Source organism: Actinoplanes lobatus (genome assembly GCF_014205215.1).
Taxonomy (GTDB): Bacteria; Actinomycetota; Actinomycetes; order Mycobacteriales; family Micromonosporaceae; genus Actinoplanes; species Actinoplanes lobatus.
In genome coordinates, this window is sequence record NZ_JACHNC010000001.1 from 9,148,262 (window position 1) to 9,609,634 (window position 461,373).

The 461,373-nt window shown below is 71.7% G+C and carries 395 protein-coding genes, 2 pseudogenes and 2 riboswitches (2 of these 399 only partly in view); of the genes and pseudogenes, 184 read left to right on the forward strand and 213 right to left on the reverse strand.

Annotated features, from left to right (window positions below; genetic code table 11):
* The 7 genes from BJ964_RS41720 to BJ964_RS41750 form a co-directional block, all read left to right on the forward strand.
* On the forward strand, window positions 1-3,035 hold the 3' portion of the coding sequence (locus BJ964_RS41720; protein ID WP_188125819.1) for a M4 family metallopeptidase. Its footprint begins 10 nt before the window's first position; 3,035 of the gene's 3,045 nt are visible here — the last part of the coding sequence; the start codon falls outside the window, past its left edge; the stop codon is at window positions 3,033-3,035.
* A 254-nt stretch (window positions 3,036-3,289) separates the two neighbouring features.
* Window positions 3,290-4,210 carry an STM4015 family protein gene (locus BJ964_RS41725; RefSeq protein WP_188125820.1) on the forward strand — a complete coding sequence of 307 codons (921 nt, stop codon included), beginning with the start codon at window positions 3,290-3,292 and terminating at the stop codon, window positions 4,208-4,210.
* Entirely contained in the window at window positions 4,211-5,485 is a 1,275-nt protein-coding gene (locus tag BJ964_RS41730) for an STM4014 family protein (protein WP_188125821.1), read from the forward strand. It begins immediately after the preceding gene.
* Window positions 5,473-6,270, forward strand: coding sequence for an STM4013/SEN3800 family hydrolase (locus BJ964_RS41735; RefSeq protein ID WP_188125822.1), 798 nt, complete (start codon window positions 5,473-5,475; stop codon window positions 6,268-6,270). Before BJ964_RS41730 ends, BJ964_RS41735 begins: the two co-directional genes overlap by 13 nt.
* The gene (locus tag BJ964_RS41740; RefSeq protein WP_188125823.1) at window positions 6,267-7,571 is read left to right on the forward strand and encodes an STM4012 family radical SAM protein; all 1,305 of its coding nucleotides are present in this window, start codon (window positions 6,267-6,269) and stop codon (window positions 7,569-7,571) included. The genes BJ964_RS41735 and BJ964_RS41740 overlap by 4 nt, the downstream gene beginning before the upstream one ends.
* The gene (locus BJ964_RS41745) at window positions 7,568-8,455 is read left to right on the forward strand and encodes an STM4011 family radical SAM protein (RefSeq protein ID WP_188125824.1); all 888 of its coding nucleotides are present in this window, start codon (window positions 7,568-7,570) and stop codon (window positions 8,453-8,455) included. The genes BJ964_RS41740 and BJ964_RS41745 overlap by 4 nt, the downstream gene beginning before the upstream one ends.
* 261 nt (window positions 8,456-8,716) lie before the next feature.
* Window positions 8,717-9,259 carry a DUF4190 domain-containing protein gene (locus BJ964_RS41750; protein ID WP_188125825.1) on the forward strand — a complete coding sequence of 181 codons (543 nt, stop codon included), beginning with the start codon at window positions 8,717-8,719 and terminating at the stop codon, window positions 9,257-9,259.
* A gap of 277 nt (window positions 9,260-9,536) precedes the next feature.
* Here the strand turns inward: BJ964_RS41750 and BJ964_RS41755 are convergent, their stop codons facing one another.
* The 3 genes from BJ964_RS41755 to BJ964_RS41765 all read right to left on the reverse strand — a co-directional run bounded on the left by BJ964_RS41755 (window position 9,537) and on the right by BJ964_RS41765 (window position 11,829).
* On the reverse strand, window positions 9,537-10,886 hold the full coding sequence (locus BJ964_RS41755; RefSeq protein ID WP_188125826.1) for a DUF6745 domain-containing protein: 1,350 nt from the start codon (window positions 10,884-10,886) through the stop codon (window positions 9,537-9,539).
* Between the two features lie 11 nt (window positions 10,887-10,897).
* The gene (locus BJ964_RS41760) at window positions 10,898-11,215 is read right to left on the reverse strand and encodes a hypothetical protein (protein WP_183218805.1); all 318 of its coding nucleotides are present in this window, start codon (window positions 11,213-11,215) and stop codon (window positions 10,898-10,900) included.
* A 62-nt stretch (window positions 11,216-11,277) separates the two neighbouring features.
* Window positions 11,278-11,829 carry a LysM peptidoglycan-binding domain-containing protein gene (locus BJ964_RS41765; protein ID WP_188125827.1) on the reverse strand — a complete coding sequence of 184 codons (552 nt, stop codon included), beginning with the start codon at window positions 11,827-11,829 and terminating at the stop codon, window positions 11,278-11,280.
* Window positions 11,828-12,001: riboswitch (cyclic di-AMP (ydaO/yuaA leader) on the reverse strand. (Overlaps the previous gene by 2 nt.)
* Window positions 12,002-12,237: 236 nt before the next feature.
* Here BJ964_RS41765 and BJ964_RS41770 point away from each other — a divergent pair.
* Window positions 12,238-12,765 carry a GNAT family N-acetyltransferase gene (locus BJ964_RS41770; RefSeq protein WP_188125828.1) on the forward strand — a complete coding sequence of 176 codons (528 nt, stop codon included), beginning with the start codon at window positions 12,238-12,240 and terminating at the stop codon, window positions 12,763-12,765.
* Window positions 12,766-12,771: 6 nt separating this feature from the next.
* Here the strand turns inward: BJ964_RS41770 and BJ964_RS41775 are convergent, their stop codons facing one another.
* Together BJ964_RS41775 and BJ964_RS41780 are read right to left on the reverse strand one after the other, a co-directional pair.
* Window positions 12,772-14,133, reverse strand: a complete 1,362-nt coding sequence (locus tag BJ964_RS41775; protein ID WP_203832835.1) for a gluzincin family metallopeptidase — start codon at window positions 14,131-14,133, stop codon at window positions 12,772-12,774.
* Between the two features lie 109 nt (window positions 14,134-14,242).
* Window positions 14,243-14,845: a TetR/AcrR family transcriptional regulator gene (locus BJ964_RS41780; protein ID WP_188125829.1), complete on the reverse strand. Its 603-nt coding sequence runs from the start codon at window positions 14,843-14,845 to the stop codon at window positions 14,243-14,245.
* 119 nt (window positions 14,846-14,964) lie between these two features.
* Between BJ964_RS41780 and BJ964_RS41785 the strand changes: the two genes are divergently transcribed.
* From BJ964_RS41785 to BJ964_RS41795, 3 genes are read left to right on the forward strand one after another with little or no spacing between them, the layout of a single operon-like run.
* Complete coding sequence (locus BJ964_RS41785; RefSeq protein ID WP_188125830.1) at window positions 14,965-15,975, forward strand: ABC transporter ATP-binding protein; 1,011 nt, start codon at window positions 14,965-14,967, stop codon at window positions 15,973-15,975.
* A complete protein-coding gene (locus BJ964_RS41790) occupies window positions 15,972-16,769 on the forward strand; it encodes an ABC transporter permease (protein ID WP_188125831.1) in 798 nt (265 codons plus the stop codon). Before BJ964_RS41785 ends, BJ964_RS41790 begins: the two co-directional genes overlap by 4 nt.
* Window positions 16,756-17,559, forward strand: coding sequence for an ABC transporter permease (locus BJ964_RS41795; RefSeq protein WP_188125832.1), 804 nt, complete (start codon window positions 16,756-16,758; stop codon window positions 17,557-17,559). The genes BJ964_RS41790 and BJ964_RS41795 overlap by 14 nt, the downstream gene beginning before the upstream one ends.
* Window positions 17,560-17,585: 26 nt before the next feature.
* Here BJ964_RS41795 and BJ964_RS41800 read toward each other — a convergent pair whose 3' ends face one another.
* Window positions 17,586-18,968 (reverse strand): CoA transferase, encoded by a 1,383-nt coding sequence (locus BJ964_RS41800; RefSeq protein WP_223149704.1) that lies wholly within the window; start codon window positions 18,966-18,968, stop codon window positions 17,586-17,588.
* A 36-nt stretch (window positions 18,969-19,004) separates the two neighbouring features.
* Window positions 19,005-19,481: a hypothetical protein gene (locus BJ964_RS41805; RefSeq protein WP_229806720.1), complete on the reverse strand. Its 477-nt coding sequence runs from the start codon at window positions 19,479-19,481 to the stop codon at window positions 19,005-19,007.
* Window positions 19,482-19,719: 238 nt separating this feature from the next.
* Here BJ964_RS41805 and BJ964_RS41810 point away from each other — a divergent pair, with 238 nt between their 5' ends.
* Window positions 19,720-20,688, forward strand: a complete 969-nt coding sequence (locus BJ964_RS41810) for a 2-dehydropantoate 2-reductase (protein WP_188125834.1) — start codon at window positions 19,720-19,722, stop codon at window positions 20,686-20,688.
* Window position 20,689: 1 nt separating this feature from the next.
* Here BJ964_RS41810 and BJ964_RS41815 read toward each other — a convergent pair whose 3' ends face one another.
* Together BJ964_RS41815 and BJ964_RS41820 are read right to left on the reverse strand one after the other, a co-directional pair.
* A complete protein-coding gene (locus BJ964_RS41815) occupies window positions 20,690-21,889 on the reverse strand; it encodes a hypothetical protein (protein WP_188125835.1) in 1,200 nt (399 codons plus the stop codon).
* A 2-nt stretch (window positions 21,890-21,891) separates the two neighbouring features.
* The gene (locus BJ964_RS41820) at window positions 21,892-22,392 is read right to left on the reverse strand and encodes a SigE family RNA polymerase sigma factor (RefSeq protein WP_188125836.1); all 501 of its coding nucleotides are present in this window, start codon (window positions 22,390-22,392) and stop codon (window positions 21,892-21,894) included.
* Window positions 22,393-22,487: 95 nt separating this feature from the next.
* Here BJ964_RS41820 and manD point away from each other — a divergent pair, with 95 nt between their 5' ends.
* Window positions 22,488-23,696: a D-mannonate dehydratase ManD gene (manD, locus tag BJ964_RS41825; protein WP_188125837.1), complete on the forward strand. Its 1,209-nt coding sequence runs from the start codon at window positions 22,488-22,490 to the stop codon at window positions 23,694-23,696.
* Here manD and BJ964_RS41830 read toward each other — a convergent pair whose 3' ends face one another.
* The 4 genes from BJ964_RS41830 to BJ964_RS41845 form a co-directional block, all read right to left on the reverse strand.
* Entirely contained in the window at window positions 23,697-24,497 is an 801-nt protein-coding gene (locus BJ964_RS41830) for a poly(ethylene terephthalate) hydrolase family protein (RefSeq protein ID WP_188125838.1), read from the reverse strand.
* An 11-nt stretch (window positions 24,498-24,508) separates the two neighbouring features.
* A complete protein-coding gene (locus tag BJ964_RS41835; RefSeq protein WP_188125839.1) occupies window positions 24,509-25,663 on the reverse strand; it encodes an extracellular catalytic domain type 1 short-chain-length polyhydroxyalkanoate depolymerase in 1,155 nt (384 codons plus the stop codon).
* A 127-nt stretch (window positions 25,664-25,790) separates the two neighbouring features.
* Window positions 25,791-26,150 carry a hypothetical protein gene (locus BJ964_RS41840; protein WP_188125840.1) on the reverse strand — a complete coding sequence of 120 codons (360 nt, stop codon included), beginning with the start codon at window positions 26,148-26,150 and terminating at the stop codon, window positions 25,791-25,793.
* A gap of 127 nt (window positions 26,151-26,277) precedes the next feature.
* Complete coding sequence (locus tag BJ964_RS41845; protein ID WP_188125841.1) at window positions 26,278-26,511, reverse strand: hypothetical protein; 234 nt, start codon at window positions 26,509-26,511, stop codon at window positions 26,278-26,280.
* Between the two features lie 41 nt (window positions 26,512-26,552).
* Here BJ964_RS41845 and BJ964_RS48770 point away from each other — a divergent pair, with 41 nt between their 5' ends.
* Window positions 26,553-27,368 carry an SMI1/KNR4 family protein gene (locus BJ964_RS48770; RefSeq protein WP_229806721.1) on the forward strand — a complete coding sequence of 272 codons (816 nt, stop codon included), beginning with the start codon at window positions 26,553-26,555 and terminating at the stop codon, window positions 27,366-27,368.
* On the opposite strand, the gene BJ964_RS41855 is transcribed toward BJ964_RS48770, so the two are convergent.
* The 12 genes from BJ964_RS41855 to BJ964_RS41910 all read right to left on the reverse strand — a co-directional run bounded on the left by BJ964_RS41855 (window position 27,304) and on the right by BJ964_RS41910 (window position 38,736).
* Complete coding sequence (locus BJ964_RS41855) at window positions 27,304-28,101, reverse strand: hypothetical protein (RefSeq protein ID WP_188125842.1); 798 nt, start codon at window positions 28,099-28,101, stop codon at window positions 27,304-27,306. The two genes, BJ964_RS48770 and BJ964_RS41855, sit on opposite strands and share 65 nt — an antisense overlap.
* A gap of 43 nt (window positions 28,102-28,144) precedes the next feature.
* Entirely contained in the window at window positions 28,145-28,519 is a 375-nt protein-coding gene (locus BJ964_RS41860) for a PH domain-containing protein (RefSeq protein ID WP_183218816.1), read from the reverse strand.
* A 4-nt stretch (window positions 28,520-28,523) separates the two neighbouring features.
* Complete coding sequence (locus BJ964_RS41865) at window positions 28,524-29,291, reverse strand: hypothetical protein (RefSeq protein ID WP_188125843.1); 768 nt, start codon at window positions 29,289-29,291, stop codon at window positions 28,524-28,526.
* Window positions 29,288-30,169: an RNA polymerase sigma-70 factor gene (locus BJ964_RS41870; RefSeq protein ID WP_188125844.1), complete on the reverse strand. Its 882-nt coding sequence runs from the start codon at window positions 30,167-30,169 to the stop codon at window positions 29,288-29,290. Before BJ964_RS41870 ends, BJ964_RS41865 begins: the two co-directional genes overlap by 4 nt.
* An 8-nt stretch (window positions 30,170-30,177) precedes the next feature.
* Window positions 30,178-31,317 (reverse strand): NAD(P)/FAD-dependent oxidoreductase, encoded by a 1,140-nt coding sequence (locus BJ964_RS41875; RefSeq protein WP_188125845.1) that lies wholly within the window; start codon window positions 31,315-31,317, stop codon window positions 30,178-30,180.
* Between the two features lie 120 nt (window positions 31,318-31,437).
* A complete protein-coding gene (locus tag BJ964_RS41880) occupies window positions 31,438-32,103 on the reverse strand; it encodes a M23 family metallopeptidase (protein ID WP_188125846.1) in 666 nt (221 codons plus the stop codon).
* Between the two features lie 9 nt (window positions 32,104-32,112).
* A complete protein-coding gene (locus tag BJ964_RS41885; RefSeq protein WP_188125847.1) occupies window positions 32,113-34,860 on the reverse strand; it encodes a fumarate reductase/succinate dehydrogenase flavoprotein subunit in 2,748 nt (915 codons plus the stop codon).
* Window positions 34,857-35,585: an ABC transporter ATP-binding protein gene (locus tag BJ964_RS41890; protein WP_188125848.1), complete on the reverse strand. Its 729-nt coding sequence runs from the start codon at window positions 35,583-35,585 to the stop codon at window positions 34,857-34,859. Before BJ964_RS41890 ends, BJ964_RS41885 begins: the two co-directional genes overlap by 4 nt.
* Entirely contained in the window at window positions 35,582-36,406 is an 825-nt protein-coding gene (locus BJ964_RS48775; RefSeq protein WP_188125849.1) for an ABC transporter permease, read from the reverse strand. Before BJ964_RS48775 ends, BJ964_RS41890 begins: the two co-directional genes overlap by 4 nt.
* On the reverse strand, window positions 36,403-37,752 hold the full coding sequence (locus tag BJ964_RS41900; RefSeq protein WP_188125850.1) for an aliphatic sulfonate ABC transporter substrate-binding protein: 1,350 nt from the start codon (window positions 37,750-37,752) through the stop codon (window positions 36,403-36,405). Before BJ964_RS41900 ends, BJ964_RS48775 begins: the two co-directional genes overlap by 4 nt.
* The gene (locus tag BJ964_RS41905) at window positions 37,749-37,976 is read right to left on the reverse strand and encodes a 4Fe-4S dicluster domain-containing protein (RefSeq protein WP_188125851.1); all 228 of its coding nucleotides are present in this window, start codon (window positions 37,974-37,976) and stop codon (window positions 37,749-37,751) included. Before BJ964_RS41905 ends, BJ964_RS41900 begins: the two co-directional genes overlap by 4 nt.
* Window positions 37,977-37,992: 16 nt before the next feature.
* Complete coding sequence (locus BJ964_RS41910) at window positions 37,993-38,736, reverse strand: GntR family transcriptional regulator (RefSeq protein WP_188125852.1); 744 nt, start codon at window positions 38,734-38,736, stop codon at window positions 37,993-37,995.
* Between the two features lie 480 nt (window positions 38,737-39,216).
* Between BJ964_RS41910 and BJ964_RS41915 the strand changes: the two genes are divergently transcribed.
* Window positions 39,217-39,804 (forward strand): DUF4352 domain-containing protein, encoded by a 588-nt coding sequence (locus BJ964_RS41915; protein WP_188125853.1) that lies wholly within the window; start codon window positions 39,217-39,219, stop codon window positions 39,802-39,804.
* A gap of 480 nt (window positions 39,805-40,284) precedes the next feature.
* On the opposite strand, the gene BJ964_RS41920 is transcribed toward BJ964_RS41915, so the two are convergent.
* The 4 genes from BJ964_RS41920 to BJ964_RS49400 all read right to left on the reverse strand — a co-directional run bounded on the left by BJ964_RS41920 (window position 40,285) and on the right by BJ964_RS49400 (window position 44,936).
* On the reverse strand, window positions 40,285-41,016 hold the full coding sequence (locus BJ964_RS41920) for a DUF7873 family protein (protein WP_188125854.1): 732 nt from the start codon (window positions 41,014-41,016) through the stop codon (window positions 40,285-40,287).
* A gap of 1,337 nt (window positions 41,017-42,353) precedes the next feature.
* Window positions 42,354-43,115, reverse strand: coding sequence for an aminotransferase class IV (locus tag BJ964_RS41925; protein WP_188125855.1), 762 nt, complete (start codon window positions 43,113-43,115; stop codon window positions 42,354-42,356).
* On the reverse strand, window positions 43,112-43,990 hold the full coding sequence (locus BJ964_RS41930) for a GNAT family N-acetyltransferase (protein WP_229806722.1): 879 nt from the start codon (window positions 43,988-43,990) through the stop codon (window positions 43,112-43,114). The genes BJ964_RS41925 and BJ964_RS41930 overlap by 4 nt, the downstream gene beginning before the upstream one ends.
* Before the next feature lie 61 nt (window positions 43,991-44,051).
* On the reverse strand, window positions 44,052-44,936 hold the full coding sequence (locus BJ964_RS49400; protein ID WP_203832939.1) for an EamA family transporter: 885 nt from the start codon (window positions 44,934-44,936) through the stop codon (window positions 44,052-44,054).
* 46 nt (window positions 44,937-44,982) lie between these two features.
* Here BJ964_RS49400 and BJ964_RS41940 point away from each other — a divergent pair, with 46 nt between their 5' ends.
* Window positions 44,983-45,906 carry a LysR family transcriptional regulator gene (locus tag BJ964_RS41940; protein WP_188125857.1) on the forward strand — a complete coding sequence of 308 codons (924 nt, stop codon included), beginning with the start codon at window positions 44,983-44,985 and terminating at the stop codon, window positions 45,904-45,906.
* Here BJ964_RS41940 and BJ964_RS41945 read toward each other — a convergent pair.
* Entirely contained in the window at window positions 45,789-48,533 is a 2,745-nt protein-coding gene (locus BJ964_RS41945; RefSeq protein WP_229806723.1) for an AfsR/SARP family transcriptional regulator, read from the reverse strand. The genes BJ964_RS41940 and BJ964_RS41945 overlap by 118 nt on opposite strands.
* A gap of 97 nt (window positions 48,534-48,630) precedes the next feature.
* On the opposite strand from BJ964_RS41945, the gene BJ964_RS41950 reads away from it, so the two are divergent.
* The 9 genes from BJ964_RS41950 to BJ964_RS41990 all read left to right on the forward strand — a co-directional run bounded on the left by BJ964_RS41950 (window position 48,631) and on the right by BJ964_RS41990 (window position 55,345).
* Entirely contained in the window at window positions 48,631-49,071 is a 441-nt protein-coding gene (locus BJ964_RS41950; RefSeq protein WP_188125858.1) for a carboxymuconolactone decarboxylase family protein, read from the forward strand.
* Window positions 49,065-49,358: a hypothetical protein gene (locus BJ964_RS41955; protein WP_223149705.1), complete on the forward strand. Its 294-nt coding sequence runs from the start codon at window positions 49,065-49,067 to the stop codon at window positions 49,356-49,358. Before BJ964_RS41950 ends, BJ964_RS41955 begins: the two co-directional genes overlap by 7 nt.
* 253 nt (window positions 49,359-49,611) lie before the next feature.
* Window positions 49,612-50,250, forward strand: coding sequence for a hypothetical protein (locus tag BJ964_RS47615; RefSeq protein ID WP_203832938.1), 639 nt, complete (start codon window positions 49,612-49,614; stop codon window positions 50,248-50,250).
* 254 nt (window positions 50,251-50,504) lie between these two features.
* Window positions 50,505-51,119, forward strand: a complete 615-nt coding sequence (gene sigK / locus BJ964_RS41965) for an ECF RNA polymerase sigma factor SigK (protein WP_188125859.1) — start codon at window positions 50,505-50,507, stop codon at window positions 51,117-51,119.
* Entirely contained in the window at window positions 51,116-51,850 is a 735-nt protein-coding gene (locus BJ964_RS41970) for an anti-sigma factor (RefSeq protein ID WP_188125860.1), read from the forward strand. The genes sigK and BJ964_RS41970 overlap by 4 nt, the downstream gene beginning before the upstream one ends.
* A gap of 64 nt (window positions 51,851-51,914) precedes the next feature.
* The gene (locus BJ964_RS41975) at window positions 51,915-53,333 is read left to right on the forward strand and encodes a serine/threonine-protein kinase (protein ID WP_188125861.1); all 1,419 of its coding nucleotides are present in this window, start codon (window positions 51,915-51,917) and stop codon (window positions 53,331-53,333) included.
* Window positions 53,330-54,127 carry a hypothetical protein gene (locus BJ964_RS41980; RefSeq protein WP_188125862.1) on the forward strand — a complete coding sequence of 266 codons (798 nt, stop codon included), beginning with the start codon at window positions 53,330-53,332 and terminating at the stop codon, window positions 54,125-54,127. The genes BJ964_RS41975 and BJ964_RS41980 overlap by 4 nt, the downstream gene beginning before the upstream one ends.
* Entirely contained in the window at window positions 54,124-54,747 is a 624-nt protein-coding gene (locus BJ964_RS48785; protein WP_229806724.1) for a class F sortase, read from the forward strand. The genes BJ964_RS41980 and BJ964_RS48785 overlap by 4 nt, the downstream gene beginning before the upstream one ends.
* Window positions 54,737-55,345, forward strand: coding sequence for a suppressor of fused domain protein (locus BJ964_RS41990; RefSeq protein WP_203832937.1), 609 nt, complete (start codon window positions 54,737-54,739; stop codon window positions 55,343-55,345). The genes BJ964_RS48785 and BJ964_RS41990 overlap by 11 nt, the downstream gene beginning before the upstream one ends.
* Before the next feature lie 33 nt (window positions 55,346-55,378).
* Here the strand turns inward: BJ964_RS41990 and BJ964_RS41995 are convergent, their stop codons facing one another.
* The 5 genes from BJ964_RS41995 to BJ964_RS42015 all read right to left on the reverse strand — a co-directional run bounded on the left by BJ964_RS41995 (window position 55,379) and on the right by BJ964_RS42015 (window position 60,528).
* Entirely contained in the window at window positions 55,379-57,151 is a 1,773-nt protein-coding gene (locus BJ964_RS41995; RefSeq protein ID WP_203832936.1) for a carbohydrate-binding module family 20 domain-containing protein, read from the reverse strand.
* A 176-nt stretch (window positions 57,152-57,327) separates the two neighbouring features.
* Entirely contained in the window at window positions 57,328-58,233 is a 906-nt protein-coding gene (locus tag BJ964_RS42000; RefSeq protein WP_188125863.1) for an ABC transporter substrate-binding protein, read from the reverse strand.
* The gene (locus tag BJ964_RS42005; RefSeq protein WP_188125864.1) at window positions 58,233-58,892 is read right to left on the reverse strand and encodes an ABC transporter permease; all 660 of its coding nucleotides are present in this window, start codon (window positions 58,890-58,892) and stop codon (window positions 58,233-58,235) included. Before BJ964_RS42005 ends, BJ964_RS42000 begins: the two co-directional genes overlap by 1 nt.
* Window positions 58,889-59,527 (reverse strand): ABC transporter permease, encoded by a 639-nt coding sequence (locus BJ964_RS42010; protein ID WP_188125865.1) that lies wholly within the window; start codon window positions 59,525-59,527, stop codon window positions 58,889-58,891. Before BJ964_RS42010 ends, BJ964_RS42005 begins: the two co-directional genes overlap by 4 nt.
* Entirely contained in the window at window positions 59,524-60,528 is a 1,005-nt protein-coding gene (locus BJ964_RS42015; protein ID WP_188125866.1) for an ABC transporter ATP-binding protein, read from the reverse strand. Before BJ964_RS42015 ends, BJ964_RS42010 begins: the two co-directional genes overlap by 4 nt.
* A 166-nt stretch (window positions 60,529-60,694) precedes the next feature.
* Here BJ964_RS42015 and BJ964_RS42020 point away from each other — a divergent pair, with 166 nt between their 5' ends.
* A complete protein-coding gene (locus BJ964_RS42020) occupies window positions 60,695-61,297 on the forward strand; it encodes a M23 family metallopeptidase (RefSeq protein WP_307838063.1) in 603 nt (200 codons plus the stop codon).
* Window positions 61,298-61,312: 15 nt separating this feature from the next.
* Here BJ964_RS42020 and BJ964_RS42025 read toward each other — a convergent pair whose 3' ends face one another.
* Window positions 61,313-62,272 (reverse strand): ABC transporter substrate-binding protein, encoded by a 960-nt coding sequence (locus BJ964_RS42025; protein WP_188125867.1) that lies wholly within the window; start codon window positions 62,270-62,272, stop codon window positions 61,313-61,315.
* A gap of 49 nt (window positions 62,273-62,321) precedes the next feature.
* On the opposite strand from BJ964_RS42025, the gene BJ964_RS42030 reads away from it, so the two are divergent.
* Window positions 62,322-63,170 (forward strand): amidohydrolase family protein, encoded by an 849-nt coding sequence (locus BJ964_RS42030; protein WP_188125868.1) that lies wholly within the window; start codon window positions 62,322-62,324, stop codon window positions 63,168-63,170.
* On the opposite strand, the gene BJ964_RS42035 is transcribed toward BJ964_RS42030, so the two are convergent.
* Window positions 63,163-64,314: a hypothetical protein gene (locus BJ964_RS42035; protein WP_223149706.1), complete on the reverse strand. Its 1,152-nt coding sequence runs from the start codon at window positions 64,312-64,314 to the stop codon at window positions 63,163-63,165. The two genes, BJ964_RS42030 and BJ964_RS42035, sit on opposite strands and share 8 nt — an antisense overlap.
* Before the next feature lie 58 nt (window positions 64,315-64,372).
* On the opposite strand from BJ964_RS42035, the gene BJ964_RS42040 reads away from it, so the two are divergent.
* Window positions 64,373-66,139, forward strand: a complete 1,767-nt coding sequence (locus BJ964_RS42040) for a siderophore-interacting protein (protein ID WP_203832935.1) — start codon at window positions 64,373-64,375, stop codon at window positions 66,137-66,139.
* 109 nt (window positions 66,140-66,248) lie between these two features.
* Complete coding sequence (locus BJ964_RS42045; RefSeq protein ID WP_188125870.1) at window positions 66,249-67,391, forward strand: hypothetical protein; 1,143 nt, start codon at window positions 66,249-66,251, stop codon at window positions 67,389-67,391.
* Between the two features lie 1,293 nt (window positions 67,392-68,684).
* Here the strand turns inward: BJ964_RS42045 and BJ964_RS42050 are convergent.
* The gene (locus tag BJ964_RS42050) at window positions 68,685-69,557 is read right to left on the reverse strand and encodes an amidohydrolase family protein (RefSeq protein WP_188125871.1); all 873 of its coding nucleotides are present in this window, start codon (window positions 69,555-69,557) and stop codon (window positions 68,685-68,687) included.
* Between the two features lie 64 nt (window positions 69,558-69,621).
* Between BJ964_RS42050 and BJ964_RS42055 the strand changes: the two genes are divergently transcribed.
* The 3 genes from BJ964_RS42055 (at window position 69,622) to ppk2 (ending at window position 75,917) form a co-directional block, all read left to right on the forward strand.
* Window positions 69,622-72,240, forward strand: a complete 2,619-nt coding sequence (locus BJ964_RS42055; protein ID WP_188125872.1) for a DUF7825 domain-containing protein — start codon at window positions 69,622-69,624, stop codon at window positions 72,238-72,240.
* 9 nt (window positions 72,241-72,249) lie between these two features.
* A complete protein-coding gene (locus tag BJ964_RS42060; RefSeq protein ID WP_188125873.1) occupies window positions 72,250-74,934 on the forward strand; it encodes a DUF6493 family protein in 2,685 nt (894 codons plus the stop codon).
* Window positions 74,935-75,068: 134 nt separating this feature from the next.
* A complete protein-coding gene (ppk2, locus tag BJ964_RS42065; RefSeq protein ID WP_188125874.1) occupies window positions 75,069-75,917 on the forward strand; it encodes a polyphosphate kinase 2 in 849 nt (282 codons plus the stop codon).
* 41 nt (window positions 75,918-75,958) lie between these two features.
* Here ppk2 and BJ964_RS42070 read toward each other — a convergent pair whose 3' ends face one another.
* Both BJ964_RS42070 and BJ964_RS42075 read right to left on the reverse strand, forming a co-directional pair.
* A complete protein-coding gene (locus BJ964_RS42070; protein ID WP_188125875.1) occupies window positions 75,959-76,516 on the reverse strand; it encodes an RICIN domain-containing protein in 558 nt (185 codons plus the stop codon).
* A 153-nt stretch (window positions 76,517-76,669) separates the two neighbouring features.
* A complete protein-coding gene (locus BJ964_RS42075; protein WP_188125876.1) occupies window positions 76,670-79,594 on the reverse strand; it encodes a M36 family metallopeptidase in 2,925 nt (974 codons plus the stop codon).
* 150 nt (window positions 79,595-79,744) lie between these two features.
* Here BJ964_RS42075 and BJ964_RS42080 point away from each other — a divergent pair, with 150 nt between their 5' ends.
* Window positions 79,745-80,869 carry a S8 family serine peptidase gene (locus BJ964_RS42080; protein WP_188125877.1) on the forward strand — a complete coding sequence of 375 codons (1,125 nt, stop codon included), beginning with the start codon at window positions 79,745-79,747 and terminating at the stop codon, window positions 80,867-80,869.
* Here BJ964_RS42080 and BJ964_RS42085 read toward each other — a convergent pair.
* Complete coding sequence (locus BJ964_RS42085) at window positions 80,832-81,491, reverse strand: response regulator transcription factor (protein WP_188125878.1); 660 nt, start codon at window positions 81,489-81,491, stop codon at window positions 80,832-80,834. The two genes, BJ964_RS42080 and BJ964_RS42085, sit on opposite strands and share 38 nt — an antisense overlap.
* On the reverse strand, window positions 81,488-82,591 hold the full coding sequence (locus BJ964_RS42090) for a sensor histidine kinase (protein WP_188125879.1): 1,104 nt from the start codon (window positions 82,589-82,591) through the stop codon (window positions 81,488-81,490). Before BJ964_RS42090 ends, BJ964_RS42085 begins: the two co-directional genes overlap by 4 nt.
* A gap of 86 nt (window positions 82,592-82,677) precedes the next feature.
* Between BJ964_RS42090 and BJ964_RS42095 the strand changes: the two genes are divergently transcribed.
* On the forward strand, window positions 82,678-84,075 hold the full coding sequence (locus tag BJ964_RS42095; RefSeq protein ID WP_188125880.1) for a DUF1349 domain-containing protein: 1,398 nt from the start codon (window positions 82,678-82,680) through the stop codon (window positions 84,073-84,075).
* Here BJ964_RS42095 and BJ964_RS42100 read toward each other — a convergent pair.
* The 4 genes from BJ964_RS42100 to BJ964_RS42115 all read right to left on the reverse strand — a co-directional run bounded on the left by BJ964_RS42100 (window position 84,072) and on the right by BJ964_RS42115 (window position 88,629).
* Window positions 84,072-84,938, reverse strand: coding sequence for a polysaccharide deacetylase family protein (locus tag BJ964_RS42100; RefSeq protein WP_188125881.1), 867 nt, complete (start codon window positions 84,936-84,938; stop codon window positions 84,072-84,074). The two genes, BJ964_RS42095 and BJ964_RS42100, sit on opposite strands and share 4 nt — an antisense overlap.
* A gap of 31 nt (window positions 84,939-84,969) precedes the next feature.
* Window positions 84,970-86,583 (reverse strand): methyl-accepting chemotaxis protein, encoded by a 1,614-nt coding sequence (locus tag BJ964_RS42105; protein WP_188125882.1) that lies wholly within the window; start codon window positions 86,581-86,583, stop codon window positions 84,970-84,972.
* 80 nt (window positions 86,584-86,663) lie between these two features.
* Complete coding sequence (locus BJ964_RS42110; protein WP_188127468.1) at window positions 86,664-87,491, reverse strand: TylF/MycF/NovP-related O-methyltransferase; 828 nt, start codon at window positions 87,489-87,491, stop codon at window positions 86,664-86,666.
* A 118-nt stretch (window positions 87,492-87,609) separates the two neighbouring features.
* Window positions 87,610-88,629, reverse strand: a complete 1,020-nt coding sequence (locus tag BJ964_RS42115) for a glycoside hydrolase family 11 protein (protein ID WP_229806725.1) — start codon at window positions 88,627-88,629, stop codon at window positions 87,610-87,612.
* A 288-nt stretch (window positions 88,630-88,917) separates the two neighbouring features.
* On the opposite strand from BJ964_RS42115, the gene BJ964_RS42120 reads away from it, so the two are divergent.
* The 4 genes from BJ964_RS42120 to BJ964_RS42135 are packed head-to-tail and all read left to right on the forward strand — an operon-like array spanning window position 88,918 to window position 92,723.
* The gene (locus BJ964_RS42120) at window positions 88,918-89,922 is read left to right on the forward strand and encodes an ABC transporter substrate-binding protein (protein ID WP_188125883.1); all 1,005 of its coding nucleotides are present in this window, start codon (window positions 88,918-88,920) and stop codon (window positions 89,920-89,922) included.
* Window positions 89,903-90,913, forward strand: a complete 1,011-nt coding sequence (locus BJ964_RS42125; protein ID WP_188125884.1) for a FecCD family ABC transporter permease — start codon at window positions 89,903-89,905, stop codon at window positions 90,911-90,913. The genes BJ964_RS42120 and BJ964_RS42125 overlap by 20 nt, the downstream gene beginning before the upstream one ends.
* A 2-nt stretch (window positions 90,914-90,915) precedes the next feature.
* The gene (locus BJ964_RS42130) at window positions 90,916-91,953 is read left to right on the forward strand and encodes a FecCD family ABC transporter permease (protein ID WP_188125885.1); all 1,038 of its coding nucleotides are present in this window, start codon (window positions 90,916-90,918) and stop codon (window positions 91,951-91,953) included.
* Window positions 91,950-92,723 (forward strand): ABC transporter ATP-binding protein, encoded by a 774-nt coding sequence (locus BJ964_RS42135; RefSeq protein ID WP_188125886.1) that lies wholly within the window; start codon window positions 91,950-91,952, stop codon window positions 92,721-92,723. Before BJ964_RS42130 ends, BJ964_RS42135 begins: the two co-directional genes overlap by 4 nt.
* A gap of 16 nt (window positions 92,724-92,739) precedes the next feature.
* On the opposite strand, the gene BJ964_RS42140 is transcribed toward BJ964_RS42135, so the two are convergent.
* Entirely contained in the window at window positions 92,740-93,438 is a 699-nt protein-coding gene (locus BJ964_RS42140) for an SIMPL domain-containing protein (protein WP_188125887.1), read from the reverse strand.
* Window positions 93,439-93,494: 56 nt separating this feature from the next.
* Between BJ964_RS42140 and BJ964_RS42145 the strand changes: the two genes are divergently transcribed.
* Window positions 93,495-94,022 (forward strand): hypothetical protein, encoded by a 528-nt coding sequence (locus BJ964_RS42145; protein ID WP_188125888.1) that lies wholly within the window; start codon window positions 93,495-93,497, stop codon window positions 94,020-94,022.
* Window positions 94,023-94,073: 51 nt separating this feature from the next.
* Here BJ964_RS42145 and BJ964_RS42150 read toward each other — a convergent pair whose 3' ends face one another.
* The 5 genes from BJ964_RS42150 to BJ964_RS42170 all read right to left on the reverse strand — a co-directional run bounded on the left by BJ964_RS42150 (window position 94,074) and on the right by BJ964_RS42170 (window position 99,181).
* Window positions 94,074-95,078 (reverse strand): glycoside hydrolase family 26 protein, encoded by a 1,005-nt coding sequence (locus BJ964_RS42150; RefSeq protein ID WP_262479426.1) that lies wholly within the window; start codon window positions 95,076-95,078, stop codon window positions 94,074-94,076.
* A gap of 217 nt (window positions 95,079-95,295) precedes the next feature.
* Window positions 95,296-96,111 (reverse strand): ABC transporter permease, encoded by an 816-nt coding sequence (locus tag BJ964_RS42155; RefSeq protein WP_229806727.1) that lies wholly within the window; start codon window positions 96,109-96,111, stop codon window positions 95,296-95,298.
* Complete coding sequence (locus BJ964_RS42160; protein ID WP_188125889.1) at window positions 96,108-96,953, reverse strand: ABC transporter permease; 846 nt, start codon at window positions 96,951-96,953, stop codon at window positions 96,108-96,110. Before BJ964_RS42160 ends, BJ964_RS42155 begins: the two co-directional genes overlap by 4 nt.
* A 1-nt stretch (window position 96,954) precedes the next feature.
* Window positions 96,955-98,157 carry an ABC transporter substrate-binding protein gene (locus BJ964_RS42165; protein ID WP_188125890.1) on the reverse strand — a complete coding sequence of 401 codons (1,203 nt, stop codon included), beginning with the start codon at window positions 98,155-98,157 and terminating at the stop codon, window positions 96,955-96,957.
* Complete coding sequence (locus BJ964_RS42170) at window positions 98,150-99,181, reverse strand: ABC transporter ATP-binding protein (RefSeq protein WP_407650823.1); 1,032 nt, start codon at window positions 99,179-99,181, stop codon at window positions 98,150-98,152. The genes BJ964_RS42165 and BJ964_RS42170 overlap by 8 nt, the downstream gene beginning before the upstream one ends.
* An 85-nt stretch (window positions 99,182-99,266) precedes the next feature.
* Here BJ964_RS42170 and BJ964_RS42175 point away from each other — a divergent pair, with 85 nt between their 5' ends.
* From BJ964_RS42175 to BJ964_RS42185, 3 genes are read left to right on the forward strand one after another with little or no spacing between them, the layout of a single operon-like run.
* Window positions 99,267-99,998 carry a FadR/GntR family transcriptional regulator gene (locus BJ964_RS42175; protein ID WP_188125891.1) on the forward strand — a complete coding sequence of 244 codons (732 nt, stop codon included), beginning with the start codon at window positions 99,267-99,269 and terminating at the stop codon, window positions 99,996-99,998.
* 11 nt (window positions 99,999-100,009) lie between these two features.
* Window positions 100,010-100,729: a PDC sensor domain-containing protein gene (locus BJ964_RS42180; RefSeq protein ID WP_188125892.1), complete on the forward strand. Its 720-nt coding sequence runs from the start codon at window positions 100,010-100,012 to the stop codon at window positions 100,727-100,729.
* A gap of 30 nt (window positions 100,730-100,759) precedes the next feature.
* Window positions 100,760-103,870, forward strand: a complete 3,111-nt coding sequence (locus BJ964_RS42185; RefSeq protein ID WP_188125893.1) for a BTAD domain-containing putative transcriptional regulator — start codon at window positions 100,760-100,762, stop codon at window positions 103,868-103,870.
* On the opposite strand, the gene BJ964_RS42190 is transcribed toward BJ964_RS42185, so the two are convergent.
* Window positions 103,860-105,074 carry a GDSL-type esterase/lipase family protein gene (locus tag BJ964_RS42190; protein ID WP_203832852.1) on the reverse strand — a complete coding sequence of 405 codons (1,215 nt, stop codon included), beginning with the start codon at window positions 105,072-105,074 and terminating at the stop codon, window positions 103,860-103,862. The genes BJ964_RS42185 and BJ964_RS42190 overlap by 11 nt on opposite strands.
* 99 nt (window positions 105,075-105,173) lie before the next feature.
* Between BJ964_RS42190 and BJ964_RS42195 the strand changes: the two genes are divergently transcribed.
* Complete coding sequence (locus BJ964_RS42195) at window positions 105,174-105,779, forward strand: hypothetical protein (RefSeq protein WP_188125894.1); 606 nt, start codon at window positions 105,174-105,176, stop codon at window positions 105,777-105,779.
* Window positions 105,776-106,273, forward strand: coding sequence for an RNA polymerase sigma factor (locus BJ964_RS42200; RefSeq protein ID WP_229806728.1), 498 nt, complete (start codon window positions 105,776-105,778; stop codon window positions 106,271-106,273). The genes BJ964_RS42195 and BJ964_RS42200 overlap by 4 nt, the downstream gene beginning before the upstream one ends.
* Before the next feature lie 7 nt (window positions 106,274-106,280).
* On the opposite strand, the gene BJ964_RS42205 is transcribed toward BJ964_RS42200, so the two are convergent.
* Entirely contained in the window at window positions 106,281-107,084 is an 804-nt protein-coding gene (locus BJ964_RS42205; RefSeq protein WP_188125895.1) for an SDR family oxidoreductase, read from the reverse strand.
* 81 nt (window positions 107,085-107,165) lie between these two features.
* Between BJ964_RS42205 and BJ964_RS42210 the strand changes: the two genes are divergently transcribed.
* Window positions 107,166-108,293 (forward strand): coiled-coil domain-containing protein, encoded by a 1,128-nt coding sequence (locus BJ964_RS42210; RefSeq protein WP_188125896.1) that lies wholly within the window; start codon window positions 107,166-107,168, stop codon window positions 108,291-108,293.
* Between the two features lie 408 nt (window positions 108,294-108,701).
* Entirely contained in the window at window positions 108,702-109,040 is a 339-nt protein-coding gene (locus BJ964_RS42215; RefSeq protein ID WP_183218918.1) for an RNA polymerase-binding protein RbpA, read from the forward strand.
* Between the two features lie 65 nt (window positions 109,041-109,105).
* Here BJ964_RS42215 and BJ964_RS42220 read toward each other — a convergent pair whose 3' ends face one another.
* From BJ964_RS42220 to kdd, 9 genes are all read right to left on the reverse strand, one after another.
* Window positions 109,106-109,615: an FxsA family protein gene (locus BJ964_RS42220; protein WP_188125897.1), complete on the reverse strand. Its 510-nt coding sequence runs from the start codon at window positions 109,613-109,615 to the stop codon at window positions 109,106-109,108.
* A 67-nt stretch (window positions 109,616-109,682) separates the two neighbouring features.
* Window positions 109,683-110,471, reverse strand: coding sequence for a polyprenol monophosphomannose synthase (locus BJ964_RS42225; RefSeq protein WP_188125898.1), 789 nt, complete (start codon window positions 110,469-110,471; stop codon window positions 109,683-109,685).
* A complete protein-coding gene (lnt, locus tag BJ964_RS42230; RefSeq protein ID WP_188127475.1) occupies window positions 110,468-112,081 on the reverse strand; it encodes an apolipoprotein N-acyltransferase in 1,614 nt (537 codons plus the stop codon). Before lnt ends, BJ964_RS42225 begins: the two co-directional genes overlap by 4 nt.
* A 422-nt stretch (window positions 112,082-112,503) precedes the next feature.
* On the reverse strand, window positions 112,504-113,721 hold the full coding sequence (locus BJ964_RS42235) for a glutamate mutase L (protein WP_188125899.1): 1,218 nt from the start codon (window positions 113,719-113,721) through the stop codon (window positions 112,504-112,506).
* Entirely contained in the window at window positions 113,718-114,080 is a 363-nt protein-coding gene (kal, locus tag BJ964_RS42240) for a 3-aminobutyryl-CoA ammonia lyase (protein WP_183218922.1), read from the reverse strand. Before kal ends, BJ964_RS42235 begins: the two co-directional genes overlap by 4 nt.
* On the reverse strand, window positions 114,077-114,808 hold the full coding sequence (kamE, locus tag BJ964_RS42245; RefSeq protein ID WP_188125900.1) for a lysine 5,6-aminomutase subunit beta: 732 nt from the start codon (window positions 114,806-114,808) through the stop codon (window positions 114,077-114,079). The genes kal and kamE overlap by 4 nt, the downstream gene beginning before the upstream one ends.
* On the reverse strand, window positions 114,805-116,340 hold the full coding sequence (gene kamD, locus BJ964_RS42250) for a lysine 5,6-aminomutase subunit alpha (RefSeq protein ID WP_188125901.1): 1,536 nt from the start codon (window positions 116,338-116,340) through the stop codon (window positions 114,805-114,807). Before kamD ends, kamE begins: the two co-directional genes overlap by 4 nt.
* Before the next feature lie 14 nt (window positions 116,341-116,354).
* Complete coding sequence (locus tag BJ964_RS42255) at window positions 116,355-117,893, reverse strand: amidohydrolase (protein WP_188125902.1); 1,539 nt, start codon at window positions 117,891-117,893, stop codon at window positions 116,355-116,357.
* 5 nt (window positions 117,894-117,898) lie between these two features.
* Window positions 117,899-118,909, reverse strand: a complete 1,011-nt coding sequence (gene kdd, locus BJ964_RS42260) for an L-erythro-3,5-diaminohexanoate dehydrogenase (protein ID WP_188125903.1) — start codon at window positions 118,907-118,909, stop codon at window positions 117,899-117,901.
* A 115-nt stretch (window positions 118,910-119,024) separates the two neighbouring features.
* Here kdd and BJ964_RS42265 point away from each other — a divergent pair, with 115 nt between their 5' ends.
* A complete protein-coding gene (locus tag BJ964_RS42265) occupies window positions 119,025-120,398 on the forward strand; it encodes a KamA family radical SAM protein (protein WP_188125904.1) in 1,374 nt (457 codons plus the stop codon).
* Between the two features lie 43 nt (window positions 120,399-120,441).
* On the opposite strand, the gene BJ964_RS42270 is transcribed toward BJ964_RS42265, so the two are convergent.
* The 3 genes from BJ964_RS42270 to BJ964_RS42280 all read right to left on the reverse strand — a co-directional run bounded on the left by BJ964_RS42270 (window position 120,442) and on the right by BJ964_RS42280 (window position 125,458).
* Window positions 120,442-120,633: a CsbD family protein gene (locus BJ964_RS42270; RefSeq protein WP_188125905.1), complete on the reverse strand. Its 192-nt coding sequence runs from the start codon at window positions 120,631-120,633 to the stop codon at window positions 120,442-120,444.
* An 83-nt stretch (window positions 120,634-120,716) separates the two neighbouring features.
* On the reverse strand, window positions 120,717-124,541 hold the full coding sequence (locus tag BJ964_RS42275) for a CHAT domain-containing protein (RefSeq protein ID WP_188125906.1): 3,825 nt from the start codon (window positions 124,539-124,541) through the stop codon (window positions 120,717-120,719).
* 47 nt (window positions 124,542-124,588) lie between these two features.
* Window positions 124,589-125,458, reverse strand: a complete 870-nt coding sequence (locus BJ964_RS42280; protein WP_188125907.1) for a helix-turn-helix domain-containing protein — start codon at window positions 125,456-125,458, stop codon at window positions 124,589-124,591.
* Window positions 125,459-125,607: 149 nt separating this feature from the next.
* Here BJ964_RS42280 and BJ964_RS42285 point away from each other — a divergent pair, with 149 nt between their 5' ends.
* Complete coding sequence (locus BJ964_RS42285) at window positions 125,608-125,811, forward strand: DUF397 domain-containing protein (protein WP_188125908.1); 204 nt, start codon at window positions 125,608-125,610, stop codon at window positions 125,809-125,811.
* Between the two features lie 250 nt (window positions 125,812-126,061).
* Here BJ964_RS42285 and BJ964_RS42290 read toward each other — a convergent pair whose 3' ends face one another.
* Entirely contained in the window at window positions 126,062-126,640 is a 579-nt protein-coding gene (locus BJ964_RS42290; protein WP_307838058.1) for a maleylpyruvate isomerase N-terminal domain-containing protein, read from the reverse strand.
* A gap of 84 nt (window positions 126,641-126,724) precedes the next feature.
* On the opposite strand from BJ964_RS42290, the gene BJ964_RS42295 reads away from it, so the two are divergent.
* On the forward strand, window positions 126,725-129,556 hold the full coding sequence (locus tag BJ964_RS42295) for a PEP/pyruvate-binding domain-containing protein (RefSeq protein WP_229806730.1): 2,832 nt from the start codon (window positions 126,725-126,727) through the stop codon (window positions 129,554-129,556).
* Between the two features lie 13 nt (window positions 129,557-129,569).
* Window positions 129,570-130,181 carry a TetR/AcrR family transcriptional regulator gene (locus BJ964_RS42305; RefSeq protein WP_188125909.1) on the forward strand — a complete coding sequence of 204 codons (612 nt, stop codon included), beginning with the start codon at window positions 129,570-129,572 and terminating at the stop codon, window positions 130,179-130,181.
* 481 nt (window positions 130,182-130,662) lie between these two features.
* Here BJ964_RS42305 and BJ964_RS42310 read toward each other — a convergent pair whose 3' ends face one another.
* The gene (locus BJ964_RS42310) at window positions 130,663-131,013 is read right to left on the reverse strand and encodes a group I truncated hemoglobin (protein ID WP_188125910.1); all 351 of its coding nucleotides are present in this window, start codon (window positions 131,011-131,013) and stop codon (window positions 130,663-130,665) included.
* Window positions 131,014-131,101: 88 nt separating this feature from the next.
* On the opposite strand from BJ964_RS42310, the gene BJ964_RS42315 reads away from it, so the two are divergent.
* Entirely contained in the window at window positions 131,102-132,307 is a 1,206-nt protein-coding gene (locus tag BJ964_RS42315; protein WP_188125911.1) for a pyridoxal phosphate-dependent aminotransferase, read from the forward strand.
* A 7-nt stretch (window positions 132,308-132,314) separates the two neighbouring features.
* On the opposite strand, the gene BJ964_RS42320 is transcribed toward BJ964_RS42315, so the two are convergent.
* From BJ964_RS42320 to BJ964_RS42340, 5 genes are read right to left on the reverse strand one after another with little or no spacing between them, the layout of a single operon-like run.
* Window positions 132,315-132,770 (reverse strand): Lrp/AsnC family transcriptional regulator, encoded by a 456-nt coding sequence (locus tag BJ964_RS42320; protein ID WP_183218937.1) that lies wholly within the window; start codon window positions 132,768-132,770, stop codon window positions 132,315-132,317.
* Between the two features lie 31 nt (window positions 132,771-132,801).
* Window positions 132,802-133,662, reverse strand: coding sequence for a hypothetical protein (locus BJ964_RS42325; protein WP_188125912.1), 861 nt, complete (start codon window positions 133,660-133,662; stop codon window positions 132,802-132,804).
* A 23-nt stretch (window positions 133,663-133,685) separates the two neighbouring features.
* Window positions 133,686-134,828: an acyl-CoA dehydrogenase family protein gene (locus BJ964_RS42330; RefSeq protein WP_188125913.1), complete on the reverse strand. Its 1,143-nt coding sequence runs from the start codon at window positions 134,826-134,828 to the stop codon at window positions 133,686-133,688.
* A 20-nt stretch (window positions 134,829-134,848) separates the two neighbouring features.
* Window positions 134,849-135,517 carry a response regulator gene (locus BJ964_RS42335; RefSeq protein WP_188125914.1) on the reverse strand — a complete coding sequence of 223 codons (669 nt, stop codon included), beginning with the start codon at window positions 135,515-135,517 and terminating at the stop codon, window positions 134,849-134,851.
* 25 nt (window positions 135,518-135,542) lie between these two features.
* Window positions 135,543-136,346 (reverse strand): sensor histidine kinase, encoded by an 804-nt coding sequence (locus BJ964_RS42340; protein WP_188127477.1) that lies wholly within the window; start codon window positions 136,344-136,346, stop codon window positions 135,543-135,545.
* 151 nt (window positions 136,347-136,497) lie between these two features.
* Here BJ964_RS42340 and BJ964_RS42345 point away from each other — a divergent pair, with 151 nt between their 5' ends.
* On the forward strand, window positions 136,498-137,187 hold the full coding sequence (locus tag BJ964_RS42345; RefSeq protein WP_183218941.1) for an ABC transporter ATP-binding protein: 690 nt from the start codon (window positions 136,498-136,500) through the stop codon (window positions 137,185-137,187).
* Entirely contained in the window at window positions 137,184-139,514 is a 2,331-nt protein-coding gene (locus tag BJ964_RS42350) for an FtsX-like permease family protein (protein WP_229806731.1), read from the forward strand. Before BJ964_RS42345 ends, BJ964_RS42350 begins: the two co-directional genes overlap by 4 nt.
* Window positions 139,515-139,533: 19 nt before the next feature.
* Here BJ964_RS42350 and BJ964_RS42355 read toward each other — a convergent pair whose 3' ends face one another.
* Entirely contained in the window at window positions 139,534-140,244 is a 711-nt protein-coding gene (locus tag BJ964_RS42355) for a GGDEF domain-containing protein (RefSeq protein ID WP_188125915.1), read from the reverse strand.
* An 84-nt stretch (window positions 140,245-140,328) separates the two neighbouring features.
* Between BJ964_RS42355 and BJ964_RS42360 the strand changes: the two genes are divergently transcribed.
* Window positions 140,329-141,510 carry an acyl-CoA dehydrogenase family protein gene (locus BJ964_RS42360; protein ID WP_188125916.1) on the forward strand — a complete coding sequence of 394 codons (1,182 nt, stop codon included), beginning with the start codon at window positions 140,329-140,331 and terminating at the stop codon, window positions 141,508-141,510.
* Between the two features lie 32 nt (window positions 141,511-141,542).
* On the opposite strand, the gene BJ964_RS42365 is transcribed toward BJ964_RS42360, so the two are convergent.
* The 3 genes from BJ964_RS42365 to BJ964_RS42375 all read right to left on the reverse strand — a co-directional run bounded on the left by BJ964_RS42365 (window position 141,543) and on the right by BJ964_RS42375 (window position 146,329).
* Entirely contained in the window at window positions 141,543-142,205 is a 663-nt protein-coding gene (locus tag BJ964_RS42365; protein WP_188125917.1) for a GNAT family N-acetyltransferase, read from the reverse strand.
* An 81-nt stretch (window positions 142,206-142,286) separates the two neighbouring features.
* On the reverse strand, window positions 142,287-145,316 hold the full coding sequence (locus tag BJ964_RS42370) for a putative bifunctional diguanylate cyclase/phosphodiesterase (protein ID WP_229806732.1): 3,030 nt from the start codon (window positions 145,314-145,316) through the stop codon (window positions 142,287-142,289).
* A gap of 107 nt (window positions 145,317-145,423) precedes the next feature.
* Complete coding sequence (locus BJ964_RS42375) at window positions 145,424-146,329, reverse strand: 5'-3' exonuclease (RefSeq protein WP_188125918.1); 906 nt, start codon at window positions 146,327-146,329, stop codon at window positions 145,424-145,426.
* Window positions 146,330-146,527: 198 nt separating this feature from the next.
* Between BJ964_RS42375 and BJ964_RS42380 the strand changes: the two genes are divergently transcribed.
* Entirely contained in the window at window positions 146,528-147,166 is a 639-nt protein-coding gene (locus tag BJ964_RS42380; protein ID WP_188125919.1) for an HNH endonuclease family protein, read from the forward strand.
* Window positions 147,167-147,170: 4 nt separating this feature from the next.
* On the opposite strand, the gene BJ964_RS42385 is transcribed toward BJ964_RS42380, so the two are convergent.
* From BJ964_RS42385 to BJ964_RS42400, 4 genes are all read right to left on the reverse strand, one after another.
* On the reverse strand, window positions 147,171-147,809 hold the full coding sequence (locus BJ964_RS42385; protein ID WP_188125920.1) for a GNAT family N-acetyltransferase: 639 nt from the start codon (window positions 147,807-147,809) through the stop codon (window positions 147,171-147,173).
* A gap of 10 nt (window positions 147,810-147,819) precedes the next feature.
* Window positions 147,820-147,934, reverse strand: a riboswitch (SAM riboswitch).
* A gap of 10 nt (window positions 147,935-147,944) precedes the next feature.
* Window positions 147,945-149,420, reverse strand: a complete 1,476-nt coding sequence (dacB, locus tag BJ964_RS42390) for a D-alanyl-D-alanine carboxypeptidase/D-alanyl-D-alanine endopeptidase (protein WP_188125921.1) — start codon at window positions 149,418-149,420, stop codon at window positions 147,945-147,947.
* 80 nt (window positions 149,421-149,500) lie between these two features.
* Window positions 149,501-149,935, reverse strand: coding sequence for a DUF1810 domain-containing protein (locus BJ964_RS42395; protein ID WP_188125922.1), 435 nt, complete (start codon window positions 149,933-149,935; stop codon window positions 149,501-149,503).
* A gap of 44 nt (window positions 149,936-149,979) precedes the next feature.
* Complete coding sequence (locus tag BJ964_RS42400) at window positions 149,980-151,050, reverse strand: glycoside hydrolase family 32 protein (protein ID WP_188125923.1); 1,071 nt, start codon at window positions 151,048-151,050, stop codon at window positions 149,980-149,982.
* A gap of 77 nt (window positions 151,051-151,127) precedes the next feature.
* On the opposite strand from BJ964_RS42400, the gene BJ964_RS42405 reads away from it, so the two are divergent.
* Entirely contained in the window at window positions 151,128-151,490 is a 363-nt protein-coding gene (locus tag BJ964_RS42405; protein ID WP_188125924.1) for a MerR family transcriptional regulator, read from the forward strand.
* Here BJ964_RS42405 and glgX read toward each other — a convergent pair.
* Window positions 151,484-153,592: a glycogen debranching protein GlgX gene (glgX, locus tag BJ964_RS42410; RefSeq protein WP_188125925.1), complete on the reverse strand. Its 2,109-nt coding sequence runs from the start codon at window positions 153,590-153,592 to the stop codon at window positions 151,484-151,486. The two genes, BJ964_RS42405 and glgX, sit on opposite strands and share 7 nt — an antisense overlap.
* Window positions 153,593-153,679: 87 nt before the next feature.
* On the opposite strand from glgX, the gene BJ964_RS48790 reads away from it, so the two are divergent.
* Together BJ964_RS48790 and BJ964_RS48795 are read left to right on the forward strand one after the other, a co-directional pair.
* Window positions 153,680-154,174 (forward strand): MFS transporter, encoded by a 495-nt coding sequence (locus tag BJ964_RS48790; RefSeq protein ID WP_229806733.1) that lies wholly within the window; start codon window positions 153,680-153,682, stop codon window positions 154,172-154,174.
* A 6-nt stretch (window positions 154,175-154,180) separates the two neighbouring features.
* Entirely contained in the window at window positions 154,181-155,050 is an 870-nt protein-coding gene (locus BJ964_RS48795) for an MFS transporter (RefSeq protein WP_229806734.1), read from the forward strand.
* 1,308 nt (window positions 155,051-156,358) lie between these two features.
* Here BJ964_RS48795 and BJ964_RS42420 read toward each other — a convergent pair.
* Window positions 156,359-157,840: an EamA family transporter gene (locus tag BJ964_RS42420; protein ID WP_188125926.1), complete on the reverse strand. Its 1,482-nt coding sequence runs from the start codon at window positions 157,838-157,840 to the stop codon at window positions 156,359-156,361.
* Window positions 157,841-158,091: 251 nt separating this feature from the next.
* On the opposite strand from BJ964_RS42420, the gene BJ964_RS42425 reads away from it, so the two are divergent.
* On the forward strand, window positions 158,092-158,877 hold the full coding sequence (locus BJ964_RS42425) for a class I SAM-dependent methyltransferase (protein WP_229806735.1): 786 nt from the start codon (window positions 158,092-158,094) through the stop codon (window positions 158,875-158,877).
* Between the two features lie 24 nt (window positions 158,878-158,901).
* Here the strand turns inward: BJ964_RS42425 and BJ964_RS42430 are convergent, their stop codons facing one another.
* The 6 genes from BJ964_RS42430 to BJ964_RS49405 all read right to left on the reverse strand — a co-directional run bounded on the left by BJ964_RS42430 (window position 158,902) and on the right by BJ964_RS49405 (window position 167,891).
* Window positions 158,902-159,999: an alpha/beta fold hydrolase gene (locus tag BJ964_RS42430; RefSeq protein WP_188125927.1), complete on the reverse strand. Its 1,098-nt coding sequence runs from the start codon at window positions 159,997-159,999 to the stop codon at window positions 158,902-158,904.
* Window positions 160,000-160,188: 189 nt separating this feature from the next.
* The gene (locus tag BJ964_RS42435) at window positions 160,189-161,448 is read right to left on the reverse strand and encodes an erythromycin esterase family protein (RefSeq protein WP_188125928.1); all 1,260 of its coding nucleotides are present in this window, start codon (window positions 161,446-161,448) and stop codon (window positions 160,189-160,191) included.
* 28 nt (window positions 161,449-161,476) lie between these two features.
* Window positions 161,477-161,752, reverse strand: coding sequence for a sulfurtransferase TusA family protein (locus tag BJ964_RS42440; RefSeq protein WP_188125929.1), 276 nt, complete (start codon window positions 161,750-161,752; stop codon window positions 161,477-161,479).
* A 13-nt stretch (window positions 161,753-161,765) separates the two neighbouring features.
* A complete protein-coding gene (locus tag BJ964_RS42445; RefSeq protein WP_229806736.1) occupies window positions 161,766-163,268 on the reverse strand; it encodes a PP2C family protein-serine/threonine phosphatase in 1,503 nt (500 codons plus the stop codon).
* Between the two features lie 2,817 nt (window positions 163,269-166,085).
* Window positions 166,086-166,400, reverse strand: coding sequence for a type II toxin-antitoxin system PemK/MazF family toxin (locus BJ964_RS42450; protein ID WP_188125930.1), 315 nt, complete (start codon window positions 166,398-166,400; stop codon window positions 166,086-166,088).
* A 108-nt stretch (window positions 166,401-166,508) separates the two neighbouring features.
* Window positions 166,509-167,891: a GGDEF domain-containing protein gene (locus BJ964_RS49405; protein WP_188125931.1), complete on the reverse strand. Its 1,383-nt coding sequence runs from the start codon at window positions 167,889-167,891 to the stop codon at window positions 166,509-166,511.
* 148 nt (window positions 167,892-168,039) lie between these two features.
* Between BJ964_RS49405 and gndA the strand changes: the two genes are divergently transcribed.
* Together gndA and BJ964_RS42465 are read left to right on the forward strand one after the other, a co-directional pair.
* Window positions 168,040-169,479: an NADP-dependent phosphogluconate dehydrogenase gene (gene gndA, locus BJ964_RS42460; protein WP_188125932.1), complete on the forward strand. Its 1,440-nt coding sequence runs from the start codon at window positions 168,040-168,042 to the stop codon at window positions 169,477-169,479.
* A 58-nt stretch (window positions 169,480-169,537) separates the two neighbouring features.
* Window positions 169,538-170,329, forward strand: a complete 792-nt coding sequence (locus BJ964_RS42465; protein ID WP_188125933.1) for an SAM-dependent methyltransferase — start codon at window positions 169,538-169,540, stop codon at window positions 170,327-170,329.
* Here the strand turns inward: BJ964_RS42465 and BJ964_RS42470 are convergent.
* The 4 genes from BJ964_RS42470 to pgm form a co-directional block, all read right to left on the reverse strand.
* Complete coding sequence (locus BJ964_RS42470; RefSeq protein WP_188125934.1) at window positions 170,299-171,750, reverse strand: GGDEF domain-containing protein; 1,452 nt, start codon at window positions 171,748-171,750, stop codon at window positions 170,299-170,301. The genes BJ964_RS42465 and BJ964_RS42470 overlap by 31 nt on opposite strands.
* A gap of 79 nt (window positions 171,751-171,829) precedes the next feature.
* Entirely contained in the window at window positions 171,830-173,179 is a 1,350-nt protein-coding gene (locus tag BJ964_RS42475; protein WP_188125935.1) for an MFS transporter, read from the reverse strand.
* 87 nt (window positions 173,180-173,266) lie between these two features.
* A complete protein-coding gene (locus BJ964_RS42480) occupies window positions 173,267-175,570 on the reverse strand; it encodes a putative bifunctional diguanylate cyclase/phosphodiesterase (RefSeq protein ID WP_188125936.1) in 2,304 nt (767 codons plus the stop codon).
* A gap of 81 nt (window positions 175,571-175,651) precedes the next feature.
* Entirely contained in the window at window positions 175,652-177,292 is a 1,641-nt protein-coding gene (gene pgm, locus BJ964_RS42485; RefSeq protein ID WP_188125937.1) for a phosphoglucomutase (alpha-D-glucose-1,6-bisphosphate-dependent), read from the reverse strand.
* 94 nt (window positions 177,293-177,386) lie between these two features.
* Between pgm and BJ964_RS42490 the strand changes: the two genes are divergently transcribed.
* Window positions 177,387-179,120 (forward strand): copper resistance CopC/CopD family protein, encoded by a 1,734-nt coding sequence (locus BJ964_RS42490; RefSeq protein WP_188125938.1) that lies wholly within the window; start codon window positions 177,387-177,389, stop codon window positions 179,118-179,120.
* A 24-nt stretch (window positions 179,121-179,144) separates the two neighbouring features.
* A complete protein-coding gene (gene yaaA / locus BJ964_RS42495) occupies window positions 179,145-179,939 on the forward strand; it encodes a peroxide stress protein YaaA (RefSeq protein ID WP_188125939.1) in 795 nt (264 codons plus the stop codon).
* A gap of 1 nt (window position 179,940) precedes the next feature.
* Here yaaA and BJ964_RS42500 read toward each other — a convergent pair whose 3' ends face one another.
* Window positions 179,941-180,513, reverse strand: coding sequence for an FKBP-type peptidyl-prolyl cis-trans isomerase (locus BJ964_RS42500; RefSeq protein ID WP_188125940.1), 573 nt, complete (start codon window positions 180,511-180,513; stop codon window positions 179,941-179,943).
* A gap of 192 nt (window positions 180,514-180,705) precedes the next feature.
* On the opposite strand from BJ964_RS42500, the gene BJ964_RS42505 reads away from it, so the two are divergent.
* The 3 genes from BJ964_RS42505 (at window position 180,706) to BJ964_RS42515 (ending at window position 189,310) form a co-directional block, all read left to right on the forward strand.
* A complete protein-coding gene (locus tag BJ964_RS42505; RefSeq protein WP_188125941.1) occupies window positions 180,706-181,476 on the forward strand; it encodes a hypothetical protein in 771 nt (256 codons plus the stop codon).
* A gap of 82 nt (window positions 181,477-181,558) precedes the next feature.
* The gene (locus BJ964_RS48805) at window positions 181,559-187,615 is read left to right on the forward strand and encodes an MMPL family transporter (RefSeq protein WP_268248014.1); all 6,057 of its coding nucleotides are present in this window, start codon (window positions 181,559-181,561) and stop codon (window positions 187,613-187,615) included.
* A 285-nt stretch (window positions 187,616-187,900) separates the two neighbouring features.
* A complete protein-coding gene (locus BJ964_RS42515) occupies window positions 187,901-189,310 on the forward strand; it encodes an SDR family oxidoreductase (RefSeq protein WP_188125942.1) in 1,410 nt (469 codons plus the stop codon).
* A 48-nt stretch (window positions 189,311-189,358) separates the two neighbouring features.
* Here BJ964_RS42515 and BJ964_RS42520 read toward each other — a convergent pair whose 3' ends face one another.
* The 4 genes from BJ964_RS42520 to BJ964_RS42535 all read right to left on the reverse strand — a co-directional run bounded on the left by BJ964_RS42520 (window position 189,359) and on the right by BJ964_RS42535 (window position 195,528).
* A complete protein-coding gene (locus tag BJ964_RS42520) occupies window positions 189,359-190,156 on the reverse strand; it encodes a hypothetical protein (RefSeq protein ID WP_188125943.1) in 798 nt (265 codons plus the stop codon).
* Between the two features lie 245 nt (window positions 190,157-190,401).
* Window positions 190,402-191,673 carry a hypothetical protein gene (locus tag BJ964_RS48810; protein WP_229806737.1) on the reverse strand — a complete coding sequence of 424 codons (1,272 nt, stop codon included), beginning with the start codon at window positions 191,671-191,673 and terminating at the stop codon, window positions 190,402-190,404.
* Between the two features lie 176 nt (window positions 191,674-191,849).
* Entirely contained in the window at window positions 191,850-194,822 is a 2,973-nt protein-coding gene (locus tag BJ964_RS42530) for a DEAD/DEAH box helicase (protein ID WP_188125944.1), read from the reverse strand.
* A 259-nt stretch (window positions 194,823-195,081) separates the two neighbouring features.
* On the reverse strand, window positions 195,082-195,528 hold the full coding sequence (locus tag BJ964_RS42535) for a DUF5990 family protein (RefSeq protein ID WP_188125945.1): 447 nt from the start codon (window positions 195,526-195,528) through the stop codon (window positions 195,082-195,084).
* Window positions 195,529-195,744: 216 nt separating this feature from the next.
* Between BJ964_RS42535 and BJ964_RS42540 the strand changes: the two genes are divergently transcribed.
* Genes BJ964_RS42540 through BJ964_RS42555 form a run of 4 tightly spaced genes read left to right on the forward strand, consistent with a single transcriptional unit; the run spans window position 195,745 to window position 201,533 of the window.
* Window positions 195,745-196,719, forward strand: coding sequence for an alpha/beta hydrolase (locus BJ964_RS42540; protein WP_188125946.1), 975 nt, complete (start codon window positions 195,745-195,747; stop codon window positions 196,717-196,719).
* A 21-nt stretch (window positions 196,720-196,740) separates the two neighbouring features.
* Window positions 196,741-197,979 (forward strand): ATP-grasp domain-containing protein, encoded by a 1,239-nt coding sequence (locus BJ964_RS42545; protein WP_188125947.1) that lies wholly within the window; start codon window positions 196,741-196,743, stop codon window positions 197,977-197,979.
* Window positions 197,980-198,011: 32 nt separating this feature from the next.
* On the forward strand, window positions 198,012-200,222 hold the full coding sequence (locus BJ964_RS42550) for a glycoside hydrolase family 9 protein (protein WP_188125948.1): 2,211 nt from the start codon (window positions 198,012-198,014) through the stop codon (window positions 200,220-200,222).
* 60 nt (window positions 200,223-200,282) lie between these two features.
* Complete coding sequence (locus BJ964_RS42555; protein WP_188125949.1) at window positions 200,283-201,533, forward strand: cytochrome P450; 1,251 nt, start codon at window positions 200,283-200,285, stop codon at window positions 201,531-201,533.
* Here the strand turns inward: BJ964_RS42555 and BJ964_RS42560 are convergent, their stop codons facing one another.
* Complete coding sequence (locus BJ964_RS42560; protein WP_229806738.1) at window positions 201,534-201,863, reverse strand: STAS domain-containing protein; 330 nt, start codon at window positions 201,861-201,863, stop codon at window positions 201,534-201,536. It abuts the gene before it with no gap.
* Window positions 201,864-202,130: 267 nt separating this feature from the next.
* Between BJ964_RS42560 and BJ964_RS42565 the strand changes: the two genes are divergently transcribed.
* Window positions 202,131-203,540: an amino acid permease gene (locus BJ964_RS42565; protein WP_188125951.1), complete on the forward strand. Its 1,410-nt coding sequence runs from the start codon at window positions 202,131-202,133 to the stop codon at window positions 203,538-203,540.
* A gap of 348 nt (window positions 203,541-203,888) precedes the next feature.
* Here the strand turns inward: BJ964_RS42565 and BJ964_RS42570 are convergent, their stop codons facing one another.
* Entirely contained in the window at window positions 203,889-204,800 is a 912-nt protein-coding gene (locus BJ964_RS42570; protein WP_188125952.1) for a glycoside hydrolase family protein, read from the reverse strand.
* 68 nt (window positions 204,801-204,868) lie between these two features.
* Window positions 204,869-205,804 carry a sulfotransferase family protein gene (locus tag BJ964_RS42575; protein WP_188125953.1) on the reverse strand — a complete coding sequence of 312 codons (936 nt, stop codon included), beginning with the start codon at window positions 205,802-205,804 and terminating at the stop codon, window positions 204,869-204,871.
* Between the two features lie 872 nt (window positions 205,805-206,676).
* Here BJ964_RS42575 and BJ964_RS48815 point away from each other — a divergent pair.
* The 7 genes and pseudogenes from BJ964_RS48815 to BJ964_RS42605 form a co-directional block, all read left to right on the forward strand.
* Window positions 206,677-206,973: pseudogene (locus BJ964_RS48815) on the forward strand (glycosyltransferase family 2 protein); the annotation flags it as partial.
* 4 nt (window positions 206,974-206,977) lie between these two features.
* Complete coding sequence (locus BJ964_RS42580) at window positions 206,978-207,799, forward strand: glycosyltransferase family protein (protein WP_262479428.1); 822 nt, start codon at window positions 206,978-206,980, stop codon at window positions 207,797-207,799.
* 37 nt (window positions 207,800-207,836) lie between these two features.
* Window positions 207,837-208,790: a glycosyltransferase family 2 protein gene (locus tag BJ964_RS42585; RefSeq protein WP_188125954.1), complete on the forward strand. Its 954-nt coding sequence runs from the start codon at window positions 207,837-207,839 to the stop codon at window positions 208,788-208,790.
* A complete protein-coding gene (locus BJ964_RS42590; protein WP_188125955.1) occupies window positions 208,787-210,112 on the forward strand; it encodes a glycosyltransferase in 1,326 nt (441 codons plus the stop codon). Before BJ964_RS42585 ends, BJ964_RS42590 begins: the two co-directional genes overlap by 4 nt.
* Before the next feature lie 79 nt (window positions 210,113-210,191).
* On the forward strand, window positions 210,192-212,591 hold the full coding sequence (locus tag BJ964_RS42595; RefSeq protein ID WP_188125956.1) for a hypothetical protein: 2,400 nt from the start codon (window positions 210,192-210,194) through the stop codon (window positions 212,589-212,591).
* Entirely contained in the window at window positions 212,588-213,373 is a 786-nt protein-coding gene (locus tag BJ964_RS42600; RefSeq protein WP_188125957.1) for a DUF1616 domain-containing protein, read from the forward strand. Before BJ964_RS42595 ends, BJ964_RS42600 begins: the two co-directional genes overlap by 4 nt.
* Before the next feature lie 11 nt (window positions 213,374-213,384).
* Window positions 213,385-214,491 carry a glycoside hydrolase family 26 protein gene (locus tag BJ964_RS42605; protein ID WP_188125958.1) on the forward strand — a complete coding sequence of 369 codons (1,107 nt, stop codon included), beginning with the start codon at window positions 213,385-213,387 and terminating at the stop codon, window positions 214,489-214,491.
* Here the strand turns inward: BJ964_RS42605 and BJ964_RS42610 are convergent.
* Window positions 214,481-215,524 carry a glycoside hydrolase family 26 protein gene (locus tag BJ964_RS42610; protein WP_188125959.1) on the reverse strand — a complete coding sequence of 348 codons (1,044 nt, stop codon included), beginning with the start codon at window positions 215,522-215,524 and terminating at the stop codon, window positions 214,481-214,483. The genes BJ964_RS42605 and BJ964_RS42610 overlap by 11 nt on opposite strands.
* A 32-nt stretch (window positions 215,525-215,556) precedes the next feature.
* Window positions 215,557-216,369 carry a polysaccharide deacetylase family protein gene (locus BJ964_RS42615; RefSeq protein WP_188125960.1) on the reverse strand — a complete coding sequence of 271 codons (813 nt, stop codon included), beginning with the start codon at window positions 216,367-216,369 and terminating at the stop codon, window positions 215,557-215,559.
* Between the two features lie 261 nt (window positions 216,370-216,630).
* Here BJ964_RS42615 and BJ964_RS42620 point away from each other — a divergent pair, with 261 nt between their 5' ends.
* A complete protein-coding gene (locus tag BJ964_RS42620) occupies window positions 216,631-217,293 on the forward strand; it encodes a hypothetical protein (protein ID WP_188125961.1) in 663 nt (220 codons plus the stop codon).
* A gap of 88 nt (window positions 217,294-217,381) precedes the next feature.
* Here the strand turns inward: BJ964_RS42620 and BJ964_RS42625 are convergent, their stop codons facing one another.
* A complete protein-coding gene (locus tag BJ964_RS42625; protein ID WP_229806739.1) occupies window positions 217,382-218,317 on the reverse strand; it encodes a ScyD/ScyE family protein in 936 nt (311 codons plus the stop codon).
* A 144-nt stretch (window positions 218,318-218,461) separates the two neighbouring features.
* Here BJ964_RS42625 and BJ964_RS42630 point away from each other — a divergent pair, with 144 nt between their 5' ends.
* The 5 genes from BJ964_RS42630 to BJ964_RS42650 all read left to right on the forward strand — a co-directional run bounded on the left by BJ964_RS42630 (window position 218,462) and on the right by BJ964_RS42650 (window position 225,624).
* Window positions 218,462-219,088 carry a nucleoside/nucleotide kinase family protein gene (locus BJ964_RS42630; protein ID WP_188125962.1) on the forward strand — a complete coding sequence of 209 codons (627 nt, stop codon included), beginning with the start codon at window positions 218,462-218,464 and terminating at the stop codon, window positions 219,086-219,088.
* A gap of 44 nt (window positions 219,089-219,132) precedes the next feature.
* A complete protein-coding gene (locus tag BJ964_RS42635; RefSeq protein WP_188125963.1) occupies window positions 219,133-220,314 on the forward strand; it encodes a metallophosphoesterase in 1,182 nt (393 codons plus the stop codon).
* Window positions 220,311-221,132, forward strand: a complete 822-nt coding sequence (locus BJ964_RS42640; protein ID WP_203832542.1) for a class I SAM-dependent methyltransferase — start codon at window positions 220,311-220,313, stop codon at window positions 221,130-221,132. The genes BJ964_RS42635 and BJ964_RS42640 overlap by 4 nt, the downstream gene beginning before the upstream one ends.
* A gap of 151 nt (window positions 221,133-221,283) precedes the next feature.
* Entirely contained in the window at window positions 221,284-224,766 is a 3,483-nt protein-coding gene (locus BJ964_RS42645) for an ATP-binding cassette domain-containing protein (RefSeq protein ID WP_188125964.1), read from the forward strand.
* 66 nt (window positions 224,767-224,832) lie between these two features.
* A complete protein-coding gene (locus BJ964_RS42650) occupies window positions 224,833-225,624 on the forward strand; it encodes a nucleoside-diphosphate kinase (RefSeq protein ID WP_188125965.1) in 792 nt (263 codons plus the stop codon).
* Here BJ964_RS42650 and BJ964_RS42655 read toward each other — a convergent pair.
* Window positions 225,617-226,642, reverse strand: coding sequence for an alpha/beta hydrolase (locus BJ964_RS42655; protein ID WP_188125966.1), 1,026 nt, complete (start codon window positions 226,640-226,642; stop codon window positions 225,617-225,619). The two genes, BJ964_RS42650 and BJ964_RS42655, sit on opposite strands and share 8 nt — an antisense overlap.
* 26 nt (window positions 226,643-226,668) lie before the next feature.
* Between BJ964_RS42655 and BJ964_RS42660 the strand changes: the two genes are divergently transcribed.
* Complete coding sequence (locus BJ964_RS42660) at window positions 226,669-227,823, forward strand: acyltransferase family protein (RefSeq protein ID WP_188125967.1); 1,155 nt, start codon at window positions 226,669-226,671, stop codon at window positions 227,821-227,823.
* Window positions 227,824-228,470: 647 nt separating this feature from the next.
* On the opposite strand, the gene BJ964_RS42665 is transcribed toward BJ964_RS42660, so the two are convergent.
* The 4 genes from BJ964_RS42665 to pgi form a co-directional block, all read right to left on the reverse strand.
* Window positions 228,471-229,631: a dienelactone hydrolase family protein gene (locus tag BJ964_RS42665; protein WP_188125968.1), complete on the reverse strand. Its 1,161-nt coding sequence runs from the start codon at window positions 229,629-229,631 to the stop codon at window positions 228,471-228,473.
* A 109-nt stretch (window positions 229,632-229,740) separates the two neighbouring features.
* A complete protein-coding gene (locus BJ964_RS42670; protein ID WP_188125969.1) occupies window positions 229,741-231,063 on the reverse strand; it encodes a carbohydrate-binding protein in 1,323 nt (440 codons plus the stop codon).
* A gap of 61 nt (window positions 231,064-231,124) precedes the next feature.
* On the reverse strand, window positions 231,125-232,192 hold the full coding sequence (locus tag BJ964_RS42675; protein WP_229806740.1) for a winged helix DNA-binding domain-containing protein: 1,068 nt from the start codon (window positions 232,190-232,192) through the stop codon (window positions 231,125-231,127).
* Between the two features lie 33 nt (window positions 232,193-232,225).
* Entirely contained in the window at window positions 232,226-233,857 is a 1,632-nt protein-coding gene (gene pgi / locus BJ964_RS42680; RefSeq protein ID WP_188125970.1) for a glucose-6-phosphate isomerase, read from the reverse strand.
* A gap of 208 nt (window positions 233,858-234,065) precedes the next feature.
* Here pgi and BJ964_RS42685 point away from each other — a divergent pair, with 208 nt between their 5' ends.
* Window positions 234,066-235,400 carry an SWIM zinc finger family protein gene (locus BJ964_RS42685; protein WP_188125971.1) on the forward strand — a complete coding sequence of 445 codons (1,335 nt, stop codon included), beginning with the start codon at window positions 234,066-234,068 and terminating at the stop codon, window positions 235,398-235,400.
* Window positions 235,397-238,126, forward strand: coding sequence for a DUF6493 family protein (locus BJ964_RS42690; protein ID WP_188125972.1), 2,730 nt, complete (start codon window positions 235,397-235,399; stop codon window positions 238,124-238,126). The genes BJ964_RS42685 and BJ964_RS42690 overlap by 4 nt, the downstream gene beginning before the upstream one ends.
* A gap of 89 nt (window positions 238,127-238,215) precedes the next feature.
* Here BJ964_RS42690 and BJ964_RS42695 read toward each other — a convergent pair whose 3' ends face one another.
* Complete coding sequence (locus BJ964_RS42695) at window positions 238,216-239,382, reverse strand: dipeptidase (RefSeq protein WP_188125973.1); 1,167 nt, start codon at window positions 239,380-239,382, stop codon at window positions 238,216-238,218.
* Between the two features lie 285 nt (window positions 239,383-239,667).
* Between BJ964_RS42695 and BJ964_RS42700 the strand changes: the two genes are divergently transcribed.
* From BJ964_RS42700 to BJ964_RS42710, 3 genes are all read left to right on the forward strand, one after another.
* A complete protein-coding gene (locus BJ964_RS42700; RefSeq protein WP_188125974.1) occupies window positions 239,668-241,200 on the forward strand; it encodes a CBM96 family carbohydrate-binding protein in 1,533 nt (510 codons plus the stop codon).
* A gap of 89 nt (window positions 241,201-241,289) precedes the next feature.
* A complete protein-coding gene (locus tag BJ964_RS42705; RefSeq protein WP_229806741.1) occupies window positions 241,290-243,389 on the forward strand; it encodes an acyltransferase family protein in 2,100 nt (699 codons plus the stop codon).
* Window positions 243,390-243,499: 110 nt separating this feature from the next.
* On the forward strand, window positions 243,500-244,021 hold the full coding sequence (locus BJ964_RS42710) for an NUDIX domain-containing protein (RefSeq protein ID WP_188125975.1): 522 nt from the start codon (window positions 243,500-243,502) through the stop codon (window positions 244,019-244,021).
* A 50-nt stretch (window positions 244,022-244,071) separates the two neighbouring features.
* Here the strand turns inward: BJ964_RS42710 and BJ964_RS42715 are convergent, their stop codons facing one another.
* From BJ964_RS42715 to BJ964_RS42760, 10 genes are all read right to left on the reverse strand, one after another.
* On the reverse strand, window positions 244,072-244,542 hold the full coding sequence (locus BJ964_RS42715) for a helix-turn-helix domain-containing protein (RefSeq protein ID WP_188125976.1): 471 nt from the start codon (window positions 244,540-244,542) through the stop codon (window positions 244,072-244,074).
* A 319-nt stretch (window positions 244,543-244,861) separates the two neighbouring features.
* Complete coding sequence (locus BJ964_RS42720) at window positions 244,862-245,104, reverse strand: hypothetical protein (RefSeq protein ID WP_188125977.1); 243 nt, start codon at window positions 245,102-245,104, stop codon at window positions 244,862-244,864.
* A 168-nt stretch (window positions 245,105-245,272) separates the two neighbouring features.
* A complete protein-coding gene (locus BJ964_RS42725) occupies window positions 245,273-248,008 on the reverse strand; it encodes a helix-turn-helix transcriptional regulator (RefSeq protein WP_188125978.1) in 2,736 nt (911 codons plus the stop codon).
* Window positions 248,009-248,071: 63 nt separating this feature from the next.
* Window positions 248,072-248,605, reverse strand: coding sequence for a hypothetical protein (locus BJ964_RS42730; RefSeq protein WP_188127486.1), 534 nt, complete (start codon window positions 248,603-248,605; stop codon window positions 248,072-248,074).
* A gap of 19 nt (window positions 248,606-248,624) precedes the next feature.
* A complete protein-coding gene (locus BJ964_RS42735) occupies window positions 248,625-249,827 on the reverse strand; it encodes an ABC transporter permease (protein WP_188125979.1) in 1,203 nt (400 codons plus the stop codon).
* Entirely contained in the window at window positions 249,824-250,612 is a 789-nt protein-coding gene (locus BJ964_RS42740; protein ID WP_188125980.1) for an ABC transporter ATP-binding protein, read from the reverse strand. Before BJ964_RS42740 ends, BJ964_RS42735 begins: the two co-directional genes overlap by 4 nt.
* The gene (locus BJ964_RS42745; protein WP_188125981.1) at window positions 250,609-251,814 is read right to left on the reverse strand and encodes an efflux RND transporter periplasmic adaptor subunit; all 1,206 of its coding nucleotides are present in this window, start codon (window positions 251,812-251,814) and stop codon (window positions 250,609-250,611) included. The genes BJ964_RS42740 and BJ964_RS42745 overlap by 4 nt, the downstream gene beginning before the upstream one ends.
* A gap of 66 nt (window positions 251,815-251,880) precedes the next feature.
* Window positions 251,881-253,272, reverse strand: coding sequence for a sensor histidine kinase (locus tag BJ964_RS42750; RefSeq protein WP_229806742.1), 1,392 nt, complete (start codon window positions 253,270-253,272; stop codon window positions 251,881-251,883).
* 50 nt (window positions 253,273-253,322) lie between these two features.
* Window positions 253,323-254,045: a response regulator transcription factor gene (locus tag BJ964_RS42755; RefSeq protein WP_188125982.1), complete on the reverse strand. Its 723-nt coding sequence runs from the start codon at window positions 254,043-254,045 to the stop codon at window positions 253,323-253,325.
* Between the two features lie 79 nt (window positions 254,046-254,124).
* The gene (locus BJ964_RS42760; protein ID WP_188125983.1) at window positions 254,125-255,333 is read right to left on the reverse strand and encodes an efflux RND transporter periplasmic adaptor subunit; all 1,209 of its coding nucleotides are present in this window, start codon (window positions 255,331-255,333) and stop codon (window positions 254,125-254,127) included.
* Window positions 255,334-255,522: 189 nt separating this feature from the next.
* Between BJ964_RS42760 and BJ964_RS42765 the strand changes: the two genes are divergently transcribed.
* Window positions 255,523-256,134, forward strand: coding sequence for a hypothetical protein (locus BJ964_RS42765; RefSeq protein ID WP_229806743.1), 612 nt, complete (start codon window positions 255,523-255,525; stop codon window positions 256,132-256,134).
* 285 nt (window positions 256,135-256,419) lie between these two features.
* On the opposite strand, the gene BJ964_RS42770 is transcribed toward BJ964_RS42765, so the two are convergent.
* On the reverse strand, window positions 256,420-257,460 hold the full coding sequence (locus tag BJ964_RS42770) for a LacI family DNA-binding transcriptional regulator (protein WP_188125984.1): 1,041 nt from the start codon (window positions 257,458-257,460) through the stop codon (window positions 256,420-256,422).
* Window positions 257,461-257,533: 73 nt separating this feature from the next.
* On the opposite strand from BJ964_RS42770, the gene BJ964_RS42775 reads away from it, so the two are divergent.
* Entirely contained in the window at window positions 257,534-258,760 is a 1,227-nt protein-coding gene (locus BJ964_RS42775; protein WP_188125985.1) for an MFS transporter, read from the forward strand.
* A gap of 723 nt (window positions 258,761-259,483) precedes the next feature.
* Here the strand turns inward: BJ964_RS42775 and BJ964_RS42780 are convergent.
* Window positions 259,484-260,782 (reverse strand): hypothetical protein, encoded by a 1,299-nt coding sequence (locus BJ964_RS42780; protein WP_188125986.1) that lies wholly within the window; start codon window positions 260,780-260,782, stop codon window positions 259,484-259,486.
* A gap of 107 nt (window positions 260,783-260,889) precedes the next feature.
* Window positions 260,890-261,774: an alpha/beta hydrolase family protein gene (locus tag BJ964_RS42785; protein ID WP_407650824.1), complete on the reverse strand. Its 885-nt coding sequence runs from the start codon at window positions 261,772-261,774 to the stop codon at window positions 260,890-260,892.
* Window positions 261,775-261,945: 171 nt separating this feature from the next.
* Here BJ964_RS42785 and BJ964_RS42790 point away from each other — a divergent pair, with 171 nt between their 5' ends.
* A complete protein-coding gene (locus BJ964_RS42790; protein ID WP_188125988.1) occupies window positions 261,946-264,642 on the forward strand; it encodes an AAA family ATPase in 2,697 nt (898 codons plus the stop codon).
* Window positions 264,643-264,649: 7 nt separating this feature from the next.
* On the opposite strand, the gene BJ964_RS42795 is transcribed toward BJ964_RS42790, so the two are convergent.
* Both BJ964_RS42795 and BJ964_RS42800 read right to left on the reverse strand, forming a co-directional pair.
* Window positions 264,650-265,216: a histidine phosphatase family protein gene (locus BJ964_RS42795; protein WP_188125989.1), complete on the reverse strand. Its 567-nt coding sequence runs from the start codon at window positions 265,214-265,216 to the stop codon at window positions 264,650-264,652.
* Between the two features lie 23 nt (window positions 265,217-265,239).
* The gene (locus BJ964_RS42800; protein ID WP_188125990.1) at window positions 265,240-265,515 is read right to left on the reverse strand and encodes a hypothetical protein; all 276 of its coding nucleotides are present in this window, start codon (window positions 265,513-265,515) and stop codon (window positions 265,240-265,242) included.
* Window positions 265,516-265,738: 223 nt separating this feature from the next.
* On the opposite strand from BJ964_RS42800, the gene BJ964_RS42805 reads away from it, so the two are divergent.
* Together BJ964_RS42805 and BJ964_RS42810 are read left to right on the forward strand one after the other, a co-directional pair.
* The gene (locus BJ964_RS42805; protein ID WP_188125991.1) at window positions 265,739-266,605 is read left to right on the forward strand and encodes a universal stress protein; all 867 of its coding nucleotides are present in this window, start codon (window positions 265,739-265,741) and stop codon (window positions 266,603-266,605) included.
* 93 nt (window positions 266,606-266,698) lie between these two features.
* Window positions 266,699-267,151 (forward strand): universal stress protein, encoded by a 453-nt coding sequence (locus BJ964_RS42810; protein WP_188125992.1) that lies wholly within the window; start codon window positions 266,699-266,701, stop codon window positions 267,149-267,151.
* A 51-nt stretch (window positions 267,152-267,202) separates the two neighbouring features.
* On the opposite strand, the gene BJ964_RS48820 is transcribed toward BJ964_RS42810, so the two are convergent.
* Window positions 267,203-267,334, reverse strand: coding sequence for a hypothetical protein (locus tag BJ964_RS48820; RefSeq protein ID WP_262479430.1), 132 nt, complete (start codon window positions 267,332-267,334; stop codon window positions 267,203-267,205).
* 230 nt (window positions 267,335-267,564) lie between these two features.
* On the opposite strand from BJ964_RS48820, the gene BJ964_RS42815 reads away from it, so the two are divergent.
* The 6 genes from BJ964_RS42815 (at window position 267,565) to BJ964_RS42835 (ending at window position 271,203) form a co-directional block, all read left to right on the forward strand.
* Window positions 267,565-268,149, forward strand: a complete 585-nt coding sequence (locus BJ964_RS42815; RefSeq protein WP_188125993.1) for a DoxX family membrane protein — start codon at window positions 267,565-267,567, stop codon at window positions 268,147-268,149.
* A gap of 143 nt (window positions 268,150-268,292) precedes the next feature.
* The gene (locus BJ964_RS42820; RefSeq protein WP_188125994.1) at window positions 268,293-268,481 is read left to right on the forward strand and encodes a DUF1918 domain-containing protein; all 189 of its coding nucleotides are present in this window, start codon (window positions 268,293-268,295) and stop codon (window positions 268,479-268,481) included.
* A 173-nt stretch (window positions 268,482-268,654) separates the two neighbouring features.
* A complete protein-coding gene (locus tag BJ964_RS49650) occupies window positions 268,655-268,858 on the forward strand; it encodes an SAV_915 family protein (protein ID WP_407650865.1) in 204 nt (67 codons plus the stop codon).
* Complete coding sequence (locus tag BJ964_RS42825) at window positions 268,855-269,136, forward strand: hypothetical protein (RefSeq protein WP_188125995.1); 282 nt, start codon at window positions 268,855-268,857, stop codon at window positions 269,134-269,136. Before BJ964_RS49650 ends, BJ964_RS42825 begins: the two co-directional genes overlap by 4 nt.
* The gene (locus BJ964_RS42830; protein ID WP_188125996.1) at window positions 269,136-270,323 is read left to right on the forward strand and encodes a WXG100 family type VII secretion target; all 1,188 of its coding nucleotides are present in this window, start codon (window positions 269,136-269,138) and stop codon (window positions 270,321-270,323) included. Before BJ964_RS42825 ends, BJ964_RS42830 begins: the two co-directional genes overlap by 1 nt.
* Before the next feature lie 25 nt (window positions 270,324-270,348).
* Window positions 270,349-271,203, forward strand: coding sequence for a hypothetical protein (locus BJ964_RS42835; protein ID WP_188125997.1), 855 nt, complete (start codon window positions 270,349-270,351; stop codon window positions 271,201-271,203).
* Between the two features lie 51 nt (window positions 271,204-271,254).
* Here the strand turns inward: BJ964_RS42835 and BJ964_RS42840 are convergent, their stop codons facing one another.
* Complete coding sequence (locus tag BJ964_RS42840) at window positions 271,255-271,827, reverse strand: DUF1707 SHOCT-like domain-containing protein (protein ID WP_188125998.1); 573 nt, start codon at window positions 271,825-271,827, stop codon at window positions 271,255-271,257.
* A gap of 257 nt (window positions 271,828-272,084) precedes the next feature.
* Here BJ964_RS42840 and BJ964_RS42845 point away from each other — a divergent pair, with 257 nt between their 5' ends.
* The 5 genes from BJ964_RS42845 to BJ964_RS42865 all read left to right on the forward strand — a co-directional run bounded on the left by BJ964_RS42845 (window position 272,085) and on the right by BJ964_RS42865 (window position 277,088).
* Window positions 272,085-272,300: an SAV_915 family protein gene (locus BJ964_RS42845; RefSeq protein ID WP_229806744.1), complete on the forward strand. Its 216-nt coding sequence runs from the start codon at window positions 272,085-272,087 to the stop codon at window positions 272,298-272,300.
* Complete coding sequence (locus BJ964_RS42850) at window positions 272,297-272,578, forward strand: hypothetical protein (RefSeq protein WP_188126000.1); 282 nt, start codon at window positions 272,297-272,299, stop codon at window positions 272,576-272,578. Before BJ964_RS42845 ends, BJ964_RS42850 begins: the two co-directional genes overlap by 4 nt.
* Window positions 272,578-273,720 (forward strand): WXG100 family type VII secretion target, encoded by a 1,143-nt coding sequence (locus tag BJ964_RS42855; RefSeq protein WP_188126001.1) that lies wholly within the window; start codon window positions 272,578-272,580, stop codon window positions 273,718-273,720. The genes BJ964_RS42850 and BJ964_RS42855 overlap by 1 nt, the downstream gene beginning before the upstream one ends.
* 75 nt (window positions 273,721-273,795) lie before the next feature.
* The gene (locus BJ964_RS42860; protein ID WP_188126002.1) at window positions 273,796-274,539 is read left to right on the forward strand and encodes a hypothetical protein; all 744 of its coding nucleotides are present in this window, start codon (window positions 273,796-273,798) and stop codon (window positions 274,537-274,539) included.
* A 62-nt stretch (window positions 274,540-274,601) separates the two neighbouring features.
* Window positions 274,602-277,088: a DEAD/DEAH box helicase gene (locus tag BJ964_RS42865; protein ID WP_188126003.1), complete on the forward strand. Its 2,487-nt coding sequence runs from the start codon at window positions 274,602-274,604 to the stop codon at window positions 277,086-277,088.
* Here BJ964_RS42865 and BJ964_RS42870 read toward each other — a convergent pair.
* Window positions 277,060-278,841 carry a sensor histidine kinase gene (locus tag BJ964_RS42870; RefSeq protein ID WP_188126004.1) on the reverse strand — a complete coding sequence of 594 codons (1,782 nt, stop codon included), beginning with the start codon at window positions 278,839-278,841 and terminating at the stop codon, window positions 277,060-277,062. The genes BJ964_RS42865 and BJ964_RS42870 overlap by 29 nt on opposite strands.
* Window positions 278,838-279,542: a response regulator transcription factor gene (locus BJ964_RS42875; protein ID WP_188126005.1), complete on the reverse strand. Its 705-nt coding sequence runs from the start codon at window positions 279,540-279,542 to the stop codon at window positions 278,838-278,840. The genes BJ964_RS42870 and BJ964_RS42875 overlap by 4 nt, the downstream gene beginning before the upstream one ends.
* 155 nt (window positions 279,543-279,697) lie before the next feature.
* Here BJ964_RS42875 and asnB point away from each other — a divergent pair, with 155 nt between their 5' ends.
* Complete coding sequence (gene asnB / locus BJ964_RS42880; RefSeq protein WP_188126006.1) at window positions 279,698-281,623, forward strand: asparagine synthase (glutamine-hydrolyzing); 1,926 nt, start codon at window positions 279,698-279,700, stop codon at window positions 281,621-281,623.
* Window positions 281,624-281,660: 37 nt separating this feature from the next.
* Window positions 281,661-281,864 (forward strand): annotated as a pseudogene (locus BJ964_RS48825) (hypothetical protein); the annotation flags it as partial.
* A gap of 30 nt (window positions 281,865-281,894) precedes the next feature.
* Here the strand turns inward: BJ964_RS48825 and BJ964_RS42890 are convergent.
* Window positions 281,895-282,914 (reverse strand): sigma-70 family RNA polymerase sigma factor, encoded by a 1,020-nt coding sequence (locus BJ964_RS42890; protein WP_188126007.1) that lies wholly within the window; start codon window positions 282,912-282,914, stop codon window positions 281,895-281,897.
* 103 nt (window positions 282,915-283,017) lie between these two features.
* Between BJ964_RS42890 and BJ964_RS42895 the strand changes: the two genes are divergently transcribed.
* Complete coding sequence (locus tag BJ964_RS42895) at window positions 283,018-283,809, forward strand: alpha/beta fold hydrolase (protein WP_188126008.1); 792 nt, start codon at window positions 283,018-283,020, stop codon at window positions 283,807-283,809.
* A gap of 4 nt (window positions 283,810-283,813) precedes the next feature.
* On the opposite strand, the gene BJ964_RS42900 is transcribed toward BJ964_RS42895, so the two are convergent.
* From BJ964_RS42900 to BJ964_RS42950, 11 genes are all read right to left on the reverse strand, one after another.
* A complete protein-coding gene (locus tag BJ964_RS42900) occupies window positions 283,814-284,362 on the reverse strand; it encodes a MerR family transcriptional regulator (RefSeq protein ID WP_188126009.1) in 549 nt (182 codons plus the stop codon).
* A 165-nt stretch (window positions 284,363-284,527) separates the two neighbouring features.
* Window positions 284,528-284,992: a bifunctional nuclease family protein gene (locus BJ964_RS42905; RefSeq protein WP_183219032.1), complete on the reverse strand. Its 465-nt coding sequence runs from the start codon at window positions 284,990-284,992 to the stop codon at window positions 284,528-284,530.
* A gap of 99 nt (window positions 284,993-285,091) precedes the next feature.
* Window positions 285,092-285,760 carry a transcriptional regulator FtsR gene (ftsR, locus tag BJ964_RS42910; RefSeq protein WP_223149708.1) on the reverse strand — a complete coding sequence of 223 codons (669 nt, stop codon included), beginning with the start codon at window positions 285,758-285,760 and terminating at the stop codon, window positions 285,092-285,094.
* A gap of 68 nt (window positions 285,761-285,828) precedes the next feature.
* The gene (odhI, locus tag BJ964_RS42915; RefSeq protein ID WP_183219034.1) at window positions 285,829-286,278 is read right to left on the reverse strand and encodes an oxoglutarate dehydrogenase inhibitor Odhl; all 450 of its coding nucleotides are present in this window, start codon (window positions 286,276-286,278) and stop codon (window positions 285,829-285,831) included.
* Window positions 286,279-286,457: 179 nt separating this feature from the next.
* Window positions 286,458-286,838: a glycine cleavage system protein GcvH gene (gene gcvH / locus BJ964_RS42920; protein WP_188126011.1), complete on the reverse strand. Its 381-nt coding sequence runs from the start codon at window positions 286,836-286,838 to the stop codon at window positions 286,458-286,460.
* Window positions 286,839-286,853: 15 nt separating this feature from the next.
* Window positions 286,854-288,122, reverse strand: coding sequence for a DUF881 domain-containing protein (locus BJ964_RS42925; protein WP_229806745.1), 1,269 nt, complete (start codon window positions 288,120-288,122; stop codon window positions 286,854-286,856).
* 7 nt (window positions 288,123-288,129) lie between these two features.
* Window positions 288,130-288,462 carry a small basic family protein gene (locus BJ964_RS42930; RefSeq protein WP_183219036.1) on the reverse strand — a complete coding sequence of 111 codons (333 nt, stop codon included), beginning with the start codon at window positions 288,460-288,462 and terminating at the stop codon, window positions 288,130-288,132.
* Entirely contained in the window at window positions 288,459-289,412 is a 954-nt protein-coding gene (locus BJ964_RS42935) for a DUF881 domain-containing protein (RefSeq protein ID WP_307838024.1), read from the reverse strand. The genes BJ964_RS42930 and BJ964_RS42935 overlap by 4 nt, the downstream gene beginning before the upstream one ends.
* Window positions 289,413-289,434: 22 nt before the next feature.
* A complete protein-coding gene (locus BJ964_RS42940) occupies window positions 289,435-290,037 on the reverse strand; it encodes a CDP-alcohol phosphatidyltransferase family protein (RefSeq protein ID WP_188126013.1) in 603 nt (200 codons plus the stop codon).
* A 1,093-nt stretch (window positions 290,038-291,130) separates the two neighbouring features.
* A complete protein-coding gene (locus BJ964_RS42945; RefSeq protein WP_188126014.1) occupies window positions 291,131-293,089 on the reverse strand; it encodes a vWA domain-containing protein in 1,959 nt (652 codons plus the stop codon).
* A 5-nt stretch (window positions 293,090-293,094) separates the two neighbouring features.
* On the reverse strand, window positions 293,095-294,501 hold the full coding sequence (locus BJ964_RS42950; protein ID WP_229806802.1) for a sigma 54-interacting transcriptional regulator: 1,407 nt from the start codon (window positions 294,499-294,501) through the stop codon (window positions 293,095-293,097).
* A 112-nt stretch (window positions 294,502-294,613) separates the two neighbouring features.
* Here BJ964_RS42950 and BJ964_RS42955 point away from each other — a divergent pair, with 112 nt between their 5' ends.
* Window positions 294,614-295,429, forward strand: a complete 816-nt coding sequence (locus BJ964_RS42955) for a PhzF family phenazine biosynthesis protein (protein ID WP_188126016.1) — start codon at window positions 294,614-294,616, stop codon at window positions 295,427-295,429.
* Here the strand turns inward: BJ964_RS42955 and BJ964_RS42960 are convergent.
* A complete protein-coding gene (locus tag BJ964_RS42960) occupies window positions 295,422-297,185 on the reverse strand; it encodes a Xaa-Pro dipeptidyl-peptidase (protein WP_188126017.1) in 1,764 nt (587 codons plus the stop codon). The two genes, BJ964_RS42955 and BJ964_RS42960, sit on opposite strands and share 8 nt — an antisense overlap.
* 54 nt (window positions 297,186-297,239) lie before the next feature.
* Here BJ964_RS42960 and BJ964_RS42965 point away from each other — a divergent pair, with 54 nt between their 5' ends.
* A complete protein-coding gene (locus BJ964_RS42965) occupies window positions 297,240-298,862 on the forward strand; it encodes an ABC-F family ATP-binding cassette domain-containing protein (protein WP_188126018.1) in 1,623 nt (540 codons plus the stop codon).
* Window positions 298,863-300,320: 1,458 nt separating this feature from the next.
* Window positions 300,321-300,524: a hypothetical protein gene (locus BJ964_RS42970; RefSeq protein ID WP_188126019.1), complete on the forward strand. Its 204-nt coding sequence runs from the start codon at window positions 300,321-300,323 to the stop codon at window positions 300,522-300,524.
* A 441-nt stretch (window positions 300,525-300,965) separates the two neighbouring features.
* On the opposite strand, the gene BJ964_RS42975 is transcribed toward BJ964_RS42970, so the two are convergent.
* On the reverse strand, window positions 300,966-301,313 hold the full coding sequence (locus tag BJ964_RS42975; protein WP_188126020.1) for a hypothetical protein: 348 nt from the start codon (window positions 301,311-301,313) through the stop codon (window positions 300,966-300,968).
* A 97-nt stretch (window positions 301,314-301,410) separates the two neighbouring features.
* Here BJ964_RS42975 and BJ964_RS42980 point away from each other — a divergent pair, with 97 nt between their 5' ends.
* Window positions 301,411-302,070 (forward strand): hypothetical protein, encoded by a 660-nt coding sequence (locus BJ964_RS42980; RefSeq protein ID WP_188126021.1) that lies wholly within the window; start codon window positions 301,411-301,413, stop codon window positions 302,068-302,070.
* Between the two features lie 59 nt (window positions 302,071-302,129).
* Here BJ964_RS42980 and BJ964_RS42985 read toward each other — a convergent pair whose 3' ends face one another.
* Both BJ964_RS42985 and glgA read right to left on the reverse strand, forming a co-directional pair.
* The gene (locus BJ964_RS42985) at window positions 302,130-303,746 is read right to left on the reverse strand and encodes a glycoside hydrolase family 10 protein (RefSeq protein ID WP_229806803.1); all 1,617 of its coding nucleotides are present in this window, start codon (window positions 303,744-303,746) and stop codon (window positions 302,130-302,132) included.
* Window positions 303,743-304,951 (reverse strand): glycogen synthase, encoded by a 1,209-nt coding sequence (gene glgA, locus BJ964_RS42990; protein WP_229806804.1) that lies wholly within the window; start codon window positions 304,949-304,951, stop codon window positions 303,743-303,745. The genes BJ964_RS42985 and glgA overlap by 4 nt, the downstream gene beginning before the upstream one ends.
* 74 nt (window positions 304,952-305,025) lie before the next feature.
* On the opposite strand from glgA, the gene BJ964_RS42995 reads away from it, so the two are divergent.
* Window positions 305,026-307,233 (forward strand): putative bifunctional diguanylate cyclase/phosphodiesterase, encoded by a 2,208-nt coding sequence (locus tag BJ964_RS42995; RefSeq protein WP_188126022.1) that lies wholly within the window; start codon window positions 305,026-305,028, stop codon window positions 307,231-307,233.
* 87 nt (window positions 307,234-307,320) lie between these two features.
* The gene (glgC, locus tag BJ964_RS43000; RefSeq protein ID WP_188126023.1) at window positions 307,321-308,553 is read left to right on the forward strand and encodes a glucose-1-phosphate adenylyltransferase; all 1,233 of its coding nucleotides are present in this window, start codon (window positions 307,321-307,323) and stop codon (window positions 308,551-308,553) included.
* Here the strand turns inward: glgC and BJ964_RS43005 are convergent.
* The 6 genes from BJ964_RS43005 to BJ964_RS43030 form a co-directional block, all read right to left on the reverse strand.
* The gene (locus BJ964_RS43005; protein WP_188126024.1) at window positions 308,550-309,104 is read right to left on the reverse strand and encodes a hypothetical protein; all 555 of its coding nucleotides are present in this window, start codon (window positions 309,102-309,104) and stop codon (window positions 308,550-308,552) included. The two genes, glgC and BJ964_RS43005, sit on opposite strands and share 4 nt — an antisense overlap.
* A gap of 383 nt (window positions 309,105-309,487) precedes the next feature.
* Window positions 309,488-310,501, reverse strand: a complete 1,014-nt coding sequence (locus tag BJ964_RS43010) for an AraC family transcriptional regulator (protein WP_188126025.1) — start codon at window positions 310,499-310,501, stop codon at window positions 309,488-309,490.
* A gap of 10 nt (window positions 310,502-310,511) precedes the next feature.
* Window positions 310,512-310,883, reverse strand: a complete 372-nt coding sequence (locus BJ964_RS43015) for a phospholipase (protein WP_188126026.1) — start codon at window positions 310,881-310,883, stop codon at window positions 310,512-310,514.
* A complete protein-coding gene (locus BJ964_RS43020; protein ID WP_188126027.1) occupies window positions 310,880-312,271 on the reverse strand; it encodes a DUF4331 domain-containing protein in 1,392 nt (463 codons plus the stop codon). The genes BJ964_RS43015 and BJ964_RS43020 overlap by 4 nt, the downstream gene beginning before the upstream one ends.
* Window positions 312,272-312,304: 33 nt before the next feature.
* Window positions 312,305-312,586, reverse strand: a complete 282-nt coding sequence (locus tag BJ964_RS43025; protein WP_188126028.1) for a hypothetical protein — start codon at window positions 312,584-312,586, stop codon at window positions 312,305-312,307.
* 103 nt (window positions 312,587-312,689) lie between these two features.
* Entirely contained in the window at window positions 312,690-313,562 is an 873-nt protein-coding gene (locus tag BJ964_RS43030) for a lytic polysaccharide monooxygenase (RefSeq protein ID WP_188126029.1), read from the reverse strand.
* Between the two features lie 121 nt (window positions 313,563-313,683).
* Between BJ964_RS43030 and BJ964_RS43035 the strand changes: the two genes are divergently transcribed.
* The gene (locus tag BJ964_RS43035) at window positions 313,684-314,052 is read left to right on the forward strand and encodes an FKBP-type peptidyl-prolyl cis-trans isomerase (protein WP_188126030.1); all 369 of its coding nucleotides are present in this window, start codon (window positions 313,684-313,686) and stop codon (window positions 314,050-314,052) included.
* A 56-nt stretch (window positions 314,053-314,108) separates the two neighbouring features.
* Here BJ964_RS43035 and BJ964_RS48830 read toward each other — a convergent pair whose 3' ends face one another.
* The 3 genes from BJ964_RS48830 to BJ964_RS43045 are packed head-to-tail and all read right to left on the reverse strand — an operon-like array spanning window position 314,109 to window position 315,368.
* Window positions 314,109-314,237, reverse strand: a complete 129-nt coding sequence (locus tag BJ964_RS48830; protein ID WP_262479432.1) for a hypothetical protein — start codon at window positions 314,235-314,237, stop codon at window positions 314,109-314,111.
* Complete coding sequence (locus tag BJ964_RS43040) at window positions 314,234-315,115, reverse strand: hypothetical protein (protein ID WP_188126031.1); 882 nt, start codon at window positions 315,113-315,115, stop codon at window positions 314,234-314,236. Before BJ964_RS43040 ends, BJ964_RS48830 begins: the two co-directional genes overlap by 4 nt.
* A 43-nt stretch (window positions 315,116-315,158) precedes the next feature.
* Entirely contained in the window at window positions 315,159-315,368 is a 210-nt protein-coding gene (locus tag BJ964_RS43045) for an RNA-binding S4 domain-containing protein (RefSeq protein WP_183219058.1), read from the reverse strand.
* 99 nt (window positions 315,369-315,467) lie between these two features.
* Here BJ964_RS43045 and BJ964_RS43050 point away from each other — a divergent pair, with 99 nt between their 5' ends.
* A complete protein-coding gene (locus tag BJ964_RS43050) occupies window positions 315,468-316,259 on the forward strand; it encodes a DUF1775 domain-containing protein (protein ID WP_188126032.1) in 792 nt (263 codons plus the stop codon).
* Between the two features lie 172 nt (window positions 316,260-316,431).
* On the opposite strand, the gene BJ964_RS43055 is transcribed toward BJ964_RS43050, so the two are convergent.
* Entirely contained in the window at window positions 316,432-317,370 is a 939-nt protein-coding gene (locus BJ964_RS43055) for a DHH family phosphoesterase (RefSeq protein ID WP_188126033.1), read from the reverse strand.
* 192 nt (window positions 317,371-317,562) lie between these two features.
* On the opposite strand from BJ964_RS43055, the gene zwf reads away from it, so the two are divergent.
* Both zwf and BJ964_RS43065 read left to right on the forward strand, forming a co-directional pair.
* Window positions 317,563-319,056, forward strand: coding sequence for a glucose-6-phosphate dehydrogenase (zwf, locus tag BJ964_RS43060; RefSeq protein ID WP_188126034.1), 1,494 nt, complete (start codon window positions 317,563-317,565; stop codon window positions 319,054-319,056).
* A 158-nt stretch (window positions 319,057-319,214) separates the two neighbouring features.
* Window positions 319,215-319,568 carry an STAS domain-containing protein gene (locus BJ964_RS43065; RefSeq protein WP_229806805.1) on the forward strand — a complete coding sequence of 118 codons (354 nt, stop codon included), beginning with the start codon at window positions 319,215-319,217 and terminating at the stop codon, window positions 319,566-319,568.
* A gap of 7 nt (window positions 319,569-319,575) precedes the next feature.
* On the opposite strand, the gene BJ964_RS43070 is transcribed toward BJ964_RS43065, so the two are convergent.
* A complete protein-coding gene (locus BJ964_RS43070; RefSeq protein ID WP_188126035.1) occupies window positions 319,576-320,619 on the reverse strand; it encodes an ROK family protein in 1,044 nt (347 codons plus the stop codon).
* Between the two features lie 316 nt (window positions 320,620-320,935).
* Between BJ964_RS43070 and BJ964_RS43075 the strand changes: the two genes are divergently transcribed.
* Complete coding sequence (locus BJ964_RS43075; RefSeq protein WP_188126036.1) at window positions 320,936-321,352, forward strand: hypothetical protein; 417 nt, start codon at window positions 320,936-320,938, stop codon at window positions 321,350-321,352.
* A gap of 180 nt (window positions 321,353-321,532) precedes the next feature.
* Here BJ964_RS43075 and mmsB read toward each other — a convergent pair whose 3' ends face one another.
* The 5 genes from mmsB to BJ964_RS43100 form a co-directional block, all read right to left on the reverse strand.
* The gene (mmsB, locus tag BJ964_RS43080) at window positions 321,533-322,777 is read right to left on the reverse strand and encodes a multiple monosaccharide ABC transporter permease (protein WP_188126037.1); all 1,245 of its coding nucleotides are present in this window, start codon (window positions 322,775-322,777) and stop codon (window positions 321,533-321,535) included.
* Entirely contained in the window at window positions 322,774-324,309 is a 1,536-nt protein-coding gene (gene mmsA / locus BJ964_RS43085) for a multiple monosaccharide ABC transporter ATP-binding protein (RefSeq protein WP_188126038.1), read from the reverse strand. The genes mmsB and mmsA overlap by 4 nt, the downstream gene beginning before the upstream one ends.
* A gap of 71 nt (window positions 324,310-324,380) precedes the next feature.
* The gene (chvE, locus tag BJ964_RS43090; RefSeq protein ID WP_188126039.1) at window positions 324,381-325,508 is read right to left on the reverse strand and encodes a multiple monosaccharide ABC transporter substrate-binding protein; all 1,128 of its coding nucleotides are present in this window, start codon (window positions 325,506-325,508) and stop codon (window positions 324,381-324,383) included.
* Between the two features lie 26 nt (window positions 325,509-325,534).
* A complete protein-coding gene (gene araA, locus BJ964_RS43095) occupies window positions 325,535-327,019 on the reverse strand; it encodes an L-arabinose isomerase (protein WP_188126040.1) in 1,485 nt (494 codons plus the stop codon).
* Between the two features lie 359 nt (window positions 327,020-327,378).
* Window positions 327,379-328,362 (reverse strand): LacI family DNA-binding transcriptional regulator, encoded by a 984-nt coding sequence (locus BJ964_RS43100; protein ID WP_183219368.1) that lies wholly within the window; start codon window positions 328,360-328,362, stop codon window positions 327,379-327,381.
* A gap of 168 nt (window positions 328,363-328,530) precedes the next feature.
* On the opposite strand from BJ964_RS43100, the gene BJ964_RS43105 reads away from it, so the two are divergent.
* Genes BJ964_RS43105 through BJ964_RS43115 form a run of 3 tightly spaced genes read left to right on the forward strand, consistent with a single transcriptional unit; the run spans window position 328,531 to window position 331,351 of the window.
* On the forward strand, window positions 328,531-329,952 hold the full coding sequence (locus BJ964_RS43105) for a DUF2252 domain-containing protein (RefSeq protein ID WP_188126041.1): 1,422 nt from the start codon (window positions 328,531-328,533) through the stop codon (window positions 329,950-329,952).
* A 28-nt stretch (window positions 329,953-329,980) separates the two neighbouring features.
* Entirely contained in the window at window positions 329,981-330,388 is a 408-nt protein-coding gene (locus BJ964_RS43110; protein WP_188126042.1) for a pyridoxamine 5'-phosphate oxidase family protein, read from the forward strand.
* Window positions 330,389-330,391: 3 nt separating this feature from the next.
* Complete coding sequence (locus BJ964_RS43115) at window positions 330,392-331,351, forward strand: pirin family protein (RefSeq protein ID WP_188126043.1); 960 nt, start codon at window positions 330,392-330,394, stop codon at window positions 331,349-331,351.
* Window positions 331,352-331,410: 59 nt separating this feature from the next.
* Here BJ964_RS43115 and BJ964_RS43120 read toward each other — a convergent pair whose 3' ends face one another.
* Window positions 331,411-332,571: an RNA-guided endonuclease InsQ/TnpB family protein gene (locus tag BJ964_RS43120; RefSeq protein ID WP_188126044.1), complete on the reverse strand. Its 1,161-nt coding sequence runs from the start codon at window positions 332,569-332,571 to the stop codon at window positions 331,411-331,413.
* 488 nt (window positions 332,572-333,059) lie between these two features.
* On the opposite strand from BJ964_RS43120, the gene BJ964_RS43125 reads away from it, so the two are divergent.
* From BJ964_RS43125 to BJ964_RS43140, 4 genes are all read left to right on the forward strand, one after another.
* On the forward strand, window positions 333,060-333,563 hold the full coding sequence (locus BJ964_RS43125; protein WP_188126045.1) for a hypothetical protein: 504 nt from the start codon (window positions 333,060-333,062) through the stop codon (window positions 333,561-333,563).
* A gap of 49 nt (window positions 333,564-333,612) precedes the next feature.
* On the forward strand, window positions 333,613-334,143 hold the full coding sequence (locus BJ964_RS43130) for a DUF6292 family protein (RefSeq protein ID WP_188126046.1): 531 nt from the start codon (window positions 333,613-333,615) through the stop codon (window positions 334,141-334,143).
* Window positions 334,144-334,169: 26 nt separating this feature from the next.
* Window positions 334,170-334,607, forward strand: coding sequence for a hypothetical protein (locus BJ964_RS43135; RefSeq protein ID WP_229806806.1), 438 nt, complete (start codon window positions 334,170-334,172; stop codon window positions 334,605-334,607).
* A 1,250-nt stretch (window positions 334,608-335,857) separates the two neighbouring features.
* Entirely contained in the window at window positions 335,858-341,935 is a 6,078-nt protein-coding gene (locus BJ964_RS43140) for a hypothetical protein (protein ID WP_188126047.1), read from the forward strand.
* Here the strand turns inward: BJ964_RS43140 and BJ964_RS43145 are convergent, their stop codons facing one another.
* The 8 genes from BJ964_RS43145 to BJ964_RS43180 all read right to left on the reverse strand — a co-directional run bounded on the left by BJ964_RS43145 (window position 341,936) and on the right by BJ964_RS43180 (window position 351,317).
* The gene (locus tag BJ964_RS43145; protein ID WP_188126048.1) at window positions 341,936-342,958 is read right to left on the reverse strand and encodes a GGDEF domain-containing protein; all 1,023 of its coding nucleotides are present in this window, start codon (window positions 342,956-342,958) and stop codon (window positions 341,936-341,938) included.
* Window positions 342,959-343,023: 65 nt separating this feature from the next.
* The gene (locus tag BJ964_RS43150; protein WP_188126049.1) at window positions 343,024-344,208 is read right to left on the reverse strand and encodes an ABC transporter permease; all 1,185 of its coding nucleotides are present in this window, start codon (window positions 344,206-344,208) and stop codon (window positions 343,024-343,026) included.
* Window positions 344,195-344,875 (reverse strand): ABC transporter ATP-binding protein, encoded by a 681-nt coding sequence (locus tag BJ964_RS43155; RefSeq protein ID WP_188126050.1) that lies wholly within the window; start codon window positions 344,873-344,875, stop codon window positions 344,195-344,197. Before BJ964_RS43155 ends, BJ964_RS43150 begins: the two co-directional genes overlap by 14 nt.
* Window positions 344,872-346,176 carry an efflux RND transporter periplasmic adaptor subunit gene (locus BJ964_RS43160; RefSeq protein ID WP_188126051.1) on the reverse strand — a complete coding sequence of 435 codons (1,305 nt, stop codon included), beginning with the start codon at window positions 346,174-346,176 and terminating at the stop codon, window positions 344,872-344,874. Before BJ964_RS43160 ends, BJ964_RS43155 begins: the two co-directional genes overlap by 4 nt.
* A gap of 193 nt (window positions 346,177-346,369) precedes the next feature.
* A complete protein-coding gene (locus tag BJ964_RS43165) occupies window positions 346,370-348,976 on the reverse strand; it encodes an AAA family ATPase (RefSeq protein ID WP_188126052.1) in 2,607 nt (868 codons plus the stop codon).
* Complete coding sequence (locus BJ964_RS43170) at window positions 348,973-349,644, reverse strand: hypothetical protein (RefSeq protein ID WP_188126053.1); 672 nt, start codon at window positions 349,642-349,644, stop codon at window positions 348,973-348,975. Before BJ964_RS43170 ends, BJ964_RS43165 begins: the two co-directional genes overlap by 4 nt.
* 174 nt (window positions 349,645-349,818) lie before the next feature.
* Window positions 349,819-350,574, reverse strand: coding sequence for a L,D-transpeptidase family protein (locus BJ964_RS43175; protein WP_229806807.1), 756 nt, complete (start codon window positions 350,572-350,574; stop codon window positions 349,819-349,821).
* 155 nt (window positions 350,575-350,729) lie between these two features.
* Window positions 350,730-351,317 carry a CAP domain-containing protein gene (locus BJ964_RS43180; RefSeq protein WP_188126054.1) on the reverse strand — a complete coding sequence of 196 codons (588 nt, stop codon included), beginning with the start codon at window positions 351,315-351,317 and terminating at the stop codon, window positions 350,730-350,732.
* Window positions 351,318-351,618: 301 nt separating this feature from the next.
* On the opposite strand from BJ964_RS43180, the gene BJ964_RS43185 reads away from it, so the two are divergent.
* From BJ964_RS43185 to BJ964_RS43220, 8 genes are all read left to right on the forward strand, one after another.
* Window positions 351,619-351,972 carry a hypothetical protein gene (locus BJ964_RS43185; protein ID WP_188126055.1) on the forward strand — a complete coding sequence of 118 codons (354 nt, stop codon included), beginning with the start codon at window positions 351,619-351,621 and terminating at the stop codon, window positions 351,970-351,972.
* Window positions 351,973-352,111: 139 nt separating this feature from the next.
* Window positions 352,112-352,606 carry a chemotaxis protein CheW gene (locus BJ964_RS43190; RefSeq protein ID WP_229806808.1) on the forward strand — a complete coding sequence of 165 codons (495 nt, stop codon included), beginning with the start codon at window positions 352,112-352,114 and terminating at the stop codon, window positions 352,604-352,606.
* On the forward strand, window positions 352,603-353,973 hold the full coding sequence (locus BJ964_RS43195) for a CheR family methyltransferase (protein WP_188126056.1): 1,371 nt from the start codon (window positions 352,603-352,605) through the stop codon (window positions 353,971-353,973). The genes BJ964_RS43190 and BJ964_RS43195 overlap by 4 nt, the downstream gene beginning before the upstream one ends.
* Complete coding sequence (locus BJ964_RS43200) at window positions 353,970-354,503, forward strand: chemotaxis protein CheW (RefSeq protein ID WP_188126057.1); 534 nt, start codon at window positions 353,970-353,972, stop codon at window positions 354,501-354,503. The genes BJ964_RS43195 and BJ964_RS43200 overlap by 4 nt, the downstream gene beginning before the upstream one ends.
* A complete protein-coding gene (locus BJ964_RS43205) occupies window positions 354,500-355,969 on the forward strand; it encodes a methyl-accepting chemotaxis protein (protein ID WP_188126058.1) in 1,470 nt (489 codons plus the stop codon). The genes BJ964_RS43200 and BJ964_RS43205 overlap by 4 nt, the downstream gene beginning before the upstream one ends.
* Complete coding sequence (locus BJ964_RS43210) at window positions 355,969-358,029, forward strand: hybrid sensor histidine kinase/response regulator (protein ID WP_188126059.1); 2,061 nt, start codon at window positions 355,969-355,971, stop codon at window positions 358,027-358,029. Before BJ964_RS43205 ends, BJ964_RS43210 begins: the two co-directional genes overlap by 1 nt.
* Window positions 358,026-359,087, forward strand: a complete 1,062-nt coding sequence (cheB, locus tag BJ964_RS43215; RefSeq protein ID WP_188126060.1) for a chemotaxis-specific protein-glutamate methyltransferase CheB — start codon at window positions 358,026-358,028, stop codon at window positions 359,085-359,087. Before BJ964_RS43210 ends, cheB begins: the two co-directional genes overlap by 4 nt.
* Window positions 359,084-361,072, forward strand: coding sequence for a response regulator (locus tag BJ964_RS43220; protein WP_188126061.1), 1,989 nt, complete (start codon window positions 359,084-359,086; stop codon window positions 361,070-361,072). The genes cheB and BJ964_RS43220 overlap by 4 nt, the downstream gene beginning before the upstream one ends.
* Window positions 361,073-361,075: 3 nt before the next feature.
* On the opposite strand, the gene BJ964_RS43225 is transcribed toward BJ964_RS43220, so the two are convergent.
* From BJ964_RS43225 to BJ964_RS43235, 3 genes are all read right to left on the reverse strand, one after another.
* Complete coding sequence (locus tag BJ964_RS43225; RefSeq protein ID WP_188126062.1) at window positions 361,076-363,415, reverse strand: N-acetylmuramoyl-L-alanine amidase; 2,340 nt, start codon at window positions 363,413-363,415, stop codon at window positions 361,076-361,078.
* A gap of 150 nt (window positions 363,416-363,565) precedes the next feature.
* Window positions 363,566-366,064: an ABC transporter permease gene (locus BJ964_RS43230; protein WP_188126063.1), complete on the reverse strand. Its 2,499-nt coding sequence runs from the start codon at window positions 366,062-366,064 to the stop codon at window positions 363,566-363,568.
* A complete protein-coding gene (locus BJ964_RS43235; RefSeq protein WP_188126064.1) occupies window positions 366,061-366,828 on the reverse strand; it encodes an ABC transporter ATP-binding protein in 768 nt (255 codons plus the stop codon). The genes BJ964_RS43230 and BJ964_RS43235 overlap by 4 nt, the downstream gene beginning before the upstream one ends.
* A gap of 139 nt (window positions 366,829-366,967) precedes the next feature.
* On the opposite strand from BJ964_RS43235, the gene BJ964_RS43240 reads away from it, so the two are divergent.
* Window positions 366,968-368,134 carry a sensor histidine kinase gene (locus BJ964_RS43240; RefSeq protein ID WP_188126065.1) on the forward strand — a complete coding sequence of 389 codons (1,167 nt, stop codon included), beginning with the start codon at window positions 366,968-366,970 and terminating at the stop codon, window positions 368,132-368,134.
* A complete protein-coding gene (locus tag BJ964_RS43245) occupies window positions 368,131-368,769 on the forward strand; it encodes a response regulator (protein WP_188126066.1) in 639 nt (212 codons plus the stop codon). Before BJ964_RS43240 ends, BJ964_RS43245 begins: the two co-directional genes overlap by 4 nt.
* Before the next feature lie 4 nt (window positions 368,770-368,773).
* Here BJ964_RS43245 and BJ964_RS43250 read toward each other — a convergent pair whose 3' ends face one another.
* On the reverse strand, window positions 368,774-369,772 hold the full coding sequence (locus tag BJ964_RS43250; protein WP_188126067.1) for a sulfotransferase family protein: 999 nt from the start codon (window positions 369,770-369,772) through the stop codon (window positions 368,774-368,776).
* A 227-nt stretch (window positions 369,773-369,999) separates the two neighbouring features.
* Window positions 370,000-370,905 (reverse strand): DMT family transporter, encoded by a 906-nt coding sequence (locus tag BJ964_RS43255; RefSeq protein WP_188126068.1) that lies wholly within the window; start codon window positions 370,903-370,905, stop codon window positions 370,000-370,002.
* A gap of 70 nt (window positions 370,906-370,975) precedes the next feature.
* Here BJ964_RS43255 and BJ964_RS43260 point away from each other — a divergent pair, with 70 nt between their 5' ends.
* On the forward strand, window positions 370,976-371,890 hold the full coding sequence (locus BJ964_RS43260; protein ID WP_188126069.1) for a LysR family transcriptional regulator: 915 nt from the start codon (window positions 370,976-370,978) through the stop codon (window positions 371,888-371,890).
* Here BJ964_RS43260 and BJ964_RS43265 read toward each other — a convergent pair.
* The 3 genes from BJ964_RS43265 to BJ964_RS43275 all read right to left on the reverse strand — a co-directional run bounded on the left by BJ964_RS43265 (window position 371,880) and on the right by BJ964_RS43275 (window position 375,171).
* Window positions 371,880-372,398, reverse strand: a complete 519-nt coding sequence (locus tag BJ964_RS43265) for a GNAT family N-acetyltransferase (protein WP_188126070.1) — start codon at window positions 372,396-372,398, stop codon at window positions 371,880-371,882. The genes BJ964_RS43260 and BJ964_RS43265 overlap by 11 nt on opposite strands.
* 1,451 nt (window positions 372,399-373,849) lie before the next feature.
* Window positions 373,850-374,419, reverse strand: a complete 570-nt coding sequence (locus tag BJ964_RS43270; protein ID WP_229806809.1) for a DUF305 domain-containing protein — start codon at window positions 374,417-374,419, stop codon at window positions 373,850-373,852.
* Window positions 374,404-375,171: a lytic polysaccharide monooxygenase gene (locus BJ964_RS43275; protein WP_188126071.1), complete on the reverse strand. Its 768-nt coding sequence runs from the start codon at window positions 375,169-375,171 to the stop codon at window positions 374,404-374,406. Before BJ964_RS43275 ends, BJ964_RS43270 begins: the two co-directional genes overlap by 16 nt.
* 170 nt (window positions 375,172-375,341) lie before the next feature.
* Here BJ964_RS43275 and BJ964_RS43280 point away from each other — a divergent pair, with 170 nt between their 5' ends.
* The 3 genes from BJ964_RS43280 to BJ964_RS43290 are packed head-to-tail and all read left to right on the forward strand — an operon-like array spanning window position 375,342 to window position 376,543.
* Window positions 375,342-375,656 (forward strand): DUF1905 domain-containing protein, encoded by a 315-nt coding sequence (locus BJ964_RS43280; RefSeq protein WP_223150873.1) that lies wholly within the window; start codon window positions 375,342-375,344, stop codon window positions 375,654-375,656.
* 9 nt (window positions 375,657-375,665) lie between these two features.
* Window positions 375,666-376,052 (forward strand): RidA family protein, encoded by a 387-nt coding sequence (locus tag BJ964_RS43285; protein ID WP_188126072.1) that lies wholly within the window; start codon window positions 375,666-375,668, stop codon window positions 376,050-376,052.
* A gap of 5 nt (window positions 376,053-376,057) precedes the next feature.
* On the forward strand, window positions 376,058-376,543 hold the full coding sequence (locus tag BJ964_RS43290) for a DUF402 domain-containing protein (RefSeq protein ID WP_188127497.1): 486 nt from the start codon (window positions 376,058-376,060) through the stop codon (window positions 376,541-376,543).
* A 31-nt stretch (window positions 376,544-376,574) separates the two neighbouring features.
* On the opposite strand, the gene BJ964_RS43295 is transcribed toward BJ964_RS43290, so the two are convergent.
* Window positions 376,575-378,023 carry an XRE family transcriptional regulator gene (locus tag BJ964_RS43295; RefSeq protein WP_188126073.1) on the reverse strand — a complete coding sequence of 483 codons (1,449 nt, stop codon included), beginning with the start codon at window positions 378,021-378,023 and terminating at the stop codon, window positions 376,575-376,577.
* Window positions 378,024-378,151: 128 nt separating this feature from the next.
* Between BJ964_RS43295 and aceA the strand changes: the two genes are divergently transcribed.
* Window positions 378,152-379,435 (forward strand): isocitrate lyase, encoded by a 1,284-nt coding sequence (gene aceA, locus BJ964_RS43300; protein ID WP_188126074.1) that lies wholly within the window; start codon window positions 378,152-378,154, stop codon window positions 379,433-379,435.
* 29 nt (window positions 379,436-379,464) lie between these two features.
* The gene (gene aceB / locus BJ964_RS43305) at window positions 379,465-381,090 is read left to right on the forward strand and encodes a malate synthase A (protein ID WP_188126075.1); all 1,626 of its coding nucleotides are present in this window, start codon (window positions 379,465-379,467) and stop codon (window positions 381,088-381,090) included.
* Window positions 381,091-381,152: 62 nt separating this feature from the next.
* Here aceB and BJ964_RS43310 read toward each other — a convergent pair whose 3' ends face one another.
* Window positions 381,153-381,794: a VOC family protein gene (locus BJ964_RS43310; protein WP_188126076.1), complete on the reverse strand. Its 642-nt coding sequence runs from the start codon at window positions 381,792-381,794 to the stop codon at window positions 381,153-381,155.
* A gap of 33 nt (window positions 381,795-381,827) precedes the next feature.
* Here BJ964_RS43310 and BJ964_RS43315 point away from each other — a divergent pair, with 33 nt between their 5' ends.
* Window positions 381,828-383,858, forward strand: coding sequence for a hypothetical protein (locus BJ964_RS43315; RefSeq protein ID WP_188126077.1), 2,031 nt, complete (start codon window positions 381,828-381,830; stop codon window positions 383,856-383,858).
* Between the two features lie 101 nt (window positions 383,859-383,959).
* Window positions 383,960-385,348, forward strand: coding sequence for a sulfatase-like hydrolase/transferase (locus BJ964_RS43320; protein ID WP_229806810.1), 1,389 nt, complete (start codon window positions 383,960-383,962; stop codon window positions 385,346-385,348).
* Here the strand turns inward: BJ964_RS43320 and BJ964_RS43325 are convergent.
* The 7 genes from BJ964_RS43325 to BJ964_RS43355 all read right to left on the reverse strand — a co-directional run bounded on the left by BJ964_RS43325 (window position 385,339) and on the right by BJ964_RS43355 (window position 394,016).
* On the reverse strand, window positions 385,339-386,037 hold the full coding sequence (locus BJ964_RS43325; protein WP_229806811.1) for a phosphatase PAP2 family protein: 699 nt from the start codon (window positions 386,035-386,037) through the stop codon (window positions 385,339-385,341). The two genes, BJ964_RS43320 and BJ964_RS43325, sit on opposite strands and share 10 nt — an antisense overlap.
* Before the next feature lie 10 nt (window positions 386,038-386,047).
* Window positions 386,048-386,728: a phosphatase PAP2 family protein gene (locus BJ964_RS43330; protein ID WP_188126079.1), complete on the reverse strand. Its 681-nt coding sequence runs from the start codon at window positions 386,726-386,728 to the stop codon at window positions 386,048-386,050.
* Between the two features lie 55 nt (window positions 386,729-386,783).
* Window positions 386,784-387,179: a hypothetical protein gene (locus BJ964_RS43335; RefSeq protein ID WP_188126080.1), complete on the reverse strand. Its 396-nt coding sequence runs from the start codon at window positions 387,177-387,179 to the stop codon at window positions 386,784-386,786.
* Entirely contained in the window at window positions 387,176-388,735 is a 1,560-nt protein-coding gene (locus BJ964_RS43340; protein ID WP_188126081.1) for a dynamin family protein, read from the reverse strand. Before BJ964_RS43340 ends, BJ964_RS43335 begins: the two co-directional genes overlap by 4 nt.
* A gap of 76 nt (window positions 388,736-388,811) precedes the next feature.
* On the reverse strand, window positions 388,812-390,845 hold the full coding sequence (locus BJ964_RS43345) for an Hsp70 family protein (protein ID WP_188126082.1): 2,034 nt from the start codon (window positions 390,843-390,845) through the stop codon (window positions 388,812-388,814).
* Window positions 390,846-390,995: 150 nt separating this feature from the next.
* Window positions 390,996-392,447 carry a dynamin family protein gene (locus BJ964_RS43350; RefSeq protein WP_188126083.1) on the reverse strand — a complete coding sequence of 484 codons (1,452 nt, stop codon included), beginning with the start codon at window positions 392,445-392,447 and terminating at the stop codon, window positions 390,996-390,998.
* A 123-nt stretch (window positions 392,448-392,570) separates the two neighbouring features.
* Complete coding sequence (locus BJ964_RS43355) at window positions 392,571-394,016, reverse strand: ATP-binding protein (RefSeq protein ID WP_188126084.1); 1,446 nt, start codon at window positions 394,014-394,016, stop codon at window positions 392,571-392,573.
* 92 nt (window positions 394,017-394,108) lie between these two features.
* Between BJ964_RS43355 and BJ964_RS43360 the strand changes: the two genes are divergently transcribed.
* The 3 genes from BJ964_RS43360 (at window position 394,109) to BJ964_RS43370 (ending at window position 395,805) form a co-directional block, all read left to right on the forward strand.
* A complete protein-coding gene (locus BJ964_RS43360) occupies window positions 394,109-394,297 on the forward strand; it encodes an antitoxin (RefSeq protein WP_188126085.1) in 189 nt (62 codons plus the stop codon).
* A gap of 72 nt (window positions 394,298-394,369) precedes the next feature.
* Window positions 394,370-395,155 (forward strand): class I SAM-dependent methyltransferase, encoded by a 786-nt coding sequence (locus BJ964_RS43365; protein WP_188126086.1) that lies wholly within the window; start codon window positions 394,370-394,372, stop codon window positions 395,153-395,155.
* Window positions 395,156-395,247: 92 nt separating this feature from the next.
* Window positions 395,248-395,805, forward strand: coding sequence for a hypothetical protein (locus BJ964_RS43370; protein WP_188126087.1), 558 nt, complete (start codon window positions 395,248-395,250; stop codon window positions 395,803-395,805).
* A gap of 41 nt (window positions 395,806-395,846) precedes the next feature.
* Here BJ964_RS43370 and BJ964_RS43375 read toward each other — a convergent pair whose 3' ends face one another.
* Window positions 395,847-396,779 carry an alpha/beta hydrolase family protein gene (locus tag BJ964_RS43375; RefSeq protein ID WP_188126088.1) on the reverse strand — a complete coding sequence of 311 codons (933 nt, stop codon included), beginning with the start codon at window positions 396,777-396,779 and terminating at the stop codon, window positions 395,847-395,849.
* Between the two features lie 96 nt (window positions 396,780-396,875).
* Between BJ964_RS43375 and BJ964_RS43380 the strand changes: the two genes are divergently transcribed.
* On the forward strand, window positions 396,876-397,520 hold the full coding sequence (locus tag BJ964_RS43380) for a LysE family translocator (protein ID WP_188126089.1): 645 nt from the start codon (window positions 396,876-396,878) through the stop codon (window positions 397,518-397,520).
* Window positions 397,521-397,526: 6 nt separating this feature from the next.
* Here BJ964_RS43380 and BJ964_RS43385 read toward each other — a convergent pair whose 3' ends face one another.
* On the reverse strand, window positions 397,527-397,886 hold the full coding sequence (locus tag BJ964_RS43385; RefSeq protein ID WP_188126090.1) for a hypothetical protein: 360 nt from the start codon (window positions 397,884-397,886) through the stop codon (window positions 397,527-397,529).
* Between the two features lie 212 nt (window positions 397,887-398,098).
* On the opposite strand from BJ964_RS43385, the gene BJ964_RS43390 reads away from it, so the two are divergent.
* From BJ964_RS43390 to BJ964_RS43420, 7 genes are all read left to right on the forward strand, one after another.
* On the forward strand, window positions 398,099-399,220 hold the full coding sequence (locus BJ964_RS43390) for an ABC transporter substrate-binding protein (protein ID WP_203832925.1): 1,122 nt from the start codon (window positions 398,099-398,101) through the stop codon (window positions 399,218-399,220).
* A 25-nt stretch (window positions 399,221-399,245) separates the two neighbouring features.
* A complete protein-coding gene (locus tag BJ964_RS43395) occupies window positions 399,246-400,109 on the forward strand; it encodes an ABC transporter permease (protein WP_188126091.1) in 864 nt (287 codons plus the stop codon).
* A complete protein-coding gene (locus tag BJ964_RS43400) occupies window positions 400,097-400,864 on the forward strand; it encodes an ABC transporter permease (protein ID WP_229806812.1) in 768 nt (255 codons plus the stop codon). Before BJ964_RS43395 ends, BJ964_RS43400 begins: the two co-directional genes overlap by 13 nt.
* Window positions 400,861-401,874 (forward strand): ABC transporter ATP-binding protein, encoded by a 1,014-nt coding sequence (locus BJ964_RS43405; RefSeq protein WP_188126092.1) that lies wholly within the window; start codon window positions 400,861-400,863, stop codon window positions 401,872-401,874. Before BJ964_RS43400 ends, BJ964_RS43405 begins: the two co-directional genes overlap by 4 nt.
* 114 nt (window positions 401,875-401,988) lie before the next feature.
* Window positions 401,989-403,395, forward strand: coding sequence for a cellulase family glycosylhydrolase (locus BJ964_RS43410; RefSeq protein ID WP_188126093.1), 1,407 nt, complete (start codon window positions 401,989-401,991; stop codon window positions 403,393-403,395).
* A gap of 171 nt (window positions 403,396-403,566) precedes the next feature.
* On the forward strand, window positions 403,567-403,935 hold the full coding sequence (locus BJ964_RS43415; RefSeq protein ID WP_188126094.1) for an ArsR/SmtB family transcription factor: 369 nt from the start codon (window positions 403,567-403,569) through the stop codon (window positions 403,933-403,935).
* On the forward strand, window positions 403,932-404,570 hold the full coding sequence (locus BJ964_RS43420; protein WP_188126095.1) for an SRPBCC family protein: 639 nt from the start codon (window positions 403,932-403,934) through the stop codon (window positions 404,568-404,570). Before BJ964_RS43415 ends, BJ964_RS43420 begins: the two co-directional genes overlap by 4 nt.
* Before the next feature lie 1,451 nt (window positions 404,571-406,021).
* Here the strand turns inward: BJ964_RS43420 and BJ964_RS43425 are convergent.
* Window positions 406,022-406,999: a sulfotransferase family protein gene (locus tag BJ964_RS43425; RefSeq protein WP_188126096.1), complete on the reverse strand. Its 978-nt coding sequence runs from the start codon at window positions 406,997-406,999 to the stop codon at window positions 406,022-406,024.
* Between the two features lie 87 nt (window positions 407,000-407,086).
* Between BJ964_RS43425 and BJ964_RS43430 the strand changes: the two genes are divergently transcribed.
* Window positions 407,087-407,428 carry an MmcQ/YjbR family DNA-binding protein gene (locus BJ964_RS43430; RefSeq protein WP_188126097.1) on the forward strand — a complete coding sequence of 114 codons (342 nt, stop codon included), beginning with the start codon at window positions 407,087-407,089 and terminating at the stop codon, window positions 407,426-407,428.
* 41 nt (window positions 407,429-407,469) lie between these two features.
* On the forward strand, window positions 407,470-407,937 hold the full coding sequence (locus BJ964_RS43435; protein ID WP_188126098.1) for an OsmC family protein: 468 nt from the start codon (window positions 407,470-407,472) through the stop codon (window positions 407,935-407,937).
* A 45-nt stretch (window positions 407,938-407,982) separates the two neighbouring features.
* On the opposite strand, the gene BJ964_RS43440 is transcribed toward BJ964_RS43435, so the two are convergent.
* Window positions 407,983-409,014 (reverse strand): ABC transporter substrate-binding protein, encoded by a 1,032-nt coding sequence (locus BJ964_RS43440; RefSeq protein ID WP_188126099.1) that lies wholly within the window; start codon window positions 409,012-409,014, stop codon window positions 407,983-407,985.
* A gap of 217 nt (window positions 409,015-409,231) precedes the next feature.
* Between BJ964_RS43440 and BJ964_RS43445 the strand changes: the two genes are divergently transcribed.
* Genes BJ964_RS43445 through BJ964_RS43460 form a run of 4 tightly spaced genes read left to right on the forward strand, consistent with a single transcriptional unit; the run spans window position 409,232 to window position 413,700 of the window.
* Window positions 409,232-410,170, forward strand: a complete 939-nt coding sequence (locus BJ964_RS43445; RefSeq protein ID WP_203832666.1) for a FecCD family ABC transporter permease — start codon at window positions 409,232-409,234, stop codon at window positions 410,168-410,170.
* Entirely contained in the window at window positions 410,167-411,189 is a 1,023-nt protein-coding gene (locus tag BJ964_RS43450) for a FecCD family ABC transporter permease (RefSeq protein WP_188126101.1), read from the forward strand. Before BJ964_RS43445 ends, BJ964_RS43450 begins: the two co-directional genes overlap by 4 nt.
* 7 nt (window positions 411,190-411,196) lie before the next feature.
* Window positions 411,197-412,039 carry an ABC transporter ATP-binding protein gene (locus BJ964_RS43455; protein ID WP_407650825.1) on the forward strand — a complete coding sequence of 281 codons (843 nt, stop codon included), beginning with the start codon at window positions 411,197-411,199 and terminating at the stop codon, window positions 412,037-412,039.
* A 53-nt stretch (window positions 412,040-412,092) separates the two neighbouring features.
* Window positions 412,093-413,700 (forward strand): methyl-accepting chemotaxis protein, encoded by a 1,608-nt coding sequence (locus BJ964_RS43460; protein ID WP_188126103.1) that lies wholly within the window; start codon window positions 412,093-412,095, stop codon window positions 413,698-413,700.
* Window positions 413,701-413,810: 110 nt separating this feature from the next.
* Here the strand turns inward: BJ964_RS43460 and BJ964_RS43465 are convergent, their stop codons facing one another.
* From BJ964_RS43465 to BJ964_RS43485, 5 genes are all read right to left on the reverse strand, one after another.
* A complete protein-coding gene (locus BJ964_RS43465) occupies window positions 413,811-414,863 on the reverse strand; it encodes an Ldh family oxidoreductase (RefSeq protein WP_188126104.1) in 1,053 nt (350 codons plus the stop codon).
* Between the two features lie 71 nt (window positions 414,864-414,934).
* The gene (locus tag BJ964_RS43470; RefSeq protein WP_188126105.1) at window positions 414,935-416,599 is read right to left on the reverse strand and encodes a thiamine pyrophosphate-dependent enzyme; all 1,665 of its coding nucleotides are present in this window, start codon (window positions 416,597-416,599) and stop codon (window positions 414,935-414,937) included.
* Window positions 416,596-417,456 carry an amidohydrolase family protein gene (locus tag BJ964_RS43475; RefSeq protein ID WP_188126106.1) on the reverse strand — a complete coding sequence of 287 codons (861 nt, stop codon included), beginning with the start codon at window positions 417,454-417,456 and terminating at the stop codon, window positions 416,596-416,598. Before BJ964_RS43475 ends, BJ964_RS43470 begins: the two co-directional genes overlap by 4 nt.
* Before the next feature lie 124 nt (window positions 417,457-417,580).
* Window positions 417,581-418,777 (reverse strand): L-2-hydroxyglutarate oxidase, encoded by a 1,197-nt coding sequence (gene lhgO, locus BJ964_RS43480; RefSeq protein ID WP_188126107.1) that lies wholly within the window; start codon window positions 418,775-418,777, stop codon window positions 417,581-417,583.
* Window positions 418,778-418,804: 27 nt separating this feature from the next.
* A complete protein-coding gene (locus BJ964_RS43485; RefSeq protein WP_229806813.1) occupies window positions 418,805-420,247 on the reverse strand; it encodes an aldehyde dehydrogenase family protein in 1,443 nt (480 codons plus the stop codon).
* Window positions 420,248-420,404: 157 nt separating this feature from the next.
* Here BJ964_RS43485 and BJ964_RS43490 point away from each other — a divergent pair, with 157 nt between their 5' ends.
* Window positions 420,405-420,692, forward strand: coding sequence for a putative quinol monooxygenase (locus BJ964_RS43490; RefSeq protein ID WP_188126108.1), 288 nt, complete (start codon window positions 420,405-420,407; stop codon window positions 420,690-420,692).
* A 43-nt stretch (window positions 420,693-420,735) separates the two neighbouring features.
* On the opposite strand, the gene BJ964_RS43495 is transcribed toward BJ964_RS43490, so the two are convergent.
* The 12 genes from BJ964_RS43495 to BJ964_RS43550 all read right to left on the reverse strand — a co-directional run bounded on the left by BJ964_RS43495 (window position 420,736) and on the right by BJ964_RS43550 (window position 431,587).
* Window positions 420,736-421,707 (reverse strand): uroporphyrinogen decarboxylase/cobalamine-independent methonine synthase family protein, encoded by a 972-nt coding sequence (locus BJ964_RS43495; RefSeq protein WP_188126109.1) that lies wholly within the window; start codon window positions 421,705-421,707, stop codon window positions 420,736-420,738.
* Window positions 421,700-422,143 carry a GlcG/HbpS family heme-binding protein gene (locus tag BJ964_RS43500; protein WP_188126110.1) on the reverse strand — a complete coding sequence of 148 codons (444 nt, stop codon included), beginning with the start codon at window positions 422,141-422,143 and terminating at the stop codon, window positions 421,700-421,702. The genes BJ964_RS43495 and BJ964_RS43500 overlap by 8 nt, the downstream gene beginning before the upstream one ends.
* Window positions 422,140-422,907, reverse strand: coding sequence for an alpha/beta fold hydrolase (locus BJ964_RS43505; RefSeq protein WP_188126111.1), 768 nt, complete (start codon window positions 422,905-422,907; stop codon window positions 422,140-422,142). The genes BJ964_RS43500 and BJ964_RS43505 overlap by 4 nt, the downstream gene beginning before the upstream one ends.
* Window positions 422,907-423,278, reverse strand: a complete 372-nt coding sequence (locus BJ964_RS43510) for a VOC family protein (RefSeq protein ID WP_188126112.1) — start codon at window positions 423,276-423,278, stop codon at window positions 422,907-422,909. Before BJ964_RS43510 ends, BJ964_RS43505 begins: the two co-directional genes overlap by 1 nt.
* Window positions 423,271-424,065 (reverse strand): fumarylacetoacetate hydrolase family protein, encoded by a 795-nt coding sequence (locus BJ964_RS43515; protein WP_188126113.1) that lies wholly within the window; start codon window positions 424,063-424,065, stop codon window positions 423,271-423,273. Before BJ964_RS43515 ends, BJ964_RS43510 begins: the two co-directional genes overlap by 8 nt.
* Window positions 424,065-425,495, reverse strand: a complete 1,431-nt coding sequence (locus BJ964_RS43520) for an NAD-dependent succinate-semialdehyde dehydrogenase (RefSeq protein ID WP_188126114.1) — start codon at window positions 425,493-425,495, stop codon at window positions 424,065-424,067. Before BJ964_RS43520 ends, BJ964_RS43515 begins: the two co-directional genes overlap by 1 nt.
* Window positions 425,495-426,397 carry a VOC family protein gene (locus BJ964_RS49410; RefSeq protein WP_188126115.1) on the reverse strand — a complete coding sequence of 301 codons (903 nt, stop codon included), beginning with the start codon at window positions 426,395-426,397 and terminating at the stop codon, window positions 425,495-425,497. The genes BJ964_RS43520 and BJ964_RS49410 overlap by 1 nt, the downstream gene beginning before the upstream one ends.
* A 168-nt stretch (window positions 426,398-426,565) precedes the next feature.
* On the reverse strand, window positions 426,566-427,486 hold the full coding sequence (locus tag BJ964_RS43530; RefSeq protein ID WP_188126116.1) for a LysR family transcriptional regulator: 921 nt from the start codon (window positions 427,484-427,486) through the stop codon (window positions 426,566-426,568).
* A 75-nt stretch (window positions 427,487-427,561) separates the two neighbouring features.
* Window positions 427,562-428,509 (reverse strand): sugar ABC transporter substrate-binding protein, encoded by a 948-nt coding sequence (locus tag BJ964_RS43535; RefSeq protein ID WP_188126117.1) that lies wholly within the window; start codon window positions 428,507-428,509, stop codon window positions 427,562-427,564.
* Window positions 428,510-428,550: 41 nt separating this feature from the next.
* Entirely contained in the window at window positions 428,551-429,534 is a 984-nt protein-coding gene (locus BJ964_RS43540) for an ABC transporter permease (RefSeq protein WP_188126118.1), read from the reverse strand.
* A complete protein-coding gene (locus tag BJ964_RS43545; RefSeq protein WP_188126119.1) occupies window positions 429,531-431,018 on the reverse strand; it encodes a sugar ABC transporter ATP-binding protein in 1,488 nt (495 codons plus the stop codon). Before BJ964_RS43545 ends, BJ964_RS43540 begins: the two co-directional genes overlap by 4 nt.
* The gene (locus tag BJ964_RS43550) at window positions 431,015-431,587 is read right to left on the reverse strand and encodes a carboxymuconolactone decarboxylase family protein (RefSeq protein WP_188126120.1); all 573 of its coding nucleotides are present in this window, start codon (window positions 431,585-431,587) and stop codon (window positions 431,015-431,017) included. Before BJ964_RS43550 ends, BJ964_RS43545 begins: the two co-directional genes overlap by 4 nt.
* A 154-nt stretch (window positions 431,588-431,741) precedes the next feature.
* On the opposite strand from BJ964_RS43550, the gene BJ964_RS43555 reads away from it, so the two are divergent.
* A complete protein-coding gene (locus BJ964_RS43555) occupies window positions 431,742-432,152 on the forward strand; it encodes a cupin domain-containing protein (protein WP_188126121.1) in 411 nt (136 codons plus the stop codon).
* Between the two features lie 23 nt (window positions 432,153-432,175).
* Here BJ964_RS43555 and BJ964_RS43560 read toward each other — a convergent pair whose 3' ends face one another.
* On the reverse strand, window positions 432,176-433,165 hold the full coding sequence (locus BJ964_RS43560) for a PrpF domain-containing protein (protein WP_188126122.1): 990 nt from the start codon (window positions 433,163-433,165) through the stop codon (window positions 432,176-432,178).
* Between the two features lie 170 nt (window positions 433,166-433,335).
* On the opposite strand from BJ964_RS43560, the gene BJ964_RS43565 reads away from it, so the two are divergent.
* Window positions 433,336-434,016, forward strand: a complete 681-nt coding sequence (locus tag BJ964_RS43565) for a GntR family transcriptional regulator (RefSeq protein WP_188126123.1) — start codon at window positions 433,336-433,338, stop codon at window positions 434,014-434,016.
* Here the strand turns inward: BJ964_RS43565 and BJ964_RS43570 are convergent.
* Both BJ964_RS43570 and BJ964_RS43575 read right to left on the reverse strand, forming a co-directional pair.
* Window positions 434,001-435,392, reverse strand: a complete 1,392-nt coding sequence (locus tag BJ964_RS43570; protein WP_188126124.1) for a HAMP domain-containing sensor histidine kinase — start codon at window positions 435,390-435,392, stop codon at window positions 434,001-434,003. The two genes, BJ964_RS43565 and BJ964_RS43570, sit on opposite strands and share 16 nt — an antisense overlap.
* On the reverse strand, window positions 435,389-436,117 hold the full coding sequence (locus BJ964_RS43575; RefSeq protein WP_275407713.1) for a response regulator transcription factor: 729 nt from the start codon (window positions 436,115-436,117) through the stop codon (window positions 435,389-435,391). The genes BJ964_RS43570 and BJ964_RS43575 overlap by 4 nt, the downstream gene beginning before the upstream one ends.
* A 171-nt stretch (window positions 436,118-436,288) precedes the next feature.
* Between BJ964_RS43575 and BJ964_RS43580 the strand changes: the two genes are divergently transcribed.
* From BJ964_RS43580 to BJ964_RS43630, 11 genes are all read left to right on the forward strand, one after another.
* Window positions 436,289-436,888, forward strand: coding sequence for a DUF4956 domain-containing protein (locus tag BJ964_RS43580; protein ID WP_188126125.1), 600 nt, complete (start codon window positions 436,289-436,291; stop codon window positions 436,886-436,888).
* Entirely contained in the window at window positions 436,885-437,664 is a 780-nt protein-coding gene (locus tag BJ964_RS43585; protein ID WP_188126126.1) for a polyphosphate polymerase domain-containing protein, read from the forward strand. Before BJ964_RS43580 ends, BJ964_RS43585 begins: the two co-directional genes overlap by 4 nt.
* A complete protein-coding gene (locus tag BJ964_RS43590; RefSeq protein WP_188126127.1) occupies window positions 437,661-439,457 on the forward strand; it encodes a carbohydrate-binding domain-containing protein in 1,797 nt (598 codons plus the stop codon). Before BJ964_RS43585 ends, BJ964_RS43590 begins: the two co-directional genes overlap by 4 nt.
* 143 nt (window positions 439,458-439,600) lie before the next feature.
* Complete coding sequence (locus tag BJ964_RS43595) at window positions 439,601-440,503, forward strand: helix-turn-helix domain-containing protein (RefSeq protein WP_229806814.1); 903 nt, start codon at window positions 439,601-439,603, stop codon at window positions 440,501-440,503.
* 59 nt (window positions 440,504-440,562) lie between these two features.
* The gene (locus BJ964_RS43600; RefSeq protein ID WP_229806815.1) at window positions 440,563-441,510 is read left to right on the forward strand and encodes a phosphodiester glycosidase family protein; all 948 of its coding nucleotides are present in this window, start codon (window positions 440,563-440,565) and stop codon (window positions 441,508-441,510) included.
* A gap of 5 nt (window positions 441,511-441,515) precedes the next feature.
* A complete protein-coding gene (locus BJ964_RS43605; RefSeq protein ID WP_188126129.1) occupies window positions 441,516-442,592 on the forward strand; it encodes a bifunctional glycosyltransferase family 2/GtrA family protein in 1,077 nt (358 codons plus the stop codon).
* Between the two features lie 23 nt (window positions 442,593-442,615).
* On the forward strand, window positions 442,616-445,747 hold the full coding sequence (locus tag BJ964_RS43610; protein WP_188126130.1) for a BTAD domain-containing putative transcriptional regulator: 3,132 nt from the start codon (window positions 442,616-442,618) through the stop codon (window positions 445,745-445,747).
* A 61-nt stretch (window positions 445,748-445,808) separates the two neighbouring features.
* Window positions 445,809-446,768 carry an ATP-binding cassette domain-containing protein gene (locus tag BJ964_RS43615; RefSeq protein WP_188126131.1) on the forward strand — a complete coding sequence of 320 codons (960 nt, stop codon included), beginning with the start codon at window positions 445,809-445,811 and terminating at the stop codon, window positions 446,766-446,768.
* Window positions 446,765-447,568, forward strand: a complete 804-nt coding sequence (locus tag BJ964_RS43620) for an ABC transporter permease (RefSeq protein WP_229806816.1) — start codon at window positions 446,765-446,767, stop codon at window positions 447,566-447,568. The genes BJ964_RS43615 and BJ964_RS43620 overlap by 4 nt, the downstream gene beginning before the upstream one ends.
* A gap of 99 nt (window positions 447,569-447,667) precedes the next feature.
* Window positions 447,668-448,288 carry a peptidase associated/transthyretin-like domain-containing protein gene (locus tag BJ964_RS43625; protein ID WP_188126132.1) on the forward strand — a complete coding sequence of 207 codons (621 nt, stop codon included), beginning with the start codon at window positions 447,668-447,670 and terminating at the stop codon, window positions 448,286-448,288.
* A gap of 140 nt (window positions 448,289-448,428) precedes the next feature.
* A complete protein-coding gene (locus tag BJ964_RS43630) occupies window positions 448,429-448,863 on the forward strand; it encodes a hypothetical protein (protein WP_188126133.1) in 435 nt (144 codons plus the stop codon).
* On the opposite strand, the gene BJ964_RS43635 is transcribed toward BJ964_RS43630, so the two are convergent.
* Window positions 448,860-450,068: an EAL and HDOD domain-containing protein gene (locus BJ964_RS43635; protein ID WP_229806817.1), complete on the reverse strand. Its 1,209-nt coding sequence runs from the start codon at window positions 450,066-450,068 to the stop codon at window positions 448,860-448,862. The two genes, BJ964_RS43630 and BJ964_RS43635, sit on opposite strands and share 4 nt — an antisense overlap.
* A gap of 153 nt (window positions 450,069-450,221) precedes the next feature.
* Here BJ964_RS43635 and BJ964_RS43640 point away from each other — a divergent pair, with 153 nt between their 5' ends.
* The 8 genes from BJ964_RS43640 (at window position 450,222) to BJ964_RS49415 (ending at window position 460,724) form a co-directional block, all read left to right on the forward strand.
* Window positions 450,222-451,775: a long-chain-fatty-acid--CoA ligase gene (locus tag BJ964_RS43640; protein ID WP_188126135.1), complete on the forward strand. Its 1,554-nt coding sequence runs from the start codon at window positions 450,222-450,224 to the stop codon at window positions 451,773-451,775.
* 141 nt (window positions 451,776-451,916) lie between these two features.
* A complete protein-coding gene (locus BJ964_RS43645; RefSeq protein ID WP_229806825.1) occupies window positions 451,917-453,188 on the forward strand; it encodes a hypothetical protein in 1,272 nt (423 codons plus the stop codon).
* The gene (locus BJ964_RS43650) at window positions 453,188-454,114 is read left to right on the forward strand and encodes a glutamate ABC transporter substrate-binding protein (protein ID WP_188126136.1); all 927 of its coding nucleotides are present in this window, start codon (window positions 453,188-453,190) and stop codon (window positions 454,112-454,114) included. The genes BJ964_RS43645 and BJ964_RS43650 overlap by 1 nt, the downstream gene beginning before the upstream one ends.
* A 73-nt stretch (window positions 454,115-454,187) precedes the next feature.
* Window positions 454,188-455,414 (forward strand): hypothetical protein, encoded by a 1,227-nt coding sequence (locus BJ964_RS43655; RefSeq protein WP_188126137.1) that lies wholly within the window; start codon window positions 454,188-454,190, stop codon window positions 455,412-455,414.
* Window positions 455,411-457,705 (forward strand): serine/threonine-protein kinase, encoded by a 2,295-nt coding sequence (locus BJ964_RS43660; RefSeq protein ID WP_188126138.1) that lies wholly within the window; start codon window positions 455,411-455,413, stop codon window positions 457,703-457,705. Before BJ964_RS43655 ends, BJ964_RS43660 begins: the two co-directional genes overlap by 4 nt.
* A 10-nt stretch (window positions 457,706-457,715) precedes the next feature.
* Window positions 457,716-458,804: a PP2C family serine/threonine-protein phosphatase gene (locus BJ964_RS43665; protein ID WP_188126139.1), complete on the forward strand. Its 1,089-nt coding sequence runs from the start codon at window positions 457,716-457,718 to the stop codon at window positions 458,802-458,804.
* 10 nt (window positions 458,805-458,814) lie between these two features.
* Window positions 458,815-460,077 carry a vWA domain-containing protein gene (locus BJ964_RS43670; RefSeq protein WP_188126140.1) on the forward strand — a complete coding sequence of 421 codons (1,263 nt, stop codon included), beginning with the start codon at window positions 458,815-458,817 and terminating at the stop codon, window positions 460,075-460,077.
* Window positions 460,074-460,724 (forward strand): FHA domain-containing protein, encoded by a 651-nt coding sequence (locus BJ964_RS49415; protein ID WP_188126141.1) that lies wholly within the window; start codon window positions 460,074-460,076, stop codon window positions 460,722-460,724. The genes BJ964_RS43670 and BJ964_RS49415 overlap by 4 nt, the downstream gene beginning before the upstream one ends.
* Before the next feature lie 38 nt (window positions 460,725-460,762).
* Here the strand turns inward: BJ964_RS49415 and BJ964_RS43680 are convergent, their stop codons facing one another.
* On the reverse strand, window positions 460,763-461,373 hold the end of the coding sequence (locus BJ964_RS43680) for a DUF3500 domain-containing protein (RefSeq protein ID WP_188126142.1). The gene runs 625 nt beyond the window's last position; 611 of the gene's 1,236 nt are visible here — the last part of the coding sequence; its start codon lies off the right edge, out of view; it ends in the stop codon at window positions 460,763-460,765.

Below are 461,373 nucleotides of genomic sequence, written 5' to 3' on the forward strand. Positions count from 1 at the left end.
TAGCACGACGTGGTCGATGGGTCCTGGGCGTCGCGAGCGTTGTGGCTCTGCTCGGCGGAGCGGCTGTCGCGGCGCGGCAGACCTCGGCCGACACCACTCGGGATGCTGCACCGGCGACGGCTGTTGCCGCCGCGGACCGCCCGGTACCTGCCGTCACGCCGTCGCGGGCGGTGGCCGAGGCCCGTACGGCGATCCGCGGTCGCGGTCCGGTCATCCACGGTGCCGCCGGTGATGCGTACCGTGAGGTCGATGTCGTTGCCGATCCGGCCGGCCGGCGGCACGTGCGCTTCACCCGTACCCATCGGGGTCTTGATGTTCTCGGCGGTGACTTCGTCGTGCACACGGACGCCACCGGCGCATACACCGGCGTGACCGTCGCCCAGCGGACGGCCGTGGACGTGCCGGCGAAACCATCGATCACCCGCGGACGGGCCGTCGCCGTCGCCGAGCGGCGGTTCACCGGCACCCGGGTCAAGACGAGCGCGCGGCTGGTCGTGGACGCGTTCGAGAGCACGCCCGCGTTGGCGTGGGAGGTGACCGTCTCCGGGACGGCGCAAGGCGGGATCCCCAGTGACCTGGTCGTCGTGGTCGACGCCGGCACCGGGAAGGTGCGGCGCGCCTACGACGAGGTGCACGCCGCCGACACCGCGACCGGCAACGGCTTCCACGCCCGTACGGTGCCGATCAGCACCACCGCGACCAGCGACGGCTGGGTGATGATCGACCCGGACCGGGGCGGCAACGCGGTCCGCGACGCCGGCAACCTGTTCGAACCCGGTCTCACGACGTCGCCGCTGTTCACCGATGCCGACAACGTGTGGGGCGACGGCACCCTGACCGACCGGGCGTCGGTCGCGGTCGACGCCCACCACGGCCTGGCCAAGGCCTGGGACTACTTCGACCAGACGTTCGGCCGGTCCGGGATCGCCGACGACGGCAAGGGCACGACGGCGTACGTCCACTACAGCCGCATCTACAAAAATGCGTTCTGGCGCAGCTCCTGCCGGTGCATGTTCCTCGGCGACGGCCAGCCGGTCCCGTGGACCACCCTGGACGTCGTCGCCCACGAACTGGCGCACGGGCTGACCGACCGGACCGCTGACCTCGTCTACACCGGCGAGGCCGGCGCCCTCAACGAGTCCTCCAGCGACATCTTCGCCACCCTCGTCGAGTTCTTCGTCAACAGCCGCATCGACAGGCCGGACTACACCATCGGCGAGGACGTCACCAACAACGGATTCCCGGTGCGCTACATGGCCGAGCCCACCAAGGACGGCAGATCCGCCTCCTGCTGGACCCCGCAGGTCAAGGACCTCGACGTCCACCACGGCTCCGGGATCGGCAACAAGTTCTTCTACCTGCTCGCCGTCGGCAGCGGCACCACACCCCGCTGGGGCACCAGCACCCCCTGCAACGGTGCTCCCGCGGTGACCGGCATCGGCAACGACAAGGCCGCCCGGATCTGGTACCAGGCGCTCACCGCCTACATGGTGTCGAACACCAACTGGTCCGGCGCCCGCGAGGCCACCCTCAAAGCGGCCGTCGACCTGTACGGGGCCGGCAGCACCGAGGCCGACACGGTGCAGGCCGCCTGGCTCGCGGTCGGCGTCGACGGCACCGACCAGATCCCCACCCCACCGGTCGACCCGGTCATCAAACCCGTCGCCGACGTCATCACCATGGTCGGCCAGCCGGTCCACATCCAGGTCACCGCCACCGACCCGCAACACCATCAGGTCACCTTCAGCGCCAAGAGCCTGCCGGCCGGCATCACCATCTCCCCCGACGGCCTGATCAGCGGCACCCCGACGGTCAAGGGACAGCCCGGCGCGGTCATCGTCGCCACCGACCCGGACGGCAACACCGGCACCGCCACCAACCACTGGATCATCAAGGGCCCACCGACCGCACCGGCCGACCCGCCGCCCATGACCCTGCGCGCCGGCGACAGCACCACCTGGACGACCGAGTTCCTCGACGACCCCGACTACCTGCGCGACGTCGGCAAACCGGTGCAGGTCAGCCACACCGGCGTACCCGACGGGCTCACCGTCGCCTTCCGGCAGCAGACCTACGGCCACGTCGCGGTGACCGTGACCGGTACCCCGACCACCGCCGGATCCGGCACGATGGTCCTCACCGCCACCGACAGCGACGGCCAGAGCGCCACCCTCACCGTGCCGTGGACCGTCGGACCGGCACTTCCCGCCCTGCCCACCGGCGTCTCCGTCACCGGCGGCAACGGCACCGCACTCGTCGCCTGGACCGACCCGGGCTCCGAACCGGCCACCCCGCTCACCGGCTACCAGATCCGCGTCTCCCCCGGCACCACTCAGACCCTGCCGCCCACCGCACGGTCGATGACCATCACCGGCCTCGACACCCGCAAGACCTACACCATCGGGGTACGGGCCGTCAGCACCGTCGGCGACGGCCCCGAGAAGACCGTCACCCTCACCCCGACAACGCTGGCGCTGACCGCCTCCCCCACCGCCACCACCTACGCGGGCACGGTCACCCTCACCGGCCGCATCCTGCGCACTGGCGGTCCGATCGGCGGCGCCGTCGCCTACCTCGACCAACGACCCGCCGGCACCACCACCTGGACCCGCGCCGCCACCCTCAGAACCGACACGAACGGCAACTGGACCCGCGCCCTCAAACCGGCGACGACGACCAGCTACCGGGTCACCTACCCCGGCTCGTCCGGCATGTGGCCAGCCACCTCCACCACTGCCACCGTCACCATCCGCTACGCCGCCACCATCAAGGCCAGCACCCTCAAACCCAAACCCGGCAAGAAGATCAAGATCACCGGTACGGTCCGGCCCGCGCGCCCCGGCGTGAAGGTGACCCTGCAACGCTGGTCCGCCGACAAGTGGATCAACGTCACCAACTCCAAGACCACCACCACCGGCACCTACACGTTCACCCGTGCCTTCCCCAAGGGAACCTGGACGCTCCGGGTCGTCGTCGCCGGCGGCTCCTACAACACAACCGGCACCACCCGCTCCATCAAACTCGTCGCCAAGTAGCGCACACGGGCAGCCGCATCCATGGATGCGGCTGCCCGTCGACGTACCGAAAGCAACCCGCCACCGACTTGGTCCCTGCCAAACGGGCCAGGACACCCACGCGGTGCTCCGCGGCAGCCAAGAAGGGCTCGTCGGATTCGCCCAGGGACCCGACCTTGATGGCGGCAGCCGCGCTTCCTCAGTGGATGGCCTCGCCCCAACGGGTGGTGCGGCAGGCCCGAAAACTGTCGGTGGTCGCTGCTACGGTCTGCGCCGTGACCATTCACGAGTTCGTGACGACGTTCGCGGATCTTCCCGTCGTGCAGTCCGAGGACGGGCCCGATCCGGTCGACCCGGCCGCCGTTGCCTGGCGGGTCGAGATGGAGGACTTCGAGGCCTCCGAGGAGGAGTTCGCCGCGGCCTTCGAGCGGATGCTGGCGCGCAGCGGCCCAGCCGGCCCGACCGCGCTGATCATCGGCGAGTGGGGGTGCGCCTACGACACGGCCTTCCCCATCCGGATACTGCTCGACAACGCCGCCCGGCTCACCGGCCTGCGTGCGCTGTTCATCGGCGAGATGAGCTATGAGCAGTGCGAGATCTCCTGGATCCACCACAGTGACATCACCCCGCTGCTCACCACGTTCCCGGCCCTGGAGCGGCTGCAACTGCGCGGCGCCGACGGCCTCGAGCTGAGCCCGGTGCGTCACGAGAGCCTGCGTGCGCTGGTCTTCCAGTCCGGCGGCCTGCCCGCCTCCGTGATCCGGGCGATCGGCGCCAGCGACCTGCCGGGCCTCACCCACCTGGAGCTGTGGCTCGGGGTGGCCAACTACGGCGGCGACGCCCGCGCCGAGGACCTCGAGCCGATCCTGGCCGGCCGTTCGCTGCCCGCGCTCACCCACCTGGGCCTGCGCAACGCGGAGATCGCCGAGGAACTGGCCGCCGCGGTCGCCGCCGCGCCGGTGGTCTCCCGGTTGACCAGCCTCGACCTGTCCCTCGGCGTCCTCGGTGACGCGGGCGCCGCGAGCCTGCTGGCCGGGCAGCCGCTCACCCACCTGGAGTCGCTGGACCTGCACCACCACTTCATGTCGCCGGAGATGGCCCAGCGGGTGGTCGACGACCTGCCCGGCGTGACGGTCGACGTCTCCGACCCGCAGAAGGAGGAGCGCTGGGGCCGGTACACCGCGGTGGCGGAGTAGATGCCACTCGCCCTCGTCGGTAACCCGTCCAACCGCCGGGTCGCGCTGTTCACCGCCGCCGTGCGGCGGGCCGGGCTGCCCGCGCCGGCGATCCATCCGTGGCGGGACGTGCTGCTCTCCGGTCACGTTCCCGGCCCCGGCGCACTGGTCCGGATCGACTCTCCGGGCGAGGACGCCGAGGTGGACCGTCTACTTCGTGCCCTCGGCTCGGGCCGCCCGGCCACGACGGCCCGGCACGGCGAGATCCTGGGGATGGGCGCGGCCTTCACCGGGCTGGGGCTGGCCCTCGCCCGCGTCGCCGACGGTGGCGGGCTGCCGCTCAGCGATCCCGCGGACATCCTGAGCATGACGGACAAACGCCGCTGCCACGCGCTGTTGTCGGCCGCGGGGATACCGGTGCCGCCCGCGCTCTCCCTCGGCGATGTTCCGACCATCGGCGCGCCGTCCGGCTCGGGGTCGCTTCCTCTCCAGCCTGCCGCCGCGCCTTCCGCTCTGCGGCTTTCCGCACCAGCCCCTCCCGGTGCCGGGCCTTCCGCGTCCCCGCCGGTGCACGGTTACGACGCCCTGCGTGCGGCCATGCGGGAGGCCGGATGGGGGCGGGTCTTCGTGAAACCCGCCCACGGCTCCTCCGCCTCCGGGGTGATCGCCTTCGCCGCGGCCGGGCGGCGGGTCACGGCCGTCACCTCGGTCGAGCTGAGCGGTGGGTCCCTCTTCAACAACCTGGGGGTACGCCGTTACGACGACGAATCCTCCATCCGCACGATCGTCGACCTGCTGGCGCCGGACGGGCTGCACGTCGAGCAGTGGTTCCCCAAGGCGTCCCTCGGCGACCGGGTCCTCGACCTGCGGGTCGTGGTGATCGCCGGCCGGCCACGGCACGTGGTGGTGCGGACCAGCCGGTCCCCGATGACGAACCTGCATCTCGGCAACGCCCGCGGCGATGCCGGGGCGGTGCGGGCCGCCGCCGGTGAACGATCGTGGGCGGCCGCCATGGAGACGTGTGTGCGGGTGGCGGCGTGCTTTCCCCGTACCCTGCATGTCGGTGTTGATCTGATGTTCCGGGTGGGTTGGCGTGATCATGCGGTGGCCGAGGTGAACGCGTTCGGCGACCTGCTTCCCGGTGTGCTCGCGGACGGCCAGGACACCTATGACGCGCAGGTCGCCGCGATCCTCGACGGCTGGCCAGATGCCCATCCCGGACGGCTTTCCGCGGGGCGTCCTTCGGCGTCGAGCGGACTGGCGGGCGACTTGGCGGGCGCTTCGTGCGTGAGTTGATCGGCAGCCATGACGTTCTGTTCGTCACGTTGGACACGCTGCGGTTCGATGTGGCGCAGCGGTGCCTGGCCGACGGGCGGACCCCGCGATTGGCGAAGGTGCTGCCCGGCGGTGTGTGGGAGCGGCGGCACAGTCCGGCGAGCTTCACCTATGCGGCGCATCACGCCTTCTTCGCGGGTTTCCTGCCGACGCCGGTGACGCCCGGGCCGCACGAGCGGCTGTTCGCGGCCCGGTTCGGTGGCAGTGAGACCGCCGGGCCGCGGACGTTCGTGTTCGACGCCCCGGATCTGCCGGCCGGCCTGGCCGCCGCCGGGTATCACACGGTCTGTCTGGGTGGGGTGGGGTTCTTCAATCCGGCCGCACCGCTGGGCCGGGTGCTGCCGGGCCTGTTCGCCGAGTCGCACTGGGAGAGCGCGTTCGGGGTGACCGCACCGGACTGTCTCGGCGCGCAACTCGACCGATTGGAGTCGATCATCGCGGGGCTGCCCGCCGACCGGCCGCTGTTCACGTTTCTCAACGTCGCCGCGATGCACCAGCCCAACAAGCACTACATCCCCGGCGCCGACACCGACTCGGTGGAGACCCACGCGGCCGCCCTGGAGTATGTGGATGGTTGCCTCGAAAGGCTGTTCGAGCTGGTCAGCGGGCGTGAACGACCATGCCTGGTGATCATCTGCTCGGATCACGGCACGCTCTACGGCGAGGACGGCCACGTCGGTCACCGGGTCGCGCACGAGACGGTGTGGACGGTGCCGTACGCCGATTTCATCCTGGAGCCGACGTGAACCTCGACGATTCGCCGTATCAGGGATATCTGTACGCGTACCCGCACAAGACCGCGTACCGGAAACTCGACCCGCGGCCGCCGTTGAGCGACGTGTGGGCGGGTGAGCGGCAGGACTCCCTGTTCGGGTACGTGCATCTGCCGTTCTGTGAGATGCGCTGCGGGTTCTGCAACCTGTTCACCCGCGCCAACCCGCCGGACGAGCAGGTCACCGCCTATCTGGCGCAGCTTCGCCGGCAGGCGGCCGCGGTCCGGGACAGCCTCTCCCCCGGCGCCGTGTTCTCCCGGCTGGCGATCGGCGGCGGCACCCCCACCTATCTGACCGCCCCGGAACTGTCGGAACTGTTCGGCATCGTCGGCGACGCCTTCGGCACGACCGCGGTCCCGCTGTCGGTGGAGACGTCCCCGGCCACCGCCACCCCCGACCGGCTCGCCGTCCTCGCCGAGCACGGCACGACCCGGATCAGCATCGGCGTACAGAGCTTCCTCGACACCGAGGCCCGCGCCGCCGGCCGGCCACAGCGCCTCGCCGAGGTGATGACGGCGCTCACCGCGATCCGGGAGGCGCGGATCCCGGTGCTCAACATCGACCTGATCTACGGCATCGACGGGCAGACCACGGCCACCTGGCAGCACTCACTCGACGAGGCGCTGCGCTGGCGGCCCGAGGAGCTGTACCTGTACCCGCTCTACGTGCGCCCGCTGACCGGACTGGGCCGGCGCGCCCACGCCCGCGCCGACTGGGACCGCCAGCGCCAACAGTTGTACCGGCAGGCGGTCGGCGTGCTGACCGACGCCGGCTACGTGCGGCACTCCATGCGCCAGTTCCGCCTCGCCGGCGCGCCCGTCCCGGACGGCCCCGACTACTGCTGCCAGGACGACGGCACGATCGGGCTGGGCTGCGGGGCGCGTTCCTACACGACGGACCTGCACTACTCGTTCGACTACGCGGTCGCCGTCTCCGAGGTCCGCGCGGTCATCGACGACTACCTTTCAAGACCACAAACCGATTTCCGGTACGCCGAGATCGGCTTCCGTCTGGACGCCGTCGAACAACGGCGCCGCTGGCTGCTCAAGTCGCTGCTGCGGGCCGAGGGGGTGGACGCCGCCGCCTACCTGTCCCGGTTCGGCACGGCCCACACCGGCGACTTCCCACAGCTGGACGGCCTGGTGGACCGGGGCTGGCTGAACCCGGCCCGCACTCGGCTCACCGACGAAGGTTTGGCCTGGTCCGACGCCATCGGACCGTGGCTGGTGTCGGCCGGTGTCCGCGAAGCGATGGGAACCTACGTTCCACGATGACCGACCTCTATGTGCTCTACCGTGGGCCGCTCGCGAGTTGCAACTACGACTGCCCGTACTGCCCGTTCGCCAAGCGCGTCGACCCGCCGGAGGTGTTGCGCGCCGACCGGGCGGCCCTGGAACGGTTCACCGGCTGGGTGGAGGCGACCACCGACCGGCGTCTGTCGGTGCTGTTCACGCCGTGGGGCGAGGGGCTCACCCGGTCCTGGTACCGGGACGCGATCGTGCGTCTCTCCCACCTGCCGCACGTCGCCCGGGTCGCGATCCAGACGAACCTGGCCGCCCGCACCGGCTGGCTGGCCGCGGCGAACCCCCGGGTCGCCGCGCTGTGGACCACCTACCACCCGGGCGAGGCGACCCGGGAACGGTTCCTGGCCCGCTGCCGGGAACTCGACCTGCTCGGCATCCGCTACTCGGTCGGCGTCGTCGGGCTCCCCGACCACCACGGCGAGGCGGTCGCGCTGCGCTCGGCGCTGCCGGCCACGGTCTACCTGTGGGTGAACGCGGCCGACGGCCACGTCTACACCACCGAGGAGGAGCGGCGCTGGACCGCGCTGGATCCCCGCTTCGGCGACAGCGTCCGCCCGCACGCGTCACTCGGCCTGCCGTGCCACGCCGGCGAGACCGCCATCTCGGTGCTGGGCGACGGCACCGTCCGCCGATGCCACTTCATCCAGGAACCGATCGGCAACCTGTACGACGGCACGTGGCGCGCGGCCCTCCGACCGCGCGCGTGCACCAACGCCCTGTGCGACTGCCACATCGGCTACGTACACCTCAAGCCGCTGCGCCTGCGCGACGTCTACACCGAAGGCCTCCTCGAACGCATCCCCGCGGTGTGGCCCATTGATCGCCTCCACCGGAGGTGGGGCGGTTCCGCATAAGCGGTCTGGCCACCAACGGTAGCCAATGAGCGAAAACCGCCAAGATTTCGCATCCACCGCCAAAACGGCCCCTGACCAGCAACATCCTGCCAGGTGCGACCCGTCCCGGTGCACCGCCATCCCGTCCGCACAGGCCAACGGCTACCGATCCCGGCCATCCCTTCCGCGCCATAGTCATCGAACCGACCCGCCGCATCGCCGACGTCATCGCCTGGTCGATCTTCCGGCGCCGGCATCAAGCCACCGCGATAACCAGCCACAATGCCCGCCAAGCCCGCACAGAACCGTAGAACGGATCTCCTGCTGGAGTACTGGGAATCGTTGGCTCTCAGAACCACCGGCGCCCCGGCTCCGGTGACCGGCACGGGAGTGGTGCAGCTCAGTTGCTCGCTCATCACAAAGCCGCAAAGGATTCAAGATGACGACGAGGTAACCGAACTGGGTGGGCACAGAATCTCATCGACTCGGGAGCCCATTGTGACCTATCCTCCGCCGTACCAGCAGCCCGTGCCCGTTGCCTATGCTGCCGTACCTGTTCAGATGGTCCGACCGACCTCCAGCAGCTCGGTTGCTGCCATGGTCCTTGGCATTATCTCAATCCTTGGCGGGGCCTTGATCCTCGGGTTGCCGGCTATTGCGGCGGTCGTTCTTGGGCATATGGGCTTGAAGGACACCCAAAACGAGGCCAAGGCGGGCCGGGGAATGGCTATTACAGGCCTTGTTCTCGGCTACGTCTGCCTTGTTCCGGCTGCCTTCTTTTTCGTGATGATGATCGTGGGCGCCGCGGCGTCGACGACCTTGTGACGTAGGGCCCCGGCAAAGTCACGGTAATGTCCGGTTCAGCCGGTCAGGTGCAGAACCGCCGCTGGTGGCGGCAACGAGACGGGCATGACCGTTTCAGAAGATCATCAAGGTTCCTACGCCACGGTGATCTATCCGAAGTGAGTCATGCCCGCACTGCCATCATCGCCCGGCGGAGCCACGCAGCCGTATAGGCCACGCCGCAACAGATAGACCCTGATGCCCTCGGTGGGTAAGCCGTCAGGCGGCCGGGCCGCGGCGGAACACTGTGGCCGTGGGGTCAGGTCTGGATCAAGGGTTGGTACTCCTGCTCGGTCAGGCCGAACGTCCATGCCACGCCCTCGCGAGCCGAGCGGGTCTGGGGTGGGACCCGCAGCCAGTAGACGCGGCTCGTGCCGTCCGGCTCCGGAGTCGAGTTGATCACCTCGACCATCACCAGTGGCTCGTCGCCGGGCAGGTGGAGCAGCCACAGTGTGCCCGTCTCGTCGGAGTTGATTTGCGTGGCGCCGGCCTCGCTCAGGTAGCGCTCGTAGCCGAAGTGCTCCAGCATCACGCGGCGGATCTCCGCGTTCGTCTCCCGGCGGACCCGGTCGACGGTCAGGGACGGCAGTTCGGCCGCCAGGTCGGAGGGGATCGGCATGCCGCGCCAGGCCCACAGTCCGTATCCGTCGGTGAACTCCATGGCCGGGCCCTCGCCGCGGTGCAGCCGCCCGACGTTGTCGCGGGCCAGGGTGACGGGACGCTCGGAGAGCACCGCAACCCGTTCGAACGCCCACCACCAGCCACTGTGCCGGGCCACCCGGGCGAGGCCGGCAAGGTTCGTCATCAGGTCTGCCTCGGGGCACACCCGGGCCGCCGCCTCGAACGTGCTCAGCCACGCCCCGTCGTGCTGCCCGTAGACGGCGTCGAGCACCGCCGGCCCGGCGGCGGGTAGTTCGGCGGCCAGGTCCTCACTCAGCCGGGACCGCAACCGCCCCGCGACCATGTCCATCACCAGGGGCCAGGACCGGCGCCCGGCCGCGGCGCTCAGCTGGGCCCAGCCGTCGGCGCCGAGCGCGACGAGAGCGGCCTTCCGGGCGGCCGCCCACGGCGCTGTGCGCACCAGGCCGCGCATCGACCGGCCCGCGCGCGCCCCCGGCGTCCACCCTTGGCGGCGCAACTCGGCCTGAGCCTCGGCGAACCACTCCGGAATCTCCTGGCCCGGCCCGGCACCCACCGGCGGCCGCACCGCCTCCGAATCAGCACCCAGGCCCGGCCCAGCGCCCGCCAGCGAAGCCGCACCCAGGCCCAGCTCGGCTCCCGCTGGCGGCACCGCACTCGAGCCCGGCCCGGCACCCGCCTGCGGCGCCGCCGCGCCGGAAGGGGCGACGGCTGGGGGCGGTGATGTCGTGCCAGGAGCCTCCGGGATCGGGTCGACCGGCCCGGAGAGCAAGGCCGCGGCGGCTGCGGCCGCGCGGGGTGAGCCGAACCAGTAGATCCGCTCGGGTGGCTCGGCGCTGGCGAGACGGTATGCCTCCCGGACGCCCTCCTCCGCGGCGGCACGGTCGGCAGGGCCCGTCTCCATCGCCGCGGCCAGCCACTGGTCCTCGATCGCCGCGGCCATCGACTCCTGCGTGTGTGTCAGTCGCACAGCCCGCCCCCTCAGTCCGCGACCGGCCGGAAGGCGCCAGGAATGTACTCCCGCTGGCGCACCACCCGGTAGTGCCCGGCGGGCAGCGGGATCGGGCCGTGCTCCTCGTGGGTGACCCGGCCGTGCGCCGGGACCTCGAGGAACATCCGCTCCGGATCGTCGAGGTCGGCGAGTAGCACCAGGCCCGGGCCACCGACCACGTGCGCGTGGCCGGTGGCCTCACCGCGGGCCAGCACCATCCGCCCTCGCCGATCGCGTGGGACCGGTGCGCAGGCCGGGACATCGGCCTGCGGCACCGGAATGATCAGCACATCGCCCTGACGGAACATCCGGCCTCCCCGGCAGCATTTTCTCTGTCGCACGGGACGCTACCGAGGGGGTACGACACTTTTCAGAGGCGGATCCGCTGCCCCACGAAGATCAGGCCGGGGCTGGAGATGCGGTCCTTGTTGAGTGCGTAGAGCGTACGCCAACCGCCTTTGATCTTGAATTTGCGCGCGATCGAGGCGAGTGTGTCGCCGGAGCGGACCACATAGGTCTTGCCGCTCGGCTTCTTCGCGGCGGGCTTCTTCGCGCTGGACGTCTTCTTGTAGACGCCGGGCTTCTTTCCGCAGACCGGCCATGGGCTGAGCCCGCGCTTCTTGTGGAGCTTCTCGGCGATCGCGATCTGCTCGGCCTTGCTGGCCCTGTCGGCGGTCGGCGCGTACTTGGCGCCGCCGTTGGCCTTCCACGTGCTGCGGCTGAACTGCAGGCCGCCGTAGTACCCGTTCCCGGTGTTGATGTGCCACCGTCCGCCGGACTCGCACTTGGCGATGACATCCCAGTTGACCTGGCGGGCCGCGGCCTGAGCCGGGGCCGCCGGGCCGAGCAGGACGCCGGCTCCGGTCACCCCGGCGGTCACCAGACCGAGGGCAAGGCGCGTTCGTCTACCGATCCGAGACATGGATGATCCTCCACGCCTGCGAGGTGAGCTGTCGGGTTCGGGCAGAGTGGCCCGGCCGTTTCACGCACGGCTTCACCCCGAGGCGCGCCCGGCGCGCCGGAAAAAGTGGGTCCCCCGCTCCTGCCGTCGATTCGTGTCCGTGGGCGGCGGCAGGATTCGGCGGTCCGTCCACAGTGCCCGCCGTACGCGGGACGGCCCGACGGTATCCACGGTCGATGGATGAATACCAAGCCTCACGCCGGGGATAGTGACGTTCTTCTCAGTATTCGCCCGATTTGATCTTCATTTCGCCCAGAAATACCCGGCACAGGGGTTATTCCTGTTTAGAGCGGCTTTTCGTGCCTCATCAGGACCTGGTCCCCGGCCTGCGCATCGAGCCGGCGCCCGCTCCGGGCAGAATGTCCGGTCATGGAACCACCCGAGATGATCAACGCCGGTGACCTGGTCCTCAAGCGCTGGGAACCGGAGTGGGCCGCCGAACTCGCGGCCGCCGTCCAGGAGTCATTGCCCGAACTGCGCCCGTGGCTGCCGTTCGCGACCGACGACTACGGCGTCGACCAGGCCCGCGATTTCATCGGGCGCAACTTCGACGGCACCCAGTTCAACTACGCGATCTTCACGGCGGTCGGTGAGCTGATCGGCACGATCGGCCTGATGACGCGGATGGGGCCGGACGTCCTGGAGATCGGCTACTGGATGCGTACGCCGTATGCCGGCCGTGGCCACATGACGGCGGCCGTGCGGGTGATCACCCGGGTCGCCCTCACCCTGCCCGGTATCGAGCGGGTGGCGATCCGGCACGACCCGGCCAACGTGGCGTCGGCCGCGGTCGCCGCCAAGGCCGGTTTCGCCGAGACCGCCCGCGACGGCGACGACGTCATCCGCGAGTACCGCGGGGAGACGCGCTCCGGGGCGGGTGCCCCGCCCCGGAGGTAGGAATCGTCAGAGATGGGCGGCGGTGGTCGCGGAGCCGTTGGGGCGCGGGTCCGGGAGCAGACGGTCACGGGACGACGCCGCGGCGGAACCGCTGTCGTTGGCCTGGAAGCCGCACGACGCCAGCGTGTGCGGCCGCAGCAGCATCGAGGTCGGGACCGGGGCGATCTCCCGCCAGGCGAAGCACTCCCGGATGGTCTGCGCGTTCTCGCCGCCGCTGATCTCCCGGTCGGCGGCCAGGATGGCCCGCAGGATGCCGTGGTAGGTCATGAAGTCGGGCGAGATGGTGCTCCAGGTGGCCGCGAGCAGCCGGCCCAGGTAGTCGCGGGCCTGCAGCAGCGACTCCTTGAAGGCCTCCTCGTTACCGGTGTAGGCGGCCGTGAACTCGGCCTGGATCTCGTCGAGGTCCTGCGCGGTGCCGGGCAGGTTCGTCGACCGGATCCGCAGGTCGTCGCTGATCAGCTTCTTGGCGACCAGGTCGCGCTGGAAGATCTCGACCATGGTGTCGAAGATCGCCCCGGTGAGCGGCAGCGACCGGTCGTGCGGCTCCTCGCCCACGTCGGACATCCGCATGGCGTTGAACGCGACCCGGATCTCCCGGCTGTCGGACAGCTCCCCCACCCGGTCCAGGCCGTTGATGGTGAGCAGATTGCCCCGCGTCGACTCGAGCAGATGGTCGACGACCGAGTGGAAGTGCAGCGACGACACGATCGCCACCAGGTCACCGGCCGACTCGTGCATGCCGCCGTAGTCGATGCCGTCGTCCTGTTTGCTGGCCGGCGCCCCGACCTCGGCGAAGATGATGCTGTGCCCCAGTTCGTGGGCGAGCACGTCGAAGTTCTCACAGTACGGCCGGGTGTGGTCGATCGTCCCGTTCGGCGTCCGGCCGAAGCCGAATTCGAGGAACCCGTACCCGGACTGCGCATTGTTCCACTCGATCAACGGAATCAGTTCCAGTCGATCGAAATCGGACTCGAAATGCCAGTGAATGGTGCGCCCGAAGTAGTCCTGCCAGATGTCGAGGACCCGGCGAACGGTCGCGTACATGGTGGCCGCCGAGAATTCCCGGGTGGCCGGGTCGAGATGATCGAAATGACCGTCCTCGCTCGGCTGGATCGGGTCCCGCTTGGTGCCGCGGAACGGGGGCCGGAAGAAGTTGTTGTAGGGCAGTTTGCCGATCGCGTCGATCACGAACATCCGGTCGTCACCCGGTCCGGGCCGCATGGCGGCCGGCTCGACCGAGACGACCACCAGCTCGGGCTCCGCGAAGAGCGGCCCCGATCCGTCCGCCTTCATCAGGAATCGGGGTTGAGGAAAGATCCGGAATCGGGTGCCGACATCCGCGAGCCTGCGATCCAGTTCCAAAGACATGAGAGCCTCCGGCCGCCGTTGAATTTCCGAGGACCTACAGCGGATTCCTCAGTCGAGCGTAAGTCAACGTACCTGTCCAAGAACCATCCAAAAGACGAGAGAACACCCTTCAGGATCGCCCCAGCACCCTCAGCAGCGCTCCGGTGAGATGCTCCGCCGCCTCGTCCGCGCTCCATGCGAGCGTCCGGGTCAGATCCACGACCACCCGCTCATCGAAGATCGTCACCCACATCAGCACCGCGAACCGCACGTCCTGCCGCGGCACCGCACCCGACGCGATCGCCGCCTCGACGAGCCGCGCGAGCCGCTCATACAGCCCGCCGACGAACGGATCCTCCTCGCCACGCCGCGCCAGCACACCCCGCGGTGACCGAATGTGCACAGCCGCGGCACCCCACCGCGAGGCCTGCTCGACCCACTCCCGGCAGACCGCGCGCACATCCGCCAGCGGATCCGCGCCACCGGGCAACCGGTCGAACGCCTCCAGCAGATCCCCGACCAGCTCCGCGAAGAACGCGTCGATCGCACTGCCCGGATCGGCGAAATTCCGGTAGGCGGTCGCCGTCGACACCCCGGCCAGCCCGGCCGCCTCCGCCAGCGAGAACCCCGGCCCACGCTCGGCGAGCAACTCCCCCACCGCGGCCAGCAGCGCGGCACGCCGCAATCGCGCGTCACCACGGCGTGGCCGCTCCCGAGATCCCGCCGCCGACATGCCGAAATCCTAAAGACCCGGACCATTCGGGGTACGCCCACCGGTCCGATCCGCGTTCGTTGCGGGCGCGCACCGAGTTTGGAACAGTAAATCCCTGACACGGACTCGAACGGAGCGCGGTGAACGACGCGGCGATCGAGGTCGAATCCCTGGGCCGGAGATTCAAGGTGCGCGGTGGCGATGTCGTCGCGCTGAAGGACGTCAGTCTGCGGGTCGGAGCGGGCGAGATCGTCGGACTGCTGGGCAGCAACGGCGCCGGCAAGACCACACTGACCAAGATTCTCGCGACGCTGTTGCTGCCGACCAGTGGGACGGCGCGGATCCTCGGCCACGACGTCACCCGCGACCTGCGGGAGGTCCGCCGCATGACCGGCGTCGTCCTGGGTGGCGAGCGTGGGCTCTACGGCAAGCTGAGCGGCCGGGAGAACCTGCGGTTCTTCGCGATGCTCGCGGGTGTCGGCCGGCGCCGGCTCGCTGGGCGGCTGGATGCGGCGCTGAACCACGTGGGGCTGACCGACGCCGCGGACCGAGCCGTGGAGACGTACTCCAAGGGCATGCGCCAGCGGCTGCACCTCGCCATCGGGATGATCAATGAACCGCCGGTGCTGCTGCTGGACGAGCCGACCGCCGGCCTCGATCCGGTCGAGGCCGAGCGCCTGCGCCACGACGTCGCCGTCCTGCGGGACCGCGGCACCGCGGTGCTGCTGACCAGCCACCTGTTGCTGGACATCGAGCGCCTCGCCGACCGGGTGGTCGTGCTGGCCGGCGGCGAGGTGGTGGCCGACGTCGAGGTCGCCGAGTTCGCGCGTCTCGCCGGCTACACCGCGATCGTCACGGTACGCGGGACGGGCCGGCCCCCGGCTCTCGACGCCGGCCGCCTCCCGCCGGGCGCGGCGAACGGGCAGGGCGAGCAGGTCACGGTGGACGGCCTCAGCGAGACGGACGGGCGGTGGACGCTACGGCTGCGGGTACGTGACTGGAATGCGGAGTCGTTCGGCCGCCTCGGTGCCGCGCTGGGTAGCGCCGACATCCTCGGCGTGGACGTCGCGCCGCTGCGCCTGGAGGACGTGTACGCGCACGTCGCGGCGCAACTGGCGGCGAACGGCCGGACCGGCGAGGTGTTCCGGTGACCGGGGAGCCGGCCCGCGGCGACCGTCTCAGGGCCGCCGTCTGGATGTTCCTGACCGCCGCACGCACCGAGCAGCGCACCATGCGCGGCAACCCGTTGCTGCTGGTCAACGCCGGCTTCCTGCCGGTCGTGCTGCTCATCATCGCGGTCGGGACCCGGCGGCCGACGGCCGGCCGTGCCACCGACATCGTGGTCGCGGTGATGCTCACGGCGTTGTGGGGCTCCACCATCTGGACCAGCGGCGGCGTGCTGCGCCGCGAGCGCACCTACGGCACCCTCGCCCGCTGCGTGTGCGGGGTGGAGTCGCCCACGCTGGTGCTGTTCGGCAAGAGCCTCGGCGCGACGCTGTACGGCGTCGGCACGATCCTGGCCTCGACGGTGCTCACCGTACTGGCGCTGCGCCTGCCGGTCGCCATGGCCCACCCGTTCTGGATGGCGGTGGGCCTGGTGGTCGTCATCGTCTCCGCCACCACGCTCGGCGCGCTGTTGTCCTGCCTGTTCCTGCTCACCCGCAACGGGCTGATCTGGTCCGGTGCGCTGATGTACCCGGTGTTCGTGCTCGGCGGCCTGATGATCCCGCAGGACTTCCTGCCGGCCGGGCTGCGCTGGGTGCCGTCGATGCTGAGTCTGCGCTGGATCAACGAGTTCATCACCGGCGCGGCGGTCCGGGACCTGTCGATGACCCCGCTGGCCATCGCCCTGCTGCTGACGGTCGTCTACGGCGTCGTGGCCGGGCGCACCTACCGGTGGTCCATCGACCGCGCCCGCCGGGGAGGCTCCCTTGACTACGCGTGAGCGGCTGCCGGCGAGCACGGTGCTGTGGCGGACGGCCGAGACGATGCGGCTCGGCCGGCGTGAGTTCGCCTCGAACTACACGCCGGCGGCAACGCTTTTCGCCACCCTGCCCCGAGGTGTGCTGCAGATCGTGTTCTTCACGGTGCTCGGCGGCGTGGTGGCCGGCGACGGCCATCGGGCGTACGCGTTCGTCGGCGGCCTGGCCATCGCGCTGACCACGACGAACACGGTCGGCGTGATCAACGTGCCGTTCGGGGACAAATACTTCGGGACGTTCTGGCGGATCCGCACCGGGGCCATGCCCGTGGCCCTGCTCCAGTACGCCCGCGCGGCGCCGTACCTGATCGCGGGTTTCGTCCTTTTCATCATCGAGGCGGCGATCGCGGCGCTCCTGCTGGACATGTCCGGCCTCGCCGTCCGGCTGCTGCCCTGGCTGCCGCTCTTCGCGCTGATGGCGTGCGGGTACGCCCTTCTCGGCATCGCCGCGGCCACGGCGACGATCGCGAAGCGGGCCGACGTGCTGGCGCCCAACCTGCTCGCCTGTCTGACCATGCTCTGCTCCGGCGCCTTCCTGCCGCCGGGCCGGGTCGGCTGGGTCGACGCGGTCGGCTCGGTGCTGCCGGTGCGGCACGGGCTGGCGGCCGTCCACGCGGGACTGGCCGGCCGCCCGTGGCAGACCGAGGCCCTGCTGGAACTGGCGATCTGCCTCGCCTCGGCGGTGCTCGGCATCCTCGCCGTCATCATGCAGACCCGCCGGGCGACCCGGCACGGGCACGACGACTTCGCCTAGCCGTGGTCGCCCCGTGGGAAGGGCGGTCAGGACGGGAACGCGGCCGGTGAGTGGCCGTAGCGGGGTGGCAGGTGGGGCCAGCTCAGCCGGTGGCCGTCCAGGAGGCCCGGTGGGCTGATGCCGCTCCAGCCGTCGCCCAGCGGGACGCGATAGCCGTCGATGATCGGGTGCGCGTCGCCCGTACCGGGGAAGGGGGTTGTGCGGGGTTGATCCAGCAGCCAGGTCGCGGTGCGGGTGAGAGAGACGACGACGTGGCCGGCGGATCCGCCGCGGGCCCGGCGGGCCAGGGCGGTGAGGATGCCGGCGGCGAGCAGGTAGCCGGTGGCGTGGTCGAGCAGCTGGCACGGAAGCGCGCCGGGGCGGACGCCGTCGGGGCTGACCGCCCAGCCGATGCCGGTGGCGATCTGGACCAGGCTGTCGAAGCCGCGGCGATCGGCCCAGGGGCCGGTGGTTCCCCAGGCGGAGAGGGTGGCGACGACGGTGCCGGGACGGCGTTCGGCGATCTGGTCCGGGGCCAGGCCGAAACGGCGCAGCGCACCCGGGCGGTAGCCGGTGACCACCACGTCGGCCTCGCCGATCAGGCGATGCAGGGTACGCAGGCCCTCGGCGGTGGCGGCGTCGATCTCGGTGCTGGCCTTGCCGATGACGCCGTCGAGGGCGTGCAGCGGGAGTTCCGGGCGGTTCGGGTCGTCCACCCGCAGCACGTCGGCGCCGAGCGCGGCCAGCATCCGGGTGCCGGCCGGCCCGGCTATCACCCTGGTCAGATCCAGGATCCGTAGGCCCGAGGCGGGCAGTGGGCCCGTCGGCGCCGGCAGGGCGGGCGCGTGCGCGGTGGGCGTGAAGCTGATCAGTGGGGAGTCCGGCGGGCATGCGGCACGCCACTGCCGCGGGGTGCGGGCGGCGACCGCGAGGCCGCCTGCGGCGTAGACACGGCGCTCGACCTCGGCGGCCGGGAGCGCGGCGATCGCCGGGCCGGGATCGTCCGTGACGCCGAGCGCGGTCAGCAGCGCGGCACGGTGCCACGGGTAGTTGGCGTGGGTGCGCACCCAGCCGTCCGCGGCCGGCCACAGGCGGGACAGGGGCGCGAAGCCGTCGATGCCGTTGCCGGCCGGGTCGCGCAGGTGGATCTCGCTGCGCATGGCGGCCGCCACGTGGGCGGTGTCCAGGGAGATGTCGGGGCGGCGGCCGGTGCGGGCGTGCGCGAGTTCGGCGGCGGCGACGAGGCAGGCGGCCACCGAGGCGACCGCGCAGTCACCGACCGCGAGCGGTGACGCGAACACCGGCCCACCGGTCAGACGCGGCGACGGGAATGCGGGGCCGTTGCTCCGGCCGTCTCGCGCCGCCGGTGCGCCGAGAGGCTCGGGCGTGGGGAGGTCGAGGGCGGCCAGCACTCCGGGCAACAGCTTCACCCGGACATCACGCCGGGACACCGGCGGTATGCCGGGTCAGCAGTAGCCGGATGGGCACTCGCCGCTGGCGAGCAGCTCGTACTGCCGGCATTTGGGGCAGCGGGGCGGCTCCGGGCGGGGCGCCGGCTTCGCGGCGGCCTTCGGCTTCGCGGCGGCCCGGGTGCCGGTGGAGGCGGCGCGGGCGCGCGGGGCAGCGGCGGCGGCCTTCGGCTTTCCGGCGGCGCGCTGCTCGACGGCCTCGACCGCGGCGGCGAGCAGGGCGTCGTAGTTGGCGTCGATCAGATACGCCTCGACGGAGACCTGGGTGACCGGCTCGTCGTCGCGCACATAGGCGCCCTCGATGGAGAGCGCCACCTCGTTGGCCCGGTCCTGGTCGAGGGCCAGGTCGATGCCGCCGGGGTGGATGTGCACCGCGATGACGTTCGAGTCCTTCGGGCGGACCTGGAGCGAACGGCCCGATGGACGGACATCGACGCTCGTGCGGCCGCGAAGCTCCAGCAGCAACCGTGCCACCGACGGAGCCGCACCCATGTCAGTGGGCTCAATCCCGAACGTGTCCATCTGCCCTCCGCTCAACTTCGCCAGGCTACCGCGCGCGGGTTGCGGGGGTGGTTCCGGATGTTGGTTCGTGTGCCGTAGGACACGAGGGGTGTGACGGACGACCGTTTCCGGCCAGACGTAACGGGGCCGAAAAACTTCTCCCGCAAGATGGGAACTGAGAAAACATTCTCAGTTATTCGGGAGGCTGTTCATGTCCACGAGGACTCGCGTCGCGGTCATCGGTGCCGGTGCGGTCGGCACGGTGGTCGCGGCCGCGGCCGTCGACGCCGGGCACGACGTCGTCGTCTGCGCCCGGCGCCGCCCGGAGCGGCTGATCGTCGAGCGCGCCGACAGCGTTCGTGAGCTGGACGTCCCGGTGCTGGTCGACCCGAGCGAGGCGACCGAGGTGGACTGGGTGCTGCTGGCCACCAAGGCGCAGGACGCGACGGGCGCGGCGGCCTGGTTCGGGCCTCTGGTGGGGCCGAACACGACCGTGGTGGTTCTCCAGAACGGCGTCGACCACGCCGAGCGGATCGAACCGCTGGTGCCGCGCGGCACGCGGGTGCTGCCGGCGCTGGTCTACGTGGCGGCGGAGTCGCTCGGCCCGGGTCACGTGCTGCACCGGATGGGCGCCCGGATCACCGTGCCGGGCGCGCCCGGCACGGTCGCGAGCACGGCGCGGGCGACCTTCAGCGAGGGCCCGGCCGTGACGGCCACGGAGCTGTCGCGGACCGATCCGGCGGACCGGTTCACGGCGCTGCTGGACGGGTCGTGGCTGCACGTCGAGCGGGTCGCCGACTTCTCCACGGCGGCGTGGCGCAAGCTGCTGACCAACGTCGGGGCGAACCCGGTGACCTCACTGACCATGAAGCGGATGTCGGTCATCCAGCACGAGCCGGCGGTCCGGGAGCTGACCCGGGCGCTGCTCGACGAGGCGATCGCGGTGGGCCGGGCGGCCGGGGCCCGGCTCTCCGACGCCGACATCGAGCACACGATGGAGATCTACGACGGGTTCGCCGAGGACGACGGCACGTCGATGCTGTACGACCGGCTGGCCGGCCGGGCCACCGAGCACGAGCTGATCACCGGCGCGGTGGTGCGGCTCGGCGAGCAGCACGGGGTGCCGGTGCCGCTGAACCGGGCGATCCTGGCGCTGATGCACGGGGTGAACCACAAGTAGGTCAGGGCAGGCGGACCGACAGGACGGCCTGGATCGGGCCGACCGTGACCTGGGCGACCGCCCCGGTACGCGTGTCCCAGGTGACCAGGCCCTCCCGGTCGGTCCGCGCCAGCAGCACGTGGTCGTCGACCCATTCGAGCACCGTGCAGCAGGCCTTGCCACGCCCGGTGCCGAGATCAAGGATCCGCTCCACCACGCCGGTGCGCGCGTTCACCACGGTCAGCATCTCGGAGCCCTCGTATCCGGGCCGGCTGCCCCAGGCGGCGGCCGCCACCCGGCCGGCGCCGTCGGACAGGGCAGGGCCGTACCACAGGCTGATCCGGTAGCCGCTGGGCAGGCCGCTCTCGTCGATCGGCGACTCCCATGCGGGCTTCGGGTCCCCGAGCACCCAACCGCGGGTCATCCGCCGATCGTCGATCACCACCAGCTCCGCGAGGGCTCCGGAGCTGACCTGCCGGGCGCCGGCACTGTTCCAGGCGGAGATCCCGGCCGGTTCGGGGGTGACCGTGCCGGCCCGCCAGTCGACCCGGGCCAGGCCGGGGCCGCCCGCGCCGACCAGGACGGTCTCATCGCCCCACCACATGACCTGCTCGTTGTAGCCGGGCACCGGGATGCGGTGGGCCTTCGCGGTGGTCAGGTCGATGACGACCAGGGCCTGCGGCTGTGGGACGGCGATCCGGCGGCCGTCCGGGGAGAGCGCGGTGGAGCGCAGCGCGTACGCCTGATTGCCGTCCGCGTCGCGGGTAGGTTCCAGGGCGACCACGTCGATCCGGGTCCACTCGCCGGCGAGGTCGAGCACGTAAAGCGGGGGGTCGAGGGCCGCCTCCAGATCGATCTTCTGGACGACGACGGCCGCCCGGTCCACCGGGTGCTCGGACAGCTTGCGGGCGTCGACCGGGATGGTCAGCACCTCCGGGAAGGGCGTCAGGGTGCGCCGGGTGAGGTCGGCCGGCATGGCGTCGACGCCGGGGGCGACGGCGACGGCGGACGGCGCGACGGGTGGCGTCACGGGGGCAGGCCCGCCCCCGGTGCTGAGCGGCACGCTCACCGCGACCACGGTGGCGAAGGCGGCCACCCCGGCGATCAGCTGCCGGCGCCGGCGGACCCGGCGGGCGGTGGCCCAGGCGGTCGCGGCGAACGCCGGCGCCGGCACCTCGGCCGCGGCCTCCTCGAGAAGTTCCGTGAGCCGGTTCGTCCCCATCGTCAGCCCCTCCCGGCCATCTCGCCGAGCTCCGGCGCGAGCTCCCGCAGTTTCCGCAGGCCCGCGCTGGCCTGGCTCTTCACCGTTCCGACCGTGACGCCGAGGATCTCCGCGGTCCGCGCCTCGGTGAGGTCGTCGAAGTACCGCAGCACCAGCACGGCCCGCTGGCGTGGCGGCAGCCGGCGCAGCGCCGCCGCGAAGACCAGCCGGTTCGGTACGTCCTCACCGCCGTCGGAGCGATCCGGCGGGGCGTCGCTGAGGTCCTCGCGCCGGCGGCGGCGCCACCAGGAGACGGCGTCGCGGTAGATGACCGTGCGCAGGAACGCCTCCGGGTCGCCGTCGCGGACGCGGCTCCACCGCAGGGCGAGTTTGACGAGGGCGCCCTGCACCAGGTCCTGGGCGAGGTGGTGGTCGCCGCAGACGAGGTACGCCGAGCGCAGCAGCCGGTGCTGGCGTGCCTCGACGAAGGCGGCGAATTCGCTGTCCACACCTGTCCAACGCATGGGCACCCCTGGATGGTTGGGCGGTCGGCGAAACCCGCACTGACAGACTTCATCGAGCCGGACCCATCGACATTGTTCGTCAAGGAGGATTCCGAGTGAAGATCGCCGAGGCCCGGGTCATCGTGACCTGCCCCGACCGCAACTTCGTCACCTTGAAGATCGTCACCGACGAGGGGGTGTACGGGGTCGGGGACGCGACGCTGAACGGGCGGGAACTGGCCGTCGCCGCCTATCTCACCGAGCATGTCGTGCCGCAGTTGATCGGGCGGGACCCGGCGCGGATCGAGGACATCTGGCAGTACCTCTACAAGGGCGCCTACTGGCGGCGCGGTCCGGTGACGATGACGGCGATCGCGGCCGTCGACACCGCGCTCTGGGACATCAAGGGAAAGGTCGCGGGCCTGCCGGTCTATCAGCTGCTGGGCGGCCGTTCCCGTGAGGGCGTGACCGTTTACGGGCACGCCAACGCTTCAGATGTCGAGTCCGTTCTCACCGAGATCTCGGATTATGTGGCGCTCGGCTATCGGGCCGTGCGGGTGCAGACCGGCATCCCCGGGCTGGAGAGCACCTACGGCGTCAGCAAGGACCGGATGTTCTACGAGCCGGCCGACGCCGCGATCCCCACCGAGAACGTCTGGTCCACCGCCCACTATCTCGACCACGTGCCGCAGGTGTTCGCCCGGGTCCGCGACGAGTTCGGGCCGACCCTCCAGCTGCTGCACGACGTCCACCACCGGCTCACCCCGATCGAGGCGGCCCGGCTCGGCAAGAGCCTGGAGCCCTACCACCTCACCTGGATGGAGGACCCGGTCCCGGCCGAGCTCCAGGAGGGCTTCCGCCTGATCCGCCAGCACACCACCACCCCGATCGCGGTGGGCGAGGTGTTCAGCTCCATCTGGGACTGTCAGCAGCTGATCACCGAGCAGCTCATCGACTACATCCGTACGACGGTGGTGCACGCCGGCGGTATCACCCACCTGCGGCGCATCTTCGACCTGGCGAACCTCTACCACGTACGCAGCGGCTCACACGGCGCGACCGACCTCTCCCCCGTCTGCATGGCCGCCGCCCTGCACCTCGACCTGGCCATCCCCAACTTCGGCCTCCAGGAGTACATGCGCCACACCGAGACCACCGACGCCGTCTTCCCGCACGGCTACCGGTTCGAGGGCGGTTTCCTGCACCCGTCCGAGGAGCCCGGCCTCGGCGTCGACATCGACGAGGAACTGGCCGCCCGATACCCGTACCGGGCGGCCAGTCTGCCGGTCAACCGCCTCCAGGACGGCACCATGCACAGCTGGTGATCAGAACAGGTTCTTGCTGGTCACGGTCCACGGGGAGGAGAGTCCGGTGAGTACGGCGCGGGCCGTCTGGTCGCCCTTGAGCTGCCACTTCAGCCAGGCGGCGCCGACTCGGCCGTACTCTCCGCCGTTGGTCTGGGAGAACGTTCCGTAGTGGCCGACCGGCAGGTGGGCCAGCAACGCCGGCAGGCCGGAGGGCAGGCGGCCGTAGTCGTCGACCGCGTTCGGGTAGGCGATGTCGTCCGGCCCGCCGGTGATGTAGGCGACCGGGCCGTGCAACCGCGACAGGCGATAGTTCTCCAGGTCGCTGAGCAGGCCGCTATTCCAGAACACGGTGGTGTCGACCCGGGCGTCGGCACTCGCCTCCAGGGCTTCCAGGCCGCCGCACGACTGGCCCATCACCGCGATCCTGCCGGTGTCCAGGCGGCCGCGGTACTTGCTGCCGGTCCGGGAGTTCTCGGCGACGGCCCAGTCGATGGCCTCGATCAGCATGTCCGCGTCGGTGCTTCCGGTGCCGCCGGGACGGCCGTTCGCGATCACCAGGAAGCCGTGTGAGGCGAACTCCCTCAGGATGTTCTGGAACCAGGTGCCGTCGGCCCGGCAGGCGCCGTTGCCCCAGACCACGATCGGCATCAGGCCGGCGGGCAGGGTGTTCGGGCGGTAGATGGTGTGGGAGTAGAGGCGGATCGTGGTCTCGTAGTCGGCCGGGTAGGGGCCCGAGCCACCCGGCGCGGCCTGGGCCGCCACGGGGGTGACCAGCAGCGTGGTGACGGTGGCGACCACGGCCGCCAGCAGCTTGCGCATGGGGACTCCGTTCAGGGGCAGGCGGTCACTCGGACGTAGTGACCGGGGGCGGTCTGCTGGACGCTGCGGGACACGGCACTGGCGGCGAGCCCGAGATGGTCGCCGGAGCCCACCGCGTACGCCGAAAGGCTGACGGTCCGGGCGCGCCCCGCGGCGATGTGTGCCGCGTTGGTCGCGGTCCAGCAGGTGGTGGCGGGCGGCGGCGTGCCGGAGCCGAGGCCGAAGAAGAGCGTGGCGTGGTAGGGCCCGCAGATCTGCGCGTAGCCGACCCCGCTGACGCCGCAGTTCTGGACGCCGGTTCCCGGGTCGACCGGCTGCTCGTGGCCCATGTCGGCGATGAGCCACGTCTCGACCTGGCCGCTGCCGTAGACACTCTTCGTGATCCCGGACCCGGGTGTGGTCGTGGACGCCGGGGTGCGGCTGATGCCGAACACGTTCGTCCACTGGTCCCGCTGATAGTCCAGTGAGCGCGGGCTGATCAGCGGGTCCGCGCCGCCGTGCCAGATCTGCACCGGCGGGCGTGTGCCGCTGTAGCCCGGGTAGGAGCCGCGCACCCTGTCGCCCCACTGCTGCGGGGTCAGCGTGGAGGTCGATCCGGAGCAGGGGCCGAGCGATCCGGTACGGAAGTAGGCGCTCTCGGTGTCCGCGCAGCCGTAGGGCATGCCGAAGAACACCGCGCCCGCCTTGAACCGGTCGGGGTAGGCGGCCAGCATCACGTTGGTGGCCGCGCCGCCGCCGGAGTAGCCGGTGACGAACACCCGGCTCATGTCGGCGCCGTAGGTGGTAGCCATGTGGTCGACCATCTGCACCACCGAGCGGGCCTCGCCGTCGCCGCCGTGGGTGCGGTCGGCCTCGTTCCAGGCGCTGAAGCACTTGTGCGGGACGATGCCGCCGGAGCCGACGTTCTCCGGTTTCTGTTCGGGCAGGACCAGGTGGAAGCCGTACAGGTCGGCGTACTTGCGCCAGCCGGTGTTGACGTCCAGGTCCTGCGCCTGGCCGCCGCAGCCGTGGAAGAGCACCACGACCGGGGCGCCGGTTCCGGCGGACGTGGGTACGTAGGTGAACATCCGCTGGTTGCCGGGGTTGCTGCCGAACGACGTGACCTCACTGAACCCGGTCGCGGCCGCCGCCGGCCCGGCGCCGGTCAGTCCGGTGGCAACGGTCACGAGCAACACGAAAGCCGCGCCGATCCATCTTGACGGTCTCAACATGGATCAGACGATGACCGTCAATGTTGACGAGAGAATCGGCGAAATCACCTGCGTCGTCGACAGGATTCCTGTCGACGAACGGTCAGAAGCGGGCGAGCTCCTCCGGGACGCCGATCGCGGAACGCAGGTCAGGACGGTCGGCGTACTCGCCGATCACACCGGCCAGGAACCCGGGGTCGACGCCGATCGTCGTCAATGAGTTGAGTGGGCCGTAGCGAAGTCCCCGTTTGCGAACCAGCGCCGGGTCCGTCAGCACCAGGTTGACCTGCCGCTCACCGCGCAGGATGGACCCCCACCAGGTGTCCAGGATCGCGGGCGGGGCGCCGAGCGCCTCCCACGGCACGAAGATCGACCCGAACGCCTGCCGGTCCTCAATCCCGTCCGGGCGCAGGCGCACGCCGATCCCGCGCAGCGCGGCGATCCAGGCGACGCTCAGGAGCACGACCTGGAGCAGCAGAAGAGCGGCAGGAAGCCGGGCGTTCCACGCCCCACGGAGCCGGTGACCAGGACGCTGAAACCGCGGCCGGACAGGATCGCGAGGCCCACGGCGCCGACGACCAGAGCCGGGTTCACCGGAACTCGAACATCGGCACGCCGGGCCGCGCCACCAGCGCGGCCGACCGATCCGAACGGAGCCGGGAGTGCGCCGCCAGGGCGAGCAGGAGGCCCAGCGCGGTGACCGCCATGCCCAGGCCCGGTCCGGCCTGATCAAGAACCGCGGCGCCACCGACGGCCGCCAGCAGCACCACGGGCAGAACCGCGGCCCGCCACCGGACCAACCACTCAAGGAACTCGATCTGCACGCGGTGAGCGTAGAGGGGAGAACTGACCCAGAATGATCACCATGCCGGGGATTCGTTTGGGGTTCGATGTCGATGCTGTGGAGAACGTCGATGGTGGGTGGCGACTGGAGGGGACCCCGGACTTCCACCCGCGCCACTGGCCGCGGGCCGGGGACCGGCTCGACCGGTATACGCGGACCTTCCACGACGTCAAGGCCGTCGATCTGATCGTTGTCGAGGTCTCCGCCGAGTATGTCGTCGTGGCGGGCACGGGTGGGGAGTTGCTGCGTGGGGCGGGATCGCTGTCCGGGGCTCGGACAGCCGACCCGACGGGCGAGGCGCCGTCACTCGCGGAGATCTTCGGACTGGATCCGGCTCGAGACGCGTTCGAGTGGTCGGAGATCGAGTCGGCGCTCGGGGTCACGCTCCCGTCCGACTACAAGCGGTTCACCGGAACCCATGGCGCCCACACGGTCGACGACCATCTCCTTCTCCTGCGCGAGGACATTCTCGAAGAGAACGAGTGGGCCCGCGAGTGCGTCCGCCTCGACTTCGGCGGACCAGGCACCGACTACACCGAACCCTGGTCGCTCGGTGATGCTTCCCGCTGGACCGCGGATCGCGCGGACGTCCCGGAGTGGTTCGCGCCCGGTGACGATCTCGTGCTGTGGGGCCTCACCGGGAACAGCGACCTGCTGCTCTGGCACGTCCGGCCCGGTGCGGCCCCGGACGACTGGCCTGTGGTGCTCAAGGAGCGGGGCCCGCTGTGGGAGCGGTTCGAGGGAGGGTTCGACGCCACGCTGAGTGGGCTGCTCACCGGTGATCTGCAGTCGGGGTATCTGAGCCGGCGTTTTGGCGGGCCGCACTCATATCGCTGAGCCGGGCGATCTGCGGGATGGCCAGGAAGCGGGACAGTTCCTCCGGGGAGCCGATGGCCGGGCGCAGGTCGGGCCGGTTGGCGTACTCGTGGACGGCTCGGGCCAGGAACTCGGCGTCGACACCGATCGCCGTCAGGGTCGTGGCGTTTCGGGAGCGGAGGCCCCGCCTGCGGACCGCTTTCGGATCAGCCAGGAAGAGGGCGATCTGCTGTTCCCCGCGTGGGAGGGCCGACCGCGGGGTCTCGAGAGCGGACCACGGCACGAGGAGCGAGCCGAAAAACCGGCGTTCCTCGATGCCGTCCGGGCGCAGCCGCATCACGGCCCCGCGCAGCACCATGGCCCAAACCGCGCCCAGCATCGCGGCCCAGAGCAGGGCGAAGACGGCCGTGAGCCAGATTTCGCCCGGGTACACCGCGAGGTCGCGAACCATGCCGCTGAGATTGCGGCCGACCAGGAGAGTCCAGCCCACAGCGACGAGGACCACGCCCGGGCTCACCGGAACATCGAACGCGGGCACGCCGGGCCGGGCCACCAGGATCGCCGGGCGATGGGACCGGAGCACCGCGATCGCCGCCAGAAGGGGTACGAGACCCAGCCCGCCGAACGCCAGTATCCAGCCGAAACCGGGGCCGATCCGCGCCAGAGCCACGTCGCCGGCCACCGCCGCCAGCAGCGCGGCCAGCAGCACCGCCGCGCGCCATCGGACCAGGAGGGTCAGCAGGGTGATCTTCACGGCGGCAGGGTAGGCGGCCTCACCCCGTACCGATGAAATGGGGTTAGAGGACGAAGCCCGCGATCATCTGGCTGAGGGCACGGATGTCGGAGTCGGCCTTGAATTCGAGGCGGACCTTGCCGAGGCCGCTGAACCACATCTCCAGCTCGGAATCCCGGTCGAAGTTGCCGGCCGTCTCGATCGAGAACGCCTGGATCTTGCCGTAGGGCAGCGACGTGTAGTCGACCTTCTTGCCGGTCATGCCCTGCACGTTGGCGGCGATCAGCCGCTTGTTGGTGAAGACCACGAAGTCGCGGGTCGTCTTGAACGCCGCGATCAGCTGCTCTCCGGGGATGAGCAGCGGCGCCACCTGCGGGTAGACCGAGGCCGGGTCGCACGGGTTGAGCTTGAACACCGATGGGCTGGAGAAGTCAATCACGACCTCACGTTAGCGGGCCTACGCTCCACCCCGCCGGATCCTCGGCGACCCGCCGCCGGACCGCGGCCCGGATGGCCTCGGCGTCGGGCGGGCCGGTGAGCGCGTAGTACGCCGGGGTGAGCGTGTGGGCCAGCTCGAAGTCGCGGCCGGACGCGGCGAGTCGGCCGATCAGCTCGGCCAGCGAATTCAGGCCCAGGTAGGCGGCGGCTTCGGCCGCCGCGCCGAGCTGCTCGGGGGTGTGGACGTCGAGGACCCAGTCGAGGCCGTCGCCCATTACGCCGGCATGAAACCCGACGAGGTACGACAGATGCCGCAACCCCCGCGGCGCGGTCTCGGGCGCGCCGTCGAGGTGAAGGTCGCCGGCTCGGTCCCACATCGCCTCGACGACGTCCCGCAGCAGGTAGCCGCCGCGGTCGACCACCCAGTCCGGCACCGGCCGCCAGCAGAGGGCCGGCACATCGGCGGCCGTCAGCACGTCGAGGCCCCGCGACCGGGGCAGCACCGCGGCGGCCGGCACGGTCCCGGGGATGTTCGCCTGCCGGATCGCGGTCTCCCCCGCGGCATCCGACTCGGCCAGGTCGAACCAGCGGCCACCGTCACGAAGTTGGACGTGACACCGCTCCGCGTCGATGATCCACACCTGGAGCAGGTTGCCGCGGGAGAAGACCGGGGCATCGGCGGCGGACGCGTCCGCGTACGCCTCGGGAAGATCTTCAAAAGAGATCGTCCGCCGCCCGCCCGGGGCGTTGTAGGTGAAGAGCTCGACCGTCAACGCAGGGTCACCTCGGCGGCGTCGGTGAGGCGGGTCAGCTTCTCCGGGTTGCGCACGTAGTAGAGGCCGGTGATCCGCCCCTGGTCCACCCGCGCGGCCATCACCCCGTCGAACTCGCCGTCGACGTGGAAGGCCAGCGCCGGGCTGCCGTTGACCGTGGCGAACGCCGTGGTGTAGCTGAACTGCCCCTTCCGCAGGCCGCCGAGCATGAAGCGGGCCACCTTGTCGGCGCCGCTGATCGGGCGGGCCGCCGCCTGCTTGAGACCGCCGCCGTCGGCGATCAGGACGGTGTCCGGCGCCAGCACGTGGAGCAGCCCCTGGAGGTCACCGCCGGCGAGCGCCTTCTGGAACGAGTCGAGGGCGGCGCGGACCTCGTTCTCCGAGACGGTCTGCCGGGGACGCCGGGCGTCGACGTGCTGCCGGGCCCGGTGGGCGATCTGGCGGACCGCCGCCGGGGTCTTGCCGACCGCCTCCGCGATCTCGTCGTAGCCCACGTCGAACACCTCGCGCAGCACGAAGACGGCCCGTTCGGTCGGCGCCAGGGTCTCCAGCACCAGCATCATGGCCATCGACATGCTCTCGGCGAGTTCCACGTCGCCGGACGCGTCGGGGGTGGTGAGCAGCGGCTCGGGCAGCCAGGAGCCGACGTACGACTCGCGGCGCCGCTGCATCGTACGGAGCCGGTTGAGGGCCTGCCGGGTGGTGATCCGGACCAGGTAGGCGCGCCGGTCCCGGACCTGGTCGAGGTCGACGTCGGCCCAGCGCAGCCAGGTCTCCTGGAGCACGTCCTCGGCGTCCGCCGCGGAGCCGAGCATCTCGTACGCCACCGTGAAGAGCAGGTTGCGGTAGGTGACGAAGTCGTCGGTGGCGTCGCGCATATCGATCATCATGCGACACCGGCGGCGGTGGTGACGGCCTGGGCGCGGTTGCGGTCGTGGGTCCACAGATCGCGTACGCCCGGACGGCGCGCCTCGTCGGCCAGTTGCTTGACGGTGTGGACCACCACGAACTCCTTGAGTTTGCCGCCGGGCCGCCCGCCCAGGTACAGCGGGAGGGCGCGGTCGTCGCGCCGGGCGAACTGGAAGATCCCGGCCCGCCGGCCGAGGCTGATGCACTGGCCGGCGAACCCGACCCCGGCGTCCGCGGGTGTGGTGCCGGCGATGCGGCTGAGCACGGTCTCGGCCGCCTGCGGGCCGAGCTGGACCGCGGACTGGCAGCCCATCCGGTACGGCCGTCCGGACGGCGCCGCCGCGTCCCCGGCCGCCACGATGGTCGGGTCGTCGACGCTGGTCAGGGTCTCGTCGGTGATCAGCCGGCCGGCGTCGTCGGTGGTGAGGCCGCTGCGGGCGGCGAGGTCCGGGACGCTGAATCCGGCCGCCCACACGGTCAGCGGGCTGGGCAGTTCCCGGCCGTCGGCGAGGCGGACGCTGTCCGGGGTGACCGCGGTGACGGATGCGCCGGGCCCGTCGACCACCCGAACCCCGAGCCGGGCCAGCTGTCCGGCGACCGAGCGGCGTCCGTTGGTGTGCAGGTACGGGTTGAGGACGTCCCCGCACACGAGGGTCACCGTGTGCCCGGCCTCGGCGAGTTCGGCGGCGGTCTCGATACCGGTCGGCCCGGCGCCGACGACCGTCACGGCGGAGGCGGCCTCCACGAGCGGCCGCAGCCGGCGCGCGTCCTCCAGGGTGGCGATCGGGTGGGCGTGCTCGGGCGCCCGCGGGCTGCCGCTGCCGACCGCGTAGATCAGGTGGTCGTAGCCCATGGTCGCGCCGTCGGTGAGGGTGAGGGTGCGGGTGGGGGCGTCGATCCGGTTGACGGTGGCGGTGCGCAGCCGCACCCGGTCGGCGAGCACGTCGCGGTAGTCGACGACCGCCTCGTGGTTGCCGCGGACGAGCTGGTGCAGGCGGAGCCGTTCGACGAAGACCGGGCGCGGGTTGATCAGCGTGACGGTCACGCCGGCGTGGCGGGTGAGACGGTTGGCGGCCATGACACCGGCGTAGCCGCCGCCGATCACTACAACGTTCATCGGAAACTCCCTGAGGCTCGTTCGGGCGGTTCGGGCACGAGACACCGGCCGGCCGGGGAGTGTGACATCTGTGAGCCGCCTCACCCCGGCGTTGACCGGGGTGAGACGTCACGCCTGGGATCAGGCCTTGCAGTTGTTCTTCTTGTTCCAGGCGGCGACCGCCTTGACCGGGCTCTTCTGCCCGCCCTTGCGCCACGAGGTGAGGTACGACGCGGGCCAGACGACGCCGCGGCGGACCTTCCAGTCGCCGGTCTTCTTGCACGCCGGCGAGATGCCGTAGTGCACGTGGCAGACGCCGCTGGAGTTGCCGGTCTTGCCGACCTTGCCCAGCGACTGCCCGGCCTTGACCCGGACACCCTTCTTGATGCCGGCGGTCACCTTGCTCAGGTGCGAGCCGTAGTAGCGGACGCCGTCGTCACCGAGGATGGAGACGAACTTGCCACCGTTGTACGGCCCGTCCGGCACGCCCTTCTTGTACTTGTCGACCCGGCTCACCTCGAGGACGACACCACCGGTGGTGGCGACGAACGGCTTGCCACAGGCGGCGAAGATGTCCGTCGCCGGGTAGCCGGAGTGGGTCTTGTGGTAGGAGGCGTTCTTCGCCCGTACCGGGAAGACGTACTTGTAGGTGGCGGCGGCCGCGGCCAGTTCGACCTCGACGGGCGCCACGGCGGCCGCGGGCGCGGCCTCCACTGCGGGCTCCGCGGGAGTCGACGCGGGGGCGCCGCAGCCGGAGAGGCTGACGGCGGCCGCGGCAAATCCCGCCAACCATAGTTTCTTTCGCATCGCGACACCTTAGGCCGGGACGGTCGCGTCCCGCTGTCCCGGGGTTGAGGCCCGCTGTTGCGGGGCCAGCGCCCGGCGAGCCCAGGCGCGGACGTCGGCGTCCGGATCGTCGGCGGCGGCCCGCAGGGCGGCGGCCACGTCCGGTCGGCCGGGCCAGCCGCCGAGGGAGCGGACGGCGGCCTTGCGGACGTCGAGGTTGTCGTCGCGGGCGGCGCCGGCCAGGGCCGGGGCGGCGACGTCCGGCTCGGCGGCGGCCAGGCCCTTGGCGGCGCCCTCGCGCACCTGCCATGCCGGGTCGCCGAGCGCGGCGCCCTCGCGCACCTGCCATGCCGGGTCGCCGAGCGCGGCGACCGCGGTGGCGGCGAGCGGCGGCGGGCAGCCGATGCCGGCGGCCGCGGCCAGTGCGGCCGCCCGGACCAGCACGTCGTCGTCGCCGGTGAGCCGATGCAGGGTGGCGGCGGCGGCCGGGTCACCGACCGTGCCGAGGCCGTGCGCGGCCGCCACCCGCACCTCGCGGGCCGGGTCGAGGGCGGCCGCGGCGAGACCGCCGACGTCGTCGCGGCGGACCAGACCGCGGACGGCCTGGAGACGGACCGCCACGTCGACGTCCTCGGCGGCGGCCCGGAAGTCGGCGGGAGTGCCCAGATCGATGATCCGCAGGAGCTCGATCACGATCTCGCGGACCGCGGTGTCGGTGCTCGCGTAGCCGGCCCGCAGCCGCCCGGCCAGGTCCTCGGTGGCGGGCAGGACGTCGGCGAGTTCCCGCAGGCCGGTCACCGCGGCGGCGCGCACCGTGCGGTCGGGGTCGGCGAGGGCGCCGACCAGGGCGTCGGCCACTCCGGGCGGGGCGACCTCGGTGAGCGTCGCGACGGCGGTACGGCGTACGCCCGCGTCGGCGTCGTCGAGGTACTGGGCGAAAGCGGTCAGGGCGGGTTCCTGTTCGGCGAGCGCGAGGACGGCCACGATGCGTGCGGCCGCCGCGGTCGAGGTGCTCTCACCCGTACGATCGACGGTTTTGTGCAGTGCGGTGGCGCCGAATCGCCGGGGCTCGGAAACGGGGGTTTCGGCGGGGCCCGGCGGGGGCTGGAATCCGTCGACCGGGAACAGGTATTCGGCGACCGGCCGTTTGACGAATTCCATCTCACCGGCGGCGTCGCGGCGCAGATTGAGGTGGTAGAGCCATTCGTCGTCGTCACGGGACGGGTGGTCGGCGCGGTCGTGGTAGAGGCCCCAGCGGCTCTCGGTGCGCACGAGGGAGGCGCGGGCGGCCATCTCGGCGCAGTCGCGGATGAAACTGACCTCCACGCAGCGCATGAGCTCGTGCGGGGTGCGGCCGCCCATCTCGGCGATCTCGCCGGTCATCCGGTGGAACGTCTCGACGGCGATCTCGAGTTTGGCGGCCGATTTCGGCGGCGCCACATAGTCGTTGACGAAGCGGCGCAGCTTGTATTCGACCTGCTGCTGGGGCGGCCCGTCGGGGTGCTCCAGCGGGCGATAGATGAGTTCCCGGGCAGCCTCGATCTGATCTTCGGGGAGAACCGCCGCGTGAGCGCCGAGACCGGCCGCATGCGTCCCGGCCAAATCCCCGTAGACGAACGCCCCGATCATGTAGTTGTGCGGCACACACGCCAGATCCCCGGCCGCATAGAGGCCCGGAACCGTGGTCGCCCCGTTCTCGTCGACCCACACCCCCGACGCGGAATGCCCGCCGCACAACCCGATCTCGGAGATGTGCATCTCGATGTCATGGGTGCGGTAATCGTGGCCGCGCCCGGCGTGGAACGTCCCCCGCGACGGCCGTTCGGTGGAGTGCAGAATGCCCTCCACGGTGGCGATCGTCTCGTCCGGCAGATGGCTGAGCTTCAGATAGATCGGCCCGCGGTCGGAGTCGAGTTCCCGGGCCACCTCGGACATCATCTGCCCGGACCAGTAGTCGCAGTCGACGAACCGTTCGCCCCGGTTGTTGACCTGATAGCCGCCGAACGGATTGGCCACATAGGCGCAGGCCGGCCCGTTGTAATCCTTGATCAGCGGGTTGATCTGGAAGCATTCGATCCCGGACAGCTCCGCCCCGGCGTGGTAGGCCATGGCGTACCCGTCGCCGGCGTTGGTCGGGTTCTCGTAGGTGCCGTAGAGGTAGCCGCTGGCCGGCAGGCCGAGCCGACCGCACGCGCCGGTGGCCAGGACGACGGCGTTCGCGGTCACGGTGACGAACTCGCCGCTGCGGGTGTCGAACCCGGCCGCGCCGACCGCCCGGCCCTCATGGGTGAGGACCCGGACCGGCATGACCCGGTTCTCGATCTGGATCCGCTCCCGGTTGTGGCGGCTGCGCAGCACCCGGTAGAGGACCTTCTTGATGTCGCGGCCCTCCGGCATCGGCAGCACGTACCGGCCGGAGCGGTGCACCTGGCGGACCGCGTACTCGCCGTACTCGTCCTTCTCGAACTTGACGCCGTACCTCTCCAGCCGTTGCACCATGGCGTGGCCGCGGACCGCGGTCTGGTGGACGGTGCGCTGGTTGACGATGCCGTCGTTGGCGCGGGTGATCTCGCGGACGTAGTCCTCGGGGGTGGCCTTGCCCGGGATGACCGCGTTGTTGACGCCGTCCATGCCCATGGCCAGCGCCCCGGAGTGCCGGACGTGCGCCTTCTCCAGCAGCAGGACGTTCGCGCCGGCTTCCGCGGCGGACAGCGCGGCCATGGTGCCGGCCGTGCCGCCGCCGATGACCAGCACGTCGGTGGTGAGGTGGCGGGTCACGTGAGGCTCCTCAGGATCTCTTCGCGGGCCGCGCGGACCACGGGGGTGCCGCGGGTCGCCGGATCACGGGGTTCGGGGACGTCGATCAGGGTGCGCACGCCGTCCGGGCCGAGGACCGCGACCCGGTCGCCGAGGTAGAGCGCCTCGTCGACGTCGTGGGTGATGAAGACGACGGTGGCCGGGGTGGTCCGCAGCACCTCGACGAGCAGCCGCTGCATGGCGGCGCGGGTCTGCGCGTCCAGCGCCCCGAACGGCTCGTCCATCAGGATCGCCTTCGGCTCACCGGCCAGCGTGCGGGCCAGCTGCACCCGCTGGCGCATGCCGCCGGACAGCTTGCCGGGCCGCCGGTCGCCGTGATCGGCGAGCCCGACCTGGGCGAGCCAGTGGTCGGCCAGGCGGCGGCGTTCGCCGCGCGGCACCCGGCGGATGGCCAGCGGCAGCTCCACGTTGCGGCGGGCGCTGCGCCACGGGAGCAGGGCGTCGTCCTGGAAGACCAGCGCCCGGTCCGGGGACGGGCCGGTGATCGGGGCGCCGTCGGCGAGCAGGGCGCCGCCGCGGACCGGGAGCAGGCCGGCCAGGCTGCGCAGCAGGGTGGACTTGCCGCAGCCGGAGGCGCCGACCACGACCAGCACCTCGCCGGGGCGGATGTCGAGGTCGATGCCGTGCACCACGGTCTCGTCGCCGTGCCCGAGGCTCACGCCGTTGATGTGGAAGGCGAGGCTCACCGGTCCCCCACCACCTTGCGGCCGAGCAGTTCGACGGCGCCCGCGGTGGCGAAGCCGAGCACCCCGATGGTGATCATCCCGACCAGCACGGCCGGGTAGTCGACGATCGTGTAGGCGTGCCAGGTGCGGTACCCGACGCCGTAGTCACCGGAGATCATCTCGGCGGAGATGACGCAGATCCAGGCCACGCCCATGCCGACCGACAGGCCACCGAACACGCCCGGCAGGGCACCGGGCAGCACCACGCTGAGCAGCACCCGCCAGCGCCCGCCGCCCATCGTGCGGACGGCGTCCTCCCACACCGTCGGCAGCGCGCGGACCGCGTGCCGGGTGCTGACCAGGATCGGGAAGAACGCCGCGGTGAAGGTGATGAACACGATGCCCTGCTCGTTCTCCGGGAACAGCAGGATCGCCACCGGCACCAGGGCGATCGCCGGGATCGGCCGGACCACCTCGAACAGCGGTTGCAGCAGGTCGGACAGCAGCCGGGAACGGGCCACCGCGATACCGGCGGCGATCCCGGCGACCGCGGCCAGGGCGAACCCGGTGAGAATCCGGACCAGGCTCTGCGCGATGTCCAGGTAGTACAGCGGGTCCCGCAGCAGCAGGCCGAGCTGCCCGGCCACCTCGACCGGCGTGGGCAGCCGGTCGAAGCGGATCCACAGGGTGGCGTCGGTGACGGTCAGCCACTGCCACACCAGCAGGGCGGTCAGCAGCGAGGCGGCGCGGATCAGCCAGCGGTTCACCCGGCGGCCTCGCTGCCGCTTCGGCCCGGTCCCGGCGCGGGCTTCCCGGGACGGCGCGGCGAGGGTGGTGGTCATGCCTCGTTCACGGCCTTCTCGTACGCGAGGACGCGCGACCCCGGGTGGGCGGTGTTGTAGGCCAGGGCCGCGGCCCCGGTGACGAACGGCAGGAAGCGGTCGCCGTCGCGTACCCAGGTGCTGCGGTCGGCGAACCAGCGGGTGCCGGTGCCGGCGTCCGGCACGTACGCGGCCCGGATCTTCCTGCCGGCCGTCGTCGCGGCCTTCACCGCCTTCAGCAGGCAGGTGGGGTCGGCCGCGGCGTGCGTGCTCGTCTCCCCGTCGAGCCACAGCTCACCGGCGAGCGCCCGGTCCCCGACCGGCTTCCCGCAGATCGCGTCGGTGCCGCTGAGCACCGCCCCGGGAGTGCCGCCCGCCGCGACCAGGGTGTCGTCGACGAACGCGTCCAGGTCGATGTCCTGGAGCACCCCGATCGACTTGAGGAACGGCACGTCCTGGCCCAGGGCGGCACGCAGCTCGGACGTGATCGGCAGGTCGAAGGTGGCGATGCCGTTCGCGCCGTTGTAGAGGTAGACCACCTCGGCCGGCAGCCCGGTCGCCTTCGCGACGATCTCGGCGGCTTCCAGGGGGTGCTGCCAGAGGAACTCGGTGGCGTCCTGCTGGGCCGCCAGGAAGGCCTTCACGACGTCCGGGTTCTCGTCGGCCCAGGACTCGCGGACAACGGTCCCGTGCAGGGTGGGCACACCGAGCGCGCCGCCGTCGTAGAGGACGGTCGCCTCGCCACGGTGCACGAGCAGGCCGGGCCAGGCGACGAACTGCGACAGCGCGTCGACGTTGCCGGACTGGAGGGCGGAGGCGCCGACGGGTGGCTGCTGGTTCTCCACCTTGACGTCGGTGTCCTTCAGGCCTTCCCTACGCAGCGCCTGCACGAGCAGCCCGTGCGCGGCCGAGCCGACGCTGGTGGAGACGACCCTGCCCTTCAGGTCTTTCAAAGAATCGATCTCGGCGTCGTTGGCCACCACCACGGTGTTGAGGGCGCCGCGCTGGTTGTAGCCGGTGACCGCGATCATCTTCGTCCGGGTCTGCTCCGACTGCTGGCCGCGGGCGCCGTTGATGAGCAGCGGATAGTCACCCATCGAGCCGATGTCGATCTTCCCGGCCATCATCTGGGCGGTGATCGGGGCGCCGGTGTCGTAGTCCTGCCAGACGACCTGGTAGCCGTCGCCGAGCCGCTTCTCCAGGAAACCCTGGGCGCGCAGCAGCGTGCCGGCGGTGACCGTGTTGATGGTCTTGGACTGGTAACCGACGACCACCTGTTCGGCGCCTTCGGCCGCCGCCTGCCCGGCGACCGTGCAACCGGAGAGGCCGAGGACGACGGCCGCCGCGGCGGCGATGCGCACCCTCATCGGATCAGCACCGGCATGTTGACGGTCACCGCGCCGGTCGGGCAGCGGGCCGCGCACGGGCCGCAGTACCAGCACTCGTCCACATGCATGTACGCCTTGCTGGTCTCCGGGTCGATGGCCAGCGAGTCGAGTGGACACATGTCGACGCAGAGCGTGCACTCGTCAATACATAGACTTTTATCGATGACTACGGGCACATCGACCCGCTGATTGACCAGCGCCATGGGATTCTCCTGCGATTCAGAAACTGCTGATACGGCTCAGCCGGGTCACCAGGGTCAGCCGGTCCCCACGGAACCGGATCCACTCCAGATCCACCGGGCGGCCGTCGGCCAGATGGGTGACCCGTTCGATCATGAGCAGCGCGGCCCGGTCAGCGACACCGATCAGGTCGGCGCTGTGCGGGTCGGCGTTGACCGCCTCGATACTGATGTCGGCGGTGCCCAGACTCTGCCCGGTCAGCTCCTCGATGAGCACGAACACGTCCCGCCCGGCCAGATCCTCGGCGAGCAGCGGGACACCGATGTCCTGCGGCAGATAGGTGAGATCCAGCGAGACCGGGGCGCCGTCCAGGCTGCGCACCCGCTCCAGGTAGAGGACCTGCTCACCGTCCGGGATCCGGAGCCGCTGCGCGACCACGGTGGGCGGGCGGACCAGAGCGACCGTACGCACCTCGTTGGTGATCTCACCGTGCTCGTGCAGGGTCTCGGCGAGCCCGGCCAGGCGGTGCAGGCCGTGGGCGTACTTGGCGGTGACGACCAGGGTGCCGACGCCGGGCTGGCGCGCCACCAGGCCCTCCGCGGCCAGCAGCCCGAGCGCCTCCCGGACGGTGTTGCGGGACGCCTCGAAGTCGTGGCAGAGCTGCGCCTCGCCGGGCAGGTGCCGATACGCCCCGGCGAGCACCTGATGCCGCAGCACGTCGGCGATCTGCCGCGCCCGGTCGGCGCGCCGCCACCGCGCCTCGGCCACTGCCGGTTGCCCCATCTCGATCACCTCCCGCACTTCGTCGGGATAAACCTATAAAGCGCATAGGAAAACTGGAAGCGGTGGGTGGCTGCGCCACCTGCGCCGGGCTCGTCGCCCTCGCTGACCTGCGGTTTCGTCCGGCGAGGCGATGGTTGCGCCGGAAAACACGCCCGGATCCTGAGACGCTGCCGTTCCAGCGCCCGGGCTTGTCACTCGTGCCGGGCATTGCTCAGCCGTTCGTCGCTCGTTGTCGCCGGATCAGCCCATCGCGGTGGCGGACGATCGCCGGTTGGACGGGTGCGGCCGGGTGTCACGGGACTGGGGCCCAGCCGCCATTCCAGTCCCAGCAGCCCGGTCCGTGGAGCAGCCGCCATGAGCTACCCGCCCTCGTACCAGCCGCAGCCTGGCCCCGGCTATCCGATGCCGCCTCAGCCTCCGCAGGCCGGGTTTCCGCCGCCAAGCCCCGGCTCAGGAAAGTCTTCGGGCGGGCGCCGTGCAGTGCTGTGGCTCGCCGGCGCCGCCGCGGTGGTCACCGTCGGCCTGATAGCACTGACGGAGGACACCGGCACCACCAACATCACCCCCACAGCCACCCAAGCGGCACAGGATGATGGGGCCGCCCGGCCGCTGCAAGCACAGCCGGGCCAGGAAGAGAAGACCACCGCAACACCGGCGGAGACGTTCGGGATCCCCGTCGGGACAGCGATCGTCCACCAAGACGGCGGAGACGTCACCACCGCCGTGGTCCGGTCAGTGAAGACCCACCGGCAGGGCTGCAACAGCCTCGACGTTGATCCGAAGCAGGGCATGTACGTGGTGGTGGACGTGCTGGTCACCCAAACCAAGGGCAAGGGTTCGGTGAACCCGCTGGACTTCACGTTCGTCGCCGACGACGGCACTTCGGCGAACTCGCTGTCGAGCGTGTTCTCCGGTTGCGACGACCCGTCCCTGGACGCCACCGATCTACGGGCCGGCCAGAAACGCGCCGGGAAGATCGCCTTCGATGCGGGAATGAAGGCGGGCGCCGTCGAGTGGGCGCCCGGCGGATTCGGCGCCGACACCGTCGGATCGTGGACGACGAAATAGCCTGCGATGCATCCATCCGCATCCAGCCCCGGGCCGCCCGGCTCGATCTGGCGATGTTGATGCAGCCAGACGGTTTCGGCTGTTTGGTGAAGCCCGGGAGCATGGCCAGCTCCCGGGCTTCCGCGTACCACTGAGTTGCACACGCCAGCACGTTTAAGAGCGAGGATCACCCTGATGACATCCGGGTTTTGCCTTTAAACTACCGCCCCCCGAAAGCGGAGCGGGCCGGAATTGAACCGGCATCCGGTGTCTCTGTCCTGCTCGTTCGATCTGGCGATCAGTGGTGAATGCTGACATTGGAGCGAGAATCTGAGTCTCATCCCGGCTGCCTCTGCCAGTTGGGCTACCCCCGCGGGGAATGCAGGGGGCGGGACTCGAACCCGCACTGTCACCGGGTGGTTCAGCTTCAGCCTCAGCTGTCAGCTTCGCGCCCGGAATTCGGGCGCACCCCGCGCTCCCACGGGGGTCTGTGACGGGTCATCACCCGAACAGGAAGTCGAAGACCGCGGCGCCGACCCGCTGGTCGACGGCCTCGGTGTTGTTGGCCTCCTCGCGCGCGAACTTCACCGCGGTCTGCAACGACAGCACCCGGTCGAGGATCTCGTTGACCCGCTTGGCCGGCAGCGCCCCGGAGAACTTCACGGTGGTCCAGTAGCCGACGGTGACATCCTCGTAGTACACCTCGACCTGGGCCGGGTGCTTCTCGGTGGCCTCCGCCTTCACGTGGTTGCGCGGCACCTTCTTGGTGCGGTTGGTGCGCACCGGGTCGGTCCGCCAACTGTCGGTGGAGTCGTCGCGCACCCAGGACTCGGCGGCGTCGAGGACCGGCAGCTTCTTCACGAACGTGTGCAGGTCGACGAGCTGCTTCTCGAGGAACAGCAGGTAGGTCACCGGCACCTGGGCGGCGATCACACGGCCGTCGACGACCACGTCGGCGCGGGCCACACAGTTCGTCCAGTCCTTGGTGGCGGTGACGTCGAACAGCCGGGTCAGGGTGCGGGACACGTCACGGAGGATCTCCTCCGACTTGATCTGCACCCGCGTCGACTCGGCGGGCAGCTGCTCACCCTCCTCGTCCTTCGGCTGGTAGGTCCGGGAGATGCCGGCGAGCGGCGCCGTCTTCTGCACGGCGTGATGCGCCTCGCTCAGGTCGGCGAACGCCTTGCTCTTGACGCCCTTCTCGACGGCGATGATCTGGTTCAGCTTCGGCACCGATGTCCCCTTTCAGCGGCCCGAACGCTAGCACCGACCCGCCAACCCCCAAACCCATTTCCGGTACGGGCCACGTGCGCCGCCGGGGGAAGGCAGCGACCTGACTGCCCACTCCGGCCTGTGCCGCCCGCGCCGGGCGCAGATCGGTTGGACACCCCCGCATGTCCCGCCGGTCGCTCGGGGTGGGTGGTTGCGGTTTGCGCTTCCCAGGCACCCGGGGTCGTGTTCCCGGCCGTCGCGCCGCTCCTGCGGTGGTTCTTCCCAGGCAACCTGGACGCTGCTCCCAGCCGTCACGCCGCTCCCTCTGGGCGGGTGGTTGCGGTAGTGATCGCCAGGCAACCTGGACGCCGCTCCCAGCCGTCACGCCGCTCCCTCTGGGCGGGTGGTTGCGGTAGTGATCGCCAGGCAACCTGGACGCCGCTCCCAGCCGTCACGCCGCTCACGCCAGGCGGGTGGTGGCGCTTGATACCGGTCGCGCCACGGGAAACCCGCCGGAAGCCACTCACCGTGACCGTAATCTTGGGCGATGGTGGCTGTCGGGCCGATCTTGATTCCTGGTTGTTGTCCAGCGGTCAATCATCGTCCATGATCTATTTCCGCTGGGAGACCTTGGGTTATCGGATACATCCGGGAGTCTTCTCCTTGGCCGCCCACGGCCGAATCCGCAATCCCTCGTCCAGCGGACGCGTCACCCTTAGCGATCTTGGTCGATTTGTCACCGTCCTGGGTGGCCAATCGTTCAAGATCGCAGAGCGTCGGCACGTAAAGCGGGCGAAACGGTCATCTGTTCCCGGCGAAAGCCCCGATTCCACCTAGCGCGGCGGATGGCGGCCCCTGCCGATTCGCGCCCGACCAGGCGCTTGACGTCGAACCGTAAACACCCGAGGAGAAGACTCCCGGATGGCCACAATGCCGCAAGATCGCGCGTTCTGTGACGATCACCCAAGATCCACATTGACACCTGCGGACGACTCGCGCAGCCGACGGTGACCGGCCGAGCGGCGCAACGGCCGCAAGCAGGCAAGCCCGTGCCTGGCCGGCAAACCGTGACCACCCGCCCAGAGGGAGCGGCGCAACGGCCGCAAGCAGGCAAGCCCGTGCCTGGCCGGCAAACCGTGACCACCCGCCCAGAGGGAGCGGCGTGACGGCCGGGAGCGGGCAACCCGGGAGCCCGGGCGGCGTGACCGAAAGCAGAGGCGGCGGCATCTGAGGGAGTGGCAACCCGCCCGGGCACCGATCTGAGCCCGGCGGGCGCGGCACAGGCCGGAGTGGCAGGGGGCTCGCGCGGCGGGGCGGAACCGCCCTGAAAAAGACGGGACGGCGTCACGCGTACCGAATCAAAGGATCTTTTGCCAGGGGACCCGGCACCAAGCCTCCCGGAGCACCGACGTCAGGGCGGGGGTGTCCGGGAAGAGAATGTCGTCGATGGCGGCGATCGGCTGGGCCGGGTGGCGGGAGTTGGTGGCGGCCGCGCCGGTCATGGCGGGCAGGTCGGCGGCGGTGAGCGCGCGCACGGCCTGGGGGACGTCGAGTTCGCGGCGCAGCAGCAGCATCGTCACGCCGGCCAGCATGGGCGCGTCGGGCCAGATCACGTGCTTGCCGTCGGAGAACACGAGGTTCCAGACGGACCCCTCCCGGAGGAGGCCGTCGCGGCCGGTGAAGACGACGTCGTCGAAACCGGCCCGTTGCGCCTCGGCGGCGTGGTGGAACAGGCCGAGGGTGGCGCGGTGCTTGAGGTGGGGAAGTTCGCGTTCGTAGACGATGGTGCGGGCGCGCAGCGGCGGCGGTGGCGTGTCGGGGCCGGGTTCGAGGACCGAGACCATGACCTCGTCGGCGGCGAGCATGGTGACACGGACCGTGGCGTCCGGCTCGCCGCGCAGCGCCTGAACGATCAGCGCACGGATCGTGTCGTCGCCGGCCGGTTCGGCGCCGGGGAACAGCTCGGCCGAGCCCTCCCGCAGCCGCCGCAGGTGCAGGTCGAGGCCGGCCACCGCGCCGTCGCGGACCTGCATGGTGGTGAAATGCCCGAGGATTCGGGTGGCGGCACGGTGCAGCGCCTCGACGTCCGGCGCCGCACCGTTGATCTCCACATACGTCACCAGGTCATGTCTACCTGGTGTTCGAGGACGGCGTAACCGCCGCGGGCGAAGGCGGCCGCCATCGGCACGTTGCCGAGGTCGGTGGACGCCCGGATCCGGGGCACGTCCTGCCCGGCGAGCAGGCGGGTTCCCTCGGCCAGCAGGTCGTCGATGTGGCCGCGGCCGCGATGCTCCGGCACCACGCCGATGTACGCGAGGATCGGGTTGTACCCGTTGTGGGCCGGGATCACGAACCCGACCGGATCCCCGTCGGGGAGGGTCGCGACCCGCCACCACTCCGGTGGGCTCGGATAGCGCGACAACTCCTCGTGGTACTGCTGCGCGGCACATTCGCGGGGACTCATCCGGGCCAGTTCGGCCCGGCTGTGCGCGTCGAGCGTGCCGTCGAGCACCCGCTCCATGAGCCCGATCAGCTCGTCGGCGGCGTGCGGCTCCCGGAAGACGAGCCGGCCCGTGGTTGGCCGGACCGGGGTGCCCGGCTGCCATTGCAGGCGCAGCCGCTCGACGAACAGCCGGGCGCCGGAGCGTTCCAGGACGTGCAGCCAGTCGTGGCCGTGGTCGCGCCAGTCCGGTGGGACGAACCGAACGTACTCCGGGGCGTGGACGGTGGCCGCCTCGATCAGCCGGACGCCGTCGTCGAGGTGGCCGGGCGCCACGTCGAGGATGTCCATGAACATCGGCTTCTCGTCGCCGTGGCGGGACCACCAGGCGGCGCGGGCGGTGACCCGGCCGTCGCGGACGGCCACCCACAGCCACTCGGGGCGGCGATGGCCGGTGCTCAGATCGCCGGGGATCTCCTCGTTCAGGACGTAGTCGAAGGAGTTGAAGAGGTCCAGCTCACCGGGGCCGGTGAGCGGACGGATTTCCAAGGTCAAAAATTTCTCCATCCGATCCGGCGGCCAGTTGTAGCCGCCGCCCCGGCCGGTCCGCAACGCATTAACGGGCGCCGGAGCGTTCCGCACCGATCCCGGCGGCGACCACCAAACCGATGCCGGCGACCGCCGTCCAGCCCGGAACCTGGTGCAGCAGAATCAGGCCGGCCAGTACGGCGATGGCCGGTTCCAGGCTCATCAGGGTGCCGAACGCGGCGGTGGTGAGCCGGCGCAGCGCCAGGAACTCCAGCACGAACGGCACCACCGGCAGCAGCACGGCCAGGAACAGCCCGGCCACCAGGACGTCGACGGTGACCCGGCCGATCACCTGCGGGCCGGCGACCACGGTGGCGACCAGACCGGCGACCGGCATCGAGACGGCCAGGCCGCGCAGCCCGGCGCCCTCGTCGCCGACATGCTGGGTGAGCAGGATGTACGCGGCCCAGCACACCGCCGCGGCCAGCGCGAACGCCACCCCCACCGGGTCGGCGCCGCCATGCCACGGCTCGGTCAGCAGCAGCACCCCGGCCCCGGCGAGCAGCGGCCACATCGGACGCCGCCCGCGGACCACGGCCACCCCGAGCGGGCCCAGGAACTCCAGGGCGCTGGCGGTGCCCAGCGGCAGCCGGGCGACCGCCGCCATGAACAGCATCGTCATCGTCCCGGTGACCACGCCGAGGGCGACCGCCGACCACAGGGCCCGCCGGCTCAGGTCGGTCAGGCGCGGCCGGACCAGCAGGAACAGCAGCACGCCGGCCCAGGCCAGACGGATCCACGCCGCGCCGGCCACGCCGAGGTCGTCGATGAGGCCCACCGAGACGGCCAGGCCCAGTTGCACGCACGTCATGGCGGTGACGGCGAGGGCCGCCCCGGTGCGGGTGTCGGTGCGCGGGCGTACGGCGGTGAGCGTCATGCCGCCAGTAGATGCGATCCGAACGTTCGTGTCCACGTGACGATGCTGGACATACTGTTCGCTGCTACTTAACAATCGGGGCATGGACGTGCGCCGCCTGGAGACTCTGCTGATGCTGTCCCGGCTCGGGTCGATGCGTGCCGTCGCCGAGGAGACACACACCACCACGTCGACCGTGTCGCAGCAGATCGCGGCGCTGGCCCGGGAGGCCGGGACACCCCTGATCGAACCGGACGGGCGGCGGGTCCGGCTCACCCCGGCCGGGCGGCGGCTCGCCGAACACGCGGTCACCGTCCTGGCCGCGCTGGAGGCGGCCCGTCTCGACCTGGACCCGGCCGCGGAACCCGCCGGCACGCTGCGCGTCGCCGGTTTCGGCACGGCCATCCGCCGATCGCTGCTGCCCGTCGTGGCCCGGCTCGCCGACGATCACCCCCGGGTACGCGTACGCATCCACGAACACGAGACCGACGAGGCCCTCGCCATGATCGCCGCCGACGACCTGGACCTGGCCCTCACCTACGACTTCAACCTGGCCCCCGCCGCCCCGGACCGGACCGTGGTGTCCCGCCCACTGTGGTCGGCGGAATGGGCCCTCGGCGTCCCGGCCACCGACCCGCCCGTGGACGCCGACGCGCCGGCGGTCCTGGCCCGCTACCGCGACCACGACTGGATCGTCAACTCCCGGGGCGTCGCCGACGAGCAGGTGGTCCGCACGATCGCGTCGATGGCCGGCTTCGACCCGCTGATCACCCACCGTTCGGACAGCCTGGAACTGTTGCAGGACCTGGTGGTGGCGGGCCTCGGCGTGGGCCTGCTCCCGGTCGCCGGCCCGACCCGCCCCGGCGTGCGCCTGCTGCCACTGCGCGACCCGGCCCCGATCCTGCGCTGTTACGCGGTGGTCCGCACCGGCCGCACCGGCTGGCCCCCGCTGGCCCTGCTGCTCCGCCTGCTCGAATCGGGCATGAGCGATCGGGCCTCCTCCGCCTCGGGCACGCCCAGCTCCTGATAGAGACGCACCGCCTCGTCGACGTGCGGCGCCGCCTCGCCGGCTCGCCCGAGGCCGAGCAGCGCCCGGGCCAGGCCGTGATGGGCGCGAGCCCGCTCCGGACGGTCGCCGGACTCCACAGCCCGCGTGTGCTCGTCGATCGCCCGCTCCGGGTCGCCGCACGCCAGCGCCGCCTCCCCGAGACCGTTGAACGCCGCCGCCTCGTCGGTGCGGTTGCCCATGGCCCGGTAGACGCGGCCCGCCTCCCGATGTCGCTCCACCGCCTCGGCGGGGCGGCCCTGATGGCACAGCAGGGCGCCGATCTGGTTGAGCACCCGCGCCTCACCGAGCGGGTTGCCGTCGCGCCGGTGCAGGGCGAGGGCCAGATCCAGGTGGCGGCGGGCCTCCTCGTGGCGGCCCGGCCGGTCCAGGACCATGCCGAGGTCACCGAGGACGAACCCCTCCCGGGCCCGGTCCCCGGCGATCCGGGCCAGGTCGAGGGCCTGTTTCAGCTGCCGCTCGGCGGTCGCGGTGTCGCGGCGGCGCCAGGCCACGTCGCCGAGCGTGTGCAGGGCCATCGACCGGGGGAACGGGTCGTCCTCGGCGACGGCGAGCGCCTGCCCGGCGCAGTCGACGGCCTGCTCGTAGTCGCCGCGCCGCCAGTGGGTCCAGGCGAGGTCGGCGAGCGCGCGGCCGGACACGTCCGGGTCGCCGTTGGCGCGGCTGCGCTCCAGGGCGATGCCGTGCAGGGTGACGGCGTCGTCGTGGTGGGCCTGCCGGTCCAGGTACGGTCGCAGCGCGTGCGCCAGGTGCCCGACACAGATGCGGGGCACGTGGGCGGCGGTGGCGACGATGTTGCCGCGTTCGGCGTCCAGCCAGCGCAACGCCTCGGCGGGATCGCGGATCGGCTCGACCGGGGTCAGCTCGGGTGGCAGCCCGGGCCGGTCGCCGACGTTCGCCGGGAACATCTGGCGGACCGCCGACCGGGACCGGTGCAGGTAGTGCACGAGCAGCCGCATCACCGCCCCGTCCTCCTCCGGGAACGAGCGGGCGTGCTCGCGCAGCAGGTCGTGCATGGTGTAGCGGCCAGGCTCCCGCTGGATCAGCAGGTTCGCGTCGAGCAGGCTCTCCAGCAGGTCCTCCGCCTCGGGCACCGGCAGCCCGGCGAGGGCGGCCGCGGCGTGCGGCTCGACGTCACGCACCGGGGCCGGCCCGAGCAGCCGGAACATGCGCTGCTCGGCCGGGTCGAGCTGCTCGTACGACACCGTGAAGGCGGCCGCCACGCTGCGCTCCGGGGTGGCCAGGTCGGCCAGCCGCAGGCGGCCCGCCAGATAGGACACGCTCCACCGTGGGCGGTGCTGGAGCCGGGCGGCGGCCAGCCGGATGGCCAGCGGCAGATGCCCGCACAGGCCGAGCACCTCGGCGACCGCCGCGGGCTCGGCGGCGGCCCGCTCCCCCACGATGCCGCCGAACAGGGCGAGCGCGTCGCCGGGCGGCAGCACCTCCATGGACAGGGCGCGGGCGCCGTCGACGTCGACCAGCCGGCGCCGGCTGGTGATCAGCAGCAGGCTCTCCGAACTGCCGGGCAGCAGCGGCCGGACGTGACCGCCGTCGGTCGCGTTGTCGAGCACCACCAGGACCCGGCGCGACGCCAGCTCGGCCCGCCACAGGGCGGCACGGCCGGCCTCGGTGGGCGGGATCTCGGTGACACCCAGCTGGCGCAGCAGGACCTCCAGCGCCGCCGACGCGGTGTGCCCGCTCATGTCGGCGAACAGCTGCCCGCCCGGGAAGCGGCCGGCCAGCCGGTGGGCGGCCCGGATCGCCAGGGTGGTCTTGCCGACCCCGGCCATCCCGTCGATGGTGACGATGCCGCCGCGCGGATCGGTGACGATCCGGTCCAGCTCGTCGTCACGGCCGGTGAAGTCGGGCACGTCGTACGGCAGGAAGCTGGACCGGGCCACGGCCAGGGCGCTCTGCTCCACGGCCAGGAAGCCGGCCCCCGGGTCGAGGCCCTGCTCCTCGGCCAGCCCCTCCCGGTACGCCCGGGCCGCGGCCAGCGCGTCGGCCTGCCGCCCGGACCGGTGCAGCGCCGTGACCAGCTGCCCGGCCAGCCGCTCCCGCAGCGGGTGCGCCGCCACGTGGGCGGCCAGCTCGTCCAGCACGGCGGCATGCCGCCCGGCGGTCAGCTCGGCCGCCATCAGCTGCTCGATCGCGGCGAGCCGCCGGTCGGCGAGCAGCGCGCGGGCGGCGACCGCGTAGTGCGCGTGCACGTCGGCGAGCGCCTCGCCCCGCCACAGGGCGAGCGCCTCCCGCAGCCGGCCCTCGGCCACCAGATCGCTGAACTCCCGCACGTCCAGGCTGCCCGGCCCGGGATCGGCCAGATAGCCGCCCGAGCGGGTCAACAGCACCTCGGTGCCACCCATCGCCCGGCGCAGCGCGGTGATCGCCGCGTGGATCTGCGACCGTGCCGTCTCCGGCTGGTCGAGGCCCCACACCGCCTCGATGAGCCGCTCCATCGGGATCACCGTGCCGGCGTGCAGCAGCAGATAGGCCAGGACGGCACGGTGCCGTGGGGCGAGCCCGGGCAGCGGCTCGCCGCCGTCCATGACCAGCACAGGTCCCAGAAGTGCGAAGCGAAGGCCCCCCACGATGTGCCTCCCATCGTCGATGCATCGCGAATCTATCAACGGGGTCCGACAACCTCTGTCTCACCAGAACGAAGCAGAACGAACGAGGAGGAACCCCATGCAGCGCATGAAGAACCCGGCCGTGCTCGTCCCCGCCGCGATGCAGCCGATCCAGAACCTGATGGCGGCCACCCGCACCCAGGGTGTGCCGGAGGAACTGCTGGACCTGGTGCACCTGCGGGTCAGCCAGATCAACGGCTGCGGTTTCTGCGTCGACGCCGGCGTGAAGAGCCTGACCAAGGCCGGCGAGACCGGCGAACGGATCGGCGTGGTCGCGGCGTGGCGGGAGACCCCGTACTACTCGGAGCCGGAACGCGCCGCGCTGGCGCTGGCCGAGGCGGTCACCGACCGGCCGGCCGCCGTGCCGGACGACGTGTGGGACGCGGCCGCCGCCCACTTCAGCGAGCCGCAGCTGGCCGCGATCCTGCTGACGATCGCCACGACGAACCTGTTCAACCGGCTCAACGCCCCGATCCGCCAGCAGGCCGGATCATGGTGACGGCGGTCCGCTCGCACCGGTACTCGGTGGCCCCGGCCGACCTGGAGGAGTTCCTGGCCCGGCGGGCGTCGCTGATCGGCACGGTGCGCGAGACCCACCCCGGCCTCACCGCGACGGTGCTGGTCCGGCTCGACGACGGCACCTACACCGACACGTGGCACTGGTCCGGCGAGCGTGAGCTGAACGCCGCGCTGGCCGCCATCGCCACCTTCCCCGAAGCGCCGCTCACCATGGCCCTGACCAGCGACGCTACCGCCAACAACGGCCTGGTGGTGGATCAGCGCTGAAGCGCCCCACCGGGCTACGACGGACCTCACGCTGATCGCGGGCTCACGGCCCCGGGCGCCTCACCCTCTTCCTTTCCTTGTACGGGGATGGTGCGCTGCCCGGGGCAGACGGCGACCGTCTGCCGGGTCCGGCCCGCGAGGCCCGCGCCGGGCGCAGATCGGTGGTCACCCTCACCCCACGGCGCCCGAACCCGACCGCCGCTCCATCCCGGCCCGGGCGCCGCCCCGCTCCGGATGCGGCATGATCTCGGGCGTGAGTGTGCCGGGTGTGTGGTGGGAGCTGGCGGGCGCCGACCGCATGCTGCTGCGCCAGCAGGGGCAGCCGGTCCTGTTCGCCCGGGTCCATCCGCATCGCTACGGCGTCCGGCTGCACCGACCCGGCGGTTTCCGCTCCCCGGTGACGCCGGTCCAGGCCGACGAGGCCCGCCGCATCACCACGGCCGAGTCCTGGGCCCACCGGTTCAGCGCCGGCTGGCCCCGCCTCCCCGGCGTCCGCAACCTGCCGCCCTACAGCCTGGCCACAGACCTGGTGCTCGACTGGCCCGACGCCGAACTCGACTGGCTGGGCGACGGCTGGAACGGCGTGGTCCCGCTGCGCCCGCTGCCATCCACCGAGGACGGCCGGGTGAAGGCCTACCGCAAACTGGCCCGCGACGGCCTGCTTCCCCCGCTGCTGCTGTGGTGGGCGAGCAACCTGGACGGCTGGCTCCTGATCGACGGCCACAGCCGCCTGGCCGCCGCCCGGGCCGAGAGCCTGCCGCCGGTGACACTGGTCCTCTACCCCGACGAGTACGCCCGCACCGAGGCCCGCCCGCTACCCGGCGGCACCGCCGCATGGAACCGCCTGGCCGCCGAGTCCGCCCCCGCCTGGCGATCAGACGACTGGACCTGACCGTCATCGTCGCGCCCCCACGGCGATCTTGGACGTCCGCCCACCCGAAACGGCGGAAAGACGTCCAAGATCGCCGCGGGTGGGTGGGTGGGTGGGTGGGTGAGTGGGCAGTGGCGCGTTAGGGCGCGTCGCGGACCGGTGTGGCACGGAGATCGCGGCGGTGAGCGTACAAAATCTGGAAGATCTCACCCATCCGTGAGGGTGACCGCTGCGAATGGCCTTTGGAAGAGTGGGTCTGCGAGAAGCGGAGAGACATGGCGGAGCGCGACATCGGCGGACGGCCGGAGTATCTGACTCCGGTGCCCGGACCGGGGACGGCGCCCGGCGCCGAGGTGTTGCTGGCGGCGGTGGCGCGGGGCGACGAGAAGGCGTTCGGCAGGCTGTACGACCTGGTGGCGCCACGTGTCTACGGGCTGGTCCGGAGGGTGTTGCGGGATCCGGCGCAGGCCGAGGAGGTCGCGCAGGAGGTGCTCGTCGAGGTGTGGCGGACGGCGGCCCGGTTCGATCCGGAGCGCGGGTCGGCGACCTCGTGGGTGTTCACGATCGCGCACCGGCGGGCCGTCGACCGGGTGCGTGCCGAGCAGGCCGCGGCCGAGCGGGTGGTCAAGGTCGGGGTGGCGTCGATCGGCACGCCCTATGACGAGGTGGCCGACGAGGTCACCGGACGGCTGGAACGCCAGCAGGTGCGGCACTGTCTGGACGTGCTGACCGAGGTGCAGCGGGAGGCCGTCACCCTCGCGTTCTATCAGGGACATTCGTATCCGCAGGTGTCCGAGCTGCTGCGGGTGCCGTTGCCGACCGTCAAGAGCCGGATGCGCGACGGCCTGATCCGCCTTCGCGACTGCCTCTCGACGGGGGCCGCGGCATGAGCCCTGATGTGCACGCCCTGCTCGGGGCGTATGTGCTGGACGCGGTCGACGACATCGAGCGGGCCGCCTTCGACCGGCATCTGCGGGAGTGCGAGGTCTGCCGGATGGAGACCGGCGAGCTGCGGGAGGTCACCGCCCGGCTGGCCGACGGGGCCTGGTCGGCGCCGCCGCCCCGGCTGCGGGAGAACGTGCTGGCCGAGATCTCCGGCACCCGTCAGCTCGCGCCTCTGGCGCTTCCCGCGGCGCGGCGCCGGTCACCGGGCCGGTTGCGGCTGGTGGCCGCGGCCGCCGTCGTGGTCGCGGCGGTCGGGGCGGGCGCGGCCGTCTGGGCCATTCAAGATCAGCGGGTACGGGACGCGCGCCAGCTGGCCGCTCTCGCCGAGCAGCGGGAGGCCAGGGTCCGGTCGATCCTGTCCGCCCCGGACGTCCAGGTGCACGCCGAGCGGCTGAACAGCGGCGGCCGGGTCACGGTGGCCAGCTCGCGACTGCGGAACGCCGGGGTGATCATGCTGGCCGCCGACGGCGCCCCCGATCCGGGGAAGGTCTACCAGCTGTGGACGATCCGGGGCGGCACACCCGCGTCGGCGGGCGCTCTCGGTGTGGGCCAGTCCACGGCGGTGCAGGTGGTCGACGGCATGCCCGGGGCGTCCGATGTGGGCGTGACAGTGGAGCCGGCGCCCGGCTCGGCCACACCGACGACCCCGCTGGACGCGGTCGTGAAGCTGACCTGAATCCCGCCCATCCGGCGGCACCGGAGGTCCGAACCCCTTCCAGCCGAGGAATCGGGGTGGGGAGATGGACGGGGATCTGGACGGCCGGTACCGGCTGCTGGAGCTGATCGGCACGGGCGGCATGGGCCGGGTGTGGCGGGCCGAGGACACGCTGCTGCGGCGTACGGTCGCGGTCAAGGAGATGGTGACGCCGTCCAGCCCGCGGCTCGCCGCGCAGGCGGTGCGGGAGGCGCGGGCCGCGGCGCGACTCGACCATCCGGGTGTCGTCAAGGTGTACGACGTGGGCAGCTCCTGGATCGTCATGGAGTACGTGCCGTCCCGCTCGCTGCACCAGGTGGTCCGCGACGACGGCCCGCTGACACCCCGCGAGGCGGCCCGGATCGGGCTCGGCATGCTGGCCGCGCTGCGGGCCGCGCACGCCGCCGGGGTGCTGCACCGGGACGTGAAACCGGACAACGTGCTGCTCGCCGCGGACGGCCGGGTGGTGCTGACCGACTTCGGTCTGGCCTCGCTGGACAGTGGCGGCGACGACGGCCCCGATCCGCGGCTCGGGTCGCCCAGCTACATCGCGCCGGAGCGGCTGCTGGAGCAGGAGGCGGGCGTTCCCGGGGATCTGTGGTCGCTCGGGGCCACCCTGTACTCGGCGGTCGAGGGGCGGGCGCCGTTCGCCCGGGACGACGGTGGGACGGCGTTGCGGGCGCTGCTCAGCGATCCGCCGCACCGGCCGGTCCGGTCCGGTCCCCTGGCCGGGCTGCTGCTGGCCCTGCTGGCGAAGGATCCGGCGGACCGGCCCACCCCCGACGAGGTGGAGGCACGGCTGCGGGCCGTGCTGCGTACGAGATCCCGGCGCCGGGTCGCCCTCGCCCTTCTCCTGCTGCCGCTGGCCGCGGCCGCCGGGGTGGTGGTGGCCCCGCACCGGTCGGCGCCGGCGCCCGCGCCCGCGCCGTCCTCGTTCACCGCGCTCATGTCCTATGCACAGGACGCCTGCGGCGGCGCCGCCCCACAACCGGTCACGGCCGCCGGCGACCGGGTTCCGGCCGGGCTGCCGGACGGGTGGGTGTGGACGCGGGAGCCGTCCGGGTTCGCGCTGGCCGTGCCGCCCGGGTGGCGGCGGTCGACGGACGGCAACGAGGTGTGCTTCGGCGATCCCGGCGGGCGGCGGGCATTCCGGGTGAACGTGTCACCGGTCGTCACCCGGGAGCCGCTCGCCTACTGGCAGGGCCGGGAGAAGGCGTCGCTGGCCCGGGGCGACCTGCCCGGCTATCAGCGGATCAGCATGGGCGTCCTGCTGTTGAAAGGCGGCGGGGCGGACTGGGAGTACACGTGGCGGCCGGACTCGGGGACGGTCCGTCACGAGCGGCGGGTGCTGGTCGCGGTCGGCTCCCGGTCGTACCTGCTGCGGTGGACGGTCGCCGACCCCGACTGGGCGGCGACGACGGGTATGCAGAGGCGGATGGTCGAGTCTTTCGAGGGGATGTCATGAGACTGCTGTGGGTCGTACCGTTCGTGGCCGTCGCTCTCGCGGTGACCCCGTCACCGGCGCGGGCCGACGAGAGCGTGCACGTCGAACTCACCGAGCTCAACCGGTCCGGCGCGCGCGGGACGGCCGTGCTGACCGCGCTGCCCGGCGGGGACCTGCGGGTGCGGATCCGGTCCACCGGGCTGGTGCCGTCCGCGCCGCACGCCCAGCACCTGCACGGATCCACCGACGGCATGGACTTCCACTGTCCGCCGGAGTCCGCCGACACCGACGGCGACGGGTATGTGAGCACCGAGGAGGGCATGCCCTCGTACGGTGACATCTTCGTCTCCCTCACCACCCGCGGCGACGTGTCCCGGGCCAGCGGCCTGGCCGTCGACCGGATGCCCCGGGCGTCCGCCGCCGGCGTGGTCGTCTACGACCGTGTCATCCCGGCCGCCGACCTGCCGCCCGGCACCGTCGAGCACCTCAAGGACCTGCACGTGGTTCAGCACGGCATCGACGTCAACGGCAACGGGACGTACGACGTGGGCGCGCTCGGCGAGTCGACGATGGCCCGTGCGGCGGGCCTGAGCGGCATCCCGCAGGAGGCGACCAACCCGGCCACGTGCGGCATGGTGACCGGCGCGGCGGCCGGCTCGGTCCCGGTCGGCGGCGTCGAGACCGGCGACGGCAGCACCCGCCCCGGCCGCGCCGCACCCTGGTCGTTCCTCGGCGGCTTCGCCCTGGTCGCGGCGGTCGCGCTGCTGCTGTTCACCCGGCGGCGGTCTCTCGTACTCCCCCGCTCCCAGCGGTGAGCCGCTCATGGCGGGCGCTTCTCGCGGCGTCGGCCGCCGTGGTCGTGGCCGGGTGCTCGGGTGGCTCGCCGCCTCCGAACCCGGCGGGCACGGTGACGCCGTCCGGCCGCCCGCCCGCCTCTGCCGCGGCCGAGGCGCTGACCAGCGGGGAACTGTTGCCGTCCTCTCCGCCGGAGCGGGTGGCGATTCCGGCGCTGGACGTGTCGGTGCCGGTCGTGGGGCTCGGCCTGCGGGCGGACGGCACCATGGAGGTGCCCACCGACGCCACGACGGTCGGCTGGTTCACCGGGGCGCCGGCACCCGGATCACTCGGCCCCGCCGTCCTGGCCGGGCACGTCGACTACCGGGGCGTCTCCGGAACCTTCGCCGAACTGTCCGCGCTGCGGCCCGGCGACGAGGTCCGGATCACGCGCCGGGACGGGCGCACGGCGGTCTTCGCGGTGACCCGCGTCGCCACCTATCCCAAGAGCCGTTTCCCGTCCGGCGAGGTGTACGGCCCGATCGACCACGCCGGGCTGCGCCTGATCACCTGCGGCGGCGACTTCGACCGGCGCACCGGCCACTACGTCGACAACGTGGTGGCCTACGCCCGCCTGGCACACTGGCTGGGTGGATCATGATCTTTCGCCGGCGGCGCGGTCTGTCAGGGAGCACTACGCGGGGCTCTTCACGGGGAGCCCGATCGCGGTGCTGGGGCCCGCGCCGGGGCCGGTTCGTGAGCTGGTGCCGGGGCTGCGCATCCTGAGCTGGACGCCGTCGCAGGGTGGGCGGATCTACGCCACGGTGGGGCTGTGGGACGCCACCCAGCGGGACGGGCACGCGCTCGAGTTCCTGCTGCACGCGCCGGAAGCCGATGACGAACCGCATGTCGAACTGCTGACCATGGTCGCCTACTACCACGCCAGCGGTGGCGACTACCGGCTCGGCCACGGGCACACCGTGCGGATCGGGCGGGGCTGGCTGCCCGGGTCGGCGTGTGATCACCTGCTGGTCAGCCTGCCCTATCCGTGGGGGCCGGAGCTGGAGGCGTGCACTGTTCCGGGTGGGCACGCGCGGGTGCTGTGGCTGCTTCCGATCACCAGGGCCGAGAAGGAGCTGGCGCTGCGGGACGGACTGGAGGCGCTGGAGGACCGGTTCGAGGCGGCCGGGATCGTGCCCACCGATCCGCTGCGCGCCTGCACGTCCGTACCGGAGGAACCCGGTCACCCTGGGTGCTGAGCAGGGTGACCGGGTCGCTGTGGGTGAGTGGCGTCAGCGCCAGGTGTCGCTGAGGGTGACCTGACCGCTGGCCGGGACGGTCGCGGTGCGGTTGGCGCCGGACTCCCAGGTGACACTGCCGTCGGTGTTCTTGCGGATGTACTTGTACTCGAAGCTGGTGCCGGCCGGCAGCGAGACCGTGCCGGTCCAGATCGGGTAGGTGGCGGCCGACAGGGCCACCGCGCCGGCGGGCGCCCAGTTGCCGAGGGCGGCCTGGTTGCCGACGACGAAGATGTTCTGGCCGAGGGTGGTGGTCGCGGTGACGCCGAAGGTCGCGCCGGACGCGGCGGTGCTGGTCGGCGTGGGCGTGGCGGAGGTGGTCGGGGTGACCCCGCTGGCGCCGGCGTAGAGGGCGACCGCGTCACCAGCGGCGATCGTGGCGGTGAACTGGCCGGAGGAGCTGACCGTGTACGTGGTGCCGGTGCAACCGCCGCCGCTGGTCGGGTCGCCGTGCTGGACGTCGCAGTAGGTGCCGGCCGGCAGCGAGGTCTGGAAGGTGCGGGTCAGGCTGCTGCCCTCGTGGTTGATCGCCACGTAGCCCTTGTTACCGCGGCCGAAAGCGATCTGGTCGGCGCCGTTGGACCACCAGTTGGTGACCGCCGTGCCGCGGACCGCGTTGCGGAAGCCGACCATGTTGCCGATCTGGCGCCAGGCGTGCTGGCACTTCCAGCCGTCGCTGTAGCAGGCGGTCACGGCGCCGTTGTTCGGCGGGCCGGCGTCGTTGTTGCTGAACTCGTAGCCGGAGTTGACGTCGGGGGCGCCGTACGGCCAGGCCAGCGTGAAGACCTGAGCGAGCGTGTACGCCGACCCGTTCTTGTAGCTGAGGGTGTCGCCGCCGCGCTCGGTGTCGTGGTTGTCGACGAACACGGCCGCCTGGTCGCTGGGCAGGTAGCCCCACGCCGTACCGAAGTTGGACAGGTAGGCGAGGTTCTCGTTGAGGAACACCCGCTTGAGGTCGCGGGCGAACCGGAACTCCTGCACGTCGCCGTTGCCGGTGTACTCGGTCGGCTGGACGGCCTCGCCGGAGCCGTAGATGGCCTCCTGCTTCCAGTAGGCGCCGGTGTTGGTGAGTTTCGACTTGATGCCGGCCAGATCAGCCGCGGACATGTGCTTGGCCGCGTCGACCCGGAAGCCGTCGACGCCGAGCGAGGCCAGGTCGTTCATGTAGCCGGCGATCTTGCCGCGGACGTAGTCACTGCCGGTGTTCAGGTCGGAGAGGTTGACCAGTTCACAATCCTGGACGTTGCTGCGGTTGGTGTAGTCGCTGATCGCGGTGCGGCAGGAGTGGAAGTCGGCGTCCGAGTAGATCCCGGGGTAGTTGTACTTGGTGTACGAACTGCCGCCGGTGCCGGTGCCGGAGCCCGCGGTCATGTGGTTGATGACGGTGTCGGCGACGACCTTCACCCCGGCCGCGTGGCAGGTGTTCACCATGTTCGCGAAGGCGGTACGGTCGCCGAGCCGTCCGGCGATCCGGTAGGACACCGGCTGGTAGGACGTCCACCACTGGCTGCCCTGTATGTGTTCCATGGGCGGGGAGACCTGCACGTATCCGTAGCCGAGCGGGCCCAGGGTGTTGGTGCACTCGCGGGCGATCGAGGCGAAGGACCACTCGAACATGACCGCGGTGACGTCCTTCGTGCCGGGCGGGGCGGCGAAGGCGTCGCCGCCGGTGGCGATCTGGGCGACGCCGAAGCCGCCGGCCCCGAGGACGAGGGTGGCGGCGGCGAGGATGCGGGTCAGGCGTCGCCGCCTGCGGGGAGTGTCCACATCAAGCTCCTGGGGATGTGTCGGGGACGGGTCTGCAAGCTCCTACTGCAACAGGCTTGAAACTTTCTGCAAATCTTTGCGGCAAACATAGATACCGGCGAGTTCGCCCGTCAAGACATGTCCCGGAAACCAGAAAAACGCCGCCCGGTAACGGGCGGCGTTCTTCACGGAGTGTGTCAGGCGAGACCGTTCTCGGTCAGGAACGCCTTGGCCACCGTCTTGGTGTCCTTCTTGTCCACCTGCACCTGGGCCAGGTACGAGGTGAGGTTCTCGGTGGTCAGCTTCGCCGACACCGCGTTGAGCGCGCCGCTGACGGTCGCGTTGTTCGCCTCGGTGCGGATCAGCGGGAGGATGTTCTGCGCCAGGTAGAGGTTCTTCGGGTCCTCCAGCACGACGAACTTGTTGGTGACGATCGACGAGTCGGTGGAGAAGATGTTCGCCACGTCGATGTCGCCGTCCTTGAGCGCGGTGACGGTCAGCGGGCCGCCGGCGTCGAGCGGCTTGAACTCCTTGAACTTCAGGCCGTACACCGACTCGAGGCCCTTGAGGCCCTGGTGCCGCTCGGCGAACTCCGGGCCGGCGCCGACCACGAACTGGCCGGCGACGGCCTTGAGGTCCTCGATCGTCTTGAGGTTGTTCTTGGTGGCGGTCTCCGCGGTGACCGTCAGGGTGTCCTTGTCCTGGGCGGCCGACTGGTCCAGCACCTCGGTGCCGGCCGGCAGCACCTTCTTGAGGGCCGCCAGCACGTCGTCCGAGCTGCTGACACCCTCCGGGGCGCCGCCCGGGGTGAGGGCGGCGAGCAGGGCGCCGTTGTACTCCGGCAGCAGCGAGATCGAACCGTCCTGGAGCGCCTTGAGGTAGGCCTCGCGGGCGCCGATGTTGAACTTGCGGGTGACCGTGACGCCCTTGGCCTCCAGGGCCTGCGAGTAGATCTCGCCGAGCAGCTCGGACTCGGCGAAGTTGGCCGAGCCGACGGTGACCGCCGAGGAGCCGGCCTTGGTCTCCTCGGCGAGCGGATCACTGTTGGCGCCACAGGCGGTGAGGCTGAGCGTGAGGGCAAGAGCAGCGGCAATGCGCTTCATCAGTCGGTGCCTTTCAATCCGGGTGAGACGATCCAGCGCTGAACCAGCGACAGGAAGAGATCCACGAGTACGGCGAGGACGGCGACGACGATGGCGCCGGCCAGCACCCGGGAGTAGTCGTTGACGGCCAGGCCGTCGATCAGGAGCCGGCCCAGCCCGCTCAGGCCCACCGCGGCGGCCACCGTGGCGGTGGCGACGACCTGGAGCGCGGCGCTGCGGAAGCCGCCCATCAGCACCGGCAGCGCCATCGGCAGCTCGACGCGGGTGAGCACCTGCCAGGAACGCATGCCCATGCCGCGGGCCGCGTCGACGACCCGGTGGTCGAGGCTGCGCATCCCGGCGTACGTGGAGGTCAGGATCGGTGGGATGACCAGCACGGTGAGCGCGATCAGCACCGGCAGCAGGCCGAGCCCGAGCAGGGTGACCAGCAGCATCAGCAGGCCGAGGGTGGGCAGCGAACGGCCCGCGTTGCCGGCGTTGATGGCCAGGAACGAGCCGCGCCCAGTGTGGCCGATGTAGAGGCCGATCGGCAGCGCCACGACCGTGCCGATCAGCAGGGCGAGCACCGTGTAGCCGAGGTGGGCCAGGATCAGCGTCGGGATGCTGTACGGAGCGCCGAGTTCCCAGTGTGCGGGGTCGAGCAGGTAGGAGAGGTTCACACGGCACGCGTCCACGGGGTGACGGCCCGCTGCACGAGCACGATGATCAGGTCGGCGAGCCCGGCGAGCAGCACCGACAGGACGATGCCGACCAGGATCGGCTCGATGTAGAACAGCTGGAAGCCGCGGGTGAACAGCTGGCCGAGCCCGCCGATGCCGATCAGGGCGCCGACGCTGACGAGGCTGATGTTCGAGACCGTGGCGACCCGCAGCCCGGCCAGGATGACCGGCAGCGCCATCGGCAGCTCGACCCCGGTGAGGCGCCGCACCCGGCGGTAGCCCATCGCGGTGGCGGCCTGCACGACGACCGGGTCGACCGAGCGCAGGCCGTCCGCCACTGTCCGGGCGAGCAGCGCGACCGTGTAGATGGTGAGCGCCACGACGACGTTGACCGGGGACAGCACCTTGGTGCCGAGGACGACCGGCAGGAAGACGAACAGCGCCAGCGACGGGATCGAGTAGAGCACGCCGCAGGTGTTGATCAGCGGGTGGTAGAGGGCCGGGAAGCGCACGCCCAGGTAACCGATCGGCAGGGCGATGAGGAACCCGAACAGCACCGGCAGCAGGGCCAGGTAGACGTGCTCCTGGAGGGCCAGCCAGACGGTGTCGGCGTTGTTCCGCAAATACTCGATCATGAACGCCGGCCGGCCAGGTAGTCGGCCAGGTCGTGGTGGCTGACCAGGCCGTCGGCGGCGCCGTCCGGGCCGACCCGGACCGCGACGCCGACCGGTGAGCGGATCGCCAGGTCGGCGACGACGCGCAGCGAGTCGTCCTTGGTGAAGGTGCCGCCGGTGTCGCGCGGCCCGTCGTCGCCGGGCCAGCCGACCGGGCGGCCCGCGTCGTCCAGGATGAGGCCGTCGACCGGCCGGACCGGCAGCCCGGCCGCGCTGTCGAAGGAGAGGGCCCGCAGTCCGCGGTCGCGGCCGACGAACTCGGCCACGAAGTCGTCGGCCGGCGCCGCCAGCAGCTCCTGGGGCGTGCCGACCTGGGCGAGGCGGCCGCCCTGCCGGAACACGGCGACCCGGTCACCGAGCTTGATCGCCTCGTCGATGTCGTGGGTGACCAGGGCGATGGTCTTGCCGAGGTCCTCCTGGAGACGGAGAAACTCGCGGTGCAGCTGCTCGCGGACCACCGGGTCGACGGCGCTGAACGGCTCGTCCATCAGCATGATCGGCGGGTCGGCGGCGAGCGCGCGGGCCACCCCGACGCGCTGCTGCTGGCCGCCGGAGAGCTGCGCCGGGTAGCGCTTGGCGAAGTCGGCGCTGAGCCCGACCCGTTCGAGCAGCTCCAGGGCGGCGGCGCGGGCCTCCCGGCGGGTCCTGCCGAGCAGCACCGGGACGGTGGCGACGTTGTCCAGCACGGTGCGGTGCGGGAAGAGCCCGGCGTGCTGGATGACGTAGCCGATGCCGCGCCGCAGCGCCGCCTCGTCACGCTCCGCGACGTCCTCGCCGTCGATCAGGATCCGGCCGGAGGTGGGGGTGACCATGCGGTTGATCATCCGGAGGGACGTGGTCTTGCCGCACCCCGACGGGCCGACCAGCGCGGTCAGCTTGCCGGTGGGCAGCTCGAGGCTGAGGTGGTCCACGGCGGTGCTCCCGCCGGGGTAGACCTTCACGACGTCCTCGAATGTGATCATGGCACTCCTGGTTGATCTTCAAACGACCCTATTCATACTCCGTTTGTAGTGAATAGGGTGTCAACGTTCGGCTACGGTTCGACAGTCACTCGTGACCCTTCCAGACCTTCGCCGCGCTCGCTGTGCGGCGGAGATCACAGTGGAAGCGATCTGTAAGGATCAGTCGGTGACCGGCCGACCGAACCGTACCGCCCTCATGCTCGGCATCGGCCTGGCCGCGGTGATCGTGGTGACCGGCGTCATCCTGCTGCCGAGGCTTCGGCCGCCCGGGCCCCGGCCCGCGTTCCAGCTGCCGGTGACCTGCGAGGAGACGTGGGTGCTCGGCACCTACCCGGGGCACGACGACTTCGACATCGACTTCTTCCCCACCAGCGGGCAGGCGTGGGGGCGGCCGGTGCTGGCGTCCTTCGGCGGCACGGTCACCGAGGCGGGGATCAACGGCACCCTCGGTTCGCGTACGCCGGACAACCCGAAGGGACCGCACGGCACCGGCGCCGGCTACTGGGTGAAGATCGATCACGGCGGCCGCTGGCAGACGGTGTACCTGCACCTGCTCGAACCGCCCGCGGTCGAACCCGGCGACCGGGTCACGATCGGCCAGCGGATCGGGTCGGTCGGCAGCACCGGCAAGTCCGGGGCGCCACACCTGCACTACGAGCAGCTGCGGGCCGGGGCGAAGGTGGAGAGCCACTTCGACGGCGCCCCGTCCGGCATCACCACCGACAACCGGGAGTACTCGGTGGAGCGGACCAGCCGCAACTGCGGGTGACCCGGCCGGGACACGTCACGGGAGCAGGGCGGCCAGGTCCGGCTTCTTCGGCAGGGTGCCGTCGCTGACGGCCCGGTCGGCGAGGGTCTCCACCGAGGCGCGGTTCACCTCGGCGGGCCACTTCGGCAGGACCAGCTTCGCCCGGACCTCGGGCGCGATCTTCGTGTAGCTGCCGAGGACGTCGCGGACCTCGTCGGGGTGGGCGTCGGCGTACTCCAGCGACTGCTTCATCGCGGCGGTGAACCGGGACACCAGATCCGGGTCGTTGGCGATCAGCTGCTGCGAGGTGAAGTACATGGCGACGGTGAGATCGGGGGCGGCGTCCACGTAGCTGGAGGCGATCTTACGGGCGCCGGCCGCGACGGCCGACTGCTGGAACGGCTCGACCACGAAGATCGCGTCGACCCGGCCCTCCTGCAACGCCGGCACCTGGTCGGGGAAGGCCAGCTCGGTGAATTTCACCCGCGAGGCGTCGCCGCCGTCCTTGGCGACCGACGATCGTACGGTCGTGTCGACGATGTTCTTCAGGGTGTTGGCGGCGACCGTGCGGCCGGCGAGGTCCTTGGGCGAGGTGATCGGGCTGTCCGCCTTCACGAACAGCCCGGCGAAGTCCTGACCGTCCACCCCGGTCGAGTTGACCCCGTTGACCACCGCCTTGACCGGCAGTCCCCGGTCCGCGCCGAGCAGCAGCGAGATGGTGTTGCTGAACCCGAACTGGTATTCGCCGCTGAGCACCGCCGGCACGATCGCGGCGCCGCCCTGCGCGGTGGTCAGGCCGAGCTCGATGCCCTTCTCCTTGAAGAAGCCCTTGTCCCTGCCCAGGTAGATCGGGGCGACGTCGAGGATCGCGATCACCCCGACGTTGACCTTGTCCGGTCCGGCTTCGGCGGGGCCCTTCTCGTTCTCCGCGTCACCGCAGGCCGCGGTGAGCAGGACCGTGGCGGTGAACAGCGCGAGGAGACGGAGTCGTCGCATTCCCGCAACGTAGGGTATTCATTTGCTGACGTCAATTCTTTGGAGTCCGATGCTCATCGACGCGCATCACCACCTGTGGCAGCCCGAACGCGGCTACCGATGGCTGGACGAACCCGGACTCGACCGGCTGCGCCGCCCCTACCTGCCGGCCGACCTGACCGCCGAGACGACCGCGGCCGGGGTCGGCGCCACCGTGCTGGTCGAGGGTGGCCGCTGCCACCCCGACGAGGTGGCCGAATTCCTCGGTTACGCGGCCACCACACCGGTCATCGCCCGCGTGGTGGCCTGGATCGACATCGGCGCCCCGGACGTCGCGGCGACCCTGGCCGCCTACCGGCGGCTGCCCGGCGGGGAACTGCTCGCCGGAGTGCGCGCCCAGGTGCAGGGCGAGGCCGACCCGGACTATCTGGACCGGCCCCAGGTGCGGCACGGCCTGGCCGCAGTCGCGGCCGCGGGGCTGAGCTTCGACCTCATCATCCGCTCCGATCAGCTTCCGGCCGCGGCGAGAGCGGCGTACGCCGTACCCGAGCTGATCTTCGTCCTGGATCATCTCGGCAAGCCCCGGATCGATGAGGGCGACACCGGTCTGCGCGCCTGGCTGGGCCCGATCACCGAGCTGGCCGGCTGCCCGAACGTGACCGCCAAACTGTCCGGCCTGGTCACCGAGGCCGGCCCGGGATGGACGGCGGCGGCGCTGAGCCCGTTCGTGGCGGCGGCCGTCGACCTGTTCGGGCCGGAGCGCCTGATGTTCGGCTCGGACTGGCCGGTGTGCCTGCTGCGGGCCGGCTACCGCGACGTGCTGGACGCGCTGCGCGAGGCGCTGCCGCCGATGACCGAACCGCAGCGGGACGAGATCCTCGGCGGCACCGCGGCCCGCGTCTACCGGCTGGTCAGCTGAGCTTCGACCCGGACAGCGACGGCTGCCCCGACCCCAGGTAGAAGATGCCGGGCAGCCCGTCGCTCTCGAACCCGGAGCTGACGTTGCGCCGCAGCCGCGAGTTGCGGATCGACAGGGTGCCGGTGCGGTCGTTGCTCACGTAGAAGATCGCGCCGCCGCCCTCCCGGGCCTTGTTGTTCTCGATCACCGTGCCGTCGATCCTCAACCGGTACGCGTTGCCGTCGTTGTAGATGGCGCCGCCGCTGCCGCCGCCCGGGGTGCCGTCGCGGGCCGGGTTCGCGCCGGTGCCGATCGCCGAGTTGCCGGAGAAGTGGCTGTTCAGGATCGTCCACGAGACCTGGATGCTGCTCAGCGCGCCACCGTTGGAGCACACCCCGCCGGTGAAGGTGCTGCCCACCACGTACGCCGTCTGCCCGGACAGGCGCACCCGGATCGCCGCGCCACCGAGGTCCGGGCCGGTGCCGTGGCAGCGGTTGCCGGTGAACCGCGAGTTGATCACCTTGAGCTGGCCGCCGTTGGCGAAGATCGCTCCCCCGCCACCGGTCTCGTCGGCCGGATCGGTGCTGTTGCCGTTCTTGAGGACGATGTTCTGCACGGTCAGCTTCGGGGTGGCCTTGAGATGGCAGTGACCGCTCGCCGGGCTCTGCCCGAGGCTCGTGTCGCAGACGTTCATGTACAGGATGCGGCGCTTGCCGCCGCCGCTCAGGGTGACCCGGCCGCCGCCGTCGAGCACCACCCGGGCCTTGGCGTTACGCACCTTCGCGGTGTCGGTCATGGTGATCGTGACCGGCTGCGGACCGCAGTCGAAGGTGATCAGGCCACCGGCCGCGACCGCCTTCACCACGGCGGCCGAGGTGCAGCTCGCCGGGGTGCCGTTACCGATCGTCCGGTCCGGCCGGCTGGTGTCCACGGCCCGCGCCGTGGCCGGGACCGTGGCTTTTCCGCCCGGATTGCCGGGTTTCGGCAGCGTCTTCGGGCTGGCGCTCGGCTTCGGCGGCACCGGTGTCGGCACCGAAGCGGACGAAGCGGGCGGGGCGGCCGCGGAACTCGCCGCGACGGCCGGCGCCAATGGCAGGTCGGAACTCTGGCACGCGGCCAGCGAACCGGCGGCGCACACCGCAAGGATGATCCGTCCCCAACGCATCGGCAGATGCTACGGCTTCCCGCCCGCCACGTAATCTCCTACCGTGTCGAGCCGAAGTATGCGTACCAGAGTCACGTTCCCGATCGTCCTGCGCGAGCTGACCGTCCTGCGGGTGGCCGACGTGAACGCCGGAACCCGCCGGATCACCGTCGGCGGCCCGCAACTCGGCGCGTTCCACGCCAACGGGCTGGATCTTCCCGCGTGGACGTCGGAGGGCTTCGACGACCACGTCAAGTTCTTCTTCGCGGCACCCGGCGCCGACCGGCCGGTGCTGCCCCGGCAGGAGATCGCCAGCCTGGACTGGCCGGCCGGCGAACGGCCCATCGCCAAGGACTACACCCCGCACCGGATCACCGCGGACGAGGTCGACTTCGATTTCGTACGGCACGGCAGCGGCCCGGCCGCGACCTGGGCCGAACACGCGAAGCCCGGCGGCACGGTGTGGATGGCCGGCCCGAAGATGTCGCTGAGCCACCCGGCCGGCGCCGACGTCATCGTGGCCGCCGGCGACGAGACCGCCCTTCCCGCGCTGCGGCGCTGGCTGCACGAGATGCCGGCCGGCACCCGCGCGCACGTCTTCATCGAGATCGCCGACGACAGCCGTCGCCAGGAGCTGCCGACCGCCGCCGACGCCGAGATCACCTGGCTGTCCGGCGGCTCCCCCACCCTGGAGGAGGCGGTCCGGGCCCTGCCGTGGCCGGACGGCGTCGTCTTCGCGTGGGTGGCCGGTGAGGCGGGCGCCATCCGGCCGCTGCGCCGCTACCTGCGGGTGGAACGGGAGCTGCCGGCGTCGCAGGTGGAGATCACCGGCTACTGGAAGCGCTCCTCCTCCGAGGCGCCGCTCGACGAGACGAGCGAGGAGCAGCCGGAGGACGACGCCCACGATCGGCTGCACGAACTCGCCGAGATCGTGCCCGGCCTCGCCATCCGGGTCGCCGTCACCCTCGGGGTGATCGACGCCGTCGACGCCGGGGACGGCACGGCGGCCGCGATCGCCGCGCGTACCGGCGCCGACCCCGGCGCCGTCGAGTCGCTGCTGCGCTACCTGGCCGCGCTCGACGTGGTCGCGGTGGACGCGGACGGCCGGCACGTGCTCACCGCGCTGGGTGAGGAACTCGCCGAGGACGCCGACGACTACCACCTGGAGAACGCCGAGGCGATCCTCGACCTGGGCGTGCTCAAACTGGCCACCGCCGGGGCGCCGGAGTCGCTGCGCGCCGTCTTCGAGACCGACGAGCGGCTCGGCGGGCAGGCCCGCGGCGTGGTCGAGGACCTGGCACTGTGGATCGCGCCGCTGATCATGCCGGCGTACGACTGGGCCGGGGCGGGCGCGGTCGCCGCCACCGGGCACGGGGCCGGGGCCGCCGTCAACGCGATCGCCCGCGCCCACCCCGGCGTCAAGCTGAGCCTGTCCGCGCTGCCGTCGGCGCTCACCATGGTCCGCGACCGGATCCTCGACTCCGAGCACGCCGGCCACGTCGAACTCGTGCCCACGTCCGGGGCCGTCGTGGTCCGCGACGGCGCCACCCACCTGCTGGTGCACTTCCTGGACTGGCTGACCGACGCGGACGCGGCCCACCTGCTCGCCGAGTTCGCCCGCGCGCTGCCGCCCGGGACCGACGTCGTGGTGGTCGAGGACGTCCGCCCGGACGGCGACACCGACGTCGGGGAGATCGAGAACGACCTGCGGCTGCGGGCGGCGTTCGGCACCGGGCGGCGGACCGCCGAACAGGTCTCCGCACTCCTCGAAACGGCCGGTCTGCGGACCGTCACGGCCACCGACATCGGCTGGTCACACCGAATGTGGCATCTCACACCCGCATGAATTGAACCGGGCACGGTCGGTAGCCGTAACCTCCACAGAGAATCATCCAGGGTCTTTCCGTCGACCACGCCGTAGCCCCGCGTGATCGGCAGGGCAGACCCTGAGAGGCGTGGGGAGACACGTTGTGGAGCGGAGAGGCTCTGGTGACAAGGCTGTCGACGGTCGGGGCCGTCCGTCGACGTTGCGGATCGCCGGATACGTGGCCGGTCACGCGGAACCCGTCGCCGACGAGCCGGCCGAACCGGACCTGAGCCGCGTCCGCCTGCCGAACATCTCGGACTACTGGCCGGACGCGATACGCCGCATCGACCTCCGCGCCGGCCGGGCCGGGCATCCGCGACCGGCCGGCACACCGCGGCCGCCACGGTTCCCCGGCGGGCCGCCCGCCGACGGCGATCGTGGACGGCCGTGGGCCGGGCGCCGGCCGGTGATCCTGGTCGGGCTGCTGGCGCTGGTGTTCGCCGGCGGCACCGTGCTGCTGGCCCGGCAGCTGACCGACAACGGCCGGCAGCGGACCGTGCCGGCCGCGGCGGCGCCCACCGATCCGGCCAGCGTCGCCCCGCTGGAACCGGCCGCCCCGAGCACCGCCACCAGCGCCCCGAAGGCGCCGTCACCCACACCGACGAAGCCCGCCACCACGGCGCCGGTCGCGCCGAAGCCCTCCGCCGAACAGGTGCGGGAGGCACGGTTCGAGCTGGCCAGCGGGGTCACCGAACTGTCCGTGCGAACCGTGTCGCTGGACGACGGCCAGAACTTCCGGGTGACGACACCGGCGGACTCCGGACTCGACCTCGACACGTCGTTCCACGACGGGGTGTTGCGGGTGGAGGCCACATCGGACGGTTCCGAAGGGTCGGGGCGGGTGGACGTACGGCTCAGTGACCGGATCGTGTGGGACCTGCGGATGGGCGCGGGCGTGCACACGGCGTCGTTCGACATGGGCACCGGCACCGTCGGGCGGATCGACCTGCGGGGCGGGGCGCAGACCATCGACATCGAGGTGGGACGGCTGTCCGCGACGCTGCCGGTGCGGATGTCAGGCGGGGTGCACACCTGGCGGATCCGGACGGCGCAGAAGGTGCCGGTGCGGGTGGCGGTCGGTGCGGGCGCCGGAGACATCACCCTGTACGGGCACAGCTCGGGCGGGGTCAGCGCCGGGGACACGGTCCGCTCCGGGGACCTGGACGACCGGCCCGGCCTCGACGTCGACGCCGAGGCCGGGATCGGGTTCATGGAGGTCTTCGAGGATTGACCCACCGCACGCGGCACGGGTCTGCTCCGACGATTCCGGGTATGGAACCCCTGTGGTCGAGGTCCGCGTTTCACTTCCGGCTCCTTTCCGGTACGCGCGACCCCGTCCCGCCTCATCCGCCCCGTCCCGTCCGGTCGGCGCTCGCTCGCTGCCCGCTCCCGCCTTTGCCGCGCCCGCCGGGCGTAGATCGGTGGCCGGGCAGGCCGTCCTGGCCCCCTCTGTTGCCGCCGGTCACGGCCGGGGCGCCGGCTCCCGGCCGGCGACCGGGTGACGCTCGGCGGGCGGTCCCGGTCTTGCCGGCCAGGCACCCGGGTTGCCGCTCTCGGCCGTTACGCCAGTCACGGCAATCGTCATCCGCGGTCCCGCCGGTCCGGCGGCCGCACACGCAAGTCGCCGCGTGCGCGACCACCACCGCGGCCATCCGGGAGTCTCCTTCTTGGGCGTTCGCGGTTCTTCGTCAAGCGCCCGGTCGGGCGAATCGCCGAATGGGGGCGCCGTCCGCCGCACTAGGCGAAAGTGGGGCTTTCGCCGGAAGCAGGCGCCCGTTTCGCCCGCTTTGCCCGCCGCTGTTGTGCGATCTTGAACGATTTACCACCCGAGGCGGTGGTAAATCGTTCAAGATCGCTCCGGGTGACGCGTCCTGCTGGCGAGGGATTGCGGATTCGGCCGTAGGCAGCCAAGAAGAAGACTTCCGGAGGTATCCGATAACCCAAGGTCTTCCAGGGAAAATTGATCATGGGCGATGGTCTACCGCCGGATGGCGACCAGGCATCAAGATCGGCCCGAAAGCTAAAATCGACCAAGATCGCTGGCGAGTCGGGGTGATGCCACAGTCATCCGAATGCGCGACTCGACATCGTGGCCGTCCACAACCGAGAAACAGGCTCCGAGTAGCACCGATCCACCATGCACCTCCACGCACTCACCGCCATGGTCACGGTGAGTGACTCCCAATAGCGCGACCGGCGTCAACCGCCACCACCCACCCGGCGCAACCGGCGTGACGGCCGAAAGTGGGCAACCCGGATGCCTGACAACCACAACCACCCACCCGGCGCGATCGGCGTGACGGCCGGAAGTGGGCAGTTCGGGTGCCTGGCTGGCAAGACCGGGACCACCCGCCCAGCGTGACCGACAGGTGAGCCGGCGGCAGTTGAGGGGGCGCGATTCGCCCGGCCCGCCCAGCCACCGATCTACGCCCGGCGGGCGCGGCACAGGCGGGTGCGGGCAGCGAGATCGCGCCGAACGGACGGAACGGCCCTGATGAGGCGGGACGATGTCACGCGTACCGGATCAGGGTTGTCCGGTGAGGAATCGCCGGGCGTTCGTGGTGAACAGAGCGTGCGGGAAGACGGCCGGGTCGAGGGGTTGCGCGTAGGGGCGGTCGGAGCCGTGCACGATGGCGCCCTCGCCGACCACCCCGCTCAGGGCCGTGATCGCGGCGGCCTGGTAGGAGGACGTCTCGTAGAAGACGAACGGATCGACGGCGAACGCGCCGCCGCGGGCGGTGAGACGCTCGTGGTGCAGCGGGGCGAGCCCGGCCAGCGCGACGAACCCGATCCGCAGGCTGGGATGACGCTCCCGGCCGGCGAGATGCCAGGCCATCCAGGACCGGTGCATCTGGGCGACGTAGGGCACCAGGGCCGGCCACCAGCCGGGCATGCCGGACTCACCGGCCGGCGCCGGACCGGGGTGCACGAGAAGCGGCTTGCCGGCCCGTTCCAGTTCGGTGAGCAGCGGCGACACGTGTGCGATGGCGGCCGGGTCGCCCAGCGCGGTGGCCGGTAGTTGCAGCCCGGCGACACGGTCCACCCGCAGCAGGCGGGCCAGCCCGGACGGGTCGGGCTCGGTGACCGCGGCGGCGGCCCACACGTGGAACGGATCGGGCAGTTCGAGGGCGCTCTCGTGCCAGACGTCGATCAGGTCGTGGCCGGGCCCGTGCTCGATGCCGAGCGGGCTGGACAGCGACACCAGCACCCGGCCGGTGCCCTCGGCGATCTCCCGGGCCCGGCGGCGGCCGACGTCGTGGGCGGCCGGATCGACCCCGTACGGATCCTCGCCCGCCAGATACAGCGTCCACTCCCGCAGGTAGGGGAAGGTGTCGCGCCGGCGCAGCGCGTCGATGAACGCCGGGGGCCACAGGTGCTGGTGGCAGTCGCTCCGCATCACCGGCTCCACCCTATTGATCGCGGGACGGTTTTTGTCGGAGGGTGCCGCTAGGTTCTCCGGCATGGTGAGTTTCGGGCAGTTGGAGCCGTTGATCCGGGCCGGTGAGTTCGACCAGGTCGCGACCGCTCTTCTGAGTGTCGACGAGCCGGCCAGGCGGGCTCTGGCCGCCCCGGTCAAGGGCATCGAGCTGCACTGGGTGGAGGAGGTCGGCACCTCATTCGAGCGGCTGCACGACCGGGCGGCGCTGGCCGAGCGGAGCTTCGCCCGGCGGGCCGCGCGGGAGGCGGCGCTGCGGGTCGCCGGCGCCGGCTGTCTGCCCCGGGCCGCCGACGTCGTGTCGTTCCTGCGGTCCGGCCGGTTCGGTCCCGCGCCCACCCCGGCCGCGCTCGACGCGCTGGTGCGGGTGCTGCGTGCGCCCGGCCGCCCGTCGCTTGCCGCGATCGCCCGGCCGCTGGCCGAGAAGCTGCGGCCGCTCCAGGTCAACCTCCAGTGGGGCATGATCAGCCGGCTGCTCGCCGAGGCCGAGTTGTCCCCACCGGGCACCGAGGCGGTGGTCCGCGGCTGGATGGGCCAGGTCGGCGCCGAGCGTTACGGCAAGGATCTGGCCGAGCTGCTGCGCGCCGACCCGCACACCACCGAGATGCTGCCGCACGTCTTCGGCATCGCCCGGCTCGGCCAGGAGCTGGACGAGGAGTGGACGAAGGCGCTGGCCCGGCTCGCCGCCGACGGCGTCATCGACCGGCAGTCCCTGCTGGACGGTTGCGTCCAGCGGCTGGTCGCCGGTGACCGGCCGGGCTCGATCCGCCGGGTGGTGGTGCTGCACCGGCTGCTCGACCCGACGGCCGAGGAGTGCGCGGCCCGCCGGGCGGAGTGCCTGGCCATGCTGGCCGGCCCGGAGTCCACGGTGGCCGACCTGGCGTTGCGCGGCCTGCGCCGGGCCGACGACGCCGGGCTCGTCGAGATCGACACGGTGGCCGAGGCGGCGTTCACGGTCCTGCTGCGCAAGGAGAAGAAGCTGGTCCGCGCCCAGCTCGACTGGCTCGCCGCGGCGCTGGCCCGCAAGGCCGATCCGCTGCTGTTCGAGGCGCTGCTCACCGGGCTCGGCAACCCGGCCGTCGACCTGGCCGAGCAGGTGCTGCGGGCGGCCGCCACGCACCTGCCGGTCTTCGGGGCCGCCGGGCGGGAGTCCCTGGCCGCGGCGGTCGCCGGTTTCCAGGGCGACCTGCGCCGTCAGGCCGGGGAGCTGCTCGGCGCCGGTGATCCCGCCGATCACGTTGCGGTCGCGCTGCCACCGGTCGCCCCCGCCGCGCCGGTGCCGCCGCCGATCCGGTCCATTCCGGAGCTGGCCGCCGAGGTGCGGCACATGCTGCGCGAGCTGGATCCCGACCCGATCCGGCTGGAGCTGGCCCTGGACGGGCTCGTGCGGTTCACCGCGAGCGACCGGCCGGCCCTCGCCGAAGCGCTGACGCCGCTGCTCCCGCAGTACGGCGACCGGCCGCTGATCAACCTGTTGCGGGCCGTCGTCACCAACCGGTGGTTCGCGTGGACCCCGTCGGAGTGGGACAAGCGTGCCTCGCCGCCGGTCTGGATGCTGATCGGGCGGCTCACCGAGCTGACCCGGCAGATGTGCGGCGGCACGCCGCCACCCGCGCTGCTCGCCACCCCGGCCACGGTGGACGGTCACGTCGACCCGGCCCGGGTGGTGCGGCTGCTCGGGGAGGGCTGGGAGCCGGGGCCGTGGGATCTGTCCCAGGCGCTGTTGCGGTTGCCGCGCGAGATCGGCCCAGAGGTGCGGGCGGCGGCGGACCGGCTCACCTCGGCCGCCGGGCACTCCCTCGCCGGGTTTCTGGCCGATGGCGGGCTGCCCGACCCGGAGGTGGCCACGGTGGCCGTCGGCAAGCGCAGGTGCATGCACACCGGCGGCTACTACTGCGACTGTGCCCGCCATCCGGCCCGGCGGACCGTGGCGTTCGCACCGGTCGAGCACACGCTGACCGTCCCGGAGGGTCTGCTCGGCCAGCCACGCAAGGAGGCGGGCAACCGGGCGTATTCGTACCCCGACGGCCGGCCGCTGGACGGGTGGCCACTCGTCTTCCCGAGCCACCGGGAGCTGGCCGCGGCCCACGTGCAGCCACGGCTCATCGAGTCGGCCGAGAGCCGGGGCGTCACCGGCCACGTCGGCATCCTGCCCGCCCTGGCGGCGTGCGACGGGCCGTTCGGGCCGGCCATGGCGCTCTGCCTGGCGTACGGTCTGACCGCCGCCCGCCCGGAGGGCCGGGTGGCCGCCGTGGACGCGTTCCTCGACCTGGCCGCCCGGGGCGTCCTCGACGGGGCACTGGTCGGGCGGGAGCTCGTCGCCCTGCACCGGGCCGAGATCGTCGTCCTGAAGCGGGTCGCCGACGCTCTCGGTGAGGCCGCGCGGGCCGGTGCGGCCGCCCACGCCTGGGCCGCCCTCCGCGAGCTGGTGCCGGCCGTGCTCGCCGCGGCCACGCCCGGGGCAGGCGCCCCCGATCTGCTGCTGACGGCCGAGTCCGTCGCGGCGGCCGTCCGCGCCACCGAGGAGATCCCCGAGGTGACGGCGGTGGCGGCGCGCGGCGGCCGGACCCGGCTGGTCACCGAGGCGACCCGGCTCGCCCGGACGCTCGCCTCCGCCACCAAAACTGTCGTACCCGAGATCTAAGGTCTGCGCATGCCTCAGGACATCACCCCCACCGCCCGCCTCACCTGGGCTGATCTCGACGTGCTGGCAAGGCGGGCGGATCACGTGACGATCACCCGCCGCGTCATCGCGCTGAGCGAGCCGGAGCGGGCCGCGTTCGCCGCCGAGCTCGAGGCGGGCATCAGGAAGACCCGCGGCGAGGCTTGGTGGGGGCAGCGGGGCAACGATCCGGCCGCCGGTTACGCGCTGGCCGTGATCGGCAGCATGCCGTCCGCCGCGCGGGCCGCCACCCTGCTCACCCGGCGCGACATGCGCGACGGCTGGGGCAGCATCCCGGCCGAGAAGTTCCGGAGCATCGTGGAGGCCCGCGACATCCCGTGGCTGGCCGACCTCGGGGTGCGGCTCGCCGAGAAGCTGCCGGCCAAGGAGGTCTGGGCCCGGGATTGGGAGTTCGTCTCCCCGATGCTCACCGCGACGCCGGAGCTGGCCCCGCGCACCGAGGGGTTCGTCCGCGGCTGGCTCGACCATGTGCACCAGAGCACCGGCCGGCTACGGGGGCTGGCCGACGCGCTCCGGGACAGCCCGTTCCTCGACCACCTGCTGCCGGCCGTGTTCGAGATCGACGGCATCGGCAGCGCGCTGACCGGCGGCCAATGGGACGGCGAGGCCTGGAACACCACACCCCGCTCCCCCGCCGCACTCGCCACGCTGGTGGCCGAAGGGCGCCTGGACCGGGCGACCGTTTTCGCCGCCACCGTCGACCGCCTGGTCCGCGGCGACCGCCCGGCGCTGCTGCGGCCGTTCGCGATGCTGCACGACGCTCTCGCGCCGACCGTCGACGAGATGGCCGGGTTCACGCACGACTACGCCCGGCTCCTGGCCGGGGCGCCGTCCGCGATCGCCGGGCTCGCCCAGCGGGCCCTGCGCGCGGTCGACGACGCCGGCCGCCTGGAGTTGGAGACCCTGATCGAGGCGAGCGCCGCGACCCTGCTCCGGGCCGAGAAGGGCCTGGTCAGGACGCAGCTCTCCTGGCTGGAGAAGGTGGCCCGCCGGGCGCCCGAGCGGGCCGGTGAGCTGATGGAGACGGTCGCCGTGGCGTTCGGGCATCCCACGCTCGACGTGCAGGAGCGGGCGCTCAACCTCATCGCCCGTCAGGTGGCCCGTCTCGACGCCGGCGCCGTGGCCCGGATCGCCGACGCCGCCGGCGCCCTCGGCGGCGACCTGCCGGCGCGGGCCGCCGAGCTGTTCGGGGTGGCCGCTGCGGAGACCGGCACGCCCGGCGTGGTGGAACTCGCCCCGCCCGCGCCGGCCGCCGCGATGCCGCCGCCCATCGCGAGCGGCGCCGAGCTGGCCACCGAGATCGTCGCCCTGCTGCACGGGGGGACCGCCGTCGCGTGGGAGCGGGTGCTGGCCGCGCTGGTGGCGCTGCCCGCGGCCGGGGTGCCGGTCGCGGAGTCCCTGCGGCCCCTCCTCGACCGGCACCATGCCGAGCTGACCGATCACGGCTGGCACGGCGAGCTGCTGCGGAACGCCCTCCTCGGCGACGTGATGCGGGTGATCCTCGGCCGGGCCAAGAGCTCGGCGTCGTCGGACAACGCGCGCAACGCCTGGGTGTTCGGTTCCGGCCCCCGGCAGTCGCTGCGGGGCGGGCCGGCCAGCGTCCTCGAACTGCGCATCCGTGAGCTGGCCGAGCGGGTGTCCGCCGAGCCGGCCGCCGAGCTGATGGCCACGCCCACCCGGGTGACCGGGGCCCTCGACCCGGCGGTCCTGCTGGAACGGCTGTTCCGGGCCGAGGCGGCCGGGCGGGAGCCGTGGCCGATCGACTTCGAGCAGGCGCTGCTGCGGGTGCCGCGGGAGGCCGACCCGGCTGTCGTGACCGCGGCCGCGGAGCTGACGTCGGCGGCGGGCCGCCGGTTCGCGGTCTGGCTCAAGGAGGGTGGGCTGCCCGATCCGGTCAGCACCCGGTGGCCGCAGACCGGCAAGGACGGGCGGTATGCGTACGGCGGGACACCCCCGCTCAAACGGCGGGTGGTCGCCCAGCTCGACGAGTCGCGGCCGGTCGAGCACCTGCTGGGGGGCCTGCTCGTCAACCTGACCCGCAGCAACGTGCCGTCGTATTATCCGTGGGACTTCTCGGCGCCCATCGACATCACCGCGGCGGCGCTGCCGCAGCACCGGGAGGTGGTCGCCGCCTGGGTGCTGCCGGTGATCGCGGCGCACGCCGACATGGACGGCAAGGGTGACGGGCCGATGCTGCCGGCACTGGCCGAGTGCTCCGGGCCGGTGGGTCCGGCCCTGACGCTGGCCTTGGCGTACGGTCTGGGCGCCCGCCACGAGCCGGACCGGCTCGCCGCCGTCGACGCGTTCCTGATCCTGGCGGCCGGTGGCGAGCCGATCGGCGCCGGGATCGGCGCCGAAGTCGCGGACCTGTGCGCCGACGGCGTGGTGAAATTGACCCGGGTGGTCGCGGCCCTGACCGACGTCCATCGCGGCGGCGGGTCCCGGGCGCTGTGGGAGCTGCTGGCCGCGGCCCTGCCGGGGCTGCTGCCGGCCGGGCCGCGCGGCCTGCCGGACCTTCTGGAGCTGGCCACGCAGGTCGCGGGCGAGGTGGGCGCCCACGACGACGTCCCGGGGCTGGCCGAGGTGGCGGGCCGGGCGGGCGGGAGCCGGCTGCTCAAGGAGGCGCGCCGGTTGCGCACCGTCCTGGCGGGCTGACGCATGTTACCGGGTCGGCTGTTGCCGGGGGGCCGATTCTCATCGGCTCATCCGGGGCGGATGACGCGCCGGAGCCGCGATCGCGACAGGCTGCCGATTACACCATGCGAGGCCGGCATCCGGGAGACAACACTATGAGCAAGAAGGAAAAGAAGAACAAACATCACCCCAAGGACACGGACCAGGTCGCTCCGGTGGAACGGATGAAGCGGGCCGAGTACGAGCGGGAGATGCGGCGGTTGCACGGTGAGCTGGTCGCCATGCAGGAGTGGGTGAAGGCGTCCGGCACCAAGATCTGTGTGGTGTTCGAGGGCCGGGACACGGCCGGCAAGGGCGGCACCATCAAACGCATCACCGAGCGGGTCAGCCCGCGGGTGTTCCGGGTGGTCGCCCTGCCCACTCCCACCGAGCGGGAGAAGAGCCAGATGTACGCGCAGCGCTACATCGCCCGGCTCCCGGCCGGCGGCGAGGTCGTGATCTTCGACCGGTCGTGGTACAACCGGGCCGGCGTCGAGCGGGTGATGGGCTTCTGCACGGCGGAGGAGTCCGAGCGGTTCCTGGAGATCGTGCCGACCTGGGAGAAGGCCATGACCGACTCCGGGATCCTGCTGCTCAAGTACTGGCTGGAGGTCAGCCCGGACGAGCAGACCCGCCGGCTGGAGAGCCGCATCCACGATCCGCGGAAGATCTGGAAGCTCTCCGACATGGATCTGAAGTCGTACAGCCGCTGGAACGACTACTCCCGGGCCCGTGACGCGATGCTGGCCACCACCGACACCTCCTGGGCGCCCTGGTTCATCGCGTACACCGACGACAAGAAGCGGGCCCGGCTCAACATCATCACGCATCTGCTGAGCCAGGTGCCGTACGAGCCGCTCAAGCCGCGCGACATCAAACTGCCGAAACGGCGGGCCGAGAACGGCTATCTCGCTCCCGACCTGCCGTTGCGGTTCATCCCCACGCCGTACGGCGACGTGCGCTGACCGAAGGGCGCGGGTCCGGGACCCGCGCCCTTCGCCGGGGATCAGCCGTGCAGCCGCAGGTCGGGCGCCCAGCTCCAGTTCTGGTTGGTGCCGCCGTTGCAGGTGTACTGCAACAGCTGCGCGCTGTTCGACGTGCTGGCGTTCTTCACCGTGAGGCACTTGCCGCTCTTCCGGTTGATGATCCGGTAGTAGTCGGCCCGCCAGCCCCACTCGACGTAGATGCCCGTGTACTCGGTGTACCACTCCTCGTTGTCACCGTTGTTGCAGGTGTACTGAATGACCGCCGCGCTGTTCTCGGTCGAGGCGCCCTTCACGGTCAGGCACTTGCCGCTGGAGCCGTTCTTGATGTTCCAGTATTTGCCCTCGGTCGTGATGAAGGTCCACGACTGGTTGGCGTTGCGCGGCTCGTAGCAGCTGAAGATGATCTGGACGGTGCCGTTGGCGGTGCTGGAGTTGGGGTTGTCGATGCACTTCTGGGAGTCGTATCCCCAGATGTAGACGGGGCCGACGGTCGCGGCGAGCGCCGGTGACTGCGTCAGCACCAGACCGGTGGCGGCCACCACCAGAGCCATCACCGTACGGAGAACGAATTTCAGCATGCTGCCCCTCTTGCTTCGAGCCGGACGATCAAGTCCGCAATGGACTGGGCAGAACGCTATGACGTTCTTCTATCGGCCGGCTCTCGATCCGCTCTTGGCCGGGCGTGCATGAAAAAGGTGGGCGGGCCCGCGGGCCCGCCCACCTTTCTGCTGCTAGCGGGTGAACGCCTGGAATTCGGCGATGCGCACGTTGAGCGCCTGCGGGCTGGCGGTGGCGCAGTCCGTGTTGGCGCGCGGGTCGTCGTCCTGTTCACCGGCGTAGTCCGGGGTGCCGGTGCACTGGTTGGTCACGGCCTCGATGCGCAGGTGCGTGGCGGTGACATCCGGGATGTCGAAGGACCGGATGATCAGCTGCGGCGCCCGGGGTCGCGGCGCCACGGCCGGGAACGCGTCCCGCCGGCTGGTGTAGACGGTCGTGAAGTCGGCCGGGGCCGAGCAGGTGACCGTCGCGGACGCGGTGCAGGCGAGCACCTTGAACTGGCGCAGCGCCGACACCCGGGCCTGCGTGCCGGCGTCGACGTCACCGGCGACGGCCGGGCGCAGCATGGCGCTGACCTGGATCCGCCGGACCTTCTGGGCGTCGCCCGCGAGGTCCACGCTGACGCCCTTGCCGGCCACCGCGCTGCCGAGCGAGGCCCAGTTGGTGGCCTCGTCGTCGTCGAGGAGCCGGGCCAGGTTGACGCCGTCGCCGGTGGCGGTCGCGCCGTTGGCCGCCGAGGCGACGTTGCGCGGCAGCTTCACGGTCAGCTTCTCCTTCTCGCCGGAGCGCAGCGACTCCGGTGAGACGCGGGCGTGGCCGTGGCCGGGCGCCTGTGCGACGAACGCGTAGGTGCCGGGCACCAGGTTCACCGTGTCGGGCAGGGCGGTGGCCGGGTCGGTGTCGGCGACCGCGACGGCCCGGGCCTGGTAGTCGCCGACGAACAGTTTGGCGCCGGTGACCGCCTTGCCGTGCTCGTCGACCGGCCGGAAGGTGACCGTGGCCTCCTTGGCGTGCGGGGAGGTGAAGCTCGGCGTCGGGTTGACGTCGGCCGCGCCGTTGCTGGCCGCGCCCTCGCCGAGGCCGCGCTTGGCGAACGCGTTCCACAGGATGTCCTGGTTGGCGCCGCCGAAGCGGATCCGGTCGGCGGCGAGCAGCGCGTCGCGGGCGTCGACCTGGCTGTTGGCGCTGTTGGCCATCAGCAGGAACGAGTCGACGACGAGCTGGATCCAGCGCCGGTTGCCCGGGCAGGAGGTGACCGCCTTCTTGCCGTTGGCGCACGCCTTCTGGAGTGCGGAGCTGCCGTAGCCGTACCGCTTGACGAACGCGGACCGGATGTCGTAGTTGGTGGCGCTCCACACCTCACCGGAGGCGTGCACCTGCAACCCGACGAAGTCGTAGTCGACCGCGCTGTAGTTGAGCCGGTTGGCGCCGCTGCTCATGTTGTAGTTGCGGATGCCGGCGACCGGGTCACCGGTCACGTACTCGCCGACGGTGAAGCCGCGGGCGCCCCTGGGGGCGTAGCCGTGCTCGGCCAGGTACTCCACGGCCAGCTGGTCGGACCAGCTCTCGCTCATGCCCTGCGGGGAGCTGAGGCCGGCGTCCGGGCCGGCGATCATGCGGTTGGTGATGGCGTGCGTGTACTCGTGGCCGATGACCGACATGTCGTAGTCGCCGTCGACGCACGGCGAGTAGAAGGAACCGGCGATGGGCTGCCACAGGTACATGTTGGTGATCGGGGCCTGCCCGTCGGGCGGGGTGATCTGGTTGGCGTTGTTGCGGGCCAGGAAGTCCGGCGGGCCGCCGCTGATGCCGCCGGCCTGCGCGTTGCCCTGCTCGGGGTCGCCGCCGTCGCCCTCCATGTTCCAGGTCTCCTCGGTGAAGCCGAGGAGGTACGACCAGTCGTGCATCCGGTTGTGCTGCACGAACAGGTTGGCCCGGGCCGCGTCGATGTCGTTGCGGGCGGCCGAGTCGAAGACCGTGGGCGCGCACTTGGTGTCGTGCCACTGGTTGGTCCACGGGTACGTGTACTCGCGCGCCGGGCTGGGCGTGGCCAGTTCGGTGCCGACCGTGAACGGGTCGTTGGAGAGCCAGTTGTGCACGGCGAACGCATTGTTGCCGCTGGTCGTGGCGGTGGACGTGCCGGTGACCGGGTCGACGTCCCACGCCTGCGGGGACGCCGGGGTCGCGACGACCTCGTCACAGCCCCGCTGCGGCGCCCAGCACCAGCGCCGGCGGGTGTCCCGGGAGGAGTAGTCGGTGCGCGGCGAGTTGGGGAAGACCTCCCACTCGGGGTTGTCGGCGTCGTGGTCGACGATGTCCTCGCGGACCAGGATGCCGCCGTCGCGGGCGTCCACCCACGTGGTGTAGGCGACCGGGTCGGCGCTGGACAGGCCGTCCCCGAGGGCGACCTGGTAGGCGGCGCGGGCGCCCTGGTCGGCGGTGGGTACCGCGACGAGCTTGGTGCCCAGCAGGGTGGGAGCGGTGATGCCCGCGTCGGCGGCGGCGATGCGCTCGGCCTCGGCGGCGGTCAGGGTGGCCGGCTGCGGGGCGGCGGCGTCGCGGGCGAGTGAGGAGCTGACGTGCCAGACCTTGCCGTCGCGCAGCCCGATCGAGATCAGGCCGTCGCGGCCGGCGTCGAGGTCGCCGAACCGCTGGCGCAGCAGCACGACGTCGCCCTCGCCGAGCTTGCGGGTGGTGAGCAGTTCGAGGGACTCGGCGGCCGCCGGCGTGATGCCGAGGACGTCGAGGTTGCCGGTCACGTAGGCGCGGGCCGCGGCGACGGGCTCGGCGGGCAGGCCCTCGGCGAGCGGCTCGGCGGTGGTGGCGGTGAGGGTGGCCGGGGTGCCGAAGGTGTTCCACCGGGCGGAGGCGTCGGCCTCGGCGGCCAGCGTCCGCTGTTCGGCGCTGGGCGCGACGCGGCCCTTGCGGTTGTCGATGAGCTCGCCGTTGTCGTGGTCGGCGTGGATCTCCGGGGTCTCGGCCCGGCTGGGGATGGCGGCGCCCGGTGCGGCGCTTCCGCCGGATCCTGGCGAGAGGACGAGCACCGCGGCGACGAATGCTGTGGTGGTGCCCGCCAACGCACGGGATGGTGTGCGCACGGAACCTCCTTTATGGACGGTCGTTACCGGTCACTTCGCATCCGACATCAGATGTGCGGCTTCGTGGCATGGGCCGAACGTCCACAAAATTGAGGTTGCTCAATGGTGAGCTTTGTCGATGGAACTTGCGGCGTCAAGTTAACATCCGCTGTGCCGTCGAAGTGGATCGGAAGACTTCTGCTCGCGTCCCTGCTGACCCTCCCCGGGGACCCGGCGGCCGCCGCTCCCCGCGACGAGCAGTGGTATCTCGACGTCATCAAGGCGCCGCAGGCGCACGGGATCAGCCGCGGCGAGGGCGTCACCGTCGGCGTGCTGACCAGCAGCGCGCCGATGCCGCACCCCGACCTGGGCGACGCCGTGCTGCCGACCATGCGGGTCGCGCCGGACGCGATCCTCGGCGGGATGCAGCAGACACCGTCCGGCGAGCCGGCCACCGACAGCCACGCCACCGAGGAGATCGGCCTGATCGCGGCCCGGGGCGGCATCGTCGGCGCCGCCCCGGCCGCGTCGGTGCGGCCGCTGAACGCCCACCACCAGGACGAACTTGAGAAGGCGATCCGCTGGCTGGCCGACTCCGGGGCCGGCGTGCTCTATCTCAACACCGCGATCTCCGACGGCCTCACGGCCGATTTCGACGGCATCCGGTACGCGCAGTCGAAGGACGTCGTGGTGGTGATGGCCCTCGACGACGTGGCCGACCTCCCCGCGGGCCTGCGTACCGGGGTGCTGGTGGCCGGCGGCGTCGACGGCGACGGCGAGGTGGCCGGGCGGCTGCGGTCGACGATCGGGGCGGACCTGCGGGCGCCCGGCCCGACCAGCAACGCGTCCGGCAACGAGGGTGTCATCGTGCTCGACCCGGACAGCGGCGGCTACCGGGAGCTCATCCCGAACAGCGGCAACGAGACGGCGGCCGCGCTGGTCACCGGGGTGGTGGCGCTGGTCCGGTCGACATACCCGGACCTGCCGGCCGGGGCGGTGATCAACCGGCTGCTGGCGACCGGGGTGCCGCCCGGCCCGGGTATCGCCGACGTCGACTACGGGCGCGGGCACGGTGTGGTGGACGCGTACGCCGCCCTGACCGCCGACGTGCCACCGGTGACCGGCAACCCGCTCGGCGATCCGGGGCCACCGGACACCGACTGGCTCCGGTACGGCCTGATCGCCGCCGCCCTGCTACCGGTCGCCGGGGCGGTGCTGGCCGCCGTGGTCCTGGTGTGGGTTTTCCGGAGACGGAAGGTCAGACGATCCGGTAGCCCACCCCCGGCGTGGTCGTGATGACCGGCGGGTCACCGAGTTTGCGCCGCAGCCGGCCGACCGTCACGGTGACCGTGTTGGTGAATCGGTCGGCGTGCTCGTCCCACACGCTGTCCAGCAGGGTCTCCGCGCTCAGAAATCCTGGGCTGGCCCGCAGCAGCGCCTCCAGCACGGCGAACTCCTTCACCGACAGCGGCAGCTGACGGCCGTCGCGGACCACGGTGCGGCGGACCGGATCCAGCTCGATCCCGGCGGCCCGCAGGGTGCGCGGCCGGGCGTCCGGCCGGCGGCGGGCCAGCGCCCGGACCCGCAGGATCAGCTCCGGGAAGTGGAACGGTTTGGCCAGGTAGTCGTCGGCGCCAAGGGTGAGCCCGCTGACCCGGTCACCGGGCTCGCCCGCCGCGGTGAGCATCAGCACCATCGGCCGGTCGTCCGGGCGGTCCGTGATCATCTGGCACAGGGTGTCGCCGTGCAGGCCGGGCAGATCACGATCAAGAACCATCACATCGTACGCGGTGAGCTCCAGTTTCTCGGCGGCGCTCAGCCCGTCGCGGGCGACGTCGACCGCCAGCCCGGCATCGGTCAGCCCCTCCACCACCACGTCGGCCAGGGCGTGGTCGTCCTCCACCACCAGGATCCTCACGGCAGCCGCACCGCCACCCGCAGGCCGCCGTCCGGGCGGGCGGTCAGCTCCAGCGTGCCCTGGTGGGCGGCCACGACCGCGGCCACGATGGACAGCCCCAGCCCGGACGAGCCGACCCGTTCCGCGCCGAGGCGCTCGAACGGCCTGGTGAGCCGGTCCACCTGATCCTGCGCGAAGACCCGGCCGCCGCTCTCCACGATCAGTTCGGACTCACCGCCGGCGATCCGGACCCACCCGTCGTCCACGTTGTGGGTGACCGCGTTGTCGACGAGGTTCGCCACGAGCCGGGCCAGCAGCGCCGGGTTGCCGCGTACCACGCTGCCGGCCGGCAGCTCGACGGTCACCGCGAGCCGCCGGGCGGACACCTCGGCGGCCCGGTCCCGCAGCGCCGCGGCGGTCAGCTCGGCCAGGTCGTTGGGCACCGCCTCGCCGGTGCCGCCGTGCTGGGCGCGGGCCAGCGTCAGGAACCCGTCGAGCAGGTGGTCGACCCGGTCCAACTGGGTGCGCAGTTTCCCGGCGAGCACGAGCGTCGCGGGGGCCGGGTCGGGTTTGGCGACCGCCACGTCCAGGGTGGCGCGCATCGTGGCGAGCGGAGTACGCAGCTCGTGCGAGGCGTTGGCGACGAACCGGCGCTGCGCCGTGAACGACGCCTCCAGCCGTTCCAGCAGCCCGTCGATGGTGTCGGCGAGCTGTTTCACCTCGTCGTCGGGGCCGTGCACGGCGAGCCGCTCGTGCAGGTTGTCGGCGGAGATGCGCCGGGTGACCGCGGTGATCGACCGGACCGGCGACAGCACGGTGCCGGCCATCAGCCGCCCCAGCAGCAGCGAGAGGACGGCCATCACGAACAGGGCCACGGCGAACCCGAACACCAGCCGCCGGGCCTGCTCGCCCTGGACGGCGTCGAGCTGCTCCTCCAGCGCCGTGATCCGCTGCTGGGCCGCGGCCGGGCCGCTCTGCTGCTGGAGGGGCGCCATCGAGGTGCTGCTGCCGCCGGAGAACGCCAGGGCGACCGCCAGCAGCAGCACCCCGGACCCGAGGAAGACGGCCGCGTAGAGGACCGTGAACCGGGTCCCCACCGTGGCCAGACGCGACCGGAACATCGTTACAGCATGCCGGGCCGGACCTAACAGCGGCGTGACAGGCGGCGTTCGGGCCGTGTTACCGGCCGGCACCTAGAAATCCGGGCATGTTCAGCGCAGACTTTCTCCGCCCGGGCCGGATCGTGGCCCTCGCCGCGGCGGCCGTGTCCGTCGTGGCGCTCGGCGTCCTGTCCACCTCCGCCATCGACGTCTCCTGTGACCCCGGCCCGTGCCCGCCGACCCCGGTGACCGGCGACGGCGACGTGGTCAGCGACCGGTTCTGGTTCCTGCACCGCGACCTCGGGCCGCAGGGGAGCATCACGGTCCGGTTGACATCGATGACCGGCACCATCACCTATCCGCCGCCGGACCACGACGAGATCGTCCCCGGCCTGGTCCCGTGGGCGAAGACCGGGATCATCGTCAAGGACGGGCTCCGGCCGGGCTCCCGGTACGCGGCGCTCATGATGACCGGCGAGCACGGGGTCCGGTTCCAGCACGACTACCGCCACGACGTGGCCGGACGGCCCGGTGGCGTGTCCGCCGGGAACCCGCGCTGGCTGCGGCTGACCCGCTCCGGCGACACGATCACCGGCGCCGAGTCGCCCGACGGTGTGCGATGGCAGGACGTCGGGTCGGCCGAGCTCGACGGGCTGCCGGACACCGTCCGGGTCGGGCTGTTCGCGGCCTCCCCGCACGGGCTCACCCTCCAGCGGGTCGCGCTCGGCGGCCGGATCGGGCAGGGCCGCTTCACGCAGGCGGTGGGCGTGTTCGACGGCGTCACCGTGGAGGGCGGCGGCGGTGCCTGGGCCAGCGAGCCGGTCGGCGAGATGAACGTGACCGACTGGGAGAAGTACCACAACCCGGCCGGGGCCGTGCAGACCGACGGGGTGGTCACGATCAGCGGCACCGGCGACATCGGGCCGCTCGGCGAGGACCCGGACCCGACCGCCGACGCGGCCCTCACCGGACTGGTCGTCGCCCTGATCATCATCCTGGTACTGGCCGCCCGCTACGGCCGGGCGGCGCCCTTCGAGCCGCGGCGGGCCGCCACGGTCGGCGCGGCGGCGCTGGTCACCGGGCTGCTGTCGGTCGGGACCGTCCTCGCCGTGACCGGTGAGCCGGCCGTTGTCCGGGTGGTCGCCGGGCTCGCCGTGGCCATCGGCCTGTGCGCGGTGCTCGCCTACGGGCTCGGGTCCCTTCTCCGGTACGGCTGGGCGCTCGCGCTGCTGCTGGTGATCGTGCCGTACACGGTCACCGCCGTACCGCTGCTGCCCGATCCGGTCGCGCAGTGGCTGCTGCGGGTCACCCCGGCCGCCGGGTTCGCCGTCAAGCAGACCGAGGTGGAGTATCCGCAGGTGCTGGCCCACTACGCGCCGTCGGCCGGGTACTTCCCGCTGCCGTGGTGGGCCGGGCTCGCGGTGCTCGCCGGGTGGGCCGGGGTGATCGCGTTCACGGCCGGCCGGCGGGCCCGGGCGCACCGGCCGGTGCCACGGGCGGTCTAGGCGAGCAGCTCGGAGAGGGTGACCGGCTCCAGGCCGCGCCGCCGCAGGCCGGCCAGGACGGCGGGCAGGGCGTCGTCGGTGAAGCGGGCGTTCGCCTCGGTGATGTGCATGATGACGATCGAGCCCGGCTTCACCTGGGACAGCACGGCGTCGATGACCGGGGCCGCGCCGCGGGCGAACGGGTCGCCGCTGACCACGTCACCGTCGACCACGGTCACCCCGAGCGGGGCCAGCGCCCGCAGGGCCGCCCGGTCGTGGCACAGCCCGGGGAACCGGAAGTAGCGGGTCTGGCGTCCGCCGTACGGATGAAGGGTCGTGAAGGTCTTGTCGACGTCGCCGGTCATCTCGCCGGGGGCGAGCCGCGGCAGGGTGTAGCAGCCGCCGGTGAAGGCCGCGTGTTCGTAGCTGTGGTTGGCGATCTCGAAGTGCGGGTTCCCGGCGATCCGGCGGGTGACGTCCGGGTACTGCTCGGCCCACTGCCCGGTCACGAAGAAGGTGGCCGGGATCCGCCGCGTCTCCAGGATGCCCAGCAGGCGCAGGTTGGCGTAGGAGGACACGGTGCCGTTGCGCAGCCGGGCCTTCATGGCGTCGGTCATGTCGGCGTCGAAGGTGAGCGCGACCTTCTTCACGTCGCGGGGCCCGTGCTGGACCACCGGCGGCAGCGGTCCGGGAGCGTGCGCGCCCGGCGTCGTGGCCGCGACGGCGGGCGCCTCCCCGCCGTCCACCGGAGCGGCGCTCGCCGTGGTTTCGGGAACCGGCGAGGCCGGCGAGGCGGCGGTGACGGCCGGGGCCGGTTCCCCGGCGCCGCAGGCCGCCAGCGTCAGGGCCAGGGCGGCGGCGAGGAACCGGCCGTACATCGACATGCAGGACAGAATGTCACAGGCCGCACAGGCCTCACAGGGTGAAGGTCGCCACCAGCTGCTGGAGTTCGTTGCTGGTGCGCTCCAGGCCTTCGGCGTTCGACCGGGCCCGGTTGGCGACCGCGGTGGTGGAGCCCACCGCGGTCGCCACCCCGGCGATGTTGGTGGCGATGGCCTCGCTGCTCTCGGCCACCTCCGCGACGTTGCGGCCCATCTCGCTGGTGGTGGCGGTCTGCTCCTCCACGGCCGCGGCGATCAGGGTCTGGAAGTCGCAGATCCGGGCCACCACGCCGCCGATCTCGCTGATCGCGCCGACCGCGTTCGACGTGTCCTGCTGGATGGTCTTGACCAGCCGGGCGATGTCCTCGGTGGCCCGGGCGGTCTCCTGGGAGAGCTCCTTGACCTCGCCGGCCACCACGGCGAAGCCCTTGCCGAGCTCGCCGGCCCGGGCGGCCTCGATGGTGGCGTTGAGCGCCAGCAGGTTCGTCTGCTCGGCGATCGAGGTGATCATTTGGACCACGTTGCTGATCTCGGCCGAGGAGTCGCCCAGCTTGCCGACCGTCTTGTTGGTCTGCTCGACCACGGTGACCGCCTCACCGGCGACCCGCGCCGCCTCACCGGCGCTGCGCGCGATGTCGTCGATCGCCTGGGCCATCTCCGAGCTTCCGGACTGGAGAGTGCTCGCGTTGCCGGAGACGCTGCCGGCCGCCGACGCCACCGCGGCCGCCTGCGTGTCCATGTCGACGCTGGTCTCGGCGATCTGCGCCGACACCGAGGACAGCTCGCGGGAGGCCGACGAGACGGTTCCGGCGTGCGAGGCGATCGTCGACACCGTCTCCCGCAGCGCGTCGGCGGTCTGGTCCAGGGCGACGCCGAGACGGCCGAGCTCGTCGCGGCGGTTCAGGTTCACCCGTACCGTGAGGTCCCGGCCGGCGAGGCGCTTGAGCCCCTCGACCACGACGTTGAGCGGGCGGACCACCGACCGGGTGACCAGGAAGCCCATCAGCACCGCGAGGATGACGGCGATGGCGAGCGCGCCGCCCAGCACCGTCGTGGCGGTGTTCTTGATCCGGTTGACGTCGGCGCGCACCTCATCGGCGCGGGCGTTGACCGATTCGTCCAGCTCCGCGGTGATGTCCAGCACCTTGCCGTACGCCGCCGACGCCTCGCCGCCGTTGACGCTGTCCATCGCCCTGGCACGGGAGGCCTTGGTGTCCTCGGACAGCCACTTGTTGATGGTCTCGTCCCAGACGAAGAAGTCGTCCCAGGCCGGTTTGAGCTGGTCGAACTGAGCCCGTTCGGCCTCGGTCATGCCGGCCGTGTTCGTGGCGGCGAGACCGGCGTAGAGGGCGTCCTTCGACTTCATCTCGCCCTGCCGGTTGTAGCCGTCGGGGCCCACGGAGTACTCGTACCCGTAGGCGCCCACGTCGGCGATCCAGAGCCCCTGCCAGCCGGTCACGTCGGAGGCGGCGTACTTGGCGGCCTGGATGTCGTCGCGCACCTGCTCCAGAACGGCGAGCTGGTCCGCGGCGTCGGCCTGCTGGCGCAGGCCCCACCAGCCGGCGCCCGCCGACGTGACGATCAGCGCGGTGAGCAGCAGGTAGGAGGCGCCGAGACGCTTGCCCACACTGACATCGGCAATACGCATGTGCAAACTCCCCCGTCCGGTGCCGGCACCCCCGGCTGTGCCCTTCCCATCGGGCCCGTCGCGGTACGGGGTGAGCGGAACTAGCTGAGTGTCTGCTTAATGCCTACCCGGCCCTCGTCCATGCGCAGCAGGAGCAGTTGCGGGTTCACCTCTTCGAGCCACTCGTCGACGGCCCGTTTCGCGCCGTCCCACCAGCCGTAGTCGTCGAGCAGCAGGACGCCGCCGGGCACCAGGCGCGGCCAGAGGTGTTCGAGTTCGTGGCGGGTCGACTCGTACCAGTCGGTGTCGAGGCGCAGGATGCTGATCCGCTCGGGGGCGTCACCGGGGATGGTGTCCTCGACCTTGCCCTTGTAGTAGTGGATCCGGTCGGCCGGGTAGACCGACTCGCGCATCGTGGCCCGCACGTCCTCGATGGAGGCGTAGGCCCACACGCCGGAGCTCTTGTCGCTGGTCTCCAGCATTTCGGCGGCGCTGCGGCCGTCGTGCCGTTTGTCGTGCTCGGTGGGCTCGCTCATGCCCTCGAACGTGTCGTAGAGGTGCAGGTGGCGGTCGGTGTCACCGGTCTCGGCGAGGGTCTTGGCGATGGCCAGCATGCTGCCGCCGCGCCAGACGCCGCACTCGACCACGTCACCCGGGATGCGGTGGCGGACCACGTAGCGCACCGAGTGGACGAGGGCGTTCAGCTTCTCCGGCGACGTCATGGTCCATGGCTTGACGGCGCGGATGGTGGCCCGGGCGGCCTCGTCGTAGTCGACCGGGAACTTGATCTCGGGAGGCGCCGCGGGCTTGGCGGCAGCGGGCTCGGGGGCGGGTGTGGGCTTCGGCGCGGCCTTCTTCACCGGCGGCTTCGGCTTGCGCAGCTCGTAACCGGTGAGGTTGCGCAGCACTCGATTGACGCCCTTACGCATCGTCACAGACGGTACCGTAACGAAGATCACAGGATCTGAACAGGTCCGACACGGCTGTTGATCGTCCGAACCCGACGGTGACGCGGCGGCCGGGCGGCCGCCGCGTCGTGATCGGGGGTCAGCTGGTCCGGCAGGTGACCGTTGGCCAGGTCCAGTTGCCGTTGGCCAGGATGGTCACACCGAAGTTGTTGCCGGCACCGTTCGGCCGGGCCGTGACGGTGCTGCCGCTGCTGCTTACCGCGGCGTTCCAGCTGTTCTGGAGGCTCTGGCCGCCGTTGAGGTTGAGCGTGACGGTCCAGTTGCTGGCGTTGCTCACCGCGACGTTGAGGTTGAACCGGTCACCGAACTGCTGGCCGGCCGACAGCGTGGCGGTGCAGTTGCTGCCGCCGCCGCCCGGCGTCGGGCTGCTGGTCGGGGTGGTCGGGTTGGTGGTGCCGCCCTCCCAGACCGTGATGTCGGAGCTGCCGCTGCTCTGGTAACCCTCGGTCGCCATGATCTGGTAGCTGTGGTTGGTGCCGAGGTTCAGGCCCGCCCGGGCCCACGCGTCGAAGTGGTTGGCGATCGTGATGGTGCCGGAGCTGCGCTTCGACTGCCGCACGCTCCAGAACTGGTAGAACGTCTGGGTGCCGTCGATCGACGGAGCGTTGACCCGCTGGCTGCGCAGGATGTCGTACGTGCCGCCGTCGGTGGTGACGGTGCCCATCCGGGTGGCGCCGCTGCTCGGGTTGTAGCTGCCGAAGTTCTCGACGATGTAGTACTCGATGAGCGGGCTGCGCGTCCATCCGTACAGGGCCAGGTAGGTGTTGTTGTTGCCCGGGTTGTAGGTGCCCGAGTAGCTGACCGTCCGGCGGCTGCCGGTGGCCCAGCCCTTGCCGCCGACCCAGTTGTTGGTGCTGTTGCTCCAGCTGCTGGAGTACCGGCCGTCGGCGCGCAGCGTCATGCTCGCGTTGCCGCTGTCCTTCCAGAACGAGAAGTAGTAGCCGTTGTGGGTTCCGGTGGTGTTCGAGCTGACCGTCCGGTCGGACTCGGCGTGTGCGGTGCCGGCCACGGTAACCCCGGCGATCGCCATCGCGGCGGTGCAGAGAGCGGCGGTGAGCAGGCGGACGCGCCCGCGCCGACTGGGGATTTCTACGGACATGTGGGCCTTTCCTCCTCTTGAGGGGCTGTCGGGGAAGCAGCCCCACGGGGACGGGAATGTTACGAAATCGAGCTTCGTCATTACCCGGAAACCTGTCAACAACTTTCGGAGAACTTTCGTAAATACCGAGATCGACCTCAACAGGCATTCACCCGAATCCTGGACCGCAAGCCGTCGCTATCCGCATTGGACGGTTCCGAAACTTTCGGGACTCGGCTATGCAAATCCTTTGAACTATGGTTAGCCTTCCCTAACCAATGATCCGCACATGAATGGACGGCCCCCCCGATGCACACCTGGCGTTCGATCCTGGCCGTCGCGACAGTCGGCGTGCTGCTCGCCGGTTGCGGCGGCGGCACCGATGAACCCGACACCCCCGCGGCGGCCGGCCCCTGGTCCTTCAAGAGCGGCAACGGCGAGACCGTGACGGCCGACAAGACCCCCACCCGGATCATCGCGCACGCCGGTGAGGCCGCCGCCCTGATGTCGTTCGGGATCAAACCGGTCGGCATCTACGCCGACGAGCCGGTGAAGACCGACGCGAACCTCAAGAGCCTCGACCTGACCGGGATCACCGTCCTCGGCGAGGAGTGGGGCAAGATCGACGTGGAGAAGGCGGCCTCCCTCGCCCCGGATCTGATCGTCGGCGACTGGTGGCCGGTCGAGAAGGCGTACTCCGGCCTGGAAGAGGGCGTCGACGAGAAGAGCAAGAAGCTCACCGAGCTCGCGCCCATCGTGGGTGTCACCCAGGGCGAGTCGATCGCCGACCTCGCGGAGGGCTACGAGGCGCTGGCGAAGAGCCTCGGCGCCAAGGTCGACGACCCGAAGATCGCCGAGAACAAGCAGCGGTACGAGAAAGCCGTCGCCGCGTTCCAGGCCGCCACCGCCGCGAAACCGAACCTGACCGCGGCCGGCATGTCGCCGACCGACGAGAAGGTGTACGTCGCCAACCCGAAGTACGCCCCCGAGCTGCTCGACTTCCAGCGCTGGGGCCTCAAGGTGATGAACCCCGTGACGCCGGACGCGGACTTCCCCTACTGGGAGACGCTGAGCTGGGAGAACGCCGACAAGTACCAGCCCGACCTGATCCTCTGGGACGGGCGCGCCTACAAGGACACGCTGAACGCCGAGTTCGGCAAGAAGCAGCCGACCTGGTTCGAGGTGAAGGCGGCCAAGGCCGGCGCGGTCGTCGCCTGGCCGGCGTACTGGCTGCACACCTACGGCGACTTCGCGACCGAGCTGGAGAAGCTGACCACCGCGATCAACGGCGCTGATGAGAACATCGGCTCCTAGGCGCGCCCTCGGGCTCGTCGCGCTCTGCGCCATCCTGGCCGTCGTCGCGTTCCTCAGCGTCACCCAGGGCTCCCGGTCGATCGACCTGCCGGAGGTCCTGCGGGCGCTGGGGAACCTCGGCGGCGACCAGACGATCGACAGCACCGTCACGCTTCAGCTGCGGGTACCCCGTACGCTGCTCGGGATCCTCGCCGGGGCCGCGCTCGGCGTAGCCGGCGCCATCCTCCAGGGAGTGACCCGCAACCCGCTCGCCGACGCCGGGATCATGGGCATCAACGCGGGCGCGGCCGCGAGCGTCGTCTTCGCCGTCGCGGTGCTCGGCATCCGCGGGATCGGCGTCTCCGTGTGGTTCGCGTTCGCCGGGGCGGCCGCCGCGACCGTGCTGGTCTACTCGATCGCGTCGATGGGCCGCGAGGGCGCCACCCCGGTCAAGCTGGCGCTCGCCGGCGCGGCCGTCACCGCCGGGCTGATCTCGGTCACCTCGGCCATCGTGATGACCGACATCGACGCGCTCAACGAGCTGCGGTTCTGGCAGGTCGGATCGCTGGCCGGCCGGTACGCGCCGGTCCTCACCGGCGTCGCCCCGTTCCTGCTGACCGGACTGGTGCTGTCGCTGGGATGCGGGCGCGCGCTCAACGGGCTGGCGCTCGGCGAAGACGTGGCCCGCGGCCTGGGCCAGCGGGTCCGGCTCACCCGGGCCGCCGCGTTCGCCCTGGTGGCGCTGCTGGCCGGCGCGGCCACCGCGGCGTGCGGGCCGATCGTCTTCATCGGCCTGGTGGTGCCGCACCTGGCCCGGTTCCTGTGCGGACCGGACTACCGGTGGATCCTGCCCTACTCGATGCTGCTCGCCCCGGTCGTCCTGCTGCTCGCCGACGTGATCGGCCGGGTGGCCGGCGCGCCCGGCGAACTCCAGGTCGGGGTGGTCCTCGCGGTGCTGTGCGCGCCGGTCTTCGTGGGCATCGTCCGCTACGCCCGGCTCACGGAGGCCTGACCATGTCCGTCGCCACGCTCGACACGCTGCGGGTCACCCGCCGCCGGCGATCCGTCCGGTCGGTCACCGTCACCACGGTCCTGGCCCTGCTGGTGGCCGCCCTGTTCGTACTGACCATGATGGTCGGCAGCTTCCGGCTCACCGCCGGGCAGGTGATCGTCTCGGTCCTGCATCTGGAACCGAACCCCGGCATCGACTTCGTGGTCCGCGGCCTGCGGCTGCCGACCGCCTGCGCCGGGCTCGCGGTCGGGCTCGCCCTCGGCGCCTCCGGCACCGTCTTCCAGCAGCTGCTGCGCAACCCGCTGGCCTCCCCCGACTTCGTCGGCGTCACCTCCGGCGCGAGCCTCGCGGCGGTCGGCGGCATCGTCTTCCTCCAGGCCGCGGGGCTGGCCGTCTGCGCGTACGCCCTCGGCGGCGCCCTGCTCGCGGCCCTGCTCATGTACGTGCTCGCCTGGCGGGACGGGGTCAGCGGCTACCGGTTCATCCTGATCGGCATCGGGGTCGCCGCGTTCTTCGACGGTCTGGTCGGGTACGTGCTGAGCCGCGCGAGACTGACCGAGGCGCGGCAGGCCATGCACTGGCTCACCGGCTCGGTCGGTCAGGCCAGCGAGAACGAACTACGGATCCTTCTGTACGCCCTCCCGGTCCTGCTGCCGGTCGCGGTGCTGTTGCAGCGGCACCTCAGGGCACTCGAACTCGGCGACGACACGGCCCGGGCGCTCGGTACGCGTACCGAGCTGAGCCGTGCCGCCCTCCTCGGCACCGCCGTCCTGCTGGTCGCGCTCGCCGTCGCGGTCGCCGGCCCGATCGTCTTCGTGGCGCTGGTCGCCGGCCCGGTCGCGAACCGGCTGCTCGGCCCGGCCACCGGCGGCATCGCGGCGGCCGCCCTGACCGGCGCGGCGCTGCTGCTCACCGCCGACCTGGTCGCCGTGCACCTGATGCCGACACCGCTGCCGACCGGCGTGGTCACCGGCGCGGTCGGCGCCCCCTACCTGCTGTGGCTGCTCGCCACGACGAACCGGAGAGGAGCCGGCGGATGACACGGCTGCGCGCACAGGGCCTCACCCTCGGCTACGACGACCGGGCCGTGGTGAGCGGCCTCGACGTCGACATCCTGGACGGGAAGGTGACCGCCATCGTCGGCGCCAACGCCTGCGGCAAGTCCACCCTGCTGCGCGGCCTGGCCCGGCTGCTCAAACCCCGGGCCGGCGCGGTCCACCTGGACGGCACGCCGATGTCCGCGATGAGCACGGTCGAGGTCGCCAAGGTGCTCGGGCTGCTGCCGCAGTCGCCGGTGGCGCCGGACGGCGTCACCGTCGCCGACCTGGTGTCCCGCGGCCGCTACCCGCATCAGGGCTGGTTCCGCCGGTGGACCGGCGACGACCACGACGCGGTGGCCCGCGCCCTCGACGCGACCGGCACCGCCGATCTGGCGGACCGGCCCCTGCACCAGCTCTCCGGCGGGCAGCGGCAGCGGGTCTGGGTGGCGATGGCGCTGGCCCAGGACACCGATCTGCTGCTGCTCGACGAGCCGACGACGTTCCTGGACATCAACCATCAGGTCGAGCTGCTGCGCCTGCTGGGCACCCTGAACCGGGAGTCCGGAAAGACCATCGTCGCGGTCCTGCACGACCTCAACCTGGCCAGCCGCTTCTGTGACCACATCATCGCGATGGCCGACGGCCGGATCGTCGCCGAGGGCACCCCGGCCGAGGTGATCACCGCCGAGCTGGTCGGGAAGGTGTTCGGCCTCGCCTGCGTCATCGTCAACGACCCGGTCGCCGGAACCCCGATCGTGGTGCCCGCCTGACCGCCGGTCACCCGCCTCAGGGCAGCATGACCCATTCCACGATGACGGACGCGGTCACCTGCTTGCGGCCCGGCTCGATCGGCAGCGCGGCGTCCGAGTAGGCCTTCTGGTTCGATAGGCCGGGCTCCCCTTCGGTGGGGATCACGTCGCTCACCCTGATGACCCGCCCCAGCTTCCGGTCGGCCTCCCCGGCGTACAGCACGGCCTTGGCCCGGGCGTCGTCGAACGCCTTCCGGCGCGCCTCGGCCTGCTGCGCCTTGTCGTTCTCGATCACCAACGACACGCCGTTGAGCCGCGCCGCGTCCCCGCCGGCCGCGACGGTCTCGGCGAGCAGCTTCCCGGCGTCCGGCAGGTTCCGGATCTTCACGTTGAGCCCCTGCGTCGCCGTGTAGCCGTTGACCTCGCCCTTGTCGTCGCGGCGCGCGCTGACTTCGGCGTAGGAGGTCTGCAGGTCGGCCGCGGCCGTGCCGCCACGCACCAGCGTGTCCCGCATGCGGGTGGCCGACGCGGTGGCGCCTGCCAGCGCCTCGTCGACGGTGGCCCCGGCGGCCTCGGAGGCGAAGTCGGCGATGAGGAGGTCGGGTTCGACGTACACCGCGCCGCTCCCGGTGACCGTGACACTCTCCCGGGGCGATGCGGCGACGGCCGGCCCCGCGTTGAGCGCGACGAGGGTGGTGAGTGCGGCCACCGAGGCCGCGACACGAGATATCAGCATTTCCCCATTAAAACCATATTTGGTACGAATGGAGCGCTCATCGCTACGGTAGGCACATGACGGCGAGGCGCTCGATCCTGGCCGCGGCCCTGTTCAACGCCCCGGCCGTGGTGGCACTGTGGGGCCGTCGCACGCTGGAGCTGACGCCGCTGGCGGTCGGCGGCGTCGAGGTCGGCGGTTCGGCCCGGGCCGCGGAGCGGGTGCTGCGCCGGGCCCTGGACGCGCCGGACCGGATCGTGCAGGGCGGCGGTTGCGAACTCGATCCTTCCGCGGAACCGCGCCGCCATCTCATCTGGGGAGCGCTGACGGTGACCATGGCGCCGGCGAACAACCGCCTGGTCGGCTGGACCGTCGGCGCCGGGCGGCTGCCGGACGGCGTCCACCTGCCGCACGATGTGACGACCGCGACGACCGTCCGGAAGGCGCTGCGCACCATCCCCGGCGCGACCACCCGGTGGGACGGCGTGTTCCAGAAGTACTGGATCACCACTGCCAAGGAGCCGCCGATGATGTGGGCCGGTGACCGGGAGGACGGCGGCGGCCGGATCACCTACATCACGAACGCCTTCGAGCCCTGCGAATAGCCGAACGAGCCGCCACCCCTGGTGGGGTGGCGGCTCGGTGTCTGTGTCAGGTCAGCTCAGCTTGACGTTGAAGATCGGGTTGGCGGCGAGCTTCTTGAACGCGGCGAGGCTGGCCGGGGTGCTGTTGATGCTGATGTCCCGGTTGCCCTGGTCATCGGCCTTCGTGTCGAAGTGCACGATCGCCTTGATCGCGGGACGCTTCTTCAGCTGCGGCAGCACACTGTTGTACACCGCCGACTTGTCGGTCTTCTTGCCGATCCGGTGGTACCCGCCCCACTCGGCGATCATGATCGGCTTGCCCTGGTGCTTGGTCGTCGCCCACTCGTAGAAACCCGGGCCGCCGTTCTTCGGCTTACGGTCCAGCAGGTCACCGAACGTGCCGTAGTGGTAGTAGCCCTTCTCCACGGACACGTAGGAGTCCAGGCCGATCCAGTCGACGACGTCGTCGCCGGGGTAGAGGTCCTTCCACCACGACTGGGCCATCCACTTCTCGTTACCCATGTAGGCCATCACGTTCACCACGTTGTCGGCGCCCTGCGCCTCCAACCGCTGGATGGTGTGCCGGTACATCGCCTTGAAGTCCTTGGCCTCCCAGCCGGAACCCTTCTTCGGCTTCACGTCGTTCTCCGGCTCATGGTTCAGCACCAGGAACACGTCCTTGTCGTACGCCTTGATCCGCTTGGCGAACGCGTCGATCCGGTCGTCCTGCTCACCCTTGGCCACCTTCGCCCACGACGAGCCGTAGGCGATCTTCCAGTTCAGCAGCAGCACCCGCGGGTTCGCCGGGTCCTGCGTCATCGCGATCTCAGCCTTGGTCGGGAACTCCTCGTCACCCTTGTGGTAGGTGTGGAAGATCGTCGCGGTCCGCCCGGACATCTTCTCCCAGTTCCTGTGCTCCAGGTCGCGGGGCTTACTGGTGAACCCACCAGCCGCACCACCCCACAACACGCCACAGGACGGGACAAGGTTGGCGTCGGTAACACACTTGCTGGCCGGCGCCGCAACAGCGGCAGTCGGCGCCACGACAGCGGTGCCACCCGCGAATACGGCGGTCAAGGCTGTCAGCATCATCGGCAGCTTGGCGCGTCGCAAAACAATCTCCCCCAGGTTGTCCGGCCTCGAAGTCGGCCGGGCATGTGAAAGAGATTCCAGGGCGGCAGGTGCACACCAAGTGCCCGAACCGGTGCCACCCGGTTGCGGGTTCTCAGACCCCGGGGCGAACGACTCGCCACGGGTAATCGACCACGAGAAGGCCGGGTTTACGGAACCTGGGTCAGGTGCGGCCGGCGCCCGCCTGGGGTCCGGCGATGCGCTGGGCCAGCCACACCGGGATCACCGAGAGGACGATCAGAACCGCGGCGACCACGTTGACGACCGGGGCCTGGTTGGGCCGGAACAGGTTGTTGAAGATCCAGATGGGCAGGGTGGTCACCCCGGGACCGGCCGTAAAGGTGGTCACGATGATCTCGTCGAAGGACAGCGCGAAGGCGAGCAACCCACCGGCCAGCAGGGCGGACCGGATCAGCGGGAAGGTGACGTACCGGAAGGTCTGGAAGCCGGAGGCGCCCAGGTCGGCCGACGCCTCCTCCAGGTTGGTGCCGGTCCGGCGCAGCCGGGCCAGCACGTTGTTGTAGACCGTCACCACGCAGAACGTGGCGTGGCCGACGATGATCGAGAACATCCCCTTGCTGATGCCGAGGTCACCCATCACCGACCGCCAGGCGCTGTCCAGGGCGATGCCGGTGACGATGCCGGGCAGCGCGATCGGCAGCACCACGAGCAGCGAGATCGTGTCCCGGCCGAAGAACCGGAACCGCTGCACCGCGAAGGCGATCATCGTGCCCAGCACCAGGGCGATCGCGGTGGCGCCGAGCCCGGCCTGCACCGAGGTGAGCAGCGCCTGCCGGGCGCCGTCGTTGGCCCAGGCGGCCGACCACCAGCGGGTGGTGAGGTCGTGCGGCGGCCAGGCGAAGGTGCGGTCGCCGTTGAACGAGTTGATCAGCACCAGCAGCAGCGGCACGTAGATGAAGGTGAGCCCGAGCGCCATCACGGCACGCAGCGCCCAGCGGGCGGGGGCAGACAGCGTCACAGCTCCTCCAGGGCGCCGGAGCGGCGGACCGCGAGCAGGTAGATCACCATGATCAGCACCGGGACGGTAGCGATCGCGGCGGCGAACGGGAGGTTGTTGGCGGCGCCGATGTTGGCGTAGACCAGGTTGCCGATGAGCTGGGTCTTGCCGCCGACGATCTGCACGGTGATGTAGTCGCCGAGCGACAGCGAGAACGTGAAGATCGATCCGGCGAAGACCGACGGGATCAAAATCGGCAGGATCACCGACCGGAAGGTACGCCCGGCGCGCGCCCCCAGGTCGGCGGAGGCTTCCAGCAGCGAGTCCGGCAGCCGCTCCAGCCCCGCGTAGACCGGCAGGATCATGTAGGGCAGCCACATGTAGGCGAGGACCAGGATGGTGGCGGGCAGCCCGTACCCGGGTCCGCCGAAGAGGGTGTCCATGGGGCCGTTGTTGGCCAGCAGGATCCGCCAGGCGTAGGCCTTGACCAGGTAGCTGGCCCACAGTGGAGTGAGGATGGCGATGACCAGCCAGTGCCGGGATCTCGCCGCCGCCACCTTGGCCATGAAGAACGCCATCGGTACGGCGACGACGACGCAGATGACGGTGACCGCCGCGGCCACGCCGAGACTGCGCAGGGCGACATTCCGGTACACCTCCTCGGTGAGGATGGTCCGGAAGTTCCCCAGGGAGAACTGCCGGACCACCTCGCCGGTGAAGCCGTTCACGGTCCAGAACGCCGACACCAGCAGCACCGCGAGCGCGCCGAGATAGGCGACGACCAGCCAGAGCAGGGGCGCCGAGAGCAGGCCGGCCAGGCGCAGGCGCGGGTGCCGGTGCAGGTAGGAACCGAGACGTGCCACGTTATCCCTTGATCGTCGTCCAGGCCTGGGTCCAGGCCGAGTAGTCCTTGCAGGTCACGTCCTTGCGCCCGTCGATGCACTGGGCGAGCGGGGTGGTCCAGTACCAGACCTGCTCGAAGTAGGCCTCGTCCTCGGCGTGGAAGGTGGCGCAGTGGTTCGGGTCCTTGGTCTCGGCGCAGGACAGCTTGTTGGACGGCGCCTCACCGAACCACTCGGCGACCCCGGCGTTGGCCTTGGGCGAGATGATGTGGTTCATCCACAGGTACGCGCAGTTGGGGTGCTTGGCCTTGGCGGACACCATCCACGTGTCGGACCAGCCGGTGGCGCCCTCGGTCGGCAGGATCGCCTCGACGGGCGCGCCGTCGGCCTTGGTCAGGTTGGTGATGACCTGCCAGGTGGTGCCGAGCACCGAGTTGCCGGCCTTGAAGGCCTGCACCTCCTTGGTGTAGTCGGACCAGTACTCGCCGATCAGCTCGTTCTGCTGCTTGAGCAGGTCGACGGCCGCCTGGAACTGGGTGTCGTCGAGGGCGTACGGGTTCTTGATGTTCAGTTCCGGCTTGGTCTTCATGAGGTAGAGCGCGGCGTCGGCGATGTAGATCGGCGAGTCGTACGCGGTGATCTTGCCCTTGTGCGGTGACGCCGGGTCGAAGACGGCACTCCACGAGGTGGGCGCCGGGGTGACCGTGTCGGTGCGGTACATCAGCAGGTTGGCGCCACGGCCGTGCGGGGCGCCGTAGGGCACGCCGTCGACCGAGTTCCAGGCCTTGTTCTTCAGGCCCTCGAAGACGTCCTTGTAGTTGCTGAGCAGATCGGTGTTGACCGGGGCGACGTCACCGCCGTAGATGAGCCGCAGGGACGCGTCACCGGAGGCGGACACGACGTCGTACTCGCCGGTCTTCATGAGGGCGACCATCTCGTCGGACGTCCCGGCGATCTTGTTGTTGACCTGGCAGCCGGTCTCCTTCTCGAACCCGGTGACCCAGTCGACGCTCTTGTCGGTGGAGCCGTCCTCGACGTACCCGGCCCACGAGACGACGTTGACCTCGCCCTCGCCGGCGCCGAGCGCCGCCAACTTGTCGATCTTCGGGACGGTGAGGCCGCCGGGTCCGCCGCCGGCCGAGTCGCCGCCACCGTCACCGCCGCAGCCGGCGAGCGTGAGCACGCCCGCGGCCAGTGCCGCCAACAATATTCTTCCGCTACGCATGCGCGGTCTCCTTCGCAACAGGGGGGATCTCGACGATGTGCTCGTCGTGCCAGGTCAGGTGCACCCGCTGGCCGCGGGCGGCCAGGGGCGCGCCGTCGTGGCGGTTCTGGGCGACGACGACGGCGCGGCTGCCCGCGTCGAGGTCGACGACGTACCGGGTGACGGCGCCGGCGTAGACGACCTCGGCGACCGTGCCGGGCGCGCCGGTGTCCGCGGAGATCTCGATCTTCTCGGGGCGCACCGAGAACACGCCGTCGCGGGCGAACAGCGTCCGGGACACGTCACCGGTGAACACATTGGAGGTGCCGACGAAACCGGCGACGAAGGAGCTGCGCGGCCGTTCGTACACCTCCTCGGAGGTGCCGACCTGGGCGATGCGCCCGGCGTCGAAGACCGCGACCCGGTCGCTCATGGTGAGCGCCTCGTCCTGGTCGTGGGTGACGAAGACGAAGGTGATGCCGACCTCGCGCTGGATGACCTTGAGCTCCACCTGCATCTGCTCGCGCAGCTTCAGGTCGAGCGCGCCGAGCGGCTCGTCGAGCAGCAGCACCCTGGGCCGGTTGACCAGGGCCCGGGCCAGGGCGACGCGCTGCCGCTGACCGCCGGACATGGCGGCCGGGCGACGGCCGCCGAAGCCCTCCAGCCGGACCGAGGCGAGGGCCTGTTCGGCGCGCTCGCGGCGCTCCCGCTTGGCGACCCGGCGGACCTTGAGCCCGTACTCCACGTTCTCCAGGACCGTCATGTGCGGAAACAGGGCGTAGTCCTGGAAGACCGTGTTGACGTCGCGTTCGAAGGGCGCGAGCCGGGTCACGTCCCGCCCGGCCAGTTCGACGGTCCCGGCGGTGGGCAGCTCGAACCCGGCGATCATCCGCAGCACGGTGGTCTTGCCGGAGCCGGACGGGCCGAGCATGGAGAAGAACTCGCCGTCGGCGATCGCGAGGTCGACGCCGGCCACGGCATCGACCGCGCCGAACGACTTACGGAGCCCGGTCAGCCGGATGGCCGGGGTTGAGATGTCGGTCACGGCGAAAACGTATGGCGTCAGACTTTAAAGGTCAAGACGGCCCGGTAACCGGTTCGTTAACAGCCATACGGAAGAATCAAGGCCCATGGGGACGTCCCGAGCCAGCGCGCGATCCGTGGTGTTCGCGCCACTCGACCCGCACAGCCGAGCCGAGACGGTCGTCCGGCGGCTCACCGACGCCATCACGTTCGGGCTGCTCACCGATGCCGAGCAGCTGCCCAGCGAGACCGATCTGGCGGCACAGTTCGGGGTCTCCCGGGTGACCGTCCGGGAGGCGCTGGTGGCGCTGCGGCAGCAGGACCTGGTGGAGACGCGCCGCGGTCGTGGCGGCGGCAGCTTCGTGCGCGCGCCCGCGGCGGCCGCCGACCGGTCCCTGCGGTCCCGGCTCTCCGAACTGAGCCTGCCCAACCTGCGCGACACGGCCGACCACTACGCGGCGGTCGCGGGGGCCGCCGCACGCCTGGCCGCCCAGCGCGCCGACGCCGACGACATCCTGCGCATCGAGGAGGTCGACGCCGACGTGGCCGGGCCGCTGCACCGGATGGAACGGGCCTACCACCTGGAGGTCGCGGCGGTGGCCCAGTCCGCACGCCTGGCCCGGGAGGAGATCCGGTTCGCCGGCGAGCTGGGCACGCTCCTCTGGTCCCCGATACTCCAGACCGCCGACAGCGCCTATGATCCGCACGCGGAACACCGGGCCATCACGGCGGCCGTCGCGGCCGGCGACGGCGACCTGGCCCGCAGACTCACCGAAGAACACATAGAGACGGCCGTCGAGCGGCTCGTTACGCTGCACTTGACGCTGGTCGAGCCGTAGAGGTGGGCCCCGTGGGACAGACGATCACCAACGAGACGACAGCCCTGGCCGAACGCGTCACCGCCCTGGCCGAGTCCGCCTTCGCCACCGCCGACGGGCTGCGCCGCCGGGCCGAGGACCTGTTCACCGGCGGGCGGCCCACCTCGGCCGACCTGGCCGTGCTGCGCCCGTGGGTGACCGAGGCGCTGGGTGGACTGATCAACGGGGCCGGGGTGATCACCGTCCCGCTCGCCGACGGGCGGCCCGGCCTGGAGTGGTGGATGGGTTCCCCGGAGCGGCGTTCCCAGCTGGCCCTCGACCTGGACCCGGCCAGCGACACGTTCGTCGACGTGGGCCGTCAGCCGTGGTATTCGGTGCCCCGCGCCACCGGTCGCCGCCACGTGACCGGGCCGTACGTCGACTACGTCTGCGCCGAGCAGTACGCGCTCACCTTCACCGTCCCGGTCACCGACCACGGCACGTTCGCCGGGATCGCCGGGGCGGACGTGTTCGTCGGTGACTTCGAGCGCGCCCTGCGCCCGGCGCTGCGGGCCGTCGGCACACCGGTCGCGCTGGTCAACACGCACGGCCGGGTGGTCGCCGGCAGCACCGCCCACCACCTGGCGGGTTCCCTGATCCGGGACGCGCACATCCGTACCGCGCTGCTCACCGCGCTTCCGGCGGTGCTTCCCGACGGGGTCCGGCTCACGCCGTGCGGCACCCTGCCCCTGGCGGTCCTGACCTGGCCGTGAGGCCGGCATCGACCGTGGCAGGATCTGCTGGTGCGGATCGGGATACTTGGATCGTTCGAGGTGCACGGCGACGACGGCGCCCTCACCGACGTGCCCGGCGCACGGCTGCGCGGGTTGCTGATCGCCCTGGCGCTGGAGACCGGCCGGGTGGTGCCGAAGGCGGCCCTGGTCGACTGGATCTGGGGTGGACAGCCGCCCGCTGACGCCACCAACGCCCTGCACCGCCTGGTCTCCCGGCTGCGCAAGGTGCTGCCGGACGGCGCGGTCGAGGGGCACACCGAGGGCTACCGGCTGACCGCCGGGCCGGACGCGGTCGACGCCGTCCGGTTCGAGCGCCTGGTCACCGCGGCGCACGCCCATGCCGGCGACGACCCGGCCCGGGAACGGCTGCTGCGGGAGGCGCTCGGCCTGTGGCGCGGGCCCGCCATGCGGGATGTCGCGCTGCCGGACAGCGCGGCCTTCGGCGCGGCCGTCACCCGGCTGGAGGAGCTGCGCCTGGCCGCGCTGGAGGACCGGTACGAGTCCGGCGCCGGCCACCCCGGGCTGGTCCCCGAACTGACCGCCCTGGTCGCGGCGCACCCGCTACGGGAACGGCTGGCCGCCGCCCTGATGCGTGCCCTGGCCGCGGCCGGCCGGGGCAGTGAGGCGCTGCTGGTCTACCAGCGCACCCGGGAGGCGCTGGCCGACGCCCTGGGGGTGGACCCGTCACCGGAGCTGTCCGCCCTGCACGTCGCCCTGCTGCGCGGCGACGCCCGGCGGCCGCAGCGGCGGCGGACCAACCTGCGCGCCGAGCTGACCAGCTACATCGGCAAGTCGGCCGACGTCGCGGCGGTCCGGGAACTGGTGGCCGGGCACCGGCTCACCACACTGACCGGGCCGGGCGGCTCGGGCAAGACCCGGCTGGCCGCGGAGTCCGCCCGTACCCTGCTCGATGATCTTCCGGACGGGGCGTGGCTGGTGGAGCTCGCCGCCATCGGCCCGGACGGTGACGTGGCGCAGGCGGCTCTCGCCGGGCTCGGCCTGCGCGACACCCTGCACGGCGAGGCGGCGCCGGCCGGCCCGCTGGAGCGCCTGACCGCCGCCGTCCGGGACCGGGAGACGCTGCTCGTCCTGGACAACTGCGAGCACGTGATCGAGGCGGCGGCGGAGTTCGCGCACCGGGTGCTCGGCGAGTGCCCGAAACTGCGGATCCTGGCGACCAGCCGGGAACCGCTCGGCATCGTCGGCGAGGCACTGTGGCCGGTGGAGCCGCTGGCCCTGCCCACGGACGACGGCGACGCCGCCGGCTCCCCGGCGGTACGGCTGCTGCGCGACCGGGCCGGCGCCGTCCGCCAAGATCTCGGCGACGACCCCGCCACCCTGTCCACGATGGTCCGGGTGTGCCGGGCCCTGGACGGGATGCCACTGGCCATCGAACTCGCGGCGGCCCGGCTGCGGACCATGTCCCTCGATCAGCTCGCGCACCGCCTCGACGACCGGTTCCGCCTGCTGACCGGCGGCAGCCGTACCGCCCTGCCCCGGCACCGGACCCTGCGGGCGGTGATCGACTGGAGCTGGGAGCTGCTGTCCGAGGCGGAACGCACCATGCTGCGCCGGCTGTCGGTGTTCTCCGGCGGGGCGAGCCTGGAGGCGGCCGAGCGGGTCCGCGGCGGCGACCACCTGGAGCTGCTCACCTCGCTCACCGAGAAGTCGCTGCTGGTGGCCGAGGGCGACGGCGCGCCCCGCTACCGGATGCTGGGCACCATCAGGGAGTACGCCGGTGACCGGCTGGCCGAGGCCGGCGAGTCGGAGCAGGCCCGGCGTGCGCACCTGGACTGGTGCACCGAGCTGGCCGAGACCGCCGAGCCGCATCTGCGCCGGGCCGGGCAGCTGCACTGGCTGGCGCTGCTCCAGGCCGAGCACGACAACATCGGGGCCGCGATGCGCGGGGCGCTGGCGACCGGTGACGCGCCCGCGGCGATGCGGCTGGCCGCGGGCGCCGGCTGGTACTGGTGGCTCAGCGGCAACAAGACCGAGGGCGCCGAGCTGATCCTGGCGGCCACCGGGACGCCCGGTACGGTGCCCGACGACATCCGGGCCACCGTCTACGCGATCTTCACCATGTTCCTGACCGACGGCCGTGGCGACGAGCACCGGGCAGCCGAGTGGATCATCAAGGCGTACGAGCTGAGCCGGCACGCCCCACGCCGGCATCCCCTGATCGGTTTCACCGCCCCGCTGGAGCGCCTGCTGCGGGAACCGGGCGCGGTCCTGTCCGCCTTCGAGCCGCTGCTCGACGACCCTGATCCGTGGGCCCGCGCGCTGGCCCGGCTGCACCTGGGCAAGATGCGGATGCTGCTCGGCCACGGTGGACACGACGCGGACGCCCACCTGGAGACGGCGCTCACCGAGTTCCGGGCGCTCGGCGAGCGGTTCGGCATCTCGTTCGCGCTGATCGAGCTGGCGAACCGGATCGCCACCCGCGGCGAGTTCACCGCCGCCTGCGGGCACTACGAGGAGGCGATCGAGGTGGTCACCCCGATCGGCGCGGTCGAGGACGTGATCCGGATGCGGGCCCGGCAGGCGCAGCTGTACTGGCTGGCCGGTGACCGGGCGGCCGCCGCGACCGCGCTCGCCGGGGCGCGGCGCTCGGCGGAGCGGGTCACCTGGCCGGGTGCGCTGGCCGAGCTGGCGCTCGCCGAGGCGCTCCTGGCCCACTGGGCCGGCGACCGGGCGGAGGCGTACCGGCAGCTCGCGGCCGCGACCGGGATCCTGGGCGAGGATGCCGAGCGGCCGAACGTCCGCGGCGAGATCGAGGACCTGCTCGGCCATCTCACCGAGGATCACCGCGAGGCCGGTACGCACCGCGCCGCCGCCTACCGCGCGGCGGTCGAGATGGGCCACGCGCCGCTGATCGCCCAGGTGCTCGTCGGCGTCGCCGACCAGGCGCTGCGCCACGACGACCCGGAGCAGGCGGCCCGGCTGCTCGCGGCGAGCACCGCGGTCCGGGGCCTGCCGGACCGCGCGCACCCGGACGCGGCCCGGATCGAGCGGACCGTCCGCGACCGCCTGGGCGAGGGGTTCGCCGCGGCGACGGCCGACGGTGCGGCAGCCGACTGGCGCCGGCTGGCCGAGGTCACGCTCGCCCGCTTCAACGGGTGAAGACATCCAGCGGAACCGCGTCGGCGATGGCCTGGAGCCCGGCCGCGCCGGGGTGCAGGTGGTCGCCCGAGTCGTACGCCCGCCGGTAGCGGGTGGGCGCGGACGGGTCGTGGGTGGCCCGGTCCGCGTCGAGGACCGCGTCGCAGCCGCTGCCGGGGCCGCGCAGGAACGCGTTGATCTCGCCGCGGGCCGACTCGCCGCGGGCGGTCCAGTACCCGGCGCCCTCGTACGGCGTGAGCGTCGAACAGATCACCCGCAGCCCCGCCCCGTGCGCCCGCTCGACCAGCGTCCCAAGGGCGCCGATCAGCTCGGCGGTGGACGGTGGGTCGGCCGCGCCCAGGTCGTTGATCGCGTCGTCCGAGATGATCACCCAGCGGGCGCCCGGCCGGCTGAGCACGTCGCGTTCGAACCGGTTCAGCGCGCTCTCCCCACGGTCGTCGACGGTGAGCCGATTGCCGCTGATCCCGGCGTTGAGCACCCCGACCGTGTACCCGGCCGCGCGCAGCCGGTCGGCGAGCAGGTCGGGCCAGCGCTGGTTGCCGTTGAAGCGGGAGCCGAACCCGTCGGTGATGGAGGCCCCGAACGCGACCACCGCGCCGGCCGCGCCCGCGTTGCGCACGTCCAGCCCGGACAGGAAGTACCAGCTGCTCTCGGTCTTCGCCCCGGACAGCCCGCCGGCCGCCGCCTGGTCACCGGAGGCGACGTACGTGTCCTGCACCGCGATCCCGTGCACCGTCCCGCCGGCCGTGGTGGGCAGGTGAACGGTGACCGCCACGTCCCCGTCGGCCGGCACCGTGAACGCCACCTCGTCGCTGACCGCGGTCTGCCCGGCCGGCACGGTCACCGTGGTCGCGCCCCCGAACATGACCGGCCGGGAGTCCGTGACAGTGCCGCCGCCGGCCCGGTGCGCCAGGTAGGCCGAGCCGATGACCAGCGGCCCGCTGCCGAACTCGTTGGAGAACCGGACACGGGCGCTGTCACCGCCGATGCTGGTGTGCACGATCTGCCGTACCGTGTGATCTTGAAAGGACCGCCCACCGTGCTGGACCGCGGTCCCCCAGGTCCCCACCCACGAGGCCGGCGCGGCCGACGGGACCGGAGCCGGCGACGGCGGCTCCGGCATGGGCACGGGCGGCGCCGAACATCCCGCGGCGAGACCCAGCGCGAACGCCACCGCGCACCGCCGCATCGACATGCTGATCATCGGCGCACATTCTTCCGGTCGATGGTCACCGATGGTGGCGAGGGGAGGTGTCACACCCGGAGCCGGTCCGGACATCTGGTGTCCGTGAAGGGAATACACATGGATGACGACCGACTCGATCTGCTGGTACGGGAGGCGAAGCCGCTGACCGTCGCCCCGGACCCCGCGCTGCTGCACCGCATGGCCCGCGACATCGCCCGGCCCCCGCTCCTGCGCCGCCGCCTCGTGGCCGTGCCGCTGGCCGCCGGGGTGGCGCTGTCGCTGGCCGCCGCCGGATACATGACCTGGCACGACTCGGCGTCCGGCGACTTCGAACGGGTGGTGGCCGAGCACACCGCCCGGCTGGAGCTGCCGCCCGGCGCCGACCGGGCCGCCTACGCCGCCCAACTGCGTGAGCAGGGTTCCCGGTCCCCGTCGTCGGTCTCCGACCTGGCGATCGCCTCCTCGGCCGCCTACTACGGCGTCTGCGCCTGGCTGACCGCCTGGGACCGCCGCCACACCGCCGGTGACACGGCCGGGGCGGCACAGGCCGTGGAAGGGCTGAACCGGGCGGTGGACGCCGGCCCGCTGGCGGCCACCGACGGCGGCGGCGTGGTGGGCAACCTGCGCCGGGTGGCCGCCGCGGCCGCCCGCGGCGACCGCACCCCGGTCTCCACCGAGCTGCGCGCCAACTGCTCCGGCCTGCCCCTGGACGGGATCCGGTGAGCGCGGCGGAACAGCGGTTCACCGCGATGATGAGCGGGCACGGCCCGGCGGTGCTCGGCTACCTGTCCCGGCGTACCGAACCGGCACAGGACGCGGCCGATCTGATGGCCGAGGTGTTCGTGGTCGCCTGGCGGCGGCTCGCCGAGGTGCCCGCCGCCCCCGACGAGACCCGTGCCTGGCTGATCGGCGCCGCCCGCCTGGTCCTGGCCAACCACCGCCGGGGCACGGTCCGCCGGCACCGGCTCGCCAACCGGCTGCGCCTGCACCTGCGCCCGGAACCCGCGCCCGATCCCGCCACCGATCTGGTGCGCGACGCCCTCGCCCGGCTCGGCGACGACGACCGGGAGCTGCTGACCCTGATCGGCTGGGAGGACCTGACCGCCACCCAGGCCGCGGCGGTCCTCGGCATCACTCCGGCCGCGGTCCGCAAACGCCTGGAACGGGCCCGCTCCCGCCTCCGGGAACAGCTGGAACCCAGTCCGGCTCCCCGCTGAGCCATATCTAGCGAGGCAGGTCGTGCCGCCGGTGGACGATCTTCTCGACGACGCCGCCGGGCAGCAGCCGCCGCAGCGCGAAGACGGCCGGCGCGTTGCTGCCCACCGCGTACCGTGCCTTCGGCCGCTCCGCCTCGATCGCCGTGACGATCGTGGCGGCGACCCGCTCGGCGGTGATCCCGGCCCGCTCGTTGCGGTTCAGCGCGGTCAGCATCCGCTCGAAGTCGGCCCGGTACGGCGAGCCGTCACCGATGTACTTCGTCCGCCGCTCGCTGATGCCGGTCGCGATCGACCCGGGCTCCACCGTGGTCAGCCACACCCCGAACGGCGAGAGTTCGTGCCGTGCCCCGTTGCTGAACCCCTTGATCGCGGCTTTCGAGGCGACGTACGACGACCGGTACGCCAGCGGGAACGACGCCAGCATCGACCCGACCATCACCACCCGGCCGTGACCGCGGTCCCGCATCCCCGGCAGCGCGAGCTGTGTGAGCCGGACCGGGCCGAGCACGTTCACCTGGAAGATCCGCCGCAGCGCTTCGACCGGCAGTTCCTCGATCGGACCGGACTGGCTCTCGCCCGCGTTGTTGACCAGCACGTCCACACCGCTCAGCGTCCCGGCGAGGCCCTCGATCGAGGCGTCGTCGGCGAGGTCGAGTGCCACGTACTCGACGCCGGGCGCCTTCTGGTCCGGCTCGAGCGAGGACGGGTCACGGCTGGTGCCCAGCACGCGATAGCCGCGGGCGGCGAGTGCCGCCGCGGTCGCCTTCCCGATACCGGACGAGGCGCCGGTGACCAACGCGGTGCGATTCACGTGAGCAACTTAGCCGATCGAGCGGTTGCGACGGTGTGGTTGCCGGGGTGGCGCCGTCGCCCCGCATAGGGTGGGACCGCTATGACTGTGCAGGATTCCGAAGCCGAGACCCGTCCCTGCGCCCACTGCGGGCGCCCCGTGCCGCAGCGCGCCTCCGCCGGGCGCCCGTTCCGCTACTGCCGCGACAACGACGGCGAGTGCCAGCGGGCCTCGCGCAACGTGCGGATGCGGCACCGTTCGTCGCCGGGGCTGGCCGGGCAGGTGGCGCGCACCTGGGAGGTCGTCGACCGGCTCGACCAACTGGTCGGCACGCTGACCGAGGCGCTGCACTCGGAGATGTCCCCGGCCGGGGTGGAACGCCAGCTCGCCGAGGTGCGGGCGGAGACGTCCGGGCAGGTGGCGGCGGCGCACGCCGAACGCGACGACGCCCGCCGCGACGCCGAGCAGGCGGCCGACGCGGCGATCGCGTCACAGCAGGTCGCGGCGGCGGCGACCGCCGAACGGGACGAGGCCCGGCGGCGGGCCGGTGACGCGCAGCGCGCCGCCGAGGAGGCCGGGGTCCGGGAGCAGGAGGCGGTCACGGCCCGCGACGAGGCGGTGCGGGCGGCGACCGCGGCCGCCGCGCTGCGCGAGCGGGCCGAGGCCGAGCGGGACGCCGCGGCCGAGGAGCTGGGCACGGCCAAACAGGACCTGCAAGGGGTACGAGCACAGCGTGACACCGCGGAACGGGATCTGAAGACCGCGCTCCAGGACGCCAGGGAGTTCCGTGACCGGGCCGAGGAGGAGCAGCTCCGCTCCCAGGAGCGGCTCACCGTGGCGCGGTCGGAGGCGGACCGCGCCACGACCGAGGCGGAGCAGGCCCGGCAGGCGACGGCGGCCGCCGAACGGGACCGGGACGACGCGGCCGCCCGGGCACGGCAGGCGCACGCCGAGGCCGCCGCGAAGCGGGACGAGCTGGCGGCGGTCGCCGCGGAACGGGACGGGCTCCGGCGTACCGGGGATGATCTCGAACGTGCCGCCGAGCGCGCCGCGCGGGAACGCGCCGATCTGGAACGCCGCCTCGCGTCCGCCCGTGCCGACGCCGACGCCGCCCAGGAGCGGGTGGCCCAGTTGACCTCGCAGGTGAGCGATCTGGCGTCCGCGCTGGCCGCTCTCGGCGCCGCACGCCCGGCTCCGCCGGCCCAGCCCGTCCCCTCCGGCAACAGTTGATCCGGCCCGCCGGGTGTTTCGCCCGGTTTTCCAGTCTCGGCCGTAAACTGGTGAAGTTTCTCACGTCCCACCGGCCTGTAAGCGGCGAAGCGGGTACCGATCACTACCGTGGGCGAGCCGGAGGGTGACCTACGGTTCCGTGATTTACGAGTGAATTTGACCAAGTGACCGACATCGCACCACCCGTAGAACTCCCAAACCGCCATAAGGTGGACCAAGGTCCATGGGGCCACGGGTTCGGTTTGCCGGGTGGGGTGAGTGGCCGGTTACGCTCATAGCGTTAACACCGCCGATACAGGCGGCCGATAGGGACTTTGGCGGTACCGGAATTCCGGCGGAGGAATCCGGCGGCCGCTCCTTTCGTTACACCAACGAGAGCAGCACCACTAAGCGAGGGGAAAGCCGATCATGGGCGAACGCATGCTGCGCGGCAGCCGTCTTGGCGCGGTCAGCTACGAGTCCGACCGTAACACCGAGCTGGCGCCCCGACAGTCCCGCGAGTACCTGTGCGTCAAGGGTCACCAGTTCGAGGTGCCGTTCGCTGTCGATGCCGAGGTGCCGACCACCTGGGAATGCAAGTTCGACGGCAGCGTCGCCCGCCTGGTCGACGGCAACGAGCCGGAGCAGAAGAAGGCGAAGCCGCCGCGCACCCACTGGGACATGCTGCTCGAGCGGCGTTCGATCGCCGAGCTGGAGGACATCCTCAACGAGCGACTGCAGGAGGTTCGCACCCGCCGCGGTCGCTGAGGTCAGCACAACGAGAAGGCCGCCCCCTCCGTCTGGAGGGGGCGGCCTTCTCGTTGTCCTACGGCCTAGCGGACGATCTCGCCCTCGATGGCGGCGGCCGGCGGGCGCGGCTGGTCGTCGTCGACGACCACGACGGTGACCGGGTCGCTCTGGTGCACCCGGACGCGGCGCGGCCCGAACAGGTCGCCGGTGGCGGCGCCGCCGAGGTTGCGCTGGGCGAACCGCTCCACCCCGCGGCGGGCCAGGATCCGGCCCGGTGGCAGCAGCAGGAGCAGGCCGGCGATGCCGGTGAGGAAGCCGGGCACGGCCAGCAGCAGCGCCCCGAAGAGCCCGATCAGGGAGTTGCTGACCTCCCCGCCGGGCGGGCGCCCCGCCCGGACCGCCTCCTGGAAGGCACGGAAGCCGCGGACACCCTCGCGGCGCAGCAGTGCGATGCCGGCGACACAGGACGCGGCGAGCAGCAGGACCGCCCAGAGCGCGCCGATGGCGTCCGCCACCGCCAGGAAGACCACGATCTCCGCCACCGCCAGCAACGGGAACGCGATCGGTAGGTAGGCAAGCCTGCTACGCCGCATGTCGAACTCCACTCACCGATGGGTGTCGCGAGCCCGTCTCACGACCGGCCCCGTCCAGCATGACACCTCACGGCCAGGTGGTGCTCTGCCGTTGCTTGCGGTTGAGCAGGTTGAGCAGGTCCTCCTTGCGCGCCTGCGCGCCCCACAGGGTGACCCTCAGCAGCTGTTCCTTGAAGATGTTGCCGCTCATCTTGCTGACGCCGTGTTCGCGTTCGGTGAACGTGATCGGCACCTCGATCATCCGGAACCCCTGCCGGTACGCCCGCCAGGCCATCTCCACCTGGAACGAGTAGCCGGTGGAGGCGATGGTGCTCACCTCGATCTTGTCGAGGACCGAGAGACGGTACGCCCGGTAGCCGCCGGTCGCGTCCTTGAACGGCATGCCCAGCGCCATCCGGATGTAGATGTTGCCGCACCGCGACAGCAGCAGGCGCCGCAGCGGCCAGTTGTGCACGCTGCCGCCCGGGATGTACCGGGTGCCGAGGACCGCGTCGTGGTCGCCCAGCGCGTCCAGGATGCTGGGCAGCTCCTCCGGGGCGTGCGAGCCGTCCGCGTCCAGCTCGACGACCGCGTCGTACCCCTTGTCCTTCGCCCACTGGAAACCGGCCTTGTAGGCCGCGCCCAGACCCTCCTTGCCGGCCCGGTGCAGGACGAAGATGTGATCGTCCGCCTCGGTCAGCTCGTCGGCGATCGCGCCGGTCCCGTCCGGCGAGTTGTCGTCCGCGATCAGGATGTCGACGGCCGGGACCGCTTTACGCACCCGATCGGTGATCACCCGGACGTTGTCCGCCTCGTTGTAGGTGGGGATGATCACGAGGACCCGTCCCACTCCCGGGTAACCTTCCGCCTCGCTCACCGTTCCTCCGAAACCTGTACGCCGTCACTGTTGATAGTCCCCCGTCGGCGGCGCAACGGCAGCACACCGACGAGGGCGACGACCGTACCAAAGACGATGACCGTCTCCGGCCGAGCGCCCGAACGAGTCGCCAGCGTACGCGGTCCGTCCAGATTCATGTCACGCACCACCACCGCAGCCGTGTTGAACCCGGTCGAATCGTGCACACCGCCCTTCGCGTCGACGAATCCGGACACCCCAACGGTGGACACCATCAGGGCCTCCCGGCCGTGCTCGACGGCCCGCAGGCGGACCATGGCCAACTGTTGGCGGGCCTCGGCCTCGTTGAAGGTGGCGTTGTTCGTCTGCACCGCCAGAATCTGGGCGCCGCCGGTCACCACGTCCCGGACGATCCCGTCGTAGGCGACCTCGAAACAGATGACGTCGCCGAGGACCGCGGCGCCGGTGTCGACGACCCCGGGCTCGTCGCCGCCGAGCATGTTGCGGACCAGGTCGACCTTGTCGCTGACCAGGCGGGCGACCGAGCGCAGCGGCATGTACTCGGCGAACGGCACCGGGTGGCGTTTCTCATACTGCTGGGCGTGGTCGGGGCCGGTGCCGGGCCGCCACAGGATGCCCACGTTGTAGATGTCGCCGGGCACCTCGGTGCGCTGGAGGGTGCCGACCAGGATGGGCGCCTTGATCGCGTCGGCGGCGGACTGGATGAGGGCGGCCGCGTCGGCGTTCTGGAGCGGGTCGATGTCGCTGGAGTTCTCCGGCCACACCACCAGGCCGGGCTGCTTCTGCCGGCCGGCGGCGACCTCGGAGGCCAGTGCCCGGGTGGCGTTGACGTGGTTGTCGAGCACGGCCCGCCGCTGGGCGTTGAAGTCGAGGCCGAGCCGTGGCACGTTGCCCTGCACGATCGCGACCGTGGTGGCGTCGCCGCCCGGCACGGTCAGCGGCAGGGCGGCCGGCGCGGCCAGCAGCAGCCCCGTCACGGCGGCGAAGCCTACGGCGGGCAGCAGGGTGCGGGGGCTCCACCGGCGCCAGGCCAGCGCCACGAGAGCGCCGCCCGCGGCCGCCACGGCGAAGGTGACCAGGGGGGCGCCGCCGTACGCCGCCAGCCGCAGGGTCGGCGCGTCACCCTGGCTGAACGCGAGCCGCCCCCAGGGGAAGCCGCCGAACGGGGTGCGGTCGCGCAGGAACTCGCTCGTGGTCCAGATCAGCCCGGCCAGCAGCGGCCACAGCGCCCGCCAGCGGTCCACCAGCGGGGACAGCCAGGATCCGGCCAGCCCGGCGAGGCCCACGTACAGCGCCTGGAGGCCGGCCAGCAGCGTCCAGGGCAGCCAGCCGGCGGCGATCCGCGTCCACTCCAGCATGGGGAAGAACAGCACCACCCCGGCCAGCACGCCGAGGCCGAACCCGGCCCGCAGACGGCGCCGGTGCACGGCCGCGGCCAGCAGCGCCACGCCGACCGGTGAGAGCCACCACAGGTCGTACGGGGGAAGGGCCAGCAGCAGGGCCGCGCCGGCGGCGACCGCGAGGGCCACGGCCACCGGCAGGCGCAGCGGGCGCGGTGGCCGGTCCGCGCCGGCGCCCGGGTCGGCGAGCGCCGGCGGGGGGAGAGTCATTTCCACGCGTGGCAGGCTACCCGCCCGCGACCTGCGACGACGGAGGGGCGCGGTCACGGTTCGACCACGCCCCTCGGGTGCTCCTGTCCTCTCCACGGCCGGTGAAATCCGCGGGATCTCGCCGTGACCTTCGGACCGACCCGCCGCGTGCCGGATGCCCGCGTCGTGCCGTTGTCTACTGGCCATGGACCGATCCCCGGAAGGGCCACCTGAACGCGGCCCGGTCCGCACCGCTCCGCGCGCCCCCGCCCCCTGGACCTGGCTGTACGCGCGACCCCTGCGAGGACTGCGGCCAGTGGGTGGAGGAGAGGAGCGGATCATGACCGCTCGCCGTGGAACAGGACCAGAAGACGGTACGTCGTCCACCCGCCGCCCTGTCAACCGGGGCACCCGCGTTGCGGCGTGTCGTATTCACCGGCGTGTCACATCTCGTACCTGATCGAGTTGCTCAGGAGTTCACCGGCGACCGCGGGGTGATCCGCCGACAGGAGCCCGGCCGCGGCCAATACGTACTGCTCGTCGATCACGGTGCGGGCCCGGTCCGGGGGCGCCCAGCCACCGGCCACATCGGACAGCACGGCGCGGAGGACCTGCTCTCCCCCACCATGGCGCAGCACACCACCGGAACCGAGCAGGAGACGTACGTCACACAGCCCCGAACGGCCGCGCGCGTGCCGGCGCAGGGCGACCACCGCGGCGGTCGCCGCCAGTTCCCGGTCGTCGCCCGGCTCCGGCAGTTTCTCCGCCACGGCCGCGGCCCGGGTGCCGTCCGCACCGGCGGCCACGCCCAGATCGCCCTCGACGGTGCGGGCCCGCCACAGGGTGCCGGCCACGTCCCGCCGAGGCCCGGTCTCGCTCTCCGGATCGGGGACGAGCGCCGAGTAGACGTCGGTGGTGGCGCCGCCCACGTCGACGACCAGGATGCCGAACCCGGTCCGGTCGGCCAGCGCCTCGACCCCGGCGAGCACCGCGTCCGGGGTGGCGGCACGCACCAGCGAGGCGAACCGGCGGCCGCGGGAGAGACGTTTGCCACCGATCACGTGACGCAGGAAGACGTCCCGGATCGCGGCACGGGCGGGCAGCGGGTCCAGGACGCCGATGCGCGGCAGCACGTTGGCGGCCGGGGTCACCGGCACCCCGCGAGCGGTCAGGAGGGCGAGCGCCTCGTCGCGGACGTCCGCGTTACCGGCCAGGACCACCGGGAGCCGGATCCGGGCCGCGGCCAGGCGGCGGGCGTTGTGCAGCAGCACCTCGCCGTCGCCGCCGTCGGTGCCGCCCACCAGCAGCAGCACGTCCGGGCGGGCGGCGCGCAGCCGGGTGAGATCGGGCCCGCTCATCGGTCCGGCCGCCACGTGCACCACCTGCGCACCGGCGGACAGGCCGACGCGGTGCCCGGCCTCGGCGGTGACCAGTGCCTCGTACCCGATCACGGCGAGCCGCAGCCCGCCGCCCGCGGAGGAGCAGACGCGCAGCTCGTCGCCGCCGCCCACGGCGGCGACGGCGGCGTCCAGCCCGTGCAGCACGTCGGTCGCCGAGGTGGTCGGCACCTCGGCGCGGCGGATCAGTCGCGCGCCGTCCAGATCGATCTTGGCGGCTTTGGTGTACGTGGACCCGACGTCCACGCAGACCGCGGTCGTCACTTCGGTGGCACGACGACGGTGCCGGTCGCCGTGGTGGCGACGATCGGCTCGCCGAGCACCGCGGCGGCGGAGCCCTCCGTGCCGCGGCAGACCACCCGCACCTCGAAGTCGATCTTCCGGGAGCGGGTGCCCATCTTCACCACGGTCCCGGTGATCTCCAGCATGTCGCCGGCCCGCACCGGGGCCTTGAACTGCACGTCGTCGTAGGAGGCGAAGAGGCCCTCGTCGCCGTCCAGCCGGATGCAGATCTCGGTGGCCACGTCGCCGAACAGGCCGAGCGAGTAGGCGCCGTCGACCAGGTTCCCGGCGTAGTGGGCGTGGGCGTAGGGCACGTAGCGGCGGTGCGTCACGGTGATCATTTCGAGCTCCCGGCGAGGGCGTGGACGAGATAGGAGGCGACCTCGCGGGGCGTGGTGCCGCGGCTGAAGATCCGGTCGACGCCCAGCTCGCCCGTCATCAGCTCGTCGAACCGGGGCCCGCCGACGATCAGCAGGGGCCGTCTGCCGGCCGGCAGCGCCTCCCGGAACGCCGCCGACATGGCCCGGGTGTTCTGGAGATGCGCGTCGCGCTGGGTGACCACCTGGGAGACCAGCACGGCGTCGGCCTTCTTCTCCCGGGCGGTCTCCACCAGGTCGGGCACCGACACCTGGGCGCCCATGTTGGTGACCGACAGCTCGGAGTAGTACTCCAGGCCCTTCTCGCCGGCGATGCCCTTGAGGTTGAGGATGGCGTCGATGCCGACGGTGTGCGCGTCGGTGCCGATGCAGGCGCCGACCACGTTGAGCCGCCGCCGCAGCCGCCGTTTGATCGCGGCGTTGACCTCCTTGGCGCTCAGGAGCGGGAAGTCGCGCTCGACCACCTGGACCTTCTCGGTGTCGACGAGGTGGTTCACCTTGCCGTACACGACGAAGAAGGTGTAGCCGTCGCCCATCTGCTTGGCGTGCACCAGCATGGCCGGGTCCATGCCCATCTTGCCGGCCAGCTGGAGGGCGGCGCCCTCGGCGCGTTTGTCGTGCGGGATCGGCAGGGTGAAGGAGATCTGCACCATGCCGTCGCCGGTGGTGTCCCCATAGGGCCGGATGATCACAGCGCCTCCGCGACCGGGTTGTAGTAGTCCTCGTCCTGCTTCTCGACGCCGTCCAGGCCCTTGCCCCGGTCCGCGGGCCGTTTCATGATCCCGAACGTGCCGTCCGCGATGGCGTTGAGCATCCCGTCGTCGACGATGCGCTCCAGCAGGTCGATCGCCTCGGACAGGACCTGGTTCGCGCGGCCGCGGATGAACGGCCCGGGGGTGAAGTCCTCGTGCAGGTTCCCGGCGCCGTTGAGGACGTACCGGACGTTCTGGAGGGCGATGTCGCGGTCGGACAGCCAGGGCGTGACGACCGCCTCGGTCATCATGCCGACCAGCAGGATGCTCTGCCCGGTGAGCGCCCCGGCCAGGTTGAAGAAGCCGTCGAGCAGGTTGCCGCGGAAGACGTCCCCGGTCATGTGCTTGGTCGGCGGCATCCACTTCAGCGGCGCATCGGGGAACAGTTCACGGGCGAGCAGCGCGTGCGCCAGCTCCAGCCGGAACGACTCCGGCAGATCCGGATTTATCTCGAAAGCGTGCCCCAGGCCCAGCTGCCAGTCCGCCAGCCCCGCCTCGTGGGCGAAGTACTCGTTCATCAACTGCGACACCGTCACCGTGTGCGCGGCCTCGACGGCGTCGGCGGTGGTCAGGTAGTTGTCCTCGCCGGTGTTGATGACGATCCCGGCACGGGCGTGGATCTGCCGGGAGAACCGCTGGTCGACGAAGGTGCGGATCGGGTTGATGTCGCGGAACAGGATGCCGTACATCGAGTCGTTGAGCATCATGTCCAGGCGCTCCAGCCCGGCCAGCGTGGCGATCTCCGGCATGCACAGGCCGGAGGCGTAGTTGGTCAGCCGCACGTACCGGCCGACCTCCTTCGACGTCTCGTCCAGGGCGGCCCGCATCAGCCGGAAGTTCTCCTGCGTGGCGTAGGTGCCGGCGAACCCCTCCCGGGTGGCGCCCTCCGGCACGTAGTCCAGCAGCGACTGCCCGGTGGACCGGATCACCGCGATCACGTCCGCGCCGGCCCGCGCCGCCGCCTGGGCCTGCGGGATGTCCTCGTAGATGTCGCCGGTGGCCACGATCAGGTAGATCCACGGGCGCTGCTTCGGGTCCCCGTGCCGCTTGATCAGCCGGTCCCGCTCGGCCCGCCGCCGGTCGATCGTCCGGAGGCCGGCCGCGGTGGCGCGCTTGGCCCTCTGCCGGGCCTTGCCGGGAGACGCCGGAACGGTGAACCGCACCGACCCCGCCGCGGCCTTCTGCGCCAGGACCGTCACGTCCTCCACACCGGTCGTCTCCATCGCGTGGAACACCGGCACGGCCACCCCGTGACCGAGCCCGACGTCCGCACGCACCGCGTCGACCAGCCGGTTCACCCACGGGATGCCGTCCGGGTCGGCGCCGGTCACCCCGGCCAGCCGCAGCACCGCACGCTCCACCGACACGGTCGTGTGCGACCGCGCCAGGTCGACCACCGGCCGCCCCGCGGTCGCGGCGAGCGCCCTCGCCCGCGCGACCACAGTCGCATCCAGATCCAGCTTCCCGGCCAACGAAACGCCTCCTGTTACCTCTCGAAAATCGTGTCGCCGCGCAGCACCGTGCGACGGCAGACCGGACGGGCCGGCTCGGCGCCGTCCACGTCCGGCAGCAGGGCCGGGAGGCCGTCGGCCAGCCCGGCCGGGGTCTCCCAGGCCGCGAACGTCGCCGTCGCGCCCGGCTTGAGCACGCCCGCGTTCTGCACACCGGCGGCCCGCCAGCCGCCCGCGCTGCTCGCCGCGAACGCCGACCGGACGCTCATCCGGAACCTCGGGTTCCGCGGGGCCGCGGCGGCCAGCACCACCGCCCACGGGTCGAGCGCGGTCACCGGCGAGTCCGACCCGAACGCCAGCGCCACCCCGGTCGCGTGCATCGCCCCGATCGGGTTGCTGGCCAGCGCCCGGTCGGTGCCGAGGCGCTGCGCGTACATCCGGTCCGGGCCGCCCCACAGCGCGTCGAAGACCGGCTGGACCGACGCGATCACGCCGAACTCGACCATCCGGGCGATCATCGCCTTGTCGATCAGCTCGACGTGCTCGATCCGGTGATGACCCTCGCGCAGCCGGTCGACGCCGACGCTCTTCGCGGCGATCGCGAAACCCTCCAGGACCGTCTCGATGGCGGCGTCGCCGATCGCGTGGAAACCGCCCTGGAACCCGATCCGGATGCAGTCCAGCAGGTGGTCGGCGGCCTGCTCGGCGGTCAGGAACGCCTCGCCGCAGCCGTGGTCGCCGTCGTGGTACGGCGACCGCACCGACGCCGTCCGGGAACCGAGCGCGCCGTCCGCGTACAGGTCGCCGGCCGCGCCGTGCGCGCCCAGGTCCCGCGCCCGCTCCGCGCCGCCCAGCTCGCCCCAGTAGCCGAACACCTGCGGCAGGCCCTGCCCGGAGAGCGCCAGCACCGACGCGAAGTCCGCCTCGCTGGAGGTCCCCGGGCCGCCGCACTCGTGCACCGCCGCGATACCCATCGACGCGGCCCGGGCCAGCGCGGTGCGCTGCGCCGCGGCCCGCTGCTCCGGCGTCAGCGAGCCGAGCGACACGGCCCGCACCGCGTGGTGCGCGGCCTCCCGCACCCAGCCGGACTCGTGGTAGCCGTCCACCCCGGCCGCCACCGGCAACAGCGACGACGAGGCGAGCGCCGAATGCACCGACGCCTGCGACAGGTACACCTTGCGGCCGCCGGCGGCGCGGTCCAGCTGCTCCGCGGTCGGCGGCGTCTGGTCGCTCCAGGTCGACTCGTCCCAGCCGTGCCCGTGCACCACCCCACCGGCCGGGCGGGTCGCCGCGAACGCCGCCACCCTCTCCAGCAGCTCGCCCGGCGACCGCACCGCCGACAGGTCCAGGCCGTCGAAGGCCAGGCCGGTGTCGGTGGCGTGCACATGCGCGTCGACGAACGCCGGGGTGACCAGCGCGCCGTCCAGGTCGACGGTGACGTCGGCGGCCGGCGCGTCGCCCGAGTCGCCCAGCCAGGCGATCGTGTCGCCCCGGGTGACCATGGCGGTGGCGCGGGGTTCCGCGGCCGAGTAGAAGCGGCCGTTGACGTAGCGAACCGAGGGTGTGTCAGTCATGCGCGTCAGTCTGCCGCGATCCGTGCCTCGAAGAGGGAGCGCACCGCGGGAACCTGGCGCAGCAGGTCCACCGCGAAATCGGCGTGACCCGGCACGAAACCGTTCCCGACCAGCATCGTCACGTCCGCGGCCAGGCCCTCGGCGCCCAGCGCGGCGGCCGGGAAGCTGGTCGCCATGGAGAAGAAGATCACGGTCCCGCCGGCCGCGGTGGCCAGGATCGCGCCGTGCTCACAGCCGGGCACGTCCACGCAGACCACGGTGACGTCGGCGGGCTCCCCGACCGCCTCGCTCACCGCGACCGGGTCCCGGGCGTCGGCGATCGCGATCTCGTCGGCGAGTCCGGCTTCGAGCAGCGCGTCCCGCTCGGCCTCGTTCAACACCACGGCTTTGGTACGGGCACCCGCGCGCTTCGCCGCGGCAAGGGTGAGGGACCCGCTCTTGCCGGCGCCGCCGAGCACCGCCACGGTGGCCGCCCTGGTCGCCCGGACCACCCGGTCGGTCAGCGCCGGGGCGCCGCACACGTCGTAGACGGCGAGCGCCAGCTCGGGCGCCAGGTCCTCGGGCAGCACCCCGACCACGGAACGGCCGAACAGGATCGCCGTGCCCTCGGCCGGCACCTGCTCGCTCAGCCCGTCCCAGCCGGTCAGCCCGTCGGTGATCCGCAGCGGGGTCAGGGTCAGCGACACCAGCGTGGCGACCCGGTCACCCGGCTTGACCGCCAGCGACGACTCCGGGCCGACCTCGTCGACCACGCCGATCAGCATGCCGCCCGAGCCGGTCACCGGGTTGTGCATCTTGCCCCGCGTCCCGACGATCTCCAGCACCTCGGCGCGGATCGCGGCGCCGTCGCCCGCGTGCTTCTCGGCGAGCTGCCGGTAGCTGGCGGCGTCCAGGTTGAGCCGCTGGACCCGGATGCGCACCTCGTCCGGCGCGATCCGCGGGTCCGCGTCCAGCTTCCACGCGGCCTGCGGCAGCACGCCGGCCGGCTCGATCACCCGACGCAACCCGATGCTCATGCTTCCCACACCTCTCTCACGTTAAAAACACTGTCATATCGCGGCCCTACCGTAAATCCTTCGCGTACCCGCTTTCTAGACCGGAGATTCTCCAGTACGTTGATCAGCAGTCCAAATGTTGGGAGGGATCGGCGTGGCAGAGACCGTGGCGGGACAGCCGTACGAGTACCAGCGGCGTGAGCTGGTCGAGCCGGACTGGACCCGGTTCCCCGGCTGGCGCGACGTGACCGCCGCCCAGTGGCAGTCCGCCCAGTGGCAGCGGGTCAACTGCGTCAAGAACATCAAGCAACTGCGGGCCGTGCTCGGCGATCTCGTCGACGAGTCGTTCTACGCCGACCTGGAAGACGACCACCAGCGCCTGGCGACCATGTCGATGCTGCTGCCACCGCAGATGCTCAACACCATGGTCCCGGACCGGGCGCCGGACACCGCGTCGTTCTACGCCGACCCGGTCCGGCGGTACATGCTGCCCGTCGCCACCGACCGGCACCTCGACTGGCCGTCACACCCGCACGCCACCCGCGACTCCCTGCACGAGCACGACATGTGGGTCGCCGAAGGGCTCACCCACCGCTACCCGACCAAGGTGCTGGCCGAACTGCTGTCCACCTGCCCGCAGTACTGCGGCCACTGCACCCGGATGGACCTGGTCGGCAACAGCACCCCCACCGTCGACAAGCTGAAACTGACGCTCAAGCCCGTCGACCGGTACACGCTGCACCTCGACTACCTCAAGGCCCACCCCGGGGTCCGCGACGTGGTGGTGTCCGGCGGCGACGTGGCCAACGTGCCGTGGAAGCAGCTCGAGGCGTACCTCATGGGGCTGCTGTCGGTGCCGACCGTGCGCGACATCCGGCTGGCCACCAAGGCGCTCATGGGGCTGCCACAGCACTGGCTCCAGGACGACGTGGTCGAAGGCATGCACCGGGTCGCCGTGACGGCCCAGCGACGCGGCGTCAACCTGGCCGTGCACACCCACGTCAACCACGTGAACTCGCTGACGCCACTGGTCGCGCGCGCCGTGCGTACGCTGCTCGAAGTCGGCGTGCGTGACGTGCGCAACCAGGGTGTGCTGATGCGGGGTGTCAATGCCACCGTGGGTGACCTGCTCGACCTCTGCTTCGCGCTCCAGGGCGAGGCCGGGATCCTGCCGTACTACTTCTACATGTGCGACATGATCCCCAACGCGGAGCACTGGCGGGTCCCGGTGTGGCACGCCCAGCAACTCCAGCACGACCTGATGGGCTACCTGCCGGGGTACGCGACCCCGCGAATCGTCTGCGACGTGCCGTTCGTCGGCAAGCGCTGGGTGCACATGATCTCCGACTACGACCGGGAGCACGGCATCTCCTACTGGACGAAGAACTACCGCACCTCGATCGAGGCCGACGACAGCGAGGCCCTCTCCAAGCTGTACGCCTACTACGACCCGATCGACACGCTGCCCGAGTCGGGCCAGGACTGGTGGCGCAAGCAGCAGCAGGCATGACGAAAGGGAGGCACCTCGGTGCCTCCCTTTCGTTCCGTATGCCCTAGCTGAGGGCGTCCCGGACGTCGCGGCCGGCGTCCTTGACGTGCTCGCCGGCCTGCTTGGCCTTCGCGGCCATCTCCTGGGCCTGGCCCTCGGCGGAGAGGCGCTCGTTGCCGGTCGCCCCGCCGATGCCCTGCTTCGCCTTGCCGGCCATCTCCTCAGCCTTGTTCTTGGCCTTGTCGGCGATGCTCATCGTCAGCCTCCTTGATCGGTTGCCCTCACCCGGTCAATGCCCGGCAGGCCCCCCTTTGAAACGGCTCTTCCCCTCCGCTCCCGTCAGGAGCCGTCCGCGAGGCCGGAATCCTTCAGAAACTCCATGATCTGGGCCACCACCTGGTCATCGCCGATCTCCACGGCTGCCGCGAGAGCACGATCGAACGCCGCCCGGGCCAGGTCAGGCGCATCTCGTGACAGCAACACGCCCAGCCCGATTCCGACATCGACGATGCCTGCCGCGTCCCCGGCGCGGATGACCAGCGGGAACGCCTCCATCAGGTGATCGATGGCGGATTTCGGGTTTCCCAGGGCGAGTTCGGCCATGGCGACATCCACCCGTGCGCCGGCGATCGCCTTCGGTTCGCCGAGCCTTTCCCGCAGGGGCAGTTGGTGGTCACGCCGAATCCGGACGGCTTCTTCATGATCACCGCGCCGGGACAGGATGGTGGCGATCTGGCCCCAGGTGATCGCGGCCGAGTACAGGTCCCCGATCCGTTCGTAGATCGGCAACTCGATCTCCCGGCGGATGCGAAGCTCCTCCTCGTCCTCGCCCTGTTCACTCAGGACGTCGGCGATACCGCTCCAGGTCAGTGCGATCTCCCGGGTCTCCCGCAGGCGTTCGAAGATCGGCAGCTGTATCTCACGGCGGATGCGTAACGCCTCGTCGAAGTCCCCGCGCCGCACGGCGACATGAGCCACCCGTCCCCAGGAGGCCGCGCTTTCCCGGCTCTCCCCCAGACGCTCGTACACGGGTTGCTGGATCTCGCGATGGATTCGCAGCACCTCGTCGTACTCACCGCGCTCGAACAGGATGTCGGCGATCCTCCCCCAGGTCACCGCGACCTCTCTGCTCTCGCCGAGACGTTCGTACACCGGCAACTCGACCTCACGGCGGATGCGCAGCGCCTCATCGTCCTGGCCCTGGCGGTACAGGATGTCAGCGATGCTGCCCCAGGTCGCGGCGATCTCCCGGCTCTCACCGAGACGCGTGTAGACCGGCAACTGAACGTCACGGTGAATCCGCAGTGCCTCCTCGTACTCGCCCCGCGAGGTCAGCACCCTCGCGATGGAACCCTGGACGACCGTGGCCTCATATTCCGCTCCGTTCGCCGTGAGCAGCTCGTAGGAGTGACGCAGGCCGGCCTCGCCGCGCTCCAGTTCGCCGAGGGCGATCAGACGGTGCGCCTGTTCGTCGATCACACGAGCGATCTCGAGAGGGTCCTCGTCGTCCAGGTCACCCGACCCCGCTTCGGAGACCGCACGCTCCAGCAGGACGTCCGCGACCTCACCTCGCCCATCCGAGAGTGCCGCGGCCGCCACCCGGCGAAGGAGCATGATCGGAGCCGGTCGCCCGTGCCGGTCCAGCAGAGCGATGGCGTCCAGCCCGAACCGGCAAGCCTCGCCTGCGTGGTTGCCGCGCATCTCGAAGAGAGCATCGACCGCGCTGGCGGTGATGATCTCGGGATCATCCGCGAGCAGGCCGAGGCGCGCCAGCTGCGACGCCATCAGTGGGTCCCGGAGTTTGCGTGCGTCGGCGCCGCCCCAGGCGTCGTACAGCAACGAAGCGACCACGGTCGCCGTTTCCACACGCTCAGCCTCACTCAGTGGGACCAGCCTGCCCACCACCAGCCCATTGGCCGCGCTGGCCGACTGATCCGGCCGGAAGACGTCCGGGAAGGTGTCGGCCAGGCCGAGCGCACGAAGCCGGTCCAGACTTCCGCCCGTTCGCCCGGCGAGACACGTGGTGACCTTCGCCGGGACAGGTAGATCGAACAGGGTGAGAGCTCGTAGCAGGCCGATGTTCCCGGGACCGGCCAGATCGATGAGGGCGTCCAGAGCGAGGGCCTCCAGAAACCGGCGGACCTCGGCGTCGGAGGGCAGGTCACCGCGGGCCAGATAGGTTTCCATGCCGTCGAGGACGTTCCCGGCACGGGTCTCGTCGACCTGGTCGCTGTAGACCAGGCGCAGGCCGATCAGGTCCTGGAGGCCCGGGTTGCCGTGGCTCACCGCAACCGCCCGGCGGGCCAGCTCCTTGCGGGCCACTCGGATCCCCTCCGAGGTGAGGGCCTTCTGACGGGTGGAGAGCTTGCGCTGGGAGGCATCCGACAGGGGCTCCAGCTGAATCGGTTCGAGGCGCGACTCCAGGCCGTTCAGGGAGAAGCGGAAGCGGCTCGTGACGAGCAGGCGACTGTCGGTCTCGTCCGGGTCGAAGGCGCGCAGGATCGCGGCGATGACCGGGGCGTGGGCGGCGGACACCCGGTGGTCGCCGGCCGGGTTCGCCTCCAGGATCTGCTCCAGGTCGTCGACGATCAGCAGCAGGGGGCGCCGGCCCGGGCCGGACTGGGCGCACGGGCCGCTGACCAGGTCGATCAGCAGCGCTTCCAGGGTTTCGGGGCGGTCGCGGACCTCGGGCAGACGGTGTTCGATCAGCTCGCGGGCCTCGCGGTTCGTGGTGACGGCGGCGGCGATCGCGTCGAGGACGCCCAGGGCCGTGTAGTCGCCGAAGACGACGGCGACGGCACGGTCGTTGAGGCGGTCGGCGATGCGGGCGGCCAGGCTCGACTTGCCCAGGCGGCCCTGGCCGTGCAGCAGAACGCCGGCATAGTCGTCGTTACGGAGAGTCAGCAGGGAACGCCGCAACTCACGGCGGCGGCCCACGAACATGTTGGGGGCGGCCACCGGGACGTGCTGCTTCTTCTTGTCGAGGAACGTCTTCGTGCCGTGGTCGGCCGACACGAGGGTGCGTTTGCGCTTTCCGGCGACGACCGGGCCGCCGCCGGTGGGGCCGAGCCAGATGCGGGCCAGGTGCCAGTCCGCCCGTACCTCCGCATGGGTTTGAGCGAGAAGCGCGCGGCGCGCGTCGCCGACGGCGACCGCCAGATCGGCGCGGGCGCCCAGACGGCGGTACAGCTCCTCGGCGAACAGGGTGGCGGCCACGTCGGTGACCGAACCGTCCCAGCCGATCACCGCGGGGATGCCGGCGGTGATCAGGCCGGTGGCCATCGAATGGGCGATCACCGCGGTCGCGTCGTCCGGCTCGAGGACCAGGTCGCGGCGGCCCTCCCCGGCGGGCAGGTGGCCGCGGGCGTCGGCGCCGGTCGCGGTGAGGCAGGCCGAGACGAAGACCAGGCGGGGCGGGGTGGAGAAGAGACGGACCAGGTCCGGCGCCGAGGTGGGACGGCCGTCGCCGACCTCGTCCTCCATCATCAGCACCGGTACGCCGGGAGCGTCCGCACTCGCACGCCAGTTGTTGACGCCGTGGCAGGAGAGGTGCACCACCGGCATGCCGCCCAGGTCGGCCAGCCGGTGACCCAACTGCTCGGGATCGCCGGTGTCCTCGACGACCAGGTCGACGCGGGTGTCGCCGACCGCGTCCAGGATGGCCGTCTCCTCGGCCTCGAAATCCAGTTCGAACTGACCACGCGGGGACGACGCCATGAACATCAGGCCCAGACGGTGGTCGTCCAGCGGGGGCGGGGCCTCGGCGCGGCCCAGACGGCGCACCACCTCGAAACGGAGCAGCGCGTCCTCGGCCAGGAAGCCGCCCTCTGGCCGGGCCAGCACCTCGAACGGCGCCCGCAGCACGGCCCAGACCTGGTCGGGCGGGTCCTTCGGAGCGCGTACCTCGAAGGTGGCCGGCGCACGCACCTGGGTGAGCAGGTCGCCGAGCTGGGCCTGATCGCCGTCCAGCCACGCGAAGAGGTCGCGGCCCAGCGCGACGAAGGTCGCGTCGCCGGCGTTCGCGTGGACCGCCTGCACGTAGCGGTCGGCGAGAGCACGCAGCAGCGCCCCGTCGTCGGCCGTGATCCTCCGGCGCGGGCCGATCCGCCGGCCCTCGGCCAGGATCTCGAAACCCGCATCGTCCAGCACCAGCCCGGTGACCATCGCTCAGCCCTCCATCGACGCCGTTCACCGGGTCCTGACGGACAGGATCAGGAACGCAGCGTCGCCTTCGCCGCGGTGAGCGCGCGGTGCAGGCTGTCGCCGGACGGGTCGGTGTCCAGCAGCTCGGTGGTGATCTCCCGGAAGGTGGCGGTGTCCTCCCGGTCGGTGAGCAGGAAGTCACTGGCCGGGGTCTCGATGAAGACCACGTCCAGATCGTCGTCCTCGGTGAAGGTGAGCAGCTCGAACGTGCCGCCCAGACCCGGGTGGACGCCGAGCCGCAACGGCAGGACGACGATCCGGATGCCGGGCCGCTTCGCCATCTCGGCCAGATGGTCGAGCTGGGCGGTCATCACGTCACCGCCGCCGACCGGGCGCAGCAGGACGGCCTCGTCGATGACCTGGCTGAGGCTCGGCGGGAAGTCGCCGTCGAGCCGCTGCCGCAGCGACTCCTGCCGTTTGAGCCGGACGTCGACGATGGTGCGGACCTGGCGGTCGCGGGTGGGGCGGCGCAGCACCGAGGAGGTGACGGCCAGCGCGTACTCCGGGATCTGCAGCAGTGGTGGGATGAAGGTGGCCTGGTAGCCGTACAAATGGGAGGCGTCGTGCTCGAAGGCGATGAAATTCGTGAAATCCTCGGCGAAGTGCTCGTCGCGCCACCACATCCGCTGCCGTGAGGTGACCGAGAGCCGCACCAGGCGGCGCAGCTCCTCCGGATCGTCCACGCCGTAGTGCCTGGCCAGGGCCTCGACCTCCACCGGGCCGATGGTGACCTTACCGTTCTCGATCCGGTTCAGCTTGGACAGTGACCAGTGCATGGCACGGGCCACGTCGGATGCGGCGCGGTCGTCACGCAGCGTGCGCAGGTCCTTGGACAGGAGGGCCCGGGCGATCGCCGGGCCGGGCGTCGGACCACCCATGGCTCCTCCCCTCTGGACACCACGATCTCACTCTAGACCAGGTGCAAAGTGCACGCAGAGTCAGAATTGTGGGTGATTTGCGCTATAAGCTGCTCTTTGCGTGGGTCAAGGGGCCCATGCTCGGTCACGTTAGATGGGGTGGGTAGACCATGGACGGTCTTTCCGGGGCGCCGCGGTGGCGCAAGAGCTCGTACAGCAGCAGTGGAGCCTGCGTCGAGGTCGCGCCGCTACCCGAACGGATCCTGGTGCGGGACTCCAAGAATCCGGAGAGTGCGGTGCTGAGCTTCGACCGGGAGTCGTTCGCCGCCTTCATCGCGGGCGTGGCAGGCGGGGAGTTCGACCGCCCCCGCTGATCGGGCTCCGGCCGGATCGGCCCTTCGGTGGTCGATCCGGTCGCGGACAGTCTTTCAAGTTCCAGCGGCATCGGCCTTTCGGGCGGCCGATCCGGTCGCGGACGGCCCGGCCCTTCACCCAGCACCGGGCGGGTCAGCCCCTTCCTTCGGCACCGGGCGGGGTCAGCCCCTTCTTTTCGGCACCGGGCGGGGTCAGCCCCTTCTTTTCGGCGCCGAGCGGGTCAGCCCCTTTCTTTCGGCGCCGAGCGGGTCAGCCCAGGGCCGCGCGCAGCTTCCAGGACGATGGTCGGCGTGGGCGGTCCGGCAGGGCCACGCGGCCGGTGCACCAGAGCAGCGCCTGGACCGGATCACCGGGTGGAGCCTCCGGGAAGAGGCGCGCGAGCACGGCGGCGCACATCGCCGGTGGCGGTGTCCAGTCGAGGCCGAGGCCCTGGGCGATGTCCCACGTGTGCACCAGGGTCTCGTTGACGCCGAGGGCCGCGAACCCGGTCGTGTCGGTCGCCCCCCAATGCCAGCCGCGTGCCTCCGGCCCGGCGACGCGAAGCGCCGCACTCAGCATGGCGCCGCACGCGACCACCACGCTCAGGACCTCACGAGCCACCGCCTTCGGCTTGACGACCAGGTCGAACGGCAGATAAGCACCCGGCTCCCGGCCGGAGATCTGACCCGCATACGCCGTCAGGTCGTGTGCCACGTGGGCTGCCGTCGCGAGGCAGGTCCACTCCAGCGGGCCGGCCCGCACCTCCCAGTCACGCTCCTGAACCGGCCGCAGGACCCGCATCATCTCCGCCACCGCGTCGTCGACGTCCCCGTGATCCATGACCGCCATGATGCCCTCCCTTTCGCATTGCGATCGTATCGCAAACGCGGGTAAGGTCAATGGCAATACAGTCGTATCGCATCGGGGGCCGTCATGCTCGTCGTTCCGCTCTCCCAGGTGTCCGCCGCCGACATCGCATTCGCCGGGGGCAAGGCGGCCGGGCTGGGTGAGCTGATCCGGCTCGGCGAGCGGGTGCCCGACGGCTTCTGCGTCACCACCGAGGCCCACCGGTGCGGCGTGCTCCCCGAGACCGAGGTGCGCGCCGCCTACGAGGCGCTCGGTGGCGGTCCGGTGGCAATCCGGTCCAGCGCGACGGCCGAGGACCTGGCCGGCGCGAGCTTCGCCGGCCAGCATCTCACCGTCCTCGACGTCACCGGGCCCGAGGCGGTGCTCGCCGGGATCGCCGAGTGCTGGGAGTCGCTGCACGGTGAGCGGGCGAGGGCCTACCGCGATGCCCGGGGCATCGGGCACGACACCGTGCGGATGGCCGTCGTGGTGCAACGGATGGTCCGGGCGGAGACCGCCGGCGTCCTCTTCACCGCGAATCCGGTCACCGGCCGCCGCACCGAGATGATGGTGGAGTCCGCCGCCGGCCCGGGCACCTCGGTGGTCGACGGGTGCGGCCCGGTGAGCCGCCGGGTCCTGGCCGACGGCACCGCGATGCCGGACCTGTGGGCCCTCGGCGAGCGGCTGCAACGACACCGGGGCTCCCCGCAGGACGTCGAATGGGCGATCGATCCCGCCGGCGACCTGTGGGTGCTCCAGTCCCGGCCGGTCACGGCCCTCTTCCCCGCGCCGCCGGCGAGTGACGATCCGCGCGTCTATGTGGAGTTCGGTCACGTGCAGGGCATGTTGCGGCCGGTCACCCCGATGGGGATGGCGACGCTGAAAGACGTGATCAGCGCGATGCTCGCCGCGCTCGGCGTCCGGGCGGAGATCGTGGACATCGGCGGCCGCCTCTACGGCGACCTCACCGACCTCGCCCGTCACCCGGCAACCCGCAACCGCCTGGTCAAACTCATGGCGGTGGACTTCGGACCGCGAGCCCAGGCAGCCATGGAGCACGTGCTGACCGATCCCCGGTTCGCGCCCGTCAAGGGCGGTTCGACCCGGCCTTCCGGCTCCCCGGCCACCGCGTTCCGGGCGCTCACCGGCATCATCCGCGCGCTCGCCCGCCCCGCCGCGGCCCGCGCCCGTGTGGCCGAGGCCGTGGCCCGCCTCGCCGGTGAGGGTGGTGGCCAGGGTGTCGGTGCCGTGGGCGAGGGCGGTGCGGCCCAGGAAGAGTGTCACGTCAGGGTTGCCGCAGCGAGCGGCAACGACACATCGGGGCCGCCGGCTTCAACGAACTCATCGGGGGCATCGGATTCCGATGATCTGACCTGGCCGATCGTCGCCGGGATGCTGGCATCCGCGCTGCCTGGGCGGTTGCTCGAAGGCCTCGCCACCGACGCTGAGATCCACACCGTGCTCGGCGGGCTGCCGCACAACGTGACCATCGAGATGGACCTGGCATTGTGGCGGCTTGCCGATGCCGCCCGCGATCACGCGGACCTGCTGCTCGGCACTCCACCTGCCGACCTCGCCGGGCTCTACCTGAGCGGCGGGCTGCCAGACATCGGGCTGGGCGCCTTCCTGGCCCGTTACGGTCATCGGGCCGTCGCAGAGGCTGATCTCGGTGTTCCACGCTGGTTCGAGGATCCGGCTCCGGTGTTCGCGGCGATCGCCAACTACCTGCGCCTCACCGACCTCGATCAGGCACCCGATCGCCGTTTCGCGCACGCCGCCGAGCGTGCCGAGGCCGCGCTCGCCGACCTGGCCGTCCGCGCTCGGCGACGGCGCCCGGTCCGCGGGACGCTGGCGGTGTTCCTGCTGCGGCGGGCACGCGAGTTGGCCGGTCTGCGGGAGTCCGGCAAGTTCGCCGGCCTGTACCGTCTTGCCGCCGACCGCCGCCGCCTCCTGGAGACCGGAGCACTACTCGTCGCGGCGGGCCGCCTCGCCGAGCCTGCCGACATCATGTTCCTGAACCCCGGCGAGGCTGCGGCCGCAGAGCCGTCCGCGGCCGTCTCTGCACCGGACCCAGCGGGCCGGCGCATCGGTCCCCCGGGCCGGCGCACCGGTCCCCCATCCGGTCCCACGGGTGAAACGGGCCTGACTACCGACGCCGGCCTCGCGGATCTGCGGGCGGTCGTCGCCGCGCGGAAAAGCTGGTACCAAGCCGAGTGTCTGCGGCGGCACGTGCCACCGGTTCTGCTGTCCGACGGCACCGATGTCGAGGCAGCGCTCGCCGCGAAACGGCATATTTCAGACATAGAGTCGTCCGGCGAGGAACGCGACACCGACAGGAACGTGTCAACCAGGCAGGAAGCCGATACGGACAGGGAGGCGCTGACCGGACAGGAACATGGATCGGACCGGGACACGCCGATCGATCGGGAGCACCGATCAGACCGGGACACATCGTCTGGGTGGAGGCACGAATCGGACCGGGACACGCCGTTTGGGTGGAGGCACGAATCGGACCGGGACACGCCGTTTGGGTGGAGGCACGGATCGGACCGGGACACGCCGTGTGGGTGGAGGCACGGATCGGACGGGGTGGCGGGTGTGGGCGTACTCCGTGGGGTTGGCGCCTCGGCGGGAAGGGTGACCGGCCGCGCCCGGATCGTCCATGAACCGGGGCGGGCCCGGGTCGAGCCTGGGGAAATTCTGGTGGTGGCTACCACCGATCCGGGGTGGACGCCGTTGTTCCTCACCGCGGCCGCCCTGGTCACCGAGACGGGGGCGATCATGGCGCATGGGCCGACCGTCGCCCGGGAGTACGGGATGCCGGCTGTGATCAGCGTTCCCGGGGCGACCCGGCTGATCACTGATGGGCAGGTGGTCACCGTGGACGGTGCGGCCGGGACCGTGACCACGGCATTGTGACAGCATCGACGCCATGCCCAAGAAGGTCGACCGCCAGAAGCGCCGTACCCAGATCGCCGACGCGCTCATGCGGGTCGCCGCCGAGCAGGGTCTCGAAGCGGTCAGCCTGCGCCACGTCGCGGCCGAGGCGGGCGTCTCCGCCGGGATGGTTCAGCACTACTTCCGCACCAAGGACGAGATGATGACCTTCGCGCTGGATGTGGTTCGGGAGCGCAACCAGATACGGGTCACCGACGCTGTCACCCATCTGGGCACCGCGCCGTCGCCGCGTGACCTGCTGCAAACGATCATCGGGACGCTGCTTCCCCTGGACGAGGTGACCCGTGCCGACGGGCGGGTCGCCTTGGCGTTCCTGGCGTATACGGCCGTGCGACCACCGGCGTCCGCGGCGCTGCGGGAGGAGACCGAGCAGATGGTCGGCTTCATCGCCGGACTGCTTCCGTGCCCCGACCCTGAGAACGCGGCGGCCGGACTGCTCGCCCTCATGGAGGGCCTGGGCGTCTACCTGCTGGGCGGGCAGTACACGCCGGAGCAGGCGCGCAGGACCCTCGACTCCCACCTGGACCGCCTCTTCGCCGCGGCGCCCGCGCACACCGGGGAGACCGTGACCGCCCGGCCAGCGTGACCGGAAGCAGGTGACGGGCCCGTCGCCCGGCCGCGACCGGCGGCAGACGGGAAGAGTGGCGGCCGCCCGCGCACCGATCTCCGTGGGCGGCGGCAGGCGGGATGGCCGCGACAGGCCGGGCCCGCCCGCGCACCGATCTCCGTGAGCGGCGGCAGGCGGGATGGCCGCGACAGGCCGGGCCCGCCCGCGCACCGATCGCCGTGAGCGGCGGCAGGCGGGATGGCCGCGACAGGCCGGGCCCGCCCGCTCACCATCCGTGGGCGGCGGCAGGTGAGGGTGGTGGTGACTGGCTGGGCCTGCCCGGGCAGCGATCTTCGCCCGGTGGGTGCGGCACAGGCTGGAGCGGGCAGCGAGATCGCGCCGAACGGACGGGACGGTCGTGATGAGGCGGGGCGAGGTCACGCGTACCGGAAAAAGGGGTTGGAAGTGGGACGCGGACCTCGACCACGAAAGGACGCTGCCGTGAGGTGTGGGGTCCGGCTCAGCCGACGACGTCGTCGGCCACGGAGGAGAGGACGCCGCGGACCGCGGTGAGGACCTCGTCGTCGACGCCCAGGCCGGCCAGGACGCCGAGCAGGTAGGCGCCGACCAGGTCGTAGTCCGCCGGGGTGATGCCCAGGCCGAGGTGCGCGCCACGCAGATCGCGGCCGCTGTAGTCCTGTGGGCCGCCCAGCACCTGGCTGAGCAGCGCCACCATGTGTTCCTTGAGGCGCGGCACGTCGGTCGCGGCGAAATAGCCGGACAGCCGGGAGTCGCCGAGAATCACCCGGTAGAGCGCGTCGACGGCGGCCGTGACCGCCGGCCCCTCACCGATCCGTGTGTATAGGTCCACACCGAGAAGATAGAGCACCGGCGATGAAACGTCCGCCCTCCGCGGATTGGACCGCGACGCCGCCACCGTCGGGTGGGAGAGTTACCTGGTGAAACAGGCGCAGAGGCTCAAGGCAGTCCGGTACGACATCCGCGGCCCGGTGCTGCGCCGAGCCCAGGAACTGGAGGACGCCGGGCACCAGATCCTCAAGTTGAACCTGGGCAATCCGGCGCCGTGGGGCCTGGCCACGCCGGATCCGATCGTCGCCGACGTGGTGCACAATCTCGGCGCCGCGCAGGGGTACAGCGACGCCCGCGGCATCTATTCGGCGCGGGTCGCGGTGGCGCAGTACTACCAGACCCAGGGTGTCACCTCCGTGCAGCCGGAGGATGTGATGCTCGGCAACGGCGTCTCCGAGCTGATCGTGATGGCGTTGCAAGGGCTCCTGGACACCGGTGACGAGGTGCTGGTGCCGAGCCCCGACTACCCGCTGTGGACCGGGGCGGTCTCGCTGTGCGGGGGCCGGGCGGTGCACTACCGCTGTGACGAGAGTGCCGGCTGGCAGCCCGATCTGGAGCATCTGGCGTCGCGGATCACGCCCGCCACCCGGGCCATGGTGATCATCAACCCGAACAACCCGACCGGCGCCGTCTACTCGCGTGAGGTCCTCGAGGGGATGCTCGACCTGGCCCGGAGGCACGGGCTGCTGGTGTTCACCGACGAGATCTACGACCGCATCGTGTACGACGGCGCGCTGCACCACACGGCCGCCGCTCTGGCGCCGGACGTGCCGATGATCAGCATGGGCGGGTTGTCGAAGACGTACCGGGCGGCCGGTTTCCGTTCCGGCTGGCTGGCGATCAGCGGTTTCAGCGGCCGGGACACCGACTACCTGGAGGGCCTGCAACTGCTGGCCAACATGCGGTTGTGCCCGAACGTGCCGGCGCAGCACGCGATCCAGACGGCGCTCGGCGGCTACCAGAGCATCAACGCGCTGATCCGTCCCGGCGGCCGCCTCTACGAGCAGCGCAACCATGCCTGGGAGCGGCTGGTCGCGATCCCCGGCGTCGACTGTGTCAAGCCGGAGGGGGCGCTCTACCTGTTCGCCCGTCTCGACCCGGCGTTCCACAAGATCCACGACGACGAGCGGATGATCATCGACCTGCTGGAGGACCAGCACCTGCTGCTCTCGCACGGCACCGGCTTCAACATCGACACGCCGGACCATCTGCGCGTGGTCTTCCTGGCTCCGGTCGACGTGCTGGACGACGCGATCAGCCGGCTCGGCACATTCCTGGCGGACTACCGTCAGTAAGCGGGCCTCAGCTCTCGGGGGCGGCGATCCGGGGTGGCCGGTTCTCGTACGGCGTGGACAGCACCACCGTCGTACGGGTGGTGACGTTCGCCGCCGTGCGGATGTCCTGCAGCAGCCGCTCCAGGTCGGCCGGGCTCTTCACCCGCACCAGGAGCAGGTAGAAGTCCTCGCCGGCGACCGAGTAGCAGGAGTCGATCTCGGCGAGGTGGGCGAGCCGGTCAGGGGCGTCGTCGGGCTGTGACGGGTCGAACGGGCGGATCGCGACGAACGCCGTGAGTGGCAGGTCGAGCGCCTCGTACGAGACACGGGCGGTGTAGCCGTTGATGACGCCGCGCTGCTCGAGCCGGCGGACACGCTGGTGCACGGCGGAGACGCTGAGGCCCACCCGCTCGGCCAGGTCGGTGTACGACAACCTGCCGTCCGCGGTCAGTGCCGACACGATCGCCTGGTCGATCTCTTCCACGGCGCCACACTACTGGTCGGTGAACCGTTGGTCAGCAGGTGCCCGTGATGTCCAGTGGGTGGTCGGCCCGCAGGATCGCCCCCGGTTCCTCGCTGGTGGCCGGGGTCGGCGCCGACGTGGCGGTGCCCGGCCGCAGCAGGCCCTTCTCGGAGGCGGCACAGTCCATCCACGCCATGTAGGACTGCGTTTCCCCGATCCACATGCCTTTGTCGGCCTTACGCAGATTCTCGGTACGCGGGAACTCCCACCGGATCTCGTCGTGCGCTGCGGCGATCGGCGTGTCCCCGCCGCCCTCGAACGCGTACACCCAGATGAAGTTGGTGGTGATCCGCAGCGTACGCAGGCCGTCGATCTTCTCGGAGGAGTAGGTCACCCGGCCGCTGACCCGGGGCTGTTCCTTGCCGTCGAGCCGCACCGCCGGGTCGATCCAGGTGGCCACCGAGGCGGACCTGCCCTGCTGGAACTGCTTGCGCCAGTGGTCGGCGGCGTTCGGCGCCAACATGTCGAGGAACGTGGCCGGGTCGTGGTCGACGATCATCCGATGGTCCAGCCGCCCGGCGATCATGGCGTCCCGGACGTCGTTCAGCGCGGCCTTCACCTCGGCCGCACTGAACCCGGTGACCGCCTTCGCGGCCGGCAGCGTGATGCCGCCCGCGCCCTTCGGGTAGGACTCGGCGGGCGTGCCCTCGAACGGCCCGGACGGCGCGGCGCTGCGGGTGGTGGTGACCGAGACGCCGGGCGGGACGCTCTGGGTCGGCGCCGCGGCCTCGGCGACCGGCTCCGCCGGTCCGGCGTTGCCGATCACCTTCATGAGCAGGACGACCACCACCACCGCGCAGCCACCGAACACACCCAGGCCGATGGCCGCGCCGACACCGTCACGCCGATCCATAGACGTGGATGCTATGCCTCCGCTCAGCGTCCGGTCATCGACCGAGCGATCACCATTCGCTGAATCTGGTTGGTTCCCTCGACGATCTGGAGCACCTTCGCCTCCCGGAACCAGCGCTCGGCCGGGTGGTCGGCGGAGTAGCCGTACCCGCCGAGGATCTGGACGGCGTCGGTGGTGACCCGCATGGCCATGTCGGTGGCGAACAGTTTCGCCTTCGCCGCCTCGATCGAGAACGGGCGGCCGGCGTCCTTGAGGCGGGCCGCGGACAGCAGCAGCGCCCGGGCCGCGGAGACCTGGGTGGCCATGTCGGCGAGCATGAAGCCGAGGCCCTGGAACGAGGCGATCGGCTTACCGAACTGCTCGCGCTCCTTCGCATAGCCGGTCGCGTAGTCGACAGCGGCCTGGGCGAGCCCGACCGCGCAGGCGGCGATGCCGAGCCGGCCGGAGTCGAGCGCCTTCATCGCGATGGCGAAGCCCTCGTTCTCGGTGCCGACCAGGCGGTCGCGCGGGATGCGGGCGCCCTCCAGCACGATCTGGGCGGGCGCGGACGAGCGCAGGCCCATCAGCCGTTCCGTCGCCTGCGGCAGCAGACCGGGGGTGGCGGCGTCGGCGAGCAGGCAGGAGATGCCGCGGGCGCCGGGGCCGCCGGTGCGGCAGAAGATGTTGTAGAAGTCGGCGCGGCCACCGTGGGTGATCCAGGCTTTCGTGCCGGTCACGACATAGTCGTCGCCGTCGGCGACCGCGCGGGTGGTCAGGGCCGCGGCGTCGCTTCCGCCCTGCGGTTCGGAGAGGGCGTACGCGCCGAGCAACTCCCCGCCGAGCATGTCCGGCAGCATCTTGCGCTGATCCGGGGTGCCGAAGGCGGCGACCGGGAAGCATGACAGGGTGTGCACACTGACCGCCTCGGCGATGCCCAGCCACGTGCCGGCCAGGATCTCGAGGACCTGGAGGTACACCTCGTACGGCTGGCCGGCCCCGCCGTCGGCCTCGGGATAGGGCAGGCCGAGCAGGCCGGATCGGCCCAGGGTGCGCAGCACGTCTCGGGGGAACTCGCCGCGTGCCTCGAAGTCGTCGACCTTGCCGGCGAGCTCTCGGGTGGCGAGTTCGGCGGTCAGGTCGAGCAGGTCGTGCGCTTCAGCGGTGGGAAGCATGCGATCCACGGTCATGACCTCAGCTTAACGAGCGTTCAACCGGATGGCGTGACGAGTCCGGTCTCGTACGCCAGAACCACCGCCTGGGCGCGGTCCCGCAGCTCCAGTTTCGCGAAGATCCGGGCGACGTGGGTCTTCACGGTCGCCTCGCTGAGCGTCAGCGTCTCGGCCAGCTCGGTGTTGGACAGGCCCCGGCCCAGCAGGGTCAGCACCTCCAGCTCACGCGGGGTGAGCTGGGCCAGGTCACGGGGCACCGCCAGGGGCTGCTCCCCGACCGCGAACCGCTCCACCAGCCGCCGGGTGATCGACGGGGCGAGCAGGGCGTCGCCGGTGCCGACCAGGCGCACCGCCGCCGCCAGGTGGTCGGCTGTCACGTCCTTGAGCAGGAAGCCGCTGGCCCCCGCCGCCAGGGCGGTGTAGACGTAGCGGTCCAGGTCGAACGTGGTCAGCATGAGAATGCGGCAGCGTGGGTTGCGGGCCAGGATGCGGCGGGTGGCCTCGATCCCGTCCACCCCGGGCATCCGGATGTCCATCAGGACGACATCCGGCTCGAGGCGGCGCTCGGCGTCGACGGCGGCGGCCCCGTCGGCCGCCTCACCCACCACGTCGATGCCGCGGGCGGTGAGGATCATCCGGAACCCGGTCCGGATCAGCTCCTGATCGTCGACGATGAGCACGCGGGGCGTCGCCGCGATGTCACTCATGATGCCTCCATGGTCGGCGCGGCGGTCATGGCACGTCCAGCGGGAGGCGGGCGCGGACCCGGTAGCCGCCGCCGAGACGGCGCCGGGCGTCGAGGTCGCCGCCGTAGACCGCGACCCGCTCACGGAGGCCGGCGAGACCACGGCCCGCGCCGTCGCCGCCGCGGACCGGTGGTGGGCCGCCGGTCAGCACACTCGGGCCGGTGGTGAGCACCTCGACCCGCAGGGCGTGCTCCGCGTAACGGATGGTGACCTCGGCCTTTCCGCCGGCGCCGTGCTTCAGGGCATTCGTCAGCGCCTCCTGCACGATCCGGTACGCCGTCACGTCGATGCCGGTCGGCAGCGGGCACGGCTCGCCCGACACCCGGACGTCGACCGGCAGGCCGGCGAACGCGATCCGGTCCACCAGCGGGGTGAGCCGGGCCAGGCTGGGCTGCGGCGCGAGATCCTCCGGCTCGGTCTCGTCCGACCCGTCCGGCGCGGGCGCCAGCAGGCCCAGCAGGTGCCGCAGCTCGGTCATCGTGTCGCGCCCGGCCCGCTCGACCGCGGCCAGCGCCGAGGCCGCCTCCTCCGGCATGCTCGCCAGCACCTCCCGCGCCGCGCCCGCCTGCACGATCATGACGCTGACGTTGTGGCTGACGATGTCGTGCAGTTCCCGCGCGATCCGCGCGCGCTCCGCACCGACCGCCGCCAGTGCCGCCGCCTCCCGTTCGCGCTCCAGCAGCCAGCCCCGCTCCCCCAGCGCCCGCTCGTGCCGCTGCCGGGCCCGGCGCAGCGCGAACCCGAGCGCCGCGGCGGCCAGACAGGCCACCACGAGTGCCACGACCAGCATCAGCGTCCTCACTCCGAACACCTTGGCATGCCCGCGCGGGCGGCACATCAACCCGTGGTCGGCCGCGCCTACATCCCCGGTATGACAGACCCCGGGTGGTTGCATCCGGAAGCCGATGACGCCGCCGTCGGCCGTCCGTAGCGTTCCCGGCATGACGACAGAGACGGTGGTGCGGCTCGATGGAGTGCGCAAGGAGTTCGGTGAGACGGCCGCCCTGGACGGCGTCTCGCTGGAGATCCGCCGCGGTGAGGCGGTGGCCGTGATGGGCCCGTCCGGCTGCGGCAAGTCCACCCTGCTCAACATGGTCGCCGGCCTGGACCGGCCGACCGCGGGCGAGGTGACGGTGCACGGCGAGCGCCTGGACCTGATGAACGAGACGGGGCTGGCGCTGTTCCGCCGCCACCACCTCGGCATGATCTTCCAGTTCTTCAACCTGCTGGACGACCTGTCGGCGCTGGACAACGTGGCCCTGGCCGCCCAGTTGACCGGGTCCTCGGCGGCCACCGCCCGGCGCCGCGCGCTGGAGCTCTTCGACGAGCTGGGGATCGCCGGCCGCCGCGACGTCTACCCGGCGGCGCTGTCCGGTGGCGAGCGGCAGCGGGTGGCGGTGGCCCGCGCGCTGATGAACAGGCCGGCGCTGCTGCTCGCCGACGAGCCCACCGGCGCCCTCGACAGCCGGGCCGGTGAGCAGGTGATGGACCTGCTGATCGACCTCAACCAGATCGGTCAGACACTGCTGATCGTCACCCACGACGAGCGGCTCGCGCACCGCTGCGCCAGCCGGCTGGTCGAGCTCGCCGACGGCCGGATCGCCCGCGAATCCGCCCTGGACCGGGTGTGAGCGCCGTGTGGGCGGCCGCGAAGGCCGCTATCCGCCGCCGCCGGCTCCAGACCTTCGTGATCGGCCTGGTCGCGCTCTTCTGCACGGCCACCGTGGTCGTCTCGCTGGCCCTGCTGGACGCGATGTCGGCGCCGTTCGACCGGGCCCTGGCGCAGCAGCGGGGAGCGCACGCGGTCGCCGCGTTCGACCCGGCCAAGGTGACCGACGCGCAGCTCACGGCCGCGCGTGACGGCGTGGAGGCGGCCGCCGGACCATTCGGGCAGGTGACGTTCGAGCCGGGCGGCGGGGTCGGGCCGGTCCTGCGGGGCCCGCTGACGCTGGTCGGGCGGGCCGGCCCCGGCGGCGACGTGGACCGCCTCGACCTCTGGCGGGGGCGGTGGGCATCGGCGCCGGGCGAGATCGTGCTGAACGCGCCACCGGAGAACGAGGGAGACTTCGTCCGGGGCCCGTTCGGCCGGATGCCGTCGCTCGCCGCGGACGGGACGACGCTGACCGTGGTCGGCTGGGCGTTCAGCGTGGGCGGCTCGGCGGACGGCTGGGTGACGCCGGAACAGATGACGGCGCTGCGGCCGACCGGGAAACAGATGCTGTACCGGTTCTCCGGCGACGTGTCCACGAGGGAGGCGGTTCAGCAGCGGCTCACCGGGATGACCACGGGGCTTCCCGGGGGCGCGCTGATCGCGGCCCAGCCGTACCAGGTCGTCAAGGAGGAGGCGGCCGAGGGGTCCGGCGTGTACCTGCCGTTCCTGGGCACCTTCGGCGTGCTCGGCCTGATCATCGCGGTGATCATCGTGGGGAATGTGGTGAGTGGAGCGGTCGTCTCCGGGTTCCGGCACATCGGGATGCTGAAGGCGCTCGGCTTCACTCCGCGTCAGGTGGTCGCCGTCTACCTGACCATGGTGACGGTGCCGGCGGCGGTCGGCGCGATCCTCGGCACCGTGCTCGGCGACCTCGGCGTGCAGCCGCTGCTGGAGGACACCTTCCGCGGGATGGGATTCGGGCAGGACACCGGCGTGCCGGGCTGGGTGTGGGCGGCCGGGCTGGTCGGCATACCGGCGCTGGTCCTTCTGACCGCGCTGGTGCCCGCCTCCCGCGCGCACCGCCTCTCCGCCGCCGAGGCGATCAGCGCGGGCAGCGCTCCCCGGCGCGGTCACGGTCTGCGCGTGCAGAGAACCCTCGGGGGTACGCGTCTGCCACGCTCGGTCAGCCTCGGGCTGGGGCACCTGTTCGCCCGTCCGGCCCGGACCGCGCTGACCATGGCGTCGCTGCTGCTCGGCGTGACCACGGTGACGTTCGCGACCGGCCTCTCCGACACCCTTGTCCGGTTCGCGGCACTCGACGCGGCGGCCGGCGGTGACGTCAGCATCCGCCCGGAGCTGCCGGACAGCCCCACCGGCGGGGTGCTCACCAGCCGCACCGACGAGGAGGTGGAGGCGCTGCTGCGCGGTCTTCCCGGCACCGAGAGGATCGGGGTCGCGCTGGGCCGCCCGATTTCGGTCCTCGGCCAGAGCGAGCCGATCCAGGTCAACTTCGTCCGGGGCGACGTCGCCGCGATGGGGTACGAGGACCAGCTTCTCGAGGGCCGCTGGATGGCCGCGCCGGACGAGATGGTGGCGACCTCGGAGCTGCTCAACAAACGGGATCTGGAGGTCGGCGACACGATCACCATGGAATTGCAGGGCGTCCGGACGACCGTGACCATCGTCGGTGAGACGCTGCAGAACCTGCCCGGCCCCGGGGACGGCCTGTTCGCCCCGTGGCGGGAGTTCGACGACGTGAAGCCGTTCGACTACTTCTACCAGGTCGATCTCGCCGAGGGCACGGACATCGCGGCCTACATGCAGGCGATCCGCACGGCCGATCCGGGTCTGTCGCCGTGGCATCGCGGCGGCGCCAACGACCTTCAGGTGATCGTGACCGGCTTCTCCGGTGTGCTGGCGGCGCTGCTGGCCACGGTGGCGGCGCTGGGCGTGCTGAACACGGTGGCGCTCAACGTCCTGGACCGGCGCCGTGACCTGGGCATGCTGAAATCCATCGGGATGACCCCACGCCAGGTGATCACCATGCTGGTCACCTCGATGGCGGCGCTCGGTGTGGCCGGTGGCCTGCTCGGCATCCCGTTCGGCATGGCCGCGCACCGGCTGGTGGTGCCGCTCTCCGCGGGCGCCGCCAAGGTGACGCTGCCGGAGTCGGTGCTGCGGGTGTGGGACCCACTGCAACTCGCCCTGCTGGTGCTCAGCGGTGTCCTGATCGCGGTGGTGGGCGCGCTGCTGCCGGCCCGCTCGGCGGCCCGCCTCACCATCGCCCGGGTCCTGCACAACGAGTGATCCGTACGATGTGCGGGTTCTAAGCGGCGGTGGGCAGCTCGGTCTCGAGCTGCTCCTGCCAGATCGCCCAGCGGGTGTCGGGGCCGAGCGACTTCGCCCTCCGCATCGCCAGGCCGGCCCGGTGCACGATCTCGTCGTGGGTGAGCTCGCCGGGCCCGGTGACCGCCACGCCGATGCTCGCCGCCAGGGTGACCAGGCGGCCGTCGACGGCGATCGTGCCCAGGGCCGCGGCGATCCGGCCGGCCACCTCGTAGGCGTCCTCGGGCCGGGCCACGTCCGGCAGCACCACCGCGAACGCGTCGCCACCGAGGCGGAAAGACAGGTTCGGGCGCTGGACGCAGCGGCGCAGCACCTCGGCGAACGCGACCAGCACCCGGTCGCCGGACTCGTGGCCGAGGATGTCGTTGATCTCCTTGAAGCCGTTCAGGTCGATCAGAAGGACGCCCATCCGCCGGTCGCGGGCCCGGTTCGACGCCTGCCGGAACATGCCGCGGCTGCCGAGCCCGGTCAGGCCGTCGGTGAGCCCGCTCTCCCGCTGGGCCACCGTCTGCCGGTACAGCACGAGCCCGCTCAGCGCCGCCCCGGCGAGGGCGAGGCCACCCCACGGGAAGAGTTCGCCGTCGCTCCAGGCCCGCGCCAGCATCAGCATCTGGGCCAGCGTGCCGGCGATGAACAGCGCCAGCGCGCCGGCCGTGAGCGATGGCCGTGCCTGTCGACTCCGCGTCCGCATAACCCCTCCTCCGTCCGGGCTGGACCCCCGGGTGATCGGTCCCGCGCGGGCCGACTTGAGGAGGCGGACCCATAGAATCTGCTGATGGCCGTACCCCAGACACACGATGAGGCGATCACCGCCGCCCACCGGCTCGCCGCGGTCCTGGAGCCGGGCGCGGTCCAGCGCGACCGGGACGGCGCGGAGGTCGTCCCGCACGAGGCCCTGGCCGCCCTCGACGCCTCCGGGCTGCTCGGCATCACCGTCGGAGTGTCCGACGGCGGCCCGGGCCTGGGCCCGCGGACCCTCGGCGAGGTGGCGCGGATCGTCGCGGCCGCCGACCCGGCGATCGCCCAGGTCCCGCAGAGCCACTTCCTGCTGGTGGACGTGCTCGCGGTGCACGCCGGACCGGAGGCCCGCAAGCGCGCCTTCGGTGACGTGCTGGCCGGCCGGCGGCTGGGGAACGCGTTCGCCGAACGCGGCGGGCAGCACGCCCAGGATCTGCGCACCCGGATCACCGACGGCCTGCTGGACGGGGTCAAGTACTACACCACCGGGGCGCTGACCAGCGCGTGGATCGCGGTGAGCGCCCTCGACGAGACGGGGCGGGTGGTGCTGGCCCTGGTGCCGCGGGCCGCCGAGGGGGTGTCGGTCGACACCGACTGGGACATGCTCGGGCAGCGGGCGACGATCAGTGGCACGGCCACGTTCCGGCGGGTGCCGGTGGAGGCCGGGATGCGTATCGACTACGCGGGCGCGTACGAGGTCCCGCAGCAGATCGGGGCCCGGGCGCAGCTGGTGCACGCGGCCATCGAGGTGGGCATCGCGGGCGCGGCTCTGCGGGACGCCCGGTCCTACCTGCGGGTGAAGGCGCGGCCGTCCACCGAGGCGGTCCGGTCCGGTGCGGCGGCGGCCGTCGACGACCCGCACGTGCGGCACCGTTACGGACGGCTGGCGACCCGGGTGCGAGCGGCGGAGGCCCTGCTGGAGTCGGCTGCCCGTACCCTCGATGAAGTGGGGTTGATCCCCGCGGACGCCGAGGCCGCGGCACGTGGCTCGCTCGCCGTCGCGGCCGCGAAGGCCTTCGGCAGCGAGGTGGCGCTGGAGGCCGGGTCGGAGCTGTTCACCATGTGCGGGACGAGTTCGGCGGCCGCGAAGTACGACCTGGACCGGCACTGGCGCAACGCGCGCACGCACAGCGTCCACGACCCGATGGACTGGAAGTACGCGCACATCGCGGCCTACGAGCTGGCGGATCAGCTGCCGCCCAATCACGGCCAGCTCTGAAGGCCGGCCGTCGACGGCCGGCCTTCACGCCTCTACCCCGTGTATCTGAAGGACGCGAACACCACGTCGGCGCTGTGCGTGAAGCCGAGGCGGCCGTAGAGCCGGATCGCGTTCTCGTTGTCGTGGACCGCGTGCAGGAACGGCAGCTCGCCGCGGGCCAGGATGCCGGCCGCGACGGCGAGGGTGAGCCGTGCGCCGAGGCCCTTGCCGCGGTAGGCCGGGTCGGTGCAGACCGCGCTCACCTCGGTCCAGCCGGGCATCCGGAAGCGTTCGCCGGCCATCGCGATGAGACGGCCGCCGGAGTCCCGGATGCCGAGGTAGCGGCCGAGGTCGACGGTGCGTTTGAGGAACGGGCCGGGCTCGGCGCGGGCGACCAGGTCGAGCATCTCGGGAACGTCCTTCTCGGTGAGCGGGACGGCCTCCGGATCCTCGACACCGGACATGCTCTGGCCGATCATCTGCACTCCCGGGGTGACCCGGTCCACCTCCCACCCCGCGCGCGGGGTGATGGACGGGCCGGTGAGGAGCGCGTGGTCGGTGATCGTCGCCAGATCACGCCAGGCGGCCGGGTCGGCTGGGTCGCTCAGCGCGGCGAACGGGGCGATCTCGGGCAGGTATCGGGCGGCGTTGCCCGCGGCCTCGGCGAAACACGCCTGCGGCCCGGTGAGGGCGGCCCACACGGGGTTGTTCAGCACACCCCAGACCCTGCCTCCTGCCGGCGGGTCGCGCCAGTAGATATCCGTCTAACCACCCGCACGCTTATCTGTCGGGTTCCGTCATACGGTTGCCTGCCGGCGCACCGTCGGTTCCTCCACGGCCACGGTGAGTTCCGGGATGTCGGCCGGCCACAGCGGCTTGGCGAAGTGGTAGCCCTGGCCGTACCGGCAGCCCATGGCGTCCAGGGCGGCCCGCTGACCAACCTCCTCGATGCCCTCGGCGACGACCGCGAGATCGAGGTTGTGCGACAGGGTGACGATCGCGTCGACCAGCGCGTGCTGCTGCCGGCTCGTCAGAATGTCGTCGATGAACGATTTATCCAGCTTAACGACGTCCACCGGCATCTGCCGAAGGTAGCTGAGCGACGAGTAGCCGGTGCCGAAGTCGTCGATCGCGATCCGTACGCCCATGGCCCGCAACTCCTCGAGATCCGCCAGCACCTTCTCGGCGTCCCGCAGCACGAGGCTCTCGGTGATCTCCAGGAGCAGCCACTGCGCCCGGGCCCCGGTGTCGGTCAGCGCCCGGCGTACCTGGTCGGCGAAGTCCGCGGTCCGGAACTGCCGCGCCGACACGTTGACGCTCACGTAGCGCAGCGTCGTCTCCGGGTTCTCCGCCCGCCACCGCGCGAACTGCCGCAGCGCCTCGCGGAGCACCCACGAGCCGATCCCGACGATCGCGCCGCTCTCCTCGGCCGCCTCCACGAAGAAGAACGGACCGAGCAGGCCACGGGACGGGTGCTGCCACCGGACCAGCGCCTCGACGCCGGTGATCCGCTGGTCGGCGAGCTCCACGATGGGCTGGTACTGGAGGACGAACTGCTCCTCCTCGATCGCCTCGTGCAGGGCGGTACGCATCTCCAGCCGCTGCACCATGGCGGTGTGCAGGTCGCTCTGGTAACGCCGCCAGCCGCTCTTGCCGTTGCCCTTGGCCAGGTAGAGCGCCAGGTCGGCGTGGCGCAGCAGCTCGGTGGCCGACTCGGCCTCCCGGTTCGTGGCCACGCCGATGCTGGCCGCGCCGCTGACCACGTGCGTGCCGCCGTCGCCGTCGAACACCTCGATCGGCGCCTCCAGGGCCTCCACGAGCCGCGCCGCCACCGTCTCCGCGGCGTCCACGGTGTCGCTCTGCTCGACCAGGACGGCGAACTCGTCGCCGCCCATCCGGGCCGCCGTGCTGCCGGCCCCGATGATCGCCGAGATCCGCCGCGCCACGGCGAGCAGCAGCTGGTCGCCGACCGCGTGCCCGAGGGTGTCGTTGACCTCCTTGAAGTCGTCCAGGTCGACGAAGAGCACGCCGAGGGTGGCGCCGTCCCGCTCGGCCACGCAGAACGCCTGCTCCAGCCGGTCCCGGAACAGCACCCGGTTGGCGAGCCCGGTCAGCGCGTCGTGGAACGCCTGGTGGGTGAGGTCGCTCTCCAGCCCGCGCCGCGCGGTCACGTCCCGCAGCGTCACCACGAGGCCGCCCACCGTCGGGTCGTCGCGCAGGTCCCGCAGGTCGCACTCGATCTCGATGGCGCGGCCGCCGGCGCCGACCGCGGTCAGCTCGATGTCGTCCAGATCGCCCGCGCCCATCCGGTCGAGGACCTCCCGCAGCGCCTCCGGTGCCGCGATCAGATCGGCGATCGGGGCACCGGTCGGATCGGCGCCGAACAGGGTCTCCGCGGACGGGGTGGCGTAGCGGATGACACCGTCGGAGTCCAGCACCAGGATGACGTCGGAGGCGCTCTGGATCAGGGTGCGGAACCGGGCCTCACCCTCCCGGCGGCTCACCTCGGCGGTCAGCGCGATCCGCTCCAGCACCGCGTTGATCTGGGCGCTGAGCGTCTCGAAGGCCGGGCGCATCACGTGCAGGACGGGGTCCGGCGCGCCGAGCACCATGGTCCCGACCCGGTCACCGGGCAGCTGCTGGGTGGTGCAGAGCGCGTGCGGGAAACCGCCCGACTCCAGCCCGTCCGGCAGATCGGCGGCGGCCGCCAGGCGCACCCGCACCGCGGCGGTGCCCGGCTCGGGCACCGAGAACTGGAGGTGGTACTGCTGGTCCGCGGGAATCAGCCGGGCCACCGCCTGGCGGATCGCGGCGGCCACGCCCACGTCGGTGACGGCCGCGTTCAGCAGCGCCACGGCCTCGCGCAGCGCCCGCTCCCGGAGGCCGGCCGCCCGCTGGGTCCGGGCCAGGTCCGCGACCCGGCCCAGCACCAGCAGGAACATCACCGCCGCGGCGACCGCGATGACCGGCGCGTCGACCACGCCCTCCCGGCCCACGAAGTACTCGACGGCCAGCATCGCCGGCGCGATCAGCGCGGCCGTGGTCAGCCAGAACAGCCGGTGGCGGCCCATCTCCGGGACGACCGGCTCGCCCGGTGCCGACAGCGACCGCATCGACGGCGACAGCGCCGCGAAGCCGGTCACCGAGTAAAAGACGATCCAGCCGAGGTCGACCGGGCCGCCCAGCACCCACGCGCTGTTCAGCTGCGACTGGCCGTAGAACACGTCGGCGGCCAGCAGGCCCACCATCGCGGCGCCCAGGGTGGCGGCCGCGCCCGGCCGGCGGCCCGCGCCGGTGAACATCCGCAGGATCATCGCGAGCACCAGCACGTCGCCGAGCGGGTAGCCGATCGACACCAGCTTCCCCAGCACCGACAGGTCCTCGGCGCGGGCGCACGGCGCGATCCAGTACACCCAGGCCAGCAGGCCCAGCCCGACCGTCGGCACCAGCGCGTCCAGCAGCGCCGCGCGGTTGGCGGCGCCGCCGCCGCGGGCCCGTACGAGAAGCAGCAGCCCGGCCGCCAGCGGCGGGTACACCAGCAGGTAGAACAGGTCCGCCGGCCCCGGGAAGCCGGGGTCGCGGCCGAGCACCAGCTCCAGGTTGTACCAGGTGTCACCGGTGGTGAAGAGGACCAGCGCGAGACTGATCAGAATCCACGGCAGCCGCCGCTGCGGGCGATGCTTCCGGACACCCACCAGCACCATCGCGGCGCTGGAATAGCCCAGCGCCGCCCAGGTGAAGAGGTGACTGTCGGGAACGGCGTAATAGACACCGGCGAGAGCCAGGATCCAGACACCGAAGCACGCGCGAACGGCTCGCGTCGACAAGGCGTACTCCGATCGTGAGGCGGCGGGCAGTTGCCGACTCGCCGTATCGGGTCCGCGGGGGCCGACATGAGCCGCCCGCTGCGGGCGCAACCGTCCGGCAACCGGCCTCAGCCGGCCATCGCGTCCACCAGGCGCCGGGCCGATCCGGCCAGGTTCCACCGCTCGGCGAGCGCCAGCAGCGCGTCCGGGTGGCGCGGGGCGGCCGGCAGGACCGGGTCGAAGGCGGGCAGCGGCACGTCGGTGGCCACCTTGCAGACCGGTAGGGCGCGGCCCAGGTACTCCCGGGAGGCCAACAGCTTCGTCCGCACGCCGGGGGCGAAACCGGCGTCCGGGTCGTCCAGGGCGGCCAGGATGTGCTCGACCCCGCCGTACCTCTCGATCAGGCGCGCCGCGGTCTTCTCGCCGACGCCGGCCACGCCCGGCAGACCGTCGCTGGGGTCGCCGCGCATCGCGGCGAAGTCCGCGTACCACCGCGCCTCGACCCCGTACTTCGCCTGGACCAGCGCCTCGTCGGCGTCCTCCAGCTTGGCCACGCCGCGGCCGCAGTAGAGCAGGCGGGTCCCGCGGGCGTCGTCGACCAGCTGGAACAGGTCACGGTCGCCGGAGACCACCTCGACCGGCGCGGGCTGCCCGTACGCCAGCGTGCCGAGCACGTCGTCGGCCTCGTACCCCTTCACGCCGAACGCCGGGATGCCGATCGCCTCGAGGGTCTCCAGCAGCACCGGCACCTGCCGCTCCAGCGACGCCGGCACCTCCTCGACGTCACCGTGGGCGACCCGGTGCTTCTTGTACGACGGCACCAGCTCCACCCGCCAGGCCGGGCGCCAGTCCGCGTCCAGCGCGCACACCAGGCGGTCCGGGCGGCGGGTGCGGATGAGCTGGGCGAGCATGTCGAGGAAGCCGCGGATCGCGTTCACCGGCTCACCGGCCGCGGTCCGGGCCGCCTTCTCCGGTATGCCGTGGAACGCACGGAAGTAGAGGCTCGGGGCGTCGACGGCCAGCAGAGGTCTCACCCGCCCACCTTATCGGCTTCGCCGACCCCGTTTCCGGTACGGGCGGAGCGCGCTCGCCGTCTGTTAACGGGATGTTTCCGGCGCCATTTTGATCTTTTTTGTTCGGTCATAAGAAATTCACGCTTGTCATCATCCGGTGACGTTTGGCTCCCGTAGTTCTTCAGTGTCCGAATCGGACGACACCAAAGGAGCCGTTTCATGCGCCTCTCCCCCCGTCCCCTGATCGCCGGCCTCACCGCCGGCCTGATCACTCTCGGTCTGCTGGCCTCCCCCGTCCAGGCCGCCCCGACCGGCATCCCGACCAAGGCGACCGCACAGACCTACCTGAACGCCCTGACCGTGGCCGCCGAGGCGAACGCGAGCACCTACGACCGCGACCTGTTCCCGCACTGGATCACCATCTCCGGCACCTGCAACACGCGGGAGACGGTGCTGAAGCGGGACGGCACCAACGTCGTCGTCAGCTCGGCGTGCGCCGCCACCTCCGGTTCGTGGTACTCCCCGTACGACGGGGCCACCTGGACCGCCGCCTCCGACCTCGACATCGACCACGTGGTCCCGCTGGCGGAGGCGTGGCGTTCCGGCGCCGACGCCTGGACCACCAGCAAGCGGCAGAGCTTCGCCAACGACCTGACCCGCCCGCAGCTGATCGCCGTCACCGACAACGTGAACCAGTCGAAGAGCGACCAGGACCCGTCGACGTGGCAGCCGTCGGTCAGCTCCTACCGCTGCACCTACGCCAAGATGTGGATCGCGGTGAAGTACTACTGGGCGCTGAAGCTCCAGTCGTCCGAGAAGACCGCGCTCCAGACCATGCTCAACACCTGCTCCAGCTGACGCCTCATCCGCGCGATTCCGGCCGGCTCCCCGGCCGGCCGGTTTCGGCGAGACGGTGCCGCAGGTAGGCGCGGCACCGCGGCCACTCCTCGGCGACGACCGAGTACATCGCGGAATCCCGCAGACGGCCCTCCTCGCCCGTCGCCCATGACCGCGACCAGTTGCGCAGCACCCCCTCGAACTGGGCGCCGAGCCCGGCGATCGCGGCCCGGGAGCGGCTGTTGCGGGCGTCGGTCTTCAGATCGACGCGGGCCGCCTCCCACACCTCGAAGGCGTTCTCGAACAGCAGGAGCTTGGCCTCCAGGTTGAGGCCGGTGCCCTGCGCGGAGGCCGTCAGCCAGCTGAAGCCGACCTCGATCGCGTGCAGCCGCTCGGTGCCGGGCCACGGACGCGGGTCCAGGTAGGCGGTCGCGCCCACGGCGCGTCGCGAGACGAGACAGATCTGAGCGTACGGCCGGAGCCAGCCGGCCTCCGCCCGCCCCAGCTGCACGTCGATGTACTCCTCGACCTCGTCGGGCGCCGGCACCCAGGTCCAGGAGAACGAGTCCCGGTCGCCCCCGGCGGCCCGGGCCAGCTCCGCGGCGTGGTGGCGGCCGAGCGGCTCCAGACGGACGCGACAGCCTTCCAGCACAGGATGATCCACAGCACTCCCCCATCGCGGCTTGACCGGCACGGGTGCGCCGGACCAGGTCCTCACCCGGGGCACCCCGCCCACGAGCAGGGGGTTGCCGGCCAGCGAGCCGGGGCTTCGCGCTGGCGCTCATGACCTGCCCCGACCCTAGGGAATACGTGCCCGATGCTCAACGCGGTTTCCGGTCCGGTGATGGGCCGGGGCCGCCTCGCGTGGCGGGCCGGTGCTCTCGGCGAGGGCCACGGCCACCCGGTCGAGGGTGGGGCCCGCGCTGGTCAGGGCGCCGTTGATCAGGGCGGCGAAGGTCAGGTGGCGGCCGTCGCGGGTGGTCACGTAGCCGGAGAGGGCGTTCACGCCGGTCAGGGTGCCGGTCTTGGCGCGGACGTTGCCGGCCGCGGCGGTGCCCCGCATGCGGTGGCGCAGGGTGCCGCCGACCAGGGGATCCGCGGCGCCGGCCACCGGCAGGGCCGCCCGGAAGGCCGGGAACCAGGGACGCCGCCGGGCCGCCGTGAGCAGCGTGGTGAGCTGCCGGGCGGTGACCCAGTTGCGGCGGCTCAGGCCGGAGCCGTCGCCCATGGTGAGCAGCCGGGTGTCGACACCGAGGCGACCGAGGGCGGCGGTCGCCGCGGCCAGCCCGGTCGGCCAGCTCCCCGGTTCTCCGGGCGTCGCGGCCCGGCCCATCGCCTTGACCAGCGTCTCGGCGATGCCGTTGTGGGAGAGCTTCAGGAACGGCCGCAGGATCTCGCGCAACGGGGCGGAGACCCGCGTGGCGAGGATCCGGGCCGTACCCGGGACCGGCCCCCGGACCGTGCCCCCGGCGACCGTCACCCCGTGCCGGCGCAGCGCCGCCCGGAACACCCCGGCCGCGGTGACGGCCGGATCCGGCACCGAGACCAGCACGGTCCCGGAGCGCCCGGGCGCGACGGATCCGGTGACCGTCACCGTCCGGCCGCCGTGGACCCGTACCGCGCTCACACTGTCGCCCCGCCCGGTGACCGCCCGGTTGACCACCCGCACGCTGCGGGTCGGCGGCCACACCGTGACCGACGGGCGCCGCCCGCCCGTACCCCGGTAGCGGATCTCGACGGCGCCGGTGTCGGACCGCTCGTCAGCCGCGAAGGTGAGCGCCGAGACGGGTGCGGTCCAGCCGAACGACTCGTCCTGCCACGACCAGTCCAGCCCGAGCGGCACCCGGTCGAACCAGGTGTCGTCGACGACCAGCCGCCCGGTGAACCGTTTCCGGCCCCGGGCGACGTCCGCAGCCAGCCCGTCGAACCGCGCGACCGTCAGGGTGGGATCCCCCTGTCCGCGCAGATGAAGGTCGCCGCCACGGGCGCGGACCGTGGTACGGAACCGGTACCCCGGGCCGAGCACCTCGAGCGCGGCGGCCGCGGTGAGCAGTTTCTGGTTCGAGGCCGGCAGCACCCGCAGACCGGAGTTCCGCTGGTAGACCGCGGCCCCGGCGGCGTCGCGCACGTCCACGGCGACGGTGGCGCCGGCCAGCGCGGCGCCGGTGAGGATCCGGTCGAGATCGCCGGTGACCCCGCCGGACGCGGCCGCCGGGGCGGGGACGCCGAGCAGGGTGGCGGCCACCGCCACGACGAGGGCGCGGGCACGTCGCATGAAGGGGCCACCTCGGCGTCGGCGGGAACGGGACCGCCGCGATCGTCACACGCGGGCGCCCCGCCGGACGGTGGAATGCCCTACAGTCCGCCGAGAAGCGCGACAGTCCGCTCGTCCGGCCCGTCGTAGTAGCGGTCGAGCACCCGCTCGAACAGGGCCGGGTCATCGGCGGCGCGGGCGAAGAGCGTCATCGACGAGCGCAGTTTCAGGTCGTCGGGGTAGCCGAGGATCTCCTCCGCGGTGCGCCCGTGGTGCTCCAGCATCGCCTCGGCGCACCGGACCAGCCGCGGTCCCAGGACGGGGTGGCCGAGATAGGCGCGGGCCTCGCCGAGGTCCCGGACGGCGTAGGTCCGTGCCGTCGGGCTGGAGCCCAGCCCGGCCAGTTGGGGGAAGACGAACCACATCCAGTGGGTGCGTTTGCGGCCGGCTCTCAGCTCGGCGAGCGCCTGCTCGAAGACGCCGTCCTGGGCCCGTACGAATCGGATCAGATCGGGTAGTTCGTCAGGTCCAGGCATACCGGAGGGGTTGCCCGTGGCGGGACCCGGCAAACGGCGGGCCGTCACCCGCCGGCAGCCGTGCCGAACCGGGCGAACCGCACGCCGGGCGCGGTGGGCCCGGTCCGCCGGGCCACCCCGAGGCCGCTGACGCCCTCGACCGCGACCTCGACGATGTCGGCGTCGGCGAAGAGCACCGTCTCCCCGCCGACGGGCATGGTGAGGATCAGCTCGCCGTGGTCGCGGACCTCCCCGCCGGCCGCGGTGAGCCCGGTGGCGCCGCTGATCAGGTACGGGTCGAGGTTGGGGTGCGGGGTGGCGATCAGCCGGTCGTCGCGTACCGAGAGAACCCACGGAAGGCTGAGCGAGCCCGCCCAGACCGACCCGGGACTGGCCTCGGCGTCACCGAGGCGGGCGAGCACGCAGCGGCGCCCGGCCGCGTCGACGAAGGTGACGGTGGGGCCGAGGCGGCCCCGCCCGAAGGCGCCCCAGGCGCGCGGCGTGAAGTGCAGGCCGTCGTAGCCGCCGACCGCGTAGGCGACCTCGTCGCCGCTGGAGACGAGCAGCACCCAGGCGTCGTCCAGCGGGAAGAGCCGCGGGCAGCTCCACCCGCCCTGCTCGCGGGAGACGATCACACCGTCGTACGCCCAGTGCAGCAGGTCGGCGGAGTGGTACTGGAGGACGGCGGCGGCCCCGCCGCGGATCGTGGCGCCGAGCAGCATCCGCCAGCCGCTGCCGGCCCACCAGACGTACGGATCGCGCATCTCGCTGACGCCGGAGGGTGGCGTGGCTATCAGCGGGCCGGCCGGATCCTGGCGCCAGCCGGTGAAGCCGGGCGCCGCGACCGCGCGGGCCACCTCTCCGCCCTCGCGGGTGTGGAACAGCACCGGCCCCTCCGGGCCGGCCACGACCGCGCCGCAGCGGGCCGATCCGGGACCGGTGGGCGGCGCCCCCACCGCCTGCTCGGTCCACAGGATGAGATCGTCGGAGACCGCGTACCCCCAGGCCGGCTCCTGGCCGGAGAGGTACTCGTAGAAGAGTTGGTAGCGGCCGTCGGCCGCGAGGACGCCGAAGAGGTCGCCGACCTGGCCGGCGCGAGGAGTGAAGTGCAGGCGGGGCCGCGCTACGCGTTCCATGCCTCTGCCTAGCATCGCGGCGATGTCCGGCACCAGTGGGGGCGGCTGCCAATGCGGTGAAACGGTTAATCTCAGGCGTGCCTTACACACCTGGGGAGACCGCCGAGCGGCTCGGCGTCAGCATCGACACGATCCGCTACTACGAGAAGATCGGGCTGCTGCACGGCATCCAGCGCAACTCCAGCGGCCGCCGGATCTTCTCCGACGACGACCTGTCCCGGCTGGGGCTGCTGCGCTGCCTGCGCGACTCGGGCATGCCGATCAGCCGGCTGCGGCGCTTCGCCGAACTGCTGCGGATCGGTGACGAGGGCGCCGAGCAGCGGACGGCACTGTTGCGCGAGCACGATCAGGAGATCGACGCGAGGATCGAGCAGCTGCGCCGGGAACAGCGACGGGTCCGGGAGAAGATCGCGTGGTACGAGTCGAGACCTGATCAGTAACGGCAGCGCAGCACCACCATGCTGTGCCTGGTCACGGTGAACTGCCCGCCGGCCCGCGCGGTCTTGCGCTTGGCGGCCAGCAGCGGGTCGGCGGTGTTCGCCGAGACCTCCCACGTCCGCCCGTAGTCACGGTCCGGCAGCGTGAACGCCACGTCCTCGTCGAGCGGGTTGAACAGCAGCAGGAACGAGTCGTCCCGGATCTCCTCGCCGAGGGCGTCGCGCTCCGGGATGCCGCGCCCGTTGAGGAAGACGGTCATGGTCATGCCGCTGCGGGTGTTCCAGTCCGCCTCGGTCGTGACCTGGCCGTCGCGGCGCAGCCAGGCGATGTCGGGCAGTTTCGAGTCGCCGGCCGGGTCGCCGGTGAAGAACCGCCGCCGCCGGAAGATCGGATGGTCGGCCCGTAGTTTCAGCAGCCGCCGGACGAACCCGGTGAGCACGTCCTCGTTGCGCGCCTCCACCCAGTCCACCCAGGAGATCTCGTTGTCCTGGCAGTAGACGTTGTTGTTGCCGCGCTGGGTGCGGCCGAGCTCGTCACCGTGCGCGATCATCGGGACGCCCTGGCTGAGCAGCAGGGTGGCCAGGAGGTTCCGTTTCTGCCGCTCGCGCAGCACGATGACGTCGGCGTCCTCGGTCTCGCCCTCGGTGCCGCAGTTCCACGACCGGTTGTGGCTCTCGCCGTCCCGGTTGCCCTCGCCGTTGGCGTCGTTGTGCTTCTCGTTGTACGACACCAGATCGTGCAGGGTGAACCCGTCGTGTGCGGTGACGAAGTTGATCGAGGCGATCGGGCGGCGGCCGTCGTCCTGGTAGAGGTCGGAGCTGCCGGTGAACCGGGACCCGAACTCGCCGAGGCTGGACAGTTCGCCACGCCAGAAGTCGCGGACCGAGTCGCGGTACTTGCCGTTCCACTCGGTCCAGTTGGGTGGGAAGCCGCCGACCTGGTAGCCGCCGTCGCCGACGTCCCACGGCTCGGCGATCAGCTTGACCTGTGACACCACCGGATCCTGGTTGACCAGGTCGAAGAACGCGGCCAGCCGGTCCACCTCGTGGAACTCCCGGGCCAGGGCGGCGGCCAGGTCGAACCGGAAGCCGTCGACGTGCATCTCGGTCACCCAGTAGCGCAGGCTGTCCATGATCAGTCGCAGCGACTCGTGGTGGCGGACGTTGAGGCTGTTCCCCGTACCGGTGGTGTCGTAGTAGTACTGCCGGTCCTGGTCGACGAGCCGGTAGTAGGCGGGGTTGTCGATGCCCCGGAAGGACAGCGTGGGGCCCAGGTGGTTGCCCTCGGCCGTGTGGTTGTAGACGACGTCCAGGATCACCTCGATGCCGGCCTGGTGCAGCGCCTTGACCATGGCCTTGAACTCCTGCACCTGCCCGCCCCCGCCGGCGAACGACGAGTAGCCGTTGTGCGGCGCGAAGAAGCCGATGGTGTTGTAGCCCCAGTAGTTGGTCAGGCCCCGCTCGATCAGCCCGCTGTCGTGGACGAACTGGTGCACCGGCATGAGCTCGACCGCGGTGACGCCGAGGCTCCTCAAGTACTTGATCATCACCGGGTGCGCCAGGCCGGAGTAGGTGCCGCGCACGTCGTCCGGGATGTTCGGATGTTGGATCGTCATACCCTTGACGTGGGCCTCGTAGATCACCGTCTCCCACATCGGGATCTTGAGCGGCCGGTCATTACCCCAGTCAAAATACGGGTTTATCACGACGGATCGGGGCGAAAAAGGCGCTGAATCCAGGTCGTTATAAGAGCCGATATCGCCAAAATTGTACGAGAAAAGCGCCGGATCCCACCGATAGTCCCCATCGATCGCCTTGGCGTACGGATCCAGCAGCAGTTTGCCGGGATTGCACCGCAGCCCCCGGGACAGGTCGTAGGGACCGTGCACCCGGTAGCCGTACCGCTGCCCCGGCACCACCCGCGGCAGGTATCCGTGCCAGACCAGCGCCTCGCGTTCCGGCAGGTCGATCCGGGTCTCCCGGCCGTCGTCGCCGAAAAGGCACAACTCGACCCGGGTGGCCGCCTCGGAGAAGAGCGCGAAATTGGTGCCGCCACCGTCGTAGGTGGCCCCCAGCGGGTACGGATTGCCCGGCCAGATATGCATGCGCCAACCTTGCCCAATACCGCCCCGCGAGAAAACTGTGACCAATGTCCCCCGGGTCGGGTTTCCGATGGCGGGTACAACCGACAGGTGCCCCGCCGCTACCTGATCATGGCCATCTGCTGCATGAGCCTGCTCATCATCAGCCTCGACGTCACGATCGTGAACATCGCCCTTCCCGCGATCCGCGACGACCTCGGCTCCTCGGTCTCCGGCCTGCAGTGGACCATCGACGCGTACACCCTGGTGCTGGCCAGCCTGCTGGTGCTGGGCGGATCGTGCGGCGACCGCTTCGGCCGCCGCCGCGTCTTCCAGGCCGGCCTGGTCCTGTTCACGACCGGTTCCCTGCTGTGCAGCGCGGCCCCGTCGCTGAGCTGGCTGATCGCCTTCCGGATGGTCCAGGCGGTGGGCGGCTCGATGCTCAACCCGGTAGCCCTGTCGATCATCACGAACACCTTCACCGAACCCCGCGAACGCGCCCGCGCCATCGGCGTCTGGGGCGCGGTCACCGGCTTCGGCCTGGCCCTCGGCCCGCTGGCCGGCGGCGTCCTGGTGCACGCGTTCGGCTGGCGCTCCGTCTTATGAATCAACGTGCCGGTCGGCATCGCCGCGCTCCTGCTGGCCCGGCGTTTCATCCCGGAGTCCCGCGCCGAGCACCCGCGCCGCCTCGACCCGGTCGGCCAGGTCCTGGTGCTCACCCTGCTGGCTTCCGTCACGTTCGGCATCATCGAGGGCCCCACCAGCGGCTGGACCTCACCGGTGATCCTGGGTTGCTTCATCCTGGGAGCGGCCGCGCTGGCCGCGCTCCTGTGGTGGGAGCCGCGCCGCGACGAACCCCTCATCGAACTGGGCCTCTTCCGCACCCCGGCATTCAGCGGCGCCGTACTCATCGCGATCTGCGCCTTCGCCACCCTCGGCGGCTTCCTCTTCCTCAACACCCTCTACCTCCAGGAGGTCCGCGGCCTCTCGGCACTGGAGGCCGGCTTCCACACCCTCCCCATGGCGGTCATGACGATCATCGCGTCGCCCCTCTCCGGCCGCCTGGTCGGCAGCCGCGGCACCCGTCTCCCCCTATGGATCGCCGGCACCGCGATGGCCCTCGGCCTGCTCCCGCTGACCTGGGCCACCGCCACCACCCCCGGATGGCAGCTGCTCGCCGGCTACCTCGTCTTCGGTTTCGGCTTCGGCATGGTCAACACCCCGATCACCAACACCGCGGTCTCCGGCCTCCCCCGCTCCCGGGCCGGCGTCGCCGCCGCCATCGCCTCCACGAGCCGCCAGGTGGGCACCGCCCTCGGCGTCGCCGTCATCGGCGCGGTCGCCTCCGCGGCCGGCCCCACCACCCACGCGGCCTGGTGGATCATGGTCACCCTGAGCGTCGCGGTCCTGCTGATCGGCCACCTGACCGCAAACCCCCGGCCCGCCGCCCCGCACCCGTCCCCCAACCGGGTCCCCGCCTGACGCCCCTAACTCTCCCCAACCACGTCACCGCCTGACGCCCATCACTCCCCCAACCACGTCACCGCCCACGCCCGTCACCTCCCCCGACCACGTCACGGCCTGACGCCCATCACCCTCCCCCAACCACGTCACCACCTGACGCCCATCACTCCCCCAACCACGTCACCGCCCACGCCCGTCACCTCCCCCGACCACGTCACGGCCTGACGCCCGTCACCTCCCCCAACCACGTCACGGCCTGACGCCCATCACCCTCCCCCAACCACGTCACGGCCTGACGCCCATCACCCTCCCCCAACCACGTCACCACCTGACGCCCGTCGCTCTTCTCAAGCCCATTTCCGGTACGCACGTGCCGGCCCTCGACCGCACCACCCCGTCCCGCCGGATCCGGCGACCACCTGCAACTCCAGCCCGTGCCGCCCGCGCCGGGCTGGGCTGCCGTCCCGGCCTTACCCCACCCACCCCGTCACCCACCCACCCCAGAGCCGCCTTGCCCCTCCCACCCGGCCAATCCCCAGCGACCACCGTTTCCGGCGGTCAAACGTCCAAGATCGTGCCCAGCGCGTGAGCCCCGCCTGTCCTGAGCAACGCACGCCTTCGGATTCACCGCGATCTTGGACGATTGTCAACCAACTGCAGCCTTCTTCTTGGCTGCCTACGGCCGAATCCGCAATCCCTCGCCAGCAGGACGCGCCACCCGGAGCGATCTTGAACGATTTACCACCGCCTCGGGTGGCAAATCGTTCAAGATCGCACAACAGCAGCGGGCAAAGCGGGCGAAACGGGCGCCTTTCCCCGGCGAAAGCCCCATTTTCGCCTAGTGCGGCGGACGGCGCCCCCATTCGACGATTCGCCCGACCGGGCGCTTGACGTAGAACCGCGAACGCCCAAGAAGGAGACTCACTGCGGTGGCGAAACGTCCAAGATCTGGGGCTGGAGATGCGGCATGAGTTCTGGGAAGCGATCAACTGCCCCAGCCGGCCGAGGTGGCGGTGGGGTGGGGGTGGCCCCGAACACGGGCCAGTCCTGGTTCCGGCAGGCCGGCGGTGTGATCAGTAACTGGGCCGGGCCGGTCGGTGGCCGCTGTCTGTCGATGGCCGAGTATGAGAAGACCCCCGTCGGGCTCGCCGCCGGCGACTCGGTCCGGGCGATCGATACAGCCCCACAAATCGATACAGCCCCCACAACCAGCCAAGCAGTTCCGGCTGGCACCCGGACCGCGCCGAGAAGGTCGCCGCCACGCCACACCTGCCCGGGAGCTGCACCTGCCCGGAAATGGTTCCGGGCACCCGCACGGCCCCACGATCACGGTCGACGGCGACCGGATGTCGATGCGGGACCGGCCCCCACCGCGGCGAGCGGCTCCCAGGCGAGTGCCGACCGTTCCGTGTCCAGCACGATCCACCCCCGGGACCCGAACGGCCCCGGATCCACCACGGCCGTGGGTCCGGCACCCGTCCCGATGGAGTCGAACGAACCCGGATCCAGCACGGCCACGGGCCCCGCACCGACGGAATCCGGATTCAGCACCGGCGCGGATCCGGAGCTCGGCCCCCAGACTCCGAGAAGACACAGATCGCCCATGGGCACGAGTTCGGCGCCCGGCTCCAGGAAACGGCGCGCGGCCGGACCCGGCACCGACCCGGAGATCGGCTTCCGGCCATCGAATGGGCCCGTGTCCGGCACGGTGACCGGCTCGGGGACGGGCACGGTGAGCGAATTGGACACCGGCACGCTGACCGGACCGGAAACGGGCACGGCGGCCGGACCTGGGACGGGCACGGCGATCTGACCGGAAACGGGCACGGTGAGCGGACCGGAAGCGGGCACGGTGAGCGAATTGGACACGGGCACGGTGAGCGGATCGGCGACCGGGGGCCGTGATTCGGACGGGTCCGGCGCGGGCGCGGCGACGGAACTACGGCGGCGGCCGGACGGGAGGGTGAGCAGAAGCAGGGCGGCGGTGAGGACGGCCAGGCCCACGACACTCCGCGCGGACATCGGCTCGCGCAGCAGCAGGACGCCGATGACCGCCGCGCAGGCCGGTTCGAGCAGGGCCAGGGTGCCGGCCGTGGCCGGGGCCGTGGTTCGCAGGCCACGGCCGTAGAGCAGGTACGCGCCGGCCGAAGCGACCACGATCAGGTAGCCGATCACGGCCGCTCCGTGTGGGGTGACGAGCCAGCCGGGCGCGTCGAGCAGCAGCGCCGGGGAGAGCAGGAGGCCCGCGCTCAGGAAGACCACGGCCATCGTGACGCCGGGGTCGCCGCCGCGCTGGATGACGGTGGCGCTGCCGACCGTGAAGACGGCGTAGCTGACGCCCGCACCCAGGGCGAGCAGCACCCCGGCGGTCATCGGCCGGCCGTCGGGGCGGGCGAGGGCCAGCAGCGCCACGCCGCTGATCGCCAGTGTGGTGGCGAGCAGCCAGCGGCCGGTGACACCGCCCCGGCGCCGGACGACGGCGAGCAGACCGGCGAAGACGGGCACGCTGGTCATGGCCACGACGCTGCCGACGGTGACGCCGGCCAGGTCCAGCGCGCTGAAGTAGCAGGCCTGGTAGGAGGCCATCGCGACGGCCGCGACGGCGACCGGACGGCGGCGGGTGAGCACGGCGCGCAGCCGCCCGGCACGGCACAGTGTCAGCAGGAGGAGCCCGCCGCCGAGGACCCGGGCCGCGCCGACCGACGCCGGTGGGGTGCCGTCCGGCAGGTACGAGGTGGCCAGCCCGATCGTGCTCCACAGCAGGGCAGCGGTCATGATGGCGAACTGGCCGCCGGGGAGAGGGGTCACGCGGGTTTCCGATCCGGGTGTCGCTGAACTGCGGTGACAGCGCCGAGTCAACGGCACTCCGGCGGCACGGAACATCCCTCTCCGCCCGATCGTGGAGGTAGTGCACGCCGCCGGGCGAATCGGTTCACCCACCCTGACGAGAGGCCGTGGGCGTTGAGAACCGAGTCGATAGCGCGCATTTCCGCGTACCCGGAAAGGCACGTGGCCCGGCAGGGCAGCAAGCCGCGGCCGATATATGCATTCTGGTTCTCGTGACGAAACCATATGACGTCTTCGATGCGGCAGCGGCGGACTACGACAGCGTGGGGGTGGATTTCGTCGGGCCGATGGGGTCGGCGCTGGTCGAGGCCGCCGGGATCCGGGCCGGTGAGCGGGTGCTGGACGTGGGCTGCGGGCGCGGGGCGGTGCTGTTCCCGGCCGCCGCCGCGGTCGGCCCGTCCGGTTCGGTGACCGGAATCGACATGGCACCGGCCATGGTGGAGCTGACCCGGGCCGCGGCGGCCGGCTTGCCGCAGGTCACCGTGGCGGTCGGCGACGGTCAGGCGCCGGACTTCCCGGCCGGCTCGTTCGATGTGGTGGCGCTCGGTCTGGTGCTGTTCTTCCTGCCGGATCCGGAGGCCGCGCTGCGGGCGTACCGCCGGCTGCTGCGTCCCGGCGGCCGGCTCGCGTTCAGCTGTTTCGCGGCGTTCGACCCGGGCTACCGGGAGGCGATGCGGGTGATCGGCGAGCACACCGACGAGCCGCCTCAGCAGCCGAAACTCCCGGCGATGTTCGACAGCGAGGACACCTTGCGGTCCGCGGTGGGCGCCGCCGGCTTCGATGGCGTCACGATCGGCGATCTGACGGTACGCAGTGAGTTCCGCGACCTGGAGCACTTCCTCGCCTGGGTGGACTCGCACGCCGGCCGGGCCGTGCTGCGCCGGGTCCCCGCCGAACGCCGTCCCGCGTTGCTGGCCGCGCTCGCGCCGGTGCTGCCGGATCCGCCGGCGATGAGCACCGGGGTGCGCCTGGTCGGTGCGGTGCGCCCGGCGGGCTGAGCCGCCGGGCGCGTCCGTGAATGATCAGGCGAACCGGGCGGCGATCCAGTCCGCGACCAGGTCGGCGGACTCGATCACGGCGGTGTCGTGGGTGGCGCCGTCGATCGTCTCGAAGGTGAGCGAGACCCCGTACGCCTGGATCTGTCCGGCCAGGAGCTCGGAGAGGAAGTAGGGGACGGCCTCGTCGTCGGTGCCGTGCACGAGCAGGATCGGCGAGCTCGGCGCGGTCTGGAGCGGGTTCTCGTAGGAGGCCATCTTGGTGATCACCGCGTTCGGCACGACGCCGCCCTCGACCAGCTGCTCGGCGGTGAAGTTCTCGTAGGCGGCCATGATCTCGTACAGGCAGCCGGTCTGGAGGACGCCGAGCTGGGCCTCGGCGGGGGCGGCGAGGACGTTGGCGGGTTTGAAGCTCGGTTCGACGGCGTTCACGCCGTACAGGGCCATCACCAGGTAGCCCTGGACCGGGGTGCCCGCGATGTACGGGATGATCTCCTGTGCGTTGGAGAGCGGGGCGATCGCCACGGCGCCCTTGAGGACCAGGTTGCCGTCGTAGGACGGGGCTAGCTGACTGGCGAACAGTGAACCGGTGCCGCCCTGCGAGTGGCCGTCGACGACGTACTGGGTGGACAGTGCGGAGTCGAGGTTGCGGGCCGCCCGTACGTTGTCGATGATCGACCGGCCGGCAGTGGCTCCGATCAGGTAGGGGTGCTGCTGCGCCGTCCCGAGCCCGGGATAGTCCGGCGCGGCGACCGTCCAGCCGCGTTCGAGCAGTTCGGCGACGGCGATCCGGGCCTCCTCCCAGAACACCGCCTGGTTGGTGGAGGGGGCGCAGGTGTCGGCGAGCCCGGTGGTGCCGTGTCCCCACGCCACGACCCGGTTCTTCTTGTTGGTGCGTGGAGTGAGGACCAGACCGGTCGCGGTGATGACCCCACCGTGGATGTTGGTGGTGGCGTACTGGATCCGCTTGCCGGTGGCGAGAGCGGACAGACTCGGCGGCAGACTCGCGGTTGACGAGCTGAGCACGGTTCCCGGCACTGCCGCGTACGCCGGTCCGGCGGTCGCGACGACCACCCCGCACGCGGCGATCAACGCGGCGAGGATGAGTCGGGAGATCTTCTTCATGGCACCCCGTTCCCTGCTGAATCCGAAATGGATGATCGATGGAGGCCACAGCCTAAAACCGTTCTCCCCCACCGTGGATCAGCATTCACGGGCACATGTCCGTGCCCTTTCAGGCATCAGCACACGTCAACTGAATGATGTGCCACCGAGATTCAAAAGATCCATTTAACCGGTCCTTCATGGTGTTAATCAGACACCGCTGGGGTACGTCTCCGGCTCGTGCACGTCCACCCGGAGAGTGTGCAGCGGCCGCAGGGCCCGCGTCTCGCCGAACCACAGAAACGCGTCGTAACGTTCGCCGAGCACGGTCGGCACGTAGTTGGCCCAGCGCTCCCGCTCCGCCCGGTAGACCACGCCGATCGCCCGGTGCGGCAGGACCGTGGTGAGCAGATCCGGTCGCGGGCCCTCGGAGGGGAAGACGAACAGCCCGCACGGCGGGGCGGCCGCGTGTAAGACTTCCTCCAGCGAACCGGGCCGCGCCCCGGGCACACCCATGACCTCCATCGACTGCCCCCAGCCCGGTCCGGCCACCACCGTTCCCCGGTAGGTGCCGAAACCGACCAGCAGCACCTGGGCGTCGCCGTACCGTTCCCGCGCCAGCTGACCGATGCTGATCTCGCCGTACTGGGACTGATCGGTGGCCCGGGCGTCGCCGACGTGCGTGTTGTGCGCCCACACCACCGCCTTCGACGTGGGCCCGTACCGGCGCAGCAGCCGGTCCAGGGTCTGGTCCATGTGCCGGTCGCGGATGTTCCACGCCTCCGGGCCGCCCCGCACCATGGCCCGGTAGTAGCCCTCCGCCCCGGCCACCACCTCGGCGTTCTGCCACAACCCGAAGTCCCGGTCGCGGACCGCCGTCAGCATCGTCACCACCCGGTCCTCGCAGGCGACCGGCACGAACTGGGTGGCCCAGCCGTACGCGTTGGGATCCTCGTTGTACGGCTCGAAGCACCGGTACGCGTCCAGCGCGGCCGGCACCAGATCCGGATCGTGCTCGCGCAGCCAGGTGAGGATCTCGCGCATCGACTCCCACAGCGAGTAGACGTCCAGCCCGTGGAAGCCGACCCGGTCGTCCGGCGGCCGCCGCGTGTTGCGGGCGTGCAGCCAGCGGGTGAAGTCGACGGTCTCCTCGTTGGCCCACATCCAGGTGGGCCAGCGGTCGTAGCGGACCAGCGCGTCCCTCGGGTCGGCCCGGTCGTCGCGGACCGCGGCGTTCACCCGCTCGCAGTCCGGCCAGTCCCCCTCCACCGCGACGAAGGAGTACCCGCACTCGGCGATCAACCGTTTCGTGAGCTCGGCCCGCCACTCGTAGAACTCGTGCGTCCCGTGGGTGGCCTCGCCGATCATCACGACCCGCGCGGCGGCCGCACGATCCAGGAGGATCTCCAGGTCCCCCGGATCCCGCAACGGCCGGGCGATCGAGGCCACCTCGTCCCCGTACCGGATCATTACGGCCGGATACCCGGCACGAACCGCCCTATACGTCCGATCTATGCCACGGCCGGTCGGCCCGGGTCGCGGTGGCGCCGGCGGTCACCCGGACCCCGTACGCCGGACGGTCGTGCCCGTCGACCGGTCCCAGGTACTCGTGGCCGGTCAGGTGGCACCAGGCGGGCAGGTCGACGGGCGCGGCCGGATCGGTGGCGATCAGGTGGACGACCGCCCCGCCGGCCAGCGTGGTCGTCAACTTCCGCAGCTCGATCAGGAGCAGCACACAACGGCGGTCTCCACCGTCCAGAACGACCGGGCTCATGCCCCGATCATGCCTAACGGGGCCGGGCCGCCAGGATGCAGGTGTCGTCGTCCGGGTTGGCGCGGCGCAACCGGGCCAGCAGTTCGGCCAGCGGCTGCTCGGGGGCCGACCGCACCGCGTCGTCGACCGAGGTGATCACCGCGTCCAGGCCCACGTCCAGGCTGCGCCGCCGGTGCTCGACCAGCCCGTCGGTGTAGAGCAGCAGCACGTCACCGGTGTGGAAGCTGAGGACGGCGTCGCTGTACCGGGCGTCGTCGACCACGCCCAGCATCGGGCCGGGCGGCCGGGACAGCGGGGCCGTGTGCCCGCCCCGGCTCAGCAGCGGCGGCGGGTGCCCGGCCTGCGCCCACACCAGCTCGCCGCGCGCCGGATCGAACCGGGCCACCACGGCGGTCGCCGACAGCTCCGGCGACTCCGCCTCCAGCTCGCAGGTCAGCCGGTTCAGGTGCTCCAGGAGCGTACCGGGATCGCTGGTGACCACGGCGAGAGCGCGCAGCGCGTGCCGCAGCTGGGCCATCGTGGTGGCCGCGTGCGTGCCGTGCCCGGCGACGTCGCCGACGGCGAGCAGCACCGACCCGTCGCGCAGCGCCGCCGCGTGGTACCAGTCGCCGCCGACCAGCGTCTCCTGTCCGGCCGGCAGGTAGCGCACCGCCACCCGCAGCCCCGGCAGGTCGATCGGCTCGGCCGGGATCGGCAGGATGATCCGCTGGAGCCGGGCGGCCAGCTCGTGCTCGGCCGCGAGGGTCCGCTCCACCTCGGCCAGGCGTTCCACATTGGTCTGCTGCTCGGTGACGTCCTGAACGATGCCGCAGATCCGCAACGGATGCCCGGCACCGTCGCGCACCGCGTCGGCGACCGTCCGCAGATGCTTGATCCGCCCGCCGATCCGGACCCGGGTGACCACGTCCACCCGCTCGGCCCGCTCGAACGCCACCCGGGCGGCCGCCTGGAGCGGACGGTCGTCCTCGACCACGAAGCTGTCCGCCTCGTCCCGGCCGAGCGGCCCGAGCGCCGGATCCCGCTCGTAGATCCGGTACAGCTGCGGCGACCAGTAGATCTCCCCGCTGGCCAGGTCCCACTCGCCCCAGCCGAGGTTGCCGAGCCGCTCCATGCCGCCGAACCGGTGCAGCCGGTCCAGCCGCTCCCAGCTGACCAGCATCCCCGGCCCGAGCCGCCGGGCCCGCACCGTGAACTCACCGTCCCCGATCCGCACCGCGCCGAGATCGGCCGGCTCCCCGGTCTCCATCACCCGCTGGTAGACCGTCCACCGCTTCTCGGCCACCGCGTCCGGCGCCGTCCGGGTCACCGGCATGCCGATCAGCTGCGACCCGAGCCGCCCGTCCGGAGTCATCGCCTCCGGGCTGGCCGCCGCCCACACCAGGTCGATCAGCCGCCCGTGCCCGTCGATCTCGGCGAGCAGATAGGCCGCCATCCCCGGCAGCGAATCCAGAACCCCGCGCACGGTCGCCAGCCACGGCGCCCCATTCTCATCGACCCGGACCCGCACATCGCTCACCACCCGCGCTCCCACAGCGACCTCCCCGCCCGCTCTGGGTTTCCTGCTTACGCCAGCACAGGGCACCTCGGCATCCCCCGATCATCCGGGCGGGTAGCCCCGGCAGGCGCTCCGTCGCACACGTCACCCGGACGAGCGTCCGACGTTCGGCCCCCATCCATCCGCTTCGCGGTCCGGGCACCCCGATCACTCACCCTGACCGGTCCGGTCCCCACTCAAACCCTTCCCCGGTACGAACGAAGCGCCCCCATCCGGCAACCCACCCTCCACACGGCACCCTTCCCCTCACCCGCCCACCGCGCCCCGTCGGCAACTCCTCCCGGCGCCACAGAGGCGGCCGGCGCACTACGAACAGGTCGCCGCCTCTCGCGATCCCCTCGAACTCCCGCCAGCCTCCCGCTCCACTCCAGCCATTCAGCTCCACCCAACCCAACCCAACCGAGCCCCCACCCACGGCGCCCCAACACGACCGCCACAACCACCACCTCGAACCCAGCAACCACCGCAACCACCACCTCGAACCCCAGCGACCGCCGCAACCACCACGTCGAACCCCAGCCGCCGCCGCAACCACCACGTCGAACCCAGCAACACCGCAACCACCACTTCGAACCCGACCGCCCGCCAATCCCCACTGCCGACCGCCACCACTTCAAGCCCAGCCGCCACACCACTTCCCACCAACCCAGCCGCACCCAGGACCCTCCGGTACCGACCGCTCCCACCGAACCCAGGCCCTTCCAGCGCCGAGCGCTCCCACCGACTTGCGGTCCCCGTTCCTCACGTCCTCTTGGCCCTGCCATTCCGGCGGGCGCTCCATCGAGCTCTCTCGCCTGAGGCAGCCCGGCCACTTCTCGCCCCCGCCAGCCGCCGCCGCGCCCCGGCCGCCCGCCGCGCCGCTGAAGCCGTCGCTGCAAGAACTCATCGCCCCACAAAGCCGCCACGCCCCGATACCCGGCCAGCGATCCCACGGACGACACCACACAGTCACCACGGGCCCCTGCCCAGGCGGCTCCATCACCGAACGTCTCTTCGCGACGGCCCGACCGAGACGTGGACCCTCTCCGCATCCCCGACCCGCCCCTTTCTCCGACCGCTCGGCTCTCCCCACCTCGAGTGCCTCGACCGGCCCAGCGAGAGCAGCCACAGCATGGCCTTCCTCCACCAGCCCCCACAGCGCGCCGCCCGCCCAGCGCGATTCCAGAAGCCAGGAGATCCCCCGTTGGGTACAGCCGATACAGGTCCACCACCCCTGGAGCGACCGCGGCACGCCGACCCGCCACACAGGTCGCCCCACCGGGCGGAGACGACCCAGCCTCCCGCCGGACATCGCCCCCTCCGCGCCACCCCACTGTTCCGCGATCCCGCCGCCCAACCGGAAAGGCGAAGCCAATCCCCCACAGGCCGCCCACCCGCCAGCGCCGGGATCCGGAGCCGGCCCGAAACCAGGCAGGCAAGCAGAAGCGAGATGACAGTCCTATCCGGAAGAAAGCAGACCCGGGTCCGGAAACTGCAGCCAAGCCGGGAAAAGGCGCTGGCCCAGGCACGCAAACCCAAAAATGCGCCAAGCCGAAGTCAGACGTAGACACGAAAGCGGACACGCAGACGGAAGCGCGCATAGGTCCAGAGGCATCCGCGGAACCCCGATCGATCACAGCATCACCAGCGACCGCGGGCGCAAGGACACACAAGCACGAAACCCGAGACGCCCGCGGCAGAGATAGCAGCCACACATTCCGAAGCGAACACAGCAACCGCGGAAGCGGAAGCGCGCCCGCAAGCCGAGGCGAGCCAGCTCCCGGTCTGCCGAGCACAGACTCGGAGCCAGGCACCGGCAGGGACAGAAGCACGAACGCGGATACGAAGGCGGACACCGACACAGTCGCAGACGCGGAGCCAGGCGCGGAGCCAGGCGCGGAGCCAGGCGCGGAGCCAGGCGCGGAGCCAGGCGCGGAGCCAGGCGCGGAGCCAGGCGCGGAGCCAGGCGCGGAGCCAGGCGCGGAGCCAGGCGCGGAGCCAGGCGCGGAGCCAGGCGCGGAGCCAGGCGCGGAGCCAGGCGCGGAGCCAGGCTGGCCGCATCGGAGTTGGGCGCGGCGCAAACGTTGGGCGTTGCGCTGGTGTAGGCCCCATTCGCGGTGACGTTCATGGTCGCGGCGGAATTGGTCGGCAGCTGGCGAATGATTACGCCGTTTGCTTCGATCGCGCATCGTGGCGATCGCCTTCGGGGAGAATAGCTGCTGCTGCCGCATGCCTATATTTTCCTACGCCCGCGAGGAAAACTGTAAGTCCGGCCAAGAAGTCGATCATGCCAATTCCGGAGCAGAGGAAATATGAAGAACAGGCGTCATTGATGACGCAACGATAAACTGCAACAGCGTAGAAACTATTGTTCATCAAGTTCCGCCAGCGCACCTTGAATCGGCGTGGCCAACGTAATCACGTAGGAAAGATGACGCACTCAGCGCGCTGCCAGGCCAGCCAGCTGAATTCGTAGCGGTCCAACCCGTGCGACCAGCGAAAGCGCCCAGGCCCAGCGCGGACAGGCCAGCGCGAACAAGCCAGCGCGGACAGGCCAGCGCGGACAAGCCAGCGCGGACAGGCCAGCGCGGACAAGCCAGCGCGGACAAGCCAGCGCGGACAAGCCAGCGCGGACAAGCCAGCGCGGACAAGCCAGCACGGACAAGCCAGCACGGACAAGCCAGCGCGGACAAGCCAGCACGGACAAGCCAGCACGGACAAGCCAGCGCGGAAGATTCTGCTGGGAGGGGAGGGTGCCGCTGGGAATTGGGTGCTTCACCCCGTACCGGATAAAAGGGGTTAAAGCTCGAAAAGCTCCCGCATCGCCTCAGCGAGCCGGGCCATGCTCGCGCCGGTCACCATGCCGATTCGTTCGGCGCCGGTGGAGGCCGGTAGGCGGCGCATGCGGTTGACGACGACCACGCCGGTGATCGGGTCCTGTTCGGTGAGGGCGACCGCGTACGGCGGCAACTCGGTGACCCCCCGCTGCCGGACGATCGGCGCGCAGTAGGGCAGCGCGTTGCCGCGCTCGTTGTAGCTGTCGCCGGAGAGGACGAGGACGCGGTAGCGCAGATCGGCGCGGTCACCGATGGTCCAGATCTCTCCGCGCCTCATGCCCGCGACGACCCGAATGTCGGCGGGGTCCGGATCGGCATGGCAGGAAGCGTACCGCCGCACCGATCTCCCCCGCGTTCGCCCCGCCCACGCATCGGAAACAATCGTTCAGGCCGCCTGGCGGGTGGCTTTCTGCTGGTACATGGCCTGGTCGGCGCGCCGGATCAGGTCGTCGGCGCAGGTGCGGGCGTCGGAGTGGACGGCGCCGATGCTGGCGCTGACCCGGATCGGCTCGCCGGCGACGACGATCGGCTCGGCCAGGGCTGCCCGGACCAGGGTGGTGAGCCGTTCGGCGTCCTCGCCGAGCAGGACGAACTCGTCGCCGCCGTAGCGGGCCGCGAACACACCGAGGCCGTCGAGTCGGGCGCCGACCTCGGTCAGCAGCCGGTCTCCGGCGAGGTGGCCGAGCCGGTCGTTGACCTGTTTGAAGCCGTTGAGGTCGCAGAACAGCAGCACCACCGACGGGTGACCGGTCTCCTGTTCGCGGCGCAGCGCGGCGTCCAGCCGGGTCCACAGTTCGGCCCGGTTCGGCAGGCCGGTCAGCAGGTCGTGGGTGGCCTGGTGGAGCAGCCGCCGTTCGGCCTGCTCGCGTTGCATGCTGATCCGGGCGACCCGGACGCCGACCAGCGTGATGATCAGCAGGTTGCCGACGATGAGCAGGGCGGCGTCGCCGTGCAGGCCGAGGATCTCGCGGACGCCGGAGACGGTGGGGATGACCGCGATCGCGCCGCCGAGGACGATGACCCGGCCGACGAAGAGGCGGGCGGGTGGCACCGGGCAGGGGTTGGCCAGGTCCGCCGCGCGGGGGTGCAGGGCGGCGAGGCCGACCAGCGCGTACGCGACCACGAAGATCGTCTCGCGGAGGACGGTGGACTGGGCGGTGACCGTGCCGGTGGCGAGGATGCCGCCGACCGCGCCCGCCAGGTTGCCCAGGACGGACAGGATGAACAGGGCCAGTGGGGCGGAGAACCGCTCGCTGGTGCGCAGCACCCGGATCAGGGTGCCGAGGATGCCGGAGATCATCAGAACGGTGGCCAGCAGGTTGGCCTGCTTGGCCAGCGGAACACCGGCCCGGTCCAGGCTGGGTTCCAGCACGATGGTCCAGGTGAGTGCGGCGACGACCACGGCCAGCACGCCGGCGTCGAGCAGGCCGCCGATGTCGGCGCGGCCACGGCGCAGCACCAGGGCGACCGCGGCGGCCAGCATGTGCAGGTTGCTGACCAGGACGATCAGGTCCCCGACGACGGCGTTGCGGCCGCTCAGCAGGATGACGTTGTCGACCACCAGCCAGACGAGGGCGAACGCCATCAGCACGAACGGTCGCCGGTCGGCGGCCGGCACCCGGCCGACGAGGCGGATGACCGGGATCGCGGCGAGCACCGAGATCGCCAGCAGGATCAGGTCGCGGCCACCCTCGGACACCACCGGCATCGCGGCCGTGAGTGCGGTCGCGGCGCTGATGTAGGCCACCATTCCGAGGTTCCGGGTCACGACTCATGCGATCGGTAGGCGCTCCGGGCACTTGAGGTAACCGCACCGGTGTTCACCACGTGGACGGGATCGAACCGCCGGGCTCCCGAACCCGTAAGAATGACCGCGGGGCCCGTAATGGGCGGGTAACAAGGAAGGACGTAGCACGATGTCGCAGAAGGCGCAGATCGGAGTCACCGGCCTGGCGGTGATGGGCCGGAACCTGGCCCGTAACTTCGCCCGGCACGGACACACCGTGGCGTTGCACAACCGGTCCTACGGCCGCACCAAGGAGCTCGTCGAGGAGTTCGGTCACGAGGGCAGCTTCCTGCCGGCCGAGACCGCCGAGCAGTTCGTGGCGAGCCTGGAGCGCCCGCGCCGCGTGGTCATCATGGTCAAGGCCGGCCCGGCCACCGACGCCGTGATCGACGAGTTCGCCCCGCTGCTGGAAGAGGGCGACATGCTGATCGACGCGGGCAACGCGCACTACGCGGACACCCGGCGCCGCGAGGCCGCGCTCAAGGCGAAGGGGCTGCACTTCGTGGGCGCCGGCGTCTCCGGTGGCGAGGAGGGCGCGCTGCACGGCCCGAGCATCATGCCGGGCGGCCCGAAGGAGTCGTACGACGCTCTCGGCCCGCTGCTGGAGGACATCTCCGCGAAGGTGGACGGGGAGCCGTGCTGCGTGCACGTCGGCCCGGACGGCGCCGGCCACTTCGTCAAGATGGTGCACAACGGCATCGAGTACGCCGACATGCAGCTGATCGCGGAGGCGTACGACCTGCTGCGCCGGGTGGGTGGCCACTCCCCCGCGGAGATCGCCGACATCTTCACCGGCTGGAACGAGGGCCGGCTGGGCTCGTACCTGATCGAGATCACCGCCGAGGTGCTCAAGCAGGTCGACGCCGCCACCGGTAGGCCGTTCGTGGACGTCGTGCTGGACCGTGCCGAGCAGAAGGGCACCGGCCGCTGGACCGTGCAGGCCGCCCTGGACCTGGGCGTGCCGGTGTCCGGTATCGCCGAGTCGGTGTTCGCCCGCGCCATCTCCGGTGGTGTCCAGGAGCGTGAGGCGGCGGTGAGCGCGGGTCTGCCGGGCCCGTCGGCGTCGGCCGGTTCGCACGCCGGTGACCTGGTGGCGGACGTCGAGCAGGCGCTGTTCGCCTCCAAGATCGTGGCGTACGCGCAGGGCTTCCAGCAGATCCAGGCCGCCAGCAAGGAGTACGGCTGGGACATCGACCCGGGCGCCATGGCGAAGATCTGGCGGGCCGGCTGCATCATCCGCGCCAAGTTCCTGGACTTCATCAAGCAGGCGTACGACAAGAACCCGGCGCTGCCGACCCTGCTCGTGGACCAGTACTTCCAGGACGCGGTGGCCGGTGCCCAGGACGCGTGGCGCCGGGTCGCGGTGACCGCCGCCCAGCAGGGCATCCCGGCGCCCGGCTTCTCCTCGGCGCTGGCCTACTACGACAGCCTGCGCGCCGAGCGCCTGCCGGCCGCCCTGATCCAGGGCCAGCGGGACTTCTTCGGCGCCCACACCTACCACCGGGTGGACAAGCCGGGCTCGTTCCACACCCTGTGGGCCGCGGAGGGCCGCCCCGAGGTCGACGCCTGATCCCACTGTGCGAGCCCGGCCGATGCGTATCGGCCGGGCTCGATTATCCTCATCGGACATGACCGTGCCCCCCGGCATCGACGTGAACGTGCCGAACGCCGCCCGCATGTACGACTACTACCTGGGCGGCAAGGACAACTTCGCCGTCGACCGCGCGGCCGCCGACGCGGTCCTGTCCGTGGCGCCGGAGATGCGTGACGCGGCCCGATCCGGCCGTGAGCTGATCAAGCGCGTGGTGCGGCACATGATCGTCGAGCGCGGGATCCGCCAGATCATCGACATCGGGTCGGGCCTGCCCACCAGGGAGAATGTGCACCAGATCGCCCAGGAGATCGACCCGTCGGTGCGGGTGGTCTACGTCGACCGGGACGAGGTGGTCTGCCGTCACGGTCAGGCCCTGCTCAGCTCGGCGAACACCACGATGGTCCAGGGTGACCTGCGCGATCCGGCGGCGATCCTGGCCGACCCGGGCCTGCGGAAGCTGATCGACCTCGACGAGCCGGCCGGCGTCCTGATGATGTTCCTGCTGCATCTGATCCCGGACGGCGACGGCCCGCACGACCCGGTCGCCGCGATCCGGGAGGCGCTGGCCCCGGGCAGCGTGCTGGCGATCTCGCACGCCGCCTCGGACGCCCGGCCCGAGCACATGGCCAAGATCTCGGCGATCTACCAGCGGGCGAACTCGCCGTTCACACCCCGGGCCCCGGAGACGATCCGGGCGTTCTTCGGGGACTGGCCGCTGGAGGAGCCCGGCCTGGTGCACCTGTGGCCGTTCGCCGAGCTGCCGGCCGGGGTGGACCCGGATCTGGCGGCGATGGGCTACGGCGCGGTCGCGGTCAAGCGCCGCTGAGCCTTCACCTCGTACATGGCGGCGTCGGCGCGCGCGATCAGGGCCTCCCGGTCGACGGCGGCGCCGGCTCGCGCGACGGCCGTTCCGATCGAGACCCCGATGTGTACGGGAGTGCCGGCCACCTCGATCGGCGCCCCCAGCGAGGCGGTGATCCGGTCGGCGACCGTCGCGCCGCCGCCCGGGTACTCGCCGCGCAGCAGGATCAGGAATTCGTCGCCGCCGATCCGGCCGACCAGGTCCTGCTCGCGGACCGCGGCGGTGAGGCGCCGGGCCACCTCTTGGAGCACGATGTCGCCGGCCTGATGGCCCATTCGGTCGTTGACCGGTTTGAACCCGTCGAGGTCGCAGAGCAGCAGGGTGGCCTCGGCGAGCCGCCCGTCCTCCAGAGAACCCAGTTCCCCGTCGATCCGGTCGACGATGTGCCGCCGGTTGTAGAGGCCGGTGAGCCCGTCGTGGTGGGCCTGGTAGGCGAGGGTGCGCTCGGCCCGGGCCCGCTGTGCGGAGAGCAGCCGCAACCGCAGCACCACCACCGGCACCACGAGCATGGTGCTGACCGGCAGCACCACGCTGGCCGGGCTGTCACCCTGCGCGGCCTGTACGGCGGCGATCAGCGGGTTGGCGCAGAGGCCGGCGCCGAGCCAGCCGAGCGGCGGGTGTTTCACGCCTGCCGGGCCGGGCTCCGGCTGGGTGATGTGCGGGCCGCTCGGCAGTGCCGGGCCGGCGGCCACGCACAGGTACGCCAGCATCATCAGCTGGGCGGCCCAGACGGAACTGCCGTGCACGGTGAGCACCGCGACGAGTTCGGCGGTCATGGTGAGGATCCCGGCGGCCATCAGGTAGGCGACCGGTCCCCGTGACTTCGGGGCGGTGACGCCGATCCGGATCAGGCAGCCGACCACGGCGGAGAGCAGCAGCAGGTCGGAGAGCAGCAGCGTCTTGCCGAGCAGGGTGGCGTCCGGGACGACGTTCGGGCGGATCAGCCATTCCCAGAGCGGTCCGGCGGCGCAGAGGCCGATCAGTGCGGCGTCGATGAGGCCACCGGCGTCCTTGCGGCCGTGCCGGCGCAGCCCGATGCCCGTACCGATCAGGAAGAGCAGGTGCGCGAAGGCGATCGCCAGGTCCGCGACGCCGCCTTCGGCCCGGCCGAGATGGTGGCCGGAGATCCAGTCCGGCCAGCGCAGCGTGGCGAGGGTCAGCAGGGCCATGCCGGTCGTGGCGATCAGCCACGGCAGGCGGTCGGTCAGGTGCCGGGCGGAGAGGGCCAGCAGATAGACGATGACCGGTACGGTGGTGACCAGCGCGAAGATCACGGTCCGGGCGCCGGGGCCGGCCAGCGCGTAGGACGTGACCACGGCCGCCGACAGTCCCAGCACGCCGGTATGCACGGGCCAGGCGGGCGCCGTGGCACGCGGCCATCCCATACGAGGGGTTCCTCTCCGCGGCCCGGCTGCTGTCACGGCCATTGATCGGCCGCGCGGCGCCCGGGTTGAGGGAAACGGGTCAGGCGGGCGCCGCGGCCGGTTCGGTGGCCGGCGCGTCCTCGGCGACGCGGCGGCTCAGGGCCCGGTAGGGGCGGCTGGCCAGGGCCAGCGCCGTGGCGACCACGCCGATCACACCGGTGAGGATGAAGACCAGGGCCATGCCGCGGTCGGGGCCGGTGCCGAACCAGGAGCCGATGGCGTCCGCGCCGGCGCCGCCGTCGCTCATGAACGGGATGAACACGAACTGGGTGATCGGGGAGATCAGGAAGGCGGTCAGCGGGGACGCCGCCTGTTCGGCGCTCTGGGCGAGGCCGAAGACCCGGCCCTGCCGCTCGTAAGGGACGACCCGCTGGAGGATGGTCTGCTCGGTGGCCTCCGCGTATGGCATGAGCAGCATGTACACGTACATGCCGACGGCCATCGGGATGATCGACGCCCAGATCGGGAAGACCACGATGATCGCCCACAGGGCCACGTTGAGCAGCAGCAGGAGCCGGACCGGGCTGGACCCCAGACCGGTACGCGACACGAGCAGCCCACCGAGGATGAAGCCGGTGCTGATCACGCCCCACAGCAGGCCCCACGTCTGCACCGACACGAGCGACAGCCCGTACGCGTCGGCGAGGGCCATGAACACGCCGCCCAGGAAGTTGTTGAACGTGCTGAACAGGATGAGCGCGGTCAGACCCGGCACCCCGGCGATGATCCGGATCGTGCCGCGCAGGTCGACGCCGGGCCGCGCGGCCCCGCTGTGCTCCGGCTCCCGTTCCGGGATGCGCACGAACGTGAGGTGGACCAGCGACAGCGCGAGCACCGCCAGGGCCAGGACCAGCACCGAGAACATGCCGTCGAAGGCCACCAGCACGCCGCTGATCACCGAGGTGACCAGGAAGCTGGTGCCGGAGACGGTGCCGACCAGGCCGTTGGCGCGGTCCCGCCGGTCGGCGTCGATCAGCAACGTGACCAGGGTGGGCAGCGCGATGGTGCGGATGTTGCCGGCGATCACGCCGAACATCAGCAGCAGCACGAACGCCCAGAGCCGCGCGTCGGCCGGGTCCGTCCACGCCTGCTCGGGCACGGACAGGTGGACCGCGAAGGCGGCGCCGTACAGCACGAGGGAGGCCAGGGCCGAGCCCTGCAGCACGGTCTTCTTGCGGTGACCGTCGACCAGGCTGCCGAACCAGATTCCGGTGGACGCGGTCAGCACCAGGAAGATGCCGGAGATGACGCCGGTCGCGAAGACCGACCTCGTCTCCAGATACACCCAGAAGGTGACAGCGAACCAGACGGTGAAGTTGATGACCGACACCAGCAGGGTGTTGAAGAGCAGCTGGTAGAAGGTCCGGACGTGCCCCGTGACGACGGTCATGGACTGCACGGTATTACCTGGACCCCGCTTGAGGTCCAGCCGTTTTGAGCGAGGTCCAACCGATTTGAGCGAGGTCCAGCCGGTTTTTCAGGCGCGGACCGGGTCGGCGGCCATCAGCGCGGCGTAGTCGTCGGCGGGCACCGGCCGGGACATGAAGAAGCCCTGCCCGTACCGGTAGCCCATGTCCCGCAGCCGGTTCAGCTGCTCCTGGTTCTCGATGCCCTCGGCGACCGCCTTGAGCTGGAGGTGCTCGGCGAGCTGGGCGACCGCCGCGGCGACCGCGAGCCGGCCCCGGTCGGCGCCCTCGGCGATGCCGTCGACGAACGACTTGTCCAGTTTCAGCACGTCGACCGGGAAGGCGCGGAGCAGGCTGAGCGACGACTGGCCGGTGCCGAAGTCGTCGAGAGCCAGGTGTACGCCCATCTCGTGCAGTGCCCGCAGCGTCTCCCGCACCTGCCAGCCGTCGACCACCGACGACTCGGTGACCTCGATGATCAGGTTGCGCGGGCTGAGGCCGGTCTCGCTGAGCACGGCCGCGACCTCGTCGACGAAGCCGACCTCGCGCAGCTGGCGGACCGCCACGTTGACGTTGACGGACTCGACCGTGCGGTCCCCGTAGGTGGCGCGCCAGCGGGCCAGCTGCGAGCACGCCTCACGCAGCACCCAGGCGCCGAGCGGCACGATGAGGCCGGTCCGTTCGGCGACCGGGATGAAGTCGGCGGGCGAGACGAAGCCGCGTTCCGGGTGCTGCCAGCGCACCAGCGCCTCGGCGCCGTGCAGGCGGCCGGTGACCAGATCGTAGATGGGCTGGTAGAGCAGCCGGAGCTCGCCACGGGCGATGCCGTTGCGCAGTTCGCCGGCGAGCATGGCGTGGTTGACCATGTCCTGCCGCATCCGCGGCTCGAACCGGGCCCAGGACGCCTTGCCGGCCTCCTTGGCGGCGTACATCGCGATGTCGGCGTTGCGCAGCACCTCGTCGGCGGTCGCGCCGGGCTCGGCGATCGCGATGCCGGCGCTGGCGTGCACCAGCAGGTGCTGCTCGCCGACGGTGAACGGGTCGGCGAGGGCCTGGAGGGCGCGCCCGGCGGCGGACTCGGCGGCGGCCGGGTCGTCGGTGGGAAGCAGTACGGCGAACTCGTCGCCGCCGAGCCGGACCGGCATCTCGCCGGCCGTGCACTGGGCGCGCAGCCGCTGCGCCACCTGGAACAGCATCTGGTCGCCGGCGGCCGGGCCGAGCGTGTCGTTGATCATTTTGAAGTCGTCGATGTCGATCAGCAGCGCGGCGGCCGGCTCGGCGGCGTCGATGCGTTCGGCGAGCGCCACCGTGAACCGGGCACGGTTGGGCAGGCCGGTCAGGTTGTCGCTGAGCGCGAGGCGTTCCAGTTCGGCCTGCTGGTGGCGGATGCCGCGCAGCGCGAGGGTGTTCTCTCGCAGGCTGAGCAGCTGGCGGGCGACGACGCAGCCGGCGATCAGGAGCGCGCCGATCACCACGGTGCGCTGCCGGGCGTTCATGTCCTGGGCGCTGACGCTGATCACCAGGCCGGTCGTGGCGGCGACCGCGACGAACGGCAGCAGGTTGAACAGCGACCGGTTCGAGGCCGGCGTGGGCGGCGCGGCCGGCCGTTGGAGGGCCCGCCGCTGGAGGTAGGCGCTGACGGCGAGGGCGGTGCCGACGATCGGCAGGACGAGCACCGACAACGCCATCCGGGACCGGTCGTCACCGGCGATCATCAGGATGGTGGCGGCCACGCAGGCGATCGGGGCGGCGGTGAGGACCCGCAGCGCGGTGCCGTCGACGGCGGTGTCCGGTGCGGCGGCGGCCTTGCCGACGGTAACCAGCAGCAGCACGCCGCCGACGCCGACGACGGCGGCCACCAGCCGGGCGGCCATCGAGGTGTCCGCGGGGGCCAGGTCGAACACGACGTACCAGAAGATGAGGGCGCTCGCGACGGCCACCGTCAAGCCGTCGAGCAGGGCCCGGAGCAGGGCGACCGGGGTCGTCTGGCGGCCGGGCAGGGTCAGGAAGGTGAAAATCAGGAGGCCGAGGCCGGCCAGCGTCGGGAGGGCGACGTGCAGGGACAGGCCGGTGTTGTTGTTGGCCCGGAGCAGGGCGACCACCGCGGCGATCAGCAGGAAGACACCGACCAGCGTCATCCGCCGCCAGAACGCGTGCACCGGCCGCGGCAGCCGGACCCGGGCGATCCGCAGGCAGGCGTACGTGCCGGCGGCCATCGCGATCGGGCCGCCGAGGTAGCCGAAGAACAGCTCGTCGTCGCCGCGGACGAGCAACCACGCGACGACGACGAGGATGGCCCCGGCGGAGACCAGCACGGGCGCCAACCCTCCGGACCGTGGCCGGGGGAAGCCGCCGGCGTTCTCGGGTTCGCTCATCGGAGGTCTCGGCTCCTGCCCGGTAGGCAAATCTCCTTGCGGTCTACCAGTCGGCGCACAAACCACGAATCTGAGTGGAATTCAGCCGGACAGTGCGGCGGACACCACGGCCCGGGCCTCCTCCTGGACGCGGGCCAGGTGCTCGGGGCCCTGGAAGGACTCGGCGTAGATCTTGTAGACGTCCTCGGTGCCGGACGGCCGGGCCGCGAACCAGCCGGACCCGGTCACCACCTTGAGGCCGCCGATCGCCGCGCCGTTGGCCGGGGCGTTGGTCAGCACCGCGGTGATCGGCTCGCCGGCCAGCGTGGACGCGGTGACCTGCGACGGCGACAGCCTCGCGAGGATCGCCTTCTCGTCGCGGGTGGCGGGGGCGTCGATCCGGGCGTAGGCGGGCTCGCCGAACCGCGCGGTCAGCTCCCGGTAGTGCTCGCTCGGCGTCCTGCCGGTGACCGCGAGGATCTCGGAGGCCAGCAGATCCAGGATGAGGCCGTCCTTGTCGGTGCTCCACGGGCCGCCGTCGCGGCGCAGGAACGACGCGCCGGCGCTCTCCTCGCCGCCGAAGCCGATCGACCCGTCGAGCAGGCCGGGCACGAACCACTTGAAGCCGACCGGCACCTCGTCGAGGCGGCGGCCCAGGTCGGCGGCGACCCGGTCGATCATCGACGAGGACACCAGGGTCTTGCCGATGCCGGCCCCGGACGGCCAGCCGTCGCGCGACGAGTAGAGGTAGGCGATGGCCACCGCGAGGTAGTGGTTGGGGTTCATCAGGCCGCCGTCGGGGGTGACGATGCCGTGCCGGTCGGCGTCGGCGTCGTTGCCGGTGGCGATCTGGAAGCGGTCCCGCTGGGCGATCAGTGAGGCCATCGCGTACGGCGACGAGCAGTCCATCCGGATCTTGCCGTCCCAGTCCAGGGTCATGAAGCCGAACCGCGGGTCGACCAGCGGGTTCACCACGGTCAGGTCGAGCCGGTGCCGCTCGGCGATGGCACCCCAGTACGCCACGCTGGCCCCACCGAGCGGATCCGCCCCGATCCGCACCCCCGCGTTCCGGATCGCGTCGATGTCGATCACCGACGGGAGGTCGTCCACGTACGTGGCGAGGTAGTCGTACCCCTGAACGCTCTCCGAGGCCCGGGCCGCCGCCGCGGTGACCCGCCGCACGTCCTTGAGCCCCGCCGCGATCAGCGCGTTGGCCCGGTCCTGGATCCACCGGGTGGCGTCGGTGCCGGCCGGGCCACCGTCCGGCGGGTTGTACTTGAACCCGCCGTCGTCCGGCGGATTGTGCGACGGCGTCACCACGACCCCGTCCGCTCTGACCCGCGCCGACCGGTTGTGGGTGAGGATGGCGTGCGACAGCGCGGGCGTCGGCGTGTAGCCGTCGCGGCTGTCGATCAGGACCGTCACCTCGTTGGCCGCGAACACCTCCAGCGCGGTGATCATCGCGGGCTCGCTCAGCGCGTGCGTGTCGCGGCCCAGGAAGAGCGGGCCGGTGGTGCCCTGCTCGCGCCGGTACTCCACGATCGCCTGGCTGGTCGCCGCGATGTGGTCCTCGGTGAACGCGGTCCGCAGGCTGGACCCGCGGTGCCCGGACGTCCCGAAGGCGACACCCTGCCCCGGCTGTGCGGGATCCGGGTGCTCGGTGTAGTAACGCGAGATGACCTTGGGAACGTCGATCAGGTCGGCCGGCTCGGCCGGCTCACCGGCACGCGGATGGTGGGACATGGCGGCTCCCTCGGGGACGGATCTGGGCGCTGCCACGGATCGTATCGACACGCCCTGCTTGAACCTTTCCCCACGCCGATCCGAACTACCTCATGTGACCCGGGTCTTACTGTTCCTGCTCGTCCTGCTGACCGGCACCCTCGCGCTGCCCGCCTCGCCGGCCGCCGCGCACGCCGCGCCGGTCGGGGCGAGCCCGGCGCCGGGCAGCCTGAACAACGCGGCGCCCACCGAGGTCACCGTCACCTTCAGCGAGCCGGTCACCCCGGTCGACGGCCGGGTGCAGGTGATCGCCCCGGACGGCGAGCGGATCTCCGGCAAGGTCACCGTCGAGGGGCCGGTGGTGCGGATCCCGATCCGGAAGGCGGAACACCCGCTCGGCACGTACCTGATCAGCTTCCGGGTCATCTCCGCGGACAGCCACCCGGTCGGCGGCGCGATCACCTTCTCGGTGGGCGCGCCTTCGGCACGGCCCGAGGCGCCGGTGGAGTCGGCCGGGGCGCATCCGTCGGTCACCGCCGCGATCCCGATCTTCAAAACCATGGGGTACGGAGGGATCACGCTGATCGCCGGACCCGCGCTGTTCCTGGCGTTCCTGTGGCCACGGACCCGGTCCCGGCGCGGGGCGCTGCTGGCGATCCGGATCGGGCTGGGGCTCACCGCGGTGGCGACCGCCGGCGCGCTCGGCACCCAGGCGCAGCAGGGTTCCGGGGCCGCGCTCTGGCAGGTCACCGCCACCGAACTGGGTGAGGTGGTGACCAGCCGGTTCGGGTTGCTGCTGCTGGGACGGCTGGCGATCGTGGGCGCTCTCGCCGTACTCCTGCCTCCACTCCTGCGGAGACCACGACGGACCGTGACCGTGCCGCGGACCGCGCCCCAGCCGGTCCTGGTCGGCGCCGGAGCGCCCGCGCCCGAACCGGCGCCCGTGCCGAGGCCGCAGCCGCAGGTCACGTCACGGAAGGTGCGGGCGTATGCCGTGCTCGGGCTGTCCGCGGCCGGTCTCGCGACGTGGCCGCTGACCGGGCACGCCATCGCCGCACCGCTACCGGCGGTGACCGTGAGCGCCGGGGTGGTGCACATGGCCGCCATGGCGGTCTGGATCGGCGGGCTGGTCACGCTGACCGTCTTCCTGCTGCGCCGGACCGAACGGCGGGTACTCGGCGTGATCCTGCCGGTGTGGTCGCGGTGGGCCGCGCTCTCGGTGTTGTGGCTGGTCCTCGCGGGGGCCGCGCAGTCGGTCATCCAGGTGGGCCGGGTGGGCGCGCTGTGGGAGACCGACTACGGCCGGCTGCTGAGCGCCAAACTCGGCATCCTGGCCGTGGTGCTGGCGGTCGCGGCCGGCGCCCGCCGTCTGGTGCTGCGCGGGAGCGGCGGGACCGGGCTGCGGCGGCTGGTCGGGGTCGAGGTGGTGGCGACCGTGCTGATCCTGGGACTGAGCTCGGTGCTGGTGCAGGTGGACACCGGCCGGATCGCGGCCGCCAAGGACAAGCAGATCACCGGCGCCGGCAAGTCCGAGACGCTGACCAGCGACCTGTACGCGGTCCAGTTCAACATCTACCCGGTGGAGCTGGGCGAGTACAACACGGTGCACGCATACCTCTACGCGCCGGACGGCTCGCCGATGCGGGCCGAGGAGTGGCAGGTCACGGCCCGGCTGCTGGACCCGGCCCTGGAGGCGGTGCCGCAGCCGTTCGCCCCGCTGCCGACCGGGAACCAGGCCCTCGGGTCGATGTCGTTCCCGCTGCCCGGCACCTACGAGATCACCTTCACCATCCGGGTCAGCGACATCGACCGGGACAGCGTGCGAACAACCGTGACCGTCGGCGGATGACCTGACCCGGCTAATGTTCGGCCCGTGCTGATCCTGCTCCCGCCCTCCGAAGGCAAGACCCCGGCCGCGGCCGGTGCGCCCGTCGACCCGTCGTCGCTGTGGCTGCCGTCGCTGACCGCCGCCCGTACCCGGGTGCTGAAGAAGCTGGTGGCGCTCTGTGCGCGCGGCAGCGAGCGGTCGATCGCCGACAGTCTGGCCGTACTGGGGCTCAGCGCGGGGCAGCGGGACGAGATCACCCGCAACGCCGGCCTTCTCCAGGCGCCCGCGGGCCCGGCGTCCGAGATCTACACCGGTGTCCTCTACGAGGCCCTGAATCCGGGCGATCTCTCCGCTGACGCGCGGACCTGGATCGAGAACTCCGCGGTCGTCTTCTCCGGGCTCTGGGGCGCGGTCCGCCTCGGTGACCGGATCCCCGCCTACCGCTCCTCGGTCGGCGTCACCCTGCCCACCGTCGGCGGGCTCACCGCGTACTGGAAGAAGGCCCTGGGCCCGGCCCTGGACCGGGCGACCGCCGGAACGCCGGTGCTGGACCTGCGCTCCGGCGCGTACGCCGCGATGTGGACCCCCGGCGCGAACGCCGCGGTGGTCAAGGTGCTGCACGAGCGGATCGTCGACGGCGTGGCCAAGCGGTCCGTGGTGTCCCACTTCAACAAGGCCACCAAGGGCCGCCTGGTCCGCGCGCTGGCGGGCGAGGCGGCCGCCCCGGACTCGGTGGACGAGCTGGTCACCGCGCTGCGCGACCTGAAGTTCACGGTCGAGGAGCGGCCCGGCCCGGCCGGGCGGGCCCGTCAGCTCGAAGTGATCGTCACCGAGCTGTAGCTCACTCGGCGCTCACGATGTCCACGACGAACCGCAGGTCGCCCTGCTCCGGGCCGTAGGCGAGGGCGGCCGGCACGTCCAGTTGGATCCGGCTGCCCACCTTCTGCCCGGGGACGGCCTGGTCCCAGCCCGGGATCAGCTGGCCGACACCGATCTGGGCGGAGAACGGCTCGGAAACGCCGTTCTTCCACGACGAGTCGATCTGCTCGCCGGTGAGGTAGTTGATCACCTTGTAGTTGACCGTGATGGTCTGACCGGCCTTGACCGTCTCACCGGTCCCCGGCACCAGCTCCTTGACGGCCAGCGCGGTCACCGCGCCGGTGCCGGGCTGCACGTCGGGCTCCTGGGAGAGAGCGGCCGAGCCACCGGCCGCCGCCGCGGTGGAGGCCGCGGCCGACGGCGCGGCCGCGGGCGGCACGGGCGCGGCCGGCTGGGTCGTCGCCGTGGGCTGCGACGCGACCGGCGCCTCGCTGTCGTCACGGACCACGAAGAACGCCCCTACCAGCACCGCGACGACGAGCGCGCCGGTCAGCACACCGGCGATGGCCTGGTTTCGGCGCTTGTTGTCACTCATTCGCAAAACCCCTAGGTGTCGGAGACTCCGGACACGCTACTCAACGATGTGATCGACACAACGCGGAACCTCCCCCGAATCGCCGATGGGGATGATCAACCGTAAGGTCCCCTCCCGCCTCCCCCTCTTCACCCCGGCCGCACGGGATGAGATCGTTTAGCGCCCCTGTCCCGACGCCGCCCTGGAGGATCCTTGCCTCTGCTCGATCCCGGAGCGCGGCGGGAGTACCTCGAACCAGCCGCGGTGATCCTGGCCGGTGTCCTCGCCGTCGTGGCGTTCGGGCTGATCATGCATGCCCGCGCGAACAGCGGCGGGCAGCCGGAGGAACCGGATCCGATCGCCGCGCCCACCACGACCGCCGACCAGATCCCGATCCCGTTGCCCAGCGCGAGCCTGCCGCCGTCCATGACGCCGATCAACGCTATCTCCATCGAGCGGGTCCCGGTCGCCGGAACCGTCGACCTGGCCGCCGAGGGCACGATCGACTGGGTGCACTGGGGCGAACAGGGCCGGTTCTCGCTGGAACGCGACGCCGGCGGCGAGTTCGCCATCCTGGAGGGCACACCCACCGCGCCCCGGGTCCGGCACGCCGCCAGCCCGCAGCGGTTCGCCTGGAACGGCGGCGAGCCGATGGCCGAGAGCTCCGGCGTGACCAGCGGAATCAACACCTGCGGCACCGGCAACGGCTTCACCGTCACGGCGCCGGCCGGGACCGGCCGCAACGTCCTGACCGTGTACGTCGGGGCGATCAGCGCACGCGGCGACATCCGCATCAAGCTGTCCACCGGTGGCGAGCCGGTCACCGACATCCTCGAGAATCGAGAGCCGACGATGACGACCGCTGCCTATGTCATCTCCTATCAAGCCTCCGGAACTGGCAAGATCTCGGTCGAGTGGATCACCGGCGCAACCTTCGACGACACGTGCGGCGGAGTGGCACTGCAGGCCGCAACACTGAGCTGACCTGCGGAAACTCTCTTCAATCCGAAAGGGGAACCCTGTGTTCGCGGGCTGGGGATCGCGGGTCGCCCGCCTCCGTTGGCCGGTGCTGATCATCGCGCTCGTCGCGGTGCTCGGCGCGGGCGTGTGGGGCTTCGGCGTGTTCGGTCAGCTCACCGAGGGCGGGTACAACGACCCGAGCAGTGAGTCGGCCCGCGCCACCGAGGTGGTCACCGCCACCACGAAGGGCCAGAGCGGCGACGTCATCGCCATCTACACACCGGACCAGGGCACGATCGACGACCCCGTGCTCGGCACGCGGATCAAGGACCGGCTCGCCGCGCTGCCGAAGTCGGCCGTCACCGCCCAGACGTCGTACTGGGACCAGAAGGCGCCGGCGTTCGCCGCCGAGGACAAGTCCAGCGGCGTCGCGGTGGTCAGCCTGGTCGGCGCCGACGACGCCGCGAAGATGGATGCGTACGCCGAGATCGAGGACTCGTTCGCGGTGCCCGGGGCGCACGTGCAGGTCGGCGGCGGCATCCCGCTCGCGCACGCCTCGTCCGAGCGCTCGACCGAGGACCTGGCCTTCGCCGAGATGGTGTCGCTGCCCATCGTCCTCATCCTGCTGCTGGTCATCTTCGGCTCGCTGGTCGCCGCCTCGCTGCCGGTGCTGGTCGGCGGCTGCGCGGTCCTCGGCTCGCTGGGCGTGCTGCACCTGGTCGCGCTCAACCACGAGGTCAACTCGTTCGCCGTCAACATGGCCAGCCTCCTCGGCCTGGGCATGGCGATCGACTACGGGCTGTTCATGGTCGGCCGGTTCCGTGAGGAGCAGGCCGTCCACCCCACCGCCGAAGCCGTCCGCCGGACCGTGGCCACCGCCGGCCGTACCGTGGTCTTCTCCGCCACCCTGCTGATGACCGCCCTCGCCGGGCTGCTGCTGTTCCCGCAGGGCTTCCTCAAGAGCCTCGCGTACGGCGGGCTCGCCGCCGTCTTCCTCGCCATGCTGCTGTCGCTCACCCTGCTGCCGGCACTGCTCGCCGTCCTCGGGCCGCGCGTCGACTACCTCCCGGTGCGCCTCCCGTTCGCGGCCCGCACCGGCACCGGCGGCTGGCAACGGCTCGCCGAATGGGTGCTGCGCCGGCCGGTGCTCGTCGCCGTACCCATCCTGATCTCCCTTCTGGTCCTGGCGTGGCCGATCACGGACGCCCGCTTCGGCGAGAACGACGAACGGCAGCTGCCGGCCGGGGACCCGTCCCGGGTCGCGGTGGAGACGCTCAAGGCCGACTATCCGCAGTTCAGCGCGGACGGCGTACAGATCGTGGTGCAGTCGGCGAACGGCGCGAAACCGGACGTCGAGGCCTACACCGACGCGGCCGGAAAGGTCGCCGGCGTCACCGAGGTCACCGCGACCGGCGGCAACGGCGAGGACGTCGTGGTGCTCACCGCCGACCTCGACAGCACCGACTCGTTCAGCACCGAATCCCGGCAGGCCGTCGAGGACCTGCGCGCACTCCCCGCACCGGCCGGCACCGACACACTGGTCGGCGGCGTCACCGCCCGCAACGTCGACAGCCTCGCCGCCATCGCGGACAAGCTGCCGGTCATGATCGCCCTGCTGGTCGGCGCGACGCTGGTGCTGATGTTCCTGGCGTTCGGCTCGATCCTGCTGCCGATCAAGGCCGTCGTGATGAGCGCGCTCAGCCTCACCGCCACCTTCGGCGTCCTCGTGTGGATCTTCCAGAAGGGGCACGGGGCGTCCCTGCTCGACGTCACACCCACCTCGCTGGAAGCCGGCATCGTCGTACTGATGGCCGCCGTCGTGTTCGGCCTCTCCACCGACTACGAGGTGTTCCTGCTATCCCGGATGGTCGAGGCCCGGCTGCGCGGCGCCACCACCGACGAGGCGGTCACCCTCGGGCTCACCCGTACCGGCCGGGTGATCAGCGCGGCCGCCCTGCTGCTCATCGTCGTCACCGGCGCGTTCTCACTGTCGTCGATCAGCACCATGCGCTTCATCGGCGTCGGCATGATCATCGCCCTGGTACTGGACGCCACCGTCGTTCGAGTGCTGCTCGTGCCGTCGGTGCTCGCCCTGCTCGGCGACGCCTCGTGGTGGGCGCCGGGACCGCTGCGGCGCCTCCAGGAACGGGCCGGGCTCGCCGAATACGCGGGCGAGGAGGAACCCACCGGGCGTCACGCGTACCGGCCGCCGGCCATCGACGGCACGGTCGTCAGCCGGGCGTTGCCGGCCGCGCCCGCGCAGGCGGCGCTGCCCGCCGGCTCCTCCCCCGAGGGCATGGTCCTCGACTACGACGCGTTCCTCGAATACATCTCCGAGAAGGAGAACGGGACCGCACCCTTCGGCTTCCCGCTGCCGGGTTCGACCACCGTCGCGCCTTCCACCATCACCGGTACGCCCGGCGAATCCTCCCCGGACGCGGACGGCGCTGTGGCCGCCCTTCCGTCCGACGGCGCTGTGGTCGATGACGCCACTTTGTCTGCTTTGTCTGCCGATTCTGCGATCGATGACGGCCTTTCCTCCGGCGACGCCGTCCACTCACTCGACGCCGCCGCGGTCGATGACACTGTTTCGCCCGACGGCGCCGTGGTCGACGACGTCTTCTTGTCCGCCGGTCCCGCGGGCGACGACGCCCCTTCGGCCAGCGACGCCTCCATGTCCGGCGATGCTCCTTTGTCCGCCGAGGCCTCTTTGTCCGGCGACGCCTTTTTGTCTGTCGACGCCTCTTTGTCCGGCGACGCTTCGGTCGATGCGGCCTTCTCGCTCGACGGCACTGCGGTCGACGACGCCCTTTCGGCCGAGGACGCCCTCTTGTCCGCCGATCTCTCGGTCGACGACGCCTTCTCCTCCGCCGATTCCTCGATCGACGACGCCTTCTCGTCCGCCGGCCCTTCGGTCGACGCCTTCTTGCCCGACGACTCCTCGATCGACGACGCCTTCTCCTCCGCCGGCCCCTCGGCCGACGACGCCTTCTCCCCCGCCGGGCCCTCGACCGACGACGCCTTCTCGCTCGACGGCCCCTCGACCGACGACGCCTTCTCGCTCGACGGGCCCGTGGTCGACGACGCCCCCTGGCCCCTCTCGCTCGACGGCGCCGCGGTCGGCGGTGGCCCGGCCGAGGCGGCGGAGGTGCCGATCGCCGATGGTGGCGCCTCGGCATCGGCCGAGGATGACCTGCACGGGATCGATGATCTCCCTGTCCTCAGCGGTGGCGGCGAGTCGCCCGAGCTGACCGAGGAGCCGATCACCTTCGCGGCCGTCGAGGATGCCCTCACTCCGACCGACCCGCTGTCCGCGGACCTCTCCCGCATCGCATCCGGCGAACTGGAGCCCGCCGAGCTGGCACCCTCCCTCGACGACGACGCCGCTCCCGAGCCGGTCGACTCCGACGCCATCTGGGCCGAGGTAGAGGCGACCCTGGCCGCCGGAGCGGAGGCCGCGAACGCCGAGGTCCCCGTCCTGGAACCGACCTTCGACGAATTCGGGGTCTCGGCCACGCAGGTGATCCACCTGCCCACCCAGCCCGACGAGGCCGACGAGGCCGACACCTCGGCGATCCAGATCATCCAGCTGCCGCCCACTGCCGAGCGGGCCGTCACCCCAGCCGACCCGGCTCACGACCAGCACACCAGCATTCCCGCGGCCCCGGCCATCGACCTGCCGCCCACCACCTCAACCGGCCCCACCCACGACCAGCACGACGACACCTCGGCGACCCCGGTCATCCAGCTGCGGGCCTCGATGGAGGAATCCACCGCGAAGACGGTTTCGGCCGAGTCGGATATTCAGGACGAGACGCCGGTGTTCGGCCGGGAAGAGACCGAACCGACGACCGAAACGTTCGCCCAGACCCCGGACGTCGCTGCCCTCCCGAGCGAGACGACACCCGTCACCGCGACCGAGGCCCCGGCGCTGGACCCGTTCTCGTGGCGTTCCGATCCGAGGCTGGCCAACCTCGCCGTGTCGGGTTCCGCATCGTTCCCCTGGCTGGTCCGCCCCACCGAACCGAGCAGTGCCCCCGCCGGCCCCACGACACCCGGCGACATCGCCGTCCAGGCCGAGGTTCCCGCCGAATCCGCGGCTTTCGGATCGGCGGAGAATGCCGGCGCTGCCGAGTTCGATGCCGCTTCGGGCATTTCGGGCATGGGCGGCAACGGGTCCGCGTCCCGGCCGGACGCCACGCTTCCTCATCCCCTCGCTGACCGGACCGGGCAGCGACGGCCGCAGACCCTCGACGACTGGCTGGCCGCCTCACGCCCGCAGTCTCTCGGCGACCTGCCCACGACCGGTGCACACCGCCCGGAAACCCTCGACGAGTGGCTGACCACTACGTCGAGCGAAACGCCGGACACCGAGGACACCACCCCGCCCCCCGCCGACGACCCGGACGCGGCCTCGACGAACCCTTCCTCGGAAGAGCCCAGCGGGGATGTCGAAGAGCACGGCCGGATCGCCGAGGAGCCCGGTGGGGATGCCGAGGACGGCCTTTCGCCTGAACCGGTTCAAGCCGCCGACCTCACCGCTCCGGACACGGACCGGGACAACATCGACTATTCGCGCACAGAAGACGTAACCACGTTGAGGCCCCAGGATCTCCCCGATGCCGTGGGTGCGGCAGTCGTGCGGCCCGAAGCCACCGACGAGAGCCGGGAGCCTGAGGAAGGCACTGTTCCCACGAACACCGAGCCCGTCGCAGCGAAGACCGAATGGGAGACGTCCGAAGACCGCCTCGCGGAACCCGAGACGGCCATCGTTGCTGGTCAGCAGACGTCCGTCCCCGCGACGGAAAGCCCGGAGGCGGACCACGAGCCGCTCACCGTCCCGGAACCGATCGCCGAGCCCGAACCGACGACGGAACCGGCCACCGAACCTCAGTCGAAGACGGAACAGGTCACGGAGCCCGAACCGGCAACGGAACCGGCCACCGAGCCCGAACCGGCAACGGAACAGGTCACTGAACCTGAACCGATGACGGAACAGGTCATCGAACCCGAACCGATGACGGAACCGATCGAAGAACCCCGGTCGGCGACGGAACAGGCCGAGGAGATCCACAAGGCCGAAGCGGCCCGCGACAGCAACGGATCCGATGTCGCGGCAGACGTGGTCAGCGACGAGGCGATTCCCGCACAGGCTGAATCCGCTGTCGCGGAGGAAGCCGAACCAACGGTCGCATCGGAGCAGCTCACCGCTACCGCACCGGACGCCGCCGAACAGATCGATGAGCCGGCCGCGGCCGAGACGAACTCGACCGAGGAGACCCCGGCAGAAGAGCCGTCCGTCACGATCGGCGAGCCGACCACGGAGTCCGGCCAGGCCGATAGCCCGGACACCCTCATCGCCGAGGACGCCGACGGCGACAGCACTCTGATCGACGAGCCCACTGCGGAGTCCAACCCGGACACCACCGTCGCCGAGGACACGGAAAGCGACAACGACAGGATCCTGATCGACGAGTCGATCGCGCTGTTCGAGGACATCGCGGACGTCGAGCCCGCTCGGCCGAGCGCGACAACCGCGGAATCGGCAGTCGATGGAGGCGCCGCTGTCGAGGACGCCGTGGCCGATGAGGCGGCCGCAACGTTCGCCGACCAGCACGCGGTGCTCGACGATTCCCCGACCTCGGCGGCCGGGGACGCCGAGGTGACCGACGAACCGGCAGCGGAACCGGTGACCGGCGAACCCGTCATGGCGGACGGCAGCGCGGCGATCATCGAGGAGCCGGCCGGCGAGGCTCCCGCGGCCGTCACAGAAGCGGCCGTCACAGAAACGGTCAGTGGGGCCCTGACCGCCAGCCCGGTGATCCCCAGGCAGGGTCGCCGGCCGCGGACGCTCGGCGATCTGCCGGTCGGCGCGTGGAGCGAGGACGGTCAGCCGGTGGGACGCCGGCCGGAGACGCTCGACGACCGGCTTCGCGGGGCCGGGCGCCCGGCCACGCTGGCGGATCACCTCTCCGATCACGGCGGGGCTGGGCGCCGTCCGGCGAACGCCGGCCCGGCCTGGGTCGCCGCTTCAGGCGAGCATCCGTACGATCGGCAGACCCGCCGTCCGGCTTCGCTGGCCGACCACCCGGGCCCGGCGCGGTCCTCTCGGGAGGCCGTCACCGAGGAGCCGGAGCCGGGTTCCGCATCGAGTCCGTCCTGACTTACGCGCAGACGCCGATCTTGTCCAGCTGGTCGTGGGAGCTGTCTCAACGGCGTTGAGACCGCCCTGACGGCCGGCCGAACGATTCCGGCCGGCCGTCAGGGCGGTCTCGGACGCCTGCCAGCCGGACACATCGACCACAGCGTGAGACGAACGGCGGGATCTGACGCGGGCGTCGAACGCCGTACCACTGGCCGGAGAGTGCTCGCGTGGATGCCACCGTCGGCCGATAGGAGCGCCGGTAAGTACAGTGCGTGCGGGTAGGAACCAGAGGGGGACGTTGGAATGACCGGAGACCCGGGCGCCGTCAGTGTGGATCCGGACCGGCTCGCGGTGTGTCTCGCGGTCCTGGCCGAGGTGGAGGCGTTGTCGCCGGACCACCCGGACGCGGTGACCGTGCGGCGGGCGACCGCCGGACTGTTCAAGACGGTGAAGTTGCAGCGGCGGCGGGACCGCCGGCAGGCGGTGCTGGCCAGCGATCGGGCGGTGACGGAGGCGACGGCCACCGGGGCGCCGGGGCGGATCGACGACGAGACGGCGGGGATTCCGCTGCGCAGCACGGTGCGCGGCGCCACGGCGGGTGTGCTGAGGCAGGCGCGCGGCTGCTATGTCTGCAAGCAGCGGTTCACCGTGGTGGACGCGTTCTATCACCAGCTCTGCCCGCAGTGCGCCGAGCTGAACCACGCGAAGCGGGACGCCCGTACCGATCTGACCGGGCGGACGGCGCTGCTCACCGGCGGGCGGGCCAAGATCGGCATGTACATCGCGCTGCGCCTGCTGCGCGACGGCGCGGATCTGACGATCACGACGCGGTTCCCGCATGACGCGGTCCGCCGGTTCACGGCGATGCCGGACAGCGCGGACTGGTTGCACCGGCTGCGGGTGGTGGGCATCGATCTGCGGGACCCGGCCCAGGTGGTGGGTCTGGCCGAGTCGGTGGCGTCACGCGGGCCGCTGGACATTCTGATCAACAACGCGGCCCAGACGGTACGGCGTACGGCCGGCTCCTATGCGGCGATCGCCGCCGCCGAGGCCGAGGCACTGCCGGGCGGAAGCCTGCCGGAGCTGGAGTATTTCGGCACGGCGGGAGCGTCCCCGGCGGCCGCGCTGACCTCCGGTGTGACCGAGTTGACGCCTCAGCAGATCACCGAGATGGCGCTGACGGCCCGCTCGGTGGCGATCGACGCGGGCGGCCTGGTGCCGGACACCACGCCGACGAACAGCTGGAGCGACCGGGTGCACGAGGTCGACCCGCTGGAGTTGCTGGAGGTGCAGCTCTGCAACGTGACGGCGCCGTTCATCCTGGTGAGCAGGCTGCGCCCGGCGATGACGGCGTCGAAGTTCCCGAGGCGGTACGTGGTGAACGTCTCCGCCATGGAGGGGATCTTCGCCCGCGGCTACAAGGGGGCCGGGCATCCGCACACCAACATGGCGAAGGCCGCGCTCAACATGCTGACCAGGACCAGCGCGGACGACCTGTTCGCCGACGGGATCCTGATGACCAGCGTCGACACCGGCTGGATCACCGACGAGCGCCCGCATCCGACGAAGATGCGGCTGCACGAGGAGGGCTTCCACGCCCCGCTCGACCTGGTCGACGGCGCGGCCCGGGTGTACGACCCGATCATCCGCGGTGAGCGTGGTGAGGACGTGTACGGCTGCTTCCTGAAGGACTACGCGCCGGTCGCCTGGTGACGGTACGGCGAACGGGCCGCACCTCGATGGTGCGGCCCGTTCGGGTGATCACTTGGTGTAGCCCGGGATCTTGTGCTGGTCCTTGAAGCTCAGTGCACCCAGCGGGCTCTTGTGCGTGTTGTGTACCTTGTACACCTTGCCGTGCTTGTCGTACTTGTTCGACTTGTAGATCTTGACGGACTTAACAGACTTGACCGACTTGTCGATCTTGCCGGCCTTGTACCACGGTCCGCCGACCCCGACGCCGACCCCGTCGACGTCCACGTCGACGTCCACGTCGGCGCCGTACCCGTACCCGACGCCATCGCCGTACCCGACGCCATTGCCGTACCCGACGCCGTTGCCGTACCGGAACCCGTTCAGGCCGGCGCCGTACCCGAGCCCGTTCACACCGTGGCCGTACCTGAACCCGACGCGGTTATAGAACGGGTTGACGTAGTTGCCCCCGATGTTGTAGGCGTTCCCGTACAGGTAGTTCGGGCGGAACGGCCAGTTGCCCTGCCATCCGTTCCAGCGGTTCCAGTTCCAGTAGTCCCTTTCGACCTGGAGAACCCAGACCCGGCCCCAACGGACATCCCATGCCGGTACGCAGTCGAAGTTCCCCCACGCGCCGGCCCGGGTAGCCCAGGCGCCTGCGTTGCGGCACGCCCACGGGTTGTTGTAGACGCCGACGACAAAATCGTTGTCCCAGTCCACGTCCCAGTCCACACCCCAGCCGCTTGCCACGGTCTTGGGGCTGGGCGACTGGTCGGCGCCGGGCGCCGCCTGGGCGGGCGCGATTCCAATCATCGCACCGGCCGCCAGGGTCATGCCCGCTAGTGCCAACATCCGCTTTGCGTTTTTCATTGTCACACCTTTTCAGGACAAATCGCCATGACGTGGGTAGCTCATCACGGGGCCCGAGGGGATTCCGGCGTTTACCGGAATGTCGGCCGTTTGACCGACCCGGAGAGTGGCCGTAAAGGCAGTAACGGAACGGTTGTGTTTAGCTCAAAAATCGCAGCTGACCAGCGGAAATGCGCTTCTCGCGGTGGCCCGCACGCTTACCTGGCGACCACTTCAAAAAAGTCGCGCCGATGACGCTAAAACGGTCATTCGGTAGCAAAATCGGCACCCTCACCATCAGGCAGGGCACGGTAGGCGGGACGCAGCACTTCGACAATGGCGCGGCCATGATGGGAAAGCCCCGGAGCATCCAACTGATCGAGAAGAGCATCCGGCCGCAGGCCACCGTCCCGCTCTCCCGTCCCCGCCCCGCTCACCCCTCGCCCACTCGCCCCGGGCCCATCGGCGCCACGCCCACTCGCCCCAAACTCACCCGGCCCACGCCCGTCCGGCCCACGCCCACCCGCCTCGGACTCACCCGGCCCACGCCCATCCAGCCCACGCCCACTCGCCTCGGACTCACCCGGCTCACGCCCGTCCGGCCCACGCCCACCCGCCTCGGACTCACCCGGCCCACGCCCGTCCAGCCCGGGCCCGCCCGACGCCCGCCCGCTCGGCTCAGCCACCGGTCCGGTTTCGCCGGAATCTGGCCGCCCCCAGAAAGCAACCGGATCGGCGGCCGCGGCCCAGACCGCCCCCGCGCTTCCGGCCACATCGGAATTCTTCGCCCGACCGCCGACGGAGCCGGAACCACTCGCCGCACCACCGTCCAGACCAGAACCCGCCGCACCGCCGACCGGATCGAAGGTGCCCGCCACACCGCCGGCCGGGCCGAAGGTGCCCGCCAAACCGCCGGCCGCGCCGACATGTCCCGCCGCACCGCCGGCCGGGGTGGAAGTGCCCGCCCCGGCGATGCCGGTCGAGCTTTCGCGCGCGGCCGCGCCCGGGCCGATCGCGTCGACGGCCGCGGCCTCGCGCAGCCGGCGCAAGCGCATCAGGAGTTCGTCGCGTGGCCGGCCCCGCCAGGTGAACACCTCGAACGGATCGGCCTCGAAGGCACGGGCCAGGGCGTAGCAGGTGGTGGCCAGGTGGGCGCACGGCATCGGCCAGCGCTCGCATGTACAGTCCATCGCCACCTCGTCCAGCGACAGCGGCAGCAGGCTCAGCCCGGCCTCGGCGAAGACGGCCTCGATCCCGCCGGGCATCCGGCCGTCCAGCAGGTCGGCCACGAACCGCGCCTCGGCGACCAGCGCCGTCTCCACCCGTGCCCATTCGGACGCACCGAAGGCGCGGACCGCGATCCGGGCCCGGAAGGCGACCGGATCCTCCGGCCCACGGACCAGGGCGACGACCAGGCTGCCGGAGACGGTGAGGCTTCGCACGTGCCCGGCCCGCTCGTCACGGCGCCCGCGAGCGAAGGTCGGCCCCATCCGCAGCGCCTCGAACATGCCGAGAAAGGCCAACGGGAACTCAGCCACCGAACACCTCCACCCGCAACGAAGAGCCACACCTGAGGTCGGTCAACGATCGCCCCCGGCCCGAGACGAACGGGTCGCGGGGGTCCTGAGTGGCGAGCGAGCCACACCTGAGACCGGTCAACGATCGCCCCAAGACCGAGGCGACCAGGTCCCGCAGATCCTGAGTGGCGAGCGGCTCAGTCAACGATCGCCTCCGGGGTCAGGGCGAACAGGTCGCGCAGGTCCTGAGTGGAGAGCGAGCTCAACCAGCCCTCGCCGGCACCGACCACGCGCTCGGCCAGGACTCCCTTGTCGGCCAGCACGCGGTCGATCCGTTCCTCCAGGGTGCCGAGGCAGACCAGCGTGTGCACATGGACGTCACGCCGCTGACCGATGCGGAACGCGCGGTCGGACGCCTGGGTCTCGGTCGCCGGGTTCCACCAACGGTCCACATGCACCACGTGGTTTGCGGCGGTCAGGTTGAGCCCGGTGCCGCCCGCCTTCAGCGACAGCACGAACACCCCCGGCCGGTCGGCCCGCTGGAACTCGGCGACCATGGCGTCCCGGGTGGCCCGTGGCGTGCCGCCGTGCAGGTATCGCACCGGCACCCCGAACCGGGCCGCCAGGTGCGGGGTGAGCATCGCGCCGAACCGGGCGAACTGGGTGAAGCACAGCAGGCTCTCGCCGGCGCCGAGCGCGTGGTCGACGATCTCCTCCAGCCGGTCGACCTTGCCGGAGCGGCCGGCCAGCGGCGAGTTGTCCTTGAGCAGCAGCGCCGGGTGCACACACGCCTGTTTGAGTTTCGTCATGGCGGCCAGCACCAGGCCCTTGCGCCACTTCTCGCCCGGCTCGGCGAGCCGCTCCAGCAGGTCGTCGAGGACCGCGCGGTAGAGGCTGACCTGCTCGGTGGTCATGCCGCAGAGGTGCCGGACGTGCCGTTTGGCGGGCAGTTCGGCGGCGATGCCGTGGTCGGCCTTGGTCCGCCGGAGCAGGAACGGCCGGGTGGCCTGGCGCAGGCGGGCCGCGGCGTCCTCGTCCGCGTAGCGTTCGATGGGGACCGCGAACCGGGCCCGGAACGTGTGCGCCGACGCCAGCAGGCCCGGATTGGCGAAGTCGAGAATCGACCAGAGCTCGGCCAGCCGGTTCTCCACCGGGGTGCCGGTCAGCGCGATCCGGTTGCGGGCCGGGAACCGGCGCACCGCGCGGGCCGTCGCTCCCCCGCTGTTCTTGATGTGCTGCGCCTCGTCGAGCACCACCCGGTCCCACGAGACGGCGGCCAGCGCGTCGGCGTCACGGACGGCGGTGGCATAGGTGGTGAGCACGATGTCGGCCCCGGCGGCCAGGACGGCCGGGTCCTCCCGGTCGGCACCGTGCAGCACCCGCACCCGCAGACCGGGCGCGAACCGGGCCGCCTCGCGCTGCCAGTTGCCCAGCACCGACAGCGGGCAGATCAGCAGTGCCGGCCCCGCCCGGTGGTGCAGCAGCAGCGCCAGCAGCTGCACGGTCTTGCCGAGGCCCATGTCGTCGGCCAGGCAGGCGCCCAGCCCCAGCGAGTCGAGGAACGCCAGCCAGGAGAAACCGCGCACCTGGTACGGCCGGAGCGTCCCCACCAGACCGTCCGGCGGATCCAGCACCTCGAGGCGCTGGTCGAGCCGGCCGGTGAGCAGGTCGGCCAGCCAGCCCTCGCCGCGCGCGTCGGTCACCGGCAGCGGCAGCTCTTCGGGCGGCAGCAGGCGCATCACCCGCAGCGCGTCGCCCGCGGTCATCCGCCCGCCGCCCCGTTTCAGGAACGCCAGCCCGGCGGCCAGCCGCTCCGGGTCCAGGAACACCCACCGGCCGCGGAGCCGGACCAGCGGCACCTTCGCCTTCGCCAGGTCGGCCAGGTCGTCCTCGGTGAGGGTGCGGCCGCCGAGCGCCAGGCCCCAGCGGTAGTCGACCAGCTCCCGCAGCCCGACCGCACGGTCGCGCAGCACCTGCGAGACCGGGTCGCGGCCGCGCACCTCCAGTGACAGCCCGAGGCTCGGCCGGCGGCGCCACCAGGCGGGCAGCAGGATGCCGTAACCCGCCTCCTCCAGCACCGCGGCGTGGCTCAGGAAGCGGTGGGCGCCCTCGGTGTCGAGCAGCATCTCCCCCGGGTGGACACCGCGCAGCGCCCCGGCCAGGTCGGGGTAGAGCCGGGCGGCCCGGCCCAGGCCGGCGAGCAGCCGCTCCTGCGGGTGGGAGGTCCAGCGGCGCAGCGGGGCCGAGCGGTCCCGCCAGACCTGGGCGGCCGGCACCAGCACGCTCGGCTCGTCGACCGCCTGGAGCAGGAACTCGAGACGCCACGTGTCCTCCGGCAGCGGCACCTCGTCGGGCATCACCGGCTCGTGCTCGCGGGGATCGCTCAGCCGGAAGCAGACCCGCACCTCGGCGCCGCGCGCGGCCTGCTCGAACCAGGCGCCGAGCCGCCCGGCCAGCTCGTCGGCGAGCGCCGGGGTGGCGTCGAACTCCGGCTCCCCGGTCAGCGCGGCGAGCCAACCGTAGTCGGCCAGGGTGACCCCGGCCTCGGCCAGCCTGGTCCGCACGAGCCCGTCCACCAGCCGCTCCAGCGCCACCGTGAAGGGGTCGCCGCCGGTCTCCGGCCGCTCGGCACGGCAGGCCGGTGGCATGCGGTTGAGCAGCGCGGAGCGGCGGACCGCGTCGGCGCCGGACAGCACCGGCTGCCAGCGGGCCGAGGGGCGTGGGCCCTCGATCCGGACGACCGGGAGCACCCGCCCGCGCCGGACCAGGCTCGCCGCGAACCCGCACAGCTCGACCAGCCACTCCACCGAGGACGCGGCCCGGCCCTCGAACTCGGCCACCAGATCGACGTCGAGGAACGGCACCACCGCCACCGGCACCCGCCACTGCCGGGGCCGGGGCGTGCCCCGGCGCGGTGGCAGCCCGAGATGCGGCGAGGCCAGCGGCCCGGCGCCGGTCGAGGGCAGCACCACCGTGGCCGTGCCGTCGTCGCCGGCCGGCAGCTCGGCGGTGGGCACCGCGAACGGATGCTCCGGCGCGGCCCCGCGCCCGGCGGCGCCGTGACCGGCGGCCGTGCCGTCCTCACCCCAGAGGGCCAGCGCCCCATCCGGCCGGAGGAGCCCGTGCAGGACCCGAACCCCGGCCGCGCCCGCGCGGACCACCTCGCTCATGCCGCCGACTCTAGGCCGCCCCTCTGACACTTCCGGGCCCCGGAGACGCCCCCGGCACGCCCGGCGTAACCAGCGTCACTCCACGATCCCGGAGACCCCGGCACGCCCGGCCAAACCAGCGTCACTCCACGATCCCGGAGACCCCGGCACGCCCGGCCAAACCAGCGTCACTCCACGATCCCGGAGACCCCGGCACGCCCGGCCAAACCAGCGTCACTCCACGATCCCGGAGACCCCGGCACGCCCGGCGTAACCAGCGTCACTCCACGGTCCAGGCGATGTCCGGCGGGCGGACGCGGGCGCAGAGCGGACCGCCGTCACGGCCGGTCAGGCCGAGACGCCCGACCAGGACCCGGTCTCCGGAGAGGGCGGCATGCAGCAGGTCGCCGGGGATGTCGCCGAACATCAGCTTCGCCCGGCGGAACATCGCGAACGAGCCGTCCCCGGTGGCGCCCCAGCTCAGGTAGAGGAAACGGGCCCCCGGCCGGCCGTGCACCCACGGCCCGCCCACGTCGACGAGGCCCTCGCCCATGTCGCGGGTGTCGACGTCCAGCTCCCAGACGGCACGGTCGGCATGCACCGGCACCCGATCCACGACCTCCGTACGCCGCTGCACCCCGACCTCCACGCCGCCGAGCCGCAGCGCCCCGGCCTGCGGGGCGCCGGACCGCCCGGGCAGGTCGTCCCCCTCGATCCGCATCCGCATGCCCCGACTCTAGGGCCGCCGTGGCCCGGCCACCGATCTGCGCCCGGCGGGCGCGGCACAGGCCGGAGTGGGCAGCGACATCGCGTGGCGCGGCGGAACGGCCCTGATGCGATGGGGGCGGCGTAGCCCGTACCGGAAAGGGGCCGGAAGAGCGGGACCACCGATCACCGTGAGCAACGCCGAGCGGGTGACGTCACGCGGCGCTAGTGTGCGTTCATGGAGGGTGCCGGCGGGGCGTGGTGTGACGGCGCCCTGCTGCGGTTCCGCTATCGCGACTCAGGGCGGCGGCTGGCGGGGGTGCGGGTGCTCTCCTCGGCGTTCCGCGCCGATCTGGCCTATCGTCCCGAGCTGAAGACCTGGGAGCTGTGCCGGGAGCGGCCGCCGCTGTGGCGGCTGGAGTACCGGTTGGAGCTGGTCCACGCGGACGGCACCCGCAGCGAGGAGGGTCCGCTGGAGCTGCGCTGCCCCGGCTACACCGAGCCGGAATGGCTGACCGCGCCGGTGATGCCCGGGGTGTGGCGGCGGTTGCGGCTTCCGGTCCTGGGAGCGGCGCGGGTGTGGTCGCCGGACAAGCCAGCCGAGCGTGCGGCCGGGCGGGTGCTGGTGGCGCACGACGGCGCCGACTACGACCGGCTGGGTGCGCTGGGCCGGTTCGCGGCGACCTCTCCGGCGCCCTTTCACCTGGTGCTGTTGCCGGTGCGACGGCGGGAGGAGTGGTTCTCCGCCGATCCCGGCTATGCCGCGCTGCTCGGCTGCCGGGTCCTGCCGCGGATCCGGGCCGCCCTCGACGCCGGCCCGGTCCTGGGCGCCGGGGTGAGTCTCGGCGCGCTGGCGATGCTGCACGCCCAGCGCGCGCATCCGGATGGTTTCGCGGGCCTGTTCCTGCAGTCGGGCAGCTATTTCCAGCCCCGGCACGACCGGCAGGAGTCCGGTTTCCCGAGATGGGGGCGGGTGGTCCGGTTCACCGGGCGGATGCGTGCCGCGTCCACCGGCCCGGCTGTTCCGGTGACGCTGACCTGCGGCGCCGCCGAGGAGAATCTGGCCAACAACCGGGACATGGCGGATTTCATGCAAAAACAGGGGTATCCAGTGGCGTTTGCGGAGAATCCGGACGCGCATACGTGGACCGGATGGCGTGACGCCCTGCACCCGCACCTGACCGGTCTCCTGGGACGGGTGTGGCCGGACTGACCTGAGAAGAAGGGACACGACGTGGCCGACGTCGAGCACACCATCGGAATGCTGCTGGGCACCGAGGACGACTGGCCACGCGCCTACGAGTCGCTGATGCGCCGGCTCGGGCTGGTCACCGCGGCGGACGGGCGCACCCACCGGGCCCGGCCGGTACGCGTCACGATCGAGCCGTTCAACCTGCGCGACAGGCCACGGCACGACCTGGTCATCGACCGTCTGGCGTACTGGTACTACCACCCCCGGGAGTGGCTCAAGAAGATCGCGCTGATGGACGGCGTCTACCTGCTGAACAGCCCGTTCACCTTCCAGTCGATGGAGAAGCACGCGGCCTACTGCGCGATGATGCGGCTCGGGCTGAAGGTGCCGGAGACGGTCCTGGTGCCGTACAAGAACCCCCTGGAGAACTCCCGGTGGGCCTACACGGCGGCCCGCTACAACCGGCCGTTCGACCTGGAGGCGACGGCGGCCGGGATCGGTTACCCACTGTGGATGAAGCCGTACGACGGGGGCGCCTGGGTCGGGGTGTCCAAGATCCGTGATCACGAGGAGCTGCACTCGGCGTACGACGCGTCCGGCGAGCGGCTCATGCACCTGCAGGCCTCGGTGGAGGGCTACGACGTCTTCGCCCGGAGCCTGAGCATCGGCCCGGAGACGATGGTGATGAGGTTCCACCCGGAGCAGCCGATGCACGCCCGCTACGAGGTGGACCACGACTTCCTGTCGGCGCCCGCCGGCGACGAGGTGGTGACGATCTCCCGGCTGATCAACGCGTTCTTCCGGTGGGAGTTCAACAGTTGCGAGTCGCTGGTGCGCGGCGGCGACGTGCACCCGATCGACTACGCGAACGCCTGCCCGGACGTGTCGCTGACCTCGCTGCACTACTACTTCCCGTGGGCCATGACGGCGCTGGTGCGGTGGACGGTCTTCTGCGTGGTGACCGGTCGCCGGCCGCGGATCGACATGAACACGGCCGACTACTTCGCGATCGCGGACGATCCGGACCTGACCTACCACGAAAAGCTGTCGTCTTACCGCAAGATTGCGGATGACTACTTCGAAATAGAGAAATATCAGGAATTCTGCAACAAGCACCTCGGCACCATCGACGGGATCGTGTACGACTGGGTCGACTCCGACGAGTTCCGGTCGCTGCTCCGCGAGACCGTCCGCGCCATGTACCCGGTGCACGAGCACGAGAAGTTCCTGGCCCACTTCGGTGGACTGATCGACGCATGGATCCGTGACCAGGGGCGTTGACGCCGTAACACGAACGCAACCAATATGTGTCCATGCATCTATGGGAGCGCTCCCTCAAGATAGCCACCGTCACCGCACTCGTCATCGCCGGAGCCGCGGCGCCGGCCTGGGCCGAAGAAGTCGAACAGGTCGTCAACGGCGGTTTCGACAACGGCACCGACCCGTTCTGGGCCAACGGCGGCATGACCATCGAGCTGGTCGACGGCCGGGCCTGCGTCAACGTCCCGGGCGGCACCACCAACCGCTGGGACGCCGCGATCGGGCAGAACGACATCGATCTGGTCGCCGGGGAGACGTACCGGTTCAGCTTCGACGCCTCCGGCGACCCGGCCGGCCACGTGGTCCGGGCCATCACCGGCCTGTCGGTCAGCCCCTACGACACCTACTTCGAGCAGTCACCGGTCCTCGGCGGCCTCACCCACTACGAGTACACGTTCACCGCGAGCACCAGCACCGCGCAGGGCCAGGTCGCCTTCCAGGTCGGCGGCAGCCCGGACCCGTGGCGGTTCTGTGTGGACGACGTCTCGCTGGTCGGCGGCGTGCCGCCGGAGGTCTACGAGCCGGACACCGGGCCGCGGGTGCGGGTCAACCAGGTCGCCTACCTGCCGGACGGCCCGAAGGGCGCCACCCTGGTCACGTCCTCGACGACCGCGCTGCCCTGGGAACTGCGCACCGGCGCCGGCGCCGTCGTCGCCCGCGGAACCACGACCCCGCGCGGCACCGACGTGTCCTCCGGGCAGAACGTGCACACCATCGACTTCGGGAAATTCCGGAAGAACGCCACCGGGCTCACCCTCACCGCCGACGGCGAGACCTCACGGCCCTTCGACATCAAACCCGGGGCGTACGACCAGCTGCGCACCGACGCGCTCAAGTTGTACTACACCCAGCGCTCCGGCATCGAGATCCGTGACGACCTGCGACCGGGGTACGCCCGCCCGGCCGGCCACGTCGGCGTCGCCCCGAACCAGGGTGACGGCGCGGTGCCCTGCCAGCCCGGCGTCTGCGACTACACGCTGGACGTGCGCGGCGGCTGGTACGACGCCGGCGACCACGGCAAGTACGTCGTCAACGGCGGCATCTCGGTCTGGGAGCTGCTCTCCGAGTACGAGCACAACAAGGGCTCCCGCAAGGTGAACCTGACCATCCCGGAGAGCGGGAACCGCGTCCCGGACATCCTCGACGAGGCCCGCTGGGAGCTGGAGTTCCTGCTCAGCATGCAGGTACCGGCCGGGAAGCCGGACGCCGGCCTGGTCCACCACAAGATCCACGACCAGGCGTGGACCGGCCTGCCGCTGCTGCCGAGCCTCGACCCGCAGCCCCGTGAGCTGCACCCGGTCTCCACCGCGGCGACCCTGAACGTGGCCGCCACCGCCGCCCAGGCGGCCCGCCTCTACAAGCCGTTCGACGCGGCCTTCGCGGCCCGGGCGCTCGCTGCCGCGCGCACCGCCTACGACGCCGCCAAGGCCGACCCGGCCCGGTACGCCCCCGCGTCCGACGGCACCGGCGGCGGCCCCTACAACGACGACAAGGTGACCGACGAGTTCTACTGGGCGGCCGCCGAGCTGTACCTGACCACCGGCGAGAAGAGGTACGCGACCGACGTCCTGGCGTCGCCGGAGCACGCCGCCGACGTGTTCGGCCCGGTGGCGTTCGACTGGGCGGTCACCGCGGCCGCCGCCAAGATGGATCTCGCCCTCACCCCGAACCGGCTGCCCGGCCTGTCCGCGGTTAAGGCCCAGGTCGTCAACGGCGCCGAGGAATACCTCGCGGTGCAGAGGCAGCACCCGTACGGCGTCGGCTACGCGCCCACGAACAACGTCTGGGACTGGGGCTCCAGCAGCATCATCGCCAACAACCTGGTGGTGATCGGCGCGGCCCACCGGATCACCGGTAGGGAGCGGTACCGGGACGGGCTGCTGACCGGCCTGGACTACCTGTTCGGCCGCAACGCCCTGAACATCTCCTACGTCACCGGCTACGGCGAGGTCAACGCGAACAACCAGCACAGCCGCTGGTACGCCGCGCAGCTCGACCCGTCGCTGCCGCACCCGCCGGCCGGCACCCTGGCCGGCGGGCCCAACTCGTCGATCCAGGACCCGGTCGCGCAGAACCTGCTCAAGGGCTGCACCGGCCAGTTCTGCTACATCGACGACATCCAGTCCTGGTCCACCAACGAGCTCACCGTCAACTGGAACGCGGCGCTCGCCCACCTGATCGGCTACGTCGCCGAAGACTGCTGAGCGCCCGGTTTGCCCTCCTCCCCTAGGCTGCCGGACAGGCACCTTCGGGAGGAGGGCACCGTGCGGGCCCTGCGTTTCGCCACCACCCTGTACGCGAACCGGCTGTCCGTCGCCTACCACGGCTACCTGCGGGGCGACCCGATGTCCCGGCTGCACCTGGCGCCCGGCCGCCGCGACCCGTACGCGATCTATGACGGCCTCCGCGCCGAGGGCGACCTGGTGCCCACCCGCCTCGGCAACTACGTGACCCCGAGCCACCGGGTGTGCGACACGGTGCTGCGGGACCGCCGGTTCGGGGTGCGCGCCGCCGAGAACGTCGGCACGCCCCCACCCGGCACCCAGGTGGACATGTCCTTCCTGGACCGCAACCCGCCGGACCACACCCGGCTGCGCCGCCTGGCCCAGCCCTCGTTCAGCCCGCGGCAGATCGCCGGTTTCCTCCCACAGGTCGAGCAGACCGTCGACAAGCTCCTCGAGGAGGCCTCCGCCGCGGAGACCTTCGACCTGGTCAGCGCGTTCTCCGCGCCCCTGCCGATCGCGGTGATCACCGACCTGCTGGGCGTGCCGGACGCCGACGCGAGCCGCTTCGCCGAGCACGGCGCCACCTTCGGCAGCGCCCTGGACGGCATCCGCTCGCTGCGGCACGCGGCCCGGCTCATCGAGGCCAGCCGCGAACTGGAGGGCGTCTTCACCCGGCTCATCGCCACCCGCCGCGACCTGCCCGCCGCGACCGGGCCGGACGATGTGGTCGGGCGGCTGCTGGCCGCCGAGGGCGACCGGGTCGAGGCGGCCGAGATGCTGCCGATGCTGCGCCTGCTGCTGGTGGCCGGCTTCGAGACCACGGTCAACCTGATCGGCAACGCGGTCAGCGCCCTGCTCGACCATCCGGACCAGTGGGCGGACCTCTGCGCCGACCCGGCCGGGCTCGCCGAACGGGCCATCGAGGAGACACTGCGCTGGGACCCGCCGGTGCAGCGGACCGCCCGGTGCGCGCTGGAGGACACCGAGGTGGCCGGGAAGGTGGTCCGCCGCGGCCAGTTCGTGGTCACCCTGCTCGGTGCGGCCGGCCGCGACCCGGACGTGTACGCCGACGCCGGCCGGTTCGACATCCACCGTGTCCCGGAGGCCGACCACCTGGCCTTCTCCAGCGGCATCCACTACTGCGTGGGCGCTCCCCTGGCCCGGCTGGAGGCGACCGTGGCCCTGCGGCGGCTGGCCGAGCGGATGCCCGGCCTGCACCGGGCCGGCCCGCTCCGGCGCCGCTCGTCCACCCTGATCCGCGGTCCGATCCACTTCCCGGTGGCGCGCTGATCAGATCCGGTAGGGCTGGACGGACTCGGCGGACAGCCCGAACAGGCTGGTCAGGCCGGTGATCCGCAGCTGCCGGTGGACGAACTCGTTCGGGTTGCGCAGCACGAAGCGGGCGCCCAGGTCACGGGCCGCCTCGTAGCCGGCGACCAGCATGCCGATGCCCATCGAGTCCATGAACGTGACGAACGTCAGGTCCACGATCATCAGCCGGGGCCGGTCGCGCTGGAGGGTCTCCATCAGCACGCCCCGCAGCCCGTCGACCGTGGCCGCGTCGAGGCTGCCGCGCACCTCGACCACGAGCGCGCCGTCGGCCTGTCGCCGCGTGGTCATGACGGCCTCGCCCATCGTGCCCTCCGAGCCTGGCGAACTGCCCGTTCGCCCCCACCGTACAGCCCTCGCGGCTGCCCTCGCAGGCTGCCGCGCAAGGCCGCGATCACGGCGCACAACGCGTACGCCAAAGGGGTTTTCCGCAACCGGAGGAGGGGGTTTCGGCGCATCGCGCCGGTCCGCGGTCCGATGTGCCAATCTGACCTTGCGGCGTGCCGATCCCTGGACGACCGTGGCTGGCGGCGGGGGCCGCCGGGGAGGAGGCAGACCATGTCCAGGCACGGCATGTTCGCCATCCGCGATGTGGGATCGCTGATCAGCGGCACCACCGAGGAGGGGACCCGGCTCAAGAAGGCGGTCAGCGTCCGCCAGCTGACCGCGATGGGCGTCGGGGCGATCATCGGCACCGGCATCTTCGTGGTCATCGGCGAGGGTTCGAGGATCGCCGGCCCGGCCGTCGTGCTGTCGTTCGTGCTGGCCGCGGTGGCGTGCGCGTTCTCCGCGCTGTCCTACGCCGAGCTGGCGTCGAGCATTCCGGTCTCCGGCAGCGCCTACACCTACGCCTACGCCACCCTGGGCGAGGTGGTCGCCTGGATCATCGGCTGGGACCTGATCCTGGAGTACGGGGTGTCGGTGGCGGCGATCGCGCTCGGCTGGGGCGGCAACCTCAACGCGTTCCTCGACGCGGCCTTCGGGGTGAGTCTGCCGACGGCGATCGCGGCGTCGCCGGAGGACGGCGGGATCTTCAACCTGCCGGCCGTGGTGGTCGTCCTGGCGATCACGTTACTGCTGGTCCGCGGGGTCACCGAGAGCCTCCGGGTGAACCTCGTGATGGTCGTGATCAAGCTGCTGGTGCTGACGTTCTTCATCGTGGTGGCGTTCGCGAACTTCGGGACCGGCAACTTCACCCCGTTCGCGCCGCACGGTGTCGACGGGATCACCTCGGCCGCGGCGATCATCTTCTTCGCGTACATCGGCTTCGACGCCGTGTCGACCGGCAGCGAGGAGGCCCGCAACCCGGCGCGCGACCTGCCGCTGGCCATCATCGGGTCGCTGGTCGTCTGCACCGTCTTCTACGTGCTGACCGTGATCGGCGCGATCGGCATCGCCACGCCCGAGCAGATGTCGGCCAGCGACGCCCCGCTCGCCGCCGCCCTCGACCAGGGGGCCGGGATGACCTGGGCGGCCGCCGTCCTGGCACTCGGGGCGGTGGTCGCGATCACCAGCGTGGTCCTGGTGATCTTCTACGGCCAGACCCGGATCTTCTTCGCCATGTGCCGCGACGGCCTGCTGCCGCGGCGCCTGGCCACGGTCAATCAGAGGTACGGGACTCCGGCGCGACTGACGATCGTCCTGGGTGTGTCGATCGCGCTCCTGGCGGCGTTCGTCCCCCTGCGCACCATCGTCGAGCTGGTCAACATCGGCACGCTGTTCGCCTTCGTCCTGGTCAACATCGGCGTGATCGTGCTACGCCGGACCCGGCCGGACATGCCCCGCCCGTACCGGGTCCCGTGGGTGCCGGTGCTGCCGCTGATCGGCATCGCCTTCGCCGTCTACCTGATGGCCGACCTGCCGCTGGACACCTGGATCCGGTTCGTCGGGTGGATGGCCGTCGGCCTGATCATCTACTTCCTGTACGGCTACCGCCACTCCCGCCTCCGCAGCGGAGAACCCCGCTGATCTTGGACGTTCCACCACCGATCCCGGTGGTGGAACGTCCAAGATCAGCGGGGTGGGGCGCTCACGCGCGCTCGGAGTGCCGGATACCCGCGGCTATCCGGGCACAAACGCCACTTCCGCCCAGTGCGGTCGAATGGTCGTAAGCACGATTTTGGGGGACGGTTAACGAAACCGTAATCACCGTTTCCTGGAAACGCTCCCAAATAGTGCCTCCTATGTGGAGGCAGGGTGCTTTCGGGACGGAAAGGAATGTGCCGGCCGTCACTCTTCGTATAGCCGAAGGGCCCCGGACCGGCTCCCGCGAGGGGTGCCGGTCCGTCCGCGGACGATTACCGTGCGCGACGCGCGTCAGGCCAGTTCGGTACGCAGGTCGTGCGCCCCGTCCGCCCTGGTCGCCTCGTAGTAGAGCCGCTGCCGCCCGTCCGGCAGCGCCACCAGGCTGAGGTAGCGCAGCCCGTACGGCTCGTGCGGACTGCCCACCGGCGGCCGGTCCTCCGCCGTGAGCTGTCCGAACGTGCCGTCCGCCAGGCGCCGGCCGCGGGCCACCCCGGTGCGCTCCTCCCAGTTCTCACCGGCCGTGGCACGCCCGTCGTAGGCGACCGTGATCTCGTCGCCTACGACCACCACCGACGAGACCCGGACACCCCGGGCGTCCCACTCCCCCGGCCGGCCGGCCAGCGCGTTTCGCACCCAGGTCCAGTGCACGCCGTCCGGGCTGGTGGCGTACTCGGTGGTCATCCGGTCGGCGTCGGCCCAGCTCTCCAGCGGGTGGACCGACGCCCACAGGTGCCAGCCGTGCTCGTCGTGGTGCAGCACCGGGTCCTTGACGCCGGCGGTCTCGTCCCCGGCCAGGACGGTGCGGGCGGGCGCGGTGGCCAGCCCCTCCGGCGTGTCGGCCTCGAGCAGGTCGACACGCCAGTGCTTGGTGCCCGGGGTGGCGGCGCTGACGTAGAGCCGCCACCTACCCTCGGGGGTACGGACCAGGGCGGGCCGCTCCAGCGACTCGGCGCCGAAGCGGTCCTTGCCGATCTCCGCGACCACGGTGAAGTGCAGGCCGTCGGCCGAACGGGCCACCACGTTGGCGACCCCGCGGCCCGCGCCGATCGGGAGCCGCAGGCGGTAGGCGAGGTAGACGTAGGAGTCCGCGAGGACCGTGCTGGGGGCGCCGGACCAGGCGCCCGGCTCGGTGCCCGGCGGTTCCACCACCACGGTGGAGTCCTCCCATCCGGGCAGGGGCAGGGCGGTGATTCCGGTGGTCAAAGCGGCTCCCTGAGGTCAACGGCGACGGCAACGCGTCAAGTTTGCATGATCTATGGGAAATGTGGGCTTTACCGGGCGCGGGCGTGTCGGTCCAGGCTCAGCCAGTCGTCGTAGTTCTGGCCGGTGACGTCCTGCAACAGGGCGATGTCGTCGGCGAAGTAGGGCAGCAGCGCGGCCCGCTCCGCCGGGGTGGTGACCGGCCGGTTGCCCCGCTTGCGGTGCAGCAGGGTGAGCAGTGGCCCCCGGGCGGCCAGGCGCAGCGGCACCGGGAAGCGGTGGCCGAAGTTGCCACCCGACCGCAACAGGCCGCGGATCGCCCGGTTCACGCCGTTGTCCTCGACGTAGTGACGGTTCACGTTCTCCCGCGGGATCGCGGTGAGCACCCCGGTGCGCACGCCGAGGAAGGCGCAGACCCGGTCCAGCGTCTCGGCCGGCTCGTCCTTCAGGTCGCGGTAACGCAGGAGCAGCACCTGCTCACGGGAGAAGCGCTGGTAGAGGTGCTGGAGCTGACGGCCGTACAGGCCCAGGCCGATGTAGTGCCAGAAGTCGGCCCAGTGCGCCGCCTTACGGGCCTGCTCGGCGTGGCAGGCGGCCAGGAAGTCGGCCTCCTCCTCGAGGCCGGCCACCCACAGGTGGGTCCAGTTGGAGTGGGCGCGGTCGACCGGATCGCGCAGCAGGATGATCAGCCGCACATCCGGGATCAGCGCCTTGATGCGGTCGTGGGCGGCCAGGTCGTACAGGTAGAAGGGGGTGGCCTCGCCCTTGAGGACACCGGGCGGCGCCGGGTCGAACAGCCTCTCGTAGTCTGCCCGGCGCCACACGTGCTCCTGGTAGGTCTGCACGTCGCCGGGCCCGCCGATCGTGGGCGGCGGCCCGTCGGAGAGGAAGAACTTCGGCTCTTTCACCTGCGGCAGGAACAGCTGCGGGTGCCCCGTCAGTGCGGCGTGCAGCGCGGTGGTGCCGGCCTTGGGCACACCGGCGATCAGGAAGTCGGGAAGTGACATGGGATCTCCCCCTCGGCTCAAAGTGACACTAAGCCTACAGATCCACTAGGAATTTGCGGGCGGCCAACTTGGTCACAGATGCCCGATCCAATACCCGAGGTCATCGAAAATCAGCGATCCGGCCGAGCACCGGCCATCGAATTCCGCCGAACCGGACGATCACCGGTCGGCCGTAAAGGCGACGGGGTGGAGGATCCCCCATCGGTCGAACGGTCATCGGGTCAGCGGGGCCCCAGAATGCGGCGCCACCAGCGCATAGCCGGCCGGAACCGGGGGCAGAGGCCGGGTTCGCAAAGCGCGCATTCCGACCCGGATCGGTAGTGCTCGTGCGCCCGAATCGAGTGCCCGCAGACGCAGAGTCCGGTTTGAATCACCATCGCCTCACCAACGGCGGACAGCCCCGGAGGCTACGGGTGGCCGGTGACTGTCCCCCCTGGATCAACCGTAACGCTCACAGCCCGCTGTCAGAGCGTCACCAAGATGACCAGCAATCTACACAGCGCGTAAACGGACACGTCCGGAAAGTAAGCAAATAGCAATCCCGCTACTCGTCGATCTTGTCCTGATTTGCGGTGATCGACGAGGGCTTTATCCATTTGCCAGAGACTCTCCGGACTGATCCACAGATACGACCAATGCCCGTTACGCTACGTAACGAATGTGGCCTTGATCGCGTGCGGCCACCTGCTAGTACTTGCTCCAGCCATACTGCGACTGTCAACTTCAGGTCACCTGTGACTTGAACCTTTCTCGCGGTCTGTTGACGCTACGTAATCCCTTGCTAGGTTGATTTCCTGAAGCGAGCGGCTGTGCGATCCCTTCGGGAATTCGCGCAACAAAGTCGCATTAGCCGCCCCCCGGAAGGGACCGACATGGAGCTTTCGCACTTGAACACGAACACCGACAGTAACCATCCGCAATCACCGACCGTGAGCGTGGTGATTCCTACGCTGAATGAGGAGCGGAACCTGCCGCACGTGTTCGCGAAGCTGCCGCCGATGATCACGGAAGTGATCATCGTCGATGGCGGCTCCAAGGACCGGACCGTGGAGGTGGCCCGCGAGCTGCGCCCGGACGCGGTGATCGTTCAGCAGACCCGGATCGGCAAGGGCAACGCGCTGGCGTGCGGCTTCGCCGCGTGCACCGGCGACATCATCGTGATGATCGACGCCGATGGCTCGACCGACCCGGGGGGAGATCCCGCTCTTCGTCGACAAGCTGATCAAGGGCGACCACTTCGTGAAGGGGTCCCGCTTCAGCCACGGCGGCCACAGCCACGACATCACCAAGCTGCGCAAGCTCGGCAACGACGGCCTCAACCTGGTGGTGAACGTCCTGTTCCGGACGCACTTCACCGACCTCTGCTACGGCTACAACGCCTTCTGGCGCTCGGTCGTGCCGGCCCTCGACCTGCCGGACGTCTCGCTGCCCCGCCCATCCGACGGCAGCAAGCTGTGGGGCGACGGCTTCGAGATCGAGACGATGATCAACATCCGCGCGGTCGCCGAGAAGCTGAAGGTCGGCGAGGTCGGCAGCACCGAGCACGAGCGGATCTTCGGCGAGAGCAACCTGAACACCTTCCGCGACGGGTTCCGCGTGCTCCGCACCATCTTCAGCGAGTACGGCCGGATGCGCCGCCGCCGTGGCGCCGGCCTCCGCCCGTTCGTCGAGGGCCTCCAGCACGTCGCGCCGTCGGCCGCCGCCCCGCAGTCACGCGGTCTCGGCCAGGTCGTCAACCCGCCCGCGCCGGTCGCCACCCGGCACCCGGCCGACCCGCGCCGCGACGCGAGCCACCTCAACCGGGCGGCCCGCCGTGAGGACGTCGGCGCCCGCCGCTCCGACGACATCAACAAGATCCGCAGCCGCGCGCTGGACGACCTCGGCACCCAGCCCACCCAGGACCTGAGCGCCGCCCGTGCCCGGATGCTGGACGACCTCGGCAACGTGCAGACCCAGGACATCAACAAACTGCGCACGACTCAGCTCGACGACTGACCTGAGCGCCCCTCCCGCCCACAGGAGCACTCCCCTCGTGAACCACACCCACGCCACGACGATCGTCATTCCCACCTACTCCGAGGTGCGGTGGGACTACCTGACACGAACCCTCGCCTCGGCACGTGCCCAGACGCACACCCCCGACGAGATCGTCGTGGTGGTCGACCACAACCCCGCGATGTACGAGCGGATCCAGCGTGAGCTGCCCGGCGTCACGGTGCTGGAGAACGCGTACGCCCAGGGCGTCTCCGGCAACCGCAACACCGGGGCGTTCCACGCCCGGACGCCGCTGGTCGCCTTCCTGGACGACGACATCATCGCGGACCCGAACTGGCTGGCCCGGCAGATCGAGCCGTTCGCCGACCCCACCGTGGTCGGCACCGGCGGCGCGATCCAGCCCGCCTGGGAGGGCCCGGCCCCGCGCTGGATGCCGGCCGAGTTCCTGTGGGCGGTCGGCGGCTCGTACGCCGGCATGCCCACCGAGACCGCGCCCATCCGCAACGTGTGGTCGGCCAACATGATCGTCCGCAAGGACGTCTTCGAGGCCGCCGGCGGCTTCCGGGTCGGCTTCGGCAAGCTCGGCTCCCGCAACCGGCCCGAGGACACCGACCTCTGCCTGCGCATGAGCCAGGTGGACGGCGGCCGCTGGATGTACGTGCCGGGCGCGGTCATCCAGCACGAGGTCCCGGTCGAGCGGGCCAGCTTCACGTTCTTCGTGCGCCGGTGCTACGCCGAGGGCCGCGGCAAGGTCCAGATGGCCGGCCTGCACGAGAACGACGCGCTCGGCGCCGAGCGCGACTACCTGTGGGCCCTGCCCAAGGCGATGTTCCGTTACTTCGGCGCCGGCCTGACCGGCAAGGGCGCCGACAACTTCCTGCGTTCCGGCGGCGTCGTCGCCGGCGTGGCCGCCGCCGGATTCGGTGGCGTCGTCGAGACCGTCAGCTCCAAGCGGCCCAGCCGCCGTACCCCGGTGGAGGCCACCCCGTGACCGCGACCGTTCCCGCCGCTCCGCGGCTCGACGAGGAGAGCGGCATCCTGCCCGCCGTCGTCCTCGACCTGGAACTCTCCGAGCCCCTGCCGTCGGTCGGCGCGGTGGCGAGCGACGGCCGCCGGGTCCAGCAGGCCTGGGCCCTGGTCCGGCTCTTCACCGAGCCGCTCGGCACCGTCCTGGTGGACGTCCCGGAGCACGGCCTCACGCCCGGCGACCTGGCCGCGGCCATCGACCGGGAGCTGGGCGACGTGGTGCGCCCGCGCCTCGACGGCGCGCCGGTGCCGGCCGCCGGGTTCGTCCCGGCGAGCGAGCCCGCCTTCCTGGCGAGCCGCCGTGCCGTGCTGGCCTCCGCCCCGGACATCACCGTGGTGGTCTGCACCCGGGAGCGGCCCGGCGCGCTGGCCCGCTGCCTGGACAGCCTGCTCAACCAGCACTACATGCCGGCCCGGATCCTGGTGGTGGACAACGCCCCGGTGACCGACGCGACCGCCGAGGTGGCCCGGTCGGCCGCCCGCCGCGGCCCGGTCGACTACCTGCTGGAGCCGAAGCCCGGCCTGTCGTTCGCCCGCAACACGGCCGAGGCCGCGACCCGGGGCCAGATCGTCGCCTGGATCGACGACGACGAGCTGGCCGACCGGTACTGGCTGGCCGAGGTGGCCCGGGCGCTGGTCGAGAACCCGGAGGCCGACGTGGTCTCCGGCGTGATCGTCCCGGCCGAGCTGGAGACCCGGGCGCAGATCTGGTTCGAGCAGTTCGGCGGGCACAGCAAGGGCCGCGGTTTCCGGCCGGACGTCTTCGGCCCGCACACCGCGCACCGGCAGAGCCCGCTCTACCCGCTGCCGCCGTTCGGTACCGGGGCGAACATGACCTTCCGGCCCGGTGTGATCGAGCGGATCGGCGGCTGGGACAACGCGCTCGGCGCCGGCACCCCGGCCATGGGGTCGGAGGACACCCTGGCGTTCACCCAGGTGCTGCTGGCCGGTGGGACGATCGTCTATCAGCCCACCGCGGTGACCCACCACTACCACCGGCGGGACTTCGAGGGCCTGCACAAGCAGATGGTCGGGTACGGCACCGGACTGACCGCCGCGTACACCGGCCTGCTGCTCGGCCGCCCGGGACTGCTCTGGTCGCTGATCAGGCTGGCGCCCACCGCGCTGCGCGACCTGACCGGCGCGGACAGCCTGCGGGTGTCGACTCTGCAGGACGATTTCCCACGAGAGCTGCTGACGGCCAACCGGCGAGGCATGATTGCCGGACCGCGTGCGTACCTCCGGGGCCGGCGCGCCGCCCGGCAGAAGCTCCGGGGAACCCGCTAAACGATCAACGCGGCGTCGGCTTCCGTGGCCCCTGACCTGGGGCGACGGAAGCCTCGTCAACACTGTGGAGGCTCTTTACATGGGGGACCAGCCGACGTCCGACCGGAAACGGGCGCCGGAGGAAGCGACCGCGAAGACCGCGGATTCGCGACCCGACGAGACCGTCGTGATCACCCGGCTTGCGCCGGAGGAACGGGACGGGAGTGAAGAGGCCACCCAGAAGCTCGCGGAACCGGTGAAATCGTCGGGCGACGAAACCGTCGTGATCAGGCCGCCCAAGGCACCCTCCGCCGACGACACCGTGGTGATCCGCGCCACCGGGCCGTCGAGGAAACGGCCGGCCGGCGACGACACCGTGATCATCCGGCTGCCGCAGGCGCCGAAGAGAGGCACCACCCCGGGCGCCGCCAGGAAGCGGCCGGCCGGCGACGACACGGTCGTCATCCGGCTGCCCGGCGGGCCCAAGCCGAAGAGCCCCGGCCCGAACGCGCTGAGCACCGCCCGCAAGCGGGCGGCCGGCGACGACACCGTCATCATCCGGCTGCCGCAGGCGCCGAAGAAGAAGGTGGCCGGCCGGGTCGTCGTCGACAAGAAGGTCGCCCACGACGAGACGGTCATCATCCGGCTCCCGGCCGAGGCGAAACCGGAACCGCGTACCGCCCTCGACTTCGGCTGGGCCCCCTGGGTCATCGCCGTCTCCACCCTCGGTGTGGTGCTGATGGCGCTGGCGTACGCCGGTGGCCGCGCCGGGGCTTCCTGGGCCATGTCCGCCTACTGGGTGGGCCAGATCATCGTCTTCTCCCCGGTCGTGTTCCGGCTGCTCAGCCGGCTGGCCGGGGTCGCCGAGTCGTTCGTCCTGGTGATGGGCCTGGCGCTGAACCAGTACATGCTGAAGTGGATGTACAGCCCGGACCAGTTCCGCTTCCCCGACGAGTTGCAGCACTGGCTGGCGACCACCCTGATCACCGAGTCCGGTGACCTGTTCCGGCAGAACAACGCGCTGCCACCGGCCGTGCACTTCCCCGGCCTGGCCGAGATGGGCGCCGGGCTGGCGCTGCTCACCGGCCTGCCGGTGACCGCGGCCGGCACCATCGTGGCCGGCGTCGCCCACCTGATCTTCGTGGGCCTGCTCTTCGCCACGGTGCTGCGCGCCAGCAACTCGCCGGCGATGGCCGGGGTGGCCTGCGTGACCTACGCGACGGCCATGCACTACCTGTTCTTCAACTCGATGTTCCTGTACCAGACCGCCGCGCTGCCGTTCTTCATGCTGACGGTCTGGGCGTACCGGCGGTGGCGCACCGGCGGTGGCCGCAAGTTCTTCGCGATCGCCGTGGTGGGCATCGCGATGACCACGGTCAGCCACCACGTCACCGCGTTCGCCCTGGTCGCGACGCTGCTGCTGCTCGCGCTCGCCGAGCTGACGCTGGAGCGGCCGCGGCCCTGGGAGACGCTGATCCTGCCGGCCGTCGCGCTGGCCGTGGTGTGCTGCTGGATCGGCTTCGTCGCGCAGGACGTCATCTCCTACCTGGAAGCGCCGGTGGAGCGGCTCGCCGCCTCGCTGAACCAGATGTTCGGCGGCGCCGCCAGCGAGGAGGCCGGCGCCACCAAACCGGTGCCGCTGGTGCAGCTCGCCGTACAGGGGATGGGTCTGCTCGGTCTGCTCGTGCTCTTCCTGGCGGTGGCCCGGGACATGATCCTGCGTAAGGACCGGGACACCTGGCGGTGGGCCGCGCTGGCCGGCGGCGCGGTGTTCTTCGCCGGCAACGGCGCCCGGTTCCTCGGCACCAACGGCCCGGAGATCGCCGGCCGGCTCTCCACCTTCACCTACATCCCGATGTCGATCATCGCGGCCATCGCGATCGTGTACGCCGTGCAGATCATCCCGGCCAAGGACGCCGACGGCCGCCGCTGGCTGTCGGTGCCGCCGCCGGGTGTCGCGGTCACCACCGGCCGCCGGCTGGCCGGTCAGGTGTACATCGGCACGGCGCTGATCACGCTGCTGATGATCGGCGCGCGTACCGGCGGGTGGCCCCCGGTGTCCGCGCTGCTGCCGGGTCCGTACCTGGCCGCCGCGTACGAGCGGTCGGTCGACGGGTTCGGCGTGGACGCGGCCCGCTGGCAGGAGCGCACCCTGCCCCGGGAGGCCCGGGTCGGCGGTGACATCACGGCGGTGGCGCTCTCCTCGACGTACGGGCGGATCGACCCGGTCCGTGAGGTGGGCGAGCTGTTCTACGCCACGTCGTGGACCTCGGCCGAGGACCAGCGGGCGCAGGAGCTGGCGGTGAACTACCTGGTCGTCGACGAGCGGCTGGGTGACATGCTGCCGTCGAACGACGCGTACTTCCAGGACGACCCGATGGCCGGCCAGATCACCGAGCCGCTGAGCGAGACCCAGCTCGGCAAGTTCGACCAGGTCAACTCGATCTCCCGGCTCTACGACAACGGCACCGTACGGATCTATCAGATGGGACCCTCGTGAACCCGGTACGCGCCGGTGTCCTCGCCGGCCTGACGGTCGTGTCCGCGCTCGCCGTCGAGTTCGGCCCGCTCGCCCTCTCCGTGCCGGGCGGCCTGCTGCTCGCCTTCGTGCTGCCCGGCCTGGCGATCAACGACGCCCTGTTCCGGCCCGGCCGCCGTGACATCGGCGTCGTCGAGCGGACCATCCTCGTGCCGGCGCTGAGCCTGGCCGTGCTGGTGCTCGGCGGTCTGCTGCTGTGGGGCGCCGGCGGCACCCTGAACCGGACCAGCTGGATGCTGGTGTGCGCGGTGGGCACGCTGATCGCCATCGGCGTGGCGGTCTACCGGACGCACACCACCGCCACCGTGGCGGCGGCCCCCGCGAAGGCCACCGGTGAGCGGATGACGATCTCGAAGCAGCGCCTGATCCGGGACGTGCTGCCGCTGGGCCTGGCCGCCGTGATGCTGGCCGGCATCGGGATCTGGTCGTTCGCCGACTCGGAGCAGACCTACGACATCGCGGTCACCTCGCTGTCGGCGGCCCCGCCCGGGGCGGTGGACCCGGCCGGCAACCGGTCGGTGCAGGTCACCGCGGCCGGGCTGAGCGCCTCCGGCGGGCCGTACACCATGGTGGTGACCGGCACCTCCGGCGAGGAGCTCAGCAAGCACGACATCACCCCGGACACCGACGGCGACTGGACCGGGCGGCTCACCGTCCCGGCCGACGAGCGGGTCACCGTCAACCTCTTCCGCGGCGGGGACACGGCCGCCTTCCGTACGCTGATCATCGCCGCCGCCGCTTAGGACCCGCCTGTATGCCGGACGTTCCGCCCACCGCGCTCCGGCGCGGCCGCCTCTGGCCGGCCGCGGCCGGGGTGGCCGCCCTCGCCCTCGCGATCATCTTTATCAACGTCGATCCCACAAAGCCCTCCGCGACTCCGGCGTCCCCGGCTCCGCACGGGATCGACGCCGACCCCCGCTCGGCCCGCGCCCAGATCGCCCTGCCCCGCGAGCCCGGCGCCTGGCCCGGCCCCTACGGCCTGTCCGGCGTCAACGGCTTCCCGGTCCTGAACAGCGCCTCCGTCAGGGAGTTCTGCTCGACCCGGGGCCGCGACTGCAAGGTGGCGCACACCTACACCGACCGGACGAGCTACGACTCGATGACCAGCGGCTCCGGCTGGGCCTTCGAGTACTTCGCCGACTTCGACGGCGTGCTGGTGATCTCCCAGGCGCTGGTGCCGGACCGGGGCGAGAACCTGGTCGCCGACTGCGCGGCCGGAAAATACGACCAGAACTGGCGGGACTTCGGCGCGCTCATGGTGCGGCACGGCCGGGGCGACTCGATCGTCCGCCTGGGCTGGGAGATGAACGAGCCGACGATGGCCTGGCGCGGCCTGAACGGAGGCGACTACATCGCCTGCTACCGCAAGGCCGCCGGCGCGCTGCGCTCCGCCAGCCCCCAGGTCGTGCTGGACTGGACGATCAACGCCCACAGCACCCCGGCGGACCTGTGCGGCGGGCTGAGCACCAACTGCTACCCGGGTGACGAGTACGTCGACATCATCGGCATCGACAACTACGACCACCACCCGTGGTCGCCGGCGGAAGCCGACTTCGACCGGACCGCGGCCGCGCCGGAGGGCCTGAACTGGCTCTTCGACTTCGCCCGTACCCACGGCAAGCTGTTCTCGGTGGGCGAGTGGGGCGTCATGCCGACCGCCGACGCCGGCAAGGACAATCCGGAGTTCATCCGCTGGATGCACGCCTGGTTCGCCGAGCACGCCCCGTACCTGGCGTACGAGGCGTACTTCCAGCGCTGCGACGGCGACTTCTCCCAGTCGTCGATCCTGCGCCCGGACGACCCGAAGTGCCTGCCGAACACCGGGTCGTCGGAGGTCTACACGGAGCTGTTCAAGCGCTGAACCGAGGGCTCGTGGCCATCGCCCGGTACGCCGCCGTCGACTGTGGATCGGTGTCGAACCGCCAGGCCTCCGGGTAGTTCGGGTGGGTGTCGGTGTCGAACCACACCGCCGCGCCGATGGCCGGGCGCTGGGCCACGTACTCGGAGAAGTCGGTGATCCAGTCGGCCTTGCTGGTGTCGCCGTGGTCCTTCGAGCCGACCTCGGTGATCAGCAGTGGTTTGCGGGACGCGTACCGCTGGTAGACGGGGTCGAAGAGGGTGGCCGGGCTCTCCTCGTGGAGGTTGTAGCCCGAGACGCCCACCCAGTCGACGAACTTGTCGCCCGGGTAGTACGCCTCCATCCGGTTCCAGTCCTCGTCCGGGCTGGAGTTCCAGTTCGGGCTCCACACCCAGGAGACGTTGGCGGCGCCCTGGTCGTCGAAGATCTCCCGCAGGTAGCGGAAGCACTTGACGTACCCCTCGGGGTTCCGCTTGTTCTGGAAGCCGCCCCACTCGTACCAGCGGCCGTTCATCTCCCAGCCCCAGCGCAGCAGGGTCGGCCGGTCCAGCTCCTTGATCCGGCGGGCGGCGGCGGCGATCAGGTCGTCGGAGTCGCCGCTGAGGATCTTGTCGTACTTGGGGCCGCGCCAGGACACCATCGGGATGGCCTTCTTCGGCATGCCCTCGATCGAGGTGGGCAGCCGGTCCGGCCAGGCGTAGAAGACGTGCACGATCCGGTGGTCGCGGCCGAGCTGCTTGCGCCGGTACCTGACCGCCTCGGGGTAGCTCATCCCCTTCAGCCCCAGGTACGACCCGAGCAGCGCCTTCCCGGCCGTGAACCGGACCGCGCCACCCAGCTTCCGGATGTCGCCGGCGGCCGCGAACGGGCTCGGCGTGGCGGACGGCGGCGCCGGTTCGACCGGGCCGGCGCCCGTCGGCGTACCGGAGACGGTGTTGTTCGTGGCCCCACGGGAGGCGGCCTTCCACATGCCGACGACGCCGGCCGCGGACGCGGCGCCGAGGGCGCCCAGCCCGAGCAGGCCCCGGCGGGTCATGCCCTGCTCCCCCTGGCTGCGGTGCCCGGCCGTCACGTCAGGTTCCGGCCGGCCTTGCGGGCCATCCTGCGCACCAGGCGCCAGCCCGGCTGGGCCAGCTGCTTGATCTGCGAGACCAGCCTGGGGCCACCACTCTCGACCAGGGCGACCAGGTCGGCGCCGGTGTGGTCGGGGGTGGGCTGGAAGCGGGGCACGGCGAACCGGCGCTCCGCCGGGGTGTGCAGGCGGCGGCCGACCTCGGTGGCGTTGTCGTGCCCGGACGACTCGACCGCCCGGCGCACCCGGTCGCTGTTGTAGCCGTGCGGGTAGGCGAACGACCGCACCTTCCGCTGCAACCGCTGTTCGAGCTGGTCGTGGCTGCTGACCACCTCCTCGCGCAGCTGCGCCGCGGAGAGCACGTCGAGCGGGTGGTGGATGAGGCTGTGGTTGCCGATCTCGATGCCGGTGGAGGCGACCTCCTCCAACTCGGACCAGGTGAGCATCGGGCCGAAGTCGGGAGACCACTGGCCCAGCCAGCCGGCGTGACCGCCGAGGTGGCCGACCGACGCGTACAGGGTGGCGCTGGCGCCGGCGGCCTGCAACGCGGGCACGCCCGCGGTGAGGAAGTCCCGGTAGCCGTCGTCGAAGGTGACCGCCACCATCTTCCCGGTGCTGCCGGCCTCCAGCTCGTCCAGCGCCTCGGTGAGACCGACCAGCCGGTACCCGGCGGCGCTGAGCGCGTCCAGCTGCTCGGCCAGCCGCTCCGGCGGCACCGCGAGGTCGCGCAGCGGACCACCGACGGCGGAGACCGAGTGGTACATCAGCGCAGGCAGCGTGGTCCAGGTCTGGGCCACCGAAGCGGTCACCGGGTCTCCCCCCAAATACGTACAGGTCGCTCGGCCGGGAACCTTACCAATGTGCGGGATACTCCCCACTCCCCCGTTCGCACAGTGCCTGGCCACTAGCCATCCAACACTACAGCGAGTAACCTTCGAGGCCTTCCGATCGGCTAGCCAGCGCGAACATCGTCACCCAACGGCTACACACGGTGACAGGTGAACCTTTGTCGCGCCGGAGACGTATCGGAGGACGACACCGAAACCGCTCTAACCCCGGGAGCGCGCACCATGTTCCGCCTCATTCAGCTGCACACCGACAGCGGTGTGCCACGCATCGGCGTCGAACCCGACGGCTACGTCAGCGCCCGCGCCGCACTGGCCCACTACCGCACCGCCCCGGCGACCTACTTCGCCGTCGGCCGATTCGACAACGAGGGCACCCTCACCGAGGTGATCCTCGACCCGATCTGCGGGCTCGACGGAGCCTGCCAGCGCCCGGCCTCGGTCATCCACGCCACCACCTACGAACGCCTCTGCGAGCGGTGCGCCTCCGGCCTCGACGTGCTCACCGTGCCCCAGCTGGCCCGCCGCCTCGGTATCGCCTGCCGTCTCGCTCCCCCGGTCGCCCGCTTCCGGCAGACCGGGATCGCCGGGCTGCGCGCGCCCTCCGGCAACCGGATCGCCCGGGAATTCCCCGACCACATCCACGACCCGGCCTGGCGCCGGGAGCTCTGCGACGATCTCTCCCGCAGCACCACCGCCCTGAACGGCCTGCTCATCGGTGTCGGCGCGCTCAGCCACCGGCAGGTGCTCGACCTCTTCCCGGCGCTCTGCGCGCTCGGCGACGAGCTTCCGGTCGGCATCCGCTCCGACCTGGCCCGGGCCACGGCACGGCCGCTTTCCCCGGCCGGCGTCACCGGCCTCCGCCTGGGCCTCAACCAGCTTTCCTAGAGACCATTCATTCGTACGCTCACCGCCGCGAATTCCTGCCCACTCCGGCCTCTGCCGCGGGCGCCGGGCGGAGATCGGTGGCCCGGGCCTACAGCCGGATGCGGAGGACCGTGCCGGTGCCGCTGCACGTGGCGCAGGTGGAGACGTAGGCGTCGCGGCCACGCAGGGCCAGACCGCCCGGGGCGGTCAGGCCCGCCGTGACCACCGTCCGCGTTCCCCGCCTGCCCAGGCGCAGCAGGGCGGTGCCGTCCAGCACGTACAGGTCCCCGGACGGCGACCAGGCCAGGTCGACGACGCCGCGGAGGCCCGAGGCGTACACCCGCGGGGCCCGGCCCGGCTCGATCCGCCAGATCCGGCCGGCCCGCTCACCGACGTAGTAGGCGCCGTCCGGTCCCTCCGCCACCGAGGTGGCCTCGGTGGCGGAGGTGCGCTGCGGCAGCGTGGCGATCGTCTGCACCCGGCCCCGCCGGCCGACCCGGATCAGGGCGTCGCCGGCCGCGTCCACGACCAGGTAGCCCTGTCCGGTGGCGAGCACCGCGACCGGATCGGCCGGGGTCTCCTGGGCGCCGAGGTCGGCCAGCACCGCCCCGTGCCGGTTGAGCTGTGCCATCCCGGCCCGCTCGGGCGCGGACCGCAGCGCCGGGCCGCCGCCCAGCCGGACGGTGTGCACCGGGTCGCCCTCCGCCGTGACCGTGACGTCCGACGGGCCGAGCGCGTATGCCCCGGCCGGGGAGGCCAGCGACGGCAGTCCCGCCTCGACCCGCCACTGCCGCCCGAACCCGGCCACCGTGATGGCCCCGGACCTGCCGGAACAGACTCGTCCCCCGGCCTCGGCCCGGCAGGGCCCGGGGCCACCGCGGCCGCCCTCCGCGATGTAGAGCTCGCCCCGCGGCCCGAACGCCAGGCCTCGCGGACCGTCCAGCCCGCGTGCGACGACCTCCATCCTCGCGTGCACCGGGGCCGCCGGTTCCGGTTCGGCGGCCCGCATCGGGCTTGCGCCGGACACCAGCCCGAGAACGGCCACGACGACAGCCTGACGGGACCGGAACATGATCAACTAAACCCCCGTGTAGTCGTTTTGTCCCTCCGACACACTCTCCGGCAGAGCGGTCCGCCGGGGCGGCTCAGTCGGAGATCCGACGAGAAGACGGACCGGTACGGTCGGGCCATGACGCCGACCTTCCCCGCCCTCGTGGCACGGGCCCGGAGCCTGGCCGGCGACGGGCGGCGCGCGGTCCTGGGCATCACCGGGCCGCCCGCCGCCGGCAAGACCACCCTCGCGACCGAGCTGGTCGCGGCCCTGGCGGCCCCCGGATGGGTGGCGCACGTGCCGATGGACGGCTTCCACCTCGCCGACGTGGAGCTGGACCGGCTCGGCCTGCGCGATCGCAAGGGCGCCCCGGACACCTTCGACGCGTACGGCTACGCGAGCATGCTGCGCCGCCTGCACGAGGACCGGGACGAGATGATCTACGCGCCCGGGTTCGAGCGGGTCCTGGAACAGCCGATCGCCGGCAGCATCGGCGTCCCCCGGTCCGCCCGCCTGATCGTGACCGAGGGCAACTACCTGCTGCTCGACGAGCCCCGCTGGGCGCCGGTGCGGAGCCAGCTGACCGAGGTCTGGTACACCGACCTGGAGGACGGCGAACGCCTGCGCCGGCTGATCGACCGGCACGTCCGGTTCGGCAAGACCCCGGACGCGGCGGTGGCGTGGGCGACCGGCACCGACGAGCGCAACGCTCGCCTGATCGCGGCGACCCGGGGCCGGGCCGACCTGATCGTCGGCCTCGCCTGAGCCTGTCTCAGGTTCTGTCGCACAGGAGTGGCATGCTTGCCCTCATGTCGGTGGATGAGGCGGTCGAGGCCGAGCCGCGCAGGCGTGGCCCGCGGGTGGCCCGGTTCGGCGTGATCCTGTTCGTGGTGCTGGGGCTGCTGTTCGGCGTCCCGCTGGTGACCCTGTTCTGGTCCGGCAACGACTGGCCCGGCGTGGTCGCCGTGGCCGGCACGGTGCTGTTCGTGGCCGTCGTCGCGCTGTTCCCGTGGCTGATGTTCCGGGGTCACGGCGGTCACGACGACCGGGCCGCGCGGATCGCCGACACGTTGCTCGGCGTGATCTGGGTGCTGTTCACGTGGTCGGTGCTCGGGCAGCTGTTCGAGCTGGCCCTGCTCGCCGCCGGGGTCGCCGACCCGGTGCGCTCCCGGGTGGTCACCGGCCTGGTGCTGGTGATCTCCACCGGCCTGCTGCTCTGGGGTCACCGCGAGGCGATGCGGGTCTCCCGGGTGCGCGAGGTCGAGGTGGTGCTGCCCCGGCTGGGCCGCGGCCTCGACGGGCTGCGCGTGGTGCTGATCACCGACACCCACTACGGGCCGATCGACCGGGCCGCCTGGTCCCGCGGCGTCACCGAGGTGATCAACTCGCTGGACGCGGACATCGTGGCGCACACCGGCGACATCGCCGACGGCACCGTCGAGCAGCGGCTCGAGATGGCCGCCCCGCTGGCCGACGTCCGCGCCCGCCACGCGCGGGTCTACGTGACCGGCAACCACGAGTACCACAGCGGAGCCCTGGGCTGGGTCGAGCACATGGAGAACCTGGGCTGGGAGACCCTGCACAACCGGCACGTCGTGGTCACCCGCGACGGCGACTCGCTGGTCGTGGCGGGCGTCGACGACCGCACGGCCGGCGGCTCCGGCCTGCCCGGCCACCGCACCGACCACGAGGCCGCCCTGGCCGGCGCCGACCCGGAGCTGCCCGTCCTGCTGCTGGCCCACCAGCCGCAGCAGATCACGGACGCGGTCGCCCACGGCATCGACCTCCAGCTGTCCGGGCACACCCACGGCGGTCAGATGTGGCCGTTCCACTACCTCGTCCGCACCGACCAGCCGGCCCTGCAGGGCCTGTCGCGTCACTCCGAGCGGACCCAGCTCTACACCAGCCGGGGCACCGGGTTCTGGGGCCCGCCGTTCCGCATCTTCGCCCCCAGCGAGATCACCCTGCTGACCCTGCGCTCCGCCTCGTGACGAGACCCTCGTTCGACGACTACGAACGCTCCATGTGGGCGGGCCAGGCCGAGACCTTCAACGAGACCGTGTCCCGGCTGTGCGCCCACACCGCCCCCGCCCTGCTGTCCGCCGCCGCCGGTGACCGTGACCTGGCCGGGCTCCGGCTGCTGGACGTGGGCACCGGCTCGGGGACGGTCGCCGGGCTGGCCGACGAGCACGGGGCGCGGGTCACCGCCGTCGACGCCGAGTCGAGCATGGTCGAGCTGGCGGCGAAACGGGTGCCCGGCGCCGAGGTCCGGCAGGCGATCCTGCCCGAGCTGCCGTTCCCGGAGGCCACGTTCGACGCCGCGGTCGCCAACTTCGTGATCAACCACGTCGGCGACCCGGCGGCCGCCATCGCCGGGATGCGGCGTGTGGTGCGTCCCGGCGGCCGGATCGCGGTGACCATCTGGCCGCACCCGAAACCCGAGGCCCAGCGCCTCTGGGACGAGATCTTCGACGCCGCCGGGGCGGTCCGCCCGGACGATCTGCCCCGGCTCGACCCGGCTCTGGACTTCCGCCGCGACCAGGCGGGCCTGACCGCCCTGCTGGCGGGCGCCGGCCTGACCGGTGTGACCGGCACGACGATCTCCTGGACCATGCGCATCGACGCCGGCGCCTGGTGGTCCGGCCCGGCCGCCGGCATCGGCCTGACCGGCCTGATCCTGGCCGCCCAGGACGAGCCGACCGCCCTCCGTGTCCGCCAGGAGTACGACCGGCGCACCGCCCCCTACCGCGGCCCCGACGGGGTCCTCGCCGTCCCGACCGCGGCCCTGCTCGCCACCGGCACCGTCTGACGGCTCCGGCCGGCTCAGGGCCGGCCGGAGTGTCCTGAGTCGACTGTGCCGGCGCGGGCGGAATGCCGGGAATAAACCCGTTGAGCCGTCGTCTCCCGGCCGAGCAGGATGGGGGCACCGCCTCCTTCCCCTATCGTTCCGAGGACTCTTCATGCGCCTGCTCCGCGACCTGTGGGCCACAAGCCGAAGTCGCACCGCACTCGTCGGCTTCCTGATCGTGCTCGGCGCGTCCGGTTCGGCCTGTGCGTTAGCCCTGGCCGGCCCGGTCCTCGTCGACCGGTCCGGCCCGCTCTTCACCGTGCTGGCCGCCGCGCTCGTCGCCTCGGTGTTCAGCGACGTCGTCGTCGGCCTGCTGGCGGCCCGCCTGACCGCCGACTGGGCGGCCCGCGCCCGCCGCCGCCTCAACCGGGTCGCCTTCGGCCAGGACATCCCCACCCTGGAGAACACCCCGGTCGGCGAGCTGCTCGACCGCATCGACTCGGACGTCTACCAGGTCGGCGCCGAGCTGCGCGGCAGCGGCGTGCGCCTGGCCCAGTCCGTGGCGGTGGCCTCCCTCTCGGTGCTGACCACGTTCTTCGTCTGGTGGCCGGCCGCGATCGCGATGATCCTGGTCAGCCTCCTGCTGTTCACGGTGATGAACAAGCCGATCCAGCGGATCGGCCCGGTCCGCATCGCCGAGGAGGAGGCCTGGTCCGATCTGGCCGCGGTGATGGAGGAGGCCATCCACGGGCAGGACGACGTGCGCACCAGCCTGGCCGCGCCGTACGTGCTGCGCCTCTTCGCCCAGCGCTCGGCCGAGGTGCTGCGCCGCGGCCGCCGGGTGTGGCGGTCCTCCGCCAAGGTCACCATGGCGGCCGGCTCGATCACCCGCTCGCTGATCGCCTTCCTGGTGGTGGCCGGCGCCTGGGCGCTGCACACGGGACAGATCGACGCCGCCCGCCTGACCGCGGTGTGGCTGCTGGCGCTCGGTTTCGGCGGCACCCTGGAGCACCTGACCCGGATGGTCCCCGAGATGCAGAACGCGCTCGGCGCCTGGGGCCGGGTGCAGCTGCTGACCGAGGTGCCGCAGGAGCCGGTCGAGGGTGTCCCGCCGGTCGAGGGCGACCTGGTCGTCCGCAACCTCACCTTCCGGTACGGCGAGGCCGACAGCGGCCGGCCCCCGGCGTTGCGCGACGTGAGCGTCACCTTCGCCCGCGGCAGCTCGTACGCGCTGATCGGCCGCACCGGCTCCGGCAAGTCCACCCTGGCCAAGGTGCTGACCCGGGCCGTGGACGTGCCCCGCGGCACGGTCTTCCTGGGCGGCGTCGACATCAACGACATCGGCGTGGAGGGTCTGCGCCGGTGGACCGCGATCGTCCCGCAGCGCACCGAGATCCTGTCCGGCACCCTGGCGGAGAACATCGCCCTGTTCGACCGGGAGCTGCTGCCCCGGGCCGGCGCGGCGCTCGACGAGCTGGGCCTGAGCGCCTGGACCGAAGGGCTGCCCGACGGCCTGGACACCAAGCTGGGCGAGGGCGGCTACAAGCTCTCGGCCGGCCAGGAGCAGCTGGTGGCGTTCGCCCGGATCCTGGTCCGCGACCCGCAGGTGGTGATCCTCGACGAGGCCACCGCCCGGATGGACCCGGTCACCGAGTCCTGGGTGCAGCGGGCCACCGACCGGCTGTTGCAGGGCCGGATCGGGGTGATCGTGGCGCACCGGCTCTCCTCGGTGCAGCGGTGCGACGAGGTGGTGGTGCTCGCCGACGGTCAGGTCGTCGAGGCCGGGCCGCTGCGCGAGTCACGCCGTTTCGCCGAGCTGATGGCCAGCAGCAACCTGGCGGTCCCGGCGGCCCAGCCGGCCGCCGGCGGGGTGCTGCTCGCCGAACGCGACTGGGACACCGGGATGCGGGAGGAGCTCGGCCCGGACGCGCTGACCAATCCGCTGCCCACGGTGGATCCGCCGGCGCTGCCCGAGCCGCCGCCCGTGCGGACCATGCGGGAGATCGTCCGGCTGGCGCTGAACGACAAACGGTACGGGCTGGCCGCGTGCGGTTTCTTCCTGTTCCTGGTGCTGTTCGGCTTCGACGGGGCGATCCTGCCGCTGCTGTGGTCCAACGTGGTCGACGGTGCCGGCAACCCGCTCTACCCGGCGCTCGGGCTCGCGGTGGCGCTGCTGGCGCTGATCCCGACGCTCTACTACACCGGGGCCTGGTTCCCGGAGTGGTGGGTGCGGCAGATGCTGCGGATCAGCCTGCGCCTGGTGCACGGCCAGGTCGGCCCGCGCCGGGTCAGCAAGCACACCCCGGCCGAGGTGGTGGCCCAGGGCGGCGACACCGAGCGGGTGGTCATGCTCGCCGACAACGTGATCGACAACTCGGTGGCGGTCTTCGCGCTGGTGTCGATGACGGTGTTCTCCCGGTCGTTCGTGCCGGGGCTGCTGTTCGCCGGGACGATGATCCTCTCCGGGCTGGCCGCGACCCTGTTCGGGCCACGGCTGGAACGGGCGGCCCGCAGGACCGTGGCGGCCCGGGCGGCGTTCGCCACCTCCCTGGTGTCGTCGCTGTCCGCGGCGCGCACGGTCAAGCTGGCCGGCGCGACCGAGCCGGTGCTCACGCACCTGGCCGGGCTCGACGAGGTCCGCAGCGACCTGCAGCGGCGGGAGATCGCGATCCAGGTGTGGGCGCGGTCCACGCCGTCGGTCGCGAGCGGGCTGCTGCCGATCGCGGCGTGGGCGCTCTACCTGAACGGCCACATCACCTCGGCGGCGGTACTGATCACGGTGTCGGTGCTCGGCTCGGCCCGCTGGTTCGCGTGGACCACGGCGTCGCTGGTGTCGCACTACCCGTCGGCGAGGGTGTGGACCCGGCGGACCGCCGCCATGACCGGTGTCTCCGAGTACACGGCGGAGGTCCCCGGGGTGGACATCTCGGCCGGGACGGCGCCGGCGCCGCCGACGGCGCCGCGCAATCCGCTGCGCACGCTGGAGCTGTCCGGCTTCAGCGCGGTGCACGAGAACGGCGCGCTGGGCGTACGCGATGTCGATCTGACCGTGCGCCGCGGCGAGCTGGTGCTGGTGGTCGGCCCGGTCGGCTCTGGCAAGTCGTCGCTGCTGCGGGCCCTGGCCGGAATCGTGCACCACACCGGCGGGCTGCGGTGGAACGGCGAGCCGGTCGGCGAGCCGCACGTGTTCCTGCGACCCAACCAGGTCGGCTACGTGGCCCAGCTGCCGCGGGTGCTGTCCGGGACGGTGGCCGACAACATCCAGCTCGGGCACGAGGTGGACGCGGCCGACGCGGTGTCGGTGGCGCAGCTGGAGCACGACCTGGCGGCCGCCGGTGGTGGCCTCCAGCTGCTGATCGGGCACAAGGGCACCCGGCTCTCCGGTGGCCAGCTGCAACGGCTGGCCCTGGCCCGGGCCCTGGCGCCACGGACCGAGCTGCTGATCGCCGACGACGTCTCGTCCGCGCTGGACGTGACGACGGAACTCGCGCTGTGGGAGGCGCTGCGCTCGCACGGGGTGACCGTGGTCGGCTCGACGTCGAAGCGGGCCGCGCTGGCCCAGGCCGACCGGGTGGTCGTGCTGATCGGCGGGCAGGTCGAGGACCAGGGCACCTGGGACGAGCTGGCCGACCGCTGGGGTCACCTGGCCGGCTGAGCCGCGGGTGTGGGTTCCGGGATCCCCCCGGAACCCACATTGCGCCGGATCCCTAAGGTCTGTCTGGTGGATGACCCCAGGGCCTTTCTGCTGCTCAAACCGGACTGTCTGCGGCTCAAGCTGAGCGGGTCCGTGGAGCGGGCGATCATCCGGGCCGGGCTGCGGATCGTCTGCCGCCACCGGGTCACGGTGTCGCCCGCCGACGTCCGCCACCTGTGGCCGGAGTACGACGACGCCGGCCACCCCCTCGCCCTGGCCTTCCTGGACCGCTATCTGACCGGCGAGCCGTCCGAGGTTCTGCACCTGTACGGGCAGGACGCGTTCGAGGCGGCCCGCCGGGTCAAGCGGGAGGTGCGGTCGCGGCACGCCGAAGGCCCGTTCGCCAACGTGGTGCACGGCGCGGAGCGGCGCGGCGAGATGGCCCGGCAGGCCGGTCACCTGCTCGGCCGCTGTGACGTGTGCGCGGAGCCGTTCCACTCGGACGAGCCGCCGCTCAACCCGGCACGGCCGCCGGGCCGGGACTTCCGGGAGGACGCCGACCTGGCCGCCCTGGTGGACGAGCTGTGGCCGCTCGTCCAGGGTGTGCCGGCCGACCCGGGCCCGGTGCGCCTGGAAGGCGGCGACACCGGGCAGGCGGTCTACCTGGGCTCCGACCGGGAGCAGACGCTCGACTCGACGGTCACCGCGCTGTGGCACGCGTTGCCGGGGGTCGAGCTGCGTCACGCGGTGCTTCTCGCGCTGCACTCCGGCTGGTCCGGCGGCACCCCGATCGCGGTCGGTGGCCGCCGGGCGCTCGACGACTGCCTGCGGACGCTGCACACGCACGGCGTCCGCGCCTGCGGGAAAGGCGTCACCTGAGCAGGCGGTTCGCCAGCCACTCGACGGCCAGCGGGTAGCGGAAGTCGATACCGCCGTGCTTGGCCGGGAACAGCTCGAACGCGATCTTCTCCTCCGGTACGCCGATCCGCCGCAGACCGTCCCGGAACGCCTCGGCGCCCAGGTCCAGGAACCACTCGTCGCGGGTGCCGGCGTCGATCCAGACGGCGCGCAGGGAACGCAGCTCGTCGGCGTACCGGTCGATCATCCGGATCGGGTCCCACGCCAGCCAGCGCTCCCACAGCTCCGGTTTGAGCTGCCCGGTCCGGGAGTCGAACGGCAGCCGCGGGGTGCCGTCCGGGTCGGCGGAGAACGCCGCGGTGCAACCCAGCAGGAGGCAGAACGGCATGTCCTCCTCCTTGGTGAACGACACCCGGGACTGGAAGTCCTTCCACCAGGCGAGGATGTCGCCGTCGTAGTCGCGCAGGTAGCGGACGCATTTACCGAAATCGGGGAGGTAGCAGTACTCGTACAGGGCGTCGCCGGCGTGGGTGGCCAGGGCGCCGAACAGGTCGGGCCGCAGCATCGGGGTGATCATCGCGCCGAAGCCGCCGGACGACTTGCCGGTGATGGCCCGCGACTCACGGTTCTGGAGGGTCCGGTAGTGGGCGTCGACGTACGGCACCACCTCGTCGCACAGGTAGGAGTGGTACTTCCCGGTGCCGGGCGAGTCGACGAACTGCGAGCCGCCGTACGCCGTCCACGCGTCCACATAGACGAGGACGCATCCCGGCGCGCGCCCCTCGGCGAACACCCGGTCGGCGGTCTCGATGAACGGCTCCCGGAACGGCTGCCGGTTCCCCCACATGGTCACCTGGCCCGAGTAGCCCTGGATGACGTAGATGCTCGGATACCGCTGGTCACCCTGCTCGTAGCCGGGCGGGGTGTAGACCCACAGCGGCCGCACGTGCGGATCGCCGAGCGGGTTGTCCCGCAACAGCCGCGAATCGATCGTGTCGTGATGCAGGCTTCCGGCGAGTTCACTGCTCCAAATCGACATGCTGGTCAGTCAACTATCTTTTCCCGATGACCGCACCAAGGTTGGCGTGGCTCGACGGGCTGCGCGCCGTCGCCGTACTGCTGGTGGTCTATGCGCATCTGACCCGCTTCGTCTTCACCGATCTGCGCGCGGTCACCGGCGAATGGCTGCACGCCGGCACCGCCGGGGTGATGCTGTTCTTCCTGGTCAGCGGCTACATCATCCCGGCCTCGCTGGAACGGCACGGCGACCTGCGCGCGTTCTGGCTGAGCCGGGCCCGCCGACTGCTGCCGCTCTACCTGGCCATGATCGCCGTCCTGGTCGCCGCCCACCCGCCCGCGAACGCCTGGTCCACGGCCGTGGGCCACGCGACCATGCTGCCGTTCCTCCTGGGTGTGCCGTTGGTCACGCCGGTGTTCTGGACGCTCTCCTTCGAAATGGCCTTCTACCTTCTCGTGACAACCCTTTTCACGGTACGGGCGCAGCGTTCCCTCCTCCCCCCGGTGATCCTGGCCGTGCTCGGCGCGGCGACGGCCCCGCTGGTCCCGCTGCGGCTGGGCGAGATCCCGGTGGCCGGCGCGGTGCTACTGGCGGCCGGGCTGGCCGGGGTGCTGTCCCGCCGCCGCTGGGCGGAGGTCACCGGCGGCCTGCTGCTGGGCGGGCTGGCGCTCGGCCTGCTGCTGTTCGACATGGACCCGGCACACGCCCGCGACGGCCTGCTGATCGTGGCCGTGATGTTCACCGGCTCGGTGATCCACCGCGCCGACCACGGCAGCACATCGTGGCAGCGGGCGACCGTGGTGATCGCCGTGGTGGCGGCCGCGCTGCTGACCGTCTGGCTCGGCGAGTTGGCCGCCCTGCACGCGGTCACCCCGCGTTACGTGACCCGCTCGGTACTCACCCTCCTGACGTTCGCCGGCGCCTTCGCGGCGGGCATGCTGCTACGGCATCGGCGCACGCCCCGCTGGCTGGCCCGGATCGGCGTGCTCAGCTATTCGGTCTACCTGGTGCACTTCGTGGTACTCGACCTGGCCGCCCCGATCCTCCGCTCCCCTGTGCCCGATCCCCTGCTGGCGGCCGGCTACCTGGCCACGGTCCTGGGGATCTCGTGGCTCACCCACCGCTACATCGAGGTCCCCGCCCAGCGCCTCGGCTCGCACCGTCCCCGCCCGCACCGCGACCTGGCGCCCAGCCGGCGATGAAAGGTCCGAATCCCACTTCCGACCCTTTCCGGTACGCCTGACCCCGCCCCGCAACATTCAGGGCAGTCCCGCCCTGCCGCGCGAGCTCACTGCCCACTCCGGCCTGTGCCGCGCCCGCCGGGCTCAGCTCGGTGGCCCGGCAGGCCAGGCTCGGTGCATCATCAAGCCCGTCTCCGCCGGTGACTGCGGTCGCGGTCGCCAGGCTCCCGGCCTGCCACTCCGGACAGTAACGCCGCCCAAGATCCATCTCGACCACGACACCGCCACCGTGTGCAGCCACCTTCGCGGAACCGCGACCACCCACCCCGGGCGACCAACGTCACGGCCGGAATCGGGCAGCCCGGGCGCCTGGGCCGCCACGACCGACCGACCGCGACCACCCGCCCAGCCCGACCGAAAACAGGGGCGGCGAGTCGACCGCGACCACCCACCCAGCCAGACCGGAAGCAAGGCGGCGAGTCGGCCGCGACCGGCGGCAGGCGAGGAAGTGGCGGCCGGGCCCGGCCTGCCCGAGCACCGATCTGCGCCCGGCGGGCGCGGCACAGGCCGGAGTGGGCAGAGAGCTCGCGCCGGCCGGGCGGGACTGCCCTGAAAGGACGGGCGGGGTGGCACGTACCGGGAAAGGGGTGGAATTTGATCTTGGATTTCTAGAGGTTCTCGCCGAGCCAGGTGAAGGCGTCGTCCTGCATTTCGGCGGTGAAGATGTGGCCGAGGCCGGGCCACGTCAACGTGCGCAGGCGGGATCCGGCGCGCTGGGAGGACCAGACCTCGGCCATCCTGGTGTAGGCGACGGCGATGCCCTCGGGGGTGAAGAGGGGGTCGAGTTCGCCGTCGGTCAGGTACATCGGGCGCGGGGCGGCGAGGCTGGCCACGTCGGGGATGTCGAGGTGGCGGTAGAGGCCGGGATGCAGCATGTAGAACGCCGACTGGCCGCGCAGCGTGTTGTTGCCGGGCACCATCATCTCCTTGAGGCCGGTCATCCAGCAGGCGGAGACGGTCGCCGCGATGTGGTCGGAGAGGGCGGCCACCTGCCACGCGCGGTAACCGCCCATGGAGAAGCCGACCGCGGCGATCCGGCGCGGGTCGACCTCGGGCAGGGTGGCCAGCAGGGCGGCGGCGCGGGCGTCCTCGCGGGCCATCAGACCGGCCGGCGACGAGCCGAGGTTGTAGAGGTTGCTCGCCAGCGCCTGCTGGCCCTCGTAGGTGAGGCCGCCGCGGTCGCCCCAGCCGAGGGCGTCGACGGCGAGGACGGCGTAGCCGCGGGAGGCGAGGTGGTCGCCGACGAAGCGGCCGCTGAAGTAGCGGTCGGCCCAGGCCTGGGCGGAGGCCCGGCGGGTGTCGTCGTACCAGGGTTCGATCAGCTTCTCCTTGCCGATGTCGAACCTCGCGCCGTGGTCGTGCAGCAGCAGGGCGGCCGGGAACGGGCCGTCGCCGTCGGGGATCAGCATGGTGGCGCGGACGCGGCTGTTCCGGGTGACGTTGAAGATCAGCTGGCGGCGGCGGTATCCGGTCGCGGGCTGCTCGTCGATGATCTCGGGCCGGAACGGGGTGTGGTCGGCGGGTTCGCAGAGCAGCGTCTCGAACTGGGCGCGGGCGCGGCGCTTCCAGGACCGGAAGTCGTGGTGGCGGTGGCGGGACCAGGCCAGGGGGAAGGTGAGCCCGTCCTTGAGGCGCTCGTAGAAGACCGGAAGGTTGCCGGTGATCACGGACGGGCCCTCGAAACCGGCCGCCGCCCGCGCTTCGGCTTCGGCGACGTGCGGGGCGGCGAGCGCCACAGCGGGTAGGGAGATCACGGAACGCCGCTTCATCGGATTCCTCCTTGTCGATGGAATCCGAACGCTAGAAAGCCCTTTCCCGCATGTCAACAATATGGTGCCACCCTTCCCGGGGACGGTCCGGGAAGGGTGGCGGAGGGGGTCAGCGGCCCTGGAGGGCCTTGACGTTGTCGCCGAAGGTCCAGCCCTTCGACCCATCCCAGTTGATCGACCAGGTCATCAGGCCCTTGAGGCCCGGGACGCTGTTGTACGCCTGCGACACCAGGGCCGGGGTCATGTAGCCACCACCGGCGCCGGTCTGGGCAGGCAGCCCGGGAACCTGCTTGTCGACCGGGATCCGGATGGTCGTGCCCTGGATGGTGAGGCCGTTGGCGAGGCACTGGGTCTGGACGGTGAAGCCCTGCACGGTGCCGGCCGAGTAGGAGTCACCGGCGCAGCCGTACATGCTGCCGTTGTAGTACTGCATGTTGAGCCACCACAGCCGGCCGTTGTCCAGGTACCTCTTGATGATCGGCAGGTACGAGCCCCAGATCGAGCCGTAGGTGACGCTGCCGCCGGTGACGTACGCCGTCTCCGGCGCCATGGTGAGGCCGAAGTTCGACGGCATGGCCGCCAGCACCCCGTCGATGATGCGGATCAGGTTCGCCTGCGAGGCGGACAGCGTGGTGATGCTGCCGCTGCCGGTGAGCCCGGTCTCGATGTCGATGTCGATGCCGTCGAAGTTGTACTGCTTCAGGATCGGCACGATGGTCGCCACGAACCGGTCGGCGACGGCGCTGGAGCTCAGGTCGATGCCGGCGGTCGCACCGCCGATGGACATCAGGATGGTGGCGCCCTGGGCCTTGGCCGCGCAGATCTCGGCGACGGTCGGGACCTTGACCCCGGCGTCCATCCCGTTCTCCCAGAGGACGGTGCCGTCCGAGCGGATCACCGGGAAGGCGGCCATCAACACGTTGTAGCCGTGCTGGGTGATCCGGCTGTCGTTGACCGGGATCCAGCCGAGGCCGGGGTGCACGCCGTTGGAGGCGCCGTCCCAGTTCTCCCAGTAGCCCTGGAGGACCTTGCCGGCCGGGCGGCCGCGCAGCCCGCACCCGGTGGGGGTCGACGGGGAGGTGGACGGGGACGGGCTGGTGGAAGGGCTGGCCGAGGGGGAGGTGGACGGGCTCGACGCCGACGGGCTGGGCGAGGGCGTGCCGCCGCCCGTGCAGGCGCCCAGCGACTTCCACAGCGACGGGGTCGCGGCCGGGTTCCACCCCGCGCCGACGTGTGCCGTGTGGGTGACCAGCGCTTGGTACAGAGCCGACTGGTAGGTGACCTGGGTGCCCGCGGTGTAGGTGTTGCCCTCCGCCCACACGGTCGCGGAGCAGGTGACGGCCGCGTTGCCGGTGGCGGTGAAGGCCACTGCCGAGCCCAGCACCACCCCCGCTCCGACGACCACGGCCAGCAACTTCCGGCGCAGCCTCATATGAACTCCTCGACGACGTACGAGCGTGTGACCCACATCCTGGAGTTCACATACGTAAATATCAAGGGTTCTTAACAGTAATTCTGAGCGGGAGATCCACGAACGCGGCGAACCTCTCCAGAGCTGGGCGCGCCTCCTCGATGTCGAACTCGGTGAGCGGCTGGACCGCGACGGTCACCGCGCTCTTCCCCAGCGTCCGTTTCCAGGTGGCCATCACCCGCCCGTCCCGGACCAGGGTCGACTGGAAGACGCCGTTGGCGCCCGGCACCACCCGGGCCAACTGGTCAGCGGTGGCCATCATCGACCGGTCCTTGAACCCCAACAGATACTCGTCGAAGCCGGGCAGAGCCCACCACCCGGTCACCGGCCCGGCGTCGAGCACCGCCGGATCGGCCCACATCTCCACGCCCTCGACATCGACGGCGACCAGCTCGGCGGCCGCCACCCCGGCCCGCGCGTCGGTCACCGTCAGACCGGTCCACCCGGCGAAGTCCTTGACCGTGGTCGGGCCGTGGGACCGGAAATAGCGGTGGGCAAGGATCGCCAGCGCCTCCTCGCGAGACGGGCTGTTGCGTTTCGGCGCCCACTCGTCGAGCAGCACGAACGTCTGCTCGGAACCCTCGTTGGGCGCGATGGCCGTCACGCCGCGCTGGCTCGCGAACCACAACAGGTGGTAACCGCGCTGACCGGAGACCTCGATCCCGCCGTCGCGGAGGGCGGCCTGGCACGCCGATCGTGTCAGGCGACCACCCACGAGGGCCGTGCCGAGGATCTCCACGGCCCGCTCGGCGTCGGCGTCGCTGAGGCCGATCTGCTCGCGGCGCCGGGCCGCGCCGGTCAGCGCGCGCACCCCGGTCAGGTCGAGCATCCAGTGGGCGTCGGCCGAGGGGACGAGATGGACCGTGCCGCGCATCGGCCAGGTCCGCACGACGTCGCCCCGCTCGGTCGCCGCCACCACCTCGGGCAGGGTCACGCCTGGCAGGCGGGCGCCGAGCGACCAGAGGACGCTGTTGAGATCCTGCGCCTGCATGGCGCCGAACCACTCCGCGATGCCCAGCACGTCGGGCTGGGAGCGCGGGCCGAGAAGAAGGCTGGTCATCCGAAGGCTCAGGGCCGTGTTCACGTCCACGACCCTGAGCCTAGAAGCGGGGTACGACAGAAATCAGCGGCCGCGCTGCGCTCGGTACCGCTTGATCAGCACGTTCGTCGACGAGTCGGCGTCGTCGGCGGGCGCGGCGGAGGAGGTCAGCTTCGGCGCCAGCTGGTTGGCCATCACCTTGCCGAGCTCGACACCCCACTGGTCGAACGCGTTGATCTCCCAGATCACGGCCTGGGTGAAGGTGATGTGCTCGTAGAGCGCCACCAGCTGCCCGAACGTCGCCGGCGTCAGCTTCTCCGCCAGGATCGTCGTGGTCGGGTGGTTGCCCTGCATCACCCGGTGCGGCGCCACCTTCGGGTCGGTGCCCTCGGCCTGCACCTGCTCCAGGGTCCGCCCGAAGGCCAGCGCGCCGGTCTGGGCCAGGAAGTTCGACATGAACAGGTCGTGCATCTCGCCGATGTCGTGGTTCGGCACGCTGAAGCCGATGAAGTCCGCCGGGATCAGCTTGGTGCCCTGGTGGATCAGCTGGTAGAAGGCGTGCTGGCCGTTGGTGCCGGGCTCGCCCCAGAACACCTCGCCGGTCTGGAAGGTGACCGGCTCGCCGGACAGGCGCACCGACTTGCCGTTGCTCTCCATGGTGAGCTGCTGGAGGTAGGCGGCGAACCGGTGAAGGTACTGCGCGTAGGGCAGCACGGCGTGCGACTGGGCGCCGAGGAACGTGTCGTACCAGACGTTGAGCAGGCCGAGCAGGGCCGGAACGTTCTCCTCCAGCGGGGCGCTGCGGAAATGCTCGTCGACGGCGTGGTAGCCGGAGAGCATCTCGGCGAAGCGCTCCTTTCCGATCGCGATCATGACGGAGAGGCCGACCGCGGACGGCAGCGAGTAGCGGCCGCCGACCCAGTCCCAGAAGCCGAACATGTTCGCCGTGTCGATGCCGAAGTCGGCGACCTTCGCGGCGTTGGTGCTGACCGCCACGAAGTGCTTGGCGACCGCCTCATCTCCGGATGCGAGGCCCTTGAGCAGCCAGGACCGCGCCTCCTTGGCGTTGGTCAGCGTCTCCTGGGTGGTGAAGGTCTTGGACACCACGATGAACAGGGTGGTGGCCGGGTCCAGGTCGCGGGTCTTCTCGAACAGGTCGGTGGGGTCGATGTTGGAGACGAACCGGCACTCGATGTCGCGCTGCGCGTAGTCCTTCAGCGCCTCGTACGCCATCACGGGGCCCAGGTCGGAGCCGCCGATGCCGATGTTCACCACGGTCCTGATGCGCTGGCCGGTGGAGCCCTTCCACTCCCCGGAGCGGACCTTCTCCGCGAAGGCGCCCATCCGGTCCAGCACCTCGTGCACGTCGGCCACCACGTTCTGGCCGTCGACCACGAGCGAGGCGTCACGCGGCAGCCGCAGCGCGGTGTGCAGGACGGCGCGGTCCTCGGTGATGTTGATGTGCTCGCCGGAGAACATCGCGGTGACCCGCTCACCCAGCCTCGCCCGCCGGGCCAGCGCGAACAGGGCGCTCAGCACCTCGTCGGTGACCAGGTTCTTGCTGTAGTCGACATACAGCCCGGCGACCTCGGCGGCGTAGCGCTCACCACGCTGCGGGTCGCTGCCGAACAGGTCACGCAGATGCACCGCCGAGAACTTCTCGGCGAGCCCCTGGAGGCTCTGCCACTCGGCGCTGTCGGAAACGCGTTCGCTCATCTCTCCCACTCCGAACCTGGACGACGCAGAAATCGTGGCACGATCCGGTGCCCGGCACCCGCGAACCGGCCGGGTCGTTACCCTGCCCGCGAGGTTAGTCCCCGTCCAGGGCCGGTGTACCCGGGTGTCCCCCTTCTCACTCCGATGAACCGGCCGCGCCGTTTCGGCCCCTTCGAAAATGTCGTACCCGGCATCTAGGTTCTGCGGCATGGTTTCCGCGGCGTACTCGTACCTCGGCTCGTCGGCCCTCGACGACGGCCTCACCCTGCAGACTTCCGGTGGCCCGGCGGCTCACCCCCGCTTCTTCACCGGCTTCCTCACCGATCCCGGCGCCGCGGCCACCGGCCTGCTGGCGGTCGCCGAGGTCGCCCGCACCCGATACTTCCGGCCCCTGCCACCGGCCAGCCTCGACCCGGTCGTCACGGCCGGCTCCGACCGGCTGCGGTTCGAGTCGTTCTCCGGCTGCTGCGGCGTCTACGCACGGATGGACGTGCTGCCCGCCGGCCTCGACGGCGACATCGTCGCGCACGGCACCACCAATGTGGACGTCAACCTGCCGTTGCAGCGGGCTCTCACCCGGGTCGGCCGGGCCGACCCGATGCACGTGGCGGTCGGCCCCGACGACCTCACCGTCACCACCTTCGACGGCGAGCTGGTGGAGCGGAAGGTGCCGCTGCCGTCGCGCTGGCTGCGCGGTTTCGCCGAGGCGCAGGTGCTGACCGCCCGCTTCGACCCGCGGGCCGAGATCGGCGTCGCCGAGGCGCGGATCCTGCTCAACCGGCTCCCGGCCACCGACAAGTCGGTGCTCTGGGCGGTTCCGGCCGGGCGTTCGCTGCGCTTCACGTCCCGGCCCACGCCGGGCGCGGTCTGCCTGCCGGGCGCCGGGCGCCTCGCCGCCCTCAAACCCTTCCTCCGGTACGCGACTCGCCTCGCCGTCTACGGTCCGGCCGTCGCGGCGGGCAGCGGTCCGGTCGCCAGCACCTGGGAGCTGAGCATGCCGTCGCTGCGGCTGTCGCTGACCCTGTCGCCGGAGCCGTACCGGGGGTTCTCCGGCGAGGGCGCCGTCCTCGACTCGCTGGCCAGTGACGAGGCGGCCGACGACGCCGACCTGATCAGCGCCCTGCTCTCCTGGGACCCGACGATCGACGTGGACGCGCTGGCGACCGCCTCCGGGCTGGACGCCCGCCGGGTCCGTGACGCGCTCACCCAGCTCGGCACCTCCGGGCGGGTCGGCTACGACGTGGCCGAGGCGGGCTATTTCCACCGCACGCTGCCCTACTCGGCCGATGTGGTGGAGCGGATGAACCCTCGTCTGGCCGGCGCCCGCGCCCTGGTCGCCGCCGGGGCGGTCACCCCGGGCCCGGAGGTGTCGGTGGTGCTCAGCGGCACCGAGACCTACCACGTCCGGGACGCCACCTCCTGCACCTGCCCGTGGTGGGCCAAGCACCGCGGCGACCGCGGCCCGTGCAAGCACGCCCTCGCCGTCCGGATGGTCCTCGCCGGCGAGACCGCCGACCAGGACGCCGTCGAGGCCACCGCATGAGGCTCGCCTGGGAGTGGCTGGACCGGCAGGCCCGCTCCGGCAACCACGCCGTGATGGCGCGGCTGCTGCTGCAGGCGAGCGAGGAGGAGCGGCTCGCCCTCGCCCGGGCGGTCGAGGCCGGCATCAAGGGCGCCGACCCGGATTTGTGGTGGCGTTCGGGCACCAACCCCGCTCCGGGGTACGCGCTGGCCGTCATCGGCACAGCGCCCAGCGCCGCCAAGGCCGCGACCCTGCTGATGCGCCGCGAGCTGCGGGCCAGGTGGCGGATGATCCCGGTCGACCGGTTCCTGGCGATCGCGCTGGCCCGGGAGCTGGACTGGCTCGGCGACCTGGGCACCCGGCTGTCCCGGCGGCTGCCGACCCGCAACAACTGGAACAGCGGGGAGTGGGTGTTCACCACATCGGTCATGCGGGCCGGCGGGGTCGAGCCGCCGGTCACCGAGGGCATCGTGCACGGCTGGCTGCTCAGCCTCCTGCGTTCCTACGGCGACCGGGGCCAGAAGCGCCCCCCGCTCAACGAGCGGATGCGCGACGACCCGTACCTCGATCTGCTCCTGCCCGCCGTCTTCGAGTTCGACGGCTTCGGCGCCGACATCGCCCACTCCTCCTGGGGTGAGCCGGACGGCCCGGATGCCGCCCACCACTTCCACAGTGCTGTCGTGTCGCTGGTCGCCGAGGGCCGTCTGGAGCGCAAGGAGATCCTGGCCGCCGTCGTCGACCGGCTGGTCCGGGGCGACAAACCCAACGCGCTGCGCCCGTTCGTGCTGCTGCACGACGAGCTGGCGCCGACGGTCGACGAGATCGCCGGGCACGCCCTCGACTACGCGCGCATGCTCGCCGAGGGTGCCGGCCCGGTGGCGACGCTGTCCCAGCGGGCGCTGCGCACTCTGGACGACGCCGGCCGCCTCGATCTGGAGACGCTGCTCGACGCCGGCGCCACGGCTCTCCTGCGTCGGGAGAAGACGCTGGTCAAGGCGCAGATCTCCTGGCTGGAGAAGGTGGCTCGGCGGGAGCCGGGCCGGGCCGGTGAGGTGTTCGAGACGATCGCCGTCGCGTTCGGCCACCCGGCTCTCGACATTCAGGAGCGGGCGCTGACCCTGATCGGCAGGCAGGTGCCGCGCCTCGGCCCGGAGCTGCTCGCCCGGCTCGCCGACGCCGCCCAGGTCCTCGCCGGTGACCTTCCGGCCCGTGCCGCGGAGCTGTTCGGCGGCGCCGCCCCGGTGGCCGGGTCCACCGGTGTGCCGTCGCTGCCGCCGCCGGCCGAACCCGCGCCGATGCCGCCGCCCATCGCGACCGCCGCCGAGCTGGCCGAGGAGGTCGTGGCGCTGCTGCACGAGCAGTCCGGCGTCCGCTGGGAGCGGGTCCTCGCCGCGCTGGTCACGCTGCACGCCGCCGACGGGCGGGGCGCGCTGGCGACCGCCCTCCGCCCGGTGATGGAACGGTACCCGGGCTGGTTCTCCGAGAGCCGGTGGAACTCCGGCTCACCGTTCGTCTGCCTGGCCACCGCCATCCGGATGGTGATCGATGCTCCCCGCCACGACAGCACCCACCAGCGGCTGCACAGCGCCGTGCGGGTCGCCTGGCAGGAGGGCCGCCGCGGGGGCGTCAACTCGAAGCTGTCCGACCGGCCCGACGGCGTGCTGGCCCTTCGTGCCGCCGAGGTCGCCGTGCACCTCAACGGGTCGATGATGCCGATGCTGATCGCCACCCCGACCCGGGTGAACGGCAGCCTCGACCCGGCGGTCCTGCTGGAACGGCTGTCCCGGGCCGAGGCGGAGGGCTGGCAGCCGTGGCCCTTCGACCTGGAGCAGGCGCTGCTGCGGCTGCCCCGCACGCCCGTCCCGGCCGAGGTGACCGCCGGCGCCGCGGCGCTGACCTCCGCCGCCGGGCGGCAGTTCGCCCAGTGGCTGGCCTCCGGCGGCCTGCCCGATCCGGTCAGCGAGCCCTTCACCCAGTTCGGCGACCGGAAGGCCAACGGCAGCTACACCTGGGACGCCCCGGTGCCCCGCCGGCTGGCGGCCCGGCTGCGCCCGTCCCGCGACGGCGGCCTGCGCCTGGAGCGGCAGCTGCTGACGCTCGACCCGTTCAAGTACCCGGTCTACATGCCGGACGACTTCAAGGGCGCCGAGGAGGTGCTGGCGATGGTCCTGCCGCACCACCGGGAGGTGGCCGCGGCCTGGGCGCTGGGCGAGGTGGCGTCGATGGCCGACCAGGACCAGAAGGGCACCGGCCGGCTGCTGCCCCTGCTGGCCGACGGCACCGGCCCGATCGGCCCGGCCATGGTCACAACGCTGGCCTACACGTTCGGCGCCAAGCAGGAGCCCGACCGCGCCGCCGCCGTCGACGCCTTCCTGACCCTCGCGGCCGCGGTAGGGGCCCCGGGAGCGGCCGGGAGCGGCGCGACCTTCGCCGGCTCGGTCGGGGCGGTGCTGGGCGATCTCTGTTCGGACGGCACGGTCAAGCTGAGCCGGGTCATCCCCGGACTGGCCGACGCCCACCGGGCGGGCGCCTCGGTGGCCGTCTGGGAGTTGCTCACCGCGGCGCTGCCCGAGCTGTTGGCGGCCAAGCCGCGGTCCCTGCCCGACCTGCTGGAGCTGGCGACCCAGGTGGCCGTCGCGATCGGCGCCCGCGGCGAGATCCCCGGCCTCGCCGCGGAGGCGGCCCGACCAGGCTCCTCCCGCCTGGCCCAGGAGACGAAGCGCCTGCGTTCCCTACTGACGCCGTAACCGGGCCGCCGGACGGGCCCCGCCCCGGCGGGGCTGGGAACGCCGTACCGGAAAGGGTTGGGAAGGGAGACGGCCCGGCGGCGCGCGTGTCAGCAGGGCCAGAGTGGGTCGGTGGCGTGCTCTTCGGCGTCGCGCAGCGCGCGGAGGATGTTGCGGTTGGCGAGTTTCTGCAGGTCGAGGTCGGACCAGCCACGGTCGCGCAGTTCGGCGAGCAGGCGAGGGTAGGCGGAGACGTCGGACAGTCCGGTGGGGACCTCCAGGGTTCCGTCGAAGTCGCCGCCGATGCCGATGTGGTCGACGCCGGCCACCTCGCGGGCGTGTTCGACGTGGTCGGCGACCTGGGCGACGGTGGCGGCGGGCTTCGGGTTGGCCGCCAGCCACGCGTGGAAGGCCGGTTCGTCGGCGTAGTCGGTGATCGGTGACGTGGGTACCCGGGCCGGATCCTCGTCCGGGTGCGGGCCGCGCGGCCAGTCCTCGGTCAACGGCGGCAGGCCGAGGCGCTCCCATTCGGCGTCGGCGGCCCGCATCCAGTCGCGGGCGGCCGCGGAGACGAAGAACGTGACGAAGGTGAGCTGGATGACGCCGCCGTTGGCGGGCAGGCGGGACAGTACGTCGTCGGGCACGTTGCGGGGGTGGTCGGTGACGGCCCGGGCACCGGAGTGACTGAAGATCACCGGTGCGACCGCCTCGTCGAGGGCGTCGCGCATGGTGTCCGCGGAGACGTGCGACAGGTCGACCAGCACGCCCAGGCGCTGCATCTCCCGTACGATCGCCCGCCCTTCGGCCGTGAGGCCGCCGTGCACCGGGTCCTGGGTGGCCGAGTCCGCCCACGACGTGTGGTGATTGTGGGTGAGGGTCACGTAGCGGATGCCGAGGCGGGCCAGTGAGCGCAGCACGCCGAGCGAGCCGCCCAGGCAGTGCCCGCCCTCGACGCCGATCAGCGAGGCGATCCGCCCGCCGGCCATGGCCCGTTCCACGTCCGCTGACGTGTAGGCGATCGCGAGGTCGTCCGGGTAGGCGGCGACCATCCGGTGTACCAGGTCGATCTGTTCGAGGGTGCTGGTGACCGCCTCGGGTTCGGACAGGTCGGACGGCACGTAGACGGACCAGAACTGGCCGCCCACCCCGCCGGCCCGCAGCCGTGGCAGGTCGGTGTGCAGCGGTGGTCGTTCCTTCTCCAGCCCGGCCACGGCCGATCCGTGCCACTCGCGCAGGCGCATCGGCAGGTCGTTGTGGCCGTCGATGATCAAGTTCATTCCCTCTGGCTACCGGCCCGGGCCGTCCGGTGCAAGCGGTTCGCCCGATCGGGGCCGGCGAGCCCGCAACCGGCCGGCACCGGCACGGCCACCGGCCGCACAACCCCCGGCCCGGAATATGTCTCACATATCCGGCCCACCAGGCGCCGGAAGCCATGCCCGGCCCACGACGTGCCCGGGCGCCATGCCCGGCCGCCAACCCGCCGGGCGCCATGCCCGGCCGCCGACCGCGCCGGGTGCCATGCCCCGGCCCACGACGTGCCGGGACGACCAGGGGAGGCAATTTTGCGACGCGCCAAGCTGCCGACGTCTCTGACAGCTCTGACCGCCGTATTCGCGGGAACCGCCGCCGTAGTCGTGGCGCCGAACGCCGCGTCCGCGGCGGGCTCCGAGCTCACGATCCAGGCCGCCGACGACACCTACGTCTCGAGCACCCGTACGTCCACGGCGTTCGGGTCGGACGAGAAGCTCGCCGTCGGCAAGATCGGCAACGAGACGAAGACCGCCTTCCTGAAGTTCACCGTCCCGGCCGGCACCAAGATCAAGAGTGCGACGCTGTTCCTGACCCCGGAGAGCAAGCCGTCCGGCAAGCTCACCGTGTCCCGTGTGGTCAGCGACTCGTGGACCGAGGCCAAGACGACCGGCGCCAACGCGCCGAAGCTGGGCCCGGCCATCGCGTCGGTCACCCCGAACCCGGCGGACACCCGGGTCGGCTTCAACCTGAACGCCGAGATCACCGGCTCGGGCACCTACTCGCTCGCGCTGTCCTCGTCGCTGACCGACGGCGCCCTGCGTTTCCAGTCGGCCGAGAACAAGGCCGGCGGCGGCCCGAAGCTGATCATCACCACCACCACCGGCACCTCGGTCGCGCCCACGGTCAAGGACTGTGTCACCGGCGTCAAGCTGGTGCCGTCCTGTGGCGTGCTGTGGGGTGGCGCGGCCGGCGGGTTCACCAGCAACCCGCGCGATGTGGAGCACAAGAGCTGGGAGAAGCTGTCCGGGCGGACCGCGACGATCTTCCACACCTACCACAAGGGTGACGAAGCGTTCCCGACCAAGGCCGAGATCGCGATGACCGAGGACCCGGCCAACCCGCGGGTGCTGCTGCTGAACTGGAAGATCGCCTACGGCTCGAACTGGGCGAAGGTGGCCAAGGGTGAGCAGGACGCCCGGATCGACGCGTTCGCCAAGCGGATCAAGGCGTACGACAAGCCGGTCTTCCTCGCCCTGCACCACGAGCCGGAGAACGACGTGAAGGCCACCGCCGGCTCCGGCTGGGAGGCCAAGGACTACGCCGCCATGTACCGGCACACCATCGAGCGCCTCCGCGCGCAGGGCGCCGGCAATGTGGTGAACGTGATGGCCTACATGGGCAACGAGAAGTGGATGGCCCAGTCCTGGTGGAAGGACCTCTACCCGGGCGACGACGTCGTCGACTGGATCGGCCTCGACTCGTACGTGAGCGTGGAGAAGGGCTACTACCACTACGGCACGTTCGGTGACCTGCTCGACCGTGCCCCCAAGGGTGGCGGCGCCGGCTTCTACGAGTGGGCCACCACCAAGCACAAGAACAAGCCGATCATGATCGCCGAGTGGGGCGGCTACCACCGGATCGGTAAGACCACCGACAAGTCCGCGGTCTACAACAGCGTGCTGCCGGAGCTGGCCAAGCGTCCCGCGATCAAGGCGATCGTCCACTTCGACACGAAGGCCGACGACGAGGGCGACCGCGACATCAGCATCGACAGCACCCCGGCGAGCCTGGCCGCGTTCAAGAAGCTGGCCGCCGACCCGATCTTCAACGTCAAGCTGAAGTGACGAGGTGAGAGAGCGCCGCCCGGTTCCCGCCGGGCGGCGCTTTTCGTTGTGAGTTGGCTGTGTGGTCACTTGGTGTTCTCTGTGGCCTGGTGCAATCCGCCGTGTCGTCGATCCTGATCACTCCGCCGCGGCCCGTCCCTGCCGCGGCCGCCCCGGTTTCCGGGCACTCCCGGTTCCGCCCCGACATCGAGGGGTTACGCGCGGTAGCCGTCACCCTGGTCGTCCTCTCGCACGCCGGCGCCGGCCGGTTCGCGGGCGGCTACGTCGGCGTGGACGTCTTCTTCGTCATCTCCGGCTTCCTGATCACCACGCTGTTGCTGGCCGAGCAGACCCGCGCCGGCCGGATCTCGCTGCGCCGCTTCTACGCCCGCCGGGCCCTGCGGCTGCTGCCGGTCGCCACCGTGGTGGTGCTGTCCACCGTGGCCGGCGCCTGGTTCCTGCTGCCGGCCACCCGGTTCCACGAGATCACCGTGGACGCGCTGTACAGCACCTTCTACGGGATCAACTGGCGGCTCGCCGGCCAGGGCGTCGACTACATGGCCGCCGCCGCGGAGCCGTCGCCGTTGCAGCATCTGTGGTCGCTCGCCGTCGAGGAGCAGTTCTATCTCGTCTGGCCGCTGCTGATTCTGATCACCGCGCGCAGCCGCCGGCTCCTGGTGGCCGCCCTGTCCGTCCTGGTCGCCGGTTCGCTGACGCTGAGCGTGTGGCAGACCGGCGAGTCCGCGCCGTGGGCCTATTTCGGTTCGCACACCCGGGCCTGGGAACTCGGGGCCGGCGCGCTGGTCGCGGTCGGCTCGGCCCGGCTCGCCACGCTGCCGCGCGGCCTCGCCGCGGCGCTGTCCTGGGTGGGCCTGGCCGCGGTGGGTGCGGCGGCGCTGACCTTCACCGAGGAGACCTCCTTCCCGGGGTACGCCGCGCTGCTCCCGGTGCTGGGCACGGCGGTCGTGATCGCGGCCGGGCTGCGGGGGACGCGCTGGGGCGCCGGGTCGCTGCTCGGGCTGCGGCCGTTGCGGGAGATCGGCAAGCTCTCGTACGGCTGGTACCTGTGGCACTGGCCGATCCTGATCATCGGTGCGGTGGCGTGGCCGGAGCACCCGTACCCGCTGGCCGCCGGTTCCCTGCTGCTCGCCCTGGTCACCTACCACCTGGTGGAGAACCCGCTGCGGTCGCATCCGCGGCTGCGGGCCCGGGCCCGTACCGGTCTGCTCGCCGGCCTGGTGTTCTCCCTGCTCACCGTCACGGTCGCGGCGGTCGGTGGACGGTTCACGCCGGCCATCCCGTACGGGCCGCCCGCGGTCGGCCTGGCCGCCGAACTGTCCGCCGCCACCGATCCGCAGGCACGCCTGTCCGAGCTGATCGACGCCTCGGCGCACGAGACCCGGATGCCGTCCAACCTCACCCCGCCGGTCACCAGCCCACGCCAGGAGCCGGCCCACGACGCCGACGGCTGCCACGTGGACTTCCTCGACACCGAGGTCCGGCCATGCGTCTACGGTGACCAGGCCGCGAAACGGACCGTGTTCCTGATCGGCGACTCCCGGGCCGGGCACTGGTTCGCGGCGGTCGACAACGCGGCCCGCAACCAGCACTGGCGGCTGGTGGCGCTGACCAAGTCGGCCTGCCAGATCCCGCAGGTACTGGTCTACAACGTGGTGCTGAAGCGCCCGTACACCGAATGCGTCCAGTGGCGGGACGCGGTCTTCGCCCGGATCGCCCGGGAGCGGCCGCAGATGGTGGTGGTCGCCTCCAACGACCTGGACAACGGCAGCTTCTACGACGAGTCCGGCACGTTGATCCCGACCGGGGGCCGCGCCGACGACGTACGGTGGGCGCAGCGCTGGGAGCAGTCGTTCCGGAGGCTGGCCGGCATCCCGGCGGTGCTGCTCCAGGACACCCCGTGGCCGGCCGGGATCGCCCCCGCCTGCCTGGCCGCGCACGCCCGGAAGACCCGTGCCTGCGTACGGCCGGTGGCGAAGGCGATCTACGAACCGAACCGCCGCGCCCTGATCGCCGAGAAGGCCCGGGCCGCCGGCATCCGGGTGGTCGACCCGACACCGTGGCTGTGCACCACGGTCTGCCCACCGATCATCGGCGACACCCTGGTCTACCGCGACAAGAGCCACCTGACCCAGACGTACGCCGCCGCGGTGACCCCTCTGCTGGAGAAGGCCCTGTTCCCGGCGGGATGACCGGCCCCGGGGCGGCGTCTCACGACGTCGCCCCCAGCCGGTCCATCACCGCCGCCCGACCGAAGGACCGATGCGCGACGGCATACCGGTAGCGGCAATACTCGGCAGTCGTGGAATCGGAGAGCCCGCTGTACGAGCGTGACCCGGAGGCGTGGCAGGAGTACCTGGCCGAGGGCAACCGGACGCAGCCACGCAAGCGGGTCAGCGCCGACGTGCTGTTCCGGGATGAGGCCGGACGGATCCTGCTCGTCGATCCGGTCTACAAACCCGACTGGGATCTGCCGGGTGGGATGGCCGAGGCGAACGAGGCACCCGCCGACACCGCTCGCCGTGAGGTGGCCGAAGAACTGGGCATCGAGTTCGTCGGCGGACGGCTGCTCGTCGTGGACTGGGTATCGCCCCACGGCCCCTGGGACGACCTCGTCGCGTTCGTCTTCGACGGTGGTGTGCTTCCCGAGGAGGCGCGGGCGCGCATCCGGTTGGGTGACGGCGAGTTGCGCGGATACGCCTTCGCGGCTCCGCGAGAAGCAGCCGGCATGCTGCGGAACTACGTCTGGCGGCGGTTGAGCGCCGCCCTGGAATGCGCCGAGCTTGGCACCACCGGCTATCTGCACAACGGCCGGGCGGGGTGATCCGTACAGCACGCCGGCACAGAGGAAAGCGGGGAAGGCTGCCCGGAGCCCTACCTGGTCGGGTGGGAATCGATGGTGGTGTCGTACAGACCGTCGTCCTCGGCGTCGGAGGCCATCTGGTCGAGGGTGGTACGGCGTTCCGCCCGGGTGCGCTCCGAGTAGTCGAGGATGTCGCGCAGGAGGACCCGACGATGCCGGCCGCGCATGGTGTGCGGGATCTCCCCGTCGGTGAGGAGCCGAACCAGCGTGGGCCGGGAGACGTTGAGCAGATCCGCGGCTTCCTGGGTGGTCAGCATCGTGTTGTGCGGGGCGATCGAGATGGCCATGCCATGGGAGAGTGCGCTGACCACGTCGCACAGCACGCCGTACAGCTCGTCCGGGATCTCGATCTGTGATCCGTCCGGGCCGACCAGTTTGGCCCGGCCGGGCGCCTTGGCGTCGTTCAGACCGCGCGCGAAGCGGACGAGGTCCGCGGGATCTTCCGGCGGCAGGACGGTGCGTTCACGCAACGTGCTCGACATGAACCCACCCTACCCGCATTCGAAAAATTCGAAAGGACAGGCGGGTGATGCGCGGATCCGCCGGCGTCCGGATCGTGGGGTGGGGTATCAGGGCGTCCGGCGGATCTGCCGGCCGGGTCGCGCCGCTTTCTGGGCGGTGCGGGGGTGCGGCCGGTCGTTGGGCGGGGATGGCCGCCACAACGCGAGGATCCTACGCATTAGCCGGTTCTGCGGACCCGCAGGGATCCTCAGAGAAGCGAGAACCCCGGGCGCGACCAGCGCGCCCGGGGTTTCACGTGGGCGGTCCCGGGACGGTCGGGACCTGCCCTTCGGGCCGGCCCTAGCGGCCCGTGACTCCGGCGGCGTGCACCGCGGAGGTATAGCGGCGCCCGGCGTCCTGCCGGCTGAGGATCGCGTGGATCTCGGCGGTCTCCTCGGCGCTGTGCCGGCCCAGCATCAGGTCCAGTTCGGTGCGCTCGGCGGCGGTGCGGAAGGCCGCGAGCTCGTCGGCGAGCCGGCGGTGGGCGCGGCGCTCGGCCACACGGTTGAGGATGGCGGTACGGGCGTCACGAATGAACTGCATGGCAACTCCTCGACGGATAGTGACGGAGAAAGCCTCGTCGCTTCCGGGTACAACAATCCTCCGCTAATCCGTCATCCCCAAATCCACCAGGTAAAACCCGGAAGACGAAAGTGACGGCCGCCACCGGAATCCGGTAACCCGCGTCACTCTCCGCTACCGATACGCAGGTCAGGAGGGGGTGGTGATCTCCCCCACCGCGAGAACCGTCAAGAGCTGGGTCCGGGACCGTACGCCGAGCTTGCGGTAGACCCGGGTGAGCGTCGCCTCCACGGTCTTGACGCTCAGGTACAGCCGGGTGGCGATCTCCCGGTTGCTGGCCCCGTCCCGCACCATCCCGGCGATCCGCAGCTCGGTCGAGGTGAGTCCCTGGTCCGGTGTCCCCTCGGTCCGGGCCAGCGCCAGTTCCGCCTCGCGCGCCCACGGCCGGGCCCCGGTGGTGCGGAACAGCCGGTGCGCCGCCCCGATCGCCTGCCGGGCGGCCGCGTACCGGCGCCGCCGCCGTTCCGCCCCACCGGCCACCAGCAGGGCGTGCGCCTGTTCGACCGGCTGCCGCAGCCGCTCGAAGTGCCGGGCCGCGGCGGTCGCCAGGTCGGCGGCCAGGTCGGCCTGCCCGGACTCGGAGCTGACGATGGCGGCCGCCCGGTCCAGGTAGCCGGCCAGCGCCGGACTGCTGCCCAGCCCCTCGGCCGCCTGCCGGGCCAGCGCCAGCGTGGTCGCGGCCTCGGCGTGCTCACCGACCGACGCCAGCGCGGCGGCCAGGTCGGCCCGCCAGCGCACGATCATCGGGTCGGCGCTGCCCGCCTCGGCCTCGGAGTCGCGCAGCCGGCGCAGGGTGGCCACCCCGGCCCGGGTGTCGCCGGAGCGGACCTCGGCCTGGCCCAGGGCGTGCAGGTTGCGCCGCAGGTAGAGGCCGTCGCCCTCCTGGCGGGAGGCGCGGATGCCCCGGCGGGCGAATCCGGCGGCCGCTTCCAGGCTGCCGCCGGCCAGTTCGGCCACCGCGGCGGTGTACCACGTCGGGCCGGGACTCAGGCCCGCATCCTGGGCCGCCCGGACCGCGCGATGGGCGTACCGTAATGCCTCCTGGCACCGGCCCGCCCGGGTGGCCACCTCGGAGAGGCTGCGCAGCACCTCGACCCGGGCCTCGCCGATCCGGTCGTGCTCGGCCACCGCGAGCAGGTTGAGCAGGTCGGCGCGGGCCTCGTCGAGCCGGTCGTCGAAGAGCGCGAAGCGCGCGGCGAAGTAGTGCGGCCCGTAGTGCAGCCAGTCCGGGGCCGGGGTGGCGGGCAGCCGCAGCGCCCGTTCCAGGGTGTCGCGCCAGCCGGGCTCGCCCTGGACCCGCTGGATCTGGGCGAGCGCGGTGAGCGCCATCGACTCGGTGGTCGGGTCGCCGGCGAGGCGGGCCGCGCGTTCCGCCTCGCGGGCCTCGGCGACCCCGCCCTCCAGGTCGCCGGTGAGCAGCGCGGTCCAGGTGAGCCGCAGCCGGACCGGGGCGGCCAGCGCCGGGTCGTCGCCGGCCTCGGCGAGCGCCGCGGCGAAGGTCTCGCCCATGTCGGCCAGCGCCTGCCCGGCCAGGTCGAGCAGCACGAGACGGGCCCGCACCCGGTGGGCGGGCGGCGCGTCGGCGGCCAGGACCGCCTCGGCGGCCCGCCCGGCGACCACCGGCACGCCCCCGGTGATGGCGGTGCGGGCGGCGGTGACCAGCCAGTCGAGGCGGTCGGCGGAGCGGTCCGGCGGGCAGCGGTCGGCGGCGAGCAGGTACAGCTCGGCGGCGGTGCGCTCGGCGCCGCGCTCCGCGCAGCGGCGGGCCGCGGCGGCCAGATCGGCTGCCACGTCGGGGTCCGGCCGGGCGGTCCGCAGGGCCTGCTGCCGCAGGGCCTCCACCGGGTCGTACGCCGCCGCGGCGAGATCCGCGTGCACCCGCCCGCGGTCGGCGGCCGGGGTCTCGTCGGCGAGCACCCGCGCGAGCAGCGGCGGGGTGAACCGGATCCGCTCGCCGGTGAGTTCGACGATTCCGGCGCCGGTGGCCGACCGCAGTTCCCGGACGGCGTCGTCGCGCCCGGCGCGCAGCAGCAGGGTGACCGTCGGCTCGGTGGCCAGCGCCGCCACCAGCAGGGTGTCCCGGGTCTCGGTGGACAGTTCGGCGAGCCGTTCGCGGGCCAGCTCCCGGACCGGCTCGGGCAGCGACGCCGGGCGCCAGTTGGGCCCGGCCGCGACCGCACCGCCGAGGGCGAGGGCCAGGAACGGATTGCCGGCGCTCGCCTGGTACAGCTGGCTGGCGGCACGGCAGGGCAGCCCGTGGGCTTCGAGCAGCGCCGCGAGGTCGTCCGGGGAGAGTGGCGGCACCTCCAGCTCGGCGACCGGGGCGGGGCAGAGCCGGGCGGCGCGGGTCCGGCCGGGCCGGCGTTCGGCGGCGAGCATCCGCACCCGGGGCCCGGGGCGGCGGCGCATGGCGTAGCCGATCAGCTCGGCGGACTCCGGGTCGAGCCACTGGGCGTCGTCGAGGACCAGCAGCAGCGGGGAGGTACGGGCGCAGTGGGCCAGCAGCTCGGGCATGACCAGGCGCCGGGCCAGGGCGGGCACGCCGGTACGGGACGGCCGGCCCTGGCGGAGCGCGATGAGGGCGTGCCGTGGCGCGGGCGCCAGGGCGGCGACCGCCTCCGCCGGGACCTGGCGGACGAGGTCGGCCACCCCGGCGTAGGCGAGCGCCCGCTCGCCGCGGGCCGGGCGCAGGCGGAGCACGAGTTCCCCGCGCGCGGCGGCCTGATCGGCGACGGTGTCGAGCAGCGCGGTCCGGCCGATGCCGGGCGGCCCGTGCAGGACCACCCCGCCACCGGCCGCGAGCCGGGCGTCGATGGCCGCGAGAAGTTCCTCCCGGCCGTGCAGAGCGGGAACCACCTCCGGCATCACCCCCAGCTTCGAAGGGATCAGCCTAGGGATTTGTTCACACCATCATCAATATGTTCAAGTTCACTTGGTCGCGGTGACCGATTTCGCGGTCACCGTACCGTCGTCGGCCGCCTCGCCCTGTACGGTCACCGACTGCCCGGCCTTGACATCGCTCAGCTTGCCCTTGCTGGCCGTGCTGATCGTCGTCGAGCCGTCGGTCTTGACCGTGACCACCGTGCCATCCTCGGTCTCCACGTAGATCGTCTTGCCGTTGACCAGCTTGACCTTGCCGGTGGTGCCGCTGCTCGCCGTCTCGGTGGTGGTCGTTCGCTGACCGCTGGACCCACCGCCGGGCGCCCCGCTCGCGCTCAGCCCTCCGGGGAAGCCCCCACTACCACGGCCGCCTGTGGGGAAGCCGCTCATGGCGCTCGTCTGCGTGGCGCCCCACTGCTTCTGGGCCTGCACCCCGCCGAGGAAGCCACCCATCAGCAGCGCCGCAACCCCGAGCCCGACGGTGCCCTTGTTCCACCACTTCCTGGGCGCCGCGGCGGCCAGCTCCGCGGAGAGGCCCTCGTTGTCGGGGATCTTCGGAATGACCGCGGTCTCGTCGTTCATCGTTGTCACAGCAGGGTCCTCACTCGTAGCGCAGCGCGTCGATGGGACGCAGGCGGGCGGCGCGGGCGGCGGGCAGCCCGCCGAAGAACAGTCCGATCGCGATGGAGACGCCCAGGGCGTACCCGACCGAACTGGGCACGATCACCGGTTTCACCCCGACGATCTCGAACTGGGAGCCGATCAGCGCGGCGGCCACCCCGAGGGCCCCGCCGAGCACACTCAACAGGCTCGCCTCGATCAGGAACTGGGTCAGGATCACCCGCCGGGGCGCGCCGAGCGCCTTGCGGATGCCGATCTCCCGGGTCCGCTCGGTGACCGTGACGAGCATGATGTTGGTGATCCCGATGCCGCCGACCAGCAGACTGATCGCGGCCACCGCCCCGAGCAGGGTGGTGAACGTGTCGGCGGTCTCGGTCTGCGTCTCCAGCAGCGACGACGCGTTCTGGATCCGGTACGGCGTGCTGGTCGACGACGAGTCCACGTCCAGCTTCTGGTTCAGGATCGTGGAGACCTGACCCTGCACGGCGTCCACCTTGTCCGGGTCGGCCGCCTCGACGATGATCGAGGTGAGCGCGCCGTACCCGGTGAGCACCTGCTGGACCGCGGTGAGCGGGGCGACGGCCGTGTCGTTGGAGTCGTTGAAGCCGGTGGAGCTCTTCTCCTCCAGCACGCCGATGACGGTGAACAGCGCGCCGCCGACGGTGACCTGCTCGTCGATCGGGTCGACGCCGGGGAAGAGTTCCTCGGCGACGGTCTTGCCGATCACCACGACCCGCCGGCCCTGGTCGACGTCGTCGGAGGTGAAAGCCGCGCCCGTCCCGACCGGGGTGGTGGAGGCGGCGAACCAGGCCGGGGTGGTGCCGACGAAGGTGGCCACCGAGTGGTCGGTGCCCTCGTAGGTCATGGTCGCCGACGAGGAGCTGACCACCGGCGACACCGACTTCACGTCCGGCGCCATCTCCTTGTCGGTCAGCGCGTCGGCCATGTCCTTGGTGAGCGACGTGCTGCTCGACCCGCCGCGGCCGGTGCTCATCACCGTGATCGTGTTGGTGCCCAGCGCCTCGATCCGGTCGCTGATCGTCTTGGCCGAGCCGTTGCCGACCGCGACCAGCAGGATCACCGCGGCCACACCGATCAGGATGCCGAGCATGGTGAGCGCGGAGCGCAGCTTGTTGGCCGACAGTCCGCGCAGCGCGAACCTGATCACCTCGAAGAAGTTCACAGGCTGTGCCGCCCCTCGGCGTAGATGAAGGCCCGGCCCGATGCCGCGTGCACCTGGGCGTGGGCGGCCGCGGCGCCGATCGGCGGGCGGTGCAGCGGCGACTGCCGTACGTCGGTGACGATGCCACCGTCGACCAGGCGGATCAGCCGCTTGGCGCGGGCGCCGACCTCGTCCTCGTGCGTGATGATCACGATGGTGCGGCCGGCGGCGCTCAGGTCGTCGAAGACCTGGAGCACGTCGTCGGTGGACTTGGAGTCCAGGTTGCCGGTCGGCTCGTCGGCGAGCAGCAGGGCCGGCTCGGTGACCAGCGCCCGGGCCACCGCGACACGCTGCTGCTGGCCGCCGGAGAGCTGGTTGGGCTCGTGGCCGGCCCGGTCGGCGAGACCGACCACGTCCAGTGCCGCCATGGCGCGGCGGCGGCGCTCCTTCGGCTTGACCCCGGCGTACGCCAGCGGCAGCTCGACGTTGGCCACCGCGGTGGTCCGCGGGATCAGGTTGAACGACTGGAAGATGAAGCCGATCAGGCGGTTCCGGGCCAGCGCCAGCTGGCCGTCGGAGAGCCGGCTGACGTCCACGCCGTCCAGCAGGTACTGCCCCGAGCTGGGGATGTCCAGCGCGCCCAGGATGTTCATCAGGGTCGACTTGCCGGAGCCGGACGAGCCCATGATCGCCACGTAGTCGCCGCGCTCGACGGTGAGGGAGACCCCGCGCAGCGCGTGCACGGTCGCCTCACCCTGACCGTAGATCTTCTTCAGGTCGGTGACCTGGAGGACCGGCCGGCTCACTGCGGCCTCCCGCCGCCACCCTGAGGACCGCCGCCGCCACCGGTGAAGCCGCCGCCGCCGAAGCCGCTGCCGCCGCCCGGGAAGCCGCCCTGCTGGCTGCCGCTGGTGCTGGTCGAGGTGGTCTTGACGACGACCTGCTCGCCCGCGGTCAGACCGGAGGTGATCTCGGTGGCCGAGTCGCCCTCCAGACCGATCTCCACCGACCGGGTCTCCTGGAGGCCGTTGGCGACCACCGTGACGGTGTGCCGGTTGCCGACCGTGGTGATCGCGGCCGCGTTGACCAGCACGACGTTCTCCTTGGAGCCGGTGGTGACCGACACCGAGACGGTCTGGCCGACCTTCGCGCCGGTCGGCACCTTGTCCAGGGACAGCGTCACGCCGTAGGTGACCACGCTGTTCGAGGTGGTGGCCGACGGGTCGATGGCCGCGACCTTGGCGCTCTGCGAGACGCCGCTGAGCGCGTTCCAGGTGACCGTGGCGACCTGCTTCTCCTTGAGGCTGGTCGCGTCCGCCTCGGCGAAGCTCGCCGCGACCTGCATCTTGGTGAGGTCGGCGATCTCGATGAACCCGCTCGACGAGGAGGACGAGGACGAGGAGCTGGAGGATCCGCCGCCCTGCGAGCCGCCGCCGGAGGAACCGGAGGAGGAGGACGAGCTGCCGGAGGCCGAGCCGCCGAGCGTGCCGTTGACGGCGGTGACCGTGCCGGCCATCGGGGCGGTCAGCACCGTTCCGTCGACGCCGGCCTCGGCCTCGTTGACGGCCAGGTTCGCCTCGGTGACCTGGTTGGCGGCCTCGGTGGTGTCCGAGCCGGCGTCCTCGGCCCGGTCCAGGGAGTCCTGGGCCGCGTCCAGGTCGGCCTCGGCGGCGTCCAGCGTGCGCTGCGCGGCGGCCGGGTCGACCTTGGCCAGCACCTGGCCCTTCTTGACCTTGTCACCGACCTTCACGCTGATCGCGGTGACCGTGCCGCTGGTCTCGAACGTGGCACTCGCGGTGCTGGCGCTCTCCAGGGTCCCGTCCGCGGTCGCGGTCTTGCTGACCGTGCCCTGCTGGACGCTGACCGTGCGCTCGGCGGCCGTCGCGGCAGTACCCCCGTCGTCGGTTCCGGAAAATGTCTCGTACACCGTGTAGGCCCCGGCGACGAGAGCTACGCCGATGACGGCGTTGACCACCAACGACGGGTGGCGGCTCAGGCGTACCTTCATGGCTGCACACTCTGCGGCCGTGGGCTATGAGGAGCTTCGGCGAAACCTGGGAGCCAGCTCAAAACCTCACGCCGAGTCACCGACGGCGGGAAGTTCCACCCGGAAGGTGGCCCCGCCGCCCGGTGTCTCGCGGTAGGCCACGGCACCGCCGTGCCCCTCCACGATGGCCGCCACGATCGCCAGGCCCAGCCCGGAACCGCCGCCCATGGAGCGGGTACGGCTGGAGTCGGCCCGGTAGAGCCGCTCGAAGATGCGGTCCACGTGCTCCGGCGGCACCCCCGGCCCGTTGTCGCACACCTCCAGGACCGCCACCGGGAAGCCGTCCTCGGATGTGGCCAACCCGACACGTACCGTGACGATGGTTTCGGGCGGTGTGTGGTTGAGCGCGTTGGCCACCAGATTGGTGACCACCTGCCGCAGCCCGTGGTCGTCGCCCAGCACGGTGGGCGGCTCGAAGGTGTCCTCGTCGTCGCTGAGCCCGGCGAGCAGCACCTTCCGGCCCGGCATGCGGGCGTGCGCGTCCCGGATGGTGTCGGCGGCGATCTCCAGCAGGTCCACCCGGCGCAGGTCGAGGGTGCGCTGCTGGTCCATCCGGGCCAGCCGGAGCAGGTCCTCGACCAGCACCGCCATGCGGGCCGACTCGGCCTCGATCCGGGCAAGCGTCTCGTCCAGCTGCGGGCCGGGCGGCGCCCCGCCGCGCCGGTACAGCTCGGCCCAGCCGCGGATCGAGGTGAGCGGGGTGCGCAGCTCGTGCGAGGCGTCCGCGACGAACTGGCGCAGCCGCTGCTCCGAGGCGGTACGCGCGCTGACCTCACCCTCGATCCGGGTGAGCATGGCGTTCAGGGCCAGGCCGAGGCGGCCCGGCTCGGTGTGCGGGTCGGTGTCCGGGATCCGGCCGGACAGGTTGCCGCCGGAGATGTCCGCGGCCACCGCCTCCATCTCGGTGAGCGGCCGTAACCCGATCCGCACCACGAACGCGGCCCCGAGCCCGAGCACCGTCAGCACCAGCAGCATCACCCCGGCGTCGATCAGCATGAGCTGCTGGGTGAGCTGTTCCACCTCCTCCATCGAGGAGCCGATCAGCACGTACCCGCCGGTGTCGCCGGACGGGACGGCCATCACCCGCCAGTCCGAGCCGGCGGCCGTCGGGACGGTGAACGGCCGTCCGGTGGCGGCCCGCTCGACGACCTCGGCGAGCGGCGCCACCTCGGGACGCTTCTCGTCGGTGGGTGTGCTGTTGGCGGTGTCCAGGGTCCCGTCGGCGTTGTAGAAGTACACGATCTGGTCCGGGCCGAGGCCACGGAACCGGCCGGGACGGGGCCCGAAGCGCATCGGGTTGGCGTCGGCGAACGGCCGGCTGATGCCGCTCAGCTGCTCATCGATCCGGTCCTGCTGGTACTTGCGGATCAGCAGCAGGCCGGTGATGTTGGCGACCACCACGGCGATCGCGGACAGCACGCCGACGACCAGGACCAGCCTGGATCTGAGAGTCCAATAGCGCCAGGGCGTCACTCGTCGCCGCGAGGGAGTCTGAGCGCGTACCCGACTCCGCGCACGGTGTGGATCAGCGGCGGATCGCTCTTGTCGATCTTCCGCCGCAGGTAGTAGACGTAGGACTCCACGATGCGGCCGTCGCCCCCGAAGTCGTACTTCCACACCCGGTCCAGGATCTGCGCCTTGCTGACCACCCGGCCCGCGTTGATCAGCAGGTAGCGCAGCAGGTTGAACTCCGTCGGGGACAGCTCGATCAGACGGCCCGCCCGCCGCACCTCGTGGGCGTCCTCGTCCATTTCCAGGTCCGCGTACCGCAGCACCCCGGTGTCCTCTTGCGGTTCCTCCGGCTGGCTGCGGCGCAGGATCGCGCGTATCCGTAGCACGACCTCCTCGAGACTGAACGGCTTGGTGACATAGTCGTCCGCGCCGGCTGACAGTCCCAGGATGCGATCCTCCACCGCGTCCCTGGCGGTCAGGAACAGGACCGGGACCCGGTGGCCGGCGGCCCGCAGCCGCTGGGCCACCTCGATCCCGTCCACGTCCGGAAGCATCACGTCGAGGACGATCAGATCCGGCTCGAACTCCTGCACCGCGATCAGGGCGGCGTTACCCGACTCGGCCACCCGCACGTCGAAGGCGACCAGCCGCAACGTCGCGCTGAGCAGCGCGGAGATGTTCGGCTCGTCGTCGACGACCAGGACACGGGCGGGCCGTGCCGCGGGGTCGAGCGTGGTCACGGAACCTCGGGTATCGGAAAGCACCGCATAGAACTATCAGCGTTTTCTTTGAAGAACCTATGAACGGGAAGGGAGGAACCTACCAGGAACGGGCCACCGGGTCGCCCACGGCGAGACCGGACACGATCTCCGTGTACTGGTCGCCGCGCAGGCCCAGTTTCACCTGCGTGGCGGCCCCGTCCTTGAGCACGGTGCCGTTCTCCCCGGACACATCGTGCACCGCGGTGCTGGGCACCCGCAGCACATCGTCCTTGCTGCCGGTGGTCACCCGTACGTTGGCGCTCTGCCCGACCAGCAGCTCGTCCGGGGCGTCGTCGAAGGAGAGCACGACGCCGAAGCGGGTGAGCGTGCCGTCGCTGGTGCCGACCGGGTCGACCTGCACCACCGTCGCGTCGAACGTCTCGCCGGCCCGGTCGGCGAGAGTGATCACCGCCTTCTGGGTGACCGCCAGGCGGTCCGCGTCGGCCTCCGGGAAGTCGGCGCTGATCTGCATGTCGTAGACGTCGGCCAGGGTGATGAAGGTGGACCCGGACTTGGCGCTGCTGCCCACCTTGCCGCTCACCGAGATGATCTTCCCGGCGATCGGGGCGGTGATGGTGGCGCCGTCCAGGGCCTCCTCGGCCTCCTCCAGGGTCACCTCGGCCGCGTTCACCCGCTGCTGGGCGCTCAGGATGGAGTCACTGCCGGACGTGCCGCCACGGGAGGAGCCACCCGCGGAGGAGGAGCAGGTCTTCGTACCGGTGGCGCTCGGTTTCGAGGTCTTGGTCCTGGTCGGCGTGGGCGAGGTCGTCGCGGTGGCCGACGGAGAGGCGCTGGCCGAAGCCGAAGCCGAAGCCGAAGGCGAGGCGGAAGCGGACGTCGTGTAGGCGGCGGCCACATTGCAGCCGGTGGAGGACGAGGACGTGGACGAGGCCTTCGTCAGCGCGTCCTGCGCGTCGTCGAGCGCGTCCTGCGCGTCGTCGACCGCCTCGGCCGCGTCCGTGTCGTCGACGGTCGCCAGCACCTGCCCGGCCGTCACCGTCGTGCCGGCCCGCACCTTGACCGTCTCCACCGTCCCCGACACCGCGAACGACAGGCTGCGCGTCTGCGCCGCCTGCAACGTGCCGGTGGTGGCGACCTCGGTGGTCACCTCACCCTTGTCCACCTCGACGGTCTCGGCCGCCTTCGACTCCTCCTGCGCGGCGCCGGCCGTCAGCGCCCGCACCACGCCGAAGGCGACCAGTGCGAGCACGACGACCGCCACGCCGAGCCAGATCAAACGCCGGCGACCGGCCAGTGCAACACCCATGGTCGCCGAGTGTGACCACCGGTCCTCGCCGCGGGCTCGGTCCTACCTGGGAGTTCGCTCGGAGGCCGGTTCACTCGGAGTCCCAGAAACGCGTTCTTAGGTAACTCCTAGGGTCGTCCGACCTTCCGCACAGGTGCGGCCGCTTTCCTTCACACGTTCCCGCTCGTTGACATCTCACTAAGGAGTCCGGTGATCATTTCGAAGCGCACCGCGGGCATCTTCGCGGTCTCGGTGGCCATGCTGTTCACGGCGGCCTGCGGCGGATCGGAAGAGGCCGGCACCGACAGCGGCACCACCGGCCAGAACGGTGGCGGCGGCAACAACGCGTTCGCCGCCTACATCAGCTGCCTCAACGAGAACGGCGTCACCATCACGATGCCCTCCGGCGGCCCCGGCGGCGGTGGCGCCCGCCCGTCCGGCGCACCCGACGGCGTCCGGCCCTCCGGCGCTCCCGACGGCGTCCGCCCGTCCGGCCAGCCGCGCCCCTCCGGCAGCGCGGGCCAGCGCGGCGGCGGCTTCCCCGGCGGTGGCGGTTTCAGCAAGCCCGAGGGCGTCGACGACGCGACCTGGCAGAAGGCCCAGGAGGCGTGCGCGTCGGTCCGCCCGAGCATGGGCGCCGGCCGCGGCAACCCCGGCGGCGGCGACCAGGGCGGCGGCACTCCGGGCGGCGGCAACGCGAACGCCGCCTACGAGAACTGCCTCAAGGAGAACGGCGTCACCGACCCGGCCAAGGTCGACACCACCGACGCCACCGCGAAGAAGGCCGTCGAGACCTGCTCGGTGCTCAAGCCCGCGTCCTAGAACACAAGACCACCGTGCCGGCGCCGCCGTCCCCCCGTCGTTGCGGCGCCGGCACGGTCAATACCCGGGCACCCGCGCCGCACTCACCGCAGGCGCGGGTCGCCCCTTTCCAAGCCCGATTTCGTACGCGGTGAGCTGTCGGCAGAAGCACCACCCTGTCCCCGGATGACGACCGGACATCCCCAGAACCGACGACCTCCCCACTCCCGCAAAACGCCGCCGGTGACGAGGCAGCTGATTTGCCGACGCAGCGGGGTGTGCTGCGGCGGGAAATCACCTGCCTCGTCACCGGTTACCAGGCGTTTTGCCGCGGAGCGAAGCGGAGCCATCAGGCCCGGGGCCGGTCGTGCCGCGGACCACCAGGCGGGGTGGGATGACCAGCTCCCGGAGTCCGATGGGTGTGCCCTCGATCCGCGCGACGGCCCGCTCGACCGCGCCCGCCGCCATGGTGTCGATGTCCTGGCCGATGGTGGTCAGGTCGATGTGCGCGAGCCGGCTCAGGCCGGTGTCGTCGTAACCCACCACGCTGATGTCCCCGGGCACGCTGAGCCCGTTGCGGCGCAGGACGTCCAGCAAACCGGTCGCGCTCAGGTCGTTGAAGACGGTCACCGCGGTCGGCGGGTCCACCAGCAGCCGCTCCGCGGCCCGGGCGCCGTCCTCCTCCCCGGCACCGCCGGACACCACCCGGATGTGCTCGGCCAGCCCGTGCCGCCGCATCGCCTCCTGGTAGCCGGACCGCCGCTCGGCCGACCCGTGCCACTCCCCGCCGTCGACGTGGGCGATCCGCCGGTGCCCGAGCCCGACCAGGTGATCGACGGCCTGGTGGGAGCCGAGCGCGTCGTCGTTGTGCACCACGTCGACGTCGCGCCGCCGGGCCGCGCGCATCATCGCCACCACCGGGAGGCGGGCCGCGATCGACGCCAGCTCGGAGGCCCGTAACTGGCCGCCGAACAGCACCAGCGCCTCGCACCGGTCCTGCAGCAGGTCGCCGATGGCCGTACGCTCGCCGCGCCGTGGTGTCACCGCGCTCAGGGTGAGTTGATATCCGGCCTTGCCGGCCGCGTCGTAGAGCCCGGTGAGCAGGTCGTGATGGAACGGGTGCCGCACGTCGAAGACGACCCCGAGCAGCCGGCTGCGACCGCTGCGCAACAGCCGGGCCCGGCTGTCCGGCTGGTATCCGAGCCGGCGCGCCACCTCCAGCACCCGCTCCCGGGTGGCGGCCCCGGCTCCGGGCGCGCCGCGCATCACGATCGACGCCAGTGCCACCGACACCCCGGCCTCGGCCGCGACGTCGGCGAGGGTAGTCCGCCGCTCCGCTGACTGCATGGCGGCATCCTACGTTGTGATCACTAGAACGTTCTATTCGCTGAAGAACTAGAACGTTCTAGAGTCTCCGGACGTGGAGACACTGACCGACCGCCGCCGCTGGGCGGCCCTGCTCGCCCTGTCCCTGGGCGGTTTCGGACTCGGCCTGACCGAGTTCGTGGCCATGGGACTGCTACCCGACATGGCACGCGACCTGATGCCCGAGTCGTACGTCGCCTCGGTCCCGGACGCACTGGCCCACACCGGCTGGATGATCACGATCTACGCGCTCGGCGTCGTCGTGGGCGCGCCGACGATCGCCGTGATCACCGCCCGGCAGCCCCGCCGACGGCTGGTGCTCGGCCTGCTCGCCGTGTTCGTCGTCTTCACCACGGCATCCGCGCTGGCGCCCACCTTCGAGCTGGTCCTGGCCGCCCGGTTCGGCGCGGCCCTGGCACACGGCGCCTACTTCGGGGCAGCCGGTCTGCTGGCCGCCGCCATCCTGGGACCCGGCAACCAGGGACGCGGCGTCTCCATCGTGATCGGCGGGCTGACCGCGGCCAACCTCGCCGGCGTCCCGCTGATCACCGTGCTCGGGCAGAACCACGGTTGGCGGGCCGCGTACCTCGCCGTCGCCGCCGTCTTCGCCCTCAGCCTGCTCGCCGTCCTGGCCACCGTGCCCACCGTGGCGGCCGCCCCCGGCGGCTCGCCCCGCGCCGAGCTGCTCGCCTTCCGCAACCCGCAGGTATGGCTGGTCGCCGCCGCCGTCGCCGTCGGGACCAGCGGCTTCTTCGCGGTGAACAGCTACGTCGCGCCGATCACCACACACGTGGCCGGCCTGTCCGAGGCGGCCGTCCCGTGGGTGCTCGCCTGCATGGGCCTGGGCATGACCGTCGGCATCGCCCTCGGCGGGGTCGCCGCCGACCGCGACCTGCGGCGCGCCGTCCTGATCGGATTCGCCGGACTGATCGGCTCGGTCACCCTGTTCGGCCTGACCGCGGTGCACCCGGCCGGCCTGTTCCCGGCCGCCTTCCTGGTCGGCGCGGCCAGCCTCTTCATCGTCCCCGCGCTGCAGTCCCGCCTCATCGCGGTCGCCCCGGGCGCCCAGCTGATGGGCGCCGCGGTCAACCAGTCCTCCCTGAACATCGCCAACGCCACCGGCGCCGCCCTCGGTGGTGCCGTCATCGCCGCGGGGTGGGGCTATCTGGCGTCCGCATGGCTGGGCGTCGCCCTGACCCTCGCCGGCCTGCTCCTGACCCTGCTCAGCTTCCGCCTCGACACCCGCACCCCAGCCCCGGCCCCCACTCCCGTCCCCGCCTGATCCCCCTCCCCAAACCCACCCCCGAACCACCCCCGGCCGGCCCCACCCCCAAACGCACCACCCCCGGCCGGCCCCACCCCCAAACGCACCACCCCCCCCCGGCCGGCCCCACCCCCGAACTCAACCCCCTCGGGGACCACCGCCCGGCCGGCCCCACCGGCGGCACCTGCCCTCCACCGCGATCAACCCGCCCAGCACCCTCGGCGCTCGACGCACCTCCACCACCAAGACGGCCAATCTTGGACGATCTCCCACCAAATCCGGTGGCAAAACGTCCAAGATCGCAGGCGGACGCAACGCGATCAGGACCAACCGCCCGAACGACGGACGGCCACACCGGCAAGAGCCCCGACCAGCGCAATCTTGGACGATCCCCCACCGGACTCGGTGGCTAAACGTCCAAGATCGCGGGCGGACGCAACGCGATCAGGACCAACCGCCCGAACGACGGACGGCCACACCGGCAAGAGCCCCGACCAGCGCAATCTTGGACAATCTCCCACCGGATTCGGTGGCGAAGCGTCCAAGATCGCAGGCGGACGCAACGCGACCAGGACCAACCGCCCGAACGACGGACGGCCACACCAGCAAGAGCCCCGACCAGCGCGATCTTGGACGATCCCCCACCGGATTCGGTGGCGAAGCGTCCAAGATCGGCAGCGAGGCCGGCGGCACGAAGGCAGAGGCAGCGCGGATGCGGGAGCCGTCGGGGCGCGCCGGGGGTCAGAGGTTGGCCTCGGCGAGGATGCGGAGGATCTGGGCGTGCGGGAGGTTGGGGTTGGCGGCGGCCCGCCCGTGGATCTCCGGGTCCGCCAGCAACTCGACGACCCGGGCCGCTGACAGGCGCGGGTCGTCGGCCAGGAAGGCGCGGACGTACGGATCGGGGTCGCGGCTGAGCCGGTCGATCAGCGCGGCCGGCGCCTCAGGGTCAAGGCGGGCCAGGGCCCTGGCCCGCCCGGAAGGGTAGCCCGCATAGCCGGCCGGACCAGCCCACCCTGAAGAGGGATCCGCATGGACGGCCGGACCGGGCCGTCCGGAAGGGTGGGTGGCCAGGCCGGCGCGGGGGAACACCGGGTGCGCGAGCAGCTCCTCGTCGCCGGTTTCCAGGTAGGTGCGGAGCACCAGCTCACCGGGCGCGCCCGCCTGGTGCGAGCAGAGCGCCGACCGCACGAGCGGATCCCCGTCCCCCGCCAGCAGCGCGATCAGATCGTCCGGCAGGTCCGGATGACCGGCGGCGCCACGCCGGAGCAGAGGATGGCGGGAATGGGCGCAGCGCCGCAGTTCCGAGGGCCCGGCCGCGACCACCCACCCCGGTACGGGGACATCCTCCGGAATCGGGCAGTCGATGGCCGCCCGCTCGTCCTCGTCGAGTTCCGGCCGTACCGACACGGCGAGCCGGACCCGCGGTGACGGATCGGCCGCCAGCCGCCGCACCCACGGGGCCGGCAGTTCCGGGTCGGCGGCGGCCTGGGCCCGGTTCCACGGCGAGTCTCCGGAGGCGTAGGCGACGGCCTGGTCACGGCCCATCGTCGGTTCCTGGAACGGTTTGCGTTCGAGGAGTTCCCGGGCGGCTTCGGCGATCCGGGGGTACGGGTCGCGGGTGAGCCGGTTCAGCACGTCGGGGGGTGTGCCGGGCAGGAAGGTCAGCATGTCCCGTACCAGTCGCTCGGGGTGTTCGGCGAGCCGGCGGTGGACCCAGTGCGGAAGCGGTCCGGCCCAGCGGGTGTGCGGGCCTTCGAGGAGGGCGTGCAGCACGTCGATGTTGAGGTCGCCGGCGAGCCGGGCGCGTTGTTCGCCGGTCGCGCCGGGGCTCTGGGCGAGGGCTTCGCGGACGGCCGGGTCGGGGTGGGTGGCGAGGGCGTCGAACGCCTCGTCGGTCCATTCCCGGCGGGCGGTGACGTGCCGCGGGCCGACCCGTTCGTCGCCGGCGAGCAGGAGCAGCGTCTCGGCCGGGAGGGCGGGATTGCACGCCAGTGCACGGAGCCGGTCGCGGACGGGATCGGCGGTCAGGGCGTCCTCCACAGCGGCGGTCGATGCGGGCGAGCCGCGTGAGCATAATCGGGTGCGCACCGGAGAGAAACCCGACTGGGGCGAAGGCCACCCGGCCTCCGCCCCGCGGGGCCGAGGGATCAGCCGATGGGGCAGGAACTGCGGTAGTCGGAGATGGACACGCTGCTCGGGCCGGGGCAGATGAACTGGTCGTAGCGGGTGTCGTTGTCGACGAACCGCTTCAGCCAGGCGGTCGCCTGCACCGCGGTCGGCGTGTTCACCGACTGCGGGAAGAAGTGGCTGGCGTTGTTGAGCTCCAGGTAGGACTTCTCCGCCGAGGCCGGGATGCTGGTGTAGAACGGGATGGAGTGGCTGGACACCGGCGCGATGGTGTCGCTCTCCCCGCCGACGATCAGTGTCGGCACCCGCAGTTCGCTCCACGACTTGTCCGTGTTCCACGGCGCCAGCGGCACGGCGGCCTGGAGGGACGGCCGGTCGCTGGCCGCTTCGAGGCTGCCGCCGCCGCCCATCGAGTGCCCGGCCACGGCGAGCCGGCTGGAGTCGATGCGGGTGCGTACCGAACTGCGCTGGGTCAGGTAGTCGAGCGCGGCCAGCAGCTGGTCGCCGCGGGAGCCGGGCTGGTCGGCGGTGGTGAGGGTCTCGATGCCGATGACCACGAAGCCGTGCGAGGCCAGGCGCGGGCCGAGCCAGGAGATGCTGGACCAGTAGGCGGTGAAGCCGGGCGAGATGGCGATCGCCCCGAAGGTGCCGTCGGCGGTCGTGGTCGGGTAGTAGATCTCGCCGCCGCCGAAGCCGGTCGCGGAGAGGCGGGAGACGGAGGTCTGGCTGACGGCGTAGGGCCCGCGGGAGGCCTGGAGCGCGGCCAGGGTGGGGTCGGGGCCCCGCTCGTACGGGTTGTCGGCGGCCTGTGCCGCGACGGCGCCGGGGCCGGCGACGAGGGCTACCGCGGCGGCGGCGATGAGCAGCGCCCGGCGAGCGCGGCCGGGAACGGTTCTCTGGTGCACGTCGACTCTCCTTACTGGGGAAACGGATCGACGAGCGTCAGTTTCGGCACTTCGCGGGCAGGTACACATCGGCGAAATCACCTACGTCGCGTCATCGCCCGGCAACATCCCGGAAATTTCATCAGCCGAAATGGTCTTCCGCGCGGACCCCCGGCACGGAACACTCGCCGCATGTTTGATGCACCGGCAGTGCAGAAAGTTCGGCCGGCCGCGCACACCGAGATCGGCCGCCTCCTGTCCGCCGCCGCGTCCGGCCGGGGCGGCGTCCTCGTCGTCTCCGGCGCCCCCGGCGAGGGACGGTCCACCCTGCTGCGCACGTTCGCGGCCGAGCCAGGCTGGACGGTTCTCACCGCCTGCGGGCATCCGGACGAGCGCGAATTCACGTACGCCGGACTGCGCGGCCTGCTCACCCCCGTCGGTGACCGGCTCGCCCACCTCGCTCCCGCGCCGCGCGAAGCGCTGGCGCACGCTCTCTGCGGCGCCGGCCCCGGCGATCCGGTCACCCTCGGACTCGCCACCCTCGCCCTTCTGCGTACGGCGACGCGCACCCGCCCCCTGCTGTGCCTGATCGACGACGCCCACCTGCTGGACCGGGCATCCTGGCAGGCGCTCACGTTCGCCGCCCGCCGCCTCGGCCCGGAGCGGGTCGCCATGGTCTGGTCGTTCCCGGCCGGCGCCGAACCGCCCGGCCCGCCGGTGCACCGCCTCACCCCGCTGGACCCGGTGGAGTCCCGCGCGATCCTCGCCGGTCACGCCCCCGACCTGGCCGAGGATGTCGCCGGCACGCTGACCGAGCTGGCCGCCGGCAACCCGGCCGCCCTGGTCGACCTGGCCGCCGCTCTCACCCCGCAACAGCGCCGCGGGTACGCCCCGCCGCCGGAGTCGCTGCCCCCGGACAGCCCGCTGCGCCGCCGGCTCGCCGCCGAACTGAGCACCCTGCCGCCCCGGACCCGCCACCTGCTGCACCTCGCGGCCGCGGCCCCGGACGCCTCCCCGGACACACTGCTGGCCGCCGCGTCCCCGTCCGGCGAGGCGACCGGGCCGGTGCTCGGGGACTTCGCGGCGGCCGAGCGGGCGGGGCTGGTCAGCGTCTCGGCGGCGGGCGTGCGGTTCCGTAGTCCGTTGATGCGCGCGGTGGCGTACACGGAAATGCCGGTGGCCCGGCGCCGGACCGCCCACGCCGCGGTGGCCGGGATTCTCCAGGCGCGTGGCGCGATCCTGCCCGCGCTGCTGCATCGCGCCGCGGCCGCCTCCGGGCCGGACGACCGGCTGGCGCGCGAACTGGCCGAGGCCGCCCGCTCGGCGGATCCGGCGGTGGCCGCCGAGGCCCGCCGGTACGCCGCGGCGCTCTCCCCCACCCCCGGCGGAAGGGCCGGCCTGCTGCTGGACGCGGCCCGCTCGGCGTGGCTGGCCGGCCGCCCGCACGAGGCCGGCCAGCTGATCCGCCGGATCCCGCCGGCCGGCGGCAACGCCCGGGTCCGGGCCCGCGGCCTGACCGCCGAGATGAGCCTGCCGGAGGGCCGGCCGGGCGCCCGCGACGTGCTGCTGGACGTGGCCGCCGAACTGGCCGAGACCGATCCGGGCACGGCCCTGGAGGCGCTCGCCCTGGCCGGTGAGTCGGCCTGCCGGTCCGGGGAGCAGAGCCGCTACTCGGCGCTGGCCCGCCGGGTCGCCGCCGGGCAGCGCGGTGACGAGCCGCCCGCCGTGGCGCTGGCCTTCCACCATGTCGCCGGGCTGGCGCGGATCGCCGACGGTGACGAGCCGGGCGCGTTCGTACGGCTCCGGGAGGCGGTGGCGCTGGCCGACCGGGTCGCCGAACCGGGCCCGCTGCTGCGCGCCGCGACCGCCGGCATCCTGGTCGGCGACCCGCGCCGGGCCGGTGCGCTGGCCGGGCGCGCGGCGGTGCTGGCCCGCGAGGCCGGCGCGGCCGTGCTGGTTCCGCAGGCGCTGGAGCTGGCCGCCCTGTCCGGGATGGCGGCCGGCGACTACCCGGCCGCGAACGAGGCCGCCATGGACGGCGCGGCGGTGGCCCGCGGCACCGGGCAGCCGATCCTGGCCGGCACCCATCTGGCCGTGCTGGCGGTGCTGGCCGCCCTGGTCGGTGACCGGGAGACGGCGCTGACCCGGATCGCGGCGGTCGGCGACGGCCCGTCCCGGCCGCTGTGCGAATGGGCGCTGGCCCTGCTCGACCTGGTCGACGGGAGATTCCCGGCGGCCGCCGAACGGCTGCTGGCCGTGGTGACCGGACCGCCCGGGCCGGGGTCGGCGCTGCTGCGGGTGGCGGTGGTGCCGCACCTGCTGGAGGCCGCCGCGCAGATCGGCCTGCGGGAGCCGGTGGAGCCGGTCGCGGTGGCCTTCGACCGCTGGTCGGGGCGGACCGGGCAGCCGGGCTGGCTGGCGCTGCGGGACCGGTGCCGGGCACTGCGGGCCGACGACGGCGAGGCCGCGGCCGGGCACTTCGGCGCGGCGCTCGCCCACGACGGGGAGGCCGGCTTCCCGCGGGCGCACACCGAACTGCTCTACGGCCGGCTGCTGCGCCGGCAGCGGCGGCACGTGGCGGCACGCACCCATCTGCGCCGGGCCGCCGAGACGTTCCGGCTGATGGACGCCGGGCCGTGGGCGGCGCAGAGCGTCCGCGAGCTGCGCGCCGCCGGTGAACGGGTGGAGGCGCCGGCGCCCACCGGCCCGGCGCTGACCGCCCAGCAGGAACGGATCGCGTCGCTGGTGGCCGGTGGCGCCACCAACCGGGAGGTGGCGCAGGAGCTGCACCTGAGCCCGCGGACGGTGGACCACCATCTGCGCAACGTCTTCGCCCGCCTGGGGGTCCGCTCCCGCACCGAGATGGCGCGCCTGATCACGGCCCGGTGAGCCGGGGTCAGCGGCCCGCGTTCCAGGAGAGCAGCACCGGGTCGGCGTCGTGTTCGAACCCGAGGACCGAGATCGTGCCGGTGTCCAGGCGCAGCAGCCCACCGCCGGCCGGCGGCAGCCCGATCCAGCGGGCGCCGGCCACGCGCAGACAGTGCCCGTGGGCCACCAGGGCCACATCTCCGCCGAACCCGCGGGCGCGGGCCAGAACCCGGTCCAGCCGCGCGCCGACCCCGGCCGGGGACTCGCCGCCCGGGCAGCCGTCGGTCCACAGCGACCACCCCGGCCGCCCGGCCCGGATACCGGCCGTGGTGACGCCCTCGTACTCGCCGTAGTCCCACTCGGCCAGATCGTCGACCACCTCGGTCACGGTGAGCCCGGCCAGCTCCGCGGTGCGCAGCGCCCGTTGCCGTGGGCTGGCGAGCACCGCGGCGAAGCTCCGCCCGGCGATCCGTTCCCCGGCGGCACGCGCCTGCCGCTCACCCTCCGCGGTCAACGGCAGATCGGTGTACGACGTGTGCCTGCCCTCGGCGCTCCACTCGGTCTGCCCGTGCCGGATCAGCACGATCTCCGCCATACCGCCGCTCCCTCAGGGCCGTCTCATGCCAGGCGGTCGTCCCCCGGTACGGCGAGCGGGTGCCGCTCCTCGTCCCGGGCGGCCAGCCGTTCGATGGCCCGCAGGTACTGCGGGCGGGTGATGTCGCCGCCGACCAGCTGGGCGGCGAGGACGCCCTCGAGGCAGGTCGGCCTGGCGGTCTCCGCGGGCTCCGCGATCGCGGCGGCCGGTGCCCGGTGGGCCTGGTCGCCCGGTGCGGGCCACAGGGCCAGGATTGCGGCGGCGATCAGACCGAGTGTCGCCACCAGGAGAATCATCATCGGTTACCACCTCCCTACGTGACATCCTCGTCACCCAAAGCAATGATCAGCAGGTGAAGCCCGAAAGATCCGTTTCGACACACCGGGCACCCCTCGTACGGGAGACGCGTTCACAACGCCGTTCGGTTGCAGCGAAGGTCCCGGCCGGAGGGGACCGATTCCCCTGACCCGCACCGGCCGACCGGAGTGGGATGGAGAGGCAGGAACCCACCGAGGAGGAGCCATGCGGACCGCAACCATCGTCGTCGCCACCGACGGCACCGCGTCGAGCCGGGCGGCGATCCGCTGGGCGGCCCGGGAGGCCGCACGGCGCGACGCCACCCTCCGGGTCACCCACGTCATCGACTGGCAGCACGGCGAGGCCCGCTACGACCTCGACGGCGGCGGTTTCGCGGCGGCCCGGCAGATCGCCGAAGGGGTGGCGCGCACCGGCGCCGCACTGGCCCGCGAGGTCGTCCCGGAACTGCTGACCGAGATCGACATCCTGGTCGGCAACCCGGCCGCCCGCCTGCTGGCCCAGACCGGCGACGCCGACCTGCTGGTGCTCGGCAGCCGCGGCCGGGGCGGCTTCACCAGCCTCGTGCTCGGCTCGGTCAGCCAGCGGGTCGCCATGCACGCCGGGGTCCCGGTGGTCGTGGTCCGCGGCCGCGGCGACGTCACCGACGGCCCGGTCGCGGTCGGCTTCGACGAGTCCGAGCAGTCCCAGCACACCCTGCGGACCGCTTTCGAACTGGCCGCCGCCCGGGGCGCCCCGCTCGCCGTGATCCGCACCTACCTGCCGGTGCTGTCGCTCTACATGGGTGTCGCCACGGCGACCGTGCCCACCCCCGAGGAGGACGCCGCCGAGCGCCTGCACCTCGAGGAGCAGCTCGCCCCGTGGCGGGAGCGGTTCCCGGACGTCCGGGTGGAGGCGCTGCTCTCGCACGACAGCGCCGCGTCCGTGCTGTCCGGCGTCTCGCACGGCGCCCAGCTGGTCGTCGTCGGCAGCCGCGGCCACGGCACCCTCGCCGGCACCCTGCTCGGCTCCACCGGCCTGCAGTTGCTGCACCACGCCGACAGCCCGGTCTACCTCGACCGGCAGGCCGCCTGACGCCGGCTCCGCGTCGTTTCAAGATCAAATTCCGGGGTACGCCGTGAGTAGACCGGCGTATCCGGGGCAAGGAATCCCACCGAGGAGGCAATGATGAGCACCGGATATCTGATCGTGGTGGGCGTCGACGGCTCCGAAGGCGGCCGCCGGGCCCTGCGCTGGGCCGCCACCGAGGCCGCCGCACGCGGAGGCGCCGTACGGGCGGTGACCGCCTGGTCCTGGGACGGGCTCGACTACGGCCCGGCCCCGGCCGAATCCCGCGGCGAAGAACAGGAACGCGCCGTGTGGATGATCGACGCCGAGATCCGGGAACTGGTCAAGGAGCGCGGCTCGCACCTGCCGGTGACCGGCGAGGCCGTCGAGGGCTCCCCCGCCGAGGTGCTGTCCGCCGCAGCCCGTGGCGCCGACATGCTGGTCCTCGGCAGTCACGGCCACAGCCGGGTGCGGCACACCGTACTGGGCTCCGTGAGCGAGTCCTGCGTACGCATGGCCGCCTGCCCGGTCGTGGTCCTCCCGGTGCCGGCCCACGAGCCGGCCACCGTCTGACCCCACTTGCAGGGAACGGGACGCGCCCCCAGGACGCGTCCCGTTCCCGTCTCAGTGGCGGGCGGCGCCGTGCCGCCGGTGACCGTCGGGCGGCCAGATCCGGTCGATGATCGACTCCAGCAGCGGGCCGGCCACGATCAGGACCAGGAACAGCAGGACGATGAGCGTCACGACGATGGCCACGAGGGCACCTCCCGGGTGTGTTCGGCCCTCCGATCGTGCTCCGTCCCCGTACACCCCGACAGTGGGCGATGGTCCCGATCGTCCGCCTTCCGGCCCGTCCCCGGCCGGCAGGCCGAACGTCCCGAAACGGACGGCCCTTCGGCGGCCACGGAAAGGGATGTTCGGCACCGGTGGCGCCATCGACGGCGGAGGAGAGTCATAGGTGCAGACAACGTCCCAAGGAGGACCAGATGGCCACCATCGGTCGCGCCACCACAGCCCAGCTGGAAAACGTCGAAGCACCCGGCTCGATGCTCACCCACGGCGCCGCGCGGGCGCTGGCGGTCCTTCGTGTCGCCACCGGCTTCGTCTTCCTGTGGGCCTTTCTGGACAAGACTTTCGGGCTCGGCTACGCGACGCCGGCCGAGCGCGCCTGGATCAACGGCGGCTCGCCCACCAAGGGCTTCCTCGCCGGCGTCGAGGTCGGACCGTTCCAGGACTTCTTCCACACCATCGCCGGCGCCCCCTGGGCCGACTGGATGTTCATGCTGGGCCTGCTCGGGATCGGGGCCGCTCTGATCCTCGGCATCGGCCTGCGGATCGCCGCCGTCTCGGCCGGCCTGATGATGGGCTTCATGTGGCTGGCCGAATGGCCGCTCGCCCAGGCGACCGCCGCCGGTGAGGCCACCCACTCGACCAACCCGCTGGTCGACTACCACATCGTCTACGGTGTCGTCGCCGTCGTGCTGGCGCTGGCCTACGCCGGCCACACCTGGGGCCTCGGCCGCTGGTGGGCGAAGCTCCCCTTCGTCCGCAAGAACCGCTGGCTCATCTGACCCACCCCGTCCCACCCCACCCCAGGAGCCCGGCCCCCACAGGGCCGGGCTCCCTCCGCATGTGGTGACGAATTCCGCCCAACCCGGTGCCCGCGACCCCCGGCGGGTGCATCCTGCTGGAAGGCCATCGAAGGGAGGCGACGATGATCGCGCACGTGGGTGACCGCATCGTGGTGAAGGGCAAGCACGTCGGCGACGGCAACAAGGCCGGCATCATCACCGAACTGCGGCACCAGGACGGCACACCCCCGTACGAGGTCCGCTGGGACGACGGCCACACCGGCCTGATCTTCCCCGGCCCCGAGACCCACCTGGAGGGCATCAGCCGCTGAACGCACCGCGGTCGGATCAAGGACTTCCCGGCGGTTGCGGCGATCGGAGTGCATACGCTCCGGAGTCCCGAACCGGCGAGAGAAGGGCCGGACCGCTGACCGCCGACACCCCCCATCATGTCTTCCTGCCCTGCGCGGCCCTGCCGCGCGGGAGCACGGAACTGCACCTCGACCTGCATCACACCGAGGACGGGCGGCTGGCGCTGCTCGTCTACTCGTCGCTGGAGCTGCTGGTCGACTGCTGCGGCACGGGCCAGCCCTGGACGCAGATCCCGGTCACGGATCTGGACCGGATCCAGGCACTCACCGGATTCGAACTCGTTCTCATCGATGCGCGTATACCTCAGCAGCTTCGACGGGGAGAGGACGAACGATGACCGACCGCCTGCACGTCGACACGGCGCTGCTCGACGCGATCGCCGAACGGCTGATCCGGTCCGGCATGACACTCGACGCGTCCGGCGGCTCCGCCCCGCCGTCCCCGGACGCCGGGGCCGCGACGCCCCTGGTCGCCGACCTGCTCGCAGCCCTTCTCGGGGCTTCGAGCACGCTGGTCGGCGGTCTTCACGAGATCGGCGGCCTGGTGACCGACGCGCGCCAGGTGTACGCCCGCGAGGATCGGAACGCGGGTCAGAGCATCAACGGGACGCTCTGATGCCGATCGACACCCGGTTGGACGGGCGGCCGGATCAGGTGGCCGCCACCGCACGCTGGCTCCATGACCAGCTCGCCTTCGAGGTGAACTCCAGTGCCGCAAGCCTCCGATCCGCCCACGCCGACGCCACGGAAGGCTGGAACGGCGCCGCCGGTGCCGTTTTCCAGGCACGGATGACCACCAACTCCGAGCGGGCCCGAAATCTGCACGCCGGCATCGAGAGCGCCTCCACAGGCCTGACCCGGTACGCCGAACACCTGGCCGAGGCACAGGACCACATGCGGCGGGCCCGGGAGATCGCGGCCGGTGCCGCCCTACGGGTCGACGGCACGGTGATCCACGAACCCGGGACCGCCCCCGCGACCGGGGCGGGCCTCGACGACCCGACGACGGCGGCCACCCATCGACGACAGCAAGAGGCTTACCACCTCGCGCAGGCCGAGGCCCAGAAGGGCCGGACCGCCATGGGCGTCGGCGACGCGATCGTCAAGAACATGTGGGACGACGTGCGCCAGAAGTACCACCTCATGGTCGGCGACTTCGTCAACGGAGGCGTCTACGGCGGAATGATGGCGAAGCGTGTCGCCGACCTCAGCGAAGCGGCTGAGCTGGCGAAGAAGTCCAGCACCGATCTCGCGACGGAATACCGGAAGACGCCGGGCGGCACGCCGAAGTCCCAGGCGCTGAACAATGCCGCGTTCGCCAAACACCTGGAAGCTCAGAAACTCGACGTCAAGGCGACGAACATCGCACGCCGGGCGGGAAGCAGGATTCCGCTCATCGGGCTGGGTGTCACCGCGGCCGGTATCGGCTACGACATCACGCACGGCAAGCCGGCGACGAAGGCGATCATCTCCGGCATCGGTGGCGCGGGCGTGGCGGTCCTCGTCGGCGCGGGTATCGGCACCGTCCTCGGAGGTCCGGTGGGCACCGTCGTCGGCGCGACCCTGGGCGCGGCCGCCGGAACCGCGGTCAGCGCGGTGCTCGACGTCGCCTACGACCATCGAGACGAGATAAACCGGGCGATCGGAACCGCGCATCAGGTCGCTTTCGAGACGATCGGTGACGGAGTCGACACGGTCAACAAGACCATCGGCGCAGCGAACCAGGCTGCCGCCGCGGCGGTCGGCGAGGTCAACGAGGCGCTCGGCAACGGCGCAAAGAAGGTTCTGAACGCCATCTTCTGATCGCGACGTCGAGACGGAGCCGGACATGTCCCCCCAGAATTTCCACCTCGACGGCGATGGGCCTACCGACCGGGAGGAGCCGTGGCCGGTACCGGGTCGATCACCGTTGCTCATCCTCGTCGTCATCTTCCTGAGCGTTCTCGCGGTGGTGCTCGGAGGGCTCGCCGTAGCGGCACTCGCCGAAGGCAGCCGGATCGCCGCGGCCGTCTGCGCGTGGGGCGCCCTGCTGTTCGGCCATGTCGCCGGATTGTCGGTCTATCTGCGCTGGCGCCCGTTGCGGCAACGTGCCCGCACGCCACGAATCGACGGCACCTCTGACGGCGCGGGAGTCTCGTTCCGTTACTCGGCCTGGGGTTACTACTGGTCCACGACCGTGGTGCTGTTCGCCGTCGGGGCGCTGGCCCCGATCATCGCCGCCGGATTCTCGAACGGCATCCTCGGCTGGCTGATCTCGATCGCGATCGCCCTGACCGGGCTACTGCTGATCGCGCTGTACGGGCTGATGCTGGCGCGAGCCCCGGGGAAGCTGATCCTCACCCCACAGGGCCTGCACCATCGCGGCTTGACGTTCGAGCAGTACGCGCCCTGGTCCGCGGTACTCCTCGTCGCGCCCGCCACGGTGAACCGGGCGCGGTCGGTCATGGTTCACCTCGAACCGTCCGCCGAAGTCCGCGTCCGGAACGTCGTCCCTGCTCGGTTCGGTGTCCGCGAGCAGGCACTTCTTCCGGACATCGTGGTCCGTGATCCCTGGTTGCTCGCCGATCCGATGCTCGTCTACCGGACGGTACGGCACTACCAGGAGCATCCCGAGCATCGCGGCGAACTGTCCGGCGAGGCCGCGCTGGAGCGGATCGCGCAGCGGCGCTTCCCGACCGCATGAGCAAGCTGCACCACTCTGGGCGGGGCGTCGGCGCGCGGGTGAGGTGTGGGGTCAGTCGCCGCGCAGGCGGGACCAGAAGGAGTCCCTGGCCGGGCCGCGGGAGCGGATCTCGACGGAGCTGAACCAGGCGTTCACCCGGACCCGGATCTCCGGGGTGCCGGGCAGCCGGGGCACGGCCGCGAGCCGCACCTCCTCGGAGCTGAGGACGCTGGCGCCGTCGAGATCGACCTCGACACCCTCGGGGACGGTGACCTTCAGCTCGCCGAACAGGCACAGGCCGTCGATCTCGATGACGTCGGCGCCGGTGACGACGTCACGCAGGTCGAGGTGGGTCGAGCCGAACAGGGTGAAACTGCCCAGCCGCCCGGACCGCAGCCGCCATCGGCCGCGCCGTTTGCGCTGGCTGAGAATGGTGACGACCTTGTCCACGGTGCGGGCCGTCCCGACAACGGGCACCGGGGCGAGCCCTTCGGTGGCACGGGACAGCTCGACGTCGGTGGCGGCCGACCAAGCCGCGCCCACCCGTACGCTGAACTCCTCAAGGGTGATCCGCCCGTCACCGCAAGCCTGTTGCAGTTCATCGGCCACCCGTTCGCGGTCTCCGTCGGAGATCGGAAGCGTCACGCCCGCCGACTCTACAACCCGATCGCAACCGTGAGCGGGCAGAGCGCGGCGCAAACGGACTCGGATCGGTCGGATCAAGGACGAAGGTGTGGGCGGCTGCCGTCCGGCGCATAGCGTGCTTGCTCTCGGCCGGGCGAGCGGAGGCGACCATGCCCGATCACTCCACCACCGACGGCGAGCCACCGACTCGGCGAGCACTTCCCCCGTACATCTATGTTCCCTGCTCACCGGTTCGCGCAGGCGATACGGAACTCGCTGTGGATCTGCGTCCCACCCAGTCCGGACAGGTCGCGCTTCTCGTCTATTCGGCTCTGGACCGTTTGGTGGAGAACTGCGGCGAGAGCCAGCCGTGGACCGTCCTACCCGCCACCGAGCTGGAACGGATCCGGGAAGCGACCGGTTTCGAACTGATTCTGCTCGACGTGTGTATACCCGAGCGACTACGGCGTGGCGCGGAAGGAGATCAGCCATGACCGACCGCCTGGACATCGACACGACGCTGCTCGACGCGATCGCCGACCGCTTGGACCGAGCCGGCCAGGACGTCGACGCGACCGGCGCCGCTGCCCCCGCTCCCCCGGACGCGGGACTGGCTACGCCACTGGTGGCTGACGTTCTGGCCCTGCTCTGCGGCAACGCCGCGAAGCTGGCCGGGGATCTGCGGGCGATCGGATCTCGCATCACCGAGGCCAACCGTTTGTACACGGAGGAGGACGCCGCCGCCGGGTCGTTCATCCGTAGGGCGTCCTGATGCCGATCGACACTCGCGTCGACGGGCGCCCGGAGCAGGTGCACATGACCGCCGACTGGCTACGTGGGCGGCTGGCCTCCGAGGTCGCCGCAGGCGCGACAACGATGAACACGGTTCGCGGCGACGCCACGTCAGGTTGGCGGGGAGCCGCCGGCGCGGCGTTTCAGAACCGGATGTCGGCGGACGTGACCACCGCGGACGGGCTGCACGCTCAGCTCAGGAGCACCGCCGACGCGCTCACCGAGTATGCGGACCAGTTGGCGCGGGCACAGCAACACATGGTCAACGCACGGGAGATCGCGGCCGGCGGCGGCCTGCCGGTCGACGGGTTCGTGATCCAGGACCCAGGCACAGCCCCGGCCGGCCCGGACACGACGGCCGCCCCGGCGCAGCTCGCCGCGCACACCGAGGCGGTAGCCCTGCACCAACGGCAGGCCGACGCCTATGTTCTGGCCGAAGGGGAGGCCCGCAAAGGGACAGCGGCGATCCGGTTCGGAACGGACGTCCTCAAGAACATGTACGACGACGTGACGAAGAAGTGGTTCTTCGCCACCGGGGACCTCGTCAACGGCGTCTACGGCGGGTTTCTCAGGAAGCACATCGCCACCGTCCGCGCGCATGGGGAGGAGGCACTCGAACAGGTCAAGAAGCTCGAGGCCCACTACAAGGCGTCGCAGGGTGGATCGGCGCACTCCAGGTCGCTCATCAGGATGATGTCCGAGCTAACCACGGAGGGACACGCGGCGGAGGCCCGTGCCGCCTCGCTCGGCGCGCGATTCGCGGGCAAGATCCCCGTGATCGGATACGCCATCACCGCCGCCGGTGTCGGCTACGACATCCAGCACGGCAAACCCGCGGTGAAGGCGGTCGCCTCCGGAGCGGCCAGCATCGGTGGCTCGATTCTCGGCGGCATGGCCGCCGGGGCGGTCATCGGGACCTCTCTCGGCCCGGTCGGCACCGTCATCGGGGTCGCTGCCGGGGCTGTCGTCGGAGGCCTTGTCGCGAGTGGCATCACCGACGCGGTGTACGACCGGATGCCGGAAGGCGTCCGGGACGCCTTCGACGATGGGCAGGCAGCGGTCGGTAGGGCGATCAGCGACGTGGGTGACGATGCCGCCGAGATCTGGCGCAAGATCTTCTAGGGGACCGCGATGACCGAGGATTCGCCGTGGGAGGGCATGGGCCCGGGAACCGGCTTCAAGGTGTCACTTGTTTCGATGATCCTTTTGACGGGCGTGTCCGCGGCCACCGCGGTGGGCTCGGCCGTCGACGGAGATCCGCTGGGCGCGGTCGGATTCGGTGCGGCCGCGGTCTTTCTCGGCCAGCTCTCCGGCCTCTGTGCCCATCTCTGGTGGCGCCCCCGGCGGGCGGTGGCGCCGCGACTGGTTCACAACGGTCTGACGTTCCGGTACTCCGGATGGTCCTACTACTGGATGGGCGGCTTCGCGGTTCTGATGGCGCTGGCCCTCCTGCTCGGTGGCCTCGCCTTCCTGGCCGCCGGCGGAACCACCGGCCTCGTCGTGGCGCTCGTCGCGTTCAGCGGGGCCTTCCTCTTCGGGTGGGTGGTGGTGCGGCTGCTGTACGGCGGGCGTGGCAGGCTGCGGCTCACGCCGGCCGGGCTGGAGCATCACGGGCCGGGTTTCACCCATCGGCTCGCCTGGGAGCACGTCGTCGATGTGCGGCACGCGGCCGAACGGGGGTCACCCCTCATCATCGTGCATCCGATGGTGACCGGCGCCGTGGACGTGACCTTCACGTGGCCGACCCGGCTCGGTGGGCGAGGGGGATTCATGCTGCCGTCGATGGTGATCCGCGGCGGATGGCTGGCGGACGACCCGGTCGTCGTTCTGCGAACCCTGCAGCATTACCACGGTCACCCGGAGCACCGGGGTGAACTGGCGTCCGGCGCAGCGCTGCAACGGGTCGGGCAGCGACGGTTCGGTCTCCGATCGCCGCGGTGATCGCCGGCAGCGGTGGTCCCCTGTACGCCGCGTTCGGGGGGAGCTGACACACTTGACCGATCATGACGCTGACCGATCGCATCCCGGGATCCTCCGAACCTGACGCCGTCTTCGACGCCTTTCAATCGTGGGTGACGGAGCAGGGCCTGACCCTGTATCCGCATCAGGAGGAGGCGCTGATCGAGATCGCGACCGGCGCGAACGTCATCCTGAACACGCCGACCGGCTCGGGGAAGAGCCTGGTGGCGACCGGCGCGCATTTCGCGGCGCTGGCCGGCGACCGGACCACCTTCTACACGGCGCCGATCAAGGCGCTGGTGAGTGAGAAGTTCTTCGCCCTGTGTGCGACATTCGGCGCGCAGAACGTGGGCATGCTGACCGGTGACGCGAGTGTGAACGCGGACGCCCCGATCGTCTGCTGCACCGCGGAGATCCTGGCGAACCTGGCGTTGCGGGAGGGCGCGGACGCCGACGTCGGCCAGGTGGTGATGGACGAGTTCCATTTCTACGCCGAGCCGGACCGGGGCTGGGCCTGGCAGGTGCCGCTGCTGGAGCTGCCGCAGGCGCAGTTCGTGCTGATGTCGGCGACGCTCGGCGACACCTCGCGGTTCGTCGACGACCTGACCCGGCGTACCGGGCGGGAGACCGCGGTGGTGGCGAACGCGGAGCGGCCGGTTCCGCTGATCTTCGAGTACGCGATGACGCCGCTGCACGAGACGATCGAGGAGCTGCTGTCGACCAAGCAGTCGCCGGTCTACATCGTGCATTTCACGCAGGCGGCGGCGCTGGAGCGGGCGCAGTCGCTGATGAGCATCAACATGTGCACGCGGGCGGAGAAGGACGCGATCGCCGCGGCGATCGGCAACTTCCGGTTCACCGCCGGTTTCGGGCGTACGCTGTCGCGGCTGGTCCGGCACGGTATCGGCGTGCACCACGCCGGGATGCTGCCGAAGTACCGCCGCCTGGTGGAGACGCTGGCCCAGGCCGGCCTGTTGAAGGTCATCTGCGGCACCGACACGCTGGGTGTCGGCATCAACGTCCCGATCCGTACGGTGCTGTTCACCGGCCTGTCGAAGTACGACGGGGTGCGGACCCGCCTGTTGAAGGCGCGCGAGTTCCATCAGATCGCGGGCCGGGCGGGCCGGGCCGGGTTCGACACCATCGGCACGGTGATCGTGCAGGCGCCGGAGCACGTGATCGACAACGAGCGGGCGCTGGCGAAGGCCGGTGACGACCCGAAGAAGCGGCGCAAGGTGGTGCGCAAGAAGCCGCCGGAGGGGCAGATCGGCTGGGGCCGGCCCACCTTCGACCGGCTGGTGGAGGCCGAGCCGGAGCCGCTGACGTCGTCGTTCCAGATGAGCCACGCGATGCTGCTGAACGTGATGAACCGCGGCGGTGACCCGTACCCCGCTCTGAAGCACCTTCTGACGGAGAACCACGAGGAGCGGCCGTCGCAACGTAGGCTGATCCGGCGGACGATCGGTATCGCGCGTGCCCTGATCGCCGGGGGCGTCATCGAGCGTACCGATGAGGGGTCTTACCGGCTCGTCGAGGATCTTCAGCTGGACTTCGCGCTGAACCAGGCGCTGTCGCCGTTCGCGCTGGCCTGCCTGGAGCTGCTGGACCGGGAGGCGCCGGAGTACCCGCTGGACGTGGTGTCGGTGATCGAGTCGACGCTGGAGGATCCGCGGCAGGTGGTGTCGGCGCAGCGGCAGAAGGCGCGGGGCGAGGCGGTCAACGCCATGAAGGCCGAGGGCATCGAGTACGAGCAGCGGATGGAGCTGCTCGAGGAGGTGTCCTGGCCGATGCCGCTGCGGGAGCTCCTGGAGGCGGCGTACGAGACGTACCGGCGCGGGCATCCGTGGGTGGCCGACTACGAGCTGCGGCCCAAGTCGGTGGTCCGGGACATGTACGAGCGGGCGATGACGTTCACCGAGTACATCTCGTTCTACGGCCTGTCCCGGTCGGAGGGCCTGGTGCTGCGGTACCTGGCGGACGCGTACCGGGCGCTGCGGCAGACGGTGCCGGAGGACGCCCGCACCGAGGAGCTGACCGACCTGATCGAGTGGCTGGGCGAGCTGGTCCGGCAGGTCGACTCGAGTCTGCTGGACGAGTGGGCGCGGCTGCAGAACCCGGGCGCCGAGCCCGAGGAGGTGCGCATCGACGACAAGCCGCCGGCGGTCACCCGCAACGCCCGTGCCTTCCGGGTGCTGGTGCGCAACGCCATGTTCCGGCGGGTGGAGCTGGCCGCGCTGCGCCGCTGGGATCTGCTCGGCGAGATGGACGCGGAGAACGGCTGGACGTCGGAGCGCTGGCAGCAGGCGATCCAGGAGTACTACGAGGAGTACGACGAGCTGGGTACCGGCCCGGCCGCGCGCGGTCCGGCGTTCCTGCACATCGAGCAGGGCCCGGCGGTGTGGACGGTGCGGCAGGTGTTCGAGGACCCGGAGGGCGACCACGACTGGGGCATCGACGCCACCGTCGACCTGGCCGCCTCGGACGAGGCCGGCACCGCGGCGATCACGGTGACGGCGGTGGGTCCACACTGATCCCGGTGACCGCCGGCAGCCGTACGGTGAAGGTGGTCCCCAGCCCGGGTTCGCTGCTGGCGGTGACCTCGCCGCCCTGGTCGGCGACGATCCGGCGGACGATGGTCAGGCCCAGCCCGGAGCCGCCGGTGGCGCGCTGCCGGGCCGGGTCGGCGCGCCAGAACCGGTCGAAGACGCGGGACACCTCGTCGGCGCTCATGCCGACGCCGGTGTCGCGGACGGTCAGGACCGCCTCGGGGCCGTCGCGGGTGACCCGCATCTCGACCCGGCCGCCGGCGTCGGTGTAGCGGATGGCGTTGGTGAGCAGGTTGCTGAGCACCTGACGGGTGCGGTCCGGGTCGACGAACACCTCGAGCGGGCCGGGGAGGTCGGCGACCAGTTCGACGCCGGCGTTCTGCGCCACCGCCCGGTGCGCGGTGACGGCGGCCTCGACCAGTTCGGGCAGGTCCACCGGGATCGGGTCGTAGCCGAGGGCGCCCGCCTCGGCGAGTGCCAGCATCTGGAGGTCGTCGAGGATGCGCCGCTGGAGCAGGGTCTCCTCGTGCAGGGAGGCGAACAGCTCAGGGGACGGCTCGACCACCCCGTCGGCGAGGCCCTCCAGGTAGCCGCGCAGGTTCGACAGCGGCGTCCGCAGCTCGTGCGCGACGTCGGCGACCAGCCGCCGCTGGCGTTCCTCGCTGCGCTGGAGCGCCTCGGCCATGGCGTTGAACGCGCCGGACAGCCGGGCCAGCTCGTCCTGGCCGTGGGTGGGCACCCGCACGTCGAGGCGGCCGGCGGCCAGTTGCAGGGAGGCGCCGGTGAGCAGCCGGACCGGCCGGCTGACCCGGCGGGCTATCCAGGCGGTGCCGGCGGCGGCGGCCAGCAGCAGGGCGAAGGCGCCGAACACACCGGGCCGCTGCAATCCGTCCAGCTCGGTGCCCTGCCGCACGCCGAAGAAGACCCGCACCGGTACGACCGACGAGCTCGCCGCCAAGGCCACGAACTCTTCGACGAGGCACTGGTCGTAGGCGTCGGCCGCGAAACGGCAACTGGACAGCCGCGACCACGCGTTGTCGAGCCACTCCCAGTCGTCGTGGATCCGGGCGGATCCGGTGGCCGCGCAGGACGGCGACGCGGTGCGGCGCTGCTCGCTGAGGTAGGGCGGCTGGTCGGTGTCGAGGACGCCGATCGTGCCGGTGTCCTGGGCCATGCAGTCGGCGGCCTGGAGCGCGGCCCGGTACTTGGCCAGCTGGAGCAGCGCCCGCACTTCGGGGCGGCTGCCGGGGGGTTCCGGGCCGAGTAGGTCGGCCGGCAGCCGTGGCAGTGGCGGGGTCCGTTCCTTCGGCGACTCGAGCGCGGCCAGTTCCTTCTTGCTCATCGCCACCGAGCCGAGCGCGTCGGCGGCCCGCACGATGTCGTCGGAGAGCACCGGCACCGGCTCGACGTTGGCGGGCAGCCGCTGGACCGGGCCGGTCTCCCGGTCCTCCATGGTGTCGGAGTCCACCAGCACCTCGGTGTCACGGGTCTCCACCCGGATGTGCAGGCCGGTGGTGGCGGCCAGGCGCCCGACCACCTGGTCGATGCCGGTCCACTGCCCGTGCACGACGCCGTAGCGGCGGATCTCGTCGACGATCTCGGCCTGGTGCCGGTCGCGGGCCTCCTCGGCGTTCGCCACGGCGCGGGAGGTGAGGCTCAGGGTGAGCCAGGCGGTCGCCCCGATCGCGGTGCCGGCCACCACCAGCACCAGCAGGAAGATCCGCAGGCGGAAACTCACTGCTCGGCCATCCGGTAGCCGCGGCCGTAGACGGTCTGCACGTACCGGGGCTCGGCCGGGTTGACCTCGATCTTGCGGCGCAGGTTGACCACGTGCGCGTCGACGGTGCGCTCGGAGACCTCGTTCTCGAAGCCGAACGTCTTGTCCAGGATCTGCCCGCGGGTGAAGACCCGGCCGGGTTCGCGGGCCAGCAGTTCGAGGATGCCGAACTCCTTGGCGGTCAGCCGGACCGGGGCGCCGGCGACGCGGACCTCGAACCGGGGGGTGTCCACCTCGAGCGCGCCGACGCGCAGCACCTCGGTGGCGTCGGAGCCACGGGTACGGCGCAGCAGCGCCCGGATGCGGGCGGTCAGCTCGCGCGGGCTGACCGGCTTGCTCAGGTAGTCGTCGGCGCCGATGTCCAGGCCGAGCAGCATGTCGTTCTCCCCGGAGCGGGCGGTGACCAGCAGGATCGCCACGTCGGCGAGGGCCGGGTCCGGGTCGGCGCGCAGGATCCGGCACACGTCGAGGCCGTCGACCTCGGGCATCATCCAGTCCAGCACCAGCAGGTCCGGACGGCGGGCCCGGGTCTGCTCCAGCGCCGCCCGGCCGTCACCGACGGTGAGCACCTGATGACCCTCCCGCTCCAGGTAGAGGCGGATCAGCTGGGCGTGTTTCGGGTCGTCGTCGGCCACCAGGATGCGCGCTGTCACGGTTCGCATTGTGATGCAGCGGGTCCAGGCGGCCAAGAAATGCGAGAAACCGATGAAGATCGGATCCCGGATTCGTGCCGTGCGGGTTCTCGGCAGCTTCCGCACAGGTTCTTCACAGGTGGCGGCCTACCGTCGGCTCCTCGCTACTTCAAGGAGGTTCCTCGATGTGTGGCCTGAGCGCTTTCGTGAGCAGCCGGCCGGGCGCCGGGCCGCTGGACGACACGTTCCTGACGGAGTTCGCCGCCGCGCTCGCGACGATGCACCACCGCGGTCCGGACGACACGCAGGTCGTGCACGGCGAGGGGTACGTGTTCGGCTTCAACCGGCTCGCGATCATCGACCGGGAGCACTCGGTGCAGCCGCTGCACTACGCCGACCGGTGGACCGTGGTGTTCAACGGGGAGATCTACAACTACCAGGAGCTGCGCGCCGAACTGATCCGGGCGCACGACGCGGTCTTCGCCACCGAGGGCGACAGCGAGGTGCTGGCGGCGGCCTTCCACTACTGGGGTGAGGCGGCGCTGCCCCGCCTGCGGGGGATGTTCGCGTTCGTGGCGTACGACCACCGCACCGGCACCCTGCACGCGGCCCGCGACGCGTTCGGCATCAAACCGCTGTACCTGCTGGAGACCGCCGACGGCCTGCACCTGGCCAGCGAGCGCAAGGCCCTGGACCCGTTCGCGCCCCCGGCCGGCGCGGCCCTGGACACCGAGTCGCTGGCCCACTACCTGACCTTCCAGTACGTGCCGGACCCGCTGAGCCTGCACCGGCACATCCGCCGGCTGCCGCCGGGTCACCGGATCGTCTGGACGCCGGGCGGCGGGATCCGGATGCACCGCTGGTTCAAGCCGTCGCTGCGGCCGCTGCGGGTGCAGCCGGAAGCCGCGTACCAGGCGATCCAGGACGCGCTGACGGCCAGCGTCCGCAAGCACCTGCACGCCGACGTGCCGGTCGGCACGTTCCTGTCCAGCGGCGTCGACTCGTCGGCGATCGCCGCGCTGGCGGCCCGGGAGAAGCCGGACCTGCACGCGTTCACCGCCGGGTTCGCGGCCCAGGGCTACTCGGAGATCGAGATCGCCCAGGACACCGCCGACCAGCTCGGCATCCGGCTCACCCCGACGGTGGTGACCGACGAGGACGTGCTGACCCATCTGCCGCGGATCGTGCAGCTGCTCGACGACCCCGTGGCCGACCCGTCGCTGATCCCGCTCTACTTCCTCGCCCGGACCGCGTCACGGTTCGTGACCGTGGTGCTGTCCGGGGAGGGCTCCGACGAGCTGTTCGGCGGCTACACCATCTACCGGGAGCCGCTGTCGCTGGCCGGGGTCGACAAGCTTCCGCCCGGGGTCAAGCGCGGCCTGCGGCACCTCGCCGACGTACTGCCCGAGGGGGTGAAGGGCCGCTCCTTCCTGGAACGCGGCACCACCCCGATCGAGCAGCGCTACTACGGCAACGCGCGGATCTTCACCCCGGAGGAGAAGGCGCAGCTGATGCGGTTCACCGCGCAGCCGCACACGGCGATCACCGCCCAGCTGTACGCGGAGACCGCCGACGTCGACGACGTGGCCTCGATGCAGTACGTCGACCTGCACACCTGGCTGCCCGGCGACATCCTGGCCAAGGCCGACCGGATGTCGATGGCGCACAGCCTGGAGCTGCGGGTGCCGTTCCTGGACCAGCAGGTGTACGCGGCCGCGGCCGGCCTGCCCACCGAACTGAAACTGCCGCACGGCACCGCCACCACCAAGCACGCGCTGCGCGAGGCGATGAAGGGCATCGTGCCCGAGTCCGTCCGGGAGGCCCGCAAGCTGGGCTTCCCCACCCCGACCCGGCTGTGGCTGCGCGGCCCGATCGGCGACTGGGTGGACCACCTGCTGGCCACCTCCGGCGCCTCCGAGTACCTGGACCTGGAGTACGCCCGCGGCCTGCTGGCCGAGCACCGGGCGGGCGGCGCCGACCGGTCCCGCAAGGTGTGGACGGTGGCCATGTTCTGCCTGTGGCACGCCATCGCCGTGGAGGGCACGATCAGCGTGGACGTGCCGGCCGCACCGACCACGGTCCTGCCGCGCCGCCCGCTCGCCATGCACTGACCGATGAGTTCCGGCGTCACCGCCGGTCCTAACCGGCATGGCGGACCCCGTGATCCGGTTCCCGGTGCGAACAAGGCTGGCGCGTACGGAGATCCCCGTGCTCTGCGCGGCGCTGGCCGACTCGTTACGGGGCCGGCCCGGTGACCTCGTGGTCTGCGAGGTCACCGGGCCGGGTGAGCCGGACGTGGTGCTGGTGGAGGCGCTGGCCCGGCTGCGGCTGACCGCGCGACGGCACGGGCGGCGGCTGCGGGTGGACGGCGCCGGGCCGCCGTTACGGTCGCTGGCCGCCCTGCTGGGGCTCGGCGACCTGCTCGTCCAGGTGGGCGGGGAGCCCGAACAGCGGGAACAACCGGGCGGTGTCGAGGAAGTTGACGACCCCGGTGATCCGCCCGTCTGAGATCTCCAGGACGATCAGCGCCCACGGGTCGTGGCCGGCGCCGCTCTCGCTCGGCCGGTACTGACCGAACGCGGGCAGGCCGCTGGCCACCACCGGGACCAGGCGCGACCCACGGCAGTGGCGGCCGGTGCCGCTCATCCACGCGGTGATGTCCTCGTGACCGCGCAGCCACAGCGCCAGCGGCGGCATCGACAGGGTGGCGTCCTCGTGCAACAACGAGGTGAGAGCGCTCAGGTCGTACGCCTCGAAAGCCTTCACATAGCGCGCGAGAAGCGCACGCTGGGCCTCGTCGAGGGGCGCGAAGGTGTCGCCCGCCGAAGGCGTGGCGGCGGAGATCGTGGCCCGGGCCCGCTGGAGCGCGCTGTTGACGCTCGCCACCGTCATCTCCAGAAGGTCGGCGACCTCCTGGGCCGACCAGGCCAGCACCTCCCGCAGGATGAGCACGGCCCGCTGCCGGGGCGGCAGGTGCTGCAACGCGGCGACGAACGCCAGCCGGATCGACTCCCGGTCGGCGATCAGCCGGGCCGGGTCGGAGCCCTCCGGCAGGATCCGCTCGTCGGGGACCGGGCCCACCCAGATCTTCTCCGGATGGATGTCACCCGGATGGGTGGCATGCCCGGAGCCGGCCGGCCCGAGATCCATCGGCCGGACCCGCCGCTGAACGCTGTCGACCATGGTGAGGCACACGTTGGTGGCGATCCGGTACACCCAGGACCGCAGCGACGACCGGCCCTCGAAGGTGTCCCGGGCACGCCAGGCCCGGATCATCGTCTCCTGCACGGCGTCCTCGGCCTCGAAGGCCGAACCCAGCATCCGGTAGCAGTAGCCGACGAGCTCGGGCCGGAATCGCTCCAGCTGCTTCTCGATCGGGACATCGGTGACGAGTTCGCTCACGGCCCGAACCTATCGCGGATATCTTCGCCCGGCAGCGATGAGTTTCCCGGGCGCGCCCGGTCCACCCGATGTCAGCAACACACAGCAGACCTGAGGAGCGGACATGAGCTACGCGGACGTCAACGGGATCAACCTCTACTACGAGATCCAGGGCGAGGGCCGCCCGCTGATCCTGCTGCACGGCGGGCTCGGATCGGGCGAGATGTTCGCGCCGGTCCTGCCCGCGTTCACCGCGAACCGGCGGGTCGTCCTGCCGGACCTGCAAGGGCACGGGCGGACCGCCGACGTGGACCGGCCGTTCGACATCCGCACCATGGCCGACGACATCGCCGCCCTCATCGACCACCTGGGCCTGGAGAAGCCGGACGTGGTCGGCTACTCCCTCGGCGGCGGCGTCGGCCTGCACCTGGCCATCGCCCACCCGCAGAAGGTCGGCAAGCTGGTGTCCGCCTCGGCCGGAATCCGCCGCAACGCCACCCACGCCGACATCCTCGCCCAGCAGGGGCAGGTCACCGGGGCCGCCGCCGAGTTCATGAAGGAAACCCCGATGTACGAGTCCTACCAGCGGCTGGCCCCGCGCCCGGAGGACTTCCCCCGCCTGCTCGACAAGATCGGCGCCGCGATGGCCGTCGACTACGACCTCACCGACGAGGTCCGCGGGCTGTCCGTGCCGACCCTGATCGTCGGCTCGGACGCCGACATCGTGCCGGCCGCCCACTTCGTCGAGATCTTCAACCTGCTCGACGGCGGCCTGCGTGACGGCGGCTGGACGGGCGAGGGCCGCCCCAAGGGTGGGCACGCCCTGGCCATCCTGCCCGGCACCACCCACTACAGCCTGTTCATGTCCCCGCTGTTCCCGGCGGTCGCGATGGCCTTCCTCGACCAGGAGGGATGACGCTCTATCCGGCTCGGCGGCGCGCCCGGCGCGCCGCCAGCTCGTCACCCTCGGACGGCTGGAACGACGCCGTGATCGGCTGCGGCTGCGTGGCCGGCTCGCCCGGCAGGTGCGACAGCGAACCCTGGATCTCCTTGAACGCGCCGCCGATCGCTATCCCGAACACGCCCTGGCCGCCCTGCAACAGATCCACGACCTCCTCCGGGGAACGGCACTCGTAAACCGTCGTCCCGTCCGAGATCAGCGTGATCTCGGCGAGGTCCGCCACTCCGCGTGAACGCAGCGCGTCGATCGCCCGGCGGATGTTCTGCAACGAGACGCCGGCGTCCAGCAGGCGCTTGACGACCTTCAGCACCACCAGGTCACGGAACGAGTAGAGGCGCTGGGTGCCGGAGCCGGAGGCGTCCCGCACACTCGGCACGACCAGCGTGGTCCTGGCCCAGTAGTCGAGCTGGCGATAGCTGATCCCGACGGCCTGACAGGCGGTGACCCCGCGGTAGCCGACCTCTCCGTCCTCGCCGACTAGTGGGCCCTCAAGAGGTTGCTCGTGCACCCGATGCCTCCCCGCTGCCCATGATCAAAATCTAGGCGGTATGCCGGTTCACCTGGACTTCACGAGCGTATATCTCAATCAACGCCGAAACATGGAGGTAACCGCTCGACACGCCGCGTACGGACTACGGCGAGTGTCGATACTCAGCCTTTGTTCAGCGGTTGCTCAGCCCGCAAAATCTTCCGGACGGACCTGGTCGAGGAACTCGCGGAACTTCTCCACCTCGTCCTCCTGCTCGTCCGGGATCACGATACCGGCCTCGGTGAGCACCTGTTCGGCACAACGGATCGGCGCGCCGACCCGCAGGGCCAGCGCGATCGAGTCGCTGGGCCGCGCCGACACCCGAAGATCGTCGCCGATCAGCAGGTCGGCGTAGAAGACGTTGTCCTTCAGCTCGGTGATCTCGACCGCCTTCAGCGGGGCCTTCACCGCCGCCAGGATGTCGCGCAGCAGATCGTGCGTCAGCGGGCGGGCCGGCTTCACACCCTGCTGCTCGTACGCGATCGCGGTGGCCTCCACCGCCCCGATCCAGATCGGCAGGTAACGGTCGCCGTCGACCTCCCGCAGCAACACGATCGGCTGGTTGCTGGGCAGCTCCACCCGGACCCCGACCACGCTCAGCTCGCGCACCGCCGCCTCCGTGTCGTCATCGTCTCGGCCGCACCGCAGCCGCCCCTAACCTGCACGGTACACGCACACCGCGGCTGTCCGATCCGCGCGGCATCGGGTTCAGCGCCCCAACTCACCCCGTAGGCCCGAGCGGACCAGAGCCGCGTGCAAGCGCTGCGAAAGAGCCTGCAGCTCACGCGCGGTCTCCACGGCACGGGCCCGGGCGGCCGGGTCCTGCTGCCGGGCCAGCGGCGCCAGCAACTGTGTGAACAGGCCCACCTCACGGTCCGCGGCGTTGCGGAAGGCCCGCAGGTGACGCACCTCCAGGCCGTACCGGGTGAGACCCACGACGGCCTCCACAATGATCACCTGGTCGGCGTCGTACCAGCCCGGAGGACGGGCCGACACCAGCCCGATCTGCTCCAGCTCGGCCAGCAGCACCTCGTCCACCCCGGTGCGTTCCACCAGGTCCGCCTTCGGGATGCGGGTGTCGGCCGGATCCGTGGCCCGCTGCGTCCCCACCGCCACCAGCGTGGGCCGCTGCGGAACCACCGGCTCCTTCTCCATCCGGTCCAGCTGCTCGCGGATCACCCGCAAGGGGAGGTACTGATCCCGCTGAGCGGTCAGCACGAAACGCAGCCGGGCCACATCGTTCCACGAGTACTTGCGGTACCCGGAGGCGGTGCGTTGCGGGTCGACCAGACCCTCCGCCTCCAGGAACCGCAACTTCGAGATCGTGGTGTCGGGGAACTCGGTACGCAGGTGGGCCAGCACCTCCCCGATGCTCATCAGCGCACCCTCCCGCCCGTCCTGAGGGCGCGAAGCCCCCGGATCACGCGCGGCCGCCCCCGACGACGTCACGCCCGGCCCTCGCCCTCCGGCCGCGGACCGGCGATGAACACCAGACGGAACTTGCCGATCTGGACCTCGTCGCCATTGCTGAGCGTCGCGGCTTCAACCCTTTCCCGGTTCACATACGTACCGTTGAGCGAGCCGACGTCGCGGACGGTGAACGTGCCACCGTCCCGGTGGAACTCGGCGTGGCGGCGCGACACCGTCACGTCGTCGAGGAAGATGTCACTGTCCGGGTGCCGGCCGCTGGTCGTCACGTCGTGGTCGAGGAGGAAGCGGGCGCCTGCGTTGGGGCCACGGCGGACCACCAGCAGAGCCATCCCCGGCGGGAGCGAGCCGGACATGCGGCTCGGCACCACGTCGGTCTCAGGTCCCTCCAGCACCTCGTCAAGGGCGCCAAGGTTCAGCGTGGACGTGACGTCGAGCGGGGGAAACTCGTCGTCTGGGCGCGTCATCGGACCACCTCACGGATCAGTTGGTCGTCGCCTCCCGGCGGGACACGCGGCGTTGCGGCCCCCGCCGAGCCATTTCGGCCCGACGCACGACTATCGGTTTCAAAGGAATAACAGTTCTTCGTGTGCTTCGCGAGCCTAGTCAGCGCCAATATCGCTGAGCAACCGGACGCGCGGAGACCTCAGCTCTCGGTGAGGGCCCGGTACGCCGCCGCGTCCATCAGCGCCGCGACCGACGCCGGATCGTCCGGCGTGATCTCCACCAGCCAGCCGGCCGCGTACGGCTCGCCGTTGATGATTTCCGGCTCATCGGCCAGCGTCGCGTTCCGCGCCACGACCGTGCCCGATATCGGCGCGTAGATCTCCGAGACGCTCTTGGTCGACTCGATCTCGCCGAGCGAGTCACCCGCCTGCACGACCGCGCCCTCGTCGGGCAGCTGCACGTAGACGATGTCGCCCAGGGCGTCCTGCGCGAAGTGGGTGATGCCCACCCGCACGGGCCCGCTGCCGTCACCGGCGACCCACTCGTGCTCCGCGGTATACCGCAGATCCTCAGGAATCAACGCTTCCTCCGTAAATCACGAAACAGGACGCGCGTATCGCAAAGCTGCCGCCTTACGCACCGCGGTCACGTCGACCAGCGAACGCGAGTCCATGGTCACGCTACCGCCGTCGTTCTGCACCGACGCCACCACCCCGCCCGGGATCTGCAGCGCAGTGCTCATCGTGCTCGGCGGACCGATCACCAGCAGACGGAACGGACCCGTCAACTGTTCACCGTCCGCAATGATCCCGCCACCCGACGCGTCCACGAAGAAGCTCGACGCCACCACCCGCACGGAGGTGCCGTTCGCCCCATTGAGCTGCATCACCTCACCGCCCGCGCCACGCAGCTCCTGCACCGTGTTCAGCACGTCGGACGCCCGCACATTGCTCAGCGTGATGTCCAGCCCCGGACCGCTGCCCGCCACCGTCCCGGCGAGCAGCCCCAGCTGCTGACTGCGCTTCTCCGCCTCCAGCTGCGCCGCCTCACGGCCCGCCACACCCGAGCTGAGCTGCTGCTTACTGGTCTCCAGCTCCTGGATCTCGGCCAGCAGGCGGCTGTCCTGCGCCTCCAGGTCGCTCAGGATCCGGACCAGGTCCTCCTGCCGCATCCCGGCCAGCCCGTCGTCGGCGTCGTTGCTGCGCAACTGCACCACCAGCGTGAACCCGAACAGCGCCAACAGCACCCAGATCAGCGCCCCGGCCGGAGCCGGCCAGCGCCTCTTCGGGCGACCAAGATCACTTTCTCCGGGCTCCGCCCCATCGGGTGACGTGGCGGATATCTCCGCCTCACCGTCCTCCCGGTCACCCGACCGGGGCACCCCCGCGGCCTGCGCGTCACCCTCGCTCACCGGGGCGGCCTCCGCCCCGTCGATCCCGTCAAAACCATGCGGGGGTACGTCGGGAGCGCTCCGCCGAGCCAGAGAGACCGTCGGCTCCTCATCGCCGACCGGCTCGGTGGCCTCGTCCACCGTCGCGGTCGGCGCCGTCGTGAACTCGTCGCCCGGCGCGATGAACTTGTCGCCCAGCGGGGTCGGCGCGGTCGTGACCTTGTCGCCCGGCACGCCCGGCACGGTCGTGAACTTGTCGCCCGGCACGCCCGGCGCGTTGTCGCCCGGCACGGCTGGCGCGGCCGTGACCTTGTCGCCCGGCACGCCCGGCGCGGTCGTGACCTTGTCGCCCGGCACGGTCGGCGCGTTGTCGTCCGCCGGGGCCGGCGTGGTGGCCGGATCGTCCTCCGTGACGGGCACGGTGGAAGCGGCCGCGGTCTGCGCCCGCGACCCGGTCTCATCAGGCTCGATCATCTAATTCCTATGCCCGGAACAGGTGACGTCGGATCGCCGCGACATTACCGAAGATCCGCACGCCGAGCACGACCACGACACCCGTCGACAGCTGACCGCCCACACCGAGCTGGTCACCGACATACACGATCAGGGCGGACACCAGCACGTTGGAGATGAACGAGACCACGAACTGCTTGTCGTCGAAGATCCCGTCCAGCTTGGCGCGCACCCCGCCGAACACCGCGTCCAACGCCGCCACCACCGCGATCGGCAGATACGGCACCAGCTCCAGCGGCACCGACGGCTCGTACAGGATGCCCAGGAGAACACCGGCGAGCAGAGCGAGTACGGCGATCATCGGCCGCCTTCCGTGGACGAACCCGGCGCCGGCGACCCCGGCCCGGACGACGAAGCGGAGCCCGGCGGCGCGGGCGCAACGCTGGGCGCGGCCGAACGGAGCTGGAACTCGGTCGCCGCCTCCAGGGTCACGTCCTTCACCTCGGCGGCCTTGAACGAGATCCCGTACCGCCCGGACAGCGTGTCGAAGAACTGCCCGGCATAGCCCGCCCGGAAGTCGTCGGCGAGGTCCTCCGGCCCGATCGCCACCACCTCGTACGGTGACGCCACCGGCCGGATGTCGACCAGGATCGCCTCGCCGGCCTGCCGGATCCGTGACGTCGCGGTCAGCCGCTGCCCGTTGATCATGATGGCCTCGGCGCCCGACTCCCACAGCGCGTTCGCCGCCAGCTGCAGATCGGTGTCCTTGACCTGGCCCTCGGTACGCCGTTCCCCGGTCACCGCGTCCACCGACGTCGGCCCGTCCACCAGCGTGATCCTCGCCCCCGAGCCGCGGACCCGCGACATCCCGGTGACCGCCTCCAGATCCCGCAGCTCGGCCAGCGCCGCCCCGCCCAGAGCCCGGTCCCGCAACGCGGCGACCTCGTCACCGAGCCGGTCGGCCTGCTCCCGCAGCCGGTCGGTCTCCTCCCGGCGCTTCTGCACCTGGCTGATCAGCGAGTCCCGTGCCACGGTCCGGGCCGGCTCCTCGGCAACCGTCTGCCGATAGGCCACCACCAGCAGGAACCCGATCACCACCAGGGTCAGCGCCGACGACCCGCCGGCCAGCGACCGCCGCCAGCCGCGCCTCCGGCCCTCGGTGGCCCGGCGCGCGGCGGCGTCCTGGTACCCCGGATCGAGCGGGTTCTGGAACAGCGCCGTGAGAAAGTCCGGTCCGTAGGTCCGCTTCCCCGCCGACGCCCCGTCCGGGTCCGGCCCACCGGCCGGAAGATACGAGGGCGGCAGGCTCACGGCACGCCCTCGGCGCCGCACCTCACGACGCCTCCGCGGCATCGGCCCGCAGCAGGCGCACGGCCTGGATCAGATAGAGCACGGCCGCACACCAGTAGAGCCCCAGCGCCCACCAGGCCAGCCCCCAGCCGACCGGGGTCGCCCACCAGGCCAGCCCGGGCGCCGCAGTGCCCAGCAGAATGATCGGAAACGCCGCGAGCAGCAGGAACGTGCCGGTCTTGCCCACGTAGTGCACGGGTGGCGGACCGAATCCGTGCCGCCGCAGGATGACCAACGCCACCCCGAGCACGGCCTCACGCAGCAGGAGCGCGGCGGTGAACCACAGCGGCACCACCTCACGCACGGTGAACCCGATCAACGTGGCCAGGATGTACAGCCGGTCCGCGAACGGGTCCAGCAACTCCCCGAGGCGGCTCACCGAGTTCATCCGGCGGGCGACGTATCCATCCACCCAGTCGGTGGATCCGCCCACGGCGAGCACGACCACCGCCGCCACGTCTTGCTCGGCCACGAGCAGCAGATAGAGGAAGAGCGGCACCCCGAGCAGCCGGATGAAGCTGATCACATTGGGCAACGTCCAGATGCGATTGGAGGTCTCGATGGACGGCGCAGGCTGCTGCGACATCGCGACTTCCTCTCCCCCTCGGCCGAGGCCCCCGCCCTGGCTCGTGCGCAAGCCCCGAACGCACGAACGGGCCGCTCGCCGAGCAACTATAACCAGCCGCGTTCCCCAACCCGGCACGCAGTCACGCTGGCCACACTCCACCAGCCCATCCTAGGAGGCTAGCTCATTCCCTTTCCCGATCCAGGACAGGCACCCCACCCCTCCGCAATTCAGGACAAGCACCACCCTTCCGCGACCTTGGCCGGACGCCCACCACCCCTCCGCAATTCAGGACGAGCACCACCACCCCTCCACGACCTTGGACGGGCGCCCACCACCGCAGGTGACGAAACGTCCAAGATCGCGGAAGGAGGGATACGGCGAGCCGCGAAACGGCGCGCGGGAGGCCAGGAGGCCAGGAGGCCAGGAGGCCAGGAGGCCAGGAGGCCGGGACGTCGCGGAAGAGCGCCCGCCACCCCTCCACGACCTTGGACGGGCGCCCACCACCGCAGGTGACGAAACGTCCAAGATCGCGGAAGGAGGGATACGGCGAGCCGCGAAACGGCGCGCGGGAGGCCAGGAGGCCAGGAGGCCAGGAGGCCGGGACGTCGCGGAAGAGCGCCCGCCACCCCTCCACGACCTTGGACGGGCGCCCACCACCGCAGGTGACGAAACGTCCAAGATCGCGGAAGGAGGGATACGGCGAGCCGCGAAACGGCGCGCGGGAGGCCAGGAGGCCAGGAGGCCAGGAGGCCGGGACGTCGCGGAAGAGCGCCCGCCACCCCTCCGCGACCTTGGACGGGCGCCCACCACCGCAGGTGACGAAACGTCCAAGATCGCGGAAGGAGGGATACGGCGAGCCGCGAAACGGCGCGCGGGAGGCCAGGAGGCCAGGAGGCCGGGAGGCCAGGAGGCCGGGACGTCGCGGAAGAGCGCCCGCCACCCCTCCGCGACCTTGGACGGGCGCCCACCACCGCAGGTGACGAAACGTCCAAGATCGCGGAAGGAGGGGTACGGCGAGCCGCGAAACGGCGCGCGGGAGGCCGGCAGACGCGGGAGGCCGGCAGACGCGGGAGGCCGAGGGAGGGAGGCCGAGGGAGGGCGGGCGGGAGGGTCAGTGGGAGTGGCGGCCCCGCCGGGCGCGGACGTAGTCGTCGATCACGTAGCGGCCCAGATCGGCGGCGTCCGGGCTGAAGACGCGGCCGCCGTTGCGCTGGGCGATCGCGCCGACGAAACGGCGCAGGCCGTCGTCTTCGCCGAGCATGAAGACGTTCAGGGTGGCGCCGTACCGGGTCAGCTGGTCGACCTCGCGGACGGTGGCCTGGACGGTCTCCGCCAGCGGCGGCCACCAGAACACCGCCTCGCCGTCCTCCTCCAGGTGGGCGGTGGGTTCGCCGTCGGTGACCACCAGGACGACCGGCTCGGCGCCGGGGTGGCGGCGCAGGTGGCGGCCGGCGATCTTGAGGGCGTGCTGGAGGTTGGTGCCCTTCTCGACGGTGGGCTCGATGGCGGCCAGCTCCCCCTGGGAGAGCGTCTGCGCATACCGCCCGAAGCCGACGATCTGGAGCGCGTCCTGTGGGAACCGGGTGGCGACCAGGTGGGACAGGGCCAGGGCGGTCTGTTTCATCGGGCCCCAGCGGCCGTCGGCGTACATCGAATAGGAGAGGTCGACGCAGAGGGCGACCGCCGCGGAGGCCCTGCGCTCGGTCTCGGCGATCTCGAAGTCCTCCGGCTCCAGGCGGACCGGAAGGGTCGCCGAGGACGCCGAGGCGGCCCGGCGGCGAACCGCGTTGCCGATGGTCCGCACCACGTCGAGGGGCTGATCGTCGCCGAACTCCCAGCGGCGCGAGGAGCCGATCAGGTCACCGGCGGCCCCGGCGTCGCGCATGTCGTGCTCGCCGCGCCGGCCGGCGATGTCCTTGAAGATCGCCGAGAGGGCGGTCTGGCCGAGGCGGCGCAGCGCCTTCGGGGAGAGGGTGAGGCCGTCCGCGTCGCGCTGGACCCAGCCCTGGCGGCGCAGCTCACGCTCCAGGTCGCGCAGCCGCCGCAGATCGTCGGCGGCGCCGCGGCCGAGCTGGCGTTCGACCGCCTCGACGTCGACGTCGTCGAGGGTGGCGCCGGGATGGCCCTGGCCGAGCTGCTCGATCAGCTCGTCCAGGTCGGCGATCTCGCCGAGCGCCGACGCCGCGTCGCCGTAACCGAGGTCGCCGGGGCCGCGCATGCGCTCGCCGCGGCCCCAGTTCAGGTTGGGCCGGAGGGTGCGCAGGTTGTCGGTGAGCCGGTCGAGCTGGCCGCGCAGCGGTCCGTCGCCGAGGGCCTGCCGCATCAGCTGCTCCAGCTCCTCGCGCTGCTGCGGGCTGAGGGAGCGCATCAGGCGTTCCGCGGCGGCGGCCTGCCGGGCCAGCGAGTCGATCAGCTCGTCGACGTTGCGCGGGTCGTCCGGGAAGAACCGGCCGTGCCGGTCCATGAAGTCGCGGAACGCGTCGGTGGTGTCCTCGCCGCGGGCGTGCCGGCCGAGCAGGTCGTTGAGGTCGCCGAGCATGGCCGACACGTCCGACAGGTCGCCCTCCTGGAGGGCCTGCTTCATGCCGGCGAAGCGCTGGGCGACGACCTCCTGCCGCAGCCCGGCGAGGATCCGCTGGTAGATCTGCCGGGCGTCGTCGGACGTCCAGTCGTAGTCGGACAACTCGGAGACGGCCTGTGACACCGACGTCGGCAGGCTGTCCAGCATCGCCTCGTGGAAGCGGGCGTCGTCGTCCCGGCGGGCGGCGAGCCCGTCGCGTTCGGTGGCGAGGGCCTGGTCCAGCATCTGCCGGGCCCGGGTGACGGCGCCGTCGAGGTTGCCGCGGCGCAGCGCCTCCCGCCGCAGCCGGCGGGCCCGCTCCGTCAGCGAGTCGAGCCCTCGGCCGTCGCGGGGGCCGCGCCGGATCAGGTCACGCAGCGCGTCCCGCAGGCTGTCGCCGCGGAGGACCCGCTCCCCCATGGCGTCGACCGCGGCCCGTACGTCGTACGGCGGCGCGAGTGGATCGGGCCCGTCCCGCCAGGCCCCGTAGCGGAAGACATTGCCGGGCACGGACCTCAGCTCCCGTAGATGGTGCGGCCGTCGTCGGTCAGCTCCTTGGCGAGACGGCGGGTCAGGTGCAGCCCCTCCAGGGCGAACTCGATGCCGGACGCCGCCTGCCCGGGGCTCGGCGCGTCGCCCAGCCCGAGCCGGTCCAGCACCTTGGCCAGGCCCGGCACCGTCCCGATCTGCGCGAGCAGCTCCTCGGCGCTGACCAGGTCGCCGGTCTGGATGATGGCGCCCTCGGCGACCAGGTCGGTGAAACCGGACAGGTCGAGACCGGCGAGCCGGGCCCGGAACGTCTCGGCGGTGGCGACCCGCAGCAGGTGGCCGAGGATCTCGGTCTCCCGGCCCTCCTCGCCGCTCTCGAACTCGACCTTGCCGCGCAGCGTGGCGGTGACCGACACGGCGTCGCAGATCCGGGCGACCGCCTCGCGTTCGCCGCGCAGCCCGGCCCGGCGCAGCGCGGACGCCGCCACGGTCTCGGCCGCGGCGATCGCGAACCGGGCCGACACACCGGACCGCGCGTCCACCGACGGCGACTCGCGGACCGCCCGGGTGTAGCGGGCCAGCACGTCGACGAGGTGGTCGGGCAGGGACGCGACGAGCGCCGCCTCCTGCCGGATCAGGGCGGTCTCCAGCTCCAGGTCGACCGGGTAGTGGGTGCGGATCTCCGCGCCGAACCGGTCCTTGAGCGGGGTGATGATGCGGCCGCGGTTGGTGTAGTCCTCCGGGTTGGCCGACGCCACCAGCAGCAGGTCGAGCGGCAGCCGCAGTTGGTAGCCGCGGACCTGGATGTCGCGCTCCTCCAGCACGTTGAGCAGCGACACCTGGATCCGCTCGGCCAGGTCGGGCAGCTCGTTGACGGCGAAGATGCCCCGGTTGGTGCGCGGCACGAGGCCGAAGTGGATGGTCTCCGGGTCGCCCAGGGCGCGGCCCTCGGCCACCTTGATCGGGTCGACGTCGCCGATCAGGTCGCCGACGCTGGTGTCCGGGGTGGCGAGCTTCTCGCCGTACCGCTCGGAGCGGTGCAGCCAGGCGACCGGCAGGAGATCGCCGGTCTCGGCGGCCAGCCGCCGGGAGGCGGGGGTGACCGGATGGTACGGATGCTCGTGCAGCTCCGAGCCGGCGATGTAGGGCGTCCACTCGTCGAGCAGGCCCACGAGCGCCCGGATGAGGCGGGTCTTGCCCTGGCCGCGCTCGCCGAGCAGGACCATGTCGTGCCCGGCGAGCAGCGCGCGCTCGACCTCGGGCAGGACGGTGTCGTCATAGCCGACGATGCCGGGGAAGCGTGGCTCGCCGGAACGCAGCCGGGCCAGCAGGTTGTCGCGGAGCTCTTCTTTCACCGGACGGAACTGGTGGCCGGTGGCACGCAGCTCGCCCACGGTGCGGGGCAGGTCGGCGGGTTCGGCGGGTGAGGTCACCGCACGAACGCTACTCCGGGGATATGACGACATCGACTGTGCGCGCCGACACATCCAGGCGCGCGAGATTGGCTCTGGTCACCCTCGGCTGCCGCGCGGCACGCTCGGTCGCATGACGCAGATTCTTCGGTACGCGGCCTTCACCCTCGATCCGGCCGGTGGCAACCCGGCCGGGGTGGTGCTGGACGCGAGCACGCTCAGTGACGCCCGGATGCAGCAGATCGCGGCCGAGGTGGGGTATTCGGAGACGGCGTTCGTGACCGCGGCCGACGGCGACCGCTACCGGGTGCGGTATTTCAGCCCGCTCGTCGAGGTGCCGTTCTGCGGGCACGCCACGGTGGCGACCGCGGTGGCGCTAGGCCCCGGCGAGCACGTCTTCACGACCAACGCGGGCGACGTGCCGGTGTCCGTCGACGGGGCCGGGGTGGCGACTCTGAGCAGCGTCCGGCCGCGGGTCGGCGACCTGGGCGGGGAGGATCTGGCGGCGCTGCTCACGGCGTTGCGCTGGGACGCCGGCGACCTCGACCCTGCGCTGCCGCCGCGTGTGGCGTACGCCGGGGCGTACCATCCGATTCTGGCCGTGACCAGCCGGCGGCGCCTCGCCGAGCTGGACTACGACGTGCCGGCGCTGACCGCGCTGATGACCGCGCGCGGCTGGACCACGGTGCAGCTGGTGTTCCGCGATTCCGCGGAGACGTTCGACGTGCGCGACCCGTTCCCGGTCGGCGGGGTGTACGAGGACCCGGCCACCGGCGCGGCGGCCGCGGCCCTCGGTGGCTATCTGCGGGAGCTGGAGCTGGTTCCGGCCAGTGCCGAACTGCTGCTGCGGCAGGGCGACGACATGGGCCGGCCGAGCCGCGTCACCGTGCGCCTCGTTCCCGGGAACGAGGCGGTCCTGGTGAGCGGCCCGGCCGTCCCGATCAGCTGATCCGCAGGCCGGCGCCGGAGACGCCGACCACGGTTCCGGACGGGTACCGCAGGGTGTGGTCACGGTCGGTGGAGATCAGCACCAGGCCGATCCGGTGCCCGGCCGCGAACACGTGGTCGGTGGTCTGCAGGTCCCAGCGGAAGGTGTAGGTCTTCCCGGCCTTGATCGGTGTGGTGTGCGCCGGCGAGAACCGGTTCCGCACATCGATCCAGCCACGGGTGACGATCTCGTACGGGGTCGTCGCCGTCACGTACTCCCGTTTGGCGAAGCACCCGGGATCGCCCTCGATGCCCGGCCCGACGCACTCCAGCTCGGCGAGCGTCCGGGTGCGGACGAACCGCTCCGCCTCCCCGTAGTCGACGAGCAGCGCGGTCAGGTAGGGGCTGTCGCCGTCCAGCGAGGCCCGGACCGTGACCTCCGGGGTGCCGGTGAGCCGGGTCTCCGTGGCGAGGGGCCCGGTCAGGTAGGCGATCCGGTTCGGGTCGGCGGTGTCCGGCGCGTTCGCCAGGTCCTCGGCGGTCCGTGCCGTGTTGTCGGTGAAGGTCTGCCGTTCCCCCGTCCCGAAGTGGAACGAGGTGGGCCGCAGCGGCCAGGTCCGCGAGGTCACCCAGTGGTTCGGCGCGGTCTCGACGTCGGCGACCGGCTCCCGCATGATCCCGGTGTCGATCTTGTAGAGCCACTGGTCGAACCACCGGTTCAGGGTGGTCAGCCACTCGGTGCGCCGGATGTTGAACGGGTCGGTGTGCGCGGCCTGGTGCAGCCAGATCTTGCGGGGCACGTTCCGCTTCGACAGCGCGTCCCACCACTGGCCGGCCTGCCCGGTCCGGACGTTGAAGTCGTGCAGCCCGTGCACCAGCAGCACACTGGCCCGCACCTTGTGCACGTCACGCAGATAGTCCCGCTCGGCCCAGTAGGCGCTGTAGTCCCCGGTCTCCCGGTCCTGCGCCTCTTCGATATCGGCCATCACGTCGGCGCAGACCTCGGGATTCTCCCTGGTCAGGACGGCCTTGGCCAGTACGTCGGTGTCCTCGCCCTGGAATCCGCCGGGCGCCACCACACCACCGTTGCTGCGGTAGTAGTCGTACCAGCTGGAGATCGCGGCGATCGGCACGATCGTCTCCAGGCCGCGCACGCCGGTCGCGGCGACCGCGTTCGGCAGGGTGCCGTTGTAGGAGACGCCGATCATCCCGGTCCGGCCGGTGGTCCAGCCCGCCGTCACCGGGGCGCCGGCCGCGTCGAAGCCCGGGGCCCGGCCGTTCAGCCAGTCGATCACGGCCTTCATGCCGAGCGTCTCGTTGCGGCCGCCCGAGGTGGGACAGCCGGTCGAGCCGCCGCTGCCGAGGCTGTCGGCGAACACCACGGCGTAGCCGCGCGGCACGAAATAGTTGTCCAGATAGCCGGCGAAGGTGATGGTCTCCGCCCGGTTCGCGTCGATCGACAGCTGGGACAGGCTGCCGTCGCGGTCGATGTCGTCGTGGTTGGGCACGTCGTTGAGGCCCGCGTAGTACGGGCTCGCCTGGAAGATCACCGGCACCTTGGCGTCGGTGTCGGGCCGGATGATCCGCACGGCGACCCGGTCCGGTTGCCCGTCCGAGTCGCTGTCGACCGGGGCCTGCACCCAAACCTGTTCCCGGATCGCGGTGGCGTAGTCGTGGACCGGTTGGGTGCCGGTCGCGGCGTGGGCCGGGGTCGCGGCGATGACCGCCGACCCGGCAAGAACGACGAGGAGCGTGAGGCCCCTGGCAAGCAGTCGCATCGGCACACCGTATCGCCATCCGTCGATTTCCAGGAGGGCCTAGAATCGTGCCTGATGAGCGCCACAATGATCGCCCGCGACCTCGCCGCGGGACACGGGGACCGTACCCTCTTCGAAGCACTCGACCTCGTGGTCGCACCCGGCGACGTGATCGGACTGGTCGGCGTCAACGGGGCGGGCAAGACCACGCTCCTTCGTACCCTCGCGGGTTTGATCGCCACCGAGAGCGGAAGCGTCTCGCTCAGCCCGCCCACCGCCAACGTCGGATATCTGCCGCAGGAACGGGAACGGCGCGCCGGCGAGACCGTGCGCGAGTTCCTGGGCCGGCGCACCGGGGTGACCGCCGCGCACGCGGCGATGGACGCCGCCGCCGAAGAGCTCGCCGACGGAAGACCCGGCGCCGACGACCGGTACTCGGCCGCCCTCGAACGCTGGCTCGACCTGGGCGGCGCCGACCTCGATGACCGGATCGCCGAGACCGACCTCGGTTTCGCCACGGACCTGCCGATGACCGCCCTCTCCGGCGGCCAGGCGGCCCGCGCCGGCATGGCGTCGCTGCTGCTCAGCCGCTACGACGTCTACCTGCTCGACGAGCCGACCAACGACCTCGACCTGGACGGCCTGGCCCGTCTCGAATCATTCGTGGCCGGGCTGCGCGCCGGTGTCGTCGTGGTCAGCCACGACCGCGAGTTCCTCACCCGCACCGTCACCAAGGTCCTCGAACTCGACCTGGCCCAGCGGCAGGTCCGCCTCTTCGGCGGCGGCTACGCCTCCTACCTCGAAGAACGCGAGCGGGGCCGGCAGCACGCCCGCGACCAGTACGAGGAGTACTCCGACAAGAAGGACGACCTGCTCGAACGCGCCCGCACCCAGCGCGCCTGGATGGACAAGGGCGTGCGCAACGCCCGCCGCAAGGCCACCGACAACGACAAGCACGTGAAGGCGTTCCGCGGCGAGACCAGCGAGAAACAGGCGGCCAAGGCCCGCCAGACGGAACGCCTCATCGAACGGCTCGAGGTGGTCGAGGAGCCCCGCAAGGAGTGGGAGCTGCGCATGGAGATCGCTGCGGCGCCACGCGCGGGCGCCGTCGTGGCCACCCTTCGCGAGGCGATCGTACGGCGGGGAGCGTTCAGCCTCGGCCCGGTCACACTCCAGATCGACTGGGCCGACCGGGTCGCCATCACCGGCGCGAACGGCTCCGGCAAGTCCACGCTGCTGGCCGCCCTGCTGGGCCGCATCCCCCTCGACTCCGGCGACCGCCACCTCGGTCCCGGCGTCGTGATCGGCGAGGTCGACCAGGCCCGCGGCCTGTTCCTCGGCGACGAGCCCTTGGCGGTCGCGTTCGGCGCCGCCGTCCCCACCTGGCCGGACGCCGACGTCCGCACGCTTCTCGCCAAATTCGGCCTCCGGTCGGCACACGTGCTCCGCCCCGCAGCCACCCTCTCCCCCGGCGAACGCACCCGGGCCGCACTCGCCCTGCTCCAGGCCCGCGGCGTGAACCTGCTGGTCCTCGACGAACCCACCAACCACCTGGACCTGCCGGCCATCGAACAGCTGGAGTCGGCGCTGGCCTCCTACACCGGCACCCTGCTGCTGGTCACCCACGACCGCCGCATGCTGGAGGCGGTCACCACAAACCGCCACATCGAGGTAACCGACGGAAAGGTGACCGCCTGACCCACACTCCCACCGCGGCGCCCATCCCCTGCCCCAGGTTCTTGAAGGCCGGCGCCCTCCGGCTCTCTCTTGCGCGGCCCGCAAGCTCCGGCCTTCCTGCGCGACCCGCACACTCCGGCCTTCTTGCGTGGCCCGCACACTCCGGATTTCCTGCGCGGCCCGCAAGCTCCGGATTTCCTGCGCGACCCGCACGCTCCAGATTTCCTGCGCGACCCGCAAGCTCCGGCCTTCTTGCGTGGCCCCACGCTCCGGATTTCCTGCGCGGCCCGCACACTCGGGGATTCTTTGCGCCCCGACGCCCCGACGCCCCGGGGCGCGCGACCTCTTCCGAACATTCCCAGGCTTGTGAAATTTCGCTGCGGGAACCGATCGGACAGGAAAAATCGGCCGTTCCATTTCGGCTTTCACACGGCAGCTCAGGCTGATGCGACAGCAGCAAGCGGTGTCGAATGCTGCTACGTCCGTCATCGGGCCCTGGCCGGACTCCTTGATGAAGATTCGCTCACGTACGGAAGAATGCCGTGACGTCCTGGGTGGCCGAGTCCGAAATCCGGTCGCCGGTTCCTGGCCGGAGCCGTAAGCGGGCGGCGAGCTGCTGTGGGGCCTGCCAGCCGAAAACGCGCCATCGCCGCTGATGACCATGGACCTGCCAGCCGAGAACGCGCCACCCCCGCCGACAACCACGGACCTAGCCTCGAGCGTTGCGGTGGATGCCGTAATGGGGTCTTGCCGGTGGAGTTGCGGTGCCAGTGCCAGTGCCAGTGCCGGTGGCGGTGGCGGTGGCGGTGCCGGTGCCGGTGCCGGTGCCGGTGGCGGTGCCGGTGCCGGTGGCGGTGGCGGTGGCGGTGGCGGCGCCGGTGGCGGTGGCGGTGCCGGTGCCGGTGCCGGTGCCGGTGCCGGTGCCGGTGCCGGTGCCGGTGCCGGTGCCGGTGCCGGTGCCGGTGCCGGTGGCGGTGCCGGTGGCGGTGCCGGTGGCGGTGCCGGTGCCCGGTGGCGGTGGCGGTGCCCGGTGGCCAGGGCTTTCAGCGGCGCCTGTAGCCAGGGTTTCCGGCGGGGCACCGAAGCCAACCGGCGACTCCGCTCGCGGCCGTCGGGCCTGTGTGGATCTCTTTGGCCGGCCGTTGGCGGCTCGGCCATCGCGTGCGGCGGCGAGATCGCAGTGTGCGGCCTGTGGGGTGTTTCGAGTGTTCGGGAAGCGGATGGTGCAGTTGCGGGCGCGCGAAGGGGGTCGGCGGCGGTGGACGGTCTGCGGCTATCCGGTGCGCACCGCGCGGGAGGCTGCGGCCGCGCAACAGGTCCGGCAGGCCGCGCAACAGGTCCGACGGGCCGCGCACCAAGTCCGGCAGGCCGCGCACCAAGTCCGGCAGGCCGCGCAACAGGTCCGACGGGCCGCGCAACAGGTCCGACGGGAATCGGAGGACGGCCTGGCCCGGGCGGGGTCGCTGAGGCGGCGCCGTTGTGGTGCAGGCGGCGAAGTTTTTCGGCGTGGCGGCGTTCGAGGCCGAAAGCGCGACGCCGCTGTTGCATGCGACGAAACTCCTCCCGCTCGGGAGAATGGTTGCGCACCTTCGCCGGATCGCGCATCTCGGCGATCTGCGCCCTACTGAACAGCGATCCCTGCCCCATGAATGGATTCTTCCGCAATCCGATCGCGAAGTGTAAGCGGATGATCATGCCATCCTGTTTTCATCCGGAACCTTGGAACCACGCCGCCACGATGAAAGAATAATTTGAGGATCCAAAAGCGCCGATAAAGGAAACCAATGGCGCGACTCACTCATCTCGAGGAACCTGAGCGAGGGCGTGGCGGGTAGGTCGAAAGGACGAGTTTCCGTCCTTATTCGCCGCATAGTGTGCGTGGATAATCCGTCGCACCGCCTCCGGGCCACAACCGTTTCATGTTCCCCCGCGGGCCGACGCGGGGCGGGCCGACGCAGGGCGGGCCGACGCAGGGCGGGCCGACGCAGGGCGGGCGCGGGCCGACGCGGGCCGACGCGGGCCGACGCGAGGCGACGCGGGCCGACGCGAGGCGACGCGGGCCGACGCGAGGCGACGCGGGCCGACGCGAGGCGACGCGGGCTTGGGCAGAAGGCGGCGAGTGGCTCAGGCCAAGAGAATCAGTGCTGCTCTTGCCAGCGTCCTGACGCGATTCCATTCCGCGCGATGGGGCAGGGCATCGATGTGCCACAGGTCTGCGTTCGGGTTTCCGCTCATCGCGCTGAGCTGATCGTCGAGTTGGGTCAACGCCGGTATCGCCGTGCCGGAAAGCCAGCCGCGCTCGATGAAGGTCGGTGCCAGCCGGAAACCGTCGTCGAACTCACATGCGAGTTCGTCGGCCGACGGAGCGGTGCCCAGCCTCTGAAGCCACGCCGTCTGTGCATCGGCTTCCAGGGCGAGCACGGCGACACTGCGCACGAACGCGACAGCGAATCTCGGCGCCGGATGGTCCACGAGATCATCCTAGTCGCGTCGGTCGATGTCCGTCTTCGATCACCGGCGGAAGGCCCGCAGGCCGCTCACCGGCCCGCGCCGCGGACTGGTGACCTTCATGTTCACCGACATCGAGGGCTCGACGCGACGGATGCTCGGTGAGGCGTATCGGAGCGTCCTCGGTGACCGGCAGGGCGGATGTCTTGGTGGACAGCCGACACCTCGACCAGGCCGGGCCGCGGTCGTGCGACCGGTGAACAGGCGGCCGGAAGGCGGACGGCGCCGCCTGCCGGAGGCGCGGACCGACCGCGGCGGTCGGCTGACGGGCGGCCCGCAACGCCGGGACCGTGCGGGCGAGAGCGATGCCAGCAAGAGCGACGCCAGCAAGGGCGACGCCGGCGAGAGCGACGCCAGCGAGGACGATGCCGGCGAGAGCGACGCCAGCGAGGACGATGCCGGCGAGAACGACGCCAGCGAGAACGACGCCAGCGAGAACGACGGGGACATTGTGGAAGATGTCGGCGGCCTCGCAGACGCCGCTGTTCGTGATCGTTTGGAGGAGTTCGAGGGCCGGTACGACGGCGGCGCAGATGAGTGCGGCGAACGGGATGACGAGGACCGTGGTGAGGACGGCCTGCGCGTCGACGGGTACGGGTCGTTCACCAGGCATGAGGTGAGGGGGCTCCGGTGTCCGGCCGCCGCTGACGACCATCGCGGTCGCGGCAGCTGGTCAGCACCAGGAACGTGGGCTGGAACGCCGATCCTGGGAGCCGCTTGAGCGCGTACGCCACTGCCGCGCCGGCGCCACCACCGAGGAGCGGCGCCGGCTCGGACAGGTCAGCCGCTGGTGGTGAACGGGCTGCTCAGGGGGCCCTCGTTGGCGGATCGGTCCAGGCCGCTCAGGCAGTAGGTGGCCGGGCCTGCGGGGGGCTTCGGGTCCACCACCGGGGTGCCGGCACGACCGGTGGCGATCAGGGTCGCGTTCTTCTCACCCGTACGGTAAAGGGCCCAGCTCGCGCCCCCGGAAGCCGCGGCCGTCTGGAAAACGATTTTGCCGGCGGCGTCGCGGGTGGCCCCGGTGATGCCCGGCGCGGCGGGCGGCGAAGCCGGCAGGCGTGACATGGGCGGCAGCAGGGCGGGTGTCGCGTAGTGCCTGGCGGTGTACCGGGTGACCGCGCCGAGCCGGTCGGCACGGACCTGCTGGGCGTTGTAGTGGATCTGGCCCTGGACGCCGTACCGGTCGTTGAGGGTCAGTTGTTTGTCGATCTGGGCGGGGTCGCTCCAGTCGCCCTTCTCGCCGATCCGGTAGTCGCCGATTCCGATGTAGAGCTGCACACCGGTGCCCTTGACCGTTTTCGCCCACCAGGGCAGCACCTTGGCGTAGTCGGCCTTGTCGAAGCCGATGGTCCAGTAGAGCTGCGGGACGATGTAGTCGAGCCAGCCCTCGCGCACCCATTTACGGGTGTCGGCGTAGATGGCGCTGTAGCTCTCCAGGCCGTTGGTGTCGGAGCCCTCGCCGCCGTTGCGCCAGATGCCGAACGGGCTGATCCCGAACTTGACCCACGGCTTGATCTCGGTGATCCGCTGCTTCATCTCGCGGACCAGGGTGTTGACGTTCTCCCGCCGCCAGTCGGCCCGGCTCATGCCGTTGCCGTACTTCGCGTAGGAGGCGCCGTCGGGGAAGTCCGCGCCGCCGCCGTCGCCGGGGTACGGGTAGAAGAAGTCGTCGAAGTGGACGCCGTCGACGTCGTACTTCTGGACGGCCTCCAGCATCGCGTCCTCGACGAAGCGGCGGGCCTCCGGGTTTCCCGGGTCGTAGTAGAAGCGGCCCTTGGCGCCGGCGGGATGCGCGATCCGCCACTCCGGGTGGACCACCAGCGGGTGGTCGGCGGGCAGCTTGGTCAGGTCGGTCCCGGCGCCGGACGGGGCGTACTGGGTGCCCCGGTACGGGTTGAACCAGGCGTGGAACTCCAGGTTGCGGGCGTGCGCCTCGTCGACCATGAACGCCATCGGGTCCCAGCCGGGATCGCTGCCGTCCAGCTTTCCGGTCAGCCAGTTCGACCAGGGCGCGTACGCGGACGGCCAGAACGCGTCACCGCTGGGCCGGACGTGTACGAAGATCGCGTTGTGGTGTTTCGCCACGGCCAGGTCGAGCCATTTCAGGTACTCGGCCTCGACCTGGTCCTGCGGCAGTCCCGGCCGGCTCGGGAAGTCGATGTTGTAGACCGTGGTGAGCCACATGCCGCGCAGCTCACGGGGCGCGCTGACCGGCAGCGTCCCGCAGCGGCCGGCCTCGGCCTGTGCGGGCGCCTCGGCCGCGGCGACCGGTTCCCCGGCGGCGGGCGCCTCGTAGAAGGCGGCCCGGACCAGGCCGAGCCCCAGGACGGCCACCGCGAACAGGGTGGTCGCGGACAGCAGCGCCACCCACACGGGTGGCCGGCGGAGCGGGTTCACCGCACCGTCCGGTATATCTCGAGGGTGTCCTCGGCGATCCGGGACCAGCTGAACCTCTCCACGGCGCGGCGGCGGCCGGCCTTGCCCATCCGCTCGGCCAGCGCCGGGTCGTTCAGCAGCCGGGTCAGGGTGGCGGCCAGGTCGGCGACGAACTTCTCCGGGTCGACGGGCGTGCCGGTACCGTCCTCGATCTGCTGGATCGGCACCAGCAGGCCGGTCTCGCCGTCCGCCACCACCTCGGGGATGCCGCCGGTCGCGGTGGCGACCACCGCGGTCTCGCAGGCCATCGCCTCCAGGTTGACGATGCCCATCGGCTCGTAGATCGACGGGCAGACGAACACGGTGGCGTGTGTGAGGACCTGGACGACCTCCTGCTTGGGCAGCATCTCCTGCACCCAGACCACCCCGTGCGGGTCGCGGACCGCCCGCAGCTCGCGCGCGAGGTCGGCGACCTCGGCGGCGATCTCGGGGGTGTCCGGCGCGCCGGCCAGCAGGATGATCTGCGCCTCGGCGGGCAGCTCACGGCAGGCCCGCATCAGGTACGGCAGGCCCTTCTGCCGGGTGATCCGCCCGACGAACACGACGCTCGGCCGGTCGCGGTCGATGCCCAGCCGGTCGACCACGTCGGTCTCGAAGGACGGCGAGTAGAGGTCGGTGTCGATGCCGTTGTAGACCACATGGATGCGGTCCGGATCAACCGAGGGGTACGCCTTGAGCACGTCCCGCCGCATCCCGCCGGACACCGCGATGACGGCGTCGGCGTTCTCGATGGCGGTGCGCTCGCAGTACGAGGACAGCGCGTACCCTCCGCCGAGCTGTTCGGCCTTCCACGGGCGCAGCGGCTCCAGGCTGTGCGTGGTCAGCACGTGCGGCACGCCGTGCAGCAGTTTGGCGGTGTGGCCGGCGAAGTTCGCGTACCAGGTGTGGCTGTGCACCACGTCGGCGCCCTCGCAGCCGGATGCCATCGCCAGGTTGACGCCCATGGTGCGCAGTGCCGCGTTGGCGCCGGACAGTTCGGCGGGTTCCGGGTAGGCGGTGACGCCCGCCTCGTCGCGCGGCCCACCGAAGCAGTGCACCCGCACGTCGGCGAGCCGGCGCAGGTCACGGGTCAGGTATTCGAGGTGGACCCCGGCGCCCCCGTAGACCTCTGGTGGGTACTCACGGGTGAGCAGGTCAGCACGCAGGCGGGTCGCGGAGTCCGTCACGAGTCGCAAGCTTAGCCCCCGGATCGGACCGCGGCCGCACCCGAACGACAACCGTCCGGTGGTGCACTGTCCCGATGCCCATCCGGTCACCCCACCGCCTTGCGGCCTGGCAGTACCTGCTGGCCGGCGGCCTCACGGCGGTGCTCGCCCTGTATCCGCTGGGCGTCGGCGCCGCGTGGCTGATCCCGCAGGCGGCCGGGACCGCGATCCTCTGGCGGGCCGCCCGCCGGCACCGGTGCGGCTGGTGGCTGATCGCCGCGGCCGGCACCGCGGGTCTGCTGACCTCCGCCTGGTGGACGGTCCGGGCGGCGACCGGCGCCCCGCCGCCGCACAACACCCCGATGGGCCTGTCGCTCGCCCTCCAGTACGCCCTGCACGCGGCCGGGGCCGTGCAGCTCACCCGCCGCAAGCGCCCGGGTTCGGCCGCCGAGTCCGGCGCCGTGGTCCTCTGCCTGGCGATGCTGGCCTGGTCGTTCATCGTCCTGCCGTACCTGGGGGAGCCCGGCTACCAGCAGGTCGACAACGCCCTGGTGGTCCTCTACGGAGTGCTCGACCTGGCGATCCTGGCGTCCCTGCCGCTGACCGCGCGCCGGCGGCCGCTGCTCGCCGCCGGCGGCGCCGTGCTGGTCGCCGCGCACCTGGTCTACGCGGCGACCGGCGGCCAGGGCACGCTGCCGTTCCTGCCGGGCGGCGGGCCGCACCTCGTCATGCAGCTGTGGTGGGTGCTGGCGGCGGCCGCCGCGCTGCACCCGGCGGCGGTCCAGCCGGCCGCCACCGGGGAGCGGGCCGGGCGGGCCGGGCTGATCGGCATGTACGTGGCCGTGGTGACCGCCCCGCTGCTGCCCGCCGTCGCGAACCCGCGCGCCGTCGTGGTGGTCCCGGCGGTGCTGACGGCCGGGCTGTGTGGACTGCTGATGCTGCGGGTCGGCCTGTCCAGCCGGCTGGCCGAGCGGCGGGCCCAGCAGATCGGGGCGGCCCTGCACGAGCAGCGGGTCCTGCAACAGCGTCTGGCGTACCGGGCCGGGCACGACGCGCTGACCGGGCTCGCCAACCGGGACCTGCTGGTCGGTCATCTGGGCCGGGCCGCCGGCGGGGACCGTCCGTACAGCCTGATCCTCTGCGGGCTGGACGGGTTCAAGGAGGTCAACGACACGTACGGGCACTCGGTCGGTGACACCGTGCTGCGCCAGGCGGCCGGCCGGCTGCTGCTGTTCGCCCCCGAGGTGGACCTGGTGGCCCGGCTCGGCGGCGACGAGTTCGGCCTGCTGGTGACCGGGCCGGCGGACACCGGTGAGCTGGCGGAGCGGGTTCTGACGGCGATCGCCTCGGCGCCGTTCGTGGTCGACGAGCGGTGGATCCCGTTGACCGCCCGGGCCGGGGTCGCGGACGGCGTACCGGGAAACGACGCCGTGCTGGGCGACGCCGACCTGGCCCTGCGCGCCGCCAAGCAGGCGGGCGGCGCGCGGCTGGCGCGGTTCGACGAGACGCTGCGCGCCGAGCAGAGCGAGCGCGCCCGGATCGCCGCCGGCCTGCGGCAGGCGCTGCTCGACGACAGCCTGTTCATGCACTACCAGCCGGTGGTGGACACCGCGACCGGCCGGATCCAGGGAATGGAGGCGCTGATGCGCTGGCGCCGCGGCGACGAGATCGTCCCGCCCGGCGTGTTCATCCCGGTGGCCGAGCAGACCGGGCTGATCGGCGCGCTGGGCACCCGGGCGCTGCGGCTGGCCTGCGCCCGGGCCGCCGGATGGTACCGGGTGCACGGCCTCTACCTGACCGTGAACGTCTCCACCCACCAGCTGCGCGACCCGGGCTTCGCCGACGGGGTACGGGAGATCCTGGCGGAGACCGGACTGCCGCCGACCGCACTGGTGCTGGAGATCACCGAATCGGTACTCGTCGACGCCGCGGACACCTCGGTGCTCGCCACGCTGCGCGCGGACGGGGTCCGGATCGCCATCGACGACTTCGGCACCGGGTACTCGTCACTGGCGTACCTGCACACCCTGCCGGTCGACATCCTCAAGATCGACCAGTCCTTCATCCGCCGCCACCAGGACCCGCCGAACCCCCAGGACGTGAGCCTGACCAGGGCGATCCTGGAACTGGCCCGCAGCCGGGGGTTGGTCGCGGTGGCCGAGGGGGTGGAGACCCAGGTGCAGGCGGACCTGCTCCGGCAACTGCGCTGCCCGCTCGTGCAGGGCTACCACTTCGGCCGCCCCTGCGCCGCCGAGGCGATCGACGCGCTTCTCGAGCAGGCGGCCCGGATCCCGGCGGTCTGACCGGCAAGTCGATTGCAGCCGGAGCAAGATATTTCGAACCGCCCTTTCGGGTGGCGCGGGGGCGGCCGGAATATTAGCGTCCTTCCCATGGCTGTCAAGGTGCTTGCGATCGTCCTGGCCGGTGGTGAAGGCAAGCGCCTGATGCCTTTGACGGCGGACCGCGCCAAGCCCGGAGTGCCCTTCGGCGGCATCTACCGCATGATCGACTTCGTGTTGTCGAACCTCGCGAACGCGGGGTATCTGAAGATCGTCGTGCTGACCCAGTACAAGTCGCACTCCCTGGACCGGCACATCTCCAAGACATGGCGGATGTCGACGCTGCTCGGCAACTACGTCACCCCGGTTCCCGCCCAGCAGCGGCTCGGCCCACGCTGGTTCGCCGGCTCCGCGGACGCCATCTACCAGAGCCTCAACCTGATCAACGACGAGTCGCCGGACTACGTGATCGTCTTCGGCGCCGACCACATCTACCGGATGGACCCGAAGCAGATGGTCAACGACCACATCGCCTCGGGCGCCGCGGTCACCGTCGCCGGGATCCGTCAGCCGCTGTCACTCGCCGACCAGTTCGGCGTGATCGACGTCGGCGCGGACGGCAAGCGCATCCGCGCCTTCCGGGAGAAGCCGAAGGACGCGCAGGGCCTGCCCGACTCGCCCGGCGAGGTGTATGCGTCGATGGGCAACTACGTCTTCACCACCCGGGCCCTGTGCGAGGCCGTCACCGCCGACGCGCAGAACCCGGACAGCAAGCACGACATGGGCGGCAACATCATCCCGATGCTGGTGGAGCGCGGCGAGGCGAACGTCTACGACTTCCGCGACAACGACGTTCCCGGCTCCACCGACCGGGACCTCGGCTACTGGCGCGACGTGGGGACGCTCGACTCGTTCTACGAGGCCCACACCGACCTGATCGCCACCCTGCCGATCTTCAACCTCTACAACCACGACTGGCCGATCTTCACCAACTACGGCTCCTGGCCACCGGCGAAATTCGTGCACGGGTACGACGACCGCCAGGGCCGCGCCCTCGACTCGATGATCTCGCCCGGCGTGGTGATCTCCGGTGCCCTGGTCGAACGCTCGGTGATCTCACCGAACGTCCGGGTCAACTCGTGGGCCCACGTGGACGGCGCGGTCATCATGGAGGGCGTCTCGGTGGGGCGGCGCGCGGTGATCCGCAACGCCATCATCGACAAGAACGTCGTCATCCCCGAGGGCGCCCAGATCGGCGTCGACCTCGACCGCGACCGCAAGCTCTACACGGTCAGCGACAACGGCGTGGTGGTCATCGGCAAAGGCCAGCGCGTCGAGCTCTAGGCGGTGTCGTAGCGGTAGCACTGCCAGAGACCGCTGCCGAGGCGCTCGGCCTTGAGCCGGCTGTCGTTGTTGTCCTCGATGCAGAGGGCGGTGACGTCCAACCTCTCGCGGCACAGCCAGGTGTCGCCGTCGAGCTCGGCGACGGCCTTCTCCCGGTCGCCCTTGGCGTAGGTTTCCGCACAGTACCCGGACATGTCGCTGATGCCGCCGAACGATTCCCGGCGACCGTCCAGGCAGACGCCGCTCTTGGGATTCCCCTTGTCCCGCAGGACGAACTCGACCACCTTCCGCCTCTCGTCCTCATCCTTCCGATGATCGAATTTGCAGGCGGCGAGCAGATCGATTTTTGAATCGCAGGTTCCGCCGGCGAGATCCTCATTGTATTCCCGGGTATCGCAGTATCCCTGGAAATCGACACCCCCCGGAATGATGACCCTGGACAGGTCGATGGCTTCCTCCGTCGGCTTGGGGCTCGGCTTCTCCTTCACTTCGCAGCCCGCTGCGGCAATCATGGAAACCGTCAGAGCGATGCCGGGCAGAACCATTTTCATAAATCCACGCGGTCGATTCACGTTATTTTTCTCCCCTGTCGCCGCCGCCTTAACGGGCGGCGGAACCCGGACGCCAGAATGGCCCGGCATATCCCGCGACGGCAATAGCGGAAAGTAGAATCACCCGATCTCACGACCCCCGGCGGAGCGATCGGGAAAGGCATTCTAAACGGAGCCGTCAACCGGCGGATCCCCGCAAACATCAAGACCTTCCGGGGTACGCGGGGCGCGCCCCGCCGGAGGAAGGCCGACCCGCGCATCAGCCCGGCGGTCGCCTCGCGGCCCGGAGTGGGCAGCCGGTCGCGCGGCTCGGCGGGACGGGGAGGATTCGGCGGGGGCGTTCCCGCCCGTACCGGAAATGGGGTTGATCTTGAAGCAAAGGGTCAGCGACGGTCGCGGAGGGTTTGGGAGGGGGTCTCACCGAAGCGGGTGCGGTAGGCGCCGGCGAAACGACCCAGGTGGGTGAAGCCGTAGCGGTAGGCGACCTCGCTGACGCTGGCCTGGCCGGGATCGGAGCGGCACAGTTCGGCGTGGACCGCGTCGAGGCGCAGGCGGCGCAGGTAGGTGAGCGGCGGCATGCCGACGTGCTGGCGGAACGACTCCTGGAGGACCCGGACGCCGACGCCGGCCAGCGCCGCCAGATCATGGATCGTGTACGCCCGCCACGGCTCGGCGTGCATGGCGTCGAGTGCCCGTTTCACCGTGCGCGGCCGGTGCGGGCCCTGGAGGCCGGCGGGCTCCTCGCCGTAGGGGTGCTCGACGGTGAGCGCCAGGCCGCTGACCACCATGTCCCGCCAGCGGGCGGCCATCCGGGGACGGCTGGCCAGGGCGTCCGGCTCGCGCAGCTCGGCGAGCAACAGCCGGACCATCGCCGCCCAGGTGCGGCCCGGGCCGTCGACCAGGTCGAAGGTGGCGCCCAGCGGGAGCGGGGACATCACCCGCTGGTCGAGGGCCGCGTCCACCTCGCGTTCCAGGGCGGCCCGCTCCACCTTGACGCTGATCAGACGGCAGGAGGCGGGCCAGTCGACCTCGATGTCGCCGGTCGGCCGGAACACCACGGCCCTGGTCGGGTCGGCCAGGACCACCGCGCCGCGATGCCGGGAGCGGAGCATGCCGGTCAGCGGGACCAGCACGTGGTACGCCGTCTCGAGCGCCGCGATCGACACCCGGATGTCGGTGCCGTAGCCGACCTCGCCGAGCGTGATCGGGCCGAGCACCACCACGTCGGCCTGGAACTGGAACCGGCCGGGGTCACCGACCGGCTCGATCCGCAGCGGTCCGTAGTACAGACTTCGGCAGAACTCGCGGGCCTCGTCCACATCGGTGGTGCGCAGGCTGATGTGAACCGGGACGTCCGCGCCCGGCGCCGCCGGGCCCGGAGACCGACCGCCTGCCATGGCGTCCAGATTAGACCGCGACCGGCCTCCGCCCGGGAACCAGATTCGCCGGCCAGGTGACCTCGGCGACCGCGCCGCCACGGACTTCCACCTGGGTGAGCGGGGTGTCGTCGTCCTGCCAGACCGCGTAACGGCCCTCCGGCAGGCTGTCGATCACCACACAGAAGGTGACACCGGAGCTGACATAACGGGCCCGGACCGCGGCATGCGTACGGGCGCCGGTGTCCCCCACCGGCGACACCTCGATCTCGTGGCCGAGCAGCTGCGCCGGCGTGTGGATGATCATCGCGCCGATCCCGTCGCCGATGTTCAGCATCACGGTGCCCTGCCCGGACGGCGCGTACGTGTGGTGGTGATGCGGGTGCCCGTGGCCGTGGCTCATGAGGGGTTTCCGAATCCGTCGAAGGGCGTGCCGAGGAAGGGGAACTTCTTGAGCAGGCCGGCGCTGGCGTCCTTGATGCTCAGGCCCTGCTCGACCAGAGCGGCCGCGGCGTCCGGCTTGAAGTCGGCGTTCACCAGCGGGACGGTGACGCCGGCGATGGCGCGCAGCGAGATGGAGACGACGTCGTCGGCGATGCGGCGGCCGTTCGGGAAGCCCGCCAGGTCACCGCCGACCACGCCGAACTTGTTCTCCTTGGCGGCCGGCTCGATGGCCGTGTTCAGCCGCAGCATGTCGGCCTGGAGCGCGCCGGTGTTGTTCTGGAAGCCCTCGATCAGGCCGTCCGGGATGCCGGTGAGCAGGATGGCCAGCAGGTCGGCGCGCGGCTCCTTGGTCTTGTTGAGCGCGGCCAGGTTGTCGAACAGGCCCGGGTAGAGCACCGGCAGGAGCGCTCCCAGCTCGGGCGTCGCGACGAACTCGGCGAACCGCTTGTCCTCGCTCGGCGGCAGGCTGTTCCACTTGTCCTTCTCCGCCATCGGCACGATGACCTCGTTGAACAGCGGGTTGCCCAGCCGGGAGACCTGCACCTGCGGGCCGACCACCACGTCGCCGTCGCCCTTGTTGCCGCGGACCTCGACCTGGCGGCGGCTGGCCGACGTCCACACGCCGATGACCGCGCCGGCGTCCTTGGCCCGGACCCGCTTCTTGCCGTCCCGGCGGACCATGTGCAGCGGGATCTGGATCGCGATGCTGTGCACGTTGGTCTTGTCGGTGGCGTTGACCGCCTTGCCGGCGTAGTTGAACAGCTGCGAGCCGACCAGGTGCTTGTCCTGGAACGGGCGCAGCGTGCCCAGGTCGAAGATGGCGCCCAGGTCGACGAAGAACGCGTCGGCGCGCTGGCCGGCGAAGACCTTCTCGCCGGTCTTCAGCTTGTGGACGGCGTCCGCGGCGAGCTTGTCGTAGTCCGGGATGGAGATCTTGCCGACGTTGCAGGGCGGCGACGGGAGCTTGTTGGCCAGCACCGTGCTCTTGCCGTGCTTGTCGACCTTGGTGACCGAGTAGAACTGCCGGCGGTTCCAGTTCTCGTCGTCGAGCGACTTGATCTGGCCGGTGTTGTAGAGGAACGTCTTGTCGTTGCGCAGTTCGGTACGGAACCGGAACTGGTAGGTGATGTCCGGGCGGGCGTCACCGTTCGCATCGATGTGGATCTCGTACAGCACGTCGTCGCCGAACTCGAAGAAGTTCGGGCCGCTGGCGGGAATCTGCAGCGGCACGTAGTTCGCGATGATCGTGACGGTGTCCGGATCGTCGGGGCTGACGAACGCGTACAGGTCGGAGCTGTCGGCGACCGGGTCCTTGCTGATTTCCGGCGCTTCGCGGTGGGAAGACATGTTCGGGGGATCTCCTGTCGAAACGGCGGAAGGTCAGCGTCCGGCGGCCTTGAGAAGGCTCTTCGCGAGGCTCTTGTCGGTGATCGTCTTCCGCTTCTCACCGGTGAAGACGTCGATCGTGCCCTTCTTCGCGTCGACCAGCGACAGGATCAGCGGCGAACCGTCGCCCTTGCCGCCGCTCGAGGATTCGCCGGCGAGGCTCAGGCCGGCCACCGAGACGGCGGAGACGCCGACGCCGGTAGCGGCGAGGGCCAGGACCCGGCGACGCGACAGCCACGAGGTACGGGACTGGGCGCGGTATCGAACACGACTCATGCTAGGCCTTTCGTCGTTGGGGGGCCTGACAGGCAATGCATCGTCGACGCCCGTCAGTACGAGATCCACGAGCGGGCGGTTCAAACCTTTTTGACGAAACAACTCAATGGATTTCCCGGCGGCGCAGTCGGCGGACGCCGGCACCGAGAACGACCAGGAAGATCGCCAGTAGGGCGCCGCCGATGAGCCAGTGGCCGAGTGTGCGGCTGCTGTCGGCGGGTTGCTCGGCGGTCAGGACCAGTGGAGTGGCCGACGGCTCGACAGTCGCTTCCACAGTGGCTTCGACCGACGGCTTTATGTCCGCTTTTTTTGTGACTTTTACGGGTGCGGACGGGGAGGTGGACGGTGATGGGGACGGGGCCACCGCCGCCGGGAAGACCAGATCGGAGCAGGAGTAATAGGTGTCCGGGGTGCTGCTCGTCTCCCACACCACGTAGAGGATGTGCCGCCCGCTGCGCCGGGGCAGCGTCACCCGCATCCGGTACGACCCTCCGGTCAGCGGCGGATCCTTGATCTCGGTCAGCTCGGTGAGGTCGCCCCACGTCAGCTTCCGCTCCGGCGAGTACCCCGGCCGGGTGAGATAGAGACGGAACGAGCCCTCGTGCGGGATCGTCCCCCGGTACGTGATCGGGAGCTTCTCCCCCGAGCGCACCGCCGTCGACGGGAAGTCGTCGCGGGCCAGGTCGAGCCCGCGGTAGGCGTCGATCCCGCCGCTGCACAGCTTCCCGTCCGGCACCCGCTCACGGTCGTCGTCCACGTTCGCGAGCCGCAGGTTGTCGTACGCCCCGAGGAACCCGTCGGTGGCCTTGAGCGCGGCCTTGCAGGCAGCCGTGTCGCGTTTGGTCCCGTTCCCGGCGCACGCGGCGCTGCGGCTGATCGGTGTGATCGGCGACCCGTGCGCCAGCGCGGGCGCCGGCACGAACGGCACGGACACGACGGTGAGCAGGCCGGCGAGGGCGAGACGGCGGACGAACATCAGATCTCCCGGGTACGGCAGGGACGGTGCCACCCGGGAGTACGGCTTTCGGGCACTGCTCGTTCAGTGGTGATCGACCTGTGATTGCATGGCCGAGTCCGGTAAGACATCTGGAGGATTCATGAGCAAGCCCGACGTCGGCCCCGTCCCCGACGCCCCCGCCACCGAACTGGTGATCGAGGACATCGTCGAGGGCACCGGCCCGGAGGCGAAGCCCGGCGCGTTCGTCAGCGTCCACTACGTGGGTGTCGCCCAGTCCACGGGCAAGGAGTTCGACGCCTCCTGGAACCGCGGCGAGCCGTTCGGCTTCCGGGTCGGTGGCCAGCAGGTCATCGCCGGCTGGGACCAGGGTGTGGCCGGCATGAAGGTGGGCGGCCGCCGTCGCCTGGTGATCCCGGCGCACCTGGGTTACGGGGCGAACGGCGCGGGCGGCGTGATCAAGCCGAACGAGACCCTCGTCTTCCTGGTGGACCTGCTCCAGGTCCACTGACCCGGCCCCGACCGCCGGCGGACACCTCCTCGGTGGCCGCCGGCGGTCGCGTTTTGTCAGCTCCTCGCGGCCCGGCCCTCGGGGGCCGGAGCGGGCTCGTCACGGCGGGGCCGCTCGTCACGGTGGTCACGGGAGGGCACGCCACCGGTCCGCACGACCTCCACGCCCTCCTCGATCGGGGTCATTCCTGCCTCAGCAGGGAGTCGCAGCCGGTCTCCTCGGGCAGCAGTGGCCGGAACCGGACCTGCCACTTCTTTCCGGCGGACTCCCACGGCGTACGCTCGTTGGCCTTTTCCGCGGCGGCCCAGACGGCGTCCTTCGCCGTACCCTCGACGGTCAGGCAGTTGATCTTGAGCTGTTCGTTGAGGTAGCCGCCGGGCAGGTCGGGGCCGGGCCAGCGCACCGGGGAGCCGCCCGCGCCGTCGCCGGTGTCCACGTAGGGATGGGCCAGCACCGCCACCCGCTCCGCCCGGTACTGCGCCGGCGCCGGGCTGGTCGAGCCGGCGAACTCGGCGTCCAGCTCATCGAGGAAGCCGGTCAGCCGTTTGCGGGCGGCGTTCTGCTCCTTCGTCAGCGCCCCGTCGTCGGGACGGGCCTCGTTGAGAGCCATCACGTCGGCCACCTGCTCGCCACCCGCGGTGACGACGGTGATCCGGGTGCTCGGCGCGTCGGCGATGCCCGGCATGCCGAAGTCGGTGCCGGTCTTCACGCCGGCCGCGACCGCCTCGGCGATCAGCTCGCGCAACCGCTCCGGGCCGAGCCGGACCTCCTGGAGGTTGGGCAGCGCCTTGCCGGGATAGATGAGCGGGACCGGGCCCTCGCTCAGCAACCGGCCGTCGGCGTAGGCGGTGAACCGCGGGAGCCGGGAGGGGATGAGCTCGGCGGGCACGAAGCCGCCGCGGTACTCCACACGCAACACCACCTGCTTCGGGTCAGCGGAGGCGGTGGTGCTCTCGACGACCGGCGCGCCGGCGGTCTTGTCACCGGCGGCACCGGGCTGGGCGCACGCGCCCAGCAGCAGAAGGGGAACGGCGGCGGTCAGCAGGCCGCGGTTTCTGTTCATGACGGGTACGACGACGCGGACCCCGTCCGGGTTCCGGCCCCGCTCAGGAAACCACCCGCGCCCTGCGGCCGAGCACCTCGACCACGTCACCCGGGTGAAGCTGCCGGCCGCGCCGCAGGTCGACCTCGCCGTTGACGGTCACGTCCCCGGAGGCGATCAGGACCTTGCCCTCCCCACCGGTGTCGATGAGATCGGCCAGCTTGAGGAACTGACCGAGCCGGATCATGTCGCCGTCGATGGGCACGTCACGCATCCGTTCATCATCCACCGGGCGAGATCGCGGAAAACTCTTGGGTGGGCGTTGAACCATCGGGGCCGGTGATCCGAACTACATGTCGTGAGGCTTATCCGGATGGCCCGCCGTGCGGGCGCGCTGACCACTGTGACCACCGCCGGGGTGCTGGCGCTCGCCGGCCCGGCCGCGGCCGACGTGACGGTGAGCCCGCCCAGCGTGCCGCAGGGCGGTGGGGCGAACCTCAGCTTCCACGTGACCAACGAGGGCACCGCGCCGGTGACCGAGGTGACGCTCAAGATCCCGGCGGACACCCCGGTGGCCGAGGTGTACCCGCTGTCGGTGAACGACTGGGCGCCGCGGATCACGTACCGGAAACTGAGCCAGCCGCTGACCACCATCCACGGCGGCACCCCGGTGTCCGAGGCCGCCGACACGATCGTCTGGCTGGCGGTGAACGGCACGACGATCCAGCCGGGCAAGTCCGCCGACCTGACCGTGGCGCTGGGCCCGATGCCGGCGCTGAGCTCGATGCGGTTCACCCTGGAGACCAAGTACGCCGACGGCAAGGCCGGCCCGGTCATGCCGGGCACGGTGACGCTCACGCCGAACGACGGGACCACCCCGGTGTCGCACCACGATCAGGGCTCCGGCACGACCGGGACCACGGACGCCGAGGATGCCCTGTTCCGGCAGCTCGCCGAGCAGGCGCAGGAGGGCCCGTCCTGGGTCACCGTCTCCGGCTGGCTGGTGGCGGGGCTGGCGCTGCTCGGCGCCGGGTGGGTGCTGCTGCGCAACCGGCACCGGGCCACCGAGGAGGAGCCGGGTGAGCCCGACGAGACACCCTCCGGCGACGACGAGTCCGCCGAGAAGGAGCCGGTAGCGGCCGGAAAGTGGAGTTACAAGGGCTGAGACTCCCACAAGCAGGCCGGGCCTGCGGTTTGGGATAAACCTCGCGCGGGTGGGCGTGAGGTTCGTCGTGGCCAGCGCGTGGGGCGCGGAACCACGACCGGCGGGTGGGGCCCGGGCAAGGCCCGTGATCCGCGTGCTGTACGGGTGGGGCCTCGCGGCCCCGCCCGTACGGTCAGACCGGTACCACCCGCTCGGTGCGCAGCGCGTCGATGATCTCGCGTTCCACCCGTTCCGACTCCTCGTGCGGGACCTGGCAGGTGCCGGCCGCGAGGTGCCCGCCGCCGCCGTAGCGCAGCATCACCGAGCCGATGTCCACCGGGGAACCGCGGTCCAGGATCGACTTGCCGCAGGCGAAGACGGTGTTGAGCTTCTGCCGGCCCCAGAGGATGTGCACCGAGACCCGGGCCTCCGGGAAGAGCGCGTAGACCATGAACCGGTTGCCCGCCTCGATCACCTCCTCGTCGCGCAGGTCGACGATGATCACGTCGCCGTCCGGGCGGCAGACCCGGTGCAGCTGCTCGACGAAGCGGGCCGAGCACTCGTGGAAGAGCTGCGACCGCTCCACCACGTCCGGCAGGGCCAGGATCTCGTGCACGTCGTTGTGCTCGATGCAGGCGTCGATGAGCTGCATCATCAGCTGGTAGTTGGAGATCCGGAAGTTGCGGAACCGGCCCAGGCCGGTCCGGCTGTCCATCAGGAAGTTGAGCAGGGTCCAGCCGGTCGGGCTGAGGATGTCGGTGAGCGAGTAGTCGGCCGAGTCGGCCTGGTCCACCGCGCGCATCAGCTCGTCCGACACCTTCGGGAACCGCTCTCCCCCGCCGAAGTGCTCGTAGATCACCCGGGCCGCGGACGGCGCCTCCGCGTCGATGACGTGGTTGCCCAGGCCCTCGGTGTTGCGCAGGGTCTCGGAGTGGTGGTGGTCGAAGACCATGTTCGCGCGGGCGTCGTACGGCAGGTTCGTCAGGATGTCCCGGTCGGTGACGTCGACGACGCCGTCCTGCACGTCCTTGGGGTGCACGAACAGGATGTCGTCGATCATGTTGAGATGACGGAGCAGCACGGCGCACACGAGACCGTCGAAGTCGCTCCTGGTCACCAGCCGGTACTTCACGGCGTCCCCCTCGCTTGCCAGACCTTTGGCACCAGTTTGCCACTTTTTTCGCTAAGGCCCGCCCGGCATCGACGTACGGACGTGTTCACCGCCACGTTGTCCCGCTTTCCAGGAAGCGAATGAACCCTCCGAGGGCCCCCGGCCGTAAGGTTCAGACGAACGGTTACGACCCGGTCGGAGGACTCGCAGAAGATGGACCACGCACCTCAGCTCATCCAGGAGCGCAGCGCACCGCCAGCCACGCTGGTGATCTTCGGCGCCTCCGGCGACCTGACCCGCCGCAAGCTGCTGCCGGCGGTGGAGAACCTGGCTCGCCACGGCCGCCTGCCCGACCAGTTCGCCCTGGTCGGCGTCGCGCGTACGCCGATGAGCGACGACCAGTTCGCGGAGAGCGCGCTGGGTGGCCGCAGCCTCGCCGAGAAGCGCCAGCTGGCCGGCGGCGTGCGCTACGTGGCCGGTGGCTACGACGACCCGGAGACCTACAAGCGGCTCGCCGAGACGCTGGACGAGCTGGACGCGGTCCGCGGCACCGCCGGCAACCGGCTGTTCTACCTGTCCACCCCGGCGGGCGCGTTCGAGCCGGTGATCAACGGGCTGGCCGGCGCCGGGCTCAACCAGCCGCGTGAGGGCTCGTTCTCCCGCCTGGTCATCGAGAAGCCGTACGGGCGCGATCTGGCCACCGCCCGCGAGCTGGACGGCGTGGTGCACAGCGCGTTCGAGGAGCACCAGGTCTTCCGCATCGACCACTACCTGGGCAAGGACACCGTCCAGAACGTTCTGGCGCTGCGCTTCGCCAACTCGATCTTCCAGCCCATCTGGGACCGCTCCTGGGTCGACCACGTGCAGATCACCGTGGCCGAGACCCTCGGCGTCGGCACCCGCGGCGGCTTCTACGAGCACGCCGGCGCGATGCGCGACATCGTGCAGAACCACGTGCTCCAGGTCCTGGCCCTGGCCCTCATGGAGCCGCCCGCGTCGTTCGAGGCCGAGGGCCTGCGCAACGAGAAGGTGAAGCTCCTCCAGGCGATCCGGCTGCCCACCGACCGGGACATCGCCGACGCCGCCGTCCGCGGTCAGTACACGCGTGGCGGCACCCGCGAGGAGCTGATGGCGGGCTACCGCGAGGAGGTCGGTGTCGACCCGCTGTCGCGCACCGAGACGTACGCGGCGATGCGCCTGAACGTGGACAACTGGCGCTGGGCCGGGGTGCCGTTCTACGTGCGCACCGGCAAGCGGCTGCCGGCCCGCCTCACCGAGGTGGCGTTGCAGTTCCAGCGGCCGCCGCACCTGCCGATCCCGACCGACCAGCTGACCGGCCTCGACGCCGACGCGCTGATCCTGCGGATCCAGCCCAACGAGGGCATCTCGCTGCGCTTCGGCGCCAAGGTGCCGGGTCACTCCTTCCGGGTGCGCACGGCGAGCATGGAGTTCTCGTACGATCAGACGTTCGTCGAGGAGTCCCCGGAGGCGTACGAGCGACTGCTGCTGGACGCGCTGATCGGTGACGCGTCGCTGTTCATCCGCAGCGACGAGGTGCAGCAGTGCTGGCGGATCGTCGACCCGATCATCGAGCACTGGGCGAAGGACAACTCGCCGATCCCGACGTACGAGGCGGCGTCCTGGGGCCCGACCGACGCGGACCGGCTGATCGGCCGCAACGGGCGCAAGTGGCGAAACGCCGCCTGACCGGGGGAACCTGCGGGTGACGGCGGGCTCGCATAGGGTGGTCATCATCCTCGATCGCTGAGCCCGCTCCAGGAGGGTCGTTCAGAACCCACATCGAGTTGCAGGGGCCGCGGCTCAGCGCCCTGGCCTCAACCGTTCTGAATGATCCTCCTGGCCCGATGGAAAGACAGACGCATATGCAGGTCTCGGTCGCCCACCATCCGCCGAACACGGCCGTGCTGGTCCTGCGCGGTTCACTCGACATCGACACCGCGCCGGCCCTCAAGGCGAACCTGAGCCGTCTCGTCGAGCGCCCCGCCCCACGGGTCGTCGTGGACGTGTCCGGTCTCGACTTCTGTGACTCGATGGGCGTGGGCGTCCTGGTCACCGCGCACGGGCGCGCCGCCGAACGGGGTGGCTGGGTCCGCCTGGCCTCCCCGTCCGGTTTCCTGCGCAGGCTCTTCGACACCCTCGGGCTCAGCGACTACCTGCCGATGTTCCCCGACGTGGCGGCCGCCCTGAAGGAGGAGTGAGCCGGGCCTAGCCGGCGATCACCGTGTTGAGGGCGGCCACCGCGGCGCCCCGGGAGCCGGCCATGTCCCGGTCCGGGACCAGAGCGAAGGTGGCCACCGCCTTCTGCTCGTCGCGCAGGTCGGTGTTCTCCCGCACGGTGTTGAGGAACCACTGCCGGAAGTGCGGGGCCGCCTCGACCACACCGCCGCCCAGGAAGTAGGCGGCCGGGTCGGTGAAGTTCGCCGCGACGGTGAACAGCTTGCCGATCGCCTTGGCCTGCTGCGCGAACACGGCGAGCGCCATCGGGTCGTCCTTCTCCGCGTACCCCCGCAGGGCCTTGGCGGCGACGCCGATCGGCTCGCCCGCGAGCTGGTGCTCCGGGAACCGGGCCAGCCAGTAGGGCAGCAGGTTGTTCTTGATGCCGGTCAGCGAGGCGACGCTCTCCACGTCCCCCTCGAAGCCGCAGTTGCACCGCGGGACCGGCTGGTCCTCCTCGAGGACGCCGTACAGCGGGATCTGCACGTGGCCCAGCTCGCCGGCCATCCCGGCGGCGCCGCGGATCACCGCGCCGGCCTCGACCACACCGCCGCCCAGACCGGTGCCGACGATCGCGGAGACCGACGAGTTCGCCGCGGCGGCGGCGCCGAAGTGCTGGTGGTGGGCGTAGAGAGCGGCCGCGTTGCCGTCGTTGTTGTAGACCACCGGCAGTCCGAGCCGGGCCTCCAGGGCGCCCCGGATGTCGAAGCCGTGCCAGGACACGTGGTTGAAGTTGGTGGCGCCCTTCGACGAGATCACGCCGTTGGCGCTGGCCGGGCCCGGGGTGTCCAGGCCGACCGCGCGAACCAGGGAACGCGGCGTCCTGGTGAGCTCGAGGATGCCGGTGAACGCGTCGGCGAGCGCCTCGACGGCCGACTCCGGGCCGTCCAGCACCCGGCTCGGGTTCTCCACCAGGTGGTCGACGAGGAACTGCCCCGTGGCGTCGAGCACGGTGGCGTTGTTGCAGGTGCCGCCGTTGTCCAACCCGACGACGACCCAGGAGGACGGGGTGCGTACCGATTCAGCCTGATCCACGGCACCGAGCCTAGGGCCTACCGGGGGATCACCCAAGCATGAAAGGAGGCCGGCGCTTCGACAATCCTGGCAGACCCGGCCACCGGAAGAGATCAACCTAAAACCGGCACATCGACCAACGCCTAGGTCAGCAATTCATGTAGACGAATGTCACATTTAATGGGTTGGACAATTGTGCCCGCATGAGGCTAGCGTTCCTAACAATCTTCACCGCGGAGCGAACGGGTCGCTTCAGACCTCCGCGCTCAAGGCAAGACCCGTCCTGCCCGCACCATTTCGGCAGCGGCAGGACTACGAGTCTAAGGAGGTTATTGGCATGCACAGCACATTGAAGCGCGTAGCCACCGGCTTGGCCGCCACCGCCACGGCTGTCACGGTAGCGAGCACGGTGGGCGCCACACCAGCTTTCGCCGGCACGAACACCAGCCTGGCGACGCTGAAAACGCCATCGTATGCCCTGGGCGCCGGGCTCGCGTACTTCTACCACGAGGGCGAGCACCTCAGGATCGTGGACAGGGATGCCGACGGCGCAGGCGTTCGAATCTACTGGGCAGTGTCCGACCCTCAGGGCAACGTCTACGACAATGGCACCGCCTACGTGGGCGGCGCGGGTAACGAGAACAACGTCAACATGACCGTCACTGATGGCCATACGATCAGTTTCACGCTTTGCGTCTCCGACAACGGCAACCGCATTCAGGCCACCTGCAGTCAGAACTGGGCCACTGCCTGACTTGACGGGCTCGAGACCTACCGACAAGGCTTCGTCACGCCCGGAATCCGCTATTCAGAATAGAGCGGGCATCGAGTTGCAGGAGACCTGAAAGGGCCGGCGCTTCTCCCAGGAAGCGCCGGCCGTCGTCGTCCCGGCCAAGGCCCTGTCCGGAACGACTCGATTGTCAGCTGGTTCGGCTCAGCGGGCGCCCGCCGTGCGGCGCTTCGACCAGACGTCGAAGGCGACCGCGGCCAGCAGCACAATGCCCTTGACCAGCATGACCGTCTCGGTCTGGGCGCCGAGCAGACCCATGCCGTTGTTGATCACACCCATGATCAGGCCACCGGTGATGGCGCCGACCACCTTGCCGACACCGCCCTGGACCGCGGCGCCGCCGATGAACGCGGCCGCGATGGCGTCCAGCTCGAAGCTGTTACCGGCGGTCGGGCCGGCCAGGTTGAGACGGCCCGCGAAGATCAGGCCGGCCACCGCGGACAGCACGCCCATGTTGACGAACAGCCAGAACACGACCGACTTGACCTTGACGCCGGAGAGCGTCGCGGCCTGGAGGTTGCCGCCGACCGCGTAGATCTGCCGTCCGAAGACGGCGCGGTTGGTGACCAGGGTGTAGCCGACCACCAGCAGCGCCAGCAGCACGAGCACCCACGGCAGGTTGCGGAACCGGGCGAGCTGGATGACCAGGAACATCACCAGCGCGGCCGGGACGACGACCTTGATCGAGAACAGCCACGCCGGGTCGACGACCTGGTTGTAGCGGATCCGGCCGGCGCGGGCACGGTACTGCACGACCGCGATGCCCGCCACCACGGACACGCCGACGATGATGCTGAACAGGTCGGCGCCGCCCAGTGGCCCGAGGCCGACGTTGTTGAGGAAACCGGGGACGAATCCGTTGGCCGCGGTCCGGACCTGGTCCGGGAACGGGCCGATGCCCTTGTTGCCGAGGATCATGTAGGTGACGGCGCGGAACAGCAGCATGCCGGCGAGCGTGACGATGAACGCGGGGATGCCGAAATACGCCACCCAGTAGCCCTGCCAAGCGCCGATCAGCGCGCCGAAGACCAGCGTCAGCAGAATCGCCAGCGGCCAGGGCAGATCCCATTCCACCATCAGGACCGCGGCGAACGCGCCGGTGGCGGCCACCACCGAGCCGACCGAGAGGTCGATGTGCCCGGCGATGATGACCAGGACCATGCCGATCGCGAGCACCAGGATGTACGAGTACTGCACGATGATGTTGCTGAGGTTCTGCGGCGCCAGCAGGTCGCCGCCGGTCAGCACGGTGAACAGCACCACGATCAGCGCGAACGCGATGTAGATGCCGCTCTGCTTCAGGTCGAAGTTGACCTTGCGAGGCGCCTGGCCCTGGGGTGCGGGCCCCTTGCCGGGCTGCACGCCGGTGCTGGTGGGTGCGGCGGTCACGGCGCCACCTCCTGTACTTCCTTCGTCATCAGGGTCATCAGGCTTTCCTGCGTGGCTTCGGCACGCGGCACCTCGCCGGTGATCCGGCCGGCCGAGAGGGTGTAGATGCGGTCACAGATCCCGAGCAGCTCGGGGAGCTCGGACGAGATGACCAGGATGGCCTTTCCCTCGTCGGCGAGCCGGTTGATGATCGTGTAGATCTCGTACTTCGCGCCGACGTCGATGCCACGGGTCGGCTCGTCGAGGATCAGCACGTCCGGATCCGTGAAGATCCACTTGGACAGCACGACCTTCTGCTGGTTGCCGCCGGAGAGCTTGCCGGTGATCGCCTCGACGCTGGGGGCCTTGATGTTCATGCTGGCCCGGAACTCGTCGGCGACCTTGTACTCCTCGTTGCCGTCGACCCAGCCGCCCTTGGCGAGCTTGCCGAGACCGGCCGCGGAGACGTTGCGCTTGATGTCCTCGATCAGGTTCAGGCCGTAGCGCTTGCGGTCCTCGGTGGCGTACGCCAGTCCGTGGTCGATCGCCTCGCGGACGCTGCGGGCCTGGATCTCGTTGCCGTCCTTGATCAGGCGGCCGGAGATGTTCACGCCGTAGGAGCGGCCGAAGACGCTCATTGCCAGTTCGGTGCGGCCGGCGCCCATCAGGCCGGCCAGTCCGACGATCTCGCCGCGGCGCAGCGTCAGGTTGGCCTTGCGGACCAGGGCCCGGTCGGGCTGGGTGGGACTGTAGACGGTCCAGTCCTCGATCCGCAGCGCCTCCGCCCCGATGGTCGGCTCGTGCTCCGGGTACCGGTGTTCCATGTCGCGGCCCACCATGCCCGAAATGATCTTGTCCTCGGTGAGGTTCGCGGTCTCCTCGGTCCAGATGGTCTTGCCGTCCCGCAGGATGGTGACCCGGTCCGAGATGCCCATCACCTCGTTGAGCTTGTGCGAGATGATCACGCAGGTGATGCCCTCGTCGCGCAGGCCGCGCAGCAGGTCGAGCAGGTGTGCCGAGTCCTCGTCGTTGAGCGCCGCGGTGGGCTCGTCGAGGATCAGCAGCTTGACCTCCTTGGAGAGCGCCTTGGCGATCTCCACGAGCTGCTGCTTGCCGACGCCGAGCTGAATGACCGGCGTGACCGCGGTCTCGGTGAGACCGACCCGGTGCAGCAGCTGGTCGGCCGCCGCGTTGGTCCGGTTCCAGTTGATCCAGCCGTTCGTGGCCTGCTCGTTTCCGAGAAAGATATTCTCGGCGATGGAGAGATTCGGCGCGAGCGCCAGTTCCTGGTGGATGATGACGATGCCACGGTGCTCGCTGTCGCGAATCCCGGAGAATTGGCAGGGCTCGCCCTCGAATGAGATGTCGCCCTCGTAGGTCCCATGCGGGTAGACGCCGGACAGCACCTTCATCAGGGTCGACTTGCCGGCCCCGTTCTCCCCGCAGATGGAGTGGATCTCTCCCCTGCGTACTTCAAGGTTGACGTCCTGCAGCGCCTTGACGCCCGGGAACGTCTTGGTGATGCCGCTCATCCGCAGGATCGTGTCGGTCATGGGACCCTCCTATTGGGCCGCGGGGAGGCCGCGCCCCGCCCGCTGGGGTCGGGCGGAGCGCGAAACCCGGATCACTTCAGCTGGTCGGCCGTGTAGTAGCCGCTGTCAACCAGTTCCTTCTGGTAGTTGTCCTTGGTCACGATGGCCGACTCCAGAAGCATCGACGGGACGACCTTGACACCGTTGTTGTAGTCGGTGTTGTTGTTGGTCTCCGGGGTCTTGCCCTTGAGGATGTCGTCCGCCATCTTGCCGGTGGTCTCCGCCAGCTTGCGGGTGTCCTTGTAGATGGTGGAGTACTGCTCACCCGCGATGATCGACTTGACCGAGGCGAGCTCGGCGTCCTGGCCGGTCACGATCGGGTAGGCCTGCGCCGCGGTGCCGTAGCCGGCCGACTTCAGGGCCGACAGGATACCGATCGAGATGCCGTCGTAGGGCGAGAGAACGCCGTCGACCTTGGCGCCACCCTTGTAGGTGGAGGTGAGGAGGTTCTCCATGCGCTTCTGAGCGGTCTCCGGGTCCCAGCGCAGGGTCGCGACGGTGTCGAAGTCCTTCTGGCCGCTCTTGACGACGAGGACGCCCTTGTCGATGTACGGCTGGAGGACGCTCATCGCGCCGTTGAAGAAGAACGTCGCGTTGTTGTCGTCCGGGGAACCGGCGAACAGCTCGATGTTCAGCGGGCCCTTGGCGCCGGCGTCGGAGCCGTCCGCGTTGAGGACCTTGAGGCCGGTCAGCAGCGAGGTGGCCTGCTGGACGCCGACCTTGAAGTTGTCGAACGTGGCGTAGTAGTCCACGTTCGGGCTGTTGCGGATGAGGCGGTCGTACGCGATGACCTTGATGCCAGCCTGGGCGGCGTTCTCGAGCTGGCTGGTGATCGCCTCGCCGTCGATCGACGCGATGATCAGCAGCTTGGCGCCCTTGGTGATCTGGCTGTCCAGCTGCTGGGTCTGGGTCGGGATCTGGTCCTCGGCGTACTGCAGGTCGACCTTGTAGCCGAGGCCCTCGAGCTGCGACTTGAGATTGTCGCCGTCGTGGATCCAGCGCTCCGACGACCGGGTCGGCATGGTGATGCCGACCAGGGCGCCCGCGTTGTCGGTGCTGGAAGCTTCCTTCTCGGACGTCTTCTCCGCGTCGCCGCAGGCCGCCATGGTGGCGGTCAGCGCGGCGGCGGTGAGAACGGCCGCAATCCGGGTGAATTTCACGGTGGATCTCCTCTTTGAGAACGGTGTTACAGGGGGCGAGCCAGGCGGTGGTACGCCTGGTTCCAGCGCACGCGGTCGAGGAAATCGGCCGGGGTGGTGCGCTCATCGATCAGCAGAAGCTCGGTCTGAGCCATTTCGGCGAAGTCACGCAGGGTCTCTGCGCCGACCGCCTGCGTCAGAACGGTGTGGTGCGGCCCGCCGGCCGTGATCCAGCACTCGGCGGAGGTCGACAGCGAGGGTGCGGGCTTCCACACGGCGCGTGCCACCGGCAGGTGGGGCAGCGGCTCGTCCGGCGCAATCACCTCGATCTCGTTCGCGACCAGGCGGAACCGGTCACCCATGTCGGCCATGCCCATGACCACCGCCGGGCCGGGGGCCGCGTCGAAGACCAGGCGCACGGGGTCCTCCCGGCCGCCGATCCCCAGCGGATGGATCTCGGCACGCGGCTTGGCCGACGCGATGGACGGGCAGACCTCGAGCATGTGCGCGCCGAGGATCTTAGGCTCACCCGGACCGAAGTGGTAGGTGTAATCCTCCATGAATGAGGTGCCACGTCCGGTTCCGGAACCCATCGCCTTCACGGTGGCGACCAGCACCGAGGTCTTCCAGTCACCCTCGCCGCCGAAGCCGTAACCGTCCGCCATCAACCGCTGCACGGCCAGTCCGGGGAGCTGGCGCAGACCGCCGAGGTCCTCGAAGTTGGTGGTGAAGGCGCCGAAGCCGCCCTCGGTGAGGAACTGCCGCAGGCCGGCCTCGATCCGGGCGGCGTAGCGGAACGACTCCAGGCGCTCGCCGAGCAGCTCGGGCGCGATCTCGAAGGTGTCGCGGTACTCGGCGATCAGCTTGTCGATCTCCGCGTCCGGCACCCGGTCCACGACCGCGACCAGGTCGTTCACCCCGTACGTGTTGACCGAGACGCCGAAGCGCAGCTCGGCCTCGACCTTGTCGCCCTCGGTGACCGCGACGTCGCGCATGTTGTCGCCGAAGCGGGCCAGCCGCAGACCGCGCAGGTGCTGCAGGCCGGTGGCGGCGCGGGCCCAGGCCTCGACGCGCTTCACCACGGCCGGGTCGGACACGTGCCCGGCGATCACCTTGCGCGGCACGCCGAGGCGGGCCTGGATGAACCCGAACTCCCGGTCGCCGTGGGCGGCCTGGTTGAGGTTCATGAAGTCCATGTCGATGGTCGACCACGGCAGCGACACGTTGTGCTGGGTGTGCAGGTGCAGCAGCGGCTTGCGCAGCGCGTCCAGCCCACCGATCCACATCTTGGCCGGGGAGAACGTGTGCATCCAGGCGATGATGCCGATGCAGTCACGGTCCGCGTTCGCCTCGAGCATGACCTTCTTGATGGCGCCCGAGTCGGTGAGCACGGGCTTGCCCACGATCTCGGCGCTGACGCCGGCCGCGGCCAGGGTCCGCTGGATCTCAGCGGACTGGTCGGCGACCTGCTGGAGGGTCTCCGGGCCGTAGAGATGCTGGCTGCCGGTCAGGAACCAGATCTGCGGGTTCATCGTGTTTCCTCGGTTCTCTCGAAATTCAGCGGGCCTGGGGCACGCGACACCCCATCACGCTGAGTATTTGTCACGCAGGGGCCGCCGCACGCTGAACGCGTCAATGATCTTAGCCGGGCCGGGCAGGCCTCACGGCGGACTCTCATCACCGAGAGTGGGCGACACCGCACAAGCTGTACGGTCTGCGGACATTGCCTGTACCTCCGATGGGCGGCCGGCGCGGTGGCGGCGGCCACATCCCGGCGGAGATTCCCAGTGTTATCGCTAACAAAAAGCCTGTCAACGGCTGTCGGCAACAACGAGGTAACGGCTTATTAATCAAGGCCGGCGGCCACCGGAAAGTAGGGCCGGACGGCCCCTCAGGCCGGGCGCGACACGCTCTCCCGGACGATCAGCTGAGGCGGTACGACGATCTGGTGCGCGGTGCCGGAGTCGTCCCGCATCTGGCCCAGGAGCAGGCTCAGCGCGGCACGCGCCACGTCGCCGAAGGCCTGCCGGACGGTGGTCAGCGGCGGGATGAAGTAGGCGGCCTCGGGCACGTCGTCGAAACCCACGATGCTGACGTCGTGCGGCACCCGGCGGCCCCGCTCGTGCAGCGCCCGCAGGATGCCCAGGGCCAGGTGATCGTTCGCCGTGAAAATGGCCGTGACCTCGGGCATCCGGGCCAGCATCTGACCGGTGCGGTACCCCTCGGCGGCGGACCAGTCGGCCGACAGCAGCGGCGGCACCTCGGCGCCCGCCTCCAGCAGCGTCTGCTTCCACCCCTGGATGCGGCCGGCCGAGTCGAACCAGTCGGTCGGGCCGGACACGTGCCACACCGTCTCGTGACCGGCGTCGAGCAGGTGCCGGGTCGCCGCCCGGGCCCCGGCCACCTGGTCGACGGTGACGAGCGGGCGGCCGCTGGCCGGGTCGCCGTCGATGAAGACCACCGGCACGTCACCGGGGATCTCGGCCAGCGCCTCGGCGGCCGACGCCACGTTGGCGATCACCACGAGGCCGGCCACCCGCTGGTCCAGGTGCCGGTCCACCACCGCGGAGATCGAGGAGCGGTCCAGCTCCCGGACGCTGCCCACGCTCACCGCGAAACCGGCGTCCGCGGCGGCCTGCTCGAATTCGGTCAGCATCGAGGCCGGGCCGTACAGCGTGCTGTTGCGGGCGACCACGCCGATCAGCTGGGACCGGCCGGTGACCAGGGCCCGGGCCGCGCGGTTGGGCCGGTAGCCGAGCTCGGCGATGGCGGCGCGGACCCGGATGCGGGTCTGCTCCTTGACGTTGGGATGATCGTTGAGGACGCGCGAGACGGTCTGATGGGAGACACCGGCCAACCGGGCCACATCCGTCATCGCCGGGCTACGGCTGGCCTTGTCCACTTGCGCACCTCGTCCGATCCGGTTCTGATGGAGCGTAACGCCGAACCGCCACCGGCCCGCGTAGCAGAAATGTTATCGATAACATCCGCTTTTCACGAGCCCCGCGCGGACGATCTCCGCCGACACGTACGCTCGGCAGCGATGGAACCAGCAGTGACGATCAACGGGCCGGGTGTGCTCGGCAGCCTAGCGGACGAGGGATTCACCTCGCTGCGCCGGGCCGCCGCCCCGCGCGCCGAACGCTACGAGACAGGCCGCGGCCTGCGCGAGCGCTCACCCCGCTCGGAGATGGCCCACTGGAAAGCACCCGACCGCCGCCCCGATCCGGTACGCCAGGTGATCGCCTCCCACGAGGGCCGGCTCGACCATCTCGTCCCGGTCCGGATCGGGCGCATGATCGTCTCCCCGTACACCTTCCTGCGCGGCACCGCCGGCCTGATGGCCGACGACTTCGCCGCGCTCCCCTCGACCGGCATCGCCCCGGTCATCTGCGGCGACGCCCACCTCGGCAACTTCGGCTTCTACGCCTCGCCGGAGCGGGAGCTGGTGTTCGACCTCAACGACTTCGACGAGGCGCACACCGGCCCGTGGGAGTGGGACCTGCGCCGGCTCGCGGTCAGCGTGCACGTCGCCGGCCGGGTCAACGGCTTCCGGGAGAGCTCGTGTACCGACGCCGTGGCGCACTGCGTCGAGCAGTACCGCGAGCAGATCGGGTACCTCGCCGACCAGCCGCTGCTGGCCCGCTCGTTCGACCAGCTCGACGTCGACGGGATGCGCTCGCACGCCAGCCGGGCCAGCTTCCGCGACGAGATCGAACGCGCCGCCCGGCGGGCCCGGCGGCGCACCAGCGACCGGGCGCTGCCCCGCTTCACCGAGCGGCACGACGGCACCGCCCGACTGGTCGAGGAACCACCGCTGATCACCCGGCTGCCCGACCAGGAGCGCGAGCAGCTCGCCGAGGCGCTCGACGGCTACCTCAACACCCTCAAACCGCACTGGGCCCGGATCCTCGGCGGCTACCGGATCGTCGACATCGCGCACAAGGTGGTCGGCGTCGGGTCGGTGGGGCTGCGGGCCTACGTCGCCCTGTGCGAGGGCAGCAGCGGCGACGACGTGCTCTTCCTCCAGCTCAAGCAGGCCCGCCGGTCGGTCGTGGCGAAACACCAGCACGGCGACCTGGCCTGGCACCGGCACCAGGGCCAGCGGGTGGTGGAGTACCAGCAGGCGCTCCAGACGGTCAGCGACCCGCTGCTCGGCTGGACCACGGTCGGTGAGCACCAGTACTACGTGCGCCAGTTCCGCGACATGAAGGGCGCCATCCTGATCGAGGACATCAACGCCGGGGCGCTCGCCGACTACGCGGGCATCTGCGGTTCGCTGCTGGCCAAGTCGCACGCCCGGACCAGCGGGGCGTCGATGATCGCCGGCTACGTGGGCAGTGGCGACAAATTGGACGAATCACTCAGCCGGTTCGCGAAGGCGTACGCCGATCAGGTCGAAGAGGATCACGCGGCGCTCACCCAGGCGGTCCGCCGCGGCCTTCTGCCGGCGGAGCCGGCGTGACGATCAGAACCCATCCGGAGGTACGGCCGTGAGCGGCGTTGTTCCCCTCGACTCCCCCGCCCTCGCCGAGTTCTGGACCGAGCGGCACCTGTGCACCCTCACCACCCTGCGCGCCGACGGGTCGCCGCACGTGGTGGCGGTCGGCGCCACCCTCGACCAGGCCGCCGGGCTCGCCCGGGTGATCTCCTTCGACACCTCCACCAAGGTGCGCAACGTCCGGCGCGGGCAGCGGCGGGTGGCGATCTGCCAGATCGACGGCCGCCGCTGGAGCACGATCGAGGGCCTGGCCGTGGTCCTCGACGATCCCTCCTCGGTCGCCGAAGCCGAACGCCGGTACGCCGGCCGCTACCGCACCCCCCGGCCCAACCCGTCCCGGGTCGTCATCGAAGTGACGATCACCCGCGTTCTCGGGTCGGCGACACTACTACCCTCGTAGGTCATGAGCACCTCGCTGTACTCCGCGGAACCCAGCCCGGTCGGCGAGCCGGACAGCGTGCTGCTGCCCGGTCACGACGTGCCGCTCGGGCGGTACACGACGGTGCGCCGCCTGCTCCCGCACCGGAAACGGCGGATGATCGGCGCCTGGTGCTTCGTCGACCACTTCGGGCCCGACGACGTCAGCGGCCGGCCCGGCATGCAGGTCCCGCCCCACCCGCACACCGGCCTGCAGACCGTCACCTGGCTGGTCGAGGGCATCATCGAGCACCGCGACAGCCTCGGCAGCCACCAGCTCATCGCGCCCGGCCAGCTCAACCTGATGACCTCCGGGCACGGCATCGCCCACTCCGAGTACACGCCACCCGACCACCCCGACGGCATGCACGGGCTGCAACTGTGGCTCGCCCTGCCGGAACAGGCCCGGCACGGCGCCGCCCGCTTCGAACACCACGAGGACCTGCCCACCCACCGCGACGGCCCGGTCACCGTCACCGTCGTGATCGGACGGCTCGGCGAACTGACCTCGCCCGCCGGGGTCCACTCGCCGCTGGCCGGGGCCGAGATGCACTACTCGGCGGCGGCCACGCACACCGTCACCCTGGAGTCGTCCTTCGAACACGGGGTGGTGGTGATGTCCGGGACGGCCACCGTCGACGGGACCGTCCTCGAACCCGGGTCGCTGCTGTATCTCGGCTCCGGGCGTACCTCGCTGGATCTTGATGTTTCCGGACCCGCGCGACTGTTCCTGCTCGGCGGCGAGCCGTTCGAGGAACCGCTGGTGATGTGGTGGAACTTCGTCGGCCGCGGCCACGACGACATCGTCCGGGCGCGCGAGCAGTGGATGGCCGGCCTCGGCGCCGAGCGCTTCGGCTTCGTCGGCGGTTGCGCGGCCGACCCGCTTCCGGCTCCCGATCTTCCGACGGTACGGCTGAAGGCGCGCGACCGGCACGGCCGGACCTAGTCAACTACCAGCCCATGAATGGGCGGGTTTGTGGATCGCTTCCCTCGCTGGCTGCGAGGTCAGGCCACGTGTGGGCGGCTGACTGCGCCCCAGCTCTCGGCACCGCGGTGGGCGATGTTGAGGGCCGCGTTGTGGTCGGCGTGGGCAACGACCCCGCACGACCGACAGGTGAAGGTTTCCTGGTTCAGGCGGTTGCGTTTGTCGCGGTGACCGCACCGGTTGCAGGTTTGGGAGGTGTACCGGGGGTCGACTTCGGCCAGCGGTACACCGGCCCGGCGAGCCTTGTACGCCAGAAACGTGCCGAGTTGGTGGAATGACCATGAGGAGAGGGTGACCCGTTGGGGCTTTCTCAGCCGGACCCGGTCGCGGATCCCCGTCAACTGTTCGACGGCGATGCCGCGGCCGGTGCGTGCAGCCTCGGTCACGATGGTCTTGGCGATGACATGGTTGGTGTTCGCGGCGTGCCGTGCTTCCTTCCTGCGGCGGCGGGCCAGCAGCCGTTTCGCCGACTGAGTGCCTTTGGCCTGTAGCCGCTGCCGCAGTCGCTGCTGGCGGCGGCGGTAGCCGTTGAGCTTGGCCCCGGCATACCGGGTGCCATCACTGTCGTAGGCGATGTTGACGATGCCCATGTCGACGCCGAGGAACCCGGCCGGGTCGATCAGGTCGGGTTCGGGCACCTCCACGCTGGCGTACAGGAACCACATGCCGTCACGGTGCACCAGGTCGCACTCACCGACCGGCAGTGTCGCTAACGCTTTGAGCTGATCGGGCGAACCGGTAAAGGCCAGGTTCTTGACCCGCCCGCCGACCGTCCAGATCGACACGGTCCGGGTGTCGTACTGCCAGGACAGCATCCGCGCGTCGTACGGCTGCGCGGCGTCCCAGCGAAAGGTCACCGGGTTGGTCTCCACGGTGCGGCGGCGTCTGCTGCCGGGCTTGCCGTACCGGCTGTTAAGCAGGTTCGCTGTGAGGGTTTTGTACGCGTCGCAAACCTTCTTGATCACATGCTGGGCGGCCTGCGCACCGAGCCGGTGACCGGTCTTGATGTTCTGGTAGGTGTGCTTGCGCAGGTCATAGTTGCGGTAGCAGCCGATCTCACGGGCGGTCGCGGCGACCTCGGAAGCGGCGGTGTTGCAGGCACGCAGGGTAGCGTCCAATGCCGACGCCTGTTCGGGTGTCGGCAGCAGCTTCACCTGCACCACCAGCTTCACACGCGTCATCTTAGCAAGAGACTAGGGGGTGCGATAGTGGCCCGATTCCGATATGCGGCGCGCGGCCGCAGCGTCGCGAACCCGCTGCGGGGAGGCCATACGGGCGGTCCGCGCCGACTTCGCCGCGCAGCCGCGCAGCCGCGCAGCCGCGCAGCCGCGCGAGTTTAATGACAAAGACGATCACCTCCACCGGATCGTGCATCACCCGCCGCCGGTCGCACTCTCCCGGCTGGCCAGCGGCCTCAGGGAGTCTCGGCCCGACGATTGCGACAGGAGCGCAGCGCTCACCTGCGCCGATACTTGTGGGGCGGTCACCTGCGGCCGCCGTCGTACTTCGCCGGATCCTGCGACGGCGCACCACTCGCCGCCCACGAGGACATCGCAACCAAAACGCCCAAGTGGGTAACCGCGTTCCTCCGGGCCGTAAATGGCCGAGGCCCCCTCCTTATGGGGCTACTGAGCTTTACTCTTCGGCGGGTCGTTGCCATGATCATCCGATGACGCCCGCCCGACTCCTCACGGCGCTGGCCGGTGTCCCCGGTCTGCACCCGCGCGCCGACCAGCGGGTCCCCCCGATCATCACCTGGGACGACGGGCCCTGCGGGCAGACCGCGACCGCCGCCCTCGCCGCCGCCGGCTTCCAGGTGAGCGAGCCGTTCTGGGCCGGCGGGCTGGTCGACACCCGCGACCCGGAACCCTGCGTCTTCCAGCGGGTACTGCGCCCGGAGACGGCCGCGCTGCTCTACCTGCACGGCGCCGAACCGGACACACCCGACGGCGACCGTGCCCTGGCGCTGCGGGTCTTCGCCACCGACCTGCCCGGCGAGGGCTACCTGCCCGGCGACCCGTCCGAACACCTCGCCGTCCACCTGCTGGTCGGCGAGGCGGGTGACACCGACTACGGCGGGGACGCGCTGTTCACACAGATGGGCACGGCGGTGCGGGCCACCTTCGGCGGCCGCGCCGGCCTGGTCGAGATCGCCCGCCGGGCCGCCATCTGATGCCGCCCCTCACCCGCCGGGCCGCCCCTACCGGACGGGGTTCCCTCCGGTGAGCGGGCCGGCGCACGCCGGTTACATCCGGGCGGTGGCCGCGGCGCTCGAGGCCGCCGGGGTGCCGGTCGCCGACTGGCGTGCCGACGACGGCGTGCCGCGCGACGGCTGGATCCCGTTCGATCTGGCCCGCCAGGTCCGCCTGCACGGACGGCCGGTCTGGGACCACGACCAGGCCGGGGCCGGATGGTCCGAGGAGGACGGTTGGCATCTGCTCACCGTCGACGACCCGGGTGGCCGCGACATCCGGGTGGCGCGCCCGCTGAACGTGGCCACGGTCGCCGCGCCGTCATCGGTGGCCCGGGCCGTGACCGGGCTGGCCGGCATCCGGCACGGCGGGCCGGCGACCGACTCGCCGGGCCGGGACCCCTCCGCCGGCGGGTTCGCGGTCCGGGAGGTGGACGCCGACTTCGCCGGGCGACGGGCGGGCACCGGGGATCCCGCTTTCGAGGCGGCTCTGCGGCGTTATTCGGCGGGTCGCACAAAGTGCGTTGACGGGTGGCCGGACGCGGCGGAAGGTCGAGGATAGAACGACGACCTCCGACGGAGGACCCCGTGACTCTCGTCGATGCCAGCCGGATCATCCTCATCTTCGCCGCCCCGGCCGTCGTGGTGGCCGCGGTGCGCCATGTGCCCCGGGGCTGCGCGATCCTCGCCGCCCGGTGGCGACAACGGCGACCGGCCGAACCGGCGCCCTACGGCCCACCGATCGAACGGCTCGCCGCCGACCTGCGGCGCCTGCTCCGACTGCACGGGGCGCTCGCCGCGTCGGCGCACGCCGCGATGTCCGCACACCGGCTGTGGGCGGTGGAGGCGGCCATCGGCGCCCGCGCGATCGAGGCGGCCACCGCGCTCGGGGTACCCCATCCGCATCCGTCCCGGGCGGCGGCGCTCACCCGTACCGAATTGTCGTCGATCTTGACCCTTTTGGCGGAGGCGGGCCTGGTGTTGCCGGCCCGGGTCGGCGGATTCACCACCGACGGCCGGCTCTGAAGCAGAGGCGGCGGCGGGCCTGCACCCACCGCCGCCTCCGTCCCGGCCGGCCTGGGAAGGAGAAGACCACCAGCCGGGAATCCCGGGAACAAAGCTCAAGGAGAGGGACGGCGGAAGTCACCGCCCGGGAGGTTCGGGTACTGCGGGGTACGGGTGAGGGGGAACGGCGGCAGGACACAGGTCCCGCCGCCGTCCCTCAACCCGGACAGGCGAAGTCACCGGCCGGAGGACGGAAGGGGGCGCCATCCATGGGCCGGTCTTGGGGGCGACAGTCGCCGACCGGGAGGTCTGGTGGTGATGGGGACGGTGGCGGGAAGGAGGAACCCGCCACCGTCCGCCGGCCCGTCGGCCCCGGTCCGTGCGGACCCACGGACCGGGCGCCGGGCATGCGACGGCCACCGCATCGGGGGGACAGGAGTGGCCGTCTGCCGGAGAAGGTCTGACCGGTGTGTGCCGGGGAGGACGGCGGCGGGAGATGGGCTCCCGCCGCCGCCTCCTGCCCGGCCCCGTGCCGAACCGCCAACCGCGGAGGAGACGAGGGGGGTGTCGTCTCCGCGGAGATCGCTCAGGGCAACGGTGCGGCCGCCTGACTGGGGGGCGGCGACCGCCGGCCGGGAGGCCGAGGGGTCTCAGACCCGGGCGGTGTGGCCCGGGAGATCAGGTCGTGGAAAATCCGCCGAGGACGTCGTTGGCCCCAGCGGGTCGCCCGGCAGAACCGGGCGCTCATCAACCGTGCCAGGCGGGAAGTCCTTGATCCGCGAAAGTCCAGAGTGGTCTTCGACACTTCGTGGTCACCTGTTCAGGGTCATCCACAAGTTCTTAGCTCTCCTGAAAGGGAGCTTAAAAGGTTCTTAAGTCGTCACGTGTGCCGTCACCCCTCAGGAGCGATCCCCGTTGATTGCGGCGGGCCCGGCCGGCCTCTCCCGAACTCCGTGATAGTCACTGCTCAAACCGTTGAACCGGGCAGGTCCGCGAGACGTATACCCCGGTGATCGCGCTATCCCGGCGGGCTGCGGCGCCGGGGCGGTCAACGCTCGCGGGCCGTCCGCGAGGCCGGTGACGGGGCTCCGCAGAGCGGTGGCGCACTTCGCAAATCCGTGGTTAACCTTCCACATCCACCACGTGGCAGGCGTTGATCGCGGAGGGCGAGGGGCGGGCACCGGGGTGCGGAGGTGGGACAGCATGAGGACGGTGGCACGGATGCGGTGTCGGGGCGAGGGGACCCTCCCCAGCCGATTCGGGACCGCGTCATGAGCTTCGAAGACGACGAGTACTGGGAGGACGAGTACAGCGAGTACTCGTTCATGCCGAGTTCCGCGGTCATGCAGGAGAAGCACTACACCAAACGTACGGCCCCGGACCCGGTCATGCCGACCCGCCGCCGGGCCGAAGGCGCCGACGAGATCGCCGCGCAGCGGGCGAAACGGACCGCCTTCGACGGCGAACGGCCGAGCTGGCTCAACGACCCCGACTTCGAGCCGATCGACACCTCCGTCGACAACCTGGTCGGCGACGACTTCGCCGACGTCGACTTCAACCGCCCCGAACTCGGTGTCGACTTCGACAAACCGGACTTTCCGATCATCGACCCGGCGGCCCGGCCCGATCTGCGCCGCGGCGCCGCCCCGCAACGCCGTGGGCCCGACCGGTACGACCGTGCCGCGGACGAGCGCCGCGACCGGCGTACCGATGATCGTGAGCCTGGGCGGCCTTCGGGTGGCCGTTCGGAACGGCGCCCGGACGGGCGTTCTGACCAGCGTCCGGACGGACGTTCGGAGCAGCGCTCGGACGGGCGTTCGGAGCGGCGCGACGGCCGGTATGCCGAGCCTCGGTACCGGGATGAGGCGCCCGGCGGCCGGGACGGCTACGAGCGCGGTTACCGGGACGACCGGGACGACCGCAGGCAGCCCTCCCGCCGGGACCGCGACGACCGCCGTGAGCCCGCTCGCGCCGACTGGACCGAACCGGTACGCGACGACCGCCGGGACCCCCGAGTCGATCGGGCGGGCTCCCGCGACGTCCGGGACCCCCGCGACCTGCGCGACTCCCCCGACGTCCGTGGCACACGGGACCTTCGCGACACTTCCGGCATCCGCGATCCACGGGACCCCCGGGATCTTCGCGACACCTCCGACATCCGCGGCTCACGGGGTCCCCGCGACTCTCGGGACCCCCGCGACCCTCAGGACCCCCGCACCTCTCGCGAGGGCCGGGACACTCGCGACCTTCGGGACTCGCGCGATCCGCGGCGCGGCGAAGGCCGCGAGCCTGCCCGGGCGGACCGGGCGGATTCCGCTCGCCGCGAAGGCGGCCGTTCCGAGTGGGCCGAGCCGTCACGGGACGAGCGCCGCGACAACCGTCCGCCGCGCGACGACCGGCGCGGCCGGCGGGCCGTCGAGATCGGACCGGACGAGCTGTGGGGCGACGACGGCGACCTCGGCCGGGAGCGTGCCGCCGAGCCGGTCCTCGAGGACGAGCGGCGGGCCGCCGGACGGACCATCGAACTGGGCGCCGACGAGTTCTGGGAGGAGCCCGCGGCCTCGCGGGGCAGCGTCACCGAGATCGAGCCGGAGCGGCAGCGCGGGCCGGCACCGGCACCGGCATCCCGCAACGAGCCTGGGCGCGCCGCTCAAGCCTGGGACGACGAGGACTTCGGGCCGATCCGGCCGCCCGGCGGCCGGCGTCCGCGCCGCGACGAGGCGGAGGAACGGCAGGCCCCGGCGCCTCGCCGCGACGACCTCGCGGTAACCGGGCGCGCGCAGATACCGGCTCCGGGTGCGGCGGAACCGCACGAGTCCTACCAGCCCGACGGGGAGCGCCGCGGCGCCCTCCCGGCCGGCGGGGACGGGCGCCCCGCCCTCGAACCGGACCAGCGTCCCGCTGCCCGGGAAGCGGGCGACCGCCGCCGTCCCGGCACGCAGGACTCCGGCAACCGCCAGCGTCCCGGCGCACAGGAACCCGGCGACCGGGCACGTCCCGGCACGCAGGAGCCCGGCAACCAACAGCGTCCCGGCACGCAGGGACCCGGCGACCAGCAGCGTCCCGGCACGCAGGACTCCGGCGACCGCCGGCGTCCCGGCGCACAGGAACCCGGCGACCGGGCACGTCCCGGCACGCAGGAGCCCGGCGACCGGCAGCATCCTGGATTCCAGGACGCGGACCGTCAGCGCCTGGCTGGTGGAGCCTGGGCGAACAATCCCGGCACGGCCGCCTCGGGCGTGGCCGGGAACGAGACGTCCGGATCCGGCGCGGGCCGGGCGGACGATGGGCGCGGGCCGACCGGGTTCGGCTCTGCGGCTCCCGCGCAGGGCGCCGAGGTTTCCGTCCCGGCCGAGGCCGGGCGTGGCGTGCCGCCGGTCACCGGCGAAGCGGCGGTGCGCGACGGCCGGCCGTACCCGGCGGAGCCCGACCCGGACAGTTCCGGCCCGATCCCGGCAGGGGCTCGCGGGCAGGCGCCCTCGGAGCCGGGTGGTCAAGTGGCGGCGGCCGGTTCCGGCGCCACGGGACCCGCGAACGCGGATGCGCCGCCTGAAGGCAACGAGCGGCGGGGTGAATCCTGGCGGTCGAAGGTGGTTCGCCTCCTGCCCGGTCAGCGCCGGGCGGCCGCGAACAGCCCCACGGAGCCGACAGCCGACCTGACCGACCGCGGGCACGGCCCGGACGGGTCCGCCATCGCCGCCGCACAGGCCCAGGAGGCGCAGGCCTACCGCGCCGAGCAGCCCCCGCGGGATCCGGCCGTCGAACGGGGTCAGCCGGCCTACGGCACGGCGCCGGGCACTGAGCGCCACGGCTCCGGCGACCGGATCCGCTCCGGCATGGAGGACGGCGGGAATCAGCCGAGGCCCGGAAGCGGACATGACGCGGACCAGCCCGGTTCGAGCACCGGACGAGGCATGGGCCAGCCCGGTTCAAGCACCGGACGCAGCGCGGGCCAGCCGGGTTCGAACAGCGAACGCGGCATGGGCCAACCAGGTTCGAACGACGGACGTGCCATGGGCCAGCCGGCTTCGAACGACGGGCATGGCGCGGGCCAGCCGGGTTCGAGCGACGGACGTGTTGCGGATCTGCGGGGATCGGGAAGTGGGTATCCCGCGGGGCAGCCCGGTTCCGTGGGTGGGCACCGCGCGGACAAGCCGTCTGTGGGCCACGGTCCGGGTGGGCATCGCGCGGACTCGGGAAACGGGCGGGGAGTCGGCGGCGAGGCCGGTTCGGACCGGGTGGTTGCCGGGGACGAAGAGACCAGGGACCTGCGGGAATCCGGGTCCTGGCCGGTGCCGGGCAGCGAGACGGCCGACGGGAACGGTACGCGGGAGGACGGTCCTCGTGTGGTGCGGCGGGCGGAGCCGCCCGTACCGCCGAAGGTTGTCAGCAGGACCACTCCGCCGCCCGCGCCGCGCGTGATCAAGGCTGACCCGCCGGCGACGCCGCGGGTTGTCGCGGCGCCGACGCCTGTGCCGCCGGCTCGCGTGATCGGGCCGAACGGGCCGCAACCAGCCGTCGAGCCCGCCCGGCCGGCAGCCGGGACGGATGACACACATCGCCCGCACGATCCCGCCCCGGCGCAGTGGGGTGGCCCGGATGCCTCGCGCGCACCGCACGACCCCGCTGCGGCGCAGTGGGCCGAGAGCGCGGGCATGCCGGGTGATCCGGCCGGTGGCCGGTGGGGTGGTCCGGCGGACCCGCGGGGTACCGGGGGCGGTGAGGGGTGGCAGACGAACAACCCCTACGTGACCGGGGAGATCCGGCGGCCGGACGAGGCTCAGCCGGAGGTTCCGCAGCAGCGTTCCCGGCGGTCGCCCCGGGCGGCGCACGTGTTCCTCTCCGAGGGTGACGGGCCGTGGGCGATCGTGCCGGACGAGGCTCAGTCGCCCGCCGGATCACGGCCGGTGTCACCGGCGCGGCCGCCGGTGGTTCCCGGGGCGGGTGCCGTGGGTCAGCCTGGCATGGTCCCGGGTGGTCAGCCCGGTGCGAATCCGGGTGGTCAGCCGGGTGCCGTTCCCGGTGGTCAGCCCTCTCCCGCGTCGGCATGGCCGCCCGCGGTTCGGCCGGACGCGAGCCGGCCCGTTTCGGGGGCTCCGGGCGCGCCGCGGCCGGAGAATGCCTGGCCGCCCGCGGTTCGGCAGAGTCCGGGCGGGGACGGGCAGGCGTGGCCGGCGCCCGGCCGGCAGCCGCCCGCGGCCGGATGGCCCACGCCTCCGGTGGAGGGGTCGGCGCCGGTTCGGACGGGACCGCAGCCCTCGTCCCCGGCCGGACCGAACGCGACAGCCACGGGCCCGGCGCCGCTCGCCACAGGCCAGGGCGGGACCGGACCCACGGGTCCGGCGCCGCTCGCCCCGCAGCAGGGCGGGACCGGACCGAACGCGGCGCACGCAGGCCCGATTCCGATCGCCGCGGACCAGGGTGGGGCCAGGCGGCCCAGCCCGAAAGCGGCGCCCAAGGCGGTCCCGCCGCCGCCCGGATGGACCGGGACGCGGCCCGCAGCCGACGGTGTCGCTCCTCGTTCGGCACCTCCCGCCGGGACATGGCGGGAGGCGGGACAGGGCGCACCCTCCGGGACACCGCCCACCACGGCATCGTGGGAGGACGGGCGGCCCGGGCTCACGCCTCGCTCGCCCGTACCGGATCGGTCGGGGTGGAATGCCGCGACACCGATCTCGGTCCCTCCGGTGAACGAGGCGGACGGCGGCCAGAACCGGCAGGCCGGGCCCGTGCCGGCGCCGCCGGTGGACGGCCTCGGCGGGCCGGTGCGGCCGACGAGTCCCGCCGTGCCCGGGACGGCTCGTGCGCAGTCGCTCGGCGACCTTCCGGTAGTTCAGGGACGTGGGCCGGATTCCCGTCCGGGTGCGCAGCCGGGCGGCCGCACGGAGCAGCCGCGCGACGAAAAGGTCGGCGGCGGTTCCGACGGCCGCTCCTCGGACGCGGTTCGCCGGGACGAGCAGCCGAACGGTCAGCCGGCCGGGCAGGCGGTCCCGAGCGGAACGCAGAGCGAGCCGGCTCGGGACGCGATTTCCGGACCGATCCCGGGTGGGGCGACCGCTGGGCGACCGACGGTGGCGCTGCCGCGTCCGGCCGCGGGAGCCGACCACGGCGAGACCGCGGCCCGCGAGCGGATCGGATTCCCGCTGACGCGTCCCGGCCAGGCCGGCCCGGACGCGGCGCAGACCGGGCCGGAAGAGGCGCAGACGGGGCGGGAAACCGCGCAGACCGGGCCGGAGACGCCCCAGGGCCGAACCGGAGCCGCGTCACCACAGGCCCACGCCGAAGCGGCACCGGCACCGGGCCGGCCCACGGCCGAAGGCGACCGGCCCGCGGCATCCGCGCAGCCCGAGGTGGTGCGGGACCGGGCCGACATGGTGCGCGACTGGGCCGACACGGATCAGCCGTACATGGATGCGGACGGGGCGCTGCACAACCTGCGGCCGATCGCCCGCCTGGAGACCTCCGGGCCGGACACCGAGCCGCGGCGGTACTCGGACACCGCCCTCGGTAGCGGCTGGTTCGTCAGCAAGGCGCCGGCGAAGACCGAGGACGCCACCGGCACCGATGAGGCCACGGAGGAGACGCCCGAGGAGACGAAGCCCGCGCAGAGCGAGGCCGCGGAGACGACGGTCGAGGACGAGCAGCCGCAGGGCCCGGAACTGGCCCCGCATCTGCCGCTGACCGCCGCCGACCTGTCCGCGATCCGCTGGCGGCTGGACGGCGCCAGCCTCCGTGAGGTGGTCGACGACCGGAACGCGCTGCGCGAGCTGGGCGAACGCCTGGACGGCCCGCTGGCTGACGAGGCCGACAACATCGTCAAGGCGGGGCTGCTGAGCGTACGCGCGGAGGTGTACCGCCTCCTGGGTGAACTGGGCATGGCCGCGGCCGCCGCCCGGCTGGCCCTGGCGCACGCCGAGTCGGCGAAGGACCTTCAGTCGCAGGTGATCGCGCAGGCCGAGCTGGCCCACGTGCTGCGGCTTCGGGGCGACTACATGGAGGCGGACCGGCTGTTCCAGCGGGCGGTGGACGCGGAGGTTCCGGCCGCCGTGCGCAGCGTGGTCCACGAGAACGCCGGGCGCAGCTGTTTCGACCAGAACCGGCACATGGAGGCGCTGGACCATTTCGCGCGGGCGATCCGGTTGGGTTCGCCGGAGGACACCGATCTGGTGGAGCGCATCGGGGTGTGCCTGGAGGCCGTCTACATCCATGTGCTGCGGGACGGCTGGGGCCCGTACCCGAGGAAGTCTCCGGAGATCAGGGCGCCGCTGGGCGCGCGCCCGGCCGCCGAGGGTGAGGAGGCACTCACCGAGTCGACGGCCGAGCATCCGGTGGTGGATCCGCGGCGGTAGTCAGGCCGCCAGGCGGGCCGGGGTGGCCATCATGCTGCGCCCGCGCCCGCCTTCCTTGGCCCGGTAGAGGGCGGCGTCGGCGACCCGCTGGAGGTCGTCGGGGCCGGCGGCGTGGTCGGGGGCGACGGCGATGCCGATGCTGAGCCGGGGCGGCCCGCACGGCAGGCCGGTGGCGCCGGACACCCGGGTACGAACCTGCTCGGCGTATCGGAGCGCACCGTACGGGGCGGCCCGGAGGAGGACGGCGAACTCGTCCCCGCCGAGCCGGGCCACCATGTGCCCACGGTCGTCGGCGGCGTCCCGCAGGGCGTCTGCGACGGCACATAGTGCCTGGTCCCCGATGGCGTGCCCCCACGTGTCGTTGATCGTCTTGAAGTGGTCGACGTCGATCATCACGAGGGCGAGGGGGTCTTCCGGCCGGGCCCGGGTGACGGCACGGCCGATCTCGGCGTCGAAGGCGCGCCGGTTGGCGGCGCCGGTGAGCGGGTCGGAGGTGGCCTGGTTCTCCAGGACGTCACGGAGCCGGTCGTTGCGTTCGCGAAGGCCGGCCACGACGATCGCGGTCATCGACATGGCGACGGTCATGGCGATCCAGTCGTTGAGCGCGTGGGCGCCGTCGGTGAATTGGAAGGCGATGAGGGCGTGCCCGGCGGAGATCGCCGCGATGACGAGGCCGGTGAGGGTGCGGCCGAGGAACGACGCGGCGTAGAGCAGCGGCCACAGGTAGAACAGTTGCGGGCCCAGGGTGGCGTCCTCGGTGGCGACGTTCAGCCCGGTGACCACGGCGATCCCGAGGAACGGCACGACCGGCCAGAAGAGGGCGGGCATGCGCTCCGGGAGGTTCAGGCAGACCATGCCGATCACGAAGGCGACGGCCGAGGTGACACCGAGCGTGATCAGCTGGGGCAGCGGATCGCCGAGCTTCATGAGGACGCCGGTGATCAGGTTGTACGGCGCGGCCGCCAGCATCAGACAGGCGACGGCACGGGCGGCGCCGTGCAGGTCACGCAGCTGAATGGGCAAGGCCGTTCACCTCCGGGGGTTCGATCCTGAATCTCATTCGGTACGGCCGGCGGTGACCTGAGGGGTTATTCGGTACGCAGGGCGACGACCGGGTCGAGCCGGCCGGCCCGCTGCGCCGGCACCACCCCGAAGATGATCCCGACGGCGGCCGAAACCCCGAAGGCCAGTGCCATGGACCACCAGGTCAGGGCGGCCGGGACCGGGCTGAGCCGGTCGACGAGCAGGGCCGCGGAGCCGCCCAGCAGCATGCCGAGCACGCCGCCGGTGGTGGTGAGCAGCACCGCTTCGAGGAGGAACTGGACGCCGATGTCGCGGGGCCGGGCGCCGACCGCCTTGCGCAGGCCGATCTCCTTCGTCCGCTCGCGCACCGAGACGAGCATGATGTTGGAGACGCCGACGCCGCCGACGAGCAGGCTGATCCCGGCGATGGCGGCGAGCACCCCGGTGAGCACTCCGAGGATGTCGCCGAGCACGCCGAGGATCTGCTCCTGGGTGACCGCGGAGAAGTCGGTGTCCGGGTGCCGTTCGGCGAGTGTCGCGACGACGGCGTCGGAGAGTTCGCCGATGCGTTCCCGGTCGGGGGCGCGGATCGCGATGCCGTCGATGCGTTCGGTGCCGAGCAGGCGCTGCGCGGCGGTGACCGGTACGTGCACCTCGCCGTCCCGGTCGACGCCGAGGCTCTGCCCGAGCGGCTCGAACACCCCGATCACCCGGAACCGGACCCCGCCGATGGTGATCTGCCGGCCGATCGGGTCCCGGTCGCCGAACAGGTCCCGGGCCGTCCCGGCGCCGAGCACCGCGACCCGGCGGCCGGTGCTCACATCGGTCCTGGTCAGGTAGCTGCCCCGGTCGAGGCGGCGGACGAAGACGGTCGGCGTGGTCTCGAGGACGCCCTGCATGCTGGAGAAGCGGGTGCGCGAGCCGGCGCGTACCGTCTCGCCGGAGGCGATGGTGACCGCGACCCGCGTCCGATCGCCGACCACCCGGTTGATCGCGTCGATGTCGTCGAGGGTGAGCGGCGAGGACGTGGGCGCCGAGCCCGCCTCGATCCGGCCGGGCACGACCAGCAGCAGGTTGGAGCCGAGCCCTTCGACCTGGCGCTCGATCTGTTCCTTGGTGCCGGTGCCGATGGCGACCAGGGCGACGACGGCGGCCACCCCGATGACCACGCCGAGCATGGTGAGCAGGCTGCGCAGCCGGTTGGCGCGCAGCGCGTCGAGGGCGACCCGCCACGCCTCAGCGAGTCGCACTGATCAGCCCGTCCTTCATCACGATCTGCCGCCGGGCCCGGGCCGCGACCTCCCGGTCGTGGGTGACCAGCACGATCGCCACGCCGTCGTCGTTGAGCGATTCGAGCAGGGCGAGGACGGACTGGCCGGTGGCCGAGTCGAGGTTGCCGGTGGGTTCGTCGGCGAGCAGCACCGACGGCCCGGTGACCAGGGCCCGGGCGATGGCGACGCGCTGCTGTTCCCCGCCGGACATCTGGTTGGGCCGGTGGGTGATCCGGTGGGCGAGGCCGACGCGTTCGAGCATGGCGGCGGCGCGGTCCCGGCGTTCGCGCCGGCCGATGCCGCGGTAGACCAGCGGCAGGCCGACGTTGTCCTGGGCGGTGGTACGGGCGAGCAGGTGGAACGACTGGAAGACGAACCCGATCGTGGTGTTGCGCAGTTCGGCGAGCTCGTTGGGGGTGAGCCGGGCGACGTCGCGGCCGCCGATCAGCAGGGTGCCGCCGGTGGGCCGGTCCAGGCCGCCGAGCAGGTGCATGAGTGTCGACTTGCCGGAGCCGGAGGTGCCGACGATGGCCACGTAGTCGCCGGGTTCGACGGTGAGGGACACGCCGCGCAGCGCCGGCACCGACAGGCCGTCGAGCTGGTAGGTGCGGCTCACGTCCTGGGCGACGATGGCCGGGGTGGTCACGGCACCTCGTCCCCGGCGCTCACCTGGTCGGCGCCGGCGATCACCACCCGCTCCCCCGCGCGGACGCCGGACAGGACCTGCACGACGTCCTCGCCCTGGACGCCGAGCCGCACCGGGACGGCGGTGTACCTCCCGTCGCGCACCGTCCAGACGGTGTCCCGGCCGTCGGCGGCGACCACCGCCGAGGCGGGCACGGTGACCGCTCCGGCCGCCTGCCGCACCTTGAGACGGATCACGGCGCTCATCCCGGGGCGTGGGACGGGCGCGGTCTCGCCGCTGTCCGGGTACCGGCCCTCGGCGAGTTCCAGGCGGACCCGGTAGGAGACGCCGCCGCGGGCCGAGGTGGTGGGCAGCAGGTCGACGGCGCGGACGGTGGCCGGGTAGCGGGCGCCGGGCGCGGCGTCGAGCTCCACCTCCGCCTCGACGCCGTCCTCGACCAGCAGCACGTCGGTCTCGTCGACCTCGGCGGAGAGCCCGAGCCGGCCGGTGTCGACCACGGTGATCACAGGGGTGCCGGCGGCCACGTAGCCGCCCTCCGGCACGGCTGCGTCCACACCGGACGACACGGTCCCGGTGGTCTGCGGGACCTGGCCGCTCTCCAGCAGCCCGGCCAGGGAGCCGCTGCCGCCGGCCGGGGGTGGCCCGCCGTACTGGACGACCCCGGCGACCGGGGCTTTCAGAGTGAGGGCGTCGACGGCCGCGTCGGCCAGCTGGTACGCCTGCTCAGCCTGCATCCGCTGCGCCGCGGCGAGCGAGCCCATGGCCCGCCCGAGCGACGCCACACCGCGCTGCACGGATCGCAGCGCCGCGGCCGAGGCGGCCGACGCCGTCTCGTACTGGTTCTCGGCGGCGTCCACCTGCCGCAGCAGCGCCGCACGCACCCCCGGGTCCGCGATCTGCCCGGCCGCGTCCCGGGCCTGCTCGAACGCGGCCGCCGCCTGCCTGTCGGTCCGTTTCCGCACGGCCGTGAACTCCGCGGTGCCGCCGACCGGGACGCTCCCTCCGGACGGCGCCTGGTCGAGGGCCTCCCGCGCCGCGTCCCGCCGCCGCTCCAGCTCCGGCGAGTCGATGACGGCGAGCACGTCGCCCTTCGCCACCCGCTCCCCCGGCTCGGCGAGCAGCTCACGCAGCGTGCCGGCGGCCGGGGCGGTCAGCGTCGCGGCGGTCCGGGCGGTCACCGTCCCGGGGGCCTCGACGATCTCGTCGACCGTCCCGACCTCGGCGGACCCCAGCCGGACGGCGCTCGCCTCGTTGTCGCAGGCGGCGCCGGTCTGCGACAGGAGCAGGACACCGAGAGACATGATCACGGCACGTGAGCGGGCGCGAGACACAGAGGCCACTCTATGCCGAGAACGCGCCGCCGGCTTTCCCCGAGATATCAAAACCTTTCTCTCGTACGGGCTACGCGCACCCGATCGTCCAGGGGGGCGATCGTCTGCCCACACCGGGCCGTGGGGCCGCTGCGGGGGATGATCTCGTCCGGCGGTCGCCGGTTCACGGATCCGCCCGGTCCGGGTCCCGCTGGGTGGGGATGGCGCCGTTGACCGGGGGCGGTGGAGCGGCCCCGTTCTCCGGCGCCGCGCCGTCGACCGGATCGGAGGCCGCCGGGGCCGCGCCGTCCGGGGAGCCGGGCTCCGGGGCGGCGCCGTTGGTGGAGGGCGGTTCGGGGCGGCGCCAGATGGACGGGTCCGGGGCGGCGCCGGGCGCGACGGTGGTGGCCGGGACCGGGGCGGGTTCCGGGACGGCGATCGGCTCCGGGACGGGTTCGGCGCCCGGCCGGGACGGCAACGCGACGGGGACCCCGCCGTGGTCGCGGTGCGCGGCGAGCGCGGCCCGGTGGTACTCCTCCAGCTCGGCGATGAACTCGGCGTCGGCGTAGACCGAACCGTCGATCAGCGGGCCCGGCCGGCCCTCCAGGACGGCGATGACGTCCTCGCCGGTGAGGGTCTTGTGCGTCTCCAGGGCGTGCGCCAGGGCGAGCACCTCCCGCCGGTTCTCCTCGAGCAGCGCGGCGGTGCGCCGCAGCATCTCGCCGAGGTTGTCCTCGATCCGGTCGGCCAGCGCGCGGCGGGCGCTGATCTCGGGCTTCTCGCCCTTGCCGGGACCGCCGGGGGTGCCGGTGCCGAGGCGGCTGGAGTAGGAGTACGACGACACGGTGGAGCCCATGCCCCAGACGCCCTCCATGTGGGTGGCCACCGCGGTCGCCGACTCGAGGTCGCCGGAGACGCCGGAGGAGCTGTCGCCGTCGAAGAACATGCGTTCCCCGGCGAGGGAGGCGAGCGACACGTAGATGTCCGACTCGTAGTGGCTGCGCCAGGTGGTGAACTGGTCCTCCGGCGGGATGCTGGCGACCATGCCGAGGTAGCCGCTGCCCTTCTCGATGGTCGCGATGTCGATCTCGAGGTGGTGCCGGGTGCGGTAGGCGATGACGGCGTGACAGGCCTCGTGCACCGCGACGGCGTGCCGTTCCCGTTCGATGTACTCGACGTTCTCCGCCGGGCCGAGTTCCTTGAGCTGTTTGGCGCGGATGATGTCCCGCCAGGTGATGGTGTCCCGGCCGTGGCGGATGGCGGTGATCAGCGCCTCGTTGACGGTGTCCTTGATGGTGGCGCCGGTCGCGTACGGGGTGATCGTGGCCAGTTTGTCGATCTGCTCCTCGGTCAGCTCGTGCTGCACCTTGTCCAGATAGCCCTGATAGGTGCGCACCCGCCCGGCCTTGGTGGGGTAGCCGACCTTGTAGATGCGGTCGATCCGGCCGGGCCGCAGCAGCGCCTCGTCGAGGGCCTCGGGCAGGTTGGTGGCCATCATGACGAGGATCCGGTACTTGGGCGGCGGCTTGGGCCGCATGCCGAGCGCCCGGCGGACGTGCCGGTTGATGAAGCCGCGCGGCTTCTTCAGCCCGGACAACTCGGTGAGCAGGGCTTCCAGCGTGCCCATGCCGCCGCCACCGCCCATGCCCCCGCCGTACATCATCTTGGTTTTGCGGGTTTCGGGGAGGTCGTGCCGCATGGCCTCGCGGGTGAGCAGCAGCCGCGAGTCGCCGGACAGGTAGGTGAAGCCCTGGCAGCCGTCGGCGAACGGCGCGGGGGTCATGCCGCCGCGCGGGAAGCCGGGCCCGCCCTGGGCGAGGGCGCCGCGGTTGCCGAGCGAGTCGGCCTCGTCGAGGAAGACGATCACGCCGCCGTAGCGGAGCGCGAGTTTGCGCAGCTTGCGGAAGAGCGACTTGACCTTGAGCACGCCGACGCCGAAGAACATGTTGATGAAGGCGCCCGGGTCGACGAACACGTACGGCTTGCCGGTCTCGCCCGCCACCGCCTCGGCCATCAGCGTCTTGCCGGTGCCGGGCGGGCCCCAGAGCAGGATGCCGCCGGGAACGTACCCGCCCTTGGCCTCGATGGCCTCCGGGTTCTCCAGGTAGACGATGTTCTCCTTGACGCGCTCCAGCACGTGGTCCTGGCCCCACACGTCGGTGAACCGGGTCTTCACGTCGTCCGGGTAGTAGACCTCGACGCCGCCCCGGGACAGGAACCAGAAGATCGCGACGAACTGGCCGACCGCGATGAACAGGATGAAGATGACCTGGAGGAACATCGGCGCGGCGGCCCACAGCAGGGCGGGCAGCTCGAAGAGGGCGAGGGCCGGCGAGGTGTCCAGCACGGACGCGAGCACCAGCGACACCAGGCCGATGAAGAGCAGCCACTTGAAGATGCGGACCAGCCGGAAGCGGGTCCAGTCGGAGAACATCCGGTGGGTGAGCCGCTCGAAGCCGCCGAAGATGCCCTTGGTCCACAGCCGGTGGTAGCCGGCCGAGTGCTCACTGATCAGGAAGTGGATCTGGCGCAGCACCTCGATGCCGAACAGCACCACCACGGTGATGCCCTTGCCGGTGGCCGCGAGCTCGCGCATCGCGTCCTCGAACGGCAGGATCGGGTTGTCCGCCATCGCGGCCCAGACCAGGGCGAACCACACCACGACGAAGAGCAGCAGGAACTTGATCCGGTCCCAGAACGGCAGCCGCTTGCGGGTGGGGCGGACCTGTTCGCCGGGGCCCTCGTCCGGTGGGCGCAGGCCTTCGACCGGGTGGCCGATGGGAGCGGTCATTTGTCACTCCTCACCGTGAAGGAGGTGGCGATCGTGTCGAGTTCGCCGGACCGCTCGGCGTAGCAGCTCGTGGTGCACCGGATCAGCAGCAGGTAGAGCTTGCTGCCGTCGTTGTTCACCAGGGCGGTCTGGTCGAAGGTGTGCAGGACGCCGAGCCCGAGGTCGTAGTTGTAGACGACGCGGATCCCGTGCAGCCCGTTCTCCGGGGTGAGCACCTCGTCCTGGAGCAGCTCGAACCCGGTCAGGGTGGTGGTCTGGGCGACCGACTCGCGGGCTTCCTCGGTGACCGGGAGGAAGAAGTTGCGCAGGATGTCGAGCGAGATCGTGTCCCGTTGCGCCTCGGTGGTCTGGGCGACACGCGCGTACAGGATCGGCTCGGTGGTGACGCCGGCGGTCATCAGGTGCTCGGCGTTCGGGTCCGCGGAGGCGTCGTACGCGACCGACCACCACAGCCGCTGGCGCAGGCCCGCGGCGGCCGAGTCGGAGTTGAGCCCGGTCAGCGCGTCGTCGAGCGACTTGGTGCCGACCTCGTGCCACTCGTGCGGCACCTTGAAGTAGGTCTGGTCGCCCGAGTTCTTCACGTAGGTGAACTCGGAGGTCCCACATCCGGCGAAAAGGGTCAGGGCGGCGACGGCCGCCGCTGGAAGAGAGGTCGCTCGTTTCAGCATGGGCGGCTCCACTGCCTGACGGGTGAGTCCGTCCCCGCAGTGTCCCCCGAAATTGTTACGAAAACGCTATTCGGAATTCAGCTTCATCAGCAAGATCAGGCGGATCCGCCCAGGCCATCGCAGAAACGGGCCGCTCCCTACGGAAGCGGCCCGTTCCACGGTTCGGACGAGGGATCAGGTGCCGGGACGGCGCCCGAACACCTTCACCGTCATACCGATCTTGCCGATGCTGTAGTACAGCTTGGCGTCGGACTCCAGCAGGTTCACGCAGCCGTGCGACCCGCGCCACTTGTCGTGGATGTAGGTCGTGGTCTGGTGGAAGCCCCGCCCGCCGATGAAGCGCTGCCAGTACGGCAGCCACACGTCGTACGGGTCGGACCACTCCTTCTTCGTCCGCTTGTTGATCGAGAAGGTGCCCGCCGGGGTGCGGTATCCCGCGTACCCGGTACGGGTGACGGTCGGCTTGGTGTGCAGCTTCCCGTTCTTCATCACCCACGTCGTCTGGTTGGTCAGATCGACGCAGAAGGTGATGCCCTTCTTCTTCGGCTTGCAGGCCGACGTCTTCGTCGCCGCCAGTCGCTTGGCGACGTCGTAGGTGGTCGGGCCGGCGAGCCCCTTGGCCGGCTGGATACCGAACCGCTTCTGGAACTTCACGATCGCGGCACAGTCGGCGGCGGACTGCTTACCGTCGACCGTGACCGTGCCGTACCCGCCCAGCTGCTTGAGGTAGCCCTCGACCTGTTTCTGGTACTTGCCGGTCGCGCACGACGCGGCAGCCGCCTTCGTGACCACCGACGTGGTCACGGCCACGGCCGCCGGCACGGCCGCACCGGCACTCGCCGGCGTCAGCGCGACAGCGCCGAGACCGCCACCCACCAGAGCCGCCAAAACGGCCCCGGTGAGGCGGGCGGAAACCCGTCTCGTTGCCAATCTGATCCCTCCCCAGGGATGTGGTGTCCGCACATAGAAGCACAGCCGTCCCACCTGTGACCTGTGGGGAAGGACGGTGACATGAAACCGGTATGCCATCGGCACACGGCCATGCCCGCTAAAGGCGAACCCCGCTCCGGGGAGTCAGCGGATCATCAACGGGGAGTGGCGAGCTCCTGCACCCAGTACGGGGTCCCGCCGGACGACAGCGCCAGGCCCACCCCCGTCTGGTCGAGGCGGCAGTCCAGGATGTTGCGCCGGTGGCCGGGGCTCTCCATCCAGTCGTTCACCACCCGGTACGGGCTGTCCTGCCCCCGGGCGATGTTCTCCCCGTAGCGGCTCCACACGTAGCCCGCGTCGGTCACCCGCGTTCCGGCCATCTCGCCGCGCGGTGACTCGTGGTCGAAGTAGCCGCGCCTGGCCATGTCGGCGGCGTGCCGGTTGGCCGCCTCGATCAGCCGGCGGTCCAGACTGAGCGGCTCGCAGCCGGCGGCCCGCCGGTGCTGGTTGGCCAACGCCAGGACCTGCTGCTGCACCGGGGCCTGCGGACTGGACGAGACCGACGCCGCGGTGACCACGGTCCGGGACCCCGAGATCGGGTCACCGGCCGGGGCGGCGACCCGCCCGGAGACCGTCTCCCCGTACGAGACGGCGGCGGGCACGGACACCGGCGCCCGAGCGGCGAATCCTCCCGCGACCAGCGCCAAGGCGCCCACACCGAGCACCACCGAAGGTTTCCACATACCCCGTCGACCCCCTCGTCTCCGTGCGCTCCGGCCGTTCCGGGGCGCTCGCCCGGATGACCAACTCCGGTAGCCGATCGCCGGTCACTGCGCCGTTTGCGCCACCGGAGCGCCACCGGCGCCCGCCCGAACCCGCGGAACCTCACTGAGCTGCGCAGACGCCGAGAATCGGAAAGCACATCCATCGCACAGCCGCACAGGATTCCGGCATTCTTCCTTCTACCGGGGTAATCCACTCAGGCGTTGTTGCCGACCACCCGGAGGGTCCCGGCCGGGCGTGCCCCGTCGCTACGGTTTCGCGGTGCGCAATCGATACCTGGACATGCTCCGTGCCACCGCGATCGTCCAGGTCGTCGTCCGCCGCCTCGGCCGCCGGGACCGGCCGGCCGGTGAGCCGGGCCGGCACAGGCCGGTGGCCGGGCCGATCCCGGCCGGCTGGCCCGAGGTGGCGCACGACCAGCCCGCCCCGGCGCCGGATCCGCTGGCCGACGCGGTCACCCGGCGGATCACCGCGGCCCAGCGGTCCGACCTGCCGGTCGCCGGACGGCCGGTGCCCGGCTACGGGGTGCCCTGGTCCGGGTACTCCGCCCCACGGCACGCCGCCGAGGACCCGCCGCTGTCGTTGCGGTTCCGGGGACCGGACGGCAGCGCCTGAGCAGGCCGGTCCCGGCGTACGGAGGGCGGCCGCACGCCGGGACCGGCCGAAGAACACCGCTCCGCCCGTACCAGGAAAAATGCTTGTAAAGGGTTGGCAAGGTGAGTGAAGCTCACAAAAACCTCGCTAGCCTTGAGTCGTGGAAGGGCGGCACGGCGAAGCATCGGCCCCGGCGCTGGACGCCGGAGTCCTCGCCCTGATCTTCCGGGCCGGGCCCCTCTTCTGCGCGCTGCCGCTGGACGAGGTCGCCGAGACCATGCGGCCGCTGGAGACCATGCCGATCGCCGGAACCCCGCCCTGGGTCCGCGGCCTGACCGTCCTGCGCGGCGAACCGGCGCCGGTGCTCGACGTGACCCGGCTGCTCACCGGCGCCGACGGCCGGATCGAGCGGTATGTGGCGGTGCGGGCCGGACGGGGCCCGGTCGCCTGCGCCACCGGGCCGGTGCTCGGTGTCCAGGAGATCCGGGTGTCCCCGCCGGAGGGGCCGTCGGCGCTGGTCACCGGCGTCGCCCGGGCGCTGGTCGCGGGGGTCGGCACGATCGGCGCCGATCCGCTGCTGCTGTTGCGCGACTTTCGTGCCGTGCCGGACGCGGTGTGGGAGGCCGCCGGGCACGCACCGGAGCCGGTCCCATGATCGGGGCGCTGTCGCTGACCCGGTTCCGGGAGCTGTTGCAGCGGCGGCTGGGATGGACGTTCGCCGACAACGACCCGGGACAGACCGCCGCCGTGCTGGCCGCACGGGCGAAGGCGCACGGGCTGACCGACCGGGAGTACCTGGACCGGCTGGCCGGCCGCCGCTGGACCGCGGAGATCGCCGAGCTGGCGCAGGCGCTGAGCATCACCGAGACCTACTTCTTCCGGCACGGCGACCAGTTCCGGGTGCTGCGGGACACGGCGCTGCCGGAGCTGATCGGCAAGCGGGCCGGGCAGCGGGTGCTGCGGCTGTTCTCGGTGGGCTGCTCGTCCGGCGAGGAGGCGTACTCCCTGGCCATCACCGCCTGGCCGGCCCGCCCCACCCCGGACTGGATCATCTCGGTCCTCGGCGTCGACGCCAACCGGGAGATGCTGCACCGGGCCCATGCCGCGACCTACTCCCCCTGGTCGCTGCGGGACACCCCCGAGGAGGTACGACGGCGCTGGTTCCGGGATACCGGCGACGGGTTGTTCCGGGTGCACCCGGACATCGCGGCGACGGTGCGGTTCGTCGAGCACAACGTGGCCGGCGACGACCCGCAGCTGTGGCACCCGGCCCGCTACGACGTGATCTTCTGCCGCAATCTGCTGATGTACCTGACCGGGGAGGTCGCGGACGGCCTGGTGCGCCGGATGACCCGGGCGCTGACCGACGGCGGCTACCTGTTCCTCGGGCACACCGACTCGCTCGGCAGCCACCCGAAGGGCCTGGAGCCGTGCCACGACGGCGGCACCGTCTACTACCGCCGGCAGTCCGCCGCCCCGCCCGTACCGGCGCCGGAACCCGCGCCGGCCCCGGCCCGCGAACCTCCGCCGGACAGCCCGGCGCCCGCCGCCGGCAACCGGTCACGGGCCCTCGGGCTGTTGCGCGACGACCGGTTCGCCGAGGCCCTCGACCTGCTCGGCCCGGACGACATGCTGCTACGCGGGGTGCTGCTGGCCCAGCTCGGCCGGGTCGCCGAGGCCCGGGACACCGCGCACCGGCTGATCGACCAGGGCGGGCCGCAGCCGGACGCGCACCACCTGCTCGGCGTCTGCCACGAACTGGACTGCGCGGAGCAGGCGGCCGGGCAGTACCGGCTGGCGGCGTACCTGGATCCGGATTTCGCCATGCCCCGGCTGCGGATGGGGCTGCTGGCCCGGCGGCACGGCGACCACCGGGGCGCGGCCGCGCACCTGGCGCCGGCGCTGGAGCTGCTGCCCCACGAGGACGAGGAGCGGGTCGTGCTGTTCGGCGGCGGGTTCGGGCGGCTGACGCTGACCACCCTGTGCCGTACCGAGCTGGAGGCGTGCGAGGTGCGGCGATGACGGTGGCCGGCCGGGTGGCCCGGTTGCGCGAGGAGTTCGACCGGTCGTTCGGCGAACCGGCCCGCGTCCTCGAGTGCGGGACCGTCGAGCTGCTCGCGGTCAGCGCCGGTGACCGGCCGTACGCGCTGCGGCTCGCCGAGGCGTCCGGGGTGCACCCGGACCGGCCGGTGACGCCGCTGCCCACCGAGGTCCGGGCGCTGCTCGGGGTGGCCGGGTTCGCCGGCACGGTGGTCCCGGTCTACGACCTGGCGGCGCTGCTCGGCCACCCGGTCCCCCGGCGGCCCCGCTGGCTGCTGCTCGCCAACGGCACACCGCCGCTGGCGCTCGCCTTCCATGAGCTCGACCGGCATCTGCGGGTGCCGCTCACCGACGTGGTCGAGGGTCTCGGCGGCGGCGGCGGCCCGCCCGGCTGCCTGCACGGGATGGTGCGGCTGCCGGACGGCCACCGGCCGATCGTCGACCTGCCGGCCGTCCGGGAACTCGTCCACCGCCTGACCGGGCACCAGTCCGTCCCCGAGGAGGTCCGATGACGTCCGGACGTACGTACGGCGGCAAGCTGGCGGTCGGTGTCGTCATCACCGTCATGCTCACCCTGCTCTCGGTCGCCACCGCAGTGGTGGCCCTGGTCGTCGTGGTCAGCGCGAAGGACGACGCCATCTCGGCGGCGACCGACGACCTGACCGGCGCGGAGAACCTGAGCCGGACCATGGAGGCGCGGATCGCGGACTACCGGGCCTACCTGCTGGACGCGTCGGGCGAGAACGCCCAGCTCACCGAGGAGAACCACCAGCGGTTCCGGCAGCGCCTCGACGTGCTGCGCGCCCACGTCACCGACACGCCGACCCGCCAGGCCCTGGACCGGGTCGCCGCCCTCGACGACAAGCACGCGGCGGCGGCCGCCGAGGTGATGCGGGCCCGCGCCCAGAACGCCGACATCCCGGCCATCACCCGGCTCAACGACTCCCTGGCCGTACCGGCCCGCGAGCAGCTGGAGGCCGCGCTCGCCGACGTGACCGACCGGGTCCGGGTGAGCGTCGGCGCCGACCGCCGGGCAGCGTCGGACCGGGCCGAACAGGCCATCGTGCTGATCGTCGGGCTGGGCCTGCTCACCACGCTCAGCGCCGTGCTGGTGGCCCTGCGGCTCAACCGCGAACTGCGCCGCGAGGTGGGCACCGCGGTGGGGCACATCCAGAGCTCCTCGGCCCAGCTGGAGGCCGCCGCCGCGCAGCAGGTCAACGGCGGCCGCGACCAGGCCAGCGCGATGAGCGAGATCACCACGACGATCAGCGAGCTGCTGATCACCTCGCGGCAGATCGCGGACACCGCCCAGCGGGTCTCCAAGATCGCCGAGGAGACCGAGGCGGCGGCCCGCGCCGGGGACGCCACCATCGACCAGACCCGGGCCTCGATCACCGCGATCCGCACCCAGGTCGACCAGATCGTCCAGCACATGCTGGCGCTCGGCGAGAAGTCGCAGCAGATCGGGCTGGTCGTGGACCTGGTGTCGGAGCTGGCCGAACAGACCAACATCCTGGCCATCAACGCCACCATCGAGGCCAGCGGCGCCGGCGAGTGGGGCCGCCGGTTCGCCGTGGTGGCCGAGGAGATCCGCAAGCTGGCGGACCGGACCGCGGCGTCGGCCAAGGAGATCCGGGCGCTGATCGAGGACGTCCGCGGCGCGGTCAACACCACGGTGATGGCCACCGAGATCGGGTCGAAGGCGGTGGACACCGGGGCCCGGCAGTTCGACGACGCCACCGACTCGTTCCGGCAGATCGCCCGGCTGGTCTCCACCACCAACGACGCCACCCGCGAGATCGAACTGTCCACCAAGCAGCAGACCACCGCGGTGGAGCAGGTCAACATCGCCGCGTCGGAGACCGCCCGGGTGTCCCGGGAGACCGAGGCGAGCGCCGTGCAGACCAAGCAGACCGCGGCGCACCTCTCCACGCTCTCCGGTGACCTGCTGAACCTCGTCGGGACCGGGCGCCACTGATGGCCGAGGGCAAGGATCCGCTGCGCTATTTCCGGATCGAGGCGCGGGAACTGGTCGACCAGATCAGCGCCGGCGTCCTCGACCTGGACCAGGGCGGCGGTCCCGAACCGGTGGCCCGGCTGCTGCGGGTGGCGCACACCCTCAAGGGCGCGGCCCGGGTGGTCAAGCAGAAGGAGATCGCCGACCACGCGCACGCCCTCGAGGAGGTGCTGATCCCGTACCGGGGCGCGGACGTGCCGCCGGCCGCCGACGCGATGCGGGAGCTGCTGCGGCTCAACGACGAGATCACCGCGCGGGTGGTGGAGCTCGAGGACCGGCCGAAGCCACCGGTGGACCGCGAGCCGGACGAGCCGCCACCGGCCCCGGCCGAGGTGGTGGCGAACCCGCGGGCGGCCACCGCCGACCTGGACGAGCTGCTCGACGCCATCGGGGAGACCACCGCCCGGATGGCGCCGCTGCGTACCGGCTGCGCCACCGTGGACCGGCTGCACCGGTCCGCGGAGGTACTCGCCGACCAGCTGCGGGTCGGCCGTACCACCACCCCGGCGACGGCCCGGGCGGCGGCCGAGCGGCTGGCCGGCGAGCTGGGGGCGGCCGGCCGCCGGTTCACCGACGCGGTCGACCAGATCCAGCGGGAGCTGGACGAGGTCCGGGCCAGAGCGGAGGGGCTGCGGCTGGTGCCGGCCGGTTCGATGTTCACCGCCTTGCGCCGGGCGGTCCGCGACGCCGCCGACGCCGAGGGCAAGCGGGTCCGGTTCGAGGCCCGGGGCGCCGGGATCCGGATGGGCGCGCACCTGCTCGGCCCGGTCAGCGGCGCCTTCCTGCACCTGGTGCGCAACGCGGTGGTGCACGGCATCGAACCGGAGCCGCTGCGGCTGGCGGCGGGCAAACCGGCCGAGGGGACGGTCACCGTCGAGGTGGAGCGGCGCGGGCGGCACGCGGCGTTCCGGTGCCTCGACGACGGGCGCGGCTTCGATCTGGACGCGCTGCGCGACACCGCCCGCGACCGGGGCCTGCTGCCGTCCGGCGCCGGGCCGCCGGACGACGCCGGCCTGCTCGACCTGGTGCTGCGCGGCGGGATCAGCACCTCGCCGTCGGTGACCGAGGTGGCCGGGCGGGCCATCGGCATGGACGCGGTCCGCGAGGTGGCGGCCCGGCTGCGCGGCGACGTACGGGTACGCAGCACCCCGGGCGCCGGCGCCTGCGTGGAGCTGGTGATCCCGCTGGCCCTGCTCAGCATGACCGGCCTGAACGTGGAGGCCGGCGGCACGACGACCACCCTGCCGCTGGACGCCGTACGCGGCTGCGTGCGCCTGTCCGCCGAGGACGCCGCCACCGCCGCGGTGACCGGGCGGATCATCTACGACGGCAGCGCGGCCCCGTTCCTGCCGCTGGCCGAGGCCCTGTACGCGGGCACGGCCGCCCCCGGGTCCACCGGTATTGGCGCGGCCGTCGTGGTGAAGGGCGAGGCCGGCCTGTTCGCGCTCGGCGTCGACCGGCTGGCCGGGACGTCCGCCCTGGTCGCCCGCCCGCTGCCGGAACTGGCCCGGGCGTCGCCGGCGGTCGGCAGCGTCACGGTCGACGCCGACGGCAATCCGCGCCTGGTGCTGGACCCGGACGGTCTGGCCGCCGAGGTGGCCGGCGGGCGCCTGTCCGGAGCCCGCCCGCGGGCGGCGGCCACCCTCACCCCGCTGCCGATCCTCGTGGTCGACGACTCGCTCACCACCCGGATGCTGGAGCGCAGCATCCTGGAGTCGGCCGGGTACGAGGTGGATCTGGCCGCCTCCGCGGAGGAGGCCCTGGAGAAGGCCCGCACCCGCCGGTACGGCCTGTTCCTCACCGACATCGACATGCCCGGCATCGACGGGTTCACCTTCGTCGAGCGGACCCGCGCCGACCCGCGGCTGGCCGGGGTGCCGGCGATCCTGGTCAGCTCCCGGGCCAGCGCCGCCGACCGGGACCGCGGCCGGGCCGCCGGGGCCGGCGCCTACGTCGAGAAGGGCGAGTTCGACCAGGAGCAGTTGCTGGGCCACATCCGGCGGTTGGTGGTGCGGTCATGACCCGCGTGCTCATCGTCGACGACTCCCTGACCATGCGGCACCACCTGCGGGAGGCGCTCGCCGCGGACCCGGACCTGGAGATCGTCGGCGAGGCCCCGGACGGGGAACGGGCCGTGGAGATGACCGCCCGGCTGCGCCCGGACGTGATCACGATGGACATGATGCTGCCCGGGATCAGCGGGCTGGCCGCCACCGAGCAGATCATGGCGCAGTGCCCGACGCCGATCCTGGTGGTGTCGTCGGCCGACCGGGAGGAGCTGTTCACCACGTACAACGCGCTGGCCGCCGGCGCGGTCGAGGTGATGGAGAAGCCGCGCGGCGACGACTCCGACGCGGACTGGCCGTCGCGGCTGCGGGCCACGCTGCGGCTGGTCTCCCGGATCCGGGTGATCACCCATCCCCGGGCCCGGCTGGACGGCCGGGTCGCCGCCCCGCCGTCGCCGGCGCCCACGCCCGAGCCCGGCCCCCACGGCGGTCTCGGCCTGGTGGCGGTGGGTTCCTCCACCGGCGGTCCCGCAGCGCTCACCGAGTTCCTGCGCGGGCTGCCCGCCGGCTTCCGGGTCCCGGTGCTCTGCGTGCAGCACATCGCGGCCGGCGAGCAGTTCGCGGTCGCCTTCTCCGACTGGCTGGCCGGGCAGACCGGGCGCGACATCCGGTACGCCGACGACGGCACCCCGGTCGGCCGGCTCGGCGGGCGGGTGCTGCTCGCTCCCCCCGACCGGCACCTGCTGATCCGCGACCGGACGCTGCGGCTCAGCACCGGGCCGCCCCGGCACTCCTGCCGCCCGTCGGTGGACGTGCTGTTCGAGTCGGTGGCCGAGGAGTACGGCCCGCGGGCGGCCGGTTGCCTGCTCACCGGGATGGGCCGGGACGGTGCGGCCGGGCTGCTGGGGATGCGCGGCCGGGGCGCGGTCACCTTCGCCCAGGACGAGGGCAGCTGCGCGGTGTACGGCATGCCCCGGGAGGCGGCGCTGATCGGCGCGGCCGCGCACGTGCTGCCGCCCGGCCGGATGGCGGCCCGTCTCGGCGATCTCCAGCCCACGGCGGTGCGCCGATGACCCCGACCGTGCTGATCGTCGACGACAGCCTGACCGTACGGATGGACCTGCACGAGGCGTTCGCCGAGGACGGGTTCGCCACCATCCTGTGCGCCACCGGGGCGGAGGCTCGGCTCGCGTTCGCCGGGGCGCCGTTCGACGCGGCGGTCCTGGACGTGATGCTGCCCGACGCCGACGGTCTGGAGCTGCTCACCGAACTGCGGCACACGCCGGGCCGGTCCGGGGTGGTGACGATGCTGCTGTCCAGCGCGAGCGAGGTGGCCGACCGGCTGGCCGGGTTGCGCACCGGCGCCGACGAGTACGTGGGCAAGCCCTACGACGCGGGGTACGTGGTCGCCCGTACCCGGCAGTTGCTCGGTGACCTCCCGGACCACGACGGTGACCGGACCACCGTGCTGGTGATCGACGACAGCATGACGTTCCGGGAGGAACTGCGCGGGCTGCTCGAACCGGAGGGGTACACCGTGCTGACCGCCGCCGGCGGGGAGGAGGGCCTGCGGACGGCCGCCGACCGCCGGCCGAGCGCGGTGATCGTCGACGGGGTGATGCCGGACCTGGACGGCGCCACGGTGATCCGCCGGATCCGCCTCGACCCGGCGCTGCGCGACACCCCCTGCCTGCTGATGACGGCCGCCGACGACTACGCCACCGAGATGCAGGCGCTGGACGCCGGCGCCGACGCGTTCATCCGCAAGCAGCAGGACCTGAAGGTGGTGCTGGCCAAGCTGTCCGCGGTGCTGCGGCAGACCGCCGAGCAGCTGCCGATCGGGGCGCTCGGCGCGATGCACGGGCCGGGCAAGGTGCTGATCGTCAGCGCCGGCCGCGACGAGCTGGAGCTGTGGGCCGACACGCTGCGGGCCGACGGCTACGACATCGTCCGGGCCACCGGCGTCGACGACATCCTGGAGCTGCTCGCCGCCCAGCCGGTGGACTGCATCGTGCTCGGCTTCGGCGACGACATGGACCTGGCCCGGGAGTCGTGCCGGCGGCTGCGCGACGTGCCGACGGTCCGGGACACGCCGCTGGTGATGACCGGTGACGACGAGCGGATGCTGGACTGCCTGGCCGCGGGCGCCGACGACTACGTCCGGCAGGCCGACGTGCCGGAGGGGCTGCGGGTGCACGTACGGGCCCAGATCCGCCGCAAGCAGGCGCACGACGAGGCCCGCCGGATCCGCGAGGAGCTGATGCGCCGCGAACTGGACGCGACCGAGGAGCGGGCGGCGAGGCAGCTGGCCGAGACCCGGGCGGCGCTGGTCGAGGAGCTGGAGTGGCGCAACCGGGAGCTGGAGGCGTTCTCCGGCTCGGTCTCCCACGACCTGCGCGGCCCGTTGCAGGTGATCAGCAGTTTCGCCGAGCACATGCTGGAAGAGGAGGAGGAGCGGCTCGGCGAGCGGACCCGGCACCGGCTGACCCGCATCCACTCGGCCGCGCTGCGGATGGCCGACCTGGTGGAGTCGCTGTTGATCCTGGCCCGGGCCAGCCGGGGCGAGCTGCGCCGGGAACGGTTCGACCTGACGGCCACGGCACGCCAGGTGATCGGTGACGTCACGGCCCGGGAGCCGGACCGGCGGGTGACCTTCCAGGTGTACGAGGAGATGGTCGCCGACGCCGACGAGGGCCTGATCCGGGTGGTCCTGGAGAACCTGATCGCCAACGCGGTGAAGTTCAGCCGGAAGGTCGAGCGGCCGCTCGTCGAGGTGGGCTGCGAGAACGGCCGCTACTTCGTCCGCGACAACGGCGCCGGGTTCCCGGCCGAGCAGGCCGGTGAGCTGTTCCGCCCGTTCGCCCGGCTGCACGACGCCGGTGAGTTCCCGGGCACCGGGATCGGGCTGACCACCGTGCACCGGGCGGTGGAGCGGCACGGCGGGGAGATCTGGGCGGAGAGCGGCGAGGGCCGGGGCGCGACCTTCTGGTTCACGCTGCCCCCGGCCCCCGGCCCCGATGGACCGGAGCGGCACGGGACCTCGCGCCGCTCCGGTTGAGGATCACCTGACGTACGCGAGCCCGTCCGACACCACGGTCGGGCGGCCGGAGGTGCCCTGCACCACGATCGCCACGGTGTGCTTGCCGTAGGCGAGGTTCCGGGTCCACACCGCCTGCCGGTAGAGGGTCTTGCTCGACTTCAGGTCGATGGTGGTGACCTTCTTGCCGTCCACGTAGACGGCCACCTTGCCGGACATGGCGGCGCGGGAGAACAGCAGGGACGCGTGCCGGCCGGTGAAGGTCCAGGTCAGCTTCGCGTTCTTGCCGGTCGCGGAGAGCGCCTTGCCGCCGAGGTACGCGCTGCCGGTCTTCTTCGTCCAGGTGCCGGTCTTCTTGGCGGCGGTCTCCGGGGAGAGCAGGACGGCCCGGGTGATCGTCGCGCCCCGGGTGTTGCCGGCCAGGTCCCGGGCGGTGACCGTCCAGGTGGCGGTGCCCGGCCGGACGGCGGTCGCCCAGCTCGCGACCGGTCCCAGGTTGCCGGAGACCGGCCGGCTGACCGTGTAGCCGGCCAGCTTCAGGTTGTCGGCGCCGTTCGGGTAGAACGTCACCGGCACCGAGCCGGTGCTGTACGTGCCGGTGCGCAGCGCCACCGCCGGGGTGCCGCGGAAGGTGGGCGCCGTGATGTCGCCGTAGATCCACACACCGAACCGGGCCGTGCTGCCGGACGTGTGCCGGGCCACGATGGAGATCCCGTGCTTCCCGGCCGGGACGCTGACCGTGGCGCTGCGGGCGGTGCCCGGGACGGTGCTGGCGACCGCGCCGTCGACCAGCACGTCGAACTGGGCGATCTCGGCGGAGTCGTTGCCGACGGTCCAGCTGACGGTGGCGGCGTTCTTCACGTACCAGGCGCCGGCCGAGTAGCCGCCGCCGGTGACCGACTTGAGGGCCAGGCCGGTGACCATGAGCTGCGCCTTGGCCCGCATGTCGGCCAGCGCGTCGTACAGGTTGCCACCCGGGCACTCGGTCGCGTCGGCGTCCTTGTGCCCGGCCAGCCGCGCCACCGTGATCTTGTCGCCGGCGGCGAGCTTGTTGTTGGCGGATCCGGCGGTGAGGGTCACCGTCGACGCCGGGTTGTAGCCGTACCTACCGAGCCGGGCGGCCGCGACCTGCGCGATGGTCGTCTCGATGGCGTCGGTGGACTCGGCGTACCGGTAGTCGCCGAGCACCGCGATCGACGCGTAGCCGGTGTTGAAGCCCCGCACCGCGGCCGGGACCACGGCGTTCTCCACCCCGCCGGTCCGGCCCTCGTAGAGCCGCCCGCACTTGTCGACCAGGTAGTTGTAGCCGATGTCGGAGAAGCCGTCGCTCTTGATGTCGTAGGCCTGGATGGCCCGGATGATGGCCGGGGCGTCCGCGCACTCGTAGTCGTTGGAGCTGTCCCCGGCGTGGTAGGTGTGGTGCACCCAGACCGTCTGGACCTGGTTGGCCACCGAGATCTCGGTGGGCCGGGTGATGGTCTCGTCCGCGCTCCACGCCTTGCGCGAGTAGTAGCTCGGGAACTGCGCCTGGATCGGCGCCGTGGTCACCGCGGTGACCGCCGCGATCCCGGCGTCGGCGGGCGGCGTGACGACCTGCTCGTCGAGCGAGTCGATCTTCGTGGCGTCGTCGGCGCTGGGCGACGGCTCGGCCGTCGGCTCCGGCGCGGCCGGTTCCTCGGTGGCGGTGCTGGTCTCGCCCGGAGCGGGCTCCTCGACCACCGGTTCGGTCGGCTCCGCGGCCGGCTCGGTGGCCGTGGGCTCCACCGAGGGCGACGGCGAGACCGAGGGCGAGGGCGAGGCGGACTCGCTGGGCGCGGGCTCGCCGCCGCCGCGGCCGCCGCTCTCGCTGCCCGGGTCGATCAGGTCGACCCGCAGCCCGGCCGGCAGCCCGGCGCCCTTACCGGCGATGCGGGCGGCGACGCCGTCCGACGGGCCGACCCAGAGCGGGGCGGTGGCGCCCCGGCCGAGGTCGTCGGCCTCCACCCCGGAGGGGGCGTCGTCGCGCATCGCCAGCTTCCGCCAGTCCGACCACTTACCGGACGCGACGCTGCGGGTGCGCACCTCGATGGTGCCGTCCGGGGCGGCGCTCCCGTCGTTCCAGGTGACGCCGAGCAGGCTGAACCGCTTGGTCCGCTGCTGCGCCAGGTCGGCCTTCGCGCCGTTCGCCGTGAAGCCGACGGTGTTCAGCGCGGTCTTGATCCGCGGCGGTTCCGGATTCGGCTCCGCGGCCAGCGTGCCGGTCACCGTGACCGGCTCGGCCGCCTGTGCCTCCGATGTGGACGGCCAGGTCAGGGCGGCGACGCCCCCGCCTGCCGCGAGCACGGCGACCGCCGCGCCGATACCGATAGCCAGCCTTCGCTGCATCCCCGTGTCCCCCGCGTTGATCGACAACCTTCGCGGGCGTGAACCTTACCGGACGATCCGGACGCGTCCCGTCCCCCATCGGGAGATCGTTATTTGTGACCGGACGGCTACGCGGGCCGCGTCCCCACGGCCCGCGCGCATCGACAGCGGTCAGTCGGCGCCGAGGGCGGTCACCGGGCTGACCCGGGCGGCCCGGCGGGCCGGCATCACGCCGGCCAGCGCGGTCAGCGCCACGAGGATGCCGAAGACCGCGGCCAGCTGCCACCCGGGCAGGGTGAGCGGCGCCTCCAGGCCGATGGCGGAGACCGCGAGCCAGGCGTACGGGACACCGAGCAGCAGTCCGAGCACCGCCCCGATCACGCCGTACAGCGCGGATTCGCTGGTGAGCATGCCGTGCAGCCCGCCGCGGGACATCCCGACGGCACGCAGCAGCCCGGACTCGCGGACCCGTTCGACCACCGAGAGGGCGGTGGTGGAGCCGACGCCGACGATCGCGATCAGCACGGTCAGGCCGATCAGGGCGAGCGCGATCGCCATCAGCACGCCGAGCGCCTCGGTGATCTGGTCGCGCTGGTCGGCCAGGACGTTGACGCCCAGGTCCGGCTGCGCGGCGGCGACCGTCCGCAGCGCGCGCAGCCCCTTGGTACGGCCGTCCTCCCCGGCCTGGGCGGCGTCGGCGAGCAGCCCGGTCGGCGCGGCGGCCACCCCGAGGGCGGTCAGGTCGGCCGGGTCGAGCAGGACCTGGCTGTGCAGCGGGGCATCGCCGCCGAGCACGGCCGCGACCGTCACCCGTACCTCCGTGCCGTTGCTCTCGACCGTGACCGGATCGCCCAGGGCGAGCCCTTCCATCTCGGCGACGTAACCCGCGATCGCCGCCTTTCCGGGCGCCACGCCGGTGAGCGCGCCCGCCGAGGTGTCCAGGTCGGCGAGGCGGGGCACGGCCTTCGCGGACACGTCGGTGACGACCGCCCCGACGAAGGTGCCGACCCGCGCGCCGTCGATCCAGCGGTAGGTGGCGACCCGGCTCAGGTCGGCGCTCTGCCCGGCCCGTTCCGCGAGGCCGGCCGGAAGGGTGCTGCCGTCCGGTCCCCGGACCTCGAAGTCGGTCGGCGCCGCGGCCACCGTCTCCCGCTCGGAGAGGACCCGGATCGAGTCGCCGCCGACCAGCACCCCGGCGATCAGGGTGACGCCGAGCGCGACCACCACCGACACCGCGGCCGCCCGCCGGGAGCTGCCGCCGACCCCGCCGACGGCGAGGCGGCCGACCGGCCCGGACCGGCGCAGCGGCCAGCCGGCGATCGCGAGGACCGGCCGGACCAGGACCGGGCCGAGGGCGATCAGGGCGAGGTACGCGAGCAGGCCCGACCCGACGACGGCCAGCATCATGGTCTCGGCGTCGTAGTCCTGCTCCTGCGGGCCGGGCAGGTTGACCGTGACCAGGGCGGCGATCCCGGCCGCGGCCGCCGCGAGCAGCAGCCCGGTGATCGCCCGCAGCCAGCCGATTCCCTGGCGGGCGCCGGTGGTGGCGGCCGAGCGCAGCGCCTCGAGCGGCGCCACCCGGGCCGCGGAGAGCGCCGGGGCGAGCACCGCGACGATCGTGATCAGCACCGCCAGCAGGACCGTTCCCACCGCCTGGACCAGCGGGAACCCGGGCCGGGACACCTCCACGCCGAAGGCGCTGAGCAGTGGCGGGATCAGGTGGCCGACGGCGAGCGCGGCCAGCACCCCGGTGACGCCGGCGACCAGGCCGGTGAGCGCGCCCTCGGCGGCGAGCGCCCGGGCCAGGGCTCCGCGGCCGGCGCCGACCGCGCGCAGCAGGGCCAGCTGCCGCATCCGCTGGGCGAAGACGATCCGGAAGGTGGAGGCGGCGATCAGCACGGCCGCGGCCACCGCCACCGCCACGAACACCCGGACCACGATGAACAGCTGGTCGATCTCGGCGGCCGCCTCACGGGCCTCGGCGAGCCGGACCTCGGCCCCGGTAGCCACCTCCGGCACGGCCTCGCCGGCCACCTGGGCGACGACCCTCTCCCGTACGGCGTCGGCGTCCGCGCCGCTGTCGAAGCTCACATCGATGCGGTTGAGCTGGTCGTACCCGTTGATCTGGACGACCGTGGACAGCGGCGCGTACGCCAGGAAGCCGATGTCGTCGCGCGGTTCCAGCACGCCGACCACGGTGAGCGGCACCGCCTTGCCCTCGCCGGGCTGGGCCGTGGTGGTGGCGCCGAGGCCGAGGCCCATCCGTTCGACGGTCCGTGGGGTGACCGCGATCTCGCCGGCCGCCGTCGGGAAGCGGCCCTCGGTGACCTCGACGGTGCTGAGCGGGCCGCTGCCCGGGTCGGCGGCGACGATCAGGTCACCGGCCGGGGTGCGGGCGTAGGCCTCGGTGCGGGCGGCGGTCCCGGTGACCCCGGGCAGCTTGCCGATGGCGGTGAGATCCCCCGTGGTGATCTCACCGTTCTGGACCACCAGGTCGACGGTCTCCGGGGTGCCGCTCAGGCCGTTGAGCACGCTGCGCTCGGTGATCTGCTGGGCCAGCACGGTCGCATAGACCACGAACGACGCGACCAGCACCGCCAGGCCGGTGAGCAGCAGCCGGGCCGGGCGCCTGCCCACCCCCGTCAGCTGCGTACGCAGAACAACGCTCACCGTCCGGCCGCCAGATTGCGCAGGGACTCGGTGACCGCGGCGACGTCCGGGCCGTGGATCTCGCCGGCCAGCCGCCCGTCGGCGAGCAGGACGACCCGGTCGGCGTAGGCCGCGGCGACCGGGTCGTGGGTGACCATGACGATGGTCTGCCCCAGATCGTGGGCCGAGTCACGCAGCAGGCCCAGCACCTCCGCGCCGGAGCGGGAGTCCAGGTTGCCGGTCGGCTCGTCGGCGAAGACCACTTCGGGGCGGGAGACCAGCGCCCGGGCCAGGGCGACCCGCTGCTGCTGGCCTCCGGACAGTTCGGCGGGCAGGTGCCCGAGCCGCCCGGCCAGGCCGAGCGTGGTGATCAGCCGGTCGTGGAACTCCGCATCCGGCTTCCGGCCGGCCAGGTCGAGCGGCAGGGTGATGTTGGCGGCCGCGGTCAGCTGCGGCAGCAGGTTGAACGACTGGAAGACGAAGCCGATCCGCTCCCGGCGCGCTTTGGTCAGCACCCGGTCCGGCTGGCTGGTGAGGTCGGTGCCGCCGAGCAGCACCTGGCCGGAGGTCGCGGTGTCCAGGCCGGCGAGGCAGTGCATCAGGGTCGACTTGCCGGAGCCGGACGGTCCCATGATCGCGGTGAACCGGCCCCGTTCGAAGCCCACGGTCACGCCGTCGAGGGCGCGCACCGCGGTGTCCCCGGTGCCGTACACCTTCACCAGGTCCACGGCCGCGACCGCCGCGAGGCTGTCGCGGCCGGCGACGGGTGAGGACTGCGTCTGCATGAGAGCTCCAAGGTCGCTGGGAACGGACAGACGGATCCTGGTCGATCGGCGCAACCCGGCGCATCGGCCCGCTGTCAGACGCGGCACTCTTACTTTCGGCCGATGGGGCCGGCCGTTCGCCCGCCTACGCTGGGTCGCGATGATGAACCACACCCTGTTCCGGATGGGCCAGCTCACGGCCCTCGGGACGCTGGCCCTGCTCGGCATCCTCGATGTGAACGGCGGCATCGGGTCGAGCGGCCAGGTGTACGGCCTGTGGCGGGTGGGCGCCGCGATCGCGGCGGCCGCGGTCTGGCTGCCCGCGCACCGGCCGGGCTCGACGTTCCTGCCCCGGATCGCGACCCTGCTGGGCCTCCAGTCGCTGCTGCTGACCGCTCTGCTGGCCCGGCGATCGGACTTCGAGTCGATCTGGGGGCTGGCCGAGTCGGCGGCCCTGCTCGGCGTGCTGATGGTGGTCGCCCGCCGGGGCCGGGCGGCCTGGGCGGTCCCCGCCGTGGCGGTGCTGCTGCTGGCCGTGGCGGTGGTGCCGCTGCGCTCCGGGGACGTCCGTAGTTACGTCACGTTCAGCCTGGTCCAGGCGCTGGCCGGGGCCGCGGCCATCGGTGTCGGCGTCTACCTGCGCACGCTGGAGAGCACCCGGCAGCGGGCGGTCGACGCGGTCCGCGCCGAGCAGCGTGCCGAGTTCGCCCGCGACCTGCACGACTTCATCGCCCACCACGTCACCGGGATCGTGGTCCAGGCGCAGGGCGCCCGGTTCGTCGCCGAGCAGGACCCGAAACGGGTGCTGCTGGCCCTGGAGCAGATCGAGCAGGCCGGCGCCGAGACGATGGCGTCGATGCGGCGGATGGTCGGCGTGCTGCGGGACGCGCAGTCCCGGCCGGACGCGCCGCTCGCCCCGGTCGCCGGGGTGCCGGAGCTGGCGGCGCTGGTCGAGCAGTTCACCGCGGCCGGTGGGCCGGTGGCCCGGCTGGACGTCGAGGGCGACGTGTCGGGGCTGCCGGTGGAGGTGTCGACGTCGGCGTACCGGATCGTGATGGAGGCGCTGACCAACGCCCGGCAGCACGCGCCGGGCGCCTCGTCGGTGGCGGTGCAGCTCACCCGTACCCCGAAGCAGTTGTTCGTCAGGGTGAGCAACGACGGCCCGGCGCCGAGGCATCCGGCGCCGCGTGATCGCCCGGGGTACGGTCTCGTCGGCCTGGCCGAACGGGTCCGCGCGGTGGGTGGGCGGATGACGGCCGGGCCCGGCATCGGCGGCGGCTGGATCGTCGACGCCGCGTTACCTCTGGAGTGGAGTGGTCAGCGGTGATCCGGGTCCTGATCGCGGACGACCAGGCGATGGTCCGCACCGGCTTCGGCATGATCATCGGCGCGCAGCCGGACATGGAGGTGGTCGGTGAGGCCGCCGACGGCGTCGAGGCGGTGGCCGAGGCGCGCCGGCTGCGGCCGGACGTGGCGCTGATGGACATCCGGATGCCGCGGATGGACGGCCTCCAGGCGCTGCGGCTACTGGCCGGGCCGGAGGTGGCCGACCCGGTGAAGGTGGTCGTGGTGACCACCTTCGACCTGGACGAGTACGTGCATCAGGCGCTGCTCGGCGGCGCGGCCGGATTCCTGCTGAAGGACTCCGGCCCGGCACTGCTGGTGGAGGCGGTCCGGGCCGCCGCCTCCGGGGACGCGCTGGTCAGCCCGTCGATCACGGTGCGCCTGCTGCGGCACCTGGCCGCCCCGGTGGCCCCGTCCGGTGACGGCGGCCTCTCCCCGCGTGAGCTGGACGTGGTCCGCCTCACCGCCCGGGGCCAGACCAACGCGGAGATCGCCGGCGAGCTGTTCATCTCGGTCGGCACCGTGAAGACCCATCTCGGCAGCGTTCACGCCAAGCTGGGCACCCGGAACCGGGTGGAGATCGCCGCGTGGGCCTGGGAACGGCGGCTGGTGGGCTGAAAGGTCAGCGCACCTGACGGGTGGTGAGCCGGGCCGCGACCGGCGGCTCGGCCTGCTCGGAGGAGCGGATCTGGGTCCACAGGTTGCGGGCGGCCTGCTTGGCCGGGCCGAGCCGGTGCTTGGCGAGCAGCTCGGCGTCGGCCCGCATCTTGGCGCTACGGGCGATCGGGATCGACGGCTCGTAGCCGAACCGGGCCAGCAGGTCGCCGAACACCGCCTCGCACTTGCGCACCTCGTCGTCGGTGAGCCGGCTGCGCCAGCTCGCGATCCGCTCGGTGGTGGGCGCCTGGTGGGTCAGGGTGTGCCAGGTCTTGTACTCCGGCACGGCGACCGAGGCCAGCTTGTTCGGCGCGGTCATCGCCGGGTCGAAGTCCTCCTCGAGGAAGTCGCAGAGCCGGCGCAGGTGGGGCTCCGGGTCGGCGACCAGGTCCTCGTAGCGCACCTGGTGGTAGACGTCCTTCGGGTAGCGCCGCTGGGCCAGCAGCGACGCGTCCGCCGACTTCGCCCAGTAGTCGATGAGCGTGTCGAACTCGGACGGCTTCCACGGCGTCTCCTTGAGCGACGCCACGCAGTCCCGGCCGTCCCGCATGATGTTGATGATCTGCGCGTCCGGGAAGAGCCGCAGGATCGTCGGCAGGTGCCGCAGGTAGAGCGGCCGCTTGTCGCCCCACCGGGCCTTGCCGAAACGTTCCGAGTACATCCGGAAGACGATCCCGAAGGCGGAGCCCAGGGTCGGCGGGCCGGCCACGATCGCCTCCACCGTTTTCTCCGGATCCAGGCCGAGGTCCTCGAACTGTGACGATTCAACTATGAACTGCCCGAGCTCGCGCCGCTTGGCCGGGTCGCCGAGGTCGCCGAACTCCGCACGCTTCTGGTACGCCGCCAACAGGAAGCGGGTCTCCGGTGGGAGCGCGATGCGGGGGTGCGCATGCAGCATGAGCTGCAGCATCGTCGTTCCGGACCGGGGGCAGCCGACGACGAAGATCGGGCGATCAGAGGACATGCCGACCACCGTAGATTGCTGCCACCGGGCTTGTCGCCCCCACTGCTGTCATGACGCTCCCTCTCCAGGTCTTCCCCATGATCTTGAAGACTTGGCAAAGATTTCGCAAAAGTCGTCTGCATCCAAGCCGGAGGACCTGTCGTACACCTGTGAATTAACTGAGTGTTCACACACCTTTGCTACGCACGGTATTAGTTACCTATACAAATAGTAACGGTCAGAGCCGATCACCGGGTGGACCGGTCCGTTGTCGCGAGCCGGTCCACCCGCGTCTGCACCGGCGCCCGCGGCGGCCGCGTGGACAGCCAGCAACCCGCCACCACCAGGGCGAACCCGGCGGCCGTGCCGGCGCCGAACGGCTCGTTCAGCAGCAGCACGCCGAGCAGGACCGCCACCACCGGATTCACATAGGTGACCAGCCCGGCCCGGTTCGACCCGGCCAGCGCGATGAGCCGGTAGAACGACAGCAGCGCGACCGCCGTGCAGAACACGCCCAGCGCCACCAGCGCGGCCCACGACCCGGCGCCGACCGGGCCGACGGGACGGGCCACGACGGCGAACGGCAACAGCACCACCGTGGTGATCGCGGTCGTACCCACGGTCAGCGACTCCGGCGGGATATCCGAGGCCCGGCGCTGCACCACCACGGCCGCCACCGAGTAACTCACCGTCGCCAGCAGCACCATGGCCGCGCCGAGCAGGCCCTGCCCGTCGCCGGCGACATCGAGGCCGACCAGCACCGCCACCCCCGCGAAGCCGAGCACCAGACCGGCGAGGCGGACCGGCGTGATCGGCTCGGCACCGGCCAGCAGCAGGGCGATCACCACCGGCTCGACCGCGATCAGGAGGCCGGCCAGCGACGACGTGATGTGCTGCTCGCCGTACGTGATCAGCAGGAACGGCGCGACGATGTGCACCGTCGCGATCAGCGCGACCAGCCGGAACCGGCCACGCAGGGCGCTCAGGGTGCCACGCAGGAGGGCCACCGGGATCAGCACGGCGGCGGCGATGGCGGCCCGGCCGGCCACCACGAAGACCGGCGACAGGTCCTCGATCGAGATCTTGATGAGGAAATAGGGGATGCCCCAGAGGAACGAGACCAGCACGAACAGAAACCAGGCGAGACGATTCACGCTGTCAGCCTGGACCCGTACGGTAGTAAGCGGAAGTGGTTACTTACTGATGCCGTGTTAAGGAACACTGATGATCGACACGCGTCGCCTCCAGATCCTCACCGAGGTCGCCCGGCACGGCAGCTTCAACCGGGCCGCCGCCGAACTCCGGCTCACCCCGTCCGCCGTGTCCCAGCAGATCGCCGCCCTGGAGCGGACGATCGGCACCCCGGTCGTCCGGCGCAGCACCCGCGGCGTCGAACTGACCGAGGCCGGCCGGGTCCTCACCGAGACCGCCGCCACCATCTCCGCCGAACTGCTCACCGCCGAACGCGAGATCGAACGCCTCACCACCACCCGGCCCGAGCGGCTCACCGTGGCCACCTTCACCAGCGGCGGGCAGCGGATCCTGCCGCACGCGCTGACCAGGTTCGCCGGCGACCACCCCGGCGTCGAGCTGACCGTCATCGAGAGCGAGCCGGAGGACAGCATCCCGGTCGTCCGGGCCGGCGCCGCCGACCTGGCGCTGATCTACCACTTCGACGGGCAGCCGCCGTCACCGAGCGGGCTGGACTACGAGCCGCTCCTCGACGACCCGATGTGGATCGTGCTGCCGGCCGGGCACCGGTTCGCCGGGCGGACCGGGCTGGCCATCGCCGAACTCGCCGGCGAACGCTGGGTGCACGGCTGCCTGTCGGTCGGCGAGATGCTCGACCACTACGCCGCGATGGCCGGCTTCGAGGTGCTCACCGCCTGCCGGGGCACCGACTACCAGTTCGCGCAGTCGCTGGTCCGCGCCGGCGTGGGCATCGCCATGATCCCGGAGGTGGCGCTCACCACCGACCCGGCCGGGCTGACCGCGGCCCGGCTCGTCCCACCCGGACCGTGCCGTCACGTCGGGGTGGTCACCGCCCGCCGGCGGACCGGCCCACTGGTCACCGGCCTGCTGCGGACACTGCGCGAGACAGTCTCGGCGCTGCCCGCCACCCCACTGGCTACAACGTGATCCAGTAGCGCCGCAGGGTGCCCAGCTCGGTCTCCCGGACGTCCTCCAAGACGCCGCCGCTGTGCTCGATCGTCCGGGCCGAGGCCGGATTGTCCACCTTGCACGTCAACAGCACCCGCGCCAGCCCGAGCTTGCGAGCCTCCGGCAGGATCCCGGCAAGGGCCCACCCGGCCAGGCCACGGCCACGCGCCGACGGGCGGATGCCGTAACCGATGTGGCCGCCCGCGTCGAGCAGAAAGTCGTTGAGCTCGTGGCGCAGCGCGATCGCGCCCAGATAGCGCTCACCCTCGACGATCCAGCGGAAGGTGCAGGGCACCCAGCCCTCGAACAGCGCGGCGCCCTCCGCCTCGTGCAGGCCGGCCACCCAGCGGGCGAAGCCGTCCGGGGTGTCCACCTCGTCGGCGGCACGCAGGCCCGCCCCGTCCTGGTGGACGCCACGGCCCCACTCGTCACGGGACGCGATCCAGGAGGCGTGCAGGCGGGCGGTCGGTGCGATGAGTTCGGGCACGCGCTCGACCGTACCGTCATCGCTTGATCGTTTTCGGCCCCTCGCCTTTACCGGATCTTTGTGGTCAAGGTCCGCGTTTCTTCCTTTTCCTTGTACGCGTGCCGCAGTCCCGTTCCTGTTCGTCCCGTTCCGCCCGCCCGGCCCTTCTCGCTGCCCGCTCCAGCCTGTGCCGCCCCCGCCGGGCGTAGACCGGTTGGCCACCCCCGCATGTGCCGCCACTCGCGCCGGGTGGGTGGTTGCGGTTCGTGCCTGCCAGGGTGCTGCTCCCGGCCGTCACGCCGCTCACGCCAGGCGGGTGGTGGCGCTTAATGCCGGTCGCGCCACGGGAAACCCGCCGAACGTCACTAACCGTGACCGCGATCTTGGGCGCATGAGGGTGCCTGGTACATCCGTGCCGTTCTGGAGCCTGTTTCTCGGTTGTGGGCGGCCGCGATGTCGAGTCGCGCATTCGGATGGCCGCGGCGTCACCCCCGACCCACCGGCGATCTTGGGCGATGGTGACTGTAGGGCCGATCTTGATTCCTGGTCGCCGCCCCGGCGGCCAATCATCGCCCATGATCCATTTCCGCTGGAAGACCTTGGGTTATCGGATACATCCGGGAGCCTTCTCCTTGGACGTTTGCGGTTCGACGTCAAGCGCCTGGTCGGGCGAATCGGCGAAGGGGGGCGCCCCGTCCGCCGCACGAGGCGAAAATGGGGCTTTCGCCGGAAACAGGCGCCCGTTTCGCCCGCTTTGCACGCCGCTGTTGTGCGATCTTGAACGATTTGCCACCCGAGGCGGTAGTAAATCGCTCAAGATCGCTCCGGGTGGCGCGTCCTGCTGGCGAGGGATTGCGGATTCGGCCGTAGGCAGCCAAGAAGAAGACTCCCAGATAGCCACAATGGCGCAAGATCGCGCATTCGGTGACGATCACCCAAGATCTACATCGATGCCTGCGCATGACTCGCGCGGCCGACGATGACCGGCCAAACCTCGCGGCGAAGACGGGAAACACGCAAACAGGCGACTTGAACGTCCACCCCCGGCAACAACCGAGAAAGAGGCCCATTGGCTACCTCGATCTTCCACAAGAGATGGTGAACCGGGTTCCTCACTCACGCGGAGTGCCGGCTGGCCGGGCTTTCGGAGGTGAACGCACACGAAACATCGCCGCGATAGGCCACGTAGGCGACCACAACACCACCACCGTGCGCGCCCACCCATCCTCAGGCAAGCGCGACCACCCACACCGGGCGACCGGCGCAACGGCCGAGAGCGGGCAGCCCCGTGCCTGGGAAGCAACACCGCGACCACCCACCCCGCGGGACCGAAAGCAGCGGGTGGCAGCCGCCCGGGCACCGATCTCAGCCCGGCGGGCGCGGCACAGGCCGGAGCAGGCAGCAAGCGCGCGCCGACCGGACGGGACGGCCCTGAAAAGCCGGGACGAGGACACGCGTACCACAAAAGGTCTTCAAGACGCGGCCATCGCGAGCAGGCGCTGGATCTGCTGCTGCCGCGACTCCGTCATGCGTTTCGCAAGATCAACGGCCTGGGGGTACGAACCTGAGGCGGCCTCCATCCGGATGGTCTCCATGGCGTTGTGCAGGTTGCCGAGCAGCAGTGCCACCGCGCCGCGATCCAGGTCGGGACCCGTCAGCGCGCCCAGTCCGGTGAAATCCTCCTCGCGCAGCGAGTGCAGCGCGCCGTGGCCCGCGTGCGCCCCGGCCGACGGGTCCGCCGCGTGCGGCCGCTCCCAGTCGTCGAGCCAGCCCCGTAGCGTCTCGCCCTCGGTACGCCACCGGCTGCGCAGTTCGGTCGCGACGGCCCGCAGTTCCGGGTTCGCGGCCCGCTGCTCGGTGATCTCCGCGACCCGGTCGCCCTCGGTGATCTGTGCGAGCCCCATCTGCGCGAACATCACGTCGGTGTCGCTGAACGCCGGCTTCTGCTCCCGGCCGCATCCGGTGGCGAGAAGCCCCAGGAGCAGTACGGCGAGGGCGGCCCGGAGGACCGGGCCGCCCGTGGCAGCTAGACGGCGGCCCACAGCGCCGCGGTGTACGGGGGCTCCCAGCCGGTCAGTGCGGTGTGCGCCTGCCGGCACTGGTAGGTGACGCCGTTGTAGGTCACCCGGTCGCCCACCTTGTACGCCGTGCCGGCCGCCCACGTGGTCGTCCCGGAGGTGGCCGTCGAGGTCGGGGTCGGCGTGACCGTGGGACTGACCGTGGGCGTCGGCGTGGGCGTGGGGCTGGCGGTCGGGGTCGGTGTGGGCGTCGGGTTGGTGCCGCCGCCGATGTTCAGGTCCACGCACGAGTAGAACGCGTTGACGGTGTCCGAGATGTTCCACCGGGCCAGCACGGTCTGCCGTCCGCTGTAGCCGGACAGGTTCACCGTGTGCGACTTGGTGGCGCCGGGCTGCGCGCCGCCGTCGTTGAAGGACGCCACCAGCTTGTTGCCGATGAAGTATTCCCAGGTGGCGGTCGCGTGCCGGGCGGTGAGCACCCAGTTGAAGGTGACGCTGGTGCCGACGTTCGCGGCCGGCCAGGTCTTCGAGGTGTCGTTCAGGACGGTGAACCGGCTGCCGCCGCCGTTGCACTGCGTCGAGCCCTTGGGCGCCTCGACGCTCTGCGGCTCGTAGACGATGTCGCCGCAGCCGGAGACCGCGCCGCTCGCACAGTTGGCCTGCCGGCTGGGCGGGGACGAGATGTAGCCGTGGGCGGACGCCGGGGAAGCGGCCGCCAGGAGGGAGCCACCGACCGTCGCGACGGTCAGCAGGGGAAGGGTGAGTCTTCGTTTCATGAACTGCTCCTCATCCAGGGGAACGTGTTCATCAACGTAAATTAAAGACACCTAACAGTAAACAGTGTTAAGGGTTCTTTATGGTTGCCTACGCTGTAGGGATGTCCGTTGACCTGTTCGCCGGGATCTCGGTACGCGACTACCCGGCCGCCATGTCGTACCCGGGTGGCATGCTGCTGCTCGTGCGGGTGGAGTTCGAGAGCGAGCTGTGGATCTGGGATGCGCGGCGTGACGACAGCTGGACCTTCGTGAGCCTGCCGGTCGCGGCGTCCGAGGAGATCCGGGAGCGCGCCGGCGGGCTGAGCCGCGGCTTCGGCTCACTGCGGGTGCGGGCCGGGCTCGGCGGCAGCTCGTGGACCACCTCGGTCTTCCCGGACAGCGGCCGCGGCGCCTATGTGCTGCCGGTGAAGAAGGCGATCCGCAAGGCCGAGTCGCTGACCGCCGGCGACGTAATCACGGTGACCGTGGAGCTGCTCGATCTTTAATGTGGACGGATGCCGACCATCGACTTCCCCGGGCCGCCCGCGCCCAACGGTTACAGCCACGCCGCCGTGATCGCCCCGGGCAGCCGCGTCATCCACACGTCCGGCCAGGTGGCGATCGACGCCGACGGCACGATCCCGGACGGTTGGGAGGCGCAGACCCGGCTGGTCTTCCGCAACCTGGGCGAGGTGCTCGCCTCGGCCGGGGCGACCTGGGCCGACGTGGTCAAGCTGACCTGGTTCGTCACGGACACCACCGACCTCGCCACGATCCGGAAGGTGCGTGACGAGTTCGTCGACGTGACCCGCCCACCCGCCAGTTCCCTGGTCCAGGTGGCCGGCCTGTTCCGCCCCGGCCTGCTGGTCGAGGTCGAGGCCGTGGCGGCGGTGCCGGCGTGATCCGGATGCGGTTCACCAAGTGGGGTGGGCGGCTGCACTGGTTCTACCCGCTGGAGCCGCTCGGCGAGGACCGGCACGGGCGCTGGTTCGGCGCCCGCGCCGGCACCCCGGTCCAGCGCGGCGACGAGCCACCGGTCGTCCAGGGGCACGACGTGGTCACGCTGATCCCGGCGACCGGCTGCTGGATCGGCAGCTTCAACCCGGACCACGTCGAGCTCTCCGCCTACATCGACGTGACCACCCGCCCCGAGATCATCGACGGCGTCATCCACGCCGTCGACCTGGACCTCGACGTGATCCGCCGCCGCGACGGCTCGGTGGCCGTCCTCGACGAGGACGAGTTCGCCGACCATCAGGTCCGCTACGGCTATCCGGCGCCGGTGGTCGCCCAGGCCCGGGCCACCACCGACGACCTGGTCGGCCTGCTCACCACGGCGGTCCAGCCCTTCGAGACGGAGGCCCGCCGCCGGTTGGCCGCCTTCTCCCGCTGAGTCCGGGCGCCCGCGGGCGTCCGGGGAGTTCTCAGGCCCGCCGATCGAGGAAGTCGTAGACGTCGCGGTTGTCGACGCCCGGGAAGGTGCCCGGCGGCAGGGCGGCGAGCAGGTGCGAGTGCACCCGGGCGCTGGGCCAGGCGTTGCCGGACCAGCGGTCCACCAGCTGCGCCGGTGGGCGGCGGCAGCAGTCCGGGTCGGGGCAGTGCGAGACGGTGCGCCCGGTGACGTCCCCGCCGCGGAACCAGCGGGAGTGCTCGTACGGCGTGCCGACGGTGACGGAGAACAGCCCGGAGCTGGTCGCCTCCACGTGCACGGTGCACCAGTACGTCCCGGCCGTCGTGTCGGTGAACTGGTAGAACGACGAGTACGGGTCGTCGGCCTCGAACACCGTCCGCGACGCCCACTTGCGGCACACCGGCTGCCCCTCGATCGCACCGGTCACGTCGGACGGGAACCGCACGTTGTCGTTCTCGTACGCCTTGTAGACGATGCCGCTCTCGTGCACCCGCGCGAAGTGCACCGGGATGCCGAGGTGGTGGGTCGCGAGGTTGGTGAACCGGTGCGCCGCGGTCTCGTAGGACACCCCGAACGCGTCCCGGAAGTCGTCGATGGCCAGTGCCCGGTCGGTTTTGGCCTCGGCCAGGAAGTCGACGGCGAACTTCTCCGGCATGAGCAGCGCCGCCGCGAAGTAGTTGACCTCGACCCGCTGGCGCAGGAAGTCGCCGTAGTCGGCCGGGTCGTTGTGCCCGAGCACGAAGTGGCCGAGCGTCTGGAGCACCACGGCGCGCGGGTCGTGGCCTTTACCGCTGGCGACCTGCGGGAGATAAATTCTGCGGTTCTTCAGATCGGTGACCGACCGGGTGGAGCTGGGCAGGTCGTTGACGTAGTGCAGGGTGAAGCCGATCTGGGCGGCGATGTCGAGGATGCCGCGCTGCGACAGCGGGCCGGTCGTGTGCCGTACCGATTGGAGGACCCGTGCCGCCGCCTGCTCGATCTCGGCGAAGTAGTTGTCGCGCCGGCGCATGTCGGCGCGCAGCTGCGCGTTGGCGCGCCGCGCCACCTCGGGTGTGGCGGTCTGTTCGGTGAGCACCCGGTTGAGCTCGCGGTGCATGCCGATGAGCGATTCCAGCGCGTCGGCCGGCAGCCGTCGCCCGGCGCGCACCACCGGCAGGCCGAGGGCCTGGTAGGCCGGGTTCTGCTGGAAGTGGGCCAGTTCGATCTCCAGCCCGGCGCGCCGGCTCGGCGCCTCCGGGCGGAGAAGATCCTGCATCGGTACGCCGAGAGCGCCCGCGATCGCCTGGAGCACCGAGAGTTTGGGCTCCCGCTTCCCGTTCTCGATGAGCGACAGCTGGGACGGCGCGCGCCCGACGGCCTCGCTGAGCTGGTCGAGGGTCATGCCCCGGGTGCGGCGCAGATGGCGGAGCCGTTGGCCCAGCGTCACCAGGTCTACGGAGGGGTCGGAAGGTGAAGCGGTCACGGGTTTCACACTAGCAGAATTTTTGCACTTCTTTCCGCGAGAAGAGTCTTCAAAGGGGCTGGTGCGATCCGTGAGAGTGAAGTTCTTCCACGAGGAAGAACGCGACAGGGCACGAAAGGGATTTTCTGATGACTGAGTTCGAGAACCGGGGCGGTACCGCTGAGGACCTCACCCGGGAGTGGGCCAACAACCCCCGCTGGGCCGGCATCAAGCGTGACTACACCGCGCAGGACGTCGTGAAGCTGCGGGGCACCCTGCAGGAGCGGCACACCCTGGCCGAGCGCGGCGCCGCCAAGCTGTGGGAGCTGTTGCACACCGAGGACTACATCAACGCCCTCGGCTCGCTGACCGGTGGCCAGGCGACCCAGATGGTGCGCGCCGGCCTCAAGGCGATCTACCTGTCCGGCTGGCAGGTCGCCGCGGACGCGAACCTCTCCGGCCACACCTACCCGGACCAGTCGCTCTACCCGGCGAACTCGGTGCCCGCGGTGGTCCGGCGGATCAACAACGCCCTGCTGCGCGCCGACCAGATCGACACCTCGAACGGCAAGTACGAGCGCGACTGGTTCGCCCCGATCGTCGCCGACGCGGAGGCCGGCTTCGGTGGCCCGCTCAACGCGTTCGAGCTGATGAAGGGCATGATCGCGGCCGGCGCCGCCGGTGTGCACTGGGAGGACCAGCTCGCCAGCGAGAAGAAGTGCGGCCACCTCGGCGGCAAGGTGCTCATCCCGACCCAGCAGCACGTCCGTACCCTGAACGCCGCTCGCCTCGCGGCCGACGTGGCCGGCGTGCCGACGCTGGTCATCGCCCGCACCGACGCCCTCGCGGCCGACCTGCTGACCACCGACGTCGACCCCCGTGACCAGCCGTTCGTCACCGGCGAGCGCACCTCCGAGGGCTTCTTCCGGGTCACCCCGGGCGACGACGCCGCCATCGCCCGCGGCATCGCGTACGCCGACTACGCCGACATGCTGTGGGTCGAGACCGGCAAGCCGGACCTCGAGTTCGCCCGCAAGTTCGCCGAGGCCGTGCACGCCAAGCACCCGGGCAAGCTGCTCTCCTACAACTGCTCGCCGTCGTTCAACTGGAAGAAGCACCTGGACGACGACACCATCGCGCGTTTCCAGAAGGAGCTCGGCGCGATGGGCTACAAGTTCCAGTTCGTCACGCTGGCCGGCTTCCACGCGCTCAACCACTCGATGTTCGAGCTGGCCAAGGGCTACTCCACGACCGGCATGAGCGCTTACGTGAAGCTCCAGGAGGCCGAGTTCGCGGCCGAGGCCGACGGCTACACCGCGACCAAGCACCAGGCCGAGGTCGGCACCGGCTACTTCGACGCCGTCTCCACCGCTCTCAACCCGGACAGCTCCACCACGGCGCTGTCGGGTTCCACCGAGGCCGAGCAGTTCTGACAAGCGACAGCGACAGGTAGGTAGAGACCATGGGCGCCGAAGAGATCACCATCACCGGTACGACCGCAGGCCGTTACTCCGAGATTCTGACCGCTGAGGCCGTCGAGTTCATCGTGGCACTTGACCGCGAGTTCGGCGCCCGCCGGGTTCAGCTGCTGGAGCGCCGCCGGCGCCGCCGGGCCACCCGTACCACCGACCTGGACTTCCTCACCTCCACCCAGCACATCCGGGACGACCTGTCGTGGCAGGTCGCCCCGGCCGTGCCGGACCTCACCGACCGGCGGGTCGAGATCACCGGCCCGCCGGAGCGGAAGATGACCATCAACGCCCTCAACTCGGGCGCCAAGGTCTGGATGGCCGACTTCGAGGACGCGACGTCGCCCACCTGGGACAACGTGATCCTCGGACAGCTCAACCTGCGTGACGCGCTGGACGGGACGCTGGACTTCACCGCGGCCGACGGCCGCCGGTACGAGATCGGCGCCACCACGCCCACGATCATGGTCCGGCCGCGGGGCTGGCACCTGCCGGAGTGCCACCTGCGCATCGGCGGCCGGGCCGTCTCGGCCTCGCTGTTCGACTTCGGTCTCTACCTGTTCCACTGCGGACGGAAGCAGATCGAGCGGGGCAGCGGACCGTACTTCTACCTGCCGAAGATGGAGTCGCACCTGGAGGCCCGCCTCTGGAACGACGTCTTCGTCTTCGCCCAGGAGTACCTCGGCATCCCGCGCGGCACGATCCGGGCCACCGTCCTGATCGAGACGATCAACGCGGCGTTCGAGATGGAAGAGATCCTGTACGAACTGCGCGAGCACTCGGCCGGCCTGAACGCGGGCCGCTGGGACTACCTGTTCAGCATGATCAAGAACCGTCCGGACGTGGTTCTGCCCGAGCGTTCGCAGGTCACCATGACCGCGCCGTTCATGCGGGCCTACACCGAACTGCTGGTCCGTACGTGCCACAAGCGCGGCGCCCACGCGATCGGCGGGATGGCCGCGGTCGTCCCGAGCCGTGACCCGGTCGCCGCGAAGCGGGCCCTCAACCAGGTGCGCCAGGACAAGCGGCGCGAGGTCGGCGACGGCTTCGACGGCTCCTGGGTCGCGCACCCGGGCCTCGTCGAGACCTGCCGTGAGGTGTTCGACCAGTGGCTCGGCGACGAGCCGCACCAGATCGTGCGCAAGCGCGAGGACGTGCGGGTCACCGCCGCGGAGCTGCTGGACGTCAAGTCCACCGCGGTCTCGGTCAGCGAGGTCGCGCTGCGCAACAACGTGAGTGTCGCGCTGCGGTACATCGCGGCGTGGCTGGGCGGCCGGGGCGCGGTGGCGCTCGGCGGCCTGATGGAGGACGCGGCGACCGCCGAGATCTGCCGGGCCCAGCTCTGGCAGTGGATCTCGTCGGGCACCCCGACCGACTACGGAGTGCCGGTCACGGCCACCCTGGTCACCCGGATGCTGCGTGAGGAACTCGACGTGCTCAGCGAGACCGGCGCCCTGGACGAAGAAGGGGCCCGCTGCTTCGGCCAGGCCCGGACGCTGCTCTCGGTGCTGCTCACCGAGCGAACCTGCCCGGAGTTCCTGACCCTGCCGGCCTACCTTCGGCACCTGTCCGGCGGGACGGCGGCTCCGGTCACCGATCAGGCTCCTGTCGCGGCCTGATCGGTGCAGGGCGGGGCGGGGATGGTCTCGGTCCATCCCCGCCCCGTCGTTCCACTTCTGTTCTACCCCCGGTCCTGCCAGGTGCAGAGGCAGATCTTGTTGCCCTCCGGGTCGGCCAGCACCCAGAAGCTCGGCGCCTCGGCGTCACTGACCAGGGTGCCGCCGGCCGCCAGCGCCCGGTCGATCCGCGGCTGCACCTCGGACGGGTCGACCCACAGGTCCGGGTGCCAGCGCTGGCGCGGCTCCTCGCTTCCGGACCGTTGGAACCAGATCAACGGCACCTTCCCGTACGGGTCGCGCAGATCCCCTTCGGTGTCACGCGGATAGCCCAGCACCGCCTCCCAGAAGTCCAGCTGCTCCGGGAACCCCGGACTGTCCAGCGCCAGCTCCAGGACGGCCAGACCGTTCGCGTCCGCCGTCACGCCGACCGAGTCGGCCAGTTGACTGATCGTCGCCGCGAGCCGCAGGTCCCGCCCGGTCACCGCGCCCACGTCGTGGCTGCTCAGCACCACGTCCAGGTAGGTGTACCGCAGATCCAGGTCGGGATGGTGGTCGGCCGCCTCGGCCGCCGCGCCGATCGTGTTCACCAGTGCCAGCCCGGTCGCGAAGTCGCCGGTCCGCAGCCGGGTCCGCAGCGCCCCGAGCAGGTAGACCCATCCCTGCGGCGCCCGTTCGGTGATCTCGCGCCCACTCAGCTTCGTCATGGTCCTCATGCTTCCATCGCGTACCGTGATCCGGTGCTCAACGGGATCGACGACATCGACTGGTTCGCGCTGGACGGCGCCTACGGCCCGTGCACCGAGGCCCCGGACATCCTGCGCGCCATCGCCTCCCCCGATCCGGAGAAGGCCGGCGAGGGCCGCTACGACTTCTTCTCCAGCATCTGGCACCAGAACACCGTCTACCCGGTGACCGCCGAGGTGGTCCCGTTCCTGGTGGAGCTGGCCGGCACCCCCGGCGTGCACCGGCGCGACCACCTCCTGCACGCCCTCGGCTCCCTCTGCGACCCCGACCAGGTCAACGGCGACGCGCGGGAGGAGGTCCGGGCCTCGGTGGCGGTGCACAGCGGCCCACTGCTGCCTCTTCTCACCGACCCGGATCCGGAGATCCGGGCACAGGCCGCCTACGCGGCCGCATGGAGCGGTCCGCATTTCACCGGCGCTCTGCGTGAGCGCTGGGCCGTCGAGACCCATCCGGCGGTACGCGCGATGCTGCTCCCCGGTCTGGCCATGCTGGATCCGGTCGCGGCCGGGCCACTGCTGGACGCCGCCCTGCACGACCCCGCCCCGCAGGTCCGGGCCGCCGCCGCGGTGGCTCTCACCCGCGCCGGGCAGCCCCTGCCGGCCGCCGCGCTGGAAGCGGTCGGGTCCGCGTTCGCCGAGGCCGACCCGTACGAGAACGCCTGGTCCGGCCAGCGCCCCGGCTGGCAGCTGGTGTTCCGGGCGGCGGACACCGCATCCGCCCGGGTGCTGGCCGGCCGGATGGCCGCGGCCACCGGCCCGGAGGCCCGGGTCCGGCTGGCGCACATCCTGGCCGACCGTTTCCACGGCTCGCGGTCGGCGCCGGCCGACCTGCTGCCGGTGGTCCGCGACCTGTTCACCGACCCGGACCCGAAGGTGCGCGACGCCGCGGGCTCCGCCGTCCGGGCCGCCGGGGAGGCCGCCGCCCCGCTCGCCGAGGTGCTGATCGCCGACGGCGGCCACGACGCGCTGGACGTCCTGGTCCGCCTCGGCCACCCCGGGTACGCGCCGCTGTTGCTCGCCGCCTGGGCGGCCGGCGAGTCGCCGAGGGTCCTGGACGCGTTCACCCACCCGGAGCCGCCACCGTTCGACCCGGCGGTGCTCGCCGCCGTCCGCGAACGGCTCACCCGGCCACCCGCCCGGCACTCCTCGCTCTTCGCGGCGTCCATGGCCGGCGACCCCATCGGCGATCTGCTCCACGTGCTGCGCTCCTGGGGCCCGGCCGCCGCCGGCGCCGTCCCCGAGATCATCGCCTGCCTGCCCCACCACGCGGCCACCGCCGCCCCCGCCCTGGCCGCGATCGGCCCCGCCGCCCGGTCCGCGGTCCCCGCCCTGACCGCCCGGGCCGAGGCCGGCGACGTCCGCTGCGGACACGCCGTGCTCCGGCTGACCGGCGACGCGGGCCCACTGGTCACCGCCTCGGCACACCTGCTCGGCACCGATTCCGCATCCGCCTACGAGCTGGACCTCGTCGCCGACGCCGGTCCGGCGGCCGCGCCGCTGCTGCCGCTGCTCACCCGCTGGTTCACCGGCGCGGCCGAATCCGATCACGGGCAGCGCCGGACACAGGTGGCCGCCGCCCGGGTGGCCTGGCGTGCCACCGGCGGCACCGGACCGTTCCTGCCCACCCTGCGCGTGCTGGTCCGGGCCGGTTTCGGCCCCGGCGGCCTGGCCGCCGACCTTCTGACGGAGACCGGCGAGGGCGCGGACCTCACCCACGAGATCCGGCGACTGCTCAATGCCGACTGGTACGCCCGCAGCCGCGCCGCCCGGGCCCTGCACCGCCTGGGCGTCCCCGCCGGGGAACTGGTACCCGCCCTGCTGACCGCCGTCGCCTCCGGCCACCGGGACGCCCACGACGCTCTGCACACCCTGGTGACCATCCGGGCGGTGACCGCGGTCCCGGCCCTGACCACCATGGCGGACCGCGACGAACGCCACCCGGCGAGCGCCCCCGGCGACCTGTCCTGGAACGACGACCTGTTCCGCCACCGCCTCCGCACCACGATCGCCACCCTGACGGCGTAGACCAGGCCGGCTCCCCGAGCTGTGTCCCGCATCGCGGTAATGCCTTTAGTCCTATCGGACCGATGGATATTGTCGGACTTCCTCGATTCCTTGGAGACGACGTGACCCACCGTGGGACCAGCCGGCGGGGCGTGTTCGGCGCGCTCGCCGGCGCCGCCGCCGCGACCGCCATTCCCGCCGAGGCCGCCGCCGCGGAGCGTGCCTTCCAGGCCGCGCCGGGTCGGTCGAAGCGGCCGAACATCCTGTTCATCCTGGCCGACGACCTGGGCTGGGGCGACCTGAGCAGCTACGGCTCGCCGCTGATCAAGACGCCCAACCTGGACCGGCTGGCGCGCGGCGGGGTGCGGTTCACCAACGGGTACTCGGCGGGCGCCGTCTGCTCGCCGACCCGGGTGGCGCTCTACACCGGACGGTTCCCGGGGCGCACACCCGGCGGCCTGCCCGAGCCGATCGGCGCCGCGAACGCCACCGACGGCATCCCGGCCGCCCATCCGACGCTGCCGTCGCTACTGAAGGCGTCCGGCTACGCCACCGCGCTGATCGGCAAGTGGCACGGCGGGTTTCTGCCGCACTTCAGTCCGCTGCGCAGCGGCTTCGACGAGTTCTTCGGCAACTATTCGGGTGGCATCGACTACTACTCGAAGTACAGCCACACCGGAAAGTACGACCTGTACGAGGGTGAGACGCCGGTCGAGGACGACGGACGCTACTACACCGACATCGTCGCCGACCGGGCCGAGGCGTTCGTGCGACGGCCGCACGACAGGCCGTGGCTGCTGCACCTGAACTTCACCAGCCCGCACTGGCCGTGGGAGGCGCCCGGCGACCGCGCGGTCAGCGACGAGATCACCGCCAAGATCAAGGCCGGCAACGTCCGGGCGATCTTCCACGAGGACGGCGGCTCGCTGGAGACGTACACGAGGATGGTCGAGAACCTGGACCAGCGGATCGGGCAGGTGCTCGACGCGCTGCGCAGGACCGGCCAGGAACGCGACACCCTGGTGATCTTCCAGAGTGACAACGGCGGGGAGCGGTTCTCCTACAACTGGCCGCTGACCGGCAACAAGGCGAGCCTCAACGAGGGCGGCATCCGGGTGCCCACCATCGTCCGCTGGCCGGCCCGCATCCGCTCCGGGCAGGTCAGCCACGAGCCGATCGTCACCCACGACTGGACCGCCACACTGCTGGAGATCGCCGGCGCCGCCCCGCACCCGGACTACCCGCTCGACGGCGCGAGCTTCGCGGGCTACCTGCTGCGCGGCGCGGACGCGCCCGAGCGCGACCTCTTCTGGCGTACGCGTACCGCCCGGGCCCTGCGGCGCGGCCGCTACAAGTACCTGCGCGCGACCGCAACCGGCGCCGACACCCTCTACGACGTGGAAGCCGACCCGCGCGAGCAGGCCAACCTGGCGACCAAGAACCCGGAACTGGTCGCCGAACTGCGCACCCGCTGGGAGGAACTCGACGCCCCGCAGCTGCGCTACACCTGAGCCGTCCGGCTGTCCACCTCGCGCGCCGGGGTGGCGAGCCGCCAGGGGACGTGGCGGTCGAGGATCGCGCGGGACATGACGTAGACGCAGGTGCCACCGTTCACGAAGGCGGCGGCCACGTCGCTGGGGTGGTGCATGCCGCGGTACATGCGGGCCAGCGCCACCCCCGCCGGGACCAGTACGAGCGCCCAGCACAGGGCCTTCAGCCAGGTACGCCGGACCAGGGCCGCGAGCAGCACCGCCAGGCCCAGGTAGAGGGCGACGGCGGCCGAGGTGTGCCCGGACGGGAAGCTGGAGGTGGGTGGTGACTCGTCCATCCGGGGCACGTCCGGCCGGGGCCGGTCGATGGCGACCGTGGTGAGGTAGAAGACCAGCGCCTGGGCGGTCACCGCGAGGCAGAGGAAGAGCGGCTCACGGACCCGGCGCAGGGTGAGCGCGAGCACGAGGGCGGCCACCGCGGTCACAGCGATGATCCGGGGCGTGTCGGCGAGGCCGCTGGCCAGGTGTGACGCGTCGCTGAGTGTCTCGGTGCGGTGCCCGGCGAGGTAGCGGTTCACCCCGTCCTCGACGGTCAGCGGCCAGAGGTGGGTGGCCGCGCGGGTCAGCAGGACCCCGAGTCCGATCATGACGGCCAGCAGGGCGGCGATCGGCAGCAGCACCCGCTTGAGGGCTTGTACGACTATCGGCACGGCCGTTGCGTTACCCCGGCGGGCCACTCCGGACACTCGCCGGCCGTCGATGGCGGACCCCGGCACGCCGGAAGACGAGCAGGGTGATCGCCGGGACGACCGCGCCGAGGAGGAGGCCGGCCACCACGTCGCTGGTCCAGTGCACGCCGAGGACCACCCGGCTGATCGCGGTGCCCACCGGGATCAGGACGGCCGCCACCCACAGGGCCCGGACGCGGGGGAAGATCACTACGAAGACGGCCATGCCGAGGGCGGCGTTGAGGGCGTGGCCGGACGGGAAGGCGTACCCGACGGCCCGCGCCACCGGTTCCAGCAGGTCGGGGCGGTCCCGGCCGACCAGCAGTTTGATCGCGCCGCCGAGCAGGCCGCCGACGGCCATCGTGACGGCCACCCAGACGGCCGGCCGGCGGGCGCCGCGGCGGACCAGCCAGATCACCAGCAGCAGCGCGGCCAGCCGGAAGACGTTCGGCTGGAAGATGTTCGTCCACCAGTTCATCGCGGTGGTCAGGGCCGGGTTGTCCAGGGCGGCCTCGTGCAGCCGGTCGGTGACCGACCGGTCGAACGAGTGCAGCGGCTCCCAGCCGCCCACCACGAGGGCGGCGAGCAGGGCGAACGGGACGAGCGGGAGGACCGCGACGATGGCCGCCACGCCCGCCCGCGCGTCCAGGGAGATCTCCTGGTCCGGCTGCATGGCGAGTCATTACCCCACAGATCACCTGAATAGCACCTGTGGGGGCGCCGGCGGCCTAGTCGTCGTAGCCCAGCTCGTAGCGGTGGACGTCGTTGGAGACCTCGCCGTACGAGCTGATGCTGTTGTTCATGCCGTTCAGCCAGTTCAGTGTCTCCGGGCTGGCGCCGTAGGTGTTGTTGATCAGGTCGAGCGTGTTCTGGACCGATGGCGCGATGCCGGGCACCCCCGGGTCGGCGTACCCGCCGCTGAGGTCGCCGGCGAGCGACAGCTGGCCGTTGAGCTGCTGGATCAGTGCCGCGGTGTCACCGCTCACCGGCAGGCTCCCGTAGTCGATCATCGGCACGGAGGTGTCGGCGACAGGATCGCTGTCGAGACCGTCGAGACCGTCGCAGCCGCAGAGATCCTCGGAGAAGTCGTCGGAGAAGTCGTCGGAGAAGTCGAAGTCGGTCATCGGGGTCTCCCTTGCGGTTCGGCGAGGCTGGCGCTGACGGAGGCGAAGCGGGCGGACAGCGCGGACAGCTCGCCCCGGACCTGGGCGGACGCGACCGGCGCGGTCCCGGCGGTGGGCGCCGACAGCGCGCGCAGACGGTCGAGCGAGCTCCGGAGCGCCTCCTGCGCGGCGACCGGGAACTCCACCTCTACCTGAGCCAGGACCTGGTTGACGTACCGGACGGCGTCCTGCTGGGCCAGCCTGGTCTCCTGTGTGCGGCGCCGCCGTTCGTAGAGCACCAGGATCGTCCCGGCGCCCACCGCCGCCGGCGCCAGGAAGCCGACGGCCAGCGCACCGGCCGCGCCCGCCGCGAACGAGCCGAGCCCGAGCGCGGGAAGCACGGTCTCCAGCACGCCGCCGGGCCGCGCCGAACGGCTGGGCGGCGACAGCGCCCGCAGGTGGCCGGGCAGTTCGAGGGCGACCGGCTCGGCCAGTTCGGCGATCCGCTCGCGAAGCCAGTTCTCCTGCTCCAGCCAGAGGCCGTGGACGCGCTGGGCCACCTCGCCGGGAAGGCGGTCGATCAGCTGGTGATCGGCCGACCGGGACAGGCCGAGCAGGTCCTCCCGCAGCGCGAGCATCTGCCGCTTGAGTTGCAGCCGCTGGTCCTTCTCCAGGGTGCGGCCGCGTTCGGCGAGCAGCGCCGGGTCGACGGCGGGCGCCGGGGGCGTGTCGCCGAGGTGGCGGTGCACCGCCCGGGCGGTGACGGCGAGCGCGTTGCCCATCCGGATGGCGCGGGCCCGGGCGCCGACCCGGGCGGTGAGGGCGGCGGTGAGCGGGTCGATCCCGGCGGAGGCGCGCAGCCGGGCGGCCCGCTTCCCGGTCGCGGTGACCGCGTCGGCCGCGGCCCGGCTGCCGACCGGGAACCAGGCCGCGCCGGCGTGGTGCGGGGCGTGCGCGGCCAGGACCCGGCGGTTGCGGTCCAGCACGAGCTCCCAGTCGGGGTACCGGTCGGTGTGGGTGAGCACGAACGCCACCGTGCTGATCCGCTCCGCCGCCCCGGCCAGGAACCGCAGCTCGGAGGCGGTCAGCTCGGAGTCGGCACGGGTGACGAAGAGCAGCGCGTCGGCCCGCCCCAGGGTGGCCAGGGTGATCGCGCTGTGCCCGCCGTCCAGGCCGCCCGTCCCGGGGGTGTCGATCAGGCAGAGGCCACGCAGCAGCGGATCGGGGAGACCCACCTCGATCTCCGTCGCTTCCGCGACATCGGCCAGGGCGTCGAGCGGCACGGCACGGCCGTCCGGTTCGGCCATCGTTCGGATCATGGCGTACGGGTGAGCGCTGTGCCGGACCAGCAGGTGTACGGCGGTGCCACCCTCGGCGGGCAGCAGCCCCGGCCGGCCGAGCATCGCGTTGATCAGGGCGGACTTGCCGCTGCCGCGCTCACCGGCGACGACGACCGTGGCCGCTCCCCCGGCCAGCCGGTCGACCTCGGCCCGGATCGCGGCCACCGCGGCCCGGTCGCCGAGCCGGTCGAGGACGATCGCGGCGTCGGCGATGAACCGGATGGCGGCCTCGCTCATGTCACCGCCTCCGCTTCGCTCCGGCGGTGCCACGAGAACTGCCCTGAGCTCGATGATTCGCTCGTAGGCTCGCTCATCAGTCCAGCACCTCGTTGTCGTACCACCACTGGCCGACCTCGGTCGCGGAGGAGTCCAAGGCGATGGCCATGATCAGCTCGTCGTCGAAACTCCACACGACCTTGAAGTAGTCCTCGCCGTCCTCCTGGGTCCAGTAGCAGGCGAGCCGGCCCCGATCCTCGCCACCCTGCGTCCAGGGACCCACGGACTCGTCACCGTCCGAGCAGTCCCCCTCGTCGGTGGCCAGGGCTTCGCGCTCCTTCATCGCGGCCGCCAGTGAGGACGAGTCGTCGAACTGCGCGACCAGAACCTTGTAGTCGAGATCGGCGACGGGGTTGCACTGGATCGAGGCCTCGACCCCCGCGATGCCGGGCGTCCACTCCTTGCACGAATCGGCCTCGAGCACGTCGAAGTCGAGCTTGTCGTACAGGTCCTGCTGGCTGGAGCTCAGGTTGTCGCGGGCGCTGGGGGTGGTCTCCTCGGGCTCGGGGGTGGTCTCCTCCGGCTCGGGGGTGGTCTCCTCCGGCTCGGGCGTGGTCGGGTCCGGCTCCGCCGCCACGATGACCGGCTCGGGCGAGGGCGTGGTGACGGCCGGCTCGGGGGTGGTCACCACCGGGGTCGGGGTGGGGCCCGGATCGGCGGCCCTGGTGAGTGCGGTGGCCGTGGTCGCGGTGAGGCCGGCGAGCAGCAGCGCCACACCGGCCACCATCACCACCCGGCCCCGGGTGAAACGCCGGGCCCGGCCGCCGGCCGGCGCGGGTGGCGGCACCGTCATGGGCAGGGTGGCCGGCGGCGGCACGGTGTCCAGCGGCGCGGTCGCCGGCTCGGTCAGAGGCAGGGTCGGCTCGGCCGCGGGCACGGTGGGCTCGGTCAGAGGCAAGGTCGGCTCGGCCACGGGCACGGTGGCCGGGGCCAACGGCACGGTCGCGGGGCCGGACGCCGGAGCCAGCGGCACGGTCGCGGGCTCGGCCGAGGACGCGGCGGTCGAATCGAGCGGCACGGTCGCCGGGTCCGCGGTGACCGGGCCGGTGAAGGGGTCGACGGCGGGTGGGGCGGGCGGCGGCGGGGCGGTGACCGCGGTCAGCGCGCCGAGGCACACCACCGCCTTGGGGTCGCCCTCGGCCACCGGCAGCAGGCCGGTCCGTTCGGCGATCAGCTCGGACACCCGCGGGATCCGGCTCGATCCGCCGGTCAGGTAGATCGCCGCGAGGTCGCCGACCCCGATCCCGGCCGCCTCGACCGTCCGGACCAGCTCGTCGACGGTGGGCCGCAGCCGGTCCTCGATGGCCGCCTCCAGCTCGGTCCGGGTGATCCGGACCTGGGTGTCGGCGGCGTGCACCGGCACGTTCACCACGGTCCGGCCGGAGAGCGACTCCTTGGCCTGGGTGAGGTAGTCGAGCTGGCTGGCCCGGCGCTGCTGGCCGCGGATCGAGGAGTCGGTCCACAGTTCGTCCCACTCGGCGGCTGCCTCGTGCCGCACCTGGGCGCCGACCACCTCGCGCAGCGCCTCGCTCACGTCGGCACCGCCGAAGTCCGGGTCGCCACCGGGCGGTCCGCAGATCTCGAACCCACCGGCGGTACGCCGCAGCACCGCCGTGTCGAAGGTGCCTCCGCCCAGGTCGTACACCGCGATGTGGGCGCCCACCGGCAGGTTCGCCGAGGAGGCGTGGTGCACGGCGGCCGCGACCGGCTCCGGGACGAACTCGGGTGACGGCAGCCCGGCACGGACGGCCGCCTCGGCCAGCCGGGCGGTCTCCCGCTCGGTCCAGGCGGCCGGGTGGGTGAGCACCGCCCGGAACGGTGGACGGCCCCGCCGCCTGGTCGCCTCCTCGGCCACCCGGCGCAGGGTGGCGGCGACGATCTCGACGGTGTCGACGTCACGGTCGCCGAGGCGGATCACGGTGTCGGACACCAGCGCGCGCTTGGGTTGCAGCTCGGCCATCTCGGGGTGGATCGCGGCATCCTGCGCGGCGTCCCGCCCGGTGAGCAGAGTGCCCTCCTCGTCGAGGCAGACGACCGACGGAAGATAGCGACTATTGTCTATCTCAAGCACCTCGGGTGCACCGTCGCCGGACATGACGGAACAGGTGAGACTGCTCCCGTAATCGATCGCTATAACCCAGGGCCCCACACCCGGGAGCCTAACGGAAATGCAGGGGTTTCCCTATTCCCCGGATATTCACCTGATCGAACGAAAAAAGAATCAACTGTTCGGACGACTGGCGAAGAATGCGATTTCCGACAGTTCCCGCGCAGACCGGGCGTGTCGGGCCAGCAGGCGTGACGGGCTGCCTTCCAGCCGCCGCCACCGGGCTGTCCACCGGTCTGCCACAGCCGCCACCTCGGCCGGCTCGGCCTGATCCGGTAGGCCGAGCCGGGCGGTGTCGGTGCCGCCGGTGGCCAGGCGGATGAGCGCGTCGGCGTGTTCTTCGTCCAGGGTCAGCCGGCCGTCGGCGAGATCCCGCAGGGCGGGCGCGAGAGCGGCCTGGCGCATAACCGGATGATTCCGTAATTCGTTCAGCCGGGCCCGCAAATGGCGTTGTTCCGGACCGTCGCCGAGCCAGGCGGCGCGTTCCAGAAGGGTGATCGCGGTGACGCCGCGCAATCGGTCCGCGGAACGCACGAAACTCTCCTCGATGAAACGGGTGACCGAGGCGATGCCGGAACTCGCGGTGAGCGAGCGCAGCATTTCGTCACTGCGTGTCACGCCGGCGTCCCGCAGGCGGGCCGCCTCGCGCAACCCGTACATCCCGAACAGCCGCAGCAGGCGGCGCCGGTCCTCGCCGGACATCCCGGGCAGGTCGGCGCCGAGCAGCGCGGCCGGCGAGTAGAGGACGTCGTCCTCGGCGTCCGCCTCGGCCAGCAGCCGCAGCCGGCGCAGGTCGTCCTCGGTGACGGTGTCGCCGACCGCGGTCTCGGCGAGCAGGCCCACCACCGGCACCACCCCGGCGACCAGGCCGCGCAGCTCGATCGCGTACCCGCCGGCGGTCCGCCAGGCGTGCGGCCACGGGTCGTCGTCGTCGCTGAGCGTGTCCACCCGGCTCAGCACGCCCAGCACGTTCGCGGCGCTCAGCCCAGCCCGCCCGGAGGTGGCCCGCAGCGATTCGAGGGCCTCCCGGTCCCGGTCCCCCGGGTGCGGCATCACGTAGAGCAGCGCGTCGGCCTGGGCCAGCGCGGCCATGGCCGGCTCGTCGAGGCCGCTGACCGAGTCGAGCCCCGGGGTGTCGACGAGCTGGTAGCGGTCGGCGAGCCGGGCGTTGGGCGTCTCCACCACCACGGCCTCGATGTCGGCGACCGGCACCGGCAGCGTGGCCGGGACGCCGCCGCCGGGCGCCGACGCGACGAGTGTCTCGCCGCCGGACCGCAGCGCCAGCCGCACCCGGTTCTGGTGGTGGTGCCGGTACCACGTGACCAGCGTGGTCGTCTCGGTCGCGCCGGTCGCCGCCAGGCGCTGCCCGAGCAGCGCGTTCACCAGCGTCGACTTGCCGGCGTTGACCCGGCCGCCGACCGCGATCCGCAGAGTCCGCCCGGCGAGCCGGTCCCGGACCGCGGCGACCGCCTCCATGGCCGGGCCGGGCGGCAGGACGTCGAGGGTGTCCGCGCACAGCGCCCGGATCCGGTCACACAGGCTCATGCCCGAGAGATGGCTGGTCACGCCGCTACGGTAAGCCTTGAGGGTGACCACCCACGTCAGCCCGGCGGGCGCGCCGCGGCCGTGCGCCGGCAGCGCCTCGCGGGTCGCCCACGGCAGAGCGCGTAGCCCGTACCGGAAAATGATCTAGGAGTGACCCCGCAGATCCCGGACCGAGGTGATCAGCTCCTCCTGGGAGATCGGGGTGACCGGGCCGCCGCGCGCCTCCTGCATGGCCTTGCTGAGCTGCAGGCGGCGCAGCACCTCCTTGATGTCGGCGCCGGTCATGCCGGTGCTGGCGACGGCCAGCGCGTTCAGGTCGAGGTCGTCGGCGAACATCCGGAAGCCGGGGGTCTCGTGGGCGCTGATCAGGCCGCGGATCATCTTGCGGAAGATCTCGGCGCGGCCGTCCTCGTCCGGGCGCGGGATGCTCAGCTTCACGTCGAAGCGGCCGGACCGGGTCAGCGACTCGTCCACCCGGTGCGGGAAGTTGGTGGTGGCCACCACGATGATGTTCGGGTTCTCCTCGATCAGGTCGTTCATCTCCTGCTTGAAGATGCCGGCCACGGCGTTGAGCGCCTGGCTCGCCGCGTCCCCGCCGGCGCCCGCGTAGCTGACGATCGAGTCGAACTCGTCGAAGAGCATCACCGTCGCGGTGCGGTAGCGGCGCGCGTCGCGGAAGATCTGCTTGATGTTGCGCTCCGACCCGCCGAGCCATTTGTCCAGGATCTCCGGGGTGCGGATCTCCCGGAAGTCGGCGCCGATCTCGTTGGCCAGCGCCCGCGACAGCATGGTCTTGCCGGTGCCGGGCGGGCCGTACATGAGGATGCCCTGCGGACGGCGGGCGCCCCACCGGGCCATCGCCTCCGGATGCCGGAACGACACCGCGATCTGCCGCAGCTCGGCGACCACGTCGACCAGGCCGCCGACCATGTCCAGGGTGACCGTCTCGGTGGTCGGTGGCGCCTTCGGCACCGCCTCCCGGCTGATCACGAAACGCCGGCCGTCGAGCGAGCCCGGCCCGGCCAGCTCGGTCACCGCCTGGAGGGTGAGGGTGACGAAGGCGCGCAGGTGGGCCGGGGTGACCTCGTCGCGCGGCACCCGCGCCTCGACGCGGGCCACGGTGCCGTCCGCCTCGTAGGTGACGGCCGCTTCGAGACCGGCGGCGGCGTCGGCGAGGACCTCCGGTTCGCGCTCGGCCGGTTTCTCCAGACCCAGTTTCCGGTACGCCGCGGCGGCGGCCGTCCCGACGCCGTCGACCAGCCTCGTGACCACCTGGTCGCCGGCCGCGATGCGGCGGGCCAGCAGCGGGCCCAGCGGGTCGATGCTCAGCACGATGCCGCGCATCCGGTGCTCGGTGGCCAGCGGGGTGCTGAGGGTGGTGATCCGGGCGGTGAAGACGTGGTCGGCGGTGTCGGCCGCGACGGTCAGGTCGACCCGCTGGACCGGGACCGGCCAGGCGGCCCGGCGCAGCGGCTCCACCGGGTTGACCCGCGCGGCGGCGAGCAGGGTGACCGCGTCGACCAGCTCGACGGTCGCGCCGGCGAACTCGAACGTCTCGGTACGCGGCCGTGCGAAGCTCGCGTCGGTCATGGTGTCCTCCGGTCGGGTATCCGGGCACGACCATCCCAGCGTGACACGGTGACGCACGGTTTGGCCCGTCACCGGGCGGGCATGCGGCTGCCATGACTGACTTCCTCGGCAAGGCCAAGAAGTTCGCCGACCAGCACGACGAGCAGGTGGATCAGGTCCTGGAGAAGGCCGGCGACCAGATCGACGAGAGGACCGGGAACAGGTACTCGGACCAGATCGACCGGGGTGTCGACGAGGCACAGAAACGCACCGGGGAGGGAGACACCGTTCCGCCGTCATGACAGGCGGCGCCGCCCGTCGAGAACCGGGAAATCCGCTGGCCCCCGGGCCGGACCGTGGGCCACGATTCCGGCATGGACCGGACAGCGGAGATCCGCGCCTTCTACGCCGACCGTTACGACGAGGCGGGCCGGTTCGACCGGCGGCCGAGCAACCGCCTGGAGCACCTCCGCACCATGGAGCTGCTCACCGAACTTCTGCCGGCCGCACCGGCCGCCGTCCTCGACGTGGGCGGCGGTCCGGGGGCCTATGCCCGGCCGCTCACCTCGGCCGGTCACCGGGTCAAGCTGCTCGACCTCGTGCCGTCGCACGTCGACCAGGCCCGCGCGGGCTCCCCGCCGGTCGAGGCCGAGGTCGGCGACGCCCGGTCGCTGCCCGAGAAGGATCGGGGGTACGACGCGACGCTGCTCCTCGGGCCGCTCTACCACCTGCTGTCCCGGGCCGACCGGGTGCGGGCGCTGGGCGAGGCGGTCCGGGTGACCCGGCCGGGTGGGCTGGTGATCGCCGCGGCCATCTCCCGGTTCGCCGGACCGCTCGACTTCGGCGCCACCGGGCGGCTCGAGCCCCGGTTCCTCGACGAGGCGCGGCGGTTGATCACCGACGGGTTGAACGATCCGGGCATCGGGTTCACCCACTCCTACTTCCACCGGGTGCCCGAGCTGGTCGGCGAGTGTGCGGAGGCCGGGCTCACGCGGGTCGTGGTGCACGGCGTGGAGGGCCCACTGTGGACCGCTGTCGCGGCGGCCCCGGACGACCCGGCGGTCTTCGCCGCGGCGCTGGAAGTGGCCCGCATCTACAGCAGTGAACCGGATCTGGTCGCGGCCAGCGCCCACCTCCTGGCCGTAGCCACCGTCCCCTGACCGGCCGGCACCTCGCGGTGCTCGCGGCAGCGCTCGCGGGCGGGTGGAGATCGGGCGGTGACGGGGCGGGCCGGGGGTGGCAGGATGGCGGCATGCTGGTCGTGTTCGCGCACAGCAGCACCGGGTCGACCGTCGCCACCGTGCACCGGGCCGATGGGGTGGTCATGCAACTGCCCGGGCACGACCGGAAATATCGGGTTCCGCACGACCTGGCGCACTTCGCGACCGAGCGGGCCCTCGACATCTCCGGCGGTGTGTTCGGTTCGATCGCGGCCGGTGCGGTCTTCGCCAACATGCGCCTGGCCGGCGGGCGGCCCCGCCATGACGCGTCGGCCCGCAGCAGGCGGATCCTCGACGCCAACAAGCAGACGCTCGGTCTGGCCGAGGTTCTGGCCGGGGTGATCCATCAGGTGGTCGAGACCGGCGACCCGGCCCCGGTCGCCCCGATGATCCGCAACGCCTACGCGGTGCTGGATCCGGGCGGGTTCCCGTGGAGCGACGAGCAGGTCGGCGCGGCGGTCCGTGACCTGACCGAGCTGACCGCCGAGTGGGAGGCACAGGGGACGCTCCGCGTCACCTGGCCGGACCATCTGATCGCCGTCCCTCCTCCGCCGCGCGGCGTCCGGCGCGGCCGCCGCGGCCGCACCTGACCGGGCGTCGGCGCTGACGCCCGGCCTCGGCGTACGGGGGCCTACTTGACGTAGGTGACGGTGACGTTCGGGTCGGCGGCGTCGCCGGTGGTGTAGACGTACTTCTTGGCCGCGCTGTCGCCGGTCTGGGCCAGCAGCCACTGGGCCGACCAGCGGGCGATCGTCTCGACGCCGACCGCCTGGTCGAGGGTCTGGGCGGACGGGTCGGGGGCGGCCCCGGCCGGGTTCTGGCCGTCGGTGATGCCGTAGTGGTTGGCGCCGGTCAGGGAGATGAACGCCTTGGGGGTGCCGGCGGTCAGGTTGTAGGTGGTCTCGCCCTCGGACGGGCTGGCGACGCCGTCGGCCAGGCCCTGGATGTAGCCGACCGGGACGGTGTTGAGGACCGGCAGGACGAGCTCGGTGCCGGGCAGGACGTTGTTGCCGCCGTAGGTGACGACCGCCTCCAGCTCGCTCGGCGCGGTGTTCGCGATCGAGCAGAACGGGATGACGCAGAGGCCGGTGCTGACGCTGAGCGCGGTGGCCGCGCCGAACGAGTGTCCGGAGAGGACCAGCGTGTTCTCGTCGATCCGCTTGTAGAGCGGCGAGGCGGGGTTGTCGTCCTCGGCCTCGGCCCAGTCGACGGTCCAGCCGGCCTGGGCGCCCTCGGGGTAGAGGCCGCTCACGCCGAACAGGCTGCGGGTGTGGTTGGGGACGGCGACGACGAACCCGTACGAGGCGAGGGTCCCCGCGTACTCCGAGTAGTTCGCCTTGTCCACGTTGGCGCCCTGGAGGAAGAGCGCGACCGGCAGCCGGGTGCCGGTCGTCGGGTAGTAGACGTCGGCGCTGTCGCCGTTGATCGTCGTCGGGTAGCTCGCGACCGACGTGGCGGTCGCGGACGCGGACGCGGGCACCGGCGCGGACAGCGTCGCGGCAAGGAGGGCGGCCGAGGCCACCACCGCCTGTCGTTTCCAAGAACGGAACAGTGTCACATTCATGGATACGGACTATGTCGATCGATCGATGCGGCGTCAAGAGCCGGAACCTGTGGATTGGCCGTCGCCACGGGCCGCCGGCACCGGAAGGCTGGTGGCATGGTGACGATGTCGTCGGTGCTGGCGGTCTCCGTGGTCGCGCTGGGCATGGTGCTCACGCCCGGGCCGAACATGATGTACCTGGTGTCGCGGAGCATCACCCAGGGACGCCGGGCCGGGCTGGTCTCGCTGGCCGGTGTGGCGCTCGGCTTCCTGGTCTACCTGACCGCCACCAACCTGGGCCTGTCCGTGCTGTTCGTGGCGGTGCCGGAGCTGTACCAGGTGATCAAGCTGGCCGGAGCGGCGTACCTCGGGTGGCTGGCGTTCAAGACGCTGCGCCCGGGCGGCGCCTCGGTCTTCGAGACACGGGAGCTCGCGGCCGACTCACCGCGGCGGCTGTTCACCATGGGCCTGCTGACGAATCTGTTCAATCCCAAGGCCGCGGTCCTCTACCTGTCGCTGATCCCGCAGTTCATCCGGCCGGACGCCGGTCACGTGGTGGCGCAGGGCTTCCTGCTGGGCGGGGTGCAGCTGGCCGTCAGCATGGCGGTGAACCTGGCGATCATCCTGGCCGCCGGCACGATCGCGGTGTTCCTCGGCCGCCGACCGGGCTGGCTGCGGGTCCAGCGCTGGGTCATGGGCAGTGTGCTCGGCCTGATCGCGGTGAAGCTGGCCACCGACCGCGGCCGCCCAGTGCCGGTGTAGGCGCGCTCACCCGTACCGGTGAAGGAACGCGACCGCGCCCAGGACGGCCTGGAGGGCGGGCACCGCCAGGACCACCGCGAGCATCGCGCCCTCCGGGCGCATGCCCAGATGCAGCAGCATCATGAGGCCGCTGAGCGCGAGCAGGCTCATCCAGGCGGCGCGGTCGCCGGGGCGGCGCAGGAGCTGGACGCCGCACGGCAGGCAGACCAGCGCCAGCACCGCGAGACCGGCCAGTACGGCGGGCGCGTGCCCGGCATGCTCCCCGGCGAGGACCAGGTGCACGGCGATCCCGGCCACACCGGCCGCCGCCGCGATCCGGGCGGGCCAGGGGCGGTGCCGGGCTCCGGCGTGATCCACAGTTGTCACCGGCGCGGTCCTGTGTGGTCGGAGGATGCGGATGATCGCAGAGTCTGCCACACGGAGGATGCCGAATCGACGCTCAGAGACCGCTTTCGATCAACGACAGCGCATGGAAAAGTGAGGACGAATTCAGGCGCTGTACGCCTGCCCTCCATCCGGCACTTCCATGATCCACCGTGCGCGCGCCGTGGGTGCGGCGCCGCAGAAGGAGGAACTCAGTGCGCATCCTTGCCCGATCCGCGGCCGTCACCCTCGCGGCCGCCACGACAATCGCGCTGACCGGCGCCTGCTCCCCGCCCGAGAAGGAGTCCGAGGCGTCCAGCAGCGGCGCGGCCACCGCCACCAGCGCCGCCGACCTGGGCGGCATGGACGCCCTGGTCGCGGCCGCCAAGAAGGAGGGCGCGCTCAACGTCATCGCCCTGCCGCCGGACTGGGCCAACTACGGCGAGATCATCAAGGCGTTCGGCGCCAAGTACGGCATCACGGTCAACTCGGCGCAGCCGGACGGCTCCAGCCAGGACGAGATCAACGCCGCCAACCAGCTCAAGGGCCAGGACACCGCGCCCGACGTGTTCGACCTCGGCGGCGCGGTGGCCAGCGCGAACACGGCGATGTTCGCCCCCTACAAGGTGGCCACGTTCGACGAGATCCCGGCCGGGCTGAAGGACGCGAACGGCGCCTGGGTCAACGACTACGGCGGCTACATGTCGATCGGCTACGACAGCGCCAAGGTGCCCGCCCCGGCGACCGTCGACGACCTGCTGAAGCCCGAGTACAAGGGCAAGGTCGCGCTGAACGGCGACCCGACGCAGGCCGGCGCCGCGTTCGGTGGCGTACAGATGGTCGCGGTGGCCAAGGGCGGCACGCCGGAGGACATCAAGCCCGGTGTGGACTTCTTCGGCGCGCTGAAGAAGGCCGGCAACTTCCTGCCGGTCGACCCGACCCCGGCGACCATCGAGTCCGGCCAGACCCCGGTCGTCTTCGACTGGGACTACCTGAACGCGGCCCAGTCCAAGAAGCTGACCACCTGGAAGGTCGTCGTCCCGAACGGCGCCGTCCTCGGCTCCTACTACGTGCAGGCGATCAGTAAGGACGCCCCGCACCCGGCCGCGGCCCGGCTCTGGCAGGAGTTCCTCTACTCGGACGAGGGCCAGAACCTGTGGCTCAAGGGCGGCGCCCGCCCGGTCCGCGCCGACGCCATGCAGAAGGCCGGCACCATCGACGCAGGAGCCTTCGCCGCGCTGCCGAAGGTCGAGGGCACCCCGGTGATCCCGACCGAGGCGCAGAGCACCAAGGCCAAGGAGTACCTGACCGCGAACTGGGCCAAGGCCATTGGCTGAGGTCGCCGAAGCCGTTCCGCGGCGCGTGGCCGGCCGGTCACGCCCGCGGGCCGGCGCCCTGCTGGGCACGGTTCCGTTCTTCGCCTTCGTGACGATCTTCCTGGTCATCCCGACGCTGACCGTGGTGATCGGCGCGTTCACCGGTGACGGTGGGCGCGGTTTCACGCTGGAGAACGTGCGCGCCCTCACCGACGAGTACATTCTCGCGGCCTTCGGCCGCAGCATCACCCTCTCCGCGGCCAGCGCGATCGTCGGCGCGGTGCTGGGCGCCCTGCTGGCGTACGCGCTGGTCACCGCGAAACCGGACGGCCTGCTGCGACGGGTGGTCACCGCGGCCGCCGGGGTGCTCGCGCAGTTCGGCGGCGTCACGCTCGCCTTCGCCTTCCTGGCGACGATCGGGCTGAGCGGTTTCGTCACCCTCTGGTTGCAGGAGCACGGCCTCGATCCGTACGCGAACGGCGTCTGGCTGTTCGAACTGCCCGGCCTGACGCTGGTCTACACGTACTTCCAGATCCCGCTCATGGTGATCGTGTTCCTGCCCGCGCTGGACGGCATCCGGCCACAGTGGCGGGAGGCGACCGCGAGCCTGGGCGGCAACACCTGGCACTACTGGACCCGGGTGGCCGGGCCGCTGCTGGCGCCGGCGTTCCTCGGTTCGGCGCTGCTGCTGTTCGCCAACGCCTTCTCCGCGTACGCCACCGCCGCGGCCCTGGTCAGCCAGGGCAGCCCGATCGTCCCGCTCCAGATCCGCGGCGCCCTGACCAGCGAGGTCGTCCTCGGGCAGGCGAACCTGGGCAAGGCGATGGCGCTCGGCATGGTGGTCGTGGTGGCCGTGGTGATGACCCTCTACTCGCTGCTCCAGAAGAGGACCGCCAAGTGGCTAGGGTGATCTTCCGGTGGACGGTGCTGACCGTCATGGGCGTGTTCTTCCTGCTGCCGCTGATCGCCATGGTGGAGTTCAGCACCCGCGACCCGGAGACCTGGCCGCTGCTGCTGGACTGGCCGAAGCTGGCCGAGGAGTACCCGGCCCTGGCCGAGGGCATCCTGGCCTCGCTGGCGCAGGCGGCGCTGACCTCGGTGCTCATGCTGGTGCTGCTGGTGCCGACGGCGATCTGGGTCCGGCTGCGGCTGCCCCGGCTGCGGCGGGTGGTCGAGTTCCTCTGCCTGCTGCCGCTCACCATCCCGGCGATCGTGCTGGTGGTGGGCCTGGCCCCGGTGTACGCCTGGGTCAACTACCTCATCGGCGGCTCGTCGCTGACCCTCGTGTTCGCCTACACCATCCTGGTGCTGCCGTACGCGTACCGCGCCATCGACACCGGCCTGTCCGCGATCGACGTGAAGACGCTGGCCGAGGCCGCCCGCAGTCTGGGCGCCGGCTGGACCACCGTGATCTGGCGGGTGGTGCTGCCGAACATCCGCTCGGCGGTGCTGTCCGCCGCGTTCCTGACCGTGGCCCTGGTGCTCGGCGAGTTCACCATCGCCTCGCTGCTGCACCGTACCAACCTGCAGGTGGCCATCGAGTTCCTCGGCAAGAGCAGCGCGACCGTGTCGGTGGCGGTGTCGCTGACCGCGTTGCTGCTCGCGTTCGCCCTGCTGCTCGTGCTGTCCCTGGCGGGCTCGTCGTCCAAGGAGAGAAGATCATGACCGGGGTCGCCGTGACACTGGAGGGGCTGCGCCGGACCTTCGGCACTGTGCACGCCCTCGACGACCTGGACCTGGCGATCGAGCCGGGCGAGCTGATCGCCCTGCTCGGGCCGTCCGGCTGCGGCAAGACCACCGCACTGCGGATCCTCGCCGGGCTGGAGGACGCCACGGCCGGCCGGGTGCTGGTCGACGGGAAGGACGTCACCCGGCTGCCGGCCAACCGGCGCGGCATGGGCATGGTGTTCCAGGCGTACAGCCTCTTCCCGCACCTCACCGCCGCACAGAACGTGGAGTTCGGCCTGCGCCTGCGCCGGGGTTCGCTGACCCGGGCCGCCGAGATGCTGGACCTGGTGGGCCTGTCCGGCTTCGCGAAGCGGTACCCGCACCAGCTCTCCGGCGGCCAGCAGCAGCGGGTGGCGCTGGCCCGGGCGCTGGCGATCGAGCCGCGGGTGCTGCTGCTGGACGAGCCGCTGTCCGCGCTGGACGCCAAGGTGCGGGTGCAGCTGCGCGACGAGATCCGCCGGATCCAGACCGAGGTCGGCACCACCACCCTGTTCGTGACCCACGACCAGGAGGAGGCGCTCGCGATCGCCGACCGGGTCGGTGTGATGCGGGCCGGCCGGCTGGAGCAGCTGGCCACCCCGTCCGAGGTGTACCTGCGCCCGGCGACCGCGTTCGTGGCCGATTTCGTCGGTCTCAGCAACCGGCTTCCCGGTACCGTGAACGGCGACGTGGTGGAGGTGCTCGGGGCGCGGCTGCCACTGGTCACGCCGCACGCCGACGGTGCGGTCACCGCGCTGGTCCGCCCGGAGGCGGTCGAGGTCGTCCCGGCCCCGGACGCCACGGCCACCGTGCTGACCAGCAGCTTCCTCGGGTCGACCAGCCGCGTCACGGTGAGCGTCGGCGAGCAGGTGGTGGTGGTGCAGGTGCCGAGCGGGCGGTTGCCGGGTCTGCCCGCGGGAACCCGGGTCCGGGTCACGATCCAGCCGGTGGCGGTCGCTCTCGAATAGACAGGTATTGGCGCTCACGTTACAGTCAGGGACCATGGGAGCGCTCCCATCGCGGGTCGTCCCACCGCCGTTTCCCCGCGGCGGCCCCGCGTCCATCCCCCGAGGTGATGTTTCGTGAAACGCCGTACCACAACCATCCTGGCCGCGGTGCTGGCCGTGGCCGCGGTCTCGACGGCCGTCCTCTCCTCGCTCCCCGCGAACGCCGAGACCGCGGCGTTCCGGGTGGCGAGCTCCTGGAGCACCGGCTACCAGGCCGAGATCACGGTCGGCAACCCGTCCTCGTCGGCGATCAGCACCTGGAAGGTGGAGCTGACCCTGCCGGCCGGGACATCGGTCACGCAGGCCTGGAGCTCCACGCTCACCAGCAGCGGCAACACCTACACCTTCACCCCGGCGGCCTGGAACGGCACGATCGCCGCCAACGCCTCGACCAACTTCGGCTTCATCGTGACCGGGACCGGCCAGCCGACCGCCTGCCTGGTCAACGGCCAGACCTGCACCGGTACGACGGTGCCGACGTCCTCACCCACCACGTCACCCAGCGCGTCCCCCAGCACCAGCACCTCGCCGCCGCCGGTCAACGGCACCCCGGTCGGGATCAACGGCCAGCTCAAGGTCTGCGGCACCAAGCTGTGCAACCAGTACGGCAAGCCGATCCAGCTGCGCGGCATGAGCACCCACGGCATCCAGTGGTTCCCGGGTTGCTACACCGACGCAGGCCTCGACGCGCTGGCCACGGACTGGAACTCGGACCTGTTCCGGGTCTCGATGTACGTCCAGGAGCAGGGTTACGAGACCGACCCGGCCGGCTTCACCACACGGGTCAACAACCTGGTCGACAAGGCCGAGCAGCGGGGCATGTACGCGCTGATCGACTTCCACATCCTCACGCCGGGCGACCCGATGTACAACCTGGACCGGGCCAAGACCTTCTTCGCCCAGGTGTCGGCCCGTAACGCGGCCAAGAAGAACGTCATCTACGAGATCGCCAACGAGCCGAACGGCGTGAGCTGGGCGACCATCAAGAACTACGCCGAGCAGGTCATCCCGGTGATCCGGGCGAACGACCCGGACGCCGTCGTGGTGGTCGGCACCCGGGGCTGGTCGTCGCTGGGCGTCTCCGAGGGCGGCAGCTCGTCCGAGATCGTCGCCAACCCGGTGAACGCCTCCAACGTGATGTACACGTTCCACTTCTACGCGGCGTCGCACAAGGACAACTACCGCGCCGAGGTGGAGCGGGCCGCGGCCTCGCTGCCGCTGTTCGTGACCGAGTTCGGCACGGTGACCTACACCGGTGACGGCGCGGTCGACACGGCCAGCAGCAACACCTGGCTGGACCTGCTGGACCGGCTCCAGATCAGCTACGCGAACTGGACGTTCTCCGACGCGGGCGAGGGCAGCGCGGCGCTCAAGGCGGGCACCTGCGCGGGCGGCTCGTTCGCCGGCACCGGGGTGCTGACCGAGTCGGGCCTGCTGATGCGGTCCCGGATCCGTACCGCGGACAACTTCCCGACCTCCTGAGGAACCGTGTGAGCCGGCCGGCCCCGCTCCCGCCAAAGCAGGTCCGGCCCGGCGGCCCGCACCCACGATCCGGGTCGCCGACCGCGCCGGGTCCGCCCCCTCCACCGGGCGGGCCCGGCGCACCTCTTTCAATGTCCCACTTATATAAGTCGTATCTGATAGGGTGAACTCGTGCATGCGTTCGACGTGCTCGGCGATCCGGTCCGGCGCCGGATCCTCGAGTTGCTCGCCGAGGGTGAGCAGACCTCCGGAGCCGTCACCGCCATCATCCGGGCGGAGTTCGGCATCACCCAGCCCGCCGTGTCCCAGCACCTGCGGGTGCTGCGCGACAACGGCTTCGCCACCGTGCGCCCGGACGGCGCACGCCGGCTCTACGCGGTCGACGACACCGCGTTCCGGCAGGTGGACGACTGGCTGGCACCCTTCCGGCGGTTCTGGGCGCCGCACCTCGCCGCCATGGCCACCGAGGTGGCCCGCGGCAAGCGCCTGCGGCGACTGGCCGCCGGCGAGGAACCCACCGATGCGAGGAGCACGCGATGATCGAGGTCAAAGAGCAGATCAGCGAGGTACGGCGGACCATCGGCAGCCGCGTCCTGGCGGCCGGCGAGGCCCGGGTCATGACGATCAGCCAGGCCTACGACACCGACGTCGACGACCTGTGGGACGTGGTCACCAACCCCGAGCGGATCCCCCGCTGGTTCCTGCCGGTCTCCGGGGAGCTGCGCGAGGGCGGGAAGTACCAGTTCGAGGGCAACGCCGGCGGCACGATCACCACGTGCGACCGACCCCGCTCGGTCGCCGCCACCTGGGAGTTCGCCGGCAACATCAGCTGGGTCGAGGTCCGGCTCACCCCGGAGACGAACGGCCGCACCCGGTTCGAGCTGGAGCACGTGGCACACGTCGACGACGAGCACTGGGAGAAGTACGGCCCAGGCGCCGTCGGCCTCGGCTGGGAGGGCGCCTTCTGGGGCCTGGCCAACCACCTGGCCGCGCCGGACGCCCCGCTCGACCCGGCGGCCGTCATGGCCTGGATGACATCCGACGACGGCAAACTGTTCATGCGACTGTCCGCCGACGCCTGGGCCGAGGCCGACATCGCCTTCGGCACCGAGCCCGGCCAGGCCCGGCGCCAGGCGGAGAACACCCTCAAGGCCTACCTCGGCGAGGAGCACTGAAGCTCGTCCGCTGGAGCCTGTTTCTCGGTTGTGGACGGCCACGATGTCGAGTCGCGCATTCGGATGACTGTGGCATCACCCCGACTCGCCAGCGATCTTGGTCGATTTTAGCTTTCGGGCCGATCTTGATGCCTGGTCGCCATCCGGCGGTAAACCATCGCCCATGATCAATTTTCCCTGGAAGGCCTTGGGTTATCGGATACCTCCGGGAGTCTTCTTCTTAGCTGCCTACGGCCGAATCCGCAATCCCTCGCAGCAGGACGCGCCACCCGGAGCGATCTTGAACGATTTACCACCGCCTCGGGTGGCAAATCGTTCAAGATCGCACAACAGCGGCGTGCAAAGCGGGCGAAACGGGCGCCTGTTTCCGGCGAAAGCCCCATTTCCGCCCAGCGCGGCGGACGGCGCCCCCCATTTGGCGGTTCGCCCGACCGGGCGCTTGACGTAGAACCGCGAACGCCCAAGAAGGAGACTCCCGGATGGCCACAATGGCGCAAGATCGCGCGCTCGGTGACGATCACCCAAGATTCACATCGGCACCTGCGGATGACTTGCGCAGCCGACGATGACCGGCCGAACCTCGCGGCGAAGACGAGAAACACACGAACAAGCGACTCGACATCCACCCCCAGCGACAACCGAAAACGAGACTCTCTGGCTACCTCGATCTTCCACAAGAGCCGGTGAACCGGGTCCCTCGCTCACCCGGAGTGCCGGCCGGCCGGGCTTTCGGCGGTGAGCGCACACGAAAGCCGCTACGTGGACGGCCATCGCCCCGATAGGGCACGTAGACGACCACGACACCACCACCGTGCGCGCCCACCCTCACGTAAGCGCGACCACCCGCCCAGAGGGAACGGCGTGACGGCCGGGAGCGGGCAGCCCCGTGCCTGGAAAGCAAAACCGCAACCACCCACCCAGGGCGGCCGGTGCAACGGCCGCGAGCAGACAACCCCGTGCCTGGAAAGCAAAACCGCAACCACCCACCCAGGGCGGCCGGCGCAACGGCCGCGAGCAGACAACCCCGTGCCTGGAAAGCAAAACCGCAACCACCCACCCAGGGCGGCCGGCGCAACGGCCGCGAGCAGACAACCCCGTGCCTGGAAAGCAAAACCGCAACCACCCACCCAGGGCGGCCGGCGCAACGGCCGCAAGCAGGCAACCCCCGGCGCCTGGGAAGCAAGAGCGGGACCACCGCACCGGGCCACCGGCGCTACGGCAGAGGGCAACCCGGCAGCCCGGCCGGCAACACCGCGACCACCCACCCAGCGGGACCGAAAGCAGCGGGTGGCAGGCGCCCGGGCACCGATCTCAGCCCGGCGGGCGCGGCACAGGCCGGAGCGGGCAGCAGGATCGCGCCGACCGGACGGAACGGCCCTGAGAAGGCGGGACGAGGACGCGCGTACAAGAAAAGATCTTGAAGTGGAACGCGGACCTGGACCGCAGAACCCTCACAGGCGGGCGGGCAGTGCCGGGCCGCGGCGGCGGGCGCGCAGGCGTGCGCGCACGGCGGCGGCACGTTCCCGGGCGGGATCGAGCTTGTCGCGCACCGTCAGCCAGGTGCGGGTCGCCCTGATCTCGGGGGTACGGCGGCAGGCGGTCGACACCTGGTAGCCGAACCGGGTCAGCCGGTCCCCGAAGATCGCCTCGCAGCGGTCGATCTCCTCGGCCGTGAGCCGTCGCTGCCAGCTGCTCACCCGGGCCGTGGTGACCTCGGAGCGGGTCAGCGCGTGCCAGGTCTTGTACGCGGGGACGGCCACCGCGGCGAGTTCGGACGGGTGGGCCATCGCCGGGTCGTACTCCTCGCCGAGGAAGTCGCAGATCGCCCGCAGGTGCGGTTCCGGATCGGCGACCAGGTCCTCGTAGCGCAGCTGGTGGTAGACGCCGGCCGGGTAGGCGCGGGCGGCCCGCAGCGAGGAGTCGGCGGACCGCGCCCAGATGTCGATCAGCTCGTCGACGTCGCGCGGCCCCCACGGCGTCTCCTTGAGCGACGCCACGCAGTCCCGGCCGTCGCGCACGATGTTGATGATCTGCGCGTCCGGGAAGAGCCGCCGGATGGCCGGCAGGTGCCGCAGGTAGAGCGGCCGCTTGTCGCCCCAGCGCGGCTTGCCGAACCGTTCGGCGTACAGCTTGAAGACCGTGCCGAGGGCCGAGCCGAGCGTGGGCGGCGCGGCGACGATCGCCTCGACGGTCGCCTGCCGGTCCAGGCCGAGGTCGCCGAAGTGGCTGGTGCCGGTGATGAACTCGGCCAGGGCGCGGCGCCGCGCCGGCTCGCCGAGGTCGCCGAACTCGTGCCGCCGGTGGTAGGCGGGCAGCAGGAAGCGGCTTTCCGGGGGCAGCGCGATCCGCGGGTGCGCGTGCAGCATCAGCTGGAGCATCGTGGTGCCGGAGCGTGGGCAGCCGACGACGAAGATCGGGCGGTCAGACATGGCCTAGACGGTAAGATACGTTATGTCCGTTTTGCAAAGAAGGCCACAGCGGTTGCCGGCGGCCCGTACGTGGCGTAAGCACGAGTCATGATCGGTGACGAACTGTTGCGACACTGCCTCGCCAAGCCGGGCGCCTGGCAGGACGAGCCGTGGGAGGGCGACGTCGTCGCCAAGGTGGGCAAGAAGATCTTCGCGTTCCTGGGCACCGGGGAGGCCGTCGGCGTCAAGTGCGGGCCGAACCGGGACGTCGCCGACGAGTGGCTGGACCGCTACCCCGAGGACGCCTCGGCCAGCGCCTACATCGGCCGCCACGGGTGGAACACGCTACGCGTGGGCGGCGCCATCCCGGACGACGAGATCCTCGAGGCGGTCGACGCGTCCTACGAGACGATCGTCGCCACCCTGCCCAAGAAGGACCGGCCCGCCTGACGCGTACCGTGGGCATCCGGAGGATCTCTCGGGGAGGGTGAATGCCACTCACGCACCACTACGCCACCGTCGTCACCTGGACCGGCAACCGGGGCACCGGCACCAGCGGGTACCGCGACTACGGCCGTGACCACGAGGTCACCGCGGAGGGGCCGCCGCCGATCGCCGGCAGCTCGGACAGGACGTTCCGCGGGGACCCGGAGCGGTGGAACCCGGAGCAGCTGCTGCTGGCCGCGCTGTCCCAGTGCCACATGCTGTCCTACCTGCACGCCTGCGCCGACGCCGGGATCATCGTCACCTCCTATGTGGACCGCGCCTCCGGTGAGATGACCACCCGCGCCGGGTCCGGGCGGTTCACCGAGGCGGTGCTGCGGCCCGAGGTGACCGTGGCGTCGCCGGAGATGGTGGAGACGGCGATCAAGCTGCACGACGACGCGCACCACGCCTGCTTCATCGCGAACTCGGTGAACTTCCCGGTGCGCCACGAGGCGGTGGTGACGGGCGGCTGAACGAAGAACCCCGCCACCGGCGTGGGCCGGTGGCGGGGCCGAGGATCAGGCGAGCTTCTTGGACTTCGTGATGGCGGCGGTGATGGCCTCGATCAGCGGGGCCGAGCCGGCCCACGAGTAGATCGGGACGGCCTGCCACGGGAAGATCTGGTTCGCCTTGACGGCGGGCAGGGCGGCCCAGCCCGGCTTGGACGCCAGGTCGTTGGGCTGCAGGGTGCCGGTACGCGCGTCGAGGAAGATGATGTCGGCGTGGTACTTGTCGGCGTTCTCCCAGCTCAGCGACTCGTAGTAGTCGGCGCCATTGACCTCGGGCATGACCAGGTCGACGCCGAGCTCCTTGAAGTACATGAGGTCGGAGCTGACCGCGGCGCTGGACACGTAGAAGATGTCGGCGGCGCCGGAGCCGAACAGCACCTTGACCCCACCGGCGGCCTTGGCGGCGGCGCTCAGGTCGGCGGCGGCCTTCTCGAAGCGGGCCTTGGCCTCGGTCACCTTCGGCGCGTTGAGGTCGGCGCCCAGCGACTTGGCGAGCTCGGCGTACCGCTCGATCGGCTTGTTCAGCGGGACCCGGCCCACGGTGATGGTGGCGGCCGGGGCGAGCTTGAGGATCTGGTCCTTGCTGGCGTCCGGGATGTACCAGTACGCGCCCGGGTCGAACATGTGCGTGACCAGCAGCTCGGGCTGGAGGGCCGCGTACTTCTCCACGGAGAACTCGCCCCAGGCGTTGCCGATGATCTGGACCTTGTTGATGTCCAGGTCGCCGGCCTGCTCCTCGGCGGTGCCGTCGGCCTTCTTGGTCTCGCCGAAGACGCCGGCGATCCTGTCCTGGAGGCCCAGGTCGACAAGCGCGGCGGCGGTGCCGGTGAAGGCGACGATCTTGCCGGGGGTCTTGTCGGCCTTGTGTTCCTTGGGCTGGTCGTCGGTGAACGCCCACGGGCCGGCGGCGGTGGCGGTGGCGTCCGGTGCCGACCCGGTCTCCTCCTTGCCACCGCAGGCGGCGAGCAGGGCGCCCGCACCGGCGGCGCCACCCGCGGCCAGCAGACCACGACGGGACAAAGAAAGCTGTGAGTACTTCATATTCAAGTCTTTCTGGGGGGACGACCGGCCCTACGACCGAGTGCGATGGTTAGGCTAACCTAACGGACCGAACGCGCGTCAACAGGATCCAGATCACCAGGGCGGGAGAACCACACTGTCCACCATCGACACCCCCGTCGAGCAGGGGTTACGCGCCACGGAGCCGGCCCGTGCCGGGCGCCGCTCCGCCGTACGCCTGTTCGGACTGATCCTGGCCCTGGTGGCGCTCGCCGCGGTCCTGGTCCTCAGTGTCGGGTTCGGCGCCCGCTTCCTCTCCCCCGGCGAGGTGTGGGCCGGCCTAACCGACCCGGCGTCGGAGTACTACCGGATCGTCCACGAGATGCGCCTTCCGCGTACCCTGCTCGGTCTGATGGTCGGCATGGCGCTCGGCCTGGCCGGCGCGATCATGCAGGCCCTGACCCGCAACCCGCTGGCCGATCCGGGCCTGCTCGGCATCAACGCGGGCGCGTCGGCGGCGGTGGCCAGCGCCGCGGTGTTCTTCGGCATCGGCACCTTCTTCGGGTACGTGTGGTTCGCACTCGCCGGCGCCGCGGTCGTCACCGCGCTGGTGTACGCGGTCGGCGGCGGGCGCTCGGCCACCCCGGCCCGGCTCGCGCTGGCCGGGGCCGCGCTCAACGCCACGCTGTACTCCTACGTGAGCGCCACCCTGCTCTCCGACACGCAGGCCATCGACAAGGTGAAGTTCTGGACCGCCGGCTCGCTGGCCAGCGCCGACTTCGAGACCGTCCGGCTGCTGCTGCCGTTCTTCCTGTCCGGCCTGCTGGCCGGACTGCTGGTGGCCCGGCCGCTCAACGCGCTGTCGCTGGGCGACGACGCGGCCCGCGCGCTGGGCGCCAGGCCGGCGGTGATCCGGGTCGCGGTGATCGTCGCGGTCACCCTGCTGTGCGGCAGCGCCACCGCGGCGTGCGGCCCGATCGTCTTCGTGGGGCTTCTCGTCCCGCACCTGGTGCGGCCGATCACCGGACCGGACCTGCGCTGGATGCTGCCCTACACCGCGGTGCTGGCGCCGGTGCTGCTGCTCGGCGCCGACGTGCTCGGCCGGATCCTGGGCAGCCCCGGCGAGCTCCAGGTCGGCACGGTCACCGCGGTCCTCGGCGGTCCCCTGTTCCTCTATCTCGTGCGAGCCGCGAAATGACGCTTGTCGAAGTCAGGAGAAACCCGGGCCGGGTCCGCCCGCGGGCCGTGGTGGTCGGGGTGACCGCCGTGGTCGCCACCGTCGTGGTCAGCGTGTTCAGCCTCGGCACCGGCGACTTCCCGATCGCCCCGGCCGACGTGGTGACGACCCTGTTCGGCGCGGGCAACCCGGCACACGAGTTCATCATCAACGAGCTGCGACTGCCCCGGCTGATCGTCGCGATCCTGGTCGGCGCGGCCCTGGCGGCCGGCGGCGCGGTCTTCCAGTCGCTGGTCCGCAACCCGCTGGGCAGCCCGGACATGCTGGGCGTCACCAACGGCGCGAGCACCGCGGCACTGGTCGTGGTGATCCTCGGCGGCTCCGACCTCCAGCTGTCGATCGCCGCGATCGCCGGCGGGATGGCCGCCACCCTGCTGATCCAGCTGATCGCCGGCCGGGCGCTGCACGGCTTCCGGTTCATCCTGGTCGGCGTCGGCATGGCGGCGATCCTCACCGGCATCAGCGGTTACCTGCTGACCCGCGGGCAGCAGATGGAGAACGCCCGGGCGCTGCTCTGGCTCACCGGCAGCCTGGACGGCCGCTCGTGGACCCAGGCGGTGCCGCTGCTCGTGGTGCTCGGCGCGGTGCTGCCGTTCCTGGTGCTGGCCTGCGGTCCCGGCCTGCGGATCCTGGAGATGGGCGACGACGCGGCGTCGGCGCTCGGGGTGCCGGTTTCGCTGCTGCGCAACGGCGCGCTGCTGGCCGCCGCCCTGCTGGTGTCGTTCGGCGCGGCCGCCGCCGGGCCGGTCGCCTTCGTGGCGCTGATCGCCCCGCACCTGGCCAAGCGGCTCACCCGGGCGCCCGGGCCGAACCTGCTGCCGTCGATCGCGGTCGGGGCGCTGCTGCTCAGCGGCGCCGACTTCATCGCCCAGCACGCTCTCGACGACCGGGTCCTCCCGGTCGGGGTGATCACCGGCCTGGTCGGTGGCGCCTACCTGGTCTGGCTGCTCACCACCGAACGGCGAGCGGGACGGATCTGAGGCGGATATGACGAACACGGCAACTGGAGAGAACATGACCCGTCTCAGCGGCACCGGGATGACACTGGCCTACGACAAGCGGGTCATCGCCGAGGACCTCAGCGTCGAGATCCCGGACGGCTCGTTCACGGTCATCATCGGGCCGAACGCGTGCGGCAAGTCGACCCTGCTGCGGGCGCTGTCCCGGCTGCTCAAGCCGACCACCGGCACCGTGCTGCTGGACGGCAAGGACGTGCACTCGCAGCCCACCCGGACCGTCGCGAAGACGCTCGGCCTGCTCCCCCAGTCGTCGACCGCCCCGGACGGCATCACCGTCGCCGAGCTGGTGGCCCGTGGCCGCTACCCCCACCAGAGCATCCTGCGCCGCTGGTCGGCCGAGGACGAGCGGGTGGTCGAGGAGTCGATGGAGTCCACCGGGGTGGCCGACCTGGCCGACCGCAACGTCGACGAGCTCTCCGGCGGCCAGCGGCAGCGGGTGTGGCTGGCCATGGCGCTGGCCCAGCAGACGCCGCTGCTGCTGCTCGACGAGCCCACCACCTACCTGGACATCGCGCACCAGATCGAGGTGCTGGACCTCTGCGCCGAGCTGCACGAGCGCCAGGGCCGGACGCTCGTCGCCGTCCTGCACGACCTCAACCACGCGGCCCGCTACGCGACCCACCTCATCGCCATGCGCTCCGGCAAGGTGGCCCGTTCCGGACAGCCTGGCGAGGTGCTCACCGCCGAACTGGTCGAGGAGGTGTTCGGGCTGCCCTGCCGGGTGATCGACGACCCGGAGACCGGCACCCCGCTGGTCGTGCCCGCCGCCCGTCGACGTGCCGAAGATCTCTCAACCAACGCGCGAATCTGACGATCGGAGGGGGGTACCCCTATTCCCTCCTCCCCTCGCCGGAGCGTGAACAGATGTCCTCCGAAGCCGCACCCGAGCGTGCGACCAGCAACGCCGCGGTCGGCTGGTTCTCCGACCTCCGCGTCCGCACGAAGATCCTGGCCGCCATGTCGCTGGTGGCGATCTTCGTCACCGCCGCCTGTGTGCTGGCCGTCGCCCGGATGGGGGACATGGACAGCCGCCTCACCGAGGTGCGCTCCACCAACGTCACCAACCTGGCCCTGCTCGGTGAGATCCGGGGCCACCAGGCGATGATCAACCACTACGCGGCCGCCGGGATGGCGGTCGGCTCGGACAAGACCGCGCAGGCCGCCATCGGCGAGCAGCGCGCCGCGACGATCAAGAGTCTCGACGAGACGCTCAAGGCGTACCAGGCGCAGCCCAAGAGCCCGTCCGAGCAGAAGACGCTCGACGAGTTCACCGGCTTCTGGGACGAGTACAGCGGGGCGTGGGCCGACATCATGGCCGGCAAGCCGCCGACGATCGACTTCGACGCCGTCAACAAGGGCATGGAGAGCACCATCGCCCAGCTCGCCGTCGAGACCGCCGCCAGCGCGGACGCCGCGGTGGCCGACGCGCACGACAGCTTCGAGTCGGCCCGGCGCCAGGTGCTGATCGTGCTCGGCGTGGGCCTGCTGCTGAGTGTCGCGCTGTCCGTGATGGCCGCGCGGTCGATCACCCGTCGTCTCACCCCGGTGGCCGAGGCCATGGAGGCGATGGCGGCCGGCGACCTCACCCGTGACGTCCCGGTCGAGGGCAAGGACGAGATCGGCATGATGGCCCGCTCGGTGAACAAGGCGACCGTCTCGGTCCGGGAGACCGTGGCCGCGATGTCCGAGAGCGCCCGGCTGCTGGCCCAGAGCACCAGGGAGCTGTCCCGGGTCAACGACCAGACGGTCGCCGGCTCGGAGGCGGTGTCGGCGGGCGCCGGCTCGGCCACCGGCTCCGCCGACGAGGTGTCGTACAACCTCCAGACGGTCGCTACCGGCGCCGACGAGATGTCCCGGGCCATCCAGGAGATCTCGCAGAGCGCGGTGGCCAGCGCGGGCGTCACGCTGGAGGCGGTGGCGGTGGTCGCCGAGACCACCGAGACGGTCAGCAAGCTGGGCGCCAGCTCGCAGGAGATCGGCGACGTGGTGAAGACGATCACCGCGATCGCGGAGCAGACCAACCTGCTGGCCCTGAACGCGACCATCGAGGCCGCCCGTGCCGGCGAGTCCGGCAAGGGGTTCGCCGTGGTGGCCAGCGAGGTCAAGGACCTGGCCCAGGAGACCGCGAAGGCGACCGAGACCATCTCCGGGCGGGTGCAGGCCATCCAGGCCGACACCGAGAGCGCGGTCGCGGCGATCGTCCGGATCGGCGCGGTCATCGAGCGGATCAACCAGTTCCAGACGACGATCGCGTCGGCCGTCGAGGAGCAGACCGCGACGACCACCGAGATGAACCGCAACGTGGCGACCGCCGCGGCCGGCGCCCGGGAGATCGCCGGCAACATCGGGCAGGTCTCCAGTGCCGCCGAGCAGTCCAAGATGGCCGTCGCGGCGGGTCAGCAGGCGGCTTCCGAGCTGGCCTCGCTCGCCGACGACCTGCACCAGCTGGTCGGCCGGTTCGCCTTCAAGTAAAGATCAAGAGCAGGATGTCGTAGCGGGGCGGTGGTACAGACCGTCGCTCCTGCCGAGGGAAGGGCCGGGCCCAGCATTCGCTGGCCCTGGCCCTTCTACCTGCGTGCGTTTCAGACGACGGCCGGGACCGCGACGCCCAGCTTCTCGGCGGCGACCTGGAGTTCGCTCCAGACCTTGGCGGCGACCGGCACACCGTCGGCGGCCCGCTTCGCGGCGACCGAGGCGCCGCCCTCGCCCGGGTAGCGGATCTCGGTGCCCTCCCCCGCCGGGGTGAGGCCCTTGAGGGTGTCCAGGGTGGACGCCACCGCCGGGCCGAACGCGTCGCCGTCACCGAAGGCGGCCGGGTCGAGCGCCAGGATCAGCGCGTTCTGCCGGTGCACCCGGCCCTGCGGGTCGTCACCGTGGAACGAACTCAGGATCGGCGCACCCACCAGCACACTGGTGAGCAGCTCGAACACCAGCGACATGCCGGCGCCCTTGACCCCGCCGAGCGGCAGCGGCATCTTCGCGAGGTTCGGGTCGGTGGTCGGGGTGCCGTCGGCGGTGGCGGCGGTGCCCGGCGGCAGCTCCTTCCCGGCGTTGCGGAACTGGGCGATCTTGCCGAGCGCGATGCCGGCGGTCGCCATGTCCAGCAGGGCCGGAGCGTGGCCGGGCGCGGGCACCGCGATGGAGAGCGGGCTGGTCGCCACGGCCGCCCCCCGCACCCCCGGGTACGCCATGTTCGGCATGCCGGCCACGAAGGCGATGCCGACCAGCCCGGCCTCGGCGATCCGGGACGTGTAGTAGCCGATCGCTCCGGTGTGGACGGTACGGCGTACGCCGATCGCCCCTATGCCGTTGATCTTGGCCTTTTCCGCCGCGAGATCGGCGGCGGCGGTCAGCGCCACCGGGCCGGGCGCCCGGTCGGCGTCGAGCACGGCGACCGCCGGGCTGGTCGAGCCGACCGACAGCGACGGGTCGCGGTTGGCCTCGCCGGAGTCGAGCAGTTCCAGGTAGCGGGGCACCCGGGAGGCGCCGTGCGAGTCGACGCCACGCAGGCTGGCCCAGGTGAGGACGGCCGAGATGGTGGCCGCGTTCGCGGGGCTGACGCCCGCGGCGGTGAACAGCGAGGTGGTGAAGGTGCCCAGCTCATCGGCGGGGACCAGGACCTTGGGCGCAGGCATGGGTTACTCCTTGCGGCTGGATGCCGGTGCTGTCTCAGCCACGCTGAGACAGCACCGGCGACCAGCCGGGGTCAGCGGGATACACGGATGTTGACGATCGCGGTGGTGCCGCCGCGTACGGCCTTGAGCGCCCGGTCCAGCGCCGGCGCCAGTTCGTCGGCGCGCTCGACGGTCTCCGCGTGCATGGCGAACGGATCGGCGAGGGCGGCGAGGTCCGGCTGGTCGCTGAGGTCGTTGCCGAGGAACTCCCCGGTGTCGACGGCGGCGCCCTGCGGATAGAAGCGCAGGTGGTTCATCTTCATCGACCGGTACTCGTGGTTGTTGAAGACCACGATCAGCAGCGGTAGCCCGTTGGCGCGGGCGGCCTGCAACGACTGGACGATCGGGTTGTAGAGGAACGCCCCGTCGCCGATGGTGAGCACCACCGGCTTGTCCGGCGTGGCCAGTTTCACCCCGAGCGCCACGGCGATGCCCTGCCCGAGCCCGCCCTGCACGTAGAAGTACGAGTCGGGGGTGGCGCGCCGCAGGTGCCGCTGGACGACCCGGCTGTGCGTGATGGTCTCGTCGACGACGACCGAGTCCTCGCCGATCACCTCCCGCAACGTCGCCACGACCTGTACCGGGTCGAGCGTGCCGGCGGTCTTCCACTCCGCCGTCGTGACCGCGGCGCTCTCCATCGACCGGAACGTGGAACCGCTGACCAGCCCCTGCTCCCGGGCCCGGACGGCCAGCTCCCGCAGGGTGGCGGCGACCCCGCCCTCCAGGTAGAAGTCGGCGTTGAGCACCTGGTAGACGACGTGCGGCCGCTGCGGCACCTCGTCGATGACCACGATCTTCGCCCGGGCCGGCCGCCGTGACGGCGGGTAGAACGGGGCCCGGCAGTTGAGCAGCACGATCACGTCGGCGGTGTCGACGAACGGCTCGATCTCGCCGCCGGCGTGCAGTTCGTGGTCGCGCGGGAAGTTGGCGCAGACCGCCGAGCCGGGTTCGACCACCGGGACGGCCATCGCCTCGGCGAACGCGACGAGGGCCGCCATGCCGCCCGCCTCACGCCCGGTCGTCTCGGTGATGATCACCGGGTTCGACGCGCCGGCGAGCAGCTCCAGGACGGCCTGCATGTCCTCGGCGGCGCTGACCGTCGTACCGTGCGCGGCGACCGGTTTGGGGTCGGGCCCGTCCCACGGGTCGAGCAGCACCTCGAGCGGGATGTTCAGGTAGACCGGGCCGGCCGGGGCGCGGGCCGCCATCTCGGCGCCGCGGGTGATCATGGTGGTCAGCGTGTGCACGCTGGCCGCCTGGTTGGACCACTTGGTGAACGGCGCCGCCATCACGTGCGGGCCACCGACCACGGAGAGGTTGCGGTACCACTGGCCGCCCGGGTCGGGGCCCGGCCCGTCACCGTAGGTGATCGACTCCGAGGAGGTCACCACCATCGGCACCCCGGCCAGCAGCGCGCCGTGCACGGCCATCGAGCCCTGGAGCAGACCCGGCCCGGCGTGCAGCAGCACGCCCTGCGCGCGGCGGGTGACCAGCCCGTACCCGGTGGCCATGCCGACCGCGACGGTCTCGTGCGTCAGATCCATGTAGCGGGGGCAGGGCAGCCCGTCGCGGTGCCGGCGGGCCAGCGACTCCCACACCGGGGCCCACTCGGACCCCGGTGAGGAGAAGACGTAGTCCGCCCCGACCGCGTTGAACGCGCTGATGACCGCGTCGCCGCCATCGGTTCGATGCGTCATTTCGAGATCGGCCAATCGAGGACCTCGCAGATGCCGCGACCCATGATGTACTCCAGCTCCTCCGGCGTGAAGTCGAAGTGCTTGGTGAACTGCTCGATGGTCTCCACGTAGCTGAGGCCGTGGCCCAGCAGACGGGTGATGTCGGTGCCCCAGAAGCAGCGCCGCGGGCCCATCTTGTCGACCATCTCACGCACGTACTTCTCGATGTTGAGGTTCGGGAACGGCTGGGTCGAGTAACCCGGCAGGGCCGACACCTTCACGTAGATGTTCGGGTGCTCGTGCAGGTCGGCGGTCTCCTGCACCCAGTAGCCGATGGCGTCGTCCACGCAGCGGGCCATGATGCCCATGTGGTCGATGATGATCTTCAGGCCGGGGTGCCGTCCGGCGATCTTGCCCAGCTCGGCCTTCCAGATCGGGGCGTGCACCATGGTCGGGATGTTCAGTTCCTCGGCCAGCGGCCAGTACCAGTCGTTGGTGCCGTCGATCATCCAGTTCCGGTCGATCGGCCGGTGGAACGTCAGCCGGGTGCCCTTCACGTACGGGTTCTGCGCGAAGTCCCGCAGCATGGCCGCACCCTCGAGAGGCTTGTTCTGCGGAATGCGGGCCATGATGCCGAAGCGGTCCGGGTGGGCCTCGCACGCCTCCAGGGCGTAGTCGATGCGGTCACCCTCCCACGACGGCGGCAGGATCAGCGCCCGGTTGACGCCCGCCTCGTCCATCAGCGCGAGGCACTCCTCGTAGCTGAACGGGTCCTCCCGGTGGCCGTTGAGCCGGATACGCTCGCGAGCTCCCGGCACCCAGGGGCGATCCGGGGTCTCTTCCTTCCAGATGTGCACCTGGGAGTCGACGACGAACATAGGTGTTTCCTTTCGTTCCGGCTGATGCGAAGCCAGCGGGGATGTCCATGAAGCTATTGAGGTTTTCCGCCGCTGCGGAGTCCCTGCCGCGCAATCGGTTGTTGCACGCGGGGAGTGCTCGCCGTCACGTCCCGAAGACGTCGGCGACCACGTGTTCGGCGATCGCCAGCGACGACGTCGCGGCAGGTGACGGCGCGTTTCGTACGGCCGTGACGGGCCCCGTCCGGTGGATGCGGAAGTCGTCGACGAGGCCGCCGTCGCGGTCCAGCGCCTGGGCGCGCACCCCGGCGCCGGCCCGTACCACGTCGGCCGCCCCGATCTCCGGGACGTAGCGCATGGCCTCGGCCATGTACCGCTTCTTGGACAGCGATCCGCGCACCTCCTTGATCCCGGTACGCCAGTGCTGCCGCGCCATGTGCCAGGTGCCCGGCCAGGCCGCGATGCCGGCCAGGTCGGGGATCGAGAGGCTGGTGCGCCGGTAGCCCTCCCGGGCGGTCGCCAGGACCGCGTTCGGGCCGACCTCGACGACCCCGGTCACCCGCCGGGTGAAGTGCACGCCGAGGAACGGGTACCGCGGGTCCGGAACCGGGTAGATCATGCCGCGGACCAGGTCCGCCTTCTCCTCGCGGACCCGCATGTACTCGCCGCGGAACGGGATGATCCGTGGTTCGGCGACGTCGCCGGCCAGCCGGGACACCTGGTCGGTGTGGATGCCGGCGCAGACGATCACCTGGTCGACGGTGACGGCCCGGTCGCCCGCGACGATCCGGATCCGGCCGGGCTCCCGGCGGATCGCGGTCACCGCGAAGTTGAGCACGACCTCGCCGCCGGCCGCCTCGATGTCCTCGGCGAACGCCTTCGCGACGCCGGGGAAGTCGGTGATCGCCGTCTCCGGTGAGTGCAGCGCGGCCAGGCCGGCGGCATGCGGTTCGATCTCGCGGATCCCGGCCGGATCGACCCTCCGCAGACCGGGTACGCCGTTCTCCCTCGCCCGCCTCTCCAGGTCGTCCAGTCGCCCCAGCTCGTCCTCGCGGACCGCCACGACCAGCTTGCCGCACTCGTCGTACGCGATCCCCCGGTCCGCGCAGTACTCCCGCAGCAGCAGCCGCCCCCGGGTGCACAGTTCCGCTTTCAGGCTGCCCGGCGTGTAGTAGATGCCGGCGTGCACCACCCCGGAGTTGTGGCCGGTCTGGTGCCGGGCCACCTCGTCCTCCTTGTCGACGACCACGACCCGGGTGCCCGGCCGTCGTAGCGCGATCTCCCGGCCGATCGCCAGCCCGACGATGCCGGCCCCGATGATTCCGATGGTCTCGTCCGCCATGTGTGCGGCCTCTCTGGTACGGCCACTTCAGATTCCGAAGTGGATGGCGAAGGTCTTGACCCTGGTATAGAACCGCAGCGCCTCCACGCCCTGCTCCTTGAAGGGCGATCCGGAGTCACGGAACCCGCCGAACGGCATGTGCACGTCCCATCCGGACGTGGTGGTGTTCACGGCGATCTGTCCGCAGTCGGCCTCGGCCAGGAACCGGTGCGCGGCGGCGAGGCTGTCGGTGAAGACGGCGGCGGCCAGGCCGTACCGGGTGTCGTTGACCGCGGCGATCGCCTCGTCCAGGCCGTCGACGGTGCGGACCACCAGGACCGGGCCGAAGACCTCGTCGCGCCACACGTCCATGTCCGGGGTGACGCCGGTCAGGATGGCCGGGGTCACGTAGCAGCCGGTCCCGGGCAGTTCCTCGCCGCCCAGTTCGACGTGGGCGCCCTGCTCGACCGCGGTGGCGATGTCGCGCAGCACGCTGTCCCGGTGCGCCGGGCTGACCAGCGGGCCGACGTCGGTGCCCCCGGCCCTCCCCGGGCCGACCCGCAGCGCCGCGACCTTCTCCCGCAGCAGCGCCGTGAACTCGCCGGACACGGCCCGGTCGACCAGCAGCCGGCTGGTCGCCGTGCAGCGCTGCCCGGCCTGGCCGAAGGACGCCGCGACGACCGCGGCGGCCGCCTTCGGAAGGTTCGCGCCGGCCAGCACCACGGACGCGTTCTTGCCGCCCAGCTCGGACTGGAACCGGACGCCGCACGCCGCGAGCCGCACCCGCAGCGCCTCCCCGACGTCGTTGCCGCCGGTGAAGGTGACCGCCGCGATCCGCGGGTCGTCGAGCAGCGCGCCGGAGATCTCCGCGGTGCGGCCGGTGACCACGCTGAGCACACCGGCCGGCAGGCCCGCGTCGTCCAGGGCCCGGGCCAGGTGCAGCGCCGAGGTGGGCGTCTCGCTCGCCGGCTTGAGCACCACGGCGTTGCCGGCGGCCAGGGCGGGCGCCAGCTTGCGGGCCGGGGTGATCATCGGGTCGTTCCACGGTGCGATCGCCAGGACCACGCCGAGCGGCTCGCGCTGGAAGCCGGTACGGGTGTCCGGCCGCGCGTCGTGGATCAGGGAGCCGTAGTCCTGCCGCCCGACGGCCGCGTAGTACTCGAAGAAGTCGGCGGCCTTCTCGGCCTCGATCCGGGCCTCGGCGAGGGTCTTGCCGTTCTCGGTGACGATGGCGTCGGCGATCTCGGCGTTGCGGACCCGCAGCAGCACCGCGGCCTTCGCGAGGATCCTGGACCGATCGATCGCGGACATCGCCCGCCAGACGGCGAAACCGGCCCGGGCCGCGCCGTAGATCTCGGTGACCTGCTCGGCGGTGAGCGCCGGAACCCGGACGAAGGGCTCCCGGACGTCGGCCGGGTCGTACACGTCGACCCAGCTCTCGCCGCCCACCCAGCGTCCGCCGGCCAGGGTCTCCATGGTGCGAACGGACATCACTGCTCCTCAAGAGATCGCTTCGGTATCGCGAATGCTAAGAAGCCCGGAATGCGCCGACCATGCGCTGCGGAGGAAGCATTGATTGCGCCTGGCGCACCCATTTCCCTGATGAGATGCGAAGCCGAAAGACCGCCCGCGAAGCAAGGGAGAAATCGTGGCCTACGCCGTCATCGCCCACTACCGGTGTGCTCCGGAGGACGTGGCCCTCGTCCGGGAATCGTTGCTGACGATGCGTGAACACACCCGAGCCGAGCCCGGGAACCTGGACTACGTGGTGCACACCGACGCCGAGGACCCGAACGCGTTCCTCCTGTACGAGGTCTACGCCGACCGGGCCGGATTCGACGCGCACGCGGCCAGCGGCCACTTCGCCGAGCACATCATCGGCGTGATCCGCCCCCGCCTGCTGGACCGCCGGGTCACCTTCGCCGAAGTCCTGTGAACGACCGAGGGGCCGGCGCGCGGCCGGCCCCTCGACAACCGGCTCAGAGCTCGTTGCCCCAGCACATGCGGGCGAACGTCTCGACGTGGATCAGCTTGCGCCACTGGTCCTCGACGCCGATCAGCGGCTGTCCCGCGACGTCGGCGAACCCGGCGCTCGGGCTGATCGCCACGTCCTCGATGTCGCGGATCGAGGCGACCACGTCCATCCGGTCCATCACCGTGCCGACGTCCTCCAGCTCCGGCACCCGAGGGTCGACGATGCCGAGGCAGACGTCCCGCTCGGTGGGGACGACGCGCAGCAGCTCGGTCTCGGCCGGGGCGCCGGTGTCGTACGGCAGGATCCACCGGTCCACCGGCACCGCCGCGAACAGGCGCTCGGCGGCCGCCGTGTCCAGGCCGTCACCGACCCGGGTGAGCGGGCACAGGCCGATCCGCACGTCGAACGGCTTGTCGGCCACCGCCACGGCGAGGGCGTCCACGGCGACGGCGTCGTCGAAGCCGAGCACGCCGCCGCTGGTGTAGAGGCTCTTCCCGTACCCGTGATTGTCGATCTGGATGAGCCGCACGCCGCGCGAGATGACCGCCTCGATCTCCTCGCGCAGCAGAAGGGCGAGGGCTTCGCCCAGCTCGCGGGCGCTGGCCCAGGGACCGCCGGGGCGGAAGGTCCGCGCCGCGATCCAGGCCGGCGAGGGCAGCGTGGCCTTCGCCGGGATCTGGGTCTGCGCGGCGATCGCGGCCGTGTCGTCGGCGACCAGCGACCGCTCGGCCTTCAGTTGCCCGTCCTCGAAGCCGTGCACCGCGCCGGTGATAACGCTGGCCAGGTCGGCGCGCCGGAAGTGACCGTCGGTGACCACGGTCAGGCTGAGCCTGCGCTGTTTGCGGACCGTCTCGGCGATGGCCGCGTCCTCGACGGCCCGCAGGTTCGGGTCGTCGGCGGCGCGGGCGGCGAGCACCTCGGGCGGCCGGACCAGGCTGCCGTGGTGGTCGATCCGGAACTTGAAGGTGTCAGCCACGCTTCTTCCCCCATGCCGCGAAGACCAGCTCGTAGCCGAGCTCGGTCAGGACCTCTTCACAGGCCTGCTGGTCCTCGGCGGGTGTGCCGCCGGAGACGCCCAGGCCGCCCAGGATCTCGCCGTCCCGTTTGATCGTGACGCCGCCCTCGGTGGCCACGATCGGGTGCGCCGCCATCGTCGACAGCTGGGCGAAGAAGCCCGGGTTGCTCTGCGCCCAGTCGTAGAGCATGTTCGTCGGGCGCTCCATGATCGCCGCGCTGTACGCCTTGGCGATCGCGATGCTCGGGGTCAGCGCGCGGGCGCCGTCCGAGCGTTTCACCGAGATGAGATGCCCGCCGGCGTCGACGACCGCGACGCTGAGCGCCTTGCCCAGGTGCTCGCCACGCTTCAGTGTCCCGGCGAGGATCTCCTCGGCCTCGGCAAGGGTGAGTTTCACAGTGACTCCCGGATCGACGCCACGGCCGCGTTGTAGAGGTCGGGCGACTCCCAGTACATCGAGTGCGGGGCGCCCGGGACGACCGACAGGTGCGAGCCCTTGACCAGCTCATGCGCACGGCGCACGGTGGCGACGCTGAGCACCGCGTCGGTCTCGCCGGCCAGGAACCAGACCTGGAGGCCGGAGGCCACGATCTCGTCGATGGTGGGCCCGTTCACCGACAGGTTGCGCAGGTCGGCCATCTTGGCGACGTTGAACGTGCCCATCTGCTGGAAGAGGAACGTCCTGGCCGGCTCCTCCTGCTGGAACCGCCGGGAGAGCAGCCGGTCCAGGACGGGCAGCTTGACCGCCTCGGCCCGGTCCGCGTCGACCAGCGGGGACAGCTCCGGGTGGGCGAGGCCGCCGAGCGAGTGGCCGAGCGCGACCCCGGCGACCCGGTCCGGGCGTTGCAGGCCGGCCCGCAGGGCGGCGACCGCGCCGATCGACTGGCCGACCAGCAGGACGTCGCGCAGGTCCTCGGACTCCAGCACGGCGATCAGGTCGCCGGGGAAGTCCTGGCCGTCGAACTCGGGCATCGACGAGTCGGATCTGCCGAAGCCACGCAGGTCGACGGTGACGACCGTGAACCGGTCACGCAGCGCGGCGACCTGCTGCCACCAGGCGGCGTGATGCCCGCCGGAGCCGTGCACGAAGAGGATCGCCGGGCCGTCGCCGTGCCGCTCGTAGTAGATGTTCGCGCCGTCGGGGGCAGTGGCGAAGGGCATCAGGCGGGCCGCTTTCCGTGAAAGACGATCTCGATCATGGTGTGGTCCGGGTCGTGGATGTAGCAGAACTTCGACTGGTTCTCCGGGCGCTCGATCGGCCGGGTGTGCCGGATGCCCAGGTCGGTGAGGTGCTTGAGGAAGCCGTCCCAGTCCTCCACCTCGATGGCGAAGTGGTAGGGCGCCATCCGGTCCATCTCCTCGACCGGGGTGAAGTGCAGGTCGAAGTTGCCGCGGGTCATCAGCACGACCTTGGTGTTGCTCTTCGGCGTGATCGCCTTGAGCCCGAAGACCTTGGCGTACCACTCCTTGGTGCGCTCCGGATCGGTGGTCGGGAAGTTCACATGGTGGATGTACTTCGGGGCGTTACTCATGGGGGTGCCTTTCTGCCTGGACGGGATTCGACAGCACACCGATGCCGGTGATCTCGATGTCCACGGTGGATCCCGGTTCCAGCTGGACGGTGCTGTCGGCGCCCATCCAGAGCACGTCGCCGGGGTGCATGGTGATGTATTTCGTGGTCTCGACGATGTGGTCGTACGGGTCGAAGACCATGGCGCCGGTCGCGAACTTCGCCCTGACCTGCCCGTCGACACGGACCGTGGTGGTCTGGGCCAGCGGGTCGACGTCGGTCTCGATCCACGGGCCCATCGGTTTGAAGGTGTCGCTGTTCTTGCTGCGCCAGAGGGTGCGGTCGGCGTTCTGCCACTCGCGGGCGCTGACGTCGTTGCCGATGGTCCAGCCGAAGATCGACTCCTGCGCCTCGGCCCGGGTCGCGTTGCGCAGCGTGCGCCCGATGACGGCCACCACCTCGCCCTCGGCCTCGAACCGCCCGGTCACCCCGGCGGGCCGAATGATCGGCTGGTGATGGCCGGTCAGCGCGTTGTTGGCCCGGTAGCCGACCTCCGGGCGCTCCGGGAGCCTCGCCACCGCGTACCCCATCGCCCTGGCATGTTCGATGTGGTCGCGATAGTTGAGGCCGACCGCGTAGAAGACGCCCGGGACCACCGGTGGCAGAAGATCAAGACCTTCGAGGGGTACGCGATCAGCAGTCCGTTTCGGCCTTCCGTGAAGTGGTGAACCGTCGAGGACGTGGGCGATCCCGTCGGCGATCTCGGCGAAGACCGGCCGGCCGCCGAGGCTGATCCGTGCGTACCGCATCAGTCGACCAGCAGGTGCGAGACGCGCTTGGTGATCAGGTACGCCTCGACACCCTCGGGGCCGCCCTCCCGGCCGTACCCGGACTGCTTCACCCCGCCGGACGGGGCCTCGTGCACCGACCCGCCACAGTGGTTGATCGACAGGATGCCCGCCTCGAAGCCGGTGGTCAGCCTCTCCGCCGTCTTCGAGGACCGGGTGAAACCGTAGGCGGCCAGGCCGTACGGGAGCGAGTTGGCGATCCGCAGAGCCTCGTCCAGGTCGCTGAACGCCACGATCGGGGCGATCGGGCCGAACGGCTCCTCCACCATGATTCGCGCGTCCTCGGGAACGTCGACCAGAACCGTGGGAGGGAAGAAGTAGCCCGGCCGGTCCAGCCGCTCGCCGCCGGTTCTGATGACGGCGCCGCGGCTGACCGCGTCGGCGACCAGCTCCTCCATCGCCTTGAGCCGGCGCTCGTTGGCGAGCGGGCCCATCGTGACGCCCTCGTGCAGGCCGTCGCCGACCACGACCCGTTCGGCCGCCGCGGTGAACTCCGCGACGAACGTGTCGTAGAGCGACTCGTGCACCAGGAACCGGCTCGGCGACGTGCACACCTGCCCGGCGTTGACGAACTTCGCGAAGGCGGCCTTGCGGGCGGCCCGCACCGGGTCGGCGTCGGCGGCCACGATGACCGGGGCGTGCCCGCCGAGCTCCATGAGCGACGGCTTCATCTCGGCGCCGGCCTGCGCGGCGAGCAGCTTGCCGACCGGGATCGAGCCGGTGAACGCGACCAGCCGGATGTCCGGGGACGCGATCAGGTGCTTCGACACCTCGGCCGGCTCGCCGAAGACCAGGTTGAGCGTGCCGGCCGGCAGCCCGGCCTCGGCGAAGCACCGCACGATCTCGGAAGCCGTGCCGGGGGTCTCCTCGGAGGCCTTGATGACGATCGAGCAGCCGGCCGACAGGGCGCCGGCCATCTTGCGCATCGGCGACCCGGCCGGGAAGTTCCACGGGGTGAACGCGGCGACCGGGCCGACCGGCTCGTGCCGCACCGACAGGACGGTGTCGCCGGCCGACGGGATGATCCGCCCGTACGCCCGGCGGGCGTCCTCGGCGTCCCAGCGCAGCGCGCCGGCCACCCGCAGCACCTCGTTGCGGGCCTCGGGACGTGGCTTGCCCTGTTCCAGGGTCATTATCTCGGCGACCCGGTCGGCCCGTGCGGCGAGCAGGTCGGCGGCCTTCAGCAGGATCCGGGTGCGGTCGGCGACCGGGGTGTCCCGCCAGACCTTTCCACCTCGGACGGCGGCCGCGATCGCCCGGTCCAGATCCTCTACACCGGCCAGGGGCAGGTGGGCGAGGATCTCCTCGGTGGCCGGGTTGATCACCGGGACGCCTGCGCGGTCGGCGATCCACTCGCCGTCGATGTACAGCGACAAATCCGGATAAGTCATTACTCGCCTCGATCCCGGTTGGTGCGGAGAGTCCAGATGTGGTGCGGCGGGGTGGTCTCGTGCACCCGGGTGCCGTAGGAGCCGTCGATCCGGTCCATGTCCGCGGCCAGTTCGACGCGGCCGCCGCAGGGGGCGTGCACGAACCGGAAGACGTTCGACCCGACGGTGTGCCGGCCCAGCTTGCGGGCCTCCTGCCAGCCACGTTCGATCATGTGGTTGCCGCCCTCGATGACGTCGTCGAAGCCGTTCACCTCGTACGAGACGTGGTTGACGCCGGCGGAGTCCGGGCGGTGGCAGAGCAGGAAGTTGTGCTGGTCGGCGTCGCCCTCGACCCGCATGAACACGCCCATCGGCTTGACCACGTCGGTCGGGATGAACTCGAGCAGGCCGGTGTAGAACGCCACCGCCTCCTCGCGGCCCTCCTTGGGGATGTTCAGCGCGACGTGGCACATCCGGATCGGCCGGACCTGGCCGACCGAGTCGAGTGCCTCATTGACCCGTACGATATATCCGGATTTGTTTGATTTGCGCGGCGCGTCATGCTCGCTTTCATAAGAAGACGCGAGGGTGAGACCGACGCCGAAGCCGGTCCGGTCCACGGTGTGCAGCACGCCGTCCGGCGTCTGCCGGTCCGCCCCGGCCCGCCCGGCCAGGCGCTCCAGCTCCGCGGGGGTGTCGACGCCCCAGACGATCTCGCGGAGGGTGGGCCCGTCCTCGACCGGCGGCGGCAGATCCGGGCGCCCGGTCGTGTCCAGGATCAGGGTCTGCTTGATGCGGGTCTCGAAGACCGCGCGTGTCTCGTCACGCGACACCGGGGTGAGCCCGAAATCCGTGAAGAAGCGAACGTTCGTGTCGAGATCGTCGACGGTGTATGTCACCGACTCGATGCGCTGGATTCCCACCGTCGCGCCTGCCTTTCTCGTTTCGCGGTCAGCCTAGGAGCGATTTCGGCCGTTAAGACCTGGTGATTCCGCAACCCTTCATTGCACGCTGAGACTTGTTCGCGACCGACCTCGACCCTCGCCTTCGCGTAGGCTCCGCGGATTGGTCTCCACCGTCGCGAACAAGTCTCATGGCACGGGTTTCTCGAAGACCGGCAGCGGGTTCTCGGCGAACCATTTGGTGAGGTACGCGAGGAACACCTCGACCTTTCGCGGCGCCTGCACGGCCGGCCCGTAGATGGCGTAGAGCGACCGGCTCGGCACCGGCAGCTCGGGCAGCAGCAGGCGCAGCGTCCCGCTCACCAGGTCGTCGTAGGCCGACCGGGTCGGCAGCAGCGCGATGCCCCGGCCGTGCACCGCCGCCTTGTGCAGGGCGATGTACGAGTTCGACTGGAACGCGATGTTCCGGATCTTGTGCAGGGTGCTGGAGTGGCCGTGCCCGATCCGCCAGACCGGGTCGTTGACGTGTACGAGGCAGTCGTGCTGGCTGAGGTCGTTGGCGTCGGTGAGCAGCCCGTGCCTGGCGATGTACCGGTCCGACGCGCACAGCACGAACGGCAGCGACGCGATCCGCTTCAGCCGCACGCTGGAGTCCCGCAGGTCCCGGGTGTGGAAGGCGACGTCGAATCCGGAGTCCAGGAAGTCGTAGGTGCGGTCGGACATGCCGCCGAGCTCGAACCGTACCGCGATCTTGGGGTGGGCCACCGAGAACTCGGCGATCGCGTCGCCCAGGTCCAGGCCGCCGATCCACTTCGGGCAGATGATCGACAGCGGGCCCTCGGGACGGTCGTGCAGCTCCGCGATCCGGGTGTCCTCCTCGTCGATCTCGTCGAGGATCCGCTGCGCGAACTCGCTGTAGCGCAGGCCCGGCTCGGTGAGGCTGACCGAGCGGGCGGTGCGGTTGACGAGGTGGACGCCGAGCTGCTTCTCCAGGTCGGCGACGTGTCTCGAGATCAGGGAGCCGGAGGTGCCGAGCTGTTTGGCGGCGCCGCTGAAGCTGCCCACCTTGGCGACCGTCACGAAACTGCGCATGACCAGAATGCGATCCATCGATCCTCCAGCGGTAGAACGGGAGACGTGGGAGAGCGCGTCCGCTCCCCCACGGTTCCTTTGTCGAAAGAGACGTCAGCCCTCGAGGCAGTACTGCGGCGCCTCGGACAGGTTGTCCTTGGTGATCAGCTTGATCGGCGTGTTCGCGATCTTCTCGGTGGTCTCCTTGTTCAGCAGCGAGATCGTGTTCTTGACCGCGAGCTGACCGGTGACCGTCGCCGAGTTGGCGACGGTGGCCGCGAACCGGCCGTCCTTCACCGCGGCGAGGCCGTCGTCGGTCCCGTTGACCGTGACGATCTTGACGTCCTTGCCGGCCGCCTGGAACGCCTGGAGCGCGCCGAACGCCATGTCCTCGTTCGCGACGAACGCGTACTCGAGGTTCGGGTGCGCCTGGATCATGTTCTCGGCAACGTCCTGGGCCTTGGCCCGGTTGAACATGCCGGGCTGGTTGGCGACCAGCGCGGCGTTGGCGGGCAGGGCATCCTTGAACCCGTTGACCAGCAGGTCGGAGGCCGCGCCGGGGGCGCCGGCGATGACACCGACCTCGACCTGTGCGGCGCCCGCGTCCTTGGCGACGTAGCCGGCGTCGAGCGCGCCGACGCCCTTCAGGTCCACCACGACCGCACCCAGGATGTCGGAGGTGTCCTGGGTGATCACCGAGGTCAGGAAGATCGGGATGCCGGCCGCCTTGGCCTTGGTGATGTCGTTCTTCAGGGCGTCCACGTTCACCGTCTGCACGATCAGCGCGTCGACGCTGCGCGAGATCATGTCCTCGATGTTGGCCAGCTCGGTGCCGGGGTCCTGCTTCGAGTTGGCCGCGACGACCTCGGCGCCGGAGGTCTTGGCCTGAGCCTCGACCGCCCGCTGGAGACAGGTGTGGAACTCGGTGTTCGCGCCGTTGACGAAGCCCAGGGTGACGCTGTCACCGGCTTCGGATCCGGAGTCGTCGCCACAGGCGCTGATCGTGGCGGCACAGAGGGCGGTGGCGAGCAGCGCACTGAAGACACGCAGGGGTGTAGGCATATTTGTCGCCTTCCAAAAAAAAGGGGGGTTATCTTGCGGGGTTAGTGCTTTCCGCGGCTCTGCATCAGGTTCGCGATGGCCGCGACCAGCAGGACGGCGCCGACCGAGATCTGCTGGTAGTACGAGGAGATCTGGAGCAGGTTGAGCACGTTGGCGACCACGCCGAGCAGCAGGACACCGAGGATGGTGCCGCCGATCGTGCCCTTGCCGCCGGCCAGCGAGGTGCCGCCGATGACCACCGCGGCCACCGCGGTGAGCTGCAACTGGAGGCCACCGGTGCCGGGGCTGCTGGCCGCCAGCCGGGAGAGCAGCATGATCCCGGCGAGACCGGAGAGCGCGCCGGCCAGCCCGTAGAGCAGGAGCTTGTCGCGGACCACGTTGATGCCGCTGAGCCGGGCCACGTCCTCGTTGCCGCCGATCGCGAAGGCGTCCCGGCCGAACGTGGTGTAACGCATCACGAACGCGGTGACCGCGAGGACCAGGGCGGCCACGAAGGTCAGGTTGGGCAGGCCCAGGGTCTTGCCGTTGCCCAGGGTGGACAGGTGGTCGTCGATCGAGATGCTCATGCCGTCGATGACGAGCAGCGCCACACCGTCGAGCAGGGTGGCGGTGGCCAGGGTGGCGACGAACGGCGCCACCCTCGTGAACGTCACGACGGCGCCGTTGACCAGGCCGACCGCGATCGACAGGGCGATCGAGACGGCCAGGGTGACCGCCGTCGACCAGCCGTGCGACAGCATCTGGGCCGCCACCGCGGTGGTCACCGCGACGTTGCCGCCCATCGAGAAGTCCATGCCGCCGGCGACCATCAGCAGGGTCAGCCCGGCCGCGATCACCGCCACCACGCTGACCTGCCGGGCCACGTTGATCAGGTTGTTCGGGTTGAGGAACGCGTCCGTCCGCACGCTCGCGAAGATCACGATCGCGATCAGGACCGCGAGCAGGCCGAGGTGGGGAATCGACCTCAGCCGGGCGAGCGGCGGCGCGGCCGGCTTCGGCTTGGCGAGAGTCGACGGGCTGGTCACAGCGCTCCTCCTAGGGTGGCCGCGATCAGCTCGTCGCGGGTGATCCGGTCGACCTGGTACTCGGCGATGCGGCGTCCGTCGCGTACCACCACGACGCGGTCGGCCAGGCGCATCACCTCCTCGGCGGACGAGGAGGCCAGCAGGACGGCGACGCCCTGACCGGTCAGCCCGTCGACGAGGCTGTGGATCTCCGCCATCGCGGCGACGTCCACGCCGTTGGTCGGGTCCTCGAGCAGCACCGCGGACGGCGCGGTGCCGAGCCACTTGGCCAGCAGCACCTTCTGCTGGTTGCCGCCGGACAGCTGCTCCACCGGCGGGTTCCGGACGAGCGACACCACCCGGTAGTCGTCGCGCAGCGGGGCGGCCCGCTCGGCCAGCCGGCCCCAGCGGTGCAGCCGCCGGCCGTCCAGCCGGTCCTGGGCGAGCAGGACGTTCTCGTCGATGGTGAGGCCGGGGATCAGCCCGAGCCTGCGGCGGTCACCGGTCACGCAGCGCAGACCGCTGGCCAGCGAGTGCGCGATCCGGCCGGGCCGGACCGGGCGGCCGCTGATCGACACCGTTCCGCTGTCCGGCCGGCGCCGGCCGGACAGCAGGTCGAACAGCCGGGACTGGGCGTCGCCGGCCGGGCCGAGCACGGCCACGATCTCGCCGCGCCGTACGTCGATGTCGAAGCGGTCCAGGAACCGCCCGTCGCAGAGCCGCCGGATGCTGATGCCCACGTCGGGCGACCCGGCCGGGCGGACCGGGCGCCGCGACACCACGTCCCGGCCCACCATGTCGCGGACCAGGCCCTTCTCGTCGGTCTCCTTGGCCAGGCCGGCCCAGGTGACCTGCCCGTCGCGGAGCACGGTGATCCGGTCGGCGAGATGCAGGACCTCGGAGATGTGGTGCGAGATGAAGACGACGGCGACGCCGTTGTCGCGCAGCCGCAGCACCAGCTCGCGGATCTGGGCCGCGGCCTCCGGACCGAGGCACGCGGTGGGTTCGTCGAGGATCAGCACCTTGCCGCCCCGGCGAACCTCGCGGGCCACCTCCACCATGGTCTGCTCGGCCACGGTCAGGTCGCCGGCGACCGCGTCCGCGTCGATCGCGATGCCCAGGTCGGTGAGCGCCCGCTGGGCGGTGGCCCGGACCCGGTTCCAGTGGACCATCGATCCGCTGGCCGGCAGATCGCCGAGCATGATGTTCTCGGCCACGGTCAGCGTCATGACCAGTTCCCGGCGCTGCGGCACGCAGGAGATGCCGACCTTGCGGGCCCGTCGCGGGGTCAGGTGGCTCTGCGTGTGGCCGTCGACCTCCAGCAGTCCCGCGTCCGGGTTCAGCGCCCCGGAGATGATCTGGACGAGCGTCGACTTGCCGGCGCCGTTCATGCCCATCAGGGCGTGCACCTCGCCGGGCAGGAACTCGACCGACACGTCGCGCAGCGCGGCCGCGCCGCCGAAACTCTTGCTGACCCCGAGAACCCGCAGGACCGGGGTCTTCACTCGGTGACCCTGGCGTAGCCCCGGATGTCCGGGAACGGCGGCTCGCGGTCGGCCTGGAGGTCCACCTCGAAGGCGTTCAGGCACATGCCCAGCATGCTGAAGTTGCCGAGCGAGCCGACCGCGTCGACCAGGCCCCGGGACCCGAAGATCGCGTGCGCCCGCCGGAAGGTCCGGTCGCTGACGAAGTGGTTCTCCAGGATCTCCACGCAGAACCGGTAGAACGCCTCGTCCTCCTCGTTGCCGAACTCGGGCTCGCGGCGCTCGGCGATGGCCCGGACCGCCTCGGCCGGGATGCCCTCGGAGACCGCCTTCTCCCAGTGCGCGTTCCAGGAGTACTGGGCGTCGAAGTGGCGGGCCGCGATCAGCAGCGACAGCTCCCGCAGGCGCAGCGGCAGGCTCGACTCGAAGCGGAGGAAGGCGCCCAGCGACTCGACCCGGTCGCACAGCTCGGGGCTGTTCAGCCACACGCGGAACGGGCCACGGACGGCGCCCCGGCGGCCGGAGATGCGCTCGGCGACCTCCCGCTGCCGCGGGGTCATGTCGTCCGGATCAATCACGGGAAGTCTCATCGGTCAGCCTCTAGCTTGTGATCCCGAACACTCGGGGTGGGTGTTTCGCAAGAACGTAACAACGCGGTGTTAGGGCGTCACACGCCATGAAGTGCAAGGTAAGGCTGCATCTCGCGTGGCCCGGACCCTCGGACGGCGGCCTACGCTCGGCCCCATGACCGTGATCATCAAGGCCTCGCAGGTGCCCGTCCTCGACCGTGGCGGGGCCATCGTCACGACGCCGCTCGTCACCACCACCGCGGCCGGCGGCGAGAACCGGATCACCAGCGGGATCAGCGTCTACCCGGTCGGCACCGGCGCGCCCATGCACTCGCACAACTGCGACGAGCACGTGACGATCCTGGACGGCGAGGCCGAGGTCCTCGTCGAGGGGACGGTGACCCGGCTCAGCCGGTACGACACCACCTACATCCCGTCGCCGATCCCGCACCTGTTCCGCAATGTCGGCGACACGCCGCTGCGGATCCTGTGGGTGTACACCTCCGGGCATGTGACGCGGACCTTCACCGGCACGGGCGTCACCGTGAAGCACCTGTCCCCGCAGGACCAGATGGGCGAGGACTGAGTCCATCCCCGGACCTCCCGGTTCTAGGGCGCGAAGACCCGGCCGTCGAGCAGCAGTCGCGCGGTGCTCACCACCGACGTGTCCGACGGCGAGTCCCCCAGCACCAGGTCGAAGAAGCCGGACGGGTGCTCCAGGCGCAGCACGTCCCGGGGCACCGAACGGTCGGCGACCGGGGCCACCAGCCCCGCCGCGACGCTGCCGGCGAGTGCCACCGCCGAACCCACGCCGACCGCCGCGCGGACACCGATCGCCGCGTGCACCCGGTCCGGCAGGAACGTCCGCGTGCTCAGGCTGCCGCCGTCGGCCGGCCGCGCCAGCAGGCACATCCTCGGCACCGCGCCCATCAGCGCGCGGGCCGGGCGGCGCAGGCTCGCCACCCGGTGCCGCAGCCCGGCGTCGTACTCCAGGCGGGTCGCCGACTCGTGGCCGGTGACGCCGAGCGCCTCCGCCTCGATCAGCGCCATCGGCGTGCCGTTGTCGATCAGGGTGGCCGGCACCCCGTCCAGGTCGTCGACCACCCGGCCGGTGGGCAGCCGGGCCGGGCCCGGGTAGGAGATCCGGAGCCGGGCCGCGCCGCCGGGCACGCCACTGAGCCGGGTGTCGCCGGCGTACGACGGCCGGCCGTCCGCGGTGGGCACGTGCACGGTCACCACCTCGCCGGCGCCGAGCACGCGTACCCGTACGCCGGTGATCGGAGCGCGAGCGGGCACCAGGCCGCGCTCGATGGCGAAAGGCCCGACCCCCGCCAGGATGTCGCCGCACGCGCCCGCCCGGGGCTGCGCCACACCGACCTCGAGGAACAGGTAGTCGACGTCGGCGTCCCCGTCGGGCGAGCGGCTCACCACGGCGACCTTGCTCCCGCCGATGCCGTCGATCCGGCGCCGGCCGGGTGGGCCCATCAGCGCGCGCAGGAGCCGGTCCCGCTCGGCCGGGCCGGCCGGCAGGTCGGAGGCGAGGAAGTACGCGCCCTTGGACGCGCCGCCGCGCAGCACCTGCACCGGGATCCCGCCCATGGGCCCTCCTTCGGAAACGATGCCTCGAACGTTGTCGACAATCCTGTCGATCGTCCGGGCACGAGAAACCATAGGCTCGTCCTACCCGGCTCAGCAATTGTTGACAATCATGTTTGATCAAACGAAGCTGAGCAGCGGAGACCTGGACCGATGCCGACCACGGGGAACAGATGCCGCCCGAGCCCAGCACCGAACGACGGCCGGCCCGCGCCGTGAACACCGCGGTCCAGGTCCGCGACGCCCTGCGCGACGCGATCCTGAAAGGCGAGTACCTGCCGGGCGAGCGCCTGGTCGAGGCGCAGTTGTGCGTGCGCCTGGAGACCAGCCGGTTCAACGTCCGCGCCGCCCTGGCGGACCTGGCCGCCGAGGGCCTCGTCGAGGTGCAGCGCAACCGCGGGGCCCAGGTCCGCAAGGTGTCGACGGCCGAGGCCGTGGAGATCACCGAGGTACGGATGGTGGTCGAGGGCCTGATCGCGGCCCGCGCCGCCGAACTGGTCGACCCGGACCGCGCCACCGAGCTCGACGAGATCGGCGTGCTGATGCGCCGGGCCGTCGAGGCCGGCGAGCACCGCCGCTACAGCGACCTCAACCAGCGGCTGCACGCGCTGGTCCGGGAGATCGCCGGGCACGCCACGGCGGACCGGATCGTCGAGACGCTGCGCGGCCAGATCGTCCGCCACCAGTACATGCTGTCGCTCGTGCCGGGCCGGCCGGAGACGTCGCTGCCGCAGCACGAGCGGATCATCGCGGCCATCCGGGACCGGGACCCGAAGGCCGCCGAGGCCGCCATGCGGGAGCACATCTCCAGCGTCATCGAGGCGCTGCGGGCCATCGACTACCTCGGCTCCTGAACGGGCAGCCGGACCGTGACGATCGTGCCGTGCGGCCGGTTGCCCCCGGCGGTCACGGTGCCGCCGTGCTGGGTGGCGGTCTGCGCGACGATCGCCAGGCCCAGCCCGGACCCGGGCATCGACCGGGCGGCCGGCGCGCGGTAGAAGCGGTCGAAGACGTACGGCAGGTCCTCCTCGGCGATCCCCGGCCCGGTGTCGGCGACGGTGAGCACCCCGGCCGGGGTCAGCCGGACCGTGACGGCGCCGCCCGGCGGGCTCCACTTCGCCGCGTTGTCCAGCACGTTCACCACCATCCGCTCCAGCTCGCCGGGGCGGCCCGGCACCGTCACCGGTGACAGCCCGGCGTCGAAGACCAGGCCCGGGGCGCGGATCCGGACCCGGTTGATCGCGGCGGTCACCACCTCGGCGAACTCCATCTCCTCGATCGACTCCCGGCTGGTCTCCTCGCGGGACAGCTCGACCAGCTCGGTGGTGAGGGTGGCCAGCTCACGGACCTGCGCGTCCAGGTCGGCGAGCAGCTCGGCCCGCTCCTGCGGCGGCAGCCGGTGCGCCAGCTCGGGGCGGCGCTCGACCGCGAGCAGCAGCTCCACGTTCGTACGGATGCTGGTCAGCGGGGTACGCAGTTCGTGTCCGGCGTCCTCGACCAGTGCCCGCTGAGCCCGGCGGGACGCGTCGATGGCGGCCAGCATGGCGTTCACCGAGCGGCCCAACCGGGCGATCTCGTCGTTCCCGGAGACGCTGATCGGCCGGCTCAGGTCCATCGTGACGGCGACGTCCTCGACCGCGCCGGTGAGCCGGTCCACCGGGGCCAGCCCGGCCCGGGCGACGGTCCGGCCGAGCAGCGCCGCCCCGGCGATCCCGGCCCCGCAGCCGACCGCCAGGAGCAGGGCGAACAGGGCCAGCACGCGGGCGTCCGGGTCCCGGTCCACGGCGACCTGCACCGCTCCCCCGCCCTCGATCGGCACGGTGAGCATCAGATAGTCGCCGGGCCCCAGGCCGATCTCCTCCAGCGCCTCCCCCGCGTGCCGGCCGGTGGCCACCCGCGTGGCCAGAGGGGTGACCGGCAGCCCGGTGTCGCTGCCGCCGGCCACCGCGCCGGTCGAGTCCAGGATCTGCCAGCACGGCCCGATCTCCCGGCCGCCGGGGCCACCCTGCGCCGGGCCGGTCCGGGCGCCCTTGGTGCTCAGCCACTGCCACGGGTGCTCGGCGATGGTCCGGGCGTCGGCCAGCAGCTCGGCGGAGATCTTGTCCTGCTGGATCTCCCGGACGGTCAGCCACGCCCCGGCCGAGACCAGCAGCACGGCCGCCGCCACCGCCCCGGCGACCAGCAGGGAGACCCGGTCGTGCAGGGTCCGGCCGCGCCACCAGGTCCTCACAGCGGCTCCTCCCGCAACACGAAGCCGACGCCACGGACCGTGTGCAGCAGCCGGGACCCGCCGTCCGCCTCCAGCTTGCGCCGCAGGTAGCCGAGATAGACGTGCAGGCTGTTCGAGCCCTCGCCGAAGTCGTAGCCCCACACCTGCTCGAACAGGGCGGCCCGGGTGAGAACCTGCCGCGGGTGGCGCAGGAACACCTCGAGGATCCCGAACTCGGTGCGGGTCAGCCGCAGCGCGCGGTCAGCCCGCCACACCTCCCGGGTGCCCTGGTCCATCCGTACGTCGGCGAAGGTGAGCAGGGCCCCGGTGGGCGCCGGCCCGATCAGCGCCGACCGCCGCAGCAGCGCCCGGACCCGGGCCAGCAGCTCCTGCAACGCGAACGGCTTGACCAGGTAGTCGTCGGCGCCCGCGTCGAGCCCGGCGACCCGGTCGCCGATGCTGTCGCGGGCGGTGAGCATCAGCACCGGCAACACGACGCCGTCGGCCCGCAGCCGGCGGCACGCCTCCAGCCCGTCCATCCGGGGCATGCTCACGTCGAGGATCAGCGCATCCGGCTCACGGTCGCGGACCGCGTCGAGGGCGGCCCGGCCGTCGCCGGCGATGTCCACCTGATACCCCTCGAAGCGCAGCGTACGGGCCAGCGAGTCCCGAACCGCCGCGTCGTCCTCCACCACCAGGATGCGCATCAGGCCATTAAAGCCGGGCCGTGCGGCGGTGACGGTCATGGAGGCAACCCTGACGAGCCCGCCTAAGACGGCCACCGGCCGTTCCTAAGGGTTGGGTAAGAACGCCGCCGCGGAACTCTGAGTAACGGCATAGAGGGCTCACAGGACCCGGACAGAAAGATCCGGCGAAATGGAAACACCTGATGAACGCCACTTGAAGGAAGTCCTCACGTGACCACGTTGCTCGCCGTCGCCGCGGATCTCATCGCGATCGCCATCCTCACGTTCGGTGTCTACTTTCCCCGCCACCGGCGCCGTGACCTGGTCGCCGCCTTCCTGGGAGTGAACATCGGCGTCCTGGCCGTCGCCAGCGTCCTCGGCTCCTCGACGGTCGGCGCCGGCCTCGGTCTCGGCCTGTTCGGTGTCCTGTCGATCATCCGGCTCCGCTCCGACGAGATCAGCCAGCACGAGATCGCCTACTACTTCGCGGCCCTGGCGCTGGGCCTGATCGCCGGTCTCGGCGACGTCATGGACGTGCTGCACCTCGGCCTCATGGCGCTGGTGGTGGCCGCCCTCGTCGTCGGTGACCACCCGGCCCTCTACCGCCGGCACCGCAACCAGCTGCTCCGGCTGGACGTGGCCCACACCGACGAGGACGCGCTGCGCGCCCACCTGGAGGCGGTCCTCGGCGGCCGGGTGACGAACGTGGTGGTCAAGCAGATCGACATGGTCAACGACAGCACCCTGGTCGAGGTCCGCTACGTGGCGGCGGCCGCCGCTCCGGCCGGCGCCCACCTCGGCCCGCGGATGGAGCGGGTGAACGCCCGATGACGACCACCACCGAGGTTCCGCTCTTCCACCGCTTCGCCCCGATCTCCCTCGATGAGCTGGTCGGTGAGGCCGCCCTGCTGACCCGGCTGGACCGCAAGTACGTCCTCCCGGCGACGGCGCTCCCGGCCCTGCTGGACCGGATGCCGGCCGGTGTCCGGGCGCTCCAGATCGACGACCGGCGCACCTTCGGCTACCGCTCGGTCTACTTCGACACCCCGGAGCTGGACGCCTACCAGGCCGCCGCCCGGCAGCGCCGCCGCCGGTTCAAGATCCGGGTGCGGACGTACCTGGACAGCGGACTCGAATTCGTCGAGGTCAAGACGCGCGGCACCCGCGGCGTCACGGTCAAGGAGCGGATCCCGTACACCGGGAACGGCGGTGACCTGGGGCCCGAAGGCCGGGAGTACGCCTACGAGACCCTGGCCGGCGCCGGCATCCGCCCGGACGGCCGGCAGTTCCGTCCGGTGCTGGCCACCCACTACCGGCGCAACACGCTCTACGTCCCGTCCACCGGCAGCCGGGTCACCATCGACACCGGGCTGAGCTGGACGCTGCCGGACGGGTCGGCGGTGCACATGCCGCACTCGGTGATCGTCGAGACCAAGTCCGGCCGGGCCGCCTCCGACGTCGACCGGCTGCTCTGGTCCCTGGGCCACCGTCCCTGCCGCATCTCCAAGTACGCCACCGGCCTGGCCGCGCTGCGCCCCGAGCTGCCCGCCAACCGCTGGCACCCCGTTCTGAGCCGTCACTTCTCCACCCTGAAAGGGTTCCGATGAGGATCCGCAACAAGGTCGTCGCCGCCGTCAGCTCCCTGGTCCTGGTCACGGCCGTACTGGCCGGCTGCTCCTCGGCGGACGGCACCGGCACCACGGCGATCACCGCCACCACGGCCGCGGCCGCCGCCGTGAAGGTCGACGGCACCCAGGACGCCGCGGCCGTGCTGGCCGCCGACGAGGAGGTGCACAGCGCCGGCAGCTCCGGCGCCGGCGCCACCGGCGCCATCGAGCTCACCGGCGGTTCGGCCACCTCGACGGCCGAGGGGGTGAAGGTGGACGGCGCCACGGTCACCATCACGGCCGCCGGCACGTACACGGTCAGCGGGAAGCTCGCCGGGCAGATCGTGGTGAACGCCCCGGACGCCACCGTCACGCTGATCCTGGACGGCGCTGAGATCACCAGCTCGGAGACCGCCGCGATCGCCGCCACCGAGGCCAAGGAGCTGGTGATCCGGCTCGCGGCCGGGTCCACCAACACGCTGTCCGACACCTCCTCGTACGCCGAGGACGCCGACGTGAACGCCGCCCTGTTCAGCGCCGGCCACCTGACCGTCACCGGCGCCGGGAAGCTGACCGTCACGGGCACCGGCAACGACGGCATCACCAGCAAGGACGGCCTGCTCGTCGAGTCCGGCACGATCACCGTCAAGGCCAAGGACGACGGGCTGCGCGGTAAGGACTACGTGGTGATCAACGACGGCACGGTCACCGTCACCGCGGGCGGCGACGGCCTCAAGGCCGACAACGACGAGGACGCCACCGCCGGGTACGTGGCGATCGCCGGCGGCGCGGTCACCCTGACCAGCCAGGGCGACGGTGTCGACGCCACCACCGACATCGTGGTCACCGGCGGCACGCTGAAGGTCGCGGCCGGCGGCGGGCACACCGAGCAGGCCTCCGACGACACCTCGGCCAAGGGCCTCAAGGCCGGCGTCATCCAGGTCCTGGAGGGCGGCACCATCGTGGTGAGCGCCGCGGACGACGCCGTGCACAGCGACGGAGCGGTCCACTTCAACGGCGCCGAGGTGACCGTGGCCGGCGGCGACGACGGCGTCCACACCGAGGGCCAGCAGATCATCGACGGCGGCAGCCTGAACGTCGCCGGTGCGGTCGAAGGCCTGGAGGCGGCCGAGTTCGTGCTCAACAAGGGCACCGTGCACGTGGTCTCCAGCGACGACGGCATCAACGGCGCGGGCGGCACGACCAGCACTGACACCGCCGACCAAGGTGGTGGTTTCCCCGGTGGCGGCGAGGAGGTCGGCGACTTCTCGGTCACCGTCAACGGCGGCACCCTGGTGATCGACTCCGAGGGCGACGGCCTGGACTCCAACGGCACCGCGTCGATCACCGGCGGCACCGTCGTGGTGAACGGCCCGGAGGGCAACGGCAACGGCGCCCTCGACGTCAACGGCAGCTTCACCATCAGCGGCGGCACCCTGCTCGCGGCCGGCAGCGCCGGCATGGTGGTGGCGCCCGGCACCGACTCGGAGCAGGGCTGGCTCTCCGCGACGCTGGACAGCGCGGTCGAGGCGGGCACCACCGTGCAGATCACCGACGGTGACGGCAAGGTGGTCGCCACCTATGTCACCACCAAGACCGTGCAGAACGTCGTCTTCTCGTCGGCGTCCATCACGTCCGGTCAGCAGTACACCGTGTACACGGGCGGCACGGCGACCGGCGCGAACACCGGCGGCCTGCGCGCGTCCGGCAAGCTCGGCTCGGCCACCGAGGTCGCCACGGTGACCGCCGGCGAGGCGCCGGCCGGCGGCCACGGCGGGCGCCAGCCCCGCTGACCCTTCCACCCGACGGCGCGGCGCCCCTGGGCTCCGCGCCGTCGCTCGTCGCGTTGACCTCCTGGACCCATAGCCACTTGCCATGGGTATGCTGAGGCCGAATGGCCCCGAAGGATCCACTGAGGACTGTCGAAGAGGTCCACGTGTCCGAGGAAGTGCCCGACAGCGACACCGAGAAGTTCGACGAGAACGGTCGAAGCGGGGCGACCGTGCGCCGGCTACAGGTCGGCGCGCATCTGCGTGCCCTGCGCCGGGCCAGGGGTCTGAGCCGTGACGAGGCCGGCTACGTCATCCGGGCCTCCGAGTCGAAGATCAGCCGGATGGAGCTGGGCCGGGTCAGCTTCAAGGAACGGGACGTCACCGACCTGCTGAAACTCTACGGAGTCGAGGATCAGGCCGAGCACCGCCGCATCCTCACCCTGGTCCGCGAGGCGAACGCGCCGAGCTGGTGGCAGGCGTACGGCGACGTCCTAGACACCTGGTTCCAGAGCTATCTCGACCTGGAGCAGGCGGCCGAGCTGATCCGCACCTACGAGGTCCAGTTCGTGCCCGGCCTGCTCCAGACCGACGCGTACGCCCGGGCCGTCATCAGGCTCGGCCACTCCGCCGACGGCCCCGAGGAGATCGACCGCCGGGCCCGGCTGCGGATGGCCCGCAAGCAGGTCCTGGAGCGCGCCGACGCGCCCCGGCTCTGGGCCGTGCTGGACGAGGCGGTGCTGCTCCGGCCGATCGGCGGGGTGGAGGTGCTCCGGGACCAGATCCGCTACCTGCTGGAGATCAGCCGGTCGCCCCGGGTCCGCCTCCAGGTGATGCCGTTCGCCAAGGGCGGCCACGCGGCGCTCGGCGGCGCTTTCAGCATCCTGCGGTTCCCGCACGACAAGCTGCCCGACGTGGTCTACATCGAGCACCTCACCGGCGGGCTGTACCTGGAGAAGCGCGACGAGGTGGACCGGTACGCCGAGGCCATCGGGCGGCTCTTCATCGAGGCCGAGCAGCCCGACCGGACCCCGGCGATCCTCCAGCGCAGGCTCGAAGAACTGGACTAGTGGTTCACCGATAGATCGCGCACAGGGGCCCCACAAGATCCGCGGCTTCACTGCGAAGCGTGACGAACGAAACCGCTCCCGCCCGCCGCATCAGCCGCCGTGGTCTGCTCGCCGGTGGCCTGGGCCTGCTCGCCGCCGCCGGCGGTGGCGGCGCCTGGGCCCTCGACCGCTACGTCCTCGACCACGTGGAGGTTTCCGGCGCCTCCGGCCTGATCGCGCAGAACGTGGTCGCGGCCGAGGCCGACACCGATGGCACCGCCACCGCCACCTCCTACACCAGCGACACCGCGAAGATCTCCATCGAGACGGTGACCACCGGGTCCGGCGACGACCGGGTGACCTACTTCGTGGCCGACGTCCAGGTCACCGACGCCACCATCGTCAGGTCGGCGTTCGCCGGTGACCAGTTCGGCGAGAACATCATCGCGAACCCGTCGGAGATCGCGGCCGGTGTGGGCGCGGTCCTGGCGATCAACGGCGACTACTACGGGTTCCGGGACACCGGCATCGTGATCCGCAACGGGGTGAAGTTCCGTGACTCCGGCGCCCGGCAAGGGCTGGCGCTCTACGCCGACGGCTCGATGCGGCTCTACGACGAGACCGCCACCAGCGCGGACAAGCTGATCGCCGACGGGGTGTGGAACACGCTGTCGTTCGGGCCGGGCCTGGTCGGCGACGGGAAGGTGATCGACGGGATCGACCGGGTCGAGGTGGACACCAACTTCGGCAACCACTCGATCCAGGGGCGGCAGCCGCGCACCGGGATCGGCCTCGTCGACACCAACCATCTGCTGTTCGTGGTGGCCGACGGGCGCAGCAGCGGATACAGCCGGGGCGTCACCATGCCGGAGTTCGCGCAGATCTTCGCCGACCGGGGTGCGCGGACCGCGTACAACCTCGACGGCGGCGGCTCGTCGGTGATGGTCTTCCGGGACGGTCTGGTCAGCAACCCGCTCGGCAAGGGCAAAGAGCGGGGCACCAGCGACATCCTGTACGTCGCGGGCTGATCGCCATGATCGTGCTGATCCCCGCGTACCAGCCCGACCAGCGGCTCGCCGAGCTCGTCGGGCGTCTGGGCCACCACCGGGTCGTGGTGGTCGACGACGGCAGCGGTTCCCCGTACGCCGAGATGTTCGCCAAGGCCCGCCGGGCCGGCGCCGAAGTGATCACGCTGGACCGCAACCGGGGCAAGGGTTTCGCGCTGCGGACCGGTTTCGCGCACATCGAGGCGCGCCATCCGGGCGAGGACGTGGTCTGCGCCGACAGCGACGGCCAGCACCGGGTCGAGGACATCGAGGCGGTCGCCGCCCGGGTCCGGGTCTCCGGCGCCGCCATGGTGCTCGGGGTGCGCCGCTTCACCGGCCGGGTCCCGGCCCGCAGCCGGTTCGGCAACACCGCCACCCGGGTCCTGTTCCGCCTGATCACCCGGCTGGCGGTGACCGACACCCAGACCGGGCTGCGCGGCTATCCGGCCCGCACGCTGCCCTGGCTGGGCCGGGTGCCGGGCGACCGGTTCGAGTACGAGCTGCGGCTGCTGCTGCGGGCAGCGGCGGAGAAGATGAACGTCGAGGAGGTCGAGATCGCCACCGTGTACCTGGACGGCAACCGGTCGTCCCATTTCCGGCCGGTGATCGACTCGGCCCGGATCTACGGCCCGCTGCTCACCTTCGCCGGATCGTCGCTGCTCGCCTTCGCGGTGGACGCCGCCCTGCTCGCCGGTCTCGTCACCTGGACCGGCCACCTGACCGCCGCGGCGGTCGCGGCCCGGCTGGTCAGCGCCACGCTGAACTACACCGTCAACCGCAGCGCCGTCTTCCGCCACGGCACGCCCGCGCCGCACCGCACGGCCGCCCCGCGCTACGTCGCCCTCGCCGCGGTCTGCCTGGCCGCCAACGTCACGCTGCTGCACCTGCTGAGCGCGGCGACCGGCTCGCTGGTGATCGCCAAACTGGCCACCGAGATCGGGCTGTTCCTGGCCGGGTTCGCGATCCAGCGGGCGTTCGTCTTCCGCCGCGCCGCGACCGCGCCACCGGCGGCCGGCCGGGCCGCCGCCGACCGCGACACGACCACCGGGGCGATGGCCGCCTGAGCCGGGGCGGCAGAATCGTCGCCATGCGGTTCGGCATCCTCGGTCCCCTGTGGGCGGAGCACCCGGACGGGACCCCGATCCCGCTCGGTGGGCCCCGCCTGCGGGCGCTGCTCGCGATGCTGCTGCTCGACGCCGGCCGTCCGGTGGGCGCCGACCGCCTGATCGACGGGCTCTACGGCGAGCATCCGCCCGCCGGGGCCGGCAACGCCCTCCAGTCCCAGGTGTCACGCCTGCGGCAGATGCTGCCGGTCGAGCGGGAACCGGCCGGGTACCGGCTGGCCGTCTCCCCCGGCGAGGTCGACGCCCATCGCTTCGCCGCGCTCGCCGCCGACGGCCACCGGGCGCTGGCCGCCGGCGAACCGGACCGGGCGGTCACCCTGCTCGGCGAGGCCGTCGCCCTCTGGCGCGGCGACGCCCTCGCCGACGTCCGGGACGCACCGTTCGCCGCCGGCCCGATCACCCGTCTCACCGAGCTGCGCCTCACCGCCGTCGAGGATCTGCACGACGCGCTCCTGACCGGCGCACGGCCCTCCCCCACCGCGATCACCGAGCTGCGCGGCCTGATCGCCGCGCATCCGCTGCGCGAGCGCCTCCGGTCCCTGCTGATCCGTTCGCTCACGGCCGCGGGCCACACCGCCGAGGCCCTTTCCGCGTACGAGGACGCGCGCCGGATCCTCGCCGACGAACTGGGCGCCGACCCGGGCCCCGAACTGACCGCCCTGCACGCCGCCCTCCTCGGCCCGCCGTCCCGGGTCACGCCGCCGCCGGAGCCCTCCCCCGCCCCGGCCCGGCACGGGGTGCCCAGCCAGCTGACCAGCTTCGTGGGGCGGGACGGGGAGCTGGCGCGGGTGGCGGCGGCGTTGCGTACCGGGCGGCTGGTGACCCTGCACGGGCCCGGTGGCGCGGGCAAGACCAGGCTCGCCGCCGAGGTCGCGGCCCGGCACGACGGTGACGTGTACTTCGCCGAGCTGGCCGCCGCCGCTCCCGGTGACGTGGCCGGGACGCTGCTCACCGCGCTGGGGGTGCGGGATCCGGCGCGGCGGGACGTGGGCCGGCCGCCCGGCGCCCCGCAACGCCTGGCCGCCGCCCTGGCCGGCCGCCGGCTGCTGCTGGTCCTGGACAACTGCGAGCAGGTGGTCGACGAGGCCGCCGCGCTGGCCGGCCATCTGCTGCCGCGCGCCCCGGAGCTGCGGATCCTGGCCACCAGCCGGGAGCCGCTCGGGCTCACCGGCGAGGTGCTGCACCCGGTCGGCGGCCTGCCGGTCCCGCCGGAGGACAGCACCGACCTGGACGCGTTCCCGGCGGTGCGCCTGTTCGCCGACCGGGCCGCGGACGTCTCCCCCGGGTTCCGCGTCACGCGTGCGAACGCCGCCGCGATCCGCCGGATCTGCCGCACCCTGGACGGCCTGCCGCTGGCCGTGGAACTGGCCGCCGCCCGCCTGCACGCGCTCCCGGTCGGCGAGGTGGCGGCCCGCCTCGACGACCGGTTCCGGCTGCTGTCGCGGGCCGGTCGCGGCGTCACCGCCCGTCACCGCACCCTCCAGGCCGTGGTCGACTGGAGCTGGGACCTGCTCACCGAACCGGAACGCCGGCTGGCCCGCCGGTTCGCGGCCTTCGCCTCCGGCGCGACCCTGGACGCCGTCGAGCGGGTGTGCGGGCCACTGCCGGACACCGTCGAACTGCTGGCCGGGTTGGTCTCCAAGTCGCTGATCGAACGCGACGGCGACCGCTACCGGATGCTGGAGACGATCCGCGAGTACTGCGCCGGGCGGCTGGACGAGGCCGGCGAGCGGGACCGGATGCACCGCGCCCACGCCGGATACTTCCTCGACCTGGCGGCCGGCGCCGACCCGGTGCTGCGGACCGCCGGGCAGCTCACCGCCCTGGAGCGCCTCGACGCGGACCGCGACAACCTGCACACCGCGTTGCGGCGCAGCGCCTCGGCCGGCGCGCCGCGGACCGCGCTGCGCCTGGTGGCGGCGCTCTCCTTCTACTGGTGGCTGCGCGGGCTCCGGGCCGAGGCCGCGACGCTCGCCGGGCTCGCCCTGGAGGCGGCGGGCCCGGAGCCGCCGCCGGACCTCACCGAGGAGTACGTGATGAGCGTCTTCACGGCGGCCCTCGGCGGCTCGGCCCGGCCGTCCGGGCGCTGGACCGAGTTCATGCGCACGCTGACCGCCCCTCCCCGGCAGCCGTTTCTGCTCTACCTGTCGGCGATGGCGGTCGGCCCGCCGGACGGCGGCGCCGGTGACATCGTGGCCCTCAACCGGTACCTGCGCGCCCAGCTGACCGGCGACCCGTGGAGCGAGGCCCTCGGCGCCATCGGCGGCGGCTGGATGGTGCTGTTCTCCGGCGCCGACCCGGCCCTGGCCGAACCCGAGTTCCGGGCCTCGCTGGCCGGCTTCCGGGCCCTCGGGGAACGCTGGGGCGCCATGCTCGCCCTGTCCGGCCTGGCCGAGACCGCCGCCTGGCGCGGCGACCCGGCGGCCGGGACGGCGTCCGTCGCCGAGGCGCTGCGGCTGGCCGGGGAACTGGGCTCCACGGTCGACGTGGCCGACCTGCTCCGCGGCCGCGCCGAGGCCCGGCACGCGGCCGGCGACCGGGCCGGCGCGGCCGAGGACTTCACCCGCTCCGCCGAGCTGGCCCGCCGGGCCGGCGCCCCCGAGCTCACCGCGGCCGCCCTGCTCGGCCTGGGCGCGCTGGCCCTCGACCGAGGCGACCTGCCCGAGGCCACCCGGCTCTGCTCGGCGGCGCTGGCCACCTGCCCGGAGGGCTGGTACAGCGCCGAGGGCACCCGGATGGCGATCCTGCTGGCGCTGGGCCGCGTCGCCGAGGCCGCCGGCGACCCGGGGACGGCCGCGGCCCGCTACCGCGAGATGTTCACGGCGCGCGGCGGCATGCTCGGCTTCCAGGTGCTGGCCGAGGGCATCGACCGGCTCGCCGCCCTCGCGCTGGCCGACGGCGCCCCGGAACGCGCCGCCCACCTGCTCGGCGCGGTCCAGTCGCTGGCCCTGCGCCCCGGCCCGGAGTCGTCCCCGCTGGGCGCGGCGACCGCGGCGGCCGCGCGCGCCGCGCTGGGCGAGACCCGGTACGCGGCGGCGCTCGCCCACGGCGCGTCGCTCACCCCGGAGCAGGCGCTCGCCCTCCCCGGTGGCTGAGGTGCGCGGGCCGTCAGCGGACGGTGCGCGGCCGGTCAGCGTGGCGTTCCAACCTGGGCGCATGCAGACGACATTCGCGGTCGTGGCCGAGAGGCTGCGGAAACGGTATCGGGGCGGGCACGGGGCCACCGCGCTCGACGGATTCGATCTCCGGGTGCCCGCCGGGACGGTGTACGGCCTGCTCGGCCCGAACGGGGCGGGCAAGACCACGGCGGTGCGGGCGCTCACCACGCTGTTGCGGTTCGACGCCGGCCGGGCGGAGGTGGCCGGCGCCGACGTCGCCCGGGAGCCCGGGACGGTCCGTGAGCGGATCGCGCTGACCGGCCAGTACGCGGCCGTCGACGAGCTGCTCAGCGGGCGGCAGAACCTGGTGCTGTTCGGGCGGCTGCACCGGCTGAGCGGCCCGGCCGCGCGCCGCCGGGCCGACGAGCTGCTGGAGCGGTTCGGGCTGACCGAGGCGGCGGGCCGGTCGGCGAAGGACTACTCGGGCGGCATGCGGCGGCGGCTCGACCTGGCGACCAGCATGATCCGGCGGCCCCGGGTGCTGTTCCTGGACGAGCCGACCACCGGGCTCGACCCGCGCAGCCGCAACCAGGTGTGGGAGGCGGTACGCGGCCTGGTCGCCGACGGCACCACGGTGCTGCTGACCACGCAGTACCTGGACGAGGCCGATCAGCTGGCCGCCCGGATCGCGGTGGTGGACGCCGGCCGGGTGGTGGCCGAGGGCAGCCCGGACGAGCTGAAGGCGGCGATCGGCGCGGACCGGCTCGAGGTGGTGGTCCGGGACGCGGACCGGCTGGCCGAGGCGGCCGCCGCGGTGGCCCGGGCGGTGGGCGCCAGCCCGGACGCGGACCCCGATCAGCGGCGGCTGCGGGTGCCGGTCACCGACCGGGTGGGCGGTCTGACGGCGGCGGCCCGGGCTCTCCAGGACGCCGGGATCACCATCGCCGACCTGGGCGTCCACCGGCCGACGCTGGACGAGGTCTTCCTCAACCTGACCCGGACGGAGGCGCCGCGATGAGTGTGCGGACCGAGCGGAGCGGGGCGCTGGTGGACGGCTGGGTGATGACCGGGCGGTACCTGCGGCACGTGGTGCGGGCGCCGGAGGAGATCGTCATCTACTTCAGCCTGCCGATCATGTTCGTGCTGGTCTTCGGGTACGTCTTCGGCAGCGGGATGTCGGTGCCGGGCGGCGGCGGGTACCGCGAGTTCCTGATCCCGGGCGTGTTCGTGATGACGATGCTCTACGGGATCGGGGCGACGGCGACCGCGATCGCCGTGGACACCGGCCGGGGTGTGCTGGACCGGTTCCGGTCGATGCCGATGGCCCGGTCCGCGCTGATCACCGGCCGGGTGCTGGCCGACCTGGCCCGGGCGCTGCTGGAGACGGCGGTGCTGCTGGTGTGCGGGCTGCTGGTCGGCTGGCGCTGGCACCACGGGATCGGGCCGCTGGTGGCGTCGATCGGGCTGCTCCTGCTGCTGCGGCTGGCGCTGAGCTGCGCCGGGGTGGCGCTCGGGCTGGTCGCGCCGAACCCGGACACGGTGTCGATGATCGTGTTCCCGCTGGCCTTCCCGTTGAGCGCGGTGTCCAACGTGTTCGTGGCGCCGGAGATGATGCCGGACTGGCTGGGCGCGGTGTCCGAGTGGAACCCGATCTCGGCGACCACGGCCGCGATCCGTGAGCTGAACGGCAACCCTGGCCTGGGCGGCGAGACCTGGGCGGCCGACCACTCGATGCTGCTCGCGGTGGCCTGGCCGGTCGCGCTGATCGCGGTCTTCGGGCCGCTGTCGGTGCGCCTCTACCGGCGGCTGGGCCGCTGACCAGGGATCGGCCGCAGCGGACAAATAACGCAAAAGCACACGAAGACGCAACGACCTTGCGAAGATCATCTCTTAGGTGACGACAGCGGGGGTGGGTAGTTGCGGAACGAGGAGACGGGAGGCACACCTGTCATCAACCGGTGTGCCTCCCTCGACAGGACGACCGCCGACCGGCCCCTTCCCCGGCCGGCGCAGCGCGTCCCCCCGGACGCCCGCCTGATCCGCGCCGAACCCACCGGCACCGAGCCGATGCCGCTCGAACTGGTCCGCCGGGACGTCGCCGGCGACCGGCCCGGGGTGCCGCTCATGCTGCGGGTACGGGTCGTCGACGCGGTCACCGGGACACCGGTCGGCGGCGCGGTCCTGGACATCCGGCACCGCGACGCGACCGGTGACGGCGAGTTGCGCGGCGCGCAGGTGACCGGCGCCGAGGGGTACGCGGAGTTCCGTACCGTCCATCCGGGCCGCGAGGCGGGCGCGCCGGTGAGCATCCACGCCGAGGTCCATGTGGGCGGCTACCTGGCCGGAGGGCGGTCGGTGACGTACGCCGGCCCGCTCCTGGTCCCCGAGCAGATCGCCGGCCAGATCGACGGCCAGGTGGCGCCGCGGGCCGAGGATCCGCGCCCGGAGACCGGCGGGGTGCTGCACGTGGTGCCGCGGGACCGGTTCGATCTCAAGGCCGGACTTCTGGGCACCATCACCGTGGCGATCGGCGAATGACGCCCGGTAATGAACCGCCCGGCATGATATTTCGTGATCTTGACAGTGAAGGCCTTGCGCCGGACATGCTTTGGGGGGTTCTCTGCGGGCCTGAACGTTTCTAGGCTGACGCGACCACACTCAGCCAGGGGGTTGCGACGATGCAGGGCAGTGCGCGGAACGAGACCGTTCCCGGGTCGGCGAGCCTCAAGCGCCGCTGGACGCTGGTCGCCATCCAGGGCGGCACTCTGATCCCGCTGACCTACCTCTGGCTCGGCCCGGCCAGCGAGGCGGCCGCCGCCAGCCCCGAACCCGATCTGGCCGCCGGGATGGTCGGTCTCCTGCTGACCGTCTTCGGCCTGCCCTGGTCGGTCTTCGTCTGCCTGCTCGACAACCACTACGGCCTGTTCGACAGCCCGCTGCGCGACCTCTTCGTCATCGGCCCGGCGGTGTTCAACGTGGGCCTGACCGCCTTCGGCGTCTGGTGGACGAGCCGCCACCCGGCCGTCGAGCACGAGTGGGAGATCATCGAGGTCACCGACACCGACGACGTGGAGGTCGAGGTGGAGGCCGAGCCCCGGCCCCGACCGGCCTAGTTGCCGGTCTTGCCGGGGGCGTAGGCGTTGGCCGCCGTGAGGGTGAGGGTCGACCAGCGCATCGCGTCGAGGGAGAGCCCGGCCAGGTCGCCGGTGCCCCACTCGCCGTTCTCGTACGCCTGCACCGTGCTCAGCACCTGGCCCAGCCGGCCGGCGCCGTGGATGACCGCGTCGGCCACCTCGGCGCTCAGCGGCAACTGCTCGGCCATCGCGGCCGGGGTCGTCGCCATCACGCCGGCCATGCCGGTGACCAGCCCGGCCACGAAGGCGGCGCCCGGATCGGCACCGAAACGCGGGGCCAGGCTCTCACAGAGGCGGGCCTGGGCCAGGGCGGTGAGCAGCTGCTCCTCGGGGGCCTCGCCCACGTCGTCGACCACCATGAGGGTGGCCCAGCGGCGGATCCGGGTGAGTCCGACCATCATGATCGCCTGACGGACCGAGGAGATCCGGCTGACCACCCCGGCGGCCACCGAGTTGCTGACCCGCAGCACGCGCAGCGCCAGCGCCGGGTCGCTCGCGATGATCGTGGTGATCTTGTCGAGCGGCACGTCCGGTGACATGAGGGCGGCGACCAGTTCCAGCCGGCGCATCCGGGACGGGGAAAGACTGGGCGTGCTGAGCACCTGGGGACGGCTCAGCGCGTACCCCTGGCGCAGCTCCATGCCGTAATGGTCGGCGATCGCCACCTGGGCCTCGGTCTCCAGCCGTTCGGCGACGAGCTGGATCCCCGGATATTCGCGGCAGGCCGCGACGATCTCGTCGAGGCGGCTCAGGTCCCCGTCGAGGAGATCGAGTTTGACGTACGAGGCCAGGCCGAGCAGCTGCTCGTGACCGGAGCCCCAGACGAAGTCGTCGAGGGCGATCCGGTAACCGGCCTCGGAGAGGGCCGTCAGCCCGGCGATCACCTCGTCGTCGACGTCGACCGTCTCCAGCACCTCGAGCACCACCTGGTCGGGATCGAACGGCAACGGGAGCCGCCCGGTCACGAACTCGCGGGTGAGGTTGATGAAGCACGGCCGGTTGCCGACCACCTCGGCGATGCCGAACTCGGTGAACGTGTTCACCATGACGGCGCTGGTGGCGTACGTATCCTGCCGCCCCGATTCGACGGCATCCAGACGGCCACGGAACAGCAGCTCATACGCCACCACCGCGCCGGCCGCGTCAAAGATCGGCTGGCGGCCCACGTGTACCGCGTCCAACACCGGGATTCCCACGCCGGAGCAATCGGCACCCGGCGGCCGGACCTGATGAATCGCACCACGAAACAAAGACGAAACGGTGACTTCCACGGGTGGGGGCGCTCGTGCTGGGATGAGGCGGCCGTCACAATTCACCGGTAAGAAGGGTTCCACCGCATGCTCAACCTCTCCGTACTGCTGGAGGACAGCGCTCGCCACTACCCGGAGCGCACGGCTGTGGTGCTCGGCCCGCAGCGGCTGACCTACGCCCAGGTGGACGCCGCGGCCAGCCAGGTGGCGAACATGCTGGCCGCGCGGGGCGTGCAGCCCGGCGACAAGGTGGCGCTGACCTGCCCCAACCTGCCGTACTTCCCGATCGTCTACTACGGCATCCTCAAGGCCGGCGCGGTCGTGGTCCCGCTGAACGTGCTGCTCAAGGGCCGGGAGATCGCCTACCACCTGCGTGACTCGGGCGCCAAGGCGTACTTCTGCTTCCAGGGCACCCCGGAGCTGCCGATGGGCGCCGAGGGCTTCGCGGGCTTCACCGAGGCCGCGGACTGCGAGCAGTTCTTCCTGATCACCGCCGACCCGGCGGCCGCGTCGCCGATCGAGGGCGCCGAGACGATGGGCGCGGCGCTGGCCGGGCAGTCGCCGGCCTTCGAGACGGTGCTGCGCGACGAGACCGACGCCGCGGTGATCCTCTACACGAGCGGCACCACCGGCCAGGCCAAGGGCGCCGAACTGTCCCACTCGAACCTGGTGCTCAACGCGCTGACCTGCAACCGGCTCTTCGCCACCAAGCCGGGCACCGACACCCACCTGCTGGTCCTGCCGCTGTTCCACTCGTTCGGCTCGACGGTCAACATGAACGCCGGCTTCGCCACGGCGTCGACCCTGGTGCTGCTGCCCCGCTTCGAGGCGACGGCCGCCGTCCAGCTGCTCCAGTCGGAGAACGTGACGTTCTTCGCCGGCGTCCCGACCATGTACTGGGGCCTGCTCAACGCCCTGGACCAGACCGAGGGCGTCGACGTCGAGCGGATCGCCCGCAACATGCGGGTCGCCGTCTCCGGCGGCTCCAGCCTGCCCGTGGAGATCATCAAGGCGGTCAAGGAACGCTTCGGGGTGACCATCCTCGAGGGGTACGGGCTGTCCGAGACCTCCCCGGTGGCCACCTTCAGCGACCCGGACAGCGATCCGCGCCCCGGTTCGATCGGCATCCCGATCTGGGGTGTCGAGGTGAAGCTGATCGACGGCGACTGGAACACCATCGAGAACCCGGACGAGATCGGCGAGATCGCGATCCGCGGGCACAACATCTTCCGGGGCTACATCGGCCGGCCGGAGGCGACCGCCGAGGTGATGCGCAACGGCTGGTTCCGTACCGGTGACCTGGCCCGTCGCGACAAGGACGGCTTCTACTACATCGTCGACCGGGCCAAGGACATGATCATCCGGGGTGGCTTCAACGTCTACCCCCGGGAGATCGAGGAGGTGCTGATCACCCACGAGGCGGTCTCGCTGGCCGCGGTGATCGGGGTGCCGCACGAGAGCCACGGCGAGGAGGTCAAGGCGTTCGTGATCCTCAAGCCGGGGGCCGCCGTCACCGAGGAGGAGCTCGTCGCGTGGGGCAGGGAGCAGATGGCCTCCTACAAGTACCCGCGCGTCGTCAGAATCGTCGATGCGCTGCCCATGACCGCGACCGGCAAGCTGCTCAAACGTGAGCTCAGCTGAGCGTGATGGTCGAGCACGGCGCCCGGCGGCTCCCGCCGGGCGTCCTGCTTTCCTCCGGCCGCGCCCGGTCCGGCTCCCGGTTGCGCCCATGACGCACAGTGGAACTGCGGTTCCAACTGGGGAGAGGCTCGAAGCGTGACGATGGTTCAGGCGCCACCAAGGGCCGCGTTGCAGCACCTCACCGGGTTGCGGCACACCTCGCCCGGCCGCCTCCGGCTGCTGCTCGTCACCCTGCTCGTGCTCACCGCGCTGACCGGCCTGGTCGCCGGCGTGACCGCGAGCGCCGCCGCCACCGGCACCGCCGACCTGCGTGACCGGGCCCAGCCGCTGATGACCGAGGCGCAGACGGTCTACTCCTCGCTGGCCGACGCCGACACCACCGCGGCCCGCGCCTTCATCACCGGCGGCCTGGAGCCGGCCGTGCTGACCCGCCGTTACGAGGGCGACCTGGAGCAGGCCGCGGCCGCGCTCACCTCGGCCGCCCGCCGCGTCCCCGCCGACGGCCGGGCCGGTGAGGCCATCCAGCGAATCGCCGCCGGGCTCACCCGCTACACCGCGCTCGTCGCCTCGGCCCGCACGCTGAACCGGCAGGGAAAGCCGGTCGGCGCCGCCTACCTGTCCACCGCCTCCCAGCTGAACCGGGAGACCCTGCAACCGCAGGCGCAGCTGCTCTTCCAGGAGGCGCGCCGCGCGGCCGACACCGGGTACGACGACGCCGAGGCCTCCTGGTGGCTCATGCTGCTGGTGGTGCTGTTCGTCGGGCTCACGGTGGCGCTCGTGTGGACCCAGATCTACCTGAGCCGCAGCACGAACCGGGTGTTCAACGTCCCCCTGCTGGCCGCCTCCGGGGTCGCCGTGCTCCTGATGATCGGCTGCGTCGTGGTCTTCGGCCACCAGCGCGGGCAGCTGACCGCCGCCGACCGGGACGGGTCGGCGCCGCTGGAGGTCCTCGCCGAGAAGCGGATCCTGGTGCTGCGGGAGCGGGCCGACGAGGCGCTCACCCTCGCGGCGCGGGCCGGGCACGGGCCGCTCGAGGAGGAGTTCCGCCAGCTGAGCGAGCGGGTCACCTTCGACGACCCGCAGCTGGACGACATGCCGGCGCTGATGGACGAGGCCGCCGACCTGCACGGCGAGTTCCTGACGGCACACCGGCAGGTCCGCTCGCTGGACGACGGCGGCGACTACGAGGGCGCCGTGGAACTCGCCGCCTCGGACGGCATGGCACAGACCTTCGACCGGCTCACCGCCACCCTCGACCGGGCCATGGACGACCGGCGGGCCGCCTTCGGCTCCCGCAGCGAGGCCGCGGGGTCCGGGCTGGGCGCGCTCATCGTGCTGGGCCCGCTGCTCGCGCTGGTGATCGGCGTGCTCGCCACGATCGGCCTGCGGGCCCGGCTGGAGGAGTACCGCTGATGCGCGCTCTCGCTGTCGTCGCCGCCCTCACCCTGCTCGCCGCCGGCTGCACCCCCGCTCCCCCGCCGCCGGCGGCCGCGCCCGGCCCGTCGCCCACACCGTCCGCCACCGGCTCGGCGACAGCGGCGCCGGAGTGCGAGCCGCGCAAGAGCTGGCGCCCCACCCGGGGCCTGGAGATCCCGGCCGGCAGCCGGATGGCGGAGATCCGCGCACGCGGCCACCTGATCCTCGGCACCAGCCAGGACACCCTGCTGTTCAGCTCGCGCGACCCGTTCACCGGCGCCATCGAGGGCTTCGACGTCGACATGGCGCGGGAGATCTCCCGGGCCATCTTCGGCAGCCCGGACAAGGTGCGGATCCTGGTGATCCCCCGCTCCCGGCGGGTGGACGCGGTCGCCACCGGCCAGGTCGACATGGCCATCAACACCATGACCACCAACTGCGCCCGCTGGCAGCGGGTCGACTTCTCCACCGTCTACTACGAGGCCGGGCAGAAGGTGCTGGTCGGCAAGGACTCGACGGTGACCCGGATCCAGGACCTCGGCGGCCGCCCGGTGTGCGCGGCCAGCGGCTCCACCTCACTGGAGAACCTGGCGAAGATCGACCCGAAACCCGAGGCGGTGGCCCGCCGCGACTTCGGTGAGTGCCTCGTGGCGTTCCAGCAGAACGAGGTGGAGGCGATCTCCACCGACGACACCATCCTGGCCGGGCTGGCCGCCCAGGACCCGTACGCCAAGGTGGTCGGCGATGCCTTCACCCAGGAGCCGTACGCGATCGCGATCAGCCGGACCCACCGCGACCTGACCGAGTTCGTCAACGCGGTCCTGGAGCGGATGCGTGCCGACGGCACCTGGAAGGCCCTGTACGACAAATGGCTGCACGACAGCGGCCCGGCGCCGGCCCCACCCGTGGCGGAGTACCGATGAGCGAGCTTGCGAGCGAATCATCGGGCTCAGTCATCAACTCATTGCGACGCCGGAGCGCAGCGGAGGTGGCGCAATGAGCCTGGGAGGCTCGCTCGCGGCCGACACCGAACTGGAGCGGCTGGAGAAGGCGGTGGCCGCCATCTCCGCCAACCTGGTCGAGCTGGACCAGAACCCGGACCGCCAGGAGCTCGGCCGGACCCGCCTGACCGGCCGCACCGCGGCCGCCTGGTCCGACGCCGGCGAGGCCCTGGCCCAGCTGTGGCAGGGCCACCGGCTGCTCGGCGACGTGATCACCCGGGCCCGGGCGCTGCGCGGGCACGGCGACCGCGCGCTGAAGCGGATGAGCGACGCCGACCGGGCCGCCTACCAGCACGAGGTGCTGGGCCATTCGATCACCCTGGCCACCGCCACGGTGCCGCTGGCCCAGCGCGGGCTGCTCGGCTCCGGGCAGGTCAGCACCACCTGCACCCCGGCCGAGCTGCTCGCCGGGATGGAGGCGGCGTTCACCACCGCGGTCGCCGTGGTGACCGCGGCCGGGGACGCCTGGCGCCGGGCCGTGCCGGCCGCCGCCGACGCCGCGGCAGCGCTGTCCCGGGCCCGCTCGCTCACCCGGCAGGCCGGCGCCGGCACGCTGGCGGCCGAGGCGGAGCGTCTGCTCGACGAGGCCGACCGGCTGCTCGGTGACATCACCGGCACGCTGGCCTCGGACCCGCTGGGCACGAACACCGCCGGCCTGGACCGGGTGCGTGCCCTGATCGCCCGGGCCGACGCCGAGCGGACCTCGGCCACCGAGCTGCGGGAGTCGCTGACCCAGCGGCTGCGCGACGCCCGGGGGCTCGCCGCCGAGGTGGACGCGGCGTCCCGGGACGCCGCCGCGGCCCGCGACGCGGTGGCCGGGCGGTTCCCGGAGCACCGGGTCGCCACGGTCCGCGGCGACAGCCTGCTGCCCGACCTGGTCGCGATCGAGGCGCTCGCCGCGGCCGGGCACTGGGCGCTGATCAGCCCCCGGCTGTCGGCCTGGGCCCGGCAGGCCCGGCAGCGGCTGGCCGACCTGCGCGACGCCCTGGCCCGTAACACCGGCCTGCTGGCCGAGCGCAACGAGCTGCGCGGGCGGTTCGACGCGTACCGGGCGAAGGCGCTGAGCCGCGGGCTCGGCGAGGACCCCGGGCTCGGCCCGCTCGCCGGGACCGCCCGTGACGCCCTCTTCTCCGCGCCGTGTGACCTGACGGCGGCGCGGGCCGCCGTCGACGCGTACCAGGACGCGCTCTCCGCCACCATCGCCGCCAGGGAGGCACGATGACCAGCTGCCGGCGGGACAACTGTCCCGGAACGATCGAGGACGGCTACTGCGACACGTGCGGGCTCGCGCCCGTCACCACGCCCGCTCCCGCTCCTGCTCCCGTGCCCACTGTCGTGCCCGCTGTCGTGGCCGGCCACTGCAACCGGGACGGATGCGACGGGACGATCGACGACGGCTACTGCGACACCTGCGGGCTGGCCCCGGTCACGGTGCCCGCGCCCCGGACGGCGACCGCCGCGTCGGCCCGCGCGAGCAGCGCGCTGTCCTCCCGGACCCGGGGCAGCGGCCGCACCACCAGCTCCCGCACCGGCTCGGCCCGCCGCTTCGGCGGCGGCCTGGTCACCATCGAGCCGGTCCGCACCGCCGACCCGTCGACCGCCGTGATGACCGTCGCCGAGGTGCCGGAGTCCAAACGGTTCTGCGCGAAGTGCGGCAACCCGGTGGGCCGGGCCCGGGGCGAGCGGGTCGCCCGCCCGTCCGGCTTCTGCCCGTCCTGCGGCGAGGGGTTCAACTTCACCCCCAAGCTGAGCAAGGGCGACCTGGTCGCCGGCCAGTACGAGGTGGTCGGCCCGCTCGCGCACGGCGGCCTGGGCTGGGTCTACCTGGCCGTCGACAGGAACGTGTCGGACCGGTGGGTGGTCCTCAAGGGCCTGCTCAACTCCGGCGACGAGGACGCGCTGGCCGCCGCCGTGGCGGAGCGGCGCTTCCTGGCCGAGGTCGAGCACCCGAACATCGTGAAGATCTACAACTTCGTCGAGTTCGACGGCTCCGGCTACATCGTGATGGAGTTCGTCGGAGGCAAGTCGCTCAAGGACCTGCTCAAGGAGCGCCGGGCCGACGGGGCGGCGACCCCGCTGCCGGTGGATCAGGCGCTGGCCTACGTCCTGGAGATCATGCCGGCGTTCGGGTACCTGCACGACCGCGGCCTGATCTTCTGCGACTTCAAGCCGGACAACGTGATCCAGTCCGGCGACCAGATGCGGCTGATCGACCTCGGCGGCGTGGTGCACGTCGACGACGAGGAGGCGGCGATCTACGGCACCGCCGGCTACCAGGCGCCGGAGATGGCCACCGACGGGCCGTCGCCGCAGTCCGACCTCTACACCATCGGCCGCACCCTCGCGGTGCTGACCACCGACTTCCGCGGCTACCAGAGCACCTTCAAGGACAGCCTGCCGGACCGGGGCGAGTTCGAGGTGTACCGGCGGCACGAGTCGTTCTACCGGCTGCTGGTACGGGCCACCCGTACCGACGCCGACGAGCGGTTCGCCGACGCGGCCGAGATGTCCGAGCAGATGCTGGGGGTGCTGCGGCAGGTCCTCGCCACCGACGGGACCCCGCGGCCGGCGGTGTCCCGCTACTTCACCGGGGAGCTGCGCACCGACCTGCGCGACGAGAAGGCCCGCTGGCAGGACCTGCCCGTCCCGCTGATCGACCTGAGCGACCCGGCCGCCGGCTTCCTCGCCTCGATCACCGCGGCCGACCCGAAGACCGTGCTCGCCCAGCTGCGGACCGCCCCGGAGGACACCGTCGAGGTGCGACTGCGGACCCTGCGTGAGCTGATCGTGCAGGGCGACACCGCGGCCGCCGAGATGGTCCGCGACTCGCTGGAACCGGACTGGCGGGTCGACTGGTACGACGGGATCCTGGCGCTGTCCACCGGCGACCCGGCGCGGGCCCGGCAGCGGTTCGACGCGGTCTGGTCGGCGCTGCCCGGGGAGCCGGCGCCGCAGCTGGCCCTCGGGGTCACCGCCGAGCTGGCCGGCGACCCGGCAGGAGCCTGCGGGTACTACGACGTGGTCAGCCGCACCGACCCGGCGTACACGGCGGCGGCCGCGGGGCTGGCCCGGTGCCGGCTCGCGAACGGCGACCGGGCCGGGGCCGTGGAGGCGTACGGGCGGGTCCCCGGCACCTCGTCGGCGTACCCCAGCTCGCAGATCGGCGCGATCCGGGCGCTCGTCCGCTCGCACCGGACCGCGACGGTCGATGTGGACTCGCTGGCCACCGCGGCCGGGCTGATCTCCCGGCTCGAGGTGGAGGCGGCCCAGCTGGCGTCGCTGCGGGCCGAGTTGCTGGAGCAGGTGCTGCGCACCATGGACGGCGGCACCCGGCTCACCGGCACGGTGCTGACCACGGTGATCGGCGGGACCCCGGCGGAGAAGGATCCGGAACGGGACGTACGGTTCGCGCTGGAGTCGGCGTACCGGGAGATGGCCCGGGCCACGCACGGCGCGGAGAAGATCCGCCTGGTCGACCTGGCGAACGCGGTCCGGCCGCGTACGCGTACTTGAAAGGGCGGAAATGACGCTGACCACCGACTGCACCTCGTGCGCCGACGAGCGCACCGCCGGCGCGAGCTTCTGTGAGGTGTGCGGTCGCCGGCTCACCGAAACGGCGGAGCCGCCCTCGGCCCGGGAGGACTGCTCGCACTGCGGGGCTGCGGGCGCCGTGGACGACGACGGGTACTGCGAGGAGTGCGGCATGCAGGCCGGCCGATCCCGCGACCATCTGGAAGCCGACGGCGGCGCGACCGGCGCCGCGGTGAGCGACCGGGGCCGCCGCCACCACCGCAACGAGGACGCCATGTGGCTGGCCGTCGGGGCGGAGGCCGCCGACGTGGTGGTCTCCGACGGCGTGTCGGCGTCGTTCGACCCGGACGCCGCCTCGGACATCGCGGTCCGCGCGGCCGGTGAGCTGCTGGCCGCCGCCCGCCACCCGGACGAGCAGCCGGCGCCCGGCAACCCGGACGAGACGGTGGACCTGGACCGCCCGCAGGGCGCGGTGGGGCTGGCCGGCGCGGTGGCGCACGCCATCGCCGGGGCCGCCGCCGCGGTGGCGTCGCTGGCGCACACCGGCGACCCGCGCCGGGCCGCCGCGAACCCGGCCTGCACGATCGTGGCCGCCGCGGTCCGCGGGCCGCACGTCGGGTACGGCTGGGTCGGCGACAGCCGGGTCTACTGGCTGGGCCCGGACGGCCCGGCCGAGCAGCTCACCGAGGACGACTCGTGGGCCGCGCACGTGATCGCCCTGGGCGCCGACCCGGTGACCGCCATGAACGATCCGAAGGCGCACGCCATCACCGCGTGGCTGGGCGCGGACGCCGGGCCGGTGGCTCCGCGGGTGCGCTCGTTCACCGCCACCGAGCCGGGCCATCTGATCCTGTGCAGCGACGGACTGTGGAACTACCTGCCCGACCCGGCCGAGTTCGGCACCGTGATCCGGGAGGCGCTGGCCGCCGCTCCCGGCCCGCTGGACGCCGCCCGGACACTCGTCGCCTACGCGAACGCGGCCGGCGGCGCGGACAACATCACGGTCGCCCTGGTGCCGGTGCATCCAGTGCCCGAGACCGAACCGAAGACGACGGAACTGTCCACCACCAGCGAGGATTGAGGAGACACGCGTGTCGTACACCGCTGAGGCGTTCCAGAACGAGTACCTCGCCCTGGGTGCGAGCGAGGTCAACGCGATCGTGACGATCACGTCGACCGGGAGCGAGGGCGGGCGCCGCACGGCCGGCGCCACCGAGATCATCATCGTGGACGCGTCCGGGTCGATGCAGGCCGAGGGCCGGATCGGCGCGGCCCGGCAGGCCGCGAAGGCGGCCGTCGAGTGCATCGACGACGGCGTGAACTTCGCCATCATCGCCGGCGTCAGCACCGCCCAGCAGCTGTTCCCGGACCCGGGGCAGCTGGCGGTCTCCTCGCCGCAGACCCGCGCCGACGCGGCCCGGGCGATCGACCGGCTCCAGGCCAACGGCGGCACCGCGATGGGCGCCTGGCTGCTGTTGGCCGCCCAGCTGTTCGCCCAGCGGCCGGGCGACATCAAGCACGCCATCCTGCTGACCGACGGCGACAACGGTGAGCGGTCCGGCTACCTGGAGACGGTGCTGGACCAGATCAAGGAGCAGTTCGTCTGCGACTGCCGGGGCGTCGGCGCCAACTGGAAGGTCGCCGAGCTCCGCAAGATCGCCGACCGGATGCTCGGGACCGTGGACATCGTGGCCAGGCCGACCGAGCTGACCGCCTCGTTCCAGCAGATGATCACCGCGGCGATGGGCAAGACCAGCGCCGACGTCCAGCTCAAGGTGATCACCCCGGTGACCAGCAAGATCCGCTTCGTGAAGCAGGTCGAGCCGCGGGTGGCCGACCTGACCGGCAAGCGGGTCGAGGACGGGCGGGCGGGCCGTTACCCGCTCGGCTCCTGGGGGCAGGAGAGCCGCGACTACCACCTCTGCTTCGACGTCACGCCGGGCAACGTCGGCGACAACATGATGGCCGGGCGGGTGCAGATCCTCGAGGGCGACACGGTGCTCACGACCGTACTGGTCAAGGCGACCTGGACCGAGGACACCGCGCTCTCCACCAAGATCAACCGGCAGGTCGCCCACTACACCGGGCAGGCCGAGCTGGCCGAGGTGATCCAGGAGGGGCTGACCGCGCACAAGGCCGGTGACGACCGGACCGCCACCATCAAGTTCGGCCGGGCCGCCCAGCTCGCCCGGGCCAGCGGCAACACCGCCACCGAGGAGCTGCTGTCCAAGGTGGTGGAGATCGAGGACGCGGTCACCGGCACGGTCCGGCTCAAGCGCCGGGTGGCGGCCGAGGACGAGATGGCCCTGGACACCCGCTCCACCAAGACGGTCCGGGTGGGCCGCGGCCAGTGAGCGTCTACACCTGCCCGAACGGTCACGCGTCCACCGAGGACGATTTCTGCGACACGTGCGGTTCCCCGATTCAGGGCGCCGCCCCGGCGGCCGTGGCGACCCCGGTGGCGGCCGCGCCGGCCGCGCCGGCCGCGCCGGGCGGGGACTGCCCGAGTTGCCGGGCGCCCCGGGGGCCGGGCCGGTTCTGCGAGGACTGCGGCTACGACTACACCACCGGGCGGGTCCCGCAGCTCGGCACGCCCACCCCGGCGGCGCCGGCCGGCGAGTGGACCGCCACGGTCTTCGCCGACCCGGACTACTTCGCCGACAACGACATCGAGGGCGTCGAGTTCCCGGCGGGCGCGCCCCGGCGTACCGTCCGGCTGGCCCCGCCGCAGGTGCGGATCGGCCGGCACAGCTCCTCGAAGGGCACCGCCCCGGAGATCGACCTGGCGCAGGCGCCCGCCGACCCGGGGGCGTCGCACAACCACGCGCTGCTCACCTTCTCGGTGGACGGCACGTGGCTGGTCTCCGATCTCGGCTCGACCAACGGCACCTACCTCAACGGGGAGGCCCAGCCGCTGGACCCGGGCCAGACCCGGACCCTGAAGGACGGCGACCAGGTGCACGTCGGCGCCTGGACGACGATCACCCTGCACGCGCCGTGACGACCGCCGGGCCCCCGGTGTGACCGGGGGCCCGCGCGTCAGAAGGTGAACTCGCCGCCGTAGTCACGGGTGTGGTCGCGGTAGATCGTGTGGTAGTGGATCTGGTCCTGGACGACCACGCCGTTCTGGCAGACGAACTCCACCCAGACGCTCGGCCCGTCGATCCGCACGTAGTCGGCGTGCTTGGTCAGGGTGGGGGAGCCGGACCAGCCGATGTAGGTCTTGTCGATCTCCGACGTGTAGATCTTCATCAGCGCCGCGGCGGTGGCGTCGTCGGCGCCCGCCACCCACGGCTCGATGGCGGCCAGGACCAGCGCCTTCTGCCCGGCGGTGAGCGCCCCGGCGGACAGGCCCTCCTTCGTCGCCGGGAACTGGCCGTCCTCGCCCGGCCCGACCAGCACGTCGGCGTACGTCTTCGCCAGCTTCGCCGTCTCACGCTCGGTCTCGGTGAGGCTGTCGAGCATGGTGACCAGGCCGGTCCTCATGTCGTTCAGCGGCGCGTGCCGGACGTCCGCGGCGTCGGTCCAGGTGATCGGCTCGACGCCGACGAAGTACGGCGACGCCCCGGCCACCTCGCCGTTCTTGTACGCCATGTGCACCGCGAGGTGGTGGCCGCCGAAGCTGATCTGCCAGGCCCCGGTGGTGCTGG

Excerpts from the sequence above, each read along its gene's own strand:
- BJ964_RS41730 (WP_188125821.1), top strand. The coding sequence starts at position 4,211 with ATGCCACTCGCCCTCGTCGGTAACCCGTCCAACCGCCGGGTCGCGCTG.
- BJ964_RS41745 (WP_188125824.1), top strand. The coding sequence starts at position 7,568 with ATGACCGACCTCTATGTGCTCTACCGTGGGCCGCTCGCGAGTTGCAAC.
- BJ964_RS41750 (WP_188125825.1), top strand. The coding sequence starts at position 8,717 with ATGCCCGCCAAGCCCGCACAGAACCGTAGAACGGATCTCCTGCTGGAG.
- BJ964_RS41760 (WP_183218805.1), bottom strand. The coding sequence starts at position 11,215 with ATGTTCCGTCAGGGCGATGTGCTGATCATTCCGGTGCCGCAGGCCGAT.
- BJ964_RS41765 (WP_188125827.1), bottom strand. The coding sequence starts at position 11,829 with ATGTCTCGGATCGGTAGACGAACGCGCCTTGCCCTCGGTCTGGTGACC.
- BJ964_RS41770 (WP_188125828.1), top strand. The coding sequence starts at position 12,238 with ATGGAACCACCCGAGATGATCAACGCCGGTGACCTGGTCCTCAAGCGC.
- BJ964_RS41775 (WP_203832835.1), bottom strand. The coding sequence starts at position 14,133 with ATGTCTTTGGAACTGGATCGCAGGCTCGCGGATGTCGGCACCCGATTC.
- BJ964_RS41780 (WP_188125829.1), bottom strand. The coding sequence starts at position 14,845 with ATGTCGGCGGCGGGATCTCGGGAGCGGCCACGCCGTGGTGACGCGCGA.
- BJ964_RS41810 (WP_188125834.1), top strand. The coding sequence starts at position 19,720 with ATGTCCACGAGGACTCGCGTCGCGGTCATCGGTGCCGGTGCGGTCGGC.
- BJ964_RS41815 (WP_188125835.1), bottom strand. The coding sequence starts at position 21,889 with ATGGGGACGAACCGGCTCACGGAACTTCTCGAGGAGGCCGCGGCCGAG.
- BJ964_RS41820 (WP_188125836.1), bottom strand. The coding sequence starts at position 22,392 with ATGCGTTGGACAGGTGTGGACAGCGAATTCGCCGCCTTCGTCGAGGCA.
- BJ964_RS41830 (WP_188125838.1), bottom strand. The coding sequence starts at position 24,497 with ATGCGCAAGCTGCTGGCGGCCGTGGTCGCCACCGTCACCACGCTGCTG.
- BJ964_RS48770 (WP_229806721.1), top strand. The coding sequence starts at position 26,553 with ATGCCGGGGATTCGTTTGGGGTTCGATGTCGATGCTGTGGAGAACGTC.
- BJ964_RS41870 (WP_188125844.1), bottom strand. The coding sequence starts at position 30,169 with ATGCGCGACGCCACCGACGACTTCGTCACCTACCGCAACCTGCTCTTC.
- BJ964_RS41875 (WP_188125845.1), bottom strand. The coding sequence starts at position 31,317 with ATGAACGTTGTAGTGATCGGCGGCGGCTACGCCGGTGTCATGGCCGCC.
- BJ964_RS41880 (WP_188125846.1), bottom strand. The coding sequence starts at position 32,103 with ATGCGAAAGAAACTATGGTTGGCGGGATTTGCCGCGGCCGCCGTCAGC.
- BJ964_RS48775 (WP_188125849.1), bottom strand. The coding sequence starts at position 36,406 with ATGACCACCACCCTCGCCGCGCCGTCCCGGGAAGCCCGCGCCGGGACC.
- BJ964_RS41900 (WP_188125850.1), bottom strand. The coding sequence starts at position 37,752 with ATGAGGGTGCGCATCGCCGCCGCGGCGGCCGTCGTCCTCGGCCTCTCC.
- BJ964_RS41905 (WP_188125851.1), bottom strand. The coding sequence starts at position 37,976 with ATGGCGCTGGTCAATCAGCGGGTCGATGTGCCCGTAGTCATCGATAAA.
- BJ964_RS41910 (WP_188125852.1), bottom strand. The coding sequence starts at position 38,736 with ATGGGGCAACCGGCAGTGGCCGAGGCGCGGTGGCGGCGCGCCGACCGG.
- BJ964_RS41940 (WP_188125857.1), top strand. The coding sequence starts at position 44,983 with ATGGACGTGCGCCGCCTGGAGACTCTGCTGATGCTGTCCCGGCTCGGG.
- BJ964_RS41950 (WP_188125858.1), top strand. The coding sequence starts at position 48,631 with ATGCAGCGCATGAAGAACCCGGCCGTGCTCGTCCCCGCCGCGATGCAG.
- BJ964_RS41955 (WP_223149705.1), top strand. The coding sequence starts at position 49,065 with ATGGTGACGGCGGTCCGCTCGCACCGGTACTCGGTGGCCCCGGCCGAC.
- sigK (WP_188125859.1), top strand. The coding sequence starts at position 50,505 with ATGGCGGAGCGCGACATCGGCGGACGGCCGGAGTATCTGACTCCGGTG.
- BJ964_RS41970 (WP_188125860.1), top strand. The coding sequence starts at position 51,116 with ATGAGCCCTGATGTGCACGCCCTGCTCGGGGCGTATGTGCTGGACGCG.
- BJ964_RS41975 (WP_188125861.1), top strand. The coding sequence starts at position 51,915 with ATGGACGGGGATCTGGACGGCCGGTACCGGCTGCTGGAGCTGATCGGC.
- BJ964_RS41980 (WP_188125862.1), top strand. The coding sequence starts at position 53,330 with ATGAGACTGCTGTGGGTCGTACCGTTCGTGGCCGTCGCTCTCGCGGTG.
- BJ964_RS42000 (WP_188125863.1), bottom strand. The coding sequence starts at position 58,233 with ATGAAGCGCATTGCCGCTGCTCTTGCCCTCACGCTCAGCCTCACCGCC.
- BJ964_RS42010 (WP_188125865.1), bottom strand. The coding sequence starts at position 59,527 with ATGATCGAGTATTTGCGGAACAACGCCGACACCGTCTGGCTGGCCCTC.
- BJ964_RS42015 (WP_188125866.1), bottom strand. The coding sequence starts at position 60,528 with ATGATCACATTCGAGGACGTCGTGAAGGTCTACCCCGGCGGGAGCACC.
- BJ964_RS42025 (WP_188125867.1), bottom strand. The coding sequence starts at position 62,272 with ATGCGACGACTCCGTCTCCTCGCGCTGTTCACCGCCACGGTCCTGCTC.
- BJ964_RS42030 (WP_188125868.1), top strand. The coding sequence starts at position 62,322 with ATGCTCATCGACGCGCATCACCACCTGTGGCAGCCCGAACGCGGCTAC.
- BJ964_RS42035 (WP_223149706.1), bottom strand. The coding sequence starts at position 64,314 with ATGCGTTGGGGACGGATCATCCTTGCGGTGTGCGCCGCCGGTTCGCTG.
- BJ964_RS42040 (WP_203832935.1), top strand. The coding sequence starts at position 64,373 with ATGCGTACCAGAGTCACGTTCCCGATCGTCCTGCGCGAGCTGACCGTC.
- BJ964_RS42050 (WP_188125871.1), bottom strand. The coding sequence starts at position 69,557 with ATGCGGAGCGACTGCCACCAGCACCTGTGGCCCCCGGCGTTCATCGAC.
- BJ964_RS42055 (WP_188125872.1), top strand. The coding sequence starts at position 69,622 with ATGGTGAGTTTCGGGCAGTTGGAGCCGTTGATCCGGGCCGGTGAGTTC.
- BJ964_RS42060 (WP_188125873.1), top strand. The coding sequence starts at position 72,250 with ATGCCTCAGGACATCACCCCCACCGCCCGCCTCACCTGGGCTGATCTC.
- ppk2 (WP_188125874.1), top strand. The coding sequence starts at position 75,069 with ATGAGCAAGAAGGAAAAGAAGAACAAACATCACCCCAAGGACACGGAC.
- BJ964_RS42070 (WP_188125875.1), bottom strand. The coding sequence starts at position 76,516 with ATGCTGAAATTCGTTCTCCGTACGGTGATGGCTCTGGTGGTGGCCGCC.
- BJ964_RS42090 (WP_188125879.1), bottom strand. The coding sequence starts at position 82,591 with ATGTTCCGGTCGCGTCTGGCCACGGTGGGGACCCGGTTCACGGTCCTC.
- BJ964_RS42095 (WP_188125880.1), top strand. The coding sequence starts at position 82,678 with ATGTTCAGCGCAGACTTTCTCCGCCCGGGCCGGATCGTGGCCCTCGCC.
- BJ964_RS42100 (WP_188125881.1), bottom strand. The coding sequence starts at position 84,938 with ATGTCGATGTACGGCCGGTTCCTCGCCGCCGCCCTGGCCCTGACGCTG.
- BJ964_RS42105 (WP_188125882.1), bottom strand. The coding sequence starts at position 86,583 with ATGCGTATTGCCGATGTCAGTGTGGGCAAGCGTCTCGGCGCCTCCTAC.
- BJ964_RS42110 (WP_188127468.1), bottom strand. The coding sequence starts at position 87,491 with ATGCGTAAGGGCGTCAATCGAGTGCTGCGCAACCTCACCGGTTACGAG.
- BJ964_RS42115 (WP_229806725.1), bottom strand. The coding sequence starts at position 88,629 with ATGTCCGTAGAAATCCCCAGTCGGCGCGGGCGCGTCCGCCTGCTCACC.
- BJ964_RS42120 (WP_188125883.1), top strand. The coding sequence starts at position 88,918 with ATGCACACCTGGCGTTCGATCCTGGCCGTCGCGACAGTCGGCGTGCTG.
- BJ964_RS42125 (WP_188125884.1), top strand. The coding sequence starts at position 89,903 with ATGAGAACATCGGCTCCTAGGCGCGCCCTCGGGCTCGTCGCGCTCTGC.
- BJ964_RS42130 (WP_188125885.1), top strand. The coding sequence starts at position 90,916 with ATGTCCGTCGCCACGCTCGACACGCTGCGGGTCACCCGCCGCCGGCGA.
- BJ964_RS42135 (WP_188125886.1), top strand. The coding sequence starts at position 91,950 with ATGACACGGCTGCGCGCACAGGGCCTCACCCTCGGCTACGACGACCGG.
- BJ964_RS42140 (WP_188125887.1), bottom strand. The coding sequence starts at position 93,438 with ATGCTGATATCTCGTGTCGCGGCCTCGGTGGCCGCACTCACCACCCTC.
- BJ964_RS42145 (WP_188125888.1), top strand. The coding sequence starts at position 93,495 with ATGACGGCGAGGCGCTCGATCCTGGCCGCGGCCCTGTTCAACGCCCCG.
- BJ964_RS42165 (WP_188125890.1), bottom strand. The coding sequence starts at position 98,157 with ATGCGTAGCGGAAGAATATTGTTGGCGGCACTGGCCGCGGGCGTGCTC.
- BJ964_RS42175 (WP_188125891.1), top strand. The coding sequence starts at position 99,267 with ATGGGGACGTCCCGAGCCAGCGCGCGATCCGTGGTGTTCGCGCCACTC.
- BJ964_RS42190 (WP_203832852.1), bottom strand. The coding sequence starts at position 105,074 with ATGATCAGCATGTCGATGCGGCGGTGCGCGGTGGCGTTCGCGCTGGGT.
- BJ964_RS42195 (WP_188125894.1), top strand. The coding sequence starts at position 105,174 with ATGGATGACGACCGACTCGATCTGCTGGTACGGGAGGCGAAGCCGCTG.
- BJ964_RS42210 (WP_188125896.1), top strand. The coding sequence starts at position 107,166 with ATGACTGTGCAGGATTCCGAAGCCGAGACCCGTCCCTGCGCCCACTGC.
- BJ964_RS42215 (WP_183218918.1), top strand. The coding sequence starts at position 108,702 with ATGGGCGAACGCATGCTGCGCGGCAGCCGTCTTGGCGCGGTCAGCTAC.
- BJ964_RS42220 (WP_188125897.1), bottom strand. The coding sequence starts at position 109,615 with ATGCGGCGTAGCAGGCTTGCCTACCTACCGATCGCGTTCCCGTTGCTG.
- lnt (WP_188127475.1), bottom strand. The coding sequence starts at position 112,081 with ATGACTCTCCCCCCGCCGGCGCTCGCCGACCCGGGCGCCGGCGCGGAC.
- kal (WP_183218922.1), bottom strand. The coding sequence starts at position 114,080 with ATGATCACCGTGACGCACCGCCGCTACGTGCCCTACGCCCACGCCCAC.
- BJ964_RS42255 (WP_188125902.1), bottom strand. The coding sequence starts at position 117,893 with ATGACTGACACACCCTCGGTTCGCTACGTCAACGGCCGCTTCTACTCG.
- kdd (WP_188125903.1), bottom strand. The coding sequence starts at position 118,909 with ATGAGCATCGGGTTGCGTCGGGTGATCGAGCCGGCCGGCGTGCTGCCG.
- BJ964_RS42265 (WP_188125904.1), top strand. The coding sequence starts at position 119,025 with ATGTTGGGAGGGATCGGCGTGGCAGAGACCGTGGCGGGACAGCCGTAC.
- BJ964_RS42270 (WP_188125905.1), bottom strand. The coding sequence starts at position 120,633 with ATGAGCATCGCCGACAAGGCCAAGAACAAGGCTGAGGAGATGGCCGGC.
- BJ964_RS42275 (WP_188125906.1), bottom strand. The coding sequence starts at position 124,541 with ATGGTCACCGGGCTGGTGCTGGACGATGCGGGTTTCGAGATCCTGGCC.
- BJ964_RS42280 (WP_188125907.1), bottom strand. The coding sequence starts at position 125,458 with ATGGGTGGTCCGACGCCCGGCCCGGCGATCGCCCGGGCCCTCCTGTCC.
- BJ964_RS42285 (WP_188125908.1), top strand. The coding sequence starts at position 125,608 with ATGGACGGTCTTTCCGGGGCGCCGCGGTGGCGCAAGAGCTCGTACAGC.
- BJ964_RS42290 (WP_307838058.1), bottom strand. The coding sequence starts at position 126,640 with ATGGCGGTCATGGATCACGGGGACGTCGACGACGCGGTGGCGGAGATG.
- BJ964_RS42295 (WP_229806730.1), top strand. The coding sequence starts at position 126,725 with ATGCTCGTCGTTCCGCTCTCCCAGGTGTCCGCCGCCGACATCGCATTC.
- BJ964_RS42305 (WP_188125909.1), top strand. The coding sequence starts at position 129,570 with ATGCCCAAGAAGGTCGACCGCCAGAAGCGCCGTACCCAGATCGCCGAC.
- BJ964_RS42325 (WP_188125912.1), bottom strand. The coding sequence starts at position 133,662 with ATGGATCGGCGTGACGGTGTCGGCGCGGCCATCGGCCTGGGTGTGTTC.
- BJ964_RS42330 (WP_188125913.1), bottom strand. The coding sequence starts at position 134,828 with ATGACCGTGGATCGCATGCTTCCCACCGCTGAAGCGCACGACCTGCTC.
- BJ964_RS42335 (WP_188125914.1), bottom strand. The coding sequence starts at position 135,517 with ATGAGTGACATCGCGGCGACGCCCCGCGTGCTCATCGTCGACGATCAG.
- BJ964_RS42340 (WP_188127477.1), bottom strand. The coding sequence starts at position 136,346 with ATGCTGGTCGTGGCACTCGTGGTGGCCTGTCTGGCCGCCGCGGCGCTC.
- BJ964_RS42345 (WP_183218941.1), top strand. The coding sequence starts at position 136,498 with ATGACGACAGAGACGGTGGTGCGGCTCGATGGAGTGCGCAAGGAGTTC.
- BJ964_RS42355 (WP_188125915.1), bottom strand. The coding sequence starts at position 140,244 with ATGCGGACGCGGAGTCGACAGGCACGGCCATCGCTCACGGCCGGCGCG.
- BJ964_RS42360 (WP_188125916.1), top strand. The coding sequence starts at position 140,329 with ATGGCCGTACCCCAGACACACGATGAGGCGATCACCGCCGCCCACCGG.
- BJ964_RS42380 (WP_188125919.1), top strand. The coding sequence starts at position 146,528 with ATGCGCCTCTCCCCCCGTCCCCTGATCGCCGGCCTCACCGCCGGCCTG.
- dacB (WP_188125921.1), bottom strand. The coding sequence starts at position 149,420 with ATGCGACGTGCCCGCGCCCTCGTCGTGGCGGTGGCCGCCACCCTGCTC.
- BJ964_RS42395 (WP_188125922.1), bottom strand. The coding sequence starts at position 149,935 with ATGCCTGGACCTGACGAACTACCCGATCTGATCCGATTCGTACGGGCC.
- BJ964_RS42400 (WP_188125923.1), bottom strand. The coding sequence starts at position 151,050 with ATGGAACGCGTAGCGCGGCCCCGCCTGCACTTCACTCCTCGCGCCGGC.
- glgX (WP_188125925.1), bottom strand. The coding sequence starts at position 153,592 with ATGCATATCTGGCCGGGCAATCCGTACCCGCTGGGGGCCACCTACGAC.
- BJ964_RS42430 (WP_188125927.1), bottom strand. The coding sequence starts at position 159,999 with ATGAAGAAGATCTCCCGACTCATCCTCGCCGCGTTGATCGCCGCGTGC.
- BJ964_RS42435 (WP_188125928.1), bottom strand. The coding sequence starts at position 161,448 with ATGATCCGGTACGGGGACGAGGTGGCCTCGATCGCCCGGCCGTTGCGG.
- BJ964_RS42440 (WP_188125929.1), bottom strand. The coding sequence starts at position 161,752 with ATGAGCCCGGTCGTTCTGGACGGTGGAGACCGCCGTTGTGTGCTGCTC.
- BJ964_RS42450 (WP_188125930.1), bottom strand. The coding sequence starts at position 166,400 with ATGAGGCGCGGAGAGATCTGGACCATCGGTGACCGCGCCGATCTGCGC.
- gndA (WP_188125932.1), top strand. The coding sequence starts at position 168,040 with ATGTCGCAGAAGGCGCAGATCGGAGTCACCGGCCTGGCGGTGATGGGC.
- BJ964_RS42465 (WP_188125933.1), top strand. The coding sequence starts at position 169,538 with ATGACCGTGCCCCCCGGCATCGACGTGAACGTGCCGAACGCCGCCCGC.
- BJ964_RS42470 (WP_188125934.1), bottom strand. The coding sequence starts at position 171,750 with ATGGGATGGCCGCGTGCCACGGCGCCCGCCTGGCCCGTGCATACCGGC.
- BJ964_RS42475 (WP_188125935.1), bottom strand. The coding sequence starts at position 173,179 with ATGACCGTCGTCACGGGGCACGTCCGGACCTTCTACCAGCTGCTCTTC.
- BJ964_RS42480 (WP_188125936.1), bottom strand. The coding sequence starts at position 175,570 with ATGAGCGAACCCGAGAACGCCGGCGGCTTCCCCCGGCCACGGTCCGGA.
- pgm (WP_188125937.1), bottom strand. The coding sequence starts at position 177,292 with ATGTCCCACCATCCGCGTGCCGGTGAGCCGGCCGAGCCGGCCGACCTG.
- BJ964_RS42500 (WP_188125940.1), bottom strand. The coding sequence starts at position 180,513 with ATGAGTGACAACAAGCGCCGAAACCAGGCCATCGCCGGTGTGCTGACC.
- BJ964_RS42515 (WP_188125942.1), top strand. The coding sequence starts at position 187,901 with ATGACCGGAGACCCGGGCGCCGTCAGTGTGGATCCGGACCGGCTCGCG.
- BJ964_RS42520 (WP_188125943.1), bottom strand. The coding sequence starts at position 190,156 with ATGAAAAACGCAAAGCGGATGTTGGCACTAGCGGGCATGACCCTGGCG.
- BJ964_RS42530 (WP_188125944.1), bottom strand. The coding sequence starts at position 194,822 with ATGAGCGAGGTGGTCCGCGCGGGCGCGGCCGGGGTTCGGGTCCTGCAC.
- BJ964_RS42535 (WP_188125945.1), bottom strand. The coding sequence starts at position 195,528 with ATGCGGATGCGGATCGAGGGGGACGACCTGCCCGGGCGGTCCGGCGCC.
- BJ964_RS42540 (WP_188125946.1), top strand. The coding sequence starts at position 195,745 with ATGGAGGGTGCCGGCGGGGCGTGGTGTGACGGCGCCCTGCTGCGGTTC.
- BJ964_RS42550 (WP_188125948.1), top strand. The coding sequence starts at position 198,012 with ATGCATCTATGGGAGCGCTCCCTCAAGATAGCCACCGTCACCGCACTC.
- BJ964_RS42560 (WP_229806738.1), bottom strand. The coding sequence starts at position 201,863 with ATGACCACGCGGCGACAGGCCGACGGCGCGCTCGTGGTCGAGGTGCGC.
- BJ964_RS42565 (WP_188125951.1), top strand. The coding sequence starts at position 202,131 with ATGTCCAGGCACGGCATGTTCGCCATCCGCGATGTGGGATCGCTGATC.
- BJ964_RS42575 (WP_188125953.1), bottom strand. The coding sequence starts at position 205,804 with ATGTCACTTCCCGACTTCCTGATCGCCGGTGTGCCCAAGGCCGGCACC.
- BJ964_RS42580 (WP_262479428.1), top strand. The coding sequence starts at position 206,978 with ATGGCTCGACCGACCCGGGGGGAGATCCCGCTCTTCGTCGACAAGCTG.
- BJ964_RS42595 (WP_188125956.1), top strand. The coding sequence starts at position 210,192 with ATGGGGGACCAGCCGACGTCCGACCGGAAACGGGCGCCGGAGGAAGCG.
- BJ964_RS42605 (WP_188125958.1), top strand. The coding sequence starts at position 213,385 with ATGCCGGACGTTCCGCCCACCGCGCTCCGGCGCGGCCGCCTCTGGCCG.
- BJ964_RS42610 (WP_188125959.1), bottom strand. The coding sequence starts at position 215,524 with ATGACCCGCCGGGGCCTGCTCGGGCTGGGCGCCCTCGGCGCCGCGTCC.
- BJ964_RS42620 (WP_188125961.1), top strand. The coding sequence starts at position 216,631 with ATGTTCCGCCTCATTCAGCTGCACACCGACAGCGGTGTGCCACGCATC.
- BJ964_RS42630 (WP_188125962.1), top strand. The coding sequence starts at position 218,462 with ATGACGCCGACCTTCCCCGCCCTCGTGGCACGGGCCCGGAGCCTGGCC.
- BJ964_RS42635 (WP_188125963.1), top strand. The coding sequence starts at position 219,133 with ATGTCGGTGGATGAGGCGGTCGAGGCCGAGCCGCGCAGGCGTGGCCCG.
- BJ964_RS42645 (WP_188125964.1), top strand. The coding sequence starts at position 221,284 with ATGCGCCTGCTCCGCGACCTGTGGGCCACAAGCCGAAGTCGCACCGCA.
- BJ964_RS42655 (WP_188125966.1), bottom strand. The coding sequence starts at position 226,642 with ATGTCGATTTGGAGCAGTGAACTCGCCGGAAGCCTGCATCACGACACG.
- BJ964_RS42660 (WP_188125967.1), top strand. The coding sequence starts at position 226,669 with ATGACCGCACCAAGGTTGGCGTGGCTCGACGGGCTGCGCGCCGTCGCC.
- BJ964_RS42665 (WP_188125968.1), bottom strand. The coding sequence starts at position 229,631 with ATGAAGCGGCGTTCCGTGATCTCCCTACCCGCTGTGGCGCTCGCCGCC.
- BJ964_RS42670 (WP_188125969.1), bottom strand. The coding sequence starts at position 231,063 with ATGAGGCTGCGCCGGAAGTTGCTGGCCGTGGTCGTCGGAGCGGGGGTG.
- pgi (WP_188125970.1), bottom strand. The coding sequence starts at position 233,857 with ATGAGCGAACGCGTTTCCGACAGCGCCGAGTGGCAGAGCCTCCAGGGG.
- BJ964_RS42685 (WP_188125971.1), top strand. The coding sequence starts at position 234,066 with ATGGTTTCCGCGGCGTACTCGTACCTCGGCTCGTCGGCCCTCGACGAC.
- BJ964_RS42690 (WP_188125972.1), top strand. The coding sequence starts at position 235,397 with ATGAGGCTCGCCTGGGAGTGGCTGGACCGGCAGGCCCGCTCCGGCAAC.
- BJ964_RS42695 (WP_188125973.1), bottom strand. The coding sequence starts at position 239,382 with ATGAACTTGATCATCGACGGCCACAACGACCTGCCGATGCGCCTGCGC.
- BJ964_RS42715 (WP_188125976.1), bottom strand. The coding sequence starts at position 244,542 with ATGTCGAGCACGTTGCGTGAACGCACCGTCCTGCCGCCGGAAGATCCC.
- BJ964_RS42720 (WP_188125977.1), bottom strand. The coding sequence starts at position 245,104 with ATGCAGTTCATTCGTGACGCCCGTACCGCCATCCTCAACCGTGTGGCC.
- BJ964_RS42725 (WP_188125978.1), bottom strand. The coding sequence starts at position 248,008 with ATGCCGGAGGTGGTTCCCGCTCTGCACGGCCGGGAGGAACTTCTCGCG.
- BJ964_RS42730 (WP_188127486.1), bottom strand. The coding sequence starts at position 248,605 with ATGAACGACGAGACCGCGGTCATTCCGAAGATCCCCGACAACGAGGGC.
- BJ964_RS42745 (WP_188125981.1), bottom strand. The coding sequence starts at position 251,814 with ATGAAGGTACGCCTGAGCCGCCACCCGTCGTTGGTGGTCAACGCCGTC.
- BJ964_RS42760 (WP_188125983.1), bottom strand. The coding sequence starts at position 255,333 with ATGGGTGTTGCACTGGCCGGTCGCCGGCGTTTGATCTGGCTCGGCGTG.
- BJ964_RS42770 (WP_188125984.1), bottom strand. The coding sequence starts at position 257,460 with ATGCAGTCAGCGGAGCGGCGGACTACCCTCGCCGACGTCGCGGCCGAG.
- BJ964_RS42790 (WP_188125988.1), top strand. The coding sequence starts at position 261,946 with ATGTTTGATGCACCGGCAGTGCAGAAAGTTCGGCCGGCCGCGCACACC.
- BJ964_RS42795 (WP_188125989.1), bottom strand. The coding sequence starts at position 265,216 with ATGGCGGAGATCGTGCTGATCCGGCACGGGCAGACCGAGTGGAGCGCC.
- BJ964_RS42800 (WP_188125990.1), bottom strand. The coding sequence starts at position 265,515 with ATGATGATTCTCCTGGTGGCGACACTCGGTCTGATCGCCGCCGCAATC.
- BJ964_RS42805 (WP_188125991.1), top strand. The coding sequence starts at position 265,739 with ATGCGGACCGCAACCATCGTCGTCGCCACCGACGGCACCGCGTCGAGC.
- BJ964_RS42810 (WP_188125992.1), top strand. The coding sequence starts at position 266,699 with ATGAGCACCGGATATCTGATCGTGGTGGGCGTCGACGGCTCCGAAGGC.
- BJ964_RS42815 (WP_188125993.1), top strand. The coding sequence starts at position 267,565 with ATGGCCACCATCGGTCGCGCCACCACAGCCCAGCTGGAAAACGTCGAA.
- BJ964_RS42820 (WP_188125994.1), top strand. The coding sequence starts at position 268,293 with ATGATCGCGCACGTGGGTGACCGCATCGTGGTGAAGGGCAAGCACGTC.
- BJ964_RS42825 (WP_188125995.1), top strand. The coding sequence starts at position 268,855 with ATGACCGACCGCCTGCACGTCGACACGGCGCTGCTCGACGCGATCGCC.
- BJ964_RS42830 (WP_188125996.1), top strand. The coding sequence starts at position 269,136 with ATGCCGATCGACACCCGGTTGGACGGGCGGCCGGATCAGGTGGCCGCC.
- BJ964_RS42835 (WP_188125997.1), top strand. The coding sequence starts at position 270,349 with ATGTCCCCCCAGAATTTCCACCTCGACGGCGATGGGCCTACCGACCGG.
- BJ964_RS42850 (WP_188126000.1), top strand. The coding sequence starts at position 272,297 with ATGACCGACCGCCTGGACATCGACACGACGCTGCTCGACGCGATCGCC.
- BJ964_RS42855 (WP_188126001.1), top strand. The coding sequence starts at position 272,578 with ATGCCGATCGACACTCGCGTCGACGGGCGCCCGGAGCAGGTGCACATG.
- BJ964_RS42860 (WP_188126002.1), top strand. The coding sequence starts at position 273,796 with ATGATCCTTTTGACGGGCGTGTCCGCGGCCACCGCGGTGGGCTCGGCC.
- BJ964_RS42865 (WP_188126003.1), top strand. The coding sequence starts at position 274,602 with ATGACGCTGACCGATCGCATCCCGGGATCCTCCGAACCTGACGCCGTC.
- BJ964_RS42875 (WP_188126005.1), bottom strand. The coding sequence starts at position 279,542 with ATGCGAACCGTGACAGCGCGCATCCTGGTGGCCGACGACGACCCGAAA.
- asnB (WP_188126006.1), top strand. The coding sequence starts at position 279,698 with ATGTGTGGCCTGAGCGCTTTCGTGAGCAGCCGGCCGGGCGCCGGGCCG.
- BJ964_RS42895 (WP_188126008.1), top strand. The coding sequence starts at position 283,018 with ATGAGCTACGCGGACGTCAACGGGATCAACCTCTACTACGAGATCCAG.
- ftsR (WP_223149708.1), bottom strand. The coding sequence starts at position 285,760 with ATGAGCATCGGGGAGGTGCTGGCCCACCTGCGTACCGAGTTCCCCGAC.
- odhI (WP_183219034.1), bottom strand. The coding sequence starts at position 286,278 with ATGACGCGCCCAGACGACGAGTTTCCCCCGCTCGACGTCACGTCCACG.
- BJ964_RS42925 (WP_229806745.1), bottom strand. The coding sequence starts at position 288,122 with ATGATCGAGCCTGATGAGACCGGGTCGCGGGCGCAGACCGCGGCCGCT.
- BJ964_RS42930 (WP_183219036.1), bottom strand. The coding sequence starts at position 288,462 with ATGATCGCCGTACTCGCTCTGCTCGCCGGTGTTCTCCTGGGCATCCTG.
- BJ964_RS42940 (WP_188126013.1), bottom strand. The coding sequence starts at position 290,037 with ATGTCGCAGCAGCCTGCGCCGTCCATCGAGACCTCCAATCGCATCTGG.
- BJ964_RS42955 (WP_188126016.1), top strand. The coding sequence starts at position 294,614 with ATGACGCAGATTCTTCGGTACGCGGCCTTCACCCTCGATCCGGCCGGT.
- BJ964_RS42960 (WP_188126017.1), bottom strand. The coding sequence starts at position 297,185 with ATGCGACTGCTTGCCAGGGGCCTCACGCTCCTCGTCGTTCTTGCCGGG.
- BJ964_RS42965 (WP_188126018.1), top strand. The coding sequence starts at position 297,240 with ATGAGCGCCACAATGATCGCCCGCGACCTCGCCGCGGGACACGGGGAC.
- BJ964_RS42980 (WP_188126021.1), top strand. The coding sequence starts at position 301,411 with ATGTTCACCGACATCGAGGGCTCGACGCGACGGATGCTCGGTGAGGCG.
- BJ964_RS42995 (WP_188126022.1), top strand. The coding sequence starts at position 305,026 with ATGCCCATCCGGTCACCCCACCGCCTTGCGGCCTGGCAGTACCTGCTG.
- glgC (WP_188126023.1), top strand. The coding sequence starts at position 307,321 with ATGGCTGTCAAGGTGCTTGCGATCGTCCTGGCCGGTGGTGAAGGCAAG.
- BJ964_RS43005 (WP_188126024.1), bottom strand. The coding sequence starts at position 309,104 with ATGAAAATGGTTCTGCCCGGCATCGCTCTGACGGTTTCCATGATTGCC.
- BJ964_RS43010 (WP_188126025.1), bottom strand. The coding sequence starts at position 310,501 with ATGGCAGGCGGTCGGTCTCCGGGCCCGGCGGCGCCGGGCGCGGACGTC.
- BJ964_RS43015 (WP_188126026.1), bottom strand. The coding sequence starts at position 310,883 with ATGAGCCACGGCCACGGGCACCCGCATCACCACCACACGTACGCGCCG.
- BJ964_RS43020 (WP_188126027.1), bottom strand. The coding sequence starts at position 312,271 with ATGTCTTCCCACCGCGAAGCGCCGGAAATCAGCAAGGACCCGGTCGCC.
- BJ964_RS43025 (WP_188126028.1), bottom strand. The coding sequence starts at position 312,586 with ATGAGTCGTGTTCGATACCGCGCCCAGTCCCGTACCTCGTGGCTGTCG.
- BJ964_RS43030 (WP_188126029.1), bottom strand. The coding sequence starts at position 313,562 with ATGTTCGTCCGCCGTCTCGCCCTCGCCGGCCTGCTCACCGTCGTGTCC.
- BJ964_RS43035 (WP_188126030.1), top strand. The coding sequence starts at position 313,684 with ATGAGCAAGCCCGACGTCGGCCCCGTCCCCGACGCCCCCGCCACCGAA.
- BJ964_RS48830 (WP_262479432.1), bottom strand. The coding sequence starts at position 314,237 with ATGACCCCGATCGAGGAGGGCGTGGAGGTCGTGCGGACCGGTGGCGTG.
- BJ964_RS43040 (WP_188126031.1), bottom strand. The coding sequence starts at position 315,115 with ATGAACAGAAACCGCGGCCTGCTGACCGCCGCCGTTCCCCTTCTGCTG.
- BJ964_RS43045 (WP_183219058.1), bottom strand. The coding sequence starts at position 315,368 with ATGCGTGACGTGCCCATCGACGGCGACATGATCCGGCTCGGTCAGTTC.
- BJ964_RS43050 (WP_188126032.1), top strand. The coding sequence starts at position 315,468 with ATGGCCCGCCGTGCGGGCGCGCTGACCACTGTGACCACCGCCGGGGTG.
- zwf (WP_188126034.1), top strand. The coding sequence starts at position 317,563 with ATGGACCACGCACCTCAGCTCATCCAGGAGCGCAGCGCACCGCCAGCC.
- BJ964_RS43065 (WP_229806805.1), top strand. The coding sequence starts at position 319,215 with ATGGAAAGACAGACGCATATGCAGGTCTCGGTCGCCCACCATCCGCCG.
- BJ964_RS43075 (WP_188126036.1), top strand. The coding sequence starts at position 320,936 with ATGCACAGCACATTGAAGCGCGTAGCCACCGGCTTGGCCGCCACCGCC.
- mmsA (WP_188126038.1), bottom strand. The coding sequence starts at position 324,309 with ATGACCGACACGATCCTGCGGATGAGCGGCATCACCAAGACGTTCCCG.
- araA (WP_188126040.1), bottom strand. The coding sequence starts at position 327,019 with ATGAACCCGCAGATCTGGTTCCTGACCGGCAGCCAGCATCTCTACGGC.
- BJ964_RS43100 (WP_183219368.1), bottom strand. The coding sequence starts at position 328,362 with ATGACGGATGTGGCCCGGTTGGCCGGTGTCTCCCATCAGACCGTCTCG.
- BJ964_RS43105 (WP_188126041.1), top strand. The coding sequence starts at position 328,531 with ATGGAACCAGCAGTGACGATCAACGGGCCGGGTGTGCTCGGCAGCCTA.
- BJ964_RS43115 (WP_188126043.1), top strand. The coding sequence starts at position 330,392 with ATGAGCACCTCGCTGTACTCCGCGGAACCCAGCCCGGTCGGCGAGCCG.
- BJ964_RS43120 (WP_188126044.1), bottom strand. The coding sequence starts at position 332,571 with ATGACGCGTGTGAAGCTGGTGGTGCAGGTGAAGCTGCTGCCGACACCC.
- BJ964_RS43125 (WP_188126045.1), top strand. The coding sequence starts at position 333,060 with ATGACGCCCGCCCGACTCCTCACGGCGCTGGCCGGTGTCCCCGGTCTG.
- BJ964_RS43140 (WP_188126047.1), top strand. The coding sequence starts at position 335,858 with ATGAGCTTCGAAGACGACGAGTACTGGGAGGACGAGTACAGCGAGTAC.
- BJ964_RS43160 (WP_188126051.1), bottom strand. The coding sequence starts at position 346,176 with ATGTCTCTCGGTGTCCTGCTCCTGTCGCAGACCGGCGCCGCCTGCGAC.
- BJ964_RS43165 (WP_188126052.1), bottom strand. The coding sequence starts at position 348,976 with ATGACCGCTCCCATCGGCCACCCGGTCGAAGGCCTGCGCCCACCGGAC.
- BJ964_RS43170 (WP_188126053.1), bottom strand. The coding sequence starts at position 349,644 with ATGCTGAAACGAGCGACCTCTCTTCCAGCGGCGGCCGTCGCCGCCCTG.
- BJ964_RS43180 (WP_188126054.1), bottom strand. The coding sequence starts at position 351,317 with ATGTGGAAACCTTCGGTGGTGCTCGGTGTGGGCGCCTTGGCGCTGGTC.
- BJ964_RS43195 (WP_188126056.1), top strand. The coding sequence starts at position 352,603 with ATGATCGGGGCGCTGTCGCTGACCCGGTTCCGGGAGCTGTTGCAGCGG.
- BJ964_RS43200 (WP_188126057.1), top strand. The coding sequence starts at position 353,970 with ATGACGGTGGCCGGCCGGGTGGCCCGGTTGCGCGAGGAGTTCGACCGG.
- BJ964_RS43205 (WP_188126058.1), top strand. The coding sequence starts at position 354,500 with ATGACGTCCGGACGTACGTACGGCGGCAAGCTGGCGGTCGGTGTCGTC.
- BJ964_RS43210 (WP_188126059.1), top strand. The coding sequence starts at position 355,969 with ATGGCCGAGGGCAAGGATCCGCTGCGCTATTTCCGGATCGAGGCGCGG.
- cheB (WP_188126060.1), top strand. The coding sequence starts at position 358,026 with ATGACCCGCGTGCTCATCGTCGACGACTCCCTGACCATGCGGCACCAC.
- BJ964_RS43220 (WP_188126061.1), top strand. The coding sequence starts at position 359,084 with ATGACCCCGACCGTGCTGATCGTCGACGACAGCCTGACCGTACGGATG.
- BJ964_RS43225 (WP_188126062.1), bottom strand. The coding sequence starts at position 363,415 with ATGCAGCGAAGGCTGGCTATCGGTATCGGCGCGGCGGTCGCCGTGCTC.
- BJ964_RS43235 (WP_188126064.1), bottom strand. The coding sequence starts at position 366,828 with ATGCAGACGCAGTCCTCACCCGTCGCCGGCCGCGACAGCCTCGCGGCG.
- BJ964_RS43240 (WP_188126065.1), top strand. The coding sequence starts at position 366,968 with ATGATGAACCACACCCTGTTCCGGATGGGCCAGCTCACGGCCCTCGGG.
- BJ964_RS43250 (WP_188126067.1), bottom strand. The coding sequence starts at position 369,772 with ATGTCCTCTGATCGCCCGATCTTCGTCGTCGGCTGCCCCCGGTCCGGA.
- BJ964_RS43260 (WP_188126069.1), top strand. The coding sequence starts at position 370,976 with ATGATCGACACGCGTCGCCTCCAGATCCTCACCGAGGTCGCCCGGCAC.
- BJ964_RS43275 (WP_188126071.1), bottom strand. The coding sequence starts at position 375,171 with ATGAAACGAAGACTCACCCTTCCCCTGCTGACCGTCGCGACGGTCGGT.
- BJ964_RS43280 (WP_223150873.1), top strand. The coding sequence starts at position 375,342 with ATGCTGCTGCTCGTGCGGGTGGAGTTCGAGAGCGAGCTGTGGATCTGG.
- BJ964_RS43285 (WP_188126072.1), top strand. The coding sequence starts at position 375,666 with ATGCCGACCATCGACTTCCCCGGGCCGCCCGCGCCCAACGGTTACAGC.
- BJ964_RS43290 (WP_188127497.1), top strand. The coding sequence starts at position 376,058 with ATGCGGTTCACCAAGTGGGGTGGGCGGCTGCACTGGTTCTACCCGCTG.
- aceA (WP_188126074.1), top strand. The coding sequence starts at position 378,152 with ATGACTGAGTTCGAGAACCGGGGCGGTACCGCTGAGGACCTCACCCGG.
- aceB (WP_188126075.1), top strand. The coding sequence starts at position 379,465 with ATGGGCGCCGAAGAGATCACCATCACCGGTACGACCGCAGGCCGTTAC.
- BJ964_RS43310 (WP_188126076.1), bottom strand. The coding sequence starts at position 381,794 with ATGACGAAGCTGAGTGGGCGCGAGATCACCGAACGGGCGCCGCAGGGA.
- BJ964_RS43330 (WP_188126079.1), bottom strand. The coding sequence starts at position 386,728 with ATGCAGCCGGACCAGGAGATCTCCCTGGACGCGCGGGCGGGCGTGGCG.
- BJ964_RS43335 (WP_188126080.1), bottom strand. The coding sequence starts at position 387,179 with ATGACCGACTTCGACTTCTCCGACGACTTCTCCGACGACTTCTCCGAG.
- BJ964_RS43340 (WP_188126081.1), bottom strand. The coding sequence starts at position 388,735 with ATGAGCGAGGCCGCCATCCGGTTCATCGCCGACGCCGCGATCGTCCTC.
- BJ964_RS43355 (WP_188126084.1), bottom strand. The coding sequence starts at position 394,016 with ATGACCGACGCGAGCTTCGCACGGCCGCGTACCGAGACGTTCGAGTTC.
- BJ964_RS43360 (WP_188126085.1), top strand. The coding sequence starts at position 394,109 with ATGACTGACTTCCTCGGCAAGGCCAAGAAGTTCGCCGACCAGCACGAC.
- BJ964_RS43365 (WP_188126086.1), top strand. The coding sequence starts at position 394,370 with ATGGACCGGACAGCGGAGATCCGCGCCTTCTACGCCGACCGTTACGAC.
- BJ964_RS43370 (WP_188126087.1), top strand. The coding sequence starts at position 395,248 with ATGCTGGTCGTGTTCGCGCACAGCAGCACCGGGTCGACCGTCGCCACC.
- BJ964_RS43375 (WP_188126088.1), bottom strand. The coding sequence starts at position 396,779 with ATGAATGTGACACTGTTCCGTTCTTGGAAACGACAGGCGGTGGTGGCC.
- BJ964_RS43380 (WP_188126089.1), top strand. The coding sequence starts at position 396,876 with ATGGTGACGATGTCGTCGGTGCTGGCGGTCTCCGTGGTCGCGCTGGGC.
- BJ964_RS43405 (WP_188126092.1), top strand. The coding sequence starts at position 400,861 with ATGACCGGGGTCGCCGTGACACTGGAGGGGCTGCGCCGGACCTTCGGC.
- BJ964_RS43420 (WP_188126095.1), top strand. The coding sequence starts at position 403,932 with ATGATCGAGGTCAAAGAGCAGATCAGCGAGGTACGGCGGACCATCGGC.
- BJ964_RS43425 (WP_188126096.1), bottom strand. The coding sequence starts at position 406,999 with ATGTCTGACCGCCCGATCTTCGTCGTCGGCTGCCCACGCTCCGGCACC.
- BJ964_RS43430 (WP_188126097.1), top strand. The coding sequence starts at position 407,087 with ATGATCGGTGACGAACTGTTGCGACACTGCCTCGCCAAGCCGGGCGCC.
- BJ964_RS43435 (WP_188126098.1), top strand. The coding sequence starts at position 407,470 with ATGCCACTCACGCACCACTACGCCACCGTCGTCACCTGGACCGGCAAC.
- BJ964_RS43440 (WP_188126099.1), bottom strand. The coding sequence starts at position 409,014 with ATGAAGTACTCACAGCTTTCTTTGTCCCGTCGTGGTCTGCTGGCCGCG.
- BJ964_RS43450 (WP_188126101.1), top strand. The coding sequence starts at position 410,167 with ATGACGCTTGTCGAAGTCAGGAGAAACCCGGGCCGGGTCCGCCCGCGG.
- BJ964_RS43455 (WP_407650825.1), top strand. The coding sequence starts at position 411,197 with ATGACGAACACGGCAACTGGAGAGAACATGACCCGTCTCAGCGGCACC.
- BJ964_RS43460 (WP_188126103.1), top strand. The coding sequence starts at position 412,093 with ATGTCCTCCGAAGCCGCACCCGAGCGTGCGACCAGCAACGCCGCGGTC.
- BJ964_RS43465 (WP_188126104.1), bottom strand. The coding sequence starts at position 414,863 with ATGCCTGCGCCCAAGGTCCTGGTCCCCGCCGATGAGCTGGGCACCTTC.
- BJ964_RS43470 (WP_188126105.1), bottom strand. The coding sequence starts at position 416,599 with ATGACGCATCGAACCGATGGCGGCGACGCGGTCATCAGCGCGTTCAAC.
- BJ964_RS43475 (WP_188126106.1), bottom strand. The coding sequence starts at position 417,456 with ATGTTCGTCGTCGACTCCCAGGTGCACATCTGGAAGGAAGAGACCCCG.
- lhgO (WP_188126107.1), bottom strand. The coding sequence starts at position 418,777 with ATGGCGGACGAGACCATCGGAATCATCGGGGCCGGCATCGTCGGGCTG.
- BJ964_RS43485 (WP_229806813.1), bottom strand. The coding sequence starts at position 420,247 with ATGTCCGTTCGCACCATGGAGACCCTGGCCGGCGGACGCTGGGTGGGC.
- BJ964_RS43505 (WP_188126111.1), bottom strand. The coding sequence starts at position 422,907 with ATGCCCTTCGCCACTGCCCCCGACGGCGCGAACATCTACTACGAGCGG.
- BJ964_RS43510 (WP_188126112.1), bottom strand. The coding sequence starts at position 423,278 with ATGAGTAACGCCCCGAAGTACATCCACCATGTGAACTTCCCGACCACC.
- BJ964_RS43515 (WP_188126113.1), bottom strand. The coding sequence starts at position 424,065 with ATGCGGTACGCACGGATCAGCCTCGGCGGCCGGCCGGTCTTCGCCGAG.
- BJ964_RS43520 (WP_188126114.1), bottom strand. The coding sequence starts at position 425,495 with ATGACTTATCCGGATTTGTCGCTGTACATCGACGGCGAGTGGATCGCC.
- BJ964_RS43530 (WP_188126116.1), bottom strand. The coding sequence starts at position 427,486 with ATGGATCGCATTCTGGTCATGCGCAGTTTCGTGACGGTCGCCAAGGTG.
- BJ964_RS43535 (WP_188126117.1), bottom strand. The coding sequence starts at position 428,509 with ATGCCTACACCCCTGCGTGTCTTCAGTGCGCTGCTCGCCACCGCCCTC.
- BJ964_RS43550 (WP_188126120.1), bottom strand. The coding sequence starts at position 431,587 with ATGAGACTTCCCGTGATTGATCCGGACGACATGACCCCGCGGCAGCGG.
- BJ964_RS43555 (WP_188126121.1), top strand. The coding sequence starts at position 431,742 with ATGACCGTGATCATCAAGGCCTCGCAGGTGCCCGTCCTCGACCGTGGC.
- BJ964_RS43560 (WP_188126122.1), bottom strand. The coding sequence starts at position 433,165 with ATGGGCGGGATCCCGGTGCAGGTGCTGCGCGGCGGCGCGTCCAAGGGC.
- BJ964_RS43565 (WP_188126123.1), top strand. The coding sequence starts at position 433,336 with ATGCCGCCCGAGCCCAGCACCGAACGACGGCCGGCCCGCGCCGTGAAC.
- BJ964_RS43575 (WP_275407713.1), bottom strand. The coding sequence starts at position 436,117 with ATGACCGTCACCGCCGCACGGCCCGGCTTTAATGGCCTGATGCGCATC.
- BJ964_RS43585 (WP_188126126.1), top strand. The coding sequence starts at position 436,885 with ATGACGACCACCACCGAGGTTCCGCTCTTCCACCGCTTCGCCCCGATC.
- BJ964_RS43590 (WP_188126127.1), top strand. The coding sequence starts at position 437,661 with ATGAGGATCCGCAACAAGGTCGTCGCCGCCGTCAGCTCCCTGGTCCTG.
- BJ964_RS43605 (WP_188126129.1), top strand. The coding sequence starts at position 441,516 with ATGATCGTGCTGATCCCCGCGTACCAGCCCGACCAGCGGCTCGCCGAG.
- BJ964_RS43610 (WP_188126130.1), top strand. The coding sequence starts at position 442,616 with ATGCGGTTCGGCATCCTCGGTCCCCTGTGGGCGGAGCACCCGGACGGG.
- BJ964_RS43615 (WP_188126131.1), top strand. The coding sequence starts at position 445,809 with ATGCAGACGACATTCGCGGTCGTGGCCGAGAGGCTGCGGAAACGGTAT.
- BJ964_RS43620 (WP_229806816.1), top strand. The coding sequence starts at position 446,765 with ATGAGTGTGCGGACCGAGCGGAGCGGGGCGCTGGTGGACGGCTGGGTG.
- BJ964_RS43630 (WP_188126133.1), top strand. The coding sequence starts at position 448,429 with ATGCAGGGCAGTGCGCGGAACGAGACCGTTCCCGGGTCGGCGAGCCTC.
- BJ964_RS43640 (WP_188126135.1), top strand. The coding sequence starts at position 450,222 with ATGCTCAACCTCTCCGTACTGCTGGAGGACAGCGCTCGCCACTACCCG.
- BJ964_RS43645 (WP_229806825.1), top strand. The coding sequence starts at position 451,917 with ATGGTTCAGGCGCCACCAAGGGCCGCGTTGCAGCACCTCACCGGGTTG.
- BJ964_RS43650 (WP_188126136.1), top strand. The coding sequence starts at position 453,188 with ATGCGCGCTCTCGCTGTCGTCGCCGCCCTCACCCTGCTCGCCGCCGGC.
- BJ964_RS43655 (WP_188126137.1), top strand. The coding sequence starts at position 454,188 with ATGAGCCTGGGAGGCTCGCTCGCGGCCGACACCGAACTGGAGCGGCTG.
- BJ964_RS43660 (WP_188126138.1), top strand. The coding sequence starts at position 455,411 with ATGACCAGCTGCCGGCGGGACAACTGTCCCGGAACGATCGAGGACGGC.
- BJ964_RS43665 (WP_188126139.1), top strand. The coding sequence starts at position 457,716 with ATGACGCTGACCACCGACTGCACCTCGTGCGCCGACGAGCGCACCGCC.